Origin of the sequence: Schleiferilactobacillus harbinensis, from assembly GCF_008694105.1 — a bacterium.
In the GTDB taxonomy this organism is placed as follows: domain Bacteria; phylum Bacillota; class Bacilli; order Lactobacillales; family Lactobacillaceae; genus Schleiferilactobacillus; species Schleiferilactobacillus harbinensis.
The window spans coordinates 2,122,415-2,583,787 of record NZ_CP041364.1 but is presented as its reverse complement, the minus strand read 5'-3'; the positions used below and the strand labels follow the sequence as shown (position 1 = coordinate 2,583,787).

The window sequence follows — 461,373 nt, the reverse complement described above, 5'->3', positions numbered from 1 at the left end:
CCAATGGACAGGTGAAAAATCAAACCGATGGCGATGACAATAATGACGTAGGCCGTATATCTGAGAACAACACTGACATAAGGGTGTGCACCCGAAAATTTGACCATCCATTGTTTCATTGTAGCCAGCACCTCACTTTCACTAGGATTGATGGTCGAGAGAAGCTTGGGTCATTATCGATTGGTCCAGCCATCTGGCTTATTTTATATTTCTAGCGAGCGCTGCTTTGGACAGAGCCTCCACCTTGTCAGGATCCATGCTTTCTACCGTTTTGGGTTTAATAATTAGTCGGCGTCTTGTTAAGTCCGTCAGCGTGGGATGATGAATTTTTTCGTTGTTTTTCGTGGTGACTGAGATTATTCCAGTCGTGGCACCTGTTTTGTCCTTCTCGAGTACGACTCTTTTAATGTCGACTGCATACACATAATATCTGCTTATGGGAACTGTCTCAGCTTCTTCGCGGGCCTGTTCTCGTTGTGCAATAACAAAAGTAATACCACTGACCACAACCAGAACCGTTAACACGGCAATAACCAGTATCTTTGCTTGCCGTGTCAGCCACAACACTTTTTCTCTCTTCCTGTTCATCTGCAACACCTTTTGGCGATCCAAATTCAGGGTTTTCCGGTTAACCAGCCGATCGATTGATACGCCATAAAGCTCGCTTAGAAGAACGAGATTTTCAAAATCCGGATAACCCCGGCCATTTTCCCACTTGGAAACGGTCTGCCGAGTTAAATTCAACTGCTCCGCAACAAATCGCTGTGAGTAGCCCTTGGCCAGTCGGATCTTCTTTAGTGTTATACCAAATTCGATCATCTCGCTGCCCCCCTTCTCCGCCTTCCTTTCGTGTTAAATTTAGCATTGCGAAAGGAACCATATAAGGAACGCTCTGTTTCCCGGGGGACACGGCGCGTTGCCCTTTGAATTACGCAGAATTAATTTCAATTCCCACACACAGATAATAGCACGAATCTTATAAAAAATAGCGTTTTCAGCACCGGACCAAAAGCTGCTCAGTACCCTCAGCGTACCGGCGACAAGGCCCTACGTATCAGGTAACATAAACCAGTCCTGAATTCACACAAATTCTCCGTTTCGGTATAGTTGAGTCGCCCATTCTTGTACTAAAGGCAGCAATAGTTCACAAAATTGATTTGGGTTGCTCGACCAGTGTTTGGTTATTTTAAGTTTCCCAGTCCAATAATAATTTGACACACTTCCAGAAAGAACTACCATTGACGTGGTTGACGATTCAATTGTCAGCAATGTTTCACAAAGGAGTTGGGAGCAATGGCTACAAAAGCAGCAGAACAATTGGTTAATGTGTTAATTGATTGGGGCGTGAAACACGTTTATGGCTTGCCAGGAGATTCCATTGACACCACGATCGCGGCATTGCGCGAGCAAAAGGACAAAATCAAGTTTATTCAGATCCGCCACGAAGAAGTGGGCGCGCTGGCCGCGGCTGCGGAGGCCAAGCTGACTGGTAAACTGGGGGTTTGTCTGTCAATTGGCGGGCCGGGGGCCATTCACATGCTGAACGGTCTCTACGACGCCAAGATGGATCACGTACCGGTACTGGCTTTGCTGGGGCAGGTCACGACCGAGACGCTGAACGAAGGATACTTCCAAGAAGTCAACACGCCGAAACTCTTTGATGATGTAGCGGTCTTTAACAAAGCCATTGAATCTCCAGGTACTTTGGGAGAACTGGTCGATCAGGCTATTCGCACAGCCTACGAACGCAAAGGCGTCGCGGTATTGACGATTCCCGACGATTTGCCGGATGAAAAGATCAAGTCTGATTACCACTCCGTTGCCGATACATTCCAACTCAATCCGCCAGCGGTGGCTGAAGATCAATTGAAGCAGGCGGCTGCTCTGATCCAGCAGGCCGAGAAGCCGATTGCTCTGGTGGGTCTGGGCGCCAAAAACGCCGGGACACCTGTCCGGACTTTCTTGGAGAAAAACCATATTCCTTTCATTGCGACAATGCCGGCGAAAGGGATCATTGGCGATGACCATCCGAATTACTTAGGCAACGTGGGCAAACTCGGGACGAAACCCGCCTACGAAGCCATGCATAGTGCAGATCTGCTGCTGATGCTGGGGACCAATTATCCCTATAAACCGTATCTGCCGGAACCGGGTCAGGCCAAATGTATTCAAGTTGATTTGAACCCCGAAATTCTGGGCAAGCGGTACCCAGTTGATGTCGCTATGGAAGCCGATGTGGGTCAGGTCATCACCGCGCTCAATCAGCAAAGTCCGCTGCGCACCGACGATCGCTTCCTGAAGGCCTGTCAAAAGAGCATGACCAACTGGAACAATTGGATGGCCGGCAAACGGCAATTAGATCAATCACCGATCGCTCCCGAAGCCATGACGGCAGCGATTGATGAGACTGCGCCGGATAATTTGATTTATTCCATTGATGTCGGCACCTCAACGTCGTGGGGCGCCCGCTTCCTGCACGTTAAGCCCACTCAGAAATACGTGATCTCAGCTTGGCTGGGTACTATGGGCTGCGGCCTGCCGGGTGCTATCGCCGGGGCGATTGCGTATCCTGACCGGCGCACCCTGACGCTGAGCGGTGACGGGGCCTTTGCCATGGTCATGCAGGACTTTGTGACGGCCGTGAAGTACAAGCTGCCGATTATCTGTGTGGTGGTCAACAACCAGAAACTGGCCTTTATCGAATACGAACAGCAATCAGCTGGTCAGTTAAACTACGAAATCAACTTGGCGGATATTGATTTTGCCAAGTTCGCTGAGGCGTGCGGCGGGGTCGGCTTAACCGCCAAGACCAACGCCGAATTTAAGGACGACTTGAAGAAAGCCTACGCCACTACCGATCGGCCAACTTTGATCAATGCTTATGTGCAAGATGATGCACCGCTGCCTGGCAAGATCGTCACCGATGAGGCCAAGGGCTACATGAAATACGGTACGGAGTTCTTGGAGAACTACTGGAAGATTCCGGAATTACCGCCGTTGAAGGATATTATGCGGCAGTTCTTCTAATTAACCAGCGTAATTAAATACCCGTTCGAGTCAGCTTCTGCAGCTGATTCGGCGGGTATTTTTGGCCTGCCATTCTTTTATTTCCCGGGAAATCATTGTCTGTGTCCGCGCAAATCCAGGCAATTGCGAGCGGTTCGCTCGTGTTTCACGCAATTAGGCTGGATAATAGGGGGCAAAGAAAGGCAGGTGTGGATCATGTCCCTTGGACAAGCTATTATCGCTTATCGCCAAAAACACCATCTAACCCAAGCTGACTTAGCCGGTCAATTATTCGTGACCCGCCAGGCCGTTTCTACTTGGGAAACTAACAAAGCATGGCCGGATACCGAGATTTTAACTCAGTTGAATACTTTGATGGCCACTGACTTTGTCAAACCATCACCGCCGGAAACACCCGCTGCACCGAGTGATGCAGTAACCGTACTCTTGCTTGTAATTGCTATCATAGTGCCCATTTTCGGCTTAATTGGACCGCTGGTTATTCTGTTTAACCGCCGCTTTCCTCATTGGAGCAAAACTGCCGCTGGCGTGGTTATTGCGGTGGAAGTCCTGGCTATTGTTGCCTTCTGGTTATTTGCCGATGCAATCACTGTTTCCAAGCATATCATTGGCTGATTTGGTTCCTATATCAGAATAGCCGCTGAGACGATTGTAATTGCTCATCTCAACGGCTATTTAGCATGCTTTACATGACTTTTCGACTCACTTGCAGCGCCAGCCAGCTGCCCACCGCCGTGATGGCAAACACATTGACCAGGGCACCCAGTTCCACCAGAGCAAAGACTCCTTGCCCCCGCCAGATAATCAAGCCCAAAGCGCCAATCATCCCGCCGCCACCGTTCATCACAAACGAATCCACGGGATCTTCAGCCAGCTTGGTCCGCCAGCCGGTGAGCCATCGGTTCAAGAGAAAGCCCGCCGCCAGGGTGATCAAAAACATCACCGCCGGCGGCACATAGCCGATGCCTGCCGTACTGGTCACGAGCCCCAGCACGATGGCATCCAGTGTTTGGCCGACATGCAGCCCGTGCCAGGCCAGGGCGGCACCGGCAATACTGCCCAACACCGCCAAGCAAGTACCCAAGACAATGGATCCGTACAGCGCTGTCTGTCCGCCGGCCGGGGCGAGGTTGAAACCGAACCAGCCCAGCAGGATCAAAAAGGTACAGATCGTGGGTACTGCCAAGCCGCGTTCTGCTCGTAAGCCATTGACGCGACCGGTCAAGCGGGGCGCCATAATCAGGCTGGTCACGCCGGCAGTCAAGTGCACGACTAAGCCCCCGGAAAAATCCAGTGCGCCCTGAGCGGCCCACCAGCCATGGCCGTTCCACAGCAGATAGGCCACTGGACAATAAACCAGCAGCGTCCAGAGGGGAATAAACAACAGCAGCCCGCGACAGCGCACCCGGTCCGTCAGCGTGCCGCAAAACATCACCACCGCGTATAAATAGAATTCCATCTGCACACCAGCATTCAGCAGCATCCCGGAATGCTGGCCGGCCTGCCTGGCCAGCGCCAGCCACCAGGCCAGTACGCGGTCCGGGCCTAAATAGATCAGCGGATAAGCAATCATCAGCCACGTCGCCACCGCCGCTGCTAAAGCTGTCATTTGCACCCGCAGCGTGTGCGGCGCCCGCTCTTGGGTCATGCTCTGACTATAAAGCAGCGGCACACTGGCGATCATTGGAATCATTACCGCAAAGCACAGCAGTTGCAGAAAGGTATTCGCCATTTCTGCACCGCCCTAGCAAACGCAATCGACGGCGCAATCTGCCAAATCAGTCAAATACATATGATTGGCTTGGTACACCGCCAGCGCCTTCGCATTCGGCGTAATGCCCTCCCGCTGGGCGATCTCCGCCGCGACAACCGCGAAGCGCTGGCGATACTTGTAGATATAGCACAAAATCACGCCCTCATGGGTCACTTCCGGTCCGACCATAAAGAGATTCGGGGTCACTGTGGATTCGTCGAGCCGATTCAATTCGGCCCGATCGCCCCGGTGAGCAAACAGATCTGTTTGCAGCGGCGCATCCACACTGGCGAAGCCGGTCGCCAGAATCGGTACTTGGCGGGTATGCACTGCTTGACCATCTTCGAGATGGACCGTATAGGGGCTCTGAGCCGTTTGGGTAATGGCGGTGACCCGTTGGCCCCGCCACAGCGAAACAGCCTCCTGAATGGCCGTATAGCGCTGATACGTGTAGGGTGACAGGCCAATGCTCGGATCGGGCACCACACTGTCGATGGCCGCCACATCAGTGATCAGCACACTGCGCTGATCCAGCGCCGCCAACTTGATCGCCGCATCAAACCCGGATTCACCGCCGCCGATGATCACCACCGGATCTTCCTGCCGGGTGAAGGGCCGGTAACTGGCGATCTGCGCGTAATGCCGGCCCAGTTCGGCCCCGCGAATGCCGCGGATCGCAGGGAAAGAAAAATCGCCCACCTCACTGATGACGTATTTAGCCCGCATTTCACCCCGATTCGTTTCTAAGCGAAATGCATCACCGAATCGTTGAATCTTCGTCACAGTGGTGTGCGTCAGTACTGGCAGCGCGTAGGCCGCGGCACATTCCTCCAAATAGCGGGCGTACTGCCGGCCGCTGGGATGCTCTGTATGCAAGCCGTAAGTCGGTGAACTATTCGGCGTGATCGCATTCAAATCCGGAAAGCCAAAACCGTTGGTCGTAAACGATGGCGAAATAAAGCGAATCTCCGGATGCCACTGGCGAAAACTGTGGCCAATTTCTCCTTGATCGATTACCTGGACATCGCTGACACCCAATTCCTGCAGCGCAATCGCCGTCCCTAAGCCAGCTGGACCGGCGCCGATGACAATCACTCGATGGTCGTGCATATACTCCGCCTCCTACAAAAATATCCCAATTTCGCAACGAGACACCATTGTAGACGCGGTTTTCAATCCATGCGTGCACACGTACCCATATGCGCATATGTCACTGCATAGCCTCTCTAGGTATACGCGTTACAGCTGACGATCGCCCTCCCGAAGGATTTGAAAGATCAGGTTCGTCTGTTCATACATCCGGTTGATATTAGGCGCCGTTTTGACCGACGGCTGCTGGCATAGGGCTAAGGGCATGGCAATGAACGAAATGGTTGGCCATCCAGCTTGAAACAAAGGCTGCCCTTCGCCAAAATATGATGTTTGCCGCGGCTTAAGAACGAAATAGCGCCCCGCCGGTTTAACCGTCGTCAAACAGCGGCCCACCAGTTCTCTATTTGCTTTATCTGACGTATAAATAAACATTGGGTCATCCGCACTTTTTAATCTGACTGCATTATTTTTATAATCATCGGTGTACTCTGCACCACCAAGGTGTTCAACAGTCAAGCCAAGCACTTTTCTCGCTGAGACATGATGACTGGCTTCATATTTTTCAAAATCTTGCAATAATCTGGAAGTGGCCTGTCTCCCTGAAATTCCGCTTTGGGGGATTTGAAAATGACCGCTGGTAAATCCAAATACCAGTGTGTTGGTAAATTTCAATTGATCATCTTTGATCGCCTTTAAAATAGCCAATAGGGCCACTGAACCATTTTCTTCCAGTTCATTAGGACCGTCGGTATGGGTATTGATAAAGAGTTCCTGATCAGCACGTTGGCCGGGGACAATTACCGCAAATGATTCTGTCGGCACGTTGGCTTGATAACTGCCAGTAATCGTTAAACGAACAGGTACTGCTTGGTCGTTCATCGCTTTCAAAACGGACGCCTGATGGTCATGGACCCAAATCGCCGGAATGCCGAGATAATCGTTTGTAAAGGGCAAGATCTCGTCCTGACCAAGTCCTTCACTGATTTTATGCCACAGCAGGATAACTGCCACTGCACCGCTGTCTTTGGCCGCTTTGATTTTATCCACCGCCAACGTTGCGGCAACGAGGGGATGCCGCATGCTGAACGCTAGCCGGGCATTGTCTGGGTATTGCGCAATCTTGTGCATCAAAAGAAAAGTCGGCAGAGAAAAATTAGTCACTTTAATGACAGCGATTTTCCCCTTCATTTTCGAATCTTTTTTTGAATGGTAGAAGCGCAGTTTTCCGACAACACCATTTTGGCTAGTGATGCCAGAATACGGTACTGGCCCAAGATCTGGGATTGGCGCCCCGGTCACATCATTTTGAAGATGCCGCGTGGCCTGCACACAACGATTTATAGTAAACGGAAACCGCACTATCTGAAAACCAAGGCTCGTAATTTGATCCTTTATGTATTGAATGAACTGATTATGCTTATCCGTCGCCGTTAACCGCGGCCCAACTTCTTTTAAAGCTTCTTGCCACTTCGTCATGCTGTTAATATCAAGCGTCATTATCTATCACCTATTTTCCAAATTTAAACAACTTTATCCAACAACGAGGACATTCACGGCCGCCTATACATCACTGAGTGGGCGTGGTCGTATGGATCAGTTTCACGAAGAGCAGGAAGTTAATGATGCCCAACACCGTCAGCAAAGCAAACGCCCCGCGACTGCCTAAGGCTGCGTTTTGTCCGTGGGTCAACTGCGGTCGGTTCACCGACGACATCATCATCGCCAGCACTGTGGTCCCAATTGCGCCGAAGACTTGCTGGCCGGTGTTGTACAGCGCATTGGCATCGTTGCGCAGCGGCTTGGCAATTTTCTTCAAGCCATAAGCCACACTGTTGCCAAACGCCATGGAGCGGCCAATGGCGAAAATCAGATACAGCCAGGTCACCGCGGCCACGCTCAAACTGGTGCCCCACAGGGCAAAGCCGGCCAGCGCCACCGTGAACAGCGCATCGCCTAAATACAGCGGCAGCTTACCGCCGAAGCGGTCCAGCATCCAGCCGTATACCGGCTGGCCAAAGCCGTTGAACAGACTCCCCGGCAGCAGAATCAGTCCGCCAACGAACGCGGATGCACCGTCGACTTCCTGGACATAATTCGGCAGCAGAAAATTGATACCAACGTTGGCGAACTGCAAGAAGATATAGGGCAGAAAGCTGAACAGAAAGGCCTTATCCCGGAAAACCGCCAAGGAAAAGAGAATTCGGTGACTGCGCTTGGAAAACCAGCCAAAAGCGCCTAACGCCACTGCCGTCACCAGCAAATAGATCAAAAACTGCCGCCAGCCGCCGGCCTCGCCCAGGGCGTTCAAGCCCACGATCAGGCTGACCAGCGCCACTCCGAGCAAAGCAAACCGAGTCCAGTCAAACGTAAAATGCCGAGTCGGACTGTACTGTTCGATTACCCGGACGCCGATCACCAGCAAAATCAGGGTGATCGGCAGGGTCAGCCAGAAAATCATCCGCCAGCTGGCAAAGGCCGCCACCGCTCCACCAAAGGTTGGACCCAGCGCTGGAGCGACTAAGATGATCATGTTGGCCATGCCCATATAAGTACCCAGATGCTGCAACGGAACGACATCCAGAATGATATTCACCATCAACGGGGTACTTAGACCCACACAGCCGGCTTGGATCAGCCGGCCGACCAGCAAGACCCAATAGGTCGTCGCCGTGGCACAGAGCAGATCACCCACGATAAACAGCATTGCCGCCCAAATAAACAGTACCCGGTTGGTGAAGCGCCGCTTCAAATAGGCTGACGCCAGCATGACCAGCGCTGCTGTCAGCAGATACCCGGCGGTCACCCACTGAATCGTAGTCAGTGAGACATGGAATTCTCGCATCAGAGTGGGGAAAGTCACGTTCATCGACGTTTCGATCAATACCCCGATGAACGACAACAGGGCCACGACGACGATCACCACCATTGTCCGCCGCGTCATGTGCTTCTTTCTCGTATTCCCTGCTGCCTCTGCCATTATGCTATCCGCTCCTTTTTGTTTACCTTACACCGGCGAGCGTTTTCAAGTCTAACGACAAACAAAAAGCGCATCCTCAATGTGAGGATACGCTGCTATGTTCAATTACTCATCAGAATCGGAATCGTGATTATCGTCGGCCGGATGGTCAGCCTGATCCTGATCCTCCGTCGCCCGATTCAACAACTCATCCAGCGCCTGGGATTGGCCTGAGGACAAGTTGCCGCCGCTGGTTTCCGCGGTGCTTGGCGTCGTTTCATCGCCGGCCTCGCCAGTCGGGGCTGCCGGTCCCTGACCGTTATCGTCCGGACCAGCAGCATCGCCGCCGTCTTCCTCCGGGGCCACTTTCGCCAAACTGGATACACTGGCATCCTCGTCCAACCGGATCAGCCGTACACCCATGGCGGACCGGCCGGTCTGGGAGACATCGGTGGTCTTGAAGCGGATCAGCACGCCGGTATTGGTGATCAGCAGCATGTCTTCGCTGCCGTCCACCACGGTGAGCGCCGCCAGCGGACCGTTCTTCTTGGTCACGTTCACGGTCTTGATCCCTTTACCGCCGCGGCCCTTGATCGGATACTCGCTGGTCGCAGTCCGTTTGCCGTAGCCATTTTCTGAAATCACCAGCACTTCACAGTCCGGCTTCAAGATGTCGGAACCGATCACGTAGTCATCCGGGCGCAACCGGACACCGCGCACGCCGCTGGCCGCTCGGCCCATGTCCCGAACGGTTGTCTCGTTGAAGGAGACGGAGTAGCCGGTATGAGTCCCGATGATGATGTTCTGATGCCCATCCGTCAGCAGGACGTTGCTCAGCTCATCACCGTCCCGCAGGTTAATGGCCTTCAAGCCATTGCTGCGGATGTTGGCAAACTCGCGGACGCTGGTACGCTTGACCGTCCCGTCCCGAGTGATGAAGAAGAGATAGTGTTCAGCTGGATCATCAACGGCCACATTGATCACGGTTTGGATCTGCTCGCCGGAATCGATCCCCAGCAGGTTGATGATCGGAATACCCTTGGCTGTCCGGCTGTATTCCGGAATCTCGTAGCCCTTGGCCCGATAGACCTTGCCCTGATTGGTGAAGAAAAGCAGGACATCATGAGTCGAGGACGAAATGAGGTGTTCGATGAAGTCATCATCGTGCACGCCCATGCCTTGGATACCGCGGCCGCCGCGGTTTTGGACCTTGAATTCGGCCGCCGGCAGCCGTTTGATGTAGCCGTTGTGGGTGAGTGTCAAGACAACGTCTTCTTGTTCGATGAGGTCTTCATCTTCGATACTCAGCACTTCGCCGACCAGTAATTCCGTCCGGCGTTTGTCGCCATATTTCTTTTGGATATCCAAGAGTTCTTGGTAAATGATCTCGTGGATTCGTTCCGGCTTGGCGAGGATATCCTTGTAATCGGCAATTGCAGCTTGCAAGTCGTTGAACTCGCTGTCGATCTTATCCCGTTCCAGACCGGTCAGGCGGACCATCCGCATGTCCAGAATCGCCTGGGCCTGCTTGTCGTCCAAATCAAACTGGTCGATCAATTGCGCCTTAGCCACGTCGCCGTTGGGCGCGCTGCGCAGCAGCGAGACAATGGCGTCCACGTGATCCAGCGCCGTCCGCAAGCCGTCCAGAATATGGGCCCGGGCTTCGGCTTTGCGCAGGTCGAACTTGGTCCGGCGAGTGATGACGGATTCCTGGTGCTTCAGGTAGTACACTAGGATCTGCTTCAGCGTCAGGACCCGCGGCGCGCCGTCCACGATAGCAACCATGTTGAAGGAGAAGTTCGTCTGCAACGGGGTCAGCTTATACAAATTGTTCAGCACGACCGTCGCCGAGGTATCCCGGCGAATGTCGATGGTGATCCGCATGCCCTCCCGATCAGACTCGTCTTGCAGGGTGGTGATCCCGTCGATCCGGTGATCCCGGGCCAATTCCGCGATCCGTTCCACCAGCTTGGCCTTGTTGACCATGTAGGGGATTTCGTGAACAATGATCCGTTCCTTACCGCTCTTCTCCGTTTGCACTTCGACCTTGGCCCGCAAAATGATATTCCCGCGGCCGGTCTCATACGCCCGGCGAATGCCGGATTTGCCCATCACCACGCCGCCAGTCGGGAAGTCCGGCCCTGGCAAGGCCTCCATCAAGTCCGCCGTGGTCGCGTCCGGATTGCGCATCAGAATGTGCAGGGCCGAAATGACTTCGCTCAAATTGTGAGGCGGGATATTCGTCGTCATCCCAACGGCGATCCCGGTCGCCCCATTGATCAGCAGATTGGGGATCCGGGAGGGTAAAACAACCGGTTCCCGTTCCGTACCATCGTAGTTATCTTGGAAGTCGATGGTGTCCTTGTTGATATCCCGCAGCATTTCTGTGGCAATCTTGCTCATCCGGGCTTCGGTGTACCGCATCGCGGCGGCTCCGTCGCCATCGACGGAGCCGAAGTTCCCGTGACCATCAACTAGGGGATAGCGGTAACTGAAATCTTGGGCCATGCGCACCATGGACTCGTAAATCGCGGAGTCGCCGTGGGGATGAAATTTCCCCATGACGTCCCCGACGATCCGGGCCGATTTCTTATATGGCTTGTCCGGGGTCACGCCCAATTCGTTCATCCCATAAAGAATCCGCCGGTGGACCGGTTTCAGGCCGTCCCGGACATCCGGCAGCGCCCGCGCAACGATGACACTCATCGCATAGTCCAGGAAGGACTTGCGCATGGTCTCCGGCAGGTTGACCGTATGAATTCGCCGGTCTTGTGCATTATCCATGAATTTAGCTGTCTCCCTTCATTCCGTTACATATCAATGTCGGCGTATGTGGCGTTCTTTTCAATGAACTCCCGCCGCGGCTCAACTTTGTCCCCCATGAGCATGTCAAAGACGGCATCAGCCTCGATGGCATCGGCCACGTTGACCCGCTCCAAGCGCCGGTTCTCCGGGTTCATGGTCGTATCCCACAACTGCGAGGCGTCCATTTCCCCTAACCCTTTGTACCGCTGAATGACCGGTTTGGGACTGGGCTGCAGCGTCTGCATCACGTCTTGCAGCTCTTCGTCAGAATCGACGTACTTGACGAACTTGCCTTGGCGCACTTGGTACAGAGGCGGTTCGGCGATGTAGATGTAACCGGCATCGACTAACGGCCGCATGTAGCGGAAGAACAGCGTCAGCAGCAGTGCTCGAATATGAGCGCCATCGACATCGGCATCGGTCATGATGATCACTTTGTGGTAGCGGGCTTTAGCAATATCAAAGTCGCCGCCAAAACCGGTCCCCATCGCTGTGAACAGCGAGCGGATTTCATCATTGGCCAGAATCCGATCCATACTGGCTTTCTCCACGTTCAAAATCTTGCCCCGAATCGGCAAAATAGCTTGGGTCAAGCGCGACCGGCCGGACTTGGCCGAACCGCCGGCAGAATCCCCCTCGACGATGAAGAGTTCAGAGATCTCCGGATCCTTGCTGGTGTTATCCGCCAGCTTGCCGGGAAGATTGCTGATCTCCAGACCGGACTTCTTCCGGGTCATTTCCCGGGCGCGTTTGGCCGCCACCCGGGCCTTGGACGCGACCATGCCTTTATCGACAATAGCCCGCGCTTCGTTGGGGTTCTCCATCAAGAACTTGGTGAACATCTCGGAGAACGTCCGATCAGTCACCGTCCGGGCGTCAGAGTTGCCCAGCTTGGTCTTGGTCTGCCCTTCGAATTGGGGATCCGGGTGCTTAATGGACACAACCGCCGTCAAGCCTTCTCGGACATCGTCCCCGGAAAGCTTTTCGTCCGGGTCCTTAATAATATTCTGCTTGTGGGCGTAATCATTGATCACCCGGGTCAAGGCTGCCTTGAAGCCGGCCTCATGGGTCCCGCCTTCATAAGTATGGATGTTATTGGCGAAGGTCATCAGGATGGAATGGTAGCCGGAAATGTACTGCAGGGCCACTTCCACCGTGATGCCGTTTTGTTTGCCTTCCACGTAGATCGGTTCTTCAAACAGCACATCTTTGCCGTGGTCCAAATACTCGACGTAGCTCTTGATCCCGCCTTCGTAGTGGAAGACCAGCTTCTCATGGGTCTCCTGGCGCTTATCAGTGAAGGTCAGCTTCAAGCCTTTATTTAAGAAAGCCAGTTCGCGAATCCGCGTCGTCAGGATCTTATCGTCAAAAGTCGTAGTCTCGGTGAAAATTTCTGGATCCGGGACGAAGTGGACAATAGTGCCATGTTCATGTTCCGCCGCGGTGCCAATGACTTTCATCGGCGTGTGGACCTTGCCCCGCTGGAAGTCCATGTAATACTTTTTGCCTTCCCGGGCAACAGTAACATCCAGCGTCGTGGACAAGGCGTTGACGACGGAGGCGCCGACCCCGTGCAGGCCGCCGGATACCTTGTAACCGCCGCCGCCGAATTTACCGCCAGCGTGAAGGATCGAAAAGACGGTCTCCAGTGCTGGCTTGCCCGTCTTCTTCTGGATGTCCACCGGGATCCCCCGGCCGTCATCTTGGACCGTCACTGAGCCGTCAGCCTCCACAGTCACTTCGATCTTCGTCGCGAACCCGGCCAAGGCCTCATCGATGCCGTTATCGATAATTTCCCATACCAAATGGTGCAAGCCTTGGCTGCTGGTCGCGCCAATATACATCCCAGGCCGCTTACGCACAGCCTCCAGGCCTTCCAGCACTTGAATTTGACTGGCGTCATAACTCTTCGCCAGTTCTTCCATGTGCTCTTCGTGGGCCTCTTCTTTCGGGGTTAAATGATCTTCGTCTGCCATTAACTATAAGCCTCCTGCTTCAGAGAACGGCGCACCATGCGGGCGCAATTCATTGCTGATCTGCACCGGGCACTTGGCCCGGCTTGGTTACCGTCAACATCCCATCATCAATCGTCATGATTCGCGGATCATGGACAATATCCTGGGCCACCCCGCTCAGGTCGGTGGTGGTTAAAAAAGTTTGGACCTTGCTTTGGAACGTCGCCAGCAAGTGCGTCTGGCGGACCGTATCCAATTCGGACAGCACATCATCCAGGAGCAGGATCGGGTATTCCCCGGTCTGCTCTTTCATCAATTCGATTTCAGCTAATTTCACACTCAATGCCGCCGTCCGTTGCTGGCCCTGGGACCCAAACGCTGACACATCCTTGCCGTTGGTAATGAACGTGACATCATCCCGGTGCGGCCCGGCCAAGGTGACCGATTGATCGATCTCCCGCGGCCGCAATTTCTGATAAAGCGCTAAGAGTGCCTGATACAATTCCTGGACCGTTTTGGCCTGACTCAGCTCATTGGGCAGGACGTAATGAAACGCCAGCTCCTCCTTGCCCTGGGTGATTTCCTGATGCAAGTGGTTGGCGAACACGACCATTCGGCCGAGCAATTCCTGACGGGTATGGATGATTTCAGCACCAAAGCCGGCCAGCTGATCGGATAGCACATCCAGATACACCAGGTCCTTGGCATCGCGGTAGTGCAGTTGCCGCAAATACTTGTTGCGCTGGCGCAGAATTGCCCGATATTGGGTCAGGTTATAGAGATATTTCGGACTCATCTGGCCGAATTCCATATCCACAAACCGCCGCCGGGTGCTGGGTGCCCCCTTGACTAAGTCCAAGTCTTCCGGAGCGAACAGGACAACGTTAAGCTGGCCCAAATAGCTGGATAGCCGGGATTGCTCCAGATGATTCACGGTCGCCTTCTTGCCCTTTTTAGTCAAGGTCAGCGTGAGCGGCACAGTCCCGGTAGTTTTCACCACCCGGCCGGTCACCTGGGCACTGTCCGCCCCCCACTGGATCAGTTCATGATCGTTGTGCGTCCGGTGGCTGCGGGCCAAGGCCAGCACGTAGATGGCCTCCAGCAGATTGGTTTTGCCCTGGGCATTTTTTCCCAGCAAGATATTCAAACCGGGAGAAAATTGGACTTGCAGGGCCGCGTAATTGCGAAAGTGGGTGAGCGTCAGCTGATCAAGATACATGGGGGGCCGCCGCGACAGTGACCGTCCCGACTGCTGGTACGATGACCTGCGTCCCGGGGTACACCTTGCGGCCCCGCCGGTCTTCCTGGGCGCCGTCAATCACCACCGGATGCTCGCGCAAAAACCACTTTGCCTGCCCGCCGGTGCTGATGGCCCCGACTTCTTTAAGCAATTGCCCAACAGTAATAAATTCTTCGCTGGCTGCCAGCGTGACGACTTGATTGACCAACGACCGCCACCTCACTTTCTAACCGATATTCCTGAGAAAAGTTTACATTACTATTATACGTTTTTTAGGCAAGGAAAACAATTGAATTCGCTGTTTACGGGTAATTTCCGGCGTCTTTTTGCTTAATAGTGTGCCTTGTCAAAAATGAGTAAAATCGCTCAGAACGAAAATCTGGGCGAAATACACGGGGTCCCACCGATTTTCTCCGATCAGTGGACAAAAAAATCCCCACCAGGAAAACCTGATGGGGAAGGATTGGTCAAGGACCGATCAGAAGGTCCGAATCGGCGTGATCAGCTGAATGAATTGGCTGGTATCTTCTGTGGGCTGGATCGTAAAGGGCCGCAGCGCGGATGTAAAGTCCATGGTGACGTCGCTTTGGCCGACAACCCGCAAGGCATCTTTCATATAGTCCGGGTTGAACGAAATATCCAGGGTGTCGCCCGTCAAGGCCTTGAACGCGATCTCTTCCTGAACCGTGCCGACGTCTGGCGATGTGCTGGACAGTACCGCTGTGTTCTTCTCCGGCGTCAAAACTAAGCGGACGACATTGTTCCTGCTCTCGTGGGATAACAGGGAAGCCCGCTCAATAGCGGCTTGGAAGGAAGCAGCGGCCACAGTCATCGCCGTGGTGTGCTCAGTGGGCAGCAGCCGCTGGGTATCCGGATAGTTGCCCTCCAGCAAGCGGGAGTAAAAGGCGGTGTTGCCTAAGAGGAAGAGGACTTGGTTTTCAGCGATGCGGACATCAATGGTGTCCACGCTGTCCGGAATCGTCCGGGCTAGTTCCACTAGGCTGCGGCCAGGAACATTGATGTCGTAATCGGCATCGCCGGCGCCTTCGAGGCGGACAATCCGCTGGGCTAACCGGTGGGTATCAGTAGCCACGGCGAGCATCGCGCCATCATGGATCACGATGTGCACCCCCGTAAGAATGGGCCGGCTGTCTTGGGTCGATACGGCGATAACGGTTTGCCCGATTACTTCGCGCAGCACATCAGCCGGTAATTGCAACGCATGATCATCCGCAATTTCCGGCAGCAGCGGATATTCATCGCTGTTGGACCCATTGATCGTAAATTCTGATTGGCCTGACGTGATCACTGCTTGGAGCGTGTCGGTAACGGCAATCGTCATGTCTTTTTCCGGCAGCCGCTTGACGATTTCCGTAAAGAACCGGGACGGCAGGACGATACTCCCTGGTTCAGCGACCTGGAGATCCGCAGCATCATTGCTCACGGGGATACTGGCCTCAATGGAAATATCCGCATCGCTGCCGGTGAATGTCAGCTTTTCCTGATCTAGAGTGAGCTTCAACCCAGTTAAGATCGGAATGGTCGTTTTAGTGGCAATGGCCCGTGAAACATCGTTGAGAGTCTTGATAAAAACATCACGATTAATTGTGAACTTCATCACGTCTACATCCTTCCTTTTTTCCTGCGCCAGCGGCGCTGCCCTTTATTATTATAAAAGATTTTATAGTAATAGTAATAGGGCCTGTGTATTCGGGGGATAACTATCCGCAGCCGTAGCCTAGCAACGCTTTAGCCTGTGGACAACCGGTGGATAACTTTTTGGAAAAGTCGCTTAGTTATCCCCATCCTGTTCCCGGATCATACTCTTCAATTCGTTGAGACTGTCCCGCAGAGCCGGGTCATCTTTTAATTCGCCGGCGATTTTATCGTAGCCGTGGATCACCGTCGTATGGTCCCGACCGCCAAATTCCTGACCGATTTTCGGCAGAGAATTATCCGTCAGTTCCCGAGCCAGGTACATGGCGATCTGCCGGGGATTGACGATCGCCTTGACCCGTTTTTTCCCTTGCAGTTCCTGGACAGTCACGTGATAGTAGCGGGCGACGATCCGCTGGATCCGACTAATGGGAATTTCTTCAGTGGCCGTGGCCTTTAAGCCCTTCAAGGCGTCGGCCGCCAAGCTGGTGGTGACCGGCGTCTTCTTCATCTGGGCAAAGGCTTGTACCCGGACCAGCGCACCTTCCAGTTCGCGGACGTTGGAATCGATCTGCGCTGCGATGTAGCCCAGTGTATCATCGGGGATATCCAACTGTTCGGCGTTGGCTTTGTTGCGCAGGATCGCCGTTCGCGTTTCCAGATCTGGCGGGGTAATGTCCACGGACAGGCCCCATTTGAAGCGGGATACCAGTCGTTCTTGCAGCTTCGGAATATCGTTGGGGAGGCGGTCGCTCGTCAGCACGATCTGCTTATGGTTATTGTACAGTTCGTTGAAAGTATGGAAGAACTCCTCCTGGGCCCCTTCTTTTTCCGCAAAGAATTGAATATCGTCCACCATGAGCAGGTCACAGGTCCGGTACTCCAAACGGAATTGCTCCATCCGGTGGGTCTGGATCGAGGTGATGTAGTCATTGACGAACGCCTCGCTGGTCACGTACTTCACCTTGGCGTGGGGATCGTTCTTTAATAGTTGGTGCCCGATCGCCTGCATCAGGTGGGTCTTGCCTAATCCGACGCCGCCGTAGAGGAAAAGCGGATTATAGGTTTGGCCCGGCTGTTCTGACACGACCAGCGCGGCTGCGTGGGCCATCTGATTGCCGGTGCCGATGACGAAGGTATCGAACGTATACTTATCATTCAGATGCGTTTCCCGCAGATAGTCGGGATTCTTCTCGTCCTTCTCCACCTCTTCAGTTTCCTCAGGACTGCCGAATTGCGCAGTTTCCGGATTATCGTCGGAGGATTGGGCCACTTGAATGATCGGCGTGAGTTCTTTCTGCGTATATTGATAAACCAGCTCGACGACCGGGACCATTAATTGCCGTTCCCAGTAATCCTTATGCAGCTGCGTGGGGACACTAATAATAAGTTGATTATTGCGGATCGCCACGGGCTTGGCAGTGGCGATCCAAGCCTTGTAGCTGAAATTAGAAAATTTTTCCTGAAAGTTCTGATCGATGTATTGCCAAAGATCGGCCAAATTATCGGCCATAGCGCCGCCCCCCTGAACCGTATTTCTTAAATGGGTCACGCTGAACATTTTAGCATTGCGGCCGAAAGTTTTCCACAGGGGGATAATTATTTCCCAAAGAACCGCACAGGGGTGTATAAACAGTTATCCACAGGCCGGGGAAACAAGGGAAAACCAGACCGCTGAATAAAGTTGTCCACAGACTGGAAGAGTTAAGAAAGCTTATCTAGAAACGGACTGGCGAGTTATACACAGATGGTTATCCAACCTTGTGGACAACTTTTAGACACGCTGTGGATTGTCATTTTTTGGTGGGTAACCGGGGGATAACTCGCGGGAATGGAAAATCACTTTTCCAGAGGTTATCCACAGGCTGTACTACAACAGTTTGCTTAGTTTCCTGAAAAAAGTTGACCGGTTTTTTCAATTCGTTATTGGCGGCTTCTCTAAAATATGCTATTATTTATCAGTAATACGCTTATCAGTGTATGATGAGCGTCACCTATGGACCGAGGGGGTGTCAATCGATGTCAACGAAACGTACTTATCAACCTAAGAAAATCCACCGTGCGCGTGTGCATGGTTTTATGAAGCGCATGAGCACCAAGAACGGCCGCAGAGTGTTAGCACGGCGCCGGGCCAAGGGCCGTCGCGTCCTGTCTGCGTAATTGCGGCAGTCAACGGACGGCGTTACCCAAGTCTCGTGCTTGACGTTTTGCGCCAGCCAAACGGCGAAAGGGCCCCAGGTGGTGCTCTTTCGCCGTTTTTTTATGAAGACAGAGGGCGCAGCCGGCCGGTCTTATGCCCTAGCTGCTGGTCGGCGGAGCCCGTTTAAGCGGAGGAGGCTGCCGTCCGGCTGGTCGACCGAAGACCGTTTAGGGAAGGCCCCCAGCCTTCCATCCACCACCGCAACACACCATTGAATAGGCGACCAGCAGACCACTCGGGCCTGCTGATCCAGGAAGGGAACACGTTTTGCGCAAATCATATCGAGTGAAATCGGAGAAAGATTTCCAGCAGGTGTTTGATGCCGGTCATTCGGTGGCCAACCGCCACTTTGTGATCTATCAGTTGGCCAAACCCGGGCAGAAACATTTTCGGGTTGGCATCAGTGTCGGTAAAAAAGTTGGTCATACCGCTGTCGACCGCAACCGGGTAAAGCGGTATATTCGGCAATCTTTATACGAACTGAAGAATGAATTACCTCAGGCCATGGATTTCCTGGTCATTGCCCGCAAAGGCGCCAAGGAATTAGATATGGCGGAAACGAAAAGCAATTTGGTCCATGTGTTAACGTTGGCCCGCCTGCTGGCCGACCCTGCGCAAAATCAGGATAATCAAAACCAAGAAGAACGAGGTTAGTCACGTGAACAAGCATACGAAACGGACGCTCAAACGCATTCTGTTATTCGCCGCGCTGGCCCTGCTGGTTGTTGTTCTGACCGGCTGCGGTACCAGTCCGGTCACCAAAAATTCAACTGGTTTTTGGGACCGCTATGTTATCTACTATTTCCAACAGTTCTTACTCTGGATGGTCAATAACTTCCATTTGAGTTATGCCTGGGCCATCATCGTATTTACCATTATTATTCGGATCGTTTTGTTACCGCTGATGCACTTCCAGACGAAGAGCACCAAGAAGCAGATGCAGCTGCAGCCGGAAGTCAAAGCCTTGCAGGCTAAATATCCGGGCAAGGATATGGATTCGCGGCAAAAGCTGAATGAAGAAACGCAAAAGCTGTACTCCGAGGCCGGGATCAACCCGATGCTTGGGTGTTTGCCGATGCTGGTGCAGCTGCCGGTCATGCTGATGCTGTATCAAGTGATTTTCCGGACCACCGCGCTGCGCCAAGGGACGTTCCTCTGGATGCAGCTTGGGGATCCTGATCCGTGGCATGTCCTGCCGATTTTGGCGGGTATCTTCACTTTCCTGTCCTCCTGGCTCGCCATGAAGGCGACGCCGCAACAGGGCGGCATGGGGGCCATCATGACGGTTTTCTCGTCGGTCATGATGCTGTGGTTCGCCTGGATCACCGCTTCCGCCGTTTCCATCTACTGGGTTGTTTCCAGTTTGTTCCAGATCGGCCAGACCCTTGTTCTCCAGAACCCGTGGCAAATGCAGCGGGAAATGGAGGAGAAAGAAAAGGCCAAGCGGGAAAAGGAGAAACAACTCCGCAAGGCGAAGCGCCGGGCGTTCAAGAAGCGGTAAGACCGCACTTGCCCGCCCAGGGTAAAGGAGGACCGAGAAGAATATGCCAACGTATGAAGGACGTAATTTACAAGAAGCCATTGACAATGGCTTAGCCGAGTTAGGCTTAGCCCGGGATGAAGTCACCGTCGACGTGATTGCCGAGGGGAAGCGGGGATTTCTGGGGTTTGGCCGTAAACCGGCCGTCGTCAATATTAATAAGATCGAAATTAACGTAGATTCATTCAATATCGCGGTACCCGCACCGCCGAAACACCATCATCACGATTTGCCCCATCCGCATTTACCGGGGCATAATCCGGAGAAGGTCACGGCGACTGCCGGTACGGCCACCATGGCCTTGGCGGATGACCCGCCGGATCCATCCCCGCGCCCAGCCGCGGGGATGACGAACGCTCGGGAGCAGCACATCGAAGCTGCTCTGGCGCAGGTGTCCGCCTACGTGGTGAACGTCACCACCGCCTTGGCCCTGCCGACCACCGTTAAGATTGAAAAAACCGGCCGGGACAAATGGACTTTCTTCCTAGCGACAGACCGGGAGGGGCTGTTGATCGGGAAGCATGGCCGAACAATCAATTCCTTGCAGTATCTGGCCCAGATCCTGTTTTCTCACCTGACGCACAGCCACGATACGGTGGAACTTAACGTCGGGAATTACCGGGAGCGGCGGGAACAGATTCTGGAGAAGCTGGCGGTGAAAACGGCTCGGGATGTGATCGCCAGCGGTCAGCCGATTTTCTTGGACCCGATGCCGTCGTTTGAGCGCAAGGTCCTGCACGCGACGTTGGCCGATAATTCGTATGTGATCACCCATTCCGAGGGCGATGAGCCCAAGCGGTATGTGGTGATTGAGCGAAAGAAAGGCAGCGTCATCTAGTTTTCGGAAAAGTGCTATTATATTTTTTCGGCGCCCTGAGTTGCGAGACTTGGGGCGCCGTGCTATTATTGTCCTAAATTAAATCGGTTGAAGTAGTCAAAGTGCTTTAGCCAATCACCGCCGGGGGTCTCTGGATCTGGGGGTGATTGGCAATAGCGCTTTTTTTATTGCCGAAGGGTTGGGCAAATTGGCCGTGCCAAGTGCTCCGCAAGCTGCGGCGGATGGGGCTGGAACGCCATGACGGCGTTTTGAGCCTGCTGCGCAGTCTCAAAATCGCCTAACAACATCGGCGGCAAAGCCGCCGTGTTGTTTCCATGGCTGAGCCCCATCCGCCTCCGCTTGCTACGCACTTGGCACTCCCTCTACAAAAATTAGAAGTGTCCGGCACTCCATAAAAATACCGATTGACAACACTCTGTACGAGAAAGGAAATAATCGATGGCAAATTCAATTACGGCATACGATACGATTGCAGCGATTTCGACGCCGCCTGGTGAGGGCGGGATTTCGATCGTGCGCTTGTCCGGCGATGGGGCGATCCAAGTGGCCCAGCGGGTATTTAAGGGGAAAGACTTGGCCAACGTGCCGACCCATACAATCAACTACGGCCACATCGTGGATCCGGCGACCCAGGACGTCGTTGATGAGGTGATGGTATCGGTGATGCGCGCGCCCAAGACGTATACCCGGGAAGATGTCATCGAGATCAACTGTCACGGCGGCATCGTGGACACCAACCGGATCCTGCAGCTGCTGCTGAGCCAGGGCGCGCGGATGGCGGAACCCGGGGAGTTCACGAAGCGGGCCTTTCTCAATGGCCGGATCGACTTGACCCAGGCGGAGTCAGTGATGGACTTGATTCGTGCTAAGACCGATAAGGCCATGCAGGTGGCGGTGGATCAGCTGGACGGTAATTTATCCCACTTAATCAAGAACCTGCGCCAGGATATCTTTTCTGTCTTAGGCCAAGAGGAAGTCAATATCGACTACCCCGAGTACGAAATGGACGAAGTGACCGGCAAGATGATGCTGGAAAAGGCTCAGGAAGTGCGGGATCATCTGGTGCAGCTGTTGAAGACCGCCAACCAGGGCAAGATTCTGCGGGAAGGCTTGGCGACGGCAATCATCGGCCGGCCCAACGTGGGCAAGTCCAGTCTGCTGAACTACCTGCTTCACGAGGATAAGGCGATCGTGACCGACGTGGCGGGGACGACGCGGGACACGTTGGAAGAATACGTCAATGTCCGGGGCGTGCCGCTGAAGCTGGTGGACACGGCCGGTATTCACCACACGACGGATAAGGTGGAAAAGATTGGTGTGGAGCGTTCTAAGAAGGCGCTGGGCCAAGCTGATTTGGTCTTGCTGGTGCTGGACGCCAGCGCGCCTTTGCAAAGCGACGACCGGGAACTGCTCAAGGCCACTCAGGATAAGAAACGAATCATTCTGTTGAACAAGACGGATCTGCCGGCGGCGCTGCATCCCGAGAACTTAGAAGCGCTGGTCACTGACGACAGTCGGATCATTCCGGTGTCGATTCTGAAAACAGCAGGTTTGGATGCGCTGGAAGCGGCCATTGCCAAGTTATTCTTCGGTGAAGGCATCGAGAATTCCCAGAGCAATGTGCTGGTCACCAATGCCCGCCAATATGGGCTGCTGGCCCAGGCCAAGGCGGCCTTGGACGAGGTGATCACCGCTTTGCAAAATGAGGTGCCTTTGGATCTCGTGCAAATCGACATGACCACCGCCTGGGAGAAAATGGGCGAAGTGGTCGGCGAAAATGCGCCGGATGAACTGATCACCCAATTGTTCAGTCAATTCTGTTTAGGCAAGTAGGAGGAAAAAAACGTGACTGTACCTGAATATACAGCGGATGACTACGACGTGATCGTCGTTGGCGCCGGCCATGCCGGCAGTGAAGCGGCCTTGGCTGCCGCCCGCATGGGTCAAAAAACCATGCTGATTACTTTGAACTTGGAAATGGTGGCCTTCATGCCCTGCAACCCCTCTGTGGGCGGTCCGGCGAAGGGCATCGTGGTCCGGGAAGTGGACGCGCTGGGCGGCCAAATGGGCAAGAATATTGACGCCACGTACATTCAGATGCGCATGCTGAATACCGGCAAGGGGCCGGCGGTACGCGCTTTGCGGGCTCAGGCAGACAAGAATGCCTATCACCGGGTAATGAAGGACACACTGGAGAATACGCCGAATTTGACGCTGCGCCAGGGCATGGCGACGGATTTGATCGTTGAAGATGGCGAATGCCGGGGCATTGTCACCAATACCGGCGCCCGCTACCGGGCCAAGTCGGTGGTCCTGACCGCCGGCACCAGTTCCCGAGGCAAAATCATCATCGGTGAGTTAATGTATTCCTCTGGTCCGAACAACTCGATTCCGTCCATTGAACTTTCTGAAAACCTGGAGAAACTGGGCTTTAAGCTGCGCCGATTCAAGACCGGTACGCCGCCTCGGGTCAACGGCAACACGATCGATTATGATCAGACCCAGGAAGAGCCGGGGGACAAGACCCCCAACACCTTTAGTTTCACGACGAAAGATGCGGACTACGTGACGGATCAAATGTCCTGCTGGATGACCTATACCAACGAGGAGACTCACAAGATCATTCGGGCCAATCTGAAGCGGGCGCCGATGTTTTCCGGCGTTATCAAGGGCGTGGGCCCGCGGTACTGCCCGTCCATCGAAGACAAGGTGGTCCGTTTTGCCGATAAGCCCCGCCACCAGATTTTCTTAGAGCCGGAAGGCCGAGACACCAGCGAGTATTATGTCGGGGACTTCTCCACGTCCATGCCGGAGGAAATCCAACAGAAGATGCTCCACACGGTGGCCGGCTTGCAGCACGCTAAGATGATGCGGCCGGGCTACGCGATTGAATACGACGTGATCGAGCCGTGGCAGCTGACCCATACCCTGGAGACGAAACACGTCAAAAATCTGTTCACCGCGGGTCAGATGAATGGCACGTCCGGTTACGAAGAAGCGGCGGGCCAGGGCATCATTGCCGGCATCAACGCGGCTTTGCGCGCTCAGGGCAAGCCCGGCTTCACCCTGGGGCGCGACCAAGCGTACATTGGCGTGATGATTGACGATTTGGTGACCAAAGGGACCAATGAACCGTATCGGCTGCTCACTAGCCGAGCCGAGTACCGCTTGGTACTGCGCCACGACAACGCTGATTTGCGGTTAACGGAGAAAGGGCATGCGCTTGGGCTGATCGATGATGATCGTTACGCGGCCTTTGAAGCTAAAAAGCAGGCTATTCAAGCTGAAATGGACCGGTTGCATAGTATCCGCATCAAGCCCGGTCAAGCCGTCGATGACTTCCTCGCCAGTAAGGGCGGCGCACCGTTGAAGGACGGCATTCTCGCCAGCGACTTCTTGAAGCGGCCTGAGGTCAGCTACGAAGACCTGGCCCAATTTATGCCAGACCATCCTGATGTGGATCGGCGGGTCATCGAACAGGTGACGATCCAGATCAAGTACGCCGGCTATATCGCCAAGGAGCAGCAGAAGATCGACCGGCTGCACCGGTTGGAAGCCAAGAAGATTCCGGCCCACATTGACTACAATGCGATCAACGGCATTGCCACCGAAGCGCGGCAGAAGCTGACCAAAATTCAGCCGGAGACCATCGCCCAAGCGGGCCGAATCTCCGGAGTGAACCCAGCGGATGTCGCGATTCTCAGTGTGTATATTGAACAGGGCAAGATTGCGAAGGTTGGATAAGCGAAGCGTTAGCCAGCAGCAGGGGATGATTTCTCCTGTTGTTTTTTTGTTCACAATTTCGTATATTGGTATAGATGGGGAGATGAGGCAGAATGAAAAGGAAAATTGGTTGGGTACTGGCGGCGGCCCTTTTGGTATTGTTAGCGGCGGGTGGTTGCGCGCCTAAAACACCCACGGCGAAGAATAAGCCGACACTGGTTAAAACGGAACAAAAAGCCGAGACAGTGCCAACGTATCGCGTGGTGGCGGACAATAATCTGGACAAGTTCAAGCAGGCCCATGGGCAGTATCGGACGATCAACTATGATCCGCAGGATGACCTGGTTTCCCTCCTGCCCGAATCGCTGGCTAAGCTGAAGAAATACCCGCAGACTACGACAGTACGCGCCTACGTCACTGATTGGCAGCAAGCCTCAGTACAAATGGGCAGTAAACCAATGACGGTGCTCACAGTGCAGGTCCAAAAAGTATTGACCGGCAAAAAGCAGTTGGCTAAGCAAGAAATTCGGTTAATTCTGCCCGGCGGGTTCCAGCCATATGGCCAGTATGATAAAGGCTCAATCTATCATGACAATACGATTCCTGATGATGAGCCGGTTTTGACGCAAAATAATCAGATTCCGATTCCCACCATCGGCAGCACGATTGTACTGCCGATGAGAAAGGCTGCCCAATACCCCGCTAAGGAATATCTAGCTTGGCTGAAAGCGGCGAAATTGACAACGGCCTACGTGCCTGCAGATGCACATTCAATGATTTGGCGCTGTAATCCGCAGACGAAGAAGCTAACCACGAACAACCCATTACGTGAAAAAGAACTCACAAAATGGGCTGGACAGGGTAATCAGACTTGGGCGACGCAATATAAGCGGCTGACGGCTGAATTAGAAAAACAATTATAATCACTAACGGCCTGGCATCATGATGGATGTCAGGTCGTTTTTGCCGCGTTAGATTGTAATGACTTGGTCCATACGGGCTTTAATTTCATGCCGCAAATTATGGGTGACCATGATCAGCGTCGTATTTGGCAGGTTCACCAGCAATTGCTCCACGGCGCTTGCGTTTTTCGGATCCAGCGCAGCAGTCCCTTCATCGCTGATAATGACTTTACTGTGGCGAATTAAACCGCGCGCCAAGGCGATCCGCTGCTTCTGACCGCCGGAAATATTGGTGCCGTTGTGATCGAGCACTGTGTCCACCCCGTTAGGCTGCTGAGTAACAAAATCGGTCAATTGGCATTCGGCGATGACCTTTTGCAGTTCCTTGTCGCTGACGGTGTTCCCTAAAGTAATGTTGAAGCGAATTGTATCATTGAAAATATAGGGTGCTTGATCAATATACGTGAGCTGATCGCGCAGGGTATCAGCATCCAAGTGCGTATAATCCTGGCCATCCCAGGTTAGCCGCCCCTGATAATCAGGCAGCGCGGCACTTAGTAATTTGAGAATCGTTGACTTGCCCTTGCCCGATGGCCCAACGATGGCGAGCTTTTGATTCACGGGCACGGTCAGGTTGAAGTCTTGCAGGATCGCTGGATTATTTCCCGGGTAATGATAGGTCACGTGATCTAATTGGATCGCATTGGTCAACGCTGCGACAGTCTGTTTCTTGGCTGGTGCTGGCACAACGGCGGCCGCGAATTTTTCTAAAATCGGTTTGACGGATTTAATTGTGGTTAGCGCAAAGCTCATGAGGGTCAGTCCGCTGAAGGTACTGCCAGCTAAATTGTGGATGGTGAGCACGGCTCCAATAGGAATTAGCCGATTATAGGCCAGCAAACCAGCTTGCACTAAGAGGGTGACTTGGGCCGCGAGGTTGACGACGTTAATGGCAAATTGGGTCAACATATCGAACTGGATGTACTGATAATTAGCCCGGCCGGCTTCGTCTGACGCATGCCAAATGCGCTGGACCAGCAGATTGCGGCGATTGGCCATAAATAGGGTGTTGAATCCTTCCAGTACATCCGTAATTTGGTTGGTCAGCCGCTCATTTTGCTGGCTCCATTTTGCCGCCGCGGCGCTTAATCTTTTTCGATAAATTAACGGGACCGTGAGCAACAGAATCGCTAATAACGCCGTGGAAATGATTAAGGTGGGATTATACGTAAACAGCACCAAAGCACTCGCTGCGATCTGCCAGCTGGCTTGCAACAGATACCCCATGTTGATCATCCCTTGATGGTCCAACGTGTTGATGTCGTTGGTCATCCACGACGTATAAACAGCGTCGGATCGCTGATGGTATTCCGGATACGACATTCGCGTGAAGTTATCGGCAATATCACTGCGAATGGCGTTATTCAGATGACGCTGCAGGTGATAACCGTAAACGATGGCGCCAGCCGAAAGGGCCGCTTCCACCAGGTTCGTACCAATGTAAATCGCGGCCGCACTGAGAAACCCGGCAATGTTGAACTTGGCCAAAGCTGTTAAGGCATTGCCTTCAAAGATCGAACTGCTAGTCAGCGCACAGACCCATAGGCCGTAAATACCGATCCAGACGACGAACCGCCCTTTTAATCGAACAAGATAATCTTTCAGCGTCATGTTATCGTCTCCTCATCTTTTTGCCCTAATTCTAGTGAGGAAATGGGGACCGTGTGCTACAATTCCAGTATATTGGAAAAGAAGGCGACGACTATGATGACGTATGGGGAAGCATTTCGCTATTTTCGCCACAGCAAAGGATTGACCCTCAAGCAAGTGGCTGATCAAATGAATTCTGTGTCTTTAATTGGTCAGTTTGAAACGAATCAATGTCACATTTCCATCGAACGGTTCGTCCATCTACTGGACCAAATTGGCGTGACCTATGATGAATTTCAACTTAAGCGTCAAGGGACGACGCGGTCGCCAATTCGGCAAAAGATCCATGAATACCGAAAAATGAGCAGTATTGAAACGGTCATTGCCGCCCATGGCCAGCATATCAGTGCGCAAGATCTATTTGCCCGGCTGGACAAGCTGGCAGCAGAAAACAGTCATCATTACAATTTACAGCTTGCGCAGCAAGTGCAGCTGGATTCGTTTTATCAGACTCAGCAGGACCGTGATTCCCAAAATTATCCCAAAGGTATTCAATATTATCTGACTCAGGTTGACGATTGGGGATTATATGAGCTGAATCTGTTCAAAGAGTGTATTCGGGCATTCCCCGTGGATGTCAGCTGGCGGCTTTTGCACAACGTTGGGAAGAAAGTCCAACTGATGGCCGATCTGCCAGGCTATGCCAGCGAAATCTGCAACGTCTACTTTTCAGCGATTACTGGCTTCATCGTCCGCCATGATTTGGCCAAAGCGTGGCAAACGTGGCGCTTGGCCAAATTGTTTTGCGAAACCGAAGACAACGCGGAGTCCGCGCTCCGTTTACCGGCGATGGCAGGGTGGATCGCGCTCCACGAGGGCCATGAGGACAAGGCTCGGGCACTTTTCAATGAGACGCTGCACTATTTTCAGCTGCTGCATTTCCAAAAAGCATATAATCATTGGCACGAAATTATTGAGGGGCAGATCACTGCCTATCACCAACAGATACCCCAGTATTTTGTGTTTGTAACACCCTATGAATGAAGAAAAGCCTGCCAAGAAAATAATTCCTGGCAGACTTTTTGATATGTTGTAATGGCAGGAAACGCCATTCACTGAGTTAGCTATTGGTATAGGATAAACGTTCAGCTAACTCAGCCAAGTGGTCTAGATTCTCACCGAACGCGTGCTTGGCAATGGGGGCCAGCAAGGTCAGCGGCAGGTGCGGCACCGCTGTTTCATCGAGATAAACCGTTTCGGTAATCGTTGTGCCTCCTGCTTCACCAGCCAGGTCGAAAATCAAATCGTAAGCGACCCGCCCCTCGGTGCTCCGATAAACGACCTGATTAGCGGTCTTCCCGACGGCGATGTGTTCGGTTTGATTCAAGGCGGCACCAGAGCGGTGGACGGTGAAGGCATTGGCTGCTTGGGTCACGGTTTGGACTTCAGGGACCCATTGCAGCAGGGTTTCTGGATTTTCTAGGATCGTTAAGACTTGTTCCTTGCTGGCCTTCGCCATAACGACGTTCGTGAATAGTTTTTTCATAATGATGAGCTCCTTTGATTTGATGAACTCAGCATACGAAAAAAGGATGCTAGACTAAAATCAGAATACTGATATTTATGTCCGGTTGGCGTTATACGCCTGCAACGCCGCCCCAGTCCGAGAATCGGCCTGGGCCATGGCTCCTTCAGGCGTGCCGGAATAAAGTACTTCCCCGCCATAAATCCCGGCATCGGGGCCCACGTCAATCAACCAATCCGCCTGGCAAATTACTTGCAGATTGTGCTCGACAATAATCAGCGAGTTGCCAGCGGCGACGAGGTCATCGAAGAGCGTCAGCAGCTTTTCAACATCCTGCATATGCAGGCCGGCTGTGGGTTCGTCCAGCAGATAAACCGTACCGGTCTTATTCAGCTGCACCGCCAAATTGAGCCGCTGTTTTTCGCCCCCGGACAGGGTCGTCAGGGGCTGGCCCAGTGTCAGATAATCTAGGCCGACGCGAGCCATATTTGCCAGCGGGGCATGAATCGCCGGGATATCGGCGAAGAAATCGATTGCCTGAGTAATCGGCATGGTCAGCACATCACTGATGGTTTTACCGTGATACAAATAGCTGAGGGCCTGATCATTGTAGCGTTTGCCATGACACTGTTCGCATACCTGAACCACAGGATCCATGAAGGCCATATTGGTGATGGTGACGCCTTTGCCCTTGCACAGCGGGCAGGCACCGCGGCCGTTGTAACTGAACCAGGTCGTGGAAACGTGGTTGGCGGCCCCGAAGACTTTGCGGATCGGGTCCAAAATATCCAGATACGTGGCCGGGGTGGAGCGGATGTTGGCCCCAATTTCACCCTGGGCCAGGTCAATGTAGCCGTCCTGCAAGTGCTGCCGCAGGGCCGCCATCAGCGAACTCTTCCCCGAGCCGGCCACGCCGGAAATGATGGTTTCGATGCCCAAAGGCACGTCCACGTCGACGCGTTTGAGGTTGTGCACGGTCACGTCCCGCAATGGGATCGTCTGCTTGGCCGTCCGGGGCGGGTGACGGAAGGCGAGCGGCTTTTGCAGTAAGCGGCCGGTGAGGGTATTACCAGCCAATAACTGAGGATAGGTCCCGGTGAAAGTCACCTGGCCGCCAAACGTCCCAGCGCCGGGACCGATTTCGACCACATAATCGGCCAGCGCGATGAGCTCGGGATTGTGTTCAACGATCAAAATCGTGTTGCCCTTTTCCTTCAGCCGGCGCAGGGCCTTTTTGATCAGCTCAATATCGTGGGGATGCAGGCCGACACTGGGCTCATCCAATATGTAGACCATATCCACCAGGGCGCTGGTGAGGAATTTGGCGATCTTGATCCGCTGGGTTTCGCCGCCGGACAAAGAGCTGGTGCCCCGGTCCAGGGTCAAATAACCCAGCCCGATATCGATCAAAGAGCCAATCTTGCCTTGCAGTTCCCGGACCACATCCTGGGCCAGCGGGACAGTGATGGCGGCCAAGAACTGTTGCACGTGCACCAGATCCATGGCCAGCACGTCCGCAATATTTGTGCCGTTGATCTTGTTAGTCAGGACCTCCGGCCGCAGCCGGGTGCCATGACACGTTGGGCAAGGGACGCGGGTAACGATTTTCGCCAAAGCCGCCTGATGGTGTTCCGCTTCTTTTTTACCGATGATCGACCGCTTGATCCGCGGTACGACGCCTTCATACAGCGCGGTACGGGGCCATTTGGCGGGCGCATGGGGAATAGTTTGCTGCGGGGCATAAAGGAGTGTGTCCATTTCCTCTTTGGTATAGTCCTTCAGCGGCTTGTCGTTATCAAAAAGACCGCTGTTCACATACCGCCGCCAGCGCCAGGTATCAGGACCGAAGCTGACGAAGGTGATCGCGCCCTGATTCAAGGATTTATTCGGGTCGATCAGCTGGTGGACGTCGATATCATCAACATAACCTAATCCCTGACAGGTTTGGCACATCCCTTGGGGCAAGTTGAACGAAAAGGTATCGGAATACCCGATAAACGGTTTGCCGATGCGTGAAAACAGCAAGCGCAGCAAGGAATAAATTCCTGTGTAGGTCGCCAGGGTGGAGCGGGCGTTTTTCCCCACCCGTTTTTGTTCGATCACGATGGCGACGGGCAAGTGGTCGATTTGGCCCACGTGGGGCTGGCCGTACTTTGGTAAATACTGCTGGGTGAAACTGGGAAAGGTCTCGTTCAGTTCTCGCCGAGATTCGGCCGCAATGGTGTCAAACACCAAAGATGACTTGCCGGAACCGGAGAGACCGGCGAAGACGGTGATGGCGTATTTGGGTATCTTCAGCGAAACGTGTTGCAAGTTGTTTTGGGTGGCATCGCGCACGGCGATATACCCCCGGTCAAAAAGTGCAGTGATGGCGCAGTCCCCCTTATTGTTCTGGAAAGTCGCTGAATACCTCTTCACCAAACAGTTCGTTGAACAATTCGGACCGGCGCTGGGCATCATTGGCGGCATCCGCCTGACCCAAGGCTTCCGCCACTTTAGCCAGCAAGTAATAGGCGTTAGCTAACATGTAGTGGGAATTATGGGCCGTGGTAAAGTGGATCCCTGCGGCTAATAACCGTGCGCTTTCGGTATATTGCTGATCGTGATAAAAGATCAACGCCGCCAAGTAGAAGATAATATTCAGGTTCTCATCGTAACGCGCTTTGGTGATCCCCTTCAAGGCCGCATCAATATCGGCTTGGATCGCCGGCGACACTTGCTGACTCTTCAGCATGGCAATATAGGCCGCGCTGATCTTCGCCAGTCGGGTCAGCACCGGCGGTACCTTGGTCCGCGTGGCGCTGGCCAGGGACAGCTGCAGATTTTGCTGGGCGTCATCCCAGTCTTTGGCACCCTGGAACTCCGCGACGGCCAGATAGTAATAGTACGCCTGCGTCTCTGCCCCGTCGGCGATGCTGTCGATGACGGCGTCCCGGTTCAGAAAAGTCAGGAGCTGCTGATATTCGTGGGCATCGCACAATTGGGCAACTTTTTGATTAAAATCAGTGCGCTGGCCAATGGCAAAGTTATTAGCCAGGGTGATTGCATCCAAACTCAAGCCCAGCCGCTGGCACAGGGCAATCAGCAGCGCAGCATTCGGCGTGTATTGATCGTGCTCAATGGCCGACAGCATAGCTTGGGAACAAATATCCTGAGCCGCTTGGGCCTGGGTGAGGCCGGCATCCTGCCGGGCTTGTTTCAGTACTGGGCCAATTGCCATGAATGAACAACTCTTTTCTCGGATAGTTAATACTTCTATCATACAACAAAGAAAAACGCCTGACCGGTCCAAAAACCAGGTCAGGCGTTTTCTCTCGTCCTTACCGACTGAACAATAAGCGGAAGTACCGGGTAATTCGGGTCTCGTCCCGGCGCAGGGTCCGCACGAGCCGGTTACCGTAAATGATCCAGCCGCCGTCTGTGAAATAGACTAGGGCCATGGCGATCAGGCTCATCATAATAATGGCAATCATGCCAAGAATCATGTCCGCCACCTTCTTCTTTTGCCGCGCAACATCTTTCAACACTTTAATTATGCCACGAATGTAAGCGATTGCTTATTTGGTGTCCTGGAAATTAACCGTTGTTTCTTTCTTTGAGGCCAACCGATTGGGTATAATGATCTGACGAGAGAAAGGTGACGAAAATGGCACACGAGATTGGTCCGCTGCTCAAAGAACTCCGCGAAGCCGAAGAGCTGACCCAAGCCCGACTTTATCAAAACGTCTTGAGCCGGCGGCAGGCGATCCGGCTGGAGGCTGGGGAAACCGACATCAAGGCTGAGCACCTGCTGACGGTGTTGGATCGGCTGGATATGGCGCTGCCGGAGTTTCAATACCGCTTGCAAAAGCGCCAGCCCCAAGTCGCGCCGCCCACACCCCAAACGGCCATGCTGGACACCGTAGCGGCAAAACTCAATACGTGGCTGGATGCTGATATGACTCCCGGCGAGGTGCGGGCAATGGAAAACTTTGCGCTTGGCCGCCCGTTTTTCACCGTGAACCAGATCAAGACGCTGATGACGATTGCGGCTAGACTGCCCTGGGACGCGTATGATCGATTGACCAAAAAACTGGCGGCGCAATTGGCGGACATGGCGGATATGCCTGGGGTACAGCGTCTGCGCTACACTCTTTATTTCAACAAAACCATGTTTTCCCTGTTGGGCGGTTTGCCGGATACCGCGTTGCGGCTGGTCCCACAGGCCCAAGCACTGGCCAGTGACCGAATGGATGATCAGATCATGCTGCAGTTTCTGCAGCGTATGGCCGAGACGCTGATGACCAAGGATCCGGCCGCTGTGTATACAGCCACGGAAGGACTGATCACCCATCTGCGCGGCCTGGGCTTGGCAATGATAGCGGATTCATTAATCGATAATCGGCGGCACATGCTTTCTTCGGTGAACCTGCATCTCCGCTGGACGCCAGCGGAGTTAGGGGCGGCCGCGCGGCTGTTTGCCATTGTTCCGTGGGAATTAAAAAAAGACCGGCAGAGTTATCTGGCGAAATTTCCGGGGCTGCTGGCCACTTTGGCCGCCGCTGGCCAACCGCTCAGTGCCTATCGCGATGTCTATTAATCCGCTATAATGGACGAATACGTTTTCAAATTGGGGAGAAAGTGGGAGAAAATTGTACTCGTTATTGTTAGCCATCATTTACATTGCCTTTATTAGCCTGGGCTTGCCTGATTCTTTGATTGGTGCTGGCTGGCCGGTCATGCACACCGCGCTGGGGGTGCCGATTGCAGCGGCGGGGCTGATCACCATGCTGATCGCTGGCGGGACCATTGTATCCAGCATCCTGTCAGACCGGCTGACCCACCGCTTTGGGGCGGGACTGGTCACCGCGGTGAGTGTTTTGACGACGGCGGTGGCCTTGCTGGGCTTTTCATTAGCCGGGCAATTTTGGCAGCTGTGTTTGTGGGCGATTCCTTACGGCATGGGCGCCGGGGCGGTGGATGCCGCGCTGAATAATTATGTTGCCCTGCACTATGCCGCCCGGCATATGAGCTGGCTCCATAGTTTCTGGGGCGTGGGGGCGGCTATTAGTCCGTACATCATGAGTTTTGCGTTGAGCAGTGGCCAAGGCTGGACCGGCGGGTATCGCATCGTCGGCTTATTGCAGGTGGGTCTCGCCGCGGTGCTGCTGGTGACCTTGCCGTTGTGGCGCCAGGGTAAAGAGCCCGCGTCCACTGCGGCGGCTGCGCCCGTTCAGCCCGCCACGGCGCCGCTGCACCTGGCCCAGATCATCCGCATTACCGGCGTGCCCTTTGTACTGACGGCTTTCTTCGTTTACAGCGCCGTGGAACAGACCGCGGGTATTTGGGCCAGCAGCTACTTAGTCCAAAGCCGCGGAGTGGCTGTGGATACCGCTGCCAGTTTTGCGTCCTTCTTCTATCTGGGCATCACCGGCGGCCGCTTTCTTTCCGGCTTCATCGCCGATCGGCTAGGGGACCGGCGGCTGATTCGCTGGGGCGCAATTCTAGCGCTGGCTGGCATCGCCCTGATCGTGCTCCCATTGCCAACACCCTTGGCCTTAGCCGGATTGATCATTGCCGGGTTAGGCTGTGCACCAATTTTTCCGGCCATTATTCACGCCACGCCGACGAATTTCGGGGCCAATCGGTCCCAGGCGATCATCGGGGTGCAAATGGCAGCGGCGTATCTCGGCACGGTCTTCATGCCGCCGCTGTTCGGCTGGCTCGCTGGCCGGGTGAGTATGGCGTTGTTCCCGCTGTATCTGCTTTTCTTCGCCATTGTGCTGTTGGCGGTGACGGAACGGCTGAATCAAGTGCTGGATCGGGAAAAAAGCCGCTTCGAATAAAGCGCTTGTTCCACGTGGAACACTGGTTTTACCGGTCCCTATCCTCTATACTTAGCCCTAAGGAGGGTAAGACGTCGCTGGGTCCGGGTTGCATAGCCGTTGTGGTGCTCTCTGAATTTTTTCAGAGGGCTTTTTTCATGGCGGTTAAAATCGCACCCTGGGCCGGCGGCGATACATTATGCAAAATTGGGAAGATGAGTTTGATCCAAAACTGGTCGCGCTGATGCACCAGGCGGATAAGAAGATTGCCCCGCGCTTGGCGGAGATCGACGATCAGATCGTGCAAAATCAGGCCAAGGTACTGCGGGCGTTTCAAAAACACCACGTGGCGGAAAGCCATTTATACGGCTCCACCGGGTACGGCCATAACGATGAAGGGCGGGACGTGCTGGAGGCCATTTACGCCGATGTGTTAGGCGGCGAAGATGCCTTGGTGCGGCCGCAGCTTGTTTCCGGCACCCATGCCATTGGGGTCGCGCTGCTCGGCTTGGTCCGGCCCGGCGATGAGATTTTGTACATCACCGGCGAACCTTACGATACGCTGCAAGAAGTTCTGGGCATGGCTGGCAACGGCATTGGCAGCCCGAAGGAATACGGCATCGGCGCAGATTATGTGCCGTTAAAGGCAGACAACAGCGTGGATGTACCAGCGGTGCAAAAACGCATCGGCGAACACACCAAAGTCGTCGCGATCCAGCGCTCGCGGGGTTACGCCACCCGGCCGTCCTTCACCGTGAGCCAGATCAAAGAAATGATCAAGGCCGTGCGCGCAGTGAAGCCGGATGTGTGGATCTTTGTCGATAACGCCTATGGCGAATTTTCTGAAACCGTCGAACCACTGGAAGTTGGCGCGGATATTATGGCCGGCTCGCTGTTTAAGAATGCTGGCGGCGGTATGGCCAAGACCGGTGGCTACATTGTCGGGAAGAAAGACTTGATCGAACGGGTCAGCTATCGGTTGACCGTGCCGGGGATCGGCGGCGACGAAGGGGCCACCGTGGGTCGGCTCGCGGATATGTTCCAGGGCTTCTTTATTGCCCCGCAAACCACTGGCAACGCCATTAAGGGCGCAATTTTCGAATCCGCTCTATTCGATAGTCTTGGCCTGGACGTTGACCCGAAGTGGGATGCACCGCGGACTGACTTGATTCAAACCGTCAACTTTGGCAACGCGGCCGACATGATCAAGTTCGCGGAAGCCGTTCAGGCCAGTTCGCCGGTGGATTCCTTTGTCACTCCGATCCCGGAGCACATGGCCGGGTATGAGGACGAAGTGATCATGGCCGGCGGGACGTTTGTCTCCGGGTCGACCATCGAATTCTCCGGGGATGGTCCGATTCGCCCGCCATATACCATTTACATGCAGGGCGGGTTAACCTATGCCCACGTCAAGGTGGCCACGATGCAGGCCGCCCAAAAAGTCTTTTTCGATAACAAGTAATCCGGGGAATCGGGCCCACCGTAACGGGCCCCTAATTGGGAGGTAAATAGTATGTTTCTGAAAATCGGCACCACGCCTCAGTTAGCCCAAGTCCTGCACAACTTGCCGCTGACTGATCTTGCTCAGACCGAACTCGCGGGGATCAACGCAGCGGTGATCGCAGATACCGACGCCGCCAATATTAACCAGCTGGCCGAAAGTCCCCTGCCTATTCCAGTCTTTATCCTCGGGCAACAGGCGCCGCCGAGCCTCCCTGGGGCACTCCTTTTGCCCGCCATCACGGACACGGCCATTGCCCAAATCAAAGCCGCTGCGCTGCAATACGAACAGCGGCAGATCCCGCCGTACGTGGCTGATTTGCTGGACTTTGCCCAGGCCGATCCGACGACCTTCGCCACGCCGGGCCACCACGCCGGCCATTACGATGAGCTGGCCCCTGCCGGCTGGCTGCTTAAGCAAGCCTATGGCCAGACCTTTTTCAGCAGTGATACCTCCGATGTGGTCACCGCACTGGGCGATATGCTTACCCACGGCGGCACACCGCTGACCGCGGAACAGGCCGCTGCCAAGCTGTGGCACGCGGATAAGACTTATTTCGTCACCAACGGTACCGCGGGCTCCAACAACATCGTCGCCAGCGCCATTCTCCAACCTGGCGATCTGGTGCTGTTCGATCGAAACAACCACAAGTCCGTGTACAACGGCGCGCTGGTCATGAACGGGGCCATTCCGGTCTATCTGGATACCCTGCGCAGCGATCTCGGGCTGATCGGGCCGATAGATCTGAAGGACGGTACGGAAGAAAAGCTGCGTAATTATCTGCGCACCTTTGCCCCGAAGCAGGCCGATCAGCCCCGCCCGTTCCGGTTAGCGGCCCTGGAGTTGGAGACCTTTGACGGCATCGTGCCGGACGTGAAGATGCTTCTGGATCGGTTTGGCAAACTGGTGGATTACATGCTGTTTGATGCTGCCTGGGGCGGGTATGAACCCTTCATTCCGGCCATGCGGCCAATGGATCCGCTCCAGCTGCCGCTGGGGCCGGACGATCCCGGGATCATCGTCACCCAATCCGTCCATAAGCAGCAGTCCGGCTTTGCCCAGACGTCCCAGATCCATAAGAAAGACAGCCACCTCAAGGGTCAGGCCCGCTACGTCAGCCATGCCCAGTTCAACCACGCCTATTTGAAGCACGTCACCACCAGTTATTCTTACCCCCTGTATGCGTCATTGGCGGCGAACGTTGCTTTGAATGAAGGCACGGTGGGGCAGAAGATCTGGCGGCAGGCGCTGGCCGATTCGCTGGCCTTCCGCCGGGCGCTGGACGATACCCAACTGTTCCGGGCATACAATAGCCCGGAATTGATTACCGCGGAAACCGATACGGCCTATACCGATCCCCAGGCCTGGGCGTTGGCGCCCCAGGCCAAGTGGCACGGTATACCGGATTTATTGCCGGGACAGGCTTACTTGGATCCGGGCAAGGTCACCGTCGTTTTGCCCCATGACCGCCAATTGGGCGTTTCCGGCTGGGTCGTGGACCGGTATTTGCTGGACCACAATATTGTGCCGGAAAAGGCCGACTTCAACTCGCTGCTGTTCCTGGTAACACCGGGCTCGCGGATGACCGACTGGCGCCGGCTGCTGGATGTATTGAAGCAGTTCGAGACGGATTTCTTCAACGACAAAACGGTGGCGGAGACGCTGCCCAAGCTGGTGGCTGAAACCGGCGACCGTTATGCGCACATGACGCTGCGGGAATTATGCCAGCAGCTCTCGGATTTCTTCAAGGACGAGCAGCTGGTTACGCGCCAGCGCTGGTTGTTCCAGAACAGCAATAACCGGGACCAAGTCATGTCGGCGGCCCAGGCGGATACGATCTTTGCCACGGGCCGATACGAAACGGTACCGCTGACCCAGAGTGCGGGCCGGGTGGCGGTGGAAGGGGCGCTGCCGTACCCGCCGGGAATTTTCGTGGTGGTGCCGGGGGAGACTTGGACACTGCCGGCGATCGATTATTTTCGGTCGTTGTTTGCGGGGATCGCGCGGTTCCCGGGGTTCACGCCGGAGATTCAGGGCGTGTTCGCGGATGATGACGGGGATGCGATGGTGCATGTTGCGAAGTAAATAAAGCGGTCGTTGTACGCCGTGCCAAGTGCTCCGCAAGCTGCGGCAGATGGGGCTGGCGACGCGCAGCAAGTGCGAAGCCGAAGGCGTAGCTAGCCATGACGGCGCTTGGAGCCCGCTGCGCGGTCTCCAAGTCGCCTAACCACATCGGCGGCAAAGCCGCCGTGTGGTTTCCATGGCTGAGCCCCCTCAGCCTCCGCTTGCTACGCACTTGGCACTACATACGCCAGACTCGCCACACTAAAATTGAATTGATTTCCAGCACCACATTTTATATTTAATACGGAGGATCATTATTGTGCAGGAAGAAATCACCCCGAACCGGCGGTATATGAGCTGGCCTGTTTTGAGTCTGCTTGTTTTTATTACCGTTATTGGGTTCGAAAATATCTTTTATCCGTTCCAGAACCAAGGCTTATCGGTCGTTATTAACTGGGTCATTTTGCTGGTGATTTACATCGTGCCCTATGCGCTGATCTCGGCGCAGTTGGGGACGACGTTTACCCGCGCTGACGAGGGCGGCGGGTTGGCGACTTGGATGCGCCGGACGCTGGGCGACACTTGGGGGTACTGGACCAGCTGGATTTATTGGGCGCAGACGCTGCCTTACCTGGTGGATGTGTCTAACTCGGTCATTGTCGCGTTGTCCTGGCTGATTCTGGGCGATAACACGCTGGGGAAGCGGATGTCGAATTTGACGTTTGGCCTGCTGACTTTCGCCATTATTCTATTGTTTATTGTGTTAGAAAACCTCTTCTCCCGTTCCCTGGAAGTGATGTCCTTGATCGGCGGGGCGGCGATGTTTTTGATGGCGGTATTGTTCGTGGCGCTGACTGCGGCCGGTTTGGCCAAGGGCGTCCACTCCGCAACGACCTTCACTTGGGCGGCGTTCCGCCCGCATTTCTCCATGCATTACTTCGCCACCACGGGGCTGTTGATCTTCGCCACGTCTGGGGCGGAGTTGGGGGCGACGTATGTGGCCCAATTGCGCAACCCGAAGAAGGAGTTTCCCAAGGCCATGTGGGCACTGGCAATTATGACCGGCTTCCTGGTCATCTTCGGTTCCCTGGCCCTGGGGGTCTGGTTCAATGCCAACCATTTGCCGGATGACCTGAAGATGAATGGCGCCTACTACGCCTTCTCTATGCTGGGCAAGGCCTGGGGCTGGGGCAAGACACTGATGTACATGTTCGCCGGCACCCAGCTGCTGTTCATGCTCGCCCAGCTGGCGGTCTTGATCGATGCCTCCAGTCGGGTGCTGTCGGCGGATACGGCCATGCGCTTCATGCCGAAGTGGCTGCTGCAGAAAAATAAGCAGGGCCGGCCGGTACACAGCTACATTTTCACCGCCGCCCTCTGCCTGTTCCTGCTGCTGTTATCCGGCACCTTGCCGAACATCAACGCCATCTTCAACTGGCTGCTGAACTTGAACGGGATCGTCTCTCCGTACAAGACCGCCCTGGTCTTCGTCGCCTTCCTGGCACTGCGGGCCCAGGCGGATAAGTTCACCTCCGGCTACACGTTCATTAAGAGCAAAGCCGGGGCTTACCTGGTCGGCGGCTGGTGCTTCGTCTTCACGTTCATCTGTGCCACTCTGGGCTTCTTGCCCCAGGAAGTGGTCTTTGGGACGACTGGGTGGACGCACCAACTGGTCATGAATATCATTTCGGTTATCGTTCTGTTCGGTTTCGGCTTCATCATGCCGTTGCTGGCGCGCCGCGATATTGCGAAAGAAAATCTAGAGTAACCCAAAAAGCGGGTCGTCACCCCAGCGGATGACGGCCCACTTTTTGCATTCAGCGATACTTGTGTTCAGCGTTTTCCTGCCGTTTTTTAGCGATACTGGCCTTGGCATTGTCGTCGGCGATCTCGGTCCACCGATCGGGCCGATTCGCCCCAAGCAGGACTTTGAAGAAAGTTGCAATGGCGTGCCACATCAGAGTCACGTCCTTTCTCTCTCCTACCGCGCCGGATTCTCCTTGATACCGTTGGGATCAGTGAAATCAATGAAACCGACGTTGGTGTCAATGTCGCCGGAATCTCCAGACAGGCTCATCGTGTCATATTGCGGGTGGAAGCGCACGACCAAATGATCATCCATGCCTTCCATCCCGTAAGCTTTGACGTAGACCTTGCCCAGATTGGAATCGATCGTGGCGTCGTAGGTGTCCAGCGAAGCTTCGGGTCCGATGATGTTGATGGTGAATTGGGTCTGCATGTGGATCATGGCGTGTTGGGAATAGGGGCCGACCCCATCCTCAAACGTCAGCAGCAGCCGATCACCGTCTTTCCAGCGATCCTGAATTCGTTTTGTAACGGTTTCGTCGAATTTAATATCTTGAGTCATGATAGAACCTCCTTAATTCAACAGTGGTGCCCCTGCTAGGCACCACAGACAGTGTAAAACTGTAACCCTTTCAAGCGTCTACAGTATACGGCGAAGTGGCTGAAAAGGGGCAAACGACGCTCACTGAGAATGACTAAGCCGCCTGACTAGTCTGACTGAAAGTGAGTGTCGCGGTCTAGGCCAATGTATGATATAGTTGCATAGAAATATTTAACCGTATTTATATAGAAGAAAAATCACTTAGGCAGGAGACTCAGCGTATGCACCAGGGGATTGGTTGGTTGATTATCGGCGGCGGGATTTTATTAGCGGGTTGTACCCAACAGGCGCAATCGGCCAACACGACTATTGATGCGCCTAAGGTGGCGCTGGTGGCGCCGCAGAAGGACACCGATTTTGCGGCGGCCCGCCAAGCTCTGACGCAGTTTTTGACCAGACAAATGGTTCAACCGGATGGTATTTATACTAATTTTTTGGATAGCCAGAGCACCGGCGATACCGCAACGGGTCATGAATATTTAAGCGAATCCACCGGTCTGTGGCTCCAGCATCTGGTGCTGACGAAACAGCCGGCGGCGTTCAAGACCTTTTATCAACGCAGCAAGACGACGCTGTGGCAAGGGCAGCAGTTTACCTACCGCTATGATCCCGCCCGCAATTATCGTTATCCGGTGAACGCCGGGGTGGATGATTTGCGCATCGTGAATGCAGTGGGGCGGATCACCCGCCAGACCAAGCAATCCGCCTGGCAGCATACATATACGAAGCTGGCCCGGACAGTCTTGGCTAATACTGTGCCCCAGGGCCGGGTCGTGGACTACGTCGACGCCCAGACCCATGAACGGGCCCAGCAAACTACGCTGTGTTACGTGGATCTGGCCACGCTGCAGCCGCTGCTGCCAACGCGACAGTACGCCCAGGCCCTGGCTTTAGTCCAGACGGGCCGGTTGACCGGGCACTTGCCGCTGTATGCCACGCGCTATGATTTTCAGAAGCACGCCTATACTGGGACAGACAGCATTAATATTGTTGAATCACTGTTCACCGCGGTGCATTTGGCCGAAGTGGAGAAAGTGCCGGCGGCGACGGTGAATTGGGTGAAGGATCATGTGCAAAACAATACGCTGTATAACCGCTGGGGAGCCGATGGGACGCCCCAGACCACCGACCGGTCCGCGGCCGGTTACGCGCTGGCGGCCCAACTCGGCTTGTTTACCGGCGACCGGGCTTTGGCTAAATTGGCCCTGCAGCGGGCGCTGGCCTTTCAAATCACCGGGGCCCTGGGCGATCTGCCCAGCCAGCAAGTTTATTCCTTCGATAATCTCACCACCCTAGTGACCCTAGATATGTACTTAAACGGAGAATCATGACCCAATTCAAAAATAAAATTAAACAATTCGGCCGTATGGTTCAGCAATGGTGCTCACCGGCTCTTTTTGCCGTGTTGGCGGCCGCCGTCATCGTCGGGCTCTTATTATTTGTCCCGCCGCTGAACGGGTACGCGGACAATGGCGATTTTTACCGGATCATGGATGCCGTCGGGCTGTACCATCGGCTGGGCCAGCCATACCACATGGTGGCCTACATTAATCCGACTTATGGCATTCGCCAATACTTTAACGAAAATACCGCCGCGCTGTTTTCTTCCCAACCGCTGTTCATTCGTCCGGCAATTTGGTTGAATCAGCTGGTTTTCAACCGCTTGGTGTTTGATATTCGCTTCCAAGGGATCATTTATTATGCTCTTTTTTTGGGCGCTTTGTATCTTGTGGTGCGGGCGGTGACCCGGGGCCGCGGTCTGCGTCAGTACGTGTTAGCCGCCGTCTGTGTCTTTGTTTTCGCCGACAGCAGTTATACCCTCTACTTCAATTCTCTGTTTGGCGAAGCAGCCATGGCAGTCACCGGCATGGCCGCCGTGGCGGCGTTATTATTGCTGGCTCGCCGGGAAACTCGCCCAGCGTGGCGGCGCTGGCTGCTGCTGGCCATTTTTCTGCTCAGCGCCGGCCTGTTGATCACGGTGAAACAGCAAAATGCCCCGCTGGCTTTGAGTTATATGGTCATGGCGCTGGGCCTGCTGCCGCTGCTGCCGCGCCGCAAAAAACTGTTAGCTGCCGGAGTGCTGGCCGCGCTGCTGATTACTGGCGGGATGACTTACAAATTGATCACGCCGGAGTTTCAAAACATCAATCGATATCAGACAATGACCCGGGGTGTGTTGTTAATGGATAAAAATCCGGGTAAAACGCTGAAAGAGGGAAAGATCAATCCCCAGTTTGCGCTGCTGCGCCAGTCTGTTTATTACCAGAGTTATCAGCCGGTGAACACTCGGGGGACCGTGGTCCAACGGGATTTTGTCCAGCGGTTTGATTTCGTCTGGGTGCTGCGCTTCTATCTCACCCATCTGCCCGCGTTTGGCCGGATCCTGGATTTGGCAGCCAAGGATGGGCAGCTGACCCAGGTCAAAGCAGTGAGCAATTACTCAGCCACCAGCGGCCGGACCAAGCAGGCGCAAGCCCATTATTTCACGGGATTCAGCAGCTTTATGGGTACGTTCTTTCCAGCAAAGTTTGCTTTCTATTGCTTATTTGTGGCGGTTATGATGGGATTATACGCCGGCGGGGCATATTTGGGCTTTCGCCGCCACCAGGCCTGGCCGATTATGAAATTGGCGGTTGTGACGGGGCTGGGGTCGATCATTATCGGGGTGATGGTGATCTCGGTGGTGGGCGATGGCGACGCGGATCTGGCGAAACATTTGTTTATGGTCGCGCAGAGTACCGATTGGCTGCTGATCCTGCTGCTCAGTGACGTAACGAATCAAACCCTGTTCCGGGAACCGGAGGCGGCGGTATGAACCGGTGGCTGATCGTAATTTTTGCCAGTTTGGCGGGGCTGATCGGTTTCGCCAACCCGGTCCAGGCAGCGGCCCCGGAGCGGGTCCTGCTGGTTTACGATAGTGAAAATATCCAAGCGGATGGGCAGTACCAAATCGACAGTTTGAGCCGCATACTAGCCAGTCTGCATATTGCTGTTCAACGGGAGAATATGAGCGCCTATCGATCGGGCACACTGACCGATCAGCGGTTCAGCGGCGTGATCACCATGGTGAATTGGCACCAAAGCCGCTTGACCAATGCCCAATTTCTTCGGGACCGGACGGCTTTTACCGGTAAAAAACTGCACATTGGCCAAAATCTGACGGCAGCGGAACAGGCGGCTTTGGGGGGCGGGACAAATACTGACCCACCAACAATACACCTTACAGGATACGGCCAGCGGGGCACGCCAGTTACTGCCGTTCATGAGTGATCAATGGTCTTTATTTCCGGCAACAGGAGAGCGGATCGGCACGCTTCATCAGCAAGGCACCGACCAGCAGTATGCTTTCGGGACGATTCACGGCAATCAGGCCTATTTGCCGACCTACAGTGCCAGCGGGCTGACCAATGTGCTGAGTACGCGGTTGCTGGCGCAGTTCTTTGCCGGCCGCGCAGCCGAGCAGAATCCAGTACTGGTCCTGACGGGGGTGACCCCTGTCAGCAATCTCCTCTTACTGCGCCGGACCACTGCGTTTCTGCGTCAGCAGGGGATTCCCTTTACAGTCAGTGCCACGATGACGGCATTGAATCCAGAGTTGCCGGAACATAGTGCCTACCTGCGGGCACTGGCTCAGGTGCAGCTGGACGGCGGGGTGATTTTCTGGCAGGTACCAGAGGTGTACGATCCTACGGCCCAGACCGCCGCCATCCTGCGCCAGCAGTTCAATGCTCAGCTGGGCGAGGCAATTAAAGAAATGGTTTATCCGGTGGGTATCAGTGCACCGGGGTACTGGCAATTTGACCGGACCTTCCGCCAGTCCTTGACTCCGGCAGACCAGACCGTGCTGCTGCCGGATCCGCGGAATTATGACTTGCGCCGGTACGCGCCGACCACGACGGCTGCGCCGCTGCCGCAGGCTTTCGCCGCGCTGGCCTGGGCGGAGGAAAACACGATGACCGGGGTCGAGGCGCTGCGGTTTGCGGCCCCCACGGCCCTGACCATTGCCCTGCCAACAACGACTAAGAATTTCCAGGCCCTGCGCCGGCAGGTCCGGCGCTGGCCCCAGCAGACCTGGCGGGCGCTGGGGGAAGACCCGGTGGCCCGGCAGCTGCAGGGTGCTCGCCATACGGTGGTAATCGCCGCCGGCCAGTACACCGTGGACGGTCAAGAGGCGGTGCTCGGTCAGCGGGCCGTACCCCACGCCCAGGCGAAACGGGCAGCCACGGCTGCGTCCCAGGTCAATGCGTTTACCCGCTGGCAGGGCACGGTCTTATTGATTTTTATTATTATCGCGTTGGCGATCCTAACGGCCTTTCTGCTCTACGGTCGGCGGATTTACCGCAATCAATTTCGGCGAAAGGGGCCTAAACCATGAGTGTGCTAGATTGGTGTTTGCTGGTGGCGATCACGACAATTTGGCTGATCCTGGTGGTCAATGTCGTGCTGGTCATTGCCGGCTACTTAGAATATCTGCAGCAAGTGAAGCGGCCGGTACCGGCGCTGCCCCAGGTACCGCCGTTTGTCTCCGTCATGGTACCGGCCCATAACGAGGGCATTGTGATTGTGAAAACCGTGGAGGCTCTGCTGCGTTTCGACTACCCCCAGGACCGCTATGAGATCATCGTCATCAACGACAACTCCGATGATGATTCCGCGGTGCTGCTGGCCGCACTGCAGCGACAGCACCCGGATCGCCAGCTGACCATCGTGAACACCGATGCGGCCAATGGCGGCCGGGGTAAGAGCAATGCCCTGAATATTGGGCTGGCCGCGGCCCAGGGCGAAGTCTTGGCGATCTATGATGCGGACAATACACCGGAAGCCGGTGCGCTGCGGATTCTGGTCAGCGAACTCATGGCCGATGACAGTCTGGGCGCGGTGATCGGTAAATTCCGCACGCGCAATCGTCATGCGACCCTGTTGACCCGGTTCATCAATATTGAGACCCTCTCGTTTCAATGGATGGCCCAGGCTGGCCGCCAGCATTTGTTCGGATTGTGTACTATTCCGGGAACCAATTACGTCATTCGGCGGGAATTGATCGATGCCATCGGCGGCTGGGACGTGCAGGCCCTGGCGGAGGATACCGAAATCAGCTTCCATGTGTATCTGCACCATTTGCGGATTTTATTTCAACCCAAGGCCGTTACCTGGGAACAGGAACCCCAGACGCTGCCGGTGTGGTTTCACCAGCGGACCCGCTGGGTGAAGGGCAATATCTATGTTATTTTGAAAAATCTGCCGCTGCTGGCCAAACCCAGTGCCCGGATCATTCATTTTGACCTGCTGTATTATCTGGCCATTTATTTTCTGCTGATGGCGTCGCTGGTGTTGTCCGATGTCGTCTTCGTGTTTTCCGTCGCTGGGGTGGTGCACTCGCATCTTCAGGGATTTTCCAACACCTTGTGGCTGCTGGCCATCATTTTGTTTGTGGTGAGTACGTACACGACGATCACGACGGAAAAAGGCGAACGCAATTTCAATAATGTTTGGATCATTATCTTAATGTATGTCACGTACAGCCAGTTGTGGCTGGCCGTGGCCGTTTACGGGATGGGAGAATATATTCGTGAACAAGTATTTCACAAACAGGCGCGCTGGTATAAAACGAAGCGCTTTGAGTAAAGGAATTACCGCCTGGGTACTGGGGTGGCTGTTGGTGTTAGCCTTTGGGATCACGGCGGTGCACGCGGCTGATCTCACCTATACCCAGCCCCTGCAAAACGTGACCCAGTCCTTGACGGGGCAGGGAATCACCAGCGATACGTATTTTGTGAAAGAAGACTACTGGGATGTGCAGCAGGCTAAGCTGATTTTTCATTATCAGGTGAGTCAGTTGGCGGACCAGCGGACATCAGACATCACGGTGGTGCTAAATGGCGTCAAGTTTGCTTCTTTTCGGCCGAAAAATGCGGCGGGGCTGCAGACGGAAACGATCCAGATTCCGTTGCGGCTGCTGGCCGGGAGCAATCACCTGCAGTTTATGGGCCAGGTCCTGACGACCGCTGCCGGTACCGCTCAGCGGGTGCAGACGCCTGCCAATTGGCTGACAGTTTACCCGGAATCCAACGTGAATTTTGTTTATGCGCTGAAGCCGCCGGAACCGGCGATCCGTTCGTTTTACGCCCATTTCAGCGGGATGGACACAATCAGTAACGGCCTCAGCGGTATTGCGGTGCCCCAGGGTCCGCGCAATGCAGAACTCACGGCGGCGACTTACGCCCTGGCGGGGTATTCCCGGGTGATGACCAATGAACAGGATCAGGTACCGATTGCCCCCCTTGGTACCGCGGATTTGACGAAGCGGGTCTATCAGATCGTGATTGCCCGGGCAGATCGGCTGCCGGCCAGTTTGCGCGGCAGTATCAGTCAGACTGAGTTAGCCAAGGGCGCAGTGATCCGGACGGTTTACCGGGGCGGCACGTATTATTTGGTGCTTACCGCCCGCACCGATGCGCTGCTGATCAAGGCGGCCCGCTTTGCGGCCAACCAGGAATTGATGACCCAGACCCGGGCCGCGGAAAAAACGATCACTGCTGCAACGCCCACTTACAGCAGTTCGCTGCAGGATAACAACGGCCATTACCAGTTGACTGCGGCGGGTACCCAGCTGACCGGCGCCGGTCGGCAAAGTGCCGCCTATTTTGTGCGCCTGCCCATGGATCAAACCAACGCCGCGGGCAGCCAAGTCCGGCTGACGTTCCGCTACGCCCAGAACTTGGACTTTGCCCGCTCGCTGGTGACGGTCTACATCAACGACACGCCCATCGGCAGCCAGCATTTGCGGCGGACGGCGGCCAACCAAGCGACGCTGGCCCTGAATATCCCCGCCAAGCTGGCCGTGGGCGACGCGATCACGGTGCGGGTCGCCTTTGATCTGGCCCTGGCCGGCAGCGGCAGCCAAGACAATGACCAAACCCCCTGGGCCTACGTCGCCCCCCAGTCTGAGTTATTTGTCCGGACCAAACCGGTGACGGATCAGTTGTTTTCTAACTATCCGAGTCTGTTTCTGAAAAACAACCGGTTCAATCAGATTGCCATCGTCCGGCCCCGGACCATGACCCCCAGTGACTTTGCTACTTTGACCAATATTGTGAATTTGCTGGGTAATTTCGCCAAGAGCAACACTGGTGAAGTGGTCTATTATACAGGTCAGCCGGCCGCCGCAGTTTTGGCAAACCACAACGTCATCGCCTTCGGGACAACCCGGGCTAATTCCTATATCCATGCCTTGCAGCCCCATCTGTATTTTCAGTTCAACAAGACAGAAACCGGCTTTGTCTCCAATGAAAAGCTGAGTATCGAAGCGGCGTACGGGCGTACTCTGGGGGCTGCCCAATTGCTGCGTTCGCCGGTGAATAAAAATCATGTGGTGCTGGTGGTCACCGGCGGAACGCCCCAAGCGGCGTATCTTGGTTCGACGCAAATCAATTTTCAGAAGAATATTAGCCAACATGCCGGTGATTTGATCGCGGTGGACAGCGATAACCAGCTCTGTAATTACCGGTTCAAAAAGACAGCCAGTCCAACAGCCCCCAAGTCCCCAGTGAAACGGCTGCTCAAGCGGTCCAGTCTGGTGATTTTCTTGACTGTGGCGGCGGTGATCTTCATCGTTTTGGCAGTGCTGGTTGTCCTGCTGCTGCGCAAATACGGCCGTCAATCAGGGAAAGGGCGTGAAGAATAGTCATGAAACCGCAACGGCTGAATTTAAAAACAGACTTGTACTTGCTGGGCTTTTTGGCGCTGTTCGCAGTGACGGCACTCTTCATGGGGCTCACCTCGACCCACATTTTGCTCAACACTATCTATCTGGGGATTGCCCTGCTGCTGGTGGCGTTGACCTATTTTCTTGGCTTGATGTTTGGGCTGGTGGCGAATATGGTCTTTATTTTTGGGCAAGGTACGATTATGGTATACCAAAACGTGTTGGCGGATCAGACCGTTTCTCTGGTGATGATTTTTTGGCTGCTGATGCCCTTGGCCTTGTCGGTGGTTTTCCACGGCGTGGCCCAGACGACACTGCAGCTGCAGACAGAAATCACCCACTTGGCTGAAAGCCAGGATCAGTACAGTGCCTTCGACGAAGCCACCCATTTGCGAACCACGGTAGCCTATTACGAAGACGCGGGCGTGTTCTTGGAAACAAGCCGGCGCTTTTCGATTCCCGTCAGTACCATTGCCATTCGGCTGCGGTATTTGGGGGAGCTGCGTCAATTATTGTCGCGAGCGCAATTTGCGGCGCTGATTCGCACGGCGTCCCGGACGCTGGACCATGCGACGCGGGACAACGACGTGGTGTATTACGTGAATCAGACCACGCCGACTTGGGCGGTGCTGCTCTATACCGATAAGGCAGGGGCGCAGATTGCTGCTAACCGGATACGCACGTCTTTTGCCGCTCAGCTCGCGCAGCAGCCGGACATGCCGGACGTGGATGTCAGTTTGATCATCGGGATTGCCAGCAGTGCCCCAGCGGCGGTAAAAACCCCGGCGGAGCTGATGCACGCCGCACTCAAAGAAACCGAATATGACGTTTGATGCATTGCACTTTTCCCACAATTTGCTACGATATTAACAAAACAGATGAGCGGCTTTAGAATCAGGGTGAAAAGAGGTAAGACTGATGATACAGGGGGCTTGGATCTTATCGATTGTTTTTCTTGGTCTGGCTGGTATCGGCCTGATCGTGCTTGTACATAATCGACGGCAGCCGGTACCGACCAAGCAGCCATGTACCAATCAGTGGCGCTATTTTGTTCAGCCGCAGGTGAATGATGCCAGCCGGGTCGTCGGCTATGAGTGTTTGCTGCGCAAAAAGCAGGCTGACGGCACCTGGTCGGTACCCCAGGAGGACAACAACTTGACGTTGGGGCAGATTCGGCAGCTGCTGGTGCCCACGTTTAGTCAATTACCGGAAACGCCCATTTCGCTGGCAGTGAATCTGACTTATGCGCAAATCGTTGGACACGAGTTTGCCAATTTTGTGCATTGGATGATGCATCAGATCGCACCGCTGTATTTGACGGTGGAATACCGGTCTGACCAAGTCCCCGGCAGGCTCCAGCAATATCATTTCCTGCAAAACATTCGCGCGGCTCAGGATTTCGGGGCTAAGTTTGCCGTGGATAATGTGGGTTCCGATTTGCAGGCCCTGAAGCAAATCGAATGGCTCCTGCCGGTGGTCGATGTGTTGAAATGTTCCATGGCGGCTTTTCGCAAGGATGATCCGTCGATTTGGCTGCACCTCAATCTGGGGTTTTGGAATCAGCTGGCTAAGGAACGGCAAATTAATTTGGTGTTAACCGGCGTGGAAACTGAGGAAGATGCAGCGTTAGCCCGGCAGCTCAAAATCCAATTCCGCCAGGGCAATCTGGTGGGTGAACCCGTGGAAATGCCAGCGGTGATCCCGCCAACGACCCAGACGGCCTTGCAGCGGCCGCGGGATAATCGGCATGTGGAACACATTGAATGACAAAACTCTGATGGCTCGGTTCTGAGTCCTCATTTTTTATCTTTTAAAATTAAAAGCTTGCCAACCCGGATGAGGGTGTGCTATCTTTAGGTCATCAAATATTAACGAGGTGAAACACATGTCCATTTCTGTACGTATTGCGCTGCTTGCATAACCAGTTTGACTGGTTATTGCGATTGACTGACCGTATGTCTGTATGGCATACATCAGCTCATTTGCGTACGTACAGGATATTGCGACGTGTGTTTTTTTGGTGCCAGCCAAGGGCGGAGTCTTTTGGCGCGCATCGTTAAATAAACACTGCTTTCATGCAACCTCTCCTGGCGCCGTAAATGGGCATCAGGGGAGGTTTTTTTACGTGTTACATTACTTAACCGACGACCGCAAGCACTTGGTGTATAACATCGTGCTGACCCTCGTCAACGCCTTCACCATGACCTTCTACGCTTACGTGCTGCAATGGGTCATGTATATTGCCACTGGCAAGGTGAAGATGAGCTTTTTCAATGCAATTTTGCTGCTGCTGGGCTATGTCGTTGTGTCTAACGTCATTGATTCCCTGTGGCAGTACGATAGCTTGGCTTGGCCGACGCGGATTTCACAACGGATCCGCAATGACGTCTTTGCCACGATCGATGATTTTGATCCGTCCACCTTCAACCGCACCACGACCGGGAGCTACGTGGCGAAGCTGACCAAACAGGTGGATCTGGTCCAACAAAGTTATTTTCAGATTATTTTGTTTCTGGCCTATAACGCGGCCCAGTTGGTCATTGCGACGATCGGCACGCTGCTGATCAATCCACTGATCACGGGCTTGATCGTACTGCTGAGTATTCCGTCGGTGATCCTGCCGTTTTTGACCAAGAAGTATTTGGAAAATGCCAAGGAAGGTGTCGTGGACCAGCTGGACCGTTACACCAGCCACATCACTGATTTTCTGCAAGGGTTCACGACAGTGCAATACGCGCTGTCCCAGCCGATTTTCTTCCGCCGCCACCAGGCGGCGAACCAGGAATTGACGGATGCCAGTACCCGGGATGTGAAAGTGCAGAAAATTATTGGCGGAGTCTCCAATGCCTTCTCCGATGTGCTGTACTTCGGCACATGGCTGCTGGGCGCGTGGTTCGTGCAGCAAGGGCAGATGGACCTGGGCCAGCTCGTGGCCTTCTCGCAATTGTCCGCGATGCTGAACTGGCCCATGGCCAGCATGATCCGCTACCTGACGGAACTCTATGGTGGGCGCAAAGCGGCCAGCGAGTTGCAGACGGTTCTGCAGCAGGGTCAGCAGGCCGAGGCTAAGATGGCCGATCTGACGCCGACAGATCCGTTTATCGTCGGCCGGCACTTGGCCTTTCAAATTAACGATCAGCCGATTCTGAAGGATGTTTCCTTCCGGCTGGGGGCCAAGGAAAAGGTCCTGCTGGTGGGCGCCAGCGGTTCTGGTAAATCGACGCTGGTGCGGACACTGCTCAACGAAGTCCACGGCTATTCCGGTCAGATGACCATTGACGGGCAGGATTTGAAGCAGATCAACCGGTTGGCGGTCTACCGCACGATCGGCATCATGGAGCAGCACGGTTATATCTTCCAAGGCACGGTCCGCGAAAACGTCAGTCTGTTTGATCCCCAATATCCGGATCAGCAAATTGTCGCGGCCCTGGATCGGGCGGGGCTGGCCAATTGGTTGACGACCCACGATTTGGACACCCCGCTGTCTGATCGCGGTCCGGAATTATCCGGCGGCGAAAAGCAGCGGTTGGCGCTGGCCCGGCTGTACCTGCGCGGCTATCGCTACTTCATCTTTGATGAATTGACCACTGGCTTGGATCCCAACATTGCCACGACGCTGGAACACGATCTGTTCCAGCTCCCGCAAGGATTTCTGTTGATTACTCACCGGTACAACGATGAGATCTTCCGGGCAGCAGACCGCATTCTGGTCATGAGCCACGGCCAGCTGGTCGCCCAAGGTAATTTCCGTTCACCGGCCGTGCAACGGGAACTGCGCCGCCTGCAGCTGGTGGCTGACCCGGGGACCGGACAATCGACCCCGCTGGTGCTGGCCCCGGCGGAATAAACGAACTATTTCCCGGGGAATACTCTGCGGAAGGAGTGATTTATAGTGAGTACGATTGCCATTCAGAACCTCACTTTCGGCTATCCGGATCAAGCACAGCCGTTATTGAAGCAGCTGTCTGTATCGTTTGATGCCAGTTGGCATCTGGGTTTGATCGGCCGTAATGGGCGGGGCAAAACCACTCTGCTGCGGTTGCTGCTGGGCGCCTTGCAGCCCACCCAAGGGGCCATCACCACTGATTTAGCATTTCACTATTTTCCCCAACCCTTGCCGGCCCAAGCGGCGGCCATGACCGTCAGTGAAGTTTTGCTGGCCATCAGTGCTGCTGAGCCCTGGCAGTGGCAGGTGGAGATGCAGAACCTGGGGTTGCCGCTGGCGCTGATGGATCAGCCGTTTGGCACGTTATCCGGCGGCGAGCAGACCAAAGTTATGCTGGCCGAGTTGTTTAGTGCCCCCGCCGGATTTGCTTTGGTTGATGAACCAACGAATCACCTGGATGTTCAGGGCCGCCGGCAAACCGCCCGGTACTTGCAGCACAAGCAGGGGTTCATCGTGGTCAGTCATGACCCAGCGTTTTTGGACACCACCACGGATCATACATTGGCTCTGGAGCGGCAGGGTGTTGCACTGTATCAAGGCAGCTATCAAGTATGGCATCAGGAGAAAACCGCGGCGGATACCCGCGAGGCCGCTGAACAGGGGCAGTTGAAGCGGGAAATCAGCCGCTTAACTGCCGCGGCCCAAACCCGGAGTACTTGGGCGCAGAAGACCAACGCCCAGGGTCCGGCGTTCAGTAAACAAGCGGCGCGGATGATGCGCAAGGCAAAGAATATTGAGCATCGCAGCGATACGGCGATTGCGGCTAAACAAGCGCTGCTCAAAAACATTGAGGTGATCGAGCCGCTGACCGTGCCTTACACCCCCTGGCGGGAGGACCCGGTGCTGCGGGCCGAGACGGTGACGGTCCAGCGGCATGGGCGGTCATTATTTCAACCGGTGAATTTCACGCTGCACCGGGGTGAACGATTGCAGCTGCAAGGACCAAACGGCAGCGGGAAGACCAGCTTGATTCAGGCGCTGCTTGGCCAATTGCCGGCCACCGCACTGCAGGGGACGTATCAAATCCCAGCAGGGGTGACTTTTTCCTACCTGCCGCAGACTTTCGCTGATCCTGCTGCCCTCATGCGGTTTGTTGGAGCCGCCGCTCTGCACGATCAGGATATTCTCTACTGGCTGCACAAGATGGGTCTGCCGCGGGCCCGGTTCACGGTACCGGTCGCCCGGTGGAGTATGGGCGAGAAGAAGAAATTGCTGCTCGCCGCGTCTCTGCAAAGATCAGGCAATGTCCTGATCTGGGATGAACCGACCAACTATTTGGACGTGGACACGCGCAATCAGCTGTTGGCCGGCGTGCAAAAGAGCGCCGCGACAATGATCATCGTGGATCACGATGCCGCGTTCACCCAGACAATCTGTAATGCCGCCATCGTATTGCACCACTAAAAGAAAGGAGGCCGTATCATGGGCACCATTCAAATTCAAAATCTGACTTTCGGCTATCCAGACCAGGAAACGCCGTTACTGAGTGATCTATCCGTGGCCTTCGATGCCAGCTGGCATCTTGGCCTAGTCGGGCGCAACGGCCGAGGTAAAACAACACTGCTGCACCTGCTGATGGGCGATTTGCAGCCCAGCCAGGGGACCATTACCACTGATCTGGCATTCCATTATTTCCCTCAACCCTTGCCGGCTCAGGCAGACACCATGACCGTCAGCGCCGTTTTACTGGCGATTAGTGCCGTCGAGCCCTGGCAGTGGCAGGTGGAAATGCAGGATCTCGGCCTGCCGCTGACGATTCTGGACCAGCCGTTTGGCACCCTTTCCGGTGGTGAACAGACCAAAGTGTTGCTGGCTGAGCTGTTCAGTGCACCAGCGGGTTTTGCGCTGATCGACGAACCGACGAATCACTTGGACACCCAGGGCCGGGCCCAGACTGCCCGGTATTTGCGCCAGAAACAGGGCTTTATCGTCGTCAGCCATGACCCGGGTTTTCTCAACGACACCACGGACCACACGCTGGCCATCGAGAAGAAGCAGGTGGCGTTGTACCAGGGCAACTATGGCGTCTGGCACCGGGAGAAGACGGCCACGGATGAGCGGGAAGCCGCTGAGCAGGGCCAACTGAAGAAAGAAATTAAGCGGCTCACCGTGGCCGAGCGCCAACGGGAAAGCTGGTCGAATAAGACGGAAGCCAAAGTGTCCGCTTCAGCGGACCGCGGGTTTGTCAGCCATCGGGCGGCGAAGATGATGCGCAAAGCGAAGAATTTGGAACGGCGCAACACCACCGCCATCGCGGATAAGGAAGCATTATTGAAAAACGTGGATGAGGTTGAACCGCTCACGGTACCGTACACCCCGTGGCGGGAACCAGTTGTTTTGCGGGCCAATGCGGTGACCGTGCACCTGGCCAAGCGGCAGCTGTTTCAGCCCGTCAGCTTTACTCTGAATCGGGGCGACCGGTTGCAAATCCAGGGACCCAACGGCATTGGCAAGTCCAGCCTGATTCACGCCTTGCTGGGACAGCTGCCAGCCGGTGCGGTCCAGGGGGCGTTTCAAATCCCCCAGGGGCTCAGCTTGGCTTATTTGCCCCAGACCTTTGCTGATCCAGATAAACTGTTAGCGGCGGTTGGACCGGATGCCTTGAAGGACCAAACGATCCTGTACTGGCTGCATAAAATGGGGATGCCCCGGCCGCGGTTTTTAGTCCCCGTCAGTCATTGGAGCATGGGCGAAAAGAAAAAGCTGCTGCTCGCTGCGGCCCTGCAAAAACCGGGTAATGTCCTGATTTGGGACGAGCCGACCAACTACTTGGACGTGGATACCCGCAACCAGTTGCTGGCTGGCGTCCAGAAAAGCAACGCCACGATGATCATCATCGATCACGACCGGGAGTTTACGGACACCGTCTGTAACCGCCGGCTGGCCTTGGTCCGATGACCGGGTCAACGCAAAGACCGTTCTGCTGTCCTCGTTTTCGAGGATGGCCGAGCGGTCTTTTTAGTTAGTGGTCAGTCAAGGAATGGGACTTGCCTTCTATTTGTAAAATCCTCTGTACATGGGGGGCGATTCTAATGCTCTTCTCTCATCCCGCAGATACGTTCTTGGCATGCGGCATACAACCGGCTGCCCCCCTGTTATAATGAGCTGTTGCGTTACTCTATTGGAAGAAGGAAGCTGTCATGTCATCCCGTCCCCGTCATCCCGCCCGCACCGTACTGCTGGGCGTGCTCAGTGCCTTTGGACCGCTGTCCATGGATATGTACCTGCCCGCTTTACCAGAAGTTGCCAGCCAGCTGCACACCACCAGCGCCGCTGGCCAGCTCACGATCACCAGCTGTATTTTTGGTCTCGCCGCCGGGCAGATCATTGTCGGCCCGTTAAGCGATCGGTGGGGAAGAAAACTGCCGCTTCTGGCCGGCGTTGGGCTGTTCACCTTGACCAGTTTCCTGATTCCCTTCACCACCAGTATCTGGCCGCTGATCATTCTGCGGCTGTTCCAAGGAATCGGCGGCTCAGCGGGCCAAGTACTGTCCCGGGCCGTGGCCCGAGACCTGTTCAGCGGCCCGCAGCTGGGACGGTTCTTGGGTATTTTGATGTCGATCAATGGGATTTTCCCGATCATCGCCCCGCTGCTTGGCGGTGCTGTCCTCAGTTTTACCGACTGGCGCGGGGTGTTTGTCATCCTCGGCGCGATTGGCCTGATCCTCTTTCTGTGGACCTGGTGGGGGCTGCCTGAAACGCTGCCTGCTGATCGGCGCACCGCGACCGGGTTCGCCGCTTTTACCCAAATGTCTGAACTATTTAAAGACCGGCCGTTTATGGGCTACATGCTCAGTCAGGGCTTCGTTTATGGGGCATTATATGTTTATATCTCCGGTTCCGCCTTTGCCTTTGAAACGGTCTTCCATTTTTCGCCCCAAGTATTCAGTATTATTTACGCCATTAACGGGGCCGGGATGATCGTCGCGACGCAGTTTGCGGCCCGCGGACTGAATGATCAAAACGGCCGCAAAATATTAGGCGGCAGCATTCTCACCGCCGCCATCGCCAGTACCCTGCTCTTATTCGGCATCAGCCAGTGGCCCAGCGGGTTGCTGTTAGCTGGCGGCTTGGTCATTATTATTTCTCTCGTTGGGGCCGTGAACACCACCGCCACGACCCTGGCCCTGGGCAATGAAGCCCAACACGCTGGTGCAGCCAGCGCGCTGCTGGGCTTGGGCATGAATGCCATCGGCGGCTTGATGTCTCCCGTTGTGGGTCTGTTCGGCACCCGCAGCAGTTTGCCGATGGTCGCGCTGATCATGGTGTGCGAGTGGATCGCGTTCCTGCTGCTGGTGGGGTTGACGCGTAAAACAATACGTTAATAGTGTCTTGATTTTACATTTGTTTCACGCCGCGGACGTATCCATACCCGCGGCTTTTCTGTTAGAATACAGGGGAATCTAAGGCTTTAGCGGAAAAGAAAGGTGCTTATCCACCATGCAGAAGAAACAAACTGATCAGGAAGAAAAAAAGAAGACGCCCACCCCCCTGGAGACTATTATTTTCACTGCCATCGTATTAGTGGGTATGCTGCTCACGGCAGGGGTCGCGAAATTACTAGGACTTAATCACGACACCACGTTAATTATTGAAATTATTGCGTTCGTCGTGGTAGTCTTGGGCGGTAATTATCTCAGCAAGATACTGGCCAAAAAGCTCGATTAACGATCCAGGGAGGACAAGCAATGACGACTTATGCAATTACCAGTGTCACCGGCCGTTTTGGCCGTGTGGCCGTCAAAGAATTAGCCCAACTGGTACCGGCGACAGATATTGTGGCGCTGGCCCGAAATACTGACAAAGCGGCGGCCCTGGTGCCTGCCGGCGTGACTGTCCGGGCGGGCGATTATACCCAACCGGCAGAACTGGTGCAGTCGTTGCAGGGAGTGGATAAGCTGCTTTTCGTGTCCTCGATCCCCAGTCGGGTGATGCCCCGGCCGCAGCAGCATCAAAATGTCATTGATGCTGCCAAACAAGCCGGTGTCTCTTTCATTGCCTATACCAGTTTCCCCCACGCCGATACGGCCACCGTGCCGCTGGCCCGGGATCACCGGCTCACTGAACAGGCGATTCAAGCCGCTGGGCTGGCCCACGCCTTTTTGCGCAATAACTGGTATTTAGAAAACGAGTTGGCCTTTCTTAAAACCGGCGCGGCGGGTGAGCCGTTCATTTATTCCGCTGGCGCTGGCCGGGCCGGGTATGCACTGGAGCGGGAGTACGCCGAAGCCGCGGCGCGCGTCCTTGTGGCGGCGGCGCCCAAACCCGTCTATGAGTTTGCTGGTCCCGCTCGGACGTTCCGGGATTTAGCCGAGGCGATTCCCGGGGAGTTCCCCATCGAAGCGGTGAGTGACGAGGCCTTTACCCAGCATTTGATCGCCCAGGGGGCTGATCCGCGGCTGGCGCAATTCCAAACGGCCGCCCAGGCGATGATTCGTCAGGGCGTGCTGGCTGAAGACACGACAGATTTGCCGGATGTTTTGGGCCGGCCGCTGACGCCGCTGGCGGATGCGATTCAGGAAATTTTGCAGAAGTAATCCAAATAGACCCGGTGCACGGCGAGCCAAAGAGTGGCTCAGTGCACCGGGTCTATTTTTTGTTTATTCGTGCTGGCGTACCGGAATCACACCCCGCACACCGCCCCGCGGATTCGGTGTATCGCCGACATACCGCGGAATCAGGTGGCAGTGGCAGTGAAACACCGTTTGCCCGGCCACAGCGCCGCAGTTTAAACCAATGTTGTAGCCGGCCGGATGGTACTTGGCGGCCAGCAGCGCTTTGCCGCGCCGCACCAAATCGGCCATATCCTGCTGTTCTGCCGGCGTGAGCGCGAACCAATCCAAGCGATGGGCGCGGGGAATGATCAGTAAGTGCCCTGGGGTTACCGGCGATCGATCAAAGAAGGCCAAGCAGGTCGTATTCGCTAAAACGACCTGGGACGGCGGCAGTGTGCAGAATGGACAAATCTGCCCAGCGGGGGTCTCGCTTTTCTTCATTCTCGCTTACTCTCCGCGGCTCGGGCTTGCCGGACGAAATGGATGACCAAGGTCACAATGACTGCTCCGGCGACGATCAATGCAAAGACATTATTGGGGATTTCAATATTGATCATCGGAATTCCTAAGAACAGCTTTACCGCAATGATCGCGATCAGTGCGTAGGCCATCACCTCTAATTCCGGAATCTTGGCCATCAGGGCCATGATGATCTCGGCGACGCCCCGCATGCACAGAATCCCGATCATGCCGCCAATCAGAACGACGACGGTATTGCTGGATACGGCCAGGGACGCTAAGATCGAATCGATGGAGAAGACAATATCCATCGATTCAATGGAGATGACGACCCGCCAAAACAGGCTGATCCGGTGGTGTTTCCCCTGGAGCAATTTGCTTTCGCCCTCAGTGGCGGTATCTCCCGCATGGTGATACCGATCCCAGAAGAAGCGAAAGGACAAATAGGCTAAGTAAGCTGATCCAAGAATCTTAATGAACCAGAAGTGAATTAAGTAAGTACCTAAGCCGATGGCGATGAAGCGAAATAAATACGCGCCCCAAATCCCATAAAGCAGAGATTTGCGCTGTTCAGATTCGTCTTTAAGCACCTGAGTCTGCGCCGCCAGGACCACGGCGTTGTCTACGGACAGCAGACATTCCAGCAGAATCAGGGAGAGGATGATCAGCCAGTCATTACCGGACGTAATAACGTGGGCCCAGTTATTGAGGTCAAAGAAGGGACCATACATGCGTTGTAGTATCGGAGATTACTCCTTTCTAGAAGCGGCAGATTGCTGGGGAACGAATAGGAAGATAATAAACCCAATTAGGAAGAAAATGAATAGGGAGCTGGCGCCGATCGTCGAGCGGCCGGTGAGCTGAGTGATGGCGCCGACCAGCAGCGGCCCAAAGATGGCGGAGAACTGGCCAAAGATATTATAGAAGCCGAAGTATTCGCTGGCTTCCTGCTTCGGGATCAAGCGGGCGTAGTGGCTGCGGCTGACGGCCTGGATACCGCCCTGATTCATGCCAATCAGCACCGCTAGGAACCAAAAGCCGATCTGATCGTGGAGGAAGAAGGCATACAGCGTGATGAAGGCGTAAAAGCCCAAAGCCATCAGCAGGATCGGTTTCGTGCCGAAGCGCTGGGCCAAGCGGCCGTACAGAATGGAGAAAGGTACGGCGATCACTTGTACCAGCAGCAAAACGACCATCAGCATACTGCTGCCTAGGCCCAGATCCACCCCGATCGGTGTGGCCATGGTGAAGATCGTGTCCACGCCATCAATATACAAGAAATAACTCAGTAAAAACAGGGCGACCGGCCGATTGCGAATGATCCGGCCGGTGGTGACCCGCACCCGGTGCCAACTGGCCCGCACGGGGTGGTCTACTGGGTCTAAGTAATAGGTCTGGCGGACATTGCGCCACATGGGCAGAGCGAAGACGATCCACCAGATGGCCGACAGAAAGAAAGAGAACCGAACAATGGCGGTTTGCCCCATGAAGCCGAAGCCGTTGGTCAATTCCAGCACCATGACCACAATGAATGGAATAACACCGCCAAGATAACCCAGGGCAAAGCCGTTAGCGGATACCCGATCCATCCGGTCGGCTTCAGTCACGTCTGTGAGGAACCCGTCATAAAAGATGTTCGCGCCGGAATAACCGATGTTAGAAATCACGAAGATCGCCAGCAGCAGACTCCACCAGCGCTCTGGGACGAACGGGAGGAGGGCGGTGGCGATGATCCCCAAAGCCGTGAAGCGGCGGAACAGCATCTGTTTATAGGGCCGGTAGTCGGCAATCGCACCCAGGACCGGCGCGAGCAGCGCCACAATCAGGGTACTGAACGAATTAGCATAGCCCCAGTAAGCGGTGGAATTGGCTGCTGATACCCCAGCGCCGGTAGCCACCGCCTTAAAGTAAATCGGCAGAATTGCCGTGACAATCACGATCGCATAGGCTGAATTGGACCAATCATACATCATCCAGCTTTTTTCTTCTTTAGTAAAACGCACGCGCTGCCCCTCCCTTAATCATTTATTGATTAGTATACCTGAAATATGGGCTGTATCGAGTATAATGAATGGATAAAAACGCGGACAAAGGAGATTTTACGCCATGGAGACAATGAATGAACGGATGCTGGCGGGTAAATTATACAAGGCGGCGGATGCCGAGATCAGAGCGGCCAGCAAACGGGGGAGTGATTTGGTTTGGGAATTTAATCATATTCCGCCCCAGGAAAGTGCCAAACGCTTGGCGGTGTTGAAGGACTTATTCGCCAGTGTGGGTAAGCATTATTATATTGAGCCGCCGTTTTATGCGGATTACGGCAGCCACACCACGATCGGTGAAGACTTTTATGCCAACACCGGCTGTGTCTTTTTAGACACGGCGCCCATCACCATTGGTCAGCGGGTCTATATGGCCCCGAGTATCAGTCTGTATACCGCCGGCCACCCCATCGATGCGGCGATTCGCGGTGAAGATCTTGAATATGGCAAAGCGATCACGATCGGCAACGACGTCTGGATTGGCGGCGGTACGATTATCAATCCTGGGGTGACCGTGGGCAGTGATGTCGTGATTGGGTCAGGCTCAGTGGTCACTCGGGATATTCCGGATCACATTGTGGCTGCGGGCAACCCGGCGCGGGTATTGCGTTCAATCACAGAAAAGGATCGCACCGTTTGGCAAGCCCAAAAGGACGAATTCTTGCATTGGCAGAAGCAGACCGGCTGGAAATAAAGCCGGTAGATTTACCGTTTCTTAATCTCTATGCGCTTACATTATTGCAGATATATTGCGCAATCATCTGGTTTATTACGTTTCATTTACGGCGGTCCATAGTCGTTGCTTTTCATCTGGTCTCCCGGTACGATAGAATTAAATGATAGTTTGATGAAGTGCAAGGGGGCATAGCGACATGGGTGTTTTTAAATGGCGAGAGCGGACTAGACCATTCTTGAATATGCTGTGGGGTGCAAAAACACCAGCAGTTACGACAGTGCGGACGGCACTGCAAATGACAAACCGTCAACTGCGCGCTGCGTTTGCTGCCCAAGCCAACGTCCGGGGTGAATGGTTGGAAACTGTTTTGGGCCAGCTCCGAGTGCGCTCAGTCCGTTACCTGCAATTAGATGATGGCCAATGGAGTGCTGTACTGACGGCGCAGTACGTGAACACCAGCGATGCTGCGGTTCAGCCCGCTGCTTTTGTCCAAGGCGGCTGGTTGCTGGCTTCCCAGCAGCGGCAGGAATTATCCTTGTTGCGGCCTAACCGGGAACTAGTGGCTGCGGTAGTCACTGCCTATCCCGCACTTAATGCATTATGGGAAAACCTATATCGGCCGATTGCCCCCGGGGAACGCAGCGTCTTCGCCGTGATCGTCCCGCTGCTTGAACAGGTACCAGTCACAGTACATCTGGCAGATCGTTATGGCGATCTGCGTCAGCAAACATATAATAGCGGCCAATTGTTGGCCGGGCCCATGCTTCATAGCATGAGTTAATACCTATCTGAATGATCAGGCGCCGGCGCAAGCCGCGCCTTTTGTTTTTTCCTCATATATCAGTACCGCCAGACATGCACACAATTTTGTCATGGTTTCTTTACATTTTTTTATTATTTCTCAAGCGACCGGCTAAAAGCGGGATGGAGGGCGGTCCACCGGAGCTTTCCGGTGATTACCGCAGTACTTTTTATATCTTTTTTCTTGCCGGATTTAAAATTGAAGTGCAACACCGATTGAGTTAGACCAATCGACCGGGTTGATTTAACAAAATAGGCCATGAAGACCTATCCTTGAAGCGACTAAACTACCAAGAAAGGTGACCTTCATGACCCACAATCAGTCTAACAGTCTCGGCTCGTACACTCAACTCACAGAGGGCGAGCGCGGAATAATTGATGCGCTTTGGCACTCCCATGAATATTCCATTCGCGATATTGCACACATCATCCATCATTCCCCTAGTACGGTAAGCCGTGAGCTTAAGCGCGGCCGAGTCCAGCAACGGGATTCGAATTATCATTACTACAAGGATTACTTCTTTGATGCTGCCCAACGACAACACGAAGAACGACAGACCCATTCCCACGCCAAGAGCATGTTGGAGAAGTGTACCTACTTCTTTAACTGGCTGACCGCTCAGATCAAGAAGCATGCGTATCGTGAACAAAGTATTGATGGGTACGTGCATCAGTTCCAGCAACTCTGGCCTAATCGTTCGTGCCCCTCAACGCCGACCGTGTATCGCTACATTGATGCCGGACTGTTGTCAGTGACCAACATGGATCTGCCTGAGAAGTTGCGGCGTCGCGAGAAAAGGCCAGGCCGTAGTCATGCGCGTAAGAATAAACGCATCGCTGGAACGTCCATCGACAAGCGGCCCAAACAAATCAATAACCGCTGGTTTGTTGGTGACTGGGAAGGCGACCTGGTGAAGGGGAAGCGTTCTGCCGACCAACCAGCATTACTCACCCTGACAGAACGTGTCACACGTTATGAGCTGATCTACAAGATCCCAAACTATCACGCCCGGACTTGCTTAGAGGCCATGCAATACGTTCTGAACACACATGATCCTTATCTATTCCACTCCATCACCTTCGACAACGGTTCTGAGTTCGCCCTCTTGGACCAACTCAGAGGAACAAAGATCTACTACTGCCATCCCTATACACCCAGTGAACGTGGCAGTAACGAGAATGCCAACGGCTTGATTCGAGAATTCATTCCAAAGGGTCAATCACTATGGGAAGTCTCTAAGGAGAAGATTCGTAAGAGCCAAGATGTCTTAAACCACCGGTTAAGGAAGTGCCTTGGATACCGCAGCGCAATCGCGGCGCTCCAGGCCTCCCCCCTGGGCCTGGAGGAATCCCTGCCCACTACCTAAACCAATTCACACTAAACCAATTCACATGGATGAGTCTTCACTGTTGCACTTAATTTGACAATTCGGGTATCTTTTTTCTTTTGCATATCGGTTGTTTTGAGTGTATTATTATTTATAGCTTGATAATACATTGGAGGGGTTTTAGTGGATTCAACAAATACCATCGAATTAAAGATCCCCATCCACAGTGGCGTTGCAGAAATCGCGATTCCCGTGGATGCCTCGGAAGACGAATTAAAAACGATCAGTCAGAGCATCTTAAATACGTTACAAACATTGAAATCTTTAAATCCTGACCTGAATGTTGACGTGCCGGCCTTGTTTGGGACGCAAGAGGCACCGAAAAAGGCCGCTCCCGTCGCTGTTGCCCCAGAGGATAAAAAGGCTTCGTTTGTGATTTCGCGAAATAATAGTCATGAAGATGCGGCCCAAACTGCCGGCAACTTCCTACGCGATTTCCGAGAAGACCAAAACGCCGATCGCAAAAGTATCTCTGAGGCGACCGGGATTGCGTACTCTAGTGTCTTTAATTTAGAAAAGGGCAAGAGTGTGCCGTCTCTGGAAACTTTGGCGAAGATTGCGGACGCGTATCAGAGTGATGTTAAAGTCACATTCGTTCCTCGCGGTTAATATAATTTAACGTGTGCCACCGGCTAAACGCGCTTCGGCCGACAGAAGCTGGAGCACAAGGCAGGGGAAACGTAAAACCTAAGCCCAGGTTTTTCGTTTCCCCTGCCTTGTGCTGACGTTTCTAACCGTCGGCCTACGCTCTCTGGCGCTGGACAAAAAAAGAGCTGGTCAATACCCGAGTTTGTATCGACCAGCTCTTTGTGTATCCCCGGCTTGCCGTCCAGAGATACACCCGGTACAGAGGGAGAGTCGCGGCCTTGCCTGCCGCAACACATGTAGATCAACGCGTGTTTCAATCTACAAGTACATTATAAAGCGAAGGCCTGGGCGGGGGCAATTAATACGCCTTGGCTAAGGAGGGCTTATTTTGACCGAGTATTTAACGACGGCAGTGCATTCGCCCTGGGGCGAGTTCACGGTGATCACAGCACCCCAAGGATTAGTCTTTGTCGGCAGCCCAGGCCGGGTGGGGCTGAACGAGTGGCAGCAGTTTGCCCCGCAGTGGCGGACAGCTGCTGCCGCCCCGATGCCCTCGGATCAGGCTGCGGCCTTGCAAAAGGCATTTACCGCTTACTTTACGGGCGCCCAGCACACGGTGCAGTGGCCGCTGGCGCCGTTCAGTACCGGCACGCCTCAACAGCAGCAGGTGTGGCAAGCATTAGCGGCAGTCCCGTACGGTACTACGATATCGTACACCGTGCTGGCGGCCCGCTGCGGGCTGGCACACGCTGTCCGGGCCGTGGCCAGTGCCGTCGGCAAGAATCCGCTGCTGATCGTGCTCCCCTGCCACCGGATCGTCCGACAAGATGGCAGTGTGGGGCAATACCGTGCGGGGACGGCGATGAAACAGCAGCTGATCACGTTTGAACACGACCAGCTGACTGTCTAAACGGGCTCCGGCCGACAGAAGCTATGGCAGAAGGGCACCCCGGCACAAAACCTAAGTGCGGGTTTTGTGCCGGGGTGCCCTTCTGCCGCCGCTTCTGACCGTCGGCCTGCGCCCTCTGGCCCCCGCGGGGGCCTTTTATTGTCGTCAGCGCAGATGCAGCGCGTTCAAGGCAGCCATATCCTGAGCATTAATGACGAAGCCGTCAATATCTTGATTGGCTTGAATATGCTTTGGATTGATTGAGCGGGGCAGCGGCAGCACACCCTTTTGGATACAATAACGAATGGCCAGTTGGGCGGTGCTGACACCGTAATGATCCGCGACCGCCTGAATATCTTTATTCCCAATCAATCGGCCAGTGCCCAGCGGGGAATAAGCTTCCACCAGCATGCCGTGGTTCTGCGCGTAGTCGGTAATTTCCGGTTCAGTATAACCGATGGACCAATGAATCTGGTTGACCATCGGCGCGACCTGCGCATGGTCCAGAACCGCTTGCATATCCTTGACCGCGAAGTTAGAAATGCCAATGGCCCGCGCTCGGCCGGTGCGATAAATTTCTTCAAAGGCATCCCACGCCGCCAGGTTGCCGGCGGTGTAGTCCTGCCCCCGCTGACCCCATGGCCAGGGGGCATGAATCAGGTAAAGATCGACATAGCCCAGGTCCAAGTGGGCCATGGTCTCGTTGAACGTATCTAAGGCCCGGTCGTAATCTTTGACCTCTGCGGGCAGCTTGGTGGTGACAAAAACGTCTTCCCGCTTCAGCCCGGAATCGCGAATGGCCCGGCCGACATCGGCTTCGTTGCGGTAAGCGTAAGCCGTATCAATGTGCCGATAGCCCAACTTTAACGCCGTAGTAACCGCGTCGTAAGTCTCCTGTCCTGGCGCAACCTGCCAAGTGCCGAAGCCGATCTTGGGGATCTGCACGCCGTTGGCCAGCGTATAAGTATCCGTTAATATTGCCATATTGACACCTCCGTATCCTCAATGATAGCACATACATCCAGAGGAATAGCCTATAATGGAATCATCTATTTTAATTCAGGGCCTTCATTCAGAAAGGAGTTTGCGTATGCGCAAAGTATCACTACTCATGCTGGCGGCCAGCGGTGCGCTACTGCTGGCTGGCTGCCAGCCAACCACGCCGGCCAGCAACCACAGCTCGGCAAAAACGTCGGCCAGCAGCCAAAGCAAGCAAAAAGAAGATGCCAGTCAAACGAGCAGCAGCCAGGACGTGAGTGATCTCAGCCCGAAGGACGCCCTGGCGGCAATCAACACCCAGCTGACTCAGGATCTGGCCGGAGAGCTGTATCTGCTGAAGACACCGCCAAAGAATGGGTACTGGCAGGTCAGCAGTACCGCCAGTGGGGACCAAACAATTTTGCAGTACACCCCCAGCGACACCAGTCAGGATCTGCAAAAAACCGCCACCGCTCAGTGGCAGTACCAGCTCACCTGGCGGGATTATACGAGCAGCGATACTGCCGCCGCGGCCGTCAACGCCGAACCGGTGCAAAGCGGGCTGAGTACCGTCAAGCTGGGTCAAGGCGTCACTGCCACCCAAACCGGCGGGCCGACGGCGCATTATTTGCATTGGGCGGATAACAAATGGGTGCTGACTGTCCAAGACAGCAGCACCCATGATGACGCCCAACCGTTGGCGGAAAAAGTGGTCAGCCAGCTAGCCAAAACGGCACTGCCGCTCCCCAGTGATAAGGGGGCGGTCACGCTGGTGACCCCTGCGACGGATGATTCCGGCCAACAGGTAATCTGGAATGATGGCGACCGGCTTTACACGTTTACCGGTCAGGATGCGCTGAGCACGCTGCGCTGGGCGGCTAGCCTGAGCAAGACCCAGGGCACGGCCGCGACCAGCAGCGACGATAGTCAGTAGCGTTACCGCACGGTGTTCTCATAGAACTGGTCTAGGCGGACTTCCAGCGTGTGCACATCGACCAAGGAGATCGTTGGGAAATAGTGGAAAAGGAACAGGGGAAAATTGCTGCGGAAAAAACGGTAATTTAACCGATCCAGCGTTTCTATGTCGTCTCCCGCCTGCCGATTCAACGACACGATGCCAGTGGGCCCTGCATACAAGTATGTATCAGCGTCCAGCCATACATGTGCGTTATCTGTGGGTGTGAAAAGTTTCAAGTTCTGCATCGAATGACCTCCCCGTTAAATTGTGTACAGCCACCGTCTCTCGATGGTGTGTTCTCGTCGCAATGCATCGAGTATAGCACGGAGAATTTTTGGCTGACAGGTTGTTTTTTGCCCGCAAACGTGCTATGAAGAGACCGCGAAAAGCGCTACACCACGGGGATATATTACATTGATTGTTTTTTTATGAGGAGAGGGAGAATCACCCATGCCTGCCACCACACCGATTATGCCGGATGCCATTTACGCGTCTTTGACCCATACCCACCGAATTCTGGACACCTTTTTGCAGCGCCGTTTGACCCCGCTGCAGCTGACCTTGGATAATTACTTAATCGTGTTATTTATTGGCCAGCAAACGGAACTCAGTCAAGATTGGCTGATGCAACGGCTGGGCATCACTGCCAGTGTGGTCACCCGCCGATTGAAACAGCTGCAGGAACAAAAGCTGATTACGAAGGTGGCCAACCCCGATGATCGCCGCGGCTGGCTGGTCCAGCTAAGTGCTGCAGGGCAGCTGACCTATCAGAAATTGGTCGAGGTGCTTTTGGCCGGGCACCAGCACCTGCGCCAGGGATTGACTGATGCCCAGCTGGTGACGTTCTATGTGATGCTGCGCCAGATTGAGATCAATGCAGCCCGACCGGAAGAAATGAAGTGAGCCTCTTTGTTTTTTCAATGCATTATAGTACAGTGAGAACATATAACAGAATCCAGAAGGGATGAATGACATGGCAGAGACAACAGTACGGATCCAAGACGATTTATTTGATTATGTGAACGGCGAATGGGAAAAGAACGCTGTAATTCCCGACGATGAATCGTCGACCGGCGGTTTCAACGACCTGGCCCGGGATGTCGAAAAGAAAATGATGGGCGAGTTCGCCGACATGGCGGCAGGTAAAGAAGAAGCGCCGGACAAATACTTTGCCCAAGCCATCACGCTGTACAAGCAAGCCCTGGATTTCAAGACCCGGGACGCGGCGGGTATCAAGCCCGTGCTGCCGCGGCTGGCAAAATTGCAATCCTACCAAACACTGAGTGCTTTCTCCGCTGACATGGCTGAGTTGTCTCAGAATCTGTATCTGGTACCCTTCGGCGGCGGCGTTCAGCCGGACATGAAGGACACCAGCAAGAACTCCTATGCGCTGGCCGGCTTGGATACGATTTTACCGGATACGACCTACTATACGCCGGACAATCCCCAGGCCAAGCAGCTGCTGGCGGTCTGGGAAAAGATGGCGCGTAAGATCATTGCCGAGACCCCGCTGAGTGCGGCTGACCAGGATCAGTATATTAAAGACACCTTGGCCTTTGACCAAGAAATCGCTAAGCACGTGAAGAGCCGCGAGGAATGGGCGGATTATCCCGCGATGTACAACCCGACGCCGACAGCCGAAGTGGCCAAGCAGCTGGCGCCGCTGGACTTTACGGGCTACTTAAAGGAACTTTTACCGGTCGTGCCGGAACAGATTATTGTGGCTGATCCCCGGTTCTTGAAGGAGTTTTCTGAATTATTCAACGAAGAATCCTTCCCGCGCTTCATGCACTGGAACTATCTGATGGAGTTGCTGGGCAACACTGGGTTGTTGAGCAATGAGCTGCGGCTGGCGGGCGGTGAATTTGGCCGGGCGATGACTGGCCGGCCGGAAGCGCCAAGCCAAGAGAAGCATGCGTATCGCTTAGCCAACGGTCATTTCAGCGAACCCATCGGTATTTACTATGGCCGCAAGTACTTTGGCGAAAAAGCCAAGCAGGACGTCACCGAAATGGTGCAAGATATGATCCAGACCTACAAGGAACGGCTATCCGGTAACGACTGGCTGTCCCAGGCGACCAAGGATAAGGCCGTCGTGAAACTGAACAAGATGGTCTTGAAGATGGGCTATCCGGATCACCCGAAGAAGGTTTACGATCGGTTCCACGTGGATCCAGATAAGAGTCTGTTCGATAACATTATTGCGCTGGGCAAGGCGGGGCAGGCTTACAATGCCGAACAGTTGACCCAACCGGTGGATCGGACGGAATGGAACATGCCGGGCCATTTGGTCAATGCCAGCTATGACCCGTCCCGGAACGATATCACATTTCCGGCGGCGATTCTGCAAGCGCCGTTTTACAGTTTGGACCAGACCCGCAGCGAGAACCTGGGCGGTATCGGGGCAGTTATTGCCCACGAAATCAGTCACGGTTTCGATAACAACGGGGCGAAGTTCGATGAATTCGGGAATATGAAGGATTGGTGGACGGACGCCGACTTCACAGAATTCAAGAAGCGTACCCAGGGTATGATCGATGAATTCGATGGGCTCAAGGTCGCTGGCGGCACGGTCAACGGCAAGCAGATCGTCAGCGAGAATATTGCGGATGATGGCGGCTTAGCGGCGGCTTTGGCGACAGCGAAGAAGGATGCAGATGTGGATCTGAAGGCATTCTTCTTGAACTGGGGCCGGATCTGGCGGGAAAAGGCGCGGCCGGAGTATGCGAAGTTTATTTTGGCGATTGATGTGCATGCGCCGAATAAGCTGCGGGCGAATATTCAGGTGCAGAACCAGGATGACTGGTATACGACCTTCGATGTTAAGCCTGGGGATGGGTTGTATAAGAAGCCGGAGGATCGGGTTAAGATCTGGTAGGCGATATCCTCCTTGGCGCTAGGTACGCAGAAGAATCTAACTTTTACAATCTAAAAATAGGGATCCCAGCCGAATTATAACTGGGATCCCTATTTGTGTGGGTGGGTTTGCCTATTTCAGCCGGCAGACCATAATCTCGATATCCGTGTCCGCAAAGAGTTCTTGGATGAACGGAGCACTTTCGCGCCAATCCAGGCGGTCGATGCCGGCACCGATGAGGGGGATGGCGAGTTTCTTTTCGTGGTGGGCGATGAGGGCTTCTTTCAGCGTGCGCAGCGCGGCTTCGAAGTCGCTGCGTTCTGGGAGTTGAGCAGATTCGCCTTTGGTGATCAGGTTGTAGATCACCCGGTCATCGGGGCCGACGTAGCGAATGGCGTCACCGATGGCGGGTTCGGCGTTTAATACGGCGCCAGGCATTTCGGGATAGTAGCGGCGGAAGGTCAAGGCAATGCCCGCGCCCATGCCGGCATCAGCTGCAATGCAGTGGGCAAAGGCGTAATCTGGTGCGGAATCAAATAAATCCTGAGTCTCTTCGTGATAGTTCATGATAAATGGCACCTCTTTCAGAGCAAGGATACCACGTTTCACGTGAAACAAAAACTGCCCCGGGCGGGAGGTCCCGGGACAGTTGGGGAGAGTATATCATGAAGTACAAGCGGTACTGCGGGCTAGGCTTTTGCCGATTTGCCCATTTGGCCGAGCACGAGGGAGACGACTACGACCAAAATGATGGCCCCGAGAATCGAAGGAATCAGGGCCATGCCAGCAAGCTGGGGGCCCCAAGAGCCCAGGAGCCATTGACCGGCAGAAGCGCCGACCAAGCCGGCAATAATATTGCCGATCCAGCCGCCGGGGAGAGAGCGGCCAGTAATCGCGCCGGCGATCACGCCGATAATGGCCCCGACAATGAGGACCCATAACCAGTGCAACATAGGAATCATCCTTTCTGTATTGGTATGTACTTGCTACTATTTAAGTGTAGCGAACCGCGCGGTCAGTGTGCAATGTTCCTGTTAGTGCTGATATAACAGCCCAAGCCGTTGCCACGACTGCATTTCTAACAGTTTTGTCACATCGGTCTAACGGCTGAGGTGCGAAAATTGAGATATCGATACACTAAAGAAAAACTGAATTGGGGGATGTTCTATGCCATTATTGGCGATTTTGATCGATGCCGTGACGTTGGGCGGGTATTTCATCATTTTGAATTCCGGCGCCGCCCGGGTGCCATTTTGGGGCCTAGCCTTGCAGGCAGCAGCGGCCATCGTGCTGCTGCTCATGAGTATTGCCTATGGCGGCCGCCGCCGGCTGCGGTTTCGCGGCAATGAAGGCTACCGGCCCTATACACTGCGCTATGGCATCGTGTTGATGTCTTTTGCTGTCAATGCCATCGTCGTGGTGATGTATTACTTGAGTCTGAGCGGCGGGAATAACTTAATTATGCATTTTTATGGGTAAGAAAGCGGAAGCAATCCCGGTATAAAGGGGTTGCTTTTTTGGTGCGGCTTGATATGATGGATATGTACAAATAAGAAACAAGGTTTCTATATAAGAAATTAATGCAGGAGGGATTTTATATGGCAGAATCTGCAGAAGAAATTGCACAACACGAAAAAGAATTGGACCAATTCAAGATGAACTGGTTCAAACTGGACGGCAAAGTGGCCATTGTGACTGGCGGGAATACCGGCCTGGGCCAGGGGTATACGGTGGCTTTGGCCGAAGCCGGCGCTGATGTGTTGGTGGCCGGTCATGGCACGGAGCAGTGGGCTGAGACCCGGGCCATGGTGGAGAAACGCGGCCGCCGGGTCGAATTCATGCAAGTCGATTTAACGACGCCGGATGCAGCAGACAAGGTCATCCAGACGGCTTTAGATAAGTTTGGCCGCATTGACATCTTGGTGAACAACGCGGGCATGATCAAGCGCAATCCGTTACTGGAAAGCAAGGATCAGGACTGGGACAATGTCATTGCGATCAACCTGTCTGCGGTCTACCACTTGAGCCTAGCGGCGGCCAAGGTCATGGCAAAGCAGAAGTCCGGTAAGATCATCAACATCGGGTCCATGCTGTCGTTCCAAGGCGGCAAGTTTATTCCGTCCTACACGGCCGCCAAGCATGGTGTGGCCGGTCTGACCAAGGCCTTCGCCAGCGAACTGGGCGCCTACAATATTCAGGTCAATGCCATTGCACCAGGCTATATTAAGACCGCCAACACGGCTCCGATTCGGGCCGATAAAGCCCGGAACCAAGAAATCTTGGATCGGATCCCAGCAGGCCACTGGGCAGAACCTTATGAACTCATGGGCATTGCTGTATTCTTGGCCAGCGATGCCGCCAACTATTTGAACGGGGCCATCGTACCAGTGGACGGCGGCTATTTGGTTCGTTAATTCAATTGTGATTCTGATGGCATCCCGGTTCTGACTGGGATGCTATTCTTTTGCCAAAAAGCGGGTCAGATTGGCCCTGAGCTGGTCCGCCAAAGCCGTGGGCGGCAGGCCGCGCAATTGCGCCAGCCGGGTCAGCAAACCGGTCATGAAGCGATCGTAGTCTGTGTAGGCATCAGCTTTCTGCCCGGTCGCCCAGGTGATTGATTCAAGGCCATCAGATTCTAGAAGCAGCCGATCTAAGGGGACTGTTTCGGCCAGCCCCGTCACGGTTGGATCAAGGCCAAGGGAGGGGCCGACCGAGAAATAGGTGTCGAGGCGGAGGTAGTCGGCTAAATAGTTTGGACTGTCATACCAATGGACATAGTAACGATTAGGAAATTGGCGGATCGTAGATAGGATTTCCTTTTCGGCGCCCTTAGTGTGCAAGATCACCGGCTTGTGCCAGTCCCTGGCCCAGGCCAGCTGCTGTACGAAGGCAACCCGCTGCTGGCTGAGCGGATTCTTGGTCCAGGCCGTGTCCAGCCCAATTTCGCCGATGACGGGCGCTTGGGTCAAAAACGGCTTCATGGCGCCGGGCGTTAAGCGGTCCACGTCCCAAGGATGGACGCCGGCAGACACCGTGATGGCTGCCGCTGGGTGATTATCTTGCCACTGCTGAATAGCCGCCCATTCAGTGGGATTTTGACTATTCACGATGCCGGCAACATGGTGCTGGGCTAAATGGGTTAGCAGGCCGGTATCTCCGGCGATATGAAAATGACTGTCGATCACAAACAACACCTCCGCCCCCAGTATACCGGGCGGCGGGCACAGATTGACCAGAAATTGGTGACAAAAGGTTCCCGAAACGGGCAAAGTTTCGCCACATCTATCCCGTAGTATATAAATCATCAACAGAAAGGAGTGAGGCGATGATTGATAACCAACGTGAGCAGGACATACGGTTTCTAGACCCGTCGTCCTCCTCCAGCCGCAATCAGGCGGCCGCACACTAGCCAATATCCAACTTTTTCTTCATGATGATTTTTCCTCCCCAATCCTCATCTGACCACCGTCTACCTCCCCGGACGGTGGTCTTTTTTTGCTATGATAGAGAGCGTTCGAGGAGGTACATGCAATGGCCGAAACAAAGACTGGCGCGATTCTTTTTGCCAATGGCGGCATCAATATGGGCATTGGTTTGATCATGCCGATCACGACGCTGTATATTCATCAAAATCTGCATGAAAGCTTAGTTACCGCCGGAGCGGTATTAATGGGTTTCTCTTTAGCTATGACGGTGGGGAACATACTGGCCGGCTGGTGGTTTGATCATGCCCAGCCCCGGCAGGTGCTGTTTGCCGGTAATATACTGACCGTCTTCGCCCTGCTGGCACTGACTATCTGGCCGGCGTGGCCGATTTTTGCTTTGCTGGAGATTCTTTACGGGTTAGGTCTCGGCATTTTGAATGCCGCGATGAATGGGTATATTGCGTATCATCAACGGGTCAATGCCAACATTTTTAACCAAGGCTACTGGATCGCCAGTGTTGGCATGGGGATTGCCACGGCCAGCAGCGGCTTTCTATTCCGCCAGGGTATTCGCTGGGTTTTTGGCGGGGCGGCGCTGCTGTTTGCAGTCACCTTTGCGGTGATTATGCGGGCTTTTCAAAATATTGACCGTGCCCCGGCGCCCAGCGAGCGCCAACGGGGGCCCATTGATCGCCGGCTGCTGGGCAGTTTAGCGGCCATTGCCGGGATGCTGATCATTATATGGATCGGCTACGAGCAGTGGAACAGTAATGTATCGGTCTTGATGCTGCACCACGGCATCAGTGTGGAGAAATACAGCCTGCTGTTCACGGTGAATACGGTCGAAATTATTCTCTTACAGCCGATTGCCAACCGATTGATTGCGCCGAGCTTTGTCCATGATAAAGTCAAGGTCATCGCCGGCAGCATCCTATTCGGTCTCTCTTACCTGATTATCGTGGGGGCTGCGGACTATTGGCGGTTCGTGCTGGGGATCATCGTGGTCACGCTGGGCGAGATTCTGGCCTTGACGGCGGCGCCGTCTTTGATCAACCGATATGCGACCGACCGCAACCGGGGGATGCTGCAATCCTTAACCAGTTTGTCCGGTTCGCTGGGCCGGGCGATCGGTCCCCTGGCCGGCGGTGCGCTGATCACGGCGGTTAATTATAATTGGACGTTCTTGATCCTTTTTCTGGCCCATCTGGTGGGGGTGGCGGCGATGCTGACGGTGCGGCCGCCCGATCATCAGCAGGGCGCAAAAGAATAACCGATTGACCATAGAAGGATCATTGATTCATCACATTTCGCCGGTATTGTAGACACTGTAAACAAGTAAAGGAGTGATGCGATGACAGTTCAATGTAACGGCGATCAACGACGGCTTCTAGACCCGTCATCCATCGCTGCGTGAGACACCTACCTAACAACACAACCAACTTTTTCTTCACGATTTTCCTCCCCAAGACCAGCCATTCCTCCCCAGTGGCTGGTCTTTTTGTGAGCAAAACCAGGCGGATAGGGCGATTTGCCGTGCTATAGTGAATCATACAAAAGGGGGAGATAACCGATGACCGCACCGTGGCGCATTGTTTTTGATAATTTAGCTGCCCATTACGGCCCGCAGCATTGGTGGCAGGAGGACCAGCTGGGGGATTGGCTGATGATGGTCCTGGTCCAGCAGACCAACGCTCGTAATGTGGCCCTGGCAATGAATAATTTACAGGATGTTTTGAGCGTCGATCAGCTGCTGGCCCTGACCCCGGAGGAATTGGCCGAGCGGATCCGTCCGGCCCGGTTCTATTTGCAGAAAACGGCCCATCTGCGCGGCTTGCTGACGTGGTTTAAGGAAGCCGGCGGCGATTTTGCCGCGATTAGCGCCCGGCCAGCTGACCAGTTGCGGGCGCAGTTGCTGGCATTAAAGGGCATTGGTCCGGAAACAGCGGACGTGATGCTGATGTACACCTTCGGCAAAAAGACGTTTGTCGGAGATGAATACGCCCGCCGGTTGAGCCAGCGCATCGGGTTGGGGGTGTATAAGACTTACGCGGCGATGCATGACGCGCTCCAGCCTTTCGCCGAGACGCTCACTTTGAACGAGGCGCGCGAATTGCACGCGCTGATCGATGAGCATGGCAAGACCCAGATTGGGCATCCCTATGATGACAGTTTTCTCACCACGCCGGCTGTGCCGGCGGACCAATGGCCGGTACAGGCGGTACAGAAAGATGGGCCCCATGGCTACCCGCAGTTGGGTGGGAAAGTACCAGCTAAACGCATATAATCGGAGGCAATAGAGAGGTGAGTTGATGACTAAGCAGATAGCACCCCAATTGATCGTCCTTTCGGATCTGCATCTCAATGGTCAGCCAGAGCGGTATCAAACAGTGGTCCGTGCCCTGCAAACGGCGGCAGAACAGGCTCCGGCGGCCCATTTGGTGGTCAACGGTGATTTGACCGACACGGGCACGGCTGAGCAATTTCGAGAATTCAACGACATCATTGCCGCCAGCCCCTTTGCCCGGCGGACCTGGGCGACGTTGGGCAACCATGATGTCCGCGGGCCGCATTGGCCGGACTGGGATAACAGCGAGCAGGCTGATCCGCAGCATTTCCATGCGGTGACGGAATCTTTCTATACGCAATATTTGCAGTCCCTGCCGGAAATTGATCGGCAGGCTCTAAGCTTTGTCGTTCATTTGGCGGCATACCAGCTTATTTTTCTCAATACTGAAAAGGGGCTGAAAGATTCGGCCTATTTCAGTCCAGAGACCTTAACTTGGCTAACTGATCAATTGGCCCAGGCGGCGGCCACCGGTCAGCCGACGCTGATCTTCTGTCACCAGCCGCTGCGCCAGACCCATTGGCGCGGCAACTTTGGCGCGGCAACTTTGGCGGGGGTATTGGGCTAGAAGACCAGGCGTTGAAGCAGATCCTGACGGCGTATCCCAATACGTACTTTATTTCTGGTCATATCCATAATGGTTTCGGCGTGACCGGCGTAGTTGAGCGGCCCTTTGGTACGGCAATTGATCTGCCGGCATTAGCCGTGAGTGAAAACGGCCATGTGGGTCATGGTCTGGGCTTCATCACGACACTGGGCGCAGCTGACCAGCGGTGGGCGGCCTGGGATTTTGTCGATCAGACACCGCTGCCGCAGTATGATTTTCAGGTGGTTGTACCGACCACGGCGGCGCTGATGCAGACGGCACGTCAGCAGATCGCGGCGGGGCACCTGGCGGCACGGTATGATACCGTGCTGGCAGCGTTGGCAGAAAGGCTGGATCAGCGCTTTGACCAGCATTTGTTTGATGATCCCCGCACCGACGGCGGGACGCAGGCACCGTCTGCACCGCTGTATACCGCCGCGGAGATCACTGCCATGCAGGCTGGCCGCGCACAGTTGTTAACTGCCTTGCAGAATGGGCCGTTGGTGACCGCGCCGAGTCACCGACCAGCTTTGCTGGTCCCGCCTGCACCGTTGGCTGATCTAGCCCAGCTGGCCTTTGTGGCCAGGACGTTGTGGGAATCGCCCAACTTTTCAGTCCGCAGCCATCTGGCTCTGCAATTTTCCTTAGCCCGGCTGAATTTGATTTTAGCGCACCCCACTGAGTTTACCGACGCGGCCCGGACGACTGCAGCGAAGCAAGTCCGGCAGGCCATCGCAGATCTCGTGGCCGCTCCGGACAAGACCGGCCTCATGACCGGCTGGCGGCAGTTGCTAGAGCGGCCGGCCACGCCGCAAAGCAAAGAGTTAGCAGCCCAAGTCCAGCTGGTGCTCCAAGATCCGGAAGCTACGACGGAAACGATTCAGCAATTGCAGCAGGAATTGGCATCAATTTTAAATCACTAAGTTAAGGAGCGTGCATTCATGGAAAGTGTTTCTCTGGTCATTGTGCTGCTTGCGGCATTAATGATCCCGTTACTGATGGCACGCCTACATATCACCAACGTACCCACCGCGGTGGCTGAGATCATCACTGGCATCCTGCTGGGTCCCAGTCTGCTGAACGTGGTCCCCACGAATGCGGCCTTGAATCAACTGAGCAGTTTGGGCGTGATCGTCTTGATCTTTTTATCCGGGATGGAAATTGATTTTTCTCTATTTGGCCGGCAAAAAGACGGCAGCCAGCAGCCTGGTCCGGTTAGTATCGCGCTGCTGGCCTATGCCAGTGTGATCGGTATGGCCTTGGTGGCGAGCTTGCTGCTCCAGGCCACTGGCTTGTTCAGCCATCCGGTTTTTGCGACTATTGTCTTTGCCACCGTCGCCCTGGGCGTCGTGATTGCGGCGCTAAAGGAAAAGGAACTGCTATCCAAACCCTTTGGCCAGACGATGCTGTTGATTGCCGCCTTGGGGGAAGTCGTGCCGTTATTGGCGCTGACGATTTATTCCGCCGTGGTCCACCCCACGGACAAGAGCATTTGGCTGCTCTTGCTCATTTTCGTGGCGGCAATCGTTCTCTTGCTCCGATTTCGCCGGCCGTACCAGTGGTTCGCTCAAATCGACAAGAGTACGACGCAATTGGATATTCGCCTGGCGTTCTTCTTGATCGTGACCCTGGTCACCGTGGCCGCACAAGTGGGGGCGGAATCCATTCTAGGCGCGTTTCTCGCTGGGATCGTGATGAAACTGCTCCATCCTCGGGAAGAAACGCGGGACAAGCTGACCAGCATCGGTTACGGCTTCTTTATTCCCATTTTCTTCATTATGACCGGGGTCAAGATCAATCTGCGGACACTGCTGGCGGACCCGGCCAGCCTGGGCTTGATTCCGTTGCTCCTGCTCGGCTTTTTGCTGGCTAAAGTCCTGCTTTGGCCGATCCTGCGCCGGCGCTTCCAGCCGCGCAACGCGATTGCGGGGACCTTTCTCATTTCGACCACGATTACGCTGGTCGTACCGGCGGTCACAGTGGGGCGGAATCTCGGCATTGTGACCAGCCAGCAGGCCGGGGCCTTCACCCTGGCGGCGGTGATCACTTGTCTTGGCGCGCCGATTCTCTTTAATACGTTCTACGTGCAAGAAAAAGAAGATTACCAAAAAACGGTGGTCCACTTCATTGGCACCAATATTCTGACCGTCCCCATCGCCCAGCAGCTGACCAAGGGATTCTACGACATTACGCTCTATACTGATGATGCGACTCGGTATAAGACCTACAATTCGGAGACCAATGTGCGTTTCCTCGACGAATTCACCGCGGCTAAGCTGCAAGCAGCGGATGCTTTCCAGGCTGATATTGTCGTGTTGGGCTATTTTGACCACGACAAGAATTACCAGCTGGCGCAATGGGCGATTACTGCCAAGGTGCCGCGGATCATCGCCCGGTTTGAAAATAAGGATATCCAGAGCAACGAGTATGATGAGCTGACCGCCCAAGGGGTCGAGATATTCAATACATTAGAGGCCAATATTTCGCTGTTGCGGGCGCTGATCGAATCGCCGGCGACGGTGCGGATTCTGTCCGATACCACGGCCGGAATTTATGAAATCGTGGTTCGTAACCGGCGGTTCACTGGTATGCAGCTTAAGAATCTGCCGTTTATTGATGAGATCACGGTCAGTCAGATTTATCGGGATCACGAGTTTATTGCGCCCCACGGGGATACCCAGATTCAGTTGGGCGATCACATTATCTTTACGGGCGACAAAGAAGCCGTCGGGGATATCCGGCGGCAGGTAGAGTTGTTGAATTGATGGTTACAGCGTCATCGCATAGCCATTTTGCAAGATCTGATGCACCCGGGCATACCCGGTTTGCTGATAATTCAGCGTAATCATCTGGCGGAAACGAAAACTCTGATTAGCCAAGGGTTGGTCCGTCGGCCTGGCGCTGCCGTTTTGGGTGGTCAGGGCGGTGATGTCGCTGAGATGCGGACTTTGGCTGGGCGAGTTGTAAAGGGAATAGAACCAGACGTCCCCGTTATCCACGCAGGCGACAAACATGTTGGCGGTTGTATTGCTGGACGGGGTGTGACTGTTGAAAACGTACAGCGGCTGGCCGTTGTTGGGGATGATGTGGTAGTAATAGTCTGAACCGGCAGTGCCCCGGTCGAATAGGGTGGCCGGGTCTTCACCCTCCATCGCCCAATAGGCCATGAAGATCAACGTGGCCCGATCCGCGTCGGTTAGTTTATCCGCCACACTCAGCGGTGCGTCTTTTGCCGCCTGCAAGGCTCCCAATGGGGTATGGGGGTCTTGCTTTGGGGCCGGATTACTCGTGTCAGTGCTGTTTGCCGAGGACTGCTGACTGGATGCGGACGATGCGGATGACTGGGCCGTCGATTGGCTGGTATCGGCGGTGGTGTCCGCATCTGCCGGGTAGAGGTTGAACTGGCTGGCTAGTGCTACCATCACGGCGCCGATCATGATCAGCACCAGTTGTACTTGGCGCGTGCTATCCATTTTGACCCGCAACTCCCGGGGCGTGGTGTAGACATCCCGCATCTGACCGGTATCTTCGGCATCTTGAATGGTGTGCAGCGCCTTGATCGTGTACCAGCGCAGACCGCTGGCTAACAGAGCACTGCCGGCCAAAATCCAGGCCGCCGTGTTTCGTTCCGCGGTTTCAGTCGTGAAGAGATCAGAAAGAAAATCGGCCGCACCGGCCGGGATGACATCCGCGACGGCTAGCTGCGCCGCCACGGTCCATAATAGGGCCGCCCCAGCGATGACGGTGAGGATGATCGTGACAATGCGAATCAACCCCAGCGGGGGATTGCTGCGGTATAAGGTTTTCAAATAGAAACGGCGTGCCCCTTTGATCTTGGCCGCGTTCTGGGTGACGTGGGCTTGCAACTGCCGGTCCACGGCTTGGCTTTCTAAATACCGCAGCCGGCCGGCAAGGATGAGGATGAGGAGCAATAGGATGAGGGTGATGATCAAAGCAGCCATAAAGAACCTCCGTTATCAGTGAATGGGGGCTATTATACCAGAAAATAGAACCCGCGGTGCTGAGCCGGCGACCGACAAAAAACTGTCCCCGTTAGGAGACAGTCAATCATCCGTTTGATTATTTCTGTTTAAACTGATCCAATGCCGTGTTGTGGTGTACGATATCGCTGAACCGTGCCTCGCCGTCCACCGCATCAACGGCCTTCTGCAACCGGCGCAAAGAGGCCTTGACCATGGGCAGATCCACCAGGTCGTCGGTTGCCTTGACCAGTTCCACTTCATCGGCTACGGAATCCTTCAGCGGCCGCGGATTGCTTTCGTCCAAGGCCCGCTTCACCACTGGTTGTAACGGCCCGCGTTGGAGCAGATCCAGGGTGATATCGTAGTCGATGCCGTAAGCATCGGCCAGGTCCAGAGTTTCCCGCAGCCCGGCTTCGGCAGCCATGATGGCCACGTTGGTGATCAATTTCAGCTTGGCGCCATTGCCCGACGGCCCGACGTAGCGGACGGTGCCAAAGACCGATAGAATCGGTTGAACTTGATCAAAGACGGCCTGGTCACCGCCAACGATCAGCACCAGCGAGCCTTCCCGAGCATAGCGGACGCCGCCGATGATTGGGGCGTCGAGTAAATGGGTATCAGCCGGCAATGCCTTGCTGATGGTCGCAATCTTTTCTGGATCCAGTGTCGATGTCACGATCAATGTACTGCCAGGCTGCAAAAAGTCGGTGATGCCTTTTTCGGCACCATGGCCGACATGCAGCGCCGGGACGTCGTCGGACATGACGGACGTAATGATGACCCGAGAAGCCTGAACCGCCTCGGCCAGTGATGTCGCAGCGATGACGTGTTCCCCGGCCAGCGCCGCTGTTTTTTGCGGCTCTTTATCCCAAATGACGACGTCATAACCGGCCGCTGCCAGGTGCGGGATCATTTCAGATCCCATAAAGCCAACCCCAATAAACGTTATTTTCATCATCGATCACTCCTCTGCTTTACCGGTACTGTCAAAAGACGTACCTTTCTTTCTGCTTTCCGGGTGCTTTTCTTGCCTTCAGGCAAAAGAAAAACACCCGGATTTTTCTCTTGTTCTGGTATCCTAGGTGTACACAACTACAACTAAGAAATTCCGAAAAGAGGAATCCGAGTGCATACACTATTGATACAGTATTTAATTGAGATAATCAAGTACCAACGCCGTTTAATTATTTTGTTGGCGTTATGGCTGTTCCAGTTCATCAGTAACTCGCGCATGCCCCAGCCAGACAAGCCAATCTACAAACGGTTCAACCAGTTTGAAGTAGACGAAGCAGTGCCCCTGCTGGCCGCAGACATTCAGCCCGAGAAACTGGACTATCAAGAGCTTTTAGCCCAACACCTGACGGATACCGGCAAACCCATCAAGGCTGTGCGTCGACGCAAACCGATTGATTTTCAAGCACTTCGGTGTGCGCGGTGCGACGCACCGAGCGACTACCTTTACGCCAACAACGGCAAAGGCGGTCAGTTAGAGTGCAAGGTCTGTCACTTCAAGTTTCAACGACGCGACGGCGACTACAAGAAGGACGTATCACTGCGCTGTCCGTATTGCACACACGCACTGTACCTGCATAACAAGCGCGTGAACTTCGATGTTTGGGTCTGCCCAAACGACAATTGCTCGTATCGCCAAGGCAAGGTAGCTCAGTTATCACCCAAACAACTGGCCGCGTTCAGTGCCGAACCAACCCGGTTTAAAGTCCGCTATACGTACCGGGATTTTCGTTTTGAGCTGAAGAGTGTCGACGCCGACTCGCCAATTCAAACAACTGTTGACCTGGGCCGGATCCGCGCCACACCGCAAGTATTGGGTCTGGTCTTGACCTACCACATCAATTACGGCATGTCGGCCAGGAAGACCGCGGCCCTGATGTACGACGTGCACGGTATCAAGATCTCGCACCAGACGATTCATAACTATGAAGAAGCGGTGGCCGCCGTCGTTCGTCCTTTCTGGGCGAACTATCCGTACAAGCTGTCTGAGGAACTGGTTGGCGACGAAACCTACATCCGCGTGAAGGGCAAGTGGAACTACATCTTTTACTTCTACGATGCCCTGAACAAGCTGATTCTGGCCGATTACGTCACACCGCATCGCACTAGCGAATCAGCGGCCATCGCGATCAACCAGGTACTGCAGAAGTTTGATGTGATCCCCGAGAAGCTGCGCTTCATCGTCGATGCGAACCCCATCTATCAGGTAGCCCGAATTTACTTTGCCAAACATGGCATCAACTTCGACATCAAACAAGTCATCGGTCTGAAGAACAAAGACGAAGTCTCTACCGAGTTTCGCTACTTGAAACAGATCATTGAACGTCTGAATCGCGAATATAAGGGCCACTACCGCTCAACGACCGGCTTCGGCTCAGCCAAAGGCTCAGCCAGCTACACAACACTGTTCTCAGCGTGTTACAACTTCTTGCGGCCGCACGAGGCGCTGAACTATCACGTCCCTGTGCCAATCGATGCAGTGCTGGCCCACGAGCGGATGTTTGATAAGTGGCTTGCACTAATCGCACTCGCTCAGGAACAGCTGCCTGTCGCTGCTTGATCACCTGACGAAGAAAATCTCAGGCGCTCTATTTGTGTGCGTTAGAAACATTCTAGCGCCGATATCAGTGCATCAATATCGTTTGAATAAGGAAAATCATTCTTTGATTAAACTGATCTCTGCCGCCCACCTCCTGAACCACGGTTTTGACTTTGAACTTCACTTTTCCATGGCGGTTTTGACGTTACCGCTTTACCGGATACGCGGGTTAAACTGACCGTCAGCACATTATCGGCGGTGGTGTTGTAATCCGCCAGAATACCCTTCACGACGCCCTGGGAGGGCCCATGGGCCGCGGTAGTTTCCTCGTAATTTTGGATCCAGGTGCTGACGGCGTTAAAGCCGAATTCAAAGCCTTCAAAAACTTGCATGTAGGCCGATGACCGCGGATTCGTCGTGATGATCGTGATCTTGGTGACGCGCCCCTGGGCAATCGTCATGGTTAACGTGATCAAACCATCATCGAAGAAAGTCATGGTGCCGTCCTGTGCGGTTGGCGGCAGCTTGTAAGCTGCCAAGCGCATGTTTTGGTTGTAAACGCGTTGTACATAATCGTAACTGCCTAAATCCCCCTGCATCGGTCGCACTCCCTTTTTAATGAACTGCGGTGTTTTACCAGGTTAGTCCAGCGCAATGGGCTAGTTGGTGAGGCACCACTGGTGTCAGTTTACAATTTCTGGGAGAAAAGAAGAACAAATCAGCTCATGGAAGCCGACCGAGTGTTTTCCGTTCACAGCGGCTGCTTGATGCGGTACATTACATCAATAAAGTGAGGGGATGAGTGTGTCATTGCGTGACCCGTTGGACGAAGCCACTTTGCTGGCGCACAAGCAAATTCGGGATGGCGAATTTGATGAATTTGCGGATCTGGCAGCATTCCATAAGGATCTATATTCTGCGAGCAATCAAGATCAACAGAGCCAGAAGTGAAAACTCGGACACAACAAAGGCGGGCCGCTTAGCCCGCCTTTAGTGATTCTGCTTAGATTAATCAGTCGTGTCCCGGTTGCGCCGCCATGCGATCAGGCTTACCACACCCATTAGGCCAATCAGAGAAAGGCCAATAACGCTCATCAGTCTGCTATCTGTGCGGCTTTCATCGGTTTGCGGCAGTTTGCCTTTGTTAGCGGCCGCGTGTGCAACCTGCTGAATCGTGCCGGTGCCGGCGGTTTCATCCGGCTTGCCCGGTTGCTTGCCCGCTGGCGGGTTCCCTTGGCCTGGGATATTATCCGATTCATCCGGCTTGGTTTCCGGTTTCCCAGGTTGACTCGGGTTGCCGCCAGGTTTGCCCGGCTGCTCTGGTTTACCACCTGGCTGGTCCGGATTGCCTCCGGGTTGATCGGGATTGCCACCCGGTTGATCTGGGTTCCCTCCGGGCTGATCAGGATTGCCACCCGGTTGATCCGGGTTCCCTCCGGGTTGATCGGGATTGCCGCCTGGCTGGTCCGGATTCCCCCCAGGCTGCCCGGGATTACCACCGGGCTGATCCGGATCCTTTACCTTAGTGTACGTAATCGTATCCGTCGTCGTGATCGTCCCATCGGCATTAATATGCGCGGTGAAGTGGTCCTTGTCCGCGGTATAGCCCGGCACGACCGGCGTCGCCACTTGGACATCACTGCCCACGCGGCCGCTGACGTTGTGCACGGTCTTGTCGCCCAGGTTGGTTTTAACGGTCACGTCGCCGGTCACGACATTAGGTGAATAGGTGACAAAGCCTTTGCCGCCTTGACTGCCGTCAATGACAGTAATGGTTCCGTTCGGGTTCACGGTGGCGTCGACGGTCGTCTTATCCGCTGTGTAGCCCGGCTTGACGGGGACTGTCACTTTGACAGTCTCGCCGGTTTTGCCGGTCACGTTCGGCACGATCTGATCACCCATGTTGGAGTGAATCAGCACATCACCGGTGACGGTATTAGGGGTATACGTGACGCTTTCGTCAGTTGTGGCAGTCGTGCCGTCGGCGCTGATATGCACCGTCACGGTTTCCTTATCTGCTGTATACCCTTCAACCGCCGGCACCTTGCCCTGGACGGTTTCGCCGCTGCGGCCAACGACCTCAATAGTCTTGTCGCCTAAATTGGTCGGTACGGTGACGGGCAGGGTGACTTGATTCGCTGTGTAAGTGACATACCCGGCACCATTGGCAGCCCCATCCAGTACGGTGATGGTACCGTCCGCGTTGACGTGGGCCTTGACGGTTTGTTTATCCGCTGTATAGCCGGTCAACTCTGGAACGTTGACATCAATATCCGTGCCGACGGTGCCCTTGACGCCGTTCACTACTTGCGGGCCCTTATTGGAGGGAATGGTTACGTTGGCTAAAACCGCGTTAGGTGTATACGTGATCTTATCTTGCGTGGTGATCGTCCCGTCCGCATTAATGTGGGCGGTGAAATGATCCTTGTCCGGGGTGTACCCCTGTACAGCCGGGGTGGGCACTTGCACATCACTATTGACGGTGCCCTTGATGTCCGGCACTGTTTTATCGCCAAGATTGGTCGGTACGGTTACTGGGCCAGTGATCTCATTCGGTGTGTAGGTAACATATCCTTGGCCGCCTTGGTCACCGTCAATGACCGTGATGGTACCATCGGTGTTGACGTGGGCTTTGACGGTTTGCTTATCGGCTGTATAGCCGGCAACTGGCGGCACCGGAACATCAATATCTGTCCCGACTTGGCCTTTGACGTCTTTGACGGTGTAGTCACCCAAATTGGAATGAATCGTCACCGGCGCGGTTGCTTCATTGACCGTATACGTGACCGTTTCGGTTTGATCAGTCGGTTCAGTGGTACTGGCGGTTAGCGCTTCAGTAAAGACTTTGGTCTTATCCGCAACATAACCGTCAATGGTCGGTACATCAGTGGCAACGCTGGCCGTTCCGGGGGTCCAGGTTTGCGTGCCGGCCACGTTATTGATGGTGTGCGTCCAGGTGACAGTTTTGACGATCGGTTGCGGGGTTGCCGTACCCGCACCTTTGAAGGTCACGGTATACGTGACATCCTTAGTGGTCGTTTCGCTGGTCGGGCTGACCACGGCATAATACGTAGCGCCGGTTGCGTTGCCCTGGGCGTCTTTGCTGGTATCAGTGTATTGCAAAGTGGTCGGATCGACTGGTTTCCCAGCAGCATCGACAATTTGGGTAATATAATGGTCAGAGTCAACAGCTTGGCCAGTTTTGAAAGGCGTCGCAGTGTAATTGCTGCCGACCATACCGGTGGTCGACTGGTCGTACTTGCCATCCGCATAACTGGTCAGTTTGCCATCAGTGCCTTTGGTGACGACCTGCCACTTTTCGGTCACTTGGCGAACTAGGGTGGCCGTCAGGGGGATCTCTTCGTCTGTCTTGATCGGTTTGCCGTCCGCACCATAAACTGTGGCGCTGGCCGGGAAAGAGTAGCTCTTGCCGACGACGGAGTCCTTGAGCTGGTCATCATCCAACTTTATGTTGGAGGTGACAGTCACAGCGGATTTAGCACCCACCGCAATGCGTTCAATTTGGATGCTGGCGGCTTTATCATAGGTTGTTTTTTTGCCATCGGCATCCAAATAGGTGATTTGTGCGGTACTGGTGATGTCGTTTTTGGTTGCGTCATCAATAATCTTAATCGGTTCCGTTAAATGCACGTGCTGACCGTTTTTATCCCCCAGGGTCAGGGACGAATCGATCGTGACGGTGTTCGTAGTCCCGTTGTAAAGATTATGTGTGACTACCGCGGTGGGCTTGGCTGTATTGATTTTGCCTGTATGCGAGAATGCGTTATCCGCAGAGCCTTGGATACCAGCACTCTGGACGAAGTCTGAGGTGGCTACGGTTTTGATGCTGAAGGTTGGGTTATCTTTGGAGTTGTAGTAAACATTACCGTTGTTCCAGTCGTCCTGGAAGGAAGCGCCACGGGTTAACTGGGTCCCGTTGAAGCGGAAAATTGAAGCATCCGGTCGAAAGCCAAAGTCCCAGGCAGAGAATGAAATCAGGGTGTTGGGGGCTAACCCACTATTCACAATGACTGGAATACCGCGTGCAGTGGTCCCACTACCTGTAAATGTCAGATGGTTGATATAGAGGACGGTATCCCCATTCTTATCGACAAGGTTTGGGCTTGTAGGTTTTGGTTATCCCAGGCGTTGCGCAATGCGGCCACGCCAGCAAAGGTCGTATATTTTGGAATGCGCACATAGACACCGAATGCATCCGGATTGGCGGCTAAATACGTATTGTATGCAGCAGCGTTTTGGCCGCCCACTAGAGCGGATGTTTGGCCAGGATTCCCGGCGCTAATGGCTAGACTTTGCAGGTTATTGCGGAACGAAATCGTATCACCGGCATTGGTGACACCGGCAGACAAATTATCCCAGCCCATGAAGCCGACGCCCGTATAGTATTTCTCTTGGATGAGTATGCGGGGTACTGAGTCATAGTTGATGGTCTGCCATGAGCTAGTTGGCGTGCCGAGGACTTTATCGCCATTTTTCTGGGTAGTCTGGAATCGGTATTGGACTGTTTGGGGCTGATCGGAATAAAACTCAGCATGGAATGAGAGCCGATGGGCGACATCCATACCTGTGACCGTTCCCACCGAACCCGCTGGCCGAACTTCGTCCACACTCCGGACCACGACGTTAAGCACTGGATCAGCCTGTGAACCGATCGTCGTCACATAATTTGTTTTACCAGAGACGATCTTTTGGACGTCTGTTTTACCGCTTGACGTGGTAAAGATAAGTTCCACATTGTCAGTAAAGCCGATGCTCTTCCAATAACTGGGGTCGCTCACATTGGTGACGCTAGTCAAATTCATACTGTTTTTAATCGTTGGATTAATTGTCAGTTGCGCTTCAGGATGGCCTTGATAATCGTAGTTACTCGTATCAAGCACGCTGCCCCAGAAAACCGATGAAGTATCCGCTAATGGGTCTTTGGTAAATGACGGTAAGTAGGAATTACCATTACCAGCGCTATCACGGGCGAAACTAGCAGACGAGTCCATAGTCGTTTTTCCAACAAAAGGTTGGTAAGAAAACGCATTTTTAGAGTTGACCGCATACTGGTAAGTCTGGCCGTTGATTGCAGTACTGACTGCGGCGGTCAACGGCAATGTCTTGCCTGTCCCCACATCGCCATCGTATTCACTGACAATTTTAAAGAAGCCGCTCTTAAAAATTGAGCCAGCCCCGTCTCTTAATGGCGTACCAGCCGCAAACGTGAAGGTATACTGATTACCTGATTGGGAGACTGTATACGGCGCATCGGCGATCGTTTTTTCGGCACTGATGACTTTTACTCCGGCCGGCAAGGTGATCGTCACTGTGGTCGGACTGGTGAAGACATCGTAACCTTGCCAGTTTTGGAGGTAACTTTTGGTATATGAAAAACGATCCGCAAAAGTCTGCCAATCAATCTTTGTGACGGCTTGTTGCTTATAGATACCGGTTGCAGAATCCACGATTGCGCCCACATTTTGATCATCAAAGATTGCCCAACCATCCGCGGGTGCAGCGGGCTGATTCGGCTTCTTATTGAAGGTGGTGGTCATTTGACTAGCAGTCTGTCCATTCACCTGTAAGAGAACGGGAATGTCCGTTGACGGCTTACCATCGCTAAGAAACTTAGAGCTGGCACTTGTTGAGTAGGGGCTCACATTCACTGAATAGTAAACGGAAGTGCTCACCGTAGAATCGCTGGTCATGGTGATTGTCAAGGCATCGTACGCGACACCATTCACGGTGGTTGAAGTGGTCCCAGTAGGCACTGTGCCAGAAGATATTGATCCCATTTTTAGAAACTTCAAGGTGCCCGCTGGAATGAGCAGCTGAATCTTGTCGCCTTTTTTAAAAGAGCCCGAGAGGCTGTAAACGAGCGGATTGTTTAAGTTGCTGTCATCTGTAACCGTCGGCCCGGTCACCGTGGCCGAAGAGGTGGGCGCTGGCTGATCATTTGCTGCCGGTTCAGCTGCTGCCGCAGTGGATGTGTCGGCCTTGGGGCTTTGGCCAGTGGTATTGGCTGATGCTGGTGCGGCGGCAGACTGATCAGCCGCCAGTTCAGTAGTTTTGTCAGTAGTTGCCGCCTGGTCTGGCGGCGTATTTTGGGTCGTGGTGATTGGCGCGGCATCCGTGTCCGCCGCCACTGATTGCGGCGTGCGCGCCGCACCCGCAATCAACAATGCTCCTGCGGCCGCGGCTACCCAAAACTTCCCTGCTTTGTAAAGTCGTTTGAGACCTGGACGATTTTTAAGCATATAAAACATTTCCCCCTAAATAAAGATTCAACATACTGTCCGCCAAATAGTGTCCCCATCAACACTGGCAGCTGATCGCTGAAACGACCGGTGCCCGTCCGGCCGTATAGCATCGGCCGATTATTTTGGATACATGGTCACTATAGCATATTGGCTATGGCAGAGGCTTGGAAGAAGATTCAAACCGTCAAAAAAAGTCTCACCGGGCTTTTGTACTCCGATGGGACCAGTGTTCAGCGTTGTTTCTTATCCATGCGCAGGCCAACAAAAAATCGCACAGAGCCATTAAAGGCCTGTGCGATTACTATTAGTGGGTGGCCAGGGGAAACGTAACTGTTTCGCTTGAAACCCCGTAACCATGCGCCATAGAAGTACTATCAACCCGTGCGCAAAACGTCGTGGTTTTCTCTGTGGTTTTCTTTCACTGAGCGTTCATATATTCTTCCAGTTTGGCGGTTGCCTCTGATTCCTGCTGTGCACTCACGTGGGCATAAATGCCGAGCGTGATCGTTGGATCAGTGTGGCCGACAAGTTTCTGGACGGACGTAACTGGCACGCCAGCGATGAGCAAGTTAGAAATGAAGCTGTGCCGGAAACCATGGACCGTGATCCGCGGGGTAAGATCGTTATCCGTTTGGATTTTATGCAGCCGTTTGGCTGGCGTATTCAGTGAATGGTAGCCGTTCTTGCTATTGGAGAAGACAAGCTGGTGTGGGGCCAGCGTGTTGATCCCCAGTTGAAAGAAATACTGCTGCTGCATATGATGCCAGTGTTGCAAGTAAGTCATGGTTTGCTTGTCTACCGGAATAGTTCGACGCCCGGCCCGTGTCTTGGGCGCTTGGACAATCTGGCGCCCACGCTTGCCTTGGGTAAGTGTCTTGTTGATACGGACCGTATCGTGCTCAAAGTCCACGTCTTGCCATTCCAGTGCCAGCAGTTCGCCACGCCGGACGCCGGTGTAATCCAGAACCCGGAACATGATGAAAATGTCGAAGTGGGCCGCTTTATCAATGCAGGTGAAGAACTGGTTCATTTGGTCCTTGGTCCAAAAGTTTTCCGGCTTATCGCCGGCAATGTCTTCATGCCTTGGTAGTACCACGGCCTTAGCGGGGTTCTTGTTCATATAGCCTTGCCGCACGGCATAGTCCATAACTGATTCAACGTAATTGAACCAGCGCTTGTAATTGGCTGTCGTGGCTTCATACCACGTCTTGACGGCCTTTTGAACGTCCCTGGTGGTGATGGTGGCGATCCGTTTATCACCAAAAGCTGGCAGAATGTGGTTGTTGAACATGCCCACTGTGCGTGCCCAGGTGGATTCTCTTACTGTATTGATGTAGTTGCCGTACCACTCCTTGTAAACGTCCCTGAAAAAGATGGGCGTTGGTTTATTTTCTTCCAAGTCACCGTTGCTAATAGCCAGTTCAAGTCTGGCCGCCACAATGGTGGCTTCCTTTTTTGTCTTGAATCCGCGACGGACCTTGTATTTCTTTTTGCCTGTCTGTGGATCATTACCAGCAAAGACCTGGACGCGCCAGAGTTCTTTGCCGTCTTTCGTTGGGTACTTTTTAATTGATGCCATATTCTTCTCCTATCTGTCACGCTGGGCAGGCGGTGTTAGATTGGAGAGTTTTCGCCGAAAATGGCGAAAAGTGGCGGCTGATTTTTCAGCCATAATATTAAATAAAATATTTAGAGCTACTCAAATTACAAATCTACATGTACTTTGCTTTGATGAAATCATCAATGAGATCGTCATCCTTCAATACTCTTAAGGGCCAATTATAAATGATTGGGAACGGACCTGCCTCTTCGGGAAAATTTCCTACGTCAGATTTGAAAATAACCATGGCATCATCTTTTAACAAAACACTTTTGCAAACATTTGCACAAATCTGAGCCGCAATTGAAATAAGATATGGCTCAAGTTCACTGTTAGATGAGCGAGTCAAAAAGTCGTTCAACTTATGCTCATTTGCATCCACTTGCCAGCCACTGCCCACAAATTCATGGGACAAAAAAATGGCTAGTGACTGAATCGAATTGACTTCATCAAGCTGAACAAGTAGGGGCATGACAAACTCTACAACGGTTATTCCCTTAGCTGCATCAGAGTTCTTTTCATAAAAAAAGGAAGCTTCAAATGTTGGTTCATCTTGATTAAGCGGACCGTCAACAGCTTGTACGCGTCTAACGCCACATTTAAGATTTTCTTTTGGGAAAACATTTTCAAACAGATCCCACACTTCAATATCCAAACCTTCAACAAGTTTATTAAGCGTATCAAACTGGATTCCCTTGCTCTTTTCGTTATAAAAAGCAGAAATTGTCGTTCGCGAAATTCCAGTTTTATCACTTACGGACTGAATGCTCATACCTGATTCTTCCATAAATTCTTTAAGCATGAATTTTAGCATAGTTTATCCTCCTAGCACATTATTGTCGCATCTCGAAACGCAAATGACAAGCATAGGCGTCAAAAATGATTAGCCTACCGTTGACACACAAGGGTGTTCATGCTAAGGTGACTATTGTAAACCATGCTTATCAATTATGATAAGCATGGTTGCTACCATTGAACCTATAATCGTGAAAGAAGGTGTCAATATGAGCGGGATGAAAGTACAAATCACTTTGCCAGCCGACTTTGATCGGGTTTTGCAGGAGCAAATTCATCAAGAGGTTGTCCGGGTAGTTAATGAAACGAAGCCACAACGAATTCCACGGAAATTGAACATCGGGCAAGCGGCAGAATATGCCGGTGTAGCCCGTAACACGTTAATGTCCTGGACCAAAAAGGGATTGCCAATACAGGTGGTTGGAGGCGTCAAGCGGATTAACACCACAGATATAGACGATTACATGCAGAACAACGGTAAGTAACCACGCTGGGCAGGCGGGCACGTAAGCAACTTACGGCAAGGCGTATAGCCTCAGGAAGGAAACACAAGCATGGACAAAATTGTATTTTTGAATCGACCGACTCTGGACGCAAACACGTTCACGACAAGCGAGGTCATTGCACGGTATGCAGGTATCAACCGGGAATCAGTTGACCGCACAATTCGGGAGCAAAAGACGCGATTAGAACATCATGGAATTCTCGGATTTAAAATCCGTAAATTACCCGGCCGTGGAGCACCATGCAAGATTTACATGCTGAACGAAGCTCAAGCCACTCTGCTCATCACATTTTTGAAAAACACGGAGCGTGTGGCTGACTTCAAGGACGAACTAGTACGCCAGTTTTTCGCCATGCGTGAGGAACTGATGAAACGGCAGACACTGCGGGAAATTGAGAAGCCGGTGCGTCGGTCCCTGACTGACGCCATACAGGCATGGCCATACTGCAATAAATGGAGCTATAAGGCGATTACAGACCTATCCTGCAAGACCGTTACTGGTATGAGTACAAAACAGTAGCCGGATTTAAAATTGAAGTGCAACACCGATTGAGTTAGACCAATCGACCGGGTTGATTTAACAAAATAGGCCATGAAGACCTATCCTTGAAGCGACTAAACTACCAAGAAAGGTGACCTTCATGACCCACAATCAGTCTAACAGTCTCGGCTCGTACACTCAACTCACAGAGGGCGAGCGCGGAATAATTGATGCGCTTTGGCACTCCCATGAATATTCCATTCGCGATATTGCACACATCATCCATCATTCCCCTAGTACGGTAAGCCGTGAGCTTAAGCGCGGCCGAGTCCAGCAACGGGATTCGAATTATCATTACTACAAGGATTACTTCTTTGATGCTGCCCAACGACAACACGAAGAACGACAGACCCATTCCCACGCCAAGAGCATGTTGGAGAAGTGTACCTACTTCTTTAACTGGCTGACCGCTCAGATCAAGAAGCATGCGTATCGTGAACAAAGTATTGATGGGTACGTGCATCAGTTCCAGCAACTCTGGCCTAATCGTTCGTGCCCCTCAACGCCGACCGTGTATCGCTACATTGATGCCGGACTGTTGTCAGTGACCAACATGGATCTGCCTGAGAAGTTGCGGCGTCGCGAGAAAAGGCCAGGCCGTAGTCATGCGCGTAAGAATAAACGCATCGCTGGAACGTCCATCGACAAGCGGCCCAAACAAATCAATAACCGCTGGTTTGTTGGTGACTGGGAAGGCGACCTGGTGAAGGGGAAGCGTTCTGCCGACCAACCAGCATTACTCACCCTGACAGAACGTGTCACACGTTATGAGCTGATCTACAAGATCCCAAACTATCACGCCCGGACTTGCTTAGAGGCCATGCAATACGTTCTGAACACACATGATCCTTATCTATTCCACTCCATCACCTTCGACAACGGTTCTGAGTTCGCCCTCTTGGACCAACTCAGAGGAACAAAGATCTACTACTGCCATCCCTATACACCCAGTGAACGTGGCAGTAACGAGAATGCCAACGGCTTGATTCGAGAATTCATTCCAAAGGGTCAATCACTATGGGAAGTCTCTAAGGAGAAGATTCGTAAGAGCCAAGATGTCTTAAACCACCGGTTAAGGAAGTGCCTTGGATACCGCAGCGCAATCGCGGCGCTCCAGGCCTCCCCCCTGGGCCTGGAGGAATCCCTGCCCACTACCTAAACCAATTCACACTAAACCAATTCACATGGATGAGTCTTCACTGTTGCACTTAATTTGACAATTCGGGGTACAAAACAGTACAAGGCAATGAAAGGCGTTCCCAAGAGCGTCACTGGCCCAGACATTTATTCTGCTGATGATCTGGCTCACTATCGAGCGCTAGAAAGCAAAGTGATCGTCTTACTGGACCTGGGCTTCTCGTACGACCAGTTAAAGTCGGCTATCAGTGGCCAGCCAATCACGGTGACACTACCAGCAAGGGAGGCGGCAAGATGATCATGATTGACTGGATCGTTACCCATCTGCCCACTGTGTGCGGCCTAGTCCTGGCATTCCTGCTGGGCATGGTCTGGGCCATGTATCTGTTCGGCGTCCCTGCTAATTATGGAAAGAAGGCAAAATAACGGCACACCAAGTGAATACCCCATACGGCTGGGAGTGGCCCGATTACATTGAAGCCGATGCCCATCTGGACAAGTATTTCAAAGCCCAGCACGACACGGTAGAACGGCGCGACTTACTGCACGCCAAAGTGGACTTGAGTTCCCGGGAACTCAAGTCCAAACAAGAGAATACAAAAAAAGCCGCAAAGCATAGGGGCTAAGCGGCTGGGCGACATAGTAAAGCAAATAACCTTTACACCTACTATGCCGCCATGTTGACCCAATGTCAAGAAATGGAGGCCAATTATATGGCAGATTCGAGTTATACCAAAGCGGAATACGAATTGAGCAAGGCACGCGGGTGCTTAGAAGCCCTGGACGATGAGCTGGACACGTTCGACGACTATGTGAACCGCTATGAAAGCAATCCGAATGAGCGCAACGCCGAAGCGGTTTGTTATGAAGCCACGCGGGACGTGCGTACCTGGCGTGATCTGTTAGCCACGGCGCGGGACATTGTAAAGGCCCAAGAGATTGCGGCTGGCAAAGTAATGCCGGGTAACGTCAAAACCGCCATGGAAAAGTGAAGTTCAAAGTCAAAACCGTGGTTCAGGAGGTGGGCGGCAGAGATCAGTTTAATCAAAGAATGATTTTCCTTATTCAAACGATATTGATGCACTGATATCGGCGCTAGAATGTTTCTAACGCACACAAATAGAGCGCCTGAGATTTTCTTCGTCAGGTGATCAAGCAGCGACAGGCAGCTGTTCCTGAGCGAGTGCGATTAGTGCAAGCCACTTATCAAACATCCGCTCGTGGGCCAGCACTGCATCGATTGGCACAGGGACGTGATAGTTCAGCGCCTCGTGCGGCCGCAAGAAGTTGTAACACGCTGAGAACAGTGTTGTGTAGCTGGCTGAGCCTTTGGCTGAGCCGAAGCCGGTCGTTGAGCGGTAGTGGCCCTTATATTCGCGATTCAGACGTTCAATGATCTGTTTCAAGTAGCGAAACTCGGTAGAGACTTCGTCTTTGTTCTTCAGACCGATGACTTGTTTGATGTCGAAGTTGATGCCATGTTTGGCAAAGTAAATTCGGGCTACCTGATAGATGGGGTTCGCATCGACGATGAAGCGCAGCTTCTCGGGGATCACATCAAACTTCTGCAGTACCTGGTTGATCGCGATGGCCGCTGATTCGCTAGTGCGATGCGGTGTGACGTAATCGGCCAGAATCAGCTTGTTCAGGGCATCGTAGAAGTAAAAGATGTAGTTCCACTTGCCCTTCACGCGGATGTAGGTTTCGTCGCCAACCAGTTCCTCAGACAGCTTGTACGGATAGTTCGCCCAGAAAGGACGAACGACGGCGGCCACCGCTTCTTCATAGTTATGAATCGTCTGGTGCGAGATCTTGATACCGTGCACGTCGTACATCAGGGCCGCGGTCTTCCTGGCCGACATGCCGTAATTGATGTGGTAGGTCAAGACCAGACCCAATACTTGCGGTGTGGCGCGGATCCGGCCCAGGTCAACAGTTGTTTGAATTGGCGAGTCGGCGTCGACACTCTTCAGCTCAAAACGAAAATCCCGGTACGTATAGCGGACTTTAAACCGGGTTGGTTCGGCACTGAACGCGGCCAGTTGTTTGGGTGATAACTGAGCTACCTTGCCTTGGCGATACGAGCAATTGTCGTTTGGGCAGACCCAAACATCGAAGTTCACGCGCTTGTTATGCAGGTACAGTGCGTGTGTGCAATACGGACAGCGCAGTGATACGTCCTTCTTGTAGTCGCCGTCGCGTCGTTGAAACTTGAAGTGACAGACCTTGCACTCTAACTGACCGCCTTTGCCGTTGTTGGCGTAAAGGTAGTCGCTCGGTGCGTCGCACCGCGCACACCGAAGTGCTTGAAAATCAATCGGTTTGCGTCGACGCACAGCCTTGATGGGTTTGCCGGTATCCGTCAGGTGTTGGGCTAAAAGCTCTTGATAGTCCAGTTTCTCGGGCTGAATGTCTGCGGCCAGCAGGGGCACTGCTTCGTCTACTTCAAACTGGTTGAACCGTTTGTAGATTGGCTTGTCTGGCTGGGGCATGCGCGAGTTACTGATGAACTGGAACAGCCATAACGCCAACAAAATAATTAAACGGCGTTGGTACTTGATTATCTCAATTAAATACTGTATCAATAGTGTATGCACTCGGATTCCTCTTTTCGGAATTTCTTAGTTGTAGTTGTGTACACCTAGGATACCAGAACAAGAGAAAAATCCGGGTGTTTTTCTTTTGCCTGAAGGCAAGAAAAGCACCCGGAAAGCAGAAAGAAAGGTACGTCTTTTGACAGTACCTAATGCCGGTGGGAGGTGAGCAGCATGACGCTAAGCACGCTTGACTGGGCACTGGCTTACCAGCAGCACGGCTTTGCCGTCTACCCGATGGTACCGGGTAGTGATGGATCGCCCAAAGGGACCAGCACTTTCAACAGTGCCAGCACTGACCCCAAGCAAGCCAAAGCCTGGTGGGGCCAGCACCCTGCATGGGGCGTCGGCCTTTGCCTGATGGACACGGGCATTATGGTGCTGGACATTGATCGTAACCATGAAAGTGGCAGCGACGGCATCGAAACGATCAATAAACTGTATAAGCAAGGTGCCGAGCGTTTGCCAGTTGATACTTACACGGAACAAACGCCGCGCGGCGGCCTGCACATTTTTCTGACCTATCCGGTTCACCTACACCTGACGCGGGGCACTAATCGCTTTTCTGACCATGGGGAACTGACCGGCATTGACTACGAAGCAATGGGCATTCCAGTCGCCCCGACACGGCGCTTTGGAAAGTGCTACACGCCTGCCCCAGGCCACAAGCTCACAACTATCCGCCCTGCCCCGCAATGGGTGTTAGACGGCGTTACGGCCAAGAAAACGGCAGTTGGGTTTACTGGTAAAGTCAACTATTCCCGCCGTAAGACGTATGCCGGGAAGTTGATTGATGATCTGGCCCAAGACATTAATCAAGGTACGCGGAACGATCGGCTGACGCAGCTGGCTGGCAAACTGCTGGCGAGTACGGCAGAGCCAGAAAGTGTTTGGACCGTCATGCGGGACGTGAACGCCCTACATGTTGATCCGCCGTTACCAGATAAAGAGCTGGCCGGAATTTTCGCTTCTATTGCGGAACGCGAAGCCAGAAAGGGGCAATTGAATGGACGCAACTAAAGAAACACCGCTGGAAGTGGTGGCAGCCATTAAGGGTCTGCACGTGGCCAGCAGTCATGAGACGCCACGCTGGCTAATTTCAGACGAAAAAGGAAACGCAAAAGTTAATTCGCCAATGCTGGGCTACGAAATCATGAAGGAAGTGCCTATGATCCGCGCCGATTGCTTGCCATTGGGTGCGCGCTATGATCGAGAAACAGGTACTTGGCATGTAGGCGACCTTAGCGACTTCTTAGAAGGATATATTACCAAAAAACTAGAAGCTGTAGGCAAGTGGTCCGTTCAAAAAATGGGCGAAGTCAAAAAGTTCATTATGATTAAGACTTTCAATCCACACATGGCCAGTAATCCTTTTGATAGAAGCAACCCTATGCTTATTAACTTCAAGAATGGGACTTTCAATCTGGTTAAGCGGACATTGCAGCCACACAATCAAAGTGATCTGATTTTACAATCCCACGACTATGTGTTGCCGACATCCCAGGAAACGCCAACCGAGCCAAAAGAAACGGGAGATTGGCTAACGGCATTGACTGGTAACGATCCATTCGCCACAACATTTCTGTTTGAGCTGATGGGCTATTGCTTTTACCGATCCTATGAACCGTTTCAGCTAATCGCCATACTGCAAGGCAGCGGCGGCAATGGCAAGTCCACATTTCTAAACTACTTGAAACGAGTGCTGGGAGTTGAAAACGTCTCTAATGTGACGCTGCAAGACTTGGGGAGCAAAAATAACCGCTTTGCCAGCAGCCAGTTGTACCGGAAGGAGGCTAACATCTTTGCTGACGTGGATAGCAGCTTTCTTAAATCGACCGGATTGCTAAAGTCACTGACCGGTGGTGATCGCATGTTTGCGGAGTTCAAAGGCCAAGACCCGTTTCTGTTTGAAAACTTTGCTAAGCTCATTTTCTCTGCCAATGAATTGCCTCCATTTACCGACTTTTCAGATGGATTTGAGCGGCGCTTATACGTGGTGCCATTCCCGGTGAAGATTGACCAGCAGTTTGAAGCCAAGTATTCACTGGCAGATATTGATGCAGAAATCCCCCAAACAATTGCCTATGCCCTCTACCTGTTCAGCCAAGCCATGAAACGCCACTCACTGACGGAATCAGATCCCATGAAAAAAGCCAAAAGCGACTGGCTGAAGGATTCCAATAGCGTAGCCCGGTTTGTCGCTGACCGTTGCCACATGGACCGGGAAACCAATAGTGGTGAGCCTACGCAATGGCTCTTTCAGAAATATAGCCAGTATTGTGTTGACGAAGGCATTAAAAGTCTGGGCCGGCCTAATTTCACCAAACGGCTGGCCGCTATGGGCATTAGAACAGACAAACCACGGGTAAATGGTTCTCAGAGACACAGATACATCCATCTGTTTTATGATGGCGATCAACCCGAAGAATAGTGTGTGTGGGTGAAACTCAAAAAAAGCTGGCACACTTGGCACAGTCTGGAGAAAGCCCGCCATGTAGGCATTCACGGGGCTAGAAAAGCTAACAAAACCTGGCACGCGGGTTGGCACAAGTTGGAACAACGAAATTAAATTGTTTGAATGTGCCAGTCCGTGCCAAGCCACATATCCTAATGTGCCAGGAAAAACCATTACAGGAATACCGGTGTATCAACGTTTCTACGATGTGTGCCAAGTGTGCCAGGAAATTCCGAATTGTACCCACACACACGATTAATTGGAGATGACATGCTGACCAGCCAACACGGTCCACCAGTATCTTTACTGGTAAATGGAAAAGTGGACTTACCGTCCCGGGGCGGTAAGTCCAGAAAACAGCATTCAGATTGGAGCGATCAAATTGAAGAAGTATGCAGTATCCCGGCTGAACAAGGTGGCTGAGATTGGTAAGACAGTTAACCGCAAGACTGGTGCCGGTATTAACGTTTCTACGTTTGAACCCACTGGCACGCTGTTCTATGGCTCATATAACCGCACAGTGACGCAAACTTATCAGATCACTGGTACAGATGTAGAAGACACCATAGCCATTGTTGTGCGGCACACAGACACTCTGAACGACAGCATACTGGTGAGATTGGCCGGAATTGTATATGCTATCCAGTCAATTGCCTATGACGATGACATTCACGGGTTCGATGTCGTGACGTTGAAGAAAGAAAAAGGAGCACACTAATAATGATGAAAGACATTTTTGATGTAGCAGGTACGCAACAAGAGATCAGCCGATTAGTGACGGCGTTTTTAATTATTAACGGAGCAAATGTGATCAGTTTTGCAATTCATGCGAAAGATCCAGAGCATGTGTGCGTAACAATCTGCTATGAGAAGAAGCAGGTGCAGCGTCGGTGATCATGAAACTATGTGACCATGCAGGTTGCCATGAGCTGGTGCCGTTCAATGTCAAGTATTGTGCCCAGCATGCTGGCGACTACAAGGCCAGAGCAGCGCCAGGCAACGCTGCATCATATCAGCATCGTAAAGAAATCAGCGGCAAACTGCAGAAATTCTATAAGTCGAAAGCCTGGGAGCACCTGTCATACGACTACAGACTGAAGTACCCCATGTGCGAGTGGTGTCAGAAGAAGGGACTGTTTGTTTCCGCTGACGTTGTGGATCATATTATTCCTATCCGGGTTGATTGGACCAAGCGATTAGATGAAAGCAACCTTCAATCACTGTGCAACTCATGTCACTGGCAAAAATCGCAAGAAGACAAGAAAAGATACCATTTGCCAAAACTAGGTACCCCACCTGAATAACCGGGGCCTAGTTCAAAAACGACGGGGAGCACAACGCCAGCTTCGGATTTTGAAAAAATCTCGTGTCAATGGATTATTACGTGCAAAATGCACCTAAAATATGTTATACTAATCAATGGATAATTGTATCGAATTAAACGAAAGGACTTGGCGAGATGCCTAGCAAAATTAAAAACATCGAGGATATTCGCGGGCATTTATCGCCCCGGAAGATTGCTAAACGGGCCAGCGAGCAGCAGGCCATGTTTGATTTCAAAGAGCTTACTGCCCAGCCCCCCGAGTGGCTTGATGATCTTGCGGTGAGCGAGTGGCAACGTATCGTGCCTTTGCTGAAAGCCGACGTGCCTATCAGTGAATTGGACGTGGCTATGCTAGCCAGTTACTGCCAGACATACAGCGACATTCAAAAATCGGCTAAGCACATTCAAGATGAAGGTCCGGTCGTTGAAGCAGTGTCTGGTTCTATCAAGGTCAACCCGTATATGAACGTGAAGCGGAACGCCACTCAGGATTTGATGAAGCTGGCCGATGCTTTGGGCTTGTCAGTATACGGCCGATTGAAGATGCAGATCAAAGGCGACGTCAAGACGCCGGACGATCCGTTTGCCAAGCTGGTGAAGAATGAGTGAAGTATGTTGACGATGTGTTAGCGGGCAACATTGTTGCTGGCAGAAAAATCAAGCAAGCGTGCCGCCGTTTCAACAAGGACATTAAAGCCAGCAAGAAAGATTCATTCCCCTACTATTTCGACGAGGATCATGCCCGCCGCGCAATTGAGTTTGTAGAGCTGATGCCGGCAAAAGATGGCAGCAAGCTCATCCTGGAACCATTTCAGAAGTGGATCCTGTCCGAACTGTTTGGTTGGCGCGATAAGCAGACTGGCAACCGGCGCTACACACAAGCATACATTTCAATGGCCCGCAAGAATGGTAAGAGCTTCTTGATGGCTGCCATCGGGGCCCTATATCTGCTCATGGAAAACAAACCGGCCCGCAGCCGTGAAATTGTGTTTACCGCAAACACGGCCAAGCAGGCTCACATGGCGTATGACATGATGGCCAGCGGACTGCGCCAGGTATGCAATGTGTCGCCCTCACTGCGGCAGCGTCTGAAGATCAATCGAGACGAGATCCGCGACTTGGGTACAGACAGCAAAGCCGTTCCCTTAGCCAGTGATCTGCATGGGCTGGACGGGTACCAAAGTGACTTAGCCGTAATTGATGAATATGCCTTAGCCCGCAGCGATCAAATTTACAACGTACTGAAGTCCGGCCAGATCAATAGCGACAATAGTTTACTGGCAGTCATTTCAACTACTGGGCCGAGCCTGAACGGTCCCATGTTCAAAGAATACAAATTTATTAGCAAAGTCCTTACCGGCCGCGAAAAAGCGGACCGGTATTTTATTGCCGTTTGGGAGCAAGACGTAAAGGACGAAGCCTTCAAGCCAGAGACATGGGAAAAGTCGAACCCGCTGTTAGCTAACGAAGATCGGGCTAAGACGATGATCCCCAGTCTGCAAGCCGACGTTGACCTGGCCAGCAAGCGAAACATGTTGCGGCCGCTGCTTATCAAGAATTTCAACATGTGGCAATCAGCCCGAGCCGATAGTTATATCAGCTTAGACGACTGGGACAAGGCGAAGACGGCACCCATTGAAACGGTCGGCGCTGATGTGTACATCGGGCTGGATCTGTCTAAGTCGAGCGACCTGACCTCAGTCAGCTGGCTGGTCCCCATGGCGGGATACTCTTATGCTGACTCACATAGTTTCGTGGGTACTAAGTATGGGCTGGAAGAAAAAATCAAAAACGACGGGTTTGACTATATCGCTGGAGAACAGCGCGGCGAGTGCAGTATCACCAAACTGGAAAGCGGCATGATCGACTACGACGATGTACTGGCCTACGTATTGGCCATGATCGACAGAAACCAGTGGAATGTGCGGGCCATCTGCTACGATCCCTGGTCCTTCGGGTACCTGCTGCCGGAGTTTGAAAAACGAGATATGCCAATGGTCGAAGTACGGCAAGGGCAGCGTACTCTGTCGATCCCGACGGTGCGCTTTCGTGATGATCTGTTCAATGGCAAGCTGAAACACCCAGACAACCAGCTGCTGGCCTATGCGGTTAACAACGCCATTCTGAAATACGATGCCAACAATAACCCCATTATTGATAAGGCGAAGAATGCCACCAAGATCGACCCCGTAGCCGCTCTGATGAATGCCTACACGGTGGCCATGGACAATTTAACTAATGAGAAAGCAGGCAAAGCCGACAATGCATTTTATGCAAGCGACAATTTCAGTTTTTAAGCAGCATATAAATATCCCCGAATTGTCAACCCAAGTGCAACAGTGAAGACCTAATGAATAGGAATGGTCTACCGGGCTTGCAGGGGAACCTCCAGGCCCAGGGGGAGGCCTGGAGCGCCGCGCTCGCGCTTCGATAGCCCAGTGACTTCCGCAAGCGGCCGTTCAACACGTCCTGGACCTCGCGGATCAGCTTCTTACTGAACTTGTGGAGCGAGATGCCTTTCGGGATGAACTCACAGATTAAGCCGTTGGCGTTCTCATTACTGCCCCGCTCGCTGGGTGTGCAGGGATGGCAGTAGTAGATCTTGGTCCCTTTGACTTGGTCCAAGAGGGCTAACTCAGAGCCGTTATCAAAGATAATGGAGTGGAACAGATCAGTGCTATGGGTATTAAGGACCCACTGGAGGGTTTGCAGGCAGGTCTGCGCAGGTAGTCGGGAATCTTATAGATGAGCTCAAACCGTGTCCAGCGTTCGGTCAGTGTGAGCAGTGCTGGCTCGTTCACGGTCCGCTTGCCTTTCACCAGATCGCCTTCCCAGTCGCCAAGGGTTTTCCACTCATTAACGGCTGCTGGTCGCTGTTCAATAGCAGTGCCGGCTAAGCACTTGTTCTTACGGTCATGGTCACGGTGATGGCCTCTCTAGTAAGTCCATGTTGTCGATCATCAGCAGTCCCTGGTCAATGATACACAGTGGGCGTTGCTGGGCAGGCCCGATGCGGGAACAGTTGCTGGTACAAATGAACCAGCCCATCAATGCTCTGACGCCGGAAATGTTCTTTCTTAACGCGGTTATCCAACCACTGGAAGAAATGGTGGCACTTAGCTAAGAGACCATGCGGTCGCGAGTTGGCTCGTCGCTTGCCGTGCAGGATCTGAGCGGCATTCGCATAGTAATCGTGGTAGTAAAGACGTTGAGAGCCCATTTGTTGGACAGTTCCGCGTTTCAACTCACGTGAAACAGTGCTGGAAGCCCGATCGACCGCTTGGGCAATCGTGCGGATCGAGCAGTCATCGGAGTGATACAAAGCGTCGATTATTCTGCGTTCCTCGGAGGTCAGTTGTTCGTAATGCCTGGTGCCGGGTCATGAAGATATCACCTTTCTTAATGTTTTGACGCCTTAAGAATAGGTCTTCATGGCCTGTTTGTTCAATCTGAGACAGATAATTGGTCTGCTTTAGCAGGTGTTGCAGTTAGAGTGTACTTTGAGAGGCTAAAAAATCCCGAATTGTCAAATTAAGTGCAACAGTGAAGACTCATCCATGTGAATTGGTTTAGGTAGTGGGCAGGGATTCCTCCAGGCCCAGGGGGGAGGCCTGGAGCGCCGCGATTGCGCTGCGGTATCCAAGGCACTTCCTTAACCGGTGGTTTAAGACATCTTGGCTCTTACGAATCTTCTCCTTAGAGACTTCCCATAGTGATTGACCCTTTGGAATGAATTCTCGAATCAAGCCGTTGGCATTCTCGTTACTGCCACGTTCACTGGGTGTATAGGGATGGCAGTAGTAGATCTTTGTTCCTCTGAGTTGGTCCAAGAGGGCGAACTCAGAACCGTTGTCGAAGGTGATGGAGTGGAATAGATAAGGATCATGTGTGTTCAGAACGTATTGCATGGCCTCTAAGCAAGTCCGGGCGTGATAGTTTGGGATCTTGTAGATCAGCTCATAACGTGTGACACGTTCTGTCAGGGTGAGTAATGCTGGTTGGTCGGCAGAACGCTTCCCCTTCACCAGGTCGCCTTCCCAGTCACCAACAAACCAGCGGTTATTGATTTGTTTGGGCCGCTTGTCGATGGACGTTCCAGCGATGCGTTTATTCTTACGCGCATGACTACGGCCTGGCCTTTTCTCGCGACGCCGCAACTTCTCAGGCAGATCCATGTTGGTCACTGACAACAGTCCGGCATCAATGTAGCGATACACGGTCGGCGTTGAGGGGCACGAACGATTAGGCCAGAGTTGCTGGAACTGATGCACGTACCCATCAATACTTTGTTCACGATACGCATGCTTCTTGATCTGAGCGGTCAGCCAGTTAAAGAAGTAGGTACACTTCTCCAACATGCTCTTGGCGTGGGAATGGGTCTGTCGTTCTTCGTGTTGTCGTTGGGCAGCATCAAAGAAGTAATCCTTGTAGTAATGATAATTCGAATCCCGTTGCTGGACTCGGCCGCGCTTAAGCTCACGGCTTACCGTACTAGGGGAATGATGGATGATGTGTGCAATATCGCGAATGGAATATTCATGGGAGTGCCAAAGCGCATCAATTATTCCGCGCTCGCCCTCTGTGAGTTGAGTGTACGAGCCGAGACTGTTAGACTGATTGTGGGTCATGAAGGTCACCTTTCTTGGTAGTTTAGTCGCTTCAAGGATAGGTCTTCATGGCCTATTTTGTTAAATCAACCCGGTCGATTGGTCTAACTCAATCGGCGTTGCACTTCAATTTTAAATCCGGCGCATATAAATATCCAGACTGTACTGCTGGTAGCAGGCTTAGCACTTGTCGTTGCGGGTGTGTGGTGGCTGCTTGGCGGTCCCACTGGCCTAGTTGCGCTGGGAGTGGTCTGCATTGTGCTGGCCCTGATCATCAACTACAACAGATCATTTAACATGAAACATTAAGGAGGTGACAACATGAGCTTTTTCCAAAATGATACTTCCCAGCCTCGCCAAGACGACAACAGCGAACCATTTCTCGATGCCTTGATCAGTATGACCAGCAATGACAGCGGCGTGTATGTGGGCGTTGGTGCCCTGCACAACAGCGACATATTTACGGCTGTGAAAGTTATTGCCAGTGACTTGGCAGCCAACCCTATCGAATACAGTGACAAGAAGCTGACAGTCTTACTTAATAAGGCACCCAACGACCACATGACTGCCTGGGCGTTCAAGTTTGCCCTGGCTGCTAACATGCTGCTGAACGGCAATGCCTTTGCCCTAATTGGCCGCAACAACAGTCAGCAAGTGAATGCTTTGGAGTTCGTTCCGAATAGCCAGATGGTGGTGAAACAGGACGATAGCACAGGCGTCGTGACCTACGAATACACGCCCACAGACGGCCCCACACAGCGTTTGCCAGCCAGTGAGGTATTACACTTCAAGTGCTTTACCCAGGACGGCTATACGGGGCTATCGCCGTTGTACGCCTTGCATGACGAAGTGGCTTTGCAGAAGTCGGGAAACGACTTGCTAAACGGCTTTTTCAAATCTGGTGTGCAAGGAACCGGCCTACTGAAAGTACACAAGTCGGACTTGGATGCGCCGGCCAAGGAAAACATCCGCCAAAAGTTTGAGCAGGCTAACAGCGGAACCAATGCGCTGAAGACCATTATTCTGGACGAGAACATGGATTACAGCCAGCTGCAAGTGAATACAGACGTATTGCAGCTGGTCAATTCTAACGATTGGACTACGAAGCAGATCGCTAAGGCGTTTGGTCTGCCACTGGATCGCTTAGGCGTTGAAAGTGAGCACTCCAATGCGATACAGAGCAACTTGATGTATCTGCAAAACACGCTGGTTCAATACTTCTCCTGCTTTACCAGCGAATTGGACGCCAAACTGTCCACAGGTGACAACCGGTTCAGCTTCAATACTGACAAGCTGTTTTCAGCGGACCCGGCCACCATGCAGAAACTGGCAATTGACGGTTTGCAGGGTGGTCTGCTCACCACCAATGAAGCCCGGGAAAAGATAGGTCTGCCACCAATCGCTGGTGGTGATGAGATCATGGCCAGTCTGAACTACACGCCACTGAGCAACTTGGTTGCTTATCAGGACGCCAAGAAAGGAAGTACACCACAAAATGAATAACGATGATGTTGAGAAACGGGTCACCCCTGAAGCGGCCCTGGACGCGGCTACGGCAGAGCCAGAGACACCCCCTGATGATTCTGCGGATACCGATAGCACAGACGCTGACAGCACTCCTAAGACGTTATCCGGGTATGCTGTGGTATTCAATACACCCAGCAAGGACTTAGGCGGGTTCGTGGAAGTGATTGATCCCCACGCCTTTGACAATGTAGATCTGTCCGATGTCTATATGGTATCGAACCATGATTTCAGCCAAGTACTGGCCAGCACCAAAGCCGGTACTCTGACCTTGAATGTGGATGACAAGGGGTTGCATTTCGATGCGACACTGCCAGATACAACCATTGCCGACGATGCCTATACGAATGTGCAGGCCGGGAACCTATCCGCCATGAGCTTCACATTTGTTGCAGCACCTGACGGTGACACTTTTACAAAGGACGACAGCGGCCAGGTAACCCGCACCATTAATCAAGTCAAGAGCCTGTTCGATGTATCGCTGGTGGCCATTCCTGCCTATGACGATACGAGTGTCGAAGCGTCTGACACTACTGTAGCGCAGCGCAGTTACACCAATTGGCTGAAAAAAAACACAGAAAATCCTGAAAAGGGAAAGGAAGCTACTAACATGACCGAAAAAACAATTATTGACCCCGCCAAGACAACCGAATCCCGGGCGTATGAAGATTATATCCGCAGTATGGGCGAGAAACGGGACGGTTTAACGACAACCACTGCCGGTGCGGTCGTACCTAAAGAAGTGATCAACGATGTTTGGGACTTGAAGCAGTCCGACTATGATCTGGCTAAGTATGTCACAGTGAAGCAAGTAGGCACCCCCGTCGGTACTTACCCAATTGCCTTGGTAAACAACGGTACGCTGGCCACTAAAGCCGAGATGGACGACATCGGCGAGGTAGATGCGGCCCTGTTCCGTGGTGTGGACTACAAGGTGCAGACCCGTGCGGGCAAGATCTATTTGTCTGATGAACTGGTCGAAGACAGTGAAGTGGATATTGTGGCCGAAGTGAAGAGCCAGCTGAAGAAGCTGGCGCAAAACACTAATAACAGCAATATTGTGGGCCTAATCACGGGCCAAGACGCCAACAAGAACGACAACTTCAAGCATATCGCCGGTACCACCCTGGACGACCTGAAGAGTACCTTCAATGTTGAGTTGGATCCGGCGCTGTCCCTATCTGTGATCGTCAACCAAGACGCATTCAACTATCTGGATACGCTGAAGGACAGTGAAGGCCGCTATATTTTACAGCCTAATATCACTTCCCCGTCCGGCAAGCAGCTGTTTGGTGCCCCAGTGATCGTCATTTCGAATAAGGTGCTGCCGACTGTCAAGACAGGCACATACCGGATCCTAGTGGGCGACTTTAGTCAAGCAGTTTTCCTGGCCCAAAAGAATGAAGTAGATACCCAATGGGAACGGTTCGACAGTTACAGCCAGGGGCTGGCCGTGGTCGTACGGAACGACTACGAAGTAGTAGACCCTGACGCGGCTCGAATTGTTGACATTACACCGGTAGCAGCCACGCCAAAAGCATAATTAACTGCATAGAAACAAAGTGAGAGGGGATGGCGATTTGCCACCCCCTTTTTTGAAAGGAATGAGTACATGACAGTTACAACTGATGCAATTAAGAACAGCCTGCGGCTTGAATCAGGCACCCAAGATGATGCCCTGATCACTGGTTATATTACGGCTGCCCAAGACTATGTGCGCAATGCTGTGGACAGTACAGCCACCACTGATCAAATGGAGCCATACAGCCAATTTGACATCGCCGTGGCCATGTTGACGGAGTTTTGGTACCAAAATCGTGGTGAAGTCGATACAGCCAGCCAAGAACTTCCCTTTTCGGTGATCAGCATGATTCAGCAGTTGCGTGGGCTTTTCAAATCTAATGAATAGTATCGATAATCAATAGCTTATGGTATAATGAAATTAGTCCTAGGCAATAAGCGGGTAGATCCGTTTTAACCGACGCACAGCACAGCTAACTGGTGGCGCATTTTATAGACCGTGGCTGATCGTTAAAGAGCGTTTGCAGTTTGTAGCCATAAAAAATAGACAACTTCACTGGCAGATCGTTCTGCGTTGGAAGCTGACTACGTAGTGTGTTATTTTCATCTGGCGGGCAGTGATGCCCGCTTTTTGTGTGCTGACAGGCCGTTTCTGGTGCACGCCCGGTGAAGAAGGCAAGTAAATGACTGTCTGGATCAACTGGCGGCGGAATTTTCCGCTGTGGGTGTCGCCATTTTTGGACATACCCAGTTCAGCACAAAAAATAGCCACCCCAAGATGAGGTGGCACACTTAGGAAAACTAGTTGTGGAGCTTGTCTTGCAATTGATCGCCAGCCTTGTCGATGCTCTTAGCTGCAAAAACCGTACCAGCAACAAGAACTCCGCCAACAATTAACGTACTAGCAACCATAAACTTAAACGCGGATTGTAAAACTTCCATGAAAGCAGCTCTCCTTTCACTTATTTGACCTGCTAAGGAAGAATGAAACAACAGCGACCACAATAATTGCGCCAATAATCGACGGAATTAAAGCCATGCCAGCCAGCTGCGGTCCCCAATGGCCTAAAAGTGACTCACCAATAGCAGAACCAACTAAACCTGCTACGATATTGGCGATCCAGCCCATTGATTTACCATTGTTAGTTATTGCCCCAGCAATTGCACCAATCACTGCGCCAATGATCAAAGCCCAAAGTAAATGCATAAGCACACCTCATTCCATGAAGTAATCAGAGAAACTATCTAGGTACACTATCAATTATACGTTAACGGTTACTGCAATTGCAAACTTCAGTATAAAAAAGGCCGTTCCTGATTCAGACCAGAAACGGCAACCGCCCACCCGTAATGATATTTTATTTGTGGTGTTCCGTGGTTTTCTCGTGGTTTTCTTTCATTGCCAATTCATGCGAATTAGTGACAATTCGGCCAAAATAAAAACCAGTAACAACGCCGTTTTAACAACGTTTGCTACTGGTTGATAATGCAAAAATGGGTGGCCAGGGGATCGAACCCTGGACCCACGGATTAAGAGTCCGTTGCTCTGCCAGCTGAGCTAGCCACCCATGAAATGTCCCTGTCGCTCTCAACGACTTAAATATAATAGCACGAGAAAAGGGGGTCATGCAACCCCCTTTTACAGAAAAATGTCAGTAATGTTGACTTAGGGACGCTGGCTGTCCCTGTACTTACTTGTTATCCTGAATGATTTGTTCGGTTTGCTTCTGCAAGGCTGTCAAGGCAGTCTTCGCCGACTCACCCTTGCTGATGGTGGCGTCCACGGCTGCATACAGGTCGTTGCGGTACTCGTTGTAACCGACGAACGGGGTGGAGGAGAAGGCCTTCTCATATGCATCCACGGCCGCTTGATATTCGGGATTCTTCTTTAGAAAGGCCTGGTAGCTGGCGCTGGTCACGGCAGATTTCACCACGGGCACATAACCGGTCTTTTCACCCCAATCAGCTTGGACTTTGCTGCTCATTAGATATTTCATAAACTGCCAAGCCCCTTGCTGCTGTTTGGCGGACGCCCCTTTGAAAAGCCCTAGACCATTGTTGCCCAGCACGTTGCTTTCTTTGCCCTGGAAGCCGGGCATCAGCGCCGTACCCCAGTGCATGGTCTTGGGCGCCGTATTCTTCAATTGCTGGATCGTGGCGGAAGAACCGAAGCCGGCGAACATCTTGCCCTGAACGAAGGGCACGTTGAAGTAGACGTCGGTCCCGGCAGAAGCGGCCGTCTTGTCGTGGAGCATGGCGACAATGGCGTTACCGGCGGCTAGTGTCGCTGGCGTCGTCAAATTCACCTTCAGCTGCGGCGTGACCAGCCGGTTGCCGGCATCGTAGGCCAAGGTTTCAAGTTCAAAATCATAGGACTTGTTGAACCCCACCGTGGTGATGCCAGTACCCTTGAGCTTCTGGCTGATGGCGGCGAAGTCTTCCCAGTTCTTCGGGACGCTCAGTTTGTACTTATCTAAAATGTCTTTGTTGTAAAACATGATCCGAGTGCCGGTAGCAAAGGGCATGGTGTAATACTTGCCTTGGTACTTCAGGTTTTGCCGGATGCCGGGGTAGATATCGGCCAGTTCCCTATCGGTCAGTTTGTCGCTGCCCTTCAGCGCCACGTTGTCCAGCGGCAGGATGAAGCCGTTCTTTATGTACTCGGGCACCGTGATATCGGTGACCTGACTCATGGTGGGCAAAGTTCGGGATTTGGCCGCTGCCAGCAGCTTCTTTTGGAGGTCGTCGTAACTCCCCTGGGACGTACCGACCACTTCGTATTGCTTCTGGCTCTTGTTGAAATCAGTGATGTAGGAATTCAACGCCTTTTCGTAGACCCCGTTCATCCGATACCAGAACGTGATCTTGGTCCGGCCGCTGCTGCTGGTTCCGCCGCCGGGGGTACTGGACGAACCGCTGCCGCCGCTGCATCCAGCCAGAATCACCGCGGCCGCCAAGGTCGCTGCCACTGTTAAAAACCGTCGTAACTTCATGCTTTTTCCTCCTCGTATAATACATCGCTTCAACTACATCATCAGTATAAGATGCCGAATCGGCTTTGCAACGGAAAATGCCTCGCGTTACAGAAAATAGACAAACACGAAGAGACCGTTTTCAACAGGGCGAGCCCAACAGTTTGCCCCGCCCCGCTTCGTGACACTTTTGTAATATTGCCCAGAATTGTTATAATTGTTACAGGTCACTATTGCACGCACCATCAACCTCAAGGAGGTATTTGTTTCGCATGGCCAAAAAAATTCTCGTAGTAGACGATGAAAAACCAATTTCTGACATTCTGAAATTCAACTTGACCCAAGAAGGCTACGATGTCGACACCGCAGCCGATGGCGAGGAAGCCCTGGCCAAGGTAAAAAGTTATGAACCGGATCTGATTTTACTGGATCTGATGTTACCGAAAATCGACGGGCTGGAAGTGGCCCGCCAAGTGCGCAAGGACCGCGATACGCCGATTATTATGCTCACGGCGAAGGACTCGGAGATCGATAAGGTTCTGGGTTTGGAACTGGGGGCTGATGATTATGTCACCAAGCCGTTCTCTAACCGGGAACTGATTGCCCGGGTGAAGGCTAATTTGCGCCGCATCGATGCCACCAACAGTGCCCAAGAAGTCGATTCAGATAGTCCCCAAGAAATTACCGTGGGCGATCTGCAGATTTTGCCGGACGCTTATATTGCTAAGAAACGGGGCGAGAAGATCGAATTGACCCACCGGGAATTTGAACTCCTCTATTATTTAGCCCAGCATCTGGGTCAGGTGATGACCCGGGAGCACCTGTTACAAACCGTGTGGGGTTATGATTACTTCGGCGATGTGCGTACCGTCGATGTGACCGTTCGCCGCTTGCGGGAAAAAATCGAAGACAATCCAAGCAAACCGGAATGGCTGGTCACCCGCCGCGGCGTCGGCTATTTCCTGCGCCGGCCGGGGGATGAGTGATCGCCGTAAGGCGGGTCTAACCGCATGAACAAACGAATTAAATTATTTCAATCCATTCATTTTAAAATCGCCCTGGTTTTCGTCCTGCTGCTGGTTGTGACACTGGAAGTCATCGGGGCTTATTTTGTCGGCCAGTTGGAGGAGCAGAACGTCCAGTCCTTTGAAGACTCGATCCAGCTCCAAGCTTACGTCATGAACCAATTGTCGACGGCTTTGGTGGATAAAAACAGTACCCAGGCCAATCAGACGATCAAAGACGTTCTCAGCAACGTGAACAACAACAACATTTCTGAAATTCAAGTCGTGGACAATCGTGGCGTGATTCGCGGCACGAGCAACGTTAATGATCAAGACGCCGTGGGCCATCGCTCCACGGTTCCTGAAGTGAAGACTGGGATCTATCAGAACCGGAAGCTGGATCGGATCAGTTACGATGCCCGCAACCGGAGTTTTTATATTGCCATCACGCCGCTGTCGAATCCCACTGCGGAGAGCAACGCCACAGTGGGGGTCGTCTATGTGCGGGCCAATATGGAGGACGTCTTCTCCGGTATTCAAAAAATCGTCCAGATCTTCCTGGCGGCCTCGCTCACGGCAGCCGTTTTGGGGACTGTGATTGCCATTCTTATTTCCCGGGCAATAACCAAGCCCATTGATGATATGAAGAAACAAGCGATCCGCATGGCCCGAGGGGATTACTCCGGTCAGGTACGGATCTACGGCAATGACGAACTCGGCCAGCTGGCTGTGGCCGTCAACAACCTCTCTATCCGGGTTGAGGAGGCCCAGGAAGCCTCGGAGGCGGAACGCCGGCGGCTGGACTCGGTCCTCAGTTACATGACGGACGGGGTCTTGGCCACCGACCGGCGGGGCAACGTCGTGATCATCAACGATACGGCCCAGGATTACCTGGATAAGTCCGAAGAAGATACCATCGGCCGCTCAATTCTGGATGTGCTGGATATCAGTGAAGACTACACTCTGCGGGATCTACTCGAAAAGCAGCAGGAAATCATCCTGGATATGTCCGACAAGGGCAACAAGGACTTGATCTTGCACGCTTACTTCTCCCTCATCCAGCGAGAGACCGGGTTCATTTCCGGCTTGGTCTGCGTACTCCACGATGTCACCGAGCAGGAAAAGAACGAGCGCGAACAGCAGCAATTTGTTTCCAATGTGTCCCATGAATTGCGCACGCCGCTGACCAGTCTGCGCAGTTATATTGAGGCCCTGAACGACGGCGCGTGGAAAGATCCTAGTATTGCGCCGAAGTTTCTGAAAGTGACTCAGAATGAAACCGACCGGATGATTCGGATGATCAACGATCTGCTCAGTCTGTCCCGGATCGATCGGGGAACGGCCAAGTTGAACTTGGAATATGTCAATCTGAATGAGTTCTTGGCTTACATCATCAATCGGTTCGATATGATGATTCATTCTGATGAAGAGAACGCCGCCGGCTCTGGAGCACCCCAGAAGCACTACGTGATCAAGCGGAACTTCACGTCCCAAGATATCTGGCAGGAGATCGATACAGATAAGATGACGCAAGTGATCGACAACTTGATGAATAACGCCATCAAGTATTCACCCGATGGCGGGACGATCACCGTTCGGCTCTTCCGGTCCCGGGAACACGTCCTGATCAGCATCGCGGACCAGGGCCTGGGCATTCCCCGGGCAGATCTGGCCAAGGTCTTTGACCGCTTCTACCGGGTGGATAAAGCCCGTTCCCGGCAGCAGGGCGGTACGGGTTTGGGCCTAGCCATTTCCAAGGAAATTGTGGAGGCCCACCGCGGCCGGATTTGGGTCAACAGTACTGAGGGCAGGGGCTCCACGTTCTATATTTCATTGCCGTATGAAGCCTACGATCCAGGAGGTGACTGGGATGACGAGACTGTCTAGTATTATCCTGCGGGTGGCCCTGATCATCGCAGTAGCGATCAGCTTCGTGCTGACCTACTTGATCATGGCCCATAACACCGCGTTCAATCGGCCCCAGGATGTGGTGAACGACAACGCCAATGCCGTGCAGAACAGCACCGTGCAGAGTCTAGGCGATGTGTACTTGCCGATTCGCGTCATTTATCATGATGATGTGACCGAGAAATTGGTGTATAACCGCAAGAATAACCTGATGGCTAATTTGCAGAAGCGCTTGGCCAAATGGAACATGACCACGATTGGGGTGGTCCAAAAACTGGACATGAAGGCCTATTTGGCCCGCCTCAATCAAAAAAACAGTATCATGATGATTTACCCGGACCGCATCACGTGGCGCTTGTTTGCGGATACGTTCAAACAGCCCAGTAAATTATCCGAGACGGATTTCGCTTTTGATCGGCTGATTGCGACACCCAAGGGCAACCGCTTAACCATCACTTTTTTGAACGATGACAACCAAACAATTCGCGAGACCACTATGGCCGGCAATTATACCGATCTGACCAGCCTGGTGCGGAGTGCTGATTTTACTGCGCAGTGCAAGTACGTGGCGTTAAACAACACTACGCAGCTGCTATTTACCAAGGCGTTCACGATGAACCCTTATAGCTACCTGGTGTCCTACACTCCGGACAACGAGTTCGTCAATAATCTGATGAGCGGGTCGGAAACGAGTAATATCGAGTCCAAATCATCTGGCGGTGATACCCAGTACATTTCAGGCAGTCAAAAATTGATCGTGCCCAAGAACGGCCATTTGGTGACCTATCAGAGCTACGGCCAAAAGGAAGTCAAGACGATGACCGCGAAGCTGGAGAATAGCTTTGAAACGTTGAAAAATGGCGGGATTTCCCTGCGCAATATCCGCTATTTCGGCTATGACGATAATACCGACACGGTCTCGTTTCGCAATTATGTAGAGGGCTTCCCGGTATTCCAGCAAACTGATAAAGGAGCGGCGCAAATCACACCGGGGGATTCCACTGGACTGTTGGAGGCACTCTTCGCTAATTCTAATTTGCAAGTGCCGGTACCCTCGGACCAAGCGGCAGTATCGGTGATTCCCACCGAGCAGGTGATCGATCAAATGGTACAGCGGGGCTTCAAACGCAAACGCATTGAACGAATCCAGCTGGGCTACCGGTGGCAGATGGATAAGGAAACCGACCAGGTCGTCGATTTGCTGCCGACGTATTATGTCCGCTACTATGGACAATGGCAGTCGTTTGGAACTTGGCTGAAAACTGACCCGGATACCGTTTCCGATACGTCACCGGCTGACCAAACCAGCGCTTCGGGCGAGTCGAATGATGCTGATCAAGCGAGTGCCAATACCAACAGCACGGCCATGGGGGTGAGATAAATGGACTTTCGCAAGATTGAAGGCATCTTTCTCATCGTGTTCATTGCGCTGGATATCTTCCTGTTCTTCTCCTTTCGCTCCAACCTGACTCAGGTCGGCTCGCGGACGACCTCCACTACCACGACCCCCACCAGCTTCGTGCGGGAGATGCAGGAGGATAATATCAGTGTGAATAAGCTGTCCACCAAGCGGGGCAGCGGCTATTATTTGGCCAGCCAGCCCAACGCCGCCCTGCAACAGAATTACCATCGGTTGACAGATCAGACGGTGTCTTTAGATTCAGCCCAAATGACGCTGATCAGCAAGCTCAATGATCCGTTCCGAGTCACCACAAAGAACCGGAACAGTGTCTTTCGGGACTGGCTGAAAACGAGCGGCAACGTTCTGTTTGCCGATCAGTACGAGTATGTTCCGGAAGTATCGGATACTACGCGGGCGGTTTATGCCCAAAAGGTGGACGGTCAGCTGCTCATGGACAGCCACGGCCAGCTGGTCTTCCAGATCCGCAACGGCTGGGTGACCGGTTATACCCAGACCTATATTGATCGGCTGTTAAAGCTGCAGGAAATGGATCAGACAAAGAGTGCTCAAGAGGCGGTGATGCTGCTGTATACGTATAGTGAAATCCCGTCCAATTCTCGTATTCTTTGGGAGAAGCTGGCCTATGGCTGGCTGCTGGACGCCAAAGGCAGTACGATTTACATCCCCGTGTGGTACGTGGGCATTGAGAACCGCAACACCAAAGTCGTCACTATCAAGCGGGTCAACGCCTTCACTGGCGCGGTATTGAAGAGCAATACGAACGATGCCACCAGCAGTACGACCAGCAGCTCATAATTCCGTCTGACAGGATATTATGTTATTCTGGGCAGAAAGCAAATCAAGATTTAGGGAGCGACATTCAGTGGGAAATTTACCAGGGTTGGATTATTTCAGAGTCAGTCCATTGGCCAGCAGTTCCACGGGAAACGTGACATATATTGAAACGCCCCAGCATAAGGTGCTGGTGGATGCTGGACTGTCGGGTAAGAAAGTTGAGTTATTGATGGAAAGTATTGGCCGTACCTTGAAAGAGGTGGACAGTCTTTTCGTTACCCATGAACACAGCGACCACATTCGCGGCGTTGGGGTCTTGGCTCGCCGGTATCCGCAGATGAATATTTATACCAACGCGCAAACCTGGCAGGCCATGCTGCCGAAAATCGGTAAAGTGCCGGCGGCCCAGCGGCAGCTGTTCCCCATGGGGACGACGCTGTCCTTGGGTGATCTGGACGTCACCAGCTTCGGCGTTTCCCACGATGCCATTGCGCCGCAGTTCTATGAATTTCATCATTCAGGGGAATCTTTTGTGATCGTCACCGATACCGGCTACGTGTCTGAGCGGGTCGAAGGGGTGATCAAGGATGCCACCTGCTACTTATTTGAAGCCAACCACGACACCGAGATGCTGCGGGAAGGGATGTATCCCTGGCCGCTGAAGCAGCGCATCATGAGCGACTTAGGTCATTTGTCCAATGTGGACGGGGCCCATGCTTTGATGGATGTGGTCGGCAACGATACAAAACATATCTTCTTGGGCCATCTGAGTCAGGAAAATAATATGAAATCGTTGGCCCACATGACGGTGGCGGAAACAATGGCCGCCCATGATTTTGGGGTTGATCATGATTTCTATCTTCACGATACCGATCCGCTGGTGGCGGTACCGCTGCTCACGCTGTAGGCGGCGCAAGTTTGGCTACAGAAAGATCACCGCAGAGCAACACAATGTTCGCATTTTTTTCAAACTTCTTCGGTACACTAGTAAGTGAAGATTGATAGAGATAAAGGAGGGGTCAGGTCTTGGTGTCGGACAAGACCAGTCATGATGGATAATAATCAATTTAACAATAATGAACCTAATAATGAACCGAATCAGCAACCCAACCAACGCCCGGTACGGCCGGTGAATAATGGCAACGGTCAACCGCCGCGGCAAAAACGCGGGGGCGGATTATGGAAAATTGCCGTCGTTGCCCTCGTTTCCGCCTTGATCGGCGGCGGCGTGGCGTATGCCGGCTTCAGTCACCAAATTAGTAATCAGGCCAGCGACACGACCGTTTCTTCTAGTTCTGAACCGGGGACAACTCAGGTCAGCAACGTGACGATGAAGAATTCGACGTCCATGTCCAAGGCGTTTTCGAAAAATAAAAACGCCGTTGTTTCTGTGGTAAACCTGCAGAAGCAGAGCAACACCGATAGTTCTGATCCGTTTGCCGGACTCTTCGGCGATGACGATGACAGCAAGAGCAGTTCTTCTAAAGGCAGCTTGGAAGAGTATGGCGAAGGCTCTGGGGTGATTTATGCCAACCAGAACGGTAAAGGCTACATCGTGACTAACTATCACGTCGTTGAAGGCTCTGATTCATTGCAAGTTATTTTAAGCGATGGTACGAAGGTATCAGCAAAGAAAGTCGGGACCGATGAAGTCAGTGACTTGGCAGTTTTGACCATTGATTCGAAATATGTCAAAGGGACTGCGACTTTCGGCAATTCCGATGCACTGACACCGGGTGAACCGGTCATCGCCATTGGCTCACCGCTGGGCAGCGAATATGCGACCTCGGTAACCCAAGGGATTATTTCGGCCAAGAGCCGGACCGTGGACACCACCAATTCTAGTGGTCAGACGACCGGTCAGGCGACGGTTATTCAAACGGACGCGGCCATCAACCCTGGGAACTCCGGCGGCCCGCTGGTGAATGCGGAGGCCCAAGTTGTGGGGATCAACTCGATGAAGCTGGCCCAGAGCAATGACGGGACCACCGTTGAAGGGATGGGTTTCGCCATTCCGAGTAACGAAGTGGTGAAGATCATCAATCAGCTGGTGAAGAATGGTAAGGTCGTGCGGCCAGCCCTCGGGGTGCGGGTCATTGACCTGAGTACCGTGGATAATTCACGGATCCGCAGTCAGCTGAAGATTCCGGATAGTTTGACCGAAGGGGTCGTCATTGGCAGCGTGGACAAGAACACACCGGCGTCTAACGCTGGTTTGAAGGCCTACGATGTGATCACGGCGCTGAACGGCAAAGCAGTGAACTCTGTGGCGCAGCTGCATACGGCGTTGTATAACTTCAATGTCGGCGATAAGGTCACGGTGACGTATTACCGGGGCAGCAGCAAGCAGACGGCGTCAGTAACGTTGAGTGAGACGCAGGGTCAGGTGGAGAAGAACAATTCGAGCAGCAGCAGTTCTTCGAGCCGGGGTTAAGCGGTAATGAGTGAGTAAGTGAGAAGGGTCCTGCCTGAGCAACGGGTTTGTTGCTGGGGCGGGACCTTTTTTGGTGTGAACTGGGAGATAGCATTCTACTGCCGTGCCAAGTGGTTCTTCGCATGATACTCGTTACACCAGACGCTACTCAGCGGCATACTGAACCTTGGTATTTTCCTCGTTATGCGTTATGACTGCTGTTCGTCGGTCATTGCGGCGAGTTGGGCGGGGGTGTAGACGTACGGCAGATGCATGGTGGCGGGGACCTTGTCCCAGTTGACGGTGTAGGCGGCACCGTGGGCGACGAAGACGGAGCCGGGGGGATTGGCGAGATCGCTGGTGGGATTGTAGGTGGATTCGGCGATGACGGTATCGGCGTTGTGGGCGGGGCGGTAGCCGGCGACGACGTATTCGAGACTGCCTTCGCCGTGGGTGTAGGTGGTCACTTCCTGGGTGTAGGACTGCATTTCGGAGACTGGGGCGGTGCCGGTGAGGACGGTGAGGGTGCCGCCGGCAGTATCTTCAGTTTCAGCGATCGTGCCGCTCATCCGTTGAATGTCGTTCATCGCCCGGCCGACCTGATCCCGAGTAATGGTCAGGCGAAAATCGTACCACGGTTCTAAGACGACGCAGTGATTTTGGCTGGCTAGGACCATCAAACCCTGGCGCAGGGCGCGCCAGGCAGCTTCCCGAAAATCGCCGCCCACAGTGTGGACAATACTGCCGCGACCGGTGACCAGAGTGATGCGCATATCAGTGATCGGCGCGCCGATGAGGACCCCGAGCTGCTCCTTGGCCTGAAGGCTGGTGAGGACTTGGTGCTGCCAATTTTGGGGCAAGGTCTCGGTACTGGTCGTCGAATCGTAGACCAACCCGCTGCCCGGTTGGCCGGGGCGCAGGAGCAGGTGGACTTCCGCATAGTGGCGCAGTGGCTCGAAATGGCCAGCACCTTCGCCGGCGGCGGTGATCGTTTCTTTGTACAGGATATGGCCTTGGACAAAGTCCACTTGTAAGTTAAAGCGGTCCGCCAGCATTTGCCGCAGGACGGTCAATTGAATTTCGCCCATGAGCCGAACCCGGATCTCCTGCAGGCTTTCTGACCAGCTCACGTGCAGCTGGGGGTCTTCGTCGGCCAGCTGGCGCATGGCGGTGAGGCAGGCATGAATATCGTTGCCTTGGGAATCTAAGGCGTAAGTGAGCACCGGCTGCAATTCAGGTTGGGGCGAGTCTTGGGCCGCGCCAAGGCCTTGGCCGGGATAAGTATCGGTGAAGCCGGTCATGGCGCAAACAACGCCAGCGGGGACAGTTTGCACGAGGGTGAATTTCTCGCCGTTGTAGACCCGCAGCTGGTTGGCCTTTTCGTCGTCCAAGACGACTTGGCGGGCTTGCAAAGTACCGCCGGTGACCCGCACCCAGGTAAGCCGCTCGCCCTTGGTGTCGTGGGTGATTTTGAATACCCGGGCACCAAAGTCAGCAGCCGCTTGTGCCGGTTGGGTCCAGCGCTGCAAGCCGGCCAGGAAGGCGGTGATCCCTTGCCGCTTGAGGGCCGAACCAAAATAAACTGGAAAGACTTGCCGGTTGTGAATCAGTCGCTGCACAGTCGTATCGGACAAGGTTCCGGCAGTGAGGAAATCCGTCAAAACCGTATCGTCTTGCACGGCCGCGTTTTCCAGAGCGGCTTCGCTCAGCTGACCGGCATCCGTCAGGGTGAAGTCGGTGCAGCCGGGGGCCAGAGTCTTTTGCAGTAAGGCTAAAACCGCGGCTGGGTCGGCACCGGGGGCGTCTATTTTATTGACCCAGATAAAGACGGGGACGCGGTAGCGGGCCAGCAGGTGCCAAAGCGTGCGCGTATAGCCCGGCACGCCGTCCGTGGCGGAGACTACCAAAATGGCGTAATCCAGCACCGGCAGAACGGCCTCCATTTGAGCCGCGAAGTCCACGTGGCCCGGGGTATCCAATAGGGTCACGGCTAAGTCGCCGGCCTGTAATTCGGCCTGATGGGAAAAGATAGTGATCCCGCGTTTTTTCTCTAAAGCGTCGTTATCGAGAAACGCGTCGCCTTTGTCCACCCGGCCCCAGGTACGAATCGTGCCGGCGGCGTAGAGCAGAGCTTCGGATAAGGTGGTCTTCCCGGCGTCGACGTGGGCCACAATACCGGTGACGATATGTTTCATGGCGATCAGTTCCTGCTTTCTAAAATCGTGAATGCTTACATTATACCGTTTTGGGCAAGCAGACCCCATGGCAAGGGAACGCTTTCTTGCTATAATATAGCCAAGTTCAATACATCAATGATTAGGAGGGAAAAGATCGTGTTCGATATATTTGGCCACCGCGGCTATCCGGTGCGGTTTCCAGAGAATTCTATGGCCAGTTTCAACTATACGATCCAGCACGGCGCCGACGGGATTGAAACGGATGTCCAGCAAACGATCGACGGCGCGCTGGTGATCATGCACGATGAACTGATTGACCGGACGACCAACGGGAACGGCTGGATCAAGGATATGACCCTGGCCGAACTGCACCAGTATCAGTTGGTGAATGGTGAACAGGTGCCGCTGCTGGCAGATGTTTTGGATCTGCTAGCGCCCACGGGAATCCAACTGAACCTGGAGTTCAAAACCAGCAAAGTGCACTATCCCGGTATTGAAGCCGCGGTGCACCAACTGGTGATGGCCAAAAAGATGGCCGGTCGGACGGTATATTCCTCGTTTGATGCCGATACTTTGCGCCGGCTGCACACCGTGGCTCCCCACCAGCCGCTGGCCCTGCTGACGACGAAGACTGGGGAGATTCCCAAGTTTGACGCCCTCAGACCGATTCTGAGCGCGTTACACGTGGAACATTATCAGCCGCAGATCGACTTTCCTCAGCGCTTATGGACCGTGGATGATCCACTGGAGATCCGGTCAGCGATGGGCGATACCAACGTGGTCGGCATTATTACAGACGATTTTGAACGCGCCATGCAGATCCGCCAGAGCCGGCTGGCGATGCGGGCGTAATACAGAAAGGTGAGTGAGGCGATGATCGACTTTTTAGTGGATATCGTGGGTGAATTTTTTGGCGACGTGATCAAAGATGTGATCGTTGACTATGTCAAAGATGAGCGTAAACCCCGCTGGCGCCGGTTCCTGGTATTGACGCCGCTGTATCTTGTCGGCGGGGCGATTATTTGGTACGGCAGCCGCTGGTGGCAGCGCGATACTTGGCTGACCGTGCTGTCCATTGGGTTGGCGGCGATCTTTTTGGTACCCGGGGTGTATTTAACCCGATATATTGTACGCCCGCAAAAGTAATAGTTTTTCCAACGGGATTGGAACAGAACTCCATTTTTAAGCGTGTTTAGTGCTAATGTGCAGCAACCGGAGCATTGGCACGGCGTATCAGAAGGGGTTCCGGTTTTTTTGTCGAACAAAATAATAGCGTTTTCAAAAATAGTAGCCTATCATAAGGATAGTCATCGGTACAGGTACTGATGACCAAGCATCGAAGCCCTCGGGGGCGGGTTTCGCCGCATAATTATGGGAAAACTTGGTAATGGCCTAGACCACATTGGATGATTACTGCCGTCTCGGATATTTTTGTACCGTCATTGATGTCATGACCGGTGCGCTAAAACCGGTTTGAGGGGGAGCTGCAACATGGTCATTAAACTGGCACATTTAAGTAAACACTACGGGGATACCCCTGTCTTGGAAGATATTGACGCCACAATTGAAGAAGGCGAATTCTATGTTCTGGTCGGCCCGTCTGGATCGGGCAAGAGTACGATTTTACGGATTATTGCCGGACTCATTCCCGCTTCCGGCGGCGACATTTATTTTAATGATAAAAAGGTGACCGAGGCCGCCCCCAAGGACCGGCACCTGGCGATGGTCTTTCAGAACTATGCCCTGCTGCCATTCATGTCGGTGGCCGAGAATATCCGCTTCGGACTGCATAATCTGCATTTGAGCGAAGCAGAAGAAAACAATCGGGTCGCCGATGCCTTGAAAATGGTGCACCTAACCGAATTGGCCGACCGCAAGCCCAAAGAGCTTTCCGGCGGCCAGCAGCAGCGGGTCGCCGTCGCCCGCGCGATTGCCACCAAGGCTAACCTGGTCTTGATGGACGAACCGCTGTCCAACTTGGATGCCCAACTGCGTAACGAAATGCGGGAAGAACTCGTTGAACTGCACAAGGAATTGAAGATGACTTTGATCTATGTCACCCACGACCAGACCGAGGCCATGACCATGGGTGAGCGGATCATGGTGCTGAACGATCACAAAGTCCAGCAGGTTGGGACGCCGCTGGATCTGTATAATCATCCCCGCAACGAATTCGTGGCCACCTTTATCGGCTCGCCGAAGATGAACATGTTCACCGTGGCAGTGGATGAATTGAGGAAAACGGCCACGTTAGTCATGACTGATGAAGACCAGCGGCCAGCGGTGATCCCGCTGCCGGAACCATTACCCGCTGGCACCTACCGGTTAGGTGTGCGCCCGGAAAAAATCAAATTGTCGCTGACCTCGACCAGCGCGTACGATGTGCCCGTCCAAGTCGTGAACGTCGCCAGTCTCGGCCGGGCCAGCAATGTGACGCTGCGCAACCACGATATTGAATTCATTGCTGATGTGGCGGAACAGTTCCCGGAGGATGCCCAAGCCGCGTTCGTTACTTTCCCGACGGAGGCAGCCGATTTGCATTTCTTCGCGCCGGATACCGGGTTGGCCGTCGCTAGCCCGGAAGAGAAAGCGGGGGTTAGCCATGGAGTTGCATAATCAGCCGACCGAAGCCCAGACGCCGGTAGAGATGCCAGAAATCAAAGTGAAACGCCAGCATTGGTTCAAAAGCGCGCTCTGATTCCTTGTACCGTCCTTGGTAATCATGGCGGTCTTCACTTATTATCCGATGATCATGACGGTCATCAACAGTCTGTTTGCCACGAACCTGACGGGGAAAGCCGCCAACTTTGTGGGCGTGGGCAACTACGTCACGATTTTCTCTGATCCATTGTTCTTCAAAAGTTTGGGCAATACCTTTATTTTTGTGGCCGTGACCAGTGTGAGCACGATTGCACTGGCGCTGATCCTGGCTCGGTTGGCCACCCAACGGCTGCGGGGCGCGGGGTTCTTCCGTACCGCCTTTGCCTCCACCATGGGCGTCTCCGCCGCGGCAGCTTCGATTTTGTGGCTGTTCCTGTTTAACCCCTCGGTGGGGTTGATCAGTATTTTGCTGAAAATGATCGGGTTTGCCCAGGTCAACGTGCTGACTAATCCCACTGGGGCGATGATCGCAGTGATTTTGTCCAGTGTCTGGATGGGCAGCGGCTTTGCCTTTCTCAATTTGCTGGGGGCCCTGCAATCGGTTCCCAAGATTATTATGACGTCGCGTCGCTGGCGGGCTGGTCGAATTGGCGGCAGACGTGGAAGATCACGATTCCCATGGTCAGTCCGACGCTATTCTTCCTGATCGTCGTGGAGGTGATCGGGGCGTTCAAGACCTTTACCCAGATTGACCTGATCACTGGCGGCGGTCCGGATAACACCACCAATTTCATTGCCTATAAAGTCTATCAGGATGCCTTCAATTACCGGAATATCGGGATCGCCAGCGCGGAGGCCATTGTCTTGACAGTGATCATTGCCCTCGCCACGTGGGTGCAATTCCGCTTCACTGAGAGGAAGGTGTATTATCAATGACTCGGGTGAAACGTTCTGTTCATTATATGCTGCTGATCTTGATTGCCCTGCTGATGATGGCCCCGTTGCTGCTGGGGATTTGGGCGAGCCTGCTGCCGACGACGGACATTGTGGCTGGCCACTTTACCTCGCTGAATATCTCCCTGACCAACTACGTCAACGCCATCAAGACGACGCCGGTGGTGCTCTACATGTGGAACTCGCTGGTGATGAGTACCCTGATCATGCTGGGTCAATTCGTCTTTTGTACCCTGGCGGCCTATGCCTTCGCCTTTCTCCAATTCCGCTTCAAGAACGGGCTGTTCTTCGCCTTCTTGATCACGATGATGCTGCCGTTTGAAGCCCAGATCATTCCGAACTTCCAGACAGTACGGGCGCTGGGCTGGCTGGATTCTTATCCAGGTTTGACGATCCCGTTCTTCACCTCGGCCTTCGGGGTGTTCATGCTGCGCCAAGCCTTTCTCCAAGTGCCCAATGAATTGAAGGAATACAGCGACCTGATTGGCTTGGGCCGGTTACAATTCCTGTGGCGCATCGTACTGCCCTATTCCCGCAGCACGCTGATCACCTTCGGCCTGTACACTTTTCTAACGCACTGGAATCAGTACCTGTGGCCGCTGATCACGACGTTCTCCGACGCTCACCGGCCGACTCAGGTCGGGTTGAAGCAGCTGCAAGCCGAAGACACCTTCAGCAACTGGGGCGTGATCATGGCCACCGCGATTCTGGTCCTGCTGCCCACGCTGCTGATCCTGATCGTCGGTCAGCGCTACTTCCGTAAGGGTCTGAATGCGGGAGGTGTGAAGGGATGAGAAAGCTGAATAAATGGCTGATCGCCGCAGCCAGTGCGCTGGCGCTGCTGGTGATCGGCAACACCGCCGTCCACCAATGGGCACCCAGCCATACCGTTGCCACCCCCGGGGGCCGCACCGTGGTCACCCTGTGGCACGCGATGAACGGGCCCAACGGCAAGACGCTGGAAGCCATGGTAGCGCGGTTCAATAAGAGCCAGCAGAAATATTGGGTCGAACCAGTGTATGAAGGGGGCTACTCCCTGACCCAATCAAAGTATATCAACACCTTGCACAGCAACGTGTCCCCGGCCATGGTCCAAATCGACCAAGGCAACGGCGCCGCCACGGTGGGCATCAATAACTACACACCAGTCCAAAAGTTCATCGACAAGGAGCACTATGACACCAGCCAGATTTATACCAACGTATTGAGTGCCTACACGCTGCGCGGTCAATTGCTGTCCGTGCCGTTTAACTCCTCGTCCGCGGTACTGTATTACAATCAGGATCTTTTCAAAAAATACAAGATCCCTAATCTGCCCCAGTCGCCCACGTATTCCGAAGTGGCCAACGCGGCGAAATTGCTGACCCAGCGCGCCGGGGACAAATTGAAGGGCGTCACTCTCCAGATCTATGACTGGCTGCCGGATTCACTGGTGGCCAACCAGAACGGCACCCTGGTCAACAACGGCAACGGTCGGGACAAAGTCGCGACGAAAGCCAACGTCAACACGCCGGAAATGCGCCGAGTCTTCACCTGGGTCCAGGGGATGATCAAGGATGGGTCCTTCCAGAACTACGGCACCGGATCCGGTGCGTCGGCGAACCAAATGGCCGGCTTTCTATCCCAAAAACTCGGCATCTTCATGCAGAGTTCAGCAGCGATGGGCACCATCGCCAAGTCGGCAAAATTCAAGTTCGGCGTGACCTTCATGCCCCATCCGGATAACGTACCGGCCAACGGTGTGGCAGTCGGCGGGGCCAGTTTCTGGATCACCAAGGACAAACCCGCTGACGTGCAGCAGGGGGCGTGGGAATTCGCTAAATTCGCCATCTCCGCTAAGGAACAGGCTGCCTGGCAGGCGGCGACCGGTTACATCGCGGTGAATGAGAATGCCTTGAAAGAACCCGTACTGAAGCAAGCCGTGGCCAAGAATCCCGGTCTGCTGGTCCCGATCCAGCAACTCCAAGCTGCTAAGACCAACGCTGCCACCGCGGGGCCGTTCTACGCTAATCTGAACGAAGCCGCCCAGTATATCCAAGTGGCCATGCAGCAGATTTACGCAGGGCGGGACATCACGGCTGCATTGGCTGAAGCCCAACGGAAAACGGACCAAGCAATCCAAGCAACCAATGCGGTGGACTATGAGTTGTTGAATTTTGACCATATTGGTCAGTGAGGTGAGCAGTTATCCCCAGATTTGTGAATCCTTGGGAAATATTTCCCAGAAAGTGACGGCATTTTCGCCAACACTTTCTGGGTATTTTTATCCCCCGGGTCTCGTGAAACATACGTGTTATTCGTGAAACAAGGCCCCATTTCAACGAATTGGGAGCGAACGTTCGTTTATAACGAATTAATGCCGTCAACTTTTTGTAAATGTTAAGGTTTGGCAATGTCAAGGGGCAAAGGGCTGGTGGATAGTTGATTGGTCACCCTGTGGATAAGTCTGTGGATTGTGTGTATAACTTGGTTTTTGGGCGTGTTGAGAAAGTTATCCCCAGTGTGGATAACTTGGTGATAACTGTGGAAAACATTTGTTCGAAATCTCGTGAAACATACGGGCGCAAGCGGTGTGGAACGTTGACGAAAATCTGAATCGAACATTTTTTGGTGTGTGGAAAGCCGTCATAAAAAATAATTGGCTCAATTTTCCCCAGTGCATATCTGGTGGGCATCAATCTGTTCGCCCCCAGATATGGTAACGGCTCAAAAACTTATCCACAGAAGCGGGGGATAACTTACTTTGAACTGTGGACAACGATGGCTTATGATGGATTGCGAACCCTTTTAGAAATGGAGAATCGCACTGTGAATTATACGCAACAGTTGGAATTAATTTTGCGCCTGCTCGTGGCGAGCCTCTGCGGCTTCGCCATTGGCTATGAACGGACTAACCGATTGAAGGAAGCGGGCATCCGGACCCACATGATCGTGGCGGTGGGCTCGGCCCTGGTCATGATCGTGTCCAAGTACGGCTTCTTTGATGTGATGCGGCTGAACAACGTAACGTTGGATCCATCCCGGATCGCTGCCCAAATCGTCACCGGTATCGGCTTTTTAGGCGCCGGCACGATCCTGGTGCGGCGCAGCGGCATTAATGGTCTGACCACCGCCGCGGGCCTGTGGGCCACGGCGGCCGTCGGGATGGCCGTGGGCGCCAAGCTCTACATTGTTGGGGTGGCGACTACAGCAATCGTATTGCTGATTCAAATCGTTTTGCATCAGCACCTGCCCTTCTTACCCAAGATGGATACTCAGCACGTGACCATTGTCATGGATCAAAATCAGAATGAAATCAATGCGCTGCGGACCCAATTGCGCAAACTCAATATTCACGTCACGAATGTGGATATGGAACGCAAGCCGGAGAAGCAGGAAGTCAAATTGAACCTGTGGTTGGAAACCGCTGAACCGGCGAATATCGACCGCTTTTTGACGGTCTTCGCCGAGCGGCCGGGGATCAAATCGCTACAGTATTAGATTACGCAAAAACTCTCCCGTCGGTGAATGACGGGAGAGTTTTTTTAATAGGTCGTGATGTCTAAATGATTGTTCACGTAAATTGCCATATACACTTGAGATTGCTCGACGTTTTGGGCCTGCAATTGAGTTGTCAGCCAATCTTCATCCCGATGGAGAATATCCAGCGCATCTTCATCGATTTGACCGTCTAGAATCACCGGATAATAGGCTGCCTCATCATCTTGCAGGGTGACAGTCAGGGTGCCGTTGGTTTCCAGCACCGCCCGTTTCACGTGGCGTAGGTCGCTGGCCCCATGCTGGCGCAGCTGGAAGGCCAGCTCTTGGGCCGAGATCCCCGCCCGGGTGGCAAAGTCGGTATCGATCTTACCGTTATGCACGATGGTGTGAGGCTGCCCGACTAATACCTGACGAGCAATGCTGTTGTGATTTGCCAGGAAGCGAGCACCGAAGACGATGATGCTCCAAAGCAGCAAAACGATGAAGAATTGCAACGTCGTAATGGCGGGATTGTAAAGGATACCGCCAATGATCCCCCCAAGGACGAAGTTTTGCAGCTGGTCGATGGCGTTAGACGGGGCCAGGTTCCCCCGTCCAGCTAAGCCAATTTGTAAAACGAATGCTGCAAAACCCAGAGCGAGTTTAATGAATAGGGCAAAATAATCAATAGTCATCTGCGATTACTCCTTTATTAATTGGACTTTGTGGTTCAGCAAAGTGGTTTTTGTCAACGCATACGTGGTAATTGCCGTGTCGTTGTTGAAGGTGACTTGATAATAGGCACTGCCCACCTTGAGGACCAGTCCCGTTCCCAATGATGTCTGATTGGCCGCAATTTGATCGGGTGCCACCTGCTTCTTCTTGGCCACGTCGCGCATGAATTGGCGCATAATCAGTGAATTGCTGTTGCCGTTATTGGTTAGTTGATAATTCTGCTGAATGTCGCTGATTTGAATGGCGACGGCCAGCCCGGCAACCAACAGTGAAAGGACCAGCAGGTCGCGGTTCCGGGCGTTGTTGCGATGGCGCAGGTAGTTCAGCAGCAGACCCATGGTGATCAAAATTACTACCCCGGTGATGCCGTAGCGCAGCCAGTCGAATTGGTTGCTGGTGTGGTTGCCGAAGTAGGTGTATGTCCACATTTGTGTCATTTTTTATTCCCCCATATGTTGATAAGATTATTGTCGTTGAAGTGCACGGAGAGTGCAAATAAAAATTTTGGACGTTCTTTAATAGAGTGGCTCGAACAGTTGTGCGGGATGCTGTCGAGTGGGAATAATGGTGGGACAAATACTTATCTAAACAGAGGGTTCATGATATACTAAAGGTAAAATATCGGGCGTTATTATAAGTTTTTTGAACAACATGATAATGAATTGAGTGGGGAGGTTCGTCATTATGTTTTGGCAGTTTGGGAGAACGCGATTACGGCATCTTGTACGATGCCTAATGCTATTTTCAATGTTATTTATATTAGTTGGGGCGGGCCGCATTCAGGCCCAAGCGGCCGGTGCAGCGGAGTATCCGGCGTGGGTGCGGCAGGCTGTGGTGGGGACGGCGTATACGGCGGATGAGTTTGTTGGGCTGCCGTTTGAGCAGCAGTTGCAAATTGTACAGACCCTGCACCCAGAACTGGCAACGGCCCAAGCGGCAATTTCGACTGCGATGGCAGCGGCAACACCGACCAATGCCGTGGCGCCGCCCAATTTAGCGGCTGCCGCGGTATCAGGGAGTACATATCTCGATATTGCACCCTCCAGCACTGGGTATGCCTTTGCTTATTTCAATTCGGCGGGGGCGGGGTCGTTGTCACAAACGGTCCAAACGGGGATGGCTTACGATGGGGCTGCACCAAGCGGGTATATACGGGGATCGGGTCCGGTCTTTCTACTAAGCCCGGCAAAAACGATTGATCCGGGCAGTTTGACAGATACCGATTTCAAGAATTTGCAGGCAGGTAATTTTGTTTTTGATGCGGCAAGTTCCAGTTTGAATAGCGGTGATGTCACACTCAGTTATGCTAAAGCTGGCGCCGCTCCGCCTAGCGTGACGCTTTTCGTCAAAAATTCGGCTGCGTTACCATACAATGGAAAAACAGCCGTTTATAATGTAACTATTAATTCCCATAAGGCCCAAATCACGTTTAACTTGTGGCGGCCAGATGTGACGCGGGCGGCCGGCGTTCTGCCATTGGGTAATAATTTGAGCCTGCGGTACATGTTCGGCAAGTACCGGGCCGACCAAACGACGTCACATGACAATTACGACATCACCCAAGTAAATAATGCAATTGATGTACCAAATATGAATATTTTACAGGCCAATTCAGCTAATCCGACTGTAAATACATTGTACGAAAGCATGTCCTCGTTAACGAGCAGCCAGAAGGACGGAATCATGGACTTTACCCATTTGTCCACATCTTTAGGACTCGCTATCGGCCGAGAACAGAGCGCTCCGATAACGGTGGGCAGTGTTACACTATCGCCCATGGTGTTCTTCGATGACATCAAACACATCCATATGTACGCGGACAGTACAAATGCTAATATTATTCACTTGGATTATGATGGATACATCTCGAATCCTCATTATGTCCGATATGTGCTGGGGGTATTGGAGCCCAATACAATTATTCATTTAAAAGTACAAAGCATACTTCAGCCAAGTCCAGATAATCGACAAATGATGATGAGCGAGTCGGTCACAAACCAAAGCGGGGTGGACTTGACAGGACTGTATTTTGGCCGGCAATTGGACACTCAGCTGGGGACTAACGATAATATACCGCTTTATTACGGACCCTTGGCCCAAGAGGGGCCAAGGGCAGGAAAGCCCCAGGGCTTGTATTTTCGGGCATCTGATTTGACGCCGCCGCTGGCGATGCAGTTTAACTTTAATGCTGTGCATGGGCCGGATAGTTGGAGCGGAACGCATTGGATTTCGCCGGTTACAATTGCTGGGCCTTCATATTCGTACCCGTCAGGAACTCAAGCGACACAATACAGGAGTGCCGGCTACGTAACGAAAGCTGGTCTCAGTGCGCCCGCGTCTGGATTTCCTGGCGGAGCACCAGTGTTCCAACAGCCAGAGGGTAAAGGCAATGCAGGCGACCCAAACGCAAAACCAGATCAGCTTCTATTTGGCGGCATAGCAGGCGGAAATCTAGACGACTCGGCGATTATTATGAAATGGTCGCCAAGCCAAGTCGGCCCCTTCAAAGATGGTGACACCTTTGAGATGGGCTTTAACTCCGTAGCCAGCAGTGGTACTGCGCCGGTGGTCCGGACAGATACTAACTCTCTGCGCGTCCTGCCGACAGCCACAACGGTACCGGTATCAGGCGGTGTTTTTGATTTGAACAGCCAGAAAGTGACGGTTTATTATCAAGTGGATGGCACACCCGTTACGACAGCCAATGCACTCAGTTCAGCGATTATTGCCAATCGAAAGCCTTTGTACGCTGGACAGTATACAGTGGCGCCACCGCATACGGACTATCTGAATTTTCCGAATCAGATGATTACCGATGTCAATGACGTTAAGCTATTGGCCGATGGCAAGCCGCATACGATTTATGTTTACGCCGTGGATACGCCGGACCTGAACGCGACCCCGCCGTATGCTCAAACAGACGCCATGGCTTCCAACGTAAAACAAATTGCGGTTAATCAGCCGGCTAAAGTGAACGTGCACTTGCTTGATTCAGACGGTACCGCGTTGACACCTACCCAGAGCGACGGAACGGCCATTGCCAACCCGGTAGTGAAAAACGGATTCATGGCCGACTCGTATAACTTCAGCGACTTCTCTATTGGCAGTACCAGCATTCTCGCCACTCCGGCGACGACCCTGCAAGGTCATCCACCCCTGACACTGACCAGTGCCGGGCAGCAGTATGATCTGGATCAGACGCGGCTGCCGAGCAACGGTCAGGGCACGTTGGACTCGGCCAGCGGGACGCTGGATCTGAACTATTACTATAAGAAACACAGCGATACCGGCGGTTTGCTGAAGTTAACGGTGCCCACAATCGACTTTGGGCAGCAATCGTTGAACCTGGGAATTGGGAGTTATCCAATTTCTTCCTTAACCGGCAGTCTCGTGGTGACGAACCAGAATACGACGAATAAGAGTTTCCAGCTATCGGCGCAGGCGACGACGCCGCTGACGAATGCGGCGGGGCAAACGCTGCCGGGGGCGCTGGGGTATCAGCTCAGTGGCACCACGGTGGCGGATCTCAGTGACCCGGTGATTGTCTATGCTAATACCAACGCGGCAGCGCCGGATACGACATTCAATATTTCCAATAGCTGGTGGCAAGCGAATCAACCACAGACCGGTGATTATCAAATTGGCGGGCCGCGGTTGCAGATTAATGCGGTGAACAAGCCGGCCATCAGTGCGGGTAAGTACACCGGCGTGATTACGTGGACGGTGACGAACGGGTTATAATAAGCAGTACGGGAAGCTTGGCGGATGGCGTCAAGCTTCTTTTTATGGAGATATGCACAACAAGTGGCCTGCAAGGAGCTGCTGTAATGGTTTCTATGAAGTGACTAAAAAGGTCTTGCTTTTTCCCTGAAAACGCTATATGATCTTTGGTGAAACGTTTCGATTAATCAAAAAAGAAACAATTCATAGGAGGATAATCGCATGGTCAGCAAGAACGTCCAGGATTTAATGGAGAAAATGACAATTCAAGAAAAGATTGGTCAATTAATACAATTAAGTGCCGATTTTTTTCAAGGCGATAATGTGGCAATTACCGGTCCTTTAAAGGAGGCCCACCTTGGCGAAGCCGCGTTGTATAGTGCCGGCTCCGTACTCGGTATTTCCGGTGCTCAAACTGTTCGCAAGGTGCAAAAAAATTATCTTAAGCACAGTCGGCTGGGTATTCCGCTCCTCTTTATGGCTGATGTCGTTCACGGTTACAAGACCATTTTCCCGATCCCGTTGGCCCTTGGCGCCAGCTTTGATCCGCAGGTCATGAAGACTGCTTCGGCCACGGCTGCTAAGGAATCAGCCGCTGGCGGTGTCCATGTTACTTTTGCACCAATGGTTGACCTGGTACGTGACCCACGCTGGGGGCGGGTGATGGAATCCACTGGGGAAGATCCTTATCTGAATTCGGTAATGGCTAAGGCAGCCGTTACCGGGTTCCAGGGGACACTGCCCCTTGATCAGAACCATATTGCCGCGTGTGTTAAACACTTTGCCGCTTATGGTGCGCCAGAAGCTGGTCGGGAATATAACACAGTTGATATTTCTGAATGGCGGTTCCGCGAACAATATTTGCCTGCTTATGCGGCAGCGATTGAAGCACAGGCACTCCTGGTTATGACATCATTTAATACACTTTTCGGGGTTCCGGCTACGGTCAATCAGCATCTGATGCGGGATATTCTTCGAGACGAATTACAGTTTCATGGTGTGCTCATCTCAGACTGGGACGCCATTGGTGAGATTATCCATCATGGCGTGGCAGGAGATTTGCAACACGCTGCCGACCTCGCGTTAAAGGCTGGAGTTGATATCGATATGATGTCCTTTGCCTATGCCAAGTACTTAGCAAAGGCTGCCTCACTGGATCCGCAAATCGAACAACTGATCAATGAATCCGCTCAACGTATTCTTATTCTGAAAGAACAATTAGGGCTATTCACCGATCCCTACCGTGGTTTAAGCACTGAACGAGAGACAGAAGCAACGCTAACTACTGAAAATCTCGACGCTGCTCAGGCAGCGGCCGAACAATCAATGGTTCTGTTAAAAAATAGCCACCATACATTACCACTCAATACCGCCACCGCCATTAGTTTGGTGGGGCCCGTTGCCGATACTGGTGATATCCTTGGCAGTTGGTCCTGGCAAGGCGATCCGGATCAAACCGAAACGATTGCGGACGCTTTGGCTAAGCAATTCAGCAACTTCACTGTGATGCCGGGGACACAATACCATCACGTGCAATTCAGCAAATTGAACGACGCTGTGAACGCTAGCCGTCAGCAAGAAACAATCGTTGCTGTATTGGGCTTGCCTGCTAGCGAAAGTGGTGAGGCAACCAGTATGACGGATATCACATTACCTGCTGAACAGCTTACACTGTTACGTGGGCTAGCCCAGTTGAACAAACCACTGGTCACCATCGTGATTACCGGCCGACCGTTAGATCTCACTGAGGTCGACGCACTCTCTGACGCCGTATTATTGGCCTGGTTTCCAGGCAGTCGGGGCGGAGCAGCCATCGCTAATGTACTCAGCGGCCGGGTTGACCCGAGCGGCCGCCTGCCGATGACTTTCCCACGCAACATTGGGCAAGTACCAATTTATTATAATGCCTATAATACTGGCCGTCCGATTTCCGGTACACCGGCTGATGATGAGAACAAATATTTATCGAAGTACATTGATGCGGCTAATTCTCCATTGTATCCGTTCGGTTTTGGCCTGAGTTATGGTGATTTCACCATAACCGATTGGACGCTGTCTCAGCACAACGTAACTCCTGATCAACCGTTGACGATTCAGGCCACGATTCACAATTCTGCCGATCATGCTGGTACGACCGTGGTGCAGCTTTACACCCACCAGCAAGTCGGTGAGACAGTGCAGCCAGTCAAACAATTACAAGCGTTTAAGAAAGTCAGCTTGGGAGCGGATCAAACTCAAACAATTACGTTAACAGTTCCTTACGACCAGCTCAGCACCATCCATTCCGATCTGCATCGATCAACTGACCAAGGGGATTACACCGTAATGCTCGGATTCGACTCCACCTGTACGGCCAGTCAGCCCTTTACCGTGGCACATCAATAAATTCAGGAGGCAGTTATATGCACCAACTCAAAAGTGATCATATTACGATTAATTTACTTGACAACGGCGCCATCGGCACGATCATGGCCGACAATATTATGGTCAATCAAGTCGCCGGGAATGCGCTGGATGGCAGTATGGCTAATATTTATCTGCGTGTCCAAACGGCTGGCCAGTATCGTTACACACCCTTGATTGGGCCAGCGAGTTCTAGCCGTTTGTCTCTAACTAAGAATGGTGCTCGGTGGCAGGGGCGTTTTGCTGACATTGATTATGACTTAACTCTGCTGTTAGGCAGTACAAATTGGTTTTGGCACGTTGCTCTTCGCAGCGCCCAGCCGGTCGAGGCTGATTTAACTTATGTTCAGGACTTGGGGTTGGGTGAACCAGGATTCGTGAATAGTAACGAAGCCTATGTTTCCCAATATCTGGATCAGCACCCGTTCACCAACGATAGTCATATCACCATCGCTGCACGTCAGAATCAGCCTCAAGCAGGTCAATACCCATACCTGCAGCAAGGGGCATTGACTGCCCTTGCTGGCTATGCCACCGATGGATTCCAATTCTTCGGCACTGATTACAAGAGTACTGACGAACCTAGTGCAATGAATCAAGCAGATTTGCCCAGTCAGGTACTGCAGTATGAATGCGCTCTCACTGCTTTACGAACTGTCCCCTTGACGGCCGCAGACGGCGACACCGCAGTGACCTTCTACGCGGCGTTTAAACCGAACCAACCCAATGGCAATCTGGAAGAGCTTATTGCGGATTCGGAAATTCAAACAGACTTTGCTGCGCTATCGGCTGCTGCTGCAACCTGGCAGTCTGTTTCTCTGCCAGAGGCAAACCAATCCTTGGGCCGACCATTAACGGGAACTTCCTTGACGGAGACCCAACTCAACGTATTGTTCCCGCAACAGCGGCAAGTAGAACGGGATCAAACCGGACAGGTATTATCCTTCTTCACTCCTGACGACACTCACGTTGTGTTGCCAGAAAAAGAAAACCAACAGGAACGCTTAACAGGGAATATTATCATGGCCGAACGCACCATGACGCCTACTCAACCTGTTTTGGCAGCCACGCAATTCATGCCGGGTGTTTTTGAATCCCATGTGGTCTTTGGTAATACCAATATGAACATTATGATTACCAATACCCGCAGCGCGTTGAACTGGTTCAAGGTCACGGGGACCCGTATTTATGTGAGACCAGCAGGCGATGCACACTATCATTTGCTCACCATGCCATCTGCCTATGCCATGACTTTCAATGGTGGTGACTGGTATTACCAATTGGCCGGAGACACGTTGAAAATCAGCGATGATGCGAGCAGTACAGAGCAGCAAGTGACGCTTCGTTTTGCTTCCTTAAAGCATAAACGATACGATGTCTGGGTCGCTTCTCAGTGGGATACGGCTACTTTGGGCGAGAAACCACTCTTGGATATCACAGACAACGCAATTTCACTTTCACCAGAAACCGATACGGCTATGGCAAAAGTCGATCCCAATCGTGCTTACAGTATCCAGTATGCGCATAATGCCCAAGCATTCAATATTGGTCGGGAAGAGATTATTTTAGCTCACACCACTAATGATCCAACGCATCAATTGGTGGCAGTGTTCGATTCGGTCAGTCAATTCAGTATTGTGACGCAAACGAACACTGTTCAAAGGGCTGACTCTGAGCCGATTACGACTAGCCGCGAACAACATCGGGACTATCTGGAAGCGCTATTGCGGCACTTCCAAGTCACCACAGAAAATTCTGCTAAGCAGGATATAGCAGAACAGACGAATCTTGTCTTACGGTGGTATGCCCACGATGCGCTGGTGCACATGCTCTCACCCCATGGATTAGAGCAATACGGTGGCGCCGCTTGGGGTACGCGGGATGTTTCCCAAGGCCCGACTGAATTATTTTTGTCGACAGGTCATTATGATGTTGTTCGGCAGATCATTCTTCATCTTTACAGCCATCAGTTCAGCGAAAACGGTAATTGGCCGCAGTGGTTCATGTATGACGAATATGCAGGATCATTTGCTGACGAAAGCCACGGTGATGTGATTGTTTGGCCGCTCAAAGTGGTTACCGATTATCTGCTGGCGACCAAAGATACCGATATTTTGAGCGAAGTATTGCCATATATGTCCCTTAAAGAGCACAAAATGATCACTAAGTCCGAAAGCTTGCTGGACCATATTAAACGCCAACTGGCGTACATCACAAGCCATTTTCTGTACGACACCAAAGTCTCTGCTTACGGTGACGGCGATTGGGATGATACTCTGCAACCAGCCGACGCTAGCCAGAAGAAAGAAATGGCCAGTACATGGACAGAAGAACTAACTATTGAAACATTGCGCCATGCGGCGCAAGCTTTTGCCAGTATTCCGGATTTTGCTCAGAGCCTACAGACACTGGCCGATGAGATGATGGCGGATTTCAAACGCTACTTCATGCAGGACAATGTATTACCTGGGTTCATTAAAATGGATGCTGACCATCATGTCACACCTATCATTCACCCGAATGACGGTTTGACGGGTATTGATTATCGACTGTTGCCATTATCGCAAGGTGTATTGAGTCATATTCTTGATCCGCAGCAATCCAAGCATGCATTACGACTTATCACGCAACACCTGTTGTTCCCTGACGGAGTCCGCTTAATGAATAAGCCTTCTACCTACCGCGGCGGTGTTTCCCACATCTTCAAGCGGGCGGAACAAGCAGCTAACTTTGGTCGGGAAATTGGATTACTGTATGTCCACGCCCATATTCGGTATGCGGATGCTGTCGCACAAATGGGTGATCAAGCAGAAGCTTGGCGATTACTGCAACTGGTGAACCCGATTAATATTCAATCGCGAGTCAGCAACGCGGCATTGCGTCAGGCTAATGTATACTTCTCTAGCTCCGACGCGGCCTTCCCTGATCGGTACGCTGCTCAGGAACACTTTGAGGATGTCCGCGATCAATCTGTCGCAGTGAAGGGAGGATGGCGATTATACAGCAGCGGCCCGGGAATCTACATTGCTACACTGTTGAAGAGTGTGTTTGATCTGGCTGGCAAAGAAACGTTTAACTCGTCGTTTTCGTTACCTTTCGATGCGGATTACCATGTCTCCGTAACGGCATAAACTATTCTGGAATGCGGCTGGTGCAGTACCATATGCCGTCATAATAGGCTTTCTGAGAGCTTGAAAAAAATCGCAAAAAATAGTTGTAACCGGTTCCGATTCGTGTATAATCATAGTCGTAGAAACGTTTCGATTACGAATTTCAAAAATGGAGGAATTAACGATGAAGTTAGCGAAATGGTTGGGGATTTCTGTAGCCGCTGCGGCAGCCGCCCTGCTTCTGGTAGGCTGCGGTAATAGCAGCAGCTCGTCAGGCTCGAACACGAACAACAAGACGATCACTTTCTGGTACGGCGGTGATGCGGATACCGCAGTGAAACCAATGGTGGACGCCTTCACTAAAAAGACGGGAATCAAAGTTAAGATTCAAAGTATTCCGTGGTCTCAATACAACGATAAATTATTAACGGCAGCCGCTTCTAAATCCGGTCCCGATCTGATATTGATGGGTACCACCGGGATGGCTAATTATGTTAGCTCAAAAAGTTTGATGGATATCTCCAAAGAAGTGAAGAGCGATAAAAATATCAGCCCCAACAACTATTTTGAAGGATCTGTCAAAACAACCGAGTTTAATGGCAAATATTACGCCGTTCCATGGTATGTGGAAACACGCGTGCTTTACTACCGGAAAGATTTATTGAAACAGGTTGGCTATAACGAAGCACCTAAGACCTGGGACCAACTATATGATGCTGCCACAAAGCTGTCTAAGCGCGGTAAGAACATGTACGGCTTTAACGTTGATTTCTCTGAACCAACCTTTGGTTTTATGTTTGCTCGGCAAAATGGTGCGACTTTGATTAAAGGCAAGACGCCGCAATTCAACAAGAAGCCAATGGTTGAAGCACTGGATTACTTGGCCAAGTTTTATAAGAATGGTGCCTCTCCCAAACAAGATCTGAAATTGACAATTGGCCAGTCCTTTGGCGGTAAAGCACCAATTCCAATGTTTATATCCGGTCCATGGATGATGAATAGTGTGAAACAAGATGCCGGCTTGAAAGACGATCAATGGGGTGTAGCTGTGCTGCCGAAAGGAAAAGACAATAACATGTCCAACACTGGCGGTGGTAACCTGGCGGTCTTCAATTACAGCAAGAATAAGTCTGCAGCTTTGAAGTTGTTGAAGTATCTGTCGACTAAGGACAGTCAATTACAGTACTACAAGAACAGCGACTCTATGCCTACTCTGAAGTCTGCGTGGACTGATAAATCCTTGAGCGACTCCCGTATCCAAGTATTCCGTAAGCAACTGAACGATTCCGAACCAATGCCTTTAATCAAACAATGGGACCAAATCGGTCAAAACTATTTGAAGGCTTGGGAACCCGTCGCCATGCAAGGGGCTAGCGTTCAAAAAGCGATGGATCAATTGAATTCTCAAACCGAGCAATTGTTGAATAAATAAGTTGCTCACCGGGAGCGGTACTGACTCACTATAATCGCGGCACGTGATGTATCGCGTTGTATTGCCCCGAGAATTCCACTGTGTATTCTCGGGGTATTTCTTTCAAAATAATGCATCATCTGTCCTCTAAATGGGCTCCGCGACGATGATCGCTGCGCCCTCTTTCATGAAAGGAGCCATTCTTATGGCTAAGACATTACGCGACAAGCTGATTCCCTATACATTTGTCTTGCCAGCATTGCTCCTGCTGGCACTATTCTCTCTAATTCCAATCTTCATCGCTTTAATCATCAGTTTCACGGGGTTGGATATTACAGGTTTAGGTGATTGGTCACAAATTAAATTTATCGGTTTGCAAAACTATACACAACTGTTCCACGATAGCGCTTTTCTTCAGTCCATTCTGAATACCGGGTACTATGTGATCATCGGAGTACCTTTGGTTATCTTGCTTTCTCTGACTGTCGCAATTCTAATCAATTTTGGACAAAATCGGTTTTTCCGGTTTATGCGATTGGTCTTTTACACGCCATCAATCACCAATACCGTGGCCGTTGCAGTGGTATGGACTTACATGTACAACCCGAGTATGGGTCTACTGAACAATCTCTTTGGTAAGATCGGCCTAGGACCCTTTCCTTGGCTCAGTGATCCGGCTACGGCCAAGATGTCATTGATCATTTTGGCCGTCTGGAAAGCAATTGGTCTTAATATGTTGATTTTCTTGGCCGCCTTACAGGGAATTCCCGAATCACTCTATGAAGCAGCGGAACTTGATGGGGCTGGCTGGTGGCAGCAAACCCGGCATATCACCTTGCCGTCGCTGTCATTTTCTATCTTTTTCGTGACCGTTACGACGTTGATTGGCTGGTTCCAGTTCTTCGACGAACCTTTCGTTATGACTAAAGGCGGACCATTGAATAGTACAAACTCTGTTGCCCTGTTCGTTTACCAAAACGGGTTCCAGAATAGTAACTTTGGATACGCAGCCGCTGGGTCGTTCGTTATGTTCACGGCAATTATTATCGCCACACTGGTGCAATTCAAGCTGCAAAAGAAGCAGCAAGGAATTTAGGAGGCTGTATTAATGATTAATGGTAATAAGACAGCCGTGCGCAACGGCAAAGTCGCAGTGGGCGCAATCCTGCTATTCTGGGGCTTCATCACTATTTTGCCTTTTTTATGGATGTTTCTTTCCTCTTTCAAGACTAATGCCGAAATCTCGCAGGCGACTCAAAATTTTCTGCCCAACCACTGGACATTGGATAACTACAAGCGTTTGTTCATCGATAGTAATTTTGGAGTCTATCTCAAGAACACGTTAATTATCACGTTGTTTTCCTTTATGGGTATGCTGTTGAACGCGATGGCTGGTTATGGCTTTGCCAAGTTTAAATTCAAGGGACGCGGTCCGCTATTTATTCTTGTATTAGCCACGATGATGATTCCAGGACAAGTGACCATGATCCCGGTTTATCTCATTTTGAATGAGATGCACTTAACCAATACGTTGGCCGGTATTATCCTACCTGGATTAGTGGGGGCTTTTGCCATTTTCCTGTTCCGTCAGTTCATGAGTAATATTTCAAACTCCATCATTGAAGCCGCACGGCTCGATGGTGCCAGTGAGTGGTATATATTCTGGCACATCATCATCCCTATCTCTAAACCGGTGCTGGCTGTTCAAGGAATTCTCACTTTTATCGGAGGTTGGAACGCATTCCTGTGGCCCTTGATCATTGCTAACGATCAGAAATACTATACGCTTTCTGTGGGCCTTCAATTACTCCAAGGTCAGCACACATCAGATTATGGTTTGCAAATGGCTGGTTCCTCCTTTATGGTTATACCGATCGTGATTATCTTCGTTATTTTCCAGAAGTACATTTTACAAGGATTCAATGTGCAAGCAGAAAAGTAGTAGCTGATCAATAACAATATGGGGGGATTTAAGTGGCTGGTATTCGTGATATCGCCAAAAAGGCAGGTGTGTCGATTTCAACAGTCTCTTATGCCTTGAATGGCAGTTCGAAGGTCACCGAGGAAACTCGTGCCAAGATTAAGCACATCGCTATGGAACTCAATTATGTGCCGAATCTGGCAGGGCGCACACTGAAGAAACAAAGCAGCAACATTATTGCAATGTACGTTGCAGATTTTGGCGGGGACTTTTACAGTCATGTGATTGATGGGGTCGATCAGGTACTCCGTGCCAATCATTATGAGCTTATTGTTGGTGCAGGGGGCGACAAGTCGCGGGCGCTAATTCCCCAGAAATTTGTGGACGGTGCAGTGATCCTGGATCAAGCCTTCCCTGATCGGCTAATTAAAAGTTTCGCGAAACAAGGCAGTAAGATGGTCGTCATGGACCGTGAATTGTCTGGCACCAATGTGCATAAGGTCTTATTGGATAATGCCAAAGGGGCTGAACAGGCCATTCGGGCATTGGTTGCGGCCAAAGTCGACTATTATGTTTTCATCAGCGGGCCTTCTGATTCCTATGATTCTCAAATCCGGCTGCAAACAGCATTAGCTTCTTTAAGTGATAAAACTGACGCACCAGTGGTTGTTATTCCCAGCGACTTTACGATTGAGGGCGGCCGCAAGGCAGCAAAAAAGATCAGCAATGCGCACCTCAAAAATGTCGGTGTTTTCGCGCTGAACGATGAACTGGCAATCGGTCTTTATGAAGCTTTGCCCGAGTTAGGTTATACCGTGGGTAAAGACATCAAGATCATCGGCTTCGATAATGATCTTATTGGTCATTATCTAACCCCGCAACTAACAACAATTGATTACTCAAAACATAAATGGGGCGAAACAGCTGCCCAGACCTTGATTGATATGATTAAAGATAATGGTCAGGCAAGTAATCATTACATTGAAACAAAGGTGATCCGACGCGGGTCGCTTGGAGAGGAAACAGTTAATCATGATCAAGACAGACTCTCTCACTTTTGAGATTGATGGCCGGCCGACCACAATTTTAGCGGGTGAGGTTCACTATTTTCGTTTGCCGCCAACTCGCTGGCAATCCGTGTTGACTGAACTGAAGGCTGCCGGCATGAATACGGTGTCCACATACATTCCCTGGCTAGTCCATGAAGAAGAGGAAGGTGTATTTGATTTTACCGGTCAGTCGGACGAACGGAATAATTTGAAGCACTTCATTGAGTTGGTTCATCAAAATGGCCTCTATTTGATTGCCCGGCCGGGACCATTTAATATGGCTGAACTGAAGAACGAGGGCCTCCCGTTTTGGGTGAGAAAAAAATATCCCGCTATTATTCCCACTACTTGGGCGGGTCAGACGGTGCCCACGGGGACTGTCGACTATATAAATTCAGATTTCAAATATGCGGCGCAGAATTGGCTGCAAGCCGTCTGCCAAATTTTGGCGCCGGCTTTGCGGACTCATGGCGGCCCGATCATCGGTGTCCAGTTGGATAATGAAGTGGGCATGCTTAGCTGGATCAGTAATGCCCCTGACTTAACAGATACAACCGTTGCTGAATTTTCGGTATGGCTGCAACACAAATATAATGACCAGTTGCCAGTCGTTTATCCTGCGGATTTCTTGGCCGCTGCCCGTATTCGCCAATACATGGAAAAACCGGACGATACCTGGGTGCTGCAGTATCAAAATGATCTGGGCTATTATATGCGTTATCGCTTTAAGAATTATCTGGCTTTCCTTGCGGATACTGTCCGTGATGCTGGAATTGTCAATACGCCGCTGCTTATCAATGTGCATGGTACTGATCAAGGACGGGGAGAAACATTCCCCATCGGTATCAGCCAGCTTTATGACGCATTCACTTTGAAAGATGTCATCATTGGTACGGATGTTTATTTTGGCAACTTCGATATGACCACCGCCACTCATTTGTATACGCTCAATCGTTTTATGCAGAGCGTTGACGGTGATTGGCCGCTCACTACATTGGAATTCAATGCTAGTTCGGGTAATAACGACGATCATTTACCGATGCAAATTGATGCCAGTGCGTTGCCTTTGAAGACGCGGTTACAACTAGCCCAAGGCACGAAAATAATTAATAATTACCTGTTTACGGGCGGTTTCAATCGATTGTTGGCGGTGCCCGTCGCTGATGGGAATTCTCGTATTGGTATCCATGGGCATCGCCATGGTTTTGGTTCACTGTTATCGCCTGAGGGCAAACCAAACTATACGCTGCCGGCCATGGCCCAAGTGGGCAGCATCATTAAGAATACTGACTGTTTGTTGGCACCCATGCATTCAGTGACTGCACCAATTTCTGTGGGCTTTATTCCTGATGATTACATGACGGAGTATCATTATCCCCACAGTCAGACGGCTGATCAGTTTGTTACCGATCAGGAAAACAATCGGGCAATCTTACCGTGGAACAATATTTTAATGAACTTATTGTCTGCCAAGTACAATTATGATGCCTGGAATCTGCAAAAAGACTTACCTGCTCATGATGACCGCCACGTTCTGGTGGTCCCCACCGGCCAAGCTATGCCGGCAATTGTGCAAAAGCAGTTACTGGAATATGTTCACAAGGGTGGTCAACTCCTGTTACAGGGTGAGCTGCCTGTGAGTGATTTAACCGGTCAGCCGGATACGACTCTAATTAATGGGCTCGGCCTGAGGCCATTACAATTGAAAAAGGAATCGGTGACGTACTTCCCGACAATTACACACCACGCATTTGCTGATGGTTTACCGGAGGTTCGTATTCACCAATTCCAATCATTTGAGCCAACTAAACCAGACAGCATTGTGTTCTGGCGTGAATTGGAGTCGAATACGGCAGTCGGGGCACTATTCAATGTTGGTCCTGGCCGGGTCGCTTTTCTGGGATCAGAAGGCCGTTTTGACCCGGCATTCTATCAACTATTGCTGAATCAGTTTGAAGTGGCCCCGCAATTGACACTGACACCGGCAGCGCCATTTGTCTTGGCCTTTATCACTCAAAGCGATGAAGGGACATTACTGCACTTGTTAAATACGCTGGATGTCCCGGCCACTTTTAGCATGCACGATTCACACGGCCGGCCGCTTTTCGGCAGACATCCTATCACAATCGGTGCCAAACAGGGGCTAATGTTGGCCATGAACATCACCATTGCTGATTGGCGGTTGGTCTATGCCACCGCCGAAATAGTCAATTTGAACCATCAGGAAATTTCTTTTGCAATTAAGTCGACCGATGATGTGATTGCATTAACGGCGCACGTTGTCCTCATGGCCAGTGATGACTTCTGGGTGGAAAAACAGGCAACAGCGACCATCTTGCATCTGCGTCATACCGGCATATTTACCTTACATCAGGAAGGAGACCTTACCATTGGCAGTTTTTCACGTTGAATTCAGCTCAGAAAAGCTTGGGATGCGTTCTCGCCTAAACGTTTTGCTGCCAGAAAACGCGCAACCTAATTTGCCGATATTGCTGCTGCTCCACGGTCTCGGTGATGATGAAAACGCCTGGCTAGAACAAACCAAAATCGCAGATTATGCCCGCAATCAACAGGTGGCAGTCATCATGCCGCGAGCGGATCGCAGTTACTACACGAATACTGTCAGCGGCATGCACTATTTCGACTATATTAGTGAAGAAGTAGTGGCCCGCTGCCGTCAGTGGTTCTCATTGTCTGCGCAACCGGATGACACGTATGTTGGTGGGCTATCTATGGGCGGTTATGGCGCATTAAAATGTGCCTTGCTCCATCCAGAGATATTCGCCGGGGCCTTCTCACTATCGGGTGTACCAGATATCGTTGAACAGTGGCGCGAGCATCCTGAACGAACGTCTTGGTACACTGCACTTTTTGGCAAGAAAACTGAATTAGCGGGCAGCACGAATGATGTGGTTTCTGTGGTACAACGTTGGCCTGCCGATCAGAAAAAACCATTTTTATGGCAACTTTGCGGGACTGAAGATCCTTTCTTGAGAATGAACGAAAGATTTCATACGATAGCACGACAGTCTGGGTTCGAGAATTCCTTGGAGCTCGTTGCAGGAGCCCATGAATGGCGAGTTTGGGATACAGCCATTCAGGAAGTTTTACCATTAGTGGCGAGGAAAACAAAACAGTAATATCAGTTGAATTTTAAACGAGCATTCGTGATTTTATACAGATGTTTCACCTAGATCATTTGACAGATCGCAGTGGCAGATCAATACGGTGACGAACGGGTTATAGGCAGTACGGGAAGCTTGGCGGATGGCGCCAAGCTTTTTTTGCAAGAAAGTGAAAGGTAAGCGTCCAATAATCTAGCGGCTTCCAGCCGGTCGAGCCTCCAATTATACTTGGGACATCAAGTAGATTGGAGGCTGTTTTATGACTCAGATCAAAGATATAGTTCCCGTTGAGCTGATCAACCGTAAGCGGTCGTTGAAATAGGTGTGAAGACAAAAATGGTGCAATCCTCTATCATGAAGATTGCACCATTGCTTTACCCGCTGTTATTCGTGACAGAACGCCTGCACCTTCGGCGCCCACGGCAAATAGTCCTGCAAGGCGACCATGTCGCCGGGAGCCGGCAAATTAGGCACTGTGTCGAATAGATAGTTGAAATATTTACTCGGATCGAGGTGATTAGCCCGTGCTGTCGTGAGCAGACTAAGAATGACCCCCGCAGCCGTCGCGCCGCGTTTGCTCTGCGAAAACAGCCAATTTTTACGACCGATGACCAGTTCTTTGACGGCGCGTTCGGCCCGGTTGTTCGATAGTTCAAGTCGGCCGTCCAACAGGACTGCCCGCAAGCCAGCCTCATGCTTCAACGCATAGGTGATGGCTTTGCCCACCTTGGATTTTGGCAGATAGCTGCCGTCCAACGAGACCAGCCAAGCGAAGAACGCATCCATGACAGGTTTGAGTCGTTGTTCGCGCTGGGTTTGACGTTCATCAGCCGACAAGTCTTGCCATTTCTTTTCCCATTGGAAGAGATCATTGCAATACTGGCGGCCCGTTGGGGCCAGCCCCTTGTCTCCGGCGGTCACGGCTTCGTCAAACTTACGACGCACGTGAGCCCAGCAGAAGACATTGGTGACCCCAAGCAAATTAGGGTAAACGGCGTAGGCATCACTTTGCAGGTAGCCTTCGTAGCCGGCCAGGAACCGGGCAGCTTCCTCGTAACCGCGGCTATTACCGTGCTCATACATGACGATCTGGTGGGCGCTGTGCTTGCTGGACGTGTAGACCCAGTAATAGGTCTGCGCCTTCTTTAGATCCAACACCCGGTAGGGCGTTTCGTCCGCATGGATAACGTCTTGAGTCAGCAGATCTCGGTGCATCAGCTTGTATAGGGACTCCAGGTAGCCTTCTGACGCCTTGATGTGCCAGTTGGCAATTGATTGCCGGGTGAAATCGACCCCGCGACTGTGCCACAAGCGTTCTTGCCGGTTGTCCGGAATCTTGTAGGCAAACTTAGCCATGATGGATTCGGTCAAGACGCTTGAAGAAGCTGGACTATGCGGTATGGCTGGGCGAGGCACATCGGACTTCTTAAGGAACTGGTTGCCGCGCTGATTCAAGCAGCCGTTAGGACACGCGTAGGTGTGCCGATAGACGATTGTGTGCAGGAGCTGTGCCGGAATCAAGGTTGCTTCTTCGCGTACTTTCGACCGGCCGATATCCTGCATCTCTTCACCACAGACCGGGCACTTGCGCTCCTCACCTTCGAGCAGGCAATCCTGCTCGTCCAGCGGCAGCTTGTTCAAGTCGGTGCTCTTGGTCCGTGTCGCTTTCTTGAGCTTCTTCTTGGCGACCTTGCGGTCATCACCGGTGAGCTTGTCGATGATGCTTTGTTCTTCACCGGTGATGATGTGCTCATTGAACAGGTTCGTCTGGCCATGCGGCAGGTTATCGCTTGATTCCCGGCGCCGACCGAACAACATGCGCTTCAAGACGGCGATCTGTTCCCGGAGGTCCTGATTTTCATTTATCGAATTCTGCAGTGCGGTGCGTAATTGTTCTGGCGAAGCGTCCACCAATCGCACTGCATCTTTTGTGTCTACCAATCGGTGTTCCTCCAATAAATATAATAAATGGATTATATCATGTTTTATACGGCGAAGGAAAGAGGAGATGCCAATAAATCATGGCTTCTCCTCCTCAATTAGTTGGTATATCCTGGCTTGAAATCATGAATGGTACTCCGTTCTTGAATACTTAGACCAGTAATCAATCGCTTCAGCTGGTAATGACTGAGATGCTGCACCTCAGAGCGCGTTCGCGGCCACTGCAGGTGGCCGTTCTCGTACCGTTTGTAGTAAAGAACAAACCCACTGCGGTCCCAGTACAGAGCCTTGAACCGATCGCGCTGACTGCCGCAGAATAAGAACAGCGAGTGATCATAAGGCACTTCGTCTTCGCCGTACAGCTCCCGCAAGGAAGCGGCCAAACCGTCGATTCCTTTGCGCAGGTCCGTTTTTCCGCAAATGATATAGATGTTAAGCTCTTGGATATTGGGGAACATTGCCTGTCAACTCCTGGAGCACCACGTGCAGAATTGCCCGGTCAACACCGGTGTAAAACACGACCTCGGCGTCCTTGAGCTTCACTCGTGCCGCAACCTGCGGTTTGACCAGCGGCTTCGGCGACCGGTCGGTCACCTGGATCGGCACGATATCTTTGATTTGAACCATGAAAGGCCTCCTTGTTTACTTGATAAACCAAGTTTACAAGGAGGCCTGCACCGGGTCACGATACCTATGTCAACGACCGCTTACGATCAACCGGGCCGGTACTGTGCCGGCAGTCAAAACCAAGCTGGGTGCCAAAGTGAAGCTTGGCGAGTCAGAGGTGCTGCTCTATAACGGCGTTGACGGCTACCTGGCGCACATCATCTTACAGGAGTTGACCGGCAATGCTTCCCGACCTGACCAGCGTTAAGATCTTCATCGTCTGCGGCCGGACGGATCTGCGCAAAGGGATCGACGGTCTAGCCACGCTGGTCCAAGAGGAATACGACTTAGACGTTTTCGACCAGTCGCTCTTCCTCTTCTGCGGCACGCGCAGTGACCGCTTCAAGGCCCTTTACTGGGACGGTGACGGCTTTCTCCTGCTGTACAAACGGTTTGAGAATGGGCATATGCAATGGCCGCACAGCCAAGCTGAGGTCAAGCAGCTGCGCTATGGCCAGCTGAAGCGGCTGCTCACCGGACTGGCCATCGAAGAACGGCGAACCATCAGGTCCGCCCGTCCAGGCATCATCCACTAGAAGCTCTTTCCAGAAGCCAGGGAAAGGGTTTCCTTTTGTACTCCCCGCTTGATATAATCCTACTTATCATTCCAAGTGGGAAAGGCGGTGAGCTGATGGCTAAGGCGGTCGGGACTGAACGTGAACGGCAGTTGGAACAAGAAGTCTTCTATTTGAAGCAGGAACTGCAACTGCTTAAAGAAGGCATTGCGTATTTAACCAGGAAACAGTATGGCCTCAAGAAAGAGACCCTGGATCATGCCGAACAAACCAATCTGTTTACAGAAGTTGTCCCGGAGCTGGATATTCCAGAAATAACCGGAGAAACCAAAGAAACGATCACCTACACGCGGACCAAAAAGAAAGGGAAACGGGCCGCTGAACTCGCCCAGTTCTCCCACGTCCAAAAACAGTTCGAATTACCTGAGAGCGAGCGGATCTGCCCAAATTGTCAGCGGGTCATGGCGGACATCGGCGGTACAATGATGCGCCAAGTCCTGGATATGATCCCGGCATTTTTCCAAGTGGTTGAATACATCGCCCACGCCTACGCTTGCCAGTATTGCAAAGACCATGGCATCCACAGTGATGTCATCAAAGCCCCTGTGCCTAAAGCATTCATCGGAAGCAGCTTGGCGTCACCGTCGATCCTGGCGGAGACACTGATTGAGAAGTACGAGAAGAAAGTGCCGGCTTTTCGACAGGAGAAACAATGGGCCAGGTTGGGTGTGCCGATCACGCGCCAAGACATCATCAATTGGCACATCTTGGCCGCTGATTATGGACTGGGCGCCCTGCATGACCTGATGAAAAAGGAACTGCTCACTCAAGATATCATCCACGCCGATGAGACGCCGTATAAGGTCATCGAAAGTGAGAAGAGCAAGACCTATTATTGGCTGCTCGCTTCCGGCCGGTACGCTGAGAATCAAGTGATCCTGTACGAGCACAAAGACGGCCGATCATACAACTGGATCGAAGAGATGCTCGGTGACTACAGCGGATTTCTCCAAACCGACGGGTATGCAGTCTATCAAAAGCTGCCGCACGTTGTGCGCGTTGCCTGTCTGGCCCACATCCGCCGGAAATTCTTTGATGCTTTGACGGAGAGTGAACAGAAGCGGACAAAGAAAGCCACCCGCACGAGAGAACGGGCCAGCGAAGAAGACCTGATCAAAATCGAGCACGCCAAAAAGAGTGCTGCCTGGATTGGTGTCGAGTATTGCGACGTCATGTTTCTTCTGGAGAAACGCTGGCACGACCTTGCCCCGGAAGACCGCAAAGAAAAACGGCAGGCCATTCTGGCCAAAGTGATGGACGCGTTCTACACCTGGTTAGGAAACTTGGGCCAGCTGCCCAAGACCAAGCTGGGCAAAGCCGTCGACTATGCCTTCAATCAGCGGGACGCCCTAGCAGTTGTTCTAACCGATGGCCGTTTGGAGATCTCCAACAACCGCGCCGAGCGGGCCATCAAGGAACTCGTCATGGGCCGGAAGAACTGGCTTTTCTCCACCAGTTTCAAAGGTGCCCAAGCGAGCGGCATCATCCGTAGCGTCATGCGCACAGCCGAAGCTAACGGACTGGACACGCGCGCTTATTTGAAGCTCCTATTTGAGGAGCTCCCCAATCTGCTGGTACCAGATGATCCGAATGACCTGCAGAAGTATTTGCCTTGGGCACCGCAGATGAAAGAACGGTGTACCAAGCAATCAACAGAGCTCGAATAGTGAAGAGCGAGGCTCGTGCTGACCCCGTAATCATACGGGATCGGCACGAGCCTCTTCAATACGCTATTTTATTCGACGCTTACGCCAAAATAAAGAAACAGCCCGACTTCATTGACACTGCGCAAGTGAATATCGGCGATCGTCTGCCCGTCTGCGATGGCCGCCGCGTGGTCGGCACGCAGCTTCTCGCCGTATTTCGTGCTGTAGCGCAGCGAGCCGTCGCGATTGATTAGTTGTTCCTGGGCCAGCACGGCGCCGGCTTTGACGGTCATTTCATTGCGCCCAGTCCAGTAGATGGTGGCCGTGCTGCCGTGGCGGGCCACGTGGAAGGGCCGGTCGACGAGGGCTTTATCGAATCGGTGGCGGGCTTTCGCGGCTTTCTTCTTCGCCGGGGTCGGGACTGCCTGGCCGGACCGGATGCCCAAGCGGGTTAGGAGTCGGGTCAACAGATCAAGATAATCGGCTAGTCCGGCCGCCTGGTTGGCGGGCAGGGCAGCTTCTTCGCCAGCGGCCCAGGCGGTTAGAAAGCGGGTCACAAAGGCCGGTTCAGTCGTCCAGGGCAGGGTGATCGTCAGATATTCATCGGCCGGTGCGGCAGTTTTCAGAGCGAGGCGACCGTCGCTGATTGGCAGCTGCACCCCGTGCTCTGGCGCTGGCAGCGGCGCGGCCGACAAAGTGACGGTACCTTGGTCGCCAGGCAGGGTGACTGTGGTCTTTTCGGTGTCTAAATCAACAGTTAAGCGGGTCATAGGGATTCCTCCGATGTCAGTCGTTGATAGTTTTATTGTACGAAATTCCGAGCGATATTTCCGTTATTGAGTTTCTGCAACTGGCACACGCTGGCCAACTGCTATACAATTGTAAGTGAACAATTCGAAATCTTGAATGGAGGCCTTGAATATGGCGAAGCAACAATTTTCGATCCATAAAGCACTGGCGGTGGGGGCAGTGGCCGGTACAGTTTCTGGTTTGGTCAAGTTAGGGTGGGAGAATATCCTGCCGCCGCGGACACCGGCGCGGGACGCGACCAATCCGCCCCAGCAATTTCTGGAACAACTGGGTATGCCGGCGGAGTTGGCCCACGCCACGTTCACCTATAATGGGCATGAGATCCCCTGGACCAGTCTGGCGATCCATTTCGGTTTTTCGACCAGTCTGGCTATGCTCTACGCCGTAGTGCGCCATTACATTCCGCTGGCTAAGCTGGGCAAAGGGACCGCTTGGGGTCTGGGCGTCTGGTCTGTGGCCCACTTGGTGGCCATGCCGGCGATTGGCACGGTGCCCAAGGTTCAGGATCAGCCCATGGAAGAGCATGTCTCTGAAGCGCTGGGCCATGCGGTGTGGAATTGGGTCAATGAATTAGTGATTGAAGAAATGGAGAACGATAAGAAATAAGCGGGTGAGGCAATGCGGCAACACACACAATGGCAGACCCGCTGGCCGGAACGGATCAGTTACGGCCTGAGCGACGCGGCGGACAATCTGGTCTTCCAGGTGATGACCACCTATCTGCTGTTCTTTTATACGGATGTTTACGGCTTAACTGCTGGGGATGTGGCGCTGCTTTTCGTGATTGCGCGGATCTGCGACGTGATCGAATCGCCGCTGATCGGCATCATGATCGATCGCACCCACTCCCGTTTCGGCAAGAGCCGGCCGTTTTTCCTGTGGTATGCGCTGCCCTACGTGGTGTTCGCGGTCCTGACGTTTGTGACGCCGCCCGTGGGCTACGGCGGCAAGCTGGCGTGGGCGTATGTCACTTACTTAGGTCTGGGCTTTCTTTACACCACTGTGAATTTGCCGATCACGTCGGTACTGCCGACGCTGTCAGAAAACGACCAGGAACTCACGCTGCTCGGGGTGATCCGCCAGTTCTTCGGCAGTTCGGTGCAGATCATCGTCGCAGTATTCACGCTGCCCCTGGTGGCGTTCTTTGGCCAAGGCGACGAACAGCGGGGCTTCCTCGGCACCATCAGCCTCTTCGCGGTGATTTCTCTCGCCTTGATCCTGAACACGTTCTTCCAGATTCGAGAACGGTTCACCCAGCCGGAGATCGCCCACCAGCCGCTGCGCAAAGTCCTCTCGGCGGCCCGGCACAACACCCCATGGATCGTGCTGTCGCTGGTGATTTTCTGCTTTTGGCTAGTGACGGCGATCAAGAATCAGACGACGGTTTACTATTTCAAGTACGTCTTAAACAACCAGAATCTGGTATCCTGGGCCAACAGTTTCACCTTTACCTCGCTGATCGGCGTTGTCAGTATCATGCTGATTGCCGGCCGGTGGGGGAATAAACGGACTATGGGCACCGGGATGCTCATCGCGTTAGCGGGCCAGCTTCTGCTGGCCGGTGGGGTGTATACCCGCTGGCTGCCGCTGCTGTTCACGGCGATCGCAGTGAACAGCATTGGCCAGGGCATGATCGTCGGGCTGGTCTCGATTATGATCGCCGATACGATCCGCTATGGCATCGTCGTTTTGGGCGTGCAGGCCGAAGGAATTTTTGCTTCGGCCAATGACTTGGGCGTCAACTTGGGCCTTGGCTTGGGCGGCCTGGTGACTGGCGGTTTGCTGGGCCTTGCCGGCTACGTCGCCAATCACGCCCAGAATGCAGCGACGCTGCGGATGATCGATCTGAATTATGTTTGGATCCCGCTGGGGCTGTATCTGGTGATGATTGGCCTGCTGCATTTCTACGATGAGCAAAAGTTGTACGCGGCGATTAAATCTCGCGCATGAGAAAAAGAAGCATCCTCGGCGAACGTTGAGGATGCTTCTTTTGACAGCTGTCAGACATACAGAGGCGATGGCACGAAACTGGGACCTGTGCTTGTTCGGATAACCTCGCAGGCCGCTGTCTCTACAAAGGGAAATTAAGAATGCAAATGGACTGGATAGAAAATCTCCCGGGGTTTCCACGCCCGGTCGGCCAAGTCCTGAATGTGATCCGCCAGCGCAATGTTGGCCAGCGAAAAGACGATCATGCCGCCGATGGCCCAGAGGCTGGCGAGAAAACTGGCCAGGTTGAGAAAGGCCAGTACTAAAAGAATCAGCGCCAGGCCGGCCGCCAAATCGGCGACCGTAATTGAGTGATCAAATTCGTGGTGATACCGGGTGCGGGCCATGTCGGCTTGGGCATGGGCCTTGAGCAGCGTCCGCCGCAGTTGATACAGCGTGCGCCGCTGGGTCCAAAAGTCCATGACGACGGGAATCGCGATCACCGTTACCACGGTGTTTAACAATAGTGAAATAGCCAATGGAAAGAACCCTCTCTCGAATTGATCCCATTCCGTGCCGCTTCCATTATCGCTTCTTGTGAAAAAAGTGCAACTGATTGTAGGCCACTTAATTGGCTACTGACAAATCTGTGAGTTCCTGGATGATCTGCTGCACTTCATCAGCCGAATCTGCCACGGCTCCGCTGGCTAACGGATGACCGCCGCCGCCATGCCGGACAGCCAGGGGCTGGATCGGGGTGCCCTTGCTGCGGAATTCCACCCGGTACTTGCCATCGGGCCGTTCGGTGAAGACCACCCAGCGGTCCACCGTGCTGAGTTTACCGAGAAAGCCGACCACGGCCTGTTCCCGGCCGGCGGGGAGGGCCATTTCTTTCAACAGGGCCTGATCCATAATCAGCGAACCGGCACCATTGGCGGTGACGGTCACATGGGCCAAGGCGTAAGCCAGCAGCTTGCCGGTCTGGGGTGAGAACTGATCCTCCTGGCGGCCGATGGCGGGGGCATCAATCCCGGTGCGCAGCAGCGCCGCGGCGACTTCGTGGGTTCGGGCGGTGGTCAAGTCGTAGAGGAACCGGCCGGTATCGCCGATGATTCCGGCATACAAGGGGGCTGCGGCAGCTTTGCTGATGGCGAGGTTATCAGAGTAGGTGACCAGATCATAGACCATCTCGCTGCTGCTGGACGCGCCGGCGTCCACCCACTGGATGTCGCCGAAGGGTTCCCGGTTAGGATGGTGGTCGATCTTCATCAGCTTAGCCGCCTCTTGATAATGGTCGCTGTCGATGCGGGCCGTGTTGGCGGTGTCAATGACGATGACCAGGGCGTCAGGGTAAGCGGTGGCCGGGACCTGCTGCTGCGGGCCGATCCAAGCTAAGCCGGGGGCGGCGCTGCCGGCAGTGTAGATCTTTTTCTGGGGATAGGCTTCGCGCAGAATTGTGGCCAGTCCGGTTTGCGAGCCGATGGCGTCGGGGTCGGGATTGATGTGGCGGTGGATGATGATCGTGTCGTACTGGGCAATGGCGGCCAGTACTTGAGCGATGGGGTTGATATCAGACATGGAGAAAACCTACTTTCTGTAGTGAGTTTGCTGTCTCCATGATACTACGTCTGGCGAGCGTGGTGATGTTCCACGTGGAACATGGACCGGCTGAGCACACAAACAGCCGACATCGTGAAGACGTCGGCTGGATATAAGAGAATTAATGATGCGCCGCTTGCAAGTCTAGCTTCTGCGATTGCTGGTGGCTGCGCAATAACAGCACCGCCGCTAAGGCACCAACCAGGGCAATGCCGGCGGCGGTGAGGGTCAGGGCAATCATCCCGTTGTCGTAGGCCCGCACCACGATGGCTTGGATCTGGTGACCGAAGGGACTCTTGGTCAAGCGAGCAGAAAAAGCAATGGTGTGCCCGGAGAAGGGGCCGGCATTGATCAAGGCATCTTTGATTCCCGTCAAGGCGGTTGCAGGCATCTTTACTTGGGGCAGGTTGGCGTTCAGGTGGCTGACGTAGCTGTTGTTTTGAATCAGCCCCAACCCAACAACGCCAACGGTGGTACCGAATTGGCGAAAGACATTGAGCAAGCCCGACGCCATCCCCATCTCGTGGGGTGCCACTCCGGCCATGCCAGCCGTGTTCAAGACCGGATTGACCACAGCGTTGGTGATCCCGATGAGCACCATGCCCGGCCACAGTTCCAGAAAAGAAACGCCGGGGGCGACGACCCAGGCAATGGCCAGATAGCCGATGGTGCCCAGCAGCATGCCCCCGCTGATCATCCATTTACTGGAGAAGCGGGCGGTGAGCAGGCCGACGATCGGTCCCAGAACCAGTGACCAGACACTCATGGTCAATTGGCGCACGCCGGTTTCGATGGCGGAATAACCGATATAGTTCTGCATCAGGGCCGTGAGAAAGGCGTTATAAGCGTATATGCCCGAGCCCAGCGCGAAGGCGACGATGACCGTGCCGACAAAGTGGCGTTCCTTGAAGATCGCCAGATTGATCATCGGGTGGGCCACTCGGCTTTCTACCCAAATGAAGAGGGCCATGACGGCCAGACCGCCCAGCAGCAGCCCAGCGATCTCGGGGTTTGTCCAGCCCCAGCTGGGATGGGCTTCTTTCACGATCAAGCCGTAAATAATGGCGAATAATCCGATGGCCGACAGCAGCATTCCGCCGATGTCGATCTTTTGATTTTTCCCATAACTGGGCGTTTCTTTCACATACACGATGGTCAAGATCACCGCGAGGATACCAAAGGGTACGTTAACGTAGAAGATTGCGGGCCAGCCGAAGTTTTCAACCAAATAGCCGCCGATCAGCGGGCCAGAGGCGGTGGAAATGCCGATGACCGAGCCCAGGATACCCAGGGCCAAGCCCCGTTCAAGGCCGGCAAAGTTCGAAGTGACCAGGGCCATGGACAGGGACATCATCCCGGCCCCGCCGATGGCCTGGACGCCTCGGCCAATATCGAGGATCAACAGGCTCGGCGCCATGCCGTTCACGGCAGAAGCAGCGACGAACAGGATCAGGGAACCGAGGAAGATTTTCTTGCGGCCATACATATCCCCGAGTTTGGACATGATCATTAACGTCACGGCGTAAACCAGGGTGTAAGCATTCAGCACCCATTGCAGATCCGTGAAGGTGGTCTTGAAGTCGGTGACCATCGTGGGCAGGGCGACATTGACGACGGTGACGTCCAGCAGGCCCATGAAGACGCCCAGACCCATGGCGGTCAAGGCGATCCATTGTTTTCTGCTGGTTGGCTGTTGTTGTTTATCCATTCGATTGGGCCTCTGCTTTCTGATTGACTGCCTGACGGGAATCGGTGATCCAAGTCAACTTGGTGTGACAGAGGGCAATACTCAGATCGAGATTGCGGATCGTCCAGTCAACGTAGGGTTTGTTGGTATCGGGTGCCTGAAGGACCTCTTGGAGGTGGGTACGGACGCCTTCATAGGTGGCCAGGTCGACTTTGATCTGGGCTTCGTAGTCATCTAGAATTGCTTCTTGGTGGGCCTTGTCGACTGCTGGCATCCCCCGGAATTTGAAGCGGAACATGGACTCCCGCTTGGCATCCGGAGCGATGGGGGCCGCCATCAGGGCGAGGAAGCGAGCCCGGCCGGCGGCGGTGATTTGAGCCACCTTTGTATGGCGCGGATCCTGCTCATCGGTGTGAAATTCGATGTAGCCGTGGTCTTCTAATTTAGCCAGCAGCGGGTACATCACCCCGTTGGAAATTTCCCGGCGGGGGATCAAACTGCTCTCCACCACCTGGCGTAATTTGTAACCGCACATGTTGCGGGACATCAGGGTCCCTAGAATTAATAAATCGTACATGCATACCTCCATAGGTCGTAACGACTGATTAATCATAGGTCGCGACGACAGGTGTTGCAAGTGAAAAATTACAAGAAACCGTATTTTATTTTCTGAAAAAGAACCAGCAGAAACGTACCGCTTTACCTTTCTCTCCTTCTAAATTAGAATGGTTATAGAAGGGAGCGATGATTAATGGCGGAGCCTATTTTCACCCTCCACAACGTCGGCGTCGACGTGCCGGAGAGAACGTTATTAGCAGACATTTCATTCACCGTGGCGCCTGGGGAGTTTGTCACCATCGGCGGACCGTCGGGGTCGGGGAAGAGTACCTTGCTGCGGGTATTGGCGACGCTGCTGACGCCGACCAGCGGGACGATTATGTATAACGGGCAGCCCCAGGCCAGTTATGAAAAGACGGCCTATCGGCGGGAAGTATCGTATTGTTACCAGCAGCCGAGTCTGTTCGGCGAAACGGTCTGGGATAATTTGGCTTTTCCATTCCAAATTCGACATGTCGATATTTCTGAAGAACGCATGACCCAAGCATTGGCTTCAGTCCAATTACCAGCGGCGATGCTGCACCAGCCGATCACGGACCTGTCCGGCGGGGAGAAGCAGCGAGTGGCGCTGATCCGCAACCTGCTGTTCACGCCCAAGGTGCTGCTGCTGGACGAAATCACGACGGGATTGGACGCGGTCACGAAAGAGGCTGTCCACGACGTGATTGCCAACCTGAATCGGCAAGGGCTGACCATGATTGCCGTGACTCACGATGAAGTGGAACTGGCAGCAGCGGACCGGCTGCTGACTATTGAAGATGGCCGATTGGCGGTGGCGGTATGACCCAACTCGTGGTAACACCCACCGCGCTGCTGTTCGCTGTCGCCCTGGTGGCAATTGCGTTAGTGATTAGTTTGAAAGAAAAAATCGGCCTGGAAAAGGATCTGATCGTCGGCGTCATTCGGGCCGTCATTCAGCTGACGGTGGTCGGGTATGTGCTGACGTACATCATCAAGGTGAACCAGCATTGGCTGACGCTGCTGATGGTGGCCATCATTGTGCTCAACGCCGCGTGGAACGCCCGCGGCCGAGCCCAAGGCATTCCCCACGCCTTTGCCATCAGCCTGCTGGCGATCACTGCCGCTACCGGCGTGACCATTGTTCTGCTGGTGTTAGCTGGAGCGATTGCCTTTGTGCCTAGCCAGATCGTGCCGATTTCCGGGATGATCGCCAGTAATGCCATGGTCGCCATTGGGTTGGCCTACCGCAGTATGAACAGTCAATTCCATGATCAGCGCCAGGCCTTGCTGGAACGGCTGTCCCTGGGCGCGACGAAGTACCAGACGGCCATTGCAGTGGTTCGGGAAGCGATCCGGACCGGTATGAGCCCGACCATTGATTCGGCGAAAACCGTTGGCCTGGTGAGCCTGCCGGGGATGATGTCCGGGCTGATTTTTGCCGGGGTGGACCCGACCAAGGCGATCATGTACCAGATCATGGTCACGTTCATGCTGATGGCCGCCACCAGTTTGGGCAGCACGATTGCCTGCTACTTGGCGTATGGGCAATTCTTCAATGCGGATCTACAATTACGGACGTTTCGTTAAGTACGCAAAAAGCCGAGGCCGTCGCGGTTTGGACGGTATCGGCTTTTTATTGACCAGATAATGGCAGCGCTTAATTAATTATGGTAAAAGAACGAAGATCAGTGCGCCGGCGATCCCGCCCAGGAACGGACCGATGATCGGCACCCAGGAGTAGGCCCAGTCGGAGTCGCCCTTGTTGGCGATGGGCAGTACGGCGTGGGCCAGCCGCGGTCCCAGGTCCCGGGCCGGGTTGATGGCGTAACCGGTGGTCCCGCCCAGGGAGAGACCGATCGCGGTGATCAGAATGCCCACCCCGATGGGATTCAAACCGTCGGTCCACTTGCCCCGGGAGAAGGCCAGCAGGCCGAAGATCAGGACGGCGGTGCCAATGAATTCAGAAATGAAGTTGGCGAAGTAGCTGCGGATCGCCGGGCCGGTGGCGAACACGCCCAGGGTTGTGGCCGGGTCATCGGTAGCCGCCCAGTGCGGGTAATACTGGATCCAAACTACAACGCCGGCGAGAAAGCCGCCAAGTACTTGGGCGATGATGAAAGGAGCGACCCACGCCCACGGAAATTTACCGATTACGGCGAAGGCCAGGGTCACGGCTGGATTCAAGTGGGCCGGGCCCATGAAGGCGGCGGAGTAGACGCCCAGCGTTACCGCCAGACCCCACCCCAGGGTAATCGCAATCCAGCCGGCTCCTTGGGCTTTCGACTTGTTCAATGAAACGCCGGCGACAACGCCGTCACCAAGCAGGACCAGGATAAAAGTCCCGACCAGTTCACCTAATGCTTCTGTCCACATAGTGCTCCCTCTTTCTAATGGGTGATGGCCGGCGTGGCGGCCTTCTTCAGGTAAGCTAATGCACTCTCGTCGATTGCTGCGTTCAAGCGGGCGAGTTGAATGGCTTTTTCATCCTCATCCCAACCCAGCAAGCGGGCCATTTCGTCAATAACCGGCTGTTTCAGGGCGGCTAGCGTTTCGGCGTGGAAGAGAATGGCGTTGGTCCGGCGGAGCAGGTAGTCCACGGGCGTTAAGGTCATTTCTTCATTCACGGAGTAGCGCAGGCTGATGGTTTCCTTGAGACTCAAGCCCGGTGCGGCGCCGCCTTCCAGATAGGTGACGACCCGGCCGGTGTTGGAACCGAAACGGTTGGCCAGATCCTTGGCGTCGGCGTCCGGCAAGCCGGCATCAGCGGCAATCCGGGCGTAGAATTTCATCGTAGCTTCCACGTTGGTCGGATCGAAGTGACCGCCGGAAACCTGGAGCTTCTTGGAGTCGATCTCCTTAGTTTCCACGTGAAACTTGTCAGCTAACAGGCGGCGAATCAGGGCGAGCGCGCCAGCGGCCATCTTCCGGTAGTCAGTGATCTTGCCGCCGGATAGGGTGATCATGCCGTCGGTTGCCCGGGTCAGCGAACTGCCCCGGGAGACTTGCGACGGAGTCAGGCCGGCGGCTTCGGCGTGGGCCGTTTCCAGTTTTGAAATGGCTCGTTCCACGTCTTCCCGAGTGGCGGTCTTGTCTTCGTAGTCGTCCACGGTCTTGATCAAGGCGTTGAAGGACGCGTCGGACACTTTGCCCTTGTTGGCACCGCCGCCGTTGTAGTCGGAGCTGCTGTTGTTAGCAATCAGCGGGCGCAAGCCGGCCCAGCTGGCCTCGATGTCGTCGATCGTGATGTGGGCATCCGGATAGCGGGTATTGATCACTTTCAGCAGGTAATCCACGTCGCTTTGTTCTACCCGGGGATGCTTGTAATCACCGGTGTAGTCCGTGTCGGTGGTGCCGAAGTAAGTCTTGCCCTCCCGGGGAACGACGAAGAACATGCGGCCGTCATTCAAGCCGGTGTCCATGTAAGTCGGCTGCGGCACTGGCAGACGGGAACCGTCCACGACGAGGTGGACGCCCTTGGTCGGCCGCAGGGTCGGGGCTTGGTTTTCTTTCCCATCCAGACTCTTGAACTTGTCGGACCACGGACCAGTGGTATTGATCACCAGCTTGGCGTGAATGTCGAACTCTTCGCCAGTGAGCAGATCCTTAGCGTGCAAGCCGGCGACTTGACCAGCCTCATTGTAGATGACCCCAGTGGCTTGCACGTGGCTGGCAACTTCAGCGCCCAGCTCGTCGGCTTCCTTGATATTTTCGATCACCAGACGGGCGTCGTTGTTCACGTAGTCCAGATAGACACCGCCGCCTTGCAGACCGGTGGCTTCAATATGCGGCTCGCGCTGCAAGACTTCGTCCTTGGTGACGGTGTAGTTGGCATATTGGGAGCCTTCCACGTCGGCCAGCTGGTCGTACAGATTCATAGCGATCTTGACGCTGAACATGTCAAAGGTACTGCCTGGTTCGTCGTAGATCGGCATCAGCATCGGGAACGGCCGGGGAATGTGCGGGGCAATGCCCTGCACGACGGCCCGTTCCTTCACGGTGTCGGCCACGACGCCGACGTCGAAGGTCTTCAAGTAGCGAATGCCGCCGTGGACCAGCTTGGTGGACCGGGAGCTGGTGCCTTCGGCGAAGTCCTGCATTTCAATCAAGCCGGTCTTCACGCCGGATGCCGCAGCCTGGATCGCGACGCCCGCGCCGGTGATTCCCCCGCCGACGATGAGCAGATCCAGGTCCGTGTGCTTTAAGTTCTCAATGGTTTGTTTACGGGTATTTTTAGAAAATGCCATGGTGATGATCTCCTTTTATTTAGAAAATCGGTGCAGCCATATCCCCCAGATATGGGTTTACCCTTCCTTGGGTTCGTGCTTGTACATCTGGGTGGCGGCCACAGCTTGCTGCCAGCCATCGTACAGGAAGTCCCGTTCCTTTGCGGCCATCTTCGGTTCGAAGCGCTTGCCAATCGCCACAATGTTTTGTAATTCATCGGTGCTGTTCCAGAAACCAGTGGCCAGACCGGCTAAGAAAGCGGCCCCCATGGCGGTGGTTTCCAAGTTAGCGGCCCGTTCAATGGGAATGCCCAGAATATCCGCTTGGAACTGCATCAAATAGTTGTTGTTGGCCGCGCCGCCGTCAACCCGCAAAGTCTGGATCGGAATGCCGGTATCCTTGTTCATCGTGTCCACAACGTCCCGAGACTGGTAAGCTAGGGATTGCAGCGTCGCCTTGATGAAGTCTTCCCGGGTCGTCCCCCGAGTAATGCCGAACACGGCCCCCCGCGCACCAGAATCCCAGTACGGCGCCCCCAAGCCAGTGAAGGCCGGAACGACGTAGACCTCGTTTTGACTCTGGGAAGCCAGCGCAGCGGCTTCAGAGTCGCCGGCTTTCTCCAATAACTTCATCGCATCGCGCAGCCATTGGATGGCACTGCCGGCAACGAAGACGGATCCTTCCAGAGCGTAGGTGACCTTGCCGTTCAGGCCATAGCCGATGGTGGTCAATAGATTATTGTTGGACAGGGTCGGCTTTTCACCAGTATTCATGACGATGAACGCCCCGGTGCCGTACGTGTTCTTGACCATCCCGGGTTCCAGCGCCAACTGGCCGAATAACGCCGCCTGCTGGTCCCCAGCCATCCCGGCAATGGGCACGGTACTGCCGAAGAAGTGGTACGCCGCCGCGTTGCCGTAAACCTCTGAGTTGCTCTTCACGTCCGGCAGCATGATCTTCGGAATATTCAATAATTTCAAAATTTCATCATCCCATTGCAGGGTGTGAATGTTGAAGAGCATGGTCCGGGACGCATTGGTGTAATCTGTGACGTGGAAGGCCCCGCCAGAGAGTTTCCAGGTCAGCCAGGTATCAATGGTGCCGAAGAGCAGCTCGCCTTTCTCCGCGCGTTCCTGAGCCCCAGGGACGTGGTCCAAAATCCAGCGGACCTTCGTGGCCGAGAAGTACGGGTCGATCAGCAAGCCGGTGGAATCGTGGATCTTATCCGCATAGCCGTCTGCCCGCAACTTATCCGCAATCTCGCTAGTCTGCCGAGATTGCCAGACGATCGCGTTATAAATCGGCAGCCCCGTCTGCTTGTCCCAGATCACCGTCGTTTCCCGTTGGTTGGTGATGCCGATACCTACGATCTGCCGCGGTTGAATGCGGGAGTTGATGAAGGCTGTGGCAATGGTCGATAATACCGCGTTCCAAATTTCATTCGCGTTATGTTCCACCCAGCCCGGATGCGGGAAGTACTGCGGGAACTCCCGCTGCGCATCGGCCACCTTTTTGCCGTCGTGGTCGATGATCACCGCCCGGGTGCTGGTGGTGCCTTCGTCAATTGCCAAAATGAATTTCTCTTCTTCAGCCATATCTTGGTGCCTCCTTAGAACTTGTTTGTGTACAATGATTTCGCTTACATTCTACATCGTACACCAGGTGGGAACCTGATGCCAACTAAAACGTCTTGAAAAATAATTCACTTGTTGTCGGCGGGGTATCGGCTGAATGCCTCACAGTGGGTGGCTTTGCGCCGATTCCGCGGTGGGCCGAAGATTGCGCAGAAAGCGGGTATGTTTGCTTCACAAAAGGATTGGCGGTCGGCAGAAATCATTTTTCGCCGGCAGCCCGGCAGTTATTGAGCGTAATCACTCGCCACCGCCCGTAGTCAGCTTGATGCCGATAATTCCCACAAAAAGCAGCGCGACGAAGAACCAGGTCGCCGGCTTCAACTGATCACCGAAAAGTACGACGCCGGCGATGACAGTGCCCACCGCGCCGATGCCCGTCCAGATTGGATAAGCCAGACTCATGGGCAGCTTGGTTGTCGCCTGGGATAGCAACCCGAAGCTGGCAATCATGCCGATCAGCGTCGCGATGCTCCAGCCCAAGTGGGTGAAGCCGTTGCTGAGTTTCATGAAGGTCGCCCAAACGACCTCGAAGATGCCTGCGAATACTAAGTAGATCCATGCCATGATGTAGTTCCTCCTTGTATGTTGGCCACCATCGCGGAATACCGAGCGCAGTATGCGGCGCAGCGTTCCGCCAAACAAAAATAGCCACCCATGGTCCGTTCCTCCGATGACCTATCGGAACGGTGCGAGGTGGCTACCCGGTGGCAGTTGGTGTGATGGGGGATATTTTAGCACATGGGGAGGGTGGGGCCAAACAACGTTGGCGCACTAAGCAAAATTCGGCAACACTGGCGGTTCCCTGGGTAAGGGAACTCAGTAGTGTGTCCATAGATATCCTGTGCTACGATAAGCTGCATAGGAATAGTTTGCGTAGGTACTTAGACGTCAAAGGGGAGAGTTACATTGGAGTTGGTGGCACCGAAACAAAGTGATTATAACCGGTTGAAAAGAGAAATTGATGCGGCTAAAGCACACATCGGTGCATATGAGTCCATCGTAAAGACAATTAAACCCGATTTGGTAAAGAATGCGGCTCGCCTTTATGAAATTGAAGTCCAAGATGCGATCAATGCGTATCAACTCAACAAATCGGGTGGCAGCGGCTATCAAAAAATCATTAGCAAACTGGCTACGCAAGGGATTGGTACGCTGGGCCAATTACTTTCGTTCTGCCAAAATTCGGATTTTATACTCCCGGGATTCTCCTTTGTCGAGAGTGAGAATTTACGAGCGGCAGCAGAAAAGCTGAAGCAGGATGTGCAAAGAAATACAAGACTTGTGATTGACTTTTCCAGATACAGGAAGCTAAGTACTGACATACTGCAGGGAGCTCATCTATGGGGTGAGGTAGACGGATTAAGTGCCAAGTTACGCGTTATAAACGGTGAAAAATTAGAACCGTTGACCAAGTACTTTAATAAGTTTCCGGTCCAACGAATTGGAAATATGCGGTGGTTGTTAACGCGCCGTCAAACGAAAGAAAAGATCATTCGGCAATTTTTCCGGCTGAAAGAGGATACAAATCAGCTAACGGCGATAGTTGGCGACTTTTCAGCGTATTTTCAACAAGCTGTCGGTAGCCAAGCGGATATCGAGGCTGACTTTTTTAGAAATGCCGCTGGCTATTACGCGTTTTTTGAATCTATTGGTTTACCAGGCACACAGAGCACCGAGTCTAGCGAAGACCAATTCGTAAGAATGGCCAGTGGTGCAGACGTGACAGCTGATGGCGCAAGACCAGGTCAAAAACCGCCAATCAACGATGCGTTGCGCCAGATCATGGCGCGAATCAGTCAAATCGACCCGTTGTCACCCCTACTGAAAGCGCGCTTACGAAATTGGCAGAAGTTCGGAGCCAAGTATATTTTGGCGCAGAAGAAGGTTCTTCTCGGCGATGAGATGGGGCTCGGGAAAACTGTTGAAGCGTTGGCAGTGATTTGCAAATTGGCTGCTCAGGGGAAAACTCATGCACTCGTTGTTGCACCAATGAGTACTTTGCCAAATTGGCGAAGCGAGGTTCATAAACACACCCATTTGCAGGGGACGATTATTCATGGCCCCGATCGAAATGAGCAATTTCAAAAATGGATGATTAACGGTGGTATTGCTTTGACCAATTATGAGACGATGTGGCGGCTTAATCCTGAAGGTGTACACATGACGGATATTTTAATCGCCGACGAGACCCAGTATGAAAAGAATCCGTTGGCCAAGCGCTCACAGTGTATACATGAAGTAGCCAGAGAGGTGCCCTATGCTGTGTTCATGACGGGTACGCCAATTGAAAATGTTGTGGACGATATGATCCACTTAATTGAACCACTACAACCAAAAGTAGCAGAGTCTTTGCCAAATGGGGTATTTATGACCCCTTCTGAATTTCAAAGAACTGTGGCACCAGTATACCTGCGGCGTCGAAGAGAACAAGTATTGGGTGAGTTACCGGCACTTCAGCAGAGTGATGAAAAGTTTGATTTTGGCGTAGAGGAAGAAGCTAATTATCGGTTAGCGGTGGCAAACGGCAACTTTATGGCCATGCGCCGAGCAGCGTGGACAGGAAAGACGGTACGATCGTCACCGAAAATGGAGCGTTTGAGTGCGATATGTCGGGAAGCACATGCAATGGGACGTAAAGTGCTGGTATTTTCCTTTTTCCGCGCGGTATTACAGAAAATTCAGAATGAGATTCAGGACATTGGCTTCCCAGTGATCATGGGTGGGGTAAGCAGCAATGACCGCCAGGCAATTATCGATCAGTTTAAGGCTTCTCAAGACAGAAATGTTTTGTGTCTTCAAATCAATACAGCTGGCCTGGGGCTGAATTTACAAGAAGCCAGCATTGTCATCTTTTGTGAGCCGCAAATCAAGCCATCTTTGGAGTCTCAGGCATTGTCACGGGCCTATCGCATGGGACAAGCACAGAAGGTGAGCGTGTATCGGTTGTTGACTGAAAACAGTGTCGACGATTTAATGCTGGAGCTATTGGATCGAAAGCGCAGAACATTCGAGAACTACGCTCAGAATTCAACAATGGCAATCTCCACTGCTGACGCAACGAGTTCAGTGGATGATCACGCCGTTGAGCAGCTTGAAAAGCAACTCATCTCAATGGAACAAAAGAGGCTGGCGGTTTAGCTGTTTCTTTCTGGACCATTAGTCAGGCCTTGAAAATGTGCGTGATGATCAGACATATCAGCCGCCGGTCGCTGCCTATCTGGTATACTAAATCCAAACGAGTAAAATGTATCTTGACACGTCTGGATGTAGTTCACAAGGACGACCATTATTTCACAAGCAAGGAAGGTAGACATGAAACGAATATCGGCCGGAGCGGTTAAATTCCAGTTTTGGTTCACAGAGTTTGTTCAAGCAATGGGCATGGCTGACGAGAACGACGACTTCACCGAGTTGCGCCAACAGATCTTGGCAGAGAACACGTTCCATGCCTCCTCCCATGCCCGGCTGATCACCACGACCGGCGTGGTTTTACGACGTGTGAGCTCCCTCACACCAGCGATGCGGGCACTCTTCGATCAGCTCGATCCGGTCAATCAGCGGATTGTGAATCTCATTGCTATCATGAATACGGAGCAGTTGATGTATGCCTTCATGTATGACGTCTTCCGTCCGGAACTAATCCTGGGCGACCGGCAGATTGAGTCTTACGAAATGGCTGCCTTCTTTACGAAACTGCCTTTGGAACATAAGGAGGCAGCACACTGGACAGATCAGACACTTAAGAAGTTGCGAACGTCACTAAGCGGTTATTTGCGCAGTGCACAAGTGGTCAAGGACTACAAGGACACACTGGTGGTTGAGAACTATTTGCTCGATGAGCGCTTGGCAGACCGGCTGCGCGAAGAAAACCACTTGGATTACTTAGCAATCCTGACGGGGAGGACGTCGTAATGGTACCACTGAAGAAGAAGTTTCAGGACTTGCGGGAAAAGATCCAAACGCAGTCATTTCAAGAGAATCGGGGCCTGTCGAACGAGGTTGGTTACTATATTTTCGATTATGATCCCGAGAAAGAACTATATGTCCGCGGCGAAATTGGCGATATTATCCGCCAAGAAAAAGCGGCGCCCACGGGTGTCACCATTCAAGTGTTCAACCTGTTCACCATCATGTTGACGATTGTTGATCAGTTCGGCTACCGGGAAGCGTTCATTGATCTGGAAAAAAGTAATGGTATCACCCAAGTGATTGACTGGATGAACAACATCATGGAGATGAACGAGGAACATAACCTAGTGGTGCAGTATATCAGCGACCATTTGAACAAAGATGGTCCCACCATCGTGTTCATTACCGGTGTTGGGCAGGTTTATCCAATTATCCGGGCCCACAAGGTGTTGAACACCATGACCCAGGTCATTGACCAAATTCCGGTCATGATGTTCTATCCAGGTAATTACAACAGTGTGCGGTTGCAGGCCTTCGGGGAGCTGCAGGAAGACAACTACTACCGCGCGTTTCATTTCGAATAGGGGAGATAACAATGCAAATACGCGACTTATTTGTTAAACCGATTGATCGAAATATCCAAGGCGTCATCAAGGTTGGCCAGGATGCAGACGCTAACGTGAAGCAAGAACTGGACGAGTACGTTGTTACCCGAGAATTGAAAGGCCACTTTGATGACTTCTTTGCGGCCTATGAGAAAAGCATCAACCATGATACTGATGAAATGGGGGTCTGGATCTCCGGTTTCTTCGGTTCTGGTAAATCACACTTTCTAAAGATCCTTTCCTATCTGTTGGAAGATCGGAAAGTTGACGGCAAGAGCGCCATTGATTATTTCAAAGAGAAAATCAATGACCAGATGACGATCAACCGTATTGAGCTGGCTGCGCAACAGCCAACCGACGTGGTGCTGTTCAATATTGATTCCAAAGCTAAGACTGGTGCCAAGTCAGATGACAATGCCATCATCAATGTTTTCCTGCAAGTGTTTAACGAAATGCAGGGCTTTTCGAGTACCAATTTTTGGATTGCTGAAATGGAGCGCCAACTAGTTGCGCAGGGTAAGTACGACGCCTTCAAGGACAAGTTCACGGAGTTGGATAACACTCACATGGATTGGACGGTTGGTCGGGATCATGCCATTTTCAAGAAAGGCACGATCAAAGATGCCCTAGTGCAAGTCGATGCATACAGTGAAGAGGATGCCCAGGGCTTGATGGATCAATTGACGACATCTTATCAAGTCAGTATTGAGGACTTCTCTAAACTGGTGGCCGCTTATATCAAGAAAACCGGCAAACGGGTCGTTTTCCTGGTGGATGAGGTTGGCCAGTTCGTTGGGGAAAGCACGCAACGGATGCTCAACTTGCAAACAGTGGTTGAAGACTTGGGCGCGGCTACCCACGGCAAGGCTTGGGTGGTCGTCACTTCCCAGCAGGCCATTGATACCATTACGGACAAAATCAGCGGTCAGGACTTTTCCAAGATTCAAGGCCGGTTTGCGACCAAGATCAGCATGAGTTCGGCCAACGTGGACGAAGTCATTCGCAAGCGGCTGTTGGCAAAGACAGAGCCGGCTACAACACAACTTGCAGCAGACTACGAGGCTAACGCAGCCGCAATCAATAACATGATTGATTTTGATGATGGCGTGGATCGGCCTAAGTTCCGTTCAGGGGAAGATTTTGCGGCGACCTATCCGTTCGTTCCGTATCAGTTTAACTTGCTGCAAAATGTGCTCACAGCGGTCCGGACCCACGGCTCTGATGGTAAGCACTTGTCTGAAGGTGCACGGTCGATGCTGTCCCTGTTCCAGGAATCTGTGGAAGCTATCATGGACCAGCAGGATACGGCACTGGTGCCATTCAGCTTGTTCTTTGAAGGCCTGCGCCAGTTCTTGGACCACACCCATAGCATCGTGATTGCCCACGCGGTGGACAACGACACCGTTGATCCCACCCATGAAGAAGATAACTTCAACGTCCAAGTACTGAAAGCACTGTTCATGGTCAAGTATTTGAAAGACTTTGACGCGACGCTGAACAACATCGTGACGTTGATGATTGACTCAGTGGATACCGATCGGGTTGAATTGCAGAAAAAGGTCCAGAATGCATTAGCCATTCTGCGGCAGCAACGGTTTGTCGAGAAGAATTTGGACAATTACGAATTCTTGACCGATGCAGAACAGGAAGTCAACCAGGCCATTAGCCGGGAAGAGGTTTTGTCAGGCGAACTGGAAGATCGGATGGGCAACTTCATTTTCGATCCGAAAACGGGTATCACTAATAAGTACACTTACCCCAAGTTGAAAGGTCGTTACAATTTCACGTTGAATCAATACGTGGATGAAACTCCCCAGGGGCGGACCAACAATGACATGACGATCCAAGTTATCACGTCTTTGGATGCTGCCAATAATCGGAATGAAGCCAACTTGCTGCTTCTGTCCATGGATCCATCTAAACATAAGATCGTGGTTGATCTGCCGAGCACGGACGACTATCTCGGCGACTTGCGGCGGGCGGAGCAGATTGGAAAATTTGTCATGCTTGGCAACGCCCATGCCGACGCTCGGTTCAACTTCATCAAAGAACAGCGGACGGCTGAACGGCAGCAGCTGTTAGTCAAGGCTCGGGAGCGGATTATGACGGCCTTGGAACAAGCAGACGTTTATGTTGCCGGTCATAAGATTGAGGGCGGCAAAGACTTCCAGGGGCGCTTCACAGATGGTTTGAAGATGTTGGTGGATGATACGTATCGCAGTTTAGGACTCATTGATGCGGCCAAGTCGTCGTCAGATATTACGCAAATCCTGGATCAGGATAATGAGTTGGCAGTATCCACGCAGGAAAACGAGCGCGCGGTCCAAGCAGTGAACAGCTGGCTCCAGCGGACGATGCAAAAGGACAAGCATGTGACGTTGCAGGCCATCTTAAACAACTTCAAGGCCATTCCCTATGGCTATATTGAGGACGACATCGAATGGCTGGTGGCCAAGCTGCTGGCGGATGGCAAGATTCAAGCTAATCTACAGGATCAAGTACTTTCTCCGGTCAATCCGGCGTACAGGTCTCAGGATATTGCCAATTTCCTGACCAAGAAGCAATACGCAGAACAGATTTCAATTCAGGTGAAGAAAGACATCAATCCGCGTTACCTGCGGGAAATGAAGGACGTCGCCGATCAGGTCTTCAATAAGCGGTCATTCAGTGCAGCTCAGCCGGATCTGATGGTGGCTGAATTGAAGGAGAAGATTGCCAAGGACAATGGGACGCTGCAGTTCTTTGATCAAAAGAATGGTTCCTTCCCGGGCCATGAACTGCTCAAAAAAGGCAGCAAGATGTTCAGTGAATTACTGGCCATTAATGATGCGGAAACTTTCTACGACAAGATCCATGCTCGTTATGATGATTTGCTGCAGTGGGCGGATGACATGAGCGACAAGGGTATCATGGACTTCTATTTCAGCGATCAGCAGCAGACAATCTGGACGCGGGGATTGGATGACATCGCGCGGTACAAGGCATCCCATGACTTCTTTACCAGCACGGCTTTGGCCGAGGACTACCAGCAGCTGAATAAACTGCTGAATGAGGACCGAGCTGGACGAGTTATTCAAGAAATTGATGGTGTTCATCAGAAGTTTGTGGATACCTTTGCCAAGATTATGGACGATCACCAGAAACAAGTGACTGACAAAATCCAAGCAGTCAATGAAAAGGCCAAACAGCGGATTAACGATTCTTCCACCGGAGATGACTTCAAACAGCAACGGCTGGCGACGTTGACGGAGCAGATCAAGCGAATTATGACCGAGGCTGAGGAAGCGCCAGATCTGACGCGCTTAGAGGCCAAACCGGCAGCAGCTGATGCGGTGTTAAGGCGCATTACGCAGAGCTTGGAAAATGAGGAGCAGCGACTAGCAGAAGAACAGAAGCTGGCTGAGAAAGAGCGGCTGGAAGAACTCGCTCGGAAGAAAGCAGCCGAGGTGGAGAAAGTATCCCCGAAACCGAGTTCAGACGAGGAACCCATTAAGCTTGTGGATCCGTTTCCTGCTCCTGGCCCCAATCCGGCGCCTCAACCAGAACCCGCAGCACCTGTTGTTATTCAAACTAAGTATCTTGAAGCCGATCAACTACCCATCGAACGGGAATGGTCCATTTCCTCTAAAGATGATGTAAACCGGTATGTTGAGAAGCTTCGGCAGGCATTGCTGGATCAAGTTAAAGAAAACCAGATCACGAAGTTTACCCTCTAGCAGACAATAACGGCTATTCGTGGGAGTGGCCGTTATTTTGAAAGGAATCGCAATGGATAAAAAGAAGATTCATGATTTCGCGGTGAAAGCCCGCCGCGAGCTCATCGAGAGTGTTGAGTTAAAGCTGACCCAAGTGGGGATCACCAGAGACGGTGTGAAAGAGAAACTGCCAACATCGACGGCCGAAATTGCCTTCTACGTGCCAAACGACACGGAAGGGGTCAGCGGAAGCGATACATCACGTCGGGTCAGCTTAGTTCAGCGGTTGCAGGCCGCGGCGGCCAAGGATGATTGGCATACTGCTTACGATAATCTCGTAGAAGAGGCCTCGTACACCTGGTTTAACCGGATCATCGCATTACGATTCATGGAAGTGAACCATTATTTGCCAAGCCGGGTTGCCGTGCTTTCTTCCGAAGAAGGACGGGCAGAGCCGGACATTCTGGCTCATGCACTGGAAATCGAAGACGACCTTGGCGGCTTTTCCGAAAAGCAGCGGGATCTTATTCAGCGTGCCCAAGAAACCCAAGAACCAGCGGCGATGGATGATGCGTATCGACTGCTTTTTTTGAAGCAGGCCAACGCCTTGAATGCCAATTTACCCCATTTGTTTGAGAAAACAACTGACGCCTTACAATTATTGTTCACTCCCAGCTATCAGAATGGGGTGATTAAGGAACTCGTGACCGAGGTGCCGCGGGATGATTTTGACGTGGAGAAGGAGGGGCAGGTCGAGATCATTGGCTGGCTGTACCAATACTACAATGAGGAACCTAAGGATGTTGCCTTCAAAAAAAGCAAGTACGCTGCGTCAGACATTCCAGCCGTCACTCAGTTGTTCACACCAGATTGGATCGTCAAGTACTTGGTTGAAAATTCGCTGGGCCGCTACTGGTTTGACGTGCTTCATACGCGCGGTGATCAACGGTCTGAACAGGACATTGCCCAGGGTTTCGGTTGGCGCTATTTCATGCCCGCTACTCAGCAAACTGAGGATGTTCAGCAGCAACTGTTGGCGATCAACAGTCATCTGTCAGGTAAGAAGCTTCAACAGATCACCTTTTTAGATCCTGCCATGGGTTCTGGCCACATCCTGATTTATGCATTCGATGTCTTCATGCAGTTATATCAAAGCGAAGGTTATTCAGCACGAGAAGCCGCCAATAGCATTGTTGCTAACAACCTATTTGGCCTGGATATTGATCAACGGGCATACCAACTCGCCTATTTTGCAGTGATGATGAAGCTTCGACAATACGACCGCCGTGCGCTGAATCAAGCCGTCGAACCGCATCTGTCGGATGTTCCTCAAACCAATATTCATGATGACGATGTACCTGAATTAACTAGCATCTATAGTGACCAGTTGCCGCAACAACAAGCTAAAGCCTTCCAAGGTGCAGTGAGGGAATTCAATTCCGGAAGCGTTCTTGGATCCTTAATCAAGCCTAATTTGGACCAAACAGTATTGTCTGAATTGAAAGTGCATACTACTGTGAAGGCGACAGAACCAACTCAACTTTCTTTGTCAACTCCCAGTTCTAATTTCGGCGAGATGCCGAGTATAATGCGTGTGCTCACTATTTTATCATCTCAATACACAATCGTAGCCACAAACCCACCCTACATGGGGTCCAGCAAAATGACGCCAGCTCTTTCAAAGTTTGTCAAAAGGGAATATCCAGATAGTAAGGCAGACCTATTTGCAGTGTTCATGGAATTGACACAGGAGTTGAATGTTGAGGATGGATATCATGCACTCATTACGCAACACCAGTGGATGTTCCTATCCAGCTTCGAAAAACTGCGGGTGAAGTTGCGCAAAAATGCACTTATCAACATGGCCCACTTGGGTACCCATGCATTTGAAGAAATTGGTGGCGAGGTGGTCCAGTCCACTGCATTTGTGATGAGAAACGTTGCTATATCAAACTATGTTGGCACATATGAGAGACTAGTAACTGCTCCTTCTCAGACCGCAAAAGAAGCAGTTTATTTAGAGATGGTGAGCGATCCATCTCATAGGAATCTCTATCGAACTAACCAAACGAATTTTGAGAAGATCCCTGGGAGCCCAATAGGTTATTGGGCCAGCATGAGTACGATACGGCAATGGGAAAAAAGACCAACCTTCAGCAAAGAATTTAAGACCCGTGCTGGCATGATCACAGGGGATAATTCCAAATTCATTCGCTTGTGGCATGAGCCTAGCTTAAGCGGTACTGGATTTGGCTTTTCCAATCGGGATAGTGCAAAAGTAAGCGGAATGAAATGGTTCCCATATAGTAAAGGGGGTGCTTTCCGTAGATGGTATGGAAACAACGAGTATGTAGTCAATTGGCAAGAGGATGGTAATTATATGCGTAACTACCGAGACTCTTCCGGAAAGATAGCAGCTCATGCGTTCAATTTAGATTATATCTTCAAGGCCCAAGTAACATGGTCGGCAATATCTAGTGGTATATTTTCGGCTCGTTTATGTCCAGAAGGATTTCTATTCGATGCTAGTGGTAGTTTTGGAGTCATTCCCAAAAAGTATATTATGTTTCAGCTTGGCTTTCTAAACTCGAAAGTTGCACAGTATCTCTTAGAAGTTTTAAATCCAACGATGAACTTTCAAAAGGGAAATATTGGTGATCTTCCAGTTTATTTGGAAGAAAATACAGGCGTATCCAGTGTGGTAAAGTCCTGCGTAAACATTGCCCATAAAGATTGGGATACAGCAGAATGCTCGTGGAATTTTATTTGTTTTCCTTTGGTTGCTCACATCGCTGAGCATAATCGAAATTGGACTGTGGAAGCAGCTTTCAATCAGTGGAAGCAGGAGGCCCAAGATCGTTTTGATCAACTGAAGAAGAATGAAGAAGAACTGAACAAGATCTTTATTGATCTGTACGGTTTGCAGGACGAATTGTCACCAGAAGAGTCCGACAAAGAGGTTTCCGTACGTAAAGCAGACTTAGGACGGGACATCCGTGCCTTCATGTCCTACTTTATCGGAGTCACACTTGGCCGGTACTCGCTCGATACGCCAGGACTGGCATTTGCTGGTGGCGATTGGGATGCTTCGAAGTACACAAGCTATCAACCCAATGCGGATGATGTGATTGTGCTGACTGACTCTGATTATTTTGGCGATGACCGAGATGTCATGCACCGCTTCCGGGAGTTTTTGACGGTTACTTTTGGCAAAGAACACTTGGAAGAGAATCTCACGTTCATTGCCAAAGCACTGGGTAAAGCGGGCGACACAGCAGAAGATCAAATTCGGAGTTATCTGTTCAACGACTTCTACAAGAACCATCTGACCATCTATCAGAAACGACCAATCTATTGGCAGCTGGACTCCGGTCGGCAAGGTGGCTTCAAAGCATTGATGTACCTGCATCGATACGACGGCGACACGATGGCGATGATTCGCACGTCGTATTTACACACCCTGCAGGCCGCTTATGAAAAGCGGGTGACCACGTTGGACACCTTCATCGCCTCAGAGACCAATACGCGTCAGAGGAACCAGTTGATTAAACAGCGGGACCACACCCGCAAACAGTTGGAAGAATTGGTGAAGTATGACGCTCAACTCCAACACGTCGCCAACATGCATATTGCGATTGACCTGGATGACGGCGTTGTGGTGAACCACCAGAAAGTACAAGCAGACGTCAAGTTATTGACGCCCATATAATAGATATTTTCCCCTCTAGAATTGATCTGGAGGGATTTTTGTGCCAACAGATGTGCCAACTATGCATTCTCGAGAATTGCCAGGATTTTATCGGTATCTTTTGCCTCTAATTCCTTGATAATGTGCAAGTATGTAGACTGAGTGGTCGTGATGCTGCTGTGGCCGAGACGTTTGGAGACGGAAAGGACACTCACGCCTTGGTAAAGGAGGACGGAGGCGTGGGTGTGGCGAAGCCCGTGGAACGTCACTCGGGGTAGTCCCAGTGCATGCAACTTGTTTGTCAAGACTTGGTTGATTTCGGCGCTGACCATGGCGTGGCCGTCAATCAAGAATAGCGGTGTATTTGGTGATGTGGGGTGTTTCTCTATGAAGATGTGCAGGCGATGCAAAGAGATCGAGTCGAGCGGCAACTTACGCATTGACGCTTTGTTCTTCGTTTTCTTGAAGCCGGCGTGGTACTTGTAGTCCCAGGTCTTATTCACGTCGACAGTGCCATCCTGCCAGTCAATGTCATTGATGGTTATGCCTAGGATTTCTGCATACCGCATGCCTGTGACGGCGGCCAAGTAGATCATCATTTCGGGAATCTGTTCTGTATCCAGATGATGGATCAGCTTCTGCCATTCGCCATAATCGAGTGCTTTTTTCGAGCGGTGAACTGCCACCCCGGTGACCACGGCCTTGCGGGTTGGATCGTTGGCAATGATGTGTTCATCCAACGCATCAAGCAGCGCTGCTCTGATTTGCTTGTGGAATGCCGACACAGTGCGGGGCGCGTGATCGCGAGCAAAGACGTTCAGCCGTTCTTGGTAAACTGTTCGGGTAATATCCTTCAGCGGCATTTTGCCGAAGATCTTGCGGATGTGGTTCAGTGTGTTTTCGTACTTGACGAAAGTGACGTTGGTTACAGAGTTCCGCTTATAGAGATTTATCCAGCGTTCGAAATAGACGCTCAGTGGAATTTCTCCGGCTTTGAATTGGCGTACATCAGCATAGAGTGACTTCACCTGACTAGCTGCCAACTCCGCATCAGACTTGAGGCAAAAGCCAGACTTTCGTAATTTTTTGTAGGCGCCATCCAGATCCTTGTACGAAATCTCGTACTGCCACACTTTACCTCTTTTTCGGTAACTGACCATGTTAATGTCCTCCTAATCCAAATGTTTGGCACTTTTTTGGCACATTCTGTATTTTATGCCACCAAGTAGTCAATTTTTGGGCCTGATGCTCAACCGTAGCGCATATGTTGGAAAGACATTGTTGAATACGGTGAATTGCCAATACTGTATGCTCAGCGATGGCGGCTGTGAAATCCAATGTGTAGTCAAAGGAGGTTTCATATGAATCCCACTCGCTTTTGACGAGCCTTATTGATTCTCTAACATTGAATATAAGTTGGATCCTTATGCCTTGCGGCACCTCAATAATGGGAAGCTGTTTAAAGTCACCCACCTGTTTATTTATAGTTTCATTGAGCACATCCATTAACGCCGGCAAAACTTTGGAATTTAGAAATCCCCGAATTGTCAAATTAAGTGCAACAGTGAAGACTCATCCATGTGAATTGGTTTAGTGTGAATTGGTTTAGGTAGTGGGCAGGGATTCCTCCAGGCCCAGGGGGGAGGCCTGGAGCGCCGCGATTGCGCTGCGGTATCCAAGGCACTTCCTTAACCGGTGGTTTAAGACATCTTGGCTCTTACGAATCTTCTCCTTAGAGACTTCCCATAGTGATTGACCCTTTGGAATGAATTCTCGAATCAAGCCGTTGGCATTCTCGTTACTGCCACGTTCACTGGGTGTATAGGGATGGCAGTAGTAGATCTTTGTTCCTCTGAGTTGGTCCAAGAGGGCGAACTCAGAACCGTTGTCGAAGGTGATGGAGTGGAATAGATAAGGATCATGTGTGTTCAGAACGTATTGCATGGCCTCTAAGCAAGTCCGGGCGTGATAGTTTGGGATCTTGTAGATCAGCTCATAACGTGTGACACGTTCTGTCAGGGTGAGTAATGCTGGTTGGTCGGCAGAACGCTTCCCCTTCACCAGGTCGCCTTCCCAGTCACCAACAAACCAGCGGTTATTGATTTGTTTGGGCCGCTTGTCGATGGACGTTCCAGCGATGCGTTTATTCTTACGCGCATGACTACGGCCTGGCCTTTTCTCGCGACGCCGCAACTTCTCAGGCAGATCCATGTTGGTCACTGACAACAGTCCGGCATCAATGTAGCGATACACGGTCGGCGTTGAGGGGCACGAACGATTAGGCCAGAGTTGCTGGAACTGATGCACGTACCCATCAATACTTTGTTCACGATACGCATGCTTCTTGATCTGAGCGGTCAGCCAGTTAAAGAAGTAGGTACACTTCTCCAACATGCTCTTGGCGTGGGAATGGGTCTGTCGTTCTTCGTGTTGTCGTTGGGCAGCATCAAAGAAGTAATCCTTGTAGTAATGATAATTCGAATCCCGTTGCTGGACTCGGCCGCGCTTAAGCTCACGGCTTACCGTACTAGGGGAATGATGGATGATGTGTGCAATATCGCGAATGGAATATTCATGGGAGTGCCAAAGCGCATCAATTATTCCGCGCTCGCCCTCTGTGAGTTGAGTGTACGAGCCGAGACTGTTAGACTGATTGTGGGTCATGAAGGTCACCTTTCTTGGTAGTTTAGTCGCTTCAAGGATAGGTCTTCATGGCCTATTTTGTTAAATCAACCCGGTCGATTGGTCTAACTCAATCGGTGTTGCACTTCAATTTTAAATCCGGCGAATTTAGAAATCCTAATACTTGCTCAAAATAGGCATTGTCATTCATGACTGCAAAAGGAGCGGCATCGCCTTGCAACCAGCCTTTAATGTTTATGCGCGAACTTAATCTTGCAGAAGTTATTTTGTTCCACACAATGCTTTTCTTAAAATACAATCGTTCATTTGGGATGATTGATTTTGGATATTGCTTTATTGCGTTTCCATTATGGTCCCACAACACCACTTCTAAAACGTTCCCGTACCATTTTCTGTATTTACCGCCGTTATTGAAAAGGACCCATTTGCCAACACCATCAGTAGATATTTGCTCGAGATTCACCTCCCACCATGATCTAATAAACTTTATGCTATTACCAGTCTGAAGACCTCTTCTGGGAGATGCTATTTGTTCAAGCGGTGCCCCGACACTAAAAGCTTGACGAACTGAGTCACTGGCCCAATATGCCAACCGCATTCCTGGAAACACTGAAAAATTCGTTTGGTTAGAACGATAAGATTAGCGAAGTATGGCATTGGCAGAGCCCCTTCGTTATACTTAACACAGGTTGAGAACACGGATAAGCGGACACTGAAACGGAGAATGAAAAACATGGCGGAGCTAGACACCAAGAAGATCGTAGCGGGTATTGAGAAGCTGTTTGCGGACAATAATCACTTTGTCTTTTGGTATGACGCACAGGGCGAGTTTGCGGACAACATTGCGGATATTACGGAGCAGTTGCGGGAACCGGTCGTGATCATGGGGAAGAATGAGCAGTTTAAGACCAAGCTGACGCTGGTGGCGATGGAGCAGCAGGGGCAGTCGGCCTTGGTTTATTCGCCGGCGCCGAAGCCGGATCTGACGGAGAATTTCATGACAGACATGCTTTATTATTCGCGGGAATACACCGCCAATGCGCTGGTCATGCTGCGGCAGGAATTGCGAGTGCCGGACGAGGATGCCGCGACCTTCCAGGAGCAGAAACGGTTTTTTGCCAGCAAAGACCGCCAGGCTAAATTTCAGAGACTCTATCAGCCGGGCAAGGATTTGCAGATGGCCATCATGGCTGCGCTGGCCGGGGCCAGTGATCACACCATGACGATGGTCTTGCGGGCCGTGCTGCAGGCCGGCATTGGTGATACCAATCCAGTTCTAGCAGAGTTTGAAAAATATGGTCTGCTCACCCAGTTCTGGGAGAACGTGCGGAACGCCTATGGCTTCAATGGTGCCACCAATTCGCTGCTGGATTTCACGACGGCCCTGTATTTGAACTTTGCCTATTACCAAATGGAGAAGGATCTGCCGCGGAGTATCGATAATTACAAGCTGACCAGCGCCAACAATGCCGTCACCTTTCTGTCCTTAGCGAGAAATGACCAGACATTTGCGGATACATATCGTCAGTTGGCCGAAGCAGTGTGGCAGCATCTTGAAAGCTTCAGTGGTGTTTCCCGGCAGCTCCAGCAACTGGATATTGTGGACTTGCTCAAGACGGATGTGTTTGCCAACTTTGACCGGCAAATCCTGGCGTGGGTTGTCGAGCGATTGCAGGCGGATGATTTCCATGCTGTGGCGGGGACGACGCCGTTGGCGGATGTCTTGACGCAACGAGAAAAGATGTACTTCGGTAAAACGTATCATTATGCGTATGCCTTACTGCAAGCTGCCTTGGTGATTCTCACGTACCGCCGGCGTGAGGTGAAAAGCTTAGCGGCCGCCAAAGAACAATACATCACCACCGATTATGCGGTGGATACAGCGTACCGGCATTTCGTTCAGCGCTACGACCGGATTGCCATTGACCTTACGGATCTTCTGGAAGGTATCGCTGACAAAGTGGACAACACTTACGTCAATGAATTTCTCACCCCGACGGTGACAGCTTGGACCACAGTGTTTGATCCGCGAGACGTTGAACCGCGTAGCTGGCAGCGCAGTTTTTATCGGACATTTATCAGTTCTCCTAAGGAACGGATCGTCGTGATTATTTCTGATGCCTTTCGATTTGAAGCTGCAGCGGAGCTGAAACGCAAGCTGAATGATCAGGATGTCTACAGTACAGAACTCGATACGGTATACTCTGGCTTGCCCTCTGTGACGTATTTTGGAATGCCAGCATTGCTGCCGCATCAAACATTGACGTACCAACCGGACAAGACGGTCTTAGTAGATGGACTCAAAGCAGACACGCTGGAGAAGCGCCGTCAGATCTTGCAAAATCGGGATCCGCAGAGCAACGCCGACCATGTGATGACTTTTCTCAAAGACTGGGATACGCCGCAAAGAAAACAACTCTTGGCGGGACAAAAGGTGGTTTACTTGTACCACAACGAAGTGGATGCCACCGGCGATGACGCGAAGACCGAGAAGCAGGTCTTTAACGCCACCGAGGAAGCCATCAACACAATTGCGCGGACAATCGGTTTTCTGCGTAATTTAAGTGTAGCGCACATCATTGTGACCGCCGATCATGGGTACCTGTACAAACGGTCTGGTTTGGATTCGGCGGACAAGATCGACATCAGCGGCCACGATCTGGACGTGTTGGGGCAGCGCTATGCGATCAGCAGTGAGACCATCGAGCAGCCCGGGGTGCGGTCACAGCGTCTGGGGGCACTGCTGGATAATGATGATCAGCGGCGTGTCTATTATCCGGCCACGGATAGTATCTTCAAGTCCGCCGGAGCGGGACAAAACTACGTGCATGGCGGCGCGTCACCGGAAGAGATGATTGTGCCGGTGCTGCACGTGCGGACACAAAGTGGTCGATCCAAGGCCACACCGGTGTCGATCAAGGTTACAGAAGGCGCCCATCGCATCACCAGCCGCAGCGTGATGGTGCCCATTTCTCAAGAAGAACCGGTAACCGACAAGACCACCGCCGCCACCTATGTACTCTACTTTGTCGATAGCCAGGATCGGCCCATTTCCAACGAACAACGCTATGTAGCCGATAGTCGGGAGGATGATCCGCAGAGCCCGAGCCGGCGCCAGAGCTTCTACCTGACCTTACAGGATCGGGACTTCGACAACAGCGGCGCGTACTATCTGATTATCCAGAATGCAGAAACCAAGGAAGAGATTCAGCGGATTCAATATCAAATGGACTTGACGATTAAAGGGGATTTCGGCTTTGACATCTGATAACAAGCAAGAGGAAGAAAAGTTACGAGCGAAGAGTGACGGCGACGTGGCCGTGCCGGCGGAAGCCATTGCTCAGGAGCAAGCGGCAGAAAACGTGCAGACAGACTTGCTGGACAAGCTGGAGGCCTTTTTCCCCGGGCGCTTCGTGCGCAAGGATCTGACGCAAAAGATCAAGGAGGGGGCGAATGTTCCCACCTATGTGCTGGAGTTCTTGCTGGGGCAGTATGCCAACAGCTCGGATCCGGTGATCATTGAACGGGGCGTGGAAAACGTCAAGAAGACGCTGGCTAATAACTACGTGCGGCCGGACGAGGCGGAAAAGGTGAAGTCTCGGATTCGGGAAGAGGGGGCGTATACGGTCATCGACAAGATTACCGTGACTTTGAACTCGGATAAGGACCGGTACGAGGCGGCGTTTGGCAACTTGGGCATCACCGGTGTGCCGGTGGATGAGCGCTACGTCCAGGACTATGAACGGCTGTTGGTGGGTGGTATTTGGTCCATCGTGCGGGTGCGCTACGACCATACCAGCGATGACCATTTTCTCATTGATCAGCTGACCCCGGTTCAGGTGCCGTCTGTGAACATGCAGGAAGTTTATGATGCCCGGGAGAAATTCACGACCGACGAGTGGATTGACTTGTTACTGCGGACAATTGGCATGGAGCCGACACAATTTGACGATCGGGTGAAATGGCTCATGGTATCGCGGTTGATCCCGTTTGTCGAGAATAACTATAACTTCGTGGAGCTCGGGCCCCGGGGTACCGGTAAGTCACACGTCTACAAAGAATTGTCGCCCAATTCGATTCTGGTTTCTGGCGGTCAGACGACAGTGGCCAACCTGTTCTTCAACATGGCCCGGCATGAAGTGGGGCTAGTCGGCATGTGGGACGTTGTGGCCTTTGACGAGGTGGCTGGCATCAAGTTCAAGGATAACGATGGCGTCCAGATCATGAAGGATTACATGGCGTCCGGCTCCTTTGCCCGGGGCCGGGACGAAATCCAGGCGTCGGCCGGGATGGTCTTTGTTGGGAATATTAATCAGCCGGTGGATGTGGTCATGCGGACGTCCAATCTGTTTGATCCGTTTCCTGCTGTCATGGCCAACGACACGGCCTTTTTGGACCGGATCCACAATTACTTGCCTGGCTGGGAGATTCCGAAGTATCGGCCGAATTTCTTCACCAATGGATACGGCCTGATCACGGACTATTTTGCGGAGGTCATGCGGGCCCTACGGAAGATTTCTTACGGCGATGCTTTCGATAAGTACTTCACCCTGGGTAATCAGCTGAACCAGCGAGACACGATCGCGGTACGTAAGACGGTGTCCGGGATGGTGAAGTTGCTGTACCCTGACGGTAAATTTACGAAGGAGGACGTTGCCCAGATTCTGACGTTTGCCATGGAGATGCGCCGGCGGGTGAAAGAGCAGCTGAAGAAAATTGGCGGCATGGAGTTCTACGATGTGAACTTTTCTTACATCGACAAGGAGACTTACGACGAACATTTCGTACCAGTGCCAGAGCAGGGTTCGACAGGCTTGATTCCTGAGAATGAGGGGAAGCCTGGCCAAGTTTACACCGTTGCTTATGATGCGGATGAGCGGTTGAGTCTGATAAAGTTGGAATCACAGATGACGGCTGGCAACGGGAAGACGAGCTGGACCGGGATTCAGTCCAATCGGTTGGCGAAGGAAGAAATGGATACGGCGTTCAATTACCTCAAGGCCAATTTTTCCCAGGTTAGTCAGAATATTGCGCCGGCGCAGCATGACTATATCGTGAACGCGACCAATCTGAATAATGGCGCCATGGCGGCGGAATTGTCACTGGCGACCTATGTCGCACTGGTTTCTATTTCGGTGGGCAAGCCGGTCATTGGCGGGTTAGCCATCCTGGGAGACTTTTCCATTGGGGGTACCATTAAGAAAATGGATAGCTTGGCGGATCGGCTGCAAGTAGCCCTGGATAGCGGGGCGAAGGCGGTCTTGATTCCGTCCAGTGCCACGAGTGAGTTGGGCACGGTGCCGGGAGATTTGATTGCGGCTTTCTCATTGAAGTTCTACAACACAATTGAGGATGCGGTGATGAAGGCGTTGGGTGTGCAGCAGTAGGGAGAGTACTGCTTGACAGGTTCAGACAGGTATTGACTGATCAGAACACGGCGGGTGGTTTAATGAGGTGCAGCGTATGAATTACAAAGACTTGAAGATTGGTAAATATGGCATTCCGTCGTGGGACGGCTTCTTGCCGGTAATCTTGTTTGTTGTCCAACAGGGAGATATCTGGAGAAGTAAGGATTTTCGGGCCAAGATGTTGGCGCTAATTCAGTTACCCAAGGACTTAGAAGAATTGGCATATTCTAAATACCCCGATGACAAAGTGGCAGATAACCGTGTGACGTGGGCTATCAGCGAGTTATATAATGCCGGTCTGTTAGCACGCACGCCCCAAGCGTGGACTTTATCAAATCACCGAACGAGGACAACAACTGACGGCACAATATGGGCTTAAACTGACGCAACAAATAGTGCACGCCGAGCCGGCATTTATCGCACATATGGCAGAATTACAAAAACGGCAAGTCACCGAAATTATGGATGTTGGCGAGACGGATGAAAGCGTGGAGAAGATTGACACTCCTCGCAAGATTACCAAAGAAGCCACTGACTTCAACAATCAAATTGCCACTGAACTGCATAAACGAATTTTGGAATCTGACCCAGCGTTTTTTGAAAGTCTGGTTACAAAACTTTTGGAAGCAATGAATTATAAAGGCCCAAACGGAACTGTTGAGATTACACCACTGACAAATGATAAGGGCATTGATGGCATTATTAATCAGGATCCGTTGGGGACGAGGACGGTGTACGTTCAAGCTAAGCGATACGCAACTGAAAATGTTGTCCAACGGCCAGCCATTCAGGCGTTTTACGGTGCTTTATCACAAATTCATGCTGATCGTGGAGTTTTTATTACCACGTCATCTTTTTCCAAAGGCGCCGTTGAAGCCGCCACAAGTTTTTCGATTGTCTTAATTGACGGTATACAGCTCACAGATCTGATGCTCCAATATCACGTAGGTGTTCAAGTGAAGCAGACTTTGCAATTGTTCGAGGTGGACGAGGACTTTTTTGATTTAGATACTCTATGATAAGAACAATTCCGGTGCTTTGGTGCACTTGATCAACCGTGCTGATTCAAGTAAGATCCAAGATCAATAGATTAAGGATTGGAAGTGGCTTGGATGGCACGAATTAGTGATCAAGAAATACGGAACAATATCGACAAAGCGGCGGATTCCCCGATCATGTCCGGCGTCCATTATGGTCATGATTATCCTGACCAAGCCTGCTTTATCCTGCGCCATGGCACATTAGTGAGCGGCGGGATTGGCTTCTGGTTTGAAAAGAACACGGTCGCAGTGTTGCAGTTGATGCTGGGCAAGTGCGCCAGCGACAACTTCCAGGCGATGGTTCTAGAAGCAGGACTGGTGTTGGTTTTGCCAGGGGAGTATAAATACATCATTTACAACGATCCAACAGAGAGCCAGGAGGAAATATTGGCAGATTTACGGGAAGTCTTTGGATTTGACGAGGGGTAAAGTCGGATTTTCAAGGTGATCGGCCACGGTCTGTAAGCCCTTTTTCTCCAACTCGTTCCGTGGTACATTATCAGTAGCGCAATTTCTTCCTTGTATCTGGTTTTCGTCGACCTAAGTATGCAACGCAGAGGGAACTGCGCTTCTTTTTGACCTCAAAAGGTCTTGCACGCTGTTTTCACGTTGTCGGGCTACCACGTTGAGAATGGAGGAATTACCATGATCAGAACAGTCATGTTCTACTTCGAAACCATCGAGACCATGCCCATTCCGGCAGAATACGTTGATTTCGGCCTCGAAGGCATCACAGAGTCGGTGTATCTGCGGCGCGATGCCGATGAGCAGCCGTATGCGGCGCGGGGCAAAGTCATTGAGCGGGGCTACATTACCATCCGCAAGGCCTGGTTTACCACTATTGCTGGGCGAATCATTGACCTGGTGCGATACGACTCCCTGGCGGAGCGGACGCTGTCTCATTCTTTCGGCTTATTGAAAGAGGAGGTGACCACCTGGGCAGCCGCGGGTCTGTCGGACGCCCAGATGAGTCGGAAAATTGTGGCCGTTTTGACCGATAGCTTTGTCGAGACCATCCCTTCTGATCTGGTCGAAGTGATGTTGGTGACCCTGAAGGAGCCGGGTAGGGTGCTGGCATTGCCCTGGCCTGAGCCGGTTGGAGGCGACACGGGGGAGTTCAATCCGTGTGCGGTCAATCTGGAAACCGCCGACAAGTTCATTACCGTAATCGATGCCCACGATCACCATATGCAAGAAAATGGCCGCGAAAAGGCCCGGAAGATGGGCTTTGCTGTTAACTGACCGCAGCAAACTGCAAAGGAGAGTGGCGACATGACTGACGTTAAATCCATCGAGTTTGTCTTCGAAAACACGGAAGGTTTGATATTGCCCGTAGACATCATCGATTTCCGGCTGCGGCACATCACGGAGTCGGCCTATTTATCTCATGCGCAGAAGGATTCGGTAGACGAGTCTTTCCCCAAGGTTGCCGGCGAAGGCTATATCAAGATTCGCAAGGACTGGTTTCCAACCCTTGCCGCCCGGGCGATCATGGCCGCCCGCCGGCAGACGACTGACCCGCTTGTCGCCCGGACTTTTGCCAGCCTTTATTTCATGGATCGGGATACGCAAGAATGGGTGGCTGCAGGACTGCAGGACTGCAGGACTGCCGGATGACGAGGTGAGCCAGCGCATTGTGGAGCGGTTGACGTCGCATTTTGTTCAGATCACATCATGCGATCTGATGTACCTGACATTGATGACGCCAGGACAGCCGAATAGACAGTATGGGCTGCCTTGGGAAGAAGTCGAAAGCGATGATCCCCGATATTGGGGCGATAATCAATATGCGGTAAACCTGGAAACGCCGGAGCATTTCGTTATTTTGTTCGACGGGAATGATCTGCACATTCAGGATCATGGTCGGGAGAAGGCTCAGGAGTTAGGAATCCACGGGTTTTAACGCCACGCAAAGATAATCAGCGAATAGCAGAAAGAGGCGCTCATTGTGAATTATTACAAAGACTTAGGCACCAATCAGGCAGCAATGAATACATTTGGCCCAGCGGATGTCGTGCAGACGGTCAACAAGATTATTGAGGGTGACCCAAGGCGGCGGATGCTCGGTACGCTTGATCCGTTGGCCATTGCTGGGGATCAAGAGGTATTTCTGGTTTGGCTGAGCTACTTGGATACGGAGGATGAAAACCAGTCACCCTTTGAGGGGAATGATCTGCGCATATTTCGAATCCCGTTGCCAGTGGATGATTCCTTAGTGGCGCGTACGCTGATGCATGGCTCAGTGGTACGCGAGACGGCTATGAAGGCAGCAGAGGCCGCGTATCAGAAACGATTGCATAACTATCCAACAGTGTATGCGTTTAAGGACGGTTACACCGTCTGCTTCACACCGGGCAATTTCCCGGGGCTGGAGGTTGTGTTCAGTGATACCGACCAATTGCAGCAAGACAAAGTATTCCAGTTATGGTCCGATGCGCCTATCGTCCCACTAGATGGTCGTGACGAAGAGCAGCCTTCTGCTTCCACTGACTGAGTGTGAGTGGAAATGATCTCCATTTCCAAGATCGTGGTCGGGAGAAAGCGGCAGCGATGGGATTTGATCTGATTTAAACCCACCAGCCAGGGATCCGCTCACTGATATAGGTCCGCCAATGTTCTGCAGCGGCGTCAGCGAAAGGACCATGGATCATTCGAGGGACAAGATACCCTGAAATGAAGCGGTGGATTTCCCCGGTCACTACCGGGTCAGTATATGGCGTAGAATTGGCCCAAGCCAGCTCGCTTAACATGATTTTAGCCAAAACAGTATAGTGGATGTCCGCCTGCAGTAAATCAAAGAGGATACCGCCTTGCTGCTGCATCAATTGGAATTCTTCGCCAAAAAAGTCGTCGGCCCAGGGCAGCGTGTCGTCGTGCCGGTCAACTGCGGCAGCGATGTCAAGAAAGGCTTGTTCAGCTGCACTGGGCATGCCGCCCAAAGTTTTCCGGATACGAATCATGGCTTCAACCAGTTGGAATAAATAGGCGTAATCCCAACTGCCGACGTAACCGCGCAAGTAATTCTTGAAGGCTTGGGCATCGGCCGCGTCAGCTTGAGGGAATATCTCGCGGAACACGGCGACGGCGCCTTTTTCAAACCGCCTGTGATACATGAGCGAGACAGTGAATGCGCCGTGTTGGATGCGTTGATCGTCGGCCCGGTAGCGCTTGAGCAGCCCGTTCTTGGTGGCGTAGCGGTCACCAATCAAGCGTTGACCAGGAAGCGGTGCCGGCAGCGTGCGATAGGGTCCCAAGGGACGGTTCTTATACATCAGATAGCCCTCCTCGAATTCGATTTGCCACCAGTGTAACAGGTTACAGCTGACCAAAGAAGACCAATGATTGACATTGACCCGGCGCACCGCAACAATGGAGGCAAACATCCAAACAAAGGAAGCATTGCAATAATGGCAGACAGAAAACCGACACCCATCGCCAAGGTTTATGAAGCCTTGAGTGCTGTTGCGGATCAGCGGGTCACGTTCCCGACCGAAGAACCAGGCGAGGCCTTAGTGGTGTCGTCGGATCACAGTAAGCAGTATACGGTGCGTTTCGGGGACGGCTTTTATTCGTCCAACGATAACGCCACCTATTGGCAGCATTACGCCGGGTACCCGATCGTGGCGGTGCTGATTGAGCAGCACAAAATTGGCTTGCCCAGCAAGTCGAAGAAAACCGTGCAGGCCTTTGCCGGCGTGAACTGGAAGGCGCTGAACACGCAGTATAAGGACGATTACGCCAAGGCAACGGCGGACTTTCTCAGCAACGCGGACGACCCCAAGGCCTTGCAGAAGCTGGTGCGGATCGTGGCCGATCAGCTGGGCGCCTTGGACTTCGCCGTGAAGGGCAATCGGGCGCAGATGCGGCAGCCGGAGGCGTAATCCGGTATTCCGGCATACTGAAGACATGCAGAAAGCGAGGGATTCCAGATGCTTAAGACAGTCGAATTGGGCTTCGAGAATGGTGACACGATGCGGTTGCCGGCGAAGGCCATTGACCTGGCGCTGGACGATATTGCGCAATCTTTCTACTATTCCAACTATACCAACCCAGACGACGGGGCTCACGAGTCAACCGTGCAAGAGATTGGCCGCGGGCATCTGGCGATTCGCAAGGATTGGTTCGAGCCCCTGGCTGACCGATTGATTGAGACCGGTCGCCAGCAGACCGATGATCCCGTTGTGGCGCAGGCGCTGCCGAATTATTATCAAGTTGACCGGAATATGGTTACGGAATGGTTGGCCCAAGGGATGCCGGCCAGCCAAATTAAGCAAAAGGTGCTTGAGGCATTGACGGTGCATTTTGTCGAAACGATGCCAGCCGACTTAACCAGAATTGTTCTGATGCGGTCGGATCGGCCGGATGAGAAAGTGTCGGTGCCGTGGCGCAATCTAACGCGGGAAGACCAGCTCGACTACAATGAGCTGGCAGTTAATCTGGACTCGGCAAGCAAGTTTATTGTCATGTTTGATGCGCGCGATCCGCATATTCAGGACCCTGATCATGGGCGAAAGGAGGCCGAGCTGCTTGGTTTTCTGGGTGAGGATGAGTGGTAGCAGAATTGTTTTCAGGAAGACTCGAGTATACTGAAGACATTCAGAAAGTGAGGGATCCCAGATGCTGAAGACGATCGAAATGACGTTTGAGAACACCGATATCATGCGTTTCCCGGCGGATGCCGTGAACATGGTGCTGAAAGAAATCAGTGAAACAATTACGTTGGTCCATTATCAGCCGCCGTTCGCCGGCACGAGTGAAGGGGCCAGCCAAAAAATTGGCCAAGGCTATATTTCCGTACGTAAAGATTGGTTTCAATCGCTGGCCGCCGAGATTTTATCTGCCGCGCGGCACCAGACGGCTGGCCCCCTTGCCCAGCCAATATTGGCGGACTATCACCAGGTGGATCAGGCCATGGTCGCCAAGTGGCTGGCCAAGGACCTCCCCGCAGATCAGGTGCAGCAAAAGATTTTTACGCGCCTGACGGTGCATTTTATGCAGGATAGTTCCGCTGATTTGTCGAGTTTAACCCTGCATGACACTGAACGGTCTGCCCGCACGCTTTGGCTGCCTTGGCGGAATCACGTCAACCGGGAATGGCTGGATTACAACGAATTCGCGGTCAATTTTGATTCACCGGATGAGTTTGTCACGATGTTTGACGGCCGCGATCCGCATATTCAGAAGCATCCGCAACAAACGGCGGAGGCGTTTGGACTGGTCCTCGGCGAGGCCGACGAAGAAGACGAGTGAGCGGTTCGCCGCTGATGGAATTAAGCTCCCGCATCGGGGGCTTTTTCTATCGAATCAATTGACAGCGCTTTGCATGCCTGTGACAATAAGCATTAAGTGAGGTTTTCTATAAACAACCGGCATGCCGGCATGTCCGGAAAACGCGAAAAAGGGAAGCAAAATGAAACAGTGGACAAAGCAGGATCTCTACGCGGCTTACGAGAAACACGACCGCATGGGATTGAGTGCCATGCACGAACCGGGAACCGACCCGGAATGCGCGGTGTGCGATGAGATCAATACCATTACAGCGGCCTTAGAAGGAGTGACCGTGGCCGAAGCGGCGCGGGCAGCACGGGAAGAAGCAAAACCGCTCCCCGAGCCGGAACCGGAACCGCCCAAGCCGCCAAAAGCCAAGCCGCCGGTCCAGCACCGCACCCCGCGGATGACGCCGGTAATTTATGATGTTGTTATCGCTGGGAAGAAATGCCTGTATCGGGTGACGACCCGTGCTCAAGTGCGGCGATTAAAGGCTCAAGCCGACGGCCGAGTGCTGTACCCGGTTGCCCCGGCCGTATACAATACGACTTATTTGATGAATGCCCGGAACGCCGCGGTTTCCATTGCCAGCTTTCTGAAAAACCACCCCAAAGCCAGCGGTCGGATTGCGGAAATGCAACTGCGCACGATTCGCTCAGCGGGCCAGTCTGGCCGGCAGGCGGGGCAGAAGGATCAGTGGCTGCACTACTCCGGTGAGAATCAGCAAGCCGTCATTGACTTTGTCGCGCCCTGCCAGGCCCATCCGACTAAGAAGGGCAACAAGGTGCAGATTGTGACCAGCCGCGGCAGCTTCTCGCTGGCGCCGGGGGATTATGCGGTCAAGCTGCCGACAGGGCGGATCCTCAATTTCGACGAGGCGGAGTTTGAGGCACTTTACACAATCACAGCATCCGTATCCTGGACGATGGTTGGCGAGTAAATCGAGGCTTAATAGGAAAAGGAGGGCTTGATCACTATGCCCAGAAAGAAAAAACAGTACATCCAACTCAAGATCCAATTGCGTGACGAACACCCGCCTGTCTGGCGGCGGGTCGTTGTGCCGCGGCACTTTGCGTTGAACCAGTTACACGCGGTGATCCAGATCGCTTTTGGTTGGGAGAATTCCCATTTGTACCAATTCTGGGCCACCCAGAATAAGAAGACGTTTTATGTGCCGCAAATCGACTCGGATTTTTACGCTAATCAAAAGCCCACTCAAGGCACTGAAGCGGTGCGCTTGTTGGAGAAGTCCAACTTGATTTATGAATATGATTTCGGCGAAAGTTGGGAGCATTTGATTCATCTGGAGAAGGTGCTCGGGCCGGCTGACCTCAACGGCGAACAGGCGCCGTTTTGTTTAACTGGCCGCGGCGCAGGTAAGCAAGAAGATTCCCGGGGTGAAGCAGATAATGATGCAACGCCGTTCGATAAGGCAGCAATCAACACCCGACTGCATGCAGCATTCCCTACCGAAATGGCCATGCCGGACGACTATCAATATGATCAAGCACCGATTTGGAATACGGACTCAGCAGCTCGTCAACTGCAAAATGACCCCAAACTGATGGATGCGCTGCTGGCCGGCAAAACCATCGTCCAGGATGGGGACAACCCGCCAGAGATTAAGAATCCCCAACCCGCACGCACAACCAAGTCGGCCCATGCAGCAAAGGCAGCGATGCTTTCCGATAAAGTGGTCGCGCAAGCGGTAACGTCAAAACCGCCATGGAAAAGTGAAGTTCAAAGTCAAAACCGTGGTTCAGGAGGTGGGCGGCAGAGATCAGTTTAATCAAAGAATGATTTTCCTTATTCAAACGATATTGATGCACTGATATCGGCGCTAGAATGTTTCTAACGCACACAAATAGAGCGCCTGAGATTTTCTTCGTCAGGTGATCAAGCAGCGACAGGCAGCTGTTCCTGAGCGAGTGCGATTAGTGCAAGCCACTTATCAAACATCCGCTCGTGGGCCAGCACTGCATCGATTGGCACAGGGACGTGATAGTTCAGCGCCTCGTGCGGCCGCAAGAAGTTGTAACACGCTGAGAACAGTGTTGTGTAGCTGGCTGAGCCTTTGGCTGAGCCGAAGCCGGTCGTTGAGCGGTAGTGGCCCTTATATTCGCGATTCAGACGTTCAATGATCTGTTTCAAGTAGCGAAACTCGGTAGAGACTTCGTCTTTGTTCTTCAGACCGATGACTTGTTTGATGTCGAAGTTGATGCCATGTTTGGCAAAGTAAATTCGGGCTACCTGATAGATGGGGTTCGCATCGACGATGAAGCGCAGCTTCTCGGGGATCACATCAAACTTCTGCAGTACCTGGTTGATCGCGATGGCCGCTGATTCGCTAGTGCGATGCGGTGTGACGTAATCGGCCAGAATCAGCTTGTTCAGGGCATCGTAGAAGTAAAAGATGTAGTTCCACTTGCCCTTCACGCGGATGTAGGTTTCGTCGCCAACCAGTTCCTCAGACAGCTTGTACGGATAGTTCGCCCAGAAAGGACGAACGACGGCGGCCACCGCTTCTTCATAGTTATGAATCGTCTGGTGCGAGATCTTGATACCGTGCACGTCGTACATCAGGGCCGCGGTCTTCCTGGCCGACATGCCGTAATTGATGTGGTAGGTCAAGACCAGACCCAATACTTGCGGTGTGGCGCGGATCCGGCCCAGGTCAACAGTTGTTTGAATTGGCGAGTCGGCGTCGACACTCTTCAGCTCAAAACGAAAATCCCGGTACGTATAGCGGACTTTAAACCGGGTTGGTTCGGCACTGAACGCGGCCAGTTGTTTGGGTGATAACTGAGCTACCTTGCCTTGGCGATACGAGCAATTGTCGTTTGGGCAGACCCAAACATCGAAGTTCACGCGCTTGTTATGCAGGTACAGTGCGTGTGTGCAATACGGACAGCGCAGTGATACGTCCTTCTTGTAGTCGCCGTCGCGTCGTTGAAACTTGAAGTGACAGACCTTGCACTCTAACTGACCGCCTTTGCCGTTGTTGGCGTAAAGGTAGTCGCTCGGTGCGTCGCACCGCGCACACCGAAGTGCTTGAAAATCAATCGGTTTGCGTCGACGCACAGCCTTGATGGGTTTGCCGGTATCCGTCAGGTGTTGGGCTAAAAGCTCTTGATAGTCCAGTTTCTCGGGCTGAATGTCTGCGGCCAGCAGGGGCACTGCTTCGTCTACTTCAAACTGGTTGAACCGTTTGTAGATTGGCTTGTCTGGCTGGGGCATGCGCGAGTTACTGATGAACTGGAACAGCCATAACGCCAACAAAATAATTAAACGGCGTTGGTACTTGATTATCTCAATTAAATACTGTATCAATAGTGTATGCACTCGGATTCCTCTTTTCGGAATTTCTTAGTTGTAGTTGTGTACACCTAGGATACCAGAACAAGAGAAAAATCCGGGTGTTTTTCTTTTGCCTGAAGGCAAGAAAAGCACCCGGAAAGCAGAAAGAAAGGTACGTCTTTTGACAGTACCGCGCAAGCGGTGGAGGAGTTATCCATGACCGCTAACGACCGCACCCTTCATAGCGTCACGGTCTTAAACCGAGCCATTCATCTTGGCACCATCACCAATGCCCAACTGGTGACGATTGCCCAACGGATCATCAATGATCAGCTTTTGCACTATCACATCCAAGGAGAGCGGATTGCTGACGGTATTGTCCGCATGTCAGTGGGCAGGGTAGTACGCCATTTACTAATGAGAGATGATCAGCAGCCATTTTTACCAGCTCCTGTCCGCACCGCTTTGTTTAATGAAATTACGGATGCGGCGATTCAAGAAACAAATGTGGTTTATTTTCAAGGTGATGTCAGCGGCGTCGCTGCGGCGCTGAACACATATGGTGTCATGCTGTACCATCCGGATTATCCGGCGTTTGCGAACGCAGCAGATGTTACCCAGAATGAGAGTGCGGTGGTGTTGCAGGTGCTTGCCCATATCGAGGGGGCCTTTAACAGCGGCGAGATTGATGCCATGGCCAATATTTTCTACGCTTTGGCAGAGACCGGGCAAATGGCTCCGCCCAATTTGACCACTCACCTGAAATTAGTCAGTAGTGCGTTGGAGTTGAACGTGAAAAGGGCTCCAGCGGATGATTTGCTGCCGCGCATTCGTCAGCGTATGTGGGAAAATGTACTGGCTTTGCTGGATATTGCCTTACGCGATTTTCGAGCTTACCGCTCGACTCAGCAATATGTGCATGGGTTGGTGAAGCAGCGCTTGGCGAATACGCTGGCGATCGATGGGGATATCAAGATTTAGCTGCGATACACCAGTCGGGGCATCCCGTCGGGTGAGCGATGATTGCCAAGTGATTCAGTTGTCTGGAAAAGGGGGCTAACTCATTATGCCGAGAAAGAAGAAGCAGTACCTGCAACTCAAGATCCAACTGCGTGACGAACATCCACTTGTTTGGCGGCGGGTCGTTGTGCCATATCAATTCACGCTAGATCAGCTGCATGCGGTGCTTCAGATTGCCTTTGGCTGGCGGACTTACCATCTGTATCAATTTTGGGCAACACGGAACAAGAAGACGCTCTATGTTCCGGATTTTGACGGCTATTCCGATGCGGTTCAGAAACTTATCCAAGATATCAAAGCGGGACCGTTGCTGGAAAAGTCCAACTTGATCTATGAATATGATTTCGGTGAGAGCTGGGAGCATCTGATCCATCTGGAGAAGATCCTTGAGCCGGCGGATATCGAGGGCAGCCAGGCTCCTTTCTGCCTTGCCGGTCGTGGTGCGGCCAAGCGGGAAGACTCGCGGGGTGAGGAGGATAATGACGCGGCACCATTTGATCAAGCAGCAATCAACGACCGGCTGCATGCCGTCTTTCCCACTGATACAGCTATGCCGGACGACTATCGGTACGGTCAGAAACCGCAATCCAGGCAACCTAATCGGCGGACGGCCAAATCAAAGAAGCAAACACTGACCGATAGTGAGCTACATGATGCGGTAAACGGGTTGCTGGTGGAGGCCGACAACACGACGCTGCGAAATGCCGACGCACTGGCTGCTGATTTTCGTCAGGGCCGGTTATCAATCGCTCAACAGGCATATGTTGCGCAACGCATTATCGATGACATGATGCTGCTGTACTACATTGATGATCATCAGACCAGAGAGGTCTACGTGCGAATGTCAGTGGGCGAAGTGGTGCGCAGTATGCTGGTGCAGGACGTCGCCCGCTCCTTTTTGACTGATAACCAATTGGCGGTGCTCTTTAACCAAATCGTGACTGCAGTCATTGAGGAGCATAACGTCAGCTATTTTATCAACCAGTTCAACGGAAGGGGATCCGCGCTTAGTACATTAGCGACGGCAGTCCAGCACCCTGCTTTTCCTGAGAAGCTGGCCAAACGGATCGGCACCACGGTGCTTCGGTTGATTATCAACGTCAACGGGCCGTTCAATAGTAATGAAACGGAAAGCATCGCTTTTATTTTCTACGTTCTAGCAGCTCGCCGGGTGCTAACACCGAAAGAGTTGATTGGGCAGATGCAGTCGATTGACGGCATTCTTAACCAAAGGGCAAACGAGGCAGAACTAGCCAATATCTATCCATTGATTCATCAGCGGGCGTGGATTGGTGTGCTGGCTCTGGCAAATGTGATGTTTGAGTCAGCCTACACGTATCGGCCGGTCTGGAACTATATTCATGGTCAGTTGCAACAGTGGGTGGCTGCTGTTGGCGCCAACCCCAAGGCGATGCTCTAGGGGGAGTTGCAGTTGTAAGAATCAAATCAGATATCAAATTGGAATATTCGCGGAATTGACAGTATCTTCGCCGCATACAATAATCGATTTGCTGAAAAATCATTTAGATTGGAGAATTTATCAGCACTATGTCAAAAGAAAAGTACTACCTGCAACTCAAGATCCAATTACAACACGAAAAACCAGCAGTTTGGCGGCGGGTGATCGTTCCCGACACGATGCATCTCGACCAACTGCACGTCGTCATTCAGGTTGTCTTTGCCTGGGACAATTCGCACATTGACCAATTCTGGAACACGCAGAGCCGGGACTTCTTGTACGTTCCCTACATCGACGATGACCTGCCAGCAGATCAGGCGTTAACCAGCAAGACAATGGTGTGGTCTGCCTTGGAATCAGGGAATCTCATCTACGATTTTGATTTTGAAAGCGAGCTGGACCAGCGGATTCATTTGGAGAAAATCGTTGATGCGGATGCTTTAACGGGTCAACCCGCACCGCGGTGTATTGCTGGCCGGGGGACGAATCCGTATGGTGATCAGGAGTTTGATTTAGACCAAATCAACGATAGACTGAAAGCCGCCTTTCTCACTGAAAACACGGTTGCGCAGGACTGTGATTTGACGGAAGGCAACGGTTATTGGTAATCGGCAGGAATGACGGACTCATTGATAGTCAATCGAGGATTGGAGATCATATGATGGATGATAAACAAATGGATGCGCTAGCCAAGAAACTGGTGACGGATCCACTGGCGAAAAAGGCTTTAAAGGATAACGATGCCGGCAGCTTGGTGAGGTTGATGTCGAACAATCCAGAGTTTACAAAAGGATTGACGCCAGAGGAAAAAGACATTCTTAATGCGCTTGCTAACGATGCTGAAATATCGGAACAGGATATCAGTGATGCCCTCGCTAATTTGGCGGATACCGATCCAGATGTCGTGATGGAGGCGGCCTCATTTTTGACCAATGGCGTCATGGACGGAGAAATCGCTTTTAATCAGCAAAAGCGCATTGTGCGCACGGTTCTTCAACAGAAGAGGTTGTATCAGAATATCGATCAACCAGACGATAATCGGGGCGCGTACCCCCGAATGGCAGCGGCTTTAATTGCCGAATTGCTGCTGGGTTTGGACAGCGGTACTCAGGCTATTATGACTGCACCGCAGCGCAGCCAGTTTTTCACCTGGGCCGAGACTTATGTGCTGAAAGAGAAAAATCAGACAGCCTTGACGGAAACCAGCGAAAGCGCGCGGACGCTGGCTTGGGGTCTGCTGATGAGCGCGTATTTGCACCCGTTGTATCCACAGGACAAATTGAATCAGTTGAGCAACGAGGTGCTGGCATTTCTTCATAATTTTGACACTGTTTTTATGGATGGGGAGACTGCGGCGATTGCCCGAGTGTTTTATGTTTTGGCAGCCAGAAAGAGAATGTCAGCAGGCGATTTGTTGAGTCAAATCAAAAAGGTTACTGAAAAGCTGAACGGTGAACGTGACGAGCAGAAAGCACCGACAGTTTTTCGGTCGGACGCGTGGTATCGCGTATTGAGCATCTTGGCGTATACATTGCAGGATGCTGATCACTATCGGCAAGTGCGCAAGTACATCAATGCGGTGTTGACGGATTATTATCAGAAAGACCTAGCCTTTGCGTTCAAGACAGATTTTCCGGTACAGAAATAAAGTGGCTCAGGCTGATTATTGGTTGCTGCTCGTTGCGATAATCAGTTGATTGCGTCAATACAGAAAAGAGGACACGTCATGTTAGCTTTCACCGATCTCGGTCGTCATTACACCCAAGCAGAACTCGCCCGCGCCAAGAAGCAAAAGCTACCTACCATTTACGTCTGGCGCGGTGAGCGGGTTTTCATCAGTTTCGTCGTCGGTCCATTGGCTGATGGCAGGATACCTGACATCACCGTTGATTTTCCTGAGCACTGGCCGGTTGAGATTGGTGTTGTCCGTGAAACGTCGGAGTATGTCGGCCGGGGGATGACCTGGGGTGAGATTCCCATCGGCCCGAACAAGATGGCGCCGGATTATGTTCAGCCATTGACGGATTTGACCACAGCACCTGCGCCGTACCTCAATTGTGTGGCCACGATCGACGTGCCGGACGAGGCCGATCACGGTGATGAAGTGCTGGTGATCGGAACGATTCGGGCGGGTGCGGAAGCCTTGTCCTTGCCAATCCAGGTAATCGGGCTGGATTATCCGCACCCTGACCCGCAACTGTTCAGCCTGGAGTTGTGGGAATATCCGTATGCCGTGGCGCGGTACTACAACATTCCGGCAGATCAGCTCTTTGGGCCGGAACATGAGCGGCTGGTCAAGGAGAACTTGCAGAAATATGTCGAAATGGGCGGTCAGTCGATCACCACGACAATTGTCGAAGACCCCTGGCACCACTAGACCTATGACGCCTATCCCAGTTTGGTTCAGTGGACACAGACGGCGGCCGGGTTCCATTTCGACTACACCAATTTCGATCGCTATGTGCAGTGGAATTTGGATTTGGGCATTTATCGGAAGATCAAGTGCTTTTCAATCTTACCGTGGGAAAACGAGATCAAGTACCGCGATGCCCAAGGTAATTGGGTCACTGAAAAACCGGCGGTGGGGTCTGACCGCTGGCGGGCGATCTGGACGGCTTTCTTAACGGACTTCATTGACCATCTGAACGCGCAGGGCTGGTTTGACCGGACGTATATGGCGCTGGATGAGCGGCCCTTGGACGAAATGAAGACGGTGATTGAGTTCATCAGCCAATTCAAGACCGCGTCAGGGCAGCCGTTGAAGCTGTCGGGGGCGGTGAATTATCAGACCGTGGCGGCGGATGTGCTGGACCATTACCAGGATATTTCGATCAATCAGGCGGACATCGGCGATCCCCGGGCGTTCAAGCAGTTCGTGGCGGATCGGCACGACAAGGGACTGGAGACGACTTTCTATAATTGTGTCGGTAATTATCCCAGCATGTTCGCGCTGAGCGAGCCGATTGAGACGGCGTATCTGTTGTGGTACTTCGCCTCGTTAAGTGTTGACGGGTTCCTGCGCTGGGCGCTGGATGCGTGGGTTGAAGATCCCACCAAGTCGGTCAATCATTGGTACTGGGAGAGCGGCGATCCGTTCCTGCTGTATCCGCATGGGGACGGCGATGATAAGCCGTATCTGTCGCCGCGAATCATGATGCTGGAGCATACCATGGCTCAGATTCGGCAGTGGCGGTTCATGGCATCGGATGAGGTGACCGAGGACCTGCCCGCGGTGCAGGCACTGACGGCGTATTTGGACACGCTGATCGACACGCCGTTGCCGGCGAAGACGGTGAATGAGTACGGCGCCACGGTGGGGGTGGATGAAAAAGCGGACCATCAGTACATGCGCGAGACGGTGGCGAAGATTGAGGCGCTGCTGGCGAAGGCCGGGGTCGATTAAGAAGTGATGCGAAGCCCAGGCTGGGAGCACGTGGCTGCAACTGATTATTGTCCAGAAATGCGGCAACTTGAATCGCGGTGACGCGAAGCCATCACGATCTGTCAAAACTGGTGGCAAAAATGACCGCTGCCATGTGTTGTTGGGTGTTACACTCCCTCCTGTTCGTAAATAATGTGCCCTATGGATTACAAACGAGCTTGGAGGCTTGATGATGAGTAATTCGCGATTGCCGCAATTAGGGGTTGTGGGGGCAGGCACACTGTTAGCGGGACAGTTTTTGGGAATTGTATTCCTTGCTTTTGGTACGGCGCTGGTTGTTTGGTTGATATTGACCCGGAAAAAGGGGCAGACCAAATGATTGAGACTGGATTAAGCATACTTTTCGAAATCGCCATGTACATCTTTCTGACCTATGTGTTCTTGAGCATCTTTTTGCGCAAGGCCGTTGCAGTAAAGAAAGATGGCGGGCAGATCGAGGTCAATGGGGCAGATGATCCGCCCTTTTATTACATGATCATTCCCGGGATGAATGAGGCGCTGGTCATTCAGCAGACCTTGGCGCAGATGGCGCAATACCATTTTCAAGGCAAAATCGTGATGATTGACGATGCGTCAGCGGACGGCACGGCTGATTTGGCGGAACAGACGGCGGCGGGGGACGACCGGATCGTGGTGATCCGCCGGCATCTGCCCCGCGCTCATATCGGGAAAGGCGACAGCTTGAATCAGGTGATGGATTATGTGAAACACGATTGCCGCCGTCATGGGCGGAATTTGAAGCAGGTGGTGATTGGCGTCTTGGACGCTGACGGGGTGCTGTCGACCGATGCGATCACCCAGTTAAATCGTTTTTTCCAAGATCCAGACCAAGTGATTTGTCAGTTACGGGTGAAGATGGATTCGCCATTTACGAGTGCGCTGCAGGTGTCTCAAGATTTGGAGTTTTTCTCCGTCAATAACATGTCGCAGAATATGCGGATGCGTACCCGCATGGTGGGCTTGTCGGGTAATGGCCAGTTTTTTCGGCTGTTGCCCGTGCTCAAGGCAGTGGGCTGGCATCCTTGGGGTCATGCCCTGCTGGATGATTATGAATTGACCCTGAAGCTGATGCTCCACGGCATTCACGTGCAATACATCGACTCGGCGTTTGTCTACCAGCAAGCTTTGACTAGTCCGTATAAGCTCTTGCGCCAACGCAGCCGCTGGGTCCAGGGAAATCTGGATTGCATTAAATATTTCAAGGCGGTAATGACCAGTCAGCAGATTGACGTCATCCAAAAAGTTGGAATTTTGTACTTTTTGGCCCAGCCCTGGATCAATGTCGCGGCTGATCTTTCCGTTTTTGGCTTAACCATCATTACCGGCCTGCGGGTGAGCCAGCTGCTAGTGGCCCATCCGTCGCTGCTGGTCAGTGCGCTGATTACTGGCGGGTTATTATTTCTTTTTAGTCAATTCTGGGGTTTTGTCTTTTCGGCGTTCTACATTCACGACTTGCACATGACCCGGATGACAGTCCCCAAGTGGACGCATCTGGTGGGCCTGCCCAGCATTGTCTCGTACATGTATGTGCTGCTTTTTGGCAGTTTGGTGATGGCCTACTGGCGCAAGTTGCGGGGCAATAATTCATGGGTGAAAACGGCGCGCCAATCGGTGGGCTGACAATTCTTTTTGCTGACATAGAAGGGCTGTGATGATAATTAATGATGATCAGTACCGTCAATTTCGCGTACACGTTCATCACCTGGATCAGCGGGTGCCGGCCCGCCGGGTATTGGCTGTCGCGGGAACAATTGGCCTGCAGAACTCGCCGCCGGGTGCGTGGGAACAGGCGGTGTTTAACCGGTTAGCGGATATTACGGCGGCAGAGTTGCGAGGGATGTTAGAAAAGCAGAAATCCTTGCTTCAAGCTTGGAGCTTTCGCGGAGCGCCAGCGGTTTTTCCGACACAGGATGCGGCCACTTTTCTCAACGCATTAGCGGCTGAAAAGGATGAAGAGCCTTGGATATACACAGCTGGGCTGGTGCCGTCGCTGCCGCAGCTGGGGATTGACTACACAACACTGCTAACCTTGGTCAGCCAGGCAACCAAGACCGTTTTGGCAGATAAAACAATCACAGGCAAGAGTCAGTTGGATGCAGCGGTTGCTGAGGCGGTGGCGGCTGACCTGCCGGCGGCGAAGCAGGCCGCGTGGCAACAGCCGTCGCCCTATGGGGCCAAGCAGACGCTGGGTCAGGCGGCGGTGTCTTTCATGCTGCGGCCGACCGGTTTTCAGGGATTGGTGGTGTTCGGCCAGCGGTCCGGCCAGTCGCCGACGTTTACCAGTCCGAAGCATTGGGGCGTTGGCTGGCCTGAGGAGTCTGCAGCGATGCATGAGTTAGTGCAGCGGTATGTGCATGCTTATGGGCCGACCAACCGTCAAGAGTTTACCAAGTGGTTGGGCTGTTCTATCGCGCAGGGCCGGCGGTTGTGGGATTTGGTGGCTGATGAACTGACTGCCGTTGATGCGGGGAGCGTGCTGACAGCTGATTTGCCGGAGTTTCAAAAGGCGGTCGAGGCCACCGGGACACTACGCTTACTCGGGCCCCATGATCCTTATCTGGATGCAAACGGCCGGGACTTGCTGCTGCCGGATAAGAAATTGCAGCGCAAAGTTTGGCGGACGGTGGGCAATCCGGGAGCGGTGCTGCTTGATGGGCGGATCATTGGCTTGTGGCGGCAAAGGAAACAAGGAAAGCAACTGAGTGCGACGGTGGATAGTTTTGTACCGTTGACCAACCGCCTGAAGCAACAGATTACGAGTCAAGTCGAGGCGTATGCCGCTTTTCTTCAAGTAACACTGAAAGCATTGACGTATGATGAATAGCATTGGTCTAGATATCAATACCGATTTTCATAACGGATGTCTGTTAACAATTAACCGGCGTCGTCAAAAACAGGCAAAGCACCATGACCAGAAACAGGCCATGCAGCGCTTTGCCTTTTTCTGCACATAAAATAGTAAGTTTTCCTGTCAAGATAGTTAACAAAATCCCTTGCCAGACCAGCAAGATTTGGTATACTAACTAAGATTAATTGGTCTACGAGAAGGGAGAACTCCACATACCATGCACTATGAAGAGGATTGTATTGGGAAGCTGGCGGTGGCGGACGATGTCTTGTACGGCATCAACACCACGCGGGCATTGCACAATTTTAATATCACCACGGAACGCACGGACAGCCTAATTTTCCAGAGCATGATTCAGATCAAGAAAGCTGCGGCAGTCGTTAACCACCGCGGCGGAACATTGGCCGAGCAGAAGGCGAAGCTGATTGTCGCGGCCTGCAACGCGCTGCTGTTGGGTCAGCACCAGGATGATTTGGTCGCCCCGGCCATTCAGGGCAGTGCCGGCACCTCGGTGAACATGAACGTCAACGAAGTGATTGCCAAGTGCGCCATGCGTATGGCGGACGGCGTGACGATTCTGCCGAATGATGACATCAATCAATGCCAGTCGACCAATGATACATACCCGACCGCGGGCAAGATGGCGATGCTCAAGGCATTGCCGCCGCTGCTGCAGAATATTGAGAAAATGGTGGCGGTGCTGCTGGATCTGGCGGATCGCTATGCCAATGTTCTCAAAGTGGGCCGCACGCAGCTGGAAGACGCTGTGCCGACCGTTTACGGCCATACCTTCCATGCCTATGCGTCGCTGTTCCGCCGGGATTTAACTCGCCTGCGGACTGCCGCCGAGGCGTTGCAGCAGATCAATCTGGGCGGGACTGCTATTGGCACGGGCCTGAACGCCACCGATTACTACCGCACCCACGTCGTCGAGGCTTTGAACGGCATCAGTGGTTTGAAATTGGCGCTGGCGGACGACATGATTGATGCGACCCAAAATACCGATACCTATGTGGCCTTCTCCGGCGCCATGAAGGTGCTGGCGGTGGACCTTTCTAAATTCTGCAACGATCTGCGCCTCTTGAACAGCGGTCCCCAGGCCGGCTTCGGCGAACTGCGGCTGCCCGCGAAACAGGCCGGGTCGTCGATCATGCCCGGCAAGGTCAATCCGGTCATTCCCGAAGTCGTCAACCAGGTGGCGTTCCAAGTTATTGGCCAGGACGTGACCATCGGCATGGCGGCGGAAGCGGGGCAGCTTGAGCTGAACGCTTTTGAACCCATCATGTTCCGCGACCTGCTGCAAAACGAGCGGTTCTTGACCCAGGCCATCGACACGCTGGTGCACAATTGCTTGAACGGGCTGACGGTGAATGTGGAACAGTGCGAAAAGAACGTCCGCCACTCCGCGGTCAGTGCCACAGTGCTGAACCCCTATCTGGGCTATGCCCAAACCACGGCGCTGGTGAAGGAAGCGTTGGCGAAGCAATGCGACATTCAGACTTTGTTGAAAGAAAAGAAAATTCTCGCCCCCGATTTGGTGGATCGTCTCTTTTCTCCCGAAGTGATGACCAACCAAGTCCCAACGACCGAATCACGATTCGTCGCGGAGCGCAGTTCGCTGCAGCCCCGCTAATCAATTAATCCAGTATCCAGGCTGACTTGCCTGTTCCAGTTCTCTGGGCGGCAGGTCAGCCTGTTTTGTACCCGCACCGCCCTGTATAATGATAGCGAGGTGAAGCCGTTGAATATCAAAGTGATTGGCGTGGGCAAGCTTAAGGAGAAGTACTTCAAGGCCGGCATCGGGGAGTACAGGAAACGCCTGGACAAGCTGGCCAAGGTGCAGATCGTGGAAGTCGCCGATGAGAAAGCGCCGGAGTCATTGTCCGCAGCGGAGATGGCCCAGGTGAAGGAGAAAGAAGGCAGCCGGATTCTGGGGAAGATCAAGGACAAGGAGTATGTGATTGCCCTGGCCATTGAGGGCAAGCAGCGCAGTTCTGAGGCCTTTGCCAAAGAGATTGCCGACTTGGGCACCTATGGCGTAAGAGGTCGTTAAACGGGCGTATATGAAAAAGTGGCGCAACCCTCTAACATAAGGATTGCGCCACTGCTGTACTCGAATTATTTATTCGTGGCAGATCTCCTGCACTTTCGGTGACCAGGGTAAATAGTCCTGTAGGACCGTCAAGTCCCCGGGCACCGGCAAATTAGGTAATGCCGCAAACAAATAGTTCAAGTATTGACGAAGGTCGAGGTGATTTATCTCTGCAGTTTTGAGCACACTTAATAAGATGCCCGTCGCTACGGCGCCGCGTTTGCTCTGTGAGAAGAGCCAATTTTTGCGGCCCATCACCAGCTCTTTGACGGCTCGTTCGGCCCGGTTATTGGATAACTCCAACCGGCCGTCTTGGAGAACCGCCCGTAATCCTACTTCATGGCCCAGTGCGTATTCAACTGCGCGACCAAGTTTGGATTTCGGTAAGTAACTGTCACCCAATTCAAACAACCATTTGAAGAAGGCATCCATCTGCGGCTGGAGGTGTTCTTTACGCTGCGCAAGTCGCTCAGTTGCGGGCAGGCCACGCCATCCCTGTTCCAAGTGGAACATCTCATTACAGTATTGCCGACCAATGGGTGCCAATCCGGTATCACCACCGGTAACCGCTTCGTCGAACTTCCGCCGGACGTGCGCCCAGCAATAAACATTGGTCAGATCCGGCAACCGGGGATACACAGCATAGCCATCGGTCTGCAGGTATTTCGTATATCCCTTAAGGAAGCGCTCAGCTTCGCCGTACCCGCGGGTGTCGCCGTGGTCATACAGGATAATTTGATGCTCCGCAAACTTGCCTGAGGTGTAAACCCAGTAATAGGTCTTGGCCTTCTTGATGGCGAGCACCCGGTAGGGCGTCTCATCGGCGTGAATGATATCCTGGGCCAGCAGTTCTTGATGCATCAAATTGTAGAGCGGCCGCAGATATTCTTCGGCTGCCTTGATAGGCCAACCAGACAGGGCTTGCCGGGTAAAATCTGCGCCACGATTATGCCAGAGCTTTTCTTGCCGGTAATCCGGCACTTTATAGATAAATTTGGTCAAGATTGATTCGGTCACGACCGCATTTGAAGCCATACTGTGGGAGATCACGGGCTTCGGTACGTCTGCTTTCTTGGTGATTACCTTACCGTGGTCTTGTAAACACTGCTCGTTAGTGCAGACGTAAGTGTGCTGGTAAACAGTGGTGGCCAACAACTTAACGGGGACAAAGTCGACCTCTTTACGTACGGCTGTCCGCCCAATATCGGCCATCATCTTCCCACATCCTGGGCAAATCTGATCTTCAGTGTCTAAAGTATAGTCGCGAGTGTTTTGTGGTAATTGACTCAGGTCCATCGATTTTCGGTGAACCACTTTCTTAGGGCGTTTCTTGACTGGCTCGTCTTCGCCACTCGCCTTGGCGACCGCTGCTTGTTCTTCCTGGGTGAGCACGTGTTCGTTGAAGAGGTTGGTTTGCCCATCTGGCAAATTTTGGCTGGATTCGCGGCGACGACCATAGAGAACACGTTTCAATACGGCCAGCTGCTCCTGCATCTGTTGGTTTTCGTGGAGTAAATTTTGGACGATAGTCCGTAATTGCTCGGGGGTGGCATCTGCGAGTGCAATGCTATTTTTTGGGTCGACCAATGTGTGGCCCTCCTGAATTATTGATTATTGGATTATATCATTTATAGATCATAAAAAGGAAGAGGTAATACCAAATTTCATTTGGCATCCTCTTCCACATTTAATTGGTATATCCGACCCTGCGGTCATGAATGGTACGCCTCTCAATAATACTTAGACCAGTGATCAATCGTTTTAACTGGTAATGGCTTAGTCGTTGTACGTCGGACCGGTTGCGGGGCCATTGCAGGTGGCCGTTCTCGAACCGCTTGTAATAGAGGACGAAGCCGCTGCGATCCCAGTAAAGGGCCTTGAACCGGTCCCGCTGACTGCCGCAAAATAGGAATAGTGAGTGGTCGTACGGGACTTCGTTCTCACCATAGAGTTCCCGCAGTGAGGCAGCTAAACCGTCAATTCCTTTGCGGAGGTCAGTCTTGCCACAGATGATGTAGATGTTAAGTTCTTGGATATTGGGGAACATTACCAGTCAACTCCTGTAAGACGATGTGCCGAGTGCTCCGATCAGCACCATTATAAAAAATCACTTCGGCATCTTTGAGCTTGATTCGAGCAGCTATCTGGGGCTTCCCACCAGTGCTGGGTGTCCGATCTGTCATTTGAACCGGCACAATATCTTTAATTTGAACCATAAAAAGCCTCCTTGTGCACTTGATGACTCAAGCATACAAGGAGGCTACGGCGCGAACCATATACCCGTTTAACGACCGCTTACCCTATGGCCATCCCGATGTCACCTTTGTGATCGGCGGATCGCTGGGGTTGAGTCCGGAGGTGATGCAGCGGGCCAATGATACGCTGAGTTTTGGCAAGCTGACGATGCCCCATCAGTTGATGCGGTTGGTGCTGATGGAGCAGATTTATCGGGCGTTTATGATTAACATTGGGAGTCCGTATCATAAGTAGGATTGATGAGCTGAACAGGTTTTTGATGAGCTTTGAGCAGTTTTGAAGAGCTGAAGAGAGCTTTTAATGAGCTTTGAGCCGTTTTGAAGAGCTGAAGCGGGCTTTGAAGAGTTTGGAACAGCATTGATGAGCTTAATGAGAGTCAAATTGGCTCGGTCGTAGGTACAACGAGTCGTCGGAAGCTTTGACGAGCTGAGAACAGTTTTGACGAGCTTGGCCCGGATCTGATGAGCTAGACGATATATAAACTGGCTTGGCAGTAGATATAGTGCGGCATCCAAGGTTTTGACGAGCTGAACAGAGTATTGACGAGCTTGGGATAGCTCCAGTGACTCCCCGGCGTGGGCCACGGAAGAAGTTGTAAAAGGGACAATGACTACACAATTTGAGACGCCGCTGGGCTTCGTAACGATTGCGATCAATAACCAACCAACCGACTTTAAGGTGGTCAAACGGCCACCATGGGAAAAATATTCAACCGTTATCACGGAGCGCTACTACTTGCAGATGCCTTCTGATCAATTGCAGGTCGGGGCGCATATTTGTCTGGAATTCAATACCGCTGCGGCCGGCGTCTATTTCGATTATGATACTGACGAATGCGAAATTTGGATGCCGTTTACTAATGATGATTGGCTCGTTTCGCTGGGAATTGCCATGCCCTTTCATTGGGATGAGGAGCCAGGGGAAGCGGAACGCTATCGCAAGTTAAGAAATGGTGGCGGCCAGCTTGTCTTACCATTGAACACACCTGATTATGTTGCCCAGATTGAGCGCGGGATTGGGGTGGCATGGCTGCCCAATACTACCACTGATGAAAGGACGGACCAGATGTTGGCTGCATATATTGATTTTGCCAGTGAGCCCGACATTTGATGAACTGGAATTCACCCGGTGCTTCGTCAGGAGCTCAATTGAGAACCCAAGGAGGAAACTTGAATGACCAACGCTTGCTTGATTTGTGACCGAATCCAGCTAATCCAAGAGAACAAGAACCCGTATTTTGTCCGTGAACTGAACACCGGCTATGTCGTACTCGCTGACAGCCAATATTTTGAAGGGTACACGCTTTTTTTGAGTAAACACCACGTCACCGAGCTTCACCAGTTGGCACCGGCCGAGAAATTGGCCTTTCTGGAAGAAATGAGTCTGGTTCAAGAAGCCTGCGCCAAGGCCTTTCACGCGGACAAGATGAATATTGAGCTGCTTGGCAGCGGGGACGCGCATGTGCATTGGCACCTGTTCCCACGGCATAACGGTGACACGGCCCAAGCCGGACCGGTTTGGTGGACACCGAAAGAAATTATGTACGGTGATGACGTGATTAAGGACATGCCACGCCTGGACCGGCTGAAGGCTGCTTTGGGTGCAGCACTAGATGATGTGTTGACGGCGCGGGCGTCCGAGCATGAGATGGTGAAATCCAAACAGTTGCATTAGGCGCGGACAAGGACCGGCGAAGTATGTTGGGCAGACTAATTTTCAAAACAGCAGTCAAAATGGAAAGGGCAATGGCCCAATCTAAATTTGACTGCTGTTTTGTTGTCCTTTGGCGGATTTTGGGAGTTGTAAATGTACAGTTTACTTCACATTCCAAATAGCAGATAATACAAGTGAAGTTAACTTCACTTTTGGAAAGTGTGGATGCCGATGAAAGTAGTGAATCGGGTCGCTGAAGTCCGGCGTGCCCAAGGATTGACCCAGGCCGAATTGGCTGATCGAGTCGGCGTGACTCGCCGGACCATTATTTCTCTGGAAAAGGGAAACTACACGCCATCGTTGATACTGGGATTGATGCTGGCAGATGTTTTCGGTCTGCCGGTACAGGCACTTTTTACGCTGAAGGAGGAATAAAAATGAAGAAGATCGTAATCGAACAGGTTGGAAATATTGGTATGATCTTGCTGTTCACGGCCGCAGTTGTTGATATGATTAACAGAAGCCGTATTGGTGCCGATGGCAGTATGCAGCTTGAATTTGGGTGGATTGCTTTTGCATTTTTTATTTGGCTCATTGGGTTTGTGATTATCCGTTATCTATTGGCCCATCGCGATCGTTCGTTTAATCCGGATGCCGGTGAATTCAGTGCCGCCGATGAGCGGGAGGAGCGGATTGCGGATCGGTCCGTTCGAATGAGTTACCGATTTTTGGTGGTTGGCTTATTAGTCAGCCTGATGATTATCAGCGTTCTTGGTATTGCGAGCGGAATGGATAGCCGATTGTTAGCCAAGATCAGTGTGTTGATCTCAGGCGGATTGATTGCCATTGGTTTTGTAGTTTATTTGGTTGGTTGGATGTATTTTGACCGGCGCATGGGATGAGTGGCAACAGAGGGCTGGGATTGTTTACTGCGCAGTAAATAATCCCGCTTGCATGCGCCGAGTCGCTGGTCGTCATTGTTAATTTTAGTTGACACTTTGCCCGTTTGAGTTGGTAGAAAGACTCAAACGGCTCCACGATAATAAGAAGTGTCAGGAGGGGATGACCTAATGAAATTCGAAGACCAACTGCGTGATCAGCGGCGTAAAGCCGGGCTGTCGCAAGAAGAATTAGCTGAAAAAGTCGGTGTCACCCGGCAAACCGTGTCAAAGTGGGAAACTGGCCAGGCGGTGCCGGAATTGATGAAGGGAAAAATCTTGGCTGATTTATTTGGCCTAACCTACGATCGATTGGTGGGAAATGACGTTACCACAGACAATCCAGATTGGGAGCAGCTGTCCGATCAGATCGACTGGACCAGTGCATGGGCGAAGAAGTATCCGATCCTTCAGGACTATCAGCACATGACGAAGGCCAGGATGCTGAGCCAAGAAGTTGCCGATCTCTATGATCGGGTGGGCAAAGAACTCGGTCTGAGCGATTTAGATACATTCCTGGTTGTCAAAGACATGGTGTACCAGCATTACCGGACCCACAGAAAACCGGCGGAAAAGTAAGCAGCAGTTGACAGCGAATACAACAGCATGCTAAGATTTGAGCATCTTAATAGCGAGTGAGGTATTGTATGTCGGCGATTGCGTAAGGAACCATTTGTGATACAAAAGAGGTTTTCAGACGATACTCTTTGTGTACCCAAATGCCCTACGGAATGACGCCGCGGATGACAGCACCCGCAGTCTCTTTTGTAGCGCAGTGGGAACTGCGCTTTTTTCATGCCTCCGTAAGGCCTGACGGTACGGTCTGGCAATGCCAAGAAAGGACTATGCCCCATGCATAAAAATTATACATCGGCGAGTGTGCGCTAACCGAAGGGTTTGTGCACAGCACCAACGTTGCAAACCTTCCTAATCGTGAATCATCAACGAAGCAACTAGGAGGGTACAACTCGTGAATCGAGAAAATAAACGAAAACAATACGCTAAAGGTTATTACAAAACACACGCGAACAACGACAGCTTCACTTGTAAAGTCTGCGGCCGGCCGGTCATGTCCAATGGGGCCGGAACGGAGCAGCGCAACCACTGTCCGAACTGCTTAAGCAGCTTGCACGTCGATAACGAACCTGGCGATCGGCAAGCCAATTGCGGCGGCATTATGGATCCCGTGGCCGTGTGGGTGAGAAAAGGCGGCGAGTGGGCGATCATTCACCGCTGCCGGCGCTGCGGTGCGTTATCATCCAACCGTATCGCGGCGGACGACAATCCGATGAAGCTCATGTCAATTGCCATGAAACCCGTGGCAGATCCGCCATTCCCGTTGGATAAAATCGAAGAAATGACGGCCTTAATGGCAGGCGACGGACAGTTAAAGTTCTAACTGCGGCGACGCCATGAAACACCAGGAACACTTGACACTCGGTGGGAAACCGCCGGGTGTTTTTGTCTGGAAAATCAGAAGTAGTACAATCAGTTTTAAGCATTACAATTTTCAGTAAAAGGGACTGACTCAAAAATGAAAATTCAAGAAGGCTACATGCCGTTCCACGAATACAAGACATATTACCGCATCGTTGGCGAACCCAACCCGGATAAGGCACCATTACTGCTGATCCACGGCGGTCCTGGCTCCTCCCACAACTACTTTGAGTTGCTGGATGACTATGCCGAGACCGGTCGGCAGCTGATCATGTATGATCAAGTGGGCTGTGGGAAATCGTCTTTGCCGGAGGACCCCAAGGTGTACGTCAGAGAGACGTGGGCTGAGGAATTGATTGCGCTGCGCAAGTATCTGCACTTGGATGAGGTGCATATGCTGGGCCAGTCCTGGGGCGGTATGCTGGAAATGTACTATTTGACCAGTTTTGACCCCCAGGGAATCAAGAGTGTCATGATCGACGGGTCGCCGTCGTCCATTAAGTTGTGGATCAAAGAGCAGCATCGGCTGATTTCTTACCTGAGTTACGAAGATCGCACGGCTATCGCCGAGGCGGAGGGGACGGGTGATTTCAAGAACGTGAAGTATCTGGCGGCGAATGACCGCTATATGGAACGGTATTGCTGGGATGATCCGGATGAAAACTCACCGGAGCCGCTGCGTCGTCCCACCAATGGCAAACGGGCGAGTTTGATTGCTGAAGGGCCTAATGAGTTCACTGAAAATGGCACGATCAGCGATTTTGAGGTCACGGACCAGCTGCACAAGATCCATGTTCCCGTGTTGGTGACTAACGGGACTGATGATCTGTGCACGCCGCTGATTGCCAAAACGGTGTATGACCATATTCCGGGGGCCAAGTGGCACTTATTTGCCAACAGTCGGCACTTGGCGCTGTTGGATCAGCATGATGAATTCATCAGTGTACTGGATCATTGGCTGAAAGAGAATGACTAGATACCGGTAATTGAACACGCAACAAACTGTAGCGGCTAATATTTCCCAGGAAATACTGGCCGCTACATTTCTTTGCTTGTATGCTTAAAGAAACCGAATTATGTTGAACGACGAGGAGTGAGTGAGTGATGACAATTGGTCAACGGTTAGCGGCCGCTCGGCAGCATGCTAACTTAACACAAAATACTGTGGCGGCCGAGTTACATGTCGCCCGGCAGACTATTTCGAGTTGGGAAACTGAGCGTACCTATCCTGACATGATGAGCATAGTCGCGCTGGCCAAGTTGTATCGCCTCTCCTTAGATGATTTAATTCGGGAGGATACTGATTTGATGAAAGCATGGACAAAGAAGGACGCTGCCTTACGCGAGGCGCGTGTGCTGTACCGGGTATCAATGATGTTAGATGTGGGTTTCATGCTGCTCTTATTGGGACTTTGCATCAATGCGCCAGGGTTTGCCATGGATGACGGGGTGGGTTTGCTGCTTTTATTGATGGCCTTCACCAACGTCTTGGCCTTATCGCGAGCTCGGCGATATTACCAGACAATGCAGGCTGAACAATCGCTGCCCAAATGGGTGTGGCGGACTGTTGTGTTCAGCTTGGTCGTTTTAATGATTGTGACTCGAATCTTGCGCTTTCGGTATGCCATCGCTGTGATTGGTATTGGGTATGCCGTTTTTGTAATGGTTATGTTTTGGCCCGATATCCATCGGCCGTTTCGACGCCATAAAGCAGCATAATAAAGGTAACTCAACGCGACTGTAATGTTTACTAAATTAAACCTGCGAGGAGTAATGATGATGACGATTGGCCAACGGCTGGCGACGGCCCGGCAGCATAGCGAATTGACGCAAAATGATGTGGCGGCCGTGTTGCACGTGACCCGGCAAACTATTTCAAGTTGGGAAACTGAACGGACGTATCCTGACATTACGAGTTTAGTCGCCCTGGCCGAGCTGTATCACCTCTCCTTAGATAATTTAATTCGGGAGGATAAAGATATGATCAAAGCATGGCAAGATAAAGAGGCAGCACTACGGGACGCGGGAATCATGTTCCGCGTGTCACTGTTGTTGGACATTGGGTTCATTTTGTTTCTCGTAGCGGAACAGTTGGCCGTACCGGGCTTTTCGACCAGTCACGGGCTCAGCTTGTTACTGGTGCTGATGACTTTTACTAACGTGTTGTCATTACCTCGGGTCGGTCGCTATTACCGGGCACTGCGAGGGACGATGAAGAAAAGAAATCACTGGGCGCCGACGCTACTGGTGCTTGGTCTGGTTGGCTTGATTGGTGTGCTTAAGTGGACGGCGTGTCCCTATTCGCCAGTCATTATTGCGGCGGGGTATGCCGGTGCCATGGTGCTGCTTTTCTGGCCGTATTTCAAACGGCGGTAACGATCAGCCCTTTTGTATTTTCCACCACAAGCCAAGTATAATGACAGAAAGAAGAACGCGCACCAATACATGCGGCCAATGGACATGCCCATGGAGTGCCAGGCCATTGCCCACCGCGGCAGCGAGCAGGCCGGCCAGTCCGAGGGAATGGCCCATGGCAAGAAGGGGCTACTTGGAAAGGAACTGGGCGGGGCTTTTGCTGAGATTTGGCCCAAGTCAGGTTATCAACGGGGCATAGGCAACAACAAAATTAACGCCGGATTTAAAATTGAAGTGCAACACCGATTGAGTTAGACCAATCGACCGGGTTGATTTAACAAAATAGGCCATGAAGACCTATCCTTGAAGCGACTAAACTACCAAGAAAGGTGACCTTCATGACCCACAATCAGTCTAACAGTCTCGGCTCGTACACTCAACTCACAGAGGGCGAGCGCGGAATAATTGATGCGCTTTGGCACTCCCATGAATATTCCATTCGCGATATTGCACACATCATCCATCATTCCCCTAGTACGGTAAGCCGTGAGCTTAAGCGCGGCCGAGTCCAGCAACGGGATTCGAATTATCATTACTACAAGGATTACTTCTTTGATGCTGCCCAACGACAACACGAAGAACGACAGACCCATTCCCACGCCAAGAGCATGTTGGAGAAGTGTACCTACTTCTTTAACTGGCTGACCGCTCAGATCAAGAAGCATGCGTATCGTGAACAAAGTATTGATGGGTACGTGCATCAGTTCCAGCAACTCTGGCCTAATCGTTCGTGTCCCTCAACGCCGACCGTGTATCGCTACATTGATGCCGGACTGTTGTCAGTGACCAACATGGATCTGCCTGAGAAGTTGCGGCGTCGCGAGAAAAGGCCAGGCCGTAGTCATGCGCGTAAGAATAAACGCATCGCTGGAACGTCCATCGACAAGCGGCCCAAACAAATCAATAACCGCTGGTTTGTTGGTGACTGGGAAGGCGACCTGGTGAAGGGGAAGCGTTCTGCCGACCAACCAGCATTACTCACCCTGACAGAACGTGTCACACGTTATGAGCTGATCTACAAGATCCCAAACTATCACGCCCGGACTTGCTTAGAGGCCATGCAATACGTTCTGAACACACATGATCCTTATCTATTCCACTCCATCACCTTCGACAACGGTTCTGAGTTCGCCCTCTTGGACCAACTCAGAGGAACAAAGATCTACTACTGCCATCCCTATACACCCAGTGAACGTGGCAGTAACGAGAATGCCAACGGCTTGATTCGAGAATTCATTCCAAAGGGTCAATCACTATGGGAAGTCTCTAAGGAGAAGATTCGTAAGATCCAAGATGTCTTAAACCACCGGTTAAGGAAGTGCCTTGGATACCGCAGCGCAATCGCGGCGCTCCAGGCCTCCCCCCTGGGCCTGGAGGAATCCCTGCCCACTACCTAAACCAATTCACATGGATGAGTCTTCACTGTTGCACTTAATTTGACAATTCGGGTTCGTAAATTAGCTTTAGCACCGGTGAAAAACTGATTTCTTTTCTTTGGAACATCGCGTATTATCAAAAATGAGCAGGCCGCCTGGTGGCGGACGCTGCTCATTTTTGATACGGAAATGGAGATGACAGAGGTGACGAAGACCTTGTATCTGATCAGCGGACCGATGGGGGCTGGTAAGACAGCCGTTAGCGAGCAGCTGGTCAAGCAGCTGCCGCAGGCGGTGATGCTGGACGGCGACTGGTGTTGGGCGATGGATCCATTTGTAGTGAACGACGCGACTAAAGCGATGGTGATGGACAATATCCAGCACTTGCTGAACGCGTTTATTCAAGCGCCGGATCTGGTCAACATTGTGTTTTGCTGGGTGATGGACGAGCAGGCAATTATTGATGATGTGCTGGCTGGCCTGACCATGCAGGGCGTCCGGCTGGTCAACGTATCGTTAATGCCCAGTGCAGAGAAACTGACTCAGAATATTACTGCTGATATTCGCGCCGGGATCCGAACAGCAGATGCTATTCCGCAGGCCATTGCGCGGTTGCCGAAGTTTGCCGCCGTCAACAGCATCAAGCTGGATACGACGGATCTTGTCCCGGCTCAAGCCGCGGCAATGATCAGCAAGTTACCCCGTTAAGCTGAGAATTGCTGCAGCAGTTCCCGGATGCAGCGCCATACTGCCGGTGTGTGCGTGTTGATCCCAGCAGGCATATAGCGTTGCAGATCATCTTGAATATACGCTTCGTTGAGTCGGAACCATTCGTCTTCATCGGCGGCGTCGGTGAAAGTATTCAGATAGTATGGATCGTCGATGGCCAGCAGGGATTCCTGAATGGCTTCTTTTTGATCAGCGGTCAGTGACAATTAGTCAGCCTCCTTTTGTGGTAGAGACTTAATACCACTTTTGGGTAAGACTTGTCTAGTCTTTTTTGGGCAGAAAGAAAATTTTGCAATGCGAAATGGCAGAATACCCCATTATTAGACCATTTCAGAATAATCAAGCAGATATCACCGTTCTGTCTGCAACCCTTGATGATATCACCGGGCTTTCCCAGCAATAATTTCTGTGGGACCGAATGCACTGTTGCGGCCCACATAGTGAGTTATTTGCAGTTCATCTATAAGTGTTTTGCCAAAGGTAAGACCATCTGCTGAACTTCAAGAGATACCGGTTAACTTTCGGTGGTATTGGTCAAAGCCGTAGGGTGATTGCCCAGCGGTGCTCAGGGGGCTGGGTGCAAACGCTTAATGGGTAATCAACTCATCCTGTATTTTTTCGATACTTTGTACAAATGGCGCATCGGGTTGGATATGATTGCGCGTTAGACGTGTTTGCCACCACTGATTACGAATGGTGACAATAGTGGGCAGTATCGCTTTGCCAGCAGCAGTAATTGCCACAATGTGTGCGGTGCGATTAGTAGTTGAAACAGTTTTAGTGACAAAGCCGAGGGTCACCGATTTCTTTATTTCACGGGTAATTTGCCCCTTATCGATAATCAGCGCGTGCGCCAATGTGGACTGAGTACTGGGACCGTGTTGGGCCAGATATAGCAAAATATACGCGCTGGTAGGGTTTAACCCCAGTGCGGCATATTCTTGTTTTGTATCACGTAAAAAAGCACGGTGAATGACCGAAAATGCCTGGGCAATATCGCCGGGGAACGTGTTGAGTACCATAGATCCCACTCCTATCAGTGTCAATGCAATCTCCCCACTATTGTAAACATGGATTGCTTGGCAGAGCAATCCTGAATTGGGGTGTTGACAATGCAACACCATGGCGTTATTGTTGCATTGTCAACATCATGATGATGATTTTATCCAAAATCAGTTTTAGGAGATGACCAGAACCATTGGCTGAGGCATTAATCAGCTCATTGCTGCCCATTGTTGTGACGTTGTTTTTGGGCTTCTTCGCCGGATGGCGTAAGGACTTTGGTGAGCAGCAAGCTGGTAGTTTAAATCAATTGGTTATGGATTACACTTTGCCGTTAAGTTTGTTTGGCGGTATTATGACGACTCAGCGCGCGGCAATCTTTTCTCATTTAGCGGTTGCCGGCTGGCTGCTGGTGGCAATGGTTGGCGGATATCTTGTTGTTTTGCTCATTGCGCGTTTTATTCTGCATCAGTCCACTGCATTGGCGGCGTTGCGGGCGTTAGCAATTGCGGGGCCAGCGATTCCCTTCGTTGGACCGACCATTCTAGGGTCACTTTTTCCCAGCGAAAGCGCACTGTTGATTTCTCTTGGTGGTTTAATCATGAATATCATTCAGGTGCCATTCACTGTACTTATGCTATCCACCACAAGCAAACAACATACTTCTGCCAGTGCCAATTTGCTTGGTGCGATGAAGAAGCCTGTTGTATGGGCCCCAATTCTGGCATTTATCATCGTTTTGTGCGGTGGTCAGTTGTCGGCGGCCTGGGCCAAAAACTTCACGGTCCTAGGCAGTGCCACGGGTGGTTTAGCACTTTTCTCTTCTGGGATTATCCTGTTTACGAAGCAGCCTAAATTATCGTTGCCCGTGTGGGTCAATTCGTTGGCCAAGGATATTGCACTGCCAGCAGTAATGTTTGTCATTATGCTGGCTGCGCACACCCCGACATCAATTTTGAACATGTCTTTGATGGCGATTAGTATCCCGACTGCGGCCATTGCCACTATTTTTGCCAGCCAATATCACTTGGCCGAGCAGGAAATGGCCTCAACTTTGTTCCTGAGTACCATTCTTTCAGTAGTGACAATGGGGGTTATCATCGTCGTTCGCAGCATCTGATAGTGTAGTGGAGGTTTTATTATGGAAACAGCAAAACAAATTGTCAAAGTTCTTGAGAACCGAAACGTTAAATACGTCTTCGGGATTCCGGGCGAAGAAAACATCCATTTGGTGGATGCAATCAATCAATCGGATAAGATTCAGTTCATTCTGGTTCGTCATGAACAGGGAGCATCCTTTATGGCCGAAGTATACGGCCGCTTGACCGGACAACCAGGGGTGGCGACCGCGACTTTAGGACCAGGAGCTATCAATCTTCTGTTAGGTGTTGCGGATGCGCAAACGAATTCTACCCCGTTGATTGCGATCACAGCCCAGGGTGGTTTGAATCGAATTTATAAAGAGTCTCATCAGGTCATTGATCTGCGGGCTATGTTCCAGCCAATCACCAAGTGGTCCACGAATATTTATACCGCACGGTCTACTTCTGAGGTAATTACGAAAGCATATGACAAAGCCGTTAATGGTCGCCCAGGCCCTGTTTATGTTGGTATTCCCCAAGATGTTGAGGAACAGGATACTGGTACCCAATTAATTGCCAGTCCTATGCCAGCTGAGACAAATGCACCTCGGCCAGAAGAAATTCAAGCGGCTGCTACGGCGATTCGCCAGGCTAAGCATCCGGTTGTTCTGGCAGGAAATGGAATCATTCGCGGGCATGCCTGCGAGGCAATGACGCAACTGATGAATGCAACGCACTTACCAGTAGCAACAACTTTTATGGGTAAGGGTGTGGTTGACGATCGTTCTCCGTATTCTCTCGGTGTAGTTGGGTTCATGGCCCACGATTATGAGAATTTTGCCTTTGATCAAGCCGATTTGATTGTCTCGATTGGATATGGTCTATCCGAATTTAATCCGGTAAAAATCAATCCTGAGGGTAAAACACCGATTATTCACTTAAATACTTTCACGGAAGATACTGATGAACATTATCCCGTTAAGATCAATATTGTCGCTACACTCCAAGAGAGTATCCCCGCCTTGACCAAGGCTTTGGCTGGCTACCAGGCGCCTGCCTTCACTCCGGCGATTAAGCAGGCCGTGGCAGATGAATTAGCTCAAGGCACAGCTGATAGTGCCGTTCCGTTAACGCCGCAACAAATCGTAAGTGCCACCCGTGAGGCAGTTGACGATCAAGGGGTTGTTCTTGTCGATACAGGGGCATTGAAGATGTGGATGGCAAGATTGTATCCAACATATGCGCCAAACACATGCTTGATCGACAATGGGTTGTCCACCATGTCCTGGACGCTGCCAGGAGCAATTGGCGCAAAGTTGGCCAAGCCAGACAAGCATATCCTGTCTGTCATGGGTGACGGCAGCTTTATGATGAATTCCCAAGAACTGGAGACAGCCGTTCGGTATCATGTACCGATGACAGTGCTGCTCTGGGTCGACAAGGCCTACGGGTTGATTAAGTGGAAGATGGACATGGAGATGGGTCACCACTCCGAAGTTGATTTTGACAATCCCGACTTTATCCAATACGTCAATTCATTTGGTGCCAACGCACATAAAGTGACGAGTCGTAGTGATCTGGTTTCATCCCTGCAACAGAGTCTGGCAAAGGACAATGGTGTCAATGTGATTATCGCACCAGTTGACTATCGCGAGAACATGAAACTGATCAATAAACTGGGAAAGGTAACCATTTCTCTGTAAGAGCATCATATGTAATTTATCTTGAAAAAGAAAGCAGGGTCAGCAGACCTTGCTTTCTTTTTCTTGTAAATATTCAAAAATATATAAACGTAATTAATGGATTATTCAGGAGTGTTGGTGAATGTATCCGCATTGATCGTCAATCCGCTTTCAACCAATAGGGTAGCGAATTCGTCATTTTGAATAACGCGAATATTCTGCGGAGCAACATCTTCTATCCACTCACTATCAACCTTGGCCGTTGTGACCAGCCACTTGACGGGTATAAGCGAATCGTACTCCTGAATCCCAGTGTACCTGCTTGCCGCCAGTTGAGCTATTGCATGGGTGAAACCGGCATGGCTTTCAGCCCCCTTGTGATGCTTGACCTGAACATAAACAGCAATACCTAAATTGTTGAATTGACCCATGACGTCAATGTCGGCAACGGGATCGTTATCATTGCGTTGGCCGTTTTTTGATGGTATATATGTCTTGTCGGCACCGAGATTTTCCAAATAGTTTTTGACTAGCAGCTCCAACTAATCTGGGGTTAGCTTATCGATTATATATTTTTGCACCTGTTCAACAACGGCATCTTTTGTTGCGGAGAAGTCGGTGATGGTGGTCTTTGTATTGAGGGTCTCGATTAATCTATCGACTTCGGCCGTTGAGAGAACCAGATTGGTCCCTCGGTATTTGAGCTTTGAAGTGAGTGCCGATCCAAGGTAGTTATTACGGGGTAAATGCTCTGCAATCGGTTTAACAGTGACCGCGAAACCTAAATCGGCGTTATTGACATCATCTTGAGTGAGAGCTTCGGGCACACCAGTCACTTCAAATATACTAAATTGCCCTGGAGACGGCACCAAAATCCGGTCACCAACGGTTAACCGCAAAAAGTTATAGAGAAAGTAGCTGCGCATGGGTGTCATCCAGTCAAAGCCATCCTTTTCTCCCAACTCAACGAAGAATCTGGCAAAGTTTCGCTTATCTGATTTATCTGCTTCTGCCATGATTTCTTCCGCTTGATTTTTTTTGACAAAAGCGGCGTAGCCAATTGGCAATTTGTTTTGGGATGCCAGTAACTTCTTTGTTTGATCATTCTCGTGTGTGATACGATGCATTAAGTCCATAACAATCGCTCTCCTCATGAATTATTGAGTGCTTCGATCGGTGATCGTGCACTTTCTAACATGGATTGTAGCATACTGTTTCATCTGAAATTACAGCGCTTGCATTAACGAAAAATCCTTTGAAGGGACGAACGATTTATTAACCATGAAACAATTAGAAATTCGATAATTCAGGATGGCCAATTGATTTCCATCGTGTTAACTAGTCCGGTTACCCAGCGAAATTAGGAACTTTAGCGAGTTGCTTTTGGGTTGACCTGCCTACGGTTCACCAACACATAGGTCGGATGTTCCAACCCTGTTGGGGCATAGTATTCCGTGCCAATAAAGTGAAATCCCAGATTTCTTAAAATAATACCGGAAGCCAGATTAGCCGGGTGATGACCAGCGACCAATTGCGGGAGTTTGAGCTGATTGAAGGCGTAATGAATGACAGCGGCAGCCGCCTCGGCGGCATAACCCTGATGCCAAAACTCAGGGCGTAAATGGTACCCCAGCTCTGCCCCGTTTACTACTGGTTTCAGACCGCAGCAACCAATGAATTGACCAGTGGTCAGGTTGAAAATCGGCCAGTATTGCATTGCAGCAGTTTTCTCCTGATTGATTTCGGTTTGCAGCCGCGTGGCAATCTCTGCTGGATTGAATGCACCGTTCTGGTGGATATAGTGGGTCACTCGCGGATCACCCCACAGTTGTTCAGCGAGCGGCAGATCGGTTTTCTGCCAGACGGCAAAGCCGATTCGCTGAGTTTTTAGAAAATACGTTCTCGTCACCGTGACCATCCTCTCGTCATTCTTGGGGTTATTGTATACACAATGTGACGGGAGATAGAAGAGTGAATAGGAAAAATTGAACTTCTTGGAGGATGGCAATCATGAAAAAAACCGAACGCCTCGTTATTAGACCATTTCAAAATAGCCCAACTGATTTGGCGGCCTTGTACGCGATTTTGGCGGACAAGGATGTGAATCGTTTTTTACCGTGGTGGCCGATCCAATCATTGGCAGAAGCGCAGGATTTCTATCAAAAACGGATTGCACCAAATTCTGAGTCCCAGTGGTACGCCATCTGTTTGCGCGATGATGACACACCGATTGGTTACGTCACCATCGGAAAAGGACCAAGCCGCGATCTTGGCTACGGCCTGCGCAAAGCCTATTGGGGTCAGGGCATTACGACTGAGGCGGCCGGCGCTGTCGTCACGGAATTACGGGCGCAACAGCTGCCGTTCATCACTGCCACTCACGACGTTAACAACCCCGCCAGTGGCAAGGTGATGCAGCGGTTGGGCATGCAATACCAGTATTCCTACAAAGAGCAGTGGCAACCCAAAGACATCTTGGTTACTTTTCGGATGTATCAGCTCAATCTAGCGCAAACAGATGCACTGGTATATCGCGAATATTGGGACAAATATCCCAATCATTTTATCGAGCAATTTTAACCTTTGAAGATTTTTTGATTGTGATACGCCAGAAATTCCTCTTTGGGTTTATCGTGCACGGGATCATGCAGCTTTCTGCCCTTAAACGGCGCCAATTCGCGGTACAATTGATTATCCGCTTGCGCCTCCGCAGCCAGTCTAATGGTGCGATCGTTGGCGTCGAACGTGATCAGGCCCTGATCGAACGCTTTGTCCCATAATGGTGACAGGCAGATCACGTTGCTGGGGTCCAGCCGATCCTGGGGTGATACGGCCCAAGGGATGATGTGCGATGCAATCAGCAGTGGACGGGTATGGATACCGGTCACGGCGCATTGGTAGCTGTAGTTCAACCGGACCAGTTCGGCGAGCTGGCTCTGGCCGATGCGCTGTTTGTGCGGCCCAATTTTTTCCGTTACGCCGAATCGACCCTGGTGGATATCGCGGTAAACGGCCACGTCCTCTTTAACGATTGCGCGGGTGAGCGGCGGCAGTGATTGGCCGTTCATCTGGTCCAGAGCAATGGTTAGCAGACCGTGGTAGTCCGCCGGTCTGATTTCGGTCATGCCGTATTGATTAAAGAAATGCTGCCAATCCTGGCGTGTTCGTTGACGAAATGTCCAAGGAAAATCAGCCAGATCTTCCGGAGTCAAATAATAGGTGAACGCAATTGAATTGATGATCTGGGCATGCTGGTTGCCCTGGGTGTCGTGGGTGATCGGACCGATTTGGCCGGCGCCAAAGAAATACCAAAATTTGGCACTGCCTTGGGGCCGCCGATAGATAAACCAATCACCGGTGCGCATTTTATTGAATTGCCGAGCATTCCAGTGATACTGGAAGAAATCTTGGTCGGAATAGTTGTTGGCCGGGGTGGCGCCCTTTGTGTCAAGGATGAAGAACCGCGTATCTGGTGTGATAGATTGCTGCATTAGCGTGGCGAAATCTGAATTGTTGGCCGCGTCTACGTATTGGGTGGAGAAATCTTCCAGTGACGTATTGTAATACTGCAATAGCATGGAGAGCGTGTCCAGTTTAACAAGGGCCTGCCCGTTTTCAATACTGGCTAAGGCGTTGAGCGAGATATCATTGTGGTCGACAACTTCTTGACGGGAGCGGTGCTGGGCCTGACGCAGGCGCATTAAAGCAGCACCAAATTTAGCTTGGATAATTTGTTTGTCGTCTGCCACAGCACACACCTCCCCATCTCTTAGTCATCGTACCGAAGAAGTGTCTATAGTTTATACCAAGTGGACTTGGTAATTGTATTAAGCGGCCGGCAGTATTGACATCACTTACTGGCTATGGAACAATAAAGTCAAATAAATAGTCGTTCTGTATCAAGAGCGTCGGTAGTGGCTATGCACTGTGACCGGCCGGCAACGTACCTTTATGGCAACGTGCCCCACCATAGACGGATGCACCTAAAGTTTCTTTAGTCGTGCATACGTGTGCGACTTTTTGTTTGCAGAAAACTTTAGGAGGAATGGAAAATGACCAAAGTAGTGATGATTGATGATAAGTTGCATGTGGTTTCTGAAAACGAGGCAGAAGCTGCGACACTTTATATTTCACAGTTGCGCTCTGAAATGGAGGAAGACGCTAGTGACGGCCTCAGGGTTAATATTTTCGAACGCAGGGATTTACAGCTGGCTTGGAAAACATCAACGGCGGCCCAGAAGAAGGAATTAACCGAACTGGTAGTCCGCCACATTGATGATGTGTGGAATAACCATATCCGATTTTCAAAGCGTTCGGATAAGGCTAAGTGGAGCGATTCCTGGGGATATATTACGGTGCGTTGGGTTAAGAATATTTCGGAAAGCGGCATTCTTGGAGCAGAGATTGTTGCTGAAGCGCGCAAAGCATATGAATGGTACACACACAAGCAAGAATAAGTAAGGAGGCGCAGTCAATGTCCACAAAAGTCATACCACTTAAAGAGACGTACACCATTCGCGGTGAAGAAATAACGATAACGGCAAGCGCTCGAATTAATGTAGAAACTGGGAAACCGGTATTCGACCAGCAATTGGATGACGCTGCTATTGAGCAGGCGTTTGCCGTATACCGCGGGCGGCACGACTACTTTTCTTCCCAAGACATCGTCACCTTGCGCAAGCAGATTAACCTGACGCAAAGCGAGTTTGCCGACATGCTGGGGTGGAATCTGACCACGGTGGTCAGCTACGAAGCGGGTGCGCTGCCGTCTGAGGCAAATAACGCAGTTCTGCATGCGCTGCAGGACAAATTGTAACGAGCAAATATCGGTCTGCCCTTCAGTACGCGATGAAGGCAGGCCGATATTTTGGTTGTTCATGGGGATGTTGCCGGTAGATCAGTCATGCCGGTTTGGCCGCCGCAGCGGGTTCTTCCGCGTCAATTGCCGCCCGAATCTCCCGGGTATACGCTGCTAAGTACCGCGGTGCCGCCGTTCCATGCTGCCGGACCAAATCAACAATGGCACTGCCGATGATTGCGCCATCGGCCAGGTCGCTCATTTTTCTCGCCTGCGCCGGCGTGTCAACTACCCGCCACTAAAGTGACGGGCTTGTGACTCACGCTGCTCAACGGGCAGCAGTAGTGCAAACGCCTAACGGCTCCTACTTGGTGTGGTCACATCTCAGGTCGTGTCTCAACGGCCTCGGGGGCTGACGGCTCCCGCAGATGCAGTCTTTCTCTAGCCGGTTCGCTTGCGCGTGTATCGCGGTTTAGCAGTACCGGCCAGCCACTGGCTGCCCAGCTGCTGGATGTTCATGGCGGCCGACTGGTCATCATTGGCCTGGAAACCGCAGGCACACCGGTATTCATGGCGGTCGTGATTTCGTTGCTGTTTCTTGATCACGCCGCATTGCGGACAGCGCTGGCTGGTATAATCAGACGGCACTTTCAGCACATGGCTGCCCTGCGCGGCGGTTTTGTAAATCAGAAACTGTTCCAGCTGATAAAACGGCCAACTGACCTGTTCATAGCGGCGGTCTTTAGCGACCTGTTCAGTCGCAAAGCGAACATCGGTCAAGTCTTCCAGCACAAACAAGGTGTTTGGCCCGTAATAGTCAACGAGTGCCTTAGCCGCACGATGGTTTTCGTTCGACATCCAGCGGTTCTCTCGCTGACGGATCCGTTTCAAGACTCGTTTCGCTGATTTGGTCCCCTTGGCTTGCAATTTAGCCCGCAGGTGCTTGTACCGCCGCCGTTTGTTGAGCAAACGGGTCCCTGAACGGTAGATGGTCCGGCCGGTCTCGTCAAACGCAGTGGCTAGAAAGCGCAGCCCCCGGTCAACCCCCACGACGTGGACGGTCTGGTCCTGGGTATAATCCGGCACTTCTTTAGTCGCACTGATGTACAGATACCACTTTCCGCCGCTGGTCAGTACCTTGGTGGTACCGAGTTTCCAGGTGCCATCAAAATAGTCGCGCCAATGGTTCAGTACCGGCCAAACAGTGATGCGGCGGTCTAATGTGTTCAGGGAAAAAGAGCCGTCCTTGCGGATGGCCCAATCCCGCCGCCGGACCAGATCCAGCTGCGGCCGCCGGAAGCTGATCGGGTACCACAGCCAGGTCAGATCCTTAGCTTGTTTTTGCCATTTGCCGGCCGCGTCTTGATAGCGGTAAGGTTTCTGTTTCAGCTGGGTGCGCACCGCTTTATAGCGGGCGGTCACCGTCCGCAGGACTGACTGCGCCATTTGGGCTTTCAGACCAAATTTAGTCCGCAGGTCGCGATACAGGACGATTTGCAGTTTCGTGGTGTTGAGTACAAAGCCATGGTCGAACACATAGCGGCTGACGTCGTCACAGGCCAAACGATACTGTTCCATGGCCTGTCGCAACAAGCCGCCATCTGCTGCCGCAGCCAGCTTGATCTGTATTTTGACTGTCTTGGTCAGTTCCACATGAGCACCTCCTTAGCCACACACTTGTTCTTGTCAGCTAAGTAAATTATATCAAAGAAAGAAGGGTCGGGGCAATTCCTCCCATGATTGAAATCATGGGTTTCCTTGCCCCATTTATCATGAATCCCGAACCCAATCGCCGTTGGCACATCGGTGTACTGTCGAATCTGAGCCACCAGGTTGGTCAAATTATGCGCGAACTCATCCCACTGGCCGGTAATCCCCAGAGCGGAAACGACGTAGATGAAGCCAGTGGCGGCTTCGGCAATTTTCTGCACGCGGTGGGCGGAGGTGGGGGTGACGCTGGCGGCGAAGGCCCGCAGGTCGGCATCTTGGATCACCGGACCATCGGCGGAGGGATCAGAAAAGGGAATGCCCAGCTCGACGATGTCGGCACCGCCATCCGCCAGGGCCAGCACGTTGGCGACCGTGGTGGCAAAGTTCGGGTCGTCGGCAACGATAAAGGGAATGAACGCTTTGTGGTCAGTGAAGATTTCTCGTAACTTACTCATTAATGTCCACCCCCTTATATTTCGCGATACTGGCAACATCTTTGTCACCACGGCCGGACAGGGTACAAACAATGATCTGATCCTGACGCATGGTCGGGGCAATTTTTTGCACGTAAGCAATGGCATGGCAGCTTTCGATAGCGGCCACGATACCTTCCTCCCGAGCGATGTATTCAAAGGCGGCGACGGCTTCATCATCGGTAATGCCCACGTATTGGGCCCGACCGGCGGTAGCCAGCGCAGCGTGTTCCGGCCCGACGCCCGGATAGTCCAGGCCAGCGGAAATGGAGTAGACCTTGTCAATTTGGCCGTTGGTATCTTGGAGAAAGAGGGACTTCATCCCGTGGAAAATGCCGACGGAGCCGCGCTCGATCGTGGCAGCGGTGCGGTCGGTATCAACACCTTCACCGGCCGCTTCTACGCCGACCAGTTGGCGTGAAGCAATTATCAATGCGGTTGTCCATCGTGATTATTTGCTTCATTCCAATGTGAAGGTCGAAGTGTTTGGCGATCGCATGGAGATTATCTCTCCGGGCGGTATCCCAGATGGATTGACGTTAGCCGAGATCAAGGACGGTTTGACAGCTGCACGGAATCCGCGGCTCATCCACATTCTTGATAAAATGAAGTACATTGAAAATTATGGTACCGGGATTCAACGGATATACCGAGCCTACGAAAGCTTTCATAAAGACCCACAGTTTATCGTTCGAGAGAATTCGTTTAAAGTTGTATTGCCAAACCAGAATTACGTACGGATAACTGAACAAGAGTCTATCATGAGGGGCGAACAGAACAACCGTATAACAGAGCTCAACAAGTCAAAAGTGTTAGAGGTACTTAAATTAAGCGATAGACCATTGAAGCGGTTAGAAATACAGGCCAAGACTGGATTAACGCGTGATCAGGTGGTTGCTGCTTTGAAATCTCTTCGTCGTGAAGGGAGCATTTCTGTCCTTGGCGCATCAGTAAATACTAGATATTTAGCAGAGTAGAGGATACGTCCCAGCAAGTCTCGCTTGAATACGACGATTACAATTCTAAAAAAGGTATGGCCAGGAATTATTAGTGTAGGAGCGATTGGCGTAGGAGCGTAGGAAAAAGCGTGGGAAAAAGCGCGGGATTTTGAACCGATGGTGTCTCGAAACATTGGTACGTAGCTGTTTGTGGGAGCACAAGCGTAGGAAAAAGCGTAGGACCTAAACCGATGATCGTCGCTTGTATTATACGGGTCTTGATCGTAGTATTTTCTGGTGCAATAGAGGAGGAAACGCTTTATGTCCAATGCCACTGACATCTTTACTGCTATTCAAAACGATCCACAGAATCGTGAGTTTACGAACCAAGGCATCCAACCTCTGTACCACATTGAACCCCAAGCCACGATCCTATTGGTCAGCCAAGCCCCCAGCCGCAAAGCACAACAGGAAATGACTTACTGGGACGACGCCAGCGGTAGGCGGCTGCGGGAGTGGATGGGCGTGACAGACGAAGAATTCTACCACTCGGGGGCAATTGCTGTGCTGCCGCTGGACTTTTATTATCCTGGCAAGGGCAAGCAGGGCGACTTGCCGCCGCGCAAGGGTTTTGCTGAAAAATGGCACCCGCCGTTGCTGGAATTGATGCCGCATATTCAGTTGACCTTACTGATTGGACAATATGCGCAACGGTATTATCTGGGCCGGCGGCGGAAAAAGACATTAACGGACACGGTGGCACATTATGCGGAGTATCTGCCAGATTATTTTCCATTAGTACACCCATCACCGCTCAATTATGGTTGGATGAACCATCATCCATGGTTTGCGGAACAAGTTGTCCCCGCGCTGCAAACTCAAGTCCGCCGACTAATCTAAGCCGAGCAATCTTAGACCACTTTGAAGTACCGGTGCAGCCAACAAGGCATGCTGCGTGGTACAATCGGTATCTTCCCGGAGCTTCGCAGCCAGAGGAAGATGCCGATTTTTCGTTTCGAAAGGAGCACGCGATGCTGAATCCAGCACAGTTTCCGGCCATGTCAATCACCACTGGCGGGCACACCAAAGATAACCTGCGCCAAGCCCTCGATCAAGCAGGTATTCAGTGCAGCGCCCATGCCGAGGCGCTGTTCGATGACCCACGCTTTACGATTTCCCCAGAGCCGCACGCGGCGACCGTACTGTTTATCACCGTTGCCGAGCTGGGGTTGCCTAAAGGCGCCAACTTGCCGGTTATCTTCGCCCAAGCAGAGAACAGCGGCTTGACTTTATGTCCCCTGGAACTGGCCGTTGATCTGCGGCTCCAATGGCGTGACCAAGGTCAGAGCACCAATCACGACCTGCACCGGCACGAGGCACCCCAGGGGGCCGTGACGGTGGCTTCCCCGGTGGCCGATCCGGATCCCGGGCGGCCTAAGGGCTACTACCTGCGCAACGTTGCCGGCCAGCTTTGGCTGCGGGGGTATATTTGTGATGATGAGTATATTTGGCAGCCAGCGGATCAGTTTGCTTTTCTTTCTAGAAAATAATAATAGCAACATCGAGCCTGCTCACACGCCATAATGACGTGCGGGCAGGCTTTTCTGATACCTTGAAGAAGCGTTGAAACGGTATACTGAATAAAGAAATGGAGTGAGTTCAATGCCCGCATTACGTGTCGCCACCTACAACATTGCCGCCGGCCAAAACCCTGACCCGCAAGCCATCAATCGCCTACTCACGGAAGAAACCCTCGACCTGATCGGCGTCCAAGAAGTCGACCGCCATACCCGCCGCAATCCCTATGATATGCCAGCGGCCATCGCTGGTACCCGCTACCACGCTGCCTTTGCCCCCGCCATCCCAGTCATGGGCGGGGATTACGGGATTGCCCTTTTCTCCCGTGAACCACTGCTGAATGTTACCAATCATCACTACACTCATTTTGGCGAGGAGAAACGAGTGTACCAGCATGGCGTTTATGAAATTGCTGGGACCCCGCTGTCCGTCTACAATACCCACCTGTCGTTTGAAACACCGGCCCTGCGGCAACTACAGGTAGCGGAATTGACCGCGGCGATGCATGCGGATCCGATTCCCCGGCAAGTCCTGTTTGGCGATTTTAATATGGATCAAAGCCGCCAAGAGTGGGATTATTTTGATTCCGCCTTGCGCCGGGCCAATGGCGGGGCCGGCGGCTGGTTTGATACTTTCAACGGCCGAGACGCGGGGATGCAGTCGTTTGCCATTGATAATATTTTGGTGACCCCAAATATTCAGCTTAGCCAAGTTCGCGTCCCCTCGCGTATTTTGTCCGATCATCAGCTGCTGGCGGCAACGTTAATCTTTTGAACTCCGGCAGTCAGCGCTCAAAAGCGAGACAACAGGGACCTTTTTTTCAGTCTGTACGATTCCGGATTCCCTTACAATGAAGGCAGTTCAAGTCACGTTGTGAGTAAGGGGGTAAAGGAGCATGTCTGTAAAACTGGAAGAAGAGGAATTACAGCAGCTATACCAGGATGCCCATCAATCTCAAGGCCGGCTATTGAGAGGGGGGACAGAGCAATGCATTTACGAGCGATGCAATATGCCATTGCCCAATGCGTGACCGCCCCGGGCACCTTAACCTGGGCAGAATTGGGCTATTGGGCTGATCACTACAACGACGGCAACCCAACGCTAATGCGGTCAGAGCAAGAAGGGGTGGCAGTCCATGACCTACATCCATAAATTGGTCGATGTACCGGTTCTTGGCAATTTACCGGTGCAGTACATTATTTCCGAGGGCAAGAAAGATGTTGAACCGGTCCCGAAACACTGGCATGCGGCATTAGAAGTCAATTGTGTGCTGCGTGGACAGGCTAGTGTTTACATGGCTGGGCAAACCTATTTGATGCGAGCTGGTGACGCGTTGGCGATTAATTCTTTTGCAGTACACGCCGGTCAAATTCTCTGCCATGCAGAAGCTGATTACCGAATTATCACCTTTCTATACCCGATTGAGCGGCTCTATGCTTTGATTCCCAATTACAACGCGCTGGTGGTATCGCTGGCTCCAAGTGATGAAAGGACCCCGGCACAGCAGAGTGCATACCATCAGTTGTATCAGGCATTCGACTTGTTTTATCAATTGGAGCAGGGCGAGCCCCCATTTTTTCGCATTGATCAGCAGGCGCTCTGCTATCAGATCCTATACCTATTGTTCAAGAATTTCTCCGCGCGGCGGCCACCAGACACCCAATATATTCCGAATCGGTGCAGCCACCCGCAATTATACGAAGTAGTGGACTACATCTTGAAGCACTACATGGAGCCGCTGCATCGCGATCAGATTGCTAAAGCCTGCGGCTACTCCACCCGGCACCTGGCGAATCGGTTCAAGGCCACGTACCAATTGAGCTTGATGCAGTACGTCACCCGTATCCGGGCACTCAAGGCCATGCAGCTGCTGCAAACCACGGAACAGCCGCTCAGTTGGATCGCGGCTAAAGTTGGTTTTTCTTATCCCTATGCCTTAACCAAAGCCTTCAAGCACGCCTTTGGGCTGACTCCGACTGAATATCGCAGACTGAAGCTGCGGCGTAATTAGCTGATTTACTGTCTGAATTTGAGTGAGATACCATTCCATCCATGAAATTAATATAAACGACCTAATCTCAAGCGAAGATAGGTCGTTTTTTATGTCTATTGGCAGCAAAAGATGAATACAATAGATACACGTTAAGAGAGATGGAGATGATGCATAGCTTATCATTTTTACAGAAGTGGATAACGTGTGTTGTTGTATCGCTATACTGAGCCAGCGAAACCGCTGGACCGGTACATAAGCAACTAGGAGAAGGGGACGAATCAGTATTATGAAAAAACATTTCTATCATCGCTTGGCCATTAGCGGGGCACTGGCCATTACCTTGGCCGCACCAGCAGCGTTGACGCTCGTTGCCGCTGGACCGGTCGTCCACTTGGTGGATGCGGATCAGATTTCGAACAATCCCATTCCGGATAAAACGACTGATCGACAGTTGACGATCCATAAATACCAATTGCCTAAGGACTTTGATACCAGCAAGCTGATGCCGGGCAATGGGAGCATCGACGACGCGAAGAACTTGCCCGCACAGGCCAAACCACTGGCGGGAGCGAAATTTACGGTTCAAAAGATAGAGCCTGTATCTGGACAGAAACTGGATCCCAACAATTCCGGATCCTACACCGTGGATAGCACGTTTGCCGTACAGACGATGACGACCGGCGCGGACGGCACGGCATCGCTCAATTTTGGCCCGGCCGATGGGACGTATCTCGTGACTGAGCAGGAAACGGACGCGACCAAGGGATTGAAGATGGCGGCGCCATTCTTTATTGCGGTGCCGTTAACGGTCCATCACGTGGATAAAGATGGCGAGACTGATCAGGGCACGCAACTGAACTATGACGTGCACGTTTACCCGAAGAACTATATCGATAAAGGGATTCCCATCGATAAAACGGTCAACTCCGGCCACCATGAAGACGGTAAGGATGGTGATGACACTGAAAAGGTCACCACGGCCACGGTTGGCCATGACGTGACGTGGAACCTGGAAAATGGTATTGCCCAGAATATTGCCAAGGCCAAAGATTTCGTCATTACGGATCAATTAGACCCGCGCTTGGATTTCTCGGGGATCAAGGGGTTCCGTTTGGGCTATTACGATCCGGCGGATAAAGTGGCGACCTTGCATGATGCGGCCAAGCTGGACCTGACGGCGGGGACAGATTACACCGTGACCCCGGCACCGGGCCAAAGCGGCACGGTAACGATCACCTTCACCCCGGCGGGGCGCCAGAAGTTGGCGGACAGCGTCACCTTCAGTACGACTAAATTCGATGAAGGCGGTAATGCGCTCGCTTACGCCAAGGCGGATACCAAGCAGGAACACCCAGTGGTGCTGGTCACGGACTTAGGGACCAAGGTGAACAAGCATGTGCTGGATAAAGGAAAATACGGCCCAATCGACAACAAATTCACGGTCACCACTGACGGCAAGACCACGCCGCCGTCGGACAATCCCCATGTGCCGCCGATTCCGGACAAACCGACCCCGCCGGACACGCCGGTGATTCCTAAAGTGCCGAAGGTCTACTTCGTTAATGTCGGCGCAACGAAAGTCAGTCAAGAAGATGCCAAGGCGTTGGCCGGAGCGACATTTGCCATCGCCGATACGGCAGAAAATGCCCGCGCTGGCCGCTATATTCAAGTGGCACCGGACGGGACGTATGTGTATCCTGGTGACGACCATTATGACGATCAAGACAACCGACCGCTGACCCAGGAATCGAATGCTGACGGGCTAGTTACTTTCCAGGGTTTGAAGGCCAAGGATGCCCAACAGGCAGATGATAAACAAGACGTCAAAGCAGACTTCAGCCGCCCGTATTATCTGGTTGAAACCAAAGCACCCGCGGGTTACGGCTTGATTAAAAAGCCGATTGAAGTGACTGGGGACCCGGTCGCAGCGGCTGATCCAGCAGCCGTGAAAATTGAGGATCCGCGGCACACGCCGGTTACACCGGATTTCCCCCTTACTGGGAGTCAAGGACTGCTGATTGTCGGCGTGATTATCGTGACTGCCGGCGGATTAGCCTTTGTCGCTAAGCGCAAGAGTGACGCAGCACGATAATCATGGCAATTCTGGGGTGGTATGCGGCCACGATCGCGCATGGACCATAAGAAGGGGGGCACACTGCGATGAGAAGACCACGCCGCCGCTCCCTAAAGCAGCGCGTCTATCGCTGGCTTTACCGGGGGCTGCTCAGCTTGGCCGTCGGCGCGGCCCTCTATGTGGTCATTGCGGACCAATTAACAGCTGCGCAATGGGGGCAGGCCACGGTGCGTTACAGCCGCGCAACGGCCCAGATGAGTGCTGCGGCGATCAGCCGTCAGTGGCAGATGGCGATCAGTTATAACGCCATGGTGCGCCGGCGCCAGCAAGGCGATGAGACCGCCCGCTCAGCTTACCGGTATCGGCAGATTCTTTGGCTGGATGCCCAAGGGACCATGGCCACGCTGACGATCCCGGCGATTCACTTGAAAATGCCGATTCGTCATGGCACTGATGCCCACACTCTTGAACAGGGTATCGGCCATTGGCCGCGGTCGTCACTGCCCATTGGCGGTATGAGCAATCGGCCGATCATTACCGGCCACAGCGGCATCGCCGGGCAGATATTGTTTACCAATATTGAAAAACTGCGGCGCACCGATACGTTTTACATTCAAGTCTTGAACCGGACTTTGAAGTACCAAATTACCAAGATCAGCCGGGCCCGGCCGCAGCAAATCACTCAGGGCAATATTGTGGTCGGGCAAGACGAAGCGACCCTGCTCACGTGCTGGCCGATTGGTATCAATACGTATCGCTTGCTGGTCACTGGCCGCCGGGTGCCCTATCATCCTCGGGATGAGCACCAGCCTGTCGCTGTTCGGGACTGGTGGACCATTGATCACCTGCTGCTGTTGGGGTTAGTCCTTCTGGCCGGGGTGGGCAGTTTACGTTATGTGCACAAGAAATTGAGGGGGCAAAAGAAATGAAGACCATTTGGCGCTGGCTGATTATGCTGGGCGCGCTCTGGACCCTGCTCGGGCCATTACCGGTCGCCGTCGCTGGAACATCTGCGCCGCAACCGCCAGCACCGACTTATCATGTGCAGCTCACCGCGCGCACGATTGATCAGCAGGCTGCGCCGGGCGTGCCATTCTCGCTGGTGCCGATTCACGCGGCGGGCACTCAGGCCGTGGCGGCTGCCGACGCGCGCACCTACACTGTAGTGGGCCCAGCCCAACGTCAAGTTGCAGACGCGGCTGGTCTGGTGCAGTGGCAATTGCCAGCGGGGGATTATGTCGTCACGCAGGAACAATCGCCGCAGTATCAAGCAACGCTGAAGCCGTTTTTGATCAGCTTGCCCGCCATGGCCCAGGGCAGCCAATTGACCATCACCGCAAAACCAATCCGTACTGTGTCGGCAGAGCCAACCACCCCGCCGGTGTCCCCCAGCCCCGCCGCTCCGGCTATCTCGGGCAGTACCGGCGCCGGGCAGCCGCCCGTTAGCCCGGCAGTGGGGACCAAACCCATCCTGCAAACGGCGGCCAGCGTCACGCCGCCTTGGCCGCTGGTGATCATCGGCGGTTTGCTGCTGGCCGGGCTCATTGGCCGCGGGTTCGTGCTGCATGATATACGAAGGAGGCGCTCAGTTGACCAAAATTAGACGCTTATATCTTATCCTTTGGGGAGTATTGCTCAGCCTGGTTGGCGCCGCCTTAATCGCTCAGCCAGTTGTTCAAGCAGCGGTCGCCGATTGGCCCAGCTACTGGCAAGCCGGAGATTATCCCACGGCAAATACGCCGCTGAAAGACGATCACCATCCGCAGACCATTGTCGTCCCAGACGCTGAAAAGGCCGAAGCAATCAAAGGGGATTACAGCTTTATCCCGAATTTCACTTCCCAAACCCAAGTCTACCTGGTGCAAAATGGCCGCGCTCAGCGGCAATCGACCTGGCGTACACACCAAGTATTTAATCAAGCCGAAATTGATGCCAGCCATCCCTACTTGTATTACACAAACGTCGGGTTCTATACCCCCGCGGGATCGAATACACCAGTGGCCATCGACATTAAAGAGACTTTTGAACACGTGAATTCTCAACCTAGCGGGATTTGGCCCCTGCAAACGCTGGGAAAAACCTGGTTTGGCCAAAATTCGGTAATCACCGACGATCCGGCGGGCGGCGAGTTGAACTTTGACCGCAGCATCGGTTCGAATCTGCTGTCTGTGGCCCATACTTACGACGGCACCACGACATCACTGGCGTTACCACAGTCTTACGGATATCGGCCGGCCACTATCCGCATTGAGTTCTATAGTCATCCAGTCTTCAATAACGATTATGCTGGTCAGGGCACCCCGCTGAAGGATGGTCAAGTGAATCCGGCGGTGGTACAGCCGGCCCAAGTGGCGGGAATGCTGACATACGGGGATATCGACAACGATGAATCGGTGGACGTCAAATCCGATGCCAAACTGAATAATGTGTATGTAACCAACTATTCACCGGGCTTTCTTCCCTTTATATCCGATCATTCAGACCCCGTTGCCGGGCGGGTGGTCAACGATCATGAACTATTCTTCGGGTCCACCTGGCACGGCGGTTTGCTGGGCCGACCGGATGCGGCCGCGACGGATCAGAATCATTGGGTCACCTTCACTTATCAGCCGACTCATGATTTGTATTTATCGATCAATGCGTCCCACTCCAAGGTCCCTTACTTTCCGCGCAGCTTAGTCCCAGTGGAATTTCCGCCGCCAGTCAAATTTGGCTTGATTCTGCCTGAACGCAAACCGGCGGTGACTGATCAAGGGGTATTGTCCCCAGAGAAGCTGGTGAACCGGCAGATTGAGTGGCGGGCCGTATATACCGTACCCGTGCGGGTCTATAAGAATGCCGAACGCAAGGTGCAATTTATCGACGACTTGCCCCGGCCAATGACGACTGCTGTCCAGTTGCATAGTACCTGGTGGGGCCAGCAGCCAGGGGCTAATATTCGGGTTATTCAGGAAGACACCCAGAAAGATGTGCCGGATTTAAAATTGAAGTGCAACACCGATTGAGTTAGACCAATCGACCGGGTTGATTTAACAAAATAGGCCATGAAGACCTATCCTTGAAGCGACTAAACTACCAAGAAAGGTGACCTTCATGACCCACAATCAGTCTAACAGTCTCGGCTCGTACACTCAACTCACAGAGGGCGAGCGCGGAATAATTGATGCGCTTTGGCACTCCCATGAATATTCCATTCGCGATATTGCACACATCATCCATCATTCCCCTAGTACGGTAAGCCGTGAGCTTAAGCGCGGCCGAGTCCAGCAACGGGATTCGAATTATCATTACTACAAGGATTACTTCTTTGATGCTGCCCAACGACAACACGAAGAACGACAGACCCATTCCCACGCCAAGAGCATGTTGGAGAAGTGTACCTACTTCTTTAACTGGCTGACCGCTCAGATCAAGAAGCATGCGTATCGTGAACAAAGTATTGATGGGTACGTGCATCAGTTCCAGCAACTCTGGCCTAATCGTTCGTGCCCCTCAACGCCGACCGTGTATCGCTACATTGATGCCGGACTGTTGTCAGTGACCAACATGGATCTGCCTGAGAAGTTGCGGCGTCGCGAGAAAAGGCCAGGCCGTAGTCATGCGCGTAAGAATAAACGCATCGCTGGAACGTCCATCGACAAGCGGCCCAAACAAATCAATAACCGCTGGTTTGTTGGTGACTGGGAAGGCGACCTGGTGAAGGGGAAGCGTTCTGCCGACCAACCAGCATTACTCACCCTGACAGAACGTGTCACACGTTATGAGCTGATCTACAAGATCCCAAACTATCACGCCCGGACTTGCTTAGAGGCCATGCAATACGTTCTGAACACACATGATCCTTATCTATTCCACTCCATCACCTTCGACAACGGTTCTGAGTTCGCCCTCTTGGACCAACTCAGAGGAACAAAGATCTACTACTGCCATCCCTATACACCCAGTGAACGTGGCAGTAACGAGAATGCCAACGGCTTGATTCGAGAATTCATTCCAAAGGGTCAATCACTATGGGAAGTCTCTAAGGAGAAGATTCGTAAGATCCAAGATGTCTTAAACCACCGGTTAAGGAAGTGCCTTGGATACCGCAGCGCAATCGCGGCGCTCCAGGCCTCCCCCCTGGGCCTGGAGGAATCCCTGCCCACTACCTAAACCAATTCACATGGATGAGTCTTCACTGTTGCACTTAATTTGACAATTCGGGCCCAGAAAGATGTGACGGATTGGTTCGACTTTCAAGGCACCCAGCTGGGTAGTGATGGCCAGCCGCACATTATCGCGTCGGCGCTGTCTTCCACGCTGAATAACCACAATGACGACTTTACCAAGAGCTTCTATGGGCACAACTATTCTTTGGTCATCACGGCCACGATTACCGATAAAAACCAGTCGGTGGCAGACATTGCCAGTCACTACAATGCCCAGACCGGCGAGTACACCTTCGCTAATCAGGCGTGGCTCGTGGCGACCAAGCGGATTCAAGAAGGACCGGATACCTTCACGTTTGTGGATGACAAAAAGCCGTCGAACGTGGCCCATGTCAAATTCAGTGGGGTGCGGCCGGTCCACGTCCTGTATGCTGAGGCCGACCAAGCGGGCAATTTGGCCTTAGATGACCAGGGCCGCCCCAAGCTGCAGTTTCGGGCGGATAAAGATTGGCAATATCCAGAAGGGGCCAGCCTGGACAAAATCAAACTGGCCGAACCGTTCAACGTGGCGGGCAAAACAGCAGCTGGGGAAGATTGGGTACCGCGGCAATTTACGGATCACCAGCAAGTCTATACATTTGTCAAAATCGACAGCGCAGCCGATGCCCGCCGCCTGGCACCATATCAAACTGCCGATTGGCTGAATCACCGGACTGACGGTCGGTACAAGCACCATGACCAATATATTCTGGCCCTCTACCGGCGCAAGCCGACCAGATTGCCGCTGGATAAAACGGTGAACACGGGCCATCACGCCGATGGCCAGACTGGCGATGATACTGAAAAGGTCACCACCGCCACCGTCGGCCATGACGTGACATGGAATCTGGAAACGGGAATTGCTCAAAACATCGCCGCAGCTAAAGACTTCATCATGACGGATCAATTAGACCCGCGCCTGGATTTCTCGGGAATCAAAGGATTCCGTTTAGGGTATTACGATTCTGCAGATAAAGTCGCGACCTTGCATGACGCGGCCAAGCTGGACCTGGCGGCGGGGACGGATTATACCGTGACCCCGGCACCGGGCCAGGGCGGTACAGTGACGATCACCTTCACCCCGGCTGGGCGCCAGAAGTTGGCGGCCAGCGTGACTTTCAGTCCGACGAAGTTCGATGCCGGCGGTAATGCACTCGCTTATGCCAAAGCCGACACTCAGCAAGCGCACCCGGTGGTGCTGGTCACGGATTTAGGGACCAAAGTGAATAAGCATGTGCTGGATAAGGGGAACTATGGGCCAATTGACAATAAATTTACCGTAACGATCAATGGCCAAACCACACCGCCATCTGATGATCCCCAGGTACCGCCGATTCCAGATAAACCCATCCCGCCGAATACACCGGTGACGCCTAAGGTGCCAAAAGTCTACTTCGTCAACGTCGGCGCGACTAAAGTCAGTCAGGAAGATAACCAGGCAACGTTGGCTGGGGCGACATTTGCCATCGCCGATACAGCAGAAAATGCCCGGACGGGGCATTATATCCAGGTGACACCGGAAGGGCGTTATGTCTATCCCGGCGACGACCATTATGGCGACCCGGCCAACCAGCCGCTGACCCAGGAAACGAATCAGGCCGGATTGGTCACCTTCCAAGGATTGAAAGCCAAAGATGCCCAGCAGGCGGACGATCAGCAGGACGTGCAAAAAGACTTCAGCCGGGCGTATTACCTGGTCGAAACCAAGGCGCCAGCAGGTTACGGCTTAATTAAAAAGCCGATTAAAGTGATTGGGGCGGTAATTAAAGCAGCCGATCCGGCGGTCGTGAAAATTGAAGACCCCCGGCATACGCCCGTGACCCCAAGCTTCCCAGCCGCTGGTGCTGCCAGCCTGTTACTGTTGGGCAGCATCATTATGACGGCCGGCAGTCTGGCCGTGATCGTCAAGAAGAAAGCCGGCGCGTAACGTGCGGTGGATCAAATGGCTGAGCCGCATCCTAATCGGCGGTGTCTGTGTTTGGGCCGGCCTCGTACTGTATGGTTATCACTTGACCCAGCAGCGCTCAATACCGCCTGTGGCGATAGTCGGTCGAAACCAAAGGGCGGTGACCGCCCGCCGGCACCGGCTGATTACGCAGGCAGCCTATCCCCACACCCTCGCCCGGGGGCATAATCCAGCTTACGCCCAAGCCCTGATCCAAGCCGATCAGTATACCGCCCAGCAAGCGATTGGGCTGGTCTGCATCCCGGCGGCCAAAATCATTCTGCCAATTTTCCCTGGCACCAGCGACTTCGCCCTATTGAACGGGGTGGGGACATATTGGCGCAATCAGCGGCTGGGTCAAGGCAATTACGTGGTTGCCGCCCACAATTTAAGCGGGCAGAAAGCGTTGCTGAATCCGATGACAGCGGTCAAGCCGGGCCAGCACATCTATCTTACTGATTTTGTTCATCTCGCGACCTATACGGCGGTGAGCAATCGGGTGGTGACGGACCGGCACAGTGAGTTGTTGGCCGTACCGGGTCCGCATCAACCCGCTGAGGTCACCCTGTTCCGCTGCGTTGGCGGCATCGGTACCCCCTGGCGTGAAGTACTGCAGGGACGGCTAACCAGTGAGCAATGGCTGAATCAGGCAGCGCCAGCCTTGCTGCGGCAGATGCGGCTCACAGTTAACAGAACAGTCACTGCCTATCAGGTGAGCCGCAGCCGATCTGCCACGCCGCTGGCGCGCTGGGGCTTAACAAATTATCAAAACATCACGCACCAGTGGGGCTGGGCAGTGGGTGTACTCATCGCGGCTTGGCTTATCGATGTGTTTGGCACACTGCGGCAGCGTCGTGCACCAGTGTCCCATTAACCGGGGCACTATTTCCTCAGAATTGACGAATATGACGAGTATTGCGCCGCTCTGCTATACTTAAGTAAGCACCTGACGCAGTAACGCACGCAGTAAAAGGAGGACTCTCTGAATGGTTCAATACGATTACGATGTGTTATATCTCGGCAGCGGTCACGGCGCTTTTGACGGCGCTGGCCCGCTGGCCGCAACAGGGAAGCGAGTGGGGGTCATCGAAAGCGACATGATCGGCGGCACTTGCCCAAACTACGGCTGCAACGCCAAGATCACGCTGGACGCGCCGGTGGTTTTGCAACGGACCGCCGAACGGATGCAAGGCATCGTGGATGGCGCAGTGACCATTAATTGGGGCAATTTGGTCGCCCACAAGCAAGATGTGATCAAACCGTTGCCCGACGCCATTGGTCATGCACTGACCGGTGCCGGCGTGACCATGATCAACGGCCGCGGCCGGTTGACGGACGCCCATACGATTGAGGTGGCCGGCCAGACCTACACGGCGGATAAAATCGTCATTGCCACTGGCCAGCGGCCGCATCGCTTGGCAATTCCGGGGGATGAACTGGCCCATGACAGTCGGGCGTTCATGGACCTGGCCACGCTGCCCAAGCGTATTGGCATTCTCGGCTCTGGCTACATCAGCATGGAATTTGCCACTATTGCGAACGCGGCGGGGGCTGAGGTTACCGTGTTCATGCGCGGTGACCAAGCTTTGCGGGAATTTCACCAACCCTTTGTTGACCAGGTGATGGCCGATATGCGTCAGCGCGGTATTACTTTTATCCCCCAGGCCAACGTGCACGCACTGATCCAAGAATCCGGTGGCATCGTCGTCCAATATGGTCAAGATCAACAACAGGTCGTTGATTGGGTACTGGACGCCACCGGCCGTATCCCGAATGTTGAAACGATCGGTTTAGATGCTGCAGGGGTGGCATACAGCGCCACTGGCATTCAGGTCAATGATCATCTGCAGACGAATGTGCCGAATATTTATGCATCCGGCGATGTTCTAGACAAAGTGCAGCCTAAACTGACCCCGACCGCTACTTTTGAATCATACTACCTCTATCAACTGCTCAGCGGCCAAACTACCGCACCCATCGACTATCCGGCTATTCCGTCGACGGTGTACACCTCGCCCCGAATTGCTAAAGTCGGTGTGACTCCAGAACAAGCCGCCAAAGGCGATTATCAAGTGGTCCGCAACCATATCCCGGATGATTGGTATCGCCAGATTGACCAGGAAACACTGGGCGATAACGTGCTGATCTACGACGCGGACCAGCATCTCGTGGGCGCTACAGAATTCAGTGCCCAGGCGGAGGACGCCATTAATACCCTGCTGCCGGCGGTGGTGTTCCAGTATACGCCGGAACAGATGTGGCGGCTGGCCCATATTTTCCCGTCGATTAGTGCATCGGCGTGGCATAAGGCGCGGTGAAGCCAGCTATGTACTGATTTAGTATTATTAAAGCAGCAGCCATTATTTGGCTGCTGCTTTTCTTATTGCTAAGAAATATTTCAAAGGAAACGCTTGCATTATATTTTGGCACATGCTATTCTACGATATGGAAAACGTTTTTCTTAGTGAAAGGAGAGGAAGGAGAGTGAAGCCAACCACCATCCGTGATGTGGCCAAATTAGCTGGCGTATCAATTTCAACAGTTTCTAAAGCCTTGAACCAAAGCTCAGCAGTGACCGAAAAAACTCGGCAAAAAATCTTGGCAGCGGCTAAACAGTTGAACTACGTACCCAATAGTATGGGCAAGCAGTTGAAGAGCGGCCGGACAAAAACCATCGGCTATCTAACGAATAGTGTATCTGGCCCATATTTTTATGCGCTAGTAGATGGTATTGCTAAAACGGCTGACAAGTATGGTTACAGCTTGAATATTGTTCTTGCCCGAGGTCCAGAAATGGTGGCACATAATTTATTTGGTACGATGTTTGACGGCTTGATTGTTTTTGCCGAAACAGTCACGAGAGCAGATATCCAGCAATTGGTACGTCGACATATTCCGGCGATTTTCCTGGATCGACAGATTGCTACCGGCTCGGTCGGCAGTATCACGTTTGACTCCTATCAGGCAGGTTATGCAGTCGCCCAATATTTAATCAGTTTAGGAAACAAGAACATTGGTTATATTGCAGGGGTGATTGATAACTACGATAGTGATGAGCGGCAGCGGGGATATATAGCAGCATTGCAGGAACACCACTTACCAGTGACGCCCGCATTTATCCTTCGTGCAAATTACGATGAAACAATGGCCTATAATGCGGTGCGTAAACTAATGGCGGGTACAGCGAAAACAAAGCCGACGGCCTTTATTGCCGCCAATGACGTGATGGCAGTGGGTACAATTCGAGCTATTCAAGACTTGGGCCAGCGCGTCCCGGCCGACATTAGTGTGACAGGGTTTGATGATGCCGAAATGGTTCGTTTCTTCCGTCCAACTTTGACGACAGTCCATAACCCCATTGAGCAGCAAGGAGTTATGGCAGTTGAACAGTTGATTCAAATTATTTCGCAAAAAAAGACGGGCAGTTCAGAGACATTAAATGGTGAGTTGTTGATTCGCGAATCAACAAATAATTCGTGGGCTAACAAAGATAAATGATGACAAGTGTGCTACGAGGAGGAAAAGGATGTGAAGAAATTTTTTGCGTTTGACATTGGCGGTACGTCAATCAAATGGGGCATCGTGACGCAGCAAGGGAGAATATTAAGTAAAGGTGCTTTTAAAACGGCTAAAAAGCGTGAAGAAATCTTAGGGGATATGGCCACCGTGGTAATTGAGGCTCAACAAACCTATACGCTCTCAGGCGTTGGTATTTCTGCGCCAGGGATCGTACGCCAGGACGGTTATATGATTACTGGCGGGGCAATTGATGAGTTTTTCGAATTTGCTCTGGCGAGTTCATTTCAGAAAGTAGTTCACCTACCCGTGCGGGTCGAAAACGACGCTAATGCAGCTGCTTTAGCAGAACATTGGTTAGGCAATGCCCAAGGAATCAGCAATTATATCTGTGTGGTGTTGGGTACCGGTGTTGGTGGAGGTATTGTCTGCAACGGCGATATCTATCGCGGTGCACATGGCATGGCCGGGGAATTTGGCTGGAACATTACTCGAGATTACGATCGAGCCAACAAATTGGAAGATTATTCCTTGAATTGGAGTGCGTCGGTCGTTAATGGATTAGTTAAACGGTACAACGATTCAATGCAACAAATTGATCCAGACTGGTCAGATGAAGAAGATGCCCGGGTAGTTTTGACCAGAGGTTTTGCAAATGATCCGATCGCAGCCCCAGTAGTCAATGAATTCCTAGAAAGTATTGCCATTATGCTCTTGAATCTATTTGCACAATTTGACCCAACCGTAATTCTCATTGGCGGCGGCATTAGTGCAAATCACGAATTCATGGCGCACCTACAGGCCAAAGTGACAGAATTTATCAGTCGGCACCATAGTCTGAATGGAATTCGTGATATTGCATTAGGCTATGTTGCTCCGACCAAGTTGCGGAACGATTCGGGGCTGATTGGTGCAGTTTATCCACTTGTTCGGTCCGTTCTTGTTACTGAAAAATAAAAACGTTTTGATTGGAGGGAGTGCTTTTGGAAAAAGCAGCAGGCGCGCCGAATAGGCCGCAAAATCGGCCGCAGCCGAGTGCCTTTCGCCGGTTTATTCAGCAGTGGCGCTTTCAGGCAATGATTTGGCCGGGAGTTATCCTAATGATCCTGTTCAATTTTGTACCGATGTATGGACTAATTATTGCCTTTAAAGACTACTCAGTACTCGATACGATTGCGAATGCCCAATGGGTTGGCTTTAAGTACTTTCAGGATTTCTTCAGCGATAAAATGTTCTGGCTGGTAATGAAAAATACGTTGGGTATCAGCCTATGGAAGCTAGTCGTTGGCTTCCAAGGGGCCATCATGTTGGCAGTCCTAATCAATGAATTAATCCATTCACACTTCAAACGATTTGTTCAAACAATTTCGTATCTGCCCCACTTCCTGTCTTGGGTTATCCTGGGCGGAATGGTTATCCTTTGGTTGTCTGACACGGGCATGGTCAACAGCACGTTGATCTCACTGCATCTCATTGATAAGCCCATTCAGTTTATGTCGAATGCCAACAGCTATTGGGCAATTGCCGTGCTGTCAGATGTTTGGAAGGAAATTGGCTGGAACACAATCTTATACTTAGCCGCTATGACGGCCATTGATCCATCACTGTATGAAGCTGCCAAGATTGATGGGGCATCTAAATGGCAGCAAATCACCCATATTACGATTCCCGGTATCCGGACTATGATTGCCCTGACGCTGATTTTGTCAATTGGGGGACTGATCGGGTCCAACCTGGACCAGACGTTGGTATTACAGAACTCGCTCAACTATAACGCCAGTGAAGTGCTGAATTCCTACGTTTACCGGATGGGTATCAAGCAAGGGAACTTCTCCTATGCGACGGCAGTTGGTATTTTCCAATCAGTTGTGTCATTGATCCTGGTTGTCCTGAGTCGTTGGGGCACCCGCAAGATCTCTGATGAAAAAGTATTCTAAGGGGGCGGGCAGATGCGTTTATCAAAAAGCGAAAAAGCGTTCAACATTCTCAATTTGATTTTTATGATCTTCTTCGTGGCAATTATTGCCCTGCCACTGCTAAATATTTTGGCTTTATCTTTCAACGATGCCAATGATTCATTGCGCGGCGGCATCTACTTTTGGCCACGCCAGTTTTCCGTAGAAAGTTACAAAACGGTGTTTGAAAACCAGGCGATTTACTTGGCTTTCGGAGTATCGGTGTTAAAGACGGTGGTCGGTGTTGTGCTTCATACATTTGTAATCGCTATCTCTGCCTATGCGTTGACCCGAGAAGATCTGGTGGGGAGAAAGTTTTATACCACCTTGGGTATTTTGGCCATGTTTGTCTCTGGTGGATTGATCCCGACTTTTCTGGTATTCAAAGCCTATGGCCTGCTCAACAATTTCTGGGTATACATTCTGCCGGTCCTGTTTTCTTTCTACGATGTCATTATCATGATGAACTTCTTCAAGGGGATTCCCCGGTCATTGGAAGAGTCAGCCATGATTGATGGCGCGAAGCCATTCACAATTTTCTTCAAGATTATTATCCCGTTGTCAATGCCAGTCATTGCGACCATCGCTTTGTATCACGGTGTCTATCAGTGGAATGATTATATGACAGCAAACATTTTCGTGGATAACGAGAAACTCTTCCCGCTGCAACAGCTGTTGTATCGGGTCATCGCCCAGAACATTTCACCTGCAGCGCAAACTGGTGCAGCCGTTGCTCGCAAGACGACGTCGCAGTCGCTGCAACTGGCAACGATGGTCATTACTACAATTCCGGTGGTCATTGTCTATCCGTTCCTGCAGAAATACTTTGTCAACGGACTGACCCTTGGGGCAGTCAAAGAATAGTGGTACCAAAAATGAGGAGGAAACATCAATGAAGAAGAAATCATTATTGCTTGTTGTTGCAGCGGCCATCTTTTCCCTTGGCTTAGCAGCCTGCGGCGGCAGCGGCTCATCATCGTCCAATTCCGCGAGTTCGCTGCCGGCGGCCCGGTTTAAGCCATCGGCCAAGACACCGAGTTGGCAAAAGGATAAGAAACACTCCGTTACTTTGACCTGGTACGTGAACTACGACTGGTTCAAGCGGGCACCGTGGGGGAAGGATGCTGTTTCGGCCAAGATCAAGAAGGATATGAACGTTGATATCAAGTGGGTTATTGGCTCTGACGAAAAGCTGAACACGATGATGGCCTCAGGCAAACTGCCCGATATTATGACGTTTGACCGAACACTGGCGGTTGCTCAAGAGGCACAAAAGTTTGCTTTACCGTTGAATCAGTTATCGAAGAAGTATGACCCGTATTTCTTGGCTTCTGCAGCAAAACCGCAAACTGTCAAATGGTATACCAAGTCTGACGGCAATATCTATGGTTATCCGAGTTTCTCGTATACTAGTGATGACTATAAGGCCAAAGATGTCCAAGGTGACCAGACCTTCATTGTCCGGAAAGATATTTATGAAAAGATTGGCAAACCGGATATGAGTACGCCGCAAGGCTTCTTAGCGGCCTTGAAGAAAGCCAAAGAAGTACAACCCAAGACTGATAATGGCGCAGCACTGGTACCTTTCTCCGGAACCGCATTAGATATTCAAAACGGTGGTGACGGAGCCTTCGGCGGTACTCTGCAGGATTTCTTAGCAATTGCCGTGACCAAGAATAACAAGTGGTATGACCGGGATTCAGACCCTGAATATTGGACTTGGTTGAATACTTTCCGTGAGGCATATAACGACGGCTTAATCACGGATGGGCAGTTTGCCGATAACGATGTCAAGATGAAGGAAAAGCTGACCCAAGGCACTTACTTTGCTTATCTGCACAGTAATACTAAGGGCTTGAACGAATTTATGTCTGATAATAATCGACGGAATCCTAAGGAAGAATACATCGCAATTGATGGTCCAAAGAACTCTAAAGGGGACACTTCGACTTTCTCTGGTGGTTCGCTGAGTGGGTGGACAAATACGTTCATCACCAAGAAGACCACCGATCCGCAAAAGGCGATGGAACTGCTCACTTATCTGGCCTCCAAGGAGGGAACGATGGTTTCGACCTTTGGCGTTGAGGGCGAAAACTACGAAATGAAAGATGGCAAGGCTGTCTTCATGGACGAGACTGAGAAGTTGCGGAATACAGATATCGCCAAGTATGATCTGAAGATGGGCATGGGTAACTATTGGTTTGTATCAGACGATGCCTATGCAATTTCTAAAGGCGAGCAGCCAGCCACGTCCATTCGCCAGTTTGTTGCTTGGGCTAAAGACAAGACGCAACCGCGGTTCCAAGTGGAAGATATCGATCCAACCCCAGGTACTGATCTGGCCCGGTCGTTGACGCAAGTTAACACAACTCGCGTACAGACTTTGGTGAAGGTGATCAAGTCTGGTTCTGAGGCAGACGCCAAGAAGACCTGGAATGCGTTTTTAAAGGACCGCAAGAACAATAAATTTACCGACATCACCGCATATCGCAATAAACAAATTGCTTCTAACTTGAAGAAACTGAAGTAACAGGGTAAGGAGGAAATGCCATGACTTTGGAAAGTCGGTTCTATGCCATCACGGTCATCATTTATCGCGTGTTAGTGGCCAACCTCTTGTTTATCCTGGCGAGTTTACCATTGGTAACTGTTGGTGCATCACTGTCTGGGATGATTGCCGTGTTGCAGGATACGGAAGATCAGAAATATTGGTCAGTGTTCTGGCGGGCTTTCCGCATGAGTTTCTGGTATTCCCTGCCACCAGTATTTTTTAGTGTCATGTCTGCCTTGTTCACTCACCAGTTCCTCGGTAGTGTGGGCAAAGAGAGCTTGCTTATGTGGGGCGTCAGAATGTTATTTACCAGCTTTCTGATTTGCTACAATCTCAATCTCTATGTGTTGCAGGCTAAGCTGCATACGAAGCATTTCTACCAGTTGTTTCGGCTCAGCTTCGTGTTCACAGCAGTCACATTGATGAAGACGGTCCTGTTTCCGATTGGTGCCTTGCTGCTTCTTTACGTATCACTTCGGTTTCTTGGGGGCATCATCATCGTCTTCTTCTGCTCGACATTGATGATGATTTACCTAAAGTTGATTGATTCGTCAGTGAGCCGACTAATATAACCGATCTATTGCCAATCGCCGCCCAATCCTGATTGCTCAGGGTTGGGCGGCGATTTTTGGTGTCACTTGAGTTCTTGGTGCTCTTGACGGTATTGCATCGGCGGCATATTAGTCACTTTTTTAAACATTTTGGTGAAGTAAGAAAAATTAGTATACCCTACTGTTTCCGCAATTTTTTGAATGGTTAAATTGGTGTGAATCAGCAAGTGTTCTGCCTGTTGGACCCGTTGCTGGATAATATAGCTGGTGAGTGAAAGCCCATATTCCTCTTTGAATAGTCGACCAGTGTAATCAGGGTTTAAAAATACGAGATCAGCCAAAACTTCTCGAGAAAGATCGTCACCAAGGTGCTGATCAATGTAATTTTTGAGTTGTAATGCCACATTATCATGGCGATCAATGAACGTCATGTGAGTGACGGCCGTTTTGACTAGGTAAGCAATGAAATCCAGTAGTGACTCAATACTGTTGAGGGAGCGTTTCTGCAGTTGTGCAAAAGTGTCATTTTTAAAAAGTTCATGGGCAGAAATTTGCTGTGCCTGAAGAGCAACGTACATTAACTGGATAAAGTCTTCCCGCAACCGCGCCATATTATCGCGGGTCAATTGCCCGGCAGCATCAGTCCGGCGAAGATAATCCCGGAAGTAGGCAATCACCGCATCGGTGTTATGGGCTGTTAATAATGTTCGAATTTGGTTGTAGTCCGGAGCAACATAGGTGTCTGCTTGCGGCTGGTAATCAGCTAGAGACATCAATGTTCCCCGGTGAATCGCCCTTTTTTCAGCCATGTCGTGAATTTTTGAATAAGTTTGCGGTAGTTTCGTAAATGGTACCGGTGGGCTCGTCAATAGAGAAACTGAAATACCCAATTCCTTGAGTTTTTGTTGAAATTGTTGGGCCGCTTGCTGTGCACTGCCAGTATTCTCTGAACGACTAGGAGTGCTGAAAATCAGGCCATAGTTGCGGTCCTGGATATGAAAGAATGATACCAATTGAAACCCGGCGAAGGTGCGGTGGTTATGATACAGCCGCCAGATAACTTCCTGCACATGGGTCAAATCGGTAGCGTGATCGGCATGACACCACGAAACAATGTTCAAAGTGTGCTGCGGCAGCTTGGCTTGGTCAGCTGAGTCAATACAGCCTGTTACATACTGCCGCCAAATGGTACTGGGCTGAGTACTGCCGGCGGTTCTGCGGGCAGCATCTTCCTGAATTCTTTTCACAGCCTTTTTCACTGTTAACGTAAACTCATCGGGATCAACGGGCTTCAACACGTAATCAAAGCTCTGGTATTCCAGGGCTTTTTGCGCGTAGTTGAAGTCTGCATAGTTGGTTAAAAAGACGAAAAGCGGCTGATAGAACTTCTGCTTGCGCATCCAAGCCAGTAATTCGAGGCCGCTGCCCTGGGGCATTTCGATATCGGAGACCACCAAATCGATGGCCTCTTCAGCAAGAATCTTCTGTGATTGGACCATGTTATAAGCAGTCCAGACCTTTGTAAAGCCCAATGGCTGCCAGTCAATTTGTTGTTCCAAGGCCGAAACGATGTACCGGTCATCATCTACGAGCAGTACTTGCATCATGAGCCAACTCCTTTGGTGTTTTTCCGGTGTGGGCGGGTATTTCAATATCAATAGCGATCCCGCCAGTATCCAAGTTTGTAAAGTGCAGCGCGAAGTCAGTACCATACAACATCCGTAATCGGCTGAATACATTAGCGATGCCAATATGCTGGCCCTGAGAGGGTAATGGCGGATGGCCCTCGTTGAGCTGAGTTAGCAGCGTATCAGGGAACCATGGGCCAGTATTGCTGACCCGCAGATGCAGATAATTTTGTGCATGATGCGTGACGAGGTTGCCGGCCACACCAACTTGGGTTTGCTGGTCAAAAGTCACGCCATACTTAACAGCGTTCTCAACGAAGACCTGAACGATGAGTTGCGGTACGCAGTAAAGATGCAGTGTCGGCGGTACAGTCACAGAGAGGGCCAGTACGTCATGACCGTAACGAATTTGCTGGATTTGGACATATTCCGTCACTAATTGCAGTTCTTCCGCCAATGGAACTAAATCCGCATTAGTCCGCAGCAGGTAGCGCAGGTATTTGGTCGTGGCCATGATCAAGGCATGGGCGTTCTTGGTTTCACTGATTTGAATCATGCTGTCGATTGTCGAGAGAATATTGAGATAAAAATGCGGTCGTAACTGGATGCGCATCAATTGGATTTGCGACTGCTTTTGCGCAATTTCCTGTTCGTACAGTGACAACTTCAACTTCTTGGTTTGAGAAAGCAGCGACCGAATCTGTTCGTTAACCGCATCGATTTCACTGATCCGGTAGTTTTTGATTTTTTCGTCGGCATTGTCCTCTGTGATGACCGACAATGCTGAAGAAAACGAGCGTAACGGAATGGCAAAGTTGCGCCACAGATACACAACACCAACGAAGGCAAGAATGCCAATCACAGTAGACAGCAGAACGATGACGATTTGGATCACTGTCAATTGCTCTGGCAGATTGAATTGGCGAACTGTGATGTGGAGTGAAAATGGCAGGTTGTAATCCTCGCCGTTAAAGCTTAATTGGCGGGCGGTTGCGGCTTTGCGCGTGTTAGGGGATTTGGTTAACGGCAGTCCGTTCAGACTCAGGTAGGCACCATCGCCGGAACGTAATGTACTCTGGCGCAATGGTGCCGTGAGCGATTCTGGCGCGATTACGCAATACAACACGGCCCCTTCGTAGGTTAAGCGATGCAGCAGGTAGATTTTTCCGAGTAACGTGACTTGCTGCCAAGAGGCATCAGACTTTTCTCGGCGGACGTGACTTTGCATGGCCAAGTATCGGTCATAGGACATCTCCAGTGGAGAAATGTTCGCGAAGAAATCGTTGCTGGGCGAGTAGATGAAAAATTGATAGGCGTTACCACTGGAATACTGGAAATCAAAGACCCGGGAACGGATATGTTCCAGCGGCTTAATGGCATCATAGGACTGCTCATTTTTTGGAATAGTCGTTAACAAGGTGAGGTCATCATCGTTGACGATGGTGTACGTCATAAAGTGATCAACAGCCCGGACCGTATGGCTGGTTTGCTGCATATACGCTGCCGTTGTCTGGCGCAACCGGGCAGTCTGTTCTGTCTGGGAAGCGGAGATGGTGAATAGAATTAAGCCGATGTTCAACATCCCCAACACCCCGAGAATGACCATAATGACGCGTACGTAACGAAATACCGAGTAGTCCCCATGCTTTTTCATGATGCTAAGCTCCCCCAATGACACAATTCAGATAATCGTTTGTCGTTTTACGACATTTATCTGAAAGCGAATACAAATCTTCATTCCTCAGAATAGGGTATATCACGGAAAAGGTCAAAAAAAATTTCGGGACTGTTATAGATTGACTGTAAGCGCTTCGACTACACTGTAAAAGGATCGAAGGGAGGTCAATTATGGCAATGCAGGCAGTTCAAAACGATGGGGCACTACGTAAAGCAATGAAAAAGAAGCATCGCAAGACGATGCTGCGCAAGAGTTTACCGCTTTACGTGCTGCTATTACCATCTGCCATTCTATTACTGGTGTTTGCCTATGTCCCCTTATATGGACTTGTGATGGCGTTTCAAAACTATTCACCAGCGTTAGGGGTCTTTCGCAGCCCATTTGTTGGTTTTCAGAACTTTATTCAGTATTTCAACTCGTACCAGTTCGGCATCACGCTGCGTAACACGCTGTACATCAGTGTGTACAGTCTGGTCGTGAATACGCCTTTACCGGTGGCCCTCGCCATTATGTGTAATCAAATGCGGCGGGAAGGCTTCAAGAAGACGTTTCAGGTGATTTCGTATTTACCTCACTTCATTTCGACGATGGTGATGTGCGGGATGGTTCTGATTTTCTTATCACCGCAGACGGGCTTAGTAGCTAACCTGTTCCACTTGTTTGGGGCTAAATTACCGGACCTGATGTCAGACAGTGGGGCCTTTGCCCATGTCTATGTATGGAGTGATGTGTGGCAGAACCTTGGCTGGAACAGCATCATTTATATCGCAGCGCTCTCAGGAATTGATCCGACTTACTACGAAGCAGCCACGATGGATGGGGCGACAACATGGGAAAAAATCCGTAACATTGATTTACCCATGCTCATGCCGACCATCATGATTCTGCTCATTATGAGTGTCGGTAATCTGCTCAATGTTGGCTTTGAAAAGGTGTTATTGCTGCAGAACCCTTTGAATTTAGCGGGGAGCGAGATCATATCCACTTACGTCTATAAGATTGGGTTGCAGAATTTCCAATACAGTTTATCGACTGCTATTGGATTGTTCAACACCGTGATCAATATCATCTTGCTGCTGGGTGTGAACTGGATTTCGAAGAAAACGACCGATACTGGGTTGTTCTAGAGAGAGGAGGAAGCAGAATTGGAGCTTACCAAGCAAAAGCCAAAGCGGCGCACGCAGCATGTGACGCACATTGCCCGATCAGGTAAAGACAGAGCCTTTGACATCGTCAATTACGGGTTTGCCATTCTCTTGATTTTAGCTATCATCTATCCGCTTTGGTTCATTATCATCGCTTCGTTCAGCAATCCTTCCGATGTGGCAACTGGTCAGGTGTGGTTCTGGCCTAAGCATTGGTCGTTGAAAGGGTACGAAGCGCTGTTCAACCAGCCGATCATTTGGCGCAGCTATCTCAATACCATTCTTTATACAGGAATTGGCACGCTGTTCGCTTTATTGGTTAATATTCCTGCGGGCTATGCACTGTCCCGAGATGATTTGCTGGGTCGGAAATGGATCAATCTGGCCTACGTGATTCCCATGTTTATCAGCGGCGGGCTGGTACCAGTTTATTTGACTGTTAAAGGGGTCGGGCTGCTCAACTCATTCTGGGTGATGATCATTCCCTTCGCGGTATCGCCATACAACATTATCGTTGCGCGGACGTTCTTCAAACAAACGATTCCGGCCAGTTTATGGGAAGCGGCTCAAGTTGACGGTTCGGGTACATTCCGATATTTCTTTCAGATAGTCATTCCGTTATCCAAAGCCGTACTGGCGGTGGTGGGGTTATGGACGGCCGTCGGTATCTGGAATCAATGGTTCAATGCGTTGATTTACTTGCAGGATCAGAACCTGCAACCATTGCAGTTGATTTTGCGCCGAATCTTGATTACTAATCAGCAATTGGCAGGGAACACGACAGGCCAATTGGCGGCGGAGCTGCAACAACTGGCCGATATGATGAAGTATGCATCAATCGTGATTTCGACCCTGCCGATTATGGCGTTGTATCCATTTTTACAGAAGTATTTCAACCAAGGTGTCATGCTTGGTTCAGTCAAAGGTTAACCAATTGAGGAGGAAAAACAATGTTTGGCAAGAAGAAAATGTTTCAGTTGGGGACAGTCATGCTGGCGTCTGCTGTGCTGCTGGCCGGTTGCGGCACCGGCAGCAGTTCGTCAAATGCCGATGACAGTAAGAACACGTCCTTCCGGATCGCAACGGTGCGCTGGTCGGATTGGGGCAAAGCGTTCTTGAAAGGGTTTGTCGCTAAGAGCGAAAAGCAAGCCGGAATCAAGGTCAAGTGGGATGTATACGTCAACTCAGATTGGGGAGACAAAAAGTCTGTTGTGATGTCCGGCGGCGATTTACCTGACGCATTCTGGGGATCAATTGCCTTATCGGATGCCGAAATTGCCAAGAACCAAGACAGTTTCATCCCTTTGGAAAAGTATATCAAGGACATGCCGAATTTACAGAAGGCCTTCAAGCAAGATCCTAAGTTGAAGGCGATGGTTACCTCCCCGGATGGGCATATTTACTCCTTACCCAAGAAAACACCGATGCGGCCGTTAATTGCCAACCAGCTGTTCATCAACAAGACTTGGTTGGACAAACTCGGCTTGAAGATGCCGGACACTTACGATGAATTCATCCAAGTTTTACAAGCTTTCAAAGATAAGGACCCCAATGGCAATGGTAAGAAGGATGAAATTCCTTATGGTGCTGGTAACGATGATTCCATTTTGAACTTCATTCAGCCCTTTGGTATTTTTTCGCCGAACGCGGCTGCTCAAAACATGGTGATGCAGGACGGCAAACCAGTCTTCCAGCCCACTTCACTACAATATAAAAAAGGATTGACCGCGATGGCCGATGCCTACAAGAAAGGGTTGATCGATCCGCAAATCTTCACGGAGGACACTTCCCAGGCACAGGCTAAAGTACAGGCCAAAACAGCGATTGTCGGGGTTGCCCCAGGTTGGACAGCGGATGCTGTATTTGGTGCCAATGCGGATCAATATGTTGCTTTGCCGCCATTGAGAGGACCGGATGGCAACCGATACATTAACTCTGATCCAGATCATCTGAACTACGCACGCAATGAGTTCTTGGTGACAAAGAATGCCAAGAACGTCAAGAAGCTGATGCAGTGGGTAGATAAGTTCTACACCGACGATGCCAGTATTCAGACGTATTACGGCTCATTCGGTATTGGGACAAAGAAACTGTCTGATGGCAAGATTCAAGTACTGACACCACCTAAGGGTCAATCCAGCGACATCTTCGCTTGGACGAATTCCTTCCGGGATTTTGGCCCGAAATACTCGCCGACCAGTTTCGACAAAGACGTGGTTCTGCCGAAGTCTAACGGCGACTACACCAAGTTAGCTTTGGACAAGGAATACCGGAAGTATGCCAAGCCGGCATTTCCGAACGTCACTTACACCCCGGAAGAGTTGCAGAAGATGTCTCAGCAATATACGGATATCAGCACTTATGTGACGCAACAATCCTCTAAGTGGGTCACTAAGGGCGGCGTTGATAGCTCTTGGGATGATTATGTAAGCAAGTTGAACCAAATGGGTCTGAAGGATTTCGTCAAGACTCAGGTGACTGCCTATAACCGTTACGAGAAACAGCTGAATAAATAGTCATTGTGCAAGACAGACGGGGAGCGGCAAGCAATGGCTGCTCCCTTTTGTTGATGAGGAGGAGAAACCCATGTCTGATCTGTTCAAGTATGGCAGTCCATTCATGCAGAAATTGGAACTGATCACCAATTATCTGCTGCTCAATTTGCTAATGCTGATCAGCGCGTTGCCCATCATCACTTTGGGAACAACATTGATCACCGGCGTGGAACTCAGCCGCAAGATGCTGGACAAGCAAGCGGTGAAAGTATGGCGAGATTACTGGACGCTATTCAAGACCAACAGTATAAGCGGCTTGTTCTTGGGCATCCAGATACTGGCGATTGGTGGATTGCTGGTAGTCGATTGGTTATTCGTTAATCGCCTGCCAATTGTTGTGCGGCTTCTTGTGGTTGTACTGCTGTTTATCCTCTCTGTTGGGGCAGTACTGCTTTGTACCACGGTAATTCCCTATGCGGCGCGATATAACGACTCGTTCCGGCATGTTTGGAAGAATGCTTTGCTGATCAGTATTCAAAAATTCCCGTGGGTTATATTGGCCAGCATTCTCTTGGCCTTACCTTTGATTTTCTTGATGGCGGGAGTTCCCGGTTTTGTCACGGCCATTTATTGGCTGACTTTCATTGGCTTTGGTGCTTATGCATTTGGCACAGCCTTGATCTTTCGACATGTGTTTAATCAACTAGAAACACGAACGGAGGTTCCACTATAATGACGTTCGATAACCTGACGGGACAATTATTTTGGCCAACGCCGCTAAAGGACTGGCGGATTGAAGAACATGGCTTTCAACCGGAGGCAGTAATCAAAAATGGCAATAAATTTCTAACAGCTAATGGCTATATGGGTTATCGCGGCACGTTGGAAGAAAATGGCGCAGTTGAGTTAGCGGCAGTTAACCTGAGCGGCGTTTACGATCAGCGCGGTACGGCTTGGCGTGAACCAGTGAATGCACCTAACCCATTTCATGTTGTTACTCGAGTCGCGCGGACAGGTGCTCGATCCATTACAGCATCCAATTAGTGACCATGAACAAGTTTTGGATATGGCGGCGGCGGTCCATCATCGGCGAACAACATTCTCGACTGGTAACACATTAGTGACCATCACGGCGAACCGTTTTTTGGATATGGCTCAGCCACAATTCATGTTTTTGGAGTATATCGTTCAAGTTAAACAGGCAACCGTGATTTCAGTTACTGCCGGAATTGACAAACAAATTTGGGATATCAATGGACCGCATCTAGTTGATTGCCAATCATGGCGAGAGGATTCCGTATTTGGTTACGGCGGCCAGACTGGAGAAAGTCAGCTGGCGGTGACTACGTTAAGCCGGATACTGGTCAACCAGGGAGAATGTAACGATATCGACAGGCCGGATCAAGTGGGCCAAACAATCGCCGTAACGGTAACCCCTGAACGACCGCTGTGCTTACTGATCGCGGCGGCCGTCACTACAGGACGAGAAACTGATGCCCCCATTGCGGCATTGGCAGACACGTTAGCCAGCTATACACCGGAGACAATTGGCCAAGAGTATACCCGTCATTGTCAAAAGCTGGCAGCATTGTGGCACACAAGCGACATTCAAATTGAAGGCCCCCAGCAGGACCAAGTGGCGCTGCGCTACAATATCCTGGCATTGATGATGATTGCCCCGTTGGCTGGCAGCCGGTTGTCCATTCCGGCACGCGGTTTATCCGGTCAAACGTATAAGGGCGCCGTGTTTTGGGATACCGAGTTGTTCATGACTCCGTTCTTCCTCGCCACCCAGCCGACGGTGGTCCATGATTTAGTGGCGTATCGGCTCAAGGGTTTGATTGGAGCGAAGAAAAAAGCGGTGGAATATGGCTATACCGGTGCATTTTATGCCTGGGAAAGCCAAGAAGATGGTTATGACGCCACTTCCGATTACAATGTCACCGATGTCTTTACCAATCGGCCAATGCGCACCTATTTCAAGGACAAGCAGATCCATATTTCGGGTGATGTGGCATTAGCAATTTGGCATGCCTTTCAGTGGCTGCAGGATCCAGCGATTCTGACCCAGGGCGGCGCAGAGGTCATTGTTGAATGTGCGCGCTTCTATGTATCCTATGCAACGGCGCGGTTGGACCGGCCTGAAGTTGCGTTCGCGGATGTCATTGGCCCCGATGAATATCACGAACGGGTAAACAACAATGCCTTCACTAATCGCGTGGCACTAGCAACGATTGAAGCGGCGTTGGCCGCCGTTGCGTATTTGCAAGAAAACAATGCAGAGTATTCGGCAAAGATAGCCCAACAGTGGCAGTTGACGGATTTGCTCCCGTTGTTTACAGAGACTGCAGCTCGGATTCGATTACAAACACCTAATGCAGCTGGTGTGATTTCGCAGTTTGATGGTTATTTAGCGTTAGCTGATGACTCGATTGATACGGTTCGAAGCAGATTGCTCAAGCCTAAGGAATATTGGGGTGGCGCTTACGGTGTGGCCAGTCAAACACAAGTCATTAAGCAAGCCGATGTCGTCATGATGCTGGCCGCTTTTCCAAATGATTTTTCGTCAGATATTGTGCGCGCTAATTGGCAGTATTATGAACCGCGGACGGAACATGGATCGTCATTGAGTTACAGCATGTATGGGCTGATTGCGGCGCAGTTGGGTATGACGGCGCCAGCATATGATTTCTTCCAGAAGACAGCAGCAATTGATCTCACTGGGGAAAGCAAGCAGTGGGCCGGTACGATTTATATCGGCGGCACTCATCCAGCAGCCAGTGGTGGTACGTGGCGTTTGGCGGTGGAAGGCTTTGCTGGTCTGCATGTTGAAAATGATCAGTTGGTTGCCACCCCGCACTTGCCCAGTCAGTGGCAGAAAATGGCCTTTCGAACGTACTACCAAGGTCACTGGTACCGAGTGAACGTCACTGCAGCCGGCGCGGTAGTGAGCATTGCAGATGATGAAAAGATAGGAGTGGACGACTAATGGCGAAAGTTGCCGATCAGTATTTTACAGTGGACCCCTGGCAGGTGCAGGAAGAAGGATTTGACCCGAACCATGCGCGCGTAGCGGAATCGATTTTTTCGATTGCCAATGAGTATTCTGGCGTCCGTGGTTATTTTGAGGAAGGATACAGCGGAGACCACTTGTTAGGCAGTTACTTCAACGGGGTTTACGAAAATAATCCGGAAGACCATTCCATTATTTATGCGGGCATCTCCCGCCAAGGCCATTTCATGGTGAACGCGACAGATTGGCTGTTTACCCGAATTAAGGTGGACGATGAACAACTGGATTTGGCTACCAGTGATGTGGATCGGTTCTCCCGGGTGCTTGATTTTCGCAACGGTGTATTAGAACGTCAATTTGTATGGCGCACCCGCACGGGTAAAGAACTGCAATGTACGTTTTCTCGCTTTGTGTCTATGACCGAAGCGGCGTCATGTTACCAGCGGATCACTTTAACCCCATTGAACTTTGCAGGTGAGATCAACATCACGAGCGGGCTGGATTTTGATACCCGGCACGGTAATTCAGAGAAGTCATTCTGGCGGATGACCAAGCAGGAAAACCAAGGCAACAGCTTTGCTGGATTGGGGCAAACGATTCACACGAATAAACGGATCTGTTCGCGCGCCACAATTCTTGGTTTGCCAGTCGAAGACGGCAAGCCAATCACTGACCGCAACCGGTTTGTTGGTACCCAATACAATGTCACCTGCGAAGCGGGCCAAACATTGGCGTTAACCAAGCTTGTAACCAACACGGTTGAGCGGGATCCAGCAGTCGCTGATGCCCAACTGTGGTCACAAAATGAAACGGCTCACGCTGCCCAGGTAGCGATGGGTTGGGATACGGCGTTAGCCAAACAAAAACAGTTTTGGCAAGCGTTTTGGGCTGCCCATGACATTGAGATTGACGGCGATCCCCAGAATCAACAAGGAATTCGCTACTGTATGTTTGAAATGGCCCAGACTTATCATGGTGAAGATCCGGCCAACAATATTGGGGCCAAGGGATTGACCGGTGAGGCATATGGCGGATTGGCGTTTTGGGATACAGAGACCATGTGTCTGCCTTTCTATCTGTTCAATGACATCCAAGCGGCTAAGAATCTATTGGAATTCCGTTACCGTACGCTGCCCCAGGCGAAGGAACGGGCTGAAATGGTGGATTGCCGCGGGGCCAGCTATCCAATTTCCACCATCAATGGTCATGAATCCACCGCCATGTGGCAGCATGCCAACACCCAGCTGCAACCCAGCACCGCCGTGGCTTATGCCATTTGGCATTATGGTCATCTGACGGAGGATCATGATTTCTTGTATACCCACGGCATCGAAATGCTGGTCGAAATTTCTCGCTTTCTTTATTCTCGCGGCGATTGGAGTCAAGTCACGCATCAATTCAGTTTCTATGGCGTGATGGGACCGGATGAGTTCCAGGTGATGGCAAATCATAACGCATATACCAATTATATGGCGCGTGAAACGTTCCGGTACACGATACAGTTATTGTCAGGAATGCGGGAGAATGTCCCTGCTTTAGCAGAACAGGTTGTCCAGAAGACAGGCGTGTCTGCGGACGAGTTGGCGGCATGGCAAAAAGCCAGCGACCATATGGTTTTCCTAGGCGATAACAACGGGATGATCGAACAACAGGCCGGTTTCTATGATTTACCCCATGTGGATATAGATCAGATCCCAGTAAGTGATTTTCCGTTGTACGATCACTGGTCTTATGACCGGCTGTTCCGCAATGACATGATCAAGCAGCCGGACGTTTTGATGTTACAGTTCCTATACAATCATCAATTTACCGAGCGGTCTAAGCGGCTTAATTATGAATATTACGAACCGCGCACGATTCATGAATCATCCCTGTCTCCATCGGTGCATTCTATTTTGGCTGAAGAGCTGCACAAATTTGACGATGCGTACAAGTTCTTCCAATTTGCGACGCGCATGGACTTGGACAACTACAATCGCAATACCCGGGATGGACTGCATACCACCTCCATTGCTGCTGCGTGGCTGAATATTGTTTATGGCTTTGGCGGTTTGCGCAGTGATGGGCCGACGTTGACTTTAGCACCAAGTATCCCGAAGCAATGGCACCAGTATTCTTTCAAAATCACTTATCGGCGAGCTAATATTACCGTACAAGTGTCGCCAGATAGCGTCTTGCTTTCCGCTAGTCAGGACATTGCGTTGCAGGTGTATCAGCAACCGATGGTGATCAATCAAACACCGCAACGAGTGGAAATTCCAAAGCAATGGCGGACACCCGCAACTGTGCCCGCCATGTAGCTCACTATTAGCTTTTTGCAGCCGTCATCAGGTTATCCTGGTGGCGGTTGTTGTGGTTTCTAGGGGCTGCTTCTTCGTGGCAGACTCCCCGAACTGCCCGATGCCACCCCGTCAACAAATTCTGGCGCTGATCATCATCAATGGCATTTTGGTAATGGTGATAGTTCAACACGGTATTCAGCTTCAGCTGACCATACACCGTCAAGGCCCGGCCGGCGCAGTAAGCCACGCCGAAAGCACTCAACTCTTCGATGTCCGGCACCGACACGGTGACATTGGCAATGTTGCTTAGAAATTGCATCAAATAGCTGTTCGCCGTGACCCCGCCGTCAACTTTGAGCGTTGTCGCCGGCTGCCCCGCCTTTTGGTCGATTGCCGCCAGGATATCACTAATTTGGTAAGCAATCGAATCCAGGGCGGCGCGGATAATTTCTGCCCGGCCGGTGGTACGGGTCATCCCCGTCAGTGTCGCCGTTGCCGTGGCATCCCAGTAGGGCGCGCCGAGACCGGAAAAGGCCGGGATGAGATAGGTCTGATCCGCCGCGACTGCTTGGCGGGCCAGCGGTTCAGCCTCGGCCGCCGACTGAATGAGCTGGACATCCTCGGTCAGCCATTTGATGACGGCCCCAGCATAGTTGATATTGCCCTCGGCGACGTAGGCGGTCCGCCCGTTGATGCGCCAACCGATCGAGGCCACGACATCAGCCGATTGGATGGGCTGGTCGCCGATGTTCATCATCACGGATGAACCCGTGCCGATTGTAGCCTTGACGTCGCCAGGCGCGGTGCAGCCGTGACCATACAAGGCTGCTTGCGAGTCGCCCAGCATACAGTGGATTGGGATGGGCTGGGGAAAAATCCCGTCGAAAGTGGTTTCGCCAAACAGGGCATTAGAAGAAACCACTGCCGCCAGCGCGTCCTGCGGGACACCGAAAAGCTGGCAGAGCTGCGCGTCCCAAGCCACCGTATGGATGTTGAGGAGTTGCGTGCGCGAGGCGTTGGAAGGCTCAGTCTTGAAAGCCTGGCCGCGGGTCAGGCGATACAGCAGCCAGGAATCCATGGTGCCCAGGCATAGGTTGCCGGTATCCGCTGCTTGTTTGACCGCTGGGACGTTTTGCAGCAGCCAGGCAAACTTAGCAGCGGTGAAATAGGGCGACAACGGCAGCCCGGTTTTGGCTTTGATCTTATCGGCGGCATCGGTTAGCTGGTCCGTGATCGCGGCCGCCCGGGCGTCCTGCCACACAATGGCATTGGCCAGGGAATTCCCGGTGTCCCGAGCCCAAGCCGCGGCGGTTTCCCGTTGCACAGAAATACCGACACCGGCAATATCCCGCACGGGGACGTGGCTGTGTTCGACCAGATCATTGATCAGCTGGATGACGTTGCCATAAATTTCATCCAAATCATGGCTGACCCAACCCTGGTCGTTGATCAGTTGGGTGTGGCTGCGCGCGTGTTTATAGACAATATTGCCAAGATCGTTGAACAGTATGGCTTTTGTCCCTTGGGTGCTCTGATCAAGCCCAATCATATAACTGACCATTATTGGTCACCTCATTCATTTTCTAAAAAACGGCCGCTGATTCCCAGCGACCGTCGCGTCCTGCTGATGTTAGTGAGTCAGCTGGCGGACAGTGCGGGCAGCAATATCGTCAGCATCGATCCCGTAGTAATTGAACACTTCGTCCTGGGTACCGGCAATGGCTGGCTCATCTGGGAAACCGATAATATCGACCTTGGTGTCGCCGCGCGGGGCCAGCGCCTCAGCCACAGCGGAACCCAAACCGCCATAAATCGAATGTTCTTCAATCGTCACGATCCGGTGAGTCTGGTCCGCTACCCGGTTGAGTAGGTCAGTGTCCAATGGCTTAATACTGACCAAGTCGATGACTTGGGCCCGAATTCCCTGTTGGGTGAGGATGGCCGCCGTATCCAGGGCAACTTGCACCGTCTCACCAGCCGCCACGAGGGCAATATCATTTCCGTGGTCAGCAATCACATTGCCCTGTCCAGGCCTTTGGAAGGCCGCGGCTTCACTGGTGTAAATATCCGCCAGTGCCCGCTTACCGATGCGCACGTAAGCCGGGTGCTCAGACTGCACCAGGTAGTGCATCAAGGCGCGGGCCTGGAACTGATCCGCCGGCATGTAGACCTCCAAATTCGGAATGGCCCGGGTGATCGCCAAGTCTTGCAGGGAATGGTGGGTATTACCTAAATAGCTATAGGAATTGCCCCCGGAGATGCCCATCAGTTTGACGTTCGTGTTGGAGTACGCCACGTCGTCCTTGACCTGTTCCACACTGCGCATGGTGAGGAAAGCAGCGGGGGAGAAGGCAAAGGGCCGCTTGCCGCTGTGGGCCAAACCGGCCGCAATGGTCACAGAGTTTTGTTCCGCAATGCCAATCTCAATCAGCTGGTCGGGCAAGGCTCGGGCAAAGGGATTGAGCGACGCTGACCCGCGGGAATCGGTGGTTAAGGCGAGAATGTTCCGATCTTTTTTGGCGGCGGCAATTAATTCAGTACAAATGATGTCGCCGACTTTCGCACTATTTGGCATGGACGAGCCCTCCAATCTGTTCATCTAATTCGGCTAAGCCTTGCTGATATTGTTCGGGAGTCGGAATTTTGTGGTGCCATTCCGGCCGATTTTCAGCAAAACTGATGCCCTTGCCCTTGATCGTATCGGCCAGGATCAGCTTGGGCCGCCCCGGGGTATTGCGGGTTTGCAGCGTATCCACGAGCTGACGCATGTCGTTGCCGTCGATTTCAACGACGTCGAAGCCAAAGGCGCGATATTTGTCGGCCAGCGGTTCGCTATTCATCACATTGACAGTCGGGCCGCTAATCTGCAGACGATTATGGTCGATGATGGCGGTGAGATTGTCCAGGTGGAAATTACCTGCCGCCATCGCCGCTTCCCAGACGGAGCCTTCCGCTTGTTCGCCGTCGCCCATCAGGGTATAGACGTGGTAATCTCTGCCGTCCAATTTACCGGCCTTGGCGATGCCAACACTCAGGGCCAAACCATGCCCCAGGGAGCCGGTATTCAACTCGATACCGTTGATATGATTCGTGGGATGACCGATATAGGGTGAATTAAATTGGGAATATGTCAATAAGTCTTCTTTTCCCGAATTGTCAAATTAAGTGCAACAGTGAAGACTCATCCATGTGAATTGGTTTAGGTAGTGGGCAGGGATTCCTCCAGGCCCAGGGGGGAGGCCTGGAGCGCCGCGATTGCGCTGCGGTATCCAAGGCACTTCCTTAACCGGTGGTTTAAGACATCTTGGCTCTTACGAATCTTCTCCTTAGAGACTTCCCATAGTGATTGACCCTTTGGAATGAATTCTCGAATCAAGCCGTTGGCATTCTCGTTACTGCCACGTTCACTGGGTGTATAGGGATGGCAGTAGTAGATCTTTGTTCCTCTGAGTTGGTCCAAGAGGGCGAACTCAGAACCGTTGTCGAAGGTGATGGAGTGGAATAGATAAGGATCATGTGTGTTCAGAACGTATTGCATGGCCTCTAAGCAAGTCCGGGCGTGATAGTTTGGGATCTTGTAGATCAGCTCATAACGTGTGACACGTTCTGTCAGGGTGAGTAATGCTGGTTGGTCGGCAGAACGCTTCCCCTTCACCAGGTCGCCTTCCCAGTCACCAACAAACCAGCGGTTATTGATTTGTTTGGGCCGCTTGTCGATGGACGTTCCAGCGATGCGTTTATTCTTACGCGCATGACTACGGCCTGGCCTTTTCTCGCGACGCCGCAACTTCTCAGGCAGATCCATGTTGGTCACTGACAACAGTCCGGCATCAATGTAGCGATACACGGTCGGCGTTGAGGGGCACGAACGATTAGGCCAGAGTTGCTGGAACTGATGCACGTACCCATCAATACTTTGTTCACGATACGCATGCTTCTTGATCTGAGCGGTCAGCCAGTTAAAGAAGTAGGTACACTTCTCCAACATGCTCTTGGCGTGGGAATGGGTCTGTCGTTCTTCGTGTTGTCGTTGGGCAGCATCAAAGAAGTAATCCTTGTAGTAATGATAATTCGAATCCCGTTGCTGGACTCGGCCGCGCTTAAGCTCACGGCTTACCGTACTAGGGGAATGATGGATGATGTGTGCAATATCGCGAATGGAATATTCATGGGAGTGCCAAAGCGCATCAATTATTCCGCGCTCGCCCTCTGTGAGTTGAGTGTACGAGCCGAGACTGTTAGACTGATTGTGGGTCATGAAGGTCACCTTTCTTGGTAGTTTAGTCGCTTCAAGGATAGGTCTTCATGGCCTATTTTGTTAAATCAACCCGGTCGATTGGTCTAACTCAATCGGTGTTGCACTTCAATTTTAAATCCGGCTAAGTCTTCTTTTGGAAAATACCCGCGATCGGCCAGCACGCTATACAGGATTTCAACGGCGTGCCCTTTCGATTGCACATAGCGGTCTCGGTCAGGATCCGTAAATGATTCAGCGGTCTGATGCAGTACCTGGTAATAGAGGGCTACGAGAATGTCGGCACAGGACAGATCCGAGCCCGTGTGCCCATTTTGCGCCCGATAAATCATTTCCCAGGTGTTTTTACGCATCTCGGCTGCTTTGCGTTCCAGCGCTTGAATGTCCAAAGTAATGCCTCCTATTTCTTAATGATCGAAGTAATATCGCCGCGCAGGTACGCCTGAACGTCTTCTTAAATGGGATCGTAGAAATCCGGCTTTACGTTCAAGTACTTGCAGGCTTCATACAGTACCGGCACAACATCGTCTCGAACGGCCGCGATATGGTGAATGTATGGGCCGTAGACCAGTTTGGTCTCAAACCGATTCAGGTTGGCGAATTGCAGCCAGACGTAAGTGCCCTGCTCATAGGGCCCAGGGGTGGTCTCCGCGTTGCCCAGGAGGAGTGAATACTCGCCGTGATCGCCGTCAAAGCGGCATAAGGTGTAGTGACCATCCTGGGCTTCGAAGCCGACCGAGCCGGGATAATCGAAGACAAAATGGGACTTGGGCAGAATCGGCTTGTTCTTGACAGTTGAAAAAGGAAAGACGCCTAAGTGCTGCAGCAACTCACCATTCGGATTTTCGGGGTGGCGGCAGTTCACATCAGCAAAGATGGCGCGGTGCTCGCCCATGGTGGCGGCTTCAACTAAGAGTTCAGAGATCACGCCGTGAATATCTGTTTCACAGGTAACCGGCATCCCTTCATCTTGCAGAAGCGATTCTGAAGCGTAGGGCAGAATGCCAATTTCATCCTGAAGGGCTGTCCAGCACTGGATTGCGCCGGCGTTGCAGCCGTATTGAACCATTTTGCGCTTCAAGGCGACTTTCAAGGCCGCTACCATATTCAGATCTTTATCGGCAATCTGCACGTCAGCGATCTCCCGTAGATACGCCACAGTCTTGGCAATCTCCGGATCTTTTTTGTCCTGCAAGTCATGAATCTCATCGACTAATTCCGGCAGTGGAATGGGGGAGAGAGAAATGTTGAACTTCTCTAGCAGTTCACCCTCGTTCACCATCGTGGACCAAAAATCGAACGGCCGCGGGCCGACTTGCAGGATGCGAGTCTCCTTGAAGGTCTTGACGATGTTGCAGACCTTGAGAAAATCTTCAACGCCGCGGGTGAATTCTGGATCGTCGATATCGACATTGACTAGGTAAGTAAAAGGTACGTTGAAACGCCGCAACACTTTACCAATGGCAAACAGGCCGCATTGAGTATCTCGCAATCGGGAACCGTCGGCGGCGGGTGCTTCATCTTTAGGCCCCCATAGCAGTACTGGCACATTAAACTGTTTGGCTAAACGGGCACACTCAAATTCAGTACCAAAGTTTTCGTTGGCCAGGAATAAGCCATCAATATGTGCGGCTTGGAATTTGGCCGCAATTTTATGCATGCCGTCATCATCGTACAGCAGGCCGTCTGCGTTCACGTCTTTGATGTCGACGTAGTTTACCTTCAGTTCATCGAGTTTGGCGCGGGTTTTATCAGCGTATTCAATGGCCGCATCGGCGGAGAAAATGTTCCGGCGCGTTGGTGCAAAGCCAATTTTAATTTGATCGGTCATAAAGTGGTGCCTCCTAAACTTGATTTCTAGTTTACAAAACTGATAGTATTTGTTTAGAAAAGTAAAGGCAACTGTTTTAGTAAGACCGAGTCTAGTTTAGGACTAATTCAGCACATGCCTGAATTTAGGAGATGGACGATCATGGCATTGAAGATGAGTGATATTGCGGAAATGGCCGGCGTGTCAAAGACGGCTGTTTCGTTGGCCTTAAACGGCCGGGATGGGATCAGTAAAGAAACTCGGGAGAAAATTATGGCGGTGGTGAAAGAAGCCGGCTATACCCGCCAACGGAAACGGCGGACGCCGTCGAAGCGACTACTGGGGGCGGTGACTTTTCTGGTGGTGACCACACCAGCAGTGGTTCGGGATAACTACCGAGCACTGCCGTTTTTCAGTAGCTTGATTTCGTCGTTATCGGCGAATGTCGCGGAGTTCGGCGGCACTTTAAATACAGTGACCATTGATGCCACACACTTGCGCGAAGGGCTGCAGCAGCTAGATAGTGAAGACCAACTAGGCGGAACCATGGTTCTGGCGACAGACTTGAAGGCGGACCAAGTGCAACTGATTCAGCAGCAGATGCGCCACGTCGTATTTTTGGATACCTACTATGAAGACATCACCGCGGACTTTGTCACCATGGATAACTATCAAGGCGGCGGGATCGCTGCGCAGCACATCTTGGATAAAGGTTATACAGACATCGGCTACTTTGCTTCTGACAAGATGATTTCTAACTTTTCCGGCCGCCGGCAAGGCTTCCGCAATACGCTGGCTAAACAAGGGCTGCGCGTGAGTAATGACCATTTTTATTTTATTTCCCCGACCGAGTCTGATCCCAAAGGATTGGATATGGAGAGGCTTGGCGAAAGTCTGCCGGAGGCTATTTTTTGCGAGGACGACTACATTGCCCTCCGCTTGTTAAAAGCCGCTCAGGCAGCGGGGATGCGGGTGCCGGAAGATTTGGCCATTATGGGGTTTGACGATATTTATGAAGATACTTTGGTAACGCCGGAATTGACGACAATTCATGTACCAGTGGAGCAGATGGCGAATCAAGCTACTTACCAATTACAGAAGCAGATTTCGGCAACCCAGTGGAATCCACAGAAGGTGCTGGTATCGACGCGACTGGTAAAACGGAATTCACTATAAATATTTCATCTAGTTTATGTTTAGTTCAGTGAATTAGTATTGACGAGTTCAGAAATCTCTTCTAACATTGAATTTGTTGAAAGCGGAAACACATAGTTAATCAATTGAGGAGGTTCCACAATGAGTGATTCAAAACCCGTCGTTAATAAAACGCTCTTGAAGGTTGGGATCCTGGCCACATCGCTGATGCTTCAGGCAGCGAGTGCAATTTCTGTCGCAGTGACCGGTATGACCAAAGCGTTTGATGGCCAAAGCACCACGTCAATTCAGGCGTTGGTGACGATTCCATCATTCTCCATTATGCTTTTTGTCCTGGCCAGTACTTGGATCGTTAAGCTGATTGGCAAGCGCAATACTGTCGTACTTGGTCTTGCCTTGGCCCTGATCGGTGGTGTTGGGCCGGCATTCGTCGATAACTTTACAGTAATTGAAGTGTTGCGGTTCCTGTTTGGTGCAGGTACCGGGATCTATACGTCGTTGGCCGTCAGCTTGATCGGTGATTTCTTCAGCGGTGATGAACAGCGCAATCTGCTGGGCTTGCAATCGGCTATTTCTTCCTTAGGTTCCAGTTTGTCGACTTTCGTCGCCGGCTTGCTAGTGGGTATTAGCTGGCAGAGCACGTACTTGGTTTATTTCGTTCTGTTACCCGTTATCATCATCTTCTTGATTGGTTACCCGCGTCAGCCGAAGACGTCCGCACCGCAAGCAACTGCTGAGACCAAGGGCGGTAAAACCGGCAGTAAGAAAATTTCAATCTATGTTTTGGCCGGCATGCTGATTCTGTTTGTTTATTTCAACGCCATGATGGCGCTGTATACCAACTCGGGGCTGGCTTTGCAAGAAATGCACATGGCCAACCAAAATATGCTAGGTACTTCGCTAGCAGTTGCCGGGATTATCGGCAGTCTGATTACGATGCTCTATGGCCCAATTTATCGAGTACTTAAGCACGTCACCCCCATCGTATTCTGCGGTATCGGTGTTGTTGGGTTCTTCTGGATGAGCCATGCGACCAGCATGCTGTTTTTCACCATTGCCGCAGTTATGGTATCATCCACGGCAATCTTGATTCCTTATGTTTACGGTACTGTGATGGATAGTGTGCCGGATTCTACTAAGAACTTCGCTATTTCGTTGGCTATGGTCTTGAATAACTTAGGCGCGTCGTTCTCGCCGTATACTCTGTCGTTCTTGGGTAAGACATTCCAGATGACCAGTTATTCCGACTCGTTTGTAATTTGTGCGGTCATCATGATTCTGTTAGCGGTGGCCTTTGGTGTTATGCTGCTGAGCCGTAATCGGGTGGCTGCGGCTTCTCAATCGAAAGCTTAAAAGGAGAAAATGAATATGAAAACTGTTGAACAATGGCGGCCGTACGAGTTGACCCTTACCGGGCCGACGGAGGGCAATCCATTTACTGATGTTGACTTGCAGGCTGAATTCAGTCACCAAGAGCGAACGATCACCGTTCATGGTTTCTACGACGGCAACGGGCAGTACAAGGTACGTTACATGCCGCAAATGGTAGGCACTTGGCAAGTTCGGACGATTGCCAATGTCGCTGAGTTGGATAATCAGACGGACACCTTTGAATGTGTCGCAGCCGCTGGCGACAACCACGGTCCGGTAGTGGTACAAGGAAAAACACATTTTGCCTATGCCGATGGCACGCCGTATATGCCATTTGGTACCACAGCCTATGCGTGGGCCTTCCAGAAAAAAGAATGGCAAGAGCAAACCATTCAAACGTTGAAGGAAAACAAGTTTAACAAGATTCGCATGACTGTCTTTCCCAAGTATTACAACTACAATACGACCCAACCGGCGCTCTACCCTTATGCCGGCCAGCCCAAGAAGGTTTCGGACACGTTCGATATTGATTCCTGGAACGTGAAGCCAGAAGATATTGGTTTTGACTTTTCCCGCTTCATTCCCGAGTATTTCCAAGCACTGGAGAAGCATCTTCAAGAATTAGATGATCTCGGCGTCCAAGCCGACTTGAGCCTCTTCCATCCCTATGACAGCTGGGGCTTTGCCCGCATGGGAGAGAAATTCAACAAACTCTATTTGCGCTATGTTATTGCCCGTTTTGCGAGTCTGAAGAATGTCTGGTGGTCACTTGCTAATGAATATGACCTCATGGCGCTGGTCGGTCAGATTCCATTGACTGCTTGGGATGGCATTGGTCAATTTGTCTATCAAGAGGATCCCAGTGCACATCTGCTGTCAATTCACAATTTTTACGATCCGCCGCAGCACAAGGGCACTCGGAACAATTGGTATGATTATTCTAAGCCTTGGATCACACATGTCAGTGTGCAAACGGACAATCTGTATTTTGTTCCCCAGTGGGCAGTGGATTACCAGAAACCTATCGTGATTGACGAATGCCGCTACGAAGGCAATATTGAGTTCGGCTGGGGTGATAATTCAGCGGAGGGTATGATGGATAGTTTCTACCGTGTCGTCCTGCGCGGCGGGTATGCCACCCATGGTGAAACTTATATTGATCGGCCAAATACGACCCAGTCCATTTGGTGGGCGCATGGCGGGGTCCTGCGAGGCCAAAGCCATTTGCGGATTAACTTCTTCAAACAATTATTGGATGACAACCATTTTGACTATGTTAAGCCAATGGCTACAGAGGGTCCGCATTGGGAGCTTGCTGTGGGTGAGTCGGCAGATGAGCAGCATGTTTTAGCTTATCTGGGGGACAACCAACCGGAATTCGAGATCTTCGACTTTCTTCCTGCCGGCAAGGAATATACCGCCCAACTTGTTGATGCGTGGCACATGACAATTAAAACGCTTCCTGGGATAATCGACAGTGGAACGATGTTTAAGCTGCCGCGCGGCAAGTATCAAGCCGTGCTGCTCACGCTTAAAAAATGAGCCAGTGAAAGGGAGATCAAGCATGGCGACGCGTTATCTCAGTATCGATATTGGCGGTACGAACATTAAATATGCCCTAATGGACGGGGCAGGAAAAATTCTAGAAAAAGGTACTGAACCGACTCCTAACGGTGGCTTGCTCCAGTTCATGGCCATGCTAACAGAAGTGGTTAACCGCTACGCTGATCAGATCAAAGGAGTCGCCGTTGCGGCCCCTGGGAAGGTTGGTGTCGATCACGGGACGATTCACTTCGGCGGGGCACTGCCATTCTTAGATGGACTCGATTTACGTAAGGCCTTGGCAGGAGTGTTCGACGGACCAATTGTCGTGGAAAATGATGGGAAAGCAGCTGCTCTGGCCGAACTCTGGTTGGGCAATCTGAAGGGCATTCAGAACGGTGCGGCTATTGTTCTCGGCACTGGGATTGGTGGCGGGGTGATTCTGGATGGCCGATTGCTATACGGCAGTCACCAACAAGCCGGCGAGTTCAGTTTTATGTCGAGCCACTACGACGAACCTCAATTCATCAAAGCAGCGGCCGGCAGTACTGGCTCGGCCGTACGCATGGTGCGCACGATTGGAACGGTAGCGCAGCTCGCTGATCCGGGGGATGGCCACGCAGTCTTTGAATTGGTCAACGCGCAAAAAGAACCGGCCTGGACGATCTTCAAAGAGTTTGCCCAACGTATTGCTGCACTGATTCTGAGCATTCAAGCCGTTGTTGATGTAGACCGCTATGTGATTGGTGGCGGCATCAGCGCCCAGCCTATTGTGGTGACGCAAATCAATCAGGCTTACTCGGATCTCTTGAAGGAGAATGAGATCATCGAGAAAACACTGACCCGGCCGGAGATCGTGACGGCAAAATTTCAAAATGATGCCAATCTTTTTGGCGCGCTATACAGCTACCTGCTGTTCATGGACAAATAACGTATCATTAGGAAACTGACTCAACACGCGCAAAATGGGCAGCCTCTCGCCGGAGACTGCCCATTTATTATCGGCTATTGAAAGTCTATAAGGTGACCTTTTCACCATTCACCGTAATCACAAACCGCTTCGTCGCAAAATCCGCCGCCAGCTTAGCCGTCCGACTGCCATCCCGATTACTCCGCGTAATCGTAATCTCATGGTCGCTCGGCGTCGCAACATCGATACTGCCCTCTAAATCAAAGGCATCTTCATTGTTCCGGAATACCAACAGATTCCGCAACTGCCGCACCACCGGCCGCGCCATTTCCTCATCGACTTCAGCCGCCGTGTAGTAATGCCGATTAATGTTCCGGCCTTCCTTAGTCTTCTCCAACAGGGCCAAATCATTCCGGCCCGCCAGCAAGCCGACGTAGTACACCTGGGGAATCCCCGGCGCAAACATCTGCACCGCCCGGGCCAGCAGATAGGCGGCATCGTCGTCGCCCAGCGCCGAGTAGTACGTGGTGTTGATCTGGTAAATGTCCAAGTTGTTGTACGCCGCGCTGGAATACTTCCGCTTCACGTTCGCGCCGACTTTGTACAACTCATTGGTCGTATCGTTCAGCTCGTCGTCCGTCAGCAGGTCCTTGGCATCCACCACACCTAAGCCGTCATGGGTATCCAGGGTGGTAAACTGCTTCATCGGCGAAATCTTCAGCCAATGAGCCAACCGTTGACTATCGCCGCGGTACAGACTGTGCAGCAGAATCATCGGCAAGGCGAAGTCGTAGCAATAATAGCCGTGCTCCGCTAGCTTATGAACGATAGTGTAATGCTCATGAATCTCTGGCAGCAGCGTCACGCCGTGGGGCGTCACGACATCCTGCAATTGCTGCAGTAAATCCCAAATCCCTGGTTCAACGAAGAAATCGGTGGTATCCAGCTGCTTCACCGCATAGGCAAACGCGTCCAGCCGGATGATAGTCATCCCGTGGCTGATCAAATTCTCCAGCGTATCCTTAAAGAACTGCTGGGTCGTTGCCGTGCGCACGTCCAGATCCATCTGCTCTTCGCCGAAGGTATTCCACACCTGGCCGGTGGTGCCATCCGCGAAGTGCACCGGGGCCACGGGTGCTTTGTCCTTCCGCTTATAGATCAGATCGATATCAGCCTGGGTCGGCCGGCCCGCGGGCCAAAACTTGTCCCAGTCCAGGAATAAGTCCCGCCATTGGGAATCATTGTGCTTAGCCACCCAATCTTGGAATTGGGGCGAGTGTTTAGAAATGTGATTGACCATAAAGTCGGTCATCAGCGCATAGTGCTCGGCCAGTTTTTCCACATCGGCCCAAGTGCCCAACCGCGGGTCCACCTCGTCATACCGAATCGGCGCGAAGCCCCGATCGCCAGACGACGGGAAGAAAGGCAGCAGGTGGACCATATCCACTGCATCGCGGAAATGCTTATCCAGCACGTTTTGCAGTTCGTGGATGTTGTCACCCATACTGTCCGCATACGTAATTAACATAACGCCATTTTTCATTACTTAATCCCTCGCCTTTCTCGCTCGTTGATACACTGCACCGCCATAAGGGGGCAGCTCGTCTGCTTGACCAAGGGCCGTCGTTTGCATCAGCCGCTGACCGTTAAAGTCGGCCACTGCCGCCGGCATCGCCGCTGTCCGGCCGCTGAGATTAACGACGATCAGGAATTCTTCAGCGGCGCCCACGCGGCGATACGCGAAGATCTGGTCATCGTCAATCAAGACGGGCTGGTAGTCACCGGTGATCAACGCTGCATGGCCGGCCCGCAAGGCAATTAATTGCTGATAGAAATGCCAGACCGAATTCGAATCCGCCATTTCGGCAGCCACGTTCACATCGACCGTGTTTTTATTCACCGGCAGCCATGGCCGGCCAGCCGTGAAGCCGCCAGTCGAAGTCCACTGCATAGGTGTCCGGGCATTGTCCCGGGAATGGTCGCTGACCGCTTGCAGCGCGGCAGTCGCCGTTTGGCCTTCGTGGAGACGGAAGGCATACTCCTGTTTCGCGGCTAAATCGTTCATCTGGTCGACGGACCGCCACGGATAGTTGGTCATCCCCAGTTCCTGGCCCTGATAGATGTACGGCGTGCCTTGCAGCAAGAAATACATCAGCGCGATGGCCTTCGCCGACCGGGTCCGGTAGTGCACCGGATCGCCATACACGTTGATTGCGCGGGGTAAATCGTGATTTTCCACGAACAGCGCGTTCCAGGCTTTGCCGGCCAACTGTTCTTGCCACTTCGTCAGTGCATGGGCCAGTTTCGGCACCGTTAAGGACGATGCACCATCGGATTCCCAAAAGTTAATATGGTCGCCAGTGAAAATCATGTTCATAAAACCCGTCTGGAAGTTCACCCAAGGCAAGGCCTCGGTTGGTGTCACTTCGCCTGCTTCGCCGACGGTCATGATCGGATACTCGCGGAAGATGTCCCGCAATTCTTTTAAGTAGTCAAAAAGTCCATGCACGTTGGTGTAGGCCTCGTCGCTCTGAGCCACATCCGCAAAGGTCTGCAGCTTTTTGATATGGCCAATGGCATCGATGCGGAAGCCGTCAATGCCCTGATCCAGCCACCAGCGGATCATCTTGTACACGGCCGCGCGCACTTTTGGATTTTCCCAATTCAAGTCCGGTTGGGCGGACGCGAAGGTGTGCATGTAATACTCATCAGTGGCAGCATTATAGGTCCAAGCCGGCCCTTTAAAAATACTCTGCCAATTATTCGGTACTTGGCCGTTTTTCCCTGGTTTCCAGATATACCAGTCGTGGTACGGATTGGTCCGGGAAGAACGGGCCTCCTGGAACCAATGATGCTGATCACTGGTATGGTTCACCACCAAATCGATGATCACCTTAATACCTGCCGCATGCAGCTTGGCGAACAACGCCAGCAGACTGGGCAGATCGCCGTAAGCGGGATCGACATTTTGATAGTCGCTGATATCGTACCCGTTATCCACGTTGGGGGAAGGGTAGAATGGGGAAAGCCAAACGAATCCCACACCAAGCTGTTTGAGATAGTCGACTTTCTGCTCAATACCGGCGATATCGCCGATGCCATCACTGTTGCTGTCTAAAAAACTCTTCGGGTAGATCTGGTAACCAACGGCTTCTTGCCACCACTGTGTCACTCGGGATTCCTTCTTTCTAGTAGATAATAACTCACGAGGGCGCTGAGACTGCCGCCCATCAGTAAAAATACGAAGCCCCACTTTAACTGGAACGTCAGGCCGAAGATTACCAGAACGGCGGCGGCACTGAGCAGGCTGCGGCCAATGGCCCAGTCACGCATTGGCGTGTGCCAGCCGCGCACCCACAAATTGAGGGTGGCTGCAAGAACGGTGACCAGGATGCCAAGAATAAGGGCCCTAGCAAAAACGATGTTCGCCAGCAAACGCCAGTAAAGCGGCAGGATCGTCATGACGGCGGCGCCAAGGAGATTAAAGCGCCAATGGGTTCGCAGCGCCGCACGCCAGTTTTGCCAAAATATCCGCCAGCGCAAGGGCTCTTTGTCCTGCCAAGCGTGAATATCTTGGAACATGGCCGCAGTGGTTGGCAATAGCAGGGCAAACGCCGCGGCGGCTGCTAACGGCGATATCAGCACCGCTTGGGGCACCGTCAGGAACACTTGCACCGCCAATAGCAGCCAGAACACACCACTGATGCTCAGCCAATGCAGGTTGATCAGGACCAGCTGAGCCAGCCAATCCAGAGCAATCATCAAGGTGCTATCGCGTTTCAGAAAAGACAACATGGGGAAGCTCCTTTCACTACTTTACCGAACCGTCTGTGACACCCTTGATGATCCAGCGTTGGGCGAAGAAGTAGAAGATGATGACGGGCAGGATGCCGAGCATCAACCCAGCCAGTGCCAGATTCCATTGCTTCGTGAACTGACCAAAGAAGAAGAATGTTTGCAGCGGGATGGTGTAGCCGCTCTGGGGCAGCACCAAACTCGGCAGCAGATAGTCGTTCCAGATCCAAACAATGTTGAGGATGGCGACCGTAACGGTCATGGGATTCAGCATCGGCAAGATGATTGTGAAGAAGATCCGGCCGTGGCCGGCCCCTTCTAGAGTCGCAGCTTCATCCAAGGCTTCAGGAATCCCAGCAATCGCCCCTTGGTAGAGGAAGATCGACAGGCTGGCCCCAAAGCCTAGATACATGAAGATCAAGCCAGGGATGTTCAGCATTTGTGCCTTCCCAAAGATCGTCGTTAACGGAATCATGACGGACTGGAAGGGAATCAGCATGGCGGCGACAAACAGCATCAGGATCACGTTCGATACTTTGCTGTGGTTCCGTTGAATGGCGTAAGCCGCCATGGAACTAGCCAGACAGATCAAGACGACCGAGACGATGGTGATCGTCAAGGAGTTAAACAGAGAGCGGATGAAATCCAATGCCGCCCAGGCTTGCGTATAGTTGCTGAAAGTACCGTTGACCGGTAGGCCGATAACGCTGGAAAAAATCCCCTTGGGCGTCTTCATACTGTTGGTCAGGATCAGATAGAACGGGAACAGCCACAACAGACCCAAAACGAGGCCGAGGATTCCCAATAACCATTTTTTAACCCGTTTACTCATGATAAGTGCGCCTCCCGTTTACGACTAAAGTAGACTTGCAATAGCGAAATCGCCGCGACGACCAGGAAGAAGATAATGGCTTTGGCTTCCCCATAGGCCAGCTTGTTGTTTGTGAACGCAGTCCGCACAATGTTCATCGACAACATTTGGGTCGACAGGTACGGACCGCCGTTCGTTAAGGACAGGTTTTGATCGTAAATCTTGAAGCTGTTGGACAAAGTGAGAAACAGACTGACGGTGAAAGCCGGTGCGACCATTGGGAAGGTGATGTAGCGGAATCGCTGCCAAGGCGTGGTGCCGTCAATTTCTGCTGCTTCCAGGATTTCCTGGGGAATGCCCTCCAAGTAGGCAATGTAGATCAGCATGATATAGCCGGACATCTGCCAGATGGTCAGGATGACCAGGCCCCAGAAGCCGGTTTGGGGATTTGACAGCCAACCGGTCAAGGCACTGATGTGTAATGCCGTGCCAATTGCCGCGAAAACCCGGACAAAGATGAATTGCCAGATGAACCCGAGAATCAAACCGCCAATCAGGTTCGGCATGAAGAAAATCGTCCGGAGGGCATTAGCCCCTTTCATCCGCTGGGTCACTAGCATAGCCAGCCCCAGCCCGATAACGTTCACCGAGATAATAACAACAATGGCGTATTTCACAGTGAACCAGAAGGCGTTGAGGAAGCCGGAATCACGGAAGGCGGCCACATAATTCGAGAACCCCACCGACTTGGTGAAAAACAAGCCGTTCCAATCCGTGAAGGAGTAAAACAACCCCAGCAGCATCGGTACAATGACCACCAAGAGGAGGCCGATCAAGGCCGGTGCGAGAAACAACCAATAGGCTTTGCTTTTTGTTTTCAACATTTTTCTAACCCCCTACTTCGTGGACTGCAGGTTCGCCCATGCTTGTTTCGCATCGGTGACCAGATCGTTCCAAGACATGACTTTCGAGAGATATTTCTGGACGTCCGGGCCGAGATTGTCTGCTTCCCAGGAAACGGGATAGCCGGCAAAGACCCAGCCGGTTGTTTGCTTCGTTTGGGTATGCTGGAAGACTGCTTCAGACAGCGGGTCCTGCATCTTCATGCCGCTGAAGCCCTTATAGGCAGGAACGAAGTGCAACAGATCGACAACGTCTTTCTTTCCCTGCGCGGTGGTGTACAGCCAGTCTAAGAAATCCTTAGCGGCTTGCTGTTCTTTCTTTGGCCGGGTGCTGTTCACGGCCCAGTAGTTCGGGACGCCCACCGGCATTTTGCCGGCGTAGCCGTCGACGGGAATCGGGATCATGCCGATACCGTCTGCCGCGAATTTCTTATCGATTTGGGCGACGGTCTGATAGATCCAGTCCCCCTGCTGAATCATGGCGACTTGACCTAAGCCGAAGTATTGCGATACTTGCTGCGAATAGTCTGTCTGCATGACATTGCCGGCGGAATAGTCGTTTTCCAAATCCAGCATCCGCTTGTATTCTTTCTCTCGGGTGAAGGGCAGCTTCTTGCTGGTATAAGCGGTCTTGACGTTGCCGTTGAAATCCGGCGCAATGAAGACGTTGCCCAGATGGTTCGTCATGACCCAAGTCTCTTGACCGGGCAGGGAGAAGACGCCTTTGAGCCCGAGTTGTTTCTTCTGGGCGTTCAACGTTTTCACTGCGGCCAGCAGCTTGTCGTAAGTGGTGAGCTTCGCCGCATCAATGCCGGCTTGGCGGAAAATCTTCTTATTATAGACAAAACCGTAGCCTTCCAAGTTGAAAGGAAGGCCGAGGACTTTATTGCCCTCCTGCACGGCGTCCAGCGTGCCTGGTAGAGCTAATTTAGCCGCTTTGGTGTCGGCGACATCCGTGATTTTGGTCCGGAACTGCGATACTTCGGCCGGTCCGGCGACGGAGAAGATCGTTGGTTCATCGCCGGCGGACATCCGGGTCTTCAGGGTGCTGAGATAGTCGGTACCGCCGCCCACGGAAGTAATGACGACTTTGATGTGCGGGTGTGATTTCTCATATTGGGCTGCGATCTGCTTGAACTGGGTATTATTTTCCACCTTGCCTTGCAAGATGTTGATCGTGATGTCCTTACCCCCGCTGCTTTCTTGATTGGTGCCACAGGCACTTAACAAAATAATGCTGGCGACACTGAGCATGATAATGGCTAATAACTGCCGGACCTGCTTCATTATTGGTTCCCCCTTCGGAAAAATACGGTCGCTGTTTTGTAACCGTTTCCTATAATACCTGTTTTTATGAATATGTCAATCGTTTACATATTGGAATCTGCTGGTGATTGGTGGTATATCAGTTTACCGAGAAAGAACAGTGTTATCGTTTACACAAATGGCCAATCGTGCTACACTGACGAAGATTAAAGGAGGGTTATGCAGCATGGCAACCATTACGGATGTGGCAAAAAAGGCGGGGGTGTCCGTCGCGACGGTCTCCCGGGTGATCAATAACCGCGGCTACCTGAGTGCCAACACCAAGGCAAAAGTGCAGGCGGCCATGGACGCCCTGCATTATCAGCCCAACATTGCCGCTCGTAACCTGCACGGTAAAGCAACCCATACAGTGGGGGTGGTGCTGCCGGATATCATCAATCCTTTTTATGCTGAGTTATTCCAAACTGTGGAGCAGCAACTCTTTGCGCTGCACTACCAAACGATGCTGTGTACGACCAACGGTGAACCGGAGAAGGAGAAAATGTACCTGCGGCTGATGGCGGCCAACCAGGTCGACGGCATCATCAGTAGTACCCATAATCCGGATCTGGCCGATTATCAAAACCCGACGGTACCTACCGTGGCCTTTGACCGGGTACTGTCACCGACCATTCCCATGGTCGGCAGCGACAACCAGGCTGGCGGCGAACTGATTGGCCAGTATGTGGCCCAGCATCAGCCCCGGCGCTGCTTGATCTTGGCTGGCAGCCAGGAAGATCTCGCACCGTTATCCCCGCGCATCGCCGGCATGCGGGCGGCATTAACCGCACCGATCCAGGTGGATCAAGTGGCGCTGCCCTTTGATCAGCCGGCGCCTGTTCGCAATCAACTGATTCGCCACCAGCTGGCGGCCCATGACTACGACGCGGTGTTGTGCACCGATGATTTAACGGCCATCACCGTCTGCGAGTCTTATTCAGACGGCCAGCGGCCGCTGGTTACGGGGTTTGACGGGTCAAAATTCATTCGCCAGTACTATCCGAGTTTAACGACGGTGATCCAACCGTTGGATGACTTGTGCCGGCTGGCGATCCAATTGCTGCGGAACAGCATGACGGGGAATGCAGAAGAGGTAACGACATACCAGCTACCCGTGACCCTGCATGTTGGACAAAAAGTAGAATGAGTCAATAAAAATAGCAGCATTCCGCCAAGTGGCGAGATGCTGCTATTCTGCTGCTTGTTTATGCGGTTTGGCTTGACTCCGTAGCAGCCGCCTGTGCAACTTCGGCATCCACGGTATCATCTTCAGTGGCATCAAAGAAGATATAAGCGAGGATGAAAGCAACGACGAACGCCGCCACACAGGCAATCATTGCAAAAATAATAGTATTGGTGATGCCTTGTTTAGGGTTCATGATCGTTAAGAAAGTTAACAGTCCCCCAGGGCCCGGCGCATACTGTCGAATTTGCAGCAACCCGAAGATGGCCCCGCCGACCGCGCCGCCAACAGCAGCAAAGGCAAACGGCTTTTTCCGCGGTAAATTGATCCCGTAGACACTGGGTTCAGTGATGCCGAAGAGGGAAGAAATGAAAGCCGACCAGCCGGCTGCTTTAACTTTTTTAGACTTGGTACGTAACGTCACGGCTAAGGCAGCCCCGCCTTGGGCTAACGCGGAGGGTGCACCCATAATCGTGATAGGATCGTAGCCTAATGTCGTCAAGTTGTTGAGCGATAGGGCAACGAAGCCCCAGTGCACGCCGAAGATGACGAGAAATTGGATCAGCCCGCCATAAAGCATACCGAAGATAATCGGGCTGAGATTGAACAGCCACTGGGCACCGGCACCTAAACCAAGGGAGATCCAGCTCGTGATTGGACCAATGACGATGAAACTCAAGGGAATGACAATTAAGAAAATCAGGAAGGGGACGAGGAACGATCTCAGGTTAGCATTGACCCATTTGGTAATGCGCTTTTCTAGTTTTGCCGCAACATAACTGGCGACAATGACCGGCACCACGGAAGTGGCATAATTTACCAGTAATACTGGGATACCGAAGAAGGTCAAGTATACCGGAGAGGAAAATGGTGTACCGGCAAACAGGTAATAGAGCGGCTTTTGCTGCATGATGGTGAGCAGTTGCGGGTAAATCAACGCAGCTCCGATCCCCATCCCAATGAAGGCTGTTCCACCGAATTTTTTCATCGCCGTATAGCCAAGGAATACCGGGAAGAAATAGAAGAAACAGTCGGAGACGATACTGAAGATCTGGAACGTGCCCGATTTCTGCGGGGCGATGTTGGTGGCAACCAGAATAATCAGCAGCCCCTTCATTATCCCGTTTGCCATCAGCAATCCCAGCAGCGGAGTGAATACACCGGAAATGACATCGATCAGCCGGCTGAATATGCTCTCTTTTTTAGCCGGCGCAGTTGCGGCGGCAGTCTCCAAAATATCATAATCGGCGGGTACTTCACCGCCGCCAACATGACTGCCCAGCAACGGAATCACTTCGTCATAGACGTCAGCCACGTTCGGACCAATCACGACTTGGTATTGGCCGGCCTGTTGAACGACTGTGGCGACCCCGTCCAAGCTCTTGATCTCATCAGTCTTAGCTAAATCCTCATTCTTGAGTTTAAACCGCAGTCGGGTGACGCAGTGGACCAAACTGTTGACGTTATCTTTACCGCCAATTTTATCAACGATTTCTTGGGCAAGTTTGTTGTTATCCATGATCATGTCCTTCTTTCTCTAGCGGATTAGGCTTGTTGGGATCAAGATATTGCGGTGCCAGATGGACAGGCACCGCGGCAGGCAAATCGCCATGTATCGTGCACTCTGTCAGGTAGCCATTGGCCCAGGCAATATCCAAAATTACGCCCGCCCGCGTGCGCACACCGGTCAGATGGCCGGTCGACCAGGCAGCAGGCAGCGCCGGGAATAAAGTGATTTCTGTCGGCGTACTCTGGACGATCATTTCAGCAATGGCGTTACTGAAACCAAAGTTGCCGTCGATTTGGAACGGCGGGTGGCTGTTGAGCAGGTTATCCTGGGTCGATTGGGTGAACATCCGGTTGATCGCTTGCCAGGCAGCTTCGCCATCGCCGAGGCGGGCGAACAGGTTGATTACCCAGGCCAGACTCCAGCCGGTTTGGCCGCTGCCGTGCTTTAGCCGATAGTCGATGAACTTGCGGGCGGCCGCTTTGAGTTCCGGCGTCGTGAATTCATCTCCCGGAAAGAGACCATATAAGGGCGAAAAGTGCCGGTGGCCCTTATCGATTTCTGGATAATCATGGACGTATTCGCGGATTCGACCGTCCGGGCCGATCGCCGTGGGCCGAATCCGGTCTAACACTTTCTGCCAAGCAATGAGCAAGTCCGCATCTTTCCCCAGATGCCGGGCCATCCAGATCAACGCCCCATAGAACTCGCGCAACAAACTATTATCGATGGTCGTGCCATAGCTCAAACTAGCAATATAATGACCATCCACCACGTAGTAGTTTTCTGGGGACACACTGGGTGCTGCGGCGAGATAACCATCTGGATCTTTGACTAGGAAGGCATTATAGAAAGCGGCCAGTTCTTTGAAGGCTGGGTAGATTCGCGTGAGCAGTTTTTCGTCTCGGCTGAATTGATAGTGGCGCCACAATTCATTGGCGAGCCACACGCCGCCCATGGGCCACAGTGTGCCGCTCATCGTGGTGGATTGCGGCGCACCGTCGCCGTAAATGTCTAGATTGTGGTGAATGACACTGCCGGCCAAACCATACATCGTTCTGGCCGTGTCATGGCCGCGGTCAACAGCCAGCAGAAACAGGTCCACCAGGGGCTTTTCCTGGGCGTCATAGTTCAAAGGGCCGGTCAGCCAGTAATTCATTTCTGTGTTGATATTGATCGTGTACTTGCTGCCCCAGACCGGCGTCAGATCCTGATTCCAAATTCCTTGCAGGTTAGCCGCGTGGGTCCCCGGCTCGCTGCTGGCAATGAGCAAATATTTGCCATAGTTGAACAGCGTAACGATCAACCCCGGATCTGTTTCGGCTCCTTTCTTCAGCCGCGCCAACCGATCAGCGGTGGGCAACTGGGCCAAGGCCGGGTCGTCAGGCAAACTGAAGTCTGTCCGCTGATAAAGGGCCTGATAAGCCGTGATGTTCTTTGCCTTCACATCAGCGTAGGTACTTGCAGTGACCGGCACTTGCTGGGCAAAGTCAGGGTAGAAGGGGTCACTGGTGGGGACCACGGCACTGGTCACTCGGAACCAGCAGTCATGGGCTTCGGAGACGACGATGGTATTACCGTAAACAGTCACGAAACCGCTGGGGGCAAAAACGGACAGCTTGATGCCGAAGTGGCGGCCGTGCAGACCGTCGGAGTGGCCGCTGATCAGGATGGTATGATCATCCAGCCGATTGACCCGTTCGTACCGTTCCTCTGTCCGGGTGAGGGTGAAATTCAAGGCGAGCACGTTATTGGTGGCCGTGAAGTGGCCGTATAAGGCGTGGTCTTCTAAGGCAGTAAAGGCTTCAAACGTGTGACCATCCTGGCGGCCGGTATATTCCTGGGTATACAGCGCCGTATTCAGATCGAGTGTGCGTCGGTAATTGACGGGTTTCTCAAAATAGTCCACGTAGCGGTTTCTGATCTTTAACTGGCCCAGCACCTCATAGTTGGCCTGTTTGGCTGGGGCCGGGAACATGGTCGGACCAGCCAATTCCTCCGCTTCAATGACCTTGCCTGCAAACAATAAGTCGCGGACCTTGGCCGCGTGCGCTGCCGCGTCCGGGTTGACTCGATGGTTGCGCGGGGCGCTGAATAAGCGGTCGTCGTTCAAGACAATGGTGTTTTCTCGGGTATCGCCGGAAATCATGGCCCCCAAACGACCGCTGCCCAGCGGGTAATAGCGCTCCCATTTTTTAGCTGGCGCAGGGCTCCAAATTGACATAATGATCGAACTCCTTTCTGAATTAAAAAAACTCCAAATCAGATCCAGACATTAGACTGGATCGATTTAGAGTTTTGCCTGGCCTTGGGCCAGTAACAATCTCAATGATTAGGTTGGGTGGTGAGACGCGCAATGTGAATAGTGAGATAGCCCTTCTCGGCTTCACCGATCCCCCGGCGCTTTTTTTGCTGCAAGAAAGCATCAATGGCGGTGGCGCAGGCATATGCTTCGGGGAACTTGGTGCGCACCAGCTCGGAGATATCCACGGTCGTGGTCGTGAAGTCGCGTTGTTCAATGAAGCGGCGGGCAAAAAATTGCAGGTGGATGATCAACCGGCGATAATCATCGCTGTCGGTATCCAGCGGTTGGTCATAAAACTGTTTGATAAGGGCGAGAATCTCCGCGACCAAACTCGTCACGGCGACTGTTTCCTGCAGGGTGGTGCGGTTATTTTCACTATTCACAATATGCAGCGTGATGTAGCCGATCTCTTCATCCGGCAGGGCAATACCGTGTTTGGTGCGGATGTGGTTCACCACCCGTTTGGCAATGGCAAATTCTGGACCGTAGAACGACTGAATCTGCGGTTGTAACGGGTTAGGCAGCACCTCGCCGTTCTTCACCCGGGTAATCGCCTGATGCAAGTGATCGGTGAGGGTGAGGACGATGGTCGGGGCCGGCGGCTTGGCCAGCCCTTCTTTAATGATGGCAATACTTTCCCGGACGATTTCCGATTCTTCAGGCGGGAATGAGCGCAACAGCTCAATCAGAGTTGCCGATTCCTCCGGGTCACTGAGCACGAAGGTTTGCAAATTTTTAGCAGGCCGAATGCTTTCCCCCGGCTTACGCTGAAAGCCAATCCCAGTACCCATTAAAACAACGGCGCTGCCGCCGGTATCCCGGGAGATGACGGCGTTATTATTCAGAATCTTGACGATCCGCCTGATGTCCTCCTCTCCATTAAACAAGATAGACGGACAAAGAGACCCCAAATAGGCAATCGGTTTTGCCTGACTTGGGGCCAGTGACAATCCTTTGATTTATATCTGTAGTGTAACACGGATAAATTGCAATGTAAACGGTAACATCACTGGCCATTTGCCATTTATCAGAGTCACAAGTGACCATTTATCGTCAGATTCAGTCAATTAGTTGGAACGCTAGGCCAGTACGGCTACAATCTCAATTTTAATCCGGTCCGGATCCTCAAGATACAGCGCATAATGATCCGGCCCGCCGGCAAACGGATACCGCTCGGCATAAAGTTCATGGTATGGTAGGCGCCCCAAGTCAGCACGCAACCGGTCAACGGCGTCTTGGCCGACCATATTAAATGCCAAATGGTTCAGCCCCACGTTCGTTCGGTTGTACGCCTGTTGCAGTTTCTGAGATTGGACAAAGACCAGATAAGTGCCTTCGCCGAGAATATAACTGATGCCGCTGGGCCATTGCTGATAGACGCGGTAGCCCAGATGATCCACGAGCAGCCAGTCATAAAACTGTTTGGAATTGTCTAAATTACGGACATAGACCTCCACATGATGTAATGCACCATTAATTGCCATGAGCATCCCACTCCCCTTGACCATACGCATTGTGGTGTTGTTCCGCACACCGTATAATTTAGAAAATTATACCACAGCAACAGCTTCTGGGTAATAAATGAGATACTGGGCGGCCTAATTTCATGGAAGATTGATAAAATGCCATCCCACTCTTTTTAAAACATCAGCCTTAGGACCGATAACATCGGTTGGCACATAGTATACTGTATAGTCAATTACTGTGTGAGGGAGAGTAGTACGATGAAGAAAGATAAAACGTTTCGCCAAATGGTCACACTGCTGACTGCGAATTTCTTCGGCATGTTTGGCAGCGGCATGCTGTCGTTTGCTATCGGGCTGTACATATTACACAAAACCGGGTCGGCCTTGGGGATGGGCATCACGTTGATGGTCGGACCGCTGGTGGCGTTAGTGCTGACGCCGTTCGTTGGCTACATGGTGGATACCCGCTCCCATCGGGCAATCATGATTGGGGCACAGATCGGTACCAGTATCGGGCTGCTCCTCTTTGCCCTGGCCTTCATGTGGTGGCCCGCGTTCTACTATCCAGAAGTGATCGGGTTACTGATTATTCTAACGATTACCGACCGCTTCCTGAGTACGGCGCTGTCTGCCAGTCTGGTTACTTTATTTCCCACAGATGTGCTGCAGCGGGTCAATTCGTTGAATCAGTCCGTATCGTCACTGGCTCAACTGATCAGTCCGATTATCGGCGCGGTTATTTACTCGTTTGTATCTATCGGTGCGTTTGCCTTGGTCGAAATTGTTTTCGAACTGCTGACGCTGGTGTGCATCCTGCGACTCAACTTTACCGTGGCAAAACCCGCTGCTGAATCGGCAACGGCCGAAATACCCGCCACACCGGCGGCTAAAGAATCGCTGCTGGCCAACTTCGCTGAAGGGTTGCGGTATTTGCAAGGCAATCGGCTGATCCTGCTCTCCTGTCTCTTCGGCGCGGGCATCAACTTTCTCTTCGCCGCTGTCAATGTCGGCCTGCCGTACCTGCAGGTCACAGTGCTGAAGATGCCCAATACACTATATGGAATTACGGATTCCGGTTTCGCTGTCGGCATGATCCTCGGCGGGGTCGCCTTGAGTATGATCACGCTGAAACACCACCCGTTTCTGGTCTCTCTGTGGGGGATCATGCTGCTCGGCAGTGTCCTGACCTTGCTCGGGGTCCCGGAACAAATGGCGTGGCCCATGATGGGGAACGTATTCTTCTACGGGCTGCTGAATGTCGCCAACGGCATTATCCTGGTGGTCATCAATACGCCGATCAGCACGATGATGCAAAAATTGATCCCACAGGCCATGCAGGGCCGCGTCTTCATGCTGACTGGGACCATCTCCAGTTTGCTAATGCCGCTGGGCACATTGGTCTTCGGTTTTCTCTTTGACCGAATGGCGGCATGGATCATTCTCTTGGGGGTGGGCTTACTGACGCTGCTGATGAGCTTCATTACCGTGGTTTATGTCCAGCGGACGGCACTGTTGGCGGAGTTTCCCGCATAATCCATTGAGTACCTCACCCATACGGCAATGATATTTGAATCTTTATGCACTTGCTTCGCGGCGAGTGCTTTTTTATATACTGAAGAATGATTCGTTCAATGCTGATATATTAGCGTTGAGCCCCTTGCTTTGAAATTAACAAATATATTGTTTCGTTTGTGTAAAACACTAAAAATGCAAATCAAGATTAGAATAACCCCACTTATTGCCCTTTTTAAACAATAAATTAGCAGTTTAAATGACGAAATTCTAGAAATAATATGGAAAATGCTATTGCAATCGGTTCCAATTCGGCATACTCTGTAGATGCACATGTGTGAGAGAGCTAATTGAGGAATAGGAGAAAGTCGTCATGGCAACTTGTGATCGCTACATTAACCCGTTAATTGTTCAACGGGCCGACCCGTTCATCTACAAACACGAAGATGGGTATTATTACTTCACCGCTTCGGTACCGGCCTATGATCGGATCGAAATTCGGCGGGCCCGCACGCTAGAAGGTTTAGCCCATGCCGCGCCGCGTACCGTGTGGCGGAAACATGACCAAGGATCAATGAGTCAGCTGATCTGGGCGCCGGAGATCCACTACATTCAGGGGAGCTGGTACATTTACTTCGCAGCCGCTCCCAGTACCGGGCCTGGGCCAGACGGACTGTTTCAGCACCGGATGTTCTGTATTGCCTGTGAGTCGCAAAATCCCATGGCCGGTGAAGATGCATGGGAAGAAAAGGGTCAGATTCAAACTGGACTGGATACGTTCAGCCTGGATGCCACTGTTTTTGAACACGCCAACCGCCTGTACTATGTCTGGGCCCAGAAGGATCCCCAGATCAAAGGGAATTCCAATCTCTACATTGCTGAGATGGCCAACCCCTGGACGCTGAAGACTCAGCCGGTCATGTTGTCGAAACCGGAATTCGATTGGGAGACGCAGGGCTTCTGGGTAAACGAAGGTCCAGCCGTGATTCGTCATCAAGAGCATCTCTTCATGACGTATTCCGCCAGTGCCACCGATGCGCATTATTGCATGGGTATGTTGAAAGCCAGCGTTGATGCGGATTTGTTAGATCCGGCCAGTTGGACGAAATGGGATCATCCGGTTTTTCAGAGTGATATGGCGGAAAAACAGTACGGGCCTGGCCATAATTCATTCACCATTGCCGAAGACGGTCATACCGATATGCTGGTTTACCATTGCCGGGATTACACCGATATCAAGGGCGATCCGCTGTTTGACCCGAATCGGCACACGAAGATTCAACCATTCACCTGGGATGCTGCGGGCAACCCGGATTTTGGTAAACCGGTCCCGTACAATTACAACATCACGCCCGTCGCGATGTAGTCATTATTTTGTTAGTCAGCAATACAATATGATTTCACTATTTGTGGAGGAGATATCATGTCAAAATTTATTCATAAAGTCATGCTGGGAGCTATGGCCTTGCTTTCGGTCGGCCTGCTCGCTTCCTGCGGCAGCAAATCGACAGGCTCAGCTAATGGTAAGCACCAATTGACCTTTATGTTCCGGGGTGGGGATGCGGAAAAGAAAGCCTATGGCGAGGCCATTAAGGCTTACGAAAAGGCGCATAAAGATGTATCCGTCAAGATCATCATGACCAGTGCCGACAACTATGCAACGAAGCTGCAAGCGGCGATCTCGGGGAATAAGACGCCGGACGTCTTCTATGTTGAACAAAACAACTTGATGGCCTATGCCGACAACGGTGTTTTGCGGGATATCTCCAAAGACGTGAAGGATTCCAAAGTTGATTTGAATAACATCTGGAAATATGGTGTGGACAGCTACCGTTACGATGGCAAGCAAGTCGGCAAGGGCGATCTCTATGCGCTGCCTAAAGACGTGGGACCTTTTGCACTAGGCTACAACAAGACTATGTTTGAGAAAAATAACATTCCGTTGCCAGACAAGGATAAAGCCTACACTTGGGAAGAATTCGTCAAAGTAGCCCAAAAGTTGACGAAGGATACCAACGGTGACGGCAAGATCGATCAATACGGCACTGGCTTCAACGTTGTGTGGTCCTTGCCGGCATTGGCTTGGAGTAATGGGGCTGACTGGATCAACAAGGACAAGACTAAGGTCACTGTAAATACGCCGAAGTTTGCCCATGCCCTACAAGAATTCGCTGATTTACAGAACAAGTATCACACCACACCGTCTGTCAAGGAGTCCCAATCGCTGGACACCTACCAGCGTTGGATGCAGGGGCAATTGGCTTTCTTCCCGGTTGGTCCGTGGGATTTGCCGACATACAGCAAGCTGAAGTTCGACTATGACCTGATTCCTTGGCCGACAATGAGTACGGGCAAGCCTGCCGCTTATGTTGGTTCCTTGGGGATTGGTGTATCGAAGAAAACCAAGTACGGCAAGGATGCTGCTGATTTAGCCATCTACCTGTCGACAAACCGGAAGGCCCAACAAATTTTGGTGGACAATATGATTCAGATTCCGACGTTGAAAGATATGGCTAACAAGTGGGCGAACGAAAAAGACCACGGCAAGCCGGAAAATCGTCAAGAATTCTTGGATATTGTTGAGAAATACGGACGCGGCCTGCCTGGCGCAACGACTTACAACGCCGAATGGTACGACATGTTCTATACCGACATTCAGCCGGTACTCGATGGTAAAAAGACTGCTGCCCAGTTCGTCAAGGAAGAACAACCGAAGATGCAATCTAAACTTGATGCAGCTAATCAGCAAAAAAAGACTGCCGAAGCAACCGCCGGCAAATAACCTAATGACTGAAAGGGGATGTGGCTGCACATCCCTTTTCTTTGAGAGGAGCAGCAATACGTCATGGAATCGACAGTTAAAGATAAAGCCCCCGTTGATGGGCGTAAGAAGCGGCGGGCCCACGATTCGTCGCTATATAAAAACGAGCACCGCGTCGCATTTTTGATGATTTTACCGCCGGTGATCGGTTTTCTGATTTTTACACTATTCCCAGCCGCTTACGCAGTATTTGCTTCATTCACTGATTGGAATGGCATTGGCCAAATGAACTGGGTAGGCCTACGCAACTTCCAGGTGATGCTGACCGACAACTATTTCTGGAAATCGTTATGGAATACATTCTTTATGATGATCGGGATTCCGATTGGGTTGATTTTGTCCTTCATCCTGGCGTCGGCATTATCCCGAGGCTTAAAGGGGACGACGTTCTTCCGGACCATCTACTATATTCCAGTTATTTCTTCGTTGGCCGCCATCGCCATCATGTGGCAATGGGCTTATAACGGGGACTACGGCTTGGTTAACCAAGTCCTGGCACTGGTTGGGATCAAGGGCCCGAACTGGCTGCAAAATGTGCACACCGTTAAGCCGGCCATTGTGGCGATGAGTGTCTGGAAAGGCTTGGGCTATTCGATGCTGCTGTACCTGGCAGCAATTCAGAGTGTGCCGCAGACTTTCTATGAAGCTGCTGAACTTGATGGGGCTAACTCATGGCAGAAATTCAAAAACATTACTTGGCCGATGTGCAAACCAGTGACCTTCTTCTTGGTAATCACGAATATCATCGGCGGGTCGCAGCTCTTTACCGAAGTCAATATCATGACCCCGACCGGCGGTTCAGAGTTTAGTTCCGCAACCATCGTTTGGTACATTTGGCAGAAAGCCTTCAAGAACTTCCAGATGGGTTACGCGTCGGCGATGTCCATTATCTTGGGTATCATTATCTTCATTGTCACGGCTTTGCAGTTCTATCAGAACCGCCGGTCGGATTACAAACTGGGATAGGAGAGTGACTGACTGTGTTAGCAAAATCAAGTACGCATAAAATGTCCCAGAAGCAGACGACCCGGATCGCAGATTTCTTCATTTACATCATTTTGATTGCCGGCGGCGTCTTAATGGTTGGTCCGCTGCTGTGGATGATTTCCACATCATTGAAAGACAAAACTGGAGTCTTCCAATTGCCGCCGCAATGGATTCCCAATCCGATTCATTGGGATGCCTATCAGCGACTATTCCATTTATCACAGTTGCAAACCGGCTTCATGAACACCATCATTGTTTCGCTCTCCGTGACGATTATTGGCTCGTTTACTTCCTGTATGGCCGCCTTCTCGTTCGCCAAATTACGGATGCCCCATAAGAATGCCATGTTCCTGCTGCTTCTGGTAGGTCTAATGATCCCGTATCCCGCAGTGATGATTCCCCAATTCATGATGTTCTCCACAATTGGGTGGGTGGATACGCTGAAGCCGCTGATCATTCCTGGTTTGTTTGGTAATATCACGATGATCTTTTTCCTGCGGCAATATCTCCAAGGCATTCCCGATTCGGTCGTTGAGTCGGCCAAGATTGACGGCGCCAGTTATTGGACAATCTTCTCCCGGATCATTTTCCCGTTAATGCGGCCGGCCGTGGCTGCCCAGTTTATTCTGTGGTTCATGGGTGCCTGGAACGATTACCTGGGGCCGTTAATTTACTTGAATTCTCCAGAGAAACAGACGTTGCAGGTAGTCATCGCCAACTTAAGCGCGACGTATGCCACTCAAACGGACTATCCGTTGATCATGGGCTTATCGTTCATCTCAATGCTGCCAATTTTGATCATCTTCTTGATCTTCCAGCGGCAGATTATTGAGTCCGTGGCCTTGTCTGGGATGAAGAACTAATTTAGAAAGGAGGTCCCCATGATGTGGGCAACGAAAATCATGGATGTATTATTAGCGCTTGAGAAAGTGCTGATGATCAGTCTGTGCCTGCTGCTGGGCACCTTGGCCGGACTTTTTATCACCGGTATTTTGCCCGCCGCAGAAGCGGCACTCTATACGATTCAGCGGATGCTGCAAGACCATGAATTGGGCGTGCTGGCGTTGGCGAAACTGTTTTACCAGCGTTATCGGACTCAATGGCGGCCATTGCTGAAGTTATCGATAATCAACACCATCGGCTCGCTGGTTTTGCTGCTGGACTGGTACGCCGTGCTGGGGTTGAAGCTGCCGCTGCTGTGGCCGCTACTGGTGATCACCCCGTATTATGGGATGGTGATGCTGAATCTACTGTTACTTAAAGGTAGTGATCAGCCGACGTTCCAGCATTTGAAGCAGGCATTAGTTTTGCCGTTTGCCTTCTTTGGCCGGTACATCGGCGTCTTGGCTGTCTTTGCCTTGGCGGCGGTCATTAGTTTGCAGGTCAGCCCCATCATTGGGGCGGCTTTGCCGGGTGTGTACTTAGTTGGGATTTATTATGCGCTGCCAGTTAAGCTGACCGCGCGGGCAACAGTATCTCAAAAGGAGCGGCAGGCATGGAACTAACGGCACTGCTGGCAGAAATTGGGACCCGCGGTGTGCATGACCCGACGATTATACCTGATTCCCGGGGCTATACGATGTTTTCTACGGATACCATGATTGACGGCCAGCCGACCCAAGGGATTCAGCGCCGTCATTCGCCAGACTTGATTCATTGGCACTATCAGGATCAGGCGCTGTCCGGTGTACCGGCAGATGCCCAAGATTGGAGCCAGGCGCAAGGATTGTGGGCACCGGAAGTGGTGTCTGGACGCAATGAGTATCGGCTGTATTACGCTGCCTCAACGTTTGGTTCCCGACGGTCAGCCATCGGGTTAGCTACTGCGGCTGATTTGGATGCACCGTTCATACCCCAGGGACTGGTACTGACAACCGAAGGCGGCCAAGATCAACGGAATGCACTGGATCCCAATGTGATTCAAGACGGTAAGCGGCAGTGGCTGTGTTACGGGTCTTTCTTTGCTGGTATTTATCTGGCAGAGCTGGATCCAGCTACCGGCATGTTAAAGAAACCTGATGACCCGGGAGTGCGCATTGCCGCTCGGCCGCGGGCTTTGAATAACGGTTCGATCGAAGGGCCGTTTATCTATCATTCGCCCCTGACCGGGGAGTATTACCTCTTTGTCTCGTATGATTCCTTGGCTTATTCGTACAACATTCGGGTTGGACGAGCCAAACAGATTACTGGACCATACCGCGATTTTCAAGGACACAACTTGATTGCAGATGATCCGCTGACGGCCGATCAAGTCGGTACGAAAATCTTGGGCAGCCGGCATTTTGCTGGCGAATCGGCTCAGCTGCTTGCTCCGGGGCACTGTTCAGTGCTTGATGTCGGCCCAAAGCAGTATCTTGTGTACCATAACCGGGCAGTAGCCGGCGGACCTTCATTCGGGTTGGTCAGCCAGCTGCATTGGACGGTGGACGGCTGGCCGGTGGTGAGTCCCGAGCCGGTCTACGGCGCTGCCTATTCAATTTCGGTTGCGCAGCAATCGGTGGTTGGTGATTGGGACATTGTCTCTTTGACTGCGTCCACTGATCCCATTGAGAGCCAACGGGTCACCCTCACCGCCGCGGATGTCGAGCAAGTCGGGCCGGAACAATTCGTTCTGGTCGGGGTTGGTCATGTTAACGTATGGCAGGAATACGATTGGGCGATTGATCAGCCCCGAGTCGTATTTAGCGGCATCACGCCGCAAGGATGGGGCGTTTTAGGCAAAAAGGCCGGTTAAGACAACAAAATGGGCAGGGGATATTGATTATCTTCCTGCCCATTTGCTTAACTATGGTACAGCTTTAATTCGATATCTTGATCATAGTTGCCAAAGCCTTTGCCAAAAATCGTACAGCCGCCTTGATTCACCGCGTCTTCCTTGATAGCAAAGCGCACCTTGAAGGAAGAGACATGGGGGTCGAGATCCTCCAGCGTCACGTCGGAGAATGGTTGGGCATCCAAGAAACTGCCGTCATGATTGATTCGGACAGTCTTCATAATGCCGTATTGGTTCACGTTATCGGGCACCCAGGCCGGGGTGTATTTGCCGCGAATGTCCGAAAAGTCGCCAGGACTGGTCCAAGTGCCGATTTCTTGATCATTGATGGAGAAGGTAATATCTGACGGCCAAACGTTGTTTGAAAAAGGAAATTCGGAACCCAGTTCCATGGACAAATCCAGCATTTCGAGTTTGTCGTTTTGCCCCAAATAGTTCGGGAACTGATATTCAACGAAGCCGGCGGTCCACCAAATCATTCCGGCATTGATCCGATCGGGATCCATGAAGTACCCGGGCGTATCCACTTTCCCGATGAAGTCATCTTGACCAGCCATGCCGCATGAAGGAGTCACCTCGAAATCGGTGAAATGGCCAACGGGCAATTGGACCGTATACGAGTCGAAAGCGGGGTAGATCATTTGCGGAAAACGGATATTGATCTTGTCCACTTTTAAATGGGAGATCTTATTGTGCCCATCGCGTTCAAAACCAATGAGACCCGCTTCGGCGAGTTTCCCCAAGTGCATCAAAACGATCGCGCTGCTCAGGTTCAATTCTTTAGCTAAATCCTTAACGCTCATTTTACGGTGCGAGAGTTTCTGAATAATTTCCAACCGGACTGGACTGGCCAACGCTTTATAGGCAGCCAAGGAGCGGGTTGAGATATCTAGTTCCATGTTTTCTTCCTCCGTCAATCAACTATTAAACGCTTACAACACACTACATGTTAATTCAACACCGAACAATAATCAATTGATTAATAGAAAGGGAGTTCAAAAAAATGAAACTCAATCGCGTTACGCGCTGGCTTGCCCTGCTGGGTGCGGTGCTGTTGGCTGGGACAGCCGCAGGATGTCAAAAGCAAGCAGCCGCGGCCCCGGTCGCCCAGAAATTAACAGCCCCTAAAGCAGCACCGGCGACGGTCCACGATCCGTCCATTGTGCAAACCAATGGGCGGTATTACATCATTGGTTCCCACATGCAGTTCGCCTCGTCTAAGAATCTGATTCAGTGGCAGCAATTATCGACGAGTGTGAAAGATACCAAACTGTTCAGCAATATCACCGCAGAATTGGGCCCAGCGCTCAGTGATGCAGAAACTGATACGTTTTGGGCAGGCGATATCGAACAGTTAAAGGACGGCAAATATTACATGTATTATTGTGCCTGCCAAGGCAGTTCGCCAACTTCAGTGTTGGGCGTGGCCGTGGCGGACAAAGTGACTGGCCCCTACAAAGACCAGGGCATTATCCTGCGTTCCGGCGGCGCCATCAAAGACGATGCCGCGTATGACGCCACCCAACAGCCCAATGTGGTCGATCCTCACGTGTTCCATGATCAGACGGGTCAACTGTGGATGGTTTACGGATCATATTCTGGCGGGATCTTTATCCTCAAGATGGACGAAGAGACAGGCAAACCGTATCCCGGCCAAGGCTACGGCCAACGGCTGCTCGGCGGCAACCACGTCCGCATCGAAGGGGCCTACATGCTCTACAACAAGCAGACCGACTACTACTACTTATTCCTGTCCTTTGGCGGGCTGAGCGCTGATGGCGGCTATAATCTGCGGGTCTTCCGCTCCCGCCAGCCGAATGGCGGATTCGTTGATGTTCAGGGGCAGCAAGCTGCCGATATTCGCGGTAAATTAGGCACGACCTTCGATGATGCCGCTATCCAAGACTACGGCAACAAGCTCATTGGTAATTTCACTTGGAAAGAGGGCAGCAAGCAAGTGGGCTACGTGTCGCCTGGCCACAACACCGCCTTCCAAGATAAACAGACCGGGAAGTATTTCGTGATGTTCCATACCCGCTTCCCCGGCCGCGGCGAATATTATGAAGACCGCGTGCATCAGATGTTCTTTACCCGCGACGGGTGGCCGGTACTGAATCCGGCGCCCTATGATCAGGAAACCAAGACGAATTACACGACCAAGCAGGTCATTGGCGATTATCAGATCGTCCAAATGAATAAACTGATCACTGAGGATCCGGCGACGGCAAAAACAACGACGGTCGATCAAGATGGCAAACTGACGGGGAAAGTAACCGGCAGCTGGACCAATAAGAACGGTCAGGCAACATTGAAAACAAATCAAACTACCTACTCGGGAGTCTTCATTTCCTCCTGGGATCCCTATCAGAAAGCGCAGACGATGATGTTTAGCGGGACGGATGCGCAGGGCGAACCGGTCTTTATGCGGCGGATGGTGACGCGATAAGACAGAAATGGCGCATAGCAATCGGGCCGCTGTCTGCCTACTTGATGGCGAGGAGACAGCGGCCTGATTATTGTTACCAGCAGCCAATAGTGAGGCAGATTACGGGATCGCATGCATCAGGCCGCGATTAACGACAGTACCGTAGTCAATATAGCGTGACGGTAGCTTCACTGTGCGGTTTGCTAATGGTTTATTGGTCAAGATTTTGGTCATCAGGTCTACCGCCGATGCGGCGATGGCCTCTTCATCCTGGACAATGCAGGTATAACGGACACTGCGAATAATATCATTATTTGGGTCAAATCCGGCAATACCGATATCTAACGGAACGGAGAGGCCCATTTCCATAGTGGCTTCGCGCACCAATGAGCCAATATAGCTGTCCAGAACAATCAAACAAGTTGGCTTGTTAGTCATAATACAGTCTTTAATGCGCTGGATATCTTCCGCCAGCGCATTTTTCCCGTCGTGATGGGCATAAGTGGTTTCAATGATATTAGCAAACGCACTGGCCTTCAGCGGATAATCGGTTGTAGCGTATACTTGGGAGAATGCTTCCTGCCGAATAGCTAGAGTGGAATTAGAAACGTCATGATATCCGATTACGCAAATGTTTTGATGACCAAAGGCACTGATTTGTTGGGCTAGTTGGCGGGCGCTTGCTAAATGGTTAGTCCCGGCGAAGACTTCATCAATGCCGACAAGCTGCTTATCAATAACGACTACTGGAAACTTCTTTAGAATAAGTTGCATGAGCAGCGGGTCATAAAAAGACCGCTGTAACGGATTAATAAAGATCCCTTTGACGTGGGCGTCAAGCAATTCTTGCAAGCATTGATTTTCTTGATCTTCGTCTTCACCAGAAAACTTGATAATGAGTGGATAGCCTTTTTTGGCTGCGGCGTCCGTGAGACCAATCAGTAATTTAGCACCAAAGCTTTCCAAGATGCCCGGCAAAATAGCGCCGAGCATTTTTTTGTGCGGCGAAAGCTCTGTTTTCTTAAGAACGGTGGTCCCCACGCCGGCCCGGCGGGTGACGATGCCCTCGGAGGCCAACAAATTGACAGCTTTTTGGACGGTGATACGGCTTACTTTATAAGTACCCATGAGTGTTTTTTCGGGCGGCAACTTTTCGCCGATCGGATAATGGCCGGCGTTGATTTGAGTCTTCAGATCTTCAAAGATTTGTTCGTAAAGCGGCTTGTATGTTGAATACTCCATAGTGACTCTCCCCTAGAGGTGTTTCTAAGTAGCATACTACTAAATGACATAAAATCAAGTACAATAGCTCATATATTAGTGTAAGCGTTGACATTCCCTTTTTTCAAGCCTAATATCTAACCTGAAAAGACCGTTAGAATAATTAATATAGAAAAGGGGGAATAAATGACATATAAAACAGGTCAAATGGTGGCAAGACAGTAAGCATGCAATTATGGAGGAATCAATCATGAAGCTAAGTAAATGGGCACTTGCTCTTGGCATTTTTACCAGCGTTGCACTTTTAGCCGGGTGCGGTTCGGGTTCAAGCAATAGTTCAGATGGGGTAACAACAGTTAAAGTCGCTTGGCGGGCAACAGGTAAGGGCGACAGCATGTACCGGATCTATTCCAAAAAGTGGATTGCTGATTTCGAGAAGAAGAATCCAAAAATCAAGATTTCGCTGCAACCAATCAACGCGTCAGAAGGCGATTATTTCTCTAAGCTGGATCTGGCAATGAAGTCCGCAGATACCACACCGGATATTGTCAACGAAGATACGTTCATTCTGCCAGCGGATGCTAAGGCCGGCTACTTGGAGCCATTGGATTCCTATGTGGCAAAATGGTCCGACTGGGATAAGTTCACAGCTGCTTTGAAGAAAGGCAGTCAAGGTTCTGACGGCAAACAGTATGGTATTCCGGGAACGACAGATGCCCGTGGTATCTGGACTGACCTAGTAGTGACAAAAAAGGCCGGATTAGCTGCCGATTGGGCACCGAAGAGTTGGGCCGATATTCTCACTGCCGCTAAGAAGATTAAGCAAACGCAGCCGAATGTTATTCCCTTCGCCATGGGTGTTTCGACGACCAACGGCGAATCTGTATCGATGCAAACATTTGAACAGTTGCTCTACGGTACTGGAGAAACACTATACAACGAAAAAACTAAGAAGTGGAATGTCAATTCTAAGGGCATCCTGGCCACATTGAACTTTATTAACCAGATTTACAACAAGGATAAAACCGGGCCAAGTTTGTCTGTTGTCATGAGCAGTAATTACGGTTCTACGATCTTCCAAGATCGGATTCCCAAGAATCAGGTGGGGATGGCCATGGATGGTATCTGGAACACAGGGAATTGGTCCAAGGATGGCGCAGCACCCATCGCTAATATGACTAAGGTGTTGGCCTTCAACTTGATGCCGACAGAGAAAGGACAGAAACCCGGATACGTAACAATGGCTGGCGGCTGGTCTTGGGCATTACCTAAGAATTCAAAGAACAAGAAGGCCGCTTGGACTGTGATGAAAGCCATGAATACAAAGCAGCTAGCAGTGACTCGGGCATTGCAGGAAGGTACGTTGACAGTTCGTGATGACGCAGCCAAAGATCCTGAATACTTGAAGAAGCCGTTTATTAAAGAGGCCACTCAGGCTCTGCAGAATGCTCACTTCCGGCCCAAAAACGACTTGTACCCTAAGGTATCGATTGCAATCCAGCAAATGGTTGAGTCGGTAGCTGCCGGTCGGAAATCACCGAGCGACGCCGCTGCTAAGTATGCAACTGACGTGAAAGGCATTGTCGGCGATTCAAACACAGATACGCAGAAGTAGAGAGTGCGAGGTGTGGCCCGAGAAAGTGCTGGCCGCACCTTTTTTACAAATTGGAGGTGTACGCTATGGACGCTTCAAATGTCATTAAAAATAAGCCGCATAAAACACAGCAGCAGAAGACTGAGCGGCGGCTATCAGTTTGGCTGATGCTGCCCAGTATGATTCTGTTGTTGATATTCTTTCTAACACCAATGATTTTGACCGTGGTATTTTCCCTGACTAATTTATCATTGACGGGGGAGGCCGCATCGTCGCTGCACTTTATCGGCTTTCAGAATTATCTGCAAATGTTTAAGGATCCTGCCCTGGCTACGTCCATCTGGAATACGATCGTCTTTGTCCTTTTTTCCGCGGTCATTGGGCAATGTTTCTTCGGCTTCCTCATTGCCTTCATGATGCGGGGGAAGAACAAGACATTCAGACGAATTATTGGGTTGATCATTATTGCCGCGTGGGTGACTCCGGAAGTTGTTGTTGGTTTCTGCTGGGTGGCCTTCCTTGGCGATAACGGCACCTTGAATATGCTGGCTCACAATTTATTGGGAATGAAACCAGTTGCTTGGCTCTACACCTTCCCTATGGTCAGCATCATTATCGCCAACGTTTGGCGTGGTACCGCCTTTTCTATGATGGTTTTCCAGACGGCATTAGATGATATTCCCCAAGAAGTGGAAGAAGCGGCCGTGATGGATGGCGCGACCCGCTGGCAATTGGTTACCCGAATCACTATTCCCATGGTTAAGGGAACCATCGCGACCAATATTATGCTGGTCACATTACAAACATTGGGTGTATTCTCTTTGATTTACACCATGACTGGCGGTGGGCCAGAAAATGCAACGAGTACTTTGCCCGTCTTCATGTACAAGCAGGCGTTTGTCAGTTACCAATTGGGTTACGGAACTGCAATTTCCCTGGTGCTGTTACTCATTGGTGCATTGGCCAGCCTCCTGTATATGAAGATCCTCAAGGTCAAAATTTAGAAGGAGTGTGATTCAACATGATGAGGGAAAACAAAACCGTGCGTTTTGTTCAATACGTTGTTCTGGCAGTCATTGCGCTGCTCTTCCTGTTGCCGCTCCTTTGGATGTTGTTCTCGTCCATTGATACGCACGCCATTCAAGCAATTCAACTGCCCAAACAACCGACGCTGGCTAACTTTATGGCGATTTTGACCGATAGCAATATTATGCGGTCATTCGGTATCGGATTGCTGGTTTCTGGTTTTCAAGCCATCTTCGTGGTTTTGATCAGTGTCTTAGCGGCCTATCCATTATCGCGGTATCCGTTGCCTTGGAAGAAGCCGTTCCTGCTGTCGATCCTATTTTTGACATCATTACCGATGACAGCGGTAATCGTACCGGTCTATCAGATGTTTCTATACCTGAAGTTCCAGAACTCGTTGATTGCCACAACAGTATTTATGATTTCCACCAGTTTGCCCTATGGTATTTGGATGATGAAGAACTTCATGGACTCAGTGCCGCATGAGTTGGAGGAAGCAGCCTGGATCGACGGATCAACCGTCTGGGAAGGGGTGCGAAAAGTTGTTTTACCGCTTATGCTGCCGGGAATTTTTACAATTGGTATTTTCACATTCACAGGTTCATGGGGCAACTTCTTCGTACCGTTCATTTTGATCACATCACCAGAAAAGCTGCCCGCATCAGTTACTATTTTTCAGTTCTTTGGCAACAACGGGTTGGTCAACTACGGCCAACTGGCAGCGTTCTCCGTGCTGTACACACTGCCGGTCGTCATCCTGTACACCTTTGCGCAACGGTACATGTCTCAGGGGTTCAGCTTTGGCGGTGCAGTGAAATAGTGTGAGGAAGGAAGAGTGTAATGACTTTAGATGAAACGACGCTTTTGCGAAAAGCCGACCAGCAGCTCGGGTATCTGCATGAGTATTTCTATCGGGACTTTCAGTCGGTAGATGCCCTTGAGATCACGGAAGACAAGCGTGAGGACAAACGTTGGCTGCCTGAGAATGCGGAATGGCGGCCAGCTGCGATTGGTGACCACTGGGAGGGACGTGATCGATATTATTGGTTACGTTTCAAACTCACATTACCACAGTATTCTGCTAATCAGCACTATGTCATGCACATGGACTTAGGCCGCACAGGCGGCGGTAACAACTCCGGTTTTGAAGGCTTGGTTTTCCTAAACGGTGAACCCCACCAAGCAGTAGACAGCAACCATGAAGATATGTATCTTGACCACACTTTTTGCGGTCAGACGTTAGACGTGGCCATCAAACTATGGACTGGTTTGGAGGGCGGCGGTGCGCCGGTTATCCAGCACTATGTGTTGCGCGCACTGCAGGCCGGTATCATTAATCAAACCGTGGTGGATTGTTACGACTATCTGTGGAATATGGTCGGTGTGATCCGTGAAATGGATGCCGACGAGCCCTTGAAATATGATTACATCAGCGTGGTGCGCCAGTCGTTTCGAACTTTTGATTGGGCGCAAGAAACAAGTGCGACAATCGGCGAAACTTGCCAAGAAGTACTGACGCACATTCAGCACTTCATCCAAGAGCATGCCAATCAAAAGAAGCAATATACGATCACTGCAGTGGGCCATACGCATATCGACGTTGCGTGGCTTTGGCGTTTACGCCATACACGGGAGAAGATTGCTCGGTCATTTTCTACGGTTTTAGAGTTGATGAAAGAATATCCGGACTATCAGTTCTTTCAGTCCACACCGCAGGATTATGCATTCCTGGAAGCTGATTATCCCGACTTGTACAAGCAAATTCTCCAACGGATCAAAGAAGGCCGCTGGGAAGCTGATGGGGCAACGTGGTTAGAACCGGATACCAACCTGCCCAGCGGAGAGTCGCTGACCCGGCAATTTCTATACGGCATGGGGTATTTCCACGACAAACTGAATGCCAAACAGCATGTGCTGTGGCTGCCTGATGTATTCGGCTATTCAGCTGCCTTACCGCAAATCTTGCAAGAGTTTGGCATCCCCAACTTTATGACGACCAAAATCAGTTGGAATGATACGAATCGCATGCCCCATGACACCTTTTACTGGCGAGGAATTGATGGCTCACGGGTATTGACCCATTTCATCACCACGGTAGAATCAGAAGCTGACTTTAATGATCCGATGCAATGGCGCTATACGTACAATGGTGATATTACACCGCGGACTGTGTTGGGGACGTATCATGTGTATGCTGACAAGCAGATTAATGATGATTTGCTGCTGAGCTATGGATATGGCGATGGTGGTGGCGGCCCGACTCGGGAACAAATTAAGAATATCGATATTATTAATCAGTTGCCTGGCATGCCCACTGTGAAGAATGGTCGAGTGGATGATTACTTTGCCCGATTGCAGGATAAACTGCACCACACTGATGCACCAGTCGCTGAATGGGACGGCGAATTGTATCTCGAATATCATCGGGGAACGTATACGTCGCAGGCGAACATCAAGAAGTGGAACCGAACAGCAGAATATGCGCTGCGTCGGTTGGAAATGAGTTATGCGACGGCCTATGTTGAGCAGGACGTCCTGTATCCGCATCAAGAGATTCGGGACTTATGGATCATCTTGCTGCGCAATCAATTCCATGATATCCTGCCGGGTTCTGCAATTCATGAAGTGTATGATGATGATCGGGAAGAATTCAAGCAGTTGTTTGCCGGGGTGGCTGATTTAGAAGCTAAACTCAATCAGCAAGTGACGACGTCGCAGGCCGGCCAAGTCGTTGCCCGCAACTTTTTGCCATGGGATGTTGAAACGCTGATCAAGTTATCTGATGCTGACCGGGATGGCGCGGTTAATACGGCCAATGGTGCGTATGCTTTGGCAACTATCCCCGCGCTGGGCAGCGCCGTCGTAACTGGGAAAACGCCGCCGCAACAGAAGACAGCCGTGGTGAGCAACAACACAGTGCGCACTTCATATTATCAAGTCACTTATGATGCCACGGGACTGCTGACTTCAATTACAGATATTCGCAATCACCGGGAGGTTCTGGATACGACGTTGGGCGGCAACGTACTGACCCTGTATGAGGATCGGCCGTTAGACTATGATAATTGGAATATTGATGTTGATTATCCTGAAAAGGCGAAGCAGTTACAGGCGCAATCGGTGGATGTCGTTGAGAATAATCCTCTGTTTGTGGATTTGGCAGTCCACTACGCCTTCGGCCAATCAACGATGACGCAAGTTATCCGGTTGTATGCATTCTCTCCGCGCATTGATTTCATTACCGACGTTGACTGGCATGAACGACAGGTGTTATTGCGCACTGCATTCAACACAAACATCGTATCCGACAGCGCCCGGTATGATATTCAATATGGCAACGTCACCCGCGCCACGAATGATAACACGAGCTGGGATCAAGCCAAATTTGAAACGGTTGGTCACAAGTGGGCGGATTTATCAGAGCGCGATTACGGCGTGGCATTATTGAATGATTGTAAATATGGCTATCGGGTCAAGGGCAAGCAAATGTCTTTGACGCTGCTCAAGTCAGGCGATTATCCAGATACGACCGCTGATGAAGGCCAGCATACATTCACCTACAGTTTGCTGCCGCATGAAGGCGACTTTATTACCGGTGAAGTGGAAAAGGCTGGCGAGGAGCTGAACGACCCAGTTGCCCTCCTGACTGACGTTGATCAGGATTCATTAACTCCCTTGTTTGAATTGGACAGTGAAACTCCTGTTGCATTGGATGCTGTTAAAATCAGTGAAACTGGTAACGATTTAATTGTCCGGTGTCATGATTATACCGGTACAACGGGGACCGTGATGCTGAAACCGCACTTTAAGTATGATGCGGTACAGCGTGCTCATCTCAACGAGCATGAAGCGGAGGCGCTGATGCCTGATGAAAATGGCAATGTATTGGTGAACTTCAAGCCATATAAAATTGTGACATTACGGTTCACTCTAGGATAAGGAATCAGCAACGATTGAGCCGCACTTCATTTTGTGCGGTTCTTTATTTTTGAATGGAGGTCTTTGTATGTATGCTGCAATTGAGGCGGGGGGTACCAAGTTTGTGTGTGCGGTGAGTGATCAGCAGCTCAATATCGTGGGAAAGACCAGAATTGCGACGACGAATCCGCAACAAACGTTGAGGCAAGTCTTTGCTTTTTTAGATCAGTATGCCATCGAAGCGATTGGCGTTGGCGCGTTTGGTCCGCTTGATTTAGATAACCAATCAAGCCATTACGGCTACATCACAACAACACCAAAAGCGGGGTGGCGCGATTTCAATTTTCTCGGTGTATTGAAAGCTCATTTCGGGAATATTCCGATTATATTCACTACAGATGTCAATATTGCCGCTGTTGGCGAACAAAGACTAGGAGCTGGCCGCGGCGCCCAAAACGTTGCTTATTACACAGTGGGAACTGGTATCGGGATGGGATTCCTCTATCACGGGGCCTTATATACCGGCCGGGGTAATTTAGAAGCCGGCCATATTCTGGTGCGCCGTTCAAATGAGGATAAGTTTGCTGGCGTGTGCCCGTATCATAGTGATTGCTTAGAGGGGATGGCATCCGGGCCGGCCATGGAGAGCCGGTGGGGGTTGAAGGGGGCTGATATTCCCACTGACTCATTTGCTTGGCGGCTTGAAGCCAATTATCTTGCCCAGGCATGTATGATAACGACACTATCTTTATCGCCGGATATCATTATTTTTGGCGGTGGTGTGTCCAACCGGTCAGAATTATTTCCATTGATTCGCAGCGAATTCTCTAAGATCCTGGGTGATTATGTCACAACTCCCAATTTGGCGCACTATATCGTGCATGCTGCATTAGGCAATGATGCTGGAATTGTTGGCGGGTTGTTGCTGGCGAAAGATGCGGCGGTCAAAATCAACACTTCAGCATTGGCGCCGCACTGATTTCGATTGTCGGCATCAGCAAAAATAATCCGCTTGGCTCAGTATGAATACTGAACCAAGCGGATTCCTTTATTATCACGGTAATTCTAAATGCTTTTCTTACTCCTCAGTGATAAACCGTAGCGCCTCCCGCAAACTATCCTCAGCTTGTACATAATCACCAACCTTATCCATAAACGCATGCACCATCCCGTTATACCGGATATAACGAATATCGCCGCCAGTTGCCTTCACCTTGTTGTAGAATGCTTCACCCTGGAAACGGAGCGGATCAAACTCGCCCACCATGAACAGCGTGCGCGGCAATTTAGCCAGCAGCTCAGAAGGCGCATTCAGTGGTGAAATATACCAACTTTCTGGATCAGCGCCCCCGACATACCATTGATTGATCAACGGGTTGCTCTGGGCAAAGCCGCGGATATAATTGGTGATGAGGTCTTGGTCCTGCGCCGGCTGCCAGTGGGCTGGATCGTCGAATTGCTGGCGCAAAACAGGCCGATGCCCCTGATACGTGACGGGGTACAGGGCTACGGCACTAGCAATGTAGTTGGTGCCTAATTGCCGATCCAACAGACTCACGACATAGGTGAGATTGCCGCCGGCAGAATCGCCCATGATCGTGATGCGGTGGGCATCAATATGCAGTGCGGCGGCCTGATGGTGAAGGGCCGTGAGGACGTTGTAGCTGTCAATGACATCCTGAGGATAGGGATGCTCCGGGGCCAAGCCATAGTCCACGGAAATGACGCGGACGCGGCCTTCATCGGCCAGCAGGCGGCAAGGCTGCTCCACGTTGTCCAGGCTGCCGCCGAAGAAGCCGCCGCCGTGGATAAACAGGATTGCGGGCAGTGTGTCGGCGGCCAGTTCTTTTTGAACATAAGTGCGCACGCCAACGCCATGCAATTGGGTATTTTCAATCGTCAACGGATGGCGGACGGTATAGTGGGCGGTGGGCCAGCCCATCGCGGCCCGGGCAGCTTGGACGTTGGGAATACCCGAGGGGTCGGCCGGCTGACCAGCTTCCTTAGGGGTGATTTCCGTTTTGGCGTGGGGGTCGAGAATGCCGGCCGTTTTCTGCCCGGGGACTAATTTAGCCGTATAACTCGTATTCACAACAGGGACGGTGGGTAATAATGATGCTGCTGTTTCTAACATGATCAAGACCTCTTTCTAGTTTGTTTCTTGGACAGTTGGTTTTGTCCGTTTTTGGCTGATGACCACGGCGGCGACGATGACGGCTAAAATCAGGAAACCGATACTGGCGACAACCATGCTGCCAGCGGCTTCGTCCTTGCCGGTCAAGCTGGCGAGCGCGTTCACGATGGTCGGGGAGAGAAAGACACCGACGTTAGTCATGATCAGCATGACCGAACTGGCCAGATTCTTAGAGTTGGCGGGTGCGGCCACGTTGATGATTGTATAGATGTAGGGAATACTGACGGCGAAGCCGATGCCGATGATGACTGTACCAACGGCTACTATGGCGAGGCTGCTCACTGTACTGACTAAGTAGAAGCCAACGGCCATCAAGATGAAACCGAGGGGCAGGATCTTATTTTGCAGCAGTTTATAGATGCGGCCGAACAGCAAGCCCATCAACATGGTTACGAGGGTAAACCCGCCGAGAATAGCAGACGCCTGACTGGCGGTACCAAGATGGTTCGCGGTGAGCAGACCGGCCAGCTTGATGGTCACCACCATGAAGAAGACATAGATGAAGAACGTGAGCAGCGAAATGAGGATCACCGCGGCATTGATGTGCTGCTTGGCTTTCGGGGTCTGGGCGGTATCTTTCGCCGCTGGTGCCGGCTGATCATTGGGCATCACCAGACCGAACAGGATCATGATCGGCAGGGCAATAACATAGATGAGGAACGTGGCGTGCCAGCCAAAGAGGAGCAGATAGCCGACAGCGAAGGACAGCAGGGAACTGCCCAGAGACGAAATAGCACTCTGGTAGCCCATCATCGCGGCTAATTCATCGCCGCGATAGTAGTCAGAAATGAGGCTGATGGCCAACGAATTGAACGTACCCACGGCAATGCCGAAAATGAGGCGGGCAGCGAGGACCACGTAATAACTGTTGCTGACGACGGGTACCAGCCCGGATAGTAGGGCCACGGCCAAACCGGTCAAGACGGTACGCTTGGCCCCAAGCTGGGTGGCGAGCACATTACCCAACACAATCCCCAGAATGATGCCTAAGTTCGGAATCGTAGACAGGGTGTCAACGGCTGAGGCGGATTGGTCAGAGAACGTTTTGGCCATTAGCGGCAAAGCGGCCGCAATGTTTGGCGCAATCATCAGCATCATGGAGATGGACAGCAGGGCCGCCTTGAACCAAATGGATGATGGCTTTGAACGGGTCATAATATAATCACTCCTTAACTTGCGAAGCACAGCTGCGTTAATCGCTTACAAGAATAAGTATATTGTGGAACCGCTTTAAACAGTGGGCGTATTCTGCCGACTTAACGGTCAATTTTTGACCTCTGTAAATTTTGACGGTAGGCGCTTGGCCGTTGCCCGTATGTTTTGGTGAATCGCTGGCGGAATGATTTCTCGTTGGGAAATCCAGTCTGATCGGCGATGGTGCTAATGGGCAGATCGGAGTTGGTGAGCAAATCGTAGGCATTTTGCAGCCGCAACTGACTCAAATAGGTCATTAATGGCACCCCAATCTGCTTTTTGAAATCTCGGGACAAGTAGCCGACCGACAGTGGACCTGGTCGGCCACTGCCGGCAGGGTCAAGGGCTCGTTAGCATGCTCTGTGAGATAGGTAATCACGCTGCTCATCCGTGCTAAACTCGCCGTGGTTGCCAGCGTGTTGGCTGAATTGTCGGGCTCAGCAAAGTGGGTCATCAGGAGGCTCAAAACGGTGTAAATATCGCGCAGATGGTTCAAGCGGCGAATGGTTGCATTGTGCACGCCGTTTTCTGTCTGATCGATATCAAGCAATGCGGCTTGCAATGCCTTCAGAGCGGCAGAGGGCGGGCCTGGGTGCTGACTGCCAATGGGTACGGCAAATCGCCACTGGTCATAATCTGGAATTTGCTGACGCAGCCAGTCATAGGGCAGCAACAGGGTCACTGCTCGGGCCGGCCGCAACGGTTCCGCCAAGATGGCGTGGACGACATTGGTATTGATGACAATGACATCGCCGGGTGCCGCTGCCAATTCAGTGCCAGCGATGGTGTATTTTGCCCGGCCAGCAATAATGTAGTCAATCTCCAGTGCCCGGTGCCAGTGGCGGACAATGGCTGATTCTTGCCCCTGATGGATCACGATTTTGAACGGCAGGCCCGGATCGGCACTGACGACTTCGTGTTTGTACATGACTCTTCACCTCTCATAAGTAGTGCCTGTTAGCACTTATTATACGTAAGAAAAGCAGTTGGGAACCTGTGAATGATTTTTCTAGCATTCTCCCCTGTCGTCCAGTATGATTAAGCCAAATGGAGGTGGAAGCGATTAATAATCTCATAGCTATGTTCTTGACCTGGCCGTGGTGGGTCCAAGTGTTGGCCATTCTGGCGGTGTTGTTCGTGCTGATCGTACTCATCAACGTCCTGTTGATCCCCTTTGGTATCATCGTGAACCGGCTGACCAGCAATCGAGAGAAATCGCTGGCCACCCATCCCGATGACGACCTGATTGGTCGAGTCACTGTGCCCATTGAGGGAGACCAAAAGGGCCAAGTGAGCCTGCTGATTCCCGGGGGTACGGTGAATCTGCGGTCCGCCAAATTATACCGGGAAGAGGAACGGGCGGCCAATTTGCGGCTGGAAAAGGGCACGCTGGTCGTCATCGTGGAAGAAAAAGATGGTGTGTTGTATGTCATCAAAGCAGATCTGCAAAACAAGGAGGCGTAGTTACTCATGGTTGAAGAATTCATTGCTAATCCCGTCATTTGGGCCGTCGTCATTATTATCCTGTTGCTCTTCATCGTGGTTTCCCGCTACCGGAAGCCGTCGCCGGACAAAGCACTGATTATTTCCGGTGCACTGCTCGGCAGCAAGAACGTGTACAAGGATCCCAACGGGTCGAAGCGCATCAAGATCATCCAAGGCGGCGGGACATTTCTGATCCCGGTACTGCAATCGGCAAAGGAATTGAGCATGTCGTCCTTGCAGATCCAGATCGAAACGCCGGAAATCAACTCCCAGCAACAAGTTCCCATCGCCGTGACGGGGGCCGTGAACGTTAAGGTGGGCAACTCGCTGAAAGAGATCGCCACTGCGGCGGAGCAATTCCTGGGCAAAGAGAAACAGGAAATCATCAGTGAACTGACCGCCGTCCTGGAAGGCGGTACCCGGGACATCATTGGCCGGATGACGGTGGAGGAAATTCTGGGCAACCGGGAGAAGTTCTCACAGGAAGTCCAGGGTCAAGTGTCCGATTATATTGAAAATATGGGTTTCCAGATCATTTCGTTTACCTTGCAGGAAATCAAGGATTCTAATGGCTACATTGAGAGCTTAGGCAAACCTCAGATTGCAACAGTCCGGCAGGAAGCCCAGATCGCCGAGGCCAATGCCGATCGGGAAGTGCGGATTAAGAAAGCCAGTGCTGAGCAGGAAGCCACGAAGGCCGAACTGGAGCGGGAGACCGAGATTGCGGACGCCCAGAAGGAAAAGTCCTTGAAGATGGCCGACTACCAGAAACAACAGGAAGTCGCCAAGGCCGATGCGGAAAAAGCCGCAATGCTGGCGCAAAAGGGTAAAGACATTGCCGAGCAGGAGCAAAACATTGCCATCCAAGCCAAAGAAGCCGATCTGAAGCGGAAGCAATATGAGGCCGAGAGCAACACCAAGGCGGACGCGGATCTGTATGTGGCGAAGCAGTCCGCTGAGGCGGAGAAGGCGCGACAAATTGCTCAGGCCGAAGCCCAAGCGGAACAGATCAAGCTGCAGGCGGACGCCGATGCCGAACGGACTGCGAAGCTCGGGAAGGCTGAGGCTGAGCGGATTCGGCAGGTCGGGTTGGCCCAAGCCGAGAGTACGGAGAAGCAGGCTGAGGCACTGGCCAAGATGAACGAAGCTGGTAAGCTGCAAATGATCATTGATAAGCTGCCAGAGATTGCCACCGCGCTCACGGCACCGTATGCGAATGTCGATAAGATCGTCCAATTCAGCGGCGCGGGTGACGACAGTATTGGTAATGCGGGCGTGACAGGGCTGACCAAGACGTTTGCGATGGTTAAAGAAGCGACGGGGATCGATTTTGCAGAGCTGATTAATGGATCGCTGACCCAGCAGGCCGGGAATAAGCCGGTGGTGGCCGCGATCGAAGCCGCAGCAAAGGAGAAAGCACTTGTACCATCTGGTAAAGACAAGCCCAAACAATAACCAATTTGTTTCCAACTGATAAGACACTGTTCTGGCTTTCGGAATGGTGTCTTTTTGCTCCCCAAAACCGAACTGGTATGCCATGTCAAATCAGAGTAATTTTTTTGTCCTAGACTGACATATTCACCGAAATGAATATGTTAACCTGAATGTGAGACGATGAGCTAAGTATAACTGCATGAATTGCACATGTTTTGGGATGAACGTTTTGGGAGGATGTCACATGTTCAAAATGGGTAATCAGAATCGTTATGACCAAGATATTAAGCTGCATTACAGGATGTACAAAGCCGGTAAGCGCTGGATCGTGGCCGGTGTCGCGGTGATGAGCTTCAGTTTGGTCCTGGCGGGCAAACCGCAATTTGTCCAGGCGGCGGTTGCCGAACCGCAGACGACGAGTGAAGTGGCAGCCAAGGCGAAAGCAGACCAGCAATCTGGTATTGCAGCAAACGCCGCAACCAAAACGGCGGCACCGGTCAGTCAAGCGACAACACAAACAGAGGCTAATGTGCCAGCAACAGAGACAAAAGCACAAGATGCCGCAAAAACGGCGGAGAATACAACGGCGGTTGAGTCTGCTATAAAAACTGATACATCAGTTTCGAACAATACAACCGCTCAGGTATCGGCACAGGCGCAATTACAGACAACTGATCAGACTGACCAAGTACAGGCTGCTGGTACGAAGGCGGCTGCTAAGCCTGCCAATTCAGCAGCAACGCCACAACAGCTGGCCGCGACTGAGGATGATACAAAAGCAAATACCCAGAATGACGCCAAAGATGCCAAGACAGATACCAAAGCCGATCCGAAGGAAACAGCTGATGACGACTATCAAACCGCTAAAGACAAAACCGACCACGCCAACGCGCTAGCCGCCAAGGCCAACCAAAGTACGGCAGCACTGCAGGCGCTGCTGAAAGATCCTAAACCTGACGACACGGCTTGGCTGACGCAAGTCAACGCCGCGTTGAACGATTTAGCCAAGACGTCCAGCGATTTCACCGGCACCAAGATCAATACCGATGAGGTGGTCGCTGCTTACCAAGCCGCCCTTAATAATTTGCCGAACCAGCCCCAACCGAGCGCAATTCAGAAAGTCCAAGTGGGCAGCAAAGATGAAGCGGCAACATTGGCCAATTACAGCAAGCTGGTGGACGCTTATACCAGTCAAGTGAATACCATTTTGGCCAAAGTCAAAAACGGGCAGGCCAATTACGCCACGGCTGAAGCGTTGCAAGCCGCGCGAAAGCAGTTGAAGGCGGCTGCTGATCAACTGAATGCAGCAATTAAGCAAGCTGTCGATAGTGCCAATAATGGCGATACCGCAGCAACCGAGCATGCCGTTACTGCGCCGGATACGACCGGCCAGACCCTGGACGACTACAAGCATGCCTATGACGATGCGTTAACCGCCTACAATTCGAATGTCGCTGTGTATAACGACACCACAACGGATCCGACGCAAAAAATCGATCCAGTGGGCACGAATCCAGATACCAGTACCACGCCCAATCCAACTAAGAATCCAGCCCAAACGGATTATGACCAGTTCAAAGATGAAGTCACCAAGGCCGCGGCTCAAAATAATGCGCACAACCACTATGCCGCAGCCAATGCGGCGTACAACAAGACCCAGACGGCTTTGACCGGTTTGGCGAGTACCGTTGGCGCCTGGCAAACGGCCGCAGATAATTACAACAAGATGGTCGCTGGTGTCACCGATGGCACACAAGTGACGACGGCCGATTTAACCGCCGGGCAGGCCGCTGTCACCAAAGCCCAGGCGGATTTGGCGACAGCCATCAACCAATTTGCCTCAGTGAATGACACGTATAACCAGGCACTAGCCGATTATCAAACGGCGCTCAATGATTACACCGCGAAAACCGGCAAAAATGCTCAAACGGCGGCGCTGGGTTATGGTTCTAGTGACGCGAATAGTACCTGGAATCAGTTCCAAAGCACGATTACCAAACTGCAAAACGACTTCACCGGGACAGACACCACAGCGGTACCGGCGGAAAATGAAGCCATTATGCAGCAGAATTTGGTCAAATTTCAGGCCATCCAAGATATTGGTGCGGCGGCCCGCAACTTACAAGTTAAAGTCGAGCAGATTAACGCTGCCGCTAAGGCGCAGCAAAACGCGGTGGATACTTGGAATTCTGATATCGCCGCAGCGAAAGCCGACGGCCGCTGGGCTTTCTTCTTCGAGCAGCTGCATCTGGCCGGGGATGATTTAACGGCAAAGGATTACCAGTATATTGATGCGGTCAATGGCACGACGACACCGATTACCAGCACAACCGGTAAAGCGGATTATGGCAAGACCTACACCGATATTCAAGTTGGCCAGGCGACGGTCAATACGGATACTGATATTGCCAAGGATGCGACTAAGGCCAGTTATGCGTCTGCGGTCACTGCCTATCTCGATGCAGTCAACGCCTACAATGCAACCGTGACTAAAGCGGAGGATAAACTCAGCACCGGCGATCCCACGGATGCGGCCACCGCAATCAAGGATGCCAATGATTTAAAGAACGGTCTGGAGAGCACGAATGGCTTTTCTGTCCAGTATCAGAAGCTGATCAAGACTTTAGCCGGTTTGGCGGCTGATCCGGATCAAAATGCTCAAGCTCTGAAAACCTTGGCTGATCCCCAAAAATTAAGTATGGATGGTTCAACTTCCCCTCAAAAAAAATATAATTCGAAGGTACAAACACTGATGGAAGCTGTGGTTTTTTCGTCAGGTACTTGGAATGATGCCTTACAGCAGAACTTTAATAATGCAACCTTCATTAATGACCAGACCTTTAACCCAACACAGTATACAGTGATCGATGACAAAGCCGCTCATCAGCTGTCAGCAGCGTCCCTGAAACGGATTTTTGAGGGCCAGTGGAACGACCTGGATTATAATCCCATCGGCTTCACGCTCCAGCCTACTTATACGCAGGATGGCAAAAAGCACTATTTAGCGGGGTATGGGATTTTCCAAGGAACCAATTCAGATGGTGATTTAAACGGTACAAATCAGATTTATACCTTCACGAGTGCAGATGCGGAACAAGAATTTGAAAAAAATGGATTGAAGCTCAGTGGTGATTCATCGCAAAATAGTTATGTGATTTTTTATTACCTGTCCGAGACCGATTACAGTCAGATGATCCCGACACCAACACCCGCCAAGGCGACCAATGTTAACCCGGTCAAGACACCAAGTCTAACGATGACGTCAGTATCCGCTTATGGCCCGAGTACAGCATTACCGGCACCCACAACGACCGATACGGTCACCGCGAATGGGCCAGCCTACCTCGCTGGGACACCAGTGACGCCTGATTATCAGTCGCCGGATACAACGATCCAAGGGGCACCCACAATCACTTTGAATCAGCCCAAAGCACCGAGTACTCCGGGAACACCGGGCGGCCCCGGCCCGGGTACGCCAGACGATCCCAGTGCGCCAACGACACCGAGTGATCCTGGTACGCCAGGGGAGCCAAGTACCCCGGACCAGCCGGGGACGCCGACGACACCAGGTCAGCCAGGCACACCAGTGACTCCTGGTCAGCCGAGTAAACCCGGCACGCCGATCACTAGCGGACAAACTAGTCAGCACGGCAGCCAGGGCGGGCAATGGTCCAATCTGACCAGTAATGCCCAGCAGGCAGGCCAAGTGCGGGGCAGCCGGCGGACACTGCGCCAGGTCGTATCGCTTCCTGGACACCAGCTGGCACGCACGCGGTTACCGCAAACCGGGGAGCACCGCAGCACCGGCTTGATGGCCATAGGTGCGGCCCTGATGGCTGTGTCCTTAGTCTTCGGCCGGACCTTGACCGTTCGCAAGCGGCGGCAGGATTAACAGAATAGACTGTTCCTTTTTGAACTAAAAAATCGAAGTCAGACTTGAAAAGAGTCCGGCTTCGATTTTTGATTACTGGTTAATGTCGTTCAGGGCGACTACCTGGTCCGCCAACGCCGCGATCTCCGGCCGCAGGTGATGGGTCACCATGAGGATCGTCAATCCCGGCATCGTCAGCAGGCTTTTCTCCAGGGCCAGACTGGCGTCCTTATCCAGCGCGGACGTGGCTTCATCCAAGAGTAGAATTGGCCGGCCGCTCACCAGAGCACGGGCCAATGCAATCCGCTGTTTCTGCCCGCCGGACAGGTCGGTGCCGTTGTGAGTCAAAATGGTGTCCAGACCTTGGGCCAAGCCGTCAACGAAGGGGGTCAGGCCGACTTGCTGCAAAACCTGGGTCAGCTCGGCGGTTGGTGCAGACCTGCCCAGCGTAATGTTCCACGTGAAACTCGCATTAAAAATATACGGTTCCTGGGTCACATAGGCCAACTGGTCATGCAGGGCACCTTGAGGCAAGTCGCGATAATTCTGACCAGCCAGCGTGACATCCCCGGTATACTGGGTGATTTGTCCGCTGATGATACCCAGCAGGGTGGACTTGCCGGTGCCGGAGTCACCGGTCAGGATGAGTTTGCGGCCGACCGGAATCGTCAGTGATACATGGCGCAGCACTTTTTCCGGCCGATCTGCATAACCGTAGGTGACGTCGGTCAATTGCAGCGCGGTGGGCCGTGCCGGCCAAGGATCAGCGGGCGGTCCCGGGACTGGTTTGGTCCCGGCGCTGGCCAATTTATCCATGATCGGCCCCACCGAGCGGAATTCCCGCCAGTTGAAGGCAATCCCGCTGAGCTCGGCGAAAATCGTCCCGCCGAAGTACTGTACGCCGCTGATGGCGCCGACAGGCGTGAGCCGGCGCAGAATCAGCCAGCCGGCCTGGGCCAGCAGGAGCAGCTGGCTGAGAAAGGACAGGCCGTTGGTGCTGGCGTACATCGCCCCGCTGGCCCGGCCGAAAGCGATGTAGTGGTGATTCACATCGCGGGAGGCGGCCACGATTTTTTCTGCCAAGACTTTAGTCAGATTGGTCATGAATAAGGTATCGAACCCGTTCAGCATGTCCTCCAGTACGTTGACCAGCCGCTCGTTGGCCTTGGTGCGGGCCAGTGAAGTCCGGTCCATCCAGGCCTTGAAGACCCGGGGGAAGATGACCATTGCCGCGGCAAAGACCAGGACAGTGACCAGCAGACTCCAGTGGAAGAAGAATAGGGTGGTGCCGCTGAAAATGATCTCGGCGATTTGCTGGATGATCATGAGCAGATCGCCGATGCCGTATTCGTTGATCGTACTGATGTCGTTCGTCAGCCACGAGGTATACGTGGCGGTGGTTTCGTGGTGGAAACCGGCATAATCCTGGGCGCCGAGGCGCTGGGCGACGTCGGCCCGGATCAGTGTGTCGATTTCCTGGGTGAGTTTCGTTTTTTGGACGGTCTGAAAATAAAGCAGCACCGCGTAGCTTAAATCAGCGGCGATGGTGACGCCGACCCAGACAAAGAAAGGTCCAGCCTGGCGCTTCACGATCACTGTCAGCGCGGTGGCACTGCCGATGCCGCCCAGCGTCAGCAGCCCGGCGTTGACCACGATAATCGCGATGACGAGGGCCAAGCGCCCGCGGCGCTGGCCAAAATAATGCAGTAAAGACATAGAAGCATTCCTCATTTCTCAAATTCGATAACGGATCAGCAACTTGAGAAGTAAGCAGCGGAATGCACGGGTTTGCAGTCCGTGCGGTCAGGAATCCCCGGCGCCGCACGCAAAAAGCGGCGCAAATCATCACGATTCACGCCGCTCATCATTTAACGCATCATAATAATGATCGGAATTTAACGCTGCCCGGAAGGTGAGCGCTGAACTGTGGCTAATTTGAGGGTGGTTCCTGTTCGATTGTTTTTCATCAGCCACAGTCCCTTCTATAATGTGCTCACTTGATAACTTTAGAATACCCATTGGCGGGGATAAAAGCAACGATTTGGTCTCAACTTTTTAACTGGCTTGGCTGTTCTTCAACACAGCCGTGACCGCCTGAGTTCGCCGGGCCAAGATCGTCTGATAGTCCGTTCGGGACAGCTTCCCCAGCGCCATCAATTTCTGCTCAATCTGGTCCAGCACATGCACCTTAGCCGCCGGATCGTTGACGAAATCATACTGATCCCGGTCGATCGTCACCATGGCCGAGCGGGTATAGCCCTTGGCCCAATCCACGTAAGCCTGGTTGACCCGCTGGTAGTAAGCGACCAAGTCCGGCTTGGTGTGGATGTCCTCCATCGCCCGGCCGCGCTTTTCAATCTCGCTGATCTCATAGTCCGGATCGATTTTCAGGTACACCGCCAAGTCCGGCATCCCGTTCCATGGGCTGCCGTTAACGTTGGCCTGCATTTCCTGGGACAGGGTGATGTAGATGTTGAAGTCCGTATCATCGATCTCGCCGTTTTGGTGGAGCTGAGAAGCCATGATGAAGTCGGATTCCAAGGATGAATCCATGACCGCGTTGGTTTGCGTCACGGCTTTCTTCAATTGCTGGTAGCGGAAGGTGAGAAAGGCGATCTGCAAAATCGTGCCTTCGGTCTTCCGGGTTTCTTTGCCTGCTGAATAAAATTTCTTCAGCATGTTGCTGATCATGACGTTATTTTCCACGTCTTCATAGTACGCCGGTGCTTGCAGATCCTGGGCGAGGATACGCGTCAGGGATGTTTTGCCTGCGCCGATACTGCCAAGAATATAAATCATGAATTATCGCCTCCGGGCCTCAATGGGACTGGATTTCTTTCAACCCCAAGCGCTTGCGGCCGGCGTTGAACCAGGGACTGACGGTGAAGGCAAGAATGTCGTTGAGGACGTAAATACTGGAATTGATTGCCATGCCCAGACTGGCATCGCCCTGGGCAAACGTGACGGACCAGAGGATCAATTGAGCGATTCCGCTGAACAGCCACCAGAAATACTGGTTGTTGTAGCGCAGGAAGCAGACGATGCCGCCGGTGAGGGAAATGGCGAAGGCCATGCCGTCGTAAATCGGCCGGGGATCATTGGTGAAGCGGCCGATCAGGGCGGCACTGGCTGCCCAAACAGCGAGGGTGAAGAGAATCGATACAATCCATTCTTTGGCGGCGAAGGTCTTCAGGTGATCCTTCGTGTCGTCATTCCAGGTCCGCACACTGATCAATACCGGAATGTCCAGCGTGAGCACGTAAGCGGTCTGTTCAAAAATCGACAGATAGTTCTTGGCCGTGAAGCCAACAAACATGAAGCAGGCGGCACTGAGCAGACCCAACCAGCCGTTGACCGCTTTGGTTGCGTTGATTGCCAGGACACACAGCACGCCAAGCGTGGTGCCGATGAAGGTGATCACGGCGACGGGGGTAATTGGACTGTTCACCAGGGTCATGATCTGACAGCCCAGAGCGAACCAAAATAAATAGTAATTCTGCTGCGGCCAGCCTTTTAATTGATGGGCTAACCAACTGAAATAATTGCGGACTTGTGTCACATGAACCGACTCCTTTTTCAACTTGTTTTCAGAAATCCATTATAACCAGAATTTAGTTGAAAAAAAAGGTTGAAAGCACAATATGTATGTGTTATTGGCGGATGAGCATACCATATGTTGTGTTGAAACGCTAGGCCGAGCATTATCGAGCCTAAAAGCCCCTTTTGATGACGTCATATTGATTAACTGGTATATAGAAAAATCCCACTTAAATAAAGTGGGAAACATGATACTAACGCCTATCTAGGCAGACAGAGTCACAGATGGTATACTGTTTTAGCAGAGCTTGCAGAGACGGTGGCTACTCTTTCGTTGCGGGAGGTGGTGCGCATTTGCCCACTGATTGACCACATGATGGAAGGGCTTAAGAATTATGTCCGTTGCGGACGCGTTACAAGTGATGATTTTATTCGGCAACTTTGTCGTTTCAATCATCCTGCTTCAAGTAACGTTGCACAACAACGACAAAAAATAACCGTCCCATGCTTGCCGGCTAGACGGTTATTTTAACGTTGTTCTACTAGGGCCGCTATTAAAACAGCTCTGTGTTTTAGGGGGCACCCCCTTGGAAAAGCGGTGCTCTTTTTCTATCCTCAGTATACAGGGTTGCTGACTATTTGTCACCAACACGACTTGACAAAAATTTTCGCAGTTGAAATCATAACCGGTTAGCAGTTATTCTGCTGAAACAGTGGTAGACGCGGTGGTGTAGTGCTTGACCAGCGCCTCCGTCGGCTGATCCAGTAATGCGCCATTGGATTGGATAATATCCCGATACAGCGCATAGCTGTCTTTTTTGCTGCGGTGCAGATCGCCGCGGCCCTCATTATCCTTATCGACGTAGATGAACCCGTAGCGTTTCTTCATCTCACCGGTGCCGGCGCTGACAATATCGATGGGACCCCACCAGGTGTAGCCCAGCACATCGCAGCCATCGGTGATGGCTTCCTGCACCGCTTTCAAGTGATCCACCAGGTAGCGCATCCGTTCGGTGTCATGGATCCGGCCGTCGGGACCGACTTCATCGGCGACACCGAGGCCGTTTTCGACAATCATCAACGGCTTTTCATAGCGGTCGGCGAGGATGTTCAGAACGTAGCGCAAGCCCTCTGGATCGATCTGCCAGCCCCAGGCACTGGTGGGCAGGTAGGGGTTTTTCTTGCCGGTCAGGCCGCCGGTATCGCCGAGAATCTTCATGCCATCCGTGAACGTGGTCGTGCGGTAGTAGCTGAAGGCCAGGTAGTCAGCGGTATAGTCGGCAATCAGCTGCAGCTCTGCCGAGGTGATGTCCAGGTGGAGGTCATAGTCCCGCACGATCCGGTCGAAGTATTTCGGATAATGGCCGCGCAGTTCCACGTCGCCGTACAGGAACGTCCGGCGCTGGTAAGTCAGCGTGTGGAACACATCAGCTGGTTTGGGCGTCGCCGGGTAGGCCGCGGCGTTACTCATGGTGAGCATAATACCCACCTGGGCGTCGGGTACGATTTCCCGGGCCATTTTAATCGTGGCCGCTGTGGCGACAAACATATTGTGGGAGGCCTGGTAGATCTGGGACAGCCGCTCGCTTTCCGTACCGTGGGGGAGAAAGGCCCCAGCTGCCCAAGGAATAAGGTGCACACCGTTGAGCTCGTTGAATGTCAGCCAGTAATGAACATACTGGCCGAACCGTTCAAATAAGACTTTGGCATAGCGCAAGTACAACGGAATCAGCTTTTTACTGGTCCAGCCGCCGTACTTCGTGGCTAAATTCAGCGGGGTTTCGTAGTGAGAAATCGTGACGATGGGTTCCATGCCGAGGTTGCGCATTTCCTGAAACAAGTCATCATAGAACTTCAATCCCGCTTCATTGGGCTCGGTTTCTTCGCCAGTGGGGAAAATTCGGGACCAGGCGATGGACAGGCGGAAGGCGTTGAAGCCCATCCCGGCCATTAATTGCAGGTCGGCGGTGTGCCGGTGGTAGAAATCGATGGCCTCGTGGCTGGGATAGTGGACACCGGGTTCGACTTGGGCATCCGGTCCGTGCATGATGCCATGGGGCAGGACGTCCGCAATATCCGGGCCTTTGCCGCCGGCTTGCCAGCCGCCCTCGGCTTGATTGGCCGCAATGGCGCCGCCCCAGAGGAAGTTCTTCGGAAATGGTTGCAGTTTGTCAGTCATCGTCAAGATCCTTTCTTAGTGCAATTCGATAGTCGCTACAGGTTGACCGCCATGCAGGGCGTGAGTGCTGGTGAATTGTTGCTGGAGGGCTTTGATTTTATCCATGTTGGTCACTACAACCACGATGGTCGAGTCCTTGCCGGCAGCCGCAATCGCTTTTAGATCCATTTGGGCAATCTGAGTGTGGGGCGTTACTTGATCGCCGACTTTGACCAGTACCTCAAAGGGTTTGCCGGCGAGGTCCACGGTGTCCAGACCCATGTGGACTAAGACTTCGATGCCGTCAGCGGTGGTGATGCCGATGGCGTGTTTGGTCGGGAAAATGGTCGAAATCCGACCGGTGACCGGCGCGAAGACCACGCCGTCATCGGATTGCATGGCATAACCGTCACCGACCATTTTCTTTGAAAAGACACCGTCGTTCAGCTGCGCCAAGGGGACGTACTGGCCGGTGGTTACCGCATTCAGCTTGAAATCTTGGTCAGCCGGGACTTCCTTGGGGACTAGGAACCAGGTGATGGCGAAGGAAACACCGATGGCAATGATAATGCCCAGCACGGCAGGCACGAAATACTTGCCTACGTACGCTGGCAGGGAGAAAATGCTGGACAGAATGAACGCGTAGATCCGCACGCCGAAGAAACTGATGAATGCACTGGCGACGGAACTGCCAATGGTGGCAGCGATGAAGGCTTTCTTATACTTGGTCAACACACCGAACAGAGCCGGCTCCGTGATGCCCAGGAAAGCAGAGATGGCACTGGAGACCACGATGGACTTTTCTTTTTTGCTGCTGGTCTTGAAATAGACGGCCAGGGTGGCGCCGGCGATAGCCATGTTGGCCATGAACATCATCGGCATCAATTGGTCATAGCCCTGGTTCGCAAAGTTCTGCAGCGCAATGGGCGTCATGGCGTGGTGCAGGCCGGTCATGACGGCGATTGGCCGAATGGCGCCGACCACAATGCCGGCGAAGATGGAAGATACGGAGAAGAGCCAGCGTACCCCGTCGGCCAGCCAGTTGCCGCCGTAAATGCCGAGGGGGCCGACGACAGTGAGGGCGATGATCCCGCCGATGAAAAGGGAAATGGTCGGGGTGAAGACTGTCCGCATCGCGTCGGGCAGGTGTTTATCCACGAAGCGCCAGATGTAGCTCAACAGCCAGATTGACAGGATAATGGGAATGACGGTGCCAGCGTAATTGAAGACCGGCACGGGAATGATGCCGAAGAGCATGAAGCTGCTGATTTTACCCGCGGCCGCCGCCGCGGTCATCGTGGGGAATTGCATTGCTGCGGCGATGGCCAGGGCAAGGAATTCGTTGACCTTGAAGATTCGCGCCGCCGAGACGGCGACGAAGAAGGGCAGGAAGGTGAAAACACCGCTGGCCAGCATGTCGATAACTTGGTATGTCGGGGTGGTGTTGGAGATCCACTTCAAGGCGGCCATCCCCGCCATCAGCCCTTTGATCATCCCAGCGCCGGCGATGGCCGGGACGATTGGACCGAAGACACCGGAGACGATGTCCATCAGTTTAGAAATGAAATTCTGTTTTTCCTGCGGGCCATCCGCGGCAGTCACGGCCGCGTTGGTGCTTTCATCCGTTTGGATACCGAGCTGTTCCGCCAGCGGGGCGTAATAGTCCGCCACATTGGTACCGATCACGACTTGCAGCTGGTTGCCGGTGTAGTTCGTCCCCATCACCGGGTCCACTTTCTTCAAAGCGTCGTAGTCGATCTTATCCTTATCCTTGATGTTGAAGCGCAGCCGCGTCATGCAGTGCCACGCGTTGTTGATGTTCTCTTTGCCGCCCACCGCCTGGATAATATCGTGGGTGTCGTCTGATTTGGCCATGGTGCTTGTCCTCCTTTTAGTAATACCCGTGTAAACGATTCCAGACATAGTGTAACAAGAAAACGAGTTGGAAAAAAGCAGGACAATTAGCTAGATAAACGGCTTATAAATACCGGTATAACAGCGATTATAATGGATTTCAAGATAAATTGGACTGGAAACTGGCCGGAAAGAAGACGCTGGGCGAGCCACTTTTAGCGGCTCATCCGGTAAGCCAGTGATTGCTGGTTAAACGGCGTGATGTAGGTCACGGCATAATTGATTGCGACGTTTTCCGAAAGGGCATAGACCTGGCTGTTTTCCCAGATACAGCGATTGCTGATGATCATTGCCGGTTGGCGTTTTGTCGCTAAATGCTGGGCTTCTTCCCGGGTCAACAGGCGGGTTTGGTAAGTCGTGATGTAGTGTGAAATCCGGTGGCCGGTGCTTTGGACGAATTGTTGGATCGATCCTTCCACTGCGGCTTGATCTAAGTGGGGAAATAACCGCACCGGCATCACCGTTCGTTCCAGTTCAGTGACTTCGTAGTGGCTCAACCGGCGGCGCAAAAATTCCCAGGCCAATTGCGGCTGGGAGTCATCATTGCGGATATCGAAGTTTTGCAATTCGTTAGCGGTCAGCGGCCGCTGCTTTAAATAGATCATCTGGTTTTGAATCTCGCTGTAGGGCATCCGGGTCAAGGCGTTGAAGACCAGGGGATTGTTCAGCGCATCCGGGGTGACATAAATACCGGAGCCGTGCTTGGCTTGGATGACGCCCATGGCGTTGAGCTCTTTCAGTGCGTTTTGGACCGTGTAGCGGGAAACTTGGTAATAGCTGGCCAGACTGCGTTCTGTCGGAAGCTTGTTTGTGGGAAAGGCACCTTGGTAGATTTTGGAGACGAGGTCTTGGAGGATAAATTCGGTTTTTTTCATTGTTGGTCACCACCTGTAGATAGTTTAGCAGAAGTATGGAGGTAGACTGGTATATAAAAAGTCCCACTTCCAAAGAAGTGGGAAAACGTGATATTATCGGCCATCTCGGCAGATTGATGCGCAGATGGTATACTGTTTTGGCAGAGCTTGCAGAGACGGCGGCTACATTCTGACTGCGAGAGGTGGGGCATTTTTGAAACCACTGTTTGACCACGGACAAGGAAGGAGCCACGATGTCCACCGGGGACGCTTTACAAGTGATGGTTGCATTCGGGATTTTTGTCGTTGCACTCATCACGTTAGTGGTAAAGTTAATCGATCGGAAATAGGATGCAAAAATAACCGTCTCACGCTTTGGCAGGCCTAGACGGTTATTTTTTCGTCGCAATATGGGCCGCTATTGAGCAGCTCTGAGTTCCAGAGAGTACCGCCCTGGAAAAGCGGTGCTCTTTTTCTATCCTCAGTATACAGGGTTGCTGACTATTTGTCACCAATCCAATTTGCCAAGTAACCGTCTCTAGCTGGGCAGCCAGACGGTTATTTCAACGTCGCATCATGTGCCACTAGGGCCGCCATCAAAACGGCTCTGTGTTTCAGAGAGTACCGCTATGGAAAAGCGGCACTCTTTCGCTGTCTCTAGTATACAGACTTGCTGATTATCTGTCACCAGCGGGAATCGTCACTCCACCTGCGGCCACCGCTTGCTCTTTTCAAACGCCGTGGCCAACTGATTGGCCTCCGTAATCAACGACTCCGGATAATCCATCGTCCCCAGCAGCGCGATCGCGTTGTGGGACGTCGCCGGTCCCTGGCGCAGCAGGTAGTCGAACTCGACACCGTGGTCCTTCGTGACAGTTTCCTGAAAATGCCAATTGTCGCAGGTCGCGGACAGCATTTCAGTCAGTTCGTTATCGTGGGTGGCGATCATCACCAGGCTCGGATACTGGTTCAGCCAAGCCACCACACTGGCGGAAGCGGCGATGCGTTCCACGGTATTGGTGCCTTTGAGGATCTCATCCACGAAGCCGTAGCAGTGCTGGCCGGTGGCAACGAGGTCAAGCAGCCGTTTGATGGCTTTGATTTCTGCCACAAAGTAGCTGTCGCCCTGGGCCAGGTCGTCTTGGACGGCCATGGCGGTGATGACGTTGCCTGGTTGGAGGGCGAAGGACTTGGCGGTACAGGTGTTGATCGTTTGGGCCAGAATGCAATTCACCGCCACGCTCTTCACATAGGTTGACTTGCCCGAAGCGTTCGATCCGGTGATAATCGTGTTTCGGCGCCAATTGACGGGGTTGGCCACGGCGTCCAGCAGCAACGGGTGGACCAAAGTGTCGGCGGTCACCGGGCCGGGGCGAAAGACGGGCTGGCAGGTATCCTGAATGGCCAGCCGGTAATTGGCAATGGCAATGGCGACCTCCAAGTCACCCACGCTCGCCCACAAATTCAGGGCGGCGTCATGCTTGTTTTGCAGCCGCTTGAGCACGAAGTTGTAGGCGATGAAGGGCAGCATGAAGAGACCGTTGATATAATCCATCAGCATCGCCATTTCATTGGCATCGGTGGTGCGAAAGGCGAAGGCAAACTCGGTGATCGCGGCGAGGGGCCGTAAATTGTCGCGAATCTCCTGTTGGGCGGGGGTCTTGATCTTCGCCAGCTTCTGGGCAGTGACGATGGTTCGGACCAGATAGCTCATGGCGGTCAATTCGCCCTCTAGGGTGGCCTTTTCCTTTTGAAAATAAATGATATTGAACAGCGCGCTAAGCAGCAAAACCATGCCGCTGGCGGGAATCAGGCTGGCGCTGCCCAAGGGGAAGGACACCCCCAGTACCACCAAAGAGACCAGCGGGATGGCGCCCATGATCACGTACTTCGTGATACCGTGCAGACTGCTTTCGGTGGTATGCAATAGGTAATTCTGACTCTGGTTGTGGTCGACCCGGCCCAGCCGGGAGAAATCCTTCTGGACCTTCAGCCGTTCCTGGGGATGCTGGGTGAAGAAATCGATCAGCGGTTCGTTGACCGCGGCGTCGCCGAAATTAAATCCGCGCAGCCGGCTGTATAGCCGCTCAGCGCCGATACTGGATTGGGTGGCGTTGATCTGCTTGAAAACGCGGAACATGTCCAAGTCGTGCCACGTGAGATCGTCAATGCGGCTGTCATATTTGACCATCCGCCGCTGGGCTTCATAGGCCTCTTTCAAACTGGCTTCGGCGTTGCCTTGATACGATTCGGGCAGCTCGCCCCATTCCCGGGTCAGCCGGCTGCCTAAGCGCTGATCGCTGATGTAGAGCCAAAAACCGATGAGGGCGATTAGGCCGATCACGATCAGTACAATTGTCATGTAGTTCATGCTGCTCACCTGCCTCGTCCCACAGTATACCGGAAGCCGGTGCAGGGGTGGGAATAAATCAATCAGAAAAGATTTGTTAGCCTATATTGACAGAGACTAACTATTCGAGTACACTGCTAATTTGTTAGTTAGATTAAGCAGTAACTAACAAATAGTCCTTCCGGTTCCACCGGGACGTCAACAATGGAGGCAGTCGTATGCAACGTTCAGCAGCACTCACTTCCCGCGCCCAAAACAGTGCGGGGCCAAAGAAATTCAATATGAAAAGCTTTCTCAAATTAATCAGGTCAATCAATCCCCACTATTGGGAACTCGCAGTGGGCTTAGGCCTGGGCCTGGTCGCCACGGCGGGCCAGTTGCTGGTACCGACGCTGGCCAAGTCGCTGATCAATCAGCTGGGCCACGCCATCAACAATACGATGGTGGTCACGATTCTGATCCTGTTCATTGGCTCCGCACTGGTCAGTGCCGTATCCGGCGCGGCTTTGGGTATCTTCGGCGAAGACGTGGTCGCCAAATTGCGGGAGAAACTCTGGGCCAAACTCTTGGTCCTGCCGGTGACTTATTTCGACACCACCAAGTCCGGCGAGACAACGTCACGGTTGGTGAATGATTCGACTCAGGTGAAAGACCTGTTGGCTAATTCAGTACCGCAAATGGTCACGTCGTTGTTCCAACTGGTGGGCGCGTTGGCCCTAATGCTGATGATGGATTGGCGGATGACCGCGATCATGTTTGCTGTCGTCCCGCTGTTCATCTTGATCTTCATGCCCGTGGCAACCCAATCCCAAAAGATTGCCTTTGCCCGGCAGGATAATTTGGCCGCGTTCAGCAGCGAAGCCAGCGATGTGCTGGGCGCTGTGCGGCTGGTCAAGTCATCCAACGCAGAAGCCGTGGAAGGCCAGACTGGCCAACAGCGCATTCATCGGCTATACAAGTTAGGAATCAAAGAAGCCGTTTATGACGCCATCGCCCAGCCAATTACGACCACGCTGATGATGGGCATGATCGTTGGCGTATTGGCCTACGGTGCTAGCCGAGTTGCTACGGGGTCAATGAACATGGGTACATTATTTGCCTTCCTGATGTACCTCACCCAACTGATCGGTCCGTTCGCCACGCTGGGGCAGTTCTTCTCGGCCACGGCGAAGGCCAGCGGCTCCACGGCGCGCATCAATGAGCTGTTGAATGAACCGGAAGAAACGCGCCAAGGGACTGCCCTGACTGATATCAGCGGGGAGACATTGGCGATGCAAAATGTGAACTTCGAATATGAAGCCAATACACCGATTTTGAAAAATGTATCCTTCACCGCCGCCCCCGGTCAGGTGATTGCCTTCGCCGGCCCCTCTGGCGGCGGCAAGTCCACGATCATCAGCCTGCTTGAACGATTCTACACGCCAGATAGCGGGCGGATCATGATCGACGGCCAAAATATCGCGGATGTTGATGTGGCCGATTGGCGGGAGAAAATCGGTTTGGTCGGCCAGGATGCAACGATCATGGCCGGTACGATTCGGTATAATTTAACCTATGGGGCCAAACAGACGTATACCGATGAACAATTGTGGCAGGTGTTAGATATAGCCTACGCCAAAGATTTTGTTCAGGCCATGCCGGCGGGGTTGGATACCGAAGTCGGTGAACGGGGCGTTAAGGTCTCCGGCGGTCAACGCCAGCGGCTGGCCATCGCCCGGGCATTCTTACGGGATCCGCAGCTGCTGATTCTGGACTAAGCAACTGCCAGCCTGGACGCGGAGTCTGAAATGATGGTGCAAAAAGCCCTGAACAAGTTGATGCACGGCCGGACAACGATCGTCATTGCCCACCGCTTGAGCACTATCGTCAACGCGGATCGCATCTACTTTATTGAAAACGGTACGGTCACCGGCAGTGGTACGCACCAGGCGCTGGTCGCCAGTCATCCGGTGTATCGGCAATACGTGCAGGATCAGTTCGGGCAAGTGGCTTGAGAAGGGAGATACCATGACTCAAACATCAGAAGTAATTCTCAAAACATTCGTTGATTTATTCCAAAAACGCTCATTCCGCGGGGCAATCGCCAGCGCCTATCGCTTTAATGGCGGCGCCGAGCAGCAACCCAACCAGATGCGGGCGCTGCAATTATTGGCCGACCGGGGCGAGCTGACTAACAGTGACTTGGTGGAAAGTTTGGACATTCGGCCGAGTTCGGTGAGTGTTTTGGTGCAGAAGTTGGAGAGCATGGGCCTGGTTACGCGCCATGCTGCCCCCGATGATAAACGAGTGCAACTGATCGGTCTGACCGATGCCGGGCGCCAGTTCGTGCAGACAACGAAACAGTTGAAAAATGATCTGCCCAGCCAAGTTTTCAGCGCCTTAAACGATCAGGAGCAGGCAGATTTGCTGCATTTATTGCAAAAGCTGGACGCGGGGCTAGCCGATCAGGATGATCTGGATTGGCCAAAGGGCCGCCAGTTTGATGATATGCGGACCTGGGCCGAACGGTTCCGCAAGGCTGGCGGTTGGCGCGGGTTTGGCGAGGGACCGCGGGGGTTGGGCCGGTAAAGCTGTTTGAGAATTTGACATCGTTCTATCAAAAAGAAAGCCGGTATGCAGTTTGCCAAGATTTGGCGGACTGTATACCGGTTTTTTACGAACGTACGCGGCAACATGGTGTTAAAAGAGTTGACCAGCTACGTCATTTGCTAATCAATTTCTTGTGGCTGCCGGTGCGCACTAATACCAGGATGAGATCTTTTTTGACGATGCGATAGATGAGCAGCCAGTCCGGTGTAATGTGGAGCTCACGGTATCCGCGCCATTCGCTGCTGCTGCTCAACGCGTGATCGTGGTATCGACTACGCAACAGCTCTTTGTGACCCTCTTCAGCAATAAGATTCACAACGTGTGCAATTGCTGCATATCGTAGCCGTCTTTTTTGAGGCGCTTGAAGTCCCGGCGAAAGTGCGCAGTGTCTTTAGGCGTCAGCATTGTTCTGTTTCCACCAATCGTCTACCGATTTGTACGTCTTCAGTTTCTTGGAATCTTGTGCTTCAAGCAATGCAGCCATGGTATTCGCATTGAATCGCGATACCTGGAAAGGCAATGCCTGCTCACGCAAAGATTGTTTGAGGAAGAGGGTGATGGCCGTGGTCATGTCCATCCCAAGATCTGCGTACAGCTTCTGAGCGTCTTCTTTCAAGCTTTTGTCGACACGGAACGTGATTTGCCCTTTATCCTTAGTATCTGTTGCCATATTGATGAGCCTCCTTTTCGAAATACTCTTTTATGTCTATATTATACGCCCAGCGTAATCACATTGCACTGACCCTGCATGACGATCACTCTCACTAAGAAAAATATATCTGTAACAAGCAATTGATAAAAACGCTTTCCATGGATACAATGTAAGGGCCTGAGCAATTGCATTTCTGGAAGGGGGAGTCAGAATGGCTCAGATCATGTTTTTACCGTTGGACGAACGACCGTGCAATTACGCTTATCCGTTGCGAATCGCACAACAAATGGCGGACATCAAGATGATCGCGCCGCCGGCAGACATGCTATCCCATAAAAAAACACCCGCCGACACCCAGACGTTACGCCAATTCGTTTATGACCACACCTGGCGCAGCGACGTTCTGATTCTGCCGACAGAAATGCTGCTGTATGGCGGATTGTTACCATCGCGGCGACATCACCTGACGGCCGCCGATCTCAGCGGATATCTGCATTATTTACGGGCAGTGCGCGATGCCGCGCCACGGGCCAAGATTTACGTGTCCAGCCTGATCATGCGCACCCCGCAGTACAACAGCAGCGATGAAGAACCGGATTATTACGCCGAATGGGGCAAGAAGATCTTTGATTACGGCGTGCAATTAGATAAAACCGGGCAAACGACCACCGAGATCCCGGCGGACATCATCCAGGACTATACGACGCGCCGCCAGTTCAACCGGGAGGTCATCCTGGCCCTGCTTCAACTGGTGCACGAGCGGGTGATCGATTTTATGGTGATTCCCCAAGATGATTCCCATCCATACGGTTTTACCGCCATGGATCAACGTGTCATTTATCCTCAGATCAACCAACTGCGCTTGAACAATCGCGTGCTGGTCTATCCCGGCGCCGATGAGAGCGGGTACGAGTTACTCGCCCGCGCGGTGAATCATCTGCACCACCAGACCCCGAAGTTCTATCCGTTGTATTCCTCGATCCATGGCCCATTAGTCATCCCGGCGTATGAAGATCGGTCAATCGGGGAAAGTCTCAAGTCCCACATCCTGGTGACTGGCAGTACGCTGGTCGGCACGCCACGGGAGGCCGACGTGATTTTGGCCTACAACACACCGGTTAAGACCCAGCAAGAAGCCGCTGACCAGGATCACGCCGATATCAGTATGGCTCGGGAGCGCAACCTGCCCTATTTTGTCGATACCATTCGTCGCTTCGTTAATGAAGGGAGAAAGGTGAGTATCGCCGACAGTGCCTTTGCCAATGGCGGCGATCGCCAGTTGCTGACGATGCTGGCGGATCGGCCCAAATTGCTGCCGCATTTGCTGAGTTACCGGGCGTGGAACACCAACTGCAATACTCTTGGCAGCGTCCTCAGCGAGTCAGTGATCGGCCGAGAAATTCCCAACCAGCCGCGTTTGGCTAACCTCGTGGCGACGCTGAGCGATGATGTCTTTTATCAAGCTAGTATCCGCGCCGAGTTGACCCAGACGCATCAGCTCAGCGCTTCTGATCTTGGCAAACACCAAAATATGGTTGCTCAAGCTACCCGGGAACGTATCGTGACCCTATACAGGCAGACAGTGCAGCGCAGCGGTCTACCGCCCCTGAAGAAAGCGCAAGTGAGCGTCACTTTTCCTTGGCAGCGCATGTTTGAGATCAACTGCACGGTTCAATTAAAGGAGGAAACCAAACTATGACAATACCTCGTCCAGAACATCCGCAACCCCAACTGGTCCGCCCCGACTGGCTGAACTTGAATGGCCAGTGGGATTTTTCCATTGATGCCGGCAACAGCGGTCGGGAGCGCCGGTTCTTTGCCGACCATCAATACGAACAGAAAATCACCGTGCCATTCTGTCCGGAAAGTGAATTGAGCGGCGTGCACCACCAAGACTTCATGCCCGCCGTGTGGTATCGGCGCCAATTTCAAATCACAGAAGCCCAGGCGGCTCAAACTACGCTGCTCCATTTTGGCGCCGTGGACTACGCCTGTGAAGTTTGGGTCAACGGGCAAAGCGTCGGAACCCACCGCGGCGGGTATGCCTCTTTCAGCTTCGATATTTCCGCCGCAGTCAAACTGGGAGAGAACACCGTCGTGGTATGGGCGCAGGATGAGGTCCGTACGCCGGGACAGCCCCACGGCAAACAGAGCACGACCTATGCCTCCCGCGATGTGTTCTATAGTCGGGTGACCGGCATTTGGCAAACTGTCTGGTTGGAATTTCTCCCCCGGACGCACATCGTTAACGTACAGTATTATCCGAACTTGGCGGGGCAAAGTATCGGCGTGCAAGTGCAACTCAAAGGTACCGCCAGCCTGACCGTTGATGTTAGTTATGCCGGCCAGTCCTGCGGTACCGCCACCGTTCAGGGGCAAACGGGCGTCGTCACGCTCAACGTGCCGCTCACTGCGCTGCATCTCTGGGAGGTCGGCCATGGTCGGCTGTATGATGTCACGCTCCACTATGGTGCCGATCAAGCAACCAGTTATTTCGGCATGCGGGATATTCAGATCAAAGGCAACCAGTTCCTGCTCAACGGCCAGCCGGTTTTTCAGCGGCTGGTATTGGACCAAGGCTACAATCCCCAGGGCATTTATACCGCCCCCACGAATCAATTCCTGGCCGACGATATTCAGCTGGCCTTAAGGGCTGGCTTCAACGGCGCTCGGTTGCACCAGAAGGTCTTCGAACCGCGCTTCCTCTATCATTGTGATCAGGCCGGCTTCATTGTCTGGGGCGAGTATGGCAATTGGGGCACGGACGTGGATGATGCCAGCGCCCTAAGCCACGTCTTGCCAGAATGGCTGGAAGTGGTTCAGCGGGACTTCAATCACCCATCAATTATCACCTGGTGCCCTTTCAATGAAACGTTGCAAAATCGCGACCGGCCCACCGGGGATATTTTGCTCCAGACGATTTATGCGTTGACCAAACAAGCCGACCCTACCCGGCCGTGTATTGACACCAGCGGCTTTACCCACACGGTGACAGATATTTACGATATCCATGACTACATCGGTGACGGGGATGAATTGGCGGAGAAATACGGCACATTGGCCCAAGGTGTTCTGCCGGATGTCCGCCAGATCAACGGTCAAGGCGACGCGACGAAACCAGTACTGCTCAGTGAATATGGCGGCATCCGCTGGTCCCCAGATGATTCCGGCTGGGGTTATGGTGATCAGCCCCGCAGTGTGGCGGACTTCATCGCCCGCTACCGCGGCATCACCAATGCCTTGCTCAATAACCCGCAGATGTGCGGCTTTTGTTACACCCAGCTCTACGATGTGGAGCAGGAGAAGAACGGATTGTACACGTATGATCGGCAGCCAAAATTCGATCTGCCGACGATTAAAGCAATCACGTCGGCGCCAGCAGGTTATGAGGGCGCACCACTCTAGTATTCCCACTGTTTCTTGCCAGCTAATGCCCCTGGCAAGCACTTTTTTGAAGCTAAATGGAAAAAATATCTGTTTAAATTTATTGCAAAAATGATTTCCCTATGCTATCTTAAACATGTGAGCGGTTTCATTAAGCAACGTTACCGAATCGACGATCTGGGGAGGTTGGTCGATGGTCCTCGGTGGTGTCCCGGAGGCGCATAGGCGCGTTTCTCCTATGCCAAGTTTTCTTGCAGGTTTAGGCATTGGCGTGAATTCTAGAACCCGCCAGTGATATCCAATGCACTCATTAGTCTGTTGTATTTCAGAAACCCGAATGGGGAGGTATTCAAAAATGAAAAAGCACTTGATTCTGACGGCATTAACCGCTGTCTCCGCCGCTTTTCTCCTTTCTGCCTGTGGTTCCGGTACTGGTAATAAGACCAGCTCCGGCAGTGGCGGCGGCGAAAAGACGATCACGCTGCAAATTGGCGGTAAGGAAGATACGGAGCCGACATCGCAATATATGCGGTCTAAGAAGTGGGCCACAGACTTCAATAAGGCCCATAAAGGGAAAATTCAAGTCAAAATTGCCAGCGGCCGTGACCCGCAAGATACATTGACTGCTATTTCGGCCGGGTCCACACCGGACATTTTCTCCAACTATTGGAATAACGTCCCGCAATGGGCATCATCCCACGCCATCTTGAACCTGACTAAGTACATCAAGAAGTCTACGGTCTTCAACAAGGATGACTTCCTGCCGTACGCGACGAAGATGGCTTCTACCCCTGAGGGTGTGCAATATGCCGTACCCAGTTACACCGAGTCGTCAGTCCTGATCTATAACCGGACGATGCTCAAGGAAGCAGGCTATAGCGAACCGCCTAAGACCTTGGATGAATTGGTGGCCATGAACAAGAAGATCACCAAGACTGAAAACGGTAAATTGACCCAAGCCGGGTTCATTCCGGACCAGCCGTGGCTGGATAACGTCGCCTGGCCGGTAGCAACCGGTGCGCAATGGGTGAATAAAGAAGGCAAGGTCACTTTCGACACAGCTAAGATGCGCAAGGCATACCAGATTCAAGTCGACATCATCAAGGACTTGGGCGGTTATAAAGCTGAGCAGCAATTCGTTTCTTCCATCGGTAAGATTCAGGAAGCATCCGACCCGGTATTGAATGGCAAGATTGCCATGATGCTGGTGCCTGACGGTTGGTTGGCCGCTTACTACAAGTATGGCAAGAAAGTCGACTGGGACGTTGCGCCGTTCCCGAGTGATTCCGGCGAAAACATGATCACCATCGGCACTTACTGTATCAATGCCAAGACCAAGAATCCGGATGCGGCATGGACGGTTCTGGAAGACTTCACCAGTGAAAAAACACTGAAGAAGTACTTCTTGGATGGCGACTTTAACAACGGCTCCATCTGGGCCCGCAAGAGTCTGATCAACGCGTTGGCGACTTCCAAGAAGTATCCGGCACAAATCAGAACTGTCGCGAAGAACTTGGAAACAGAGAAGCTGCGCGGTTTCGCCATCACGTCCTATACCAACGAGTATTTGGACGAAATCACGAAGGAAATGTCTGATGCTTTAGCTGGCCGGCAATCCGTTGCGGATGCCGCCGCCAAAGTACAAAAGACAATGGAAACCAAAGCGAAGTAACGGCCAGTACAGCAGGGCGATAATTAAACGCTGAGAGAGCGGGACAACTGTCGGTAGCCCTCGCATATTAAGGATAGCGACCCCTCTATCTCGGTTCTTAAAAGATATAGGGGCCGCTATTTTTATCGCCAGACCCTGGGTACTGCCAGTGATGGGAGAGTGTATACGATGACCGCACCGAAAACTAAATTTTGGAAAAAATCCAATACGGAGGAAAACGGCATTGGCCTGTTGTTCTCCATGCCTTGGATCATCGGGTTTATCGCCTTTCAGCTATATCCGATCATCCAAGCAATTTATCTGAGTTTTACGGAATATAACCTGTTCGATGACGCCAAATGGGTGGGCCTGAAGAACTATGTGGACATGGTGTCTGACGCGAATGTCTACTTAGCCCTGCGCAACACCCTGTATATGGCCGTGATCGGCTTGCCGATCACGATCTTGGTCTCCATTGGCATTGCGCTGCTCCTCAACTTCGGCATCAAGGGTTTGTCGTTCTTCCGAACGATTTACTATCTGCCCTCCATTGTGCCGCTGGTGGCCGCCGCGTCTGTCTTTATTTGGGTGCTGAATCCTGAGTTCGGACTGTTTTCCCAGGCGTTATCGCCGTTCGGAATCACGGTACCGTCCTTCATTACGGATCCGGCCTATACCAAGCCGGGGTTAATCATCATGGACAGCTGGCGCAGCGGCCAAACCGCAATCATTATTCTGGCGGCGTTGCAAGCTATTCCCCGGACCCACTATGAAGCCGCTGATTTGGATGGGGCCAATGCGTGGGACAAGTTTTACCACATTACCCTGCCGGGGATTTCACCCACGCTGCTATTTGTTTTTATCACCGGTTTGATCGGCAGCCTGCAGTACTTCACCCAAGGGTTCGTCTTTTCTTCCATTTCCAACGGCGCGTCCAACATTGCAGGCTACGGTCCGGCCGGGTCCTTGCTGTTCTATGCGACGTATCTCTATAACACCGCGTTTAAGTATATGAAGTTCGGCTATGCCAGTGCGTTGGCCATGGTACTCTTGGTGCTGATCATTATTCTCACCCTGATCACCTTCGCTATCTCCCGCAAAGCCGTTAACTACGCGACGGAATGAGGGGGATCACAATGAATAATACAACAACTGCTAACCACCTCACCGCGTTGAAGGTTAAGAAAGTCATCAAGCGGACCATTCCCTACATTATCATCTCAATCGTGGCGATTGTCTTCGTCATGCCGCTGTTGTGGATGATCAACACTTCGCTGAAGTCTTCAGCGGAGGTGTTTTCCACCACCTCCGGCTTCTTCCCGCGGGTCCCGCAATGGGATAACTACGTGAAGGTCTTCCAACGGATGCGGATCGGGCTGTACCTGAAGAATACGCTGATCACCTCGGTACTGCCGACGATTGGCCAACTGATTTCAGCGCCGATGACAGCCTATGCCATTTCGCTGATCAACTGGAAGGGGAAGAAGATTCTATTCCCCATCATCCTGTTGACGATGATGATTCCGGTCCAAGTGACGCAAGTTACCTTGTTCGGGATCTGGTCCAAGCTGAACATGGTCAACACCTTCACGCCGCTTATCCTGCCGGCCTTCTTTGGCGAAGCATACAACATTTTCCTACTGCGGCAATTCATGATGGGGTTGCCTAAGAGTTTGATTGAAGCAGCGAAAATCGACGGGGCGAGTCAAACCCGGATTCTGTACCAGATCATTTATCCGTTGTGTAAGCCGGTATTGATCACGATCGGGCTGATGACCTTCATGGGGGCGTGGAACGATCTGATGACGCCGCTGATCTATTTGTTCGATAGCGACAAGCTGACTCTGGCGGTGGCCCTGCAACGGTTCCTGACGGATGCTAATAAGCAGTGGGAACTGCTGATGGCGGCATCGACGATCTTCACAGCGCCAATCATTGTGCTGTTCTTCTTCGGGCAGCGCTACTTCATTGAGGGAATCGTCACATCTGGATTGAAGTAAGTACGAGAAAGGGTGGTCTTATGCTGGACTACGATAGTCCTTTGGGGCGGATTTTTTCCACAGTCGCCAATTTGTTATTGCTGAATTTCATCTTCATTTTGACCGCACTGCCGCTGATCACTGTCGGCGCCAGCTTGACCGCCCTGTATACCGCGACGATCAATTTGGTCCGGCAAGACGGAGAGTCGCCGGTCAAGGTCTACTTCCGAGCTTGGAAGAAGAATTTTGGCCGCAGTACCTTGCTATGGCTGGCAAGTCTCATGGTGTTGGCTGTGATGGTGCTGGATGCGTTATTTTTCCGGCGTATCGGTTTCCCAGGGGCCAGTCTGCTGTTCTATTTTAGCGTCGTCTGTATCATTGCGTTCCTGGTCGTGCTGACCTATCTTTTCCCGGTGCAGAGCACTTTCTACACCACGTTTTGGGCGGCGTTTAAGAACGCGGCACTATTCCCCCTGGCTTTTCCGGTGGACGCGCTGATCCTGTCTGCGATTACTTTTGTACCGGTGGTCCTGCTCTTGACTCACTTTGCGCAATTGTTGATTGGGTTCTTAACCCTCTATGTGTTCATTGGTTTTTCGCTTCAGGCCTACATCAACGCGTTTATTTTCGACAAGATCTTCAAACAATACACGGGGGCCGTCGGCGGTAAGTTTGCCGTGAAGCGCTAGGGGGTGGATCAATGCAGTTACAGGAGTTGTGTCAACGAATCGATATGCCGGAATCGGTCACGACCCAGCTAGTCGCAATCGACCGGCAGCGGGCAGTGCCGGTGAGCCGGTGGCAGGCTTTTTACCGCGGCCTGGCCGAATTTGAGCCTGATGAGGCGTTTTATCACAAGCTGCTGGCCGTCGCGCCCGATGATGCGTTGGGGTTCAACGTGCTGTGGCAGTCGCTGAATTTGGCACTGCAGGCCGCTGACATTTACCGGCAGCGGAGTATTGCCGATGAGATTTACGCGGCTACGATGGGCTTCTTTTCCCGGACCGTCAAAGAAGGGCTCTTGGAACAGGGGACGTATTGTTTTCCCACTCGAACCTGGGGTATCCGCCAATTGCAGTTGCGGGAGTTTCGGCTGGGCACCCTGGAATTTGAAAAAACACCGACAGGCGTCATTGAGATCCACATTCCTTCGGATGCTGATCTTGACCAGCCCCAGCGCTTGGCGGCGTATGCCCAGGCGCGGCAATTCTGGGGTCCGGCGTATACCAATTATGAGTGCTTTTCGTGGCTTTTGTCCCCAGTACTCAAGCAGATTTTGCCGGCAAAATCGCATATTCTGCAGTTTCAAAGCGATTTTCGCATTGAACGGTGGGACAAAGAACAGGGTGATTACCGTAAGTGGATTTTTCATAATTCGCAAGCGCCAATCGCTAATCTCCCGGAGACCACATCGCTGCAACGCAGTGTAAAACAATTGCTGTTAAGCGGGGAAACGATTGGTGCCGGGGTGGGAAAATTAATCGTGTAATTGTTAGTCATGATTCAAGGAGGAGACAACATCCATGAAGAAACTGTTGGCATTCTGCTTACCATTGGCTTTTCTTGCACTTGGCGGTTTAGCCGCCCCGGCGAAGGTAACCGCCGCTGATTCAAGCATCACAAATGACGATCGGGTCACCCCGCAGCAAATCACCACTGTGCTGAACGGGTCGGCAACTGATCCCACGAAGGAGGCCGTACGCTTGACCCAAGGTGCTGGATACACTACGAGCATTAAGAGTGCGGCCCAATATACGGACACCGACACAAAAGAGTTAACCGATGGCGCAGTGGCCACCGACCAGAATTTTACCGATCCGATTTGGTCGGGTTACGCAACCAATGGTCAAGACTTGGTTGTGGAAATGAACTTAGGGAAGGACGTGGCCGATATCAGCCGCATTGGCGCGAACTTGGCCCTGGACCAGGATGCTTCAATCGGTGTACCGGCAACGATGGAAGTATGGGCTGCTAATGCCCAGCATGATTACGCCTTGGTGGGTAAAAACATCCCGGCGGCAGACGCCAAATTGCCCGCGGGAAATACCTATACGGCTGCTGTGACGCTCCAGCAAAGTATCACCGCTCAGCGCATTAAACTGGTTTTCAAAAATCCGCGCCATGCGTGGATTTTCTTGTCGGAAGTTTATGCGGATAAATTGACTGGTGTGGCGGCGGATCCCATGGAACCAGCCAATTGGCCGGGGTATCACTATTATCCAGAAGTGACATTACCGATGACCAATGGGAGTCAAACCACCGACCAGAACCCGCAAGCGACCGTTAATTTGGCGGCCGGGCTGCACTATGGCGTGGCTGAAAAAGCAACGCTCAATGGCCCCGACGCCGTACCTTGGTTCAATTCTCTGCCGGCGGCGACGCCGGCATATCCTAACGATGCCAATCTCAGTCTGACGGACGGCAAGTACGCGGCCAAGCCGGATATGGGTGACGACCCGCTACAGCCCTGGTTCCGGTTTACCTGGGGCGAGTCGCGGGATGTGTACTTTGATCTAGGCCGGGAGGCCGCTGTATCCGGCGTGAAAATTGGTTTTCTGAAGCAAACATCGAAGGGCATCCGGCTGCCGCGCAACGTTGATGTGTATTTATCCAACGACGGGCAGAACTGGATGCCAGTGTTCTACGGTAAGGATTATCAGAGTAAGGATGCAGACGCCATTGTGCGGCGTACGGATAACTTTGATAAACCCTATGCGGCCCGGTACGTGAAGATTGAGTTCGAAGTGGCCCCGCATATTTATACCGATGAGATTGAGATCCTGGGCAAGCAGTCTACGGCTGGGGCGAGCACGCTGACGCCGCAGCCAGAGCCGCAATATCCTAACGCCTATGCCTCACCGACCAAGTTTGGCTTGCAAAACACGATGTTGGCTTATATTCCTGGTGATCCCAGCGATAAGCAGGGGGTGCCGCGAACGGTTGACTGGTACAAGCCGTATACAGCATACATGCAAAACGGCCAGATCAAAGACACGATGTTTGATTCCTTCTTGATGCTGCCGTATCTTCATTTCCTATATGATGGTGAAAATAAACGGCCGTTGACGAAGAAGGATTGGCAAGGCTACATCACGAATCAATTTGCTGACCAGTACAATGTCAGTGCGTTGAATCAAGCGGTGGGTGAAACCAAAGCGGCGCTGAATAAGCCTGATTATCAGGCTTCAGTGATCTTGCCGCTGTTTTATCCGGTCCAATCCGTCAAAGATTTCGGCATTGTGAATGGCCGACATTTAAATTTTGCCAACAAACAGGATCGTTATTTGGCGCTGCAGTGGATGGTGGATGAACAGTTGAAGGAATTCCAGGCGAAGGGTTACAAGAATCTCAAGCTGAATGGGTTCTATTGGTTCACCGAAGAATTAGACAACGGCGATCCTGAGATGGAAAGCATTTTGCAGCAGCTGACGAATTATGTCCGGGAGAAGGGTTACATGACGTCGTGGATCCCATACTTCCAAGGCAGCGGCTACCAGCGCTGGCAGGAGATGGGATTCGATTTAGCAATTTATCAGCCAGGATATGCCTTTGATGCCTCAGTACCTAAAGCGCGGCTGTACGAAACGGCCGCTAAGGCAAAACAGCTGGGGATGGGGACGGAGTTCGAAGTGGAAGGCGTGACGCCGACTTCAGTGACCCGCTTTAAGGATTATCTTTATGCCGCTGCTCGGAACGGTACCATGACGGATGCCGTGCATATGTATTACCAAGGCAGTGTGGATGGTGCAGTTTATGACAGTTACCAGTCCAAGGACCCGTATCTGCATTCTTTATATGATGATACGTACAAATTTGTGCATAACCAATTCACGACAGCGGTGGCAGCGCCGACTACTCAATGGCTGACCGGCAAAGAGAACGGGACGATTTCAGGCACGATCACAGGCACCCCGACGACCGCAATCAAGGGCTATCAGGTGGTCCTGGATCCTAAGTTTGGGTCCGTCAGTCTCACGGCGGATGGGCATTTCACTTACACGCCGATCAAGGGTTACGTTGGGTCAGACAGTGTCTCGGTCATCTATGACTATGGCTATCAACAGAGTGCTCCGACGACCATCACGTTTAACGTACAGTAAGTAATAGAAAGGACGGAGGATATGGTTGACCAAACACCGCGCTATGTACGGGTCCAGAATGCGGCGAATGAGTGGGAGGGTCTGACCCAAGACCGGAGGAACCACTGGACGAATGCGGCATACACCGTGGCGATCGATGAACATTCGGCAGTCACCATTCGGGCAGCCCAGCCGATCCAACGCATCCAATTGGAATGGGCGGCGGATTTCACCGGCCCTTGGCTGTTTCTCGGCGATGCTTTTGAACGGGCTTATGGCGATCTGCATTTCGCTCCGCTGGACGAAGAACGGATCTGCCATTGGTCCATGGCGGCTCGCCAAGGTGCGCTGACGCGGTGTTTTGGCGTGGCGGTACAGCCCAATGCGCTGTGTGCCTGGCAAGCGACGGCCGCTTCCGTGACATTGTGGCTGGATGTGCGCAATGGGACGGATCCGCTGGATCTGCATGGGCGGGTCCTGGACTGCTGTACTTTGGTATTGCGGGAGTATCCCGAGACCGACACTGATTATTCGATGCTGCATGCATTTGCCCGGGCAATGTGCCCGATATCGCGCCACAGTGATGAGCCGATCATCGGCATCAACGACTGGTATTATGCTTACGGCACCAATACGGCGGATCTGATCATCCAGAACGCGCAGTTGGCCGCGGCGCTCGCGGACGGCCTGGGGGTTAAACCGTGGGTGCTGATCGATGACGGCTGGGAGAGTGCTTACGATTCGCAGACGGAGTACAACGGCGGCCCGTGGCAGACCGGTAATGATAAGTTTGGCGACATGGGCAGCGTGGCACAGCAAATTAAGGCCGCGGGGGCTCAGGCCGGTCTTTGGTTCCGGCCGCTGCTGGTCCAGTCAGCGGCAACGAAGACGATGGTATTACATCGAGACCAGGATAATCTGTTTCTTGATCCCAGCCATCCCGCCGTCCGCAAGCAGGTGGCCGCCGACATTCAGCGTTTCACTGAATGGGGTTTCAAAATGATCAAGCACGACTTCACCACTTATGATATCTTTGGATTGCAGGGAGTGGCGATGGGCTTGAACTACTTTGCCCAGCCGACGCATTTCTACGACAAAACCAAGACGACGGCGGAAATCATTAACCAGTTCTATGCCGCGATTCGCCAGGCGGCGGGAGCAGCGTTGATCATCGGCTGCAACACGATCTCGCACCTGTCAGCGGGCGTCTTCGACATTATGCGTGTCGGCGACGATACCAGCGGCCGCCATTATCAGCGCACCCGCTCCCGCGGGGTCAATTCATTGGCCTTCCGGCTGGCACAGAACGACGTGTTCTACCAAGCAGATGGGGACTGTGTGGGCATTTCAGACATGATTCCTTGGGTCGAAAACCGGAAATGGCTGCAGGTGTTGGCCCAGACCAAGACACCGCTGTTCATTTCCTGTGATCCCACGGGATTGACGGCAGAAATGCAGGCTGACATTCGCCAGGCTTTTGCTCAGCGGATGCAAGCCCAGCAAGACGGCGGCAGTGTGCCCGCCGGGTTGGCCGCGGGTCTGTACCCGACCCGGTGGCGGAATCCGACTACCGGCCAAGTAACTGATTTTGCCTGGTTCGACACCCCGCGCCAGTTTTACGCCAGCTTCCCATACTATTGAGAAAGAAGTGTGCATGCAGTGACAACACAGCAGCAAATCACCGGGGACAAGTATCGGTTTACGGTACTGACCCCCAGCTTGATTCGCATGGAATATTCCGAGTCCGGCCAGTTCGAGGACGGATTGACCCAAGTGGTGATCAATCGCCAGTTTCCTGAATGTGAGTTTAAAGTGATCGACTATCCGGATCGGTTGGATATCGTGACTGAATTTCTCCATGTCCATTACAACAAGCAGCCGTTTTCTGGCGGCGGGCTGTACGTCGAATTGTTGAAGAGTGCCAGTTATTGGGAACAGACTTGGCATTACGGCCAAGCCCTGGATACCTTGAAGGGAACTGCCCGGACGCTGGACGGCGTCAACGGCGCGATCCCGCTGGGGGACGGTCTGGTTTCACGGACCGGCTTCAGTATCTTGGACGATTCTGAGTCGCTCTTGCTGGATAATGCCGCCAATGACGGCCAGGGCGCGGTGAAGCCGCGGCCGATTGCGGAGCAGGATTTCTATTTCTTCGGCTATCAAGACCGGTATCTGGAAGCCCTGCACGATTACTACGTCCTCACTGGCTTCCCACCACTGGTCCCGCGCTTTGCCCTGGGCAACTGGTGGAGCCGCTATTGGCCGTATACAGAACAGTCCTTTACCCAGCTGATGGATAAGTTCCGGGACTGGCATATTCCCCTGAGTACAGTTTGTATCGATATGGACTGGCACTTGGTGGACATTCCAGCGCAATACGGCAACGGCTGGACGGGTTACAGTTGGAATAAGAAATTATTTCCGGACCCGCCTAAGTTCTTGCAGTCCCTGCACGATGACGGGTTGAAAGTGGCCTTGAATGTCCATCCTGCTTCCGGGGTGCGGGCTTACGAGGATGCTTATCCGCGCATGGCCAAACGGCTGGGGCTGGACACGAAGAATGAGCAACCGGCCGATTTTAACCTGATCGACCCGAACTTCCTCAAGGCCTACTTCGAAGACTTGCATCATCCCTTGGAAGACGAAGGCGTCGACTTCTGGTGGATCGATTGGCAGCAGGGGACGGAGACGGGTCAAAAGGGTCTCGATCCGTTGTGGCTGCTGAATTATTATCACTACAATGACAGTGTGCGCCGCCACGGCCAGGATGCGCTGATCCTGTCGCGCTATGCCGGACCAGGCAGTCACCGCTATCCCATCGGTTTCTCCGGCGACACGTGGATCACCTGGGATTCGCTGCAATTCCAGCCATACTTCACGGCCACTGCGTCCAACATCGGCTACGGCTGGTGGAGCAATGATATTGGCGGCCACATGGCAGGCCAGCGGGATGAAGAGCTGGAGCTGCGCTGGATGCAGCTGGGCGTCTTCAGCCCCATCAATCGGCTGCATAGTTCATCGTCGCTGTTCATCAATAAAGAGCCGTGGACTTTCTCCGCACCTTATGATCAGTACATTGTTCAGGCGCTGCAAGCCCGGCACCGCTTGCTGCCGTATTTGTACACCCACGATGTCCGGGCCCACGAAGAAGGCATTCCGCTGATTTTGCCGGCGTACTATCAAGAACCGGGCAATGACGAGGCGTATCAAGTGCCCAATGAATACTTCTTTGGGGAGAAAATGCTGGTTGCCCCGGTGACGACGAAGCAGTCGCCGGAATACCGGATGGCCAAGACTAGCGTTTGGCTGCCCAAGGGAACCTGGTATGATTTCTACCACGATTGGGCTTATCAGGGGGATACGACCCTTGATGTGTATCGGGCGCTGAACGAAACGCCGGTGTTTGTCCCAGCCGGGGCCGTGATCCCGTTGACCGCAGCAGATGAAGCGACTCAGTTCGGGGCAGCCTTGCCAGAAACGATCGAATGGCATGTCTTCCCGGGCAGCGGCCAACAGCACTTTACACTGGTGGAAGACCAAGACGGCCAACGCTGCACCTCTACGGTGACAGTGGATTGGACGACGGAACAAGTGACGCTGACGGTAGAGGGTGATACGGCGGTGCTGCCCAGTAATCGGCAGCACGTGATCGTCTTCCACGGCGGGGCCGTGGCGGCGGATAGTACCGACCAAGCCGCGATTACCGCCGGTCAGTCGTTATCCTTCATCGGTTTCCCGGAGGATCGGACGGATGACTTGCAGGACGAGGCGTTGCGCCGCATTAAGGCGGCATGGACGAGTACACAAACCAAGGAGAACGTGTGGCGGATCATGCAGGGCGACGGGTCACTGCCCCATAAGCTGAATGCGCTGCGCAAGGCGGCCGATCCGTTCTTCGTGGGGATGATGTATGAGCTGCTGTATTGTCAGGAATCACAGGAAGTTTAAGTTAAATCATTAAAGTGATCATTTTTGAAAGTGGGGACCGTGATCAGCGAAGATCATGGTCCCCACTTTTTATGTTGATCACAGTGTGCATGCGCATTAAAAAGGCTGGCTCATTATCGATAGGGAGGATTCTTATCGGTAATGGGCCAGCCCTTTAGCGATGCTATGCAGAAAAGTTTTCTTTTACCCAATTCTGAAACAACGTCGGCCAGATCGCCACCTGCGGGTCAACTTCTGTTCCCTTGGGCGTTCGAGTTTCGTCCGTTGCCAGACTCAACCCATGGCCGCCGTTGGGGAAAAGGTGCAGCTCTGCCGGCACCCCGGCAGAGCGCAGCTTTTGCACAAACTGCAGTGAGTTCTCAGCTGGGACTAAATCATCGGCCATGGTGTGCCAGAGAAATGTTGGCGGTGTCTCGGCCGTGACGTGCAGCTCAGGACTGACATCGTGCAGCAAGGTCGGATTGTGTTTCTCCGGCCCGAGCAGATGGTCAATGGAGGACTGGTGGGTATACTGGCCAGCAGTCAGGACAGAATAGGCCAGGGCGAGACCGCTGGGCCGCAACAGGCGCGGATCGCTGGCCGCGTCTTGCAATACAGGGGCCGACCACATCGTGGCCAAGCTGGCCGCGAGATGGCCGCCGGCGGAGAAGCCCAGGACGATGATGCGGTCCGGGTCCACGTGCCACGCGGCGGCGTTGTGCCGGATCAGCAGAATTGCTTGGGCCGCTTGGCGCAGGGCGGTGGGGTACAGTGCCGGATAAACCGAGTATTTCAAGATAAAAGCATGATAGCCCATACCCAGGACCTTCAAGGCCACTGGTTCTGCTTCCCGGGGCGAAATGAACTCGTAACCGCCGCCAGGAAAGATCAGTACGGCCGGGCGAACGCGGTCGCTGCCCATTTCATGATTATTGTCAATGACATAGCCCGTGAATTGGGCGGTGTCCGGGCCTTCAGTGATGACTTTTTGGATATAGTGCACTGCCGCAGCGCCTGCTTTCTAAAGGAATTTTACCGAGGATGAATGACCGAGATCGTCCGCGCCATGTCGGCCGCGTGCGCCGGATCGCGGAGCAGATAAACGGACAGGACGTCAATCAGGTACATCAGCGAGAACTGGGAATTGATGAAATTCTCCCGGTTCAGGAACAGCGCATTATACACCAAGACCGTGATTTCACTGGTTTCGGTCAGCTTACTCTTTTGGAAGCTGGTGAACGAAATGATCGTCGCACCCTGCTGGCGGGCCAGCTGCGCGGCCTCAATGACTTCCACGGTGTTCCCGGAGATCGAGATGCAGATGACCAGGTCTTTCGCCGTAAGCAGGGAGGCAGCAATTTTCATACTGTGGGAATCGGTGCAGGCGAAAGCCGTTAACCCCATCCGGCTTAAGCGCGTTTCGAATTCCTTGGCCGTCAGCCCGGAACTGCCGATACCGTAGACGTAAATTTTGCGGGCTTGGGAGATTTTGGCCACTACTTGGGTAATGGTCTCCTCGTCCAGGCGTTCGACGCTTTTGTTGATCACGTGCTTGTAGAATTCGTTGATCTGCTGCAGTGTGTCGTCAGAATTGGCGGCCGGGACCGGCCGCTGTTCCGTCGTGACGACGGCCAGCTGGATTTTAAAATCCGCGTAGCTTTTACAGCCGATTTTCTGACTGAACCGATTCACCGTCGCGATGGACGTGTGGGTGACTTGGGCCAGTTGAGTAATTTTCATTTCCCGGACGTCCCGGGGGTGATTGACGACGTAGAGCGCCACGGCGCGTTCTTTGGGATGAAATGCGTTAAACGTGCGCTCGATCGTCTTGAGAATGTCCATGTCCATACGCCGCCTCTTTCTGTAAATAGTGGTAGAGAGCCCCATACATCCCGGCTTCGTTGCCTAGGGTGGCTGTCTTCAGGGCGGTGGCCGCGTATTGCTGCGCGGTGAGCCGCTGGCGAAACGCCGCGTCCAGCAATTGGCCGAACTCGGGGGCGCCTTCGATGATGCCGCCGCCAATGATGAATAATTCGGGATTCAGTAAATGATTGATATTGACGAGTTCACTGGCGATGCCGTCCAGCCAGAGCCGCACGGCGTTTTGCACATCTGGATTGCCGTCACGAAAGGCGTGCACGACCTGATAGCCGGTGGTGAAGGGCTGATTGGCAGCGTCCGCGGCCCGGTGGATCAGGGCCTGCGTGTTGGCGTAGGTTTGGAAATCCTGGCCGTTTTGATTCACGTAACCCACTTCCCCGGCACCGAAACTGGCGCCGCGGTAGAGCTGGCCGTTGATTAGAATGGCGCCGCCGATGCCGGTACCAATGGTCATACAGAAAATATGCTGCTGGGGATAGTGATTGCGCCACAACTCGCCGAGCAGGGCACAATTCACATCGTTTTCGACCCAGCAGGGGACACCGGTGCTGTTCTCAACACTCTGTTTTAACGGCGTGCCCGTGTAACCGGGAATCGTGTAGCCGGCCGAGACGATCGTGCCGGTGTCCGGATCAACTACGCCCGCACTGGCGATGGCGACACCGGTGATACCAGAGTGGTGGTACGCCTGGTAAATGGTCCCGGCTTGGGCGGCAATGTGATTGTCCGCAGCCGTCTTTTCCGTCGGCGTTTCTTGTACTGCGGTGATGCGCTCACCGGCTTCAGTGAACAGAGCATGTTTGATCGTCGTACCGCCAATATCCAGCGCAAGCAGGGCCATGGTCACGCCTCCTGTTCTTCCGGCTGATCAATGGCCGCAACAAACCGTTTGGTGATTTGCTGCGGGCGGGTGATCGCGCCGCCGACCACCACAGCGAATGCCCCGAGATCCAGGGCCCGCCGCGCCTTTTCTGGCGTATCGATTTTGCCTTCGGTGATCACCGGTTTCGTGACCGCTGGAATCAGCTGTTTCAAATAAGCAAAGTCGTTGTCAGCAATGTTTTGTCCCTGGGTCTCGGCCGTGTAGCCGTGCATTGTCGTGCCGATGATATCGAACCCCAGCTGTTGCGCCTGCAAAGCTTCCGTCACTGTTGCCGTGTCGGCCATCAGCAGAATCTGGGGATACTTGGCCCGGGCATAGGCGATTAATTCCGCCAGCGGCATTTCCGGACGGGGATGGTTCGTGGCATCCATGGCAATGATTTCCACCCCGCAGGCAGCCAGCTGGTCAATTTCCAGCGACGTCGGCGTGATGTACACCGGTGATCCCGGATACTCCCGCTTGATAATGCCAATCATGGGTAAAGAGACCACCTCCCTGATCGCCAGAATATCGATCATTGAGTTGGCCCGGATCCCCGCCGCCCCAGCCGATTCGGCGGCCTTGGCCATACGGGACATGATATAACTGCTGTGCAACGGTTCATCAGGCAATGCCTGACACGAGACAATCAGGTGGCCTTTGAGTGTATTCAAGTCCATGATCAGACCCTCTTTCCGCTAAGATGCATTACACCGCGTGCTGCGGGTAATGGCAAATAACCTTGTGAGCGGTCATTTTGTGAGCGGTTAAGGGCGCAAAAACTGTGTTACGCCACAGGTTTAAGATACCATATGGAAATGATTTTTGCAATAGTATTGTGATGGATATAATTTACATAAGTGGGAAATTGTAGGGCGTTTACGGGATTTCCAGTTCTAAGCAAAAAGGAAGCCAAACGGTGAAAGATTCTATGGTATTATCGACACATCATGTATCGAGGGAGAAGTCGAATGGAATTAGGGGAGTTTTTCCGGCAGCAGCGGCTGGATAGCAATTTGACGATTCATCAGGTGGCGCATGGCATTATTTCCGACGCGGCGTTGTCCCGTTTTGAGCGTGGGGAAAATGAGCTGAGCACGCAGTCTTTCTTGCAGCTGTTGCCGCGGTTGAGCGGCAATCCTGATTATTTACAATATGAGTATACCATTCTTGATCCAACCGATCCGCTGGCTAGCCCACGCGGCACACTCAAAACATATCATGATTGGGGCCTGCATTTGCTGGCGCTATTCGATAAGACCGGTTGGCCTTATTATCGGTTGGCGGGAATTGAACGGTTGATCATTACGGACATGTATACGCAAAAGGGAGAAGCGACCCGGGACATGGTTGAGATTGTTCTCACTCATCTTAACCAGATCCAACCGTGGGGCACATTTGAAGTTCGGCTGGCGTCTAGACTCACCCGTTCACCGCTGCTGGAACAGGAAGAACTGCTGCACTTACTGGAACAATGTTTGAACGTGGCCCGGCAGCATGCCACAGAGATGGAAATTGCTTGGTCAGAATCGCCGTTTGCTTATGCTGTCATTGCGTGCCAGGCAATCAGTATTGAGTTACTTAACCGAGATCAATTTACAGCAGCAATGAAAGTGGCTCATGACATTGAGCAGCTGCCGCTGGATCAAAATCTGAGTCTCTTGCACAATCAAGCCCGTACGCGCCTGTATTTGGCTTACCACGAGCATCCTGGAGAGGAAATCAATAATCAGTTCCTTGCCCTTACCCAAGCATGGCAAGCAACCAGGTTTGCCGAAATCGGTCAGAAAAATCTTGCTGGCTGGAAGGATTACGTAAAGAAAGAGAATCGAAAACATGAAGATTGAAGAAACATTCAAACAGCTCCGTCAAGAACGCCAACTCAGTCTGCGTCAAGTGAGTGTTGGTATTGTCTCGGCCAGCACTCTGTCACGTTTTGAGCAGGGAAAAACGCACTTGTCAGCGGTCACCTTTATTCGGTTGCTGGATCGGATGCAGGCAGACTGGTCAGCCTTTACGTTGGTGAACAAGGAGGCCGTCGGTAATCTACTGCAAACGGTGTTGTACTATGCAGATCATGGTGATAAAGAAGCAGTTGAAAATTTCCCTACAACAATTGAAGAGATGGGGAAAGAAGAAAACAGTTCTGAGTACCATGCCCTGTGTGACTTGCTGCTAAAAAACCGTTTTAAAATGGAGACTTCAACTTTCACCAAGTCGCTTTCCGAAGCGATGGCTAAGGTGCTTGATGCAACCTCATGGTCTGCCTTTGTCACGGTTTTAGCCAAGCAGTTGATTTACGCTGCCACATTACAATCATTACCAACGCTGCTCAATGCAGTTGCGGAGCAGTTACAACACGAAGGCTCACACCCGTCCGAACTTTTTTCTATGAGTATTTTTATTCTTTATCAAGAGGGCGTATTACGATTGTTGCGGGCTGACTGGATAACTGCCGCACGAACCGCTCTTGATGCTATTCATTCAGTTTTGCCGTTGACTGCTGAGGAGGCGTTCACCTCTTCTATTGTTAAGGAAATTCTTGCTAATGCTGAAGGCAAAAATGCCGTCAGTTTTAAGCAGACGGCATTGACGCTGAACTTTTTTTTGCTCTCTCGGGCAGATAGATATTTGCATGCACTGGTACCGCAGATTGCGCCGCTGATGAAACGGCAGCATTTCAGTACTGACTTATTTGATGTAGAGCAACTTTACGCGAACTATGGTTCTTCATCGTGATTATATGTTGAGTAAAAGCAGTTGGTTATTGCGGATCGCCAGGAGCCTTAATGTGGCCATCATAGAAAACATCCCATGATTCGCCGTTTGAATTCGTGAATCCCCAGGCGGCAGTACCCTGGGAAATTTGGACACCATCTGCAAAAATCTGGTCGAACGTAGCACCATCGTTTGAGGCTAACCAATTTCTCAAAATTGTTTCAGCCTGTGCCTCGGTCATTGTGGTGGACGTTGAGCTACTGCTGGTTGCTACTGATTGTCCTGCGTTGTTTTGGTTGCCACTGTCTTGATTTTGATTGGCGTCGTTTGTTGAATCATCGCTGTCGGCAGTGTCGTCACTGTCATCCGATGAAGCGGAAGATGACTGACTTTCTTGGTGTGGTGTATTGATCTTGATCAGCTTCTTATCCTTCAGGTTAGCCGAGGTCACACCATCTTTGCGAAATGCGTAGTATGTGTAAGCAAGGGGGTAATGCTGGTTTAAATACAGAAAGATGCCAGCACCGACCAAATATTGGTCGTTGACGTGGCTGAATATCTCGGTGACTTTCTTCGTCTCGCCTGGCCTTACGGTGAGCAGACCAGTGAGTTTGCTGACTTTTTTATCCTCGGCGTCTTCAAAAATCATGAATTTGCTGCGGTCAAATTGGACGATCTTGTTGGTGCGGTTTGTTACCGCCATACGAATGGTATCGTCTTCGCCTGGTGTCGGATCTCCAGTGCTGTCTTCGTTGGCCTTGAAGGCAAAGATGAGTTTGGCTCGGTCTGCTTTTGAGAGATCGGTGTAGCATACTTCTGGAACGGTTTGCTTACTGATTTTGCTTGTGGTGTTTGTTTTTGGTGTTCCGTTTTTGTGGATCAGCTGGCAGCCGGTCATGACGAAAACGCCGACCAATAAACTGAAGAGAAGCAGGACAGATCTTCTTTTCATGTGATTATCTTCTTTCGTTTCTTTCTGCTGCTTGATTGCTGCGCACGGCGGCCACGATCATGGTGACGATGATCGATACGAAAATGCCAGTGAGAATGTTTTCTACCCAGCTCATTCCAGCAATGTGCGAAATGATTACCACAATTAATACAGTCACCCAGTAGATCAATTTATCGTCTGCGGGATGGGTATTATTGCCGGCTTGTGTTTGTGGCACAGATTGATTGGATTGTCTTGTGGCAGATTGCTGGGGTGCTGCTTGGTTAGGCTGGGAAGATGGCTGTTGGTCAATGGCCAATTTATGTCCACAAGATGGGCAAAATTTAGAGCTCTCCTGAACTTTAGCACCGCAATATGGGCAATAATGCATGAAATCACTCCTTAAAGCTTGAATGGCCATAGAATGTAAAACTATTACACAGCGTGATGATTGTAGTTGCGACGACTTTTTCCTTACGAAGAAGTCGCTATGCTAGGCAATCACGCGATATCGGGAAAAACTAATTAGAATCTTGAACATTGTAGTTGTCATCGTAATCATCATAATCGTAGCTTTGACCCTCTTCTGCATTGTCATCATTGAACGATTTTGGAAGCACTTTCTCATACCGGGCGCCGTCATCATCTTTATCTACCCCTAAGCCAATAGAAAAGTAGTTATATGCGCCGCTGCTATATTGCCGCGCCACCACTCTAATTATGTAAATAGGATGGCCCTTATACTCAAAAACAAATCGACCAGTGTCTTTATTCTTCATCACAATAATGGTGTTGGGTGACTCTCCTGGTTTGCCTGCAATTCCTGCGGCAAGCTGACCCAATCCGCTATATGTTTGAATATCAGCATTTGCTTTTGAATTTTCTCCTGCTAAAGTCAGGATTTCGTCTGTTGTATTATAGCCATCAGGCAGTGAATTGCCAGGATGAAGGAGAAGTACCGTACCAAAGCCAATGGCAAAGATCAAGACGACTAGCCAAAATGTCGTTTTATTACTGCGATGCAGAGCACTTGGACTATTCGTGGTGGATTGTGTAACTGTTTGAACTGGGGAATCCTGAGTTGGCTCGGACGTAAAATCCGGATTGCCAGTACTTCCGGATGCGGACCCCGTGTCGGCTTCGGAGCCGGCCGATTGACTGTCGGTAATGTTCTGATTATTTGGTGTCGGCGTGGGGATACTGGCCGGCGGGGTTGTAGGCGAATCGGATATCAGGTTTGCTTCGTCCGTGGCAATACCCAGTTTGGCCCCGCAGCGAATGCAAAATTTAGCTTGAACCACATTATGATAACCGCATTTGGTACAAATTTTGATCATGATTGATTTCTCCTTCCAAAAACCAGAGTGGCGCAGATATCTCCAAACATACGGCGAAGGCTCTTTTAGATTTCGTCTTATCCAATGATGCCACTATGCTTTTCCTCCTGAGGGCGCTTGCATACCCTGTTTCCGGGCCTGAATCTCCGCCAAGCCTTCCCCCATGAGGTTATAGAGGAGCGCCCAGCCGACGACGGTGACAGTAATGATTGTGAGTAACTGGCTGTCGAGAATGACGGTCGCCTTGTCCCAAACCGCATGGAGCGCAATGGCCGCGGCCAGATAGCCGAGAAACTTTCCCTGGACAAACGTTTTACCGTCCAATGGGGCATTTCTCTTCACGGCGACCAGCGCCGCGCCGGTGATGGCGGTCCAAACCACGTGGCTGCCAACGGCGGTAATGGCCCGCAACAGAGCCACGTCCAGCAATTGATCACCGGCGTTGTAGATGTAACCGGCCGTTTCAAAGGCCGCAAAGCCGGCGCCGATAGCGGCCCCAATGAGCATGCCATTTAGGATATAGGAATAATTGCTCTTCTTAACGAAGTAGGCAACGATCAGCACTTTTCCCAGCTCTTCGGCAATGCCGATGCTGATGGTGTCGCCCCAGGTGAAGGTGCCGTAGTACTGTTCCTGAGCGGAAAAGGAGACGAACTGGTAGAGAAACATGGTGACCAGCAGCGAAAGCACACCGCCAAGGACAAATACTTTGAGGGTTTCGTAAAAGCTGATGTTTTTGTAGGCATTCATTTCGAAGAAAAACACCAGTGCGCTGAGAGGGACGGCGAAGGCCCCGGTTAAGATCACGCCGGGAATCATCAGTGCGTTGTTGTCGCTAACGGCCACAAACAGGAGACCGCAGAAGCTAACAGCGAATAGGGCAAAGACGCGGGCAAACAGCCACGGACGCCCCCAGTCCGATTTAACAGCACTCAATGCGGGTGTTGTCCGTTGTGTACCCGCAATGAAGATTTCTTCTGCTTCTGCCTGGCTGTGCTTTTGAAAGACTTGGGAAAAGACGAGCTTCATTGTGGCCGCCGCGGCCTTGGATGACGTCACGAATTGGTCTGTCGCCGAGGGAGTTGATGGGACAGACATCGTGGGGACCGGGCGGGGTTGGGACGTGTTGGCGGTCGTTGCGGCAGTCGTATGCAAGCGATAGCCGCAGTTTGGACAAAACTTTGCACCGGGTTTAAGCGGCTTCCCGCAATTCGGACAGAATTTCATACTGATCACCTCTTTAGTTAGCATCCAGCAAGATGTGGGAAAGTTTCTCACCCAGATTGCTTTCTGCTTCGATTTGTTCGCCGGAATGGCCATTTTGCGACATGACGACAGCGACGAAGACGTGTCGGTCGCCTTGGACAATTGCCGCATCATTTTCCACGCCGTATTGCCCAAATTCACCAGTTTTGTTATAGATGGCCGTGGCATTGGTGATTTTTGCCGGCAGCTTTTCGTGGTTTTGATTGTTTTTCATAATGGCCATCATTTGGTTATCGGCCTCTTTGCTGATGAGCTTGCCGTTATTAATTAGGGTAAGCGCATCGCCTAGGTCCTGTACGCTGGTCATATTGTCTTTGCCAGCAGCTAAGGCATCGGTATCCATCATCTTGCGTTCGAGCACAGTATCGGGGAACCCAAGCTTTTTGATTTCTTGGTTGACCACATCGAGACCGCCCAGATAATCGATCATGACATTGGCTGCCATATTGTCTGATTTCTCCATCATGTGATCCATCACCTGACGATAGGAAAGGGGCGTGCCATCCGGCATGTTCTGCATATCGCCGGTGCCGCTGACTTTGTCGGCGCCAGCTACGGTATATGTATCCGCCAGATTGAGGTCACCATTTTGTGCCTTGGCAAACGCCGTCACCATGATGAAAATCTTGATAATGCTGGCCGCTCTTTGCGGTCGATTGTTCTGTACAAAGTGTTTTAGATGGAGCTCGTCAGAAGCGGACACAAAGACGGAATTATCACCCGGAATCTGGCCCATTGTTTGGTTCACCGCAGCTTGTACTTCGTCGTAGAGTTGGGTGTTATACGACTTTGAGGAAGAGCTGGCTTTCTCGGAAGAAGAGGAGCTGGCTGCTGCCTTGGTTTTACGCGCCGGAGACTTGCGGGTGGTTTTGGCCACTTTCGTCGTTTTTGGTGCGGCGGACTGGCGGAAGTATCGGTTATAAACCACCCAGCCAGTACCGGCCATCAGCGCGATGAGTACAATAATAGCTAGAATAGCGGGAACTTTCCGATGGTTGGCAGGCGTGGCTGCTTGGGGAGGGACAGGCGGCTGATTGGGTGGCGTGTCCGGTTGCGGGTTGTCCATGTCAGCAGCATTTTTGTCTGGACTGGACTGATTCGGTGCGAGTGGCGCAACTGGTCTGGCTGGCGTGTCTGCCGGTGACGAATCCATGGGTTGCGCCGGTTCTGGCTCGGCGTCGGTAAATGCGTAACCGCAGTTTTCACAAAACTTGGAATCGAGAGCGTTGAGATGGTGGCAACGGGGACATTCCTTCTTGTCTGTCTGGGTCAGCACACTTTTCGGCAGCTTTTTACCGCAGTTCAAGCAGAAATCGGCGTCGGGCGGGTTTATGGCGCCACAGTAGGGGCATTTCATTGGATGATCACTTACCTTTTCTTTTCATGATTTTTCAACTTGATCAACACAGTGATGTTAGTCGTCAGGGAAGGGTGTTGACGCAACAATATAGTTGTCGTTACCACCAAGAAACTCAAGTTCACCATCACCGTTGACTCGATAAACAGTGTCCCATCTAATTCCTGAACTCAGTGTTGGTGGTGTATTGACTCGAACAATTGCATAGCCGTCTTCAAATCCCGGCGTTAGTGAGATGTTGTCCCGATCAACCTGCAAGCCCCTGCTTGCTAAATCCGCGCGCACCCAGTCCAGCAACTGATTCTGCGTTAAGTTCTTCATATCAACGGTTCCGCTTGAGCTGGCATCACTGGTGTCGTCGGTATCATCGTCTGTGTCGTCTGTATTAGCCGACGGGTTATTGTCGCTGCTGCTTGATGATGACGCAGAATCGGCCTGTTTCGGGGTATTCATTTTGATCAGTTTTGTATCACCCAAATTGTCCGAAGACACGCCACCGGACTCAAAACACTTATAGACATATGCCAGCGGATGCTGCCAGGTAAGATAGACAAAGATGCCCGAGCCGGACAGTGATTGGCGGCTAACTTTTGTGAAAAGGTTATTGATTGTTGCTTTGCTTCCTGGTTTAAGCCGAATCGTTCCGCTTTGGGCAGTTCGTTGTCTCTCTGACCAGTCGGGTGCAATTATCTGAAACTTTGAACTATCAAAGATGATTGGTACGGAGGAACCATTTACAACGGTCATGGTAATGATATAGACCGCCCCAGCGTTGGAATCTGCAGTTTCGTCCTGATCGGCCTTAAAGGTAAAATGAATATTCCGAGTAACTTTGGTCGGGAGATCACTATATGCGACAGCTTTGGTCTGATTAGACGGCTTCTTTGCTGAGGACTCTTTAGCAGAAATGTGGTGCCCCGGTGCTGACGTTCCTGCAGCAAATGGATTTTTTCCGACGAATTGGCCCGGCAGATCACAACCAGAAAGTACGATCAGTCCTAGGAAACACAGACAGATTAAGCGTATGAACCGTTTCATAAAGTCATCCCCCCAGTCACAAAGACGGCAATCGCGTAAGCAACGTTGACGGTACCGCCAATTAGGCCCATAACCGCCATGACTTTGGACAGGCGGTGGACCTTTGTCACTAATGCCCAGCTGCTAAAAATGATTGCCAGAACACCAACGACTCCCCAGAGGTTGATGAACCAGCAGCTGAGTCCAAAGATATAGCCGAACAAAGCTAAAAAGCTGAAGCGTCTTTCATGAACAGGCGCATCGGCATCATCTGTACCATTCTCTGGGCTGGTTGCATCTTCGGCAACTGGCATAGGTTCGGCCGCTGATGCGTCGATATTGGCATCAGCTGTCTCATCCTCGGCATGCTCGGACGTTGACTCTTTGGACTGGATGTTTTCCTGAACGGCCTTTTCTGGTCTGTCCGGTTCTGCTGCGGTCTGTTCTTCGTGAGCAGGTGCATTGTCATTTTTCAGCTCTGGAGCGGGCGATGATTCCACAACATCACTCGGGGTGACAGCTTCTGATTCTGGCTGTTCAGGTAAGTCCTGATTTTTCTCCTGCTCAATTTGAGCAGTTGAATCAGACACCTCCTTCTTCGGCTCAGCGACTGGTGGCGCAGGTGTCACCGCATTATTTTTGGGCACATAATCTGCCAGACGCACGCCGCACTGGTCGCAAAATTGCTGCCCTGGTTCAACCGGTGCGCCGCAGTTGGGACAGAACAGTACCTGCTGTTGATCACTCGCCATGAATGCAACCTCCCCATTTGATGTATCTAAAGTAGCGCATATTCAGGAGTGAATGCTCAAAATTGTGAATATGCAACGCCACCACAAAGAAGCCCTCCAATGACCCTCATCAATGCAGGACTCGTTGAAACACAGCGGATGGAAATTAATAGTTCAAGTTGGCGACATTTTGATCTGGAATTTCTTGAAACTCGTCCTCCAGATACCGGAGACCATACTTTTGCTGGGCGTAAGTGACATCGTTGTCTGTCAGTTTTCTATTCCAGTCTTTGTAGGGCGGCTCAATGTAATACTCGACTGCGGCTAACTTATGCCAGCCTTTTTTGGCAAATCCAAGAGCAATGACACAAACTTTTTGTGACATTCCTGACGTGGATCCCCGATATTCCAGATAAATGTCATTTGGGAAGAACACGCTATAGCCGTTTTCGGTATCATCGTCGTTATCGCTGATGCAACCATTCTAATAGCAGACGTAGCCGAGCTCGTTGAGTTGTTTGATGCGCGCCTTCAAATCCTTGTCAGAGTACATATACGATTGCCAACGAGCCTCTGGTGTCGGGTACTTCTCCACTGTTGGGTCCCACACTGTGTTGCCGTCTTGATCATAACCGGTTCCGCGACCGTCGGCGTCATGATTTTCCTTGTAACGCTTGTCTGTCCGTTTTTCTGCAGCAGTTTCCTTGGGAGTGTTTTGGGCATTGCTTTCGCCATCGGCTGATAATTTGATGGCCACCGCAACAATTGCAACCAGTCCCAATAGAGCGAGGCCAACTATGATGTTTCTGGTGTAATGGTTTTTCTTAGGCTGATTTGTTGTCGGTTTCTTATTGTCGCTAGCCATGCAGTTAGCTGCGGTCAGTGCTGCCCCGCAGTGCGGGCAAAACTTTAACCCGACTTTGATCTTGGCACCGCAGTATGGGCAGTACATAAATTGGTGTTGGTCATTCGCCATGACTAAAACCTCCCCATAGTGTCTCTGGATTAGCGCGGCGACTAGTGTGAATGTGCGACGCCACTACAAAAAAGTCCCTAACGTTTGAGGGTTGGTGGAGGCCTTTACCTGTGGCGTGCGTTTTATAATTGGTCAGATGCCGCCAGCACCACCGGCGCCGATAATAGCGCCAAAGATAGTACCGAGCAGTGCTGCGGCAACGCTCGCAATCATTAAGACCGTGCCGGCTTCCTTTCGCCCGCGACTGCGGGCTAAATAACCGAAAATCAGTCCGACGACGCCAAAAAGAATGGGAACGACAAGCAAGGATACGATAGCACTGATCCAACCGATGACCAGCAAGGCAGTGTGCTGATTTGCTGGTTGAGTACTGGTGGGCGTACCAACGTTAGCGTTAGTATTTGCTCCAGCCGAGAATTGTTGATACGCATTTTGTTTCGGAGCAGCCGGTGCGGGTTTTGCGGGCTCAGAAGGGGCTGGCTGCGGCGCCTCCTGAGCAGAACTTTCTGACGTTGAAGCAGTGTCCTCCAATGCCGCCCCGCAGTTTGGACAAAACTTTAACCCAGTTTCAATTTTGCTGCCGCAGTGCGGACAATACATAAAATGCTGTTGATCATTCTCCATGATTACGACCTCCCTATCGTGTCTCTAGAGTAGCGCGGCGGCTGGAGTGAATGTTCAGAATTGTGTATTTGCAACAGTTGGACTAAGACAATGGGCAGATTAGCAGGGAGTTTGCCAAGCTGGCTTTCACTGGCTACAGGAATAGAAAAAAGCACGTCGCTAGGGCGTGCTCCAGAACTTGAAAACTATTTTACTTTACTGCTCCGTTGCTCATCCCAGCAATAATGTTCTTCTGGAAGATGACATAGACAATCGTGATGGTAATGATCCCAACGACGTACGATGCGAAACTAGGCCCGTAATCGTTGAAATATTGGCCCGTATAGTTGTACTGAAAAAGCGGCAACGTCCACATCTTAGAATCCTTGTTCAAAATCAACAACGGCAGCATGAAGTCGTTCCAGAACCACAACGCGTTCATGATCAGCGTTGTCGCGTGCATCGGTTTCAGCATCGGGAAGACGATCTTGAAATAGGTCGTGATCTTGCTGGCACCGTCAATTTCGGCGGCTTCATCCAGACTCTCGGGCACGCCCATCTTAATGAACCCCACGTAGAGGAACAATGTCTGCGGTACCGCGTAAGTCAGGTACAGCAGCATTAACCCCCACATGTTGGCCAAGCCCAGCTTGCTCATCATGACGGTAATGGGAATCATGATGACTTGGAAGGGCACGAAGATCCCGAGGATCAGGAAGCTGTACATCAGGCTGAACGCTCGTTTCTTCGAAATGTTCCGGGCAATGGAGTAGGCAGCCATGGGCACGAAGAACATGACCAGCAGAACCGATATGACAGTGATCACCGTGGAGTTCCAGAAGTAACCGCCGATGCCGTCGGCCAACAGCCGCCGGTAGTTATCCAGTGTACCAGGATTGGGGAAGGAGAAGAAATTCCCCATGATGTCCTTCGTGGTCTTGAAGGAACTGAAGACGGTGACCAGCAGCGGGATCAGAATGAGGATGCCGCCGACGGTCAACAGGATATATTTGCCAATGTTGCGTGTTTTCTTTTCTGTTTGCATGACGATCCTCCTAATCGATCTGGAACTTCTGGGATACCTTGATCTGAATCAGCGAAATGATGGCAATCAAGATGAACAGCACCAGGGCAATGGCGTTGGCGTAGCCGTACTGGTTGTTCTTAAAGGCGTAGTTGTACACCAGCAAGCCCAGGGACGTGGTGGCGTCGCTGGGACCGCCGGACGTCAAGGCGAAGATCTGGTCGAAAGCCGTCAGCCCGCCTTTGAGCGCCATGATGAAGACGATGGAGATACTCGGCAGCAGGTAGGGCAGTTCGATCTTCCAGAAGATCGTAGTGTCGTTGGCCCCGTCAATACGGGCGGCTTCCTTGATTTCTTCGGGAATGCTCTGCAACCCGGCTAAGAAAATAACGATGGGCATGGCCACCCCTTGCCAGATCATGACGAAGACCACGGCCACGATGGCGCCGCCAGCGGTACCCAGCAAACTGGTTTCCAGCGCTTTGATGCCAAAGAACGAACCGATTGCCGGCAAGCCGTAGTTGAAGATCTGCTTGAAAATCAAGGAGACCGTCAACCCGGACAGGACGGCCGGGAAGAAGAACCAGGCCCGGAAGAACGTTTGGCCGTGGAACTTGGCGTTTAGGACCCGGGCAAACAGAATGCCCAAACCGATTTCGCCAATGATCATGGCCAGGGTCAAGATGATGGTGAAGCCAATGGCCTTCATGAACTTCGGGTCGGTGGCGAGGATCTTGTAGTTATTGAAACCGACTAGGTGGAAGTTATACGTCAGCCCGGTCCAGTCGGTAAAACTGTAGAACGCCCCTTGAATCAGCGGCACGTAGAAGAAAATGAGCTGCAATAGGACGGGGACGATCAGGAACAACCAACCCCAATATTTACTGATAAATTTCTGTAAACGCATGTTGTTTTCCCCCTCCTTAATTGCTGGCCTTCATCGGATTGAAGAAGGCGTTCAACGCGTTCACCAAATCCGACTTGCTGCCGTTCAACAGGTAGTTGGTGGTCAGTGTGAAGAAATCATTCTCACTGGTCCAATCCTGGGCCAGCCAAACGAATTGATGCTTGGTAAAGGCGTACTTGGTGATGCCGCCCAGCGGCGAATTGACGCCCGCCTGCTTGACACCGATGACAGAACATGGCGACCCATCAACATCATAATATTTCTGCATCGCTTGGGGCGTAGTCATGTAGGCCACGAACTTTTCAGCCGCGGCTTTGTGTTTGGAACTGGATGAAATGGACAGGGCCAAGTCGCCGGAACCCACGGTGAGGCTTTCACCCTTTTCTTTACCCGGGAAGGCAAAGGTGCCGACCTTAAACTTGGGTTTCTGTTGCTGAATAACCGGGTAGGCCCAGGAGCCGTTGGGCATGATCAGGGCATCGCCCTTGGTGAAGGCCACGACGGCGTCGTTGTAGCTGGCCCCGCGCCAGTTATTCTGGGCGGCGTTGTTCTTGCGCAGCAGATCAAGCCGGTTGAAATCCTGCTGCATGACCGGGTTGCTGGCTTTGATACCGTTCACCGGACTGAACCGCAAAACTTGATTGGCTTTCTTCGCACTGCCGGCAACGGTGGCCAGGGCCAACTGATGATAGCCGTTCAGTGTCCAGCCTTCAGTCCCGGCGAGAGCGAAGGGCGTCTTGCCCTGCTCACGGATCTGTTTAACGAGGGCTTCGAATTCAGCCCAAGTTTCTGGTACTTTCAGCCCCATTTTGGCAAAGGCGGTTTTGTTGTAAAAGAACCCGTACACGTTGGCAGTCAGCGGTGCGTTATAGACCTTGCCGTTAATGGCGAATTGCTGGGCGTAATTGTTCTTGATGTTCTTTAAGTAAGGGGCCTTCGTCATATCTTCGAAATAGCCGGCTTTCGCCCATTCCCGGTAATCGATGTTTTGCGGATAGATGTTAATGACGTCGGGCACATCACCAGCGAGCACCCGGGTCTTCAATACATCGCCCGCGTTAGGGACGTTTGTGACTTTGACCTTGATCTTCGGATTCTTCTTCTCGAAGTCCGTCGCAATTTGCTGCAAGGTCGTGGACATTTCCTTCTTCTGGTTGAAGAATTCGATGGTGGTTGTCCCGTTACTGCTGTTCTGGTTGCTGCCGCAAGCGCTGAGCAGCAAGGTGGTACTGGCGGCTAACAGGCTGATGCCGAGGATCTTTGTCAACCAATGCTTCATAATCTCCCACTCCTCTTAATTGATCGCTTTGAAATGATACTGGTGTGTCGTGAAGTCCTGCCGCTGTAAGGGCTGATATAACCCCATGTGCATCAGCTCGTCGCCGCCATAAACGGTGTGGGTGGCAGTGTCTTCATACTGCTTTGCCGGATCCAGTCCGGCCATTTTTACGATATGGAACGCCGGCTGGCCGTTGTTCAGCAGGTGGAACGTGAACAGCAGCGCTTCGTTCTGGTCGGCAGAAACAAACATCCAGGCATAATCATTGCCGCTTTCCAGCCGGAGAAAATGGCCGAATTGGATCAGCGGGCGGATCTGCTTGTACGCGGCGACTTGGGCCGCGACTTGTTTCTGTTCTGTTTTCGTCAGCTTGGTGAGGTCCAGTTCGTACCCGAACACAGCACTCATCGCCACGTTGCCCCGCGTCGCCAGCGACGTGCTGCGGCCAGTCTGTTCGTTTGGACTGACCGACACGTGCGCGGTGAAGGTGTTGGGCGGGTAGACCAGAGACGTACCATATTGGATGCCTAAGCGTGAAATGGCATCGGTGTTGTCGCTGGTCCAGGATTGCGGCATGTAGTAAGCAAAACCGGTATCAATCCGGCCGCCGCCGCCGGAACAGCCTTCCCACAATACGTCAGGGTACTTGGTGGTCAGCTCTTCCAGCAGCGCGTAGAGCCCCAGCATATAGCGGTGGAGCACTTCTCCTTGACGGGCAGCCGGCAAAGCGTGGGAATAGATGTCGCTCAGATGCCGGTTCATGTCCCACTTGATGTAGTCGATGTAACCCTGATCAAGCAAGTCAGAAAGCTGGCCGGCAATATTGGCGCGTACATCCTCCCTACTTAAATCTAGCACATATTGGAAGCGGCTCGGCGATGGTGCCCGTCCTGGTACCGCTAACAAATAATCGGGGTGGGCGCGATAGAGGTCAGAGTCCTTGGAAATCATCTCTGGTTCGACCCAGAGGCCGAATTTCAGACCTTGGTTATGGACGTAATCGGCGAAATGCTTCAAGCCCAGCGGGAACTTGTGGCTGTCCACGACCCAGTCGCCCAGAGAGGTGGTGTCATCGTCCCGGTGACCGAACCAGCCGTCGTCCAAGACAAACATTTCGATGCCCAGTTTCTTGGCGGCATCCACGATAGGGCGCAATTTTGCTTCATTAAAATCGAAGTAGGTGGCCTCCCAATTATTGACGAGGATCGGCCGTTCTTGGTCGCGGTAGCGGCCGCGGACCACGCGTTCCCGAATCAGGCGGTGGTAAGTCTGGCTCATGGCGTTCAGCCCTTGGTGGGAATAAACGAGGAGGGCTTCCGGCGTTTGGAATTCAGCGCCGCCGGCCAGTTCCCAGGTGAAACCAGCGGGATTGATCCCGGCGACGACTCGGACTTGATCGATTTGATCTTTCTCTACCGTGAGGGCGTGGTTGCCGGAATAAACTAAGTCGATGCCATATACATCGCCGTGGAATTCATCAGCGTCCGGGGCGGTGAGGGCGATGAAGTTGTTCATTTGGTGGCTGGTGGTGCCGCGGGTGCTGGCAAACTGTTTGATTCCGTAACCAACGACTTCTTTCTGGAGATGACGTTCGTTGGCGTGGGCGCCGGGGAGCGATAGTACGCGGTAGTCGCCGGCGGGGAAGTCGAGTTGGACCGACGCAGCCTGTTCCAAAGTGACGACGGGCTGATCAGCCGGATTGCGGAAACACACGGAGCGGGCAATGACTGCCCGGTCGCGGTAAATGGTGTAGTACAGGTCAGCCTGTAAGCGGCTAGGCTGGTCCACGACGGTCACGATCAGGGTGGCCGCTTCATCGGGTGATTCCACATAAGCGGCAGGCAGACCGGGCAGTTTCGGTTTGCCCGGGACGATTCGGTGACTCGCATAGACAAAACGACTGGCTTGGGCGCCATCGGCCTGACGAATCACGAAGGCTGGAATGCGAAAGTCCGCTTCGCCGCGACTGCTGATTTCTTGGGGCAGAGTGTCTAACGAAAAGCCGCGTTCCGGCTCGGCCACCGGCAAGTTGCCGGCAAAGCCGCGATCCTTGCGAGGGTAGCGCCGTTCACCGTGGTAACCGGCGACCGCTTGGCCAAAGTACAAGTGGCCGAGCACACCGCCGTCTTCGATGGCGAATATGTAGCTGATCTGCTGGTTATGCAAATGGAATACCTGCGTTTTTGCGTCAAATGCAATCAAGTCTGCCATGAAAAATCCTCCTGTTTAGTGCAACCGTTTTCTATACTGCTTAGTGTACGGATTATGCGCAGTGAAAAACATGGCGGTGCCGGCCTATTCCATGGCATAATGATAAGTGAACATTTTGACAGATATATTAGGAGGAAGCCGGATGGAGTTTGAATACAAGCGGGTCGATATTGAACATGTAGACTGTAACGTTGTTTTTTATGGTCGAGAGCAGACCCGCCCTAACTATGCGTTCGGGGGAAACAACGTGCGGGACAGCTACGTACTCCATTACATTGTTTCCGGGAAGGGCCGGTTCGCCAGTGCCGGCCGCAAATCCGTGGCGCTGGGAGCGGGGGATTGCTTTTTGCTGCCGCAATCTGTACCCTGCTTTTACCAGGCCGATGGGGAAGACCCGTGGGCCTACGAATGGATCGGGCTGACCGGCATGCATTTGGGGGAGTTGTTCGACCGCAGCGGATTAGCGGATAAGTATTGGCTGCGGCATGTTGACGGCAGTGCCTTTCAGGAGCAGTTCGCGGCGTTGTTTCAGGGCCTGCACAGCGGGCGGGCGGCAACTTTGGCCAATGAGCTGCAGGTCCAGAGCCAGCTGTACGCAATGTTTTATGCCCTATTAACGGAATTTCCGGGGAAAGGGGCGCAGGAACGGGTCGGCGCCACCGCCACGATGAACCAGGCCGTCGCTTTTATGCGCCAGAATTACCCGCGGCGCTGCAATGTCACCGACGTCTGCACCGCACTGCATGTGTCCCGAACCTATCTGTATACTCTTTTTCGCCGGTTTGTCGGGATGAGTCCGCAGCAATATTTAACCCAAATGCGGATGGACGAGGCAAAACAGCTCTTGCGCACGACTGATAATGCGGTGGATGAGGTGGCCGCTCGGGTGGGTTACAAGGATGCGTTTACATTCTCGAAAGCGTTCAAGCGGGCGGTGGGAGCGAGCCCGCGGGAATATCGGCAATAATCTGAACACGCCTTGAAGCGGACTGATTTTGCTGCTGTTTCCTGAAAAAATATCAAATTATTCTTTGAGCGGGAATGAAAATAGAAACGCCACGGCTGCCGCTTTAGACCGTAGAGCGGTTGCTAGGGTAGTGGGATGTTCGATATAATAATAGTGTAAGGATTTCACATAATGTTTTACACGTTTGAGAGGAGAGGTATTTATGAAACGCACGTATGCAACACTTGCTGCAGCGGCGCTCTTGGGGATTAGTGGGGCATTGGTACCGGCTGCAACGGTACACGCGGACGGCCCTGGCCCGGGGACGGCGGACTACAACTTGAGCGCCAACACCAGCGTGACCAGTGGTCAAAAGTTCTTTGAGGCGGCTCAGGGCAACAGTGCGGCCACGGCTAAATCAACGGCCCAGTTCACAGTTGAGGGCGGCACATTGCAATTAATCGCCGTACCTGACTTGAACTTTGGCCAGATCCCGCTGACAACGATCGTTAGCAGCGGTGATAAGGCGCTGGAAAACAACTTGGTGAGCAGTGCAGACACTGATGCCACGTCTAAAAACGTGACTGCGTTTGACGGGAACAGTTCTAGCAAACTGATTGTTAATGACCTGCGCGGGATCACCGGCGGCTGGACTTTATCGACTACGCTGGGCACGCAGTTTACTTCCAAGACAGCCGGTGCACCGGCGCTGACGGGGATCACATTATCCTTAGCAGCCACGGGGACCAACCAAGTGAACGGGACAGTCTCCCTGGAAGGTAACGGCATTGGCGCATCCCCTGTTGATGTAGCGACGGCTACCGGTGCTGATCAAGGTAAAGGGTCCACAACTTGGGATGTCAATACCGCGGCTAACGCGAGCTTAAAGTTCCCTGGCCAAAGTGCTTATATTCCGGCAAGTGCGATTTATCAGTCGGACATTACTTGGACTTTGACCGCTGGCGCATAACGTCTGAATTAGTTTCAGATGACGGTACTCGCCGTCATCACTACTTAATAAGAAAGCGAGGATCAGTATGGTCATTAAAAAGCGCTGGATCGTGCTGCTGATGATCTTTTTGGTGACGCCGCTGCTGATGCTCGGATCAACCAACACGGTGCGGGCGGACGACGCAGCGACTGGCGCGCAATTCTATCTGGCGCCGGTTTATCCAGCCAACCAAACGGACAAGACTTTGGGTTACTTCGTCTTGAAGGTGACCCCAGGGCAAAGAGGGTCAATCAGTGTTCAGGTGCAAAACACGAGTAAAACCAATACTCGGAAGATCCAACTGACACCGACGGCCGCCACCACGAGCGACGCTGGCCAAATCAATTACTCGCCAAGCCCCAAAAAGGTGGACCCGACACTGGCGCACCCGCTGAATCGGTTATTTTCTAAACCGGTAACGATCACCATTCCGCCGGACGAAAGCAAAGTGGCTACCTTCGAATACATCATTCCAGAAGCTGGATTCAAGGGCCAGATTCTTGGCAGTATTCATGCGCTGGATGTAACCGAAGAAAAAAGCACCACGGGCCAGTTTGGCCTGCACAATAAATTTGCGATGGCAGTGGGCATCATTCTGAGTCAGAATCCGACCCAGACGTTGGCCCCGGATCTCAAGCTGCAGCAAGTCCGGCCGGGAGTGAGCAATAAACACCCGGCAATTTTGGCCCGGATACAGAACCGTGCCCCGCAGCTTTTTCGCGGCATGACGATCAATGCCAAAATCACCAAGCAGGGCGAGACGAAGACGATTTATCAGTACAAACTGAAGGACGGGTCCATGGCCCCGAATTCCAACTTTGACGCACCAATTTTGGGCGATGAAAAGGGAATTCCGGCTGGGGATTACACATTGACGATGACAGTTCAGGCAGAGGGGAAGACCTGGCGGTTTAAACGCAACTTCACCGTGACCGACAAAGAGGCGGCGAAACTCGCCGGCGCGAATAATGCGGGCAACCGGCAGCCGCCATGGCAAAAGTGGCTTATCTGGGCGGCTATCGCCTTGGCCGTGCTCATTGCCGGTTATGGTCTCTACCTCCTCGGCGTGCGAAGGGGGCATAAAAATGACACGGCGGATGCGCACCATTCTTAAAGCAAGCCTTATTTTGAGTTGCGGTCTTATGCTGGGCCAGGTAGTGTCCCCCGATCAAGCGCGGGCCGCGGACAGCACTGCTCAGTTCACGGTTGTGGATGACCGCACCGTGCCGCCCAAGGGTGATGAAACACTACCGGAATCAGGTATTAAGCCCGGCGGAGACAAAGACACTGGGCATATTCCCCAATTGAATGAACAGACCAGCCCTTGGCTGGTCATTATTGGGGTGGAATTGGTTATTTTGACGGGAATGGGCAGCTGGCATTTACGGAAGAGGGGGCGGCAACAGTGAAGAAATTTCTGTTGAAGCTCCTGGTGGCACTGAGTTTAGGGATGGTGGCGAGCGGCAGTTTATTGACGAACACCGCTGGGCCACTGGCGCTGCAACCGGTGATGGCAGCAACGGATGTGCCGAGTCAAGGTGAACATCCGAAATCTGCTGCCGGCTGGTCTATTGGCCCAATATTTGGTGCTTACTTAATTAGTAATGGCTTGACCAAACAGCCGGCAGATGTGAACTTCGTCAAGGGCACCACAGCAAGCGCAAGTATGGTCTCGACCTTTTCTGATCAATGGGTGGGCGGGTATAACATCACTAGTGTCAACGCCCGTGTTTACCAAGGAAATGGCCAATGGGCCAATGCGGGCTTAACGTCCTCTATCGCGAAATCAAAGCCGACAGCGACAATTGCCTATAATTTAAGCAATCTGGATGTTGGTACGTATTACTTTCAATTCTCAGTAACATACAGCAGCGGCACCACATCATATAGTGACATGATCACAGTGAATGTCGCCGCCGCCCCTAAGGACGCTGAAAGCATCAGACCGGCACCCAAGCGGCCAACGATCTTCTGGGGGGAAAGTACGGCGGTTGATGCTAATTTACTGCCGCCGGATAGTACTTCCGTAGTCACCTGGACACCCCCTGCGGCAACTACGGGCAGTTTGTCGCCCATGACGGGGCTAACCACCAACTTTACTTCAGCCCAAATCGACGCCAATGCAGCGGACGCCCGGTTAAATTACGACAATGGATTGCCGGTAACTATTGGGGCAAACGCAACGAATACCGTTGTTCCGGGTACGGTTGGCGGCACGACTCAGGTGACGGTCGGCGGCTTGGTGCGGCAGGATGCCATCGCTGGCCGCAGCTTTTCATATTCGCCCGCAACGCTAAACGATATTATCTTTCCTGAAGGCATGACCCCGAGTTACCAATGGACGGTGTATAATGCCAATCGGCAAAAGGTATCGACGTCAGCGGTACTTAATAATCCATCGTTTTCTTGGGCAAACGTCGCAAAGCCGCCGGTAGCTGACCGGTACTACCTGCAACTGAACATTATTTTAAAGAGCGGATCCAATACAGTGACTTGGCGGTCGAACCTGGCCCCCTTGGTCGTAATGACACCAGCATCCCGGCTCATCGCCGTGCCTAACTTGCGTTTTCTCGCATACGCCAACGGTGCATTCCGGACGCCATTGATTGGCGATTTCTATCAAGCTGGCGGTGTGACGTTGCGTTATTCCGCATCGGCTGCTCAGGTTGGCAATGGCACTTACGACGGGAATAATACCGGCTTTCTGGCGGTGCAAACCGTGGGCCAAAACTGGAACTTATCAGTTCAGGCCAGCGGTTTTACCCATCAGTTGTCCGGTTTGTCGCTGCCCACTAATCCGACATTGACGCTGGCCGTGCCGCTGGCTAACGGCGGATCACAAGTCGTGTCTGTGCCAACTGGGGACGCGGCAGCACCGGTCACAGTGCTGGCTAACCAAACGACGAATTATTCCAGCAATCTCAATAGTGCGACGACCCTGCAAGTGCCCCAGACCAGTTTCATGCTGACGGGGAACTACCAATCCAATCTGACTTGGACACTGACGCAGGCACCTTGATTTGAACACGTAGACACCTCAACTTCATATGTGGAGTTTGGGGTGCTTTCTCGTTTATGGCGCGCTACAATATCATTATTTGGGGAGGGAGAGACGGTAATGGCTTGGTTGCGGGAACTCACTGTGGACAATGTGACCGTAATACTGACTTTGAACAAATCACGGCTGCCATTTCAAGTACAGGCATATCAGCCGTCATTGTCGATGATTGATCGGATGCTCAAAGTCACTTTTGCAACAGACCATCTGAAGGTCGGCGACGAGTTGGTGATGCATTTGCTGAATGCTGACTTGGATTACGATGACGAAAGTTCTGACGACAGTGCGTATCAAGTAGTTTATCGTCAAGGCAGCGGCAATAACTATGTCGCTGCCTTGGCTGCAGTACCGGATCCGTTGCGGCAGGCGTCATACATTCAGTGTGCAGCAGACGAACAAGGTATTGTCCTCGATCTATTGCGGGGACTGCAACCTGAGGAAACGCTCTGCTTTGGTATTTTTACCGGATCAACGGAGGATAACGATGATGTGTGGGATGCCATCTCCGATGTAGGCAATCCGGCCGAATGGAGGGCACCCACGGTCTTGCCGTCTGATATGCACACTTTGCTGTGGCCAGAACAAGACACAGATGGAATTCCAGCTACGGAAGTGAGCTTGTTCGAGATGCCGTCGACACCTTCGGCAATACCGAGAATGCAGTCTGTGGTGAAGCGCGGGAATTCGTTGTCGTTATATGGTAAGACCGGGGCACCCCGCGGGCGGTATTTTGAATGGGAATCGTGGCGGCGCAGTCAAGGAGGCGGCAGAAAATCCTAATCGAAACTTTTCAACGGCGATCTTTTCTGAAACAACGAAGTGACGTATTGACAACGCCGCGGACTCGGGAAATATGGCGGGACGATGATTGGGCACAATTTGGTCGGGCATATCAATGGATGCGGGGTCAATATAGTCAGCGTGTACAGCCATTACCGCCAGCAAAGGCATTACTTTGGGGCTGGCCCAGTCCCCATTTTGAAGACATGCAGTACAAAAGATTGAATGATCCTCGGACGGCTTCTGTACGTATCTGGGCGGAAGTACCAGATGACTTGATTCTTGCCAGTAATTTTGATGGATGGCACTATATATTGAGTGAATTACGATTTCATCGAAATAACACAGATATGCCTATTACTCAGGACTGGGAAACACTATTTGATCGACAATGGCTGGTGGCCCATGACTTCTACAACGAGAAATATTCTGGTGACCAAGTCGTCTTCCCCTACATTCGCCGCGAATGGATTCAAAAAGTGAAATATTTCCGCGGGCAATATTAACCGCACAACGAAAACTGGTGCCGATTTCTCCATCCAAGGAAATCGGCATCAGTCTTTTTAATTTCCTAACATATCCAGATACTGCGCAATCATCCGATCAAAACTGGTACTTGCCGGTATCGCAGTATTATGAAACCATCCGGCACCAACGTTGATCACCTCACCCACGATCAAGTTGCGCAGAGTCCGGGCGATGACGATTTGGTCGGCCTGATCAGTGCTGTAGACTGCACATAACCGCATTAATAGGTCGTTCAACGCAACCACGGCGGTAGTGGCCGTGCCTTCCTGCAAATGCCGCGGGGTTGTCAGGATGAAGCGGGTGAGTCGAATATTCTTGAGCCCCAGAGTCCGGCAGACTTGGGCAAATCTCAAAATCGCCGCCCGGCCGGATAAACCGAACAGCTCAGTCTTCAGCACCTCGGTGAGTTCGGTGACACCATGCAAGAAAACCGCCGCGCGCAGTGCATCTTGATTGGGATAATAACTATACAGGGCTTGGGATCGAGTTCCCAGGGCGCGGGCAATATTTGAGAACGTCGGCATCTGGTCGGCGGTGATCAGCGTTATGGTTTGGGCAATGATTTTTTCTGATGAGAGAACTTGGCGTGACACGATAAACGCTCCTTTCGGCTTGACTAATACATAGTGTAACCTATAATTACAACTTGTAAATAGAAAAGTGGGACCTTGAAAGGAACTTTATCGTGAATATTGTATTGCTCATTGCCGTTGGTTTCATTGTTGGTCTGTTTGTCATCAGCATGGGCGGTGGTGGCGCGGCCATTTACTTAGGCGTGCTGACTGCCGTCTTTCATTTAGCGCCGGATCGGGCAGCGGCCACGTCGCTGATTACTGCCCTGCCATCGCTGGTCATCGGATCGTTCGGCTATTTCCGGCAGGGCAAGATCAACTTCCAACTTGGCAACCAGATGCTAGTGGCCGCTTTGCCGGCAGTGATTGTCGGGTCGCTGATTTCGCCGTACATTCCAGCTACTGTTTGTCAGTGGATCGTCGGCGTGATTTTGTTTCTGCTGGGCGTTCAAATTTTTATGCAACGCAATCACGGCAGTAAGCGGGACACCGCCCAGCCCAGCCGGCTGAAGGCCAGTCTGTACGGGGTTTTGAGCGGCTTAATGGTAGGTGTCGCCGGCTTGAGCGGCGGTGGGCCGATTCTGGCCGGCTTGCTGCTGATGGGACTCGATATGTTTGCCGCAGTCGGTACTTCGTCCTACGTGCTGGTAGGCATGACGTTGGTGGGGGCCCTATTGCATCTGTCTGGCGGCCGCGTGGATTGGACTGCCGGCATTGGGTTAATGATTGGCGCGATTGGCGGGGCCTTGCTGGCACCTTTCTTATTGAATAAATTGAGTCAGAATGCGCACACCCAGGGGTATCTTAAGTTGTTCATCGCGGTTCTGCTGATGATCATGGGCGTAAAGACCGTGTTTTAAGCTTCTTCCGGCACTTTCTTCGCCGTGATCAGCGTGACGATCAGGAGCACGGCAGTCGACCCGCCGTACGCCAGCCAACTAGCGGCGGGATTGATGCCATTGGCGATGCTCAGGAAGACAGCTTGACCGATTGGCGCACCAATTAAAGTCACCATACTGACTACGCCGGCCATGGCGGCCAGTTGGTGTTCTGGGACGCGCATCATTAGCAGGGTATTGATCCGCGGATTGATTTTGCCCATCAAGTAACCAGAAATGAAGAGGCTGCCGATGATCAAGCCCGTGGACCATTGGCCGAGGAAGGCGATCGCCAACAGCAACTCGGCACCCAAACTGAGGGCCAGCAGCTGCATCAGGGAAAGTTTCTGCAAGCCGTCAGCGGCGAAAAGCGAGCCGAGGATGAGGCCGATGGAGGACGTCATGCTCAGCACGGCCACGGTGTAGCCGTAATTGCTCAGCCACAGATTGGGCGTGGACAAGAGGGTGACCGACATTATGCCAGCATTGGCCGTCATCAGCATGTTGATCAGCAGCGCGAAGATGATCAGGATAAATAGAAAGCGGTCGTGGTGCAAAAAGGCCAGCGTACGGCGCATGCTCTGTATCAGCGGCAGCCGCTGGTGCAGAGCGGCTGCCCGTTTCGGCTCAGCAGCCTGCAAGGTCCGCCGCTGGCGTATCAGCGCCCCGGCGCTGAGCAGAAACGTGGCCGCGTTGAGCAAGCCGAACAGGGCATAGTTGTGGTTCAGCAGGACAATCACCGTCGCGCCCACGCCCTGGAAGACTGTCTGCACGGTGGTCCGGGCCGCGGTGGAGAAACTCAAGGCCGCATTCAGCTCACTGGCCGGCAACAGATGCTTATACAGCGGCAGCATCAAGCCGCTGCTGTATTGGCCGCAAGTATCGGAAACGATGTTGACAAGCAATAACAGCAGAAATAACGGTACTGTAGCTGGCAATGTGATCACCACCGCCAGCACACCGAACAACGCGGCCTGGACCAGCCGGGTGAGAATCATCCAACGGGTCTTGCGGGGTGTTTCATCCGCCCAGTAGCCAGTGACCATGCTTAATAAGTTAGGCAGAAAGGTGGCCATGGACGCCAACGAGACGGCCAGTGTTTTGAATGGCGTGGTACTGGCATAGATAATGAAAACAATGTTGTATAAACTATCGCCGATGCCGCTGAGTACACTGGCAGTGATCAGAGCGCGGTAGCCGCGGTTGTGCAAGTAATCGTGCATGGGAAAAACCTCCTTGAACGCTTGTAAGTTCAGTTTAAGGAGGTTTCTGCATGGCCATGGTACAATTTTACTATAGGAAAAAAGAAAGGCGGACCGACATGATTGCCAATGGGACATTATTCAAAAATCTGCGGCGAGACCGGCATCTCACCCTCACCGAGATTGCCAGTGATCAGATCTCCATCGCGGCCATCAGCAAGTTTGAACGCGGGTTGGCGGACATGACATTTCAGCGCTTTGAGTATTTGCTCGGCCGAATCAATGTTTCACTGGAAGAGTTTCTCTTTCTCCGCGCTTGGCACAATGGAGAAATCGGTCAGACCGCCATGTCGGCGTACCGTTTTAACAGCCAAATTGACGCTGCATTCATTAATCGTATGAAACAATTAGCCAATCTGACCAAACAGGTCCAGCCCCAAGCGGTGATCGACCAGTTGCAGACAGAAATCGATCAGTATTTGCGGCCGCCGGTCACCCGCAAGAAGCGGTTCATGGCCCTGGGTATTCAGTTTTATCAGATGATCATCCAGGTGAACCGCAGTGAATCAAGCAAAGACGCTGCGGCCCGTAGCTTGTCCCAGACTTTGGCGCAAGTCGAAAAAATCGCCCAGCCTTTTGTCAGTTACGTGTATAGCATCGAGAACTGGGGTTACTTCGAACTGCTCTTTTTTCTCTTGCTGCATACCGCGATTCCCAATGCTACGAAGCATCAGCTGCTGCCCATCGCCGTGAGGCGCTCCGCTCAATACCAGAGTTTTTCGCCGATTCAAGGGTTGCGTTACGATTTACTCTTTGGACTCTTTTCGGACTTCATCAATGCCCGCCAGCTCGCGTGGGCCAAAGAAACACTGACCCTGATCGACCAGGTACTCAAAGCGGAACACGATTTGACCCACGCCAACCGGCTGCTCTTTTGCCGCGGCTGGTATACATTGGTAGCTGGAGATGAGGATGAAGGGGTCAAGACGTGCCGCCAAGCCATCAGCATCGAGCATATCCTGAATCAGCCCCAGGCTGCCCAGCATTACACGGAGATCCTAGCGAATGTACGCCACTTTCGGGATGTGCCGGACCAGGGGGCCTATTTTCTATAACCTAAAAATCCCGCCCAGAGGCAGGATTTTTAGAGAATTACGCCAGGGAGAAATCCACCACATCCCGGCCAATGATCTTGCCGGCTTTCATGTCGTCAATCATCGCGTTCAATTCGCTTAATGGTCGCGTCTGCACGATCGGTACAGCCTTGCCTTCGGCGGCGAACTGGAATGCTTCGCGCAGATCTTGGCGGGTACCGACCAGGGAGCCGACCACAACAATACCATCCAACACAGATTTGATGATGTTCAGTTGCATGTCACCCTCCGGCAGGGATGCTCACGAGCCGGCCCATGGGCCGCAGGGTTTCGATGGCGGTATCGAAGGCGGTCTTGTTCACCGCAGAAACTACGGCGGCATGGACCCCGCCGACTTTGTCCTTGATGATCTGAACGATATCATCCCGTAACGGATTCAGGGTCATGTCGGCCCCCAGTTCCTTGGCACTGGCCAGTTTCTCATCGCTGGTATCAATAGCGATGGTGTGCAGGCCAAAGACATTGCGGGCATACTGCAAGCCCAGATTGCCCAGGCCGCCGACCCCGACAATGGCGACCCATTCGCCGGGATGGGGATCCGTCATTTTCAGCCCCTTGTACATGGTTACGCCGGCACAGGTGATGGACGTGGCCTGGACCGGATCCAGATCATCCGGCACGGGCACCGCGTAGTCGGCGGCGACAATGGCTTCTTCAGCCATCCCGCCGTCCACGGAGAAACCAGAATTCTTAGCGGCCCGGCACAGGGTCTCGTTACCAGTGTTGCAGTATTCGCAGTCGCCGCAACCGGACTGGAACCAGGCCACAGAGACCCGTTCGCCCAAGTGGCGGCTGGTGACGCCTGGTCCCAGGGCGACCACCCGGCCGACGCCTTCATGGCCGATGATCCGGCCGGGCACGGCGCCGAAATCCCCGGAGGCCACGTGAATATCGGTGTGGCACAAACCGCAATATTCCATTTTGAGTTTCACTTCACCGTAACCGGGTTCTCCCAGCTCTTTGTCAACGATGTCCACGTACCCATCGGAGTTGGCGCGCACTACTGCTGCTTTCATAACTTCCGTCATCCCTTTCGTGACTTGAAAACGCTATTTTGAGATAAACTCAGCGTAACAAGTCGCTTCGTTACTGCACAAGGGGATCGTCCACCATTTTCATCGATGGAGAACAACGGTTATTGAAATTGACAAATCAAAAACGGCCCTGAACCATTCCCGCAAGAATGCATCCAGGACCGTTAACAACAGCCGACTAATCGGGCAGAAAACCATGCTCCACAATGGTCAGCTGCCGATTGATATCTTCAATCAGTGATTCCAATTCTTCAATTTTCGTATACCCGTGACTCGCGATGTCTTTTTCGGCCTGGACCATGATACTGCTGGTCACAGCGTTGACTACGGCGAGCACGTCGGCCATGCGGGCTCCCGGCCGCAACTTGATTTTCTGCATCATACCGGCAATATACTGATTGCCGATTTCCTGCGTGCGCTGCATCATCGTACTCATTTCTTTCTGCAATCGCGGCGGAAAGTGGGGCGTGTCAATATAGGCCTGCATCAGGAAGCGGAATTCGACGGGGTACTGCAATTGCAGCTTGATCTTGTAGCGCGTCGCCCGGGTAACCATGTCGGTCAAACTGGTGGCGTCAGTCCAGACCTGCTGGTCAACGATGGTGTAGAGCCGGTCAAAGGCGGTGTGGTACGTGTCAATATACAACCCCTGCTTGCTGCCGAAGTAATGGAAGAGCAGACCCTTCGAGACGCCAGCTTGGGCGGCAATATCGTCCGTTTTGGTTTTAAGAAAACCCTGCTGGCCAAAGTCGACCATGGCCGTGTGTAGGATCCGTTCAACTTTTTGCGGATCAGTCGTCACGTCTTTCATGCGACGTCACGCTGGCGGTAGCCGATTACACCCAGAATGAGGAAGACGACGGTGATGATAATCATGGCGCTTAACCATGGTGTTTGCACAGCATGCAGCGGCGCCTGATTGAGCCAGCCAAAAGGTGAGAATTTCCCACTATCCTTGGGCAGGTTGAGCAGTGAACCAAACATTTGCACCAGCAGGCCGATGCCCATATAGGCCCAGAAGACCGCGCTGAGTCGCGGCACCCAGCCGACTAGAAGAGTCGCCAAGCTGACCAGGGCAAAGACCGCGGGCAGGCCGGCAACGAGCATCCGCGTCAGGTATTCTGCCGCTAGCGGGTCTTTCAAAGATGCATTTCCCGTGTAGTAGACCATCAGGATGCCGACGACGAATACGACCAGGGAGACCGCTAGACCAATCAGGTAATAACTGAGACTGATGGTCTGCCGGGTTTGCTTCGTGGCATGGATCACGCCGAGATAACCCTTGTCTTCATCTTCCTTGAGCCGAAAGACGACTTGGGCACCAGCGACGACTCCGAAGGCGACAAACAACAGAATATATAGCGCCAGGAAGGACAGCACCATGGTTTTGTTCGCCGCGTTGACCTGGGTGACGCTCATCATTTGGCGGTACAGCGGATTGGTTTTCAAAATATCGCCGACACTGTTCAATACACCGCCAAAGATGCCGCCAGCGACCACGGCCCCAATCAGCCAGCCGAGGACAACGCCCCAGGTGGTGCGGAACAGGAGCGCCGGGATAGAGCGCAGATAACCAGCGGCACGAGCCCGGCCCGCACGTTCTGGCAGAATACCGGTGCCGAGGTCCCGGCTTTTGGCCAATTGCCAGGCGGCGGCTGCTAAGAGCAGGGTGACGCCAAACATGAGCAGGACGGGCCAGTAATTGTTATCGGAATAGGCGTTGGTTTTTTGTGCCCAGCCAATGGGCGACAGCCAGGTCCAATCAGTGTTTTCAATATCGGTCACCGTGCGGACCAGATACGCCGCACCGAGGACGGTGTAGGCGATCATGTTGGCGCCGCGGGCGGTGCTGGCCAGTTGGGCAATCAGCAGGGTGAAGACGCCAAACATCAGATTAGCCGCGATCAAGGCGAGAGTGAACAGGAAGGTGCCATTGAAATCGGCCCCTTTCAAGTTCAGGCTGACGATGGTGCCGACATAGAGTACGAACAGAATGACGTTGACGATGACCAGTTCGCACAGGGCGGCGGCCACTGCCGCGGTCCGGCCGACAGTGCGGGCCCGGACCATTTCCAACAGGCCGCTTTCTTCTTGTCCGCGGGTGTTCTTCACCATCAGCGGCATGACATACAGGGCGTCCAGGATGACCATGAAGACCATCATGACGCCGGCAAAGACGGTCGCGGAATTCAAGGTAACCCCTTTGGGCATCGCCCCGAACAGCCCGGCCATGCCAGGCATTCTCAGCATGTTGAGCAGATCCTGCACGCCTTTGCCGGTGGATTCCATGATCGTTTGCATTTTGAAAGCGCCGCTGGCCACCATCATTTCTAGAATGATGATCCAAACCAGTGAATACTTCAGATTCTGTTTCAAGTTCGCCCGAAGCAGGAAGCCGACGTGGCGATCACTGCGCAGCATGATGGCTCACCCCCTGATCGGAGTAATAGTGCAGGAACAGATCTTCCAAAGTTGGCGGGGTCGATTGCAAGTCGACAACACCCAGCGGTGTCAGGGCGGCCAGTACGGCGGCTAACGCATCGTGATCCACCGCGAAATCGGCTTGGGTATGGGCATCGGTTTCGTGCCAGTCATAGACCCCAGGCTGCTTTTGCAGCGCGCTCAGCGGTTTGTCCGTCTGGACTTGGATGCGCAGGCGGGACAGATGCTGCAGCTGGGCCAGGTTGCCCTGTTCAATGATTTTACCCTCCCGAATGATGACGATGGCGTCGCACATTTTTTCGACTTCCGACAGAATATGGCTGGATAACAGCACGGTCTTACCGGCTTTCTTCAGCTTCAATACTTCCTGTTGAAAAGTCAGTTCGTTCAGCGGGTCCAGACCAGAGGTCGGTTCGTCAAAGATGTAGAGCTCGGCATCTTGGGATAGGGCAGCGATCAGCGCGACTTTCTGCCGGTTCCCTTTGGAATAGGTGCGGGCCTTCTTCTTCGGATCAAATTCAAATTCCTGCATCAGGGCATCGGTCTTGGTGTTGTGATCTTGACCGTTGAGCCGCAGCAGCAGGTCAATGATCTCGCCGCCAGACAGGTTGGGCCACAGATAGATATCCCCGGGGACGTACGAGATCCGCGGATGGATCGCCAGATCGTTGTGCCACGGATCTTCGCCAAAGACCGTGGCGTCGCCGCCGTCACGTTTGAGCATCCCCAGCAGGATCCGAATCGTGGTGGATTTTCCTGCGCCATTGGGACCGAGAAATCCTAGTACTTGACCGGCAGGCAGATTGAAGGTGACATCCTTCAAGGCCTGGGTCCGGCCGAAGTTTTTCTTCACATGATTGAGTTCAATAATATTCGTTGCCATGTTCTCCTCAACTCCTCGATGCAGAGTGTAGACCCCATTGACCCATGAGTCAATAATTATTGACTGAACAGTCAATCTTTTTTGATGGCGGCGAGAAATGCTGCGGCAGCCGGGGAGAGGGGCATGTCTTGGGACCAGATCAGGCTAGCGTGGACGGCCACGGTTGGGCTGAGTGGCACGAAGATCAGGTTGGTGGCGGCGGTGTTGATGATGCCGGCCAAAGCCAGCACCGTCCCGACTCCAGCCGCCGCCAGCAGCGACGCGTTATATAACAAGTTGTACGTCGCCACGGTGGTGTACTGGATCGTGCTGGTACCCAGCCAGTCAGCAATCAGCGCCGCGGCCCCTTTCTGCTGCGACATGATTACCCGCTGGCCTTGGAGATCAGCGGGGGTGATGACTGACTTTTGCCCTAGGGCTGAATCCCGCCGAACAAGGACGCCCCACTGCGTTGTCCCGGGCAATTGCAGAAAGTGATAGCCGGTTTTGTCTGTGGGTTCCATGACGACCCCGAAATCCAAAAGGCCAGCCTGCATCCGGCGGCGGACATCATTGGCATCCGTGCTGTATAAGTGGGTTTGCACCTGTGGGGCAGTTTGGCTCAGCGTCTGAATGGCCTTGGCGACCGTGGCCATCATTGGCGCTTCGGCACTGCCGATGAAGACCTCGCCAGTGATGCCCTGGTCTTGCTGGATGTTGGCCACAGTTTTGTCTGTAAGGGCAAGGATCTGCCGGGCTTGGGCGGCGAAGTACTCCCCGGCCTTCGTTAATTCAATCGTTCGGCTGCCGCGATTAAATAGCGTCACACCGAGTTCGTCTTCCAAGTCTTGCAATTGTCTGGAAATGGTCGGTTGCGAAACATGCAGCCTTTCTGCAGCGCGGGAAATATTGCGTTCAGTGACCACCGCCGTGAAGTACCTGAGTACCCATAATTCCATAAGCAATCAGCCTCCTATGCATTCTAATCATAGTTTACTAGACAATATAAGTATTAGACAGAGGCCGATCTGGCTCGTAGCATAGACAGTAATCAATTAAGAAAGCGGGTCATATGGATGATCAAAGACAAAGTTGTTGTCATTACCGGCGCATCCAGCGGGATCGGAGCGGCCACGGCTATGCTGCTGGCGAAAAAGGGTGCCAAAGTCGTGCTTGGGGCCCGACGGGAAGATAAGCTGAAAGAACTCACTGCGGCCATTACGGCGCAGGGCGGGAATGCAGTCTATCAAGTGACCGATGTGACTAAGCCAGCAGACAATGCGGCTCTGGTCCAAAAGGCCAAGGATACCTTCGGCCGAATCGACGTCATGTTCCTCAATGCCGGGCTGATGCCGAATTCGCCGATGAAAGAATTGCAGACGGATCAATGGAATGCAATGGTGGACGTCAATATCAAGGGCGTGTTGAACGGCATTGCTGCAGCTCTGCCCAGTTTCAAAGCGCAAAAATCCGGCCATTTTATTGCCACGTCATCTGTGGCCGGCTTGAAAGCCTATCCCGGCGGGGCAGTATACGGCGCCACCAAGTGGGCCGTGCGGGACTTGATGGAAACGCTGCGGATGGAATGTGCGCAAGACCACGCCAATATCCGCACCGCCACCATTTACCCGGCGGCAATCAAGACAGAATTGCTGAAGACGATCACGGATAAGAGTACCGCGGAAGGCATGCAGCAGCTGTATGATACCTACGAGATCGGTCCGGACCGGGTGGCTAATGTCGTGGCATTTGCCATTGACCAGCCGGCGGACACCAATGTTAATGAGTTCACGATTGGACCGACGAACCAGCCGTGGTAATTTAGCTGGCATATGAATAGCCCCATCGCTTTCTGGAAATCCAGAGAGTGATGGGGCTTATTTACAGTATGATACAAATGGTAGTTTACTGAATGATCTTATCCTTTAACGGACGCCGGCCAGAACCATTTTCTTAAAAGACTTCATTTTTTCCTCCTTGGGAGATATCTAACCAATGATTGATCACCATCGCCGCATCTTCGGCCTGGGGATAGATACCGTATTTATCAATAAAGGCGTGGTCCATCCCCCGGTAGCAGACGTCCGTCGTTGGGACGCCCAAAGCGCCTAAGTGGCGAGCAAAGGCTTCGCCTTGGGGCCGCAAGTAGTCAAATTCCGGGGTCATCAGCAAGGTCTCCGGGAATATGCGCAGCCAATCGTCGGAGATTTCCCCGGGTGAAACCAGCGGGTCGCGCAGGGTACGGTTGCCAGGATAGATATTGATCAGCATTTTACGCAGCTGGACCATCCCGGTTAACCGATCGGCTAGGCGCGCCTCGTCTGTTGGGGCCACGTGGTAATTGGCCAGCGGCCACACTTCAGTCCGGGCAGTGAAGGATATGAGCGGATAGATGAGGATCTCATGGGTAAGCCAGTGGCGGTTAACCACCCGGTCGTGGTACGCGGCTTCCAAGGCTAAGGTCGCCCCAGCACTGTCGCCGCCAATGGCCAGTGCATCGGCGGGGGCGTGGTAGTCCGCGGCGTGGTCGTGGACCCAGCGCACGGCCAAATCAACATCCCGCTGCATGTCGTCCAGAGTTGCCTCCGGCGCCAACCGGTAATTAACGTTGAATACTGCCAACCGGCCATCGCTGTGATCCACAAGACCTTTACAGAAATTGGCCACCACAGCATCCGAACCGCCGATAAAACCGCCGCCGTGGAGGAAAATCAGGCATTGGCGCTGAGCGGCATAAGGCCGCTGATAAACGGTAATCGGGACTGCGGTGGAGAGTGTTTCTTCTGTGATCGTTGGGGCGAGGTTCACATTTAGAATGCCCATGGTTTGACGCACCGCCAGAGCCTGCTGCTGGGCGTCGTTTTGGGGTGAAAAGTGGGCCGGCGCTTGAATATGAACGACACGCGGCTGCGGGTCATGGCCTTCAAAGGCGGCAATCAGCGGGTCAAAATGTCCGTCGGGGGCGGCGGTGATTCGCCGGTCCAGACGAGTGACGCCCTGGTCCTGGTCAACTGTACTGAAATCTTGTAGATTCTGCAGTTGCTGGTAATAGGTTTGCATGGTGGGGGTCCAAAATGTGTTCATTGTACAGGCGCTTCCTTTCTGGCGGTAGTGCTGGCAAAGAAGAAGGCCAGCCCGAGAAGAACGATCCCCATTCCGGCAATTAGGAGACTGGTATTGGCACTCAGATCAGGGTGGATCAGCTTCATCAAGTTGAACAGATAGGGCGACAAGAAGACGCCAAGGTTGATCCCAATCAGCAGAATTGACGACGTGAGATTTTCGGCATGCGCCGGCGAAATTTGGGCGCCCAGCATAAAGGCATAAGGCAGGGTGGAGGCAAAGAAGACACCGGAACAGGCACTGATCAGATAATCCAGCCCGGCGGTCCGGCTCTCGGCCAGGAGCATCATCGTGATCCCGACGCCCAGCATGCTGATCAGGATAGTGTAGTGGCCAAGATGCCGATAAATTTGGCCGTAGCCGAGGCTGACAACCATCGCGGCAATCGTAAATGAGGATACGATCAAACCAGCCGCCCCGGGCGTGGTGATTCGGTTTTCAATCAGTGCGGTCGGCACCTTGATATATAACGCAAACAATAGGGCATAGAACAGAAACAGGCCGACCGCCAGCAGCAAGACGGGCCAGCCCACCCAGGTTTTGGTTGTAACTGGTGCAGCTTTCTCCGCCGGTGTTTGGGCATCCCCCAAGAAGTCGCGGGGAATAGCCAAGGCGAACAGCCCTAGCAGCAGCAAGACCAGCAGATAAATCAGGAAAGTAGCGTGCCAGTTGATCAAGGCCAGATAACCGGCCACCGCCGCAGTCACCGCACCGCACAGCGACGTGATGGCGTTGGCATAGCCCAGCAGCGTAGCCGACTCATTGCTGGTGTACAAAATGTTGAGCAGGCTGTAGGCCAAAGGATTGACCAAACCGATACCTGCACCGAGCAGGAAGCGGGAACTAAGGATGACAAAATAATTATTGGTGACCAGCGGTGCCAATCCGGCCACCGTCGCTACCAGCAGCCCAAGCATGATCATCCGTTTTTCGCCGAGATGACTGGCAAAAAAGCCGCTGACGAGGACAAAAATCATGATACCCAAGTTCGGAATGGTAACCAGCATCTCAATGTTCGCGGCTGATACGCCGGGCAGGTGCTTGGCCACCTCCGGGATGGCCGGACCGAGTGACGGGGCAATGGCTAAAATACTGGATAATGAGAGCAGCGCCAGCTTGAAGAGCGGCTGGTCGCGGTTTTGATGTGCCATAGAAAACCTCCTTGATGCCGAAATAATGGAAACCGCTTTCCAAGTACAGTATAAGGAAGCGGCCGGTTGGGCAGTCTGAACAAAAGGTCTCAGTTTTCTTGAGTTTTGACCACCGACAAAAAACGGCACTCGGCGGGGTCACCGAATGCCGCAGTGATTCAATTATGCATCTTGGCCTTTCTGCCGCATTACTGTTCGATATTGGCCAGGGGGCAGACCGACGACTGAGCGAAACTTACGAGTGAAATTGGCCAAATCATAATAGCCGCTCTGTTCAATGATATCTTTGATGGGGGCGTCTGTGGCAACCAGCGCTTCTTTGATTCGGTCAAAACGCAATTGCTGCAAATACGCAGTAAAAGTTTGCCCGGTGACATCTTTGACCCATCGGCTGGCATGGGGCAGCGATAGCCCAAAATGGTCAGCAACTTCGGATAAGGAGAAATCAGGAGAAGCGGCGTGGCTTACAATATACTGTTCTAAATTGGCGTCTTTGTTGGCAGTGATTCGTTTTTCTTGGCTCAAAGCGGCCTCTGCAATATCTTGGACAGCCTGATTGAGAATCAAATGCCGATCTGCCAGTGATTCGTTGGCAAGCAGATTGCGCAATAATGGCTCATTAAGGCGATGATGAATCTGATAATCAGCCTGGAGAATATGGGTAATGAGCATGGCTGAGCCGAGGTCAAACTGCATGTCTGGGTCAAAGGCGGTGCGCACCGCGGCAAATATGTCTTCAAAAGCAGCCAGTGCCATCTGCGGATTACCATTTAACATACCCGTATCCAGTTTGAGTTGATCGGCCGTGTCTAAAAAGGCCGGCGTCATAGCCTTTTTTGGCAAGTGTCGGAAGATGTAGAATTTCTGATTGGGAGTCGGTTCAGTGGTCAGCAGGCACGAAGCGGCCTGAATAAAACTAGTATGAATTTCGCGGATACTATCGACCGTACCGCCCAAGTAGAAAGCCGCGATACCTTGCCAATCATCTGCAGTGACAATTTCAGCAAGCAGCGCTTGACTATTGGCCCGTTGGCCGTGATTTAACACGATGGCGCGCTGATTGTTGCCAATCGGCGCCGTCACATAGTACGCAAAATTAGTGTGTATGACGAATTGGCCAATATGATCGACGGTTTCATCTGTAGCTGCCGGAAATAGAACAACAGTAAAAAAGCGAAATGGCAGGCTGACCTGGGCCAGCTGCAATTTTGTTGTCAGATCAGCCGGTAAACCGACCCGTCCAGTTAGCAGCGATTGAAATACCTGTTCCCGGACAAAGGGGAGTTGCTGCAGGGCCTGCTGCTCGATTGTCTGATGGGCCTGAACATACGTCGTGATGGTGCGCTGTAATTGTTCCTGTTCCGATAGGCCAGCTGAAGCGGTGGCTGGTGCGGGAAATTTCTTCTCTATATCGGCGATCAGCTGATATTGGCGCCGCTCAAGGATATGGATACATAGAAATCCGATGCCGCCTAGAAGAATCAAGATCCAGAAATAGCGGCCGACAAAGTCGCCAAACACGGCTGCGACGTGTGCTTTGCTGGCAATTGAGGTGACTGTGAAGAAATCCCCCGTGGCGCTGGCAGTGGTGGTCTGCATACCGTTTTTCCGCGCAGCAGCAGTGAGTTGGGTCAGCGGGACGGGGGCCGCTCCGGCGGCTAAATCGCGCAACTTCAGTCTGCCATAGTCTGTGCTGACTAAGACTTGCTGATCGTGGGCCAGCACAAGCAGCTGATCAGACGCACCGACGGATTGATCCAGCATGTGCTGGATCGTACTGCCGTTGAGATGGAAAATAATGGTGGCGTAGGGTGCACCGCCTAGAGAACCGGCGGCGGGAACCAGAATGTTGAGATCGCCATTGAGCCCTTCACCTTTGGCTGCTAGCACCAAGGGTTTGTCAGTGTATAATGTTTGAAATTTACCGGGCATCTTCTCAGTGTTCGCGAGGCCGTATTTATACAGGGCAGCATCAATATCATATGTCCCGTCCGACGAATACAGTTGCGCTGGATCCCGATAGTAAAAGACCAAAAGCTTGTCAATGAGGGAACTGCTCAATTGATAGCGGGCAAGTGCGGATTGGAGGTCAATCGCGGTATCGATATGAGCGTCATCGGTACTGATCGTTGTGTCCATGCCGATTTGCTGAGCGGCGATGAGGAGATGATCCAACTGGTCATTGAGTTCGCTGGTGGCATTATCCAGCGTTTTTGCGTGGACCGCTTGTTGATTGTTCTGATGGATGCTTTCGGAAAATACCAAAAAGCTGACCGCTAAGATGACAAAAGGAATCAAAAATACAAAGATCAAGGATAGAAAATAACTGGTTGAGATTTTCTTTTGCCGCCAGAAAAACTGAGCCAACGACTTGCCTGGTTTCATTGCGGATCACCGCCGCCAGCATAGTTGACTTTCATTTCGACGTGGGCACAGGCCTGATAGATGAACCAAACAATGGGTGTCAGGTAAAGTGGCACGATAGCCAAAGTCAACAATGCCGGAAACAGGGTAAAAATGGCCGTGGCGACAGATAATGCCGCAAAAGTGGCCAGAGAATAGCGGATATTCGACAATGCGATGATGGCGGTTTGCCGGAAATATTGCCAAAAAGTGAGCTGATATCGATTATAGACGGGATAAAGGTAAATCCAGAACAACAAACCGAGCACGCTTAGAACAACCAGAACAAATTGAATTACTGCCGATTTCAAATATAAGCGGTTGACGGCGAAGTCGAGCACGATGATGGCGGTCACAGCGACAGTCATGGCCGAAATGCCATTGACTTGCCAAAACACATGCCGGTAATACGTCCAATATTCGTGCCATAACGGGTTGAGCTGGTTCTGGCGGGGATTGTCACGCGCAGGTTCAGAAAACCGGCGCAATAAGATTTTCATTGTTGCCGTCAGAGCTGGAAAGAAACCCAGAATAATACCGCCGGCTAGAAAACCAATTAGAAATAAGAGTTGCAGCTTAATTCCCAGCAGAATCTGTTCGCCTAACCAATAAATTCGCTGGATGGACTTGGGCATCTCCATGATGGCCTGCCTCCTTAGTGTTGCATGTTTTGCAGAAGTAATGACTTGATGCTCTTCAATTGATTAAAATCTGTGTACTGTAAGGTATCATTACCTTCAGTAATGCCGTCACGGTCGGCAGCGTAAGCAAACAGGCCGCCCTTCGTGCCGCCCATCGGCTGCCACTTAATCAAATCTGCTGCATGGCTGCCGGCGAGCTGACCAGAAATATCATGCCAGTATTCGCCCCGTTCTTCATAAAACGAGAATCCGGGTATGAACTGCTGGGGGGCAATATACGGAGCATAATCGGCCCAGCGACGCTCAACATCAGCGAGGCTCAATCCGTAGCAATCCACGAAGACATAATCGGTGAATGGCGCCACGGCTGGAAAGAGGGGCGAAAAGTCGGTCAAGATATCATGGTCAAAGACCAGCATACCGCTACCAGTCTTTTGATCGTGCAACCGAGCGGCTAAAGCCCGCCAGACCCCAGCTGCCCGATGGACTTCTGAGGCGCTGAGCGGATGGTCAACATCAATGACAAGGCCAGTAATGCCAGGCAGAGCCGCGTACCGGGTCAGAATTTCCTGAGCCCGGGCGGCGTAACCCGCATCGTTTTCAGTGAAGGGGAGCAGCGGGGCTGCATCTTCTGCTAACTGAAAGTGCGGCTGCAGCAAGGCATCTACGAACAGCGTACGCAATACGGTGGTGCCCTTAGCGGTTAATGTGTCGACCTCCGTGGGCAGGTGGGCCCAAAAGGCGGGTTGAACTTCGTCATTGGGAAAAATAATCGCAATGTCCACTGCCGGGGGCAGATCGGAAAAGTAGTTTGGGTTGGCGGAATCCGAAAATTTATCCCGCCAGGAACGGTAATAAGCGGCCAAGATCGGCTGTCCTTTGTTCAAAAAAGTCGCCTCCAAATTTTCTGATAATAGGGTGCAAAACAAAAATCAAGCGTTTTCAGTTCAAACAAAGTATATTATCGTGGAGTGGGAAGTCAATTAATTGAATTGCGGATGGTTGCTAGGTTTTAACCTGCTGAGCGAAGAATTGTGAGTTACCGAGGGTTAGCGGCCGGCGGCGTGAAAAAATCACATAACGTGAAAAAACCACATATTGTAAGCCCTTACCTTTACGTCTATGGTGTGGTCGACAGCGGATACGAGGTATTGTGTTCGCCGTTAATCACTCAGATTGTGCCACGAAGGGAGGAACGAGCACATGGCGAAGGAACTCAGTCCCGCACCGCTTCCGATTACTAATCGGCGGTTGCAGAAGAAGCACTCATTTAAAACGCTGAAAGAAAAATGGCAATTGTACGCGTTGATTCTGCCAGCATTTCTGTTTCTCGCAATCTTCGCTTATGGACCGATGTACGGTGTGCTCATTGCATTTAAGAACTATATTCCATCATTAGGTATTTGGGGCAGCCCATGGGTGGGCTTCAAATATTTCCAGCAGTTTTTCAGTTCCTACTATTTCTGGGACTTATTACGCAACACCCTGGGGATCCAGGTTTACGAATTGGCCATCGGCTTCCCGTTACCCATTATTCTGGCATTAGCCATTAACGAATTGAAAACGGGGTGGTGGAAAAAGTTTACCCAAACAGTGACCTACGCCCCCAATTTTATTTCAGTCGTGGTTATGGGCGGCATGCTCATTGCCTTCCTGGATCCCTCAACGGGGATTATCAACCACTTGTTGGGCGTCATCGGCATTAAGCCGGTCTCTTTTATGAGTGATCCTCGATGGTTCAAGACGGTGTACGTCCTTTCCGATGTGTGGCAGCAAACTGGCTGGGGATCGATCATTTATTTGGCTGCGTTGGCCGGAGTGGATCCCGCCCTGCATGAAGCCGCTATTGTTGATGGGGCGTCTCGTCTGCAACGCATCTGGCATATCGATTTGCCGGCCATCGTACCAACCATGGTCATTCTTCTCATTCTGAATGTCGGCAATCTGTTCTCCATGGGATATGAAAAGATTTTGCTGCTGCAAAATCCGTTGAACCTTTCTTCTTCCAATGTCATTGCGACATTCGTTTACAACCAGGGCTTGATCAACGGTGAGTACAGCTACGCAGCAGCGGTTGGCTTGTTTAACTCGGCAATTAACGCGATTTTGCTGATTGTCGTCAACCACATTGCTCGCAAAGTTTCGGATACCAGTCTGTGGTAAAGGAGGGATACAGCCATGCATACGTCAAAATTGATTAAGGATACCCCGACCGACCGCATCTTTCTGTTCGTTCTGTATATTTTCATTGGCCTCGCTGTGTTGATCGTCCTGTATCCCTTGATTTATATCATCAGTGCCTCCGTGAGCAGTCCGTTGGCGGTTAACTCCGGCAAGATGTGGCTGTGGCCAGTCGGCTTCAATCTCGATGGGTACAAAGTCATTCTGCAATATGGTGATATCTGGCGCGGCTATATGATGACCATTTTCTACACGATCAGCGGCACCATGGTCAGCCTGTTCATCACTATTCCTTGTGCCTATGCCATTTCCCGCCGGGACTTTGCCGGTAAGAAGTGGTTCACCAATTTTATGCTGATTACGATGTTTCTCAGTGGCGGATTGATTCCAACCTACCTACTGGTCCGCAATCTAGGCATGCTCAACACGGTTTGGGCGATCATCATTCCTAATGCAGTGTCAGTCTATAACATCATCGTGACGAAGTCGTTCTTCCAATCCACCATTCCTTGGGAGATGCAAGAAGCGGCCAAGGTGGATGGCGCTAGTGATTTTCAGATTTTCTTCCGCATCGTCCTGCCATTATCGGCTCCCATTATTGCTGTCATGGCCCTGTTCTATGGGGTAGGGCAGTGGAATGATTATTTCAACTCATTGGTGTATTTGCAAAACAAGAACTTATACCCGTTGCAGATGGTGTTGCGGCAGATCTTGGTCTTACAGGACATGCAGCAGGGCTCAGCCACGGGCTCAACGATTTCGCAAAGCGCGGCCCAAGCGGCGTTCAGTAAGGAACAGTTGGTGGCGGTCATTAAGTATGGAGTCATGATCGTGTCGTCATTGCCCGTCATTATGGTGTACCCGTTGTTGCAACGGTATTTTGTCAAAGGTGTTCTGATCGGTTCTCTGAAAGGATAGTCAAGAGGAGGAAAGCATCATGCACATGAAGAATGTGGCAAAAATGGCCTTTGCGGCCATGACTGCCGTCTTGCTGCTGGCGGCCTGCGGTACGGGCGGCAACAGCCAAAGCGGCAGCGGCAAAGTGGACGTCAAGACAACTGGTTTTCCCATCGTTAGCAAAAATCTTAAGATGACGATGATGGCCCCGAGTACAGGTGCCGCTAAGTGGGATGATATGGCGGTCTTGAAGGATTATGCTAAGAAAACTAACGTCACCTTGAAATACAATACGCCGCCGATGAGCGATTTTAGTACCAAACTCAACCTGGCGTTTGCTTCCCAAGACTTGCCGGATATCATCTATGCAGCCAGCAGTGACAACCTGACCGCGACTAAGGAAGTGACCTATGGCACGAACGGGCAATTACTGCCGCTGGAAAAGCTGATTCCCAAGTATGCCCCGAATTTTAATGCCCTGATGAAGAAGAATCCAGATATCCGCCGGTCGATTACCGCTCCTGATGGGCATATCTATGCCTTGCCCATGGTGGCAGTCAATGCGTATGCATCGTGGCAAAATAATCCGATGTGGTACAACGGCGCTTGGTTAAAGAAACTAGGGATTAAAGAACTACCAAAGACGACGGATGAATTCTACGACTTGTTGATGAAGTTCAAGAATGACGATCCCAACGGCAATGGTAAGCAGGATGAAATTCCATTGAGCGATACGAAACTGGCGAGCATTCGGACGTGGCTGATGGCAGCCTTTGGTTTGTTAACTCAGGATGTCCAGAATGACGGGAACAAAGTGTTCTATACGCCAATCACGACTCAGTACAAGGCATATCTGACTTATATGCATAAGTTGTATGCGAATGGTTTGCTGGATAAGGATACCTTTGCCCAATCAGATGATCAGCGCAAGGCGAAGGGCCAATCGAATCGGCTCGGGGTTTATGCAGACTATTTCTCCTATTTCACTTCTGGTAAGACGCCAAATCAAGCAGTAGAAGATCCGATGTGGCAGCCACTGACCAGTCCGGAATCCACCAAGGCGGTTGTGCCCCTAAACAATGGCCTGAATCGCGGGAACTTCGCCCTGACTAAGAATAACCCGTCGCCAGCAGCTTCCCTGCGCTGGGTGGACTACTTCTACAGCAAGAAAGGCAGCGACTATCTGAACAATGGTCCAGAGGGTGTTTATTGGGTCTATGCCAAGAACAAAGAAGGCAAGAAAGTTCGGGTACTGGCCAAGGGGATTAATGAATCAAATTCCGAGGACAAGCGGAGCAAGATTACGCCGGATTATGGTTTGACGACTCCGTCGTTAGTCTTCGATAACGATAGTGATCCAGTTCTGGTTTCGGCCAATGCGCCCACTGGCGGCGGCTTGAACGCGTTTTTGCGCAAAGAAACTAAGGATAAGATTTTACCCTATGCTAAGCAAGGTTTCCCGATGGTTTATCTGACTTCCAGTGAGCAGGATTCAATCAGTTCTATTACCAACGATTTGAAGACTTACGTGGAACAATCTGAGGCTAAGTTCATCACGGGTGTTACGCCGTTGAGCGATTGGGACAAATACGTTAGCACGATCAAGGGCATGCATGTGGATCAATACGTGAAGGTTTACCAAGCTGCTTATGACCGTTGGAAGAATGCAAAATAGTTAGGAGGAAGGTTTCAAAATGAAAAAGTTTTGGCTGGGTATCGCAGCCGCAACCGCGTTACTCATTGGAGTGAATACAGTGAGCATTGCCCATGCGGCAACAGCTGATCCGCCAGAGGTTTACGTCGGGTATTTCCGGTCTTGGCGGGATAGCAACTCTGATTCGTTGGTAAATAAAAATGCAATGAGCGACTTGCCGCCAGAAGTAGGCATCGCGGTGGTCTTTCCCAGTGGTGATGAAAGTGCAAATTTCTGGGTAACACTGCCTTCTCAAATTGCCCTCCTGCACCAAAAGGGCACGAAAGTGATTCGAAACTTCCCGATTCGTGCGCTGTATGCGCAGACCTTTGCCGATCCTGGTGAAAGCAGTGCAATGAAGCCTTTTACCAACAACACAGCAGGATATACGCAACGTGCTAAAGAAATTTTGACCCATTATTTGTCCCCGCTAACCTTGGATGGTCTGGTCGTAAACGCTGAAGAATCTTTGTCCGGTACAAATCTGCAACGGGCGAAGGGCGTGGTCACCCAGCTGGCCAAGTCGGTTGGCAAGCAGTCGAAGTCGCAGAAACTGTTTATCTACGATACCAACTTGCCGGGTACCGATGCATTGTTCAAACAAACCCACGGTGTTTACAACTATGTGTTCTCGGATGCGTATGGCCGTTCGGTCAGCAGCTTGGATCAGACATGGCAAACGTTCAAGGGCTTGATTACCCCTAATCAGTTCATTCCGGGATTCTCGTTCTACGAAGAAAATGGTGCGGATTGGGGTGACACCACCTTGCCCCTCAATCAGAGCCGCGCCTATCGCTATGCTAAATGGGAACCGACAGGTGAAACTCAGCATAAAGGCGGCATCTTCGCTTATGCGGTGGATCGTGACGGTGTGCCGATTGGTGCTGACGCAATTGTGCACAGTGATTTCACTTGGTCGAAGCAGCTTTACCAAGCAATGAATACGAAGTAGTTGGTGTGAAACAGCGGAGTAACCTTGTCGGGATACGCCGCTGTTTGCGTACTGGGAGTTCAATGGTGTCGTTAAGTCGACTTGCAAAGAAGGCGCCGAAGGCCATGATTGCTAGCGATAATCTTCTACAAATATTGTACAAAATATGGTACAATATTTTCGAAGGGAGTTGTGCACAGATGGAAGCAACAACTTTTTCTGATTTGCGGAAGAACCTAAAGGCTTATATGGATAAGACAACGGATGACGATGAAGCAGTGATTGTCACGCGCAAAGACAATAAAAATGTCGTCCTGATCAGCCTGGACAATTACAATAACATGCTTGAAAACATGCATGTCCTTGGAAACAAAACTAATCGCGATTGGCTTGAGGAATCTTTGAAACAGTATAAAGCTGGTCAAGCTGAAGAACGGAAACTAATGGATGAGTAGAATTAAAGAATTTACGCCCAATGCTTGGCAAGACTATATGTGGTTCTTCGAGAACGATAAGCGCGGGTTGAAACGGATCAACAAATTGATTGACAACATTGATTCGGCTGATCCTTTCTCTGGGTTAGGGAAACCTGAGCCGCTGCGCTATGGGCTTGGCGGATGGTGGTCAAGGCAAATCAACCATGAGGATCGACTGGTTTACAAAGTTACGGAAAAACGCATCAGTATTTTGGCGTGCAAATACCATTATGGTGATGCTGCCGAGCATACGGATGATTTTGATAACTAACAAGAACGGCCTATTGGGTATCCATCTTCTAAGTAAGTATGGAATCCAATAGGCCATTTTAGTTGGTAAGTGTTTATTTCGTCATTGGTCCAGTCACGTTATCCCCATTAGGGGCGATTACGTCCTTGTACCAAGCAAAACTATCCTTCTTATACCGCTTCAATGTCCCGCTGTCGTTCTCTTCGCCACGATCAACGTAGATAAAGCCATATCGTTTCACGAAGCCTTGGTGGGTCGACACCAGATCAATCGCCGACCAGGGATGGTAACCGATCACCGGAATACCCTCGCCAATGGCCAAGCGCATTTGGTAAATATGATCGTTCAAGTACTTGATCCGATACGGGTCATGGACTTGGCCGTCATCCGTCAGTGTGTCGTGGGCCCCCAGGCCGTTTTCGGTAATGATCATTGGCAGGTTATAGCGATCGTACAGTTGGCGCAGCGTTACGCGGAAACCTTCAGGGTCAATATCCCAACCAAATTCATTCTGATTAATGAAAGGGTTGAGGACTTTCTTAAACGGCAGCATATCGCCAGGATCGGCTGCCCGAACGGTTTCGCTGTTGTAGTAGTTGAAGTACAGCAGGTCCGGGTGGGCGGCCGCGATGGTGGCCATATCATCCGGTGCCAGGTCAGGGGCGGCGTGGAACTGTTCGAAGAGGTGCCAGGCCACGTGATTGTATCGGCCGAGAATGGTGACATCGCCGAACAGCAAGTTGCGTATAGAGTCGTAAGTGTTAGCCGCCAACACGTCTCCCGGGCGCGCCGTCAGCGGATAGATCGCCACGAGGTTCGGGGCCGGCCCAATCTTGATTTCTGGATGGTTTTCATGGGCGTAGGTAATCACCTTGGCCGCCGCGACGAACATGTTGTGGTTGGCCTGAACGGCGTCCTTGAACGTCCCGTGGCCCTTGAAGGCTGCGAAGACGGCGCCTTGGAACAGCATGTTTTGCTCGTTGATCGTCTGGTAGTAAGTGATTTGCGGTGAGAAATGATCCAGCACGACCTTGGCGTAATTCACGAAGGCCTCAATCGTCGCCCGATTAGCCCAGCCGCCTTGCTTTTGCAAGGCCGCAGGCAGGTCAAAGTGGAACAGAGTGGCGACGGGTTCAATATGGTACTTCTTTAATTCGTCCAGCACATGCTGGTAGTAATCCAGCCCCGCCTGGTTAACCTCGCCAGTACCGTTAGGAAAGATTCGGGTCCAAGCGATGGAGAAACGGTAGGACTTCATGCCCATTTCACCAAACAGGGCGAAGTCTTCCGGATAACGGTGGTAGCCGTCGCTGGTCAGTTGAAAATTGGCCGTGCCGGCCGGCGGCGTGGCGATGTCCTGAACCGACAAGCCCTTGCCGTCCTCGTTATAGGCGCCTTCGTACTGGTAGGCCGACGTGGAGGCGCCCCATAAGAAATCGTGCGGAAAATCTGCTAATGCCATTATGCTTTTCTTCCTTTCTGTTGTTGCATTACTTTTAGTTTACCATGTAACCGTGTTCAGCAGACAGCAAACCACTTTTTGGCGCTATTCAAGAGCAGAGTTTGGTACAATTGGCGGAAAGGTGGTGGTCTGCATGGCCGATCAATCGATTATTGTAAGTCAAGACTTGTGCGGGGCTGGTGCAGTCTCGCTGGGCGCAGCGCTGCCGATCTTGGCTGCTCTGGGGCTGCGGCCCCGGGTGCTGCCCACAGCATTATTATCGACGCATACCGGTATCCCGGACAATACATATCTGGATTTGAGCGGGCAGATTGCACCGATCTTGCGTCATTGGGCGACGGTGGCGCTGGATATTGGCGGGCTTTATCTGGGCTATTTAGGGCCCCAGGCCCTGGCCGTGTGGCGGGAACAGCTTCCGCGGCTCGCGGCACTGCCCCTGCGCGTCGTGGACCCCGCCATGGCTGACGGTGGCAAACTGTATCGCGGCTTAGACGCGGACTACGTCACCGGTATGCGCAACTTACTGGCCCACGCCACGCTGGTCACGCCGAATGTGACCGAAGCCCAGTTGTTGTTAGGGAGAAAGCCGACGACTAAACCGGTGACGGCGGCAGCCGCCCAGGAATTAGCCGCTGCCTTTTTTGCCCAGTTTCAAATTCCCGTGGTATTGACCGGGATTGCGTTAACCAGCGGCCGTATCGGTGTTGCATCAGCGGCGCAGCAGACGGTTCAGATGCAAACCACGGAAGCATTGCCAGGGCATTACTTTGGTACCGGTGATATGTTTGCCAGTGTCTTGGCCGGCCGGCTGCTCCAAGGTCGGCCGCTTCAGACGGCCATTGCCAGTGCCATGGACTTCATTGCCCAGGCAATTGCCGTCACGAATCAAGCCGCTGAAGCAGATAATCCGTTGCAGGATGTCAATTTTGGCCCGGTCTTGCCGACCCTGGTGGCGTCAAGCACCCGAGCAGAGAGCGAGGAGCGACCATGACTATTGCCATTATTACTGGGGCGTCGTCGGGCCTGGGCCGGGAATATGTCCGAGCTGTGGCCGAAATGATGCCCATGCTGGACGAAATCTGGCTGATTGCCCGGCGCAAAACGCAATTAGTTGAGCTGGCCCAGTCCATCGCTGGCCGCCGGTTCCGAATTCTGCCTTACGATCTCACGGAGCCGGCAGCGCTGCGCAAAATGCAGGGGCTGCTGGCTCGGGAAAAGCCGCAGGTGCGGCTGCTGATCAATGACGCCGGGGCGATGCATACCGGGCCGGTGGCCGCCATGCCGATTGCCGATCAGCTGGAACTGATTGCCCTGCATGTCGTCGCGCCCACCGTGTTGACCCGGTTGGTTTTGCCCTATATGGCGCGGGGTGCCGCCATCATCAATGTCACCTCGATTGGCGCATTCACCCCGTCACCGAACATGGTGGTTTACAGCGCCAGCAAGGCCTATCTGTTGGCGTATACCAAGGGTCTGCACGCTGAACTGCGCTGCCAAGGAATCCATGTCTTGGCGCTGGCGCCGGGCTTGATGCGTACGGGTCAGTTCAGCAGTACGGCACCCAGCCGGTTCAACATGGCGGCCCACCTGCCGCTGCTGAACATGGCCAAAGTCGCTCGCCGGTCGCTGACCTTGGTTCAGCGGGGCCGCATGGTTTACACCCCGCACCCGTTCTACAAGGCCTTCCGCCTGGCCGCTGCCCTGATTCCCGATGCGCTGCTGACCTACTTTGATCAAGTCTAGAAATGGAGGAATTATTCAGTGTTAGGGAGAAATAAACAGTTGTTGAATGCCATTTTAACCGCGTTATTCGCGGCCATTATTTATATCGGAATTTCTGTTTTACGGATTCCCCTCCCGGCGATCGTCGGCCGGCCATTCATTCACTTCGGCAATCCCTTGATGGTCATCGCCATTCTGTTTCTGGGCGGTGTCTGGGGCGGCGTGGCTGCCGCCGTTGGCCTAGGCAGCTTCGATATCCTGAATGGGTATGCCGCCACGAGCTGGCTGACGGTGCTGGAAGTGATCGTGATGGCGATCGTGGTCAGTGCCATCATGAGCGCGTTCAAGCACGATGATCGGCCCAGCCATATTATTACCGTCGGCATCGCTGCCGGGATTACCAAACTGATCACATCTTTTCTGGCGACCGTGGTTGAGGGCCTGATTGCCGGGATGACGTTGCAACCGGCGATCATCGCCTCGTTTCTCAGCCTAACCGCGACAGCCATCAACTCCGTGGCCACGGCGATTATTGTGCCGATTCTGTATTTCTTGCTGCGGCGGGCGTTTCAGGCGGCTCGGCGGCAGTAAATCAAACTTAATTTTGAGTATTCAACCGGTAATTCGTGAAACAGAATTACCGGTCTTTTTTGGCGAATACTCGCTCTGAAATTCCTGAGATATGGGCACTTTGGGATAAAAGTATGAATATTTGAATGTTTTTTGTGCTGGAGAGCAATACTATTAAGCAACCGTTGGTGACTGCGGCAACGCAATAGGTGAGCAGTCCCGGGCAATAAAGGAATATTCGCAAAGTGTGATACAGTCACTTTTTCACAAACCATTTTCCCACATCTGGTCCGAATAATACCGATATTAACGGTACGGTAGATATGGTACTAGGCAAGTACTCATCGTTGATGTCGGAGAGGGATGTGTTTGTTGAACCATTATCGTTTTTATGTTCGTTTTTTGGCTGGACTAATGACCATTAGCCTGCTGCTTGGTCTGGTTGTTTTCACAACTGCCCAGTCTGTGTCGGCAGTGACTATCGGGGATCCGTTTGATAATACGGGATCGGATCGGCCGGACAACACTTATACGATTCCTGGCCATGGGACGCGGGGCCCGGATGAAGGATCGTTCTTCAAGACTGGCACGGCGGCCAGCGGCACGCCGATTACGACGGGCAATAGTGGCGATTGGGAGGCGGGCAATGCTGAATCGCCGGTCACCATTACTTTTCCAGACACAAGCGACAGCAGTTATCCTTCGGAATATGGAAAACCATTCTACAGCATCAACTATGTCGATAAGAACGACTTTCTGGATTTTTCTTCGGCGGATCAAGCAAATAATTTTAACAAGACAGGAACAGCTGCTTACAATCCAAACAATGTCGCTAGTAAAATGGATGCTAACAACGAGCTTAAGAGCGGCCAGACTTATGACAATGGGTACTTACAGATTACGGGGAATGTGCCGATTCATGCGCAATTGTCGAGCTCTGAGACTTCTGTTGATGCAGCCATGGCGGGTAACTGGGGCGTTATGGCGCGGGTTACTTTGCCTGCGGGGGTTGATGCCAAGTCATTGGGGGGTTCTGTTGATTGGAGCAAGTCTTACTTTTATTTGAATTTACAGACTATCGAGGGGAAACTCCTTTTCCTTGGCTCATATCAATTGAAAAACATCAACTTTCCGCTTCAATTTGATCATCATATTTATTTAGATTCCCAAAAGTCTAATGTCTTTTACCTAAAAGTTAAAGGGATTCCGTTTAAATTTCTTGAGGGCAGCAATAGCACAACAGCTCAAATGCAATTGCAAAACGGAGCCGCTGATTATTTGGACTATCTGCACAACGTATATTTGTCGTCGGGCACACCGTCAACATTGGATAAACTTAATTCTCCGGACACAATAGGAAGCGGCAGTTCCATTCAGCCTAATTTCCAAGAACAAACAGGCGGTAACAACACTGTTTGGGATCCCTTTCGAGGGTTGGCATATGATTCACTCATCGATTCTTGGGGGAGCGGATGGCCAGCATCTTCAATCATCAAGGTTATCACGGGTGCGTTAACACCTAGTCTAGTATATAATGCCGGCAGTGTCGGTCGGGCAATTTCGTTACTCAATGCAGCTGATGCTTCAGGTAATCGGCAATTAACTCACGTTACGGGGGCGAACTGGACTGACCTATTTGCTTTGTTTCAGTCTTTTGTGTTGAAGCCAATTACTTCAAGTTTAGCCAATTTTTTTGTCAGCAATGGATTCTATGGCTCCGCCCATATTAACTTTTCCTTTGACATGTCCAAATACCGCGGTAGCTCGGATACTGCTCTTCAGTCTCTGACAACCAACCGATTATTTTCGGCACCGTACAAAGACGGAACGTTCAACACCGGTGATACCAGCGGCAGTAGCGATGCCAATCGCCGGTCATTCGGTATCACGATGTATGACAGCAATCAGCTGGTGGATAAGTACAACGTGCTCAGCGGGATGGATCGGAAAGATCCCACCAAAGATACGGCGTTGCTCAACCAAATGAAAGCCGGCACATCGCCGATGGATTATGCGCTGATTAAGACTGGGACAACAGGTACCGAATTCCCTGTCTACACGAACTTCACCTCGTGGACCGCGGCCGCAGTGCCCTACGACAAGGACACAACGAACGACACGCTCCACTCTTCCGGCAATCCAATTGGTGACGATATGCGGTATCGGACGGCGACGCCGGATCCGCGAACCGATGGGGCTTTGCTGAACGATGGGAGCAATATCTCCGTGACCAAGGATTGGGATCACGCAGGCCACGCTCCGCAGTTTTCGGCAGATAAAAAGACGCTTGAGAAAGCGGGATCAATCACGCCTGAGCGGTATGCCAACGTCTATGAAGTGTATGATTACTCCCAAAGTACGCCAACAGTTGCTCCGCATCCCATTTACTCGGCTGATGAACCATCTCTGAAGCTGGCTGTGACGAATAGCGGCAGTGAGAATATTGGCACGGGTTATTCAGGTGAGGTCTCAAAAGATTTTTCTCCTGGCCAATGGATTTACAGCGGCTCGCTCAATGGCATCCCCATTGCCAGTGCTAATTTGGGCTTGAACCAAAGCCTGACACCGAACATGGACCTGTCCAGCAGCCCGTTCCTCATTGTGCCCAAGACCAGTGTAACCAATGGTCAGCATCAAACCTATTCGTTGGGGAGTTGGCGCGATGGTTTGATTATTAACAACGACACCATGACTGCCGCGTTAAACGGGTTCGATGGTACCAAGTACGGTACTGCCACGGCCAATAATTTGGTGACGAGTACCACGGCCAACAAGGTCGGTCTGGGCTTGGCGGATACGTACAACTATGGCTTTGCCCAGAAGGGTCCCTATGGTGACATCACGCCGGAGTTCAAGATGCCGCCGGCGGCGACCACGGATCCTGTAACTTTCTATTCCGGGGACTTCACGTTATCCCGGCAGGATGATATTCCCGTGCATATGCCGACCACGCAGCCGACGATTGGCAGCACCTTGGGTACTAAGAAAGCCTCAACGCTGATTGCGCTGATCAATAATGCCCATGCGTCTTACACCATTACGCGCAGTCAGGATACGCAGTATGCTTATGCCAACGGGCAAACGATCACCGCCACGGGGGTAGTGAAAAATGTTGGTACAGATAGCAGCCGGACTAAATTCGTTGTCGTCGTGCCCACGCCAGCCGGTCTGACATTAGCCGATTATAATTTTGGCGCAGCAAACGGAACGGTAAGTAAGGATACCAATATTACGGCAAAACTCGGGGGTAACGCTGCGGCTTATGATGTCACGCTCACCAATCCGCTCCCTGTTGGCCAGACGTTCACCTATACTGCCAAGTATCAGGTGGCTGATATGAGTCAGCTGCCCATCAATGGCACGCCGTTCCAAGATCTGCTGCTGGATCCGGATACTCTGGATTACTTGGGCGAATCCAATACCAATTGGCTCTATCCGGCGGCGTCGCCATACTTGCAAACGGTGCCGAGTTTTGACTTCGGCAAACATCCGCAACCGGGCAGTACGGTTACGTACGCGACTGTGGCCGGCAACAAACAGACCTTTGCCGTGACTGATCCCGACACGGCCAGCACCGTGAATAATTGGTCGCTGTTCGCCCAGCTGTCCCCGTTCGTTAACGGCGACAGTAATCTGTCCGATTTGGCGATGACCTTCGGTACCCCGAATGGGGAAACTAAACCGGCTGATTATGATGCCAATAAAGCAAACAATGAAATGACCGACGACGATTGGCTATACTTTAACCATACGGCGAATACCGTACCGTCCAATCAGTCGATGCAGCGGTTATATCGTTTGGATACCAGCCTGGAGCCAACGGTTGATCCTAAAAATGCGGCCTTAGACTACAGCGGCGGCAACGGGGGTAAGGGAGTCACACTCACGGTGCCCGCCAACGACGATGCGGCCATCAAGTTGGGCAAGTACAACGCAACGATTACTTACACGCTGGATTCTAACAAGTCGACAATTAATTAACCGGCGCAAAAAATTGACCGGCAGCCCACGTCTTGGGGGAGACGCGGGTTGCCGGTCAGTTTTTGCCTAATGGACCAGCGCATAGTCATTCAACGCCTCGGCGACACCGCCGTCGGTGTTGCTGGCCACGGTCTGGGCTGCTTGCGCCAAGACGGTCGGGCGCGCATTGCCAGTGGCGATACCCAGGCCGGCGGTGGTGAGCATGGGCAGGTCATTGTCGCCGTCACCAATCGCCATGGTTTGAGCCAACGAAATGTTGAAATGGTCGGCCAGCAGGTGGAGGGCACTCTGTTTGGAGACGCTGGCGTCGCTGATCTCCAGGTAGGTATCTTTGGACCGGCTGGCGTTGACGTGCCACTCTGGATGGGCGGCAATGATCGTCGTGAGTTCGTCGATGACGGTGGGGGCGGCCATGGCGAGCATCTTGTGGACGGTCAGACCGGTGGCCAGCCGCTGGGCCAGCGGCTTGATCAGCGGCCAGGTACCGGTGATGGCTGCTTCCTGGTCGTTCCACTGGTCATGCTGGTTGGCGATCCAGGCCAGACCGGAGTAAATGTTCAGACTGACAGGCAGCTGGTGGGTGACGATGGTTTGATACAGCTGGATGGGCACCCGGCTGTACAGCGGCTGTTCGGCCAGAATATCCCAACTGCCGGCATGGGGATCATAGGTGACGATCAGGCTGCCGTTGAGGGTGACCAGCGGAACCGTCAGGTCGAGCTGACGAGCAATGTCGACCATCGCCAGCGGCGGCCGGGCGGAGGCGAGGACAAAATGCCCGCCCGCTTGACTATAGGCTTGCACGGCCTGAACGACATGGTCCGGAATTGCACCATTATCATCAACCAGGGTGCCATCAATATCACTGAGCACTAATGGATACTTGATCATGAGAATCGCTCCTTTCTGCTTTCACCTTGAAGTATACATGGATTTGTGTGCATTTACAAGTATTAATGTGTATTTACGTGCAGAAAAGAGAAAAAGAAAAACCCAGCCGCAGGGCTAGGCGTTTTGTCCGGCAACGATCACGGAGACATCGCTGGGTACTTTTTCATTAGCAGTGAGCGCTTGGTCGGTGATCAGCAGATCGATGTCCGCCCAGCGCGCCGACAAGTAGGGGGTTTGCTTCTGAAATTTTTGGTGTTCAGCCAACACGATCACTTTCCGCGCTTGGGCCGTGGCTTGGCGTTTCATTGCCGCGTCATTGTCGTCATTCACATAGATGCCCGCAGCATCCAGGCTGGCGGTGCCCAGCACCGCAATATCAAAGGTGACGTTAGCTAGGGTAGTCAAACTATCCCGGGAGTAAAACAGTCGATTTTTTGCTTCGAACCGGCCGCCCAGCAGATGCAGGTCAATATTTGGATGGGTCGCCAGGGTCAGCGCGTTATCCAGGGAGTCGGTGAAGACGGTGGCGGGCTCGTGGAGCTGCTGGCATAGGGCGAGAACGGTGGTGCTGACGTCTAAAAACAACGTCATGTGCGGTTCAATGAGCGGCAGGGCCGCAGCGGCCATGGCCGTTTTGGCATCTGAAAACTGGTGCTGCCGTTCCAGGTAGTCCAGTACCGGCAAGGCCTTTTGTGTTTGCACGATGCCCCCGTGGGTGCGCTGGGCCTGGCCCAGCTTGACGATGGCCATCATGTCCCGCCGGGCGGTTTCCCGGGAGACGGCAAACTTCGCCATGATTTGTTTCGTGGTCAGCTGTCCGTCCCGGCGCAGCCATTCGATCAGTGCTTGAATACGTTGTTGCTGATACACGGTGGCACCTCTTTTCTTCCTTTAATAGTATAGAGTATGCCAAGCAGCACGGCAAGAAATGCACATAAATGCACATCCCCCGTAAATGACTGGTCTAGGGTACAATGTAGATAAGCAACAGAACGGGAGGATGGGCCGATGGACCTGCAAAATAAAACAATTGTCTTTTCTGGGCATTTCGAAACAATGACCCAGAATCAATTGGCCAAGTTGGCGTCGTTTGTGGGCGTTGTGCCCCGGGATACGATTTCGGGGTTGACGGATTACGTGGTGGTGGGCACGATGTACGGCGACCTATTCTCGCCGCCGATGACGGAGAAGCTGCAACTGGCTAACAAAATGGGCATTCCGTTGATCACCGAAGTGGACTTTCTTAATTACGTGGTGGACACGTGGCAGCGGCGGCTGGCGGCGATGACGGTGAAAGATCAGATTCATACGCTGCATCTGGATCAGCGGATTTAGTAAAAAATAGCCTGTATTTCAGTTGGAGAATCCGCTATCATAGAGATGATTACTGAATTGGAGGCTTTACTAAAATTATGTTATATCCGAGAGCAACTGATAGCCGGGCGGTCGTGGACTTGTCCGGCGTGTGGCAATTTAAGCTGGATGACGGGCATGGCTTCGAGGATCATTGGTATGCCAAACCGCTGACCGCTCCGGAAACGATGGCCGTACCGGGGTCTTATAACGATCAGAAGGCGGACGCGGCCCACCGGGATCATTACGGCTGGGCATTTTATCAACGGACTATCACAGTGCCGCCATTTTTTGCCGGGCAGCGAATCGTGCTGCGTTTTGCCAGTGTGACCCATACCGCCAAGGTGTATCTGGATGGGACAGAAATCGCAACCCATGAGGGCGGCTTTTTGCCCTTCGAAATTGACTTGACTGACCAGCTGACGCTGGGGCAGTCGGTGCTGCTGACCGTGGCGGTGGATAATCGGGTGAACTTTTCGACTCTGCCCGTTGGCAATGAGGATGGCGGCAGCATGTTCGGCATGGGCGACGGCGGTATTCCCAGCGTCAAGATCGCCCAGGAACATGCCAAGAAGCAGAATCAGCCGAACTTCGATTTCTTCAACTATGCGGGGATTCAGCGGCCGGTGAAACTGTACACGACGCCCAAGGCCTATATTCGGGACATCACGCTGACCGTCCTGAATGCCCACTTGTGGGCTCCCGGCCACCCGTATCTGTACACAGCCGTGGTGACCTTCGGCGCGGATCAGTACCGCCAGACCTTCGGCATTCGTACGGCCCGGGTTGCGGGTACCAAGTTCCTGATCAATGGCCAGCCCTTCTACTTCAAGGGTTTCGGTAAGCATGAAGACAGTCCGCTCCACGGCCGCGGCTTTGATGCCGTGTTCGATGTGGCCGATTTGAGCCTGATGCACTGGATCGGGGCGAACTCGTTCCGCACCAGTCATTATCCCTATGCAGAAGAAATGTACGACCTTTGCGACCGGGAAGGCATCGTCGTGATTGATGAAACACCCGCGGTCGGCTTGGGCCGCGGGACGCAAGCCGATGCTTACAAGACCATGCACAATGGCGAACTGCATCGCCAGAACCTGCGGGACATGATCGACCGGGATAAGAACCATCCCTGTGTCGTGATGTGGTCCCTGGCCAATGAACCGGAAACCGCCGCGTTTCCTCAGTCGGCTTACGATTATTTCCGACCCCTGTATGAGCTGGCCCATGAGCTGGATCCAGAAAATCGGCCAGTGACACTGGTTAACGCGCAAAGCGACTACAACAAAGACATGATCACTCGGACCATGGATGTTGTCTGCATCAACCGCTATTATGGCTGGTACAATCTTGGCGGCGATTTGGATGCCGCTTGTGAAGCGTGGAATATCGAGTTGGACTTTTGGGCCAAGCAGCACAAGCCGGTGATGGTCACTGAGTATGGTGCGGACACCGTGGAAGGTCTGCATGACGTGGTGCCGCGGATGTTTGATGAGGAATATCAGGCGGAATACTTCGACCGGATCAGTGCCCAATTCGACAAGCGGCCGTTCTTCATCGGGGAACAGATCTGGAACTTCGCTGACTTCAATACGATCCAAGGCCTGGTCCGGGTCGACGGCAACCGCAAGGGCGTCTTCACCCGGACTCGCCGGCCGAAGATGGTTGCCCATACGATTCGCCGCCGCTGGCATACGATCCCGGACTTTGGCTATAAGGCATAATTAGGTGGGAAAAGGTTCCGAAAAGGGCCACATTGTCTTCAAAGAATCGTCACATCTGTCCCGTAGTATATAAAATGTCAACAGGAACGAGGCCAACAGAATTCCTGCTGAACGCCAACAACCGACAAACTTTTTCTTCATGATGCAACATTGATTTTCCCTATCCTGACTGAGCCATCGCGGACCTCCCCCCGTGATGGCTTTTTTATTATCCTCCTTTTATATTAACCGAGCGGTATACTAGACATAGAGGCGACGAGCATGAGTACAGAAGCGGAACAAAATGAAGCATTCATCGAGTGGTTGAAAAATGGCACAGGGGATTTTCCGGAAGCTGTGCCGTTGCTGGGCTTGGCCAAGCAGGAACAGGGTGTCGCGAAGGATTTGCAGTTAGGTGCAGCCCAAGTGATCCTAGCGGCGGCTGGGACGTCTTTTGAGCGGTATGCCGTGGCGTATTATTATCCCCACCAGCAGCTTTTAGTGTTGAAGCAGGGCGTGCCGACGGTGGCCTCCTTGGCTGGCGTGTCAATTACGTCGCTGGTGGCCCAAGCGGTGAGCTTCTATGCATCAGAAGTGGATCAGGCTTGGAATGACGATACGGTTAGGGCCACGGACATTTACGTCGATCATATCGGGGTGGATCCGCAGGCCAACAGGTTGGTGGATCGGACCGGTCAATTTGCCGCCTTGGCGCGCCAACAATGGGAATACTGGTTGATTCACGGTAAAGTAAAGCCGTTCACGCCCACGTCCAAGAACGAAGCGGTGGCCCGGGCATTCCAGCCCTTTGCGGAACGTCTGGCCAGTCAGCCAACTTGGATCGCGGAACTGGGCAATGGTTTAACCAAGGTCGTGCCGGCGGAGGAATTGAAGGATATTTTCCAACAAATCAGTACCGCCGCCAAGCGGAATAAAGCCATTGCGATGGTGCAGGATCGGTTGCAGCAAATGGCCTTGCCCAGCGATATTTTGAATACCGCTGCCCGGACGCTGATCAAGTTGGCGACGGATGGCCGAACTGATCCCAAGGCCAAGCTGACTTTTGTGTTCGGTAAAGACAAAGATGACGGTACATTGCAGTTGCCGTTGAGTCACATCGTTACGGAACCGTCCACCGAAGTACCGACCCCCGCTTTGTTTCACGGGGAACAATTTGTCCCACTGATCGAGAGCCCCAACGATTACGATGATGCCTATATGAAATATCAGTCGCTGATTGAGGACTTGAGCGACACTGTCTTCAGCGAGGACAGCATTCGCTGGGTACCGAAAGTCGACACCAACCACGACTATCTGTACTTCCCGTTTGTGCGGGCGATCAAAGCGGACACACAGATCTTGTATACGCGGCCGGATGGCGTGCTGGATGCTTGGCGGCAGATGTTGGCCAAGCAAAACTAAGCAACTAAAATATTGGCGGCACTACTGAAGTTTTGGTGGTGCCGTTATTTGCATTACAAGCGTATTGCACCCCGCTGTTGGGCCAAGCCTGTTATGATGAAGTACAAAACGAATTATAGAAAGAGGTCGTTACATGAGTTTATCACCCAACGAAAAAGAAGCCACTAAGGAGGAGTTTCGCGCCAACATCAAGCTAGCCGGTCTGACGCGCCCGGCCATCGCCGCCGATCTCGGTATTTCCGCGGCCAAGTTGGAACGTATCCTCAATTTACATCAGCGTTCCTTGGAAGATGCGTGGATCTTGCGTAATTACCTGCTGACTAAAATAGAAGAGGCTGGCGGTCAGCCAGTCCCGTTCACAGCGCTAAAGGGTGATCCCGAAGACCATTGGTTCTTGGACGCGGCGACCATTCACCACGGTAAAATGACGCCGGGAGATGAATAACCTTTGAGTCTGGCGGAACCGGAGAATTATCTTGTTATGGTGCATGATCGGAATGAATTTCGCGCCTGGCTGCTGGCTAATCATGCGCTGGCCCAGGAGTGTTGGGCGAATGTGAAACGCGGTATCCCCAAGGACGATAATACGTTTTGGTACGTGGACGCGGTCGAAGAAGCTATGTGTTTTGGCTGGATCGACAGCACGTATAAGCGGCTGAGACCAGATCAACCCGCGGTGCAGCGGTTTGTACCGCGGCAGCCCGGCAGCAATTGGTCGGAGCTGAATAAGGCCCGATGTCGGCGGATGATCCGTCTAGGCCGGATGACAGCATTCGGGCGGGCAGTATTGCCCGATATGGATCGGTCACATTTCAAAATAGATCGTCGCATCAAGCAGGCATTAAAGCGGCGTCCCGGCGCGTGGGACTTTTTCTGCCAGTGTCCGCCGCTGTATCAGCGGGTACGCGTGGATACGATTCAGATTAAAGCCAACCAGCCCAAACTGTTCCACGCCCGGTTGCGCAAATTTGCCGATGCCTGTCAGAATCATCAATTGATTGGTCAGTGGAATGATGGCGGCCGGTTGCGAGACGACGACTGAGGTCGTCGTTTTTTTGATACCCGAGTGGTCTGTAGTATACTCGACTAATATTTTGGAACGAGGGTGACGGCGACATGAGTGAAGACATTAAGATACGCCGGTTAACGGCAGCAGACGATGACCAAATGGCGGCCATCGTGCGCAATTCTTTGAGTACCGTAGGCCTAGCGATTCCCGGCACGGCTTATTTCGATCCCGAATTGGCCCATTTGAGCCGGTATTACTCGGCAGACGAGCGGCGGACTTATTTTGTCGCGGTCCAGGGGCAGCGGGTATTGGGCGGCGCGGGTATTGCCCAGTACAGCGACACACCGCAGATCGCCGAGCTGCAGAAAGTCTACGTGGATGAGATCGCGCGCGGGCACGGCTTGAGCAAGCAGCTGGTGGCGGCAGCGCTGGCCTTTGCCCAACAGGCCAACTATGACTGTGTCTACCTGGAGACACACCATACCCTGACAGCCGCAATGCATGTATACCGGGAGTTCGGGTTCAACCCCTTGCTGCAGCCGCTGGGTGCGGCGGTGCATAATGCCATGGATTCGTTTTGGCTAAAATGCTTTAAGTGAGCTGATCCAACCAGATCCGTTGCTGGCGATTCCAATCCTGGGCGGATGCAGTGAGGAAACGAACATTGGTAAACCAAAACACAGCGAGCTGGTGCTTAAAAGACAAAAAGACGTCAGCTTGATAACCTAGAATCAGCCCGCTGTGCCAAAACCACGGACCATGACGGAACCAGCCCATGCCGTAGAAGTTGTGCTGAATGGTGAAGAGCGTTTGCCAGGCCGCGGCCGGCAGCAGGCTTTCCGGTCGTTGCAGGATGGTTTGCAGCCAGCGTGCGTAGTCGGCCGCCGAGGTGACGATGCCGCTGTCGCCGGCAGTGTGGTGTCCTTTGCCGATGAACAGCAGTTCATCATCCCAAGGCAGATAGCTGGCGGCCTGGGCGTGTTGGGTGCCTAATTGCGTGGCGGTCAATCCCAGCGGCTGCCAAACAGTGTCGGTCAGAATTTGCCCCAATGGTTTCTGCAACACCTTGGTTAGAATAAGCCCTAACAGATAGTAATTGGTATTGGAATAAGCCCCTTGGCTGCCTGGGGTAAAGGCCAAGGAGTGATCATCCAGCAAGACCAATAAGTCAGCTAACGACAAATCAGCACCCAACCGGCGCACACTTTGCGGATCAGAAGCCGCAGCGCGTGCACCAGTCGGGTGCTGTTTTTGAAGCAAAGTCGGATAATCCGGGATGCCGCTGGCCATGGTTAATAAATCGGCGATCGTGACGGCGGCTGCTTGGGGATAGTCGGGCAGAAACTGGGCGATGCGGTCGGTGAGGTGCAGGCGGCCGGCGGTCACTTGCTGCATGACCGCGATGGCTAAAAATTGTTTCGATAAGGAGCCGATGCCCGTCACGGTCTGGCTGGTGAACGGCGCGTTTTTCTCAATATTGGCCAGGCCGGCCGCATAGGCGTACAACACCTGCCTGGGCGTCACGACCTGCATCGCCCCATTGAAGCTGGCGTGCTGGTTCAAGCGGGTCACTGCGGCTAGATAGTCCGCTAGCATCATGACCGCTTTTCTGCCTCGTCATCCTCTAACCGGACCGTCATGGTCAGGTCGTCCCGGTGCGACAGCCGGCGCAGCGTGCCAAGAAGCAGCAGGATCCAAGAAAAGGCCAAGTCGAAAGCGACGAGCTGGAAGGCAGTCAGGGAGAAGTAGCCGACGTACTTGAAGAGCACGAAGTCGATGAAGAGCAGGAGGACGATGACGTCCGAAATAATCTGGAACTGGCGGGAGCCCTTGGGCAGCAACCAGCGGATGAGGATGACCGTCAAGCCCAGGACGGCGACCAGACCCCAGGCGGCAATATCGTGGAGCAGGTGGAGCAGACCCTCGCCATTATTGGCAAAGGCGCCGACCCCGAACAGGGAGAAGGCCATGATCGTCAGCAGAACCCGCAGAATGTTCAAACCCAGATTGTGCTGGTACTTGCGCTGCAGCCAGACGAAGAGGTAATCGATCAAGCCGACCATGAGCAAGGCCGAGACCATCAAGGTCAGATTGAACTGCCAACTGTAATTGGCGTGTTTCGTGCCCAGAAAGCTCAGGTTTGTTTCCCACCAATGATTGTCGCTGTTGGTCACCATGGAAGCGAGAACGCCGCTGACAATGACGGTGATCAGCAGGCGCACCATCATTTCTGAATTGATGTGCAGCGCCGCGTAGATCATGAAGTAGTTGATCGTCATGGTGAACAACAGAAAGAGCGCGCTGGCGGTGTAGGGGTCGAAGGCGGCGCCCTTGAAGAGAATGCCCATGAACCAGAAAATCGCCAGCAGGGCCAAGGCCAGGATGATCGTGAAGGACAGCAGGATTACTGGAAAATTACGCCAGTACAGACCCTTCAAGGCCCGATTGCGGTCCTGCTGATGGTTGCGGATGTAGAACGTGGCGAAGGAAATGACGCCGCTAACCACGCCCAGGATGATCACCGCCGCGCTGATGGACAGCCGGCCGGTTAAGGGAATCAAGTTTTCTTGACGGATCAAGAAGAAGCTCAGGAAAATAATAGTGGCAATCAATGCGGGCAGGACAAACCACCGAATTTTGATATCTGTTTTCTCTGGATTCTCAGTGCCGCTTTCGATGACGACGTTGTTGTCGGTAATGTGGATCTTGACGTCGTCCCCCGATTTCAGCGCCAACTCGTCGACGATTTGATGTGGAATAGTGACTTTGAGATTATTCTTTTCTGATTCTGCCATAGCGGTTCCCCCAATCTCTTTACTTACATTATAAGCTGAAACTTGAAAGCTGGAAATCACGTTAAACATGCGTGGTTCCTGGCTTTTTTGGCACAAAAATAAGCGCAGACTCTCCTGCGTTGTATACTTGATTCGACCAAAAATCTGATACAGAGGAGAGACGCGCCATGAATATTATAGAACATACACGGACTGAATTGGGACTTAAGAACATCATTCTTCGTTTTTCGTCACTCGTGGGCTTGAGCAAGCTGACAAAAAAGGCGAATTTTAGAAGACGCTCATCAATTTCACTGACCAAGGTGCTGGCATGGCTGATCCAAACCAAGTTTTTGGGCCGTTCCCTTTACCGAGCGATGCCCGATCCGGATTGTACGATTCGGACGGTCCGTAATGATCTGAACGATGGCCGTATCAATTGGCAACGACTGACTTGTCTGGTTGGGGCCGCGATTATTAAACATCTACGACCATACATTGATGCCCGCCGACGATTCGCGTTTATTCTGGATGATACCCTTTTTGCACGGGATTATTCCACCAAGACAGAACTGCTTGCCCGTGTGTTTAACCACGACGATCATGTCTATCAACGCGGATTCCGGGCACTCACTTTGGCTTGGAGCGATGGTAACACCCTGTTACCAGTGGATTATGCGCTGATGTCCTCTAAGAGTGCTGCCCAGCGACTGGGGAGCCCAGCTAAAACTACCAGTGGCCGGTCAATTGCTGGTCAACGCCGTGTTCAAGCCCAAGGCAAAATGAATGACGTCTCGGTAGAACTGCTAACGCAGGCTCTGGCAAATCATATTCCGGCTCACTACGTACTTTTCGACAGTTGGTTCAGTTCACCGCGGATGTTCTATACCTTGAAAACAATGGGGTTAGCCGGTATCGGGATGATCAAGCGCACGAAGAAGATCTACTACCGCTATCGTGGCCGACTTTACTCCGTCAAGGATCTCTACGAACGGTTCTGCGCTTCACGCCGGCAAACGCACACCAATTATCAGTACAGCCCCATCGTCACAGCTTATGTGAACTTGGATGATGGGACGCAAGTAGCGTACCCACTGAAGCTGGTATTTGTGACTAACCGGAAGAATGCCAGTAGTTATCTGGTATTAGCTACGACCCAAACTAATTTGCGTCCTGAAGAAATTATCCAGATGTACGGTCGTCGGTGGCAGATTGAAGGCTATTTCAAAGTAGCCAAGCAGTATCTACGTTTGGACAAGTCCCAGGTTCAAAGCTATGACGGTCTTTGCGGTCATTTGGCCGTCGTGATGATGACGTATGACCTGTTGGCGTGGCAACAGCGGTTAAACGAGGATGAACGCACACTTGGCGATCTGTTTTACGAGATGAATGAAGTCATGCCAGACATTGCAGTAACGCAAGCACTGGCATGGCTTCTGAAGGCACTATCCACACTGGGAGCCACTTTAGTGGGCACGGCAGAGGAAGTAATAAATAACATCGTTGACCATTTTGTCAGTTTTCTTCCGAAGAATCTTGTCAACCTATTGGGAATCTGACAAAAACAAGATCATTCCCGCCGCCATCTCACAATTACCAAGGCATCAGTGCACTTTCGGGCTTTCAAGTTTCAGTTATAAGGCATTCAAGGCTGCAACAAGGGAAAGAGGGCCGCGGTTGATCAGATTATTTTGCGGACCGGCTGGCCAGCTTTGCTTGATACGGTTGCTTGCGATCAAACAGCAAGCAGATAAAACTTGCTAAGGCGAGGAATACCAAGGCTTGCCGATAGGGCATCATGAAGGCATTCGTGATGTTGTTCTTGGCCGTTGTCTTGATTTGGCTGACGGCGGCGGTCATCTGTTGATTTTCCTTGTTAATGGCCTGTTTGACATTCTTGGTCACCTGAGCATGGATTTTATCCTTCACTGTTGCCGGAAGAATAGTCCCGGTTGCCTGCATTTTGGTGATTTCCTTTTCATAGGTGGTGCGAATCAGCGTGTCTTCTTGCTGCGCCGAGATAAATTTCTTTTTTGTCGAGCCGGTTGAACCACCCTCGGCGGCCATTTGCGTTTGTACCTGCTGCTTCATTGTTTGTTTAGCAGCACTATTGATGGTCAACGTATTGATGATGCGGTCCGCTTGATCGATGGTGGCCGTCTTGGCGTTCGTTAAGTTGACCGTCAACGCAGAGACAAAGATGGCGACGGCTAGGACAGAACCAATTTGCCGAAATAGGCCCAAAACACTTTGCGAGGCCGTCAGTAATTCCCCCGTGAAGTCCGAAGCACCCAAGACAACGATGGGTCCAGCCACGATGCCGAAACCAATCCCAATTAGCAGACAAGCCCAAACAACTTGCTGATAGATGTTAGGATCCATGATATAGAGCACCCCATAGCCGGCCAACATACTGATAAAGCCGGTAAAGATCACTAAACGCGGGCCAAGCTTTTTGATCAGAAAACCGCTCAGGGGCGAAAATAAGAAAATCATCGCGGAAGTGGGCGTAATCATCAAGGCAGCTTGCAGTTCACTGTGGTTTTGGACCTTCGTGAAAAATGTCGGCAGAATCACCATCACGGCGACGAGGAAAATACCGGTAATGATCACGGCCAGAGCCGCCCCGGTAAATTGCCGATCCCTGAATAGACGTAGAGGAATCATTGGCGATTTGACGTGCCGCTCAACGATGACAAAGAGAATCAAGGCGCTCAGGCTGGTAATCGATAGACCAATGATCCGCGGACTAGCCCAGCCCCAGGCATTACCGTTGATCAAAGCGAGGGTCAACGTGAACAGCATGATCATCGACAGTACCATACCGGCATAATCAATCTGGGCCGCAATCCGCTGCTCGTCTTTGAAATTCAGGTAACGTAAGCAAAGCAAGCCAACGAGAATACCTAATGGGAGGTTGATCATGAATACCCAGCGCCAGCCAAGATATTGCGTGATAATGCCGCCAATTGTCGGCCCCATGGCGGCGGCTAGACCTTGCATGATACCCAGCGTAGCGACGACTCCCGTCCGTTTTTGCAAACTGGTACTGGTAATCCCGATGGTTATGCCGGTGGGGAAGATGATGGCCGCCCCCCAACTTTGGATGCCGCGGCCAGTGACTAGAAATGGCACATTCATTGCCGCCCCGGATAATGCCGAGCCAATCAGGAAAAGCAATAAGCCAACTAAGAAAACCTTGTGCCGGCCAAAAATATCGGCGACCCGGCCCAACGGAATAGTGAAGACAGCGAAGGTGATCGTATAAATATTCAGCGCCCAAGACAAATCTGAGAGATTCACGTTCAGCCCGCTTTGAATAGCAGGCAGTGCAATGTTCATGACAGTAGTATCCAGGACACAGAGAAAGATACTGATGGCCATTGCGAGTACAATGAGTTTTTGTTGCAGTGTTTTCATGCAAACACATCCTCCTTAACAAATTGTTTTTCAGAATTCGTTAGGAAGCTTAACAGGTGTAATATGATGGGTGAATCTATGAGTTACATAAAGGCGGGAACTTGTAAACTATGTCGCCACAAGAATTGAGTCGAAAAAAGCTGTTGGCTATTTTTCAAGCATTGATTCGATTGCTTGAAGATCATCGGATGAGCGATATTTCGGTGGCTGTATTGTGCCGCGAGGCAGGCGTCTCACGGACTTATTATTATCATCATTTTCAATCGTACGCAGATATTATTTACCAAGAAAACATCATGAGTGTTGTGCAGTATATGCGGCAGTTGCCAGATCAGGGGATTATCACCACGACAACCATGTTTATCCGCTATTTTGAACTCGCTGCTCAATCGCGCGATACCCAATTGACCCTGGTGAAAGTTGGTCTGGAGAGCAGTCTGATTCACTCGTTTGAATCAGCTTTTGAGTATTTGGTAAAGAATGATTTGGTCGTTAAGGCCCACCCGTCGCGTATCGGCAAGAAATACTGGACAGAGTTTTTAGCGGGTGCTGTGGTCAATATGGCAGTACGCTGGCTGCAAACCGGCATGGGTGAAACACCAGCGCAGATGGGCCGGTTTGTCAGCAACTTTGTGGGCCTGACAGAATAAAACGCCCAATCTGCTGCGGGGGAGTTAGCTGGCAACTGAGCCGGTTCAAACTAAATCAGACAAAAAGGGCCGCACCCTAGGATGCGGCCCACGTCTGGTCAACTGATTACAATTGGGCGAATTTCAGCAATGTCCGAACCATCTGGCATGTAAAACCATACTCGTTGTCATACCAGGCTACGGTTTTCACCAGTTGCTGGTCGCCGGCGGTGACGACGCTGGTTTGGGTAGGATCGAAGATGGATCCGTACGTCGTATTGATGACGTCGCTGGAAACAATACCGTCAGCGTTCCAGCCAAAACTGGGATTGTCCTGAGTATAGGGTTGGATGGCGGCGTTGACCTGATTGGCGGTCAATCCTTTGCGGTTCAGGATCGTCACCAGCTCGGTCAGCGAACCGTCTGTGACGGGGACACGTTGGGCGTGGCCTTGGAGTTTGCCATTCAGCTGGGGCAGCACCAAGCCGATCGCTTTGGCCGCGCCGGAGGAATGGGGGATGGTGTTCACCGCGGCCGAGCGGGCGGCGCGCAGGTTGCCGCCGCGGACGGGGCCGTCCAGCAGCATTTGGGTGGACGTGTAGGCGTGGACGGTGGTCATGGTGCCAGCGGCAACACCGAATTCTTTATCCAGGACTGCGGCCATCGGTGCCAGGCAGTTGGTCGTACAGGAGCCGGCGGAGACAATTGTGTCGGCGGCGGTCAGAATCTGGTCATTCACGTTGAACACGATGGTTTTGACATCGTTCCCAGCGGGGGCCGAGATCAGTACTCGCTTGACGCCGGCTTGCAGGTGGGCCTGGGCTTTCGTCCGGGAGGTGTAAAAGCCGGTACATTCCAAAACAAAGTCAACGCCGTCATTTTTTACCCAGGGCAGCTGGCTGGCGTCTGGTTCGGCATACACCGTAAGGGCTTGGCCATTGACGATAATCGCGTGCTCGGTGGCACTGACGGTGGCTGCCAGTGTACCGTGGGTCGAATCATACTTTAACAAATGGGCGAGCATCGTCGGTGAGGTGAGATCGTTGATTGCCACCACCTGAATATCGTTTGTGTCCTGTAACGCTAAGATGCGGCGAAATGCGAGGCGGCCGATCCGGCCAAACCCATTAATACCAATTTTTACTGTCATAATAAAATAACCTCCTAGGCATGCTATACTGATTTCAACCAACAGCTTGAGTATGCAGGTGTTTGCCGGCCGGAGGAAGAGCTGGTTTATCCTAGGGTAACGAGTCCCTGGTTCGGGTCAGGAGTGAGTGCAACGAACGAGAAGGTATTAGGCCATTTTTTGAAATATAAGCGGCTGAATGCGGATCCCAGTGTATTCGGCATTACTCGCGGACCGCACCGGCGGGTAACGGGGCTGCGCCGGGAAGAAGTGGCCGAGCGGGCCCATGTCAGCACTGATTGGTACGCACGCATCGAGCAGGGCCGATTGGGGGCCAATCCGTCTCCGGAAGTGTTGGCCGCCCTGTGTCGGGTGCTGCAATTGAGTCCCGCCGAAACGCGTTACGTGTTTAATTTGGTGGGCCAGCGTCCTCTGGAGCGGCCAGTCAGCGGTGTCAGTGCGGCGCTGCGGGCTGGCCCAGCTGCCGCGGCCGGCGTATCTCATGGATCGCCAGTTGACGATCGTGGCGTGGAATCCGACTTTTGCGGCAGTATATGGTGATTTGACCGGCCAGAGCGCGTTGCGGCGTAACGTTGTCTGGCGGATATTTCGTGATCCGTTCTTACAGACCGCCGTTGATGATTGGCGGGAAGTCGCCCATTTACAAACTGCCCGGTTTCGCCAGATTTACAGCAGTGATGCCGATTCCGCCTTTCTGTATCGGGTATTTACGACCATCAAAAACAACCCCGTCTTCCAGGAAGCGTGGGACCGCTTGGCGGTGGCTGAACCGGATGAAATGCGCTTTTTGTTAACATTTTCAGAGAATAGTGATTTATACTTAGTCGAAACAACTTTGCAGACCCCAACGGGTGAGTATTATCTGGCAGTACAGAATGCCGGCGACACCCCGACTTTGATGACATTAACTCAATTAGGAGAAAACATATGACTGTAACGATTCGCCCGCTCCAGCAAACCGATATCCAGCTGCTCTGGCAAATTGCTTACGGGGCTGGCCATGAAGAATGGCAGAACTGGAACGGGCCTTATTTTCATGACGCGCCCATGACCGAGGATGAAATGCACGCTTGGGCGCATGATCCGTTTAAGAATGGGATCTTTCTGGATGACCGTCTGGTAGGAGCTGTTTTTGCGTATTATTCAGACGGCATTCTGGAACGTTGGCTGGAAGTGGGTATTGTGGTTTACGTTAACGACATCTGGGGGCAAGGCGTGGGCACAACGGCGCTGCGCCTGTGGCTGGACCGGGTCTTTGGTATGGTGGATTTGCCTCATGTGGGTTTGACGACGTGGTCGGGGAACATTCGGATGATGCGAGTGGCGGAGAAAATCGGCATGCGCGAAGAAGCGCGCATCCGGCAAGTACGGTATTGGCAAAATCAGTATTGGGACTCGATGAAGTATGGCATCTTACGCGGCGAATGGGAGGAAACGCGTTATGCACAAGGAATGGACAATTAGTCAAATTACTCAAAAAACAGCCCAGATGATTGCCGATGAGTGGCATTATCCGGGCCAATATGCGTTCTACGACATGACAGCCGATCCGGAAGATTATGCAGAATTGGTTAGCCCAGAGAAACGGGGCGATCTGTATTGGCAAGTGACCGATACTGATGGCGCCGTAATCGGCTTCTTTGTGGTAGAACGGGTCAATGCGACGACTTGTGAAATTGGGCTGGGGTTACGGCCGGATCTCACTGGGCATGGGTTGGGCCAAGCATTTGGGACCTGTGTTTTAGACTTTGTCGGCCAGCACTTTGCTTATCGCCAGGTCAATCTGGCCGTGGCGGTGTTCAACAAGCGGGCGATCCGGCTGTATCATCGTTTGGGCTTCCATGAAGACGGGACTTACATGCAGGCAACCAATGGCGGGCACTATGAATTTATCAAAATGCACCGGGAGCTGCATCCGGAGCACCTGAGCAAGCCCGAGCCGCTCCAACATGGGGATCACGTGGCCTTGGTTAGCTTGTCCAGCGGTATTTTAGGCGAGCAGGCGGCCAAGCACCAACGCACGTTGGCCGAAAAGCGGCTCCACGCTGCCGGTCTTGTGCCGGAATACATGCCCCACGCCCGGCGCGGATTAGATTACTTGGCGACCCATCCAGAGGCCCGGGCGGAAGACTTGAAACTGGCTTTCTGGAATGCACAGATCAAAGGGATTTTCTGTGCCATTGGCGGTGACGACACCTATCGGCTGCTGCCGTATTTGATGACGGATTACTCGTTTGTTTGTGCGGTCCAGGATACGCCAAAAATCTTTTCCGGCTTTTCAGATACCACCATCAATCACTTAATGTTCTATCGGTTAGGGATGCAGAGCTTCTATGGGCCCAATATTTTGAACGACTGGGCAGAACTCGATAAGCAGCTATTGCCGTATACAGCGGAGACCCTGAACCATTATTTCACTAATCCGGCGCGGACGGTGATTCCGTCCAGCCCGGTGTGGTACGAAGAAAGAAAGGATTTTTCTGTGCGCGCGGTGGACACGCCCCGGGTGAGCCATCCAGAGACCCACGGTTACGAAGTGCTGCGCGGTACTGGCCAGGTCTACGGCCGGCTGCTGGGCGGTTGTTTGGACAGCTTGTACGATATACTGACGACGAACCGGTATCCCGATGAGGCTCGGGCGGCGGCCGTCTATCAGATTTTCCCGGCAGCCGACGAATGGCAGGGCAAGATTTTGTTCATTGAGACCAGTGAAGACCGGCCGAGTCCGGCACTATATCGGCGGATGCTGGACAAACTAGATGAGCAGGGGGTACTGGCGGCGGTCAACGGGATCATTGTCGGGAAACCGCAGGATGAGCAGTATTATGCGGACTACCAGGATATTTTGACTAAGGTCACGGCGTCGTACGAGACGCCAATTCTCTACAACGTGAATTTTGGCCACGCCTATCCCCGGACAATATTGCCGTATGGGGCATTGGCCAAGATCGACCTGGACGAACCAGGACTGACGATTGAAGAGCCGTACTTTAGCGGGCCGATTGATCAACCAGCGGCTAGTTTAGCCTGATCCGTTGGGCGATAGTTGCTAAATCTTCAGTCGCACCGGGCAGGGCGGGCCACGCATTGATCCCGTCGCCTGTTCGGCGCGGCAGAATATGGATATGAAAGTGGAGAACGGACTGGCCAGCGCTGGTCCCGCTGGCGTTGAGTAAATTGACGCCGGCATAACCGCAGGCTTGAACCAGATGGGCTGAAATTTGGCGGGTGAGCTGCATGACCGCGGCCAAAGTCGCATCATCGCAGTCTAAAATACTTTGGATATGCTGGCGCGGGACTACCAGAATGTGACCATCCATATCGCGGGCCGTCGCTAAAGACGCGATGGCCTGTTTATTTTCGGCAATGCGGTAACTCGGCAATACCCCAGCAATAATTTGGCAGAAAATGCAATTTGTCATCCAATCTCCCCCTGAAAGTTTTGCTTGTATTGTAGCACTACGCATTTGCCAGTCTCTGGCAATCAGCAAATGCAAAATAAAACAGCCGCCCGGTTTTCTGTTTCAGAAAGCCGGGCGGCTGTTTCGTCATTACTGCCTAGTTTTGCGCCCGAGACTTGTACGCCCCGTTCGTTGTATTGATTGTTAACACTTCACCGGTTTGAATGAAGTCCGGTACCTGGACGACCAACCCGGTTTCCATGGTCGCCGGCTTGCCGCCGCTGGCGGCTGTGGCGCCCTTGATACTCGGCGTGGTCTCGGTGACTTTCAGATCCACCGTGGTCGGCAGATCCAGGCTGATCAGTTCGCCTTCGAAGAATTCCAGCTGGACCTGCATGTTGGGTACCAGGTACTTGACCTCTTCCGAAATATGGGAAAGGGGCAGCTCATACTGATCGTAAGTGTCCGTATCCATGAAGTAGGCTGTATCGTCTTGGCTGTACAGATATTGGGCGTTCTTATGGTCCATTTCGGCCAATTCAACTTTTTCAGTGGGCCGCATCGTTGTTTGGACGATGGAACCGCTCCGGACATCGTTCAGCTTCATCTGCATCACCGTGTTGCCCTTGCCAGGCTTGTGGTGATTGGTTTCCAATACTTTAATCAATTTGCCGTCTTTTTGGAACACATTCCCGGCTTTTAATTCAATTGCATCTGTCATTGTCTCGGTCTCCTTTGAGTTTGTTCAGTAATCAGCGATCACTATCGCAGGGCGGGGCTAACGACAGGGCAAATCCACGATGGATCATTATGCATTGCCACCCGTCACTTGCAGAATAAAATACATTATCAAACCTAACTGTACCATGGATTTCCATTTTCGACAAAAGCGCTATCTTGACGGTCTGTGCGTCAGGTTAACCGAAAATAACTGACAGTCCCCGACTTTGGCCCGGCCTGCGGCTAGACGAATTCAGGACTGAATAGTTAATTAGGGAAAATTAGTACTGAAATCTATTTTCGACTCGGATAGGCCAAAGACTGTCGATACTAGGCATCGACAGTCTACTAAGGGCTAATTCATATCAGCATTCCAACAAACAAAGAGGCTGATAAACTTGATGAAACCGTTTATTAAATGGAAATTTCCGCGTTTGTTAGCTGATTAAAACTGGCCTTTTCGCATCCTAAAAAGTGTACATTATGGGCATACTTATGTTGAAATATCTCGAAGGTGGGCTTATCATAAATTGTATGCCAATGACCGAAACTTAAGTTTAGTGCGCTTAGTTGAGTGGATAAATGGAATAAAAGCTAAGTCTGGCGAAACGAGTCAGATTGTGTCGGCGAGAGAGTGGGGGCCGTTGGCTTTTTCAATGAATCAACCAGCAGGCCGGGCTGACAGTATCGGCAGGCATCTTAGTTGACAATAGGGCGGTACACCGAGGGGGAATAGTAATGGAACACACTAATGAAGTGTACAAAGATATTGATCCACCCAGCGTTTGGTTGAGCGCACTTGTTCTGGCAGTATTCATGATTTTCGCCGCATTGGTCGTACATAGTGGTACTTGCTTAGCGGATGCAACTGAGACCAATTATTCACCAGTGCGCTCGAATCAATTTTTTTCTGAAAGCAAAGTTGAGCCGGATTTAAAATTGAAGTGCAACACCGATTGAGTTAGACCAATCGACCGGGTTGATTTAACAAAATAGGCCATGAAGACCTATCCTTGAAGCGACTAAACTACCAAGAAAGGTGACCTTCATGACCCACAATCAGTCTAACAGTCTCGGCTCGTACACTCAACTCACAGAGGGCGAGCGCGGAATAATTGATGCGCTTTGGCACTCCCATGAATATTCCATTCGCGATATTGCACACATCATCCATCATTCCCCTAGTACGGTAAGCCGTGAGCTTAAGCGCGGCCGAGTCCAGCAACGGGATTCGAATTATCATTACTACAAGGATTACTTCTTTGATGCTGCCCAACGACAACACGAAGAACGACAGACCCATTCCCACGCCAAGAGCATGTTGGAGAAGTGTACCTACTTCTTTAACTGGCTGACCGCTCAGATCAAGAAGCATGCGTATCGTGAACAAAGTATTGATGGGTACGTGCATCAGTTCCAGCAACTCTGGCCTAATCGTTCGTGCCCCTCAACGCCGACCGTGTATCGCTACATTGATGCCGGACTGTTGTCAGTGACCAACATGGATCTGCCTGAGAAGTTGCGGCGTCGCGAGAAAAGGCCAGGCCGTAGTCATGCGCGTAAGAATAAACGCATCGCTGGAACGTCCATCGACAAGCGGCCCAAACAAATCAATAACCGCTGGTTTGTTGGTGACTGGGAAGGCGACCTGGTGAAGGGGAAGCGTTCTGCCGACCAACCAGCATTACTCACCCTGACAGAACGTGTCACACGTTATGAGCTGATCTACAAGATCCCAAACTATCACGCCCGGACTTGCTTAGAGGCCATGCAATACGTTCTGAACACACATGATCCTTATCTATTCCACTCCATCACCTTCGACAACGGTTCTGAGTTCGCCCTCTTGGACCAACTCAGAGGAACAAAGATCTACTACTGCCATCCCTATACACCCAGTGAACGTGGCAGTAACGAGAATGCCAACGGCTTGATTCGAGAATTCATTCCAAAGGGTCAATCACTATGGGAAGTCTCTAAGGAGAAGATTCGTAAGAGCCAAGATGTCTTAAACCACCGGTTAAGGAAGTGCCTTGGATACCGCAGCGCAATCGCGGCGCTCCAGGCCTCCCCCCTGGGCCTGGAGGAATCCCTGCCCACTACCTAAACCAATTCACACTAAACCAATTCACATGGATGAGTCTTCACTGTTGCACTTAATTTGACAATTCGGGAAAGCAAAGTTGATGCTAACCGCAGCAGTGCACTCTTGAAATATCGGGCGCTGCCGATCCAAAACTTGGCGGATGCGAGCGGCCGCTATGCTGATGCAATGACCGATTATGATGATGTGGGCACATATAACACCATTCAAGCCATAAAAGCCGCGGATAATAATGTGCCGACAATTGTGAAAACTGCTGATCAGTTGATTGCCGCGCTCACGAACAAGAATGTCCATTACATTCAACTGGGTGCGAATATTTTAATGAGCGGCAGTGCAGTTTCTGGGTATCAATCGCGGAGTATGCTTTCGGCCACGAGCGGTAATGTTCCCGCCCGTAATTTTGTGATTGACGGTAATCAGGGTCAATATACGTTAGAGGGGAATTATTGGGGAAACGAGGGCCCGGAAATATATCTGAATAACACGTTTCAGGGTACTGTGGCATTCAACAATATTCAACTTTGCGGCACCAGTTACTGGGGACCATTAACTTTGCGGGATCAGAATGGGACTGCGGCGCAAAATACTAAACTCATTTATCGCAACATTGATTATCAAGGATCGCAGTTAACCGCGTCGTATTACGCTAATGTGACTTTTACGGGATACAATACGGTATACTGCCAGAAGAGCTACACTGGACTGGACAGCAGCAACAATTATAGCCGCACCAAAGCAGTCACTGGGTATGCCTATCAAGAAAATATTGAGGTATCGAGTGTTACTTTTGCTAAAAATACTGTATACATCGGATCAAGTGATGGCTCGGGTTGTATTTCTCTTGGTAAATGGATTAACTACAATGGGGCGGCCCTGATTGATCAAAACGCTCAGGTCACTTTATCTAACGCTGGCAATCGCGGGTTCACGGCGTGGACGCAGGGTTTACTGGTTGTTAATGGGACGCTGACGGTATCGCCGTATGCCACTTTAAATGTTAATTTAAACAACAACACGATTTCTGGCACACCATATAATGGTATTACTGTAGATAATTACAACTCAGTCAAGAGCAACTTTGTAATCGCCGATCATGCCGCCGTTAATATTAATTCAGATGGGCCGTATAACTCGTATCAGTCGGGCGGCTCGATTGGTACTGCCAATATTGGCGGTCCATTAAGTATTGGCACCTCGTCCACGGTGAGTGTGGGCCAATTTGCCCAGCTCAACGTATCTGCAATTAACTGTAATACGCCTAATCCAGTGATTGATGGGGCCAATGGATCTAATTTTCTTTTATCCCAATACGCGCGCTTTTCTTTAACGCACACGAGTAATGGCACTGCTGCCAGTAATAAGACTAACGGCTTGCTGTATATGGGGTCGGGGTCAAACTTTCAATTCTCCCGGGCTTTTTCTGTCAATATCGAGGATGACACTACCGCTGCGACTTATGCGGCCAATGGCGGCATTTCACCAGCGCTGGTATATAGTCCGTCCGGCACGCTGAATGTGGACACGCAGAATGTTTATACGTGGAATAAGGGCAACACGAATTGGGGCACAGACAGCAGCTGTTGGAATAATTTAGCCAACTACGATGCGCTGTACCAGAGTATGTTTAAGATGTCATCGGTCTATGCTTCTTCTGGCTGGCGAAGTTCTACTGGCAGTTCAACGGATCAGGGATCGCAAACGGCTTTTTCGGCCTTCAACACGGACAAGCTGCAGCGGGTACAATACACTTATGTAGCCAGTGTCAATATCAATTTGAATGCTTTAACGGATAAATCAACGACAGTGACGGGGACGGTCACTACCTTGGACGGACTCACCGGCGCTGAGAAACCCCTTGCTGGTGCCTACGTACGGGTGAGCGGGCATGTGAATAATAAAAATAGTAATGCCATTTGGACCAACGGCACGACGCCGACCTATACTGCGGCGCAAGTTAATGCAGATCAACCAATTGCGCCAGCGACGATCGTCTCACCAGTTGCGAATAACCCGTCACTGGGCACCCAGTATACGGCCAATTTCAATGCGGTTTCAGGAGCTGATGGCCGATTTACGATCAACACTGCCGGCAATGCGCCCTTAATGGCAAGCAATCCCAGCGATACCGCTAATGCCAGCCCAACAACGAATGGCCGGATTCAGGCCTATGCGTTCAAAAACGGTAATGATAGCAGCACCAACACGCCCGTCACCGATGCCACACCGCCGGTAGTCACGCCGTATGGCAGCAGTGAGGCGCGTTCTGCAGTGGCGGCCGCCAGTGCGCCGCTGAGTGCCGCTAGTTTTATTAAAACGGCAACGGATTTCGTCAGTGCAACGGGCTCCAATATTTGGAATAAGGCGATTACTTATCAGTATGACAACAGTAAAAATGCGGCTGATCTGTGGTCCGCTGCCGGCACTAACAAACCGGTATATATTATTGCTGCGGATGATCAGGGTAATACGACTGAGATACTCAGTTATGTCAATATCTATCAGACGACAAATGCCATTCTTGTTGGCAAACCAACAGTCGTCATGAAACAACTCTCTACGGTGCCCGCGAATTGGCGGCAGTGGTCAATTGATACCAATCAAGTGACGGCTTTTAAGATTTTGGCGAATGGCACGATCACCCAGATTCCGACCAGTCTTATTCAGTCAACTGCCTCGAATGCAATCAACCAGCTGGGACAGCATCAAATACAGTACAGTCTGCCTGCCAGTTATGGGGCACAAGCAGTAACCGGGATGGTAGCTTTTAAGTCCGATACGCTATCCTTGAAGGTTGATGCCAACCCCCTTGATTTTGGCAAGCATGCGTTCAATATTGTTGGTGCACTTTTCCAACCGGTGAACAGTACTTACGCAGTACAAGTTGATGACGATCGAGTGCAGACAAGCCAACCGTGGTCCTTATCAGTTTCAGCGACCCCCTTTGTCAGTCAATCGACTGCTGTCCAAGTCTCCACCGAGCAGCTGAACCTGGGACTAATGGATCAAGCAAACTATTTCAACAGCATTATGGGTACGCCATTTACGGTGGCCAAGGACCAGACAGGGTCGCAGACTTTCGACTTTATCAATGGTCCGCTGGACTTTTGTTTGAATAACGCGACTGGTTCCAGCGGCTTGAACGGTCACTATACGGCGACAATGACGTGGGTCTTAACGGACGGATTATAGGTAAGCGGTCGTTAAACGGGTATATGGTTCGCGCCGTAGCCTCCTTGTATGCTTGAGTCATCAAGTGCACAAGGAGGCTTTTTATGGTTCAAATTAAAGATATTGTGCCGGTTCAAATGACAGATCGGACACCCAGCACTGGTGGGAAGCCCCAGATAGCTGCTCGAATCAAGCTCAAAGATGCCGAAGTGATTTTTTATAATGGTGCTGATCGGAGCACTCGGCACATCGTCTTACAGGAGTTGACTGGTAATGTTCCCCAATATCCAAGAACTTAACATCTACATCATCTGTGGCAAGACTGACCTCCGCAAAGGAATTGACGGTTTAGCTGCCTCACTGCGGGAACTCTATGGTGAGAACGAAGTCCCGTACGACCACTCACTATTCCTATTTTGCGGCAGTCAGCGGGACCGGTTCAAGGCCCTTTACTGGGATCGCAGCGGCTTCGTCCTCTATTACAAGCGGTTCGAGAACGGCCACCTGCAATGGCCCCGCAACCGGTCCGACGTACAACGACTAAGCCATTACCAGTTAAAACGATTGATCACTGGTCTAAGTATTATTGAGAGGCGTACCATTCATGACCGCAGGGTCGGATATACCAATTAAATGTGGAAGAGGATGCCAAATGAAATTTGGTATTACCTCTTCCTTTTTATGATCTATAAATGATATAATCCAATAATCAATAATTCAGGAGGGCCACACATTGGTCGACCCAAAAAATAGCATTGCACTCGCAGATGCCACCCCCGAGCAATTACGGACTATCGTCCAAAATTTACTCCACGAAAACCAACAGATGCAGGAGCAGCTGGCCGTATTGAAACGTGTTCTCTATGGTCGTCGCCGCGAATCCAGCCAAAATTTGCCAGATGGGCAAACCAACCTCTTCAACGAACACGTGCTCACCCAGGAAGAACAAGCAGCGGTCGCCAAGGCGAGTGGCGAAGACGAGCCAGTCAAGAAACGCCCTAAGAAAGTGGTTCACCGAAAATCGATGGACCTGAGTCAATTACCACAAAACACTCGCGACTATACTTTAGACACTGAAGATCAGATTTGCCCAGGATGTGGGAAGATGATGGCCGATATTGGGCGGACAGCCGTACGTAAAGAGGTCGACTTTGTCCCCGTTAAGTTGTTGGCCACCACTGTTTACCAGCACACTTACGTCTGCACTAACGAGCAGTGTTTACAAGACCACGGTAAGGTAATCACCAAGAAAGCAGACGTACCGAAGCCCGTGATCTCCCACAGTATGGCTTCAAATGCGGTCGTGACCGAATCAATCTTGACCAAATTTATCTATAAAGTGCCGGATTACCGGCAAGAAAAGCTCTGGCATAATCGTGGCGCAGATTTTACCCGGCAAGCCCTGTCTGGTTGGCCTATCAAGGCAGCCGAAGAATATCTGCGGCCGCTCTACAATTTGATGCATCAAGAACTGCTGGCCCAGGATATCATTCACGCCGATGAGACGCCCTACCGGGTGCTCGCCATCAAGAAGGCCAAGACCTATTACTGGGTTTACACCTCAGGCAAGTTTGCGGAGCATCAAATTATCCTGTATGACCACGGCGACACCCGCGGGTACGGCGAAGCTGAGCGCTTCCTTAAGGGATATACGAAATACCTGCAGACCGATGGCTATGCTGTGTATCCCCGGTTGCCGGATCTGACCAATGTTTATTGCTGGGCGCACGTCCGGCGGAAGTTCGACGAAGCGGTTACCGGTGGTGATACCGGATTGGCACCCATTGGTCGGCAATACTGTAATGAGATGTTCCACTTGGAACAGGGATGGCGTGGCCTGCCCGCAACTGAGCGACTTGCGCAGCGTAAAGAACACCTCCAGCCGCAGATGGATGCCTTCTTCAAATGGTTGTTTGAATTGGGTGACAGTTACTTACCGAAATCCAAACTTGGTCGCGCAGTTGAATACGCACTGGGCCATGAAGTAGGATTACGGGCGGTTCTCCAAGACGGCCGGTTGGAGTTATCCAATAACCGGGCCGAACGAGCCGTCAAAGAGCTGGTGATGGGCCGCAAAAATTGGCTCTTCTCACAGAGCAAACGCGGCGCCGTAGCGACGGGCATCTTATTAAGTGTGCTCAAAACTGCAGAGATAAATCACCTCGACCTTCGTCAATACTTGAACTATTTGTTTGCGGCATTACCTAATTTGCCGGTGCCCGGGGACTTGACGGTCCTACAGGACTATTTACCCTGGTCACCGAAAGTGCAGGAGATCTGCCACGAATAAATAATTCGAGTACAGCAGTGGCGCAATCCTTATGTTAGAGGGTTGCGCCACTTTTTCATATACGCCCGTTTAACGACCTCTTACGATTATAGGGCACTGAGTGCGCACAGCGACGGCTAAACAAAACAGGCATCGCAACCGTGAAATACGATTGCGATGCCTGTTTGTGCTGCTGGTTTATTTGGCTGTCACTGCATTGGGTACATGCCCAGTCGTTAAGGCTGTATTGAAGTTCTCGTAGCTGACAGAAATCATGCCTTCCAGCGCCGGTTCGGTCAGTGAGCCCATGTGCGGGGTGAACAGCACCTTAGGATATAGGCTGGCCAAGTCGCGCAGAACGGGCAATGGCAAAGTGTCGTTGCCAGCCAGTTTTTTACCGAAGATTTGGCCTTCCGCCAACAGGACATCACTGGCAAACCCGTCTAAGCGGTCGTCTTTCAACGCGGCCAAGACCGCATCATAGTCGACCAGTTCACCCCGGGCAGTGTTGACCAGTACCGCATGGGGTTGCATTTTGCTGATTAGCTCGGCGTTGATCATTTTGTCGTTTTGACCAGGGAAGTAGGGCACGTGCAGAGAAATGATGTCGGCCTTCGCGACCAATTCGTCCAGACTGACGAAATCAACGACCGCCTTAGCCGCATCGGATTGGTAGACGTCATAACCCAAGACGGTCGCGCCCATGCCTTTCCACAGTTGGGCTTCGGTCACGCCAATATGGCCGGTGCCGATGATGCCAATCGTGGAACTATGGGCTTCTTTACTGAAGTAGGTGGGGGTCACACGATAGTCGCCCTGGGCGGTGTTCGCCGTGGCATAGGCTGTATGGCGGAACAGCATCATCCCCAGAGTCAGGGCCAGTTCGGCTACGGAATAGGCGGAATACCCAGGGACACGGGCAACTTTCATATCGTAGCCGGCCGCGGCCTTGAGATCGATATGGTCATAGCCGATGGTTCGGGTGAACACATAGGTAATACCATACTCGTGCATCTTGGCCAAGTTCTGGGCATCTGCCACACAGTTGCCCCGCAGGAGCACCGCGTCGCACCCCTCAATTTCGCCGACATTGTCGTGAGTCAGTAAGGCCGGGATCAGTTTCAAGTCGTAATTGTACTTGTTTAATTTATTGAAGAAAGGCACCTCATAATCGTGTACCCCGAAACAAGCAATCTTAAAAGCCATAGTCGAACTTCCTTTCGTGAACTAGTATTTAAATGGGCCCTGCCGACCAGAAGCTAAGGGATAAGCCAAGATGAGCGCAAAACCTAAAATCGGGTTTTGGCCCGTCTTGGCTTATCCTTACGCTTCTAACTGGTTGGCGACGTCCTCTCTAATTAACCGCCGAACATACCGGCCGCTTTGATCAATTGCAGCACAACGATCCAGAGCGGAATGGCGATGACGGCGCTGAAGGTGGAAATGAAGCTGGCGTTGCTGGTCATCAATGCCCCATGGTCGAAGCCGATAGCATACGCCGCGGCCACTGCTGCCGTGGGAGTGGCCATCATGACGATAATTGTGGCCAAGGCCACGTTGTCCACCGGTAAAATGTGAGTTGCGGTGAGCAGGAACAACAGTACCAGGTTGATCAGCGGTACGATAACGACCTTATTCCAGGAGTAGTACCAGCTGGTCTTGTCGGTCGCTGCTTCCTTGAAGGAAACGGATCCAAGAGTGACCCCGATGGCCAACCAGGCCAGAGGAGAGGCCAAGGCCGCCAAATAAGACAGCGGTTTAAACAGCCAGACGGCGGTTTGGTCAATTCGGTAAAAGGCCACGGTAACCATTTTGCCAGTCGCATCTGCTGCTGGGACAGTGACTTGCGGCGCAGCCGTTTGGAAGAGCCACAGGAATAGGCCTAGGAAGGTGGCGATGACGATGGGGTTCAGCAGCATCGTCTTGATGTTCTTGGCCTCTAGTTTCAGACCGGAGAGCTTGATGTAGGCATAGGAATAAAGGAAAATCCGATAGCCGATGTTGAAGATGGAGCTGTACATCACACCTTTGGCGCCCCAGACAGCCCCGACGATGGGAATACCGAAGAAGGTCGTGGAACCGAACGTGGTCAGAACGGCCAGTACGGATTTCTTATCCTTATCGGACTTAAAATACATGAACGGTGTGACCAGAATCAAGATGACATAGATGATGATGCCCCAAATCAGTACGTTGATCCCCTGCCGCAGGGTATCGGGATCAATGGGCTGCATGAATGAGTTGAAAGCCAGAGCGGGCAGAGCCACGGTGAGTACGACTTTCGAGAGGGTTTTGCCTAGGGAATCAGAAAAGATACCCCGCCGGCGTAAGAAGAAGCCCAACAGAATGATGAAAATCGTCGACGTCACGGCGCTGACAACGTTCATATTCGTCAGTGTATCGGTGAGCGCTTTGAGCATTGTGGTGTCCTCCATAATGTAATTATTTCACTTGCTGAGTTCTATTGTACCATGCTCTGTTATCCACTTCACAGACTTAAATGCAAAATTTTTTTTGGCGGAAAAAGATCCCGTCATACCGGGCAGAAGCTAATAGCAACGGGTGTTATGGTAAAAAAAGTTTGCCGAAAAAGTTTGAACTTCGAACTAATTTGCTGTAGACTCGTTTCAATCAGTTATTACCGTCGCGGATGTCGTGACGGTTAAGTTTTGGCCCGATAGTTTGAACATCAAACTATTTATGTGTTAATCCATTGGGCCGACCAGCGAAAGGAAGAGAACAGTGCACGTACTTGATGCTGCGGAGATCATGCAATTGATCCCCAACCGTTATCCGATCCTGTATATGGATTACGTGGATGAATTGACTCCAGGCGAATCCATTGTGGCCACAAAGAATGTGACCATCAACGAGAACTTTTTCCAAGGCCATTTCCCGGGTAATCCGGTGATGCCCGGGGTACTGCAAATCGAGTCCCTGGCCCAAGCAGCATCGATTCTGATCCTCAAGACCCCGCGCTTCCAAGGCAAGACCGCCTATCTGGGCGCAATCCATCAGGCTAAGTTCCGCCAAGTAGTGCGGCCGGGCGACGTGCTCAAGCTGCATGTGACGATGCTGAAGCAGAAGGATAATATGGGTAAGGTGCAGTGTACCGCCATGGTTGGCGAGAACAAAGCCTGCGAAGCTGAACTGACCTTTATCGTAGAGGAGGCGCAGGCCAAAATATAAGAAATAGGGGATATCGATGATCGACGAGAAGAAGACGTCTGAAGCAGCGCGCAAGCAAGACCAGAACTATATCAACAATGCCTTAGTGGATGTGTATGACAACATCATGCGATTTGAGGAGCAGCAAATTCGGGGCAGCCGTTTCCGGGATATCAATGCCCGGGAGCTGCATATCGTGCACGCCATTGGCTTGCATGACCACAAGACCACCAGTCAGGTGGCCCGGGAATTTCGGATGAGCAAGGGCACGCTCACAGCGCATCTGAACAATTTGGAGCGCAAGGGTTACATTGAGCGGCACCGTAATCCGGATGATCGGCGGGTGATCAATCTTGGCCTGACCAGCAAGGGCCGGCTGCTGTACCGGGTGCATGATGCGTTCCATCGGCGCCTGGTCAACAGCTTCTTGGCTGGGATGGACGATGATGACCGGCAGCTGATCAAACAGGCTTTGATGAATCTAGAAGAATTCTTAGATGAGGCGCAGAAGAAATGACTCCAACCCCAAGCGGTTTTACCATTCTGGCCAGTGCCGGACAGGTTCCGACAAAGGTTGTCACCAATGATGACCTGGCCGCCCGGATGGATACGTCCGATGAGTGGATTCGCCAGCGGACGGGCATTCATACCCGGCATATTGCGGGTGATGATGAGTCCACCAGCACCCTGTGTACCACAGTGGCGCAGCAGCTTTTGCATCAGGCCGGCATTGGCGCCGACCAGCTCAGTTACATTGTTGTGGCGACAATGTCGCCGGATTATGCGACCCCGGCCACCGCGGCCCAGGTCCAAGGGGCCATTGGCGCGGCTAACGCCGTAGCCTTCGATATTTCAGCCGCGTGTTCCGGTTTTGTTTACGGACTGCATCTGATGCAGCGTCTGCTGGCCGGGCCAGACGTACATTACGGTCTGGTGCTGGGCGGGGAAACGTTGAGTCGGTTGGTCGATTGGACTGACCGCAGCACCGCAGTGCTTTTCGGCGACGGGGCCGGCGGCGTTCTGCTCAGTAATCAGGGCTCTGGCCAATATCTAGGCCGTGATCTGCGTACCCTGGGCGACCAGGGGGCGTATCTCACCGCCCGGGCGTTGCATGGTCAGGCACCGAGCGATGCCTTTCTGCACATGAACGGGCGCAAAATCTATACGTTCGCCGTGCGGGCAGTGCCCCGGTCCTTGCAGGCCGCTGTCGACCAGGCCGGGTTAAGCCTGGATCAGGTAGATCATTTTCTCCTGCACCAGGCCAACGCCCGGATCATCACTCAGGTGGCCAAAGAACTGGATCAGCCCCTGGATAAATTTCCGATGAATATTGCGGCAGTGGGCAACACGGCGGCCGCCAGCGAGCCCTTGCTGCTGGCCGAGACCATTGCCGGCGGCCAGATTCAGCGAGGCGAAGTCCTTGCCCTGTGCGGCTTTGGCGGCGGTTTGACTGTCGGGACCGTGGTATTGCGCTACTAAATTTCAACCAAATTAATGAAAGAGGTTTTTATATTATGACAAACGAAGACGTATTGGCAAAGATTACGAGTATTATTGCGGACCAATTGGATAAAGACGCCAGCATCATTACGCCAGCCACAAATTTTAAAGAAGACTTGGACGCCGACAGCTTGGACGTGTTCGAAGTGATCGACAAGATCGAAGACGCGTTCGATATTGAAATCGACAGCGACGAGAGCATTGCCACGGTGGGCGACTTGGTTTCCTACGTGACCAAGCAGTTGGCGGCTTAAGTCATGACCCAACACTGGACAGCATTGTTCAGCGGCCAGGGCCAGCAATTTCCGGGGATGGGGCAGGATCTGTATGCCCAGGAACCGATGTATCGGGAGACCGTGCAGCTGGCTGAGGAAACGACTGGAATCCGGTTGACAGATCCGGCGGTCTGGGACGATCCGGCTCATATTCCGGTGGCCATTGTCACGTTGAGTCTGGGACTGTTCCGGGTGCTGCGGCAGGATATGCCGCTGCCCCAGGGTGCGCTGGGCTTGAGCCTGGGCGAATATAGTGCCTTGGCGGCTAGCGGGATGCTGCCGCTGGCGGCAACCTTCCCGCTGGTGCGGGATCGTGCCAAGTATATGAATGCGGCAGGGGGGGCGAACCCCGGTGTCATGGCCGCTGTGTTACGCAGTAACGCTACCATGGTAGATGAAGCGTGCCAGCAGGCGTTCAGGGTTGGTCCGGTTTATCCGGCGAACTACAATACCCCTGGCCAGACCGTGATCGGCGGAGCTCCCGCTGGCGTGGCCGAGGCCACCCGGCTGCTCAAGGCTCAGGGCATCAAGCGAATCGTACCGTTGAAGATTACAGTGGCCTCCCATACCCCATTCATGGCTCCGGCCAGCGATCAATTGGCTCGGCGACTGACAGATGTGACCTTCCAGGCTGGCCAGTTCCCGGTTTGGAGCAACACCACGGTGACCCCTTTCGCCGTGGATACCGTGCCGGAGGTACTGACCCAGCAGTTGGTTTCGCCGACTCATTTTGGGGCCGATCTGCAAGCCAGCCAAGCCGCTGGGCAGACTCCTGTGGTTGAAATCGGCCCGGGAACCGCGCTAACCAAATTTGCCAGCAAGACCGTGCCGGGTATTGTCGCGTGGCACGTGGATAGCGTTGATACGCTGAATGCATTACGCAAGAATTGGAGTGAGCTGAATGGCTGAAGAACAACCCGTGGCCTTAGTCACCGGCGCCCGCACCGGCATTGGCCGGGCCATCGCTGAACGGTTGCAACAAGACGGTTACCGCGTCGCCCTCAACGTCCACCGGGCGCTGACTGATGACGAACAGGCTGAGCTGGGCCAAACTTTCCAACCACTGACGGTGGTCGTGGGCGATGTCGCTGACGAAACCGCCGCCGAGGCGATGGTCAGTCAAGTCCAAGACCAATTCGGTCGCTTGGATCTGCTGGTGAACAATGCCGGATTGAACCGGGATACGTTGCTCACCCGGATGAAAGCAGCCGACTTTGAGCAAGTCGTCCATACCAACCTGACCGGCGCCTTTCTCATGACGAAATATGCCTTAAAACTAATGCAAAAGCAGCGCGCCGGCAATATTGTCAACATTAGCTCCATCGCCGGCCTGCGCGGTAACATCGGCCAGGCCAATTACGCCGCCAGCAAAGCGGGTATCATCGGCCTGACCAAGACCGCCGCCCGCGAAGGCGCCCTGCGCGGCGTACGCTGCAACGCCGTTGCTCCCGGCATGATCCACACCGCCATGACCGCGGCTATGAGCGAAAAACGTCAAGAAGAGTTTGCCAGCCAAATCCCCCTGAAACGCTTCGGCGACCCCACCGAAATCGCCGATGCGGTCGCCTTCTTGGCCGGTAATGCCTATATCACCGGGCAAGTACTGACCGTGGACGGCGGGCTAACGATTTAGAGTAGCGAGCGAAGAAGGGTGTGTCATCTCTGACGGAGCTAGTGCCAATGCGGAGCAAGCGGAGGCGGATGGGGCTCAGCCATGGAAACAACACGGCGGCTTTGCCGCCGATGTTGTTAGGCGATTTTGAGACTGCGCAGCAGGCTCAAAACGCCGTCATGGCGTTCCAGCCCCATCCGCCGTAGCTTGCGCAGCTTTGGCACGGCGTATCAGAGAACCACCTTTTACGAAAGAAAGGACCAGTGAAAATCTGATGCAACGTGTCGTTGTTACCGGGATGGGGGCTGTCACCCCCGTGGGGAATGATGTCCCTACGTTCTTAGATCATCTCATGGCAGGCCAGATCGGCATTGCCCCGATTACGAAATTCGATGCCAGCGAAACTGGGATCACTATGGCCGGCGAAGTCAAAGACTTCGACGCCACCAAACGGGTGGACCGTAAAACCGCCAAGCGCAACGATCTCTTTTCTGTCTATGCCCTGTACAGTGCCCATGAAGCGATGGCAATGGCTGGGTTGGCCGCGGACAGCGTTGATCCGGAACAGCTCGGTGTCATCTGGGGCTCCGGCATTGGCGGGTTGACTACCATTCAAGATCAAGTGATCAAGATGCACGACAAGGGTCCGCGGCGGGTATCACCGCTGTTTGTGCCCAATTCCATCATTAACATGGCCGCCGGCAATCTGGGGATTGAATTCGATGCCCAAAATACCAGCCAGGCCATCGTGACGGCCTGTGCGTCGGCGACCAACGCCATCGGCAATGCCTACGAGTATCTCAAAGCCGGCAAAGCGGACGTGATCATCACCGGTGGATCGGAAGCGTCCGTGAACGAGATCGGTATCGCCGGCTTCGCGTCACTGACGGCCCTGTCCCGGGCGACAGAAGCGGACCAGGCTTCCTTACCCTTTGATGCCAAGCGCAACGGGTTCGTGCTGGGCGAGGGCGCGGCCGCGCTGGTTTTGGAGACTCTGGATCATGCCCAAGCCCGCGGCGCCAAGATCCTGGCGGAAGTAGTCGGCTACGGGACAACGTCCGATGCGTATCATATGACCGCGCCGGATCCCACCGGGAAGGGCGCCCAGCGGGCTATGGCTCAGGCCATCGCTGAAGCGGGGATTACCCCGGCTGACGTGGATTACGTCAATGCCCATGGCACCGCGACTCAAGCCAACGATAGTGCAGAAGCGCAGGCGATCAACCGGGTCTTTGGCGCAGACAGCAATGTTTTGGTCTCCAGCACCAAGGGCATGACTGGCCACCTGTTGGGCGCAGCCGGGGCTATTGAGGCCGTCGCCTGTGTTGGTGCGATTCAGCGCCAGCAATTGCCGATGAACATCGGCGTCCATGAGCAGGATCCCGAATGCCCGGTGACACTGGTCGACAAGACGAACAATCACCGCCCGGTCCACTACACCATCAGCAACTCTTTCGGTTTTGGCGGCCATAACGCCGTCATCGCCTTCAAGGAAGCGAGTGAGTAGTTTGGAAGAGAAGGATATTGAACGCTTATTGGAGAAATTCGATGCGTCCAGCCTGCAAGAGTTTGAAATGACCCAGGGTGATCTGCACTTGGCCTTTTCGAAACGCGCTCAAGCGGCCACTGTGGTCCAGGAAAGTGTACCAGTGGTCAGCGATGCCGCACCGGCTCCTGCGGCCCCGGCCAGTACGAGTACCAGCACATCGGTTCAACCGGCGGCTGTACCCGCGCCCCAGCCGGACGCGGGCACCCCGGTCCCGGCGCCCCTGGTGGGGGTGGCTTACTTTGCGTCTGCTCCGGATAAGCCGCCATTCAAGCAAATCGGCGATCATGTTGATAAGGGCGAAACAATTTTTGTCATCGAAGCGATGAAAATGATCAACGAAGTGCCCAGTCCGGTCAGCGGAACGCTGGTCAAGCGGCTGATCGATGACGGCACAATGGTGGAGTACGACGAACCAGTCGTGACCATCAAGGAGGACGCGGCTGAATGATACCGAATGTGCAAGATGTGATTCCCCAGCGCTACCCATTTCAACTGATCGATACATTCACAGACGTGCAGCCCGGTCAGGCGGCCACCGCCCGAAAATTGATCACGATCAATGAGTGGTTCTTCGCCGGCCGCCCGGCAAACCACTTGACGATGCCCCGGCCGTTACTGATTGAGGCACTGGCCCAGACCGGCGTTGCCGCCGTGCTCTGTCTGCCGCAATTTGCCGGGGATGACGTTTTGTTCGGCGGTATTCGCGACGCCCAATTCAATGACAGCGTGCGGCCGGGAGATGTCCTGACTTTGCATGTTGTATTGGAAAAGATCAAAAGGCCCTTTGGCCTAGGTCATGGCCAGATTATTCGAGCTGGTGAAGTGGTTGTTGACGCCCAGTTGATTTTAGCGATTACAGGAAAGGAATGACCGGGATGTTTAAGAAGGTACTGGTGGCCAACCGCGGTGAGATTGCCGTACAGATCATTCGCGCCCTCCACGAATTGGGGGTGCAGGCCGTCGCCATCTATTCCAGTGCAGATAAGGATGCCTTATTTGTTCAGTTGGCAGATGAAGCCATCTGTATCGGCGGTCCGCAGCCCGCGGATTCCTATTTGAACATGTCCCAGATCCTCAGTGCTGCCAATCTCACTGGGTGCGAGGCCATCCACCCAGGGTACGGCTTTTTGTCAGAAAACGCAGAGTTTGCCCGGTTATGCGCTGAATGCCATATGACCTTCATTGGCCCGTCGCCCACGGTCATCGACCGGATGGGGGACAAGGCCAATGCCCGGGAAACGATGAAGACCAGCGGCGTACCGGTGATTCCCGGTTCCGAAGGGACGTTGGCCGATGTGGCGACCGCGGTCCAAGTGGCGCAGCATATCGGCTATCCGATTTTGTTGAAGGCAGCCGAGGGTGGTGGCGGTAAAGGTATCCGCACAGTGCAAAGTGCCGCTGAACTGCCGGCCGCCTTTCGTGAAACCCAGCGAGAAGCCCGCCTGAACTATGGCGATGATCGGCTTTATATTGAAAAGCTGATCACCCATGCCAAGCACATTGAGATGCAGGTAATGGCTGACACCCAGGGGCACGTGGTTTACTTACCAGAACGGGACTGCTCGCTCCAGCGCCACCATCAGAAAGTGATGGAAGAAAGTCCCTGCCGGGAAATCACGCCGGCGGAACGCGCTAAGCTGGGGGCCATCGTAGTCCGGGCCTGTCAAAAAATCGGCTATACCAACACCGGCACATTTGAATTCCTGATGGATGCCAGCCACCACTTCTATTTTCTGGAAATGAATACCCGCTTGCAGGTGGAACATACTGTGTCGGAAGAAGTCACCGGGTTGGAACTGATTAAAGCGATGGTTCGGGTGGCAGCTGGCGAGGCCTTGCCGTTCACCCAAGCGGACGCCGCCGTCAAAGGGTATGCTTTGGAGTGCCGCATCAACGCGGAAGACCCGCGTCACGGTTTTCGGCCGTCCCCGGGCACACTGCATAAGCTGTATCTGCCCACCGGTACACTAGGCGTGCGGATCGATACCGGCGTGACCACAGGCAGCGTCGTGCCGCCTTATTACGACGCAATGATTGCCAAACTGATCGTCCATGGCCAGGATCGGGCCACGGTGATCACCAAGATGCAGCGGGTGCTGGGGGAATGCCAGCTGATCGGCATTGCCAGCAACCGAGATTTCTTATTAGCCCTGCTGGCGACGCCGGAATTCCAGGCGGGCACCGGCACCACCGATTTCATTACGACGGCGTTCTTACCGCGTTGGGAGGAGACTGCGGATGTTACAGCCTAAGTTCACACCGCCCACCCCGGCGGAGTTGGCCAAGCGCCGGAGCGCAATTCCGGACCGGTTGACCCAACGCTGCCCGGTTTGCGGCAAGACGTTTTTCCGGTTTCAGGCGGGCCGCTTTATGATCTGTCCGAATTGCGGCTACGCCCTGCGGATCACGGCGCGGAAGCGGGCCAAATTACTGTTTGACCGCTTCGCAGAGACCCACAAAGACATCACGGTGCCGGACCGGTATACCGATCCGGCTTACCGGGAGAAAATTGCTCAGGCCAAGAAGAAAACCAAGCTCAAGGAAAGTGTCTTGACCGGTTGGGCGACGATCAGCGACCAGCATTTCGCGGCGGGCATCATGGATCCGTTCTTCATCATGGGCTCATTGGGCAGCGCCACGGGAGAGAAGATCACCCGGCTGTTTGAAGAAGCCACCGCAGCCAAGGCACCAGTGGTCCTCTTCACCACGTCCGGCGGAGCCCGGATGCAAGAGGGTATCATGTCCCTAATGCAAATGGCGAAAGTCTCAGCGGCGGTTGCGGCGCACAGTGCGGCCGGCCTGTTGTACATCACCGTGTTATGCGATCCCACTACCGGCGGAGTAACGGCGTCCTTTGCCATGCAAGGGGACATCATTCTGGCCGAGCCCCATGCTCTGGTCGGTTTTGCCGGCCGGCGGGTGATTGAGCAGACGATTCACGAATCCTTGCCCAATGACTTTCAGCGGGCGGAGACGGTATTACAGCATGGCTTCATCGACGCCATCGTCCCTCGGGATCAGCAAAAGGACGTGCTGGCGCGCTTGCTGCGCTGGCACCAGCCCCAGGAGGCAGCGGTATGACGACTAATCAGCAGCACGAGGCATATGCAGCAGTTCAAGCGGCCCGCTCGACGGCTAAAATTCAAATCCAGACCCTGATCGATGATCTCATCGCGGATTTCTTCCCCTTGCATGGCGATCGCGCCGGTGGGGACGATCCAGCTGTGATCGGCGGGATCGGTCAATTGGCTGATTTGCCGATCACAGTGGTTGGGATTCAGAAGGGCCGCACGACTCAGGAAAATATCGAACGCCACTTTGGCAGTGCTTTGCCAGAGGGCTACCGCAAATCACTGCGGCTGATGAAGGAAGCGGCCAAGTTCCACCGGCCGGTCCTGGCCTTGATCAATACGCCAGGCGCTTTTCCCGACAAACATTCGGAGGACTTCGGCCAAGGCGAGGCGATTGCCCGCTGTCTTTTAGAAGGCATGCAGCTGCCCACCCCGATTCTCAGCGTGATTGTCGGTGAGGCTGGCAGCGGCGGAGCGTTGGCCTTGGCCTGCGGCGATGATATTTGGATGTTTGAACACAGCACATACTCGATCCTTTCCCCGGAAGGGTACGCCAGCATCATGTGGAAGGACGCGACTCGGGCCCCCGAGGCCGCCGTGAAATTAGGCCTCACGCCTAAAGAACTTTTAGCAGAACACATTGTGGACCGGGTGATCACCGAAGTGACCAATGCCGCGCAGGCCAAGGACTTAGCGACTGCCCTGCATGCCCGGTTCACCGCCCTGATGGCTTTGCCCACCGCCGAATTACTGGCTCGGCGCCAAGCCCGTTATCGAAAATTCTAGAAAGTAGGCAAAAATTAATGGCAGGATTATTGACTGGTAAACAGATCGTCGTCATGGGGGTGGCTAACCCGCGCAGTATCGCCTGGGGCTGTACCCAAGCGATGCACGACCAAGGGGCGACTGTGATTTTGACATACCAAAATGACCGCATCAAAAAGAGTTTGTCCCGGTTTGTCCCTGATGACTACCCGCTGATCGAGTGCGACGTGGCCGATGATCAAAACATTGAAGCAGCCTTCCAAGAAATCGGCGAACGGTTCGGCAAAGTGGATGGCGTGCTGCACGCCATTGCCTATGCCGATCGAGAGACCTTGCAAAACGGTTTGGTGCACACGACTAAAGACGGCTATGATTTGGCCCAAAATGTCAGTGCGTATTCCTTTATTGCCGTGGCCCGCTATGCCCAGACGATCCTGAATGATCCGGCTGGTTTGGTGACATTGACCTACTTTGGTTCTGAACGGGCGATTCCCAATTACAACATGATGGGCGTGGCCAAAGCGGCGCTGGAAAGCGGCATGCGGTACTTAGCTGCCGAATTGGGCGAACAGCACATTCGGGTGAATGCTATTTCGGCGGGGGCCGTGAAGACGCTGGCCGTGACGGGGATCAAACATCATGGCGAACTGTTGAAGCTGTCCCAGGAACGGACTGTGGACGGCGAGAGCGTGACGACGGCAGAAATCGGCAACGTAGCGGCATTCTTGATGTCCGATTTGGCCACCGGCGTGACCGGCGATGTGATCTATGTCGATAAGGGTGTGCATCTCAGCTGAGGATGTCCTTAGATTCGACCGCCATCGCGGCCTGGCAAGCCGGCCCCCGACTGCCGCTTACAGTATTCCGGAAAATACCGTCTACGAATGGGTATGCCAAGACGTACGCTGCCAGCCATGCCGTCACGACAGCGCAAGCATTTTTGGCTGAAGAACAAACGGCCGGGTACGGCAAACGCGGCCGCACTTTTTATTCACCGCCGGCTACCGGCGTATACCTGAGTTTGCTAGTGCCTGCTGCGACGGTGACGCCGCTGGCGCCAGGACTGCTTACCACCGGTACAGCGGTCGCTGTCGTCACGGTGTTGCAGCGCTTCTTTCCAGCGGCCTTGTTTCACGTGAAATGGGTGAACGACATTCTGGTGGCTAATAAAAAATGCGGCGGTATTTTGGTGGAACAAACGCACCAGGCCGTCGTCATCGGGATTGGGTTGAACTTATTCACGCCGCAGTTTCCAGCGGCGATTCAGACCAAGGCGGGGGCGGTGACCGAGCAGCCCGTGGACCGCAACATTGTGATTGCGGGTCTGCTGGATGCCCTGCAGGCACTGTTACCGGATTATCACACGGGCATGTTCTTGCCCGCTTATCGGGCACTGGCCCCCATGTTGGGCCGACCTGTGACCGTCCAAGTTGGCGAAACTGTTCTCGCTGGCATCGCCACAGCAATCGATACTGCCGGGGCATTGGTGGTGACTGCTGCTGACGGTCAGCAGCATGTACTGACGGCTGGTGAAGTGACCAAGGTCACACTGCCGGCAAATGATTATAAGGGGTGACATTCCACGTGAAACATAAGGATATTGCTATTATCAGTCTGTTTATTGCATTATTGATCGCATTAAGCTTCATTCCGCCGTTACCGGTGGGATTTCTACCCGTGCCGATCGTCTTGCAGAATTTGGGCGTACTCTTGGCGGCGGCGCTGTTAGGCCCTAAGCGGGGCACGATCGTAGTCGCCCTGTTCTTCTTGCTCGTCTTGGTTGGATTGCCCGTGCTGTCCAGCCGCAGTGCTGGCATCGCCGTTTTCTATGGGCCCAGCGGCGGCTTCCTATGGGGCTGGCTGTTAGCACCAGCAATTTATGGTCTGGGCGACCGACTGTTGGGCACGCATCACGGGCTTTGGCAGCGGGGAATTCTGCTCTGGCTGAGTGGTGCCGTGCTGGTGGATGGCTTGGGTGCTCTGTGGCTCAGCATTGGCCTGCACATGCCGTTGACCAGTGCCTTGATGGCCAGTCTGATTTTCATTCCTGGCGACACGCTCAAGACTGTGTTGGCCACTTTGGTAGCCGAACGCGTCCAGCACGCGTTACCGGTGCACGACTAAAACGGGTTTCGGCGGCCATTTCTGGTCGTCAAAACCCTCTGATAAAAAGAGAACTGCCGATTTTTCGGTCAGTTCTCTTTTTTTGCATTAGGCTAACGTTGTGGTTCGGCCTTCGCCGGTTAAAAAGCCGGATTGCATATATTCGGGATTCGGGTAGTGATAGAAGCCCTGGCCGCTTTCCATCCCCAGATACCCGCGGTTGATTCGGTCCTTGATCTTCGCCGCTACAGCGATGGATACGGGATCGGTTTGTTGGGAGAAGATTTCATATGAGGTCCGCAGTCCAACAACATCGATGACCGCAAATGGCCCGCGGGGAGCACCGGTAGCCAGCATCCAAACGCGATCAATGGTGTGGGCATCGGCTACGTCGGTTCCCCAGAGTTTATACGCTGCGTTCAGGAAAGGCACCAGCAGCGAGTTCAAAATGTATCCCGGCTGTTCCTTGTGCAGAATCACCGGAATCATGCCGATTTCCCGGCTGAAATCGAAGAGGGCATTGACGACACCCATGTCGGTGCCCGGGTGGCCCATAATTTCCACGGTATTGCGCAGCCAGATGGTATTGGCAAAATGCAGGGCCAAGTATTTATCCGGCCGGCCGGTATCGGCCGCAAACGTGGAGGGCAGGAACGTGGAAGAGTTGGTCGCAATTAAGGCTTTTTCTGGCAATAACGGGGCGAGTTGCTGATAAAATGCCTTCTTGATTTTAGGCACTTCTGGAATCGATTCGATCACTAAGTCCACATCCGCCGCGGCGGCGGGCATGTCTTTCGTTAATTGGATCCGGCTCTCCGCCTGATCTGTCATTTCCGGGGTCGCCCGCAGGTCGAATTGGTAGGACGGAGATAATTTTTCGATCCGTTCCCGCGCCTGCATCAAGGCCTCATCACTGATGTCGTAGAGAATGACGTCTTTGCCGTGGAAGGCTGCCTGGTAGGCAATTTGGCTGCCCAGCGTCCCGCCGCCAGCCACCATGATTTTTTTAAGAGTCATGAAAACACCCACTTTCTAAATAATTAAAAGCGCTTACATAACTCTATTATAACTCTTGTGCAGTAATTGGCAATACAAGAAAGACGGTTATTTACGGCCGCTGAGCGGCGTAATTTCGGCCCACTTGATTTGCTTATCCCGCCAGTAATAGTCCCGGTCATGCTGGTTGATCGGGCGGTGTACTTGACACGGGTTGCCAAAGGCGATGACGTTAGCCGGGATATCGTGGGTGACCACACTGCCGGCCCCGATGACCGAGTTATCGCCGATCGTCACCCCAGGCAAAACGATGACCCCGGCCCCCAGCCAGCAGTTGGCCCCAATCTTGACCGGCATGTTGTACTGGTAGGCTTTCTCCCGCAATTCCGGCAGGATCGGGTGGCCCGCTGTGGCCAGGGTGACGTTGGGACCGAGCATGGTGTGGCTGCCCACATCGATGCGGGTGTCGTCCACCAAAGTCAAATTGAAGTTGGCATAGACATCATGGCCAAAATGGGCGAAATGGCCGGCCCAATTGGCGTGCAGCGGCGGTTCAATGTAGCAATTATCGCCGATTTCCGCGAACATATCGTGGAGCAGGACCGCCCGCCGGGCCATCTCTGTCGGCCGGGTTTGGTTGAAGTCGTACAGTTTATCCAGTGCTTTGAATTGTTCTTGCATGATGGCGTCGCCGTTAGGCAGGTATAAATCGCCAGAGTGCATTTTTTCTTGTTCAGACATTTGGGTCATGGCAGGTCCGCCTTTCTTTGAATCCGGTATCATCAGTGTAGCACAAGTCGGTTTGTGACTATTCAATGACCAAAGTTTGAAACGTTAGTGACCTAGACCAGTTTTAAGCCCCGGTTAAGGTTGGCTGATTATGCTCGATCTATTCACTTAGTTAGACCTGGCGCCGATGTCGCGTTCGCTCCTGGCGAACGAGGGACGCACACTTTCAAGGAGATGGATCGCATGGATAATGTCACCACGATTGCCACGCCAGAGGCGGCCCGCCGCCATTGGCGGCTCCCAATGGCCCAATTGCTGCCCTGGCTGCTGCCGGTCACGTTCCTCGCCCTGTGGCAGCTCAGCGTCAGCAGCGGCCTGATCACCAGCAGTTTGGTCCCGTCGCCCTGGGCGGTTTTCCAAGACGGAGTAGACCTGTGGCAAGCGGGTACGTTGCCGACCAATATCAGTATCAGCTTGTACCGGGCCACGGTGGGCTTCGTCATTGGCGGCGGGCTCGGCTTCCTGCTCGGGCTGCTCAATGGCTTATCTAAGCGCAGCCGGGCACTGCTGGATACACCGCTGCAAATGCTGCGCAACATTCCTCATTTATCGCTGATTCCTGTCGTTATCATTCTGCTGGGCATTGGTGAAACGGCCAAGATTTCACTAGTTGCTATCGGCGTTTTATTTCCGATTTACATTAATACTTATCACGGTATCGCCAACAGCGATTCGGAATTGCTGGAGATGGGCCGCAGTTACGGTCTATCGAAATGGCAGCTGTTTAGTAAGATTATTTTCCCCGGCGCCTTGCCGACCATCCTGATGGGAGTCCGCTACGGACTGGGGATCATGTGGACCACGCTGATTGTCGCTGAAACCATGTCTTCCAATTCCGGCATCGGCTATATGGCGACCAACGCGCAGGAATTCATGGATATGAAGACCGTCCTGCTCTGTATCGTACTCTATGCGCTGCTGGGCAAGCTGTCTGACCTGATTGCCAAGGGACTGGAGAGTACTTTTCTCGCTTGGCGGACGAAAGGAGTGACCATTAATGACTGAGCCGTTAGTCACTTTACAGAATTTAGAGAAGCGCTACGGACATCGCATGGCGATTCACGACGTAAGCCTGCAGCTGTACCCCGGCGAAGCGGTTGCTCTGGTCGGGATGAGCGGCGGCGGGAAGAGCACAATTATGCGCCTGATCGCCGGGTTAGAAAAGCCGACGGGCGGCCGCTTGACTTACCAAGATCCGGCCCCCGTGATGCGGGTGATGTACCAAGATGATCGGCTGCTGCCGTGGCTCACGGTGCAGGACAATGTCGGTTTCGGCCAGCACGGACAATGGGTCACGGACCTATTGGCGGCGGTAGGGTTGAGCGAAGCCGCTGAGCAGTACCCCGCCCAACTCTCCGGCGGCCAGCGGCAGCGGCTCGCTTTAGCCCGGGCATTACTGGCCAAGCCGCAGCTGCTGCTATTGGATGAACCCCTGGGCGCCTTGGATGCTTTGACCCGGCGTAAAATGCAGGATCTGATCATGCGCATCTGTGCGGAGCGGCACCTATCATCGCTGCTCATTACCCATGATGTCCAAGAGGCGGCCCGGATGGCCGATTGGATCATTGTTGTCAAAGACGGTACGAACGTCTATCAAACCGCTGGCGCCAAAGGTCAAGAGGCAGCGACCGTGGCGAAAGTCGGCGAAGATGTGTTACGAGTGATTTTGGATGAGCAGGTGAGGGCATGACCGAGACGCCAGCACCAGCCAAAAAAGGCCACCGGCCCTACCTCCATGAAGTCGATCTGATGCGGGTGATCTTCATCGGCGGCGTCCTGCTCAATCATACGACCACCGCCTTTCAAACAAATATGAGCAGTACCAGCGGCCAACGTTTAGGGCTGCTGGCTACCCACCTGATGATCCACTTCACGCGCATGGGCTTCATGTTCATGACCGGTCTGGTCTTGGCGCTGGCCTATTTTTCAAAGGACATTCATTGGCCGGTGTTTTATCTGAAACGGTTTAAAACGGTCACTGTTCCGTACGTTTTATGGAATACCATCTTGCTGGTCGGGGCTACCGCTCTGGGTGTGGGTGCTTTTACTTGGGCGGCATTTGGCAGCACCTACCTGTCTGCCCTGCTTCATGGTGACCAATTCTATCTGTATTACCTCATGGTGACGATGCAGCTGTATCTGGCGTTTCCGCTGCTCCGTCTGTTATTCAAGAAAACGGCCCATCACGGGCGCATTCTCCTAATTAGTTTCGTGGCCCAATTGGCCATTGTCAGTTTTATTAAATATGGTTTACCCACCATTAACACCAGCAATTGGCTTTGGTGGTTCAAAGCTTATGGTGTAAATGTCGTTACCTATCAATTTTACTTTATCGCTGGTACCTATACGATGCTGCATTATCAGCAAATCGTTGACTTTATTGATCAGCATATCAGGGTCATTGCCAGTCTAACCGCTGCACTATCAATCGGCACGATTGGCTTGTACGCCTTCAACCGGCTGGTACTGGGCTTGGATCACACCGCGGCGGTATCACCGCACCAGCCGTACATGGTTGTCTATGATGGCTTGATGATCATGACCGTGTTCTGGCTCGGTCGGCGGTACGCCCAGTGGCGGCAAACGACCCAGCACCGCGGATTGGATCAGCTGATTCAAAACAGTGCGAAGGTATCTTTCGGCATTTATCTCTGCCAAACCATCGCTGTCAGCTTGCTCAGCGGGATCCTCGGCCAGCTGCATTTAAGTGACACAGCACTGCTGCTTCTGCTGCCCCTGGGGTATGCTTTTGTTCTTGGTTTATCATTTCTCATTGCCTGGTTCTGTTATCGCGTGCCACCGTTCGGCTGGCTGATTGGCCGGCCGCAGCCCTGGCACGCTGGGAAGAAAGGAGTTCTTCACTATGAGCACACTCACCGATCGTCTGTCTCTGCAACTGATCAATAATCGTCAATATCCCATCGTGCGGGATGAAGGCCTGGCGGAATGGTTCACCGGCCGGGAATTAGAAGAGGACGTGGCCCGGTTAAAGGATGTCTTCACTGCCCATGACATCGGTCATGGTGATGTGGTTCTAGTCTGCCTGCCCAACAGTGCCGTGCACCTGGTGATCAACCAGGCGCTTTGGGAACTTGGGGCGGTGGTCCAGCCGATTTCGGCGACTACACCAGGGCCGCAGATCCTGGCCATTCGCGCGGAATATCACTACCCGGCGTTCATCGCGGATCCGGATCATTTGGCGGTTTTACCAGTGGGATGGACCGATACTCCGGTGGCCTTGCATACCCAAGCACCGCTGTTTCTGTACACAAAAGCTGAATGGGCGACAGATAAAGCGGCTGTCAAGCCCCAGGTCGCCGGTGAAGACGACTTGGGCATGATCCTGCAAACCTCCGGAACCACCGGCAAACCTAAGCGGGTGGGGGTCACTCACCGCCAAATGCTGAACGCCGCTAATCACGACATTGCCAGCCATCAGTTGAGCGAAATGGATACCACTTTGATCGTGATGCCGATGTTTCACGTCAATGCCCAGTTGATTTCGGTCCTGTCCACCCGCCTGTCCGGCGGCAAAATCGTCATCGCCCCAAAGTTCAGTGCCCATTTATTCTGGCAGCAAGTCAGGGACAGTCACGTCACTTGGACGTCCGTAGTCCCGACAATCATCAGTATTTTGTTGTTGAATGCGGGCGCCAATGCCGCCTATTCCCCGGACTTGCGCCTGCGCTTTGTCCGCTGCTCCTCCTTTGCCTTGCCGGAAGACAAGCTGCGCGCTTTCCAACGGCGCTACCATACCCAAGTGATCGAAGGCTATGGAATGACGGAATCTGTCAGTCAGTGCACCGTCAATCCGTTTAATGCGCCAAAGGTCGGCTCCGCCGGCAAGCCCTATGCCACTGACTTACGGATTTTGCCAGTGGACCAGAAGCCGACCACGAAACCCCGCGTACTCGGTGAAATCATCGTCCGCGGCGATCACGTGATCACGGACTATCTGGACCACAATCCAGATGCTTTCTGGAACGGCTGGTTTCGCACCGGTGATTTGGGCTATCTGGACGAAGATGGCTACCTTTACGTGCAAGGCCGGACCAAGGAGATCATCAGTCATGGGGGCGAAAAAGTGGCTCCGGCCGAGGTCGAAAATATCCTAAGTGAGTTGAATTTCGTTGCCCAAGTGGCTGTGATCGGGCTGCCGGACCCGCTGTATGGGGAAAATGTTACTGCCGTCGTAGTCAGCACCACACCTGGGCAGCATGAACAGGAACAGACCCAGACACTGGCCCATTTTGCCCATGCTCATTTGGCAAAATATGAGCGGCCCACCACGATCATCTTTCGTGACACGCTCCCCCGGAATGCCACCGGCAAAGTATTGCGGCCGCAATTAACGAAGGAGCTCAGCCGGAACGGGATCGCCCATGAAGCATAAACGAATCCGTCTCGCCCTCTTGCTGATTGGCCTGCTGGCTTGGTTGTCTGTCGCTTTCTATGGCTACCGGCAAGTTCACGCCGACAGCAGCAGTTCTTTAACCACTGTGACGATTGGCTACCAAAAGGGTGATCCAGTCGATATTTCCCGCCAACGCGGTGAATTGGTCAAGAAAATGAAAGCCAAGGGTTACAAAGTGGTCTTCAAGGAATTCCAAAACGGTGCAGCGCTGATGACGGCACTGAAAGCCGGCAGTATTGACTACGCCCGGGCTGGCGATACACCGCCGGTCACCGCCCAGGCGACTGGCACTCAGATCGCCTATATTGCCGCTGGTGCTACCAAGGAATATGGTACGGGTATTCTGGTCGGCAAGAATTCTGGAATTACCACGCTGAGTCAACTGAAAGGCAAGAAAATTGCCTATACGTCTGGCACAGCAGCACAAAGTTTGATCATTAAGGCCTTGAAGAAGGCCGGTTTAACCACTAGCAATGTCACTCTGGTAGACATGAGCCAAAGTGCTGCGAGTGTGGCTTTCGCCAAGGGACAGGTGGATGCCTGGGTCACTTGGGATCCTTATACCGCCACTGCCCAGGTGCAAAACAATGCCGTACTGCTGACGAACGGGACGGGCTTAACCAAGAATCGGGACTTCCTCATCTCGACCCAAACTTATGCCGCCAGTCATACTACCGTCAGCAAGTACCTGGTCAGCTGCCTTAGTGATGATATGACCTGGGCCCAGAGCCACAAGAGCGCGCTGGTGACTATGCTCAGCAAAACCTTGGGTCTGTCCAAGACGATCGTTGAAAAAACCGTGAATCGCCGCACCTTCTCCATGCAGGCGTTAACGAATACCAGCAGTATCGTCCAGGAACAGCAAGCAATTGCGGATTTACTTTATACAGAAGGAGTGATCAAGACGAAAGTGACAGTCAAATCGGCGTTTCTAACTTGAGGGAGCAGAAACGTCGCGGGAGACCCAATCAGCACCTGATAAACCAACTGTTTGGGGTTGGTCTGTCAGGTGCTTTTCGTACGTGGTATGATAAGTTTTAATTTCTTTCTGAAAAAGGTGATGGCATGTTTTCATACGCAATCGATGACCACCTGGCGCTGACCCTGCCCCGGCCGGCGGCGGATGCGCAGGAAATGTTTACGCTGATCGACGATAACCGGGCAGACCTGACCCAGTGGCTGCGATTTGTCCCGCGGTTGAAAGTTGTCGCGGATGAACAGCGCATTTTAACTACCATGCTCCAGACTTACGGCAACGGCGGCGCACTGGATACAATCATTCGGCTGGATGGCCGCGCCGTCGGCATGATCAGCTACAATCATTTCCGGGCATCTACTCATAGTGCAGACATCGGTTATTGGCTGGCCCCGACCGCCCGGGGTCAGAATATTATGCACCGGGCCGTGGCGGCGATGCTGACGATTGGATTCCAGGAGTATGATCTGCACAAAGTAGAGTTGATTGCGTTGAAAGAGAATGAAACCAGCAACCAAGTGGCCCTGCACGCCGGTTTCCACCTGGATGGGACGCTGCGGGCGGCGCAGTATATTCGAGGAAAATACCGGGATGCCAATTTATACACGCTGCTCCAGTCGGAATGGGCCAGAAAGCAGGCTGAAAAATGACTGGCGCAGCAGTGACCGTGCGGCCAGCCCGCATTGACGACGATTTCGCGGCGGTCCAGGCGCTTTACCTGCGCACCTGGCGGACGGCATATCGCGATCTTTTGCCAGCGGGCTTTTTGGGCCAACTATCGGTGACCAGCTGGCACCCGCAGCAGCGCTGGCAGCGGACTTTTCTCGCCATCACGGCGGGCGGCCAGATCGTTGGGGTATGCAGTTACGGACCGGGACGCCAGCCGGAACGCCAAGGGTGGGGCGAGATCTATTCGCTCTACGTTGATCCGGACTTTGAAGGTCAGGGCATCGGCGGACAATTATTTACGGCGGCGATTAAGCAGTTGCAAAGTGACTACACCAAGCTTTATTTGATTGTTTTAACGAATAATCAGACGGCCCGGACATTCTACGCGCACCATGGTTTCCATGCTGTGGGAGCAGCAGAAGATACAGATACACCATTTGGGACCATCCACGAAATTACGTATACGAAGGAATAGGGGACTTTAGGATATGCGGACAATTTATCTCATTCGGCACGGGGAGCCGGATACGACCATTCATGACGATGTACGGCGGCCGCTAACACCGGCTGGTGAGCAGCAGGCCCTGGATTTGGTACCATTATTTCAAAACGTTACGCTGGATGCCGTCTATGCCAGTCCCTTCACCCGGGCTCGGACCACGGTGGCGCCGCTGGCATCGGCCCATGATCTGGCGGTTCAGCTGGACATGCGGCTGCAAGAACGCCAGCTGCCTGGTTGGCTGAAGGATTTCTCAGCGTATGCCAAGCAGCAATGGCAGGACTTGGATTATACGCAGCCCGGCGGCGAAAGTATTCACGCGGTTCAGCAGCGCTACCTCTCGTTTTTCAATGGCCTGCCGGAAGCGGGCACCTTCGCCATCGGCAGCCATGGGATGGCGATGAGCAGTATTGTGGAATATGTTAATGCGGGGCAGGGGGCGGCTTATTTTGACACGATTCAGGGCCATTACGGGGTTGTTCTGCAATTGATCATGGCTGCCGGCCAGCCGCCGCGAATCACCCCTTGGCCGACCCGGTAAGGCTGTGCTACATTGGATTGGTGAGCAACGAGAAGGCAGGTGAAACCATGGCAATTAAAGATGAACCCAACGGCGTCCTCTATACCTATCTCTACCCCCGCTCCTTTAGCGGGGTCGTCCAAGCCAACGCAGCCCGAGCCGAACTCCAGCGGCGTGCTTTGAACGGTGATGCCCAGGCTGATTTCTTCCTGCGGGCGCGGACCCCGGCCACTTTCTTAAGCGGTGATGACGGAACGGCGGCGGAAGCGGCGCCGGTACCGGCGGAAAAAGCCGCGGCCAAGGGCAAGAAGAAAGATAAAGCCAAGGACAAGGATAAGAAGAAAAAGGGCAAGAAGGACAAGGCCAAAAAGAAGAAAAAGAAGGACAAATAGAAAAATGCCGGGCACATCCTGAATTTTCAGGCGGTGTCTGGCATTTTTTAATTACTGGGCGTCCTTGCTGGCCGAAATGATCAGCATCATTGGCCGACGCCATTCGTCTTTCATGTCCTCGTTATGGCGCAATGCTTCCGGCGGTTGCGGTTCGACCACGTTAGTTAAGCGGAAACCTTGATGGAGCAGAGTTTCCAGATAAGTGGTCAGCGTTCGGTGATATTTCTTAACTGTGTGGCCCAGAAAATCAGTTTCTCGGCTGGATTCATCGAAGTAGCGGTCCACCGGCCAGTAGAGCCGCTGACCCTGGGCGTCGGTGACCCAGTCTTCCTTACCCTGGGCGGTGAAAATTGGGTGCTCCACGGACATTACGAAGGTGCCTGGGGTAGCCAGCCGATCCCAGATTTTCGCGACCAGACCAGTGTAATCCTGAATATAATGGATGGCTAGCGAGCTGAGAATCACGTCATAGTGGTCCGGCAGCTGGTCAATTGCCGTCATGTCCATGACCTGGTACGTGATCCGGTCATCTTTGGTCATGTCCTTGGCCCGGTCGATCATTTTTTCTGAGGCATCAATGCCCAAGACCTGTTTAGCCCCATGTTCTGCGGCGTAGCGGCAGTGCCAACCATAACCGCAGCCGAGGTCCAGCACAGTCTTGCCGGTGAAATCCGGTAGGACGCTGCGCAGCGTCTGCCATTCGCCGGCCGCTTTCAATCCGCCTTCGGAGCGCGCCATGTGACTATAGGCGTCGAAAAAGTCTGGATTGTCATAAATCGTTGATTTTGCGATGATAATTTCCCTCCCGTGAAGCCGAATACATTGCCCCTATAGTCTACCATGTTAGGCCAGGCTTTGTTCTTGGACGAAGCGGGCATAGGTCGTGTTGCGGGTCAATAACTCAGCAGGCGTACCTTGACCGGTGATTCGGCCATTTTCTAAGACAATGACCTGGTCGGCATCACGAACGCTGGACAGCCGGTGAGCGGCGGCCAGAACGGTGTGGGTGGCGGCCAATTGGCGGATGAGGTCGCGAATGATGGCCTCAGAATCGGCATCCAAATTGGCAGTGATCTCGTCGAAAAGATAGATATCAGCCTTTTTCAGCAACGCCTGGGCGATCGTCAGCCGCTGCTTCTGCCCGCCGGACATATTGGTGCCGGCTTCGGCAATCTGACTGTCCAAGCCCGCGGGCAGCGAGGCGATGAAATCAGTCAGCTGAACGGCGGCCAGAGCCTGGTTGAGGTCGGCGTCACTGGCCTGCGGGGCCGCCAGTTGCAAGTAAGCCCGGTAAGTACCGCTGAGTACCTCGCTGGTTTGGGGGACGTAGGCCAGGTGCTGCCGCCAAGCGGTGAGGGCAAAGCAGGCAGCTGGGGTATCGCCTACTTGCAGTGTCCCGCTGGTAGGGGTGTAGAAGCGTTCCAGCACCGCCATCAAAGTGGACTTGCCGGCACCGCTGGGACCAACTAAGGCATAGAGCTGGTTCGGAATCAACGTCAAATCGAGATCGTGAACTCCGTGACCGTTCCCGTAATCCAAGGAGACTTGGTGCAGCGCCAGCGGCTGGTGCTGCAGCTGGGTGGTCAGCAATTTGGTTTCTTTTGGCGAGTCGTCTTCGCCAGCCGCAGCTAATTGCGCCAGGAGATTCTTCGCGGCACTGTCCGCCTCTTTCTGACTGGCTGAATAGCTGCTGAAGTTGAGCATCGGGTTGGCTACCTGGATGACTAAGACGAGGAAAGAAATCAGGGTGCCGTTGGTCATCCGGTTGGTGCTGACAAAGTAGCCGCCAACGGCTAAGGTGCCGCCGAGAATCAGCAGTAAGATGGTGGACATGATCGGCTGCATCCGGGACATCACCTTGGCCACCCGCAGACCTTCCCGGCGCATGGCCGCGGTTTGGTCCTGGCTCGCGGCGGTGATCTGATGTTCAGCAGTATTCGCCTTGATCAGCCGAATATTGGCAAACGCCTCGGTGATGCCGGCGGTGTAGTGCCCAGCTTCATCCAGAAAGGCGTCCATCGGCGCACCGAGCTGATTGGCCAGGCCGCTGAGCAGGCCGTACATGATCAGCAGAGCTCCGACTAAGAGCAGCGTCAGAATACCGTTCATGTAAACCAACATCCCCACGGCCCCGATAATGGTGACGATACCGCTGATCAGGCTGGGATAGCCGGCGGTGTAGTAATTCTTAATTTGGTCTAAGTTATTAGTCAGCCGGCTGGTGAGTTGACCGGAGGGTGTTTGGTCGAAAAAGGCCACTGGTTTGGCCAGAATCTTGGCCAGTGTTTGATTTTGCGTTTCCTGAACGATGGCCAAACCAGCGGCAGAGAATAGGTAGTTGCCCCAGGCGGCCAGGGCGGTGCTGCCAATCATCAACGCGCCAATGGCGATCAGCAGCCGCCAATCCACACCATGGCGGAATTGATCCACCAGCCGGCGAATGAGCAAGGGGCTGATCAGGGAAAGAAGGACACTCAGAACGAGGACCACCGCGCCAAAGCGCAGCAGGGTACGGCTTTGCCCATTAGTTTTGATCAATTGTTTGAGGTGCCGGGTCTTGGGTTTGTTCATGGTGACGTGGAACCCGGGAGTCGGCGCCTCTGCCGGCGTCTCGTCGACTGAATCATTGCGGTGGATTTCAATCATGGTGGTTTCCTTCTTTCTCGCGGAGCCTTAGCGGTTACCGGTGTTGACGATGATGGATGATGCCTAGAGCGACGATGCCGACGACCAGAGCGATAAACAGCCGCGGCTTGTTAACATCAATTTGGATTCTTGGCCGTTCCGCGTTGTTTTTGATATCGGTGGGGTCAGTGTAATGCTGGATGCGGATCATAAGTCATTCCTTCTTTCTAGTTAGTAACCATACCGGTCTTTAATTTCCTTACTGGCTTTCATCACGCCATTGATGGTGATTTTCGGATAGGCAGCCTGCAGCTCGTCGGGATCGACATCCCGGTCAATGGTCAGGTAGCCGATGACATGGAGCTCGGACTGGCGGTGTTCGGCCAGGTTCTTCGCGACATCGGCCTGACCGATGCGGGTAATGCCGACGACCCATTCGCCGGTATTGCGTTCTTTGCGCTGGATTTCTTTGAACTGGTCGTCGTAATCGTGCAGCCGGGTCTTCACCGCGTTTTTGATAAAGTCGCTGCGGTTGCCGTAGAACCCCTGGTCGACGAGCAGGTCGATGTACCCCAGGTCCACGGGGTCAATATTGATTGTCACTTTTTCGGTCATGGATTTTGGTCGGGCCATTTGACTCACCTCGTTTTTCTTTATGAGGTAATAATACCATCCATACGGATGGTATCAAGATGGTTTAAAAGGATTTTTGATTTTGGTTGGCAAAGAGAATAAGGTACAATAAAGCGGATACATATTGAGAGGAGCTCTACTGATGACTCAAACTTTGTACTTGATGCGCCATGGCCAAACCCTGTTCAACGCTCAGCACCGAATCCAGGGCTGGTGTGATTCGCCATTAACAGAAAAAGGCATCGCCCAGGCCAAGATTGCTGCCGACTATTTTCCTGATAATGGCATCACCCTGGATGCGGCCTACTGTTCCACGGCAGAACGGGCCAGCGACACCTTGGAATTGGTGACCCAACTGCCCTATACGCGGGTGAAGGGGTTGCGGGAATGGAACTTTGGCGCATTTGAAGCCCAGCCGGAATACTTGAACCCGCCGCTGCCTTACAATGATTTCTTTGTTCGGTATGGCGGCGAGAGTCAGGACCAAGTGCAAGACCGATTGAGCAAGACAATCACGACCATCATGGCCCACGATCCGAGTCAGCACGTTTTAATGGTTTCCCATGGTGGGGCAATTGCTAACTTCTACCGGGCATGGCAGCAATATGAGGCCATTCCCTTCACCGGGCATTTCGGAAACTGCTGTATCCTAACCTTCACTTTTGACGGTCAGCATTTTGTCTTACAAGCCGTGTTCAACCCCGACTTTAGCGAACTTGACGCGCCTCACGCTCAGAAATAATGGTATGATATTCTCTGAAAGATAGTCAGAGGGGCGGAATTGTTCGTATGCATGAAAAGAAATCAAACGGTAAGAAAATTGCAGCCATCATCATTGCCATCTTGGTCCTTGTTGTCGCAGGCGGCGGTATTTGGTACGGCGTCCAGGCCAACAATAATCGGGTCCAGGCGGAGCAGGCAGCGAAGAAAAAGGCGGCAGCCGCCAGCAGCGCGAAGAAAAAGGCGGCAGCTGAATCCAGCAGTGCGGCAGCCGCTTCGTCCCAGGCAGCGGCTGATCCGTTATTCGGCAAGTTGAAGCAATATGGTCTGACCTATCCAGAATTGCAGTATGCCAAGACCATGCCGGTGACCTTCGTCGGTGATTCCGTGATGCTGGGCAGCGAGAGTTTCCTTAAAGAAATCTTCCCTAAGATGACCATGGCCGCCGACGTCAGCCGCCAGGCGTATGGTGTGCCAGCGGTGCTGAAGAAGCTGAATAGTGAGAATAAGCTGGCCGACACGGTTGTTCTCGGCGTCGGCACTAATGGGACCTTCACCGCCGATACGACCAAGGAGATCATGGATGTGCTCGGCAGTAAGCGGGACGTCTTCTGGATCAACGTGCACGTACCCAGCCAGCCGTGGGAAGCCCAGTCCAATGCACAGATCAAGAATGCGGCGGAGAAATACAAGAACGTCCACCTGATTGACTGGTACACCGAGGCTAAGAACCATACCGACTGGTTCGCAGCCGATGGCTTCCACCCCAGTACGGCTGGTCAGCCGCACTATTACACGCTGGTGGCGAAGCAGGTATTGCAGCAGGCGGCTAAGTAAATAGTTTTTGGCACGCAAAGCCTGGGACGCTTCCCGGGCTATTTTCTTGCTATACTTAAGGGAAAAGAGTGATGGGGGAATTAGGATGGCAATGACGAAAGAGCTGGCCGCGTTGGTGGACGCCAGCCCGTTGGCAATTACGGATAACGAGCTTACCTTTATGCTGGATCATATTGGCGACCCGGACGGCCGGTTGCGGGATGAAATCATTTATACACTGTTTGGCCGCGGTTTTTTTGAGGGCGGCTTTGACGCTGATCAGCGCAAAGAAGTGGCGGCGACAATATTGCAGCGCAATGACCTATGGCGGGACATTGACCGGCCCGATACCGACGCCGTTTTTGGCCGGACGTTTACTGCACTCGTCGGGACGCTGATCCTGAATTATGACGGCGAACACGCCTTTTTGACGACGGAACAGCGTAATACCTTCTTCCAGTGGGCCGTGACGTATTTGCAGCGGGAAAAAGATTATCGCGGCTATGTTTCCGGCCATGGTTGGGCCCATGGGGTGGCCCACGGGGCGGACTTTCTGGGGGCAGCGGTGCATCATCCCCAATTTCGCCACACCTTGATTCCCGACGTGCAAAAAAGCGTCGTCACGGTGTTGAACCGAATGACGACGCCTTTCTTGGATGATGAGGAACAGCGGCTGGCCGCTGCGCTGGTGCTGGGCCTCAATGCGCATAACATTTCACTGCGGGAGTGGACCGATTGGCTGGCGGTGGAGCACACGTATCTGTGGAACAAGTATGCCAATGACAATCTGGCCAGCTACTACCGCCTCAGTGCATGGCTGCGAATCATGCAGAATGCCTATTTTCTGCTGCATGATGATGATCCGGCCCGTCAGCCTTGTTTGGCCTTTATCAATGATTACTTTATTCAGATGGGATTTCGCGGTTAATCAGCTCTGCTTCTAAGGCCCGAGTGCGGCTCCAGCGGCCCAGCAGGATATCATAAATCGTACGCAGGGTGGACGTGGCCCCGATACCTTTGTCGGCAATGACTGTTTCGGCATGGTCGGCGGCGCGGTCCGCCTGAATGTCCTTCATCGCTTGGACGGTGGCATGGTGGGCCTTGGTACGGTCGGCAATGATGATGGCGTCAGGTTCACTGTACGCAATTTGGCGGATCTGATTGATTGACATGGCATCGGGCCGTTCGACGTGGATCACCGCGCCCAATTGTTTCAGTTGATTGCGGATGCCCCGGGCATCCTGCCAGGTCAGAATATGGATGGGGACGTCCTGGAAGAGTTGGGGATTTTCCAACCATTCCGGCAAGGGCGTCTCTTTTTTGGGTTTAGCCGGGCGGACCTTGCTGTGCTGACTGTAGCGATCTAAGGCCAAGTGCAGCGATTTTTTGGTGGTCGGCGCGGTCGGTGCAGTCGACTCCGCCGTTTCCGTATGGGCGAGGACATCTTTGACCAAGTCCGCATCCTGGCTTTCGGCGGGCGTGGTCACTTTGATGCGGGCGACATCGGTGAGCGGAATATTCGCCGGCCGGGGCGCAGGCGTCACCGTGGCCGGGCGTTTGTATTGGATCGGTTTGGTCCGGTTCTCATTGAGAATCGTTAGGATCTTCTTCAGTTGGTCGTAAGAGACCAGTGGGGCAAACAGCTCGACGGCCACTTTGCCGATTGGCCGCCAGCGGGCTTCGTTGGTGAAGACTTGGCGCAGTTCGTTAGTGTTCTGGATTTGCTGCTGGACTTCGGTTTTCAATTCAGCAATCTGATTGGTTAGCGCTGGAATAGTTTTACGTTTCAAAACGGCATAGGGTGACTGTTCCTGTTGCCACAGGCGGTAGGCGGCAATATATTGCTCCTGGTTCATAGCGATCCATTGCCCTTGCAGGGTCTTGTTGCGCCGGTTGGCATTGACCAGGCGGGTGCGCAGGGCCTTGTTTTCTTGGCGCAGTTTGCCAGTCCGTTTGGCTAGTAACTCGTTTTTGTCATGCAGACTTTGGATGGTTCGGTGGGTGGCAATGTTCGCTGTTTGGGCTGACTGCATATCCGTGACGGCGGTCTGATATTTTTCTTGCCACTGTGCGGTGGTTGTCTGTTCCGCCAGCACCTTCTGTTTCAAGTTCTGGATGGCCTCCTGCTGCGCCACCAAGCCGCGGCGGGCCTTGGCCAGCTGATGCTTAAGCCGGTAGAGCTCCTGCTGATCCGCGCCGCGGTTCGGTTTTGCTGCCTCCGGGCGCGCGGCCTTGATGGGTGCCGGCTTTTCTTTCTTTACTGGTTTGGCTCTGCCCGGTTTTGAGCCGGTCTGCTGGTTGACTGCCGCAGATCTGGCAGTCGTCCGTTTGACAAACTCCGCCATCAATTCTTTGCGTTTCTCCTCAGCTGACTCTTGTTTGTTTTTGCCGCCCTTGTTGATGGTGTGCAGGACATTCTTTAATTCTAAATAGCTTGCTTTAGGCATCACCGGCACCTCGCTTTCTCTCATCTATTTGTCTTTATTTTAACAGAGAAAGAGTGTTCGCGGGAGAATAATCTTGGAATCGCTTTCTGATAAAAATACCCTGTATAATAACTATATACGAGGGAGGGAACACCTAATGAATGGGTTTGAAAAATTTCTAAACAAGTATCTGGCCCCCATCGCCAATAAGATGAATGCGAATACGTTCTTTTCGACACTGGCCGGGGCTTTTATGCGCACCCTGCCGGTGACCATTGGGGTCTCGGTAATCTTGATTATCTACGGGTTGCCCATTCCGGCCTGGCAGCAATATATTTATGGCTCGGATCTGAACAACCAGTTCAACGCCGCCATCAATGCGTCGATGAATGCATTGGGGATTTACGTCGCCTTCAACTTTGCCTACTTGTATGCCAAGCAGAAAAAGATGGATGGTTTGAATGCTGGGTTGTTGTCCGTTGTCGGTTTCTTGATGCTGATGCCGCAGGTGATCAAGACGGGTAAAACCACAACGGTCTCCGGTTTTTTGACCAATAATACCGGTGGCGGCGGTTTGATCGTGGCAATTTTAGTCGGTTACATCACGGCGAAATTGTTTGTGGTCCTGACAGAACATCACTTCACCATCAAGATGCCCCAAGGGGTACCGCCAATGGTCGAGGAATCCATGAGTCCGGCCCTGATCGGCATCGTGATTCTGACGCTGATGTTTGCGCTGCGGATGGTATTCTATGTAACGCCATACCACGATATCTTCACCATGATCAGCAAGCTGATCCAGCTGCCGCTGCAAAATCTCACCGGGAACGTATGGAGTGTCATCGTGCTGGCCACGCTGACCAACGTCTTCTGGTTCTTCGGTCTGCATCCGTCCCTAATTCTGGGGATTGCCAGCCCGATTCTGATGTCGCTGCTGACTGAAAATATTAATGCACTGGCGGCACAAAAACCGCTGCCGTATTTGGCCGCGGGTATCGTGTATGTGATGACCAGCAACATCTTTGGCGGCCAGGGGCAAACGTATGGGCTGGTATTCGCCATGTCCCGGGCTAAATCCGCCCGCTATAAGCAATTATTTAAGTTGGAAGCTTTGCCGGCGCTGTTCAACGTGAACGAGCCGTTAATTTTCGGTTTTCCAATCATGCTGAATCCGATTTTCTTCCTGCCCATGCTGCTGGTGGCGCCGGTTTCCGGTTTTGCCACGTGGGGCATGATCAAGCTGCTGGGAATTACGAAATATCTGGCGTCCGCTCAGCTGCCGTGGACGACACCGGGACCGATGCAGATCTTCATCCTCGGCGGCTGGCAGTTGCTGCTGGTGATGGTTGTGGTGCTGGTCCTGAATTTCTTCCTATGGTATCCGTTCTTCAAAATTGCTGACCGGCGGGCGGTGCTGGAGGAGCAGGAAGCAACGCAAGCATAAATCTTAGAAAGACATGCAAAAAAGGCCACGACTGACGAGGTGACCGTTATATTTCACCTGGTCTTCGTGACCTTCGCCTTTAAGTTTGAGCTCAGCGTGTAACCGCTTGCTCACGGGCTGGGCAACCACCATTGCTCAACCTGTAATCATATTACATCAGCATTTTGATTGACGGCCAAGACAGTAAAAAAAAGGCGAGTCTTCTGTTTTTGAAGGCTCGCCTTTGCTATTACAACCCGTCCTTGACGGTATAAGTCACAGTCGATTCATATTTGCCAGACTTGACCACGGTATTCGGTACGGTCAGTTTGGCGTCCGCGTACGTGAGCGTTAGCGGTGTAGCATCGGTGGTGGATTCCAGCACTCGGTTCAGGAAGAACAGCTGCTGCGTCACGTTGTTCGAGAGCATTGTCTCCGGTGTGTGGTTCGCAACGATTGGCGCCTTCAAGTCCGGGTCTGTGGGATACTGGTAATCCGCCGGCATCGTTGGCAGGCCGAGATCTAACTTGAAATCGGTGTGCGCTTCGCTGGCATCCGGGTTGGCAAATGCAGACAGGCGGCCGGTGACCCGCCAACTCAGCGCGCCGGTATTATTGGCTTGGCTGTTATCCTGGATAACCAGTTGCGCCAGTTTCTTGCTGTCATCCGTCAAACCGTATTGCTGCTCAGACTTAGGCAGTGTCTGCTTGCCGAAGTCGAACTGGGGTACTTGCAGGATGGCCACGGTCTTCATCCGTTTCAGGTACAAGTTGCCGGTCCGGGCCAGCACCTTGCCGTTCTCATCGCCGATGACCGTTTGCAGCGTCGTGCTTTCGGGCATGTTGGCAATGTCGCTGGCCTGGTAGGTGTAACTGAAGGTGAAGGCCTGATCCTTGATCACCAAGCTGGGCATCTTGACCAGGTACCGCTGGTAGTACTTGTCCAGGTCGGTGTTGCTGGTCATCTTGGTGATGTTGGCCTCCGGCACGGCACTGCCATCCGGGGCGGTAACCGCGAGATTAGAAATGGTCGTGCCGGTGACCCGGGGAATCATGATCTGGAAGTTCTGCTTGCTGACGTCGCCGGTGTTTTTCACTGTGCCGCCGACCTTGGCTTGGTCCCCATCCTGGTAGAAGAAATGGATCGTGCTGGCCGAGTCGGTGTAGTGGTGCTCCGCCGTCTAGCTAGCGCCGTCAGTGTCGTCTCGGAGTAGGACCAGGAAGTTGGCGTTATTGGCTAAATCGGCCGAACCGGCGTCCAGTGTTGGTGTTGCCGTCTTGACGTTGATTGGCACATCGGCGTTGCGGCTCAGTTTCACGAGACCATAGAAGCCGTTGTCGGTGCTGGCCACCGGTGGAATCGTCAAGCCGGCGGTGAGATCGCCATAGGGCGGATCGCCCTCGAAGCCGTAATTCACGGAATCTCCCAGATGCAGGTCAATATCGTGCAGGTCGGCGCTGGGCACCAGCTGATCCGTGGTGGCCGTGCCCAGCGCGGTATCTGACGCAATGGGGTACGTCGTGATGGTCATCGTGTCGGTGCCGATCGTTAACCGATCCCGCCACGTACCAAGGGCTTCTTTCAGTGTTTTATCATTAATCAGTTGGCTCTTATCCAGGACGTAAATTTGGTCGCCCGTCAGGTTCATTTCCGGGCGGATATCCTGGTTCAGGGCCAACGACGTACCAGCCACCGGCAAGACGTTGTACTTGCCGGCATAGACCCAGGTGTTGTCAGGGAAGCCTTTCGTGATCTTCCCATTGTACTTGAGCGGCGCGTTAGTATCGGTGGCAACGTTCAAGGAGAGGGCGTTGTCAGTCGTTGTGTACACTCTGGTGGGATTCGGCACCGGCGTAGCGCCGCTATAGTCATAGTACTGATAGACCTGGGCGTAGCGTTCTGGGGTGATCCCGCCGGCTTTGACCAGCGTCTTGTCCGTCGCTGACTTGGTGGTTGGCGCGTAGTCATCGGTCGTGTAATTCTGATCCACGGTGAATGGCTGACCGTCATTCACTAAAATCCCATCCGAGTAGCTGTTCGGCGTGGCCGTCCGCGCGCGCATGTCGCTGCCCAGCGGATCACCGCTGGAGTGCAGTGTGTCGACGGTTTTGCTGTTGTCGAAAGGCGAGACGAAGGCCGTCCAGGAGGTGAAGTTGGTGTAGACGGGGAAATCCCGGACGTCTGTCTGGTCGGGATTCGTGGTACCGAGATCCAATTTGCTTTCGTCAATGACCGCGTAGTCCAGCGGTGATGTTCCGGCCTTCAGCTGATTGAGTAGATCGTCATTTGGTTTGGAACGGTCCTTGCCAGCAAGAACGCTGTAGGGGTCGAGTAAGGTGTTACTGCCGTAGAGTGAGATGCCAATTGCTCGGCGATTTTTGTCATCCTTGTCGTTTGTGCCGAGTGTAGTGCCTTTGTTGAAGCGGCCGTCTGCATACGGGGCGGGGAGCATTCGGCCACCAGTGATTGCTTGATAAGCTTTGTTTTGGTCGCCGGTGTATTTTGACATATCAAAGGAGAAGTTGATATGGGCAGAGCCTTCGAAGCCACTTGTTACAAAGTATGATGAGATGGCGCTTAGTACTGGTGATACAAGCATACTCATTAGCCAGCCGCCAATTGATCCGCTAGAAACAATAGCCCGATTGGAAGATGGATCAGCTGCGTTAAGCAGAGAAAGTGTTCGGCCAACGTTACCTGTCGCGTAGACTGGACTTGAAGAGAAAATACCGGCAATCCAACCGAGAATGAGACCGCCCCATTCATATGCTAACCCGTAGAAGGGATCCCAAACGGTATTTTTCCCACCAGTCTCAATAACAAATTTAGGTTGGATATTTTCACCAGAGCCAACCGTGTCAGTATCGCCATCAGCTTCTAAATTATCTAGCGGGTGAGCAATTCCATTATCAATATATCTGTTGTGCAAGTAATCTAGGTAATCAGCCGTTCCGCGTTGAAGTTGCATCAGTGCAGTAGATTGATTGTCCGGAATGTCGTATTTAAAAGGAATGCCTTTTACCTTTAAGTAGAAAACGTTTGTTTTTTTATCATCTAGGTATACATGATGGTCAAACTGGAGAGGAAAATTCAAATTCTTAATTTGACCAAGTAATACGACGTTGATGGAGTCTAAGGTAAAAATATGACTTGCCCCAATCGATCGCACCACCCAAAGATTTTGCATCAATTCCTTCTGGTAATGTTACCCGAACCATAACACCCCAATTTCCAGCCATAACCGCGTCCACCGAAGTCTTGGATTTGGCAATCTTTGCTGAAATTGGCACATTTCCAGTAACCTGCAAAAAGCCGCCATCAAATGATTGGCCATCTTTGAGTACCGGACCGCCAAGACCACCTGGTTCAATCTGGCCGTCTCCCATCAAACTTTCAACATTATTGGCATTGTAGTTATTTCTGCCGTTCACATAAAACTGATTGGCTTGTTGGGCATCAATAAAATCAATGAAGTCATTTTTATTCACATAGTTAATGCTGAACCAAGAATCGCCATGATCTTTGCTCGTGGCTGGAAATGTAATAATCGTTGGTGACTCGGTGGTCTTGCTTGCCCACGCCCCAGTTGTCCCATTGGTAATGGGGGTACCGCTAGAACCAGTCCCGGATTTTACATAGGACCCTTCGTCTTTTTGCCGAGCCCGGCCGAGCCCAGGAATCGTGTACATATCCGCTGGCGCAGTTGGTCCAGTATTGTCGAGGACATTACCAATCGTCACTGCTTGGGCATTCCCCACTATGGTCAAAATGACCATGCCAAATAGAATCGGCAGGAGCAGTCCCCGAGTGAGCCATGTCATGATTTTTCTTCTTTTGTCGTACAAAATAAAAGCCCCCTTTGATTAAATCGTTGGGGGGATCGGTTCAACCGCATATGTATAAAACGCTCCCAATCCCACTTCTCTTTAAGCTTATCAATATTGGTACGGGTTTCTTTGGCACTTCTGATAAAAAAGGTTTGTGGATAGTGGGAATTTTGAATTACGGTGATTTATTTGGCGATTAATCCCACTCAAAGAAACCAATAAGTGGGATTAATGGAATTTGGTATATATTTTTCTGAAAACATGGCAGACCCAATATGCGCCACAAAAAAAGACAGTCAGCCAAGAAAGCTGAGCTGTCGATTAGCCGCACTATTTATCGAGAATCTAATGGCTGCCGATCCACTGATAAACCATCACCGGTAAAATTCCGCTTACGACCCATAAAACGACCATGATCACCGCAAAAGCTGCCTTCGTACTGATATTCGAGCCGGATGACTCAGGATACTTGCGGTCCACCAAGCGGGGGTGCAGGATGACCCCGATCAGCGGAATCAAACAGGCAATAAAGATTTCGATCCGGTTGCCGTAACTGTCCACTTTACCAGCCGCATTCCAGTGCACTGGGATACGATCCGGAGCTTGCTGGTAAAGCCACCAGGAGATACCAAGATAGATGAGGATAACGATGAAGTTGGCGATGTAGAAGCCCCAATACGCTTTACTCACCCAAGATTTTTTAGCCATGACTAAACACCTCCCAATCTTACTGGCTTGATTATAATACCGGGGTATAGTGGGAACAAGAAAAGACGCTTTCGGAGATTGACCGAAAGCGTCTTTAGATAGAGTATGCTAGGACAAGTCGTCAGACATGTCGTCCAATTGCCGTTCCAGCGTGGCGATTTGGTGACGGACTTCCGTGATTTGGTCTTTCACTTCATCCAAGGTGAGACCTTCGTTGCTGAAGCCCTTGTAGGACGCGGTGATGTAGTCCACGTCTTCCAGTTGACGGGCCCGCTCATTGAGTTGGCCCAATTGTTCAATCAGAGTATCGAATTGATCCATAGATCGACCTCCTTAGGCGAGGGCCTCAGGTGCTGCTAATTGCGGTCCTTTACCAGCCCGGGCCAGTACCCAGTCGTCGTAGTTCCATTCTTCGGTGGCTCGACGGGAGCGGAAGTAATCCCACTCAGACTCCCGTTCCATTTCAATGATTTGACCGCCGGGGCCGACGGAGACCCAGTTATAAGAACCGTTCCGGTGGGCGAATTTCACCCAGAGCACCGGGATTTCGACCTGTACACCATGGTTGTCGGTGAAATGCCGGTTGTAGCGGTCCACCCGCATGAAACTCAGGCCGCGGGCGTAATGCGGGTCCAGCGCGGCGAATAAGCGGGCGGCTTGGTGCACCGCCGCTTCTTCAGCGGGCAGCGGGGCATCGCTGTCAACGGCGAAATTGTTGTAACTGATCAAACGCCCGTCGCGGCCGAAAATGGCGGTCACATGGGGATTATTCATGACGACCCGGCCGGGTTTCTGATAGCGGACGACTGAAACAGCTTCACCGTTCCGGCTCCGAGTATCTTCAGCGGCGTTGACAAAACCGTCAGGAATCTGCAAGTCGGATTGGGGTTTGCCTAAAACGTCAAGGAATTTGGACATCCAAAGGGCCTGCTTTCAAAAATGTCCTCAAATGTATACACATCTGGTCTATGGTGTTGCTTCAGATTTAGACCATGAAGAGGACAGTGTTTAGTCGATTTCGTCATAACCGATATTCCCCCAGCTAGACAAGCCAGCTGGGACAGTGACCGACTAGAGAATCATCTCTGAATGGTTGCCCATTCTGGCGGTGGCCCCGCCGCAAATGCGATTAAATTCTGGACCGCATTTTCATCCCGGTTGATGACCAGCCCGCATTCATAACAGCGGTACACGTCATGCTGGTGATAAATGCTGTCGCCTTGGAGCGTCATCTTGCCGCCGTAGCTGTCCTCTTTTTTGATGTAGCCGCAGTTGGAACAGCGCTGAGTCGACGGATAGAACTGGTCCGCGATCACTAGGCGGCGATGGTGCCAAAGTGCCTTGTATTCAACCGCCGTACGGAACCGGCGGAAGAGGCTGCGCTGCAGGCTTTTGACCTTTTTCTTATCCATCATCATGGCACGGACGTTGAGATCTTCCAAGCAAGGAGCGGCGTAATCCCGGATGATTTGGTGGCTGAACTGATGAATCAAGTCGTCCTGCAAAGCGTAGACCTGCTCATAAGTCCGGTTCAGTTTAGCCTTTAGCCGTTGATAATTCTTGGACCGGAAGTGATGAGGATTATCCCGCCGCTTCCGATTCAGCTGCTTTTGGTAAACTTTGATCCGCTGATGCAGGGCTGCCATCTTGGGAGTGAAGGTGTTCACTTCGCCGCCATTCCAACTAAAGTGGCCCACGTTCACGTCGACCGCGACGATGTCCCAACTGTTGGTAAAGATCGGCCGGGGCAGGTTCTCAACTAAGACGGTGATACTGGCATAGAACTTGTTGCCGCGCTTGGTTATCGTCACGGTTTTGATCTCGCCAGTAAAACGCAGTGTCTCGGCCATCTTGATCTTGGTAAACCGGTGAGTGCTTTCATGCGGCTGATCCAGAGTCAGAAACTTGCCGTTCACTGTCCCCCGGTCGGTCGTAAAACTCTGCTTGAGATCTCGCTTGCTGTGAAACTTAGGTTTGCGGGCGTCCGGCATTTTGGGATTGAAAAAGTTCTGCCAGGCCTGATGCAACCGATGGACTGCGGTTTGGAGCACGCGCGCTGACATCTGATACTGCCAGTCGGCTTTGCTCTTCACCAGTTCGTTGCGCACTTTACGCCCACTGGGCCGCAGTTTCTTATTCTTCATGAGCAGCGACTCGGTGTACATGGTGTTCCAAGCCTCTAATCCCTTGTTCCAGCAGAAACGGTTGTAGTCCATCAGCTCAGTGATAACTGCGACCATTTTGGCATTGGGATAGAGTCGAATCTTGTGGGTCTTGATCGGCATTCGATTCACCTCCTCATGTTTCAAGGATACCGAATCGAATGTACGTTTGTCTTCTCTCGCGCTCAGCTATTCAGATCAAGATTCACCCAAGAAGCAACGAAATGTGATACAAGATCACCCAGGTCCCTGATGCCTTTTGATTATCGTTGTTCACATCTGACGGCCTAATCAGCAATCATTCCATGCCTCCTTAGGCTAAATTGTGGTCAATCAACTTCAAGGCATCAATCATTTCCGACTGTTGTACAGGCAGCAAGTCGCTGAAGGCATCGATGTTGACTTGGGCCAAGATCCTTTCAACCTTGGGCACGAGGGCCTTGCCTTCTGGCGTGAGGGTTACCGTCCAGGAACGCCCGTCTGCGGCACTGCGCTGCTTTTCCACCAGCCCCAGATCAATCAGCTGGGACAACCGGCGGGTGACGTTGCTGGGGCTGAGATAGATCCGCTTGAAGAGCTGATCCTGGGTCAGCGGGGTATCATGATTGATTTTGAGAATAAAGTAGTAGTTATTCACAGTAAGATTCAGCGGCTTCAATTTGACGTTGAGGTACGCTTGAACCCGCCGGGCTGTGATATTCAATTGCGAAATGAGCGCATCAATTTCTGCGGTCATGCTGTCATCACCTTTCTTGAACGAATCAGCCAGAGGCCGATAACCAGTAGAATTGTCGCCGCGAGATAGGCGACGGATTGGGCGTGGAGCAAATGCTGAGGTACTTGACCCGTGACGGTCAGGGCGGCCCGGCCGGCCAGCACGGACAGACTGCCGTAATAAGTAGTGGTGGCCAAGGTCGTGCCGAGGACCATCCCGAATTCTCGGGTCAATGAGTTGGTCGCCCCGGCCATGCCCCGCTGTTCTGCTGGCACACTGCTCATGATGAGTGTATTGCTGGGGGTGCTAAAGACGGCGGTACCGATGGAAATCAGGATCGATAGGCCGCCCAACACCCAGGGCTCGTGCTGGCCGTTACTGAGAACGAGGCCGATTTCGGCCAAGACCAGCAAGACCATGCCCCACTGCATCACCCGGACTTGCGGATACCGATCCGTTAGCCAGCCCGCGATGGGATTCGCCACAAGAGCAATTGCCGGCGCAATCATCAGGATCAGCCCCGTGAGCTGGCTGCTGGTGTGCAGTACGACTTGCAGGTAGATGGGGGCCAGCAGGGTGAAAAAGTAGGCCGCAATGAAGCTCATGAATGACGCGAGCAGGCTGCGGCTGAACAGCGGGTGACGGAAAATTGCGAAGTCCAGCAGCGGTTTGACAGCGTGCCTTTCGGCCTGACTGAATTGCACCAGAGCAACTGTAAATAGGCCCAGACTGAGCAGCGTGATCACCGGCTGCGTCAGCAGTGTGCTGGTGAATACGTAGAAGCTCGCGGCAGCAGTGATCAGCCAGAGGGTACCGGGCCAGTCAATCGTCGGCGTTTGGGCGGGCGCACTGCTGGCGGGAAAGACCCGCCAGGCGACGATTAGACAGAACAGGCCGAGGGGGATATTGATCCAGAAAATGGCGTGCCAGGATAGGTAGGCCAGAATCAAACCGCCTAGGCCTGGACCAGCCAGGGCACCGAGGGAGATGAAGATACTCTCGACACCCAAGGCTCGGCCCAGAAAGGCCATGGGGAAGATGTCGGTGACGATGGCGTAGCTATTGGCCATCGTCATGCTGGCCCCAATGGCTTGGACCAACCGGCCGCCTAATACTAAAGGCAAACTGATACCCAGACTGGCCAAGGCCGAGCCGATGGTAAAGAGCAGCGTGCCCCACTTGAATAAGCGGATCCGCCCCAGCTGGTCGCCCAGTTGGCCGAAGGTGAGCAGCAAGCCGCTGATCCCGACGAGATAAATCGCAATGACCAAGTTAATTTGGCTGGTGGGCACGTGCAAACCGGCCGCCATGGCGGGGACGGCAATGGTAACGATACTGCCGTCTACGATCACCATGAAGAAGAACAGGCCTAGCGTGCTGAGCGCCAGCCAGCGATGGGTAACGGTCACGATGCAGCCTCCTTTCCTTACTGAAAGAAAGTGTATCACTATTAAATTGCTTGCGCAAGCAATTAAAATCAAAAAGTTTTGAAAATGTTAGAATGGATGTGGAGCAATATTGAAAAGGAAGCTGATTATTTTGAAAATTGCCATTGCAGGCGCTGGTGCCATGGGCGGCCGATTCGGCAGTATGTTGTCGACGACGGAGAATCCCGTTACGTTTATTGATTTGTGGGCGCAGCACGTTCAGACGATTAATGCCCACGGGTTGCTGGTTCATACGGATCATGGCGATGAACGGGTCCATGTCCCCGCGTATCTGCCGCAGGATGTCCACGGCAGTTTCGACTTGATCGTGTTATTCACCAAAGCCATGGGCATTGCGCCGATGCTGACGGCGCTGAAGCCGGTCATCACGCCCCAGACGCATATTTTGGTGCTGGGCAACGGGATCGGCAACATTGAGACGATCAGCCGCTTTGTACCTAAAGATCAAATTATCGCTGGGGTGACGGTCTGGTCGGCCGCTTTGAACGGTCCTGGCGAAATCACCAT

At 52.4% G+C, this 461,373-nt stretch carries 420 protein-coding genes, 1 tRNA gene and 13 pseudogenes (2 of these 434 only partly in view); 269 read left to right on the top strand and 165 right to left on the bottom strand.

Features of this window, described 5'->3' with window-relative positions; genetic code table 11:
- A protein-coding gene (locus FMM01_RS12685; protein WP_150392765.1) for a hypothetical protein crosses the window boundary here: on the bottom strand, positions 1–119 show its 5' portion. Its footprint begins 79 nt before the window's first position; the window shows 119 of its 198 coding nt (coding positions 1–119); the start codon lies at positions 117–119; the stop codon falls past the left edge of the window.
- A gap of 79 nt (positions 120–198) precedes the next feature.
- Positions 199–819, bottom strand: a complete 621-nt coding sequence (locus FMM01_RS12680; protein WP_150392764.1) for a helix-turn-helix domain-containing protein — start codon at positions 817–819, stop codon at positions 199–201.
- Between the two features lie 474 nt (positions 820–1,293).
- On the opposite strand from FMM01_RS12680, the gene FMM01_RS12675 reads away from it, so the two are divergent.
- Together FMM01_RS12675 and FMM01_RS12670 are read left to right on the top strand one after the other, a co-directional pair.
- Positions 1,294–3,027 carry a pyruvate oxidase gene (locus FMM01_RS12675; RefSeq protein ID WP_150392763.1) on the top strand — a complete coding sequence of 578 codons (1,734 nt, stop codon included), beginning with the start codon at positions 1,294–1,296 and terminating at the stop codon, positions 3,025–3,027.
- A 195-nt stretch (positions 3,028–3,222) separates the two neighbouring features.
- Complete coding sequence (locus FMM01_RS12670) at positions 3,223–3,642, top strand: helix-turn-helix transcriptional regulator (protein WP_150392762.1); 420 nt, start codon at positions 3,223–3,225, stop codon at positions 3,640–3,642.
- A 70-nt stretch (positions 3,643–3,712) separates the two neighbouring features.
- Here the strand turns inward: FMM01_RS12670 and FMM01_RS12665 are convergent, their stop codons facing one another.
- The 10 genes from FMM01_RS12665 to dnaA form a co-directional block, all read right to left on the bottom strand.
- Positions 3,713–4,759, bottom strand: a complete 1,047-nt coding sequence (locus FMM01_RS12665; RefSeq protein WP_150392761.1) for an ammonium transporter family protein — start codon at positions 4,757–4,759, stop codon at positions 3,713–3,715.
- A 12-nt stretch (positions 4,760–4,771) separates the two neighbouring features.
- On the bottom strand, positions 4,772–5,890 hold the full coding sequence (locus tag FMM01_RS12660) for an NAD(P)/FAD-dependent oxidoreductase (protein ID WP_150392760.1): 1,119 nt from the start codon (positions 5,888–5,890) through the stop codon (positions 4,772–4,774).
- 129 nt (positions 5,891–6,019) lie between these two features.
- Positions 6,020–7,369 (bottom strand): PA domain-containing protein, encoded by a 1,350-nt coding sequence (locus FMM01_RS12655; RefSeq protein ID WP_150392759.1) that lies wholly within the window; start codon positions 7,367–7,369, stop codon positions 6,020–6,022.
- Between the two features lie 70 nt (positions 7,370–7,439).
- Entirely contained in the window at positions 7,440–8,849 is a 1,410-nt protein-coding gene (locus FMM01_RS12650; RefSeq protein WP_063516635.1) for an MFS transporter, read from the bottom strand.
- 105 nt (positions 8,850–8,954) lie between these two features.
- The gene (gene gyrA, locus FMM01_RS12645) at positions 8,955–11,612 is read right to left on the bottom strand and encodes a DNA gyrase subunit A (protein WP_150392758.1); all 2,658 of its coding nucleotides are present in this window, start codon (positions 11,610–11,612) and stop codon (positions 8,955–8,957) included.
- A gap of 26 nt (positions 11,613–11,638) precedes the next feature.
- Positions 11,639–13,609, bottom strand: coding sequence for a DNA topoisomerase (ATP-hydrolyzing) subunit B (gyrB, locus tag FMM01_RS12640; RefSeq protein ID WP_063516633.1), 1,971 nt, complete (start codon positions 13,607–13,609; stop codon positions 11,639–11,641).
- Positions 13,610–13,658: 49 nt separating this feature from the next.
- Positions 13,659–14,807 (bottom strand): DNA replication/repair protein RecF, encoded by a 1,149-nt coding sequence (gene recF, locus FMM01_RS12635; RefSeq protein WP_063516632.1) that lies wholly within the window; start codon positions 14,805–14,807, stop codon positions 13,659–13,661.
- Positions 14,797–15,036, bottom strand: coding sequence for an RNA-binding S4 domain-containing protein (locus tag FMM01_RS12630; protein ID WP_051225425.1), 240 nt, complete (start codon positions 15,034–15,036; stop codon positions 14,797–14,799). Before FMM01_RS12630 ends, recF begins: the two co-directional genes overlap by 11 nt.
- 270 nt (positions 15,037–15,306) lie before the next feature.
- Complete coding sequence (gene dnaN, locus FMM01_RS12625) at positions 15,307–16,446, bottom strand: DNA polymerase III subunit beta (RefSeq protein ID WP_063516631.1); 1,140 nt, start codon at positions 16,444–16,446, stop codon at positions 15,307–15,309.
- 174 nt (positions 16,447–16,620) lie between these two features.
- Positions 16,621–17,997, bottom strand: a complete 1,377-nt coding sequence (gene dnaA / locus FMM01_RS12620; RefSeq protein ID WP_027829256.1) for a chromosomal replication initiator protein DnaA — start codon at positions 17,995–17,997, stop codon at positions 16,621–16,623.
- A 506-nt stretch (positions 17,998–18,503) separates the two neighbouring features.
- Here dnaA and rpmH point away from each other — a divergent pair.
- The 7 genes from rpmH (at position 18,504) to FMM01_RS12580 (ending at position 25,708) form a co-directional block, all read left to right on the top strand.
- The gene (gene rpmH / locus FMM01_RS12615) at positions 18,504–18,644 is read left to right on the top strand and encodes a 50S ribosomal protein L34 (protein ID WP_081674917.1); all 141 of its coding nucleotides are present in this window, start codon (positions 18,504–18,506) and stop codon (positions 18,642–18,644) included.
- 307 nt (positions 18,645–18,951) lie between these two features.
- Positions 18,952–19,338, top strand: coding sequence for a ribonuclease P protein component (rnpA, locus tag FMM01_RS12610; protein ID WP_146993910.1), 387 nt, complete (start codon positions 18,952–18,954; stop codon positions 19,336–19,338).
- A gap of 4 nt (positions 19,339–19,342) precedes the next feature.
- Entirely contained in the window at positions 19,343–20,185 is an 843-nt protein-coding gene (locus tag FMM01_RS12605; RefSeq protein WP_150392757.1) for a YidC/Oxa1 family membrane protein insertase, read from the top strand.
- Positions 20,186–20,228: 43 nt separating this feature from the next.
- Entirely contained in the window at positions 20,229–21,062 is an 834-nt protein-coding gene (gene jag, locus FMM01_RS12600; protein WP_063516629.1) for an RNA-binding cell elongation regulator Jag/EloR, read from the top strand.
- A gap of 438 nt (positions 21,063–21,500) precedes the next feature.
- Complete coding sequence (mnmE, locus tag FMM01_RS12590; RefSeq protein WP_150392755.1) at positions 21,501–22,895, top strand: tRNA uridine-5-carboxymethylaminomethyl(34) synthesis GTPase MnmE; 1,395 nt, start codon at positions 21,501–21,503, stop codon at positions 22,893–22,895.
- 12 nt (positions 22,896–22,907) lie between these two features.
- Positions 22,908–24,806 (top strand): tRNA uridine-5-carboxymethylaminomethyl(34) synthesis enzyme MnmG, encoded by a 1,899-nt coding sequence (gene mnmG, locus FMM01_RS12585; RefSeq protein WP_150392754.1) that lies wholly within the window; start codon positions 22,908–22,910, stop codon positions 24,804–24,806.
- A gap of 92 nt (positions 24,807–24,898) precedes the next feature.
- Complete coding sequence (locus tag FMM01_RS12580) at positions 24,899–25,708, top strand: hypothetical protein (RefSeq protein ID WP_150392753.1); 810 nt, start codon at positions 24,899–24,901, stop codon at positions 25,706–25,708.
- Positions 25,709–25,756: 48 nt separating this feature from the next.
- Here the strand turns inward: FMM01_RS12580 and FMM01_RS12575 are convergent, their stop codons facing one another.
- Positions 25,757–27,358: an ATP-binding cassette domain-containing protein gene (locus FMM01_RS12575; RefSeq protein ID WP_150392752.1), complete on the bottom strand. Its 1,602-nt coding sequence runs from the start codon at positions 27,356–27,358 to the stop codon at positions 25,757–25,759.
- Positions 27,359–27,451: 93 nt separating this feature from the next.
- Between FMM01_RS12575 and FMM01_RS12570 the strand changes: the two genes are divergently transcribed.
- Positions 27,452–28,381, top strand: coding sequence for a helix-turn-helix domain-containing protein (locus FMM01_RS12570; protein ID WP_150392751.1), 930 nt, complete (start codon positions 27,452–27,454; stop codon positions 28,379–28,381).
- Between the two features lie 76 nt (positions 28,382–28,457).
- Here the strand turns inward: FMM01_RS12570 and FMM01_RS12565 are convergent, their stop codons facing one another.
- From FMM01_RS12565 to FMM01_RS16330, 4 genes are all read right to left on the bottom strand, one after another.
- Positions 28,458–28,883, bottom strand: coding sequence for an SRPBCC family protein (locus tag FMM01_RS12565; RefSeq protein ID WP_223849942.1), 426 nt, complete (start codon positions 28,881–28,883; stop codon positions 28,458–28,460).
- A gap of 75 nt (positions 28,884–28,958) precedes the next feature.
- Positions 28,959–31,232 carry an ATP-binding cassette domain-containing protein gene (locus tag FMM01_RS12560; protein WP_223850075.1) on the bottom strand — a complete coding sequence of 758 codons (2,274 nt, stop codon included), beginning with the start codon at positions 31,230–31,232 and terminating at the stop codon, positions 28,959–28,961.
- Between the two features lie 13 nt (positions 31,233–31,245).
- Positions 31,246–32,082: a helix-turn-helix domain-containing protein gene (locus FMM01_RS12555; protein ID WP_027828931.1), complete on the bottom strand. Its 837-nt coding sequence runs from the start codon at positions 32,080–32,082 to the stop codon at positions 31,246–31,248.
- A 100-nt stretch (positions 32,083–32,182) separates the two neighbouring features.
- Positions 32,183–32,347 carry a hypothetical protein gene (locus tag FMM01_RS16330; RefSeq protein ID WP_186810274.1) on the bottom strand — a complete coding sequence of 55 codons (165 nt, stop codon included), beginning with the start codon at positions 32,345–32,347 and terminating at the stop codon, positions 32,183–32,185.
- Between the two features lie 161 nt (positions 32,348–32,508).
- Between FMM01_RS16330 and FMM01_RS12550 the strand changes: the two genes are divergently transcribed.
- The 5 genes from FMM01_RS12550 to FMM01_RS12530 all read left to right on the top strand — a co-directional run bounded on the left by FMM01_RS12550 (position 32,509) and on the right by FMM01_RS12530 (position 39,999).
- Entirely contained in the window at positions 32,509–33,441 is a 933-nt protein-coding gene (locus tag FMM01_RS12550; protein ID WP_150392749.1) for a helix-turn-helix domain-containing protein, read from the top strand.
- Positions 33,442–33,493: 52 nt separating this feature from the next.
- Positions 33,494–34,687 (top strand): MFS transporter, encoded by a 1,194-nt coding sequence (locus FMM01_RS12545; RefSeq protein WP_150392748.1) that lies wholly within the window; start codon positions 33,494–33,496, stop codon positions 34,685–34,687.
- A gap of 178 nt (positions 34,688–34,865) precedes the next feature.
- Positions 34,866–36,128, top strand: a complete 1,263-nt coding sequence (locus tag FMM01_RS12540) for a methionine gamma-lyase family protein (protein WP_150392747.1) — start codon at positions 34,866–34,868, stop codon at positions 36,126–36,128.
- A gap of 51 nt (positions 36,129–36,179) precedes the next feature.
- A complete protein-coding gene (locus FMM01_RS12535) occupies positions 36,180–38,252 on the top strand; it encodes an Orn/Lys/Arg family decarboxylase (RefSeq protein WP_150392746.1) in 2,073 nt (690 codons plus the stop codon).
- A gap of 295 nt (positions 38,253–38,547) precedes the next feature.
- Positions 38,548–39,999 carry an APC family permease gene (locus FMM01_RS12530; protein WP_063516173.1) on the top strand — a complete coding sequence of 484 codons (1,452 nt, stop codon included), beginning with the start codon at positions 38,548–38,550 and terminating at the stop codon, positions 39,997–39,999.
- Positions 40,000–40,048: 49 nt separating this feature from the next.
- On the opposite strand, the gene FMM01_RS16325 is transcribed toward FMM01_RS12530, so the two are convergent.
- Both FMM01_RS16325 and FMM01_RS12525 read right to left on the bottom strand, forming a co-directional pair.
- Positions 40,049–40,198 (bottom strand): hypothetical protein, encoded by a 150-nt coding sequence (locus FMM01_RS16325; protein WP_190973367.1) that lies wholly within the window; start codon positions 40,196–40,198, stop codon positions 40,049–40,051.
- Between the two features lie 14 nt (positions 40,199–40,212).
- On the bottom strand, positions 40,213–40,599 hold the full coding sequence (locus tag FMM01_RS12525; RefSeq protein ID WP_035440730.1) for an iron-sulfur cluster biosynthesis family protein: 387 nt from the start codon (positions 40,597–40,599) through the stop codon (positions 40,213–40,215).
- A 260-nt stretch (positions 40,600–40,859) separates the two neighbouring features.
- Here FMM01_RS12525 and FMM01_RS12520 point away from each other — a divergent pair, with 260 nt between their 5' ends.
- The 14 genes from FMM01_RS12520 (at position 40,860) to FMM01_RS12455 (ending at position 57,826) form a co-directional block, all read left to right on the top strand.
- Positions 40,860–41,969 carry a glycosyl hydrolase gene (locus tag FMM01_RS12520; RefSeq protein ID WP_150392745.1) on the top strand — a complete coding sequence of 370 codons (1,110 nt, stop codon included), beginning with the start codon at positions 40,860–40,862 and terminating at the stop codon, positions 41,967–41,969.
- Positions 41,966–43,453, top strand: a complete 1,488-nt coding sequence (gene wsfD / locus FMM01_RS12515) for a glycan biosynthesis hexose transferase WsfD (protein ID WP_150392744.1) — start codon at positions 41,966–41,968, stop codon at positions 43,451–43,453. The genes FMM01_RS12520 and wsfD overlap by 4 nt, the downstream gene beginning before the upstream one ends.
- Positions 43,450–43,908 (top strand): hypothetical protein, encoded by a 459-nt coding sequence (locus tag FMM01_RS12510; protein ID WP_150392743.1) that lies wholly within the window; start codon positions 43,450–43,452, stop codon positions 43,906–43,908. Before wsfD ends, FMM01_RS12510 begins: the two co-directional genes overlap by 4 nt.
- Positions 43,901–45,013: a hypothetical protein gene (locus FMM01_RS12505; protein WP_150392742.1), complete on the top strand. Its 1,113-nt coding sequence runs from the start codon at positions 43,901–43,903 to the stop codon at positions 45,011–45,013. Before FMM01_RS12510 ends, FMM01_RS12505 begins: the two co-directional genes overlap by 8 nt.
- A complete protein-coding gene (locus tag FMM01_RS12500; RefSeq protein ID WP_150392741.1) occupies positions 45,010–46,263 on the top strand; it encodes a glycosyltransferase family 2 protein in 1,254 nt (417 codons plus the stop codon). Before FMM01_RS12505 ends, FMM01_RS12500 begins: the two co-directional genes overlap by 4 nt.
- Positions 46,256–48,322, top strand: coding sequence for a cellulose biosynthesis cyclic di-GMP-binding regulatory protein BcsB (locus tag FMM01_RS12495; protein WP_336495128.1), 2,067 nt, complete (start codon positions 46,256–46,258; stop codon positions 48,320–48,322). Before FMM01_RS12500 ends, FMM01_RS12495 begins: the two co-directional genes overlap by 8 nt.
- A gap of 2 nt (positions 48,323–48,324) precedes the next feature.
- Positions 48,325–49,176: a GGDEF domain-containing protein gene (locus tag FMM01_RS12490; protein WP_150392739.1), complete on the top strand. Its 852-nt coding sequence runs from the start codon at positions 48,325–48,327 to the stop codon at positions 49,174–49,176.
- An 85-nt stretch (positions 49,177–49,261) separates the two neighbouring features.
- Positions 49,262–50,110 carry an EAL domain-containing protein gene (locus tag FMM01_RS12485; RefSeq protein ID WP_150392738.1) on the top strand — a complete coding sequence of 283 codons (849 nt, stop codon included), beginning with the start codon at positions 49,262–49,264 and terminating at the stop codon, positions 50,108–50,110.
- A gap of 358 nt (positions 50,111–50,468) precedes the next feature.
- Positions 50,469–52,190: an ABC transporter ATP-binding protein gene (locus tag FMM01_RS12480; protein ID WP_190973366.1), complete on the top strand. Its 1,722-nt coding sequence runs from the start codon at positions 50,469–50,471 to the stop codon at positions 52,188–52,190.
- Between the two features lie 45 nt (positions 52,191–52,235).
- Entirely contained in the window at positions 52,236–53,693 is a 1,458-nt protein-coding gene (locus tag FMM01_RS12475) for an ATP-binding cassette domain-containing protein (RefSeq protein WP_150392736.1), read from the top strand.
- A gap of 18 nt (positions 53,694–53,711) precedes the next feature.
- The gene (gene abc-f, locus FMM01_RS12470) at positions 53,712–55,187 is read left to right on the top strand and encodes a ribosomal protection-like ABC-F family protein (RefSeq protein WP_150392735.1); all 1,476 of its coding nucleotides are present in this window, start codon (positions 53,712–53,714) and stop codon (positions 55,185–55,187) included.
- 242 nt (positions 55,188–55,429) lie between these two features.
- Positions 55,430–56,614 carry a multidrug effflux MFS transporter gene (locus tag FMM01_RS12465; RefSeq protein ID WP_063516179.1) on the top strand — a complete coding sequence of 395 codons (1,185 nt, stop codon included), beginning with the start codon at positions 55,430–55,432 and terminating at the stop codon, positions 56,612–56,614.
- A 115-nt stretch (positions 56,615–56,729) separates the two neighbouring features.
- The gene (locus tag FMM01_RS12460) at positions 56,730–56,957 is read left to right on the top strand and encodes a hypothetical protein (protein ID WP_063516180.1); all 228 of its coding nucleotides are present in this window, start codon (positions 56,730–56,732) and stop codon (positions 56,955–56,957) included.
- A gap of 20 nt (positions 56,958–56,977) precedes the next feature.
- Complete coding sequence (locus tag FMM01_RS12455; RefSeq protein ID WP_150392734.1) at positions 56,978–57,826, top strand: NAD(P)H-binding protein; 849 nt, start codon at positions 56,978–56,980, stop codon at positions 57,824–57,826.
- Positions 57,827–57,889: 63 nt separating this feature from the next.
- Here the strand turns inward: FMM01_RS12455 and FMM01_RS12450 are convergent, their stop codons facing one another.
- Genes FMM01_RS12450 through FMM01_RS12440 form a run of 3 tightly spaced genes read right to left on the bottom strand, consistent with a single transcriptional unit; the run spans position 57,890 to position 60,306 of the window.
- Entirely contained in the window at positions 57,890–58,285 is a 396-nt protein-coding gene (locus FMM01_RS12450) for an HIT family protein (RefSeq protein ID WP_027828950.1), read from the bottom strand.
- Positions 58,282–59,034, bottom strand: coding sequence for a TerC family protein (locus FMM01_RS12445; RefSeq protein ID WP_150392733.1), 753 nt, complete (start codon positions 59,032–59,034; stop codon positions 58,282–58,284). Before FMM01_RS12445 ends, FMM01_RS12450 begins: the two co-directional genes overlap by 4 nt.
- Positions 59,035–59,052: 18 nt before the next feature.
- Entirely contained in the window at positions 59,053–60,306 is a 1,254-nt protein-coding gene (locus FMM01_RS12440) for an MFS transporter (RefSeq protein ID WP_063516183.1), read from the bottom strand.
- 103 nt (positions 60,307–60,409) lie between these two features.
- Between FMM01_RS12440 and FMM01_RS12435 the strand changes: the two genes are divergently transcribed.
- From FMM01_RS12435 to FMM01_RS12415, 5 genes are all read left to right on the top strand, one after another.
- The gene (locus FMM01_RS12435) at positions 60,410–61,039 is read left to right on the top strand and encodes a sugar O-acetyltransferase (RefSeq protein ID WP_150392732.1); all 630 of its coding nucleotides are present in this window, start codon (positions 60,410–60,412) and stop codon (positions 61,037–61,039) included.
- 178 nt (positions 61,040–61,217) lie between these two features.
- A complete protein-coding gene (locus tag FMM01_RS12430; protein ID WP_027828954.1) occupies positions 61,218–61,802 on the top strand; it encodes a hypothetical protein in 585 nt (194 codons plus the stop codon).
- 328 nt (positions 61,803–62,130) lie between these two features.
- Positions 62,131–63,189, top strand: coding sequence for an IS30 family transposase (locus tag FMM01_RS12425; RefSeq protein ID WP_150391459.1), 1,059 nt, complete (start codon positions 62,131–62,133; stop codon positions 63,187–63,189).
- A gap of 144 nt (positions 63,190–63,333) precedes the next feature.
- The gene (locus FMM01_RS12420) at positions 63,334–63,819 is read left to right on the top strand and encodes a helix-turn-helix domain-containing protein (RefSeq protein WP_035441252.1); all 486 of its coding nucleotides are present in this window, start codon (positions 63,334–63,336) and stop codon (positions 63,817–63,819) included.
- A gap of 367 nt (positions 63,820–64,186) precedes the next feature.
- Entirely contained in the window at positions 64,187–64,708 is a 522-nt protein-coding gene (locus FMM01_RS12415) for a methylated-DNA--[protein]-cysteine S-methyltransferase (RefSeq protein WP_223849941.1), read from the top strand.
- Between the two features lie 144 nt (positions 64,709–64,852).
- On the opposite strand, the gene FMM01_RS12410 is transcribed toward FMM01_RS12415, so the two are convergent.
- Positions 64,853–65,671, bottom strand: a complete 819-nt coding sequence (locus tag FMM01_RS12410) for an aldo/keto reductase family protein (RefSeq protein ID WP_150392731.1) — start codon at positions 65,669–65,671, stop codon at positions 64,853–64,855.
- A gap of 106 nt (positions 65,672–65,777) precedes the next feature.
- Between FMM01_RS12410 and FMM01_RS12405 the strand changes: the two genes are divergently transcribed.
- Positions 65,778–66,599 (top strand): hypothetical protein, encoded by an 822-nt coding sequence (locus FMM01_RS12405; RefSeq protein ID WP_150392730.1) that lies wholly within the window; start codon positions 65,778–65,780, stop codon positions 66,597–66,599.
- Between the two features lie 2 nt (positions 66,600–66,601).
- Here FMM01_RS12405 and FMM01_RS12400 read toward each other — a convergent pair whose 3' ends face one another.
- Positions 66,602–66,868, bottom strand: a complete 267-nt coding sequence (locus FMM01_RS12400; RefSeq protein ID WP_150392729.1) for a hypothetical protein — start codon at positions 66,866–66,868, stop codon at positions 66,602–66,604.
- Positions 66,869–67,073: 205 nt separating this feature from the next.
- Between FMM01_RS12400 and FMM01_RS12395 the strand changes: the two genes are divergently transcribed.
- Entirely contained in the window at positions 67,074–67,526 is a 453-nt protein-coding gene (locus FMM01_RS12395) for a MarR family winged helix-turn-helix transcriptional regulator (RefSeq protein ID WP_150392728.1), read from the top strand.
- Between the two features lie 70 nt (positions 67,527–67,596).
- On the top strand, positions 67,597–69,501 hold the full coding sequence (locus FMM01_RS12390) for a M13 family metallopeptidase (RefSeq protein ID WP_051225466.1): 1,905 nt from the start codon (positions 67,597–67,599) through the stop codon (positions 69,499–69,501).
- Positions 69,502–69,612: 111 nt separating this feature from the next.
- On the opposite strand, the gene FMM01_RS12385 is transcribed toward FMM01_RS12390, so the two are convergent.
- Together FMM01_RS12385 and FMM01_RS12380 are read right to left on the bottom strand one after the other, a co-directional pair.
- The gene (locus tag FMM01_RS12385; RefSeq protein WP_063516727.1) at positions 69,613–70,047 is read right to left on the bottom strand and encodes a macro domain-containing protein; all 435 of its coding nucleotides are present in this window, start codon (positions 70,045–70,047) and stop codon (positions 69,613–69,615) included.
- Between the two features lie 122 nt (positions 70,048–70,169).
- Positions 70,170–70,433, bottom strand: coding sequence for a GlsB/YeaQ/YmgE family stress response membrane protein (locus FMM01_RS12380; protein WP_063516726.1), 264 nt, complete (start codon positions 70,431–70,433; stop codon positions 70,170–70,172).
- A gap of 214 nt (positions 70,434–70,647) precedes the next feature.
- On the opposite strand from FMM01_RS12380, the gene FMM01_RS12375 reads away from it, so the two are divergent.
- Positions 70,648–70,959, top strand: coding sequence for a hypothetical protein (locus FMM01_RS12375; RefSeq protein WP_150392727.1), 312 nt, complete (start codon positions 70,648–70,650; stop codon positions 70,957–70,959).
- Between the two features lie 119 nt (positions 70,960–71,078).
- Positions 71,079–71,894 carry a 2-dehydro-3-deoxy-D-gluconate 5-dehydrogenase KduD gene (gene kduD / locus FMM01_RS12370; RefSeq protein WP_150392726.1) on the top strand — a complete coding sequence of 272 codons (816 nt, stop codon included), beginning with the start codon at positions 71,079–71,081 and terminating at the stop codon, positions 71,892–71,894.
- Between the two features lie 42 nt (positions 71,895–71,936).
- Here the strand turns inward: kduD and FMM01_RS12365 are convergent, their stop codons facing one another.
- A complete protein-coding gene (locus tag FMM01_RS12365) occupies positions 71,937–72,665 on the bottom strand; it encodes a TatD family hydrolase (RefSeq protein WP_190973365.1) in 729 nt (242 codons plus the stop codon).
- Positions 72,666–73,011: 346 nt separating this feature from the next.
- On the opposite strand from FMM01_RS12365, the gene FMM01_RS12360 reads away from it, so the two are divergent.
- The 5 genes from FMM01_RS12360 (at position 73,012) to FMM01_RS12340 (ending at position 78,600) form a co-directional block, all read left to right on the top strand.
- The gene (locus FMM01_RS12360) at positions 73,012–74,175 is read left to right on the top strand and encodes an MFS transporter (RefSeq protein ID WP_150392724.1); all 1,164 of its coding nucleotides are present in this window, start codon (positions 73,012–73,014) and stop codon (positions 74,173–74,175) included.
- 300 nt (positions 74,176–74,475) lie between these two features.
- Positions 74,476–75,189: an endonuclease III domain-containing protein gene (locus tag FMM01_RS12355; RefSeq protein WP_150392723.1), complete on the top strand. Its 714-nt coding sequence runs from the start codon at positions 74,476–74,478 to the stop codon at positions 75,187–75,189.
- A 25-nt stretch (positions 75,190–75,214) separates the two neighbouring features.
- Entirely contained in the window at positions 75,215–75,817 is a 603-nt protein-coding gene (locus tag FMM01_RS12350) for a metallophosphoesterase family protein (protein WP_150392722.1), read from the top strand.
- Positions 75,818–75,828: 11 nt separating this feature from the next.
- Positions 75,829–76,758, top strand: coding sequence for a hypothetical protein (locus FMM01_RS12345; RefSeq protein ID WP_150392721.1), 930 nt, complete (start codon positions 75,829–75,831; stop codon positions 76,756–76,758).
- Between the two features lie 18 nt (positions 76,759–76,776).
- Positions 76,777–78,600, top strand: a complete 1,824-nt coding sequence (locus tag FMM01_RS12340) for a cation:proton antiporter domain-containing protein (protein WP_150392720.1) — start codon at positions 76,777–76,779, stop codon at positions 78,598–78,600.
- Positions 78,601–78,603: 3 nt separating this feature from the next.
- Here the strand turns inward: FMM01_RS12340 and FMM01_RS12335 are convergent, their stop codons facing one another.
- Complete coding sequence (locus FMM01_RS12335; protein WP_150392719.1) at positions 78,604–79,797, bottom strand: hypothetical protein; 1,194 nt, start codon at positions 79,795–79,797, stop codon at positions 78,604–78,606.
- A gap of 118 nt (positions 79,798–79,915) precedes the next feature.
- Positions 79,916–80,773 carry an NAD(P)-dependent oxidoreductase gene (locus tag FMM01_RS12330; protein ID WP_150393289.1) on the bottom strand — a complete coding sequence of 286 codons (858 nt, stop codon included), beginning with the start codon at positions 80,771–80,773 and terminating at the stop codon, positions 79,916–79,918.
- Between the two features lie 171 nt (positions 80,774–80,944).
- Here FMM01_RS12330 and FMM01_RS12325 point away from each other — a divergent pair, with 171 nt between their 5' ends.
- Positions 80,945–82,390 carry a DDE-type integrase/transposase/recombinase gene (locus FMM01_RS12325; RefSeq protein ID WP_150392454.1) on the top strand — a complete coding sequence of 482 codons (1,446 nt, stop codon included), beginning with the start codon at positions 80,945–80,947 and terminating at the stop codon, positions 82,388–82,390.
- A gap of 185 nt (positions 82,391–82,575) precedes the next feature.
- Here FMM01_RS12325 and FMM01_RS12320 read toward each other — a convergent pair.
- A pseudogene (locus FMM01_RS12320) lies at positions 82,576–82,968 on the bottom strand (hypothetical protein); the annotation flags it as partial.
- A 205-nt stretch (positions 82,969–83,173) separates the two neighbouring features.
- Here FMM01_RS12320 and FMM01_RS16320 point away from each other — a divergent pair.
- Positions 83,174–83,320, top strand: coding sequence for a hypothetical protein (locus tag FMM01_RS16320; protein ID WP_190973364.1), 147 nt, complete (start codon positions 83,174–83,176; stop codon positions 83,318–83,320).
- Between the two features lie 57 nt (positions 83,321–83,377).
- Here the strand turns inward: FMM01_RS16320 and FMM01_RS12315 are convergent, their stop codons facing one another.
- From FMM01_RS12315 to FMM01_RS12300, 4 genes are all read right to left on the bottom strand, one after another.
- Positions 83,378–86,395, bottom strand: coding sequence for a mucin-binding protein (locus FMM01_RS12315; RefSeq protein ID WP_150392718.1), 3,018 nt, complete (start codon positions 86,393–86,395; stop codon positions 83,378–83,380).
- A gap of 44 nt (positions 86,396–86,439) precedes the next feature.
- A complete protein-coding gene (locus FMM01_RS12310) occupies positions 86,440–88,629 on the bottom strand; it encodes a KxYKxGKxW signal peptide domain-containing protein (protein WP_190973363.1) in 2,190 nt (729 codons plus the stop codon).
- 421 nt (positions 88,630–89,050) lie between these two features.
- Complete coding sequence (locus FMM01_RS12305; protein ID WP_150392716.1) at positions 89,051–90,211, bottom strand: site-specific integrase; 1,161 nt, start codon at positions 90,209–90,211, stop codon at positions 89,051–89,053.
- 133 nt (positions 90,212–90,344) lie between these two features.
- Positions 90,345–91,046, bottom strand: a complete 702-nt coding sequence (locus FMM01_RS12300) for a helix-turn-helix domain-containing protein (protein ID WP_150392715.1) — start codon at positions 91,044–91,046, stop codon at positions 90,345–90,347.
- Between the two features lie 190 nt (positions 91,047–91,236).
- On the opposite strand from FMM01_RS12300, the gene FMM01_RS12295 reads away from it, so the two are divergent.
- The 5 genes from FMM01_RS12295 (at position 91,237) to FMM01_RS12280 (ending at position 94,202) form a co-directional block, all read left to right on the top strand.
- Positions 91,237–91,512: a helix-turn-helix domain-containing protein gene (locus FMM01_RS12295; RefSeq protein ID WP_150392714.1), complete on the top strand. Its 276-nt coding sequence runs from the start codon at positions 91,237–91,239 to the stop codon at positions 91,510–91,512.
- 69 nt (positions 91,513–91,581) lie between these two features.
- Positions 91,582–92,052, top strand: a complete 471-nt coding sequence (locus FMM01_RS12290) for a Rha family transcriptional regulator (RefSeq protein WP_150392713.1) — start codon at positions 91,582–91,584, stop codon at positions 92,050–92,052.
- Positions 92,053–92,173: 121 nt separating this feature from the next.
- Positions 92,174–93,232, top strand: coding sequence for an IS30 family transposase (locus FMM01_RS12285; RefSeq protein WP_150391459.1), 1,059 nt, complete (start codon positions 92,174–92,176; stop codon positions 93,230–93,232).
- A 272-nt stretch (positions 93,233–93,504) separates the two neighbouring features.
- Positions 93,505–93,636, top strand: a complete 132-nt coding sequence (locus tag FMM01_RS16660; protein ID WP_263405052.1) for a hypothetical protein — start codon at positions 93,505–93,507, stop codon at positions 93,634–93,636.
- Positions 93,637–93,923: 287 nt separating this feature from the next.
- Complete coding sequence (locus FMM01_RS12280; protein WP_150392712.1) at positions 93,924–94,202, top strand: hypothetical protein; 279 nt, start codon at positions 93,924–93,926, stop codon at positions 94,200–94,202.
- A gap of 159 nt (positions 94,203–94,361) precedes the next feature.
- Here the strand turns inward: FMM01_RS12280 and FMM01_RS12275 are convergent, their stop codons facing one another.
- Positions 94,362–95,807, bottom strand: a complete 1,446-nt coding sequence (locus FMM01_RS12275; RefSeq protein WP_150392454.1) for a DDE-type integrase/transposase/recombinase — start codon at positions 95,805–95,807, stop codon at positions 94,362–94,364.
- Between the two features lie 171 nt (positions 95,808–95,978).
- Between FMM01_RS12275 and FMM01_RS12270 the strand changes: the two genes are divergently transcribed.
- The 7 genes from FMM01_RS12270 to FMM01_RS12245 all read left to right on the top strand — a co-directional run bounded on the left by FMM01_RS12270 (position 95,979) and on the right by FMM01_RS12245 (position 101,880).
- Positions 95,979–96,824 (top strand): bifunctional DNA primase/polymerase, encoded by an 846-nt coding sequence (locus FMM01_RS12270; RefSeq protein ID WP_150392711.1) that lies wholly within the window; start codon positions 95,979–95,981, stop codon positions 96,822–96,824.
- On the top strand, positions 96,811–98,235 hold the full coding sequence (locus FMM01_RS12265) for a DNA primase family protein (RefSeq protein ID WP_150392710.1): 1,425 nt from the start codon (positions 96,811–96,813) through the stop codon (positions 98,233–98,235). Before FMM01_RS12270 ends, FMM01_RS12265 begins: the two co-directional genes overlap by 14 nt.
- A 406-nt stretch (positions 98,236–98,641) precedes the next feature.
- The gene (locus FMM01_RS12260; RefSeq protein WP_150392709.1) at positions 98,642–98,977 is read left to right on the top strand and encodes a phage head closure protein; all 336 of its coding nucleotides are present in this window, start codon (positions 98,642–98,644) and stop codon (positions 98,975–98,977) included.
- A gap of 2 nt (positions 98,978–98,979) precedes the next feature.
- Entirely contained in the window at positions 98,980–99,153 is a 174-nt protein-coding gene (locus tag FMM01_RS16315) for a hypothetical protein (protein ID WP_190973362.1), read from the top strand.
- 2 nt (positions 99,154–99,155) lie between these two features.
- Positions 99,156–99,563, top strand: a complete 408-nt coding sequence (locus FMM01_RS12255) for an HNH endonuclease signature motif containing protein (protein ID WP_223850074.1) — start codon at positions 99,156–99,158, stop codon at positions 99,561–99,563.
- A 155-nt stretch (positions 99,564–99,718) separates the two neighbouring features.
- Positions 99,719–100,192, top strand: coding sequence for a phage terminase small subunit P27 family (locus FMM01_RS12250; protein ID WP_150392707.1), 474 nt, complete (start codon positions 99,719–99,721; stop codon positions 100,190–100,192).
- Positions 100,189–101,880, top strand: coding sequence for a terminase large subunit (locus FMM01_RS12245; protein WP_150392706.1), 1,692 nt, complete (start codon positions 100,189–100,191; stop codon positions 101,878–101,880). Before FMM01_RS12250 ends, FMM01_RS12245 begins: the two co-directional genes overlap by 4 nt.
- Before the next feature lie 25 nt (positions 101,881–101,905).
- On the opposite strand, the pseudogene FMM01_RS16845 reads toward FMM01_RS12245, so the two are convergent.
- A pseudogene (locus FMM01_RS16845) lies at positions 101,906–102,938 on the bottom strand (IS30 family transposase).
- Positions 102,939–103,152: 214 nt separating this feature from the next.
- Complete coding sequence (locus FMM01_RS12235; RefSeq protein ID WP_150391459.1) at positions 103,153–104,211, bottom strand: IS30 family transposase; 1,059 nt, start codon at positions 104,209–104,211, stop codon at positions 103,153–103,155.
- A gap of 300 nt (positions 104,212–104,511) precedes the next feature.
- Here FMM01_RS12235 and FMM01_RS12225 point away from each other — a divergent pair, with 300 nt between their 5' ends.
- The 3 genes from FMM01_RS12225 (at position 104,512) to FMM01_RS12215 (ending at position 107,623) form a co-directional block, all read left to right on the top strand.
- The gene (locus tag FMM01_RS12225) at positions 104,512–105,693 is read left to right on the top strand and encodes a phage portal protein (protein ID WP_150392705.1); all 1,182 of its coding nucleotides are present in this window, start codon (positions 104,512–104,514) and stop codon (positions 105,691–105,693) included.
- Complete coding sequence (locus FMM01_RS12220) at positions 105,686–107,257, top strand: phage major capsid protein (protein ID WP_150392704.1); 1,572 nt, start codon at positions 105,686–105,688, stop codon at positions 107,255–107,257. Before FMM01_RS12225 ends, FMM01_RS12220 begins: the two co-directional genes overlap by 8 nt.
- Positions 107,258–107,326: 69 nt before the next feature.
- Positions 107,327–107,623: a head-tail connector protein gene (locus FMM01_RS12215; protein WP_150392703.1), complete on the top strand. Its 297-nt coding sequence runs from the start codon at positions 107,327–107,329 to the stop codon at positions 107,621–107,623.
- A 413-nt stretch (positions 107,624–108,036) separates the two neighbouring features.
- Here the strand turns inward: FMM01_RS12215 and FMM01_RS12205 are convergent, their stop codons facing one another.
- The 4 genes from FMM01_RS12205 to FMM01_RS12190 all read right to left on the bottom strand — a co-directional run bounded on the left by FMM01_RS12205 (position 108,037) and on the right by FMM01_RS12190 (position 110,228).
- On the bottom strand, positions 108,037–108,177 hold the full coding sequence (locus tag FMM01_RS12205; RefSeq protein WP_146994994.1) for a hypothetical protein: 141 nt from the start codon (positions 108,175–108,177) through the stop codon (positions 108,037–108,039).
- A 16-nt stretch (positions 108,178–108,193) separates the two neighbouring features.
- The gene (locus tag FMM01_RS12200; protein ID WP_150392702.1) at positions 108,194–108,442 is read right to left on the bottom strand and encodes a GlsB/YeaQ/YmgE family stress response membrane protein; all 249 of its coding nucleotides are present in this window, start codon (positions 108,440–108,442) and stop codon (positions 108,194–108,196) included.
- Positions 108,443–108,730: 288 nt separating this feature from the next.
- Positions 108,731–108,803: transfer RNA gene (locus tag FMM01_RS12195), tRNA-Lys, on the bottom strand.
- 123 nt (positions 108,804–108,926) lie between these two features.
- Positions 108,927–110,228 (bottom strand): ABC transporter substrate-binding protein, encoded by a 1,302-nt coding sequence (locus tag FMM01_RS12190; protein ID WP_150392701.1) that lies wholly within the window; start codon positions 110,226–110,228, stop codon positions 108,927–108,929.
- 251 nt (positions 110,229–110,479) lie between these two features.
- On the opposite strand from FMM01_RS12190, the gene yycF reads away from it, so the two are divergent.
- The 6 genes from yycF to FMM01_RS12160 all read left to right on the top strand — a co-directional run bounded on the left by yycF (position 110,480) and on the right by FMM01_RS12160 (position 117,750).
- Positions 110,480–111,193, top strand: a complete 714-nt coding sequence (yycF, locus tag FMM01_RS12185; RefSeq protein WP_027829462.1) for a response regulator YycF — start codon at positions 110,480–110,482, stop codon at positions 111,191–111,193.
- 24 nt (positions 111,194–111,217) lie between these two features.
- Entirely contained in the window at positions 111,218–113,098 is a 1,881-nt protein-coding gene (gene walK / locus FMM01_RS12180) for a cell wall metabolism sensor histidine kinase WalK (protein ID WP_150392700.1), read from the top strand.
- Positions 113,082–114,500, top strand: a complete 1,419-nt coding sequence (locus tag FMM01_RS12175; protein ID WP_027829464.1) for a YycH family regulatory protein — start codon at positions 113,082–113,084, stop codon at positions 114,498–114,500. The genes walK and FMM01_RS12175 overlap by 17 nt, the downstream gene beginning before the upstream one ends.
- The gene (locus FMM01_RS12170) at positions 114,501–115,337 is read left to right on the top strand and encodes a two-component system regulatory protein YycI (protein ID WP_027829465.1); all 837 of its coding nucleotides are present in this window, start codon (positions 114,501–114,503) and stop codon (positions 115,335–115,337) included.
- A gap of 67 nt (positions 115,338–115,404) precedes the next feature.
- The gene (locus FMM01_RS12165) at positions 115,405–116,223 is read left to right on the top strand and encodes an MBL fold metallo-hydrolase (protein WP_027829466.1); all 819 of its coding nucleotides are present in this window, start codon (positions 115,405–115,407) and stop codon (positions 116,221–116,223) included.
- A gap of 144 nt (positions 116,224–116,367) precedes the next feature.
- The gene (locus tag FMM01_RS12160; protein WP_150393287.1) at positions 116,368–117,750 is read left to right on the top strand and encodes a S1C family serine protease; all 1,383 of its coding nucleotides are present in this window, start codon (positions 116,368–116,370) and stop codon (positions 117,748–117,750) included.
- Between the two features lie 188 nt (positions 117,751–117,938).
- Here the strand turns inward: FMM01_RS12160 and FMM01_RS12155 are convergent, their stop codons facing one another.
- Positions 117,939–119,924 carry an elongation factor G gene (locus FMM01_RS12155; protein ID WP_150392699.1) on the bottom strand — a complete coding sequence of 662 codons (1,986 nt, stop codon included), beginning with the start codon at positions 119,922–119,924 and terminating at the stop codon, positions 117,939–117,941.
- Positions 119,925–120,062: 138 nt separating this feature from the next.
- On the opposite strand from FMM01_RS12155, the gene FMM01_RS12150 reads away from it, so the two are divergent.
- From FMM01_RS12150 to FMM01_RS12120, 7 genes and pseudogenes are all read left to right on the top strand, one after another.
- Complete coding sequence (locus tag FMM01_RS12150) at positions 120,063–120,758, top strand: glycerophosphodiester phosphodiesterase family protein (protein ID WP_223849939.1); 696 nt, start codon at positions 120,063–120,065, stop codon at positions 120,756–120,758.
- 21 nt (positions 120,759–120,779) lie between these two features.
- On the top strand, positions 120,780–121,052 hold the full coding sequence (locus tag FMM01_RS12145; RefSeq protein ID WP_150392698.1) for a hypothetical protein: 273 nt from the start codon (positions 120,780–120,782) through the stop codon (positions 121,050–121,052).
- A gap of 345 nt (positions 121,053–121,397) precedes the next feature.
- Entirely contained in the window at positions 121,398–122,522 is a 1,125-nt protein-coding gene (locus tag FMM01_RS12140; protein ID WP_150392697.1) for an ABC transporter ATP-binding protein, read from the top strand.
- A gap of 82 nt (positions 122,523–122,604) precedes the next feature.
- Positions 122,605–123,443 (top strand): annotated as a pseudogene (locus FMM01_RS12135) (carbohydrate ABC transporter permease); the annotation flags it as partial.
- Positions 123,440–124,255 (top strand): carbohydrate ABC transporter permease, encoded by an 816-nt coding sequence (locus FMM01_RS12130; protein ID WP_027829081.1) that lies wholly within the window; start codon positions 123,440–123,442, stop codon positions 124,253–124,255. The pseudogene FMM01_RS12135 and the gene FMM01_RS12130, both read left to right, overlap by 4 nt.
- On the top strand, positions 124,252–125,637 hold the full coding sequence (locus FMM01_RS12125) for an ABC transporter substrate-binding protein (RefSeq protein WP_150392696.1): 1,386 nt from the start codon (positions 124,252–124,254) through the stop codon (positions 125,635–125,637). Before FMM01_RS12130 ends, FMM01_RS12125 begins: the two co-directional genes overlap by 4 nt.
- A gap of 632 nt (positions 125,638–126,269) precedes the next feature.
- Complete coding sequence (locus FMM01_RS12120) at positions 126,270–126,941, top strand: MgtC/SapB family protein (RefSeq protein WP_419554999.1); 672 nt, start codon at positions 126,270–126,272, stop codon at positions 126,939–126,941.
- Between the two features lie 44 nt (positions 126,942–126,985).
- Here FMM01_RS12120 and FMM01_RS12115 read toward each other — a convergent pair whose 3' ends face one another.
- Both FMM01_RS12115 and FMM01_RS12110 read right to left on the bottom strand, forming a co-directional pair.
- A complete protein-coding gene (locus tag FMM01_RS12115; RefSeq protein WP_063516247.1) occupies positions 126,986–127,615 on the bottom strand; it encodes a DUF421 domain-containing protein in 630 nt (209 codons plus the stop codon).
- Between the two features lie 6 nt (positions 127,616–127,621).
- Positions 127,622–128,092, bottom strand: coding sequence for a DUF3290 family protein (locus tag FMM01_RS12110; protein WP_150392694.1), 471 nt, complete (start codon positions 128,090–128,092; stop codon positions 127,622–127,624).
- A 310-nt stretch (positions 128,093–128,402) separates the two neighbouring features.
- Between FMM01_RS12110 and FMM01_RS12105 the strand changes: the two genes are divergently transcribed.
- From FMM01_RS12105 to FMM01_RS12065, 9 genes are all read left to right on the top strand, one after another.
- Positions 128,403–131,396, top strand: coding sequence for a hypothetical protein (locus tag FMM01_RS12105; protein ID WP_150392693.1), 2,994 nt, complete (start codon positions 128,403–128,405; stop codon positions 131,394–131,396).
- 201 nt (positions 131,397–131,597) lie between these two features.
- Positions 131,598–133,760: a glycoside hydrolase family 3 N-terminal domain-containing protein gene (locus FMM01_RS12100; protein ID WP_063516253.1), complete on the top strand. Its 2,163-nt coding sequence runs from the start codon at positions 131,598–131,600 to the stop codon at positions 133,758–133,760.
- A 17-nt stretch (positions 133,761–133,777) separates the two neighbouring features.
- Positions 133,778–136,909 carry a GH36-type glycosyl hydrolase domain-containing protein gene (locus FMM01_RS12095; protein WP_150392692.1) on the top strand — a complete coding sequence of 1,044 codons (3,132 nt, stop codon included), beginning with the start codon at positions 133,778–133,780 and terminating at the stop codon, positions 136,907–136,909.
- 148 nt (positions 136,910–137,057) lie between these two features.
- Positions 137,058–138,320, top strand: coding sequence for a sugar ABC transporter substrate-binding protein (locus FMM01_RS12090; RefSeq protein WP_223849938.1), 1,263 nt, complete (start codon positions 137,058–137,060; stop codon positions 138,318–138,320).
- A 184-nt stretch (positions 138,321–138,504) separates the two neighbouring features.
- A complete protein-coding gene (locus FMM01_RS12085; RefSeq protein WP_027829090.1) occupies positions 138,505–139,395 on the top strand; it encodes a carbohydrate ABC transporter permease in 891 nt (296 codons plus the stop codon).
- Positions 139,396–139,407: 12 nt separating this feature from the next.
- Complete coding sequence (locus FMM01_RS12080) at positions 139,408–140,241, top strand: carbohydrate ABC transporter permease (RefSeq protein ID WP_051225389.1); 834 nt, start codon at positions 139,408–139,410, stop codon at positions 140,239–140,241.
- 32 nt (positions 140,242–140,273) lie between these two features.
- The gene (locus FMM01_RS12075) at positions 140,274–141,281 is read left to right on the top strand and encodes a LacI family DNA-binding transcriptional regulator (RefSeq protein ID WP_150392691.1); all 1,008 of its coding nucleotides are present in this window, start codon (positions 140,274–140,276) and stop codon (positions 141,279–141,281) included.
- Positions 141,253–143,679, top strand: coding sequence for a beta-galactosidase (locus FMM01_RS12070; protein WP_150392690.1), 2,427 nt, complete (start codon positions 141,253–141,255; stop codon positions 143,677–143,679). Before FMM01_RS12075 ends, FMM01_RS12070 begins: the two co-directional genes overlap by 29 nt.
- Entirely contained in the window at positions 143,660–144,409 is a 750-nt protein-coding gene (locus FMM01_RS12065) for an alpha/beta hydrolase (RefSeq protein WP_150392689.1), read from the top strand. Before FMM01_RS12070 ends, FMM01_RS12065 begins: the two co-directional genes overlap by 20 nt.
- Positions 144,410–144,778: 369 nt before the next feature.
- Here FMM01_RS12065 and tnpC (FMM01_RS12060) read toward each other — a convergent pair whose 3' ends face one another.
- The 3 genes from tnpC (FMM01_RS12060) to FMM01_RS12050 all read right to left on the bottom strand — a co-directional run bounded on the left by tnpC (FMM01_RS12060) (position 144,779) and on the right by FMM01_RS12050 (position 146,962).
- Positions 144,779–146,335, bottom strand: a complete 1,557-nt coding sequence (gene tnpC / locus FMM01_RS12060) for an IS66 family transposase (protein WP_150391428.1) — start codon at positions 146,333–146,335, stop codon at positions 144,779–144,781.
- 98 nt (positions 146,336–146,433) lie between these two features.
- Entirely contained in the window at positions 146,434–146,793 is a 360-nt protein-coding gene (gene tnpB, locus FMM01_RS12055; RefSeq protein WP_150391429.1) for an IS66 family insertion sequence element accessory protein TnpB, read from the bottom strand.
- Positions 146,768–146,962, bottom strand: coding sequence for a hypothetical protein (locus tag FMM01_RS12050; protein WP_027827606.1), 195 nt, complete (start codon positions 146,960–146,962; stop codon positions 146,768–146,770). The genes tnpB (FMM01_RS12055) and FMM01_RS12050 overlap by 26 nt, the downstream gene beginning before the upstream one ends.
- 103 nt (positions 146,963–147,065) lie before the next feature.
- Between FMM01_RS12050 and FMM01_RS16310 the strand changes: the two genes are divergently transcribed.
- The 3 genes from FMM01_RS16310 to tnpC (FMM01_RS12035) all read left to right on the top strand — a co-directional run bounded on the left by FMM01_RS16310 (position 147,066) and on the right by tnpC (FMM01_RS12035) (position 149,243).
- Positions 147,066–147,209, top strand: coding sequence for a hypothetical protein (locus FMM01_RS16310; protein WP_190973500.1), 144 nt, complete (start codon positions 147,066–147,068; stop codon positions 147,207–147,209).
- A complete protein-coding gene (tnpB, locus tag FMM01_RS12040; RefSeq protein ID WP_027829609.1) occupies positions 147,184–147,537 on the top strand; it encodes an IS66 family insertion sequence element accessory protein TnpB in 354 nt (117 codons plus the stop codon). The genes FMM01_RS16310 and tnpB (FMM01_RS12040) overlap by 26 nt, the downstream gene beginning before the upstream one ends.
- 95 nt (positions 147,538–147,632) lie before the next feature.
- Positions 147,633–149,243 (top strand): IS66 family transposase, encoded by a 1,611-nt coding sequence (tnpC, locus tag FMM01_RS12035; protein ID WP_150392687.1) that lies wholly within the window; start codon positions 147,633–147,635, stop codon positions 149,241–149,243.
- Between the two features lie 68 nt (positions 149,244–149,311).
- Here the strand turns inward: tnpC (FMM01_RS12035) and FMM01_RS12030 are convergent, their stop codons facing one another.
- Entirely contained in the window at positions 149,312–149,992 is a 681-nt protein-coding gene (locus tag FMM01_RS12030) for a hypothetical protein (RefSeq protein WP_150392686.1), read from the bottom strand.
- 151 nt (positions 149,993–150,143) lie between these two features.
- On the opposite strand from FMM01_RS12030, the gene FMM01_RS12025 reads away from it, so the two are divergent.
- Together FMM01_RS12025 and FMM01_RS12020 are read left to right on the top strand one after the other, a co-directional pair.
- Complete coding sequence (locus FMM01_RS12025) at positions 150,144–150,638, top strand: YagU family protein (RefSeq protein ID WP_150392685.1); 495 nt, start codon at positions 150,144–150,146, stop codon at positions 150,636–150,638.
- 12 nt (positions 150,639–150,650) lie between these two features.
- Positions 150,651–151,982, top strand: a complete 1,332-nt coding sequence (locus tag FMM01_RS12020; protein ID WP_150392684.1) for a glycoside-pentoside-hexuronide (GPH):cation symporter — start codon at positions 150,651–150,653, stop codon at positions 151,980–151,982.
- Between the two features lie 134 nt (positions 151,983–152,116).
- Here the strand turns inward: FMM01_RS12020 and FMM01_RS12015 are convergent, their stop codons facing one another.
- From FMM01_RS12015 to FMM01_RS12000, 4 genes are all read right to left on the bottom strand, one after another.
- Positions 152,117–152,500 (bottom strand): hypothetical protein, encoded by a 384-nt coding sequence (locus FMM01_RS12015; protein ID WP_146995296.1) that lies wholly within the window; start codon positions 152,498–152,500, stop codon positions 152,117–152,119.
- An 88-nt stretch (positions 152,501–152,588) separates the two neighbouring features.
- Positions 152,589–153,539, bottom strand: a complete 951-nt coding sequence (locus FMM01_RS12010; protein ID WP_150392683.1) for a DHH family phosphoesterase — start codon at positions 153,537–153,539, stop codon at positions 152,589–152,591.
- A gap of 142 nt (positions 153,540–153,681) precedes the next feature.
- Entirely contained in the window at positions 153,682–155,268 is a 1,587-nt protein-coding gene (locus FMM01_RS12005; RefSeq protein ID WP_150392682.1) for an MFS transporter, read from the bottom strand.
- Complete coding sequence (locus FMM01_RS12000) at positions 155,261–155,824, bottom strand: PadR family transcriptional regulator (protein ID WP_190973361.1); 564 nt, start codon at positions 155,822–155,824, stop codon at positions 155,261–155,263. The genes FMM01_RS12005 and FMM01_RS12000 overlap by 8 nt, the downstream gene beginning before the upstream one ends.
- 174 nt (positions 155,825–155,998) lie before the next feature.
- On the opposite strand from FMM01_RS12000, the gene FMM01_RS11995 reads away from it, so the two are divergent.
- Together FMM01_RS11995 and FMM01_RS11990 are read left to right on the top strand one after the other, a co-directional pair.
- Positions 155,999–156,649, top strand: coding sequence for an ABC transporter ATP-binding protein (locus FMM01_RS11995; protein ID WP_027828107.1), 651 nt, complete (start codon positions 155,999–156,001; stop codon positions 156,647–156,649).
- The gene (locus FMM01_RS11990; protein ID WP_027828106.1) at positions 156,646–157,413 is read left to right on the top strand and encodes an ABC transporter permease; all 768 of its coding nucleotides are present in this window, start codon (positions 156,646–156,648) and stop codon (positions 157,411–157,413) included. Before FMM01_RS11995 ends, FMM01_RS11990 begins: the two co-directional genes overlap by 4 nt.
- A gap of 78 nt (positions 157,414–157,491) precedes the next feature.
- Here FMM01_RS11990 and FMM01_RS11985 read toward each other — a convergent pair whose 3' ends face one another.
- The 4 genes from FMM01_RS11985 to FMM01_RS11970 all read right to left on the bottom strand — a co-directional run bounded on the left by FMM01_RS11985 (position 157,492) and on the right by FMM01_RS11970 (position 162,248).
- Positions 157,492–158,199, bottom strand: coding sequence for an MIP/aquaporin family protein (locus FMM01_RS11985; protein ID WP_027828105.1), 708 nt, complete (start codon positions 158,197–158,199; stop codon positions 157,492–157,494).
- A gap of 14 nt (positions 158,200–158,213) precedes the next feature.
- On the bottom strand, positions 158,214–160,070 hold the full coding sequence (glpO, locus tag FMM01_RS11980) for a type 1 glycerol-3-phosphate oxidase (RefSeq protein WP_150392681.1): 1,857 nt from the start codon (positions 160,068–160,070) through the stop codon (positions 158,214–158,216).
- Positions 160,071–160,127: 57 nt separating this feature from the next.
- On the bottom strand, positions 160,128–161,645 hold the full coding sequence (gene glpK / locus FMM01_RS11975; RefSeq protein WP_027828103.1) for a glycerol kinase GlpK: 1,518 nt from the start codon (positions 161,643–161,645) through the stop codon (positions 160,128–160,130).
- Positions 161,646–161,921: 276 nt separating this feature from the next.
- Positions 161,922–162,248: a DMT family transporter gene (locus FMM01_RS11970; protein WP_027828102.1), complete on the bottom strand. Its 327-nt coding sequence runs from the start codon at positions 162,246–162,248 to the stop codon at positions 161,922–161,924.
- Between the two features lie 351 nt (positions 162,249–162,599).
- Here FMM01_RS11970 and FMM01_RS11965 point away from each other — a divergent pair, with 351 nt between their 5' ends.
- The 5 genes from FMM01_RS11965 (at position 162,600) to pglX (ending at position 173,602) form a co-directional block, all read left to right on the top strand.
- Positions 162,600–164,822, top strand: coding sequence for a DEAD/DEAH box helicase (locus FMM01_RS11965; protein WP_223850072.1), 2,223 nt, complete (start codon positions 162,600–162,602; stop codon positions 164,820–164,822).
- 174 nt (positions 164,823–164,996) lie between these two features.
- On the top strand, positions 164,997–165,596 hold the full coding sequence (locus tag FMM01_RS11960; RefSeq protein WP_150392679.1) for a DUF1819 family protein: 600 nt from the start codon (positions 164,997–164,999) through the stop codon (positions 165,594–165,596).
- Complete coding sequence (locus FMM01_RS11955) at positions 165,596–166,177, top strand: DUF1788 domain-containing protein (protein WP_019900164.1); 582 nt, start codon at positions 165,596–165,598, stop codon at positions 166,175–166,177. The genes FMM01_RS11960 and FMM01_RS11955 overlap by 1 nt, the downstream gene beginning before the upstream one ends.
- Before the next feature lie 11 nt (positions 166,178–166,188).
- Entirely contained in the window at positions 166,189–169,914 is a 3,726-nt protein-coding gene (gene brxC / locus FMM01_RS11950) for a BREX system P-loop protein BrxC (RefSeq protein WP_150392678.1), read from the top strand.
- Positions 169,915–169,966: 52 nt separating this feature from the next.
- Entirely contained in the window at positions 169,967–173,602 is a 3,636-nt protein-coding gene (pglX, locus tag FMM01_RS11945; RefSeq protein ID WP_150392677.1) for a BREX-1 system adenine-specific DNA-methyltransferase PglX, read from the top strand.
- Positions 173,603–173,661: 59 nt separating this feature from the next.
- On the opposite strand, the gene FMM01_RS11940 is transcribed toward pglX, so the two are convergent.
- From FMM01_RS11940 to FMM01_RS11930, 3 genes are all read right to left on the bottom strand, one after another.
- Positions 173,662–174,741, bottom strand: a complete 1,080-nt coding sequence (locus FMM01_RS11940; RefSeq protein WP_150392676.1) for a tyrosine-type recombinase/integrase — start codon at positions 174,739–174,741, stop codon at positions 173,662–173,664.
- Positions 174,742–175,186: 445 nt separating this feature from the next.
- The gene (locus tag FMM01_RS11935; protein ID WP_150391459.1) at positions 175,187–176,245 is read right to left on the bottom strand and encodes an IS30 family transposase; all 1,059 of its coding nucleotides are present in this window, start codon (positions 176,243–176,245) and stop codon (positions 175,187–175,189) included.
- An 88-nt stretch (positions 176,246–176,333) separates the two neighbouring features.
- Complete coding sequence (locus tag FMM01_RS11930) at positions 176,334–176,816, bottom strand: hypothetical protein (protein WP_150392675.1); 483 nt, start codon at positions 176,814–176,816, stop codon at positions 176,334–176,336.
- Positions 176,817–176,957: 141 nt separating this feature from the next.
- On the opposite strand from FMM01_RS11930, the gene pglZ reads away from it, so the two are divergent.
- The 9 genes from pglZ (at position 176,958) to FMM01_RS11885 (ending at position 185,166) form a co-directional block, all read left to right on the top strand.
- Entirely contained in the window at positions 176,958–179,492 is a 2,535-nt protein-coding gene (pglZ, locus tag FMM01_RS11925) for a BREX-1 system phosphatase PglZ type A (protein WP_150392674.1), read from the top strand.
- A 46-nt stretch (positions 179,493–179,538) separates the two neighbouring features.
- Positions 179,539–181,611: a protease Lon-related BREX system protein BrxL gene (gene brxL / locus FMM01_RS11920; protein WP_190973497.1), complete on the top strand. Its 2,073-nt coding sequence runs from the start codon at positions 179,539–179,541 to the stop codon at positions 181,609–181,611.
- A gap of 76 nt (positions 181,612–181,687) precedes the next feature.
- Complete coding sequence (locus tag FMM01_RS11915) at positions 181,688–182,011, top strand: winged helix-turn-helix domain-containing protein (RefSeq protein ID WP_150392672.1); 324 nt, start codon at positions 181,688–181,690, stop codon at positions 182,009–182,011.
- 46 nt (positions 182,012–182,057) lie between these two features.
- Positions 182,058–182,651 (top strand): restriction endonuclease, encoded by a 594-nt coding sequence (locus FMM01_RS11910; protein ID WP_150392671.1) that lies wholly within the window; start codon positions 182,058–182,060, stop codon positions 182,649–182,651.
- 93 nt (positions 182,652–182,744) lie between these two features.
- A complete protein-coding gene (locus FMM01_RS11905; RefSeq protein WP_150392670.1) occupies positions 182,745–183,101 on the top strand; it encodes a hypothetical protein in 357 nt (118 codons plus the stop codon).
- Positions 183,102–183,317: 216 nt separating this feature from the next.
- Positions 183,318–183,914, top strand: a complete 597-nt coding sequence (locus FMM01_RS11900) for a hypothetical protein (RefSeq protein ID WP_150392669.1) — start codon at positions 183,318–183,320, stop codon at positions 183,912–183,914.
- Positions 183,915–183,944: 30 nt separating this feature from the next.
- The gene (locus FMM01_RS11895; RefSeq protein WP_150392668.1) at positions 183,945–184,289 is read left to right on the top strand and encodes a hypothetical protein; all 345 of its coding nucleotides are present in this window, start codon (positions 183,945–183,947) and stop codon (positions 184,287–184,289) included.
- Positions 184,290–184,293: 4 nt separating this feature from the next.
- Positions 184,294–184,575, top strand: coding sequence for a hypothetical protein (locus tag FMM01_RS11890; RefSeq protein WP_150392667.1), 282 nt, complete (start codon positions 184,294–184,296; stop codon positions 184,573–184,575).
- A gap of 45 nt (positions 184,576–184,620) precedes the next feature.
- Positions 184,621–185,166, top strand: coding sequence for a hypothetical protein (locus tag FMM01_RS11885; RefSeq protein ID WP_150392666.1), 546 nt, complete (start codon positions 184,621–184,623; stop codon positions 185,164–185,166).
- Positions 185,167–185,239: 73 nt separating this feature from the next.
- On the opposite strand, the gene FMM01_RS11880 is transcribed toward FMM01_RS11885, so the two are convergent.
- Positions 185,240–185,944: a hypothetical protein gene (locus FMM01_RS11880; RefSeq protein WP_150392665.1), complete on the bottom strand. Its 705-nt coding sequence runs from the start codon at positions 185,942–185,944 to the stop codon at positions 185,240–185,242.
- A 135-nt stretch (positions 185,945–186,079) separates the two neighbouring features.
- Here FMM01_RS11880 and FMM01_RS11875 point away from each other — a divergent pair, with 135 nt between their 5' ends.
- The 5 genes from FMM01_RS11875 to FMM01_RS11855 all read left to right on the top strand — a co-directional run bounded on the left by FMM01_RS11875 (position 186,080) and on the right by FMM01_RS11855 (position 189,729).
- Entirely contained in the window at positions 186,080–186,553 is a 474-nt protein-coding gene (locus FMM01_RS11875) for a hypothetical protein (RefSeq protein ID WP_150392664.1), read from the top strand.
- A 48-nt stretch (positions 186,554–186,601) separates the two neighbouring features.
- A complete protein-coding gene (locus FMM01_RS11870; protein WP_150392663.1) occupies positions 186,602–187,228 on the top strand; it encodes a hypothetical protein in 627 nt (208 codons plus the stop codon).
- Between the two features lie 61 nt (positions 187,229–187,289).
- Entirely contained in the window at positions 187,290–187,922 is a 633-nt protein-coding gene (locus FMM01_RS11865) for a hypothetical protein (protein WP_150392662.1), read from the top strand.
- A 160-nt stretch (positions 187,923–188,082) separates the two neighbouring features.
- Positions 188,083–188,880 carry a hypothetical protein gene (locus FMM01_RS11860; RefSeq protein WP_150392661.1) on the top strand — a complete coding sequence of 266 codons (798 nt, stop codon included), beginning with the start codon at positions 188,083–188,085 and terminating at the stop codon, positions 188,878–188,880.
- Between the two features lie 36 nt (positions 188,881–188,916).
- Entirely contained in the window at positions 188,917–189,729 is an 813-nt protein-coding gene (locus FMM01_RS11855) for a plasmid pRiA4b ORF-3 family protein (RefSeq protein ID WP_150392660.1), read from the top strand.
- A gap of 107 nt (positions 189,730–189,836) precedes the next feature.
- Here the strand turns inward: FMM01_RS11855 and FMM01_RS11850 are convergent, their stop codons facing one another.
- Entirely contained in the window at positions 189,837–191,282 is a 1,446-nt protein-coding gene (locus tag FMM01_RS11850; protein WP_150392454.1) for a DDE-type integrase/transposase/recombinase, read from the bottom strand.
- Between the two features lie 171 nt (positions 191,283–191,453).
- On the opposite strand from FMM01_RS11850, the gene FMM01_RS11845 reads away from it, so the two are divergent.
- The 9 genes and pseudogenes from FMM01_RS11845 to FMM01_RS11800 all read left to right on the top strand — a co-directional run.
- On the top strand, positions 191,454–192,218 hold the full coding sequence (locus FMM01_RS11845; RefSeq protein WP_150392659.1) for a hypothetical protein: 765 nt from the start codon (positions 191,454–191,456) through the stop codon (positions 192,216–192,218).
- An 85-nt stretch (positions 192,219–192,303) separates the two neighbouring features.
- Positions 192,304–193,677 carry an IS1096 element passenger TnpR family protein gene (locus tag FMM01_RS11840; protein WP_150392658.1) on the top strand — a complete coding sequence of 458 codons (1,374 nt, stop codon included), beginning with the start codon at positions 192,304–192,306 and terminating at the stop codon, positions 193,675–193,677.
- A 128-nt stretch (positions 193,678–193,805) separates the two neighbouring features.
- Positions 193,806–194,324, top strand: a complete 519-nt coding sequence (locus FMM01_RS11835; RefSeq protein ID WP_150392657.1) for a plasmid pRiA4b ORF-3 family protein — start codon at positions 193,806–193,808, stop codon at positions 194,322–194,324.
- Positions 194,325–194,374: 50 nt separating this feature from the next.
- Positions 194,375–195,364, top strand: coding sequence for a DUF2785 domain-containing protein (locus tag FMM01_RS11830; protein ID WP_146995393.1), 990 nt, complete (start codon positions 194,375–194,377; stop codon positions 195,362–195,364).
- Between the two features lie 78 nt (positions 195,365–195,442).
- Positions 195,443–197,119, top strand: a pseudogene (locus tag FMM01_RS16725) (DUF4091 domain-containing protein).
- Between the two features lie 354 nt (positions 197,120–197,473).
- Entirely contained in the window at positions 197,474–198,778 is a 1,305-nt protein-coding gene (locus tag FMM01_RS11815) for a glycosyltransferase family 2 protein (RefSeq protein ID WP_150392654.1), read from the top strand.
- Positions 198,779–198,809: 31 nt separating this feature from the next.
- Entirely contained in the window at positions 198,810–199,982 is a 1,173-nt protein-coding gene (locus FMM01_RS11810; protein ID WP_150392653.1) for a winged helix DNA-binding domain-containing protein, read from the top strand.
- Positions 199,983–200,223: 241 nt separating this feature from the next.
- Complete coding sequence (locus FMM01_RS11805) at positions 200,224–201,639, top strand: aspartate ammonia-lyase (protein ID WP_051225200.1); 1,416 nt, start codon at positions 200,224–200,226, stop codon at positions 201,637–201,639.
- Between the two features lie 108 nt (positions 201,640–201,747).
- Positions 201,748–202,044, top strand: a pseudogene (locus FMM01_RS11800) (23S rRNA (pseudouridine(1915)-N(3))-methyltransferase RlmH); the annotation flags it as partial.
- 84 nt (positions 202,045–202,128) lie between these two features.
- On the opposite strand, the gene tnpC (FMM01_RS11795) reads toward FMM01_RS11800, so the two are convergent.
- From tnpC (FMM01_RS11795) to FMM01_RS11785, 3 genes are all read right to left on the bottom strand, one after another.
- On the bottom strand, positions 202,129–203,685 hold the full coding sequence (gene tnpC, locus FMM01_RS11795; protein ID WP_150391513.1) for an IS66 family transposase: 1,557 nt from the start codon (positions 203,683–203,685) through the stop codon (positions 202,129–202,131).
- 100 nt (positions 203,686–203,785) lie between these two features.
- Entirely contained in the window at positions 203,786–204,145 is a 360-nt protein-coding gene (gene tnpB / locus FMM01_RS11790) for an IS66 family insertion sequence element accessory protein TnpB (RefSeq protein ID WP_057824131.1), read from the bottom strand.
- On the bottom strand, positions 204,120–204,314 hold the full coding sequence (locus tag FMM01_RS11785; RefSeq protein WP_150391512.1) for a hypothetical protein: 195 nt from the start codon (positions 204,312–204,314) through the stop codon (positions 204,120–204,122). Before FMM01_RS11785 ends, tnpB (FMM01_RS11790) begins: the two co-directional genes overlap by 26 nt.
- Before the next feature lie 85 nt (positions 204,315–204,399).
- Between FMM01_RS11785 and FMM01_RS11780 the strand changes: the two are divergent.
- The 13 genes and pseudogenes from FMM01_RS11780 to FMM01_RS11720 all read left to right on the top strand — a co-directional run.
- Positions 204,400–204,588 (top strand): annotated as a pseudogene (locus FMM01_RS11780) (23S rRNA (pseudouridine(1915)-N(3))-methyltransferase RlmH); the annotation flags it as partial.
- 372 nt (positions 204,589–204,960) lie between these two features.
- Positions 204,961–205,464 (top strand): hypothetical protein, encoded by a 504-nt coding sequence (locus tag FMM01_RS11775; RefSeq protein WP_150392651.1) that lies wholly within the window; start codon positions 204,961–204,963, stop codon positions 205,462–205,464.
- A 63-nt stretch (positions 205,465–205,527) separates the two neighbouring features.
- Positions 205,528–206,028, top strand: coding sequence for an HIT family protein (locus FMM01_RS11770; protein WP_150392650.1), 501 nt, complete (start codon positions 205,528–205,530; stop codon positions 206,026–206,028).
- Between the two features lie 210 nt (positions 206,029–206,238).
- Positions 206,239–206,442, top strand: a complete 204-nt coding sequence (locus tag FMM01_RS11765) for a helix-turn-helix transcriptional regulator (RefSeq protein ID WP_146995395.1) — start codon at positions 206,239–206,241, stop codon at positions 206,440–206,442.
- A gap of 2 nt (positions 206,443–206,444) precedes the next feature.
- The gene (locus tag FMM01_RS11760; RefSeq protein WP_146995384.1) at positions 206,445–206,909 is read left to right on the top strand and encodes a DUF2178 domain-containing protein; all 465 of its coding nucleotides are present in this window, start codon (positions 206,445–206,447) and stop codon (positions 206,907–206,909) included.
- A gap of 168 nt (positions 206,910–207,077) precedes the next feature.
- On the top strand, positions 207,078–207,524 hold the full coding sequence (locus FMM01_RS11755) for a helix-turn-helix transcriptional regulator (RefSeq protein ID WP_146995383.1): 447 nt from the start codon (positions 207,078–207,080) through the stop codon (positions 207,522–207,524).
- A 391-nt stretch (positions 207,525–207,915) separates the two neighbouring features.
- A complete protein-coding gene (locus FMM01_RS11750; RefSeq protein ID WP_150392649.1) occupies positions 207,916–208,344 on the top strand; it encodes an RNHCP domain-containing protein in 429 nt (142 codons plus the stop codon).
- Positions 208,345–208,479: 135 nt separating this feature from the next.
- Positions 208,480–209,358 (top strand): proline iminopeptidase, encoded by an 879-nt coding sequence (pepI, locus tag FMM01_RS11745; protein WP_146995636.1) that lies wholly within the window; start codon positions 208,480–208,482, stop codon positions 209,356–209,358.
- A gap of 128 nt (positions 209,359–209,486) precedes the next feature.
- Complete coding sequence (locus tag FMM01_RS11740; RefSeq protein ID WP_146995635.1) at positions 209,487–210,101, top strand: helix-turn-helix domain-containing protein; 615 nt, start codon at positions 209,487–209,489, stop codon at positions 210,099–210,101.
- Between the two features lie 54 nt (positions 210,102–210,155).
- Complete coding sequence (locus tag FMM01_RS11735) at positions 210,156–210,758, top strand: helix-turn-helix transcriptional regulator (RefSeq protein WP_223849937.1); 603 nt, start codon at positions 210,156–210,158, stop codon at positions 210,756–210,758.
- Between the two features lie 69 nt (positions 210,759–210,827).
- On the top strand, positions 210,828–211,052 hold the full coding sequence (locus FMM01_RS11730; protein WP_150392647.1) for a hypothetical protein: 225 nt from the start codon (positions 210,828–210,830) through the stop codon (positions 211,050–211,052).
- 83 nt (positions 211,053–211,135) lie between these two features.
- Positions 211,136–212,194 (top strand): IS30 family transposase, encoded by a 1,059-nt coding sequence (locus FMM01_RS11725; protein WP_056989697.1) that lies wholly within the window; start codon positions 211,136–211,138, stop codon positions 212,192–212,194.
- A gap of 168 nt (positions 212,195–212,362) precedes the next feature.
- Positions 212,363–212,881 carry an AAA family ATPase gene (locus FMM01_RS11720; protein ID WP_331244226.1) on the top strand — a complete coding sequence of 173 codons (519 nt, stop codon included), beginning with the start codon at positions 212,363–212,365 and terminating at the stop codon, positions 212,879–212,881.
- On the opposite strand, the gene FMM01_RS11715 is transcribed toward FMM01_RS11720, so the two are convergent.
- Positions 212,878–213,108 (bottom strand): hypothetical protein, encoded by a 231-nt coding sequence (locus tag FMM01_RS11715; RefSeq protein WP_150392646.1) that lies wholly within the window; start codon positions 213,106–213,108, stop codon positions 212,878–212,880. The two genes, FMM01_RS11720 and FMM01_RS11715, sit on opposite strands and share 4 nt — an antisense overlap.
- A gap of 381 nt (positions 213,109–213,489) precedes the next feature.
- The gene (locus FMM01_RS11710) at positions 213,490–213,924 is read right to left on the bottom strand and encodes a MarR family winged helix-turn-helix transcriptional regulator (protein WP_150392645.1); all 435 of its coding nucleotides are present in this window, start codon (positions 213,922–213,924) and stop codon (positions 213,490–213,492) included.
- 176 nt (positions 213,925–214,100) lie between these two features.
- On the opposite strand from FMM01_RS11710, the gene FMM01_RS11705 reads away from it, so the two are divergent.
- A complete protein-coding gene (locus tag FMM01_RS11705) occupies positions 214,101–215,024 on the top strand; it encodes an AEC family transporter (RefSeq protein ID WP_027828073.1) in 924 nt (307 codons plus the stop codon).
- Between the two features lie 21 nt (positions 215,025–215,045).
- Positions 215,046–216,689, top strand: a complete 1,644-nt coding sequence (locus tag FMM01_RS11700; RefSeq protein ID WP_150392644.1) for an acetolactate synthase large subunit — start codon at positions 215,046–215,048, stop codon at positions 216,687–216,689.
- A gap of 101 nt (positions 216,690–216,790) precedes the next feature.
- Here the strand turns inward: FMM01_RS11700 and FMM01_RS11695 are convergent, their stop codons facing one another.
- The 3 genes from FMM01_RS11695 to FMM01_RS11685 all read right to left on the bottom strand — a co-directional run bounded on the left by FMM01_RS11695 (position 216,791) and on the right by FMM01_RS11685 (position 218,577).
- Positions 216,791–217,210, bottom strand: a complete 420-nt coding sequence (locus FMM01_RS11695; RefSeq protein ID WP_150392643.1) for a restriction endonuclease — start codon at positions 217,208–217,210, stop codon at positions 216,791–216,793.
- The gene (locus FMM01_RS11690; protein ID WP_150392642.1) at positions 217,211–217,804 is read right to left on the bottom strand and encodes a hypothetical protein; all 594 of its coding nucleotides are present in this window, start codon (positions 217,802–217,804) and stop codon (positions 217,211–217,213) included.
- Positions 217,805–218,037: 233 nt separating this feature from the next.
- Positions 218,038–218,577 (bottom strand): GNAT family N-acetyltransferase, encoded by a 540-nt coding sequence (locus FMM01_RS11685; protein ID WP_150392641.1) that lies wholly within the window; start codon positions 218,575–218,577, stop codon positions 218,038–218,040.
- Positions 218,578–218,678: 101 nt separating this feature from the next.
- On the opposite strand from FMM01_RS11685, the gene FMM01_RS11680 reads away from it, so the two are divergent.
- Positions 218,679–219,248 carry a GNAT family N-acetyltransferase gene (locus FMM01_RS11680; protein WP_150392640.1) on the top strand — a complete coding sequence of 190 codons (570 nt, stop codon included), beginning with the start codon at positions 218,679–218,681 and terminating at the stop codon, positions 219,246–219,248.
- Here FMM01_RS11680 and FMM01_RS11675 read toward each other — a convergent pair.
- Positions 219,245–220,417 (bottom strand): HNH endonuclease, encoded by a 1,173-nt coding sequence (locus tag FMM01_RS11675; RefSeq protein WP_150392639.1) that lies wholly within the window; start codon positions 220,415–220,417, stop codon positions 219,245–219,247. The genes FMM01_RS11680 and FMM01_RS11675 overlap by 4 nt on opposite strands.
- A 303-nt stretch (positions 220,418–220,720) precedes the next feature.
- Between FMM01_RS11675 and FMM01_RS11670 the strand changes: the two genes are divergently transcribed.
- Complete coding sequence (locus FMM01_RS11670) at positions 220,721–221,125, top strand: hypothetical protein (protein ID WP_150392638.1); 405 nt, start codon at positions 220,721–220,723, stop codon at positions 221,123–221,125.
- Between the two features lie 17 nt (positions 221,126–221,142).
- Positions 221,143–221,484 carry a helix-turn-helix domain-containing protein gene (locus tag FMM01_RS11665; RefSeq protein ID WP_186810294.1) on the top strand — a complete coding sequence of 114 codons (342 nt, stop codon included), beginning with the start codon at positions 221,143–221,145 and terminating at the stop codon, positions 221,482–221,484.
- An 85-nt stretch (positions 221,485–221,569) separates the two neighbouring features.
- Here the strand turns inward: FMM01_RS11665 and FMM01_RS11660 are convergent, their stop codons facing one another.
- The 4 genes and pseudogenes from FMM01_RS11660 to FMM01_RS11645 all read right to left on the bottom strand — a co-directional run.
- Positions 221,570–221,728 (bottom strand): hypothetical protein, encoded by a 159-nt coding sequence (locus FMM01_RS11660; protein ID WP_146995623.1) that lies wholly within the window; start codon positions 221,726–221,728, stop codon positions 221,570–221,572.
- Positions 221,729–221,907: 179 nt separating this feature from the next.
- Positions 221,908–223,119, bottom strand: coding sequence for an RNA-guided endonuclease TnpB family protein (locus FMM01_RS11655; protein ID WP_150392637.1), 1,212 nt, complete (start codon positions 223,117–223,119; stop codon positions 221,908–221,910).
- Between the two features lie 119 nt (positions 223,120–223,238).
- Positions 223,239–223,631: pseudogene (locus FMM01_RS11650) on the bottom strand (tryptophan synthase subunit alpha); the annotation flags it as partial.
- Positions 223,624–224,070 (bottom strand): annotated as a pseudogene (locus tag FMM01_RS11645) (tryptophan synthase subunit beta); the annotation flags it as partial. The pseudogenes FMM01_RS11650 and FMM01_RS11645, both read right to left, overlap by 8 nt.
- A gap of 61 nt (positions 224,071–224,131) precedes the next feature.
- Here FMM01_RS11645 and FMM01_RS11640 point away from each other — a divergent pair.
- The 20 genes from FMM01_RS11640 (at position 224,132) to FMM01_RS11550 (ending at position 244,958) form a co-directional block, all read left to right on the top strand.
- On the top strand, positions 224,132–224,626 hold the full coding sequence (locus FMM01_RS11640) for an ATP-binding protein (protein ID WP_419554998.1): 495 nt from the start codon (positions 224,132–224,134) through the stop codon (positions 224,624–224,626).
- Positions 224,627–224,908: 282 nt separating this feature from the next.
- The gene (locus FMM01_RS11635) at positions 224,909–225,487 is read left to right on the top strand and encodes a uracil-DNA glycosylase family protein (RefSeq protein WP_150392635.1); all 579 of its coding nucleotides are present in this window, start codon (positions 224,909–224,911) and stop codon (positions 225,485–225,487) included.
- Positions 225,488–225,618: 131 nt separating this feature from the next.
- A complete protein-coding gene (locus FMM01_RS16535) occupies positions 225,619–226,137 on the top strand; it encodes a hypothetical protein (RefSeq protein ID WP_223849935.1) in 519 nt (172 codons plus the stop codon).
- 112 nt (positions 226,138–226,249) lie between these two features.
- The gene (locus FMM01_RS11625) at positions 226,250–226,939 is read left to right on the top strand and encodes an endonuclease/exonuclease/phosphatase family protein (RefSeq protein WP_150392634.1); all 690 of its coding nucleotides are present in this window, start codon (positions 226,250–226,252) and stop codon (positions 226,937–226,939) included.
- A gap of 213 nt (positions 226,940–227,152) precedes the next feature.
- Positions 227,153–227,317, top strand: a complete 165-nt coding sequence (locus tag FMM01_RS16305) for a hypothetical protein (protein WP_155827894.1) — start codon at positions 227,153–227,155, stop codon at positions 227,315–227,317.
- A complete protein-coding gene (locus FMM01_RS11620; protein WP_150392633.1) occupies positions 227,301–228,176 on the top strand; it encodes an AraC family transcriptional regulator in 876 nt (291 codons plus the stop codon). The genes FMM01_RS16305 and FMM01_RS11620 overlap by 17 nt, the downstream gene beginning before the upstream one ends.
- A 268-nt stretch (positions 228,177–228,444) precedes the next feature.
- Positions 228,445–230,250: a SpaH/EbpB family LPXTG-anchored major pilin gene (locus FMM01_RS11615; RefSeq protein WP_150392632.1), complete on the top strand. Its 1,806-nt coding sequence runs from the start codon at positions 228,445–228,447 to the stop codon at positions 230,248–230,250.
- Positions 230,251–230,318: 68 nt separating this feature from the next.
- Positions 230,319–231,161, top strand: coding sequence for a class C sortase (locus FMM01_RS11610; protein ID WP_150392631.1), 843 nt, complete (start codon positions 230,319–230,321; stop codon positions 231,159–231,161).
- On the top strand, positions 231,158–231,835 hold the full coding sequence (locus FMM01_RS11605) for a hypothetical protein (protein WP_150392630.1): 678 nt from the start codon (positions 231,158–231,160) through the stop codon (positions 231,833–231,835). The genes FMM01_RS11610 and FMM01_RS11605 overlap by 4 nt, the downstream gene beginning before the upstream one ends.
- Entirely contained in the window at positions 231,822–233,237 is a 1,416-nt protein-coding gene (locus FMM01_RS11600) for a hypothetical protein (RefSeq protein ID WP_150392629.1), read from the top strand. Before FMM01_RS11605 ends, FMM01_RS11600 begins: the two co-directional genes overlap by 14 nt.
- Positions 233,238–233,325: 88 nt before the next feature.
- The gene (locus FMM01_RS11595; RefSeq protein WP_056989697.1) at positions 233,326–234,384 is read left to right on the top strand and encodes an IS30 family transposase; all 1,059 of its coding nucleotides are present in this window, start codon (positions 233,326–233,328) and stop codon (positions 234,382–234,384) included.
- Between the two features lie 63 nt (positions 234,385–234,447).
- Complete coding sequence (locus FMM01_RS11590) at positions 234,448–236,346, top strand: SpaH/EbpB family LPXTG-anchored major pilin (protein WP_190973359.1); 1,899 nt, start codon at positions 234,448–234,450, stop codon at positions 236,344–236,346.
- 1 nt (position 236,347) lies between these two features.
- Complete coding sequence (locus FMM01_RS11585) at positions 236,348–237,238, top strand: class A sortase (RefSeq protein WP_150392627.1); 891 nt, start codon at positions 236,348–236,350, stop codon at positions 237,236–237,238.
- Positions 237,239–237,350: 112 nt separating this feature from the next.
- Positions 237,351–238,682 (top strand): dihydrolipoyl dehydrogenase family protein, encoded by a 1,332-nt coding sequence (locus tag FMM01_RS11580; RefSeq protein ID WP_150392626.1) that lies wholly within the window; start codon positions 237,351–237,353, stop codon positions 238,680–238,682.
- 46 nt (positions 238,683–238,728) lie between these two features.
- Positions 238,729–239,862, top strand: a complete 1,134-nt coding sequence (locus tag FMM01_RS11575) for a LacI family DNA-binding transcriptional regulator (protein ID WP_150392625.1) — start codon at positions 238,729–238,731, stop codon at positions 239,860–239,862.
- A gap of 30 nt (positions 239,863–239,892) precedes the next feature.
- Positions 239,893–240,837, top strand: coding sequence for an ROK family protein (locus tag FMM01_RS11570; RefSeq protein ID WP_190973358.1), 945 nt, complete (start codon positions 239,893–239,895; stop codon positions 240,835–240,837).
- 119 nt (positions 240,838–240,956) lie between these two features.
- Positions 240,957–241,817: an ABC transporter permease gene (locus FMM01_RS11565; protein ID WP_150393282.1), complete on the top strand. Its 861-nt coding sequence runs from the start codon at positions 240,957–240,959 to the stop codon at positions 241,815–241,817.
- Between the two features lie 12 nt (positions 241,818–241,829).
- On the top strand, positions 241,830–242,699 hold the full coding sequence (locus FMM01_RS11560; protein ID WP_150392623.1) for a carbohydrate ABC transporter permease: 870 nt from the start codon (positions 241,830–241,832) through the stop codon (positions 242,697–242,699).
- A gap of 28 nt (positions 242,700–242,727) precedes the next feature.
- Complete coding sequence (locus tag FMM01_RS11555; protein WP_150392622.1) at positions 242,728–244,365, top strand: type 2 periplasmic-binding domain-containing protein; 1,638 nt, start codon at positions 242,728–242,730, stop codon at positions 244,363–244,365.
- Positions 244,366–244,385: 20 nt separating this feature from the next.
- Positions 244,386–244,958 (top strand): DUF624 domain-containing protein, encoded by a 573-nt coding sequence (locus tag FMM01_RS11550; RefSeq protein ID WP_150392621.1) that lies wholly within the window; start codon positions 244,386–244,388, stop codon positions 244,956–244,958.
- Between the two features lie 62 nt (positions 244,959–245,020).
- On the opposite strand, the gene FMM01_RS11545 is transcribed toward FMM01_RS11550, so the two are convergent.
- Both FMM01_RS11545 and FMM01_RS11540 read right to left on the bottom strand, forming a co-directional pair.
- Positions 245,021–246,541, bottom strand: coding sequence for a response regulator (locus FMM01_RS11545; protein WP_223850071.1), 1,521 nt, complete (start codon positions 246,539–246,541; stop codon positions 245,021–245,023).
- A complete protein-coding gene (locus tag FMM01_RS11540) occupies positions 246,519–248,219 on the bottom strand; it encodes a sensor histidine kinase (RefSeq protein ID WP_150392619.1) in 1,701 nt (566 codons plus the stop codon). The genes FMM01_RS11545 and FMM01_RS11540 overlap by 23 nt, the downstream gene beginning before the upstream one ends.
- 239 nt (positions 248,220–248,458) lie before the next feature.
- Here FMM01_RS11540 and FMM01_RS11535 point away from each other — a divergent pair, with 239 nt between their 5' ends.
- The 7 genes from FMM01_RS11535 (at position 248,459) to FMM01_RS11505 (ending at position 257,196) form a co-directional block, all read left to right on the top strand.
- Positions 248,459–249,370: an ABC transporter permease gene (locus FMM01_RS11535; protein WP_150393281.1), complete on the top strand. Its 912-nt coding sequence runs from the start codon at positions 248,459–248,461 to the stop codon at positions 249,368–249,370.
- Positions 249,371–249,430: 60 nt separating this feature from the next.
- Positions 249,431–250,318, top strand: a complete 888-nt coding sequence (locus tag FMM01_RS11530; RefSeq protein ID WP_035439917.1) for a carbohydrate ABC transporter permease — start codon at positions 249,431–249,433, stop codon at positions 250,316–250,318.
- A 20-nt stretch (positions 250,319–250,338) separates the two neighbouring features.
- Positions 250,339–251,904, top strand: coding sequence for a type 2 periplasmic-binding domain-containing protein (locus FMM01_RS11525; protein WP_150392618.1), 1,566 nt, complete (start codon positions 250,339–250,341; stop codon positions 251,902–251,904).
- A gap of 70 nt (positions 251,905–251,974) precedes the next feature.
- The gene (locus tag FMM01_RS11520; RefSeq protein WP_150392617.1) at positions 251,975–252,616 is read left to right on the top strand and encodes a DUF624 domain-containing protein; all 642 of its coding nucleotides are present in this window, start codon (positions 251,975–251,977) and stop codon (positions 252,614–252,616) included.
- The gene (locus FMM01_RS16655; protein WP_150392616.1) at positions 252,616–252,927 is read left to right on the top strand and encodes a hypothetical protein; all 312 of its coding nucleotides are present in this window, start codon (positions 252,616–252,618) and stop codon (positions 252,925–252,927) included. Before FMM01_RS11520 ends, FMM01_RS16655 begins: the two co-directional genes overlap by 1 nt.
- Positions 252,899–254,872: a glycosyl hydrolase family 65 domain-containing protein gene (locus FMM01_RS11510; RefSeq protein WP_190973356.1), complete on the top strand. Its 1,974-nt coding sequence runs from the start codon at positions 252,899–252,901 to the stop codon at positions 254,870–254,872. Before FMM01_RS16655 ends, FMM01_RS11510 begins: the two co-directional genes overlap by 29 nt.
- Positions 254,872–257,196, top strand: coding sequence for a glycoside hydrolase family 65 protein (locus FMM01_RS11505; protein WP_150392614.1), 2,325 nt, complete (start codon positions 254,872–254,874; stop codon positions 257,194–257,196). Before FMM01_RS11510 ends, FMM01_RS11505 begins: the two co-directional genes overlap by 1 nt.
- A 7-nt stretch (positions 257,197–257,203) precedes the next feature.
- Here the strand turns inward: FMM01_RS11505 and FMM01_RS11500 are convergent, their stop codons facing one another.
- The 6 genes and pseudogenes from FMM01_RS11500 to FMM01_RS11475 all read right to left on the bottom strand — a co-directional run bounded on the left by FMM01_RS11500 (position 257,204) and on the right by FMM01_RS11475 (position 263,264).
- Entirely contained in the window at positions 257,204–258,739 is a 1,536-nt protein-coding gene (locus FMM01_RS11500) for an FGGY-family carbohydrate kinase (protein ID WP_150392613.1), read from the bottom strand.
- 69 nt (positions 258,740–258,808) lie between these two features.
- On the bottom strand, positions 258,809–259,753 hold the full coding sequence (locus FMM01_RS11495) for a transketolase family protein (RefSeq protein ID WP_027827847.1): 945 nt from the start codon (positions 259,751–259,753) through the stop codon (positions 258,809–258,811).
- Positions 259,743–260,324, bottom strand: a pseudogene (locus tag FMM01_RS11490) (transketolase); the annotation flags it as partial. The pseudogene FMM01_RS11490 and the gene FMM01_RS11495, both read right to left, overlap by 11 nt.
- 53 nt (positions 260,325–260,377) lie before the next feature.
- Positions 260,378–261,436: an IS30 family transposase gene (locus FMM01_RS11485; protein WP_150391459.1), complete on the bottom strand. Its 1,059-nt coding sequence runs from the start codon at positions 261,434–261,436 to the stop codon at positions 260,378–260,380.
- A gap of 83 nt (positions 261,437–261,519) precedes the next feature.
- The gene (locus tag FMM01_RS11480; protein ID WP_150392612.1) at positions 261,520–261,822 is read right to left on the bottom strand and encodes a hypothetical protein; all 303 of its coding nucleotides are present in this window, start codon (positions 261,820–261,822) and stop codon (positions 261,520–261,522) included.
- Positions 261,823–261,887: 65 nt separating this feature from the next.
- Complete coding sequence (locus FMM01_RS11475; protein ID WP_150392611.1) at positions 261,888–263,264, bottom strand: L-fucose/L-arabinose isomerase family protein; 1,377 nt, start codon at positions 263,262–263,264, stop codon at positions 261,888–261,890.
- Between the two features lie 141 nt (positions 263,265–263,405).
- Here FMM01_RS11475 and FMM01_RS11470 point away from each other — a divergent pair, with 141 nt between their 5' ends.
- The 4 genes from FMM01_RS11470 (at position 263,406) to FMM01_RS11455 (ending at position 268,242) form a co-directional block, all read left to right on the top strand.
- On the top strand, positions 263,406–264,419 hold the full coding sequence (locus FMM01_RS11470) for a LacI family DNA-binding transcriptional regulator (RefSeq protein ID WP_190973355.1): 1,014 nt from the start codon (positions 263,406–263,408) through the stop codon (positions 264,417–264,419).
- Positions 264,420–264,539: 120 nt separating this feature from the next.
- Positions 264,540–265,751, top strand: coding sequence for an MFS transporter (locus FMM01_RS11465; RefSeq protein ID WP_150392609.1), 1,212 nt, complete (start codon positions 264,540–264,542; stop codon positions 265,749–265,751).
- 15 nt (positions 265,752–265,766) lie between these two features.
- Positions 265,767–267,311: a DUF5060 domain-containing protein gene (locus FMM01_RS11460; RefSeq protein ID WP_150392608.1), complete on the top strand. Its 1,545-nt coding sequence runs from the start codon at positions 265,767–265,769 to the stop codon at positions 267,309–267,311.
- A gap of 22 nt (positions 267,312–267,333) precedes the next feature.
- Positions 267,334–268,242, top strand: a complete 909-nt coding sequence (locus FMM01_RS11455) for an ROK family protein (protein WP_150392607.1) — start codon at positions 267,334–267,336, stop codon at positions 268,240–268,242.
- Between the two features lie 85 nt (positions 268,243–268,327).
- Here FMM01_RS11455 and gtfA read toward each other — a convergent pair whose 3' ends face one another.
- Genes gtfA through FMM01_RS11425 form a run of 6 tightly spaced genes read right to left on the bottom strand, consistent with a single transcriptional unit; the run spans position 268,328 to position 275,016 of the window.
- A complete protein-coding gene (gene gtfA / locus FMM01_RS11450) occupies positions 268,328–269,764 on the bottom strand; it encodes a sucrose phosphorylase (protein ID WP_150392606.1) in 1,437 nt (478 codons plus the stop codon).
- 3 nt (positions 269,765–269,767) lie between these two features.
- Positions 269,768–271,393: an alpha-glucosidase gene (locus FMM01_RS11445; protein WP_150392605.1), complete on the bottom strand. Its 1,626-nt coding sequence runs from the start codon at positions 271,391–271,393 to the stop codon at positions 269,768–269,770.
- Positions 271,390–272,016: a hypothetical protein gene (locus tag FMM01_RS11440; RefSeq protein ID WP_150392604.1), complete on the bottom strand. Its 627-nt coding sequence runs from the start codon at positions 272,014–272,016 to the stop codon at positions 271,390–271,392. The genes FMM01_RS11445 and FMM01_RS11440 overlap by 4 nt, the downstream gene beginning before the upstream one ends.
- A gap of 16 nt (positions 272,017–272,032) precedes the next feature.
- Positions 272,033–272,848: a carbohydrate ABC transporter permease gene (locus FMM01_RS11435; RefSeq protein ID WP_027827857.1), complete on the bottom strand. Its 816-nt coding sequence runs from the start codon at positions 272,846–272,848 to the stop codon at positions 272,033–272,035.
- Positions 272,845–273,711, bottom strand: a complete 867-nt coding sequence (locus tag FMM01_RS11430; protein WP_373880561.1) for a carbohydrate ABC transporter permease — start codon at positions 273,709–273,711, stop codon at positions 272,845–272,847. Before FMM01_RS11430 ends, FMM01_RS11435 begins: the two co-directional genes overlap by 4 nt.
- Positions 273,712–273,723: 12 nt before the next feature.
- On the bottom strand, positions 273,724–275,016 hold the full coding sequence (locus tag FMM01_RS11425; RefSeq protein WP_150392603.1) for an ABC transporter substrate-binding protein: 1,293 nt from the start codon (positions 275,014–275,016) through the stop codon (positions 273,724–273,726).
- Between the two features lie 205 nt (positions 275,017–275,221).
- On the opposite strand from FMM01_RS11425, the gene FMM01_RS11420 reads away from it, so the two are divergent.
- The gene (locus FMM01_RS11420; protein WP_190973354.1) at positions 275,222–276,181 is read left to right on the top strand and encodes a LacI family DNA-binding transcriptional regulator; all 960 of its coding nucleotides are present in this window, start codon (positions 275,222–275,224) and stop codon (positions 276,179–276,181) included.
- A 58-nt stretch (positions 276,182–276,239) separates the two neighbouring features.
- On the opposite strand, the gene FMM01_RS11415 is transcribed toward FMM01_RS11420, so the two are convergent.
- The 4 genes from FMM01_RS11415 to FMM01_RS11400 form a co-directional block, all read right to left on the bottom strand.
- Positions 276,240–277,736, bottom strand: a complete 1,497-nt coding sequence (locus FMM01_RS11415) for a PTS transporter subunit EIIC (RefSeq protein ID WP_150392601.1) — start codon at positions 277,734–277,736, stop codon at positions 276,240–276,242.
- Positions 277,729–279,948, bottom strand: a complete 2,220-nt coding sequence (locus FMM01_RS11410; RefSeq protein WP_150392600.1) for a glycosyl hydrolase family 95 catalytic domain-containing protein — start codon at positions 279,946–279,948, stop codon at positions 277,729–277,731. The genes FMM01_RS11415 and FMM01_RS11410 overlap by 8 nt, the downstream gene beginning before the upstream one ends.
- A gap of 101 nt (positions 279,949–280,049) precedes the next feature.
- A complete protein-coding gene (locus tag FMM01_RS11405; RefSeq protein ID WP_150392599.1) occupies positions 280,050–280,916 on the bottom strand; it encodes a PRD domain-containing protein in 867 nt (288 codons plus the stop codon).
- Between the two features lie 192 nt (positions 280,917–281,108).
- Positions 281,109–281,513, bottom strand: coding sequence for a VOC family protein (locus FMM01_RS11400; RefSeq protein WP_150392598.1), 405 nt, complete (start codon positions 281,511–281,513; stop codon positions 281,109–281,111).
- Between the two features lie 240 nt (positions 281,514–281,753).
- Here FMM01_RS11400 and FMM01_RS11395 point away from each other — a divergent pair, with 240 nt between their 5' ends.
- The 7 genes from FMM01_RS11395 to FMM01_RS11365 all read left to right on the top strand — a co-directional run bounded on the left by FMM01_RS11395 (position 281,754) and on the right by FMM01_RS11365 (position 289,549).
- The gene (locus FMM01_RS11395) at positions 281,754–283,028 is read left to right on the top strand and encodes an MFS transporter (RefSeq protein WP_051225140.1); all 1,275 of its coding nucleotides are present in this window, start codon (positions 281,754–281,756) and stop codon (positions 283,026–283,028) included.
- A 352-nt stretch (positions 283,029–283,380) separates the two neighbouring features.
- On the top strand, positions 283,381–284,373 hold the full coding sequence (locus FMM01_RS11390; RefSeq protein WP_150392597.1) for a glycoside hydrolase family 43 protein: 993 nt from the start codon (positions 283,381–283,383) through the stop codon (positions 284,371–284,373).
- Positions 284,374–284,430: 57 nt separating this feature from the next.
- On the top strand, positions 284,431–285,789 hold the full coding sequence (locus FMM01_RS11385; RefSeq protein ID WP_027827865.1) for an ABC transporter substrate-binding protein: 1,359 nt from the start codon (positions 284,431–284,433) through the stop codon (positions 285,787–285,789).
- A gap of 63 nt (positions 285,790–285,852) precedes the next feature.
- Positions 285,853–286,794 carry a carbohydrate ABC transporter permease gene (locus FMM01_RS11380; RefSeq protein ID WP_027827866.1) on the top strand — a complete coding sequence of 314 codons (942 nt, stop codon included), beginning with the start codon at positions 285,853–285,855 and terminating at the stop codon, positions 286,792–286,794.
- 14 nt (positions 286,795–286,808) lie between these two features.
- Positions 286,809–287,678 carry a carbohydrate ABC transporter permease gene (locus tag FMM01_RS11375; RefSeq protein ID WP_223849934.1) on the top strand — a complete coding sequence of 290 codons (870 nt, stop codon included), beginning with the start codon at positions 286,809–286,811 and terminating at the stop codon, positions 287,676–287,678.
- Positions 287,679–287,699: 21 nt separating this feature from the next.
- On the top strand, positions 287,700–288,320 hold the full coding sequence (locus FMM01_RS11370; RefSeq protein WP_190973353.1) for a DUF624 domain-containing protein: 621 nt from the start codon (positions 287,700–287,702) through the stop codon (positions 288,318–288,320).
- Entirely contained in the window at positions 288,311–289,549 is a 1,239-nt protein-coding gene (locus tag FMM01_RS11365) for an arabinan endo-1,5-alpha-L-arabinosidase (RefSeq protein ID WP_150392595.1), read from the top strand. The genes FMM01_RS11370 and FMM01_RS11365 overlap by 10 nt, the downstream gene beginning before the upstream one ends.
- Before the next feature lie 47 nt (positions 289,550–289,596).
- Here FMM01_RS11365 and FMM01_RS11360 read toward each other — a convergent pair whose 3' ends face one another.
- Positions 289,597–290,487 (bottom strand): ArsR/SmtB family transcription factor, encoded by an 891-nt coding sequence (locus tag FMM01_RS11360; protein WP_027827870.1) that lies wholly within the window; start codon positions 290,485–290,487, stop codon positions 289,597–289,599.
- 104 nt (positions 290,488–290,591) lie between these two features.
- Here FMM01_RS11360 and FMM01_RS11355 point away from each other — a divergent pair, with 104 nt between their 5' ends.
- Complete coding sequence (locus FMM01_RS11355; RefSeq protein ID WP_027827871.1) at positions 290,592–292,034, top strand: glycoside hydrolase family 43 protein; 1,443 nt, start codon at positions 290,592–290,594, stop codon at positions 292,032–292,034.
- 99 nt (positions 292,035–292,133) lie between these two features.
- Here the strand turns inward: FMM01_RS11355 and FMM01_RS11350 are convergent, their stop codons facing one another.
- A complete protein-coding gene (locus FMM01_RS11350) occupies positions 292,134–293,255 on the bottom strand; it encodes a GntR family transcriptional regulator (RefSeq protein WP_150392594.1) in 1,122 nt (373 codons plus the stop codon).
- 229 nt (positions 293,256–293,484) lie between these two features.
- On the opposite strand from FMM01_RS11350, the gene FMM01_RS11345 reads away from it, so the two are divergent.
- The 5 genes from FMM01_RS11345 to FMM01_RS11325 all read left to right on the top strand — a co-directional run bounded on the left by FMM01_RS11345 (position 293,485) and on the right by FMM01_RS11325 (position 300,751).
- The gene (locus FMM01_RS11345; protein ID WP_027827873.1) at positions 293,485–294,849 is read left to right on the top strand and encodes an extracellular solute-binding protein; all 1,365 of its coding nucleotides are present in this window, start codon (positions 293,485–293,487) and stop codon (positions 294,847–294,849) included.
- A 65-nt stretch (positions 294,850–294,914) separates the two neighbouring features.
- On the top strand, positions 294,915–295,832 hold the full coding sequence (locus tag FMM01_RS11340; protein WP_051225142.1) for a carbohydrate ABC transporter permease: 918 nt from the start codon (positions 294,915–294,917) through the stop codon (positions 295,830–295,832).
- A gap of 17 nt (positions 295,833–295,849) precedes the next feature.
- Positions 295,850–296,674, top strand: a complete 825-nt coding sequence (locus FMM01_RS11335) for a carbohydrate ABC transporter permease (protein WP_027827875.1) — start codon at positions 295,850–295,852, stop codon at positions 296,672–296,674.
- 20 nt (positions 296,675–296,694) lie between these two features.
- The gene (locus FMM01_RS11330; RefSeq protein WP_150392593.1) at positions 296,695–299,793 is read left to right on the top strand and encodes an alpha-mannosidase; all 3,099 of its coding nucleotides are present in this window, start codon (positions 296,695–296,697) and stop codon (positions 299,791–299,793) included.
- 67 nt (positions 299,794–299,860) lie between these two features.
- Positions 299,861–300,751 carry an ROK family protein gene (locus tag FMM01_RS11325; RefSeq protein WP_150392592.1) on the top strand — a complete coding sequence of 297 codons (891 nt, stop codon included), beginning with the start codon at positions 299,861–299,863 and terminating at the stop codon, positions 300,749–300,751.
- Between the two features lie 99 nt (positions 300,752–300,850).
- Here the strand turns inward: FMM01_RS11325 and FMM01_RS11320 are convergent, their stop codons facing one another.
- The 4 genes from FMM01_RS11320 to FMM01_RS11305 form a co-directional block, all read right to left on the bottom strand.
- On the bottom strand, positions 300,851–301,906 hold the full coding sequence (locus FMM01_RS11320; protein WP_150392591.1) for an alpha/beta hydrolase: 1,056 nt from the start codon (positions 301,904–301,906) through the stop codon (positions 300,851–300,853).
- A 15-nt stretch (positions 301,907–301,921) separates the two neighbouring features.
- On the bottom strand, positions 301,922–303,121 hold the full coding sequence (locus tag FMM01_RS11315; protein WP_150392590.1) for an MFS transporter: 1,200 nt from the start codon (positions 303,119–303,121) through the stop codon (positions 301,922–301,924).
- 101 nt (positions 303,122–303,222) lie between these two features.
- Positions 303,223–303,417, bottom strand: coding sequence for a helix-turn-helix domain-containing protein (locus tag FMM01_RS11310; protein WP_263405051.1), 195 nt, complete (start codon positions 303,415–303,417; stop codon positions 303,223–303,225).
- On the bottom strand, positions 303,417–304,088 hold the full coding sequence (locus FMM01_RS11305) for a cupin domain-containing protein (protein WP_150392588.1): 672 nt from the start codon (positions 304,086–304,088) through the stop codon (positions 303,417–303,419). Before FMM01_RS11305 ends, FMM01_RS11310 begins: the two co-directional genes overlap by 1 nt.
- Before the next feature lie 119 nt (positions 304,089–304,207).
- Between FMM01_RS11305 and FMM01_RS11300 the strand changes: the two genes are divergently transcribed.
- The 3 genes from FMM01_RS11300 (at position 304,208) to FMM01_RS16650 (ending at position 309,971) form a co-directional block, all read left to right on the top strand.
- The gene (locus FMM01_RS11300) at positions 304,208–304,624 is read left to right on the top strand and encodes a hypothetical protein (RefSeq protein ID WP_150392587.1); all 417 of its coding nucleotides are present in this window, start codon (positions 304,208–304,210) and stop codon (positions 304,622–304,624) included.
- Between the two features lie 6 nt (positions 304,625–304,630).
- Positions 304,631–306,100, top strand: a complete 1,470-nt coding sequence (locus tag FMM01_RS11295) for a flotillin family protein (RefSeq protein ID WP_063515555.1) — start codon at positions 304,631–304,633, stop codon at positions 306,098–306,100.
- Positions 306,101–306,323: 223 nt separating this feature from the next.
- Entirely contained in the window at positions 306,324–309,971 is a 3,648-nt protein-coding gene (locus tag FMM01_RS16650) for a KxYKxGKxW signal peptide domain-containing protein (RefSeq protein ID WP_190973351.1), read from the top strand.
- Between the two features lie 72 nt (positions 309,972–310,043).
- Here FMM01_RS16650 and FMM01_RS11285 read toward each other — a convergent pair whose 3' ends face one another.
- The 3 genes from FMM01_RS11285 to pnuC form a co-directional block, all read right to left on the bottom strand.
- Positions 310,044–311,666, bottom strand: a complete 1,623-nt coding sequence (locus tag FMM01_RS11285) for an ABC transporter ATP-binding protein (protein WP_190973350.1) — start codon at positions 311,664–311,666, stop codon at positions 310,044–310,046.
- 339 nt (positions 311,667–312,005) lie between these two features.
- Entirely contained in the window at positions 312,006–312,749 is a 744-nt protein-coding gene (locus FMM01_RS11280; protein WP_051225220.1) for a deoxynucleoside kinase, read from the bottom strand.
- A gap of 19 nt (positions 312,750–312,768) precedes the next feature.
- Positions 312,769–313,509, bottom strand: a complete 741-nt coding sequence (gene pnuC, locus FMM01_RS11275) for a nicotinamide riboside transporter PnuC (RefSeq protein WP_027828220.1) — start codon at positions 313,507–313,509, stop codon at positions 312,769–312,771.
- Between the two features lie 373 nt (positions 313,510–313,882).
- Between pnuC and FMM01_RS11270 the strand changes: the two genes are divergently transcribed.
- Positions 313,883–313,984: a putative holin-like toxin gene (locus tag FMM01_RS11270; RefSeq protein WP_150392584.1), complete on the top strand. Its 102-nt coding sequence runs from the start codon at positions 313,883–313,885 to the stop codon at positions 313,982–313,984.
- Positions 313,985–314,184: 200 nt separating this feature from the next.
- On the opposite strand, the gene FMM01_RS11265 is transcribed toward FMM01_RS11270, so the two are convergent.
- From FMM01_RS11265 to FMM01_RS11255, 3 genes are all read right to left on the bottom strand, one after another.
- Entirely contained in the window at positions 314,185–315,666 is a 1,482-nt protein-coding gene (locus FMM01_RS11265) for a glycoside hydrolase family 1 protein (RefSeq protein WP_150392583.1), read from the bottom strand.
- Positions 315,667–315,681: 15 nt separating this feature from the next.
- Positions 315,682–317,520 carry a glucose PTS transporter subunit IIA gene (locus FMM01_RS11260; protein WP_150392582.1) on the bottom strand — a complete coding sequence of 613 codons (1,839 nt, stop codon included), beginning with the start codon at positions 317,518–317,520 and terminating at the stop codon, positions 315,682–315,684.
- 194 nt (positions 317,521–317,714) lie between these two features.
- On the bottom strand, positions 317,715–318,434 hold the full coding sequence (locus FMM01_RS11255; RefSeq protein ID WP_150392581.1) for a GntR family transcriptional regulator: 720 nt from the start codon (positions 318,432–318,434) through the stop codon (positions 317,715–317,717).
- 233 nt (positions 318,435–318,667) lie between these two features.
- Here FMM01_RS11255 and FMM01_RS16815 point away from each other — a divergent pair, with 233 nt between their 5' ends.
- Positions 318,668–318,763 carry a putative holin-like toxin gene (locus FMM01_RS16815; RefSeq protein WP_027828222.1) on the top strand — a complete coding sequence of 32 codons (96 nt, stop codon included), beginning with the start codon at positions 318,668–318,670 and terminating at the stop codon, positions 318,761–318,763.
- A 350-nt stretch (positions 318,764–319,113) separates the two neighbouring features.
- Here FMM01_RS16815 and FMM01_RS11245 read toward each other — a convergent pair whose 3' ends face one another.
- On the bottom strand, positions 319,114–320,784 hold the full coding sequence (locus FMM01_RS11245; protein WP_150392580.1) for a MutS-related protein: 1,671 nt from the start codon (positions 320,782–320,784) through the stop codon (positions 319,114–319,116).
- Positions 320,785–320,981: 197 nt separating this feature from the next.
- Here FMM01_RS11245 and FMM01_RS11240 point away from each other — a divergent pair.
- Together FMM01_RS11240 and FMM01_RS11235 are read left to right on the top strand one after the other, a co-directional pair.
- Positions 320,982–322,757: pseudogene (locus tag FMM01_RS11240) on the top strand (ABC transporter ATP-binding protein).
- 13 nt (positions 322,758–322,770) lie between these two features.
- The gene (locus tag FMM01_RS11235) at positions 322,771–323,331 is read left to right on the top strand and encodes a MarR family winged helix-turn-helix transcriptional regulator (protein WP_063515808.1); all 561 of its coding nucleotides are present in this window, start codon (positions 322,771–322,773) and stop codon (positions 323,329–323,331) included.
- Between the two features lie 133 nt (positions 323,332–323,464).
- On the opposite strand, the gene FMM01_RS11230 is transcribed toward FMM01_RS11235, so the two are convergent.
- Both FMM01_RS11230 and FMM01_RS11225 read right to left on the bottom strand, forming a co-directional pair.
- Complete coding sequence (locus tag FMM01_RS11230; RefSeq protein WP_263405050.1) at positions 323,465–323,668, bottom strand: type II toxin-antitoxin system mRNA interferase toxin, RelE/StbE family; 204 nt, start codon at positions 323,666–323,668, stop codon at positions 323,465–323,467.
- Between the two features lie 75 nt (positions 323,669–323,743).
- Positions 323,744–324,022, bottom strand: coding sequence for a type II toxin-antitoxin system RelB/DinJ family antitoxin (locus tag FMM01_RS11225; protein WP_150392579.1), 279 nt, complete (start codon positions 324,020–324,022; stop codon positions 323,744–323,746).
- 193 nt (positions 324,023–324,215) lie between these two features.
- Between FMM01_RS11225 and FMM01_RS11220 the strand changes: the two genes are divergently transcribed.
- The 10 genes from FMM01_RS11220 to FMM01_RS11175 all read left to right on the top strand — a co-directional run bounded on the left by FMM01_RS11220 (position 324,216) and on the right by FMM01_RS11175 (position 339,045).
- Complete coding sequence (locus FMM01_RS11220) at positions 324,216–325,703, top strand: DUF4127 family protein (RefSeq protein ID WP_150392578.1); 1,488 nt, start codon at positions 324,216–324,218, stop codon at positions 325,701–325,703.
- Entirely contained in the window at positions 325,700–327,409 is a 1,710-nt protein-coding gene (locus tag FMM01_RS11215; protein WP_150392577.1) for a glycoside hydrolase family 2 protein, read from the top strand. Before FMM01_RS11220 ends, FMM01_RS11215 begins: the two co-directional genes overlap by 4 nt.
- Before the next feature lie 334 nt (positions 327,410–327,743).
- Positions 327,744–329,060 (top strand): ABC transporter substrate-binding protein, encoded by a 1,317-nt coding sequence (locus FMM01_RS11210; RefSeq protein WP_150392576.1) that lies wholly within the window; start codon positions 327,744–327,746, stop codon positions 329,058–329,060.
- Positions 329,061–329,228: 168 nt separating this feature from the next.
- Positions 329,229–330,164 (top strand): carbohydrate ABC transporter permease, encoded by a 936-nt coding sequence (locus tag FMM01_RS11205; RefSeq protein WP_027828230.1) that lies wholly within the window; start codon positions 329,229–329,231, stop codon positions 330,162–330,164.
- A gap of 11 nt (positions 330,165–330,175) precedes the next feature.
- The gene (locus FMM01_RS11200) at positions 330,176–331,039 is read left to right on the top strand and encodes a carbohydrate ABC transporter permease (protein WP_150392575.1); all 864 of its coding nucleotides are present in this window, start codon (positions 330,176–330,178) and stop codon (positions 331,037–331,039) included.
- A gap of 20 nt (positions 331,040–331,059) precedes the next feature.
- Positions 331,060–331,707 carry a YesL family protein gene (locus tag FMM01_RS11195; protein ID WP_027828232.1) on the top strand — a complete coding sequence of 216 codons (648 nt, stop codon included), beginning with the start codon at positions 331,060–331,062 and terminating at the stop codon, positions 331,705–331,707.
- 11 nt (positions 331,708–331,718) lie between these two features.
- A complete protein-coding gene (locus tag FMM01_RS11190; protein WP_150392574.1) occupies positions 331,719–332,507 on the top strand; it encodes an acyltransferase domain-containing protein in 789 nt (262 codons plus the stop codon).
- Positions 332,508–332,541: 34 nt separating this feature from the next.
- Complete coding sequence (locus tag FMM01_RS11185; RefSeq protein WP_150392573.1) at positions 332,542–335,118, top strand: DUF4855 domain-containing protein; 2,577 nt, start codon at positions 332,542–332,544, stop codon at positions 335,116–335,118.
- Positions 335,119–335,139: 21 nt separating this feature from the next.
- A complete protein-coding gene (locus FMM01_RS11180; protein WP_150392572.1) occupies positions 335,140–336,738 on the top strand; it encodes an alpha-galactosidase in 1,599 nt (532 codons plus the stop codon).
- 18 nt (positions 336,739–336,756) lie between these two features.
- Positions 336,757–339,045 (top strand): glycoside hydrolase family 31 protein, encoded by a 2,289-nt coding sequence (locus FMM01_RS11175; protein WP_150392571.1) that lies wholly within the window; start codon positions 336,757–336,759, stop codon positions 339,043–339,045.
- A 163-nt stretch (positions 339,046–339,208) separates the two neighbouring features.
- Here FMM01_RS11175 and FMM01_RS11170 read toward each other — a convergent pair whose 3' ends face one another.
- The 4 genes from FMM01_RS11170 to FMM01_RS11155 are packed head-to-tail and all read right to left on the bottom strand — an operon-like array spanning position 339,209 to position 342,447.
- Positions 339,209–340,027: an alpha/beta hydrolase gene (locus FMM01_RS11170; RefSeq protein WP_223849933.1), complete on the bottom strand. Its 819-nt coding sequence runs from the start codon at positions 340,025–340,027 to the stop codon at positions 339,209–339,211.
- 29 nt (positions 340,028–340,056) lie between these two features.
- Positions 340,057–340,872, bottom strand: coding sequence for a MurR/RpiR family transcriptional regulator (locus FMM01_RS11165; protein WP_051225223.1), 816 nt, complete (start codon positions 340,870–340,872; stop codon positions 340,057–340,059).
- Positions 340,832–341,746, bottom strand: a complete 915-nt coding sequence (locus FMM01_RS11160; RefSeq protein ID WP_150392570.1) for an ROK family protein — start codon at positions 341,744–341,746, stop codon at positions 340,832–340,834. Before FMM01_RS11160 ends, FMM01_RS11165 begins: the two co-directional genes overlap by 41 nt.
- A gap of 2 nt (positions 341,747–341,748) precedes the next feature.
- Positions 341,749–342,447 carry an N-acetylmannosamine-6-phosphate 2-epimerase gene (locus FMM01_RS11155; RefSeq protein WP_150392569.1) on the bottom strand — a complete coding sequence of 233 codons (699 nt, stop codon included), beginning with the start codon at positions 342,445–342,447 and terminating at the stop codon, positions 341,749–341,751.
- A 291-nt stretch (positions 342,448–342,738) separates the two neighbouring features.
- On the opposite strand from FMM01_RS11155, the gene FMM01_RS11150 reads away from it, so the two are divergent.
- On the top strand, positions 342,739–343,614 hold the full coding sequence (locus tag FMM01_RS11150) for a helix-turn-helix domain-containing protein (RefSeq protein ID WP_150392568.1): 876 nt from the start codon (positions 342,739–342,741) through the stop codon (positions 343,612–343,614).
- Positions 343,604–344,506 (top strand): helix-turn-helix domain-containing protein, encoded by a 903-nt coding sequence (locus FMM01_RS11145; RefSeq protein WP_150392567.1) that lies wholly within the window; start codon positions 343,604–343,606, stop codon positions 344,504–344,506. Before FMM01_RS11150 ends, FMM01_RS11145 begins: the two co-directional genes overlap by 11 nt.
- 25 nt (positions 344,507–344,531) lie before the next feature.
- On the opposite strand, the gene FMM01_RS11140 is transcribed toward FMM01_RS11145, so the two are convergent.
- The 15 genes and pseudogenes from FMM01_RS11140 to FMM01_RS11075 all read right to left on the bottom strand — a co-directional run bounded on the left by FMM01_RS11140 (position 344,532) and on the right by FMM01_RS11075 (position 358,124).
- Entirely contained in the window at positions 344,532–345,437 is a 906-nt protein-coding gene (locus tag FMM01_RS11140; protein ID WP_150392566.1) for a hypothetical protein, read from the bottom strand.
- Positions 345,438–345,441: 4 nt separating this feature from the next.
- On the bottom strand, positions 345,442–345,807 hold the full coding sequence (locus tag FMM01_RS11135; RefSeq protein WP_190973349.1) for a zinc-ribbon domain-containing protein: 366 nt from the start codon (positions 345,805–345,807) through the stop codon (positions 345,442–345,444).
- A gap of 130 nt (positions 345,808–345,937) precedes the next feature.
- Positions 345,938–346,753 (bottom strand): zinc ribbon domain-containing protein, encoded by an 816-nt coding sequence (locus FMM01_RS11130; protein ID WP_150392564.1) that lies wholly within the window; start codon positions 346,751–346,753, stop codon positions 345,938–345,940.
- A gap of 93 nt (positions 346,754–346,846) precedes the next feature.
- Positions 346,847–347,980: a PrsW family glutamic-type intramembrane protease gene (locus FMM01_RS11125; RefSeq protein WP_150392563.1), complete on the bottom strand. Its 1,134-nt coding sequence runs from the start codon at positions 347,978–347,980 to the stop codon at positions 346,847–346,849.
- A 13-nt stretch (positions 347,981–347,993) separates the two neighbouring features.
- Entirely contained in the window at positions 347,994–349,172 is a 1,179-nt protein-coding gene (locus tag FMM01_RS11120) for a serine hydrolase (protein ID WP_223850067.1), read from the bottom strand.
- Positions 349,173–349,223: 51 nt separating this feature from the next.
- Positions 349,224–349,376 (bottom strand): annotated as a pseudogene (locus FMM01_RS16810) (double zinc ribbon domain-containing protein); the annotation flags it as partial.
- Between the two features lie 57 nt (positions 349,377–349,433).
- A complete protein-coding gene (locus tag FMM01_RS11115; protein WP_150392561.1) occupies positions 349,434–350,414 on the bottom strand; it encodes a hypothetical protein in 981 nt (326 codons plus the stop codon).
- Positions 350,411–351,145 carry a zinc ribbon domain-containing protein gene (locus FMM01_RS11110; protein WP_150392560.1) on the bottom strand — a complete coding sequence of 245 codons (735 nt, stop codon included), beginning with the start codon at positions 351,143–351,145 and terminating at the stop codon, positions 350,411–350,413. The genes FMM01_RS11115 and FMM01_RS11110 overlap by 4 nt, the downstream gene beginning before the upstream one ends.
- A 145-nt stretch (positions 351,146–351,290) precedes the next feature.
- Positions 351,291–351,509, bottom strand: coding sequence for a hypothetical protein (locus FMM01_RS11105; RefSeq protein ID WP_150392559.1), 219 nt, complete (start codon positions 351,507–351,509; stop codon positions 351,291–351,293).
- Between the two features lie 99 nt (positions 351,510–351,608).
- Complete coding sequence (locus FMM01_RS11100; RefSeq protein WP_150392558.1) at positions 351,609–352,100, bottom strand: zinc ribbon domain-containing protein; 492 nt, start codon at positions 352,098–352,100, stop codon at positions 351,609–351,611.
- 132 nt (positions 352,101–352,232) lie between these two features.
- Positions 352,233–352,724: a zinc-ribbon domain-containing protein gene (locus FMM01_RS11095; RefSeq protein ID WP_146995564.1), complete on the bottom strand. Its 492-nt coding sequence runs from the start codon at positions 352,722–352,724 to the stop codon at positions 352,233–352,235.
- A gap of 190 nt (positions 352,725–352,914) precedes the next feature.
- The gene (locus FMM01_RS11090; protein ID WP_150392557.1) at positions 352,915–353,748 is read right to left on the bottom strand and encodes a carbohydrate ABC transporter permease; all 834 of its coding nucleotides are present in this window, start codon (positions 353,746–353,748) and stop codon (positions 352,915–352,917) included.
- 10 nt (positions 353,749–353,758) lie between these two features.
- Positions 353,759–354,634 (bottom strand): carbohydrate ABC transporter permease, encoded by an 876-nt coding sequence (locus tag FMM01_RS11085; protein ID WP_027828239.1) that lies wholly within the window; start codon positions 354,632–354,634, stop codon positions 353,759–353,761.
- Between the two features lie 16 nt (positions 354,635–354,650).
- Complete coding sequence (locus tag FMM01_RS11080) at positions 354,651–355,913, bottom strand: extracellular solute-binding protein (protein ID WP_027828240.1); 1,263 nt, start codon at positions 355,911–355,913, stop codon at positions 354,651–354,653.
- Positions 355,914–355,928: 15 nt separating this feature from the next.
- Entirely contained in the window at positions 355,929–358,124 is a 2,196-nt protein-coding gene (locus tag FMM01_RS11075; RefSeq protein WP_150392556.1) for an alpha-galactosidase, read from the bottom strand.
- A gap of 142 nt (positions 358,125–358,266) precedes the next feature.
- Here FMM01_RS11075 and FMM01_RS11070 point away from each other — a divergent pair, with 142 nt between their 5' ends.
- The 7 genes from FMM01_RS11070 to FMM01_RS11040 all read left to right on the top strand — a co-directional run bounded on the left by FMM01_RS11070 (position 358,267) and on the right by FMM01_RS11040 (position 364,405).
- Positions 358,267–359,091 carry an AraC family transcriptional regulator gene (locus FMM01_RS11070; protein WP_027828242.1) on the top strand — a complete coding sequence of 275 codons (825 nt, stop codon included), beginning with the start codon at positions 358,267–358,269 and terminating at the stop codon, positions 359,089–359,091.
- Between the two features lie 202 nt (positions 359,092–359,293).
- Entirely contained in the window at positions 359,294–360,040 is a 747-nt protein-coding gene (locus FMM01_RS11065) for a WxL domain-containing protein (protein ID WP_150392555.1), read from the top strand.
- A gap of 67 nt (positions 360,041–360,107) precedes the next feature.
- Positions 360,108–361,175: a WxLIP family cell surface protein gene (locus tag FMM01_RS11060; protein WP_150392554.1), complete on the top strand. Its 1,068-nt coding sequence runs from the start codon at positions 360,108–360,110 to the stop codon at positions 361,173–361,175.
- Positions 361,176–361,218: 43 nt separating this feature from the next.
- Positions 361,219–361,470, top strand: coding sequence for an LPXTG cell wall anchor domain-containing protein (locus FMM01_RS16300; protein ID WP_190973348.1), 252 nt, complete (start codon positions 361,219–361,221; stop codon positions 361,468–361,470).
- Complete coding sequence (locus FMM01_RS11050) at positions 361,467–363,080, top strand: WxL domain-containing protein (protein WP_150392552.1); 1,614 nt, start codon at positions 361,467–361,469, stop codon at positions 363,078–363,080. Before FMM01_RS16300 ends, FMM01_RS11050 begins: the two co-directional genes overlap by 4 nt.
- 99 nt (positions 363,081–363,179) lie before the next feature.
- Positions 363,180–363,899, top strand: a complete 720-nt coding sequence (locus FMM01_RS11045; RefSeq protein WP_150392551.1) for a hypothetical protein — start codon at positions 363,180–363,182, stop codon at positions 363,897–363,899.
- A complete protein-coding gene (locus FMM01_RS11040; protein WP_150392550.1) occupies positions 363,854–364,405 on the top strand; it encodes a DUF3841 domain-containing protein in 552 nt (183 codons plus the stop codon). Before FMM01_RS11045 ends, FMM01_RS11040 begins: the two co-directional genes overlap by 46 nt.
- 57 nt (positions 364,406–364,462) lie before the next feature.
- Here FMM01_RS11040 and FMM01_RS11035 read toward each other — a convergent pair whose 3' ends face one another.
- The gene (locus tag FMM01_RS11035) at positions 364,463–365,020 is read right to left on the bottom strand and encodes a TetR/AcrR family transcriptional regulator (protein ID WP_150392549.1); all 558 of its coding nucleotides are present in this window, start codon (positions 365,018–365,020) and stop codon (positions 364,463–364,465) included.
- A 92-nt stretch (positions 365,021–365,112) separates the two neighbouring features.
- On the opposite strand from FMM01_RS11035, the gene FMM01_RS11030 reads away from it, so the two are divergent.
- Complete coding sequence (locus tag FMM01_RS11030; protein WP_150392548.1) at positions 365,113–365,859, top strand: sulfite exporter TauE/SafE family protein; 747 nt, start codon at positions 365,113–365,115, stop codon at positions 365,857–365,859.
- On the opposite strand, the gene FMM01_RS11025 is transcribed toward FMM01_RS11030, so the two are convergent.
- On the bottom strand, positions 365,856–367,100 hold the full coding sequence (locus FMM01_RS11025) for an MFS transporter (RefSeq protein WP_190973347.1): 1,245 nt from the start codon (positions 367,098–367,100) through the stop codon (positions 365,856–365,858). The genes FMM01_RS11030 and FMM01_RS11025 overlap by 4 nt on opposite strands.
- Before the next feature lie 50 nt (positions 367,101–367,150).
- Here FMM01_RS11025 and FMM01_RS11020 point away from each other — a divergent pair, with 50 nt between their 5' ends.
- The gene (locus FMM01_RS11020) at positions 367,151–368,194 is read left to right on the top strand and encodes an Rgg/GadR/MutR family transcriptional regulator (RefSeq protein ID WP_150392546.1); all 1,044 of its coding nucleotides are present in this window, start codon (positions 367,151–367,153) and stop codon (positions 368,192–368,194) included.
- Positions 368,195–368,231: 37 nt separating this feature from the next.
- On the opposite strand, the pseudogene adhP reads toward FMM01_RS11020, so the two are convergent.
- The 5 genes and pseudogenes from adhP to FMM01_RS10995 all read right to left on the bottom strand — a co-directional run bounded on the left by adhP (position 368,232) and on the right by FMM01_RS10995 (position 373,530).
- Positions 368,232–369,249: pseudogene (gene adhP, locus FMM01_RS11015) on the bottom strand (alcohol dehydrogenase AdhP).
- Between the two features lie 196 nt (positions 369,250–369,445).
- Entirely contained in the window at positions 369,446–370,078 is a 633-nt protein-coding gene (locus tag FMM01_RS11010) for a TetR/AcrR family transcriptional regulator (protein WP_146994784.1), read from the bottom strand.
- Positions 370,075–371,688, bottom strand: a complete 1,614-nt coding sequence (locus FMM01_RS11005) for an ABC transporter permease (RefSeq protein ID WP_150392545.1) — start codon at positions 371,686–371,688, stop codon at positions 370,075–370,077. Before FMM01_RS11005 ends, FMM01_RS11010 begins: the two co-directional genes overlap by 4 nt.
- Positions 371,675–372,592, bottom strand: a complete 918-nt coding sequence (locus tag FMM01_RS11000; RefSeq protein WP_150392544.1) for an ABC transporter ATP-binding protein — start codon at positions 372,590–372,592, stop codon at positions 371,675–371,677. The genes FMM01_RS11005 and FMM01_RS11000 overlap by 14 nt, the downstream gene beginning before the upstream one ends.
- A 71-nt stretch (positions 372,593–372,663) precedes the next feature.
- Positions 372,664–373,530 carry a LysR family transcriptional regulator gene (locus FMM01_RS10995; RefSeq protein ID WP_150392543.1) on the bottom strand — a complete coding sequence of 289 codons (867 nt, stop codon included), beginning with the start codon at positions 373,528–373,530 and terminating at the stop codon, positions 372,664–372,666.
- Between the two features lie 117 nt (positions 373,531–373,647).
- On the opposite strand from FMM01_RS10995, the gene FMM01_RS10990 reads away from it, so the two are divergent.
- Positions 373,648–374,391, top strand: a complete 744-nt coding sequence (locus FMM01_RS10990; protein ID WP_027828255.1) for an SDR family oxidoreductase — start codon at positions 373,648–373,650, stop codon at positions 374,389–374,391.
- A gap of 133 nt (positions 374,392–374,524) precedes the next feature.
- On the opposite strand, the gene FMM01_RS10985 is transcribed toward FMM01_RS10990, so the two are convergent.
- The 5 genes from FMM01_RS10985 to FMM01_RS10965 form a co-directional block, all read right to left on the bottom strand.
- The gene (locus tag FMM01_RS10985; protein ID WP_150392542.1) at positions 374,525–375,655 is read right to left on the bottom strand and encodes an alpha/beta hydrolase fold domain-containing protein; all 1,131 of its coding nucleotides are present in this window, start codon (positions 375,653–375,655) and stop codon (positions 374,525–374,527) included.
- Entirely contained in the window at positions 375,652–376,845 is a 1,194-nt protein-coding gene (locus tag FMM01_RS10980; RefSeq protein ID WP_150392541.1) for an MFS transporter, read from the bottom strand. The genes FMM01_RS10985 and FMM01_RS10980 overlap by 4 nt, the downstream gene beginning before the upstream one ends.
- A 162-nt stretch (positions 376,846–377,007) precedes the next feature.
- Positions 377,008–379,230 carry a helix-turn-helix domain-containing protein gene (locus FMM01_RS10975; RefSeq protein ID WP_150392540.1) on the bottom strand — a complete coding sequence of 741 codons (2,223 nt, stop codon included), beginning with the start codon at positions 379,228–379,230 and terminating at the stop codon, positions 377,008–377,010.
- Positions 379,227–379,889: a YesL family protein gene (locus FMM01_RS10970; RefSeq protein WP_150392539.1), complete on the bottom strand. Its 663-nt coding sequence runs from the start codon at positions 379,887–379,889 to the stop codon at positions 379,227–379,229. Before FMM01_RS10970 ends, FMM01_RS10975 begins: the two co-directional genes overlap by 4 nt.
- Positions 379,890–379,903: 14 nt before the next feature.
- Positions 379,904–380,776: an EndoS/ChiA family endoglycosidase gene (locus tag FMM01_RS10965; protein ID WP_150392538.1), complete on the bottom strand. Its 873-nt coding sequence runs from the start codon at positions 380,774–380,776 to the stop codon at positions 379,904–379,906.
- Between the two features lie 316 nt (positions 380,777–381,092).
- Between FMM01_RS10965 and FMM01_RS10960 the strand changes: the two genes are divergently transcribed.
- From FMM01_RS10960 to FMM01_RS10935, 6 genes are all read left to right on the top strand, one after another.
- Complete coding sequence (locus FMM01_RS10960; protein WP_035440080.1) at positions 381,093–382,052, top strand: ABC transporter permease; 960 nt, start codon at positions 381,093–381,095, stop codon at positions 382,050–382,052.
- 15 nt (positions 382,053–382,067) lie between these two features.
- Complete coding sequence (locus FMM01_RS10955; protein ID WP_027828261.1) at positions 382,068–382,988, top strand: carbohydrate ABC transporter permease; 921 nt, start codon at positions 382,068–382,070, stop codon at positions 382,986–382,988.
- A 19-nt stretch (positions 382,989–383,007) separates the two neighbouring features.
- The gene (locus tag FMM01_RS10950; protein ID WP_223849932.1) at positions 383,008–384,642 is read left to right on the top strand and encodes a type 2 periplasmic-binding domain-containing protein; all 1,635 of its coding nucleotides are present in this window, start codon (positions 383,008–383,010) and stop codon (positions 384,640–384,642) included.
- Between the two features lie 19 nt (positions 384,643–384,661).
- Complete coding sequence (locus FMM01_RS10945) at positions 384,662–385,612, top strand: EndoS/ChiA family endoglycosidase (protein WP_150392537.1); 951 nt, start codon at positions 384,662–384,664, stop codon at positions 385,610–385,612.
- A 179-nt stretch (positions 385,613–385,791) separates the two neighbouring features.
- Complete coding sequence (locus tag FMM01_RS10940) at positions 385,792–386,046, top strand: type II toxin-antitoxin system Phd/YefM family antitoxin (RefSeq protein WP_150392536.1); 255 nt, start codon at positions 385,792–385,794, stop codon at positions 386,044–386,046.
- Positions 386,039–386,338 carry a Txe/YoeB family addiction module toxin gene (locus FMM01_RS10935; RefSeq protein WP_150392535.1) on the top strand — a complete coding sequence of 100 codons (300 nt, stop codon included), beginning with the start codon at positions 386,039–386,041 and terminating at the stop codon, positions 386,336–386,338. Before FMM01_RS10940 ends, FMM01_RS10935 begins: the two co-directional genes overlap by 8 nt.
- A gap of 73 nt (positions 386,339–386,411) precedes the next feature.
- Here the strand turns inward: FMM01_RS10935 and FMM01_RS10930 are convergent, their stop codons facing one another.
- On the bottom strand, positions 386,412–387,779 hold the full coding sequence (locus tag FMM01_RS10930; RefSeq protein ID WP_150392534.1) for a glycoside hydrolase family 1 protein: 1,368 nt from the start codon (positions 387,777–387,779) through the stop codon (positions 386,412–386,414).
- Positions 387,780–387,912: 133 nt separating this feature from the next.
- On the opposite strand from FMM01_RS10930, the gene FMM01_RS10925 reads away from it, so the two are divergent.
- From FMM01_RS10925 to FMM01_RS10910, 4 genes are all read left to right on the top strand, one after another.
- Positions 387,913–388,770: a PfkB family carbohydrate kinase gene (locus FMM01_RS10925; protein WP_190973346.1), complete on the top strand. Its 858-nt coding sequence runs from the start codon at positions 387,913–387,915 to the stop codon at positions 388,768–388,770.
- On the top strand, positions 388,767–389,522 hold the full coding sequence (locus tag FMM01_RS10920) for an SDR family NAD(P)-dependent oxidoreductase (RefSeq protein ID WP_150392532.1): 756 nt from the start codon (positions 388,767–388,769) through the stop codon (positions 389,520–389,522). The genes FMM01_RS10925 and FMM01_RS10920 overlap by 4 nt, the downstream gene beginning before the upstream one ends.
- A gap of 18 nt (positions 389,523–389,540) precedes the next feature.
- Positions 389,541–390,092: an ECF transporter S component gene (locus tag FMM01_RS10915; protein WP_150392531.1), complete on the top strand. Its 552-nt coding sequence runs from the start codon at positions 389,541–389,543 to the stop codon at positions 390,090–390,092.
- A gap of 351 nt (positions 390,093–390,443) precedes the next feature.
- Positions 390,444–394,052 carry a hypothetical protein gene (locus FMM01_RS10910; RefSeq protein WP_150392530.1) on the top strand — a complete coding sequence of 1,203 codons (3,609 nt, stop codon included), beginning with the start codon at positions 390,444–390,446 and terminating at the stop codon, positions 394,050–394,052.
- 66 nt (positions 394,053–394,118) lie between these two features.
- Here the strand turns inward: FMM01_RS10910 and FMM01_RS10905 are convergent, their stop codons facing one another.
- Complete coding sequence (locus tag FMM01_RS10905) at positions 394,119–394,943, bottom strand: HAD family hydrolase (protein ID WP_150392529.1); 825 nt, start codon at positions 394,941–394,943, stop codon at positions 394,119–394,121.
- 114 nt (positions 394,944–395,057) lie between these two features.
- Positions 395,058–395,813 carry a DeoR/GlpR family DNA-binding transcription regulator gene (locus tag FMM01_RS10900; protein ID WP_051225461.1) on the bottom strand — a complete coding sequence of 252 codons (756 nt, stop codon included), beginning with the start codon at positions 395,811–395,813 and terminating at the stop codon, positions 395,058–395,060.
- A 138-nt stretch (positions 395,814–395,951) separates the two neighbouring features.
- Here FMM01_RS10900 and FMM01_RS10895 point away from each other — a divergent pair, with 138 nt between their 5' ends.
- The 6 genes from FMM01_RS10895 to FMM01_RS10870 all read left to right on the top strand — a co-directional run bounded on the left by FMM01_RS10895 (position 395,952) and on the right by FMM01_RS10870 (position 401,026).
- Positions 395,952–396,278: a BRCT domain-containing protein gene (locus FMM01_RS10895; RefSeq protein ID WP_150392528.1), complete on the top strand. Its 327-nt coding sequence runs from the start codon at positions 395,952–395,954 to the stop codon at positions 396,276–396,278.
- 77 nt (positions 396,279–396,355) lie between these two features.
- Positions 396,356–398,017 (top strand): glycoside hydrolase family 2 TIM barrel-domain containing protein, encoded by a 1,662-nt coding sequence (locus FMM01_RS10890; protein ID WP_150392527.1) that lies wholly within the window; start codon positions 396,356–396,358, stop codon positions 398,015–398,017.
- Between the two features lie 261 nt (positions 398,018–398,278).
- A complete protein-coding gene (locus tag FMM01_RS10885; RefSeq protein WP_150392526.1) occupies positions 398,279–399,418 on the top strand; it encodes a hypothetical protein in 1,140 nt (379 codons plus the stop codon).
- Between the two features lie 133 nt (positions 399,419–399,551).
- The gene (locus tag FMM01_RS10880) at positions 399,552–399,863 is read left to right on the top strand and encodes a DUF2316 family protein (RefSeq protein ID WP_027828348.1); all 312 of its coding nucleotides are present in this window, start codon (positions 399,552–399,554) and stop codon (positions 399,861–399,863) included.
- 36 nt (positions 399,864–399,899) lie between these two features.
- On the top strand, positions 399,900–400,460 hold the full coding sequence (locus FMM01_RS10875; RefSeq protein WP_150393279.1) for a YdeI/OmpD-associated family protein: 561 nt from the start codon (positions 399,900–399,902) through the stop codon (positions 400,458–400,460).
- 74 nt (positions 400,461–400,534) lie between these two features.
- The gene (locus FMM01_RS10870) at positions 400,535–401,026 is read left to right on the top strand and encodes a GNAT family N-acetyltransferase (RefSeq protein ID WP_027828350.1); all 492 of its coding nucleotides are present in this window, start codon (positions 400,535–400,537) and stop codon (positions 401,024–401,026) included.
- Here the strand turns inward: FMM01_RS10870 and FMM01_RS10865 are convergent.
- Entirely contained in the window at positions 401,019–402,026 is a 1,008-nt protein-coding gene (locus FMM01_RS10865) for a serine hydrolase domain-containing protein (protein WP_150392525.1), read from the bottom strand. The two genes, FMM01_RS10870 and FMM01_RS10865, sit on opposite strands and share 8 nt — an antisense overlap.
- Positions 402,023–403,222 carry a DUF998 domain-containing protein gene (locus tag FMM01_RS10860; protein ID WP_150392524.1) on the bottom strand — a complete coding sequence of 400 codons (1,200 nt, stop codon included), beginning with the start codon at positions 403,220–403,222 and terminating at the stop codon, positions 402,023–402,025. Before FMM01_RS10860 ends, FMM01_RS10865 begins: the two co-directional genes overlap by 4 nt.
- Before the next feature lie 167 nt (positions 403,223–403,389).
- Between FMM01_RS10860 and FMM01_RS10855 the strand changes: the two genes are divergently transcribed.
- On the top strand, positions 403,390–404,760 hold the full coding sequence (locus tag FMM01_RS10855; protein WP_150391763.1) for an IS4 family transposase: 1,371 nt from the start codon (positions 403,390–403,392) through the stop codon (positions 404,758–404,760).
- 127 nt (positions 404,761–404,887) lie between these two features.
- On the opposite strand, the gene FMM01_RS10850 is transcribed toward FMM01_RS10855, so the two are convergent.
- Entirely contained in the window at positions 404,888–406,621 is a 1,734-nt protein-coding gene (locus tag FMM01_RS10850; RefSeq protein ID WP_150392523.1) for an MFS transporter, read from the bottom strand.
- A 110-nt stretch (positions 406,622–406,731) separates the two neighbouring features.
- Between FMM01_RS10850 and FMM01_RS10845 the strand changes: the two genes are divergently transcribed.
- Positions 406,732–407,271 carry a TetR/AcrR family transcriptional regulator gene (locus FMM01_RS10845; protein ID WP_150392522.1) on the top strand — a complete coding sequence of 180 codons (540 nt, stop codon included), beginning with the start codon at positions 406,732–406,734 and terminating at the stop codon, positions 407,269–407,271.
- Between the two features lie 106 nt (positions 407,272–407,377).
- On the opposite strand, the gene gap is transcribed toward FMM01_RS10845, so the two are convergent.
- Positions 407,378–408,400: a type I glyceraldehyde-3-phosphate dehydrogenase gene (gene gap / locus FMM01_RS10840; RefSeq protein WP_150392521.1), complete on the bottom strand. Its 1,023-nt coding sequence runs from the start codon at positions 408,398–408,400 to the stop codon at positions 407,378–407,380.
- Positions 408,401–408,559: 159 nt separating this feature from the next.
- On the opposite strand from gap, the gene FMM01_RS10835 reads away from it, so the two are divergent.
- The 5 genes and pseudogenes from FMM01_RS10835 to FMM01_RS10820 all read left to right on the top strand — a co-directional run bounded on the left by FMM01_RS10835 (position 408,560) and on the right by FMM01_RS10820 (position 411,431).
- Positions 408,560–408,940, top strand: coding sequence for a helix-turn-helix domain-containing protein (locus tag FMM01_RS10835; protein WP_190973345.1), 381 nt, complete (start codon positions 408,560–408,562; stop codon positions 408,938–408,940).
- Positions 408,882–409,331 (top strand): MmyB family transcriptional regulator, encoded by a 450-nt coding sequence (locus tag FMM01_RS10830; protein WP_150392519.1) that lies wholly within the window; start codon positions 408,882–408,884, stop codon positions 409,329–409,331. The genes FMM01_RS10835 and FMM01_RS10830 overlap by 59 nt, the downstream gene beginning before the upstream one ends.
- Positions 409,328–409,864 (top strand): GNAT family N-acetyltransferase, encoded by a 537-nt coding sequence (locus tag FMM01_RS10825; protein ID WP_027828356.1) that lies wholly within the window; start codon positions 409,328–409,330, stop codon positions 409,862–409,864. The genes FMM01_RS10830 and FMM01_RS10825 overlap by 4 nt, the downstream gene beginning before the upstream one ends.
- Positions 409,806–410,231: pseudogene (locus FMM01_RS16510) on the top strand (GNAT family N-acetyltransferase); the annotation flags it as partial. The gene FMM01_RS10825 and the pseudogene FMM01_RS16510, both read left to right, overlap by 59 nt.
- A gap of 93 nt (positions 410,232–410,324) precedes the next feature.
- Entirely contained in the window at positions 410,325–411,431 is a 1,107-nt protein-coding gene (locus FMM01_RS10820) for a S66 family peptidase (protein WP_223850065.1), read from the top strand.
- Here the strand turns inward: FMM01_RS10820 and FMM01_RS10815 are convergent.
- On the bottom strand, positions 411,418–411,822 hold the full coding sequence (locus tag FMM01_RS10815; protein ID WP_150392517.1) for an HIT family protein: 405 nt from the start codon (positions 411,820–411,822) through the stop codon (positions 411,418–411,420). The genes FMM01_RS10820 and FMM01_RS10815 overlap by 14 nt on opposite strands.
- A gap of 136 nt (positions 411,823–411,958) precedes the next feature.
- On the bottom strand, positions 411,959–412,522 hold the full coding sequence (gene efp / locus FMM01_RS10810; RefSeq protein ID WP_027828358.1) for an elongation factor P: 564 nt from the start codon (positions 412,520–412,522) through the stop codon (positions 411,959–411,961).
- A 737-nt stretch (positions 412,523–413,259) separates the two neighbouring features.
- On the opposite strand from efp, the gene FMM01_RS10805 reads away from it, so the two are divergent.
- From FMM01_RS10805 to tnpC (FMM01_RS10780), 6 genes are all read left to right on the top strand, one after another.
- Entirely contained in the window at positions 413,260–413,481 is a 222-nt protein-coding gene (locus tag FMM01_RS10805; RefSeq protein WP_150392516.1) for a DoxX family protein, read from the top strand.
- Positions 413,482–413,569: 88 nt separating this feature from the next.
- Positions 413,570–414,628 (top strand): IS30 family transposase, encoded by a 1,059-nt coding sequence (locus FMM01_RS10800; protein ID WP_150391459.1) that lies wholly within the window; start codon positions 413,570–413,572, stop codon positions 414,626–414,628.
- Positions 414,629–414,730: 102 nt separating this feature from the next.
- Positions 414,731–417,817, top strand: a complete 3,087-nt coding sequence (locus FMM01_RS10795) for a pectate lyase-like adhesive domain-containing protein (RefSeq protein WP_150392515.1) — start codon at positions 414,731–414,733, stop codon at positions 417,815–417,817.
- Positions 417,818–417,900: 83 nt separating this feature from the next.
- Positions 417,901–418,095: a hypothetical protein gene (locus tag FMM01_RS10790; protein WP_150391512.1), complete on the top strand. Its 195-nt coding sequence runs from the start codon at positions 417,901–417,903 to the stop codon at positions 418,093–418,095.
- On the top strand, positions 418,070–418,429 hold the full coding sequence (gene tnpB, locus FMM01_RS10785) for an IS66 family insertion sequence element accessory protein TnpB (RefSeq protein WP_057824131.1): 360 nt from the start codon (positions 418,070–418,072) through the stop codon (positions 418,427–418,429). Before FMM01_RS10790 ends, tnpB (FMM01_RS10785) begins: the two co-directional genes overlap by 26 nt.
- Positions 418,430–418,529: 100 nt before the next feature.
- The gene (gene tnpC / locus FMM01_RS10780; protein ID WP_150391513.1) at positions 418,530–420,086 is read left to right on the top strand and encodes an IS66 family transposase; all 1,557 of its coding nucleotides are present in this window, start codon (positions 418,530–418,532) and stop codon (positions 420,084–420,086) included.
- Positions 420,087–420,263: 177 nt separating this feature from the next.
- On the opposite strand, the gene FMM01_RS10775 is transcribed toward tnpC (FMM01_RS10780), so the two are convergent.
- Positions 420,264–421,271 carry an NAD(P)-dependent oxidoreductase gene (locus tag FMM01_RS10775; RefSeq protein WP_150392514.1) on the bottom strand — a complete coding sequence of 336 codons (1,008 nt, stop codon included), beginning with the start codon at positions 421,269–421,271 and terminating at the stop codon, positions 420,264–420,266.
- Between the two features lie 152 nt (positions 421,272–421,423).
- Positions 421,424–422,485 carry an AEC family transporter gene (locus FMM01_RS10770; protein ID WP_223849930.1) on the bottom strand — a complete coding sequence of 354 codons (1,062 nt, stop codon included), beginning with the start codon at positions 422,483–422,485 and terminating at the stop codon, positions 421,424–421,426.
- Positions 422,486–422,807: 322 nt separating this feature from the next.
- On the opposite strand from FMM01_RS10770, the gene fabZ reads away from it, so the two are divergent.
- From fabZ to FMM01_RS10695, 16 genes are all read left to right on the top strand, one after another.
- On the top strand, positions 422,808–423,254 hold the full coding sequence (gene fabZ, locus FMM01_RS10765; protein WP_027828362.1) for a 3-hydroxyacyl-ACP dehydratase FabZ: 447 nt from the start codon (positions 422,808–422,810) through the stop codon (positions 423,252–423,254).
- Positions 423,255–423,270: 16 nt separating this feature from the next.
- Positions 423,271–423,750 carry a MarR family winged helix-turn-helix transcriptional regulator gene (locus FMM01_RS10760; RefSeq protein ID WP_051225250.1) on the top strand — a complete coding sequence of 160 codons (480 nt, stop codon included), beginning with the start codon at positions 423,271–423,273 and terminating at the stop codon, positions 423,748–423,750.
- Positions 423,747–424,712 carry a beta-ketoacyl-ACP synthase III gene (locus FMM01_RS10755; RefSeq protein ID WP_150392513.1) on the top strand — a complete coding sequence of 322 codons (966 nt, stop codon included), beginning with the start codon at positions 423,747–423,749 and terminating at the stop codon, positions 424,710–424,712. Before FMM01_RS10760 ends, FMM01_RS10755 begins: the two co-directional genes overlap by 4 nt.
- 35 nt (positions 424,713–424,747) lie before the next feature.
- The gene (gene acpP / locus FMM01_RS10750) at positions 424,748–424,987 is read left to right on the top strand and encodes an acyl carrier protein (RefSeq protein ID WP_027828365.1); all 240 of its coding nucleotides are present in this window, start codon (positions 424,748–424,750) and stop codon (positions 424,985–424,987) included.
- Positions 424,988–424,990: 3 nt separating this feature from the next.
- Entirely contained in the window at positions 424,991–425,917 is a 927-nt protein-coding gene (locus tag FMM01_RS10745; protein WP_150392512.1) for an ACP S-malonyltransferase, read from the top strand.
- Entirely contained in the window at positions 425,910–426,641 is a 732-nt protein-coding gene (gene fabG / locus FMM01_RS10740) for a 3-oxoacyl-ACP reductase FabG (protein ID WP_027828367.1), read from the top strand. The genes FMM01_RS10745 and fabG overlap by 8 nt, the downstream gene beginning before the upstream one ends.
- A gap of 47 nt (positions 426,642–426,688) precedes the next feature.
- Positions 426,689–426,826: a hypothetical protein gene (locus FMM01_RS16295; protein WP_190973499.1), complete on the top strand. Its 138-nt coding sequence runs from the start codon at positions 426,689–426,691 to the stop codon at positions 426,824–426,826.
- 68 nt (positions 426,827–426,894) lie between these two features.
- On the top strand, positions 426,895–428,127 hold the full coding sequence (gene fabF, locus FMM01_RS10735; protein WP_186810182.1) for a beta-ketoacyl-ACP synthase II: 1,233 nt from the start codon (positions 426,895–426,897) through the stop codon (positions 428,125–428,127).
- A 1-nt stretch (position 428,128) separates the two neighbouring features.
- Positions 428,129–428,617 (top strand): acetyl-CoA carboxylase biotin carboxyl carrier protein, encoded by a 489-nt coding sequence (locus FMM01_RS10730; RefSeq protein ID WP_150393278.1) that lies wholly within the window; start codon positions 428,129–428,131, stop codon positions 428,615–428,617.
- Positions 428,614–429,039 carry a 3-hydroxyacyl-ACP dehydratase FabZ family protein gene (locus tag FMM01_RS10725; RefSeq protein ID WP_146994477.1) on the top strand — a complete coding sequence of 142 codons (426 nt, stop codon included), beginning with the start codon at positions 428,614–428,616 and terminating at the stop codon, positions 429,037–429,039. The genes FMM01_RS10730 and FMM01_RS10725 overlap by 4 nt, the downstream gene beginning before the upstream one ends.
- Before the next feature lie 5 nt (positions 429,040–429,044).
- Positions 429,045–430,421 carry an acetyl-CoA carboxylase biotin carboxylase subunit gene (locus FMM01_RS10720; RefSeq protein WP_035440194.1) on the top strand — a complete coding sequence of 459 codons (1,377 nt, stop codon included), beginning with the start codon at positions 429,045–429,047 and terminating at the stop codon, positions 430,419–430,421.
- Entirely contained in the window at positions 430,408–431,250 is an 843-nt protein-coding gene (locus FMM01_RS10715) for an acetyl-CoA carboxylase carboxyltransferase subunit beta (protein ID WP_027828372.1), read from the top strand. Before FMM01_RS10720 ends, FMM01_RS10715 begins: the two co-directional genes overlap by 14 nt.
- On the top strand, positions 431,247–432,026 hold the full coding sequence (gene accA, locus FMM01_RS10710; RefSeq protein WP_027828373.1) for a carboxyltransferase subunit alpha: 780 nt from the start codon (positions 431,247–431,249) through the stop codon (positions 432,024–432,026). Before FMM01_RS10715 ends, accA begins: the two co-directional genes overlap by 4 nt.
- 17 nt (positions 432,027–432,043) lie before the next feature.
- A complete protein-coding gene (gene fabI / locus FMM01_RS10705) occupies positions 432,044–432,802 on the top strand; it encodes an enoyl-ACP reductase FabI (RefSeq protein WP_150392511.1) in 759 nt (252 codons plus the stop codon).
- Positions 432,803–432,804: 2 nt separating this feature from the next.
- Positions 432,805–433,581: a biotin--[acetyl-CoA-carboxylase] ligase gene (locus tag FMM01_RS10700; protein WP_063516900.1), complete on the top strand. Its 777-nt coding sequence runs from the start codon at positions 432,805–432,807 to the stop codon at positions 433,579–433,581.
- Positions 433,582–433,589: 8 nt separating this feature from the next.
- Positions 433,590–434,129, top strand: a complete 540-nt coding sequence (locus FMM01_RS10695) for a biotin transporter BioY (RefSeq protein ID WP_150392510.1) — start codon at positions 433,590–433,592, stop codon at positions 434,127–434,129.
- 87 nt (positions 434,130–434,216) lie between these two features.
- Here FMM01_RS10695 and FMM01_RS10690 read toward each other — a convergent pair whose 3' ends face one another.
- Both FMM01_RS10690 and FMM01_RS10685 read right to left on the bottom strand, forming a co-directional pair.
- Complete coding sequence (locus FMM01_RS10690) at positions 434,217–435,125, bottom strand: 3-hydroxyacyl-CoA dehydrogenase (protein ID WP_063517025.1); 909 nt, start codon at positions 435,123–435,125, stop codon at positions 434,217–434,219.
- An 87-nt stretch (positions 435,126–435,212) separates the two neighbouring features.
- On the bottom strand, positions 435,213–435,845 hold the full coding sequence (locus FMM01_RS10685; protein WP_146994483.1) for a sugar O-acetyltransferase: 633 nt from the start codon (positions 435,843–435,845) through the stop codon (positions 435,213–435,215).
- A 231-nt stretch (positions 435,846–436,076) separates the two neighbouring features.
- Between FMM01_RS10685 and FMM01_RS10680 the strand changes: the two genes are divergently transcribed.
- The 9 genes from FMM01_RS10680 to FMM01_RS10640 all read left to right on the top strand — a co-directional run bounded on the left by FMM01_RS10680 (position 436,077) and on the right by FMM01_RS10640 (position 443,363).
- Positions 436,077–436,898, top strand: a complete 822-nt coding sequence (locus FMM01_RS10680; RefSeq protein ID WP_150392509.1) for an ABC transporter permease subunit — start codon at positions 436,077–436,079, stop codon at positions 436,896–436,898.
- Positions 436,891–437,583, top strand: a complete 693-nt coding sequence (locus FMM01_RS10675) for an ABC transporter ATP-binding protein (RefSeq protein ID WP_027828378.1) — start codon at positions 436,891–436,893, stop codon at positions 437,581–437,583. The genes FMM01_RS10680 and FMM01_RS10675 overlap by 8 nt, the downstream gene beginning before the upstream one ends.
- Positions 437,580–438,800 carry an acyltransferase family protein gene (locus FMM01_RS10670; RefSeq protein WP_150392508.1) on the top strand — a complete coding sequence of 407 codons (1,221 nt, stop codon included), beginning with the start codon at positions 437,580–437,582 and terminating at the stop codon, positions 438,798–438,800. Before FMM01_RS10675 ends, FMM01_RS10670 begins: the two co-directional genes overlap by 4 nt.
- Positions 438,757–440,286: an AMP-binding protein gene (locus FMM01_RS10665; protein ID WP_150392507.1), complete on the top strand. Its 1,530-nt coding sequence runs from the start codon at positions 438,757–438,759 to the stop codon at positions 440,284–440,286. Before FMM01_RS10670 ends, FMM01_RS10665 begins: the two co-directional genes overlap by 44 nt.
- Entirely contained in the window at positions 440,276–441,247 is a 972-nt protein-coding gene (locus tag FMM01_RS10660; RefSeq protein WP_150392506.1) for an aliphatic sulfonate ABC transporter substrate-binding protein, read from the top strand. Before FMM01_RS10665 ends, FMM01_RS10660 begins: the two co-directional genes overlap by 11 nt.
- A gap of 125 nt (positions 441,248–441,372) precedes the next feature.
- The gene (locus FMM01_RS10655) at positions 441,373–441,933 is read left to right on the top strand and encodes a GNAT family N-acetyltransferase (RefSeq protein ID WP_150392505.1); all 561 of its coding nucleotides are present in this window, start codon (positions 441,373–441,375) and stop codon (positions 441,931–441,933) included.
- Positions 441,930–442,427 (top strand): GNAT family N-acetyltransferase, encoded by a 498-nt coding sequence (locus FMM01_RS10650; protein ID WP_150392504.1) that lies wholly within the window; start codon positions 441,930–441,932, stop codon positions 442,425–442,427. The genes FMM01_RS10655 and FMM01_RS10650 overlap by 4 nt, the downstream gene beginning before the upstream one ends.
- 13 nt (positions 442,428–442,440) lie before the next feature.
- Entirely contained in the window at positions 442,441–442,992 is a 552-nt protein-coding gene (locus FMM01_RS10645; protein ID WP_027828384.1) for a histidine phosphatase family protein, read from the top strand.
- A gap of 47 nt (positions 442,993–443,039) precedes the next feature.
- The gene (locus FMM01_RS10640) at positions 443,040–443,363 is read left to right on the top strand and encodes a hypothetical protein (RefSeq protein WP_150392503.1); all 324 of its coding nucleotides are present in this window, start codon (positions 443,040–443,042) and stop codon (positions 443,361–443,363) included.
- Between the two features lie 51 nt (positions 443,364–443,414).
- Here FMM01_RS10640 and FMM01_RS10635 read toward each other — a convergent pair whose 3' ends face one another.
- The 4 genes from FMM01_RS10635 to FMM01_RS10625 all read right to left on the bottom strand — a co-directional run bounded on the left by FMM01_RS10635 (position 443,415) and on the right by FMM01_RS10625 (position 446,621).
- Positions 443,415–444,101, bottom strand: a complete 687-nt coding sequence (locus tag FMM01_RS10635; RefSeq protein ID WP_150392502.1) for a class I SAM-dependent methyltransferase — start codon at positions 444,099–444,101, stop codon at positions 443,415–443,417.
- 105 nt (positions 444,102–444,206) lie between these two features.
- A complete protein-coding gene (locus tag FMM01_RS10630) occupies positions 444,207–446,009 on the bottom strand; it encodes an ABC transporter ATP-binding protein (protein WP_150392501.1) in 1,803 nt (600 codons plus the stop codon).
- Positions 446,010–446,043: 34 nt separating this feature from the next.
- Positions 446,044–446,199, bottom strand: a complete 156-nt coding sequence (locus FMM01_RS16290) for a hypothetical protein (RefSeq protein ID WP_155827900.1) — start codon at positions 446,197–446,199, stop codon at positions 446,044–446,046.
- A 20-nt stretch (positions 446,200–446,219) separates the two neighbouring features.
- The gene (locus FMM01_RS10625; RefSeq protein ID WP_146994467.1) at positions 446,220–446,621 is read right to left on the bottom strand and encodes a CopG family transcriptional regulator; all 402 of its coding nucleotides are present in this window, start codon (positions 446,619–446,621) and stop codon (positions 446,220–446,222) included.
- Between the two features lie 139 nt (positions 446,622–446,760).
- Between FMM01_RS10625 and FMM01_RS10620 the strand changes: the two genes are divergently transcribed.
- The 3 genes from FMM01_RS10620 (at position 446,761) to FMM01_RS10610 (ending at position 449,085) form a co-directional block, all read left to right on the top strand.
- A complete protein-coding gene (locus FMM01_RS10620) occupies positions 446,761–447,363 on the top strand; it encodes a histidine phosphatase family protein (protein WP_190973495.1) in 603 nt (200 codons plus the stop codon).
- A gap of 47 nt (positions 447,364–447,410) precedes the next feature.
- A complete protein-coding gene (locus FMM01_RS10615; RefSeq protein ID WP_146994466.1) occupies positions 447,411–448,178 on the top strand; it encodes an SGNH/GDSL hydrolase family protein in 768 nt (255 codons plus the stop codon).
- A gap of 85 nt (positions 448,179–448,263) precedes the next feature.
- Positions 448,264–449,085 (top strand): DUF2785 domain-containing protein, encoded by an 822-nt coding sequence (locus tag FMM01_RS10610; protein WP_051225253.1) that lies wholly within the window; start codon positions 448,264–448,266, stop codon positions 449,083–449,085.
- On the opposite strand, the gene FMM01_RS10605 is transcribed toward FMM01_RS10610, so the two are convergent.
- Positions 449,060–450,604, bottom strand: coding sequence for a hypothetical protein (locus FMM01_RS10605; RefSeq protein WP_150392499.1), 1,545 nt, complete (start codon positions 450,602–450,604; stop codon positions 449,060–449,062). The genes FMM01_RS10610 and FMM01_RS10605 overlap by 26 nt on opposite strands.
- A 136-nt stretch (positions 450,605–450,740) precedes the next feature.
- Here FMM01_RS10605 and FMM01_RS10600 point away from each other — a divergent pair, with 136 nt between their 5' ends.
- A complete protein-coding gene (locus FMM01_RS10600) occupies positions 450,741–452,027 on the top strand; it encodes a PTS sugar transporter subunit IIC (RefSeq protein ID WP_027828393.1) in 1,287 nt (428 codons plus the stop codon).
- A 229-nt stretch (positions 452,028–452,256) separates the two neighbouring features.
- Here the strand turns inward: FMM01_RS10600 and FMM01_RS10595 are convergent, their stop codons facing one another.
- From FMM01_RS10595 to FMM01_RS10555, 9 genes are all read right to left on the bottom strand, one after another.
- The gene (locus FMM01_RS10595; RefSeq protein ID WP_150392498.1) at positions 452,257–453,102 is read right to left on the bottom strand and encodes a hypothetical protein; all 846 of its coding nucleotides are present in this window, start codon (positions 453,100–453,102) and stop codon (positions 452,257–452,259) included.
- A gap of 84 nt (positions 453,103–453,186) precedes the next feature.
- On the bottom strand, positions 453,187–454,611 hold the full coding sequence (locus FMM01_RS10590) for a hypothetical protein (protein ID WP_150392497.1): 1,425 nt from the start codon (positions 454,609–454,611) through the stop codon (positions 453,187–453,189).
- Positions 454,612–455,104: 493 nt separating this feature from the next.
- A complete protein-coding gene (locus FMM01_RS10585) occupies positions 455,105–455,851 on the bottom strand; it encodes a hypothetical protein (protein WP_150392496.1) in 747 nt (248 codons plus the stop codon).
- Between the two features lie 327 nt (positions 455,852–456,178).
- Positions 456,179–456,541, bottom strand: coding sequence for a DUF1648 domain-containing protein (locus FMM01_RS10580; protein WP_150392495.1), 363 nt, complete (start codon positions 456,539–456,541; stop codon positions 456,179–456,181).
- Positions 456,542–456,649: 108 nt separating this feature from the next.
- Positions 456,650–456,862 carry an Mce/MlaD family protein gene (locus FMM01_RS10575; protein ID WP_150392494.1) on the bottom strand — a complete coding sequence of 71 codons (213 nt, stop codon included), beginning with the start codon at positions 456,860–456,862 and terminating at the stop codon, positions 456,650–456,652.
- Between the two features lie 12 nt (positions 456,863–456,874).
- Entirely contained in the window at positions 456,875–457,459 is a 585-nt protein-coding gene (locus tag FMM01_RS10570) for a hypothetical protein (RefSeq protein ID WP_150392493.1), read from the bottom strand.
- A 161-nt stretch (positions 457,460–457,620) separates the two neighbouring features.
- The gene (locus tag FMM01_RS10565; RefSeq protein ID WP_150392492.1) at positions 457,621–458,826 is read right to left on the bottom strand and encodes an RNA-guided endonuclease InsQ/TnpB family protein; all 1,206 of its coding nucleotides are present in this window, start codon (positions 458,824–458,826) and stop codon (positions 457,621–457,623) included.
- A 190-nt stretch (positions 458,827–459,016) separates the two neighbouring features.
- Positions 459,017–459,439 carry a MarR family winged helix-turn-helix transcriptional regulator gene (locus FMM01_RS10560; protein WP_150392491.1) on the bottom strand — a complete coding sequence of 141 codons (423 nt, stop codon included), beginning with the start codon at positions 459,437–459,439 and terminating at the stop codon, positions 459,017–459,019.
- Positions 459,436–460,827, bottom strand: a complete 1,392-nt coding sequence (locus tag FMM01_RS10555) for an MFS transporter (protein ID WP_223849929.1) — start codon at positions 460,825–460,827, stop codon at positions 459,436–459,438. The genes FMM01_RS10560 and FMM01_RS10555 overlap by 4 nt, the downstream gene beginning before the upstream one ends.
- Positions 460,828–460,957: 130 nt before the next feature.
- On the opposite strand from FMM01_RS10555, the gene FMM01_RS10550 reads away from it, so the two are divergent.
- On the top strand, positions 460,958–461,373 hold the start of the coding sequence (locus tag FMM01_RS10550; RefSeq protein ID WP_150392490.1) for a ketopantoate reductase family protein. 544 nt of this gene lie beyond the right edge of the window; only the first 416 of its 960 coding nucleotides appear in the window; it begins with the start codon at positions 460,958–460,960; the stop codon falls past the right edge of the window.

Bases quoted from the DNA above. Each gene is read 5' to 3' on its own strand.
- FMM01_RS12680 (WP_150392764.1), bottom strand. From the start codon at position 819: ATGATCGAATTTGGTATAACACTAAAGAAGATCCGACTGGCCAAGGGC.
- FMM01_RS12675 (WP_150392763.1), top strand. From the start codon at position 1,294: ATGGCTACAAAAGCAGCAGAACAATTGGTTAATGTGTTAATTGATTGG.
- FMM01_RS12670 (WP_150392762.1), top strand. From the start codon at position 3,223: ATGTCCCTTGGACAAGCTATTATCGCTTATCGCCAAAAACACCATCTA.
- FMM01_RS12665 (WP_150392761.1), bottom strand. From the start codon at position 4,759: ATGGCGAATACCTTTCTGCAACTGCTGTGCTTTGCGGTAATGATTCCA.
- FMM01_RS12660 (WP_150392760.1), bottom strand. From the start codon at position 5,890: ATGCACGACCATCGAGTGATTGTCATCGGCGCCGGTCCAGCTGGCTTA.
- FMM01_RS12655 (WP_150392759.1), bottom strand. From the start codon at position 7,369: ATGACGCTTGATATTAACAGCATGACGAAGTGGCAAGAAGCTTTAAAA.
- FMM01_RS12650 (WP_063516635.1), bottom strand. From the start codon at position 8,849: ATGGCAGAGGCAGCAGGGAATACGAGAAAGAAGCACATGACGCGGCGG.
- gyrA (WP_150392758.1), bottom strand. From the start codon at position 11,612: ATGGATAATGCACAAGACCGGCGAATTCATACGGTCAACCTGCCGGAG.
- gyrB (WP_063516633.1), bottom strand. From the start codon at position 13,609: ATGGCAGACGAAGATCATTTAACCCCGAAAGAAGAGGCCCACGAAGAG.
- recF (WP_063516632.1), bottom strand. From the start codon at position 14,807: ATGTATCTTGATCAGCTGACGCTCACCCACTTTCGCAATTACGCGGCC.
- dnaN (WP_063516631.1), bottom strand. From the start codon at position 16,446: ATGAAGTTCACAATTAATCGTGATGTTTTTATCAAGACTCTCAACGAT.
- dnaA (WP_027829256.1), bottom strand. From the start codon at position 17,997: ATGGCCGATAATTTGGCCGATCTTTGGCAATACATCGATCAGAACTTT.
- rpmH (WP_081674917.1), top strand. From the start codon at position 18,504: ATGTCAACGAAACGTACTTATCAACCTAAGAAAATCCACCGTGCGCGT.
- jag (WP_063516629.1), top strand. From the start codon at position 20,229: ATGCCAACGTATGAAGGACGTAATTTACAAGAAGCCATTGACAATGGC.
- mnmE (WP_150392755.1), top strand. From the start codon at position 21,501: ATGGCAAATTCAATTACGGCATACGATACGATTGCAGCGATTTCGACG.
- FMM01_RS12580 (WP_150392753.1), top strand. From the start codon at position 24,899: ATGAAAAGGAAAATTGGTTGGGTACTGGCGGCGGCCCTTTTGGTATTG.
- FMM01_RS12575 (WP_150392752.1), bottom strand. From the start codon at position 27,358: ATGACGCTGAAAGATTATCTTGTTCGATTAAAAGGGCGGTTCGTCGTC.
- FMM01_RS12570 (WP_150392751.1), top strand. From the start codon at position 27,452: ATGATGACGTATGGGGAAGCATTTCGCTATTTTCGCCACAGCAAAGGA.
- FMM01_RS12565 (WP_223849942.1), bottom strand. From the start codon at position 28,883: ATGAAAAAACTATTCACGAACGTCGTTATGGCGAAGGCCAGCAAGGAA.
- FMM01_RS12555 (WP_027828931.1), bottom strand. From the start codon at position 32,082: ATGGCAATTGGCCCAGTACTGAAACAAGCCCGGCAGGATGCCGGCCTC.
- FMM01_RS16330 (WP_186810274.1), bottom strand. From the start codon at position 32,347: ATGATTCTTGGCATGATTGCCATTATTATGATGAGCCTGATCGCCATG.
- FMM01_RS12550 (WP_150392749.1), top strand. From the start codon at position 32,509: ATGGCACACGAGATTGGTCCGCTGCTCAAAGAACTCCGCGAAGCCGAA.
- FMM01_RS12540 (WP_150392747.1), top strand. From the start codon at position 34,866: ATGCAAAATTGGGAAGATGAGTTTGATCCAAAACTGGTCGCGCTGATG.
- FMM01_RS12535 (WP_150392746.1), top strand. From the start codon at position 36,180: ATGTTTCTGAAAATCGGCACCACGCCTCAGTTAGCCCAAGTCCTGCAC.
- FMM01_RS12525 (WP_035440730.1), bottom strand. From the start codon at position 40,599: ATGACTCAAGATATTAAATTCGACGAAACCGTTACAAAACGAATTCAG.
- FMM01_RS12520 (WP_150392745.1), top strand. From the start codon at position 40,860: ATGCACCAGGGGATTGGTTGGTTGATTATCGGCGGCGGGATTTTATTA.
- wsfD (WP_150392744.1), top strand. From the start codon at position 41,966: ATGACCCAATTCAAAAATAAAATTAAACAATTCGGCCGTATGGTTCAG.
- FMM01_RS12510 (WP_150392743.1), top strand. From the start codon at position 43,450: ATGAACCGGTGGCTGATCGTAATTTTTGCCAGTTTGGCGGGGCTGATC.
- FMM01_RS12505 (WP_150392742.1), top strand. From the start codon at position 43,901: ATGAGTGATCAATGGTCTTTATTTCCGGCAACAGGAGAGCGGATCGGC.
- FMM01_RS12500 (WP_150392741.1), top strand. From the start codon at position 45,010: ATGAGTGTGCTAGATTGGTGTTTGCTGGTGGCGATCACGACAATTTGG.
- FMM01_RS12490 (WP_150392739.1), top strand. From the start codon at position 48,325: ATGAAACCGCAACGGCTGAATTTAAAAACAGACTTGTACTTGCTGGGC.
- FMM01_RS12485 (WP_150392738.1), top strand. From the start codon at position 49,262: ATGATACAGGGGGCTTGGATCTTATCGATTGTTTTTCTTGGTCTGGCT.
- abc-f (WP_150392735.1), top strand. From the start codon at position 53,712: ATGGGCACCATTCAAATTCAAAATCTGACTTTCGGCTATCCAGACCAG.
- FMM01_RS12465 (WP_063516179.1), top strand. From the start codon at position 55,430: ATGTCATCCCGTCCCCGTCATCCCGCCCGCACCGTACTGCTGGGCGTG.
- FMM01_RS12460 (WP_063516180.1), top strand. From the start codon at position 56,730: ATGCAGAAGAAACAAACTGATCAGGAAGAAAAAAAGAAGACGCCCACC.
- FMM01_RS12455 (WP_150392734.1), top strand. From the start codon at position 56,978: ATGACGACTTATGCAATTACCAGTGTCACCGGCCGTTTTGGCCGTGTG.
- FMM01_RS12450 (WP_027828950.1), bottom strand. From the start codon at position 58,285: ATGAAGAAAAGCGAGACCCCCGCTGGGCAGATTTGTCCATTCTGCACA.
- FMM01_RS12445 (WP_150392733.1), bottom strand. From the start codon at position 59,034: ATGTATGGTCCCTTCTTTGACCTCAATAACTGGGCCCACGTTATTACG.
- FMM01_RS12435 (WP_150392732.1), top strand. From the start codon at position 60,410: ATGGAGACAATGAATGAACGGATGCTGGCGGGTAAATTATACAAGGCG.
- FMM01_RS12430 (WP_027828954.1), top strand. From the start codon at position 61,218: ATGGGTGTTTTTAAATGGCGAGAGCGGACTAGACCATTCTTGAATATG.
- FMM01_RS12425 (WP_150391459.1), top strand. From the start codon at position 62,131: ATGACCCACAATCAGTCTAACAGTCTCGGCTCGTACACTCAACTCACA.
- FMM01_RS12410 (WP_150392731.1), bottom strand. From the start codon at position 65,671: ATGGCAATATTAACGGATACTTATACGCTGGCCAACGGCGTGCAGATC.
- FMM01_RS12405 (WP_150392730.1), top strand. From the start codon at position 65,778: ATGCGCAAAGTATCACTACTCATGCTGGCGGCCAGCGGTGCGCTACTG.
- FMM01_RS12400 (WP_150392729.1), bottom strand. From the start codon at position 66,868: ATGCAGAACTTGAAACTTTTCACACCCACAGATAACGCACATGTATGG.
- FMM01_RS12395 (WP_150392728.1), top strand. From the start codon at position 67,074: ATGCCTGCCACCACACCGATTATGCCGGATGCCATTTACGCGTCTTTG.
- FMM01_RS12390 (WP_051225466.1), top strand. From the start codon at position 67,597: ATGGCAGAGACAACAGTACGGATCCAAGACGATTTATTTGATTATGTG.
- FMM01_RS12385 (WP_063516727.1), bottom strand. From the start codon at position 70,047: ATGAACTATCACGAAGAGACTCAGGATTTATTTGATTCCGCACCAGAT.
- FMM01_RS12380 (WP_063516726.1), bottom strand. From the start codon at position 70,433: ATGTTGCACTGGTTATGGGTCCTCATTGTCGGGGCCATTATCGGCGTG.
- FMM01_RS12375 (WP_150392727.1), top strand. From the start codon at position 70,648: ATGCCATTATTGGCGATTTTGATCGATGCCGTGACGTTGGGCGGGTAT.
- kduD (WP_150392726.1), top strand. From the start codon at position 71,079: ATGGCAGAATCTGCAGAAGAAATTGCACAACACGAAAAAGAATTGGAC.
- FMM01_RS12360 (WP_150392724.1), top strand. From the start codon at position 73,012: ATGGCCGAAACAAAGACTGGCGCGATTCTTTTTGCCAATGGCGGCATC.
- FMM01_RS12355 (WP_150392723.1), top strand. From the start codon at position 74,476: ATGACCGCACCGTGGCGCATTGTTTTTGATAATTTAGCTGCCCATTAC.
- FMM01_RS12350 (WP_150392722.1), top strand. From the start codon at position 75,215: ATGACTAAGCAGATAGCACCCCAATTGATCGTCCTTTCGGATCTGCAT.
- FMM01_RS12340 (WP_150392720.1), top strand. From the start codon at position 76,777: ATGGAAAGTGTTTCTCTGGTCATTGTGCTGCTTGCGGCATTAATGATC.
- FMM01_RS12335 (WP_150392719.1), bottom strand. From the start codon at position 79,797: ATGGCTGCTTTGATCATCACCCTCATCCTATTGCTCCTCATCCTCATC.
- FMM01_RS12330 (WP_150393289.1), bottom strand. From the start codon at position 80,773: ATGAAAATAACGTTTATTGGGGTTGGCTTTATGGGATCTGAAATGATC.
- FMM01_RS12310 (WP_190973363.1), bottom strand. From the start codon at position 88,629: ATGCTTAAAAATCGTCCAGGTCTCAAACGACTTTACAAAGCAGGGAAG.
- FMM01_RS12305 (WP_150392716.1), bottom strand. From the start codon at position 90,211: ATGGCATCAATTAAAAAGTACCCAACGAAAGACGGCAAAGAACTCTGG.
- FMM01_RS12300 (WP_150392715.1), bottom strand. From the start codon at position 91,046: ATGCTAAAATTCATGCTTAAAGAATTTATGGAAGAATCAGGTATGAGC.
- FMM01_RS12295 (WP_150392714.1), top strand. From the start codon at position 91,237: ATGAGCGGGATGAAAGTACAAATCACTTTGCCAGCCGACTTTGATCGG.
- FMM01_RS12290 (WP_150392713.1), top strand. From the start codon at position 91,582: ATGGACAAAATTGTATTTTTGAATCGACCGACTCTGGACGCAAACACG.
- FMM01_RS12285 (WP_150391459.1), top strand. From the start codon at position 92,174: ATGACCCACAATCAGTCTAACAGTCTCGGCTCGTACACTCAACTCACA.
- FMM01_RS16660 (WP_263405052.1), top strand. From the start codon at position 93,505: ATGATCATGATTGACTGGATCGTTACCCATCTGCCCACTGTGTGCGGC.
- FMM01_RS12280 (WP_150392712.1), top strand. From the start codon at position 93,924: ATGGCAGATTCGAGTTATACCAAAGCGGAATACGAATTGAGCAAGGCA.
- FMM01_RS12270 (WP_150392711.1), top strand. From the start codon at position 95,979: ATGACGCTAAGCACGCTTGACTGGGCACTGGCTTACCAGCAGCACGGC.
- FMM01_RS12265 (WP_150392710.1), top strand. From the start codon at position 96,811: ATGGACGCAACTAAAGAAACACCGCTGGAAGTGGTGGCAGCCATTAAG.
- FMM01_RS16315 (WP_190973362.1), top strand. From the start codon at position 98,980: ATGATGAAAGACATTTTTGATGTAGCAGGTACGCAACAAGAGATCAGC.
- FMM01_RS12255 (WP_223850074.1), top strand. From the start codon at position 99,156: ATGAAACTATGTGACCATGCAGGTTGCCATGAGCTGGTGCCGTTCAAT.
- FMM01_RS12250 (WP_150392707.1), top strand. From the start codon at position 99,719: ATGCCTAGCAAAATTAAAAACATCGAGGATATTCGCGGGCATTTATCG.
- FMM01_RS12235 (WP_150391459.1), bottom strand. From the start codon at position 104,211: ATGACCCACAATCAGTCTAACAGTCTCGGCTCGTACACTCAACTCACA.
- FMM01_RS12225 (WP_150392705.1), top strand. From the start codon at position 104,512: ATGAGCTTTTTCCAAAATGATACTTCCCAGCCTCGCCAAGACGACAAC.
- FMM01_RS12220 (WP_150392704.1), top strand. From the start codon at position 105,686: ATGAATAACGATGATGTTGAGAAACGGGTCACCCCTGAAGCGGCCCTG.
- FMM01_RS12215 (WP_150392703.1), top strand. From the start codon at position 107,327: ATGACAGTTACAACTGATGCAATTAAGAACAGCCTGCGGCTTGAATCA.
- FMM01_RS12205 (WP_146994994.1), bottom strand. From the start codon at position 108,177: ATGGAAGTTTTACAATCCGCGTTTAAGTTTATGGTTGCTAGTACGTTA.
- FMM01_RS12200 (WP_150392702.1), bottom strand. From the start codon at position 108,442: ATGCATTTACTTTGGGCTTTGATCATTGGCGCAGTGATTGGTGCAATT.
- FMM01_RS12190 (WP_150392701.1), bottom strand. From the start codon at position 110,228: ATGAAGTTACGACGGTTTTTAACAGTGGCAGCGACCTTGGCGGCCGCG.
- yycF (WP_027829462.1), top strand. From the start codon at position 110,480: ATGGCCAAAAAAATTCTCGTAGTAGACGATGAAAAACCAATTTCTGAC.
- walK (WP_150392700.1), top strand. From the start codon at position 111,218: ATGAACAAACGAATTAAATTATTTCAATCCATTCATTTTAAAATCGCC.
- FMM01_RS12175 (WP_027829464.1), top strand. From the start codon at position 113,082: ATGACGAGACTGTCTAGTATTATCCTGCGGGTGGCCCTGATCATCGCA.
- FMM01_RS12170 (WP_027829465.1), top strand. From the start codon at position 114,501: ATGGACTTTCGCAAGATTGAAGGCATCTTTCTCATCGTGTTCATTGCG.
- FMM01_RS12160 (WP_150393287.1), top strand. From the start codon at position 116,368: ATGGATAATAATCAATTTAACAATAATGAACCTAATAATGAACCGAAT.
- FMM01_RS12155 (WP_150392699.1), bottom strand. From the start codon at position 119,924: ATGAAACATATCGTCACCGGTATTGTGGCCCACGTCGACGCCGGGAAG.
- FMM01_RS12145 (WP_150392698.1), top strand. From the start codon at position 120,780: ATGATCGACTTTTTAGTGGATATCGTGGGTGAATTTTTTGGCGACGTG.
- FMM01_RS12140 (WP_150392697.1), top strand. From the start codon at position 121,398: ATGGTCATTAAACTGGCACATTTAAGTAAACACTACGGGGATACCCCT.
- FMM01_RS12130 (WP_027829081.1), top strand. From the start codon at position 123,440: ATGACTCGGGTGAAACGTTCTGTTCATTATATGCTGCTGATCTTGATT.
- FMM01_RS12125 (WP_150392696.1), top strand. From the start codon at position 124,252: ATGAGAAAGCTGAATAAATGGCTGATCGCCGCAGCCAGTGCGCTGGCG.
- FMM01_RS12115 (WP_063516247.1), bottom strand. From the start codon at position 127,615: ATGACTATTGATTATTTTGCCCTATTCATTAAACTCGCTCTGGGTTTT.
- FMM01_RS12110 (WP_150392694.1), bottom strand. From the start codon at position 128,092: ATGACACAAATGTGGACATACACCTACTTCGGCAACCACACCAGCAAC.
- FMM01_RS12105 (WP_150392693.1), top strand. From the start codon at position 128,403: ATGTTATTTATATTAGTTGGGGCGGGCCGCATTCAGGCCCAAGCGGCC.
- FMM01_RS12100 (WP_063516253.1), top strand. From the start codon at position 131,598: ATGGTCAGCAAGAACGTCCAGGATTTAATGGAGAAAATGACAATTCAA.
- FMM01_RS12095 (WP_150392692.1), top strand. From the start codon at position 133,778: ATGCACCAACTCAAAAGTGATCATATTACGATTAATTTACTTGACAAC.
- FMM01_RS12090 (WP_223849938.1), top strand. From the start codon at position 137,058: ATGGAGGAATTAACGATGAAGTTAGCGAAATGGTTGGGGATTTCTGTA.
- FMM01_RS12085 (WP_027829090.1), top strand. From the start codon at position 138,505: ATGGCTAAGACATTACGCGACAAGCTGATTCCCTATACATTTGTCTTG.
- FMM01_RS12080 (WP_051225389.1), top strand. From the start codon at position 139,408: ATGATTAATGGTAATAAGACAGCCGTGCGCAACGGCAAAGTCGCAGTG.
- FMM01_RS12070 (WP_150392690.1), top strand. From the start codon at position 141,253: ATGATCAAGACAGACTCTCTCACTTTTGAGATTGATGGCCGGCCGACC.
- tnpB (WP_150391429.1), bottom strand. From the start codon at position 146,793: ATGTTCCCCAATATCCAAGAGCTTAACATCTATATCATTTGCGGAAAA.
- FMM01_RS12050 (WP_027827606.1), bottom strand. From the start codon at position 146,962: ATGGTTCAAATCAAAGATATCGTGCCGATCCAGGTGACCGACCGGTCG.
- tnpB (WP_027829609.1), top strand. From the start codon at position 147,184: ATGCTTCCCGACCTGACCAGCGTTAAGATCTTCATCGTCTGCGGCCGG.
- tnpC (WP_150392687.1), top strand. From the start codon at position 147,633: ATGGCTAAGGCGGTCGGGACTGAACGTGAACGGCAGTTGGAACAAGAA.
- FMM01_RS12030 (WP_150392686.1), bottom strand. From the start codon at position 149,992: ATGACCCGCTTAACTGTTGATTTAGACACCGAAAAGACCACAGTCACC.
- FMM01_RS12025 (WP_150392685.1), top strand. From the start codon at position 150,144: ATGGCGAAGCAACAATTTTCGATCCATAAAGCACTGGCGGTGGGGGCA.
- FMM01_RS12020 (WP_150392684.1), top strand. From the start codon at position 150,651: ATGCGGCAACACACACAATGGCAGACCCGCTGGCCGGAACGGATCAGT.
- FMM01_RS12010 (WP_150392683.1), bottom strand. From the start codon at position 153,539: ATGTCTGATATCAACCCCATCGCTCAAGTACTGGCCGCCATTGCCCAG.
- FMM01_RS12005 (WP_150392682.1), bottom strand. From the start codon at position 155,268: ATGGATAAACAACAACAGCCAACCAGCAGAAAACAATGGATCGCCTTG.
- FMM01_RS12000 (WP_190973361.1), bottom strand. From the start codon at position 155,824: ATGTACGATTTATTAATTCTAGGGACCCTGATGTCCCGCAACATGTGC.
- FMM01_RS11995 (WP_027828107.1), top strand. From the start codon at position 155,999: ATGGCGGAGCCTATTTTCACCCTCCACAACGTCGGCGTCGACGTGCCG.
- FMM01_RS11990 (WP_027828106.1), top strand. From the start codon at position 156,646: ATGACCCAACTCGTGGTAACACCCACCGCGCTGCTGTTCGCTGTCGCC.
- FMM01_RS11985 (WP_027828105.1), bottom strand. From the start codon at position 158,199: ATGTGGACAGAAGCATTAGGTGAACTGGTCGGGACTTTTATCCTGGTC.
- glpO (WP_150392681.1), bottom strand. From the start codon at position 160,070: ATGGCATTTTCTAAAAATACCCGTAAACAAACCATTGAGAACTTAAAG.
- glpK (WP_027828103.1), bottom strand. From the start codon at position 161,645: ATGGCTGAAGAAGAGAAATTCATTTTGGCAATTGACGAAGGCACCACC.
- FMM01_RS11970 (WP_027828102.1), bottom strand. From the start codon at position 162,248: ATGGCATGGATCTACTTAGTATTCGCAGGCATCTTCGAGGTCGTTTGG.
- FMM01_RS11960 (WP_150392679.1), top strand. From the start codon at position 164,997: ATGAAACGAATATCGGCCGGAGCGGTTAAATTCCAGTTTTGGTTCACA.
- FMM01_RS11955 (WP_019900164.1), top strand. From the start codon at position 165,596: ATGGTACCACTGAAGAAGAAGTTTCAGGACTTGCGGGAAAAGATCCAA.
- brxC (WP_150392678.1), top strand. From the start codon at position 166,189: ATGCAAATACGCGACTTATTTGTTAAACCGATTGATCGAAATATCCAA.
- pglX (WP_150392677.1), top strand. From the start codon at position 169,967: ATGGATAAAAAGAAGATTCATGATTTCGCGGTGAAAGCCCGCCGCGAG.
- FMM01_RS11940 (WP_150392676.1), bottom strand. From the start codon at position 174,741: ATGGTCAGTTACCGAAAAAGAGGTAAAGTGTGGCAGTACGAGATTTCG.
- FMM01_RS11935 (WP_150391459.1), bottom strand. From the start codon at position 176,245: ATGACCCACAATCAGTCTAACAGTCTCGGCTCGTACACTCAACTCACA.
- pglZ (WP_150392674.1), top strand. From the start codon at position 176,958: ATGGCGGAGCTAGACACCAAGAAGATCGTAGCGGGTATTGAGAAGCTG.
- FMM01_RS11915 (WP_150392672.1), top strand. From the start codon at position 181,688: ATGAATTACAAAGACTTGAAGATTGGTAAATATGGCATTCCGTCGTGG.
- FMM01_RS11910 (WP_150392671.1), top strand. From the start codon at position 182,058: ATGGCAGAATTACAAAAACGGCAAGTCACCGAAATTATGGATGTTGGC.
- FMM01_RS11905 (WP_150392670.1), top strand. From the start codon at position 182,745: ATGGCACGAATTAGTGATCAAGAAATACGGAACAATATCGACAAAGCG.
- FMM01_RS11900 (WP_150392669.1), top strand. From the start codon at position 183,318: ATGATCAGAACAGTCATGTTCTACTTCGAAACCATCGAGACCATGCCC.
- FMM01_RS11895 (WP_150392668.1), top strand. From the start codon at position 183,945: ATGACTGACGTTAAATCCATCGAGTTTGTCTTCGAAAACACGGAAGGT.
- FMM01_RS11880 (WP_150392665.1), bottom strand. From the start codon at position 185,944: ATGTATAAGAACCGTCCCTTGGGACCCTATCGCACGCTGCCGGCACCG.
- FMM01_RS11875 (WP_150392664.1), top strand. From the start codon at position 186,080: ATGGCAGACAGAAAACCGACACCCATCGCCAAGGTTTATGAAGCCTTG.
- FMM01_RS11870 (WP_150392663.1), top strand. From the start codon at position 186,602: ATGCTTAAGACAGTCGAATTGGGCTTCGAGAATGGTGACACGATGCGG.
- FMM01_RS11865 (WP_150392662.1), top strand. From the start codon at position 187,290: ATGCTGAAGACGATCGAAATGACGTTTGAGAACACCGATATCATGCGT.
- FMM01_RS11860 (WP_150392661.1), top strand. From the start codon at position 188,083: ATGAAACAGTGGACAAAGCAGGATCTCTACGCGGCTTACGAGAAACAC.
- FMM01_RS11855 (WP_150392660.1), top strand. From the start codon at position 188,917: ATGCCCAGAAAGAAAAAACAGTACATCCAACTCAAGATCCAATTGCGT.
- FMM01_RS11845 (WP_150392659.1), top strand. From the start codon at position 191,454: ATGACCGCTAACGACCGCACCCTTCATAGCGTCACGGTCTTAAACCGA.
- FMM01_RS11840 (WP_150392658.1), top strand. From the start codon at position 192,304: ATGCCGAGAAAGAAGAAGCAGTACCTGCAACTCAAGATCCAACTGCGT.
- FMM01_RS11835 (WP_150392657.1), top strand. From the start codon at position 193,806: ATGTCAAAAGAAAAGTACTACCTGCAACTCAAGATCCAATTACAACAC.
- FMM01_RS11830 (WP_146995393.1), top strand. From the start codon at position 194,375: ATGATGGATGATAAACAAATGGATGCGCTAGCCAAGAAACTGGTGACG.
- FMM01_RS11815 (WP_150392654.1), top strand. From the start codon at position 197,474: ATGATTGAGACTGGATTAAGCATACTTTTCGAAATCGCCATGTACATC.
- FMM01_RS11810 (WP_150392653.1), top strand. From the start codon at position 198,810: ATGATAATTAATGATGATCAGTACCGTCAATTTCGCGTACACGTTCAT.
- FMM01_RS11805 (WP_051225200.1), top strand. From the start codon at position 200,224: ATGCACTATGAAGAGGATTGTATTGGGAAGCTGGCGGTGGCGGACGAT.
- tnpB (WP_057824131.1), bottom strand. From the start codon at position 204,145: ATGTTCCCCAATATCCAAGAACTTAACATCTACATCATCTGTGGCAAG.
- FMM01_RS11785 (WP_150391512.1), bottom strand. From the start codon at position 204,314: ATGGTTCAAATTAAAGATATTGTGCCGGTTCAAATGACAGATCGGACA.
- FMM01_RS11775 (WP_150392651.1), top strand. From the start codon at position 204,961: ATGACTACACAATTTGAGACGCCGCTGGGCTTCGTAACGATTGCGATC.
- FMM01_RS11770 (WP_150392650.1), top strand. From the start codon at position 205,528: ATGACCAACGCTTGCTTGATTTGTGACCGAATCCAGCTAATCCAAGAG.
- FMM01_RS11765 (WP_146995395.1), top strand. From the start codon at position 206,239: ATGAAAGTAGTGAATCGGGTCGCTGAAGTCCGGCGTGCCCAAGGATTG.
- FMM01_RS11760 (WP_146995384.1), top strand. From the start codon at position 206,445: ATGAAGAAGATCGTAATCGAACAGGTTGGAAATATTGGTATGATCTTG.
- FMM01_RS11755 (WP_146995383.1), top strand. From the start codon at position 207,078: ATGAAATTCGAAGACCAACTGCGTGATCAGCGGCGTAAAGCCGGGCTG.
- pepI (WP_146995636.1), top strand. From the start codon at position 208,480: ATGAAAATTCAAGAAGGCTACATGCCGTTCCACGAATACAAGACATAT.
- FMM01_RS11740 (WP_146995635.1), top strand. From the start codon at position 209,487: ATGACAATTGGTCAACGGTTAGCGGCCGCTCGGCAGCATGCTAACTTA.
- FMM01_RS11735 (WP_223849937.1), top strand. From the start codon at position 210,156: ATGATGATGACGATTGGCCAACGGCTGGCGACGGCCCGGCAGCATAGC.
- FMM01_RS11730 (WP_150392647.1), top strand. From the start codon at position 210,828: ATGCGGCCAATGGACATGCCCATGGAGTGCCAGGCCATTGCCCACCGC.
- FMM01_RS11725 (WP_056989697.1), top strand. From the start codon at position 211,136: ATGACCCACAATCAGTCTAACAGTCTCGGCTCGTACACTCAACTCACA.
- FMM01_RS11720 (WP_331244226.1), top strand. From the start codon at position 212,363: ATGGAGATGACAGAGGTGACGAAGACCTTGTATCTGATCAGCGGACCG.
- FMM01_RS11710 (WP_150392645.1), bottom strand. From the start codon at position 213,924: ATGGTACTCAACACGTTCCCCGGCGATATTGCCCAGGCATTTTCGGTC.
- FMM01_RS11700 (WP_150392644.1), top strand. From the start codon at position 215,046: ATGGAAACAGCAAAACAAATTGTCAAAGTTCTTGAGAACCGAAACGTT.
- FMM01_RS11690 (WP_150392642.1), bottom strand. From the start codon at position 217,804: ATGGACTTAATGCATCGTATCACACACGAGAATGATCAAACAAAGAAG.
- FMM01_RS11680 (WP_150392640.1), top strand. From the start codon at position 218,679: ATGAAAAAAACCGAACGCCTCGTTATTAGACCATTTCAAAATAGCCCA.
- FMM01_RS11670 (WP_150392638.1), top strand. From the start codon at position 220,721: ATGACCAAAGTAGTGATGATTGATGATAAGTTGCATGTGGTTTCTGAA.
- FMM01_RS11665 (WP_186810294.1), top strand. From the start codon at position 221,143: ATGTCCACAAAAGTCATACCACTTAAAGAGACGTACACCATTCGCGGT.
- FMM01_RS11660 (WP_146995623.1), bottom strand. From the start codon at position 221,728: ATGAGCGACCTGGCCGATGGCGCAATCATCGGCAGTGCCATTGTTGAT.
- FMM01_RS11635 (WP_150392635.1), top strand. From the start codon at position 224,909: ATGTCCAATGCCACTGACATCTTTACTGCTATTCAAAACGATCCACAG.
- FMM01_RS16535 (WP_223849935.1), top strand. From the start codon at position 225,619: ATGCTGAATCCAGCACAGTTTCCGGCCATGTCAATCACCACTGGCGGG.
- FMM01_RS11625 (WP_150392634.1), top strand. From the start codon at position 226,250: ATGCCCGCATTACGTGTCGCCACCTACAACATTGCCGCCGGCCAAAAC.
- FMM01_RS16305 (WP_155827894.1), top strand. From the start codon at position 227,153: ATGCATTTACGAGCGATGCAATATGCCATTGCCCAATGCGTGACCGCC.
- FMM01_RS11620 (WP_150392633.1), top strand. From the start codon at position 227,301: ATGACCTACATCCATAAATTGGTCGATGTACCGGTTCTTGGCAATTTA.
- FMM01_RS11615 (WP_150392632.1), top strand. From the start codon at position 228,445: ATGAAAAAACATTTCTATCATCGCTTGGCCATTAGCGGGGCACTGGCC.
- FMM01_RS11610 (WP_150392631.1), top strand. From the start codon at position 230,319: ATGAGAAGACCACGCCGCCGCTCCCTAAAGCAGCGCGTCTATCGCTGG.
- FMM01_RS11605 (WP_150392630.1), top strand. From the start codon at position 231,158: ATGAAGACCATTTGGCGCTGGCTGATTATGCTGGGCGCGCTCTGGACC.
- FMM01_RS11595 (WP_056989697.1), top strand. From the start codon at position 233,326: ATGACCCACAATCAGTCTAACAGTCTCGGCTCGTACACTCAACTCACA.
- FMM01_RS11580 (WP_150392626.1), top strand. From the start codon at position 237,351: ATGGTTCAATACGATTACGATGTGTTATATCTCGGCAGCGGTCACGGC.
- FMM01_RS11565 (WP_150393282.1), top strand. From the start codon at position 240,957: ATGATTTGGCCGGGAGTTATCCTAATGATCCTGTTCAATTTTGTACCG.
- FMM01_RS11560 (WP_150392623.1), top strand. From the start codon at position 241,830: ATGCGTTTATCAAAAAGCGAAAAAGCGTTCAACATTCTCAATTTGATT.
- FMM01_RS11555 (WP_150392622.1), top strand. From the start codon at position 242,728: ATGAAGAAGAAATCATTATTGCTTGTTGTTGCAGCGGCCATCTTTTCC.
- FMM01_RS11550 (WP_150392621.1), top strand. From the start codon at position 244,386: ATGACTTTGGAAAGTCGGTTCTATGCCATCACGGTCATCATTTATCGC.
- FMM01_RS11545 (WP_223850071.1), bottom strand. From the start codon at position 246,541: ATGCAAGTACTGCTCGTAGATGATGACCGGTACATCGTTTCGGCCTTG.
- FMM01_RS11540 (WP_150392619.1), bottom strand. From the start codon at position 248,219: ATGAAAAAGCATGGGGACTACTCGGTATTTCGTTACGTACGCGTCATT.
- FMM01_RS11535 (WP_150393281.1), top strand. From the start codon at position 248,459: ATGAAAAAGAAGCATCGCAAGACGATGCTGCGCAAGAGTTTACCGCTT.
- FMM01_RS11525 (WP_150392618.1), top strand. From the start codon at position 250,339: ATGTTTGGCAAGAAGAAAATGTTTCAGTTGGGGACAGTCATGCTGGCG.
- FMM01_RS11520 (WP_150392617.1), top strand. From the start codon at position 251,975: ATGTCTGATCTGTTCAAGTATGGCAGTCCATTCATGCAGAAATTGGAA.
- FMM01_RS16655 (WP_150392616.1), top strand. From the start codon at position 252,616: ATGACGTTCGATAACCTGACGGGACAATTATTTTGGCCAACGCCGCTA.
- FMM01_RS11505 (WP_150392614.1), top strand. From the start codon at position 254,872: ATGGCGAAAGTTGCCGATCAGTATTTTACAGTGGACCCCTGGCAGGTG.
- FMM01_RS11500 (WP_150392613.1), bottom strand. From the start codon at position 258,739: ATGGTCAGTTATATGATTGGGCTTGATCAGAGCACCCAAGGGACAAAA.
- FMM01_RS11495 (WP_027827847.1), bottom strand. From the start codon at position 259,753: ATGCCAAATAGTGCGAAAGTCGGCGACATCATTTGTACTGAATTAATT.
- FMM01_RS11485 (WP_150391459.1), bottom strand. From the start codon at position 261,436: ATGACCCACAATCAGTCTAACAGTCTCGGCTCGTACACTCAACTCACA.
- FMM01_RS11475 (WP_150392611.1), bottom strand. From the start codon at position 263,264: ATGACCGATCAAATTAAAATTGGCTTTGCACCAACGCGCCGGAACATT.
- FMM01_RS11470 (WP_190973355.1), top strand. From the start codon at position 263,406: ATGGCATTGAAGATGAGTGATATTGCGGAAATGGCCGGCGTGTCAAAG.
- FMM01_RS11465 (WP_150392609.1), top strand. From the start codon at position 264,540: ATGAGTGATTCAAAACCCGTCGTTAATAAAACGCTCTTGAAGGTTGGG.
- FMM01_RS11460 (WP_150392608.1), top strand. From the start codon at position 265,767: ATGAAAACTGTTGAACAATGGCGGCCGTACGAGTTGACCCTTACCGGG.
- FMM01_RS11455 (WP_150392607.1), top strand. From the start codon at position 267,334: ATGGCGACGCGTTATCTCAGTATCGATATTGGCGGTACGAACATTAAA.
- gtfA (WP_150392606.1), bottom strand. From the start codon at position 269,764: ATGAAAAATGGCGTTATGTTAATTACGTATGCGGACAGTATGGGTGAC.
- FMM01_RS11440 (WP_150392604.1), bottom strand. From the start codon at position 272,016: ATGTTGTCTTTTCTGAAACGCGATAGCACCTTGATGATTGCTCTGGAT.
- FMM01_RS11435 (WP_027827857.1), bottom strand. From the start codon at position 272,848: ATGAGTAAACGGGTTAAAAAATGGTTATTGGGAATCCTCGGCCTCGTT.
- FMM01_RS11430 (WP_373880561.1), bottom strand. From the start codon at position 273,711: ATGTTGAAAACAAAAAGCAAAGCCTATTGGTTGTTTCTCGCACCGGCC.
- FMM01_RS11425 (WP_150392603.1), bottom strand. From the start codon at position 275,016: ATGAAGCAGGTCCGGCAGTTATTAGCCATTATCATGCTCAGTGTCGCC.
- FMM01_RS11420 (WP_190973354.1), top strand. From the start codon at position 275,222: ATGGCAACCATTACGGATGTGGCAAAAAAGGCGGGGGTGTCCGTCGCG.
- FMM01_RS11415 (WP_150392601.1), bottom strand. From the start codon at position 277,736: ATGGATAACAACAAACTTGCCCAAGAAATCGTTGATAAAATTGGCGGT.
- FMM01_RS11410 (WP_150392600.1), bottom strand. From the start codon at position 279,948: ATGTCAATTTGGAGCCCTGCGCCAGCTAAAAAATGGGAGCGCTATTAC.
- FMM01_RS11400 (WP_150392598.1), bottom strand. From the start codon at position 281,513: ATGGCAATTAATGGTGCATTACATCATGTGGAGGTCTATGTCCGTAAT.
- FMM01_RS11395 (WP_051225140.1), top strand. From the start codon at position 281,754: ATGAAGAAAGATAAAACGTTTCGCCAAATGGTCACACTGCTGACTGCG.
- FMM01_RS11390 (WP_150392597.1), top strand. From the start codon at position 283,381: ATGGCAACTTGTGATCGCTACATTAACCCGTTAATTGTTCAACGGGCC.
- FMM01_RS11385 (WP_027827865.1), top strand. From the start codon at position 284,431: ATGTCAAAATTTATTCATAAAGTCATGCTGGGAGCTATGGCCTTGCTT.
- FMM01_RS11380 (WP_027827866.1), top strand. From the start codon at position 285,853: ATGGAATCGACAGTTAAAGATAAAGCCCCCGTTGATGGGCGTAAGAAG.
- FMM01_RS11370 (WP_190973353.1), top strand. From the start codon at position 287,700: ATGTGGGCAACGAAAATCATGGATGTATTATTAGCGCTTGAGAAAGTG.
- FMM01_RS11365 (WP_150392595.1), top strand. From the start codon at position 288,311: ATGGAACTAACGGCACTGCTGGCAGAAATTGGGACCCGCGGTGTGCAT.
- FMM01_RS11360 (WP_027827870.1), bottom strand. From the start codon at position 290,487: ATGGAACTAGATATCTCAACCCGCTCCTTGGCTGCCTATAAAGCGTTG.
- FMM01_RS11355 (WP_027827871.1), top strand. From the start codon at position 290,592: ATGAAACTCAATCGCGTTACGCGCTGGCTTGCCCTGCTGGGTGCGGTG.
- FMM01_RS11350 (WP_150392594.1), bottom strand. From the start codon at position 293,255: ATGGAGTATTCAACATACAAGCCGCTTTACGAACAAATCTTTGAAGAT.
- FMM01_RS11345 (WP_027827873.1), top strand. From the start codon at position 293,485: ATGAAGCTAAGTAAATGGGCACTTGCTCTTGGCATTTTTACCAGCGTT.
- FMM01_RS11340 (WP_051225142.1), top strand. From the start codon at position 294,915: ATGGACGCTTCAAATGTCATTAAAAATAAGCCGCATAAAACACAGCAG.
- FMM01_RS11335 (WP_027827875.1), top strand. From the start codon at position 295,850: ATGATGAGGGAAAACAAAACCGTGCGTTTTGTTCAATACGTTGTTCTG.
- FMM01_RS11330 (WP_150392593.1), top strand. From the start codon at position 296,695: ATGACTTTAGATGAAACGACGCTTTTGCGAAAAGCCGACCAGCAGCTC.
- FMM01_RS11325 (WP_150392592.1), top strand. From the start codon at position 299,861: ATGTATGCTGCAATTGAGGCGGGGGGTACCAAGTTTGTGTGTGCGGTG.
- FMM01_RS11320 (WP_150392591.1), bottom strand. From the start codon at position 301,906: ATGTTAGAAACAGCAGCATCATTATTACCCACCGTCCCTGTTGTGAAT.
- FMM01_RS11315 (WP_150392590.1), bottom strand. From the start codon at position 303,121: ATGACCCGTTCAAAGCCATCATCCATTTGGTTCAAGGCGGCCCTGCTG.
- FMM01_RS11310 (WP_263405051.1), bottom strand. From the start codon at position 303,417: ATGACCTATTTGAGTCAGTTGCGGCTGCAAAATGCCTACGATTTGCTC.
- FMM01_RS11305 (WP_150392588.1), bottom strand. From the start codon at position 304,088: ATGTACAAACACGAAGTCGTCAGTGCCGATCCGGGCCTGCCGTTCAAA.
- FMM01_RS11300 (WP_150392587.1), top strand. From the start codon at position 304,208: ATGGAGGTGGAAGCGATTAATAATCTCATAGCTATGTTCTTGACCTGG.
- FMM01_RS11295 (WP_063515555.1), top strand. From the start codon at position 304,631: ATGGTTGAAGAATTCATTGCTAATCCCGTCATTTGGGCCGTCGTCATT.
- FMM01_RS16650 (WP_190973351.1), top strand. From the start codon at position 306,324: ATGTTCAAAATGGGTAATCAGAATCGTTATGACCAAGATATTAAGCTG.
- FMM01_RS11285 (WP_190973350.1), bottom strand. From the start codon at position 311,666: ATGTCTTTACTGCATTATTTTGGCCAGCGCCGCGGGCGCTTGGCCCTC.
- FMM01_RS11280 (WP_051225220.1), bottom strand. From the start codon at position 312,749: ATGATTTATATTCTTGGCAGTATCGGCGCAGGCAAAACATCCCTGACG.
- FMM01_RS11270 (WP_150392584.1), top strand. From the start codon at position 313,883: ATGTCCGTTGCGGACGCGTTACAAGTGATGATTTTATTCGGCAACTTT.
- FMM01_RS11265 (WP_150392583.1), bottom strand. From the start codon at position 315,666: ATGACTGACAAACTGCAACCATTTCCGAAGAACTTCCTCTGGGGCGGC.
- FMM01_RS11260 (WP_150392582.1), bottom strand. From the start codon at position 317,520: ATGGCCAAATCAGACGACACCCACGATATTATCCAGGCGGTGGGCGGC.
- FMM01_RS11255 (WP_150392581.1), bottom strand. From the start codon at position 318,434: ATGAAAAAAACCGAATTTATCCTCCAAGACCTCGTCTCCAAAATCTAC.
- FMM01_RS16815 (WP_027828222.1), top strand. From the start codon at position 318,668: ATGTCCACCGGGGACGCTTTACAAGTGATGGTTGCATTCGGGATTTTT.
- FMM01_RS11245 (WP_150392580.1), bottom strand. From the start codon at position 320,784: ATGAACTACATGACAATTGTACTGATCGTGATCGGCCTAATCGCCCTC.
- FMM01_RS11235 (WP_063515808.1), top strand. From the start codon at position 322,771: ATGACTCAAACATCAGAAGTAATTCTCAAAACATTCGTTGATTTATTC.
- FMM01_RS11225 (WP_150392579.1), bottom strand. From the start codon at position 324,022: ATGGCAACAGATACTAAGGATAAAGGGCAAATCACGTTCCGTGTCGAC.
- FMM01_RS11220 (WP_150392578.1), top strand. From the start codon at position 324,216: ATGGCTCAGATCATGTTTTTACCGTTGGACGAACGACCGTGCAATTAC.
- FMM01_RS11215 (WP_150392577.1), top strand. From the start codon at position 325,700: ATGACAATACCTCGTCCAGAACATCCGCAACCCCAACTGGTCCGCCCC.
- FMM01_RS11210 (WP_150392576.1), top strand. From the start codon at position 327,744: ATGAAAAAGCACTTGATTCTGACGGCATTAACCGCTGTCTCCGCCGCT.
- FMM01_RS11205 (WP_027828230.1), top strand. From the start codon at position 329,229: ATGACCGCACCGAAAACTAAATTTTGGAAAAAATCCAATACGGAGGAA.
- FMM01_RS11200 (WP_150392575.1), top strand. From the start codon at position 330,176: ATGAATAATACAACAACTGCTAACCACCTCACCGCGTTGAAGGTTAAG.
- FMM01_RS11195 (WP_027828232.1), top strand. From the start codon at position 331,060: ATGCTGGACTACGATAGTCCTTTGGGGCGGATTTTTTCCACAGTCGCC.
- FMM01_RS11190 (WP_150392574.1), top strand. From the start codon at position 331,719: ATGCAGTTACAGGAGTTGTGTCAACGAATCGATATGCCGGAATCGGTC.
- FMM01_RS11185 (WP_150392573.1), top strand. From the start codon at position 332,542: ATGAAGAAACTGTTGGCATTCTGCTTACCATTGGCTTTTCTTGCACTT.
- FMM01_RS11180 (WP_150392572.1), top strand. From the start codon at position 335,140: ATGGTTGACCAAACACCGCGCTATGTACGGGTCCAGAATGCGGCGAAT.
- FMM01_RS11165 (WP_051225223.1), bottom strand. From the start codon at position 340,872: ATGGACATGGACATTCTCAAGACGATCGAGCGCACGTTTAACGCATTT.
- FMM01_RS11160 (WP_150392570.1), bottom strand. From the start codon at position 341,746: ATGGCCCTGCTTGCGCTGGATATTGGCGGTACGACGATCAAACATGCT.
- FMM01_RS11155 (WP_150392569.1), bottom strand. From the start codon at position 342,447: ATGGACTTGAATACACTCAAAGGCCACCTGATTGTCTCGTGTCAGGCA.
- FMM01_RS11150 (WP_150392568.1), top strand. From the start codon at position 342,739: ATGGAATTAGGGGAGTTTTTCCGGCAGCAGCGGCTGGATAGCAATTTG.
- FMM01_RS11145 (WP_150392567.1), top strand. From the start codon at position 343,604: ATGAAGATTGAAGAAACATTCAAACAGCTCCGTCAAGAACGCCAACTC.
- FMM01_RS11140 (WP_150392566.1), bottom strand. From the start codon at position 345,437: ATGAAAAGAAGATCTGTCCTGCTTCTCTTCAGTTTATTGGTCGGCGTT.
- FMM01_RS11135 (WP_190973349.1), bottom strand. From the start codon at position 345,807: ATGCATTATTGCCCATATTGCGGTGCTAAAGTTCAGGAGAGCTCTAAA.
- FMM01_RS11130 (WP_150392564.1), bottom strand. From the start codon at position 346,753: ATGATCAAAATTTGTACCAAATGCGGTTATCATAATGTGGTTCAAGCT.
- FMM01_RS11125 (WP_150392563.1), bottom strand. From the start codon at position 347,980: ATGAAATTCTGTCCGAATTGCGGGAAGCCGCTTAAACCCGGTGCAAAG.
- FMM01_RS11120 (WP_223850067.1), bottom strand. From the start codon at position 349,172: ATGGATTCGTCACCGGCAGACACGCCAGCCAGACCAGTTGCGCCACTC.
- FMM01_RS11115 (WP_150392561.1), bottom strand. From the start codon at position 350,414: ATGAAACGGTTCATACGCTTAATCTGTCTGTGTTTCCTAGGACTGATC.
- FMM01_RS11110 (WP_150392560.1), bottom strand. From the start codon at position 351,145: ATGGCGAGTGATCAACAGCAGGTACTGTTCTGTCCCAACTGCGGCGCA.
- FMM01_RS11105 (WP_150392559.1), bottom strand. From the start codon at position 351,509: ATGTCACAAAAAGTTTGTGTCATTGCTCTTGGATTTGCCAAAAAAGGC.
- FMM01_RS11100 (WP_150392558.1), bottom strand. From the start codon at position 352,100: ATGGCGAATGACCAACACCAATTTATGTACTGCCCATACTGCGGTGCC.
- FMM01_RS11095 (WP_146995564.1), bottom strand. From the start codon at position 352,724: ATGGAGAATGATCAACAGCATTTTATGTATTGTCCGCACTGCGGCAGC.
- FMM01_RS11090 (WP_150392557.1), bottom strand. From the start codon at position 353,748: ATGCAAACAGAAAAGAAAACACGCAACATTGGCAAATATATCCTGTTG.
- FMM01_RS11085 (WP_027828239.1), bottom strand. From the start codon at position 354,634: ATGCGTTTACAGAAATTTATCAGTAAATATTGGGGTTGGTTGTTCCTG.
- FMM01_RS11080 (WP_027828240.1), bottom strand. From the start codon at position 355,913: ATGAAGCATTGGTTGACAAAGATCCTCGGCATCAGCCTGTTAGCCGCC.
- FMM01_RS11075 (WP_150392556.1), bottom strand. From the start codon at position 358,124: ATGGCAGACTTGATTGCATTTGACGCAAAAACGCAGGTATTCCATTTG.
- FMM01_RS11070 (WP_027828242.1), top strand. From the start codon at position 358,267: ATGGAGTTTGAATACAAGCGGGTCGATATTGAACATGTAGACTGTAAC.
- FMM01_RS11065 (WP_150392555.1), top strand. From the start codon at position 359,294: ATGAAACGCACGTATGCAACACTTGCTGCAGCGGCGCTCTTGGGGATT.
- FMM01_RS11060 (WP_150392554.1), top strand. From the start codon at position 360,108: ATGGTCATTAAAAAGCGCTGGATCGTGCTGCTGATGATCTTTTTGGTG.
- FMM01_RS11045 (WP_150392551.1), top strand. From the start codon at position 363,180: ATGGCTTGGTTGCGGGAACTCACTGTGGACAATGTGACCGTAATACTG.
- FMM01_RS11040 (WP_150392550.1), top strand. From the start codon at position 363,854: ATGGGAATCGTGGCGGCGCAGTCAAGGAGGCGGCAGAAAATCCTAATC.
- FMM01_RS11025 (WP_190973347.1), bottom strand. From the start codon at position 367,100: ATGCACGATTACTTGCACAACCGCGGCTACCGCGCTCTGATCACTGCC.
- FMM01_RS11020 (WP_150392546.1), top strand. From the start codon at position 367,151: ATGGCCATGGTACAATTTTACTATAGGAAAAAAGAAAGGCGGACCGAC.
- FMM01_RS11010 (WP_146994784.1), bottom strand. From the start codon at position 370,078: ATGAAAGACGTGACGACTGATCCGCAAAAAGTTGAACGGATCCTACAC.
- FMM01_RS11005 (WP_150392545.1), bottom strand. From the start codon at position 371,688: ATGCTGCGCAGTGATCGCCACGTCGGCTTCCTGCTTCGGGCGAACTTG.
- FMM01_RS11000 (WP_150392544.1), bottom strand. From the start codon at position 372,592: ATGGCAACGAATATTATTGAACTCAATCATGTGAAGAAAAACTTCGGC.
- FMM01_RS10995 (WP_150392543.1), bottom strand. From the start codon at position 373,530: ATGGAATTATGGGTACTCAGGTACTTCACGGCGGTGGTCACTGAACGC.
- FMM01_RS10990 (WP_027828255.1), top strand. From the start codon at position 373,648: ATGATCAAAGACAAAGTTGTTGTCATTACCGGCGCATCCAGCGGGATC.
- FMM01_RS10985 (WP_150392542.1), bottom strand. From the start codon at position 375,655: ATGAACACATTTTGGACCCCCACCATGCAAACCTATTACCAGCAACTG.
- FMM01_RS10980 (WP_150392541.1), bottom strand. From the start codon at position 376,845: ATGGCACATCAAAACCGCGACCAGCCGCTCTTCAAGCTGGCGCTGCTC.
- FMM01_RS10975 (WP_150392540.1), bottom strand. From the start codon at position 379,230: ATGAAACCAGGCAAGTCGTTGGCTCAGTTTTTCTGGCGGCAAAAGAAA.
- FMM01_RS10970 (WP_150392539.1), bottom strand. From the start codon at position 379,889: ATGGAGATGCCCAAGTCCATCCAGCGAATTTATTGGTTAGGCGAACAG.
- FMM01_RS10960 (WP_035440080.1), top strand. From the start codon at position 381,093: ATGGCGAAGGAACTCAGTCCCGCACCGCTTCCGATTACTAATCGGCGG.
- FMM01_RS10955 (WP_027828261.1), top strand. From the start codon at position 382,068: ATGCATACGTCAAAATTGATTAAGGATACCCCGACCGACCGCATCTTT.
- FMM01_RS10950 (WP_223849932.1), top strand. From the start codon at position 383,008: ATGCACATGAAGAATGTGGCAAAAATGGCCTTTGCGGCCATGACTGCC.
- FMM01_RS10945 (WP_150392537.1), top strand. From the start codon at position 384,662: ATGAAAAAGTTTTGGCTGGGTATCGCAGCCGCAACCGCGTTACTCATT.
- FMM01_RS10940 (WP_150392536.1), top strand. From the start codon at position 385,792: ATGGAAGCAACAACTTTTTCTGATTTGCGGAAGAACCTAAAGGCTTAT.
- FMM01_RS10935 (WP_150392535.1), top strand. From the start codon at position 386,039: ATGAGTAGAATTAAAGAATTTACGCCCAATGCTTGGCAAGACTATATG.
- FMM01_RS10930 (WP_150392534.1), bottom strand. From the start codon at position 387,779: ATGGCATTAGCAGATTTTCCGCACGATTTCTTATGGGGCGCCTCCACG.
- FMM01_RS10925 (WP_190973346.1), top strand. From the start codon at position 387,913: ATGGCCGATCAATCGATTATTGTAAGTCAAGACTTGTGCGGGGCTGGT.
- FMM01_RS10920 (WP_150392532.1), top strand. From the start codon at position 388,767: ATGACTATTGCCATTATTACTGGGGCGTCGTCGGGCCTGGGCCGGGAA.
- FMM01_RS10905 (WP_150392529.1), bottom strand. From the start codon at position 394,943: ATGATCAAGTATCCATTAGTGCTCAGTGATATTGATGGCACCCTGGTT.
- FMM01_RS10895 (WP_150392528.1), top strand. From the start codon at position 395,952: ATGGACCTGCAAAATAAAACAATTGTCTTTTCTGGGCATTTCGAAACA.
- FMM01_RS10890 (WP_150392527.1), top strand. From the start codon at position 396,356: ATGTTATATCCGAGAGCAACTGATAGCCGGGCGGTCGTGGACTTGTCC.
- FMM01_RS10885 (WP_150392526.1), top strand. From the start codon at position 398,279: ATGAGTACAGAAGCGGAACAAAATGAAGCATTCATCGAGTGGTTGAAA.
- FMM01_RS10880 (WP_027828348.1), top strand. From the start codon at position 399,552: ATGAGTTTATCACCCAACGAAAAAGAAGCCACTAAGGAGGAGTTTCGC.
- FMM01_RS10875 (WP_150393279.1), top strand. From the start codon at position 399,900: ATGGTGCATGATCGGAATGAATTTCGCGCCTGGCTGCTGGCTAATCAT.
- FMM01_RS10870 (WP_027828350.1), top strand. From the start codon at position 400,535: ATGAGTGAAGACATTAAGATACGCCGGTTAACGGCAGCAGACGATGAC.
- FMM01_RS10865 (WP_150392525.1), bottom strand. From the start codon at position 402,026: ATGATGCTAGCGGACTATCTAGCCGCAGTGACCCGCTTGAACCAGCAC.
- FMM01_RS10860 (WP_150392524.1), bottom strand. From the start codon at position 403,222: ATGGCAGAATCAGAAAAGAATAATCTCAAAGTCACTATTCCACATCAA.
- FMM01_RS10855 (WP_150391763.1), top strand. From the start codon at position 403,390: ATGAATATTATAGAACATACACGGACTGAATTGGGACTTAAGAACATC.
- FMM01_RS10850 (WP_150392523.1), bottom strand. From the start codon at position 406,621: ATGAAAACACTGCAACAAAAACTCATTGTACTCGCAATGGCCATCAGT.
- FMM01_RS10845 (WP_150392522.1), top strand. From the start codon at position 406,732: ATGTCGCCACAAGAATTGAGTCGAAAAAAGCTGTTGGCTATTTTTCAA.
- gap (WP_150392521.1), bottom strand. From the start codon at position 408,400: ATGACAGTAAAAATTGGTATTAATGGGTTTGGCCGGATCGGCCGCCTC.
- FMM01_RS10830 (WP_150392519.1), top strand. From the start codon at position 408,882: ATGGATCGCCAGTTGACGATCGTGGCGTGGAATCCGACTTTTGCGGCA.
- FMM01_RS10825 (WP_027828356.1), top strand. From the start codon at position 409,328: ATGACTGTAACGATTCGCCCGCTCCAGCAAACCGATATCCAGCTGCTC.
- FMM01_RS10815 (WP_150392517.1), bottom strand. From the start codon at position 411,822: ATGACAAATTGCATTTTCTGCCAAATTATTGCTGGGGTATTGCCGAGT.
- efp (WP_027828358.1), bottom strand. From the start codon at position 412,522: ATGACAGATGCAATTGAATTAAAAGCCGGGAATGTGTTCCAAAAAGAC.
- FMM01_RS10805 (WP_150392516.1), top strand. From the start codon at position 413,260: ATGGAACACACTAATGAAGTGTACAAAGATATTGATCCACCCAGCGTT.
- FMM01_RS10800 (WP_150391459.1), top strand. From the start codon at position 413,570: ATGACCCACAATCAGTCTAACAGTCTCGGCTCGTACACTCAACTCACA.
- FMM01_RS10790 (WP_150391512.1), top strand. From the start codon at position 417,901: ATGGTTCAAATTAAAGATATTGTGCCGGTTCAAATGACAGATCGGACA.
- tnpB (WP_057824131.1), top strand. From the start codon at position 418,070: ATGTTCCCCAATATCCAAGAACTTAACATCTACATCATCTGTGGCAAG.
- FMM01_RS10775 (WP_150392514.1), bottom strand. From the start codon at position 421,271: ATGGCTTTTAAGATTGCTTGTTTCGGGGTACACGATTATGAGGTGCCT.
- FMM01_RS10770 (WP_223849930.1), bottom strand. From the start codon at position 422,485: ATGCTCAAAGCGCTCACCGATACACTGACGAATATGAACGTTGTCAGC.
- FMM01_RS10760 (WP_051225250.1), top strand. From the start codon at position 423,271: ATGATCGACGAGAAGAAGACGTCTGAAGCAGCGCGCAAGCAAGACCAG.
- FMM01_RS10755 (WP_150392513.1), top strand. From the start codon at position 423,747: ATGACTCCAACCCCAAGCGGTTTTACCATTCTGGCCAGTGCCGGACAG.
- acpP (WP_027828365.1), top strand. From the start codon at position 424,748: ATGACAAACGAAGACGTATTGGCAAAGATTACGAGTATTATTGCGGAC.
- FMM01_RS10745 (WP_150392512.1), top strand. From the start codon at position 424,991: ATGACCCAACACTGGACAGCATTGTTCAGCGGCCAGGGCCAGCAATTT.
- fabG (WP_027828367.1), top strand. From the start codon at position 425,910: ATGGCTGAAGAACAACCCGTGGCCTTAGTCACCGGCGCCCGCACCGGC.
- FMM01_RS16295 (WP_190973499.1), top strand. From the start codon at position 426,689: ATGCGGAGCAAGCGGAGGCGGATGGGGCTCAGCCATGGAAACAACACG.
- fabF (WP_186810182.1), top strand. From the start codon at position 426,895: ATGCAACGTGTCGTTGTTACCGGGATGGGGGCTGTCACCCCCGTGGGG.
- FMM01_RS10725 (WP_146994477.1), top strand. From the start codon at position 428,614: ATGATACCGAATGTGCAAGATGTGATTCCCCAGCGCTACCCATTTCAA.
- FMM01_RS10720 (WP_035440194.1), top strand. From the start codon at position 429,045: ATGTTTAAGAAGGTACTGGTGGCCAACCGCGGTGAGATTGCCGTACAG.
- FMM01_RS10715 (WP_027828372.1), top strand. From the start codon at position 430,408: ATGTTACAGCCTAAGTTCACACCGCCCACCCCGGCGGAGTTGGCCAAG.
- accA (WP_027828373.1), top strand. From the start codon at position 431,247: ATGACGACTAATCAGCAGCACGAGGCATATGCAGCAGTTCAAGCGGCC.
- fabI (WP_150392511.1), top strand. From the start codon at position 432,044: ATGGCAGGATTATTGACTGGTAAACAGATCGTCGTCATGGGGGTGGCT.
- FMM01_RS10700 (WP_063516900.1), top strand. From the start codon at position 432,805: ATGTCCTTAGATTCGACCGCCATCGCGGCCTGGCAAGCCGGCCCCCGA.
- FMM01_RS10690 (WP_063517025.1), bottom strand. From the start codon at position 435,125: ATGACTCTTAAAAAAATCATGGTGGCTGGCGGCGGGACGCTGGGCAGC.
- FMM01_RS10685 (WP_146994483.1), bottom strand. From the start codon at position 435,845: ATGTCTGAACAAGAAAAAATGCACTCTGGCGATTTATACCTGCCTAAC.
- FMM01_RS10680 (WP_150392509.1), top strand. From the start codon at position 436,077: ATGGATAATGTCACCACGATTGCCACGCCAGAGGCGGCCCGCCGCCAT.
- FMM01_RS10675 (WP_027828378.1), top strand. From the start codon at position 436,891: ATGACTGAGCCGTTAGTCACTTTACAGAATTTAGAGAAGCGCTACGGA.
- FMM01_RS10670 (WP_150392508.1), top strand. From the start codon at position 437,580: ATGACCGAGACGCCAGCACCAGCCAAAAAAGGCCACCGGCCCTACCTC.
- FMM01_RS10665 (WP_150392507.1), top strand. From the start codon at position 438,757: ATGAGCACACTCACCGATCGTCTGTCTCTGCAACTGATCAATAATCGT.
- FMM01_RS10660 (WP_150392506.1), top strand. From the start codon at position 440,276: ATGAAGCATAAACGAATCCGTCTCGCCCTCTTGCTGATTGGCCTGCTG.
- FMM01_RS10655 (WP_150392505.1), top strand. From the start codon at position 441,373: ATGTTTTCATACGCAATCGATGACCACCTGGCGCTGACCCTGCCCCGG.
- FMM01_RS10650 (WP_150392504.1), top strand. From the start codon at position 441,930: ATGACTGGCGCAGCAGTGACCGTGCGGCCAGCCCGCATTGACGACGAT.
- FMM01_RS10645 (WP_027828384.1), top strand. From the start codon at position 442,441: ATGCGGACAATTTATCTCATTCGGCACGGGGAGCCGGATACGACCATT.
- FMM01_RS10640 (WP_150392503.1), top strand. From the start codon at position 443,040: ATGGCAATTAAAGATGAACCCAACGGCGTCCTCTATACCTATCTCTAC.
- FMM01_RS10635 (WP_150392502.1), bottom strand. From the start codon at position 444,101: ATGGCGCGCTCCGAAGGCGGATTGAAAGCGGCCGGCGAATGGCAGACG.
- FMM01_RS10630 (WP_150392501.1), bottom strand. From the start codon at position 446,009: ATGATTGAAATCCACCGCAATGATTCAGTCGACGAGACGCCGGCAGAG.
- FMM01_RS16290 (WP_155827900.1), bottom strand. From the start codon at position 446,199: ATGATCCGCATCCAGCATTACACTGACCCCACCGATATCAAAAACAAC.
- FMM01_RS10625 (WP_146994467.1), bottom strand. From the start codon at position 446,621: ATGGCCCGACCAAAATCCATGACCGAAAAAGTGACAATCAATATTGAC.
- FMM01_RS10615 (WP_146994466.1), top strand. From the start codon at position 447,411: ATGCATGAAAAGAAATCAAACGGTAAGAAAATTGCAGCCATCATCATT.
- FMM01_RS10610 (WP_051225253.1), top strand. From the start codon at position 448,264: ATGGCAATGACGAAAGAGCTGGCCGCGTTGGTGGACGCCAGCCCGTTG.
- FMM01_RS10605 (WP_150392499.1), bottom strand. From the start codon at position 450,604: ATGCCTAAAGCAAGCTATTTAGAATTAAAGAATGTCCTGCACACCATC.
- FMM01_RS10600 (WP_027828393.1), top strand. From the start codon at position 450,741: ATGAATGGGTTTGAAAAATTTCTAAACAAGTATCTGGCCCCCATCGCC.
- FMM01_RS10590 (WP_150392497.1), bottom strand. From the start codon at position 454,611: ATGAGTATGCTTGTATCACCAGTACTAAGCGCCATCTCATCATACTTT.
- FMM01_RS10580 (WP_150392495.1), bottom strand. From the start codon at position 456,541: ATGGCTAAAAAATCTTGGGTGAGTAAAGCGTATTGGGGCTTCTACATC.
- FMM01_RS10575 (WP_150392494.1), bottom strand. From the start codon at position 456,862: ATGGATCAATTCGATACTCTGATTGAACAATTGGGCCAACTCAATGAG.
- FMM01_RS10570 (WP_150392493.1), bottom strand. From the start codon at position 457,459: ATGTCCAAATTCCTTGACGTTTTAGGCAAACCCCAATCCGACTTGCAG.
- FMM01_RS10565 (WP_150392492.1), bottom strand. From the start codon at position 458,826: ATGCCGATCAAGACCCACAAGATTCGACTCTATCCCAATGCCAAAATG.
- FMM01_RS10560 (WP_150392491.1), bottom strand. From the start codon at position 459,439: ATGACCGCAGAAATTGATGCGCTCATTTCGCAATTGAATATCACAGCC.